At 60.7% G+C, this 460,265-nt stretch carries 425 protein-coding genes, 5 tRNA genes, 7 pseudogenes and 1 riboswitch (1 of these 438 running past the window's edge); of the genes and pseudogenes, 192 read left to right on the top strand and 245 right to left on the bottom strand.

Translation table 11 applies throughout. The features are described from left to right. Positions 1–219 precede the first annotated feature (219 nt). Positions 220–669, top strand: a complete 450-nt coding sequence (locus J2857_RS14385) for a DoxX family protein (RefSeq protein WP_210010812.1) — start codon at positions 220–222, stop codon at positions 667–669. 66 nt (positions 670–735) lie between these two features. On the opposite strand, the gene J2857_RS14380 is transcribed toward J2857_RS14385, so the two are convergent. The 4 genes from J2857_RS14380 to hisS all read right to left on the bottom strand — a co-directional run bounded on the left by J2857_RS14380 (position 736) and on the right by hisS (position 4,704). Beyond that, positions 736–1,140, bottom strand: coding sequence for a GFA family protein (locus J2857_RS14380; protein WP_210010811.1), 405 nt, complete (start codon positions 1,138–1,140; stop codon positions 736–738). 22 nt (positions 1,141–1,162) lie between these two features. After that, positions 1,163–1,861 (bottom strand): ATP phosphoribosyltransferase, encoded by a 699-nt coding sequence (hisG, locus tag J2857_RS14375; RefSeq protein ID WP_210010810.1) that lies wholly within the window; start codon positions 1,859–1,861, stop codon positions 1,163–1,165. Continuing rightward, entirely contained in the window at positions 1,858–2,979 is a 1,122-nt protein-coding gene (locus J2857_RS14370; RefSeq protein WP_210010809.1) for an ATP phosphoribosyltransferase regulatory subunit, read from the bottom strand. Before J2857_RS14370 ends, hisG begins: the two co-directional genes overlap by 4 nt. A 204-nt stretch (positions 2,980–3,183) precedes the next feature. Next, positions 3,184–4,704, bottom strand: coding sequence for a histidine--tRNA ligase (gene hisS / locus J2857_RS14365; protein ID WP_210010808.1), 1,521 nt, complete (start codon positions 4,702–4,704; stop codon positions 3,184–3,186). A gap of 124 nt (positions 4,705–4,828) precedes the next feature. Between hisS and J2857_RS14360 the strand changes: the two genes are divergently transcribed. The 4 genes from J2857_RS14360 (at position 4,829) to J2857_RS14345 (ending at position 7,221) form a co-directional block, all read left to right on the top strand. Then, the gene (locus J2857_RS14360) at positions 4,829–5,581 is read left to right on the top strand and encodes a hypothetical protein (RefSeq protein WP_210011676.1); all 753 of its coding nucleotides are present in this window, start codon (positions 4,829–4,831) and stop codon (positions 5,579–5,581) included. 46 nt (positions 5,582–5,627) lie between these two features. Beyond that, complete coding sequence (locus tag J2857_RS14355; RefSeq protein ID WP_210010807.1) at positions 5,628–6,002, top strand: hypothetical protein; 375 nt, start codon at positions 5,628–5,630, stop codon at positions 6,000–6,002. A gap of 56 nt (positions 6,003–6,058) precedes the next feature. Further along, positions 6,059–6,430 carry a CopM family metallochaperone gene (copM, locus tag J2857_RS14350; protein WP_210010806.1) on the top strand — a complete coding sequence of 124 codons (372 nt, stop codon included), beginning with the start codon at positions 6,059–6,061 and terminating at the stop codon, positions 6,428–6,430. 86 nt (positions 6,431–6,516) lie between these two features. Further along, positions 6,517–7,221 (top strand): HAD family hydrolase, encoded by a 705-nt coding sequence (locus tag J2857_RS14345; RefSeq protein ID WP_210010805.1) that lies wholly within the window; start codon positions 6,517–6,519, stop codon positions 7,219–7,221. Here J2857_RS14345 and J2857_RS14340 read toward each other — a convergent pair. Further along, a complete protein-coding gene (locus J2857_RS14340; protein ID WP_210010804.1) occupies positions 7,208–7,837 on the bottom strand; it encodes a DNA-3-methyladenine glycosylase I in 630 nt (209 codons plus the stop codon). The two genes, J2857_RS14345 and J2857_RS14340, sit on opposite strands and share 14 nt — an antisense overlap. A 240-nt stretch (positions 7,838–8,077) precedes the next feature. Here J2857_RS14340 and J2857_RS14335 point away from each other — a divergent pair, with 240 nt between their 5' ends. The 3 genes from J2857_RS14335 (at position 8,078) to J2857_RS14325 (ending at position 10,623) form a co-directional block, all read left to right on the top strand. After that, positions 8,078–8,866 carry a L,D-transpeptidase gene (locus J2857_RS14335; protein WP_210011675.1) on the top strand — a complete coding sequence of 263 codons (789 nt, stop codon included), beginning with the start codon at positions 8,078–8,080 and terminating at the stop codon, positions 8,864–8,866. A gap of 163 nt (positions 8,867–9,029) precedes the next feature. Beyond that, positions 9,030–9,722, top strand: coding sequence for a L,D-transpeptidase (locus tag J2857_RS14330; protein ID WP_210010803.1), 693 nt, complete (start codon positions 9,030–9,032; stop codon positions 9,720–9,722). A gap of 265 nt (positions 9,723–9,987) precedes the next feature. Continuing rightward, complete coding sequence (locus tag J2857_RS14325; protein WP_245363341.1) at positions 9,988–10,623, top strand: outer membrane protein; 636 nt, start codon at positions 9,988–9,990, stop codon at positions 10,621–10,623. Positions 10,624–10,682: 59 nt separating this feature from the next. On the opposite strand, the gene glcF is transcribed toward J2857_RS14325, so the two are convergent. The 3 genes from glcF to J2857_RS14310 are packed head-to-tail and all read right to left on the bottom strand — an operon-like array spanning position 10,683 to position 14,649. Next, positions 10,683–11,987 (bottom strand): glycolate oxidase subunit GlcF, encoded by a 1,305-nt coding sequence (glcF, locus tag J2857_RS14320; RefSeq protein ID WP_210010801.1) that lies wholly within the window; start codon positions 11,985–11,987, stop codon positions 10,683–10,685. After that, entirely contained in the window at positions 11,987–13,213 is a 1,227-nt protein-coding gene (locus tag J2857_RS14315) for an FAD-binding protein (protein ID WP_210010800.1), read from the bottom strand. The genes glcF and J2857_RS14315 overlap by 1 nt, the downstream gene beginning before the upstream one ends. After that, the gene (locus J2857_RS14310) at positions 13,210–14,649 is read right to left on the bottom strand and encodes an FAD-linked oxidase C-terminal domain-containing protein (RefSeq protein WP_210010799.1); all 1,440 of its coding nucleotides are present in this window, start codon (positions 14,647–14,649) and stop codon (positions 13,210–13,212) included. Before J2857_RS14310 ends, J2857_RS14315 begins: the two co-directional genes overlap by 4 nt. A 98-nt stretch (positions 14,650–14,747) precedes the next feature. Here J2857_RS14310 and J2857_RS14305 point away from each other — a divergent pair, with 98 nt between their 5' ends. The 6 genes from J2857_RS14305 (at position 14,748) to J2857_RS14280 (ending at position 21,186) form a co-directional block, all read left to right on the top strand. Further along, positions 14,748–15,521: a FadR/GntR family transcriptional regulator gene (locus J2857_RS14305; RefSeq protein WP_210010798.1), complete on the top strand. Its 774-nt coding sequence runs from the start codon at positions 14,748–14,750 to the stop codon at positions 15,519–15,521. Between the two features lie 214 nt (positions 15,522–15,735). Then, positions 15,736–16,242, top strand: coding sequence for an NUDIX hydrolase (locus J2857_RS14300; protein WP_210010797.1), 507 nt, complete (start codon positions 15,736–15,738; stop codon positions 16,240–16,242). 143 nt (positions 16,243–16,385) lie between these two features. Next, a complete protein-coding gene (locus tag J2857_RS14295) occupies positions 16,386–17,891 on the top strand; it encodes an inorganic phosphate transporter (RefSeq protein WP_210010796.1) in 1,506 nt (501 codons plus the stop codon). Between the two features lie 64 nt (positions 17,892–17,955). Further along, complete coding sequence (locus J2857_RS14290; RefSeq protein WP_210010795.1) at positions 17,956–18,693, top strand: 16S rRNA (uracil(1498)-N(3))-methyltransferase; 738 nt, start codon at positions 17,956–17,958, stop codon at positions 18,691–18,693. A gap of 127 nt (positions 18,694–18,820) precedes the next feature. Continuing rightward, entirely contained in the window at positions 18,821–20,194 is a 1,374-nt protein-coding gene (locus tag J2857_RS14285) for a glutamate--cysteine ligase (RefSeq protein WP_210010794.1), read from the top strand. An 89-nt stretch (positions 20,195–20,283) separates the two neighbouring features. Then, complete coding sequence (locus tag J2857_RS14280) at positions 20,284–21,186, top strand: DUF937 domain-containing protein (RefSeq protein ID WP_210010793.1); 903 nt, start codon at positions 20,284–20,286, stop codon at positions 21,184–21,186. Positions 21,187–21,267: 81 nt separating this feature from the next. Here J2857_RS14280 and J2857_RS14275 read toward each other — a convergent pair whose 3' ends face one another. Continuing rightward, positions 21,268–21,567, bottom strand: a complete 300-nt coding sequence (locus J2857_RS14275; RefSeq protein WP_051904147.1) for a DUF1127 domain-containing protein — start codon at positions 21,565–21,567, stop codon at positions 21,268–21,270. A gap of 200 nt (positions 21,568–21,767) precedes the next feature. Between J2857_RS14275 and J2857_RS14270 the strand changes: the two genes are divergently transcribed. Further along, positions 21,768–22,718: a LysR substrate-binding domain-containing protein gene (locus J2857_RS14270; RefSeq protein WP_210010792.1), complete on the top strand. Its 951-nt coding sequence runs from the start codon at positions 21,768–21,770 to the stop codon at positions 22,716–22,718. A gap of 154 nt (positions 22,719–22,872) precedes the next feature. Here J2857_RS14270 and guaB read toward each other — a convergent pair whose 3' ends face one another. Both guaB and J2857_RS14260 read right to left on the bottom strand, forming a co-directional pair. Continuing rightward, entirely contained in the window at positions 22,873–24,375 is a 1,503-nt protein-coding gene (guaB, locus tag J2857_RS14265; RefSeq protein ID WP_210010791.1) for an IMP dehydrogenase, read from the bottom strand. 180 nt (positions 24,376–24,555) lie between these two features. Next, entirely contained in the window at positions 24,556–25,545 is a 990-nt protein-coding gene (locus J2857_RS14260; protein ID WP_210010790.1) for an MBL fold metallo-hydrolase, read from the bottom strand. Positions 25,546–25,740: 195 nt separating this feature from the next. On the opposite strand from J2857_RS14260, the gene J2857_RS14255 reads away from it, so the two are divergent. After that, positions 25,741–27,144, top strand: coding sequence for an MDR family MFS transporter (locus J2857_RS14255; protein ID WP_210010789.1), 1,404 nt, complete (start codon positions 25,741–25,743; stop codon positions 27,142–27,144). Here the strand turns inward: J2857_RS14255 and J2857_RS14250 are convergent, their stop codons facing one another. Together J2857_RS14250 and J2857_RS14245 are read right to left on the bottom strand one after the other, a co-directional pair. Next, the gene (locus tag J2857_RS14250) at positions 27,145–27,954 is read right to left on the bottom strand and encodes an RlmE family RNA methyltransferase (protein ID WP_210010788.1); all 810 of its coding nucleotides are present in this window, start codon (positions 27,952–27,954) and stop codon (positions 27,145–27,147) included. It lies immediately after the preceding gene. Continuing rightward, complete coding sequence (locus tag J2857_RS14245; protein ID WP_245363339.1) at positions 27,951–29,537, bottom strand: Ppx/GppA phosphatase family protein; 1,587 nt, start codon at positions 29,535–29,537, stop codon at positions 27,951–27,953. The genes J2857_RS14250 and J2857_RS14245 overlap by 4 nt, the downstream gene beginning before the upstream one ends. A 279-nt stretch (positions 29,538–29,816) precedes the next feature. Here J2857_RS14245 and J2857_RS14240 point away from each other — a divergent pair. From J2857_RS14240 to J2857_RS14225, 4 genes are all read left to right on the top strand, one after another. After that, positions 29,817–29,890, top strand: a tRNA-Gln gene (locus J2857_RS14240). A gap of 134 nt (positions 29,891–30,024) precedes the next feature. Continuing rightward, complete coding sequence (locus tag J2857_RS14235) at positions 30,025–31,269, top strand: DUF6538 domain-containing protein (RefSeq protein ID WP_245363338.1); 1,245 nt, start codon at positions 30,025–30,027, stop codon at positions 31,267–31,269. Continuing rightward, positions 31,241–31,642, top strand: coding sequence for a hypothetical protein (locus J2857_RS14230; protein ID WP_210010786.1), 402 nt, complete (start codon positions 31,241–31,243; stop codon positions 31,640–31,642). The genes J2857_RS14235 and J2857_RS14230 overlap by 29 nt, the downstream gene beginning before the upstream one ends. Continuing rightward, positions 31,594–32,847, top strand: a complete 1,254-nt coding sequence (locus J2857_RS14225) for a GIY-YIG nuclease family protein (RefSeq protein WP_210010785.1) — start codon at positions 31,594–31,596, stop codon at positions 32,845–32,847. The genes J2857_RS14230 and J2857_RS14225 overlap by 49 nt, the downstream gene beginning before the upstream one ends. A 235-nt stretch (positions 32,848–33,082) precedes the next feature. Here the strand turns inward: J2857_RS14225 and J2857_RS14220 are convergent, their stop codons facing one another. The 7 genes and pseudogenes from J2857_RS14220 to J2857_RS14195 all read right to left on the bottom strand — a co-directional run bounded on the left by J2857_RS14220 (position 33,083) and on the right by J2857_RS14195 (position 43,236). Then, entirely contained in the window at positions 33,083–36,292 is a 3,210-nt protein-coding gene (locus J2857_RS14220) for a DEAD/DEAH box helicase (protein WP_210010784.1), read from the bottom strand. After that, on the bottom strand, positions 36,289–37,614 hold the full coding sequence (locus J2857_RS14215) for an EH signature domain-containing protein (RefSeq protein WP_210010783.1): 1,326 nt from the start codon (positions 37,612–37,614) through the stop codon (positions 36,289–36,291). The genes J2857_RS14220 and J2857_RS14215 overlap by 4 nt, the downstream gene beginning before the upstream one ends. Then, positions 37,611–38,540 (bottom strand): OmpA family protein, encoded by a 930-nt coding sequence (locus J2857_RS14210; protein ID WP_210010782.1) that lies wholly within the window; start codon positions 38,538–38,540, stop codon positions 37,611–37,613. Before J2857_RS14210 ends, J2857_RS14215 begins: the two co-directional genes overlap by 4 nt. Next, positions 38,537–39,988: a methyl-accepting chemotaxis protein gene (locus tag J2857_RS14205; protein ID WP_210010781.1), complete on the bottom strand. Its 1,452-nt coding sequence runs from the start codon at positions 39,986–39,988 to the stop codon at positions 38,537–38,539. The genes J2857_RS14210 and J2857_RS14205 overlap by 4 nt, the downstream gene beginning before the upstream one ends. A gap of 280 nt (positions 39,989–40,268) precedes the next feature. Further along, positions 40,269–40,491: pseudogene (locus J2857_RS30960) on the bottom strand (IS3 family transposase); the annotation flags it as partial. Between the two features lie 358 nt (positions 40,492–40,849). Beyond that, on the bottom strand, positions 40,850–41,539 hold the full coding sequence (locus J2857_RS14200; protein ID WP_245363336.1) for an HNH endonuclease: 690 nt from the start codon (positions 41,537–41,539) through the stop codon (positions 40,850–40,852). Positions 41,540–41,691: 152 nt separating this feature from the next. After that, a complete protein-coding gene (locus tag J2857_RS14195; RefSeq protein WP_210010779.1) occupies positions 41,692–43,236 on the bottom strand; it encodes an AAA family ATPase in 1,545 nt (514 codons plus the stop codon). Positions 43,237–43,461: 225 nt separating this feature from the next. On the opposite strand from J2857_RS14195, the gene J2857_RS14190 reads away from it, so the two are divergent. The 4 genes from J2857_RS14190 (at position 43,462) to J2857_RS14175 (ending at position 48,923) form a co-directional block, all read left to right on the top strand. Further along, the gene (locus tag J2857_RS14190) at positions 43,462–44,781 is read left to right on the top strand and encodes a DUF4365 domain-containing protein (protein ID WP_210010778.1); all 1,320 of its coding nucleotides are present in this window, start codon (positions 43,462–43,464) and stop codon (positions 44,779–44,781) included. Further along, a complete protein-coding gene (locus J2857_RS14185; RefSeq protein ID WP_210010777.1) occupies positions 44,765–46,225 on the top strand; it encodes an argonaute/piwi family protein in 1,461 nt (486 codons plus the stop codon). Before J2857_RS14190 ends, J2857_RS14185 begins: the two co-directional genes overlap by 17 nt. 1,244 nt (positions 46,226–47,469) lie before the next feature. Continuing rightward, the gene (locus tag J2857_RS14180; protein ID WP_210010776.1) at positions 47,470–47,754 is read left to right on the top strand and encodes a hypothetical protein; all 285 of its coding nucleotides are present in this window, start codon (positions 47,470–47,472) and stop codon (positions 47,752–47,754) included. Continuing rightward, entirely contained in the window at positions 47,754–48,923 is a 1,170-nt protein-coding gene (locus J2857_RS14175; RefSeq protein WP_210010775.1) for a cupin domain-containing protein, read from the top strand. Before J2857_RS14180 ends, J2857_RS14175 begins: the two co-directional genes overlap by 1 nt. A gap of 95 nt (positions 48,924–49,018) precedes the next feature. On the opposite strand, the pseudogene J2857_RS14170 reads toward J2857_RS14175, so the two are convergent. Continuing rightward, positions 49,019–49,176, bottom strand: a pseudogene (locus tag J2857_RS14170) (IS3 family transposase); the annotation flags it as partial. An 895-nt stretch (positions 49,177–50,071) separates the two neighbouring features. Here J2857_RS14170 and J2857_RS14165 point away from each other — a divergent pair. After that, the gene (locus J2857_RS14165) at positions 50,072–52,693 is read left to right on the top strand and encodes a DUF4135 domain-containing protein (protein WP_348635688.1); all 2,622 of its coding nucleotides are present in this window, start codon (positions 50,072–50,074) and stop codon (positions 52,691–52,693) included. Continuing rightward, positions 52,690–53,400 (top strand): cupin-like domain-containing protein, encoded by a 711-nt coding sequence (locus J2857_RS14160; RefSeq protein WP_210010773.1) that lies wholly within the window; start codon positions 52,690–52,692, stop codon positions 53,398–53,400. The genes J2857_RS14165 and J2857_RS14160 overlap by 4 nt, the downstream gene beginning before the upstream one ends. 11 nt (positions 53,401–53,411) lie before the next feature. On the opposite strand, the gene J2857_RS14155 is transcribed toward J2857_RS14160, so the two are convergent. The 8 genes from J2857_RS14155 to J2857_RS14120 form a co-directional block, all read right to left on the bottom strand. Further along, a complete protein-coding gene (locus J2857_RS14155) occupies positions 53,412–53,756 on the bottom strand; it encodes an NHLP leader peptide family RiPP precursor (RefSeq protein WP_210010772.1) in 345 nt (114 codons plus the stop codon). Positions 53,757–53,775: 19 nt separating this feature from the next. Continuing rightward, positions 53,776–54,369 (bottom strand): phytanoyl-CoA dioxygenase family protein, encoded by a 594-nt coding sequence (locus J2857_RS31490; protein ID WP_432420166.1) that lies wholly within the window; start codon positions 54,367–54,369, stop codon positions 53,776–53,778. 233 nt (positions 54,370–54,602) lie between these two features. After that, positions 54,603–55,094, bottom strand: coding sequence for a hypothetical protein (locus tag J2857_RS14145; protein ID WP_210010770.1), 492 nt, complete (start codon positions 55,092–55,094; stop codon positions 54,603–54,605). A 1,163-nt stretch (positions 55,095–56,257) separates the two neighbouring features. After that, a complete protein-coding gene (locus J2857_RS14140) occupies positions 56,258–57,544 on the bottom strand; it encodes a hypothetical protein (RefSeq protein ID WP_210010769.1) in 1,287 nt (428 codons plus the stop codon). Positions 57,545–57,557: 13 nt separating this feature from the next. Further along, on the bottom strand, positions 57,558–58,196 hold the full coding sequence (locus tag J2857_RS14135; RefSeq protein WP_210010768.1) for an HAD family hydrolase: 639 nt from the start codon (positions 58,194–58,196) through the stop codon (positions 57,558–57,560). Continuing rightward, positions 58,193–58,846 carry an MBL fold metallo-hydrolase gene (locus J2857_RS14130; protein WP_210010767.1) on the bottom strand — a complete coding sequence of 218 codons (654 nt, stop codon included), beginning with the start codon at positions 58,844–58,846 and terminating at the stop codon, positions 58,193–58,195. The genes J2857_RS14135 and J2857_RS14130 overlap by 4 nt, the downstream gene beginning before the upstream one ends. A gap of 1 nt (position 58,847) precedes the next feature. Then, positions 58,848–59,489: an orotate phosphoribosyltransferase gene (locus J2857_RS14125; protein ID WP_210010766.1), complete on the bottom strand. Its 642-nt coding sequence runs from the start codon at positions 59,487–59,489 to the stop codon at positions 58,848–58,850. Then, the gene (locus tag J2857_RS14120; protein ID WP_210010765.1) at positions 59,486–60,385 is read right to left on the bottom strand and encodes a hypothetical protein; all 900 of its coding nucleotides are present in this window, start codon (positions 60,383–60,385) and stop codon (positions 59,486–59,488) included. Before J2857_RS14120 ends, J2857_RS14125 begins: the two co-directional genes overlap by 4 nt. A 323-nt stretch (positions 60,386–60,708) precedes the next feature. Here J2857_RS14120 and J2857_RS14115 point away from each other — a divergent pair, with 323 nt between their 5' ends. From J2857_RS14115 to J2857_RS14105, 3 genes are all read left to right on the top strand, one after another. After that, on the top strand, positions 60,709–64,947 hold the full coding sequence (locus tag J2857_RS14115; protein ID WP_210010764.1) for a hypothetical protein: 4,239 nt from the start codon (positions 60,709–60,711) through the stop codon (positions 64,945–64,947). A 1,131-nt stretch (positions 64,948–66,078) separates the two neighbouring features. Further along, positions 66,079–66,972, top strand: a complete 894-nt coding sequence (locus J2857_RS14110) for a hypothetical protein (protein WP_210010763.1) — start codon at positions 66,079–66,081, stop codon at positions 66,970–66,972. A gap of 7 nt (positions 66,973–66,979) precedes the next feature. Next, positions 66,980–68,314, top strand: a complete 1,335-nt coding sequence (locus J2857_RS14105; protein WP_210010762.1) for a phosphoribosyltransferase-like protein — start codon at positions 66,980–66,982, stop codon at positions 68,312–68,314. Between the two features lie 827 nt (positions 68,315–69,141). Here the strand turns inward: J2857_RS14105 and J2857_RS14100 are convergent. Together J2857_RS14100 and J2857_RS14095 are read right to left on the bottom strand one after the other, a co-directional pair. Further along, positions 69,142–74,244: a RecQ family ATP-dependent DNA helicase gene (locus J2857_RS14100; RefSeq protein WP_210011674.1), complete on the bottom strand. Its 5,103-nt coding sequence runs from the start codon at positions 74,242–74,244 to the stop codon at positions 69,142–69,144. Positions 74,245–75,105: 861 nt separating this feature from the next. Continuing rightward, on the bottom strand, positions 75,106–75,987 hold the full coding sequence (locus J2857_RS14095) for an AraC family transcriptional regulator (RefSeq protein WP_210010761.1): 882 nt from the start codon (positions 75,985–75,987) through the stop codon (positions 75,106–75,108). A 136-nt stretch (positions 75,988–76,123) separates the two neighbouring features. Here J2857_RS14095 and J2857_RS14090 point away from each other — a divergent pair, with 136 nt between their 5' ends. The 5 genes from J2857_RS14090 (at position 76,124) to J2857_RS14070 (ending at position 79,179) form a co-directional block, all read left to right on the top strand. After that, positions 76,124–76,867: an SDR family NAD(P)-dependent oxidoreductase gene (locus J2857_RS14090; RefSeq protein ID WP_210010760.1), complete on the top strand. Its 744-nt coding sequence runs from the start codon at positions 76,124–76,126 to the stop codon at positions 76,865–76,867. Between the two features lie 15 nt (positions 76,868–76,882). Then, positions 76,883–77,278: a VOC family protein gene (locus J2857_RS14085; protein ID WP_210010759.1), complete on the top strand. Its 396-nt coding sequence runs from the start codon at positions 76,883–76,885 to the stop codon at positions 77,276–77,278. A 1-nt stretch (position 77,279) separates the two neighbouring features. After that, entirely contained in the window at positions 77,280–78,263 is a 984-nt protein-coding gene (locus J2857_RS14080) for a saccharopine dehydrogenase family protein (protein ID WP_210010758.1), read from the top strand. Between the two features lie 13 nt (positions 78,264–78,276). Next, positions 78,277–78,603 (top strand): nuclear transport factor 2 family protein, encoded by a 327-nt coding sequence (locus J2857_RS14075; protein WP_210010757.1) that lies wholly within the window; start codon positions 78,277–78,279, stop codon positions 78,601–78,603. A gap of 105 nt (positions 78,604–78,708) precedes the next feature. Next, entirely contained in the window at positions 78,709–79,179 is a 471-nt protein-coding gene (locus J2857_RS14070; protein ID WP_210010756.1) for a nuclear transport factor 2 family protein, read from the top strand. A 703-nt stretch (positions 79,180–79,882) separates the two neighbouring features. Here J2857_RS14070 and J2857_RS14065 read toward each other — a convergent pair. The 6 genes from J2857_RS14065 to J2857_RS14040 all read right to left on the bottom strand — a co-directional run bounded on the left by J2857_RS14065 (position 79,883) and on the right by J2857_RS14040 (position 85,717). Continuing rightward, positions 79,883–80,257 (bottom strand): DUF4286 family protein, encoded by a 375-nt coding sequence (locus tag J2857_RS14065; RefSeq protein WP_210010755.1) that lies wholly within the window; start codon positions 80,255–80,257, stop codon positions 79,883–79,885. Further along, positions 80,244–81,320 carry a pyridoxal phosphate-dependent aminotransferase gene (locus J2857_RS14060; RefSeq protein WP_210010754.1) on the bottom strand — a complete coding sequence of 359 codons (1,077 nt, stop codon included), beginning with the start codon at positions 81,318–81,320 and terminating at the stop codon, positions 80,244–80,246. Before J2857_RS14060 ends, J2857_RS14065 begins: the two co-directional genes overlap by 14 nt. Next, positions 81,320–82,210: a 2-phosphosulfolactate phosphatase gene (locus J2857_RS14055; protein ID WP_210010753.1), complete on the bottom strand. Its 891-nt coding sequence runs from the start codon at positions 82,208–82,210 to the stop codon at positions 81,320–81,322. Before J2857_RS14055 ends, J2857_RS14060 begins: the two co-directional genes overlap by 1 nt. A gap of 26 nt (positions 82,211–82,236) precedes the next feature. Further along, entirely contained in the window at positions 82,237–82,665 is a 429-nt protein-coding gene (locus tag J2857_RS14050) for a GlcG/HbpS family heme-binding protein (protein ID WP_210010752.1), read from the bottom strand. 195 nt (positions 82,666–82,860) lie between these two features. Further along, a complete protein-coding gene (locus tag J2857_RS14045; protein ID WP_210010751.1) occupies positions 82,861–84,762 on the bottom strand; it encodes a hypothetical protein in 1,902 nt (633 codons plus the stop codon). Beyond that, on the bottom strand, positions 84,755–85,717 hold the full coding sequence (locus tag J2857_RS14040; protein ID WP_210010750.1) for a hypothetical protein: 963 nt from the start codon (positions 85,715–85,717) through the stop codon (positions 84,755–84,757). The genes J2857_RS14045 and J2857_RS14040 overlap by 8 nt, the downstream gene beginning before the upstream one ends. Before the next feature lie 663 nt (positions 85,718–86,380). On the opposite strand from J2857_RS14040, the gene J2857_RS14035 reads away from it, so the two are divergent. After that, a complete protein-coding gene (locus J2857_RS14035; protein WP_210010749.1) occupies positions 86,381–89,086 on the top strand; it encodes a cation-translocating P-type ATPase in 2,706 nt (901 codons plus the stop codon). Between the two features lie 91 nt (positions 89,087–89,177). Next, positions 89,178–89,822 carry a CBS domain-containing protein gene (locus J2857_RS14030; protein ID WP_210010748.1) on the top strand — a complete coding sequence of 215 codons (645 nt, stop codon included), beginning with the start codon at positions 89,178–89,180 and terminating at the stop codon, positions 89,820–89,822. 178 nt (positions 89,823–90,000) lie between these two features. Here the strand turns inward: J2857_RS14030 and J2857_RS14025 are convergent, their stop codons facing one another. Further along, positions 90,001–90,831, bottom strand: a complete 831-nt coding sequence (locus J2857_RS14025) for a universal stress protein (protein WP_210010747.1) — start codon at positions 90,829–90,831, stop codon at positions 90,001–90,003. Positions 90,832–91,006: 175 nt separating this feature from the next. Between J2857_RS14025 and J2857_RS14020 the strand changes: the two genes are divergently transcribed. From J2857_RS14020 to J2857_RS14000, 5 genes are all read left to right on the top strand, one after another. Continuing rightward, positions 91,007–91,468, top strand: coding sequence for an NUDIX domain-containing protein (locus tag J2857_RS14020; RefSeq protein WP_210010746.1), 462 nt, complete (start codon positions 91,007–91,009; stop codon positions 91,466–91,468). A 140-nt stretch (positions 91,469–91,608) separates the two neighbouring features. Beyond that, positions 91,609–92,679 (top strand): HlyD family secretion protein, encoded by a 1,071-nt coding sequence (locus tag J2857_RS14015; protein WP_245363332.1) that lies wholly within the window; start codon positions 91,609–91,611, stop codon positions 92,677–92,679. Then, positions 92,676–95,441, top strand: a complete 2,766-nt coding sequence (gene rbbA / locus J2857_RS14010; RefSeq protein WP_245363330.1) for a ribosome-associated ATPase/putative transporter RbbA — start codon at positions 92,676–92,678, stop codon at positions 95,439–95,441. Before J2857_RS14015 ends, rbbA begins: the two co-directional genes overlap by 4 nt. 3 nt (positions 95,442–95,444) lie before the next feature. Next, a complete protein-coding gene (locus J2857_RS14005; protein ID WP_210010744.1) occupies positions 95,445–96,551 on the top strand; it encodes an ABC transporter permease in 1,107 nt (368 codons plus the stop codon). A 101-nt stretch (positions 96,552–96,652) separates the two neighbouring features. Then, positions 96,653–96,826 (top strand): hypothetical protein, encoded by a 174-nt coding sequence (locus J2857_RS14000; protein WP_210010743.1) that lies wholly within the window; start codon positions 96,653–96,655, stop codon positions 96,824–96,826. A 122-nt stretch (positions 96,827–96,948) separates the two neighbouring features. Here J2857_RS14000 and J2857_RS13995 read toward each other — a convergent pair whose 3' ends face one another. Next, positions 96,949–97,119: a hypothetical protein gene (locus J2857_RS13995; protein WP_210010742.1), complete on the bottom strand. Its 171-nt coding sequence runs from the start codon at positions 97,117–97,119 to the stop codon at positions 96,949–96,951. Positions 97,120–97,228: 109 nt separating this feature from the next. Next, positions 97,229–97,438, bottom strand: coding sequence for a cold-shock protein (locus J2857_RS13990; protein ID WP_210010741.1), 210 nt, complete (start codon positions 97,436–97,438; stop codon positions 97,229–97,231). A gap of 294 nt (positions 97,439–97,732) precedes the next feature. Between J2857_RS13990 and J2857_RS13985 the strand changes: the two genes are divergently transcribed. After that, positions 97,733–97,987 (top strand): hypothetical protein, encoded by a 255-nt coding sequence (locus J2857_RS13985; protein ID WP_210010740.1) that lies wholly within the window; start codon positions 97,733–97,735, stop codon positions 97,985–97,987. A 112-nt stretch (positions 97,988–98,099) separates the two neighbouring features. After that, complete coding sequence (locus J2857_RS13980) at positions 98,100–98,240, top strand: hypothetical protein (protein ID WP_210010739.1); 141 nt, start codon at positions 98,100–98,102, stop codon at positions 98,238–98,240. Positions 98,241–98,370: 130 nt separating this feature from the next. On the opposite strand, the gene J2857_RS13975 is transcribed toward J2857_RS13980, so the two are convergent. Beyond that, a complete protein-coding gene (locus J2857_RS13975) occupies positions 98,371–98,598 on the bottom strand; it encodes a hypothetical protein (RefSeq protein ID WP_210010738.1) in 228 nt (75 codons plus the stop codon). A gap of 327 nt (positions 98,599–98,925) precedes the next feature. On the opposite strand from J2857_RS13975, the gene J2857_RS13970 reads away from it, so the two are divergent. From J2857_RS13970 to J2857_RS13925, 10 genes are all read left to right on the top strand, one after another. Further along, positions 98,926–99,108: a hypothetical protein gene (locus tag J2857_RS13970; RefSeq protein WP_210010737.1), complete on the top strand. Its 183-nt coding sequence runs from the start codon at positions 98,926–98,928 to the stop codon at positions 99,106–99,108. 74 nt (positions 99,109–99,182) lie between these two features. Then, the gene (locus J2857_RS13965) at positions 99,183–99,428 is read left to right on the top strand and encodes a hypothetical protein (RefSeq protein ID WP_037085404.1); all 246 of its coding nucleotides are present in this window, start codon (positions 99,183–99,185) and stop codon (positions 99,426–99,428) included. A gap of 172 nt (positions 99,429–99,600) precedes the next feature. Then, positions 99,601–100,497: a transglutaminase family protein gene (locus tag J2857_RS13960; protein ID WP_210010736.1), complete on the top strand. Its 897-nt coding sequence runs from the start codon at positions 99,601–99,603 to the stop codon at positions 100,495–100,497. 75 nt (positions 100,498–100,572) lie between these two features. Next, a complete protein-coding gene (locus J2857_RS13955; protein WP_210010735.1) occupies positions 100,573–101,388 on the top strand; it encodes a transglutaminase-like domain-containing protein in 816 nt (271 codons plus the stop codon). Positions 101,389–101,675: 287 nt separating this feature from the next. Beyond that, positions 101,676–101,885, top strand: a complete 210-nt coding sequence (locus J2857_RS13950; RefSeq protein WP_037085395.1) for a cold-shock protein — start codon at positions 101,676–101,678, stop codon at positions 101,883–101,885. Between the two features lie 195 nt (positions 101,886–102,080). Then, complete coding sequence (locus tag J2857_RS13945) at positions 102,081–102,461, top strand: DUF6481 family protein (RefSeq protein ID WP_105402130.1); 381 nt, start codon at positions 102,081–102,083, stop codon at positions 102,459–102,461. 86 nt (positions 102,462–102,547) lie between these two features. Next, positions 102,548–103,588, top strand: a complete 1,041-nt coding sequence (locus J2857_RS13940) for a fatty acid desaturase (RefSeq protein ID WP_210010734.1) — start codon at positions 102,548–102,550, stop codon at positions 103,586–103,588. A 139-nt stretch (positions 103,589–103,727) separates the two neighbouring features. Continuing rightward, complete coding sequence (locus tag J2857_RS13935) at positions 103,728–104,018, top strand: hypothetical protein (protein ID WP_046603538.1); 291 nt, start codon at positions 103,728–103,730, stop codon at positions 104,016–104,018. Between the two features lie 196 nt (positions 104,019–104,214). Continuing rightward, the gene (locus J2857_RS13930) at positions 104,215–104,358 is read left to right on the top strand and encodes a hypothetical protein (protein WP_210010733.1); all 144 of its coding nucleotides are present in this window, start codon (positions 104,215–104,217) and stop codon (positions 104,356–104,358) included. 77 nt (positions 104,359–104,435) lie between these two features. Continuing rightward, a complete protein-coding gene (locus J2857_RS13925; RefSeq protein WP_210010732.1) occupies positions 104,436–104,699 on the top strand; it encodes a DUF1488 domain-containing protein in 264 nt (87 codons plus the stop codon). A 126-nt stretch (positions 104,700–104,825) separates the two neighbouring features. Here J2857_RS13925 and J2857_RS13920 read toward each other — a convergent pair whose 3' ends face one another. Further along, complete coding sequence (locus J2857_RS13920; RefSeq protein WP_210010731.1) at positions 104,826–105,269, bottom strand: hypothetical protein; 444 nt, start codon at positions 105,267–105,269, stop codon at positions 104,826–104,828. Between the two features lie 214 nt (positions 105,270–105,483). On the opposite strand from J2857_RS13920, the gene adhP reads away from it, so the two are divergent. Beyond that, positions 105,484–106,512, top strand: a complete 1,029-nt coding sequence (adhP, locus tag J2857_RS13915; RefSeq protein WP_210010730.1) for an alcohol dehydrogenase AdhP — start codon at positions 105,484–105,486, stop codon at positions 106,510–106,512. 52 nt (positions 106,513–106,564) lie between these two features. Here adhP and J2857_RS13910 read toward each other — a convergent pair whose 3' ends face one another. Together J2857_RS13910 and J2857_RS13905 are read right to left on the bottom strand one after the other, a co-directional pair. Then, positions 106,565–108,079 carry an AAA family ATPase gene (locus tag J2857_RS13910; RefSeq protein ID WP_210010729.1) on the bottom strand — a complete coding sequence of 505 codons (1,515 nt, stop codon included), beginning with the start codon at positions 108,077–108,079 and terminating at the stop codon, positions 106,565–106,567. 101 nt (positions 108,080–108,180) lie between these two features. Next, entirely contained in the window at positions 108,181–109,695 is a 1,515-nt protein-coding gene (locus tag J2857_RS13905; RefSeq protein WP_210010728.1) for a pyruvate kinase, read from the bottom strand. 136 nt (positions 109,696–109,831) lie between these two features. Between J2857_RS13905 and J2857_RS13900 the strand changes: the two are divergent. The 5 genes and pseudogenes from J2857_RS13900 to msrA form a co-directional block, all read left to right on the top strand. Next, a pseudogene (locus tag J2857_RS13900) lies at positions 109,832–110,788 on the top strand (bifunctional enoyl-CoA hydratase/phosphate acetyltransferase); the annotation flags it as partial. After that, on the top strand, positions 110,785–111,969 hold the full coding sequence (locus J2857_RS13895) for an acetate/propionate family kinase (RefSeq protein ID WP_210010726.1): 1,185 nt from the start codon (positions 110,785–110,787) through the stop codon (positions 111,967–111,969). The pseudogene J2857_RS13900 and the gene J2857_RS13895, both read left to right, overlap by 4 nt. A gap of 64 nt (positions 111,970–112,033) precedes the next feature. Then, entirely contained in the window at positions 112,034–114,427 is a 2,394-nt protein-coding gene (locus J2857_RS13890) for a phosphoketolase family protein (protein ID WP_210010725.1), read from the top strand. Positions 114,428–114,589: 162 nt separating this feature from the next. Further along, on the top strand, positions 114,590–115,084 hold the full coding sequence (msrB, locus tag J2857_RS13885; protein ID WP_210010724.1) for a peptide-methionine (R)-S-oxide reductase MsrB: 495 nt from the start codon (positions 114,590–114,592) through the stop codon (positions 115,082–115,084). Between the two features lie 43 nt (positions 115,085–115,127). After that, positions 115,128–115,856, top strand: a complete 729-nt coding sequence (gene msrA / locus J2857_RS13880; RefSeq protein ID WP_210010723.1) for a peptide-methionine (S)-S-oxide reductase MsrA — start codon at positions 115,128–115,130, stop codon at positions 115,854–115,856. A 57-nt stretch (positions 115,857–115,913) separates the two neighbouring features. On the opposite strand, the gene J2857_RS13875 is transcribed toward msrA, so the two are convergent. The 12 genes from J2857_RS13875 to J2857_RS13820 form a co-directional block, all read right to left on the bottom strand. Next, the gene (locus J2857_RS13875; protein WP_210010722.1) at positions 115,914–117,374 is read right to left on the bottom strand and encodes an MDR family MFS transporter; all 1,461 of its coding nucleotides are present in this window, start codon (positions 117,372–117,374) and stop codon (positions 115,914–115,916) included. 165 nt (positions 117,375–117,539) lie between these two features. Next, a complete protein-coding gene (locus J2857_RS31265; protein WP_210010721.1) occupies positions 117,540–119,447 on the bottom strand; it encodes a diguanylate cyclase in 1,908 nt (635 codons plus the stop codon). A 112-nt stretch (positions 119,448–119,559) separates the two neighbouring features. Continuing rightward, positions 119,560–120,009, bottom strand: a complete 450-nt coding sequence (locus J2857_RS13865; protein WP_210010720.1) for a PTS sugar transporter subunit IIA — start codon at positions 120,007–120,009, stop codon at positions 119,560–119,562. A 28-nt stretch (positions 120,010–120,037) separates the two neighbouring features. Continuing rightward, positions 120,038–120,730, bottom strand: a complete 693-nt coding sequence (locus J2857_RS13860) for a response regulator transcription factor (RefSeq protein WP_210010719.1) — start codon at positions 120,728–120,730, stop codon at positions 120,038–120,040. Further along, positions 120,727–123,432 carry a sensor histidine kinase gene (locus J2857_RS13855; protein ID WP_210010718.1) on the bottom strand — a complete coding sequence of 902 codons (2,706 nt, stop codon included), beginning with the start codon at positions 123,430–123,432 and terminating at the stop codon, positions 120,727–120,729. The genes J2857_RS13860 and J2857_RS13855 overlap by 4 nt, the downstream gene beginning before the upstream one ends. Before the next feature lie 64 nt (positions 123,433–123,496). Beyond that, a complete protein-coding gene (kdpC, locus tag J2857_RS13850; RefSeq protein WP_210010717.1) occupies positions 123,497–124,063 on the bottom strand; it encodes a potassium-transporting ATPase subunit KdpC in 567 nt (188 codons plus the stop codon). A gap of 12 nt (positions 124,064–124,075) precedes the next feature. Beyond that, positions 124,076–126,163 (bottom strand): potassium-transporting ATPase subunit KdpB, encoded by a 2,088-nt coding sequence (kdpB, locus tag J2857_RS13845; RefSeq protein ID WP_210010716.1) that lies wholly within the window; start codon positions 126,161–126,163, stop codon positions 124,076–124,078. Positions 126,164–126,219: 56 nt separating this feature from the next. Further along, positions 126,220–126,372, bottom strand: coding sequence for a hypothetical protein (locus J2857_RS13840; protein ID WP_155414613.1), 153 nt, complete (start codon positions 126,370–126,372; stop codon positions 126,220–126,222). 20 nt (positions 126,373–126,392) lie between these two features. Next, entirely contained in the window at positions 126,393–128,096 is a 1,704-nt protein-coding gene (kdpA, locus tag J2857_RS13835) for a potassium-transporting ATPase subunit KdpA (RefSeq protein ID WP_210010715.1), read from the bottom strand. A 64-nt stretch (positions 128,097–128,160) separates the two neighbouring features. Then, entirely contained in the window at positions 128,161–128,250 is a 90-nt protein-coding gene (locus J2857_RS13830) for a K(+)-transporting ATPase subunit F (protein WP_007760774.1), read from the bottom strand. A gap of 483 nt (positions 128,251–128,733) precedes the next feature. Then, positions 128,734–129,024: a hypothetical protein gene (locus J2857_RS13825; RefSeq protein WP_210010714.1), complete on the bottom strand. Its 291-nt coding sequence runs from the start codon at positions 129,022–129,024 to the stop codon at positions 128,734–128,736. An 11-nt stretch (positions 129,025–129,035) separates the two neighbouring features. Next, complete coding sequence (locus J2857_RS13820; RefSeq protein ID WP_210010713.1) at positions 129,036–129,215, bottom strand: hypothetical protein; 180 nt, start codon at positions 129,213–129,215, stop codon at positions 129,036–129,038. A 234-nt stretch (positions 129,216–129,449) separates the two neighbouring features. Here J2857_RS13820 and J2857_RS13815 point away from each other — a divergent pair, with 234 nt between their 5' ends. Next, complete coding sequence (locus J2857_RS13815) at positions 129,450–130,697, top strand: NAD(P)/FAD-dependent oxidoreductase (protein ID WP_210010712.1); 1,248 nt, start codon at positions 129,450–129,452, stop codon at positions 130,695–130,697. A gap of 162 nt (positions 130,698–130,859) precedes the next feature. Beyond that, positions 130,860–132,158 (top strand): NAD(P)/FAD-dependent oxidoreductase, encoded by a 1,299-nt coding sequence (locus J2857_RS13810; RefSeq protein WP_210010711.1) that lies wholly within the window; start codon positions 130,860–130,862, stop codon positions 132,156–132,158. A gap of 8 nt (positions 132,159–132,166) precedes the next feature. Here the strand turns inward: J2857_RS13810 and J2857_RS13805 are convergent, their stop codons facing one another. The 8 genes from J2857_RS13805 to J2857_RS13775 all read right to left on the bottom strand — a co-directional run bounded on the left by J2857_RS13805 (position 132,167) and on the right by J2857_RS13775 (position 139,830). Beyond that, positions 132,167–132,823, bottom strand: coding sequence for a TetR/AcrR family transcriptional regulator (locus J2857_RS13805; protein WP_210010710.1), 657 nt, complete (start codon positions 132,821–132,823; stop codon positions 132,167–132,169). Positions 132,824–133,032: 209 nt separating this feature from the next. Continuing rightward, entirely contained in the window at positions 133,033–133,560 is a 528-nt protein-coding gene (locus J2857_RS13800; protein ID WP_210010709.1) for a gluconokinase, read from the bottom strand. Between the two features lie 99 nt (positions 133,561–133,659). Then, complete coding sequence (locus J2857_RS13795) at positions 133,660–134,691, bottom strand: AbrB family transcriptional regulator (RefSeq protein WP_210010708.1); 1,032 nt, start codon at positions 134,689–134,691, stop codon at positions 133,660–133,662. A gap of 168 nt (positions 134,692–134,859) precedes the next feature. Further along, positions 134,860–135,345 (bottom strand): iron-responsive transcriptional regulator RirA, encoded by a 486-nt coding sequence (gene rirA / locus J2857_RS13790; protein WP_210010707.1) that lies wholly within the window; start codon positions 135,343–135,345, stop codon positions 134,860–134,862. 462 nt (positions 135,346–135,807) lie between these two features. Then, the gene (locus J2857_RS31260; RefSeq protein WP_281068618.1) at positions 135,808–135,933 is read right to left on the bottom strand and encodes a hypothetical protein; all 126 of its coding nucleotides are present in this window, start codon (positions 135,931–135,933) and stop codon (positions 135,808–135,810) included. A gap of 79 nt (positions 135,934–136,012) precedes the next feature. Further along, a complete protein-coding gene (locus J2857_RS13785; RefSeq protein WP_245363328.1) occupies positions 136,013–137,074 on the bottom strand; it encodes a M48 family metallopeptidase in 1,062 nt (353 codons plus the stop codon). Then, on the bottom strand, positions 137,064–138,158 hold the full coding sequence (locus tag J2857_RS13780) for a YjgN family protein (protein ID WP_432420153.1): 1,095 nt from the start codon (positions 138,156–138,158) through the stop codon (positions 137,064–137,066). Before J2857_RS13780 ends, J2857_RS13785 begins: the two co-directional genes overlap by 11 nt. A 175-nt stretch (positions 138,159–138,333) precedes the next feature. Then, entirely contained in the window at positions 138,334–139,830 is a 1,497-nt protein-coding gene (locus tag J2857_RS13775; RefSeq protein ID WP_210010706.1) for a CoA-acylating methylmalonate-semialdehyde dehydrogenase, read from the bottom strand. Between the two features lie 122 nt (positions 139,831–139,952). Here J2857_RS13775 and J2857_RS13770 point away from each other — a divergent pair, with 122 nt between their 5' ends. Next, complete coding sequence (locus tag J2857_RS13770) at positions 139,953–140,834, top strand: LysR family transcriptional regulator (RefSeq protein ID WP_210010705.1); 882 nt, start codon at positions 139,953–139,955, stop codon at positions 140,832–140,834. Between the two features lie 79 nt (positions 140,835–140,913). On the opposite strand, the gene J2857_RS13765 is transcribed toward J2857_RS13770, so the two are convergent. The 4 genes and pseudogenes from J2857_RS13765 to J2857_RS30945 form a co-directional block, all read right to left on the bottom strand. Continuing rightward, a complete protein-coding gene (locus J2857_RS13765) occupies positions 140,914–141,159 on the bottom strand; it encodes a helix-turn-helix domain-containing protein (protein ID WP_210010704.1) in 246 nt (81 codons plus the stop codon). A 311-nt stretch (positions 141,160–141,470) separates the two neighbouring features. Continuing rightward, positions 141,471–142,469 carry a TRAP transporter substrate-binding protein gene (locus J2857_RS13760; RefSeq protein ID WP_210010703.1) on the bottom strand — a complete coding sequence of 333 codons (999 nt, stop codon included), beginning with the start codon at positions 142,467–142,469 and terminating at the stop codon, positions 141,471–141,473. A 27-nt stretch (positions 142,470–142,496) separates the two neighbouring features. Further along, entirely contained in the window at positions 142,497–144,329 is a 1,833-nt protein-coding gene (locus tag J2857_RS13755; RefSeq protein WP_210010702.1) for a TRAP transporter large permease subunit, read from the bottom strand. A gap of 23 nt (positions 144,330–144,352) precedes the next feature. Further along, positions 144,353–144,599 (bottom strand): annotated as a pseudogene (locus J2857_RS30945) (alkanesulfonate monooxygenase); the annotation flags it as partial. 133 nt (positions 144,600–144,732) lie between these two features. Here J2857_RS30945 and J2857_RS13750 point away from each other — a divergent pair. Next, entirely contained in the window at positions 144,733–146,985 is a 2,253-nt protein-coding gene (locus tag J2857_RS13750; protein WP_348635678.1) for a putative bifunctional diguanylate cyclase/phosphodiesterase, read from the top strand. A 6-nt stretch (positions 146,986–146,991) separates the two neighbouring features. Beyond that, positions 146,992–148,902 carry a sensor histidine kinase gene (locus J2857_RS13745; protein WP_210010700.1) on the top strand — a complete coding sequence of 637 codons (1,911 nt, stop codon included), beginning with the start codon at positions 146,992–146,994 and terminating at the stop codon, positions 148,900–148,902. 101 nt (positions 148,903–149,003) lie between these two features. On the opposite strand, the gene J2857_RS13740 is transcribed toward J2857_RS13745, so the two are convergent. The 3 genes from J2857_RS13740 to J2857_RS13730 form a co-directional block, all read right to left on the bottom strand. Then, entirely contained in the window at positions 149,004–149,780 is a 777-nt protein-coding gene (locus J2857_RS13740) for a molybdopterin-binding protein (RefSeq protein WP_210010699.1), read from the bottom strand. After that, complete coding sequence (locus J2857_RS13735; RefSeq protein WP_210010698.1) at positions 149,777–150,619, bottom strand: cytochrome b/b6 domain-containing protein; 843 nt, start codon at positions 150,617–150,619, stop codon at positions 149,777–149,779. The genes J2857_RS13740 and J2857_RS13735 overlap by 4 nt, the downstream gene beginning before the upstream one ends. Positions 150,620–150,714: 95 nt before the next feature. Continuing rightward, entirely contained in the window at positions 150,715–150,978 is a 264-nt protein-coding gene (locus tag J2857_RS13730) for a pentapeptide MXKDX repeat protein (protein WP_210010697.1), read from the bottom strand. A 186-nt stretch (positions 150,979–151,164) separates the two neighbouring features. Here J2857_RS13730 and J2857_RS13725 point away from each other — a divergent pair, with 186 nt between their 5' ends. Then, positions 151,165–151,713 carry a sigma-70 family RNA polymerase sigma factor gene (locus J2857_RS13725; protein ID WP_210010696.1) on the top strand — a complete coding sequence of 183 codons (549 nt, stop codon included), beginning with the start codon at positions 151,165–151,167 and terminating at the stop codon, positions 151,711–151,713. Continuing rightward, entirely contained in the window at positions 151,710–152,354 is a 645-nt protein-coding gene (locus J2857_RS13720; RefSeq protein ID WP_210010695.1) for an NrsF family protein, read from the top strand. The genes J2857_RS13725 and J2857_RS13720 overlap by 4 nt, the downstream gene beginning before the upstream one ends. 169 nt (positions 152,355–152,523) lie before the next feature. Here J2857_RS13720 and J2857_RS13715 read toward each other — a convergent pair. Together J2857_RS13715 and J2857_RS13710 are read right to left on the bottom strand one after the other, a co-directional pair. Next, positions 152,524–152,600, bottom strand: a tRNA-His gene (locus tag J2857_RS13715). A gap of 125 nt (positions 152,601–152,725) precedes the next feature. Continuing rightward, entirely contained in the window at positions 152,726–153,172 is a 447-nt protein-coding gene (locus J2857_RS13710; protein WP_210010694.1) for a phasin, read from the bottom strand. Between the two features lie 237 nt (positions 153,173–153,409). Between J2857_RS13710 and J2857_RS13705 the strand changes: the two genes are divergently transcribed. After that, complete coding sequence (locus tag J2857_RS13705) at positions 153,410–157,291, top strand: PAS domain-containing sensor histidine kinase (RefSeq protein WP_210010693.1); 3,882 nt, start codon at positions 153,410–153,412, stop codon at positions 157,289–157,291. A gap of 353 nt (positions 157,292–157,644) precedes the next feature. On the opposite strand, the gene J2857_RS13700 is transcribed toward J2857_RS13705, so the two are convergent. Then, positions 157,645–159,597 carry an acetoacetate--CoA ligase gene (locus tag J2857_RS13700; protein ID WP_210010692.1) on the bottom strand — a complete coding sequence of 651 codons (1,953 nt, stop codon included), beginning with the start codon at positions 159,595–159,597 and terminating at the stop codon, positions 157,645–157,647. Positions 159,598–159,748: 151 nt separating this feature from the next. Between J2857_RS13700 and J2857_RS13695 the strand changes: the two genes are divergently transcribed. Next, the gene (locus J2857_RS13695) at positions 159,749–161,653 is read left to right on the top strand and encodes an AsmA family protein (RefSeq protein WP_210010691.1); all 1,905 of its coding nucleotides are present in this window, start codon (positions 159,749–159,751) and stop codon (positions 161,651–161,653) included. Positions 161,654–161,693: 40 nt separating this feature from the next. Next, positions 161,694–161,930, top strand: coding sequence for a DUF6460 domain-containing protein (locus tag J2857_RS13690; RefSeq protein ID WP_210010690.1), 237 nt, complete (start codon positions 161,694–161,696; stop codon positions 161,928–161,930). A 3-nt stretch (positions 161,931–161,933) separates the two neighbouring features. Here J2857_RS13690 and J2857_RS13685 read toward each other — a convergent pair whose 3' ends face one another. The 5 genes from J2857_RS13685 to J2857_RS13665 form a co-directional block, all read right to left on the bottom strand. After that, entirely contained in the window at positions 161,934–162,752 is an 819-nt protein-coding gene (locus tag J2857_RS13685; protein ID WP_210010689.1) for an ABC transporter permease, read from the bottom strand. 1 nt (position 162,753) lies between these two features. Beyond that, complete coding sequence (locus J2857_RS13680; RefSeq protein ID WP_210010688.1) at positions 162,754–163,671, bottom strand: ABC transporter permease subunit; 918 nt, start codon at positions 163,669–163,671, stop codon at positions 162,754–162,756. 15 nt (positions 163,672–163,686) lie between these two features. Further along, positions 163,687–164,844: an ABC transporter ATP-binding protein gene (locus J2857_RS13675; protein ID WP_210010687.1), complete on the bottom strand. Its 1,158-nt coding sequence runs from the start codon at positions 164,842–164,844 to the stop codon at positions 163,687–163,689. A gap of 74 nt (positions 164,845–164,918) precedes the next feature. Then, the gene (locus tag J2857_RS13670; RefSeq protein ID WP_210010686.1) at positions 164,919–166,016 is read right to left on the bottom strand and encodes a polyamine ABC transporter substrate-binding protein; all 1,098 of its coding nucleotides are present in this window, start codon (positions 166,014–166,016) and stop codon (positions 164,919–164,921) included. Positions 166,017–166,138: 122 nt separating this feature from the next. Next, positions 166,139–167,557, bottom strand: coding sequence for a helix-turn-helix domain-containing protein (locus J2857_RS13665; protein WP_210010685.1), 1,419 nt, complete (start codon positions 167,555–167,557; stop codon positions 166,139–166,141). A gap of 204 nt (positions 167,558–167,761) precedes the next feature. Between J2857_RS13665 and aceA the strand changes: the two genes are divergently transcribed. Both aceA and J2857_RS13655 read left to right on the top strand, forming a co-directional pair. Further along, positions 167,762–169,051, top strand: a complete 1,290-nt coding sequence (aceA, locus tag J2857_RS13660; RefSeq protein WP_210010684.1) for an isocitrate lyase — start codon at positions 167,762–167,764, stop codon at positions 169,049–169,051. Between the two features lie 79 nt (positions 169,052–169,130). Next, positions 169,131–169,370, top strand: coding sequence for an SMc00767 family acetate metabolism repressor (locus J2857_RS13655; RefSeq protein WP_038583760.1), 240 nt, complete (start codon positions 169,131–169,133; stop codon positions 169,368–169,370). A 13-nt stretch (positions 169,371–169,383) separates the two neighbouring features. Here the strand turns inward: J2857_RS13655 and J2857_RS13650 are convergent, their stop codons facing one another. The 4 genes from J2857_RS13650 to J2857_RS13635 form a co-directional block, all read right to left on the bottom strand. Then, positions 169,384–170,247: a LysR family transcriptional regulator gene (locus tag J2857_RS13650; protein ID WP_210010683.1), complete on the bottom strand. Its 864-nt coding sequence runs from the start codon at positions 170,245–170,247 to the stop codon at positions 169,384–169,386. Positions 170,248–170,671: 424 nt separating this feature from the next. Beyond that, positions 170,672–172,507 (bottom strand): methyl-accepting chemotaxis protein, encoded by a 1,836-nt coding sequence (locus J2857_RS13645; protein WP_210010682.1) that lies wholly within the window; start codon positions 172,505–172,507, stop codon positions 170,672–170,674. 220 nt (positions 172,508–172,727) lie between these two features. After that, positions 172,728–172,865, bottom strand: a complete 138-nt coding sequence (locus J2857_RS13640) for a hypothetical protein (protein WP_210010681.1) — start codon at positions 172,863–172,865, stop codon at positions 172,728–172,730. A gap of 141 nt (positions 172,866–173,006) precedes the next feature. Continuing rightward, positions 173,007–174,188: an NAD(P)/FAD-dependent oxidoreductase gene (locus J2857_RS13635; protein ID WP_210010680.1), complete on the bottom strand. Its 1,182-nt coding sequence runs from the start codon at positions 174,186–174,188 to the stop codon at positions 173,007–173,009. Between the two features lie 126 nt (positions 174,189–174,314). On the opposite strand from J2857_RS13635, the gene J2857_RS13630 reads away from it, so the two are divergent. The 6 genes from J2857_RS13630 to J2857_RS13605 all read left to right on the top strand — a co-directional run bounded on the left by J2857_RS13630 (position 174,315) and on the right by J2857_RS13605 (position 182,705). Further along, the gene (locus tag J2857_RS13630) at positions 174,315–175,754 is read left to right on the top strand and encodes a glutamine synthetase family protein (protein WP_210010679.1); all 1,440 of its coding nucleotides are present in this window, start codon (positions 174,315–174,317) and stop codon (positions 175,752–175,754) included. A gap of 10 nt (positions 175,755–175,764) precedes the next feature. Then, a complete protein-coding gene (locus tag J2857_RS13625; RefSeq protein WP_210010678.1) occupies positions 175,765–177,066 on the top strand; it encodes an NAD(P)/FAD-dependent oxidoreductase in 1,302 nt (433 codons plus the stop codon). Positions 177,067–177,168: 102 nt separating this feature from the next. Continuing rightward, complete coding sequence (zwf, locus tag J2857_RS13620) at positions 177,169–178,641, top strand: glucose-6-phosphate dehydrogenase (RefSeq protein ID WP_210010677.1); 1,473 nt, start codon at positions 177,169–177,171, stop codon at positions 178,639–178,641. Between the two features lie 5 nt (positions 178,642–178,646). Further along, positions 178,647–179,345 carry a 6-phosphogluconolactonase gene (gene pgl / locus J2857_RS13615; protein WP_210010676.1) on the top strand — a complete coding sequence of 233 codons (699 nt, stop codon included), beginning with the start codon at positions 178,647–178,649 and terminating at the stop codon, positions 179,343–179,345. Between the two features lie 97 nt (positions 179,346–179,442). After that, entirely contained in the window at positions 179,443–181,260 is a 1,818-nt protein-coding gene (gene edd / locus J2857_RS13610; RefSeq protein ID WP_210010675.1) for a phosphogluconate dehydratase, read from the top strand. 83 nt (positions 181,261–181,343) lie between these two features. Then, positions 181,344–182,705 (top strand): metallophosphoesterase, encoded by a 1,362-nt coding sequence (locus J2857_RS13605; RefSeq protein WP_210010674.1) that lies wholly within the window; start codon positions 181,344–181,346, stop codon positions 182,703–182,705. Between the two features lie 78 nt (positions 182,706–182,783). On the opposite strand, the gene J2857_RS13600 is transcribed toward J2857_RS13605, so the two are convergent. The 33 genes from J2857_RS13600 to J2857_RS31250 all read right to left on the bottom strand — a co-directional run bounded on the left by J2857_RS13600 (position 182,784) and on the right by J2857_RS31250 (position 218,263). After that, entirely contained in the window at positions 182,784–183,140 is a 357-nt protein-coding gene (locus J2857_RS13600; protein ID WP_037085252.1) for a hypothetical protein, read from the bottom strand. Between the two features lie 179 nt (positions 183,141–183,319). Next, positions 183,320–184,408, bottom strand: a complete 1,089-nt coding sequence (locus tag J2857_RS13595; RefSeq protein ID WP_210010673.1) for an ABC transporter ATP-binding protein — start codon at positions 184,406–184,408, stop codon at positions 183,320–183,322. A gap of 22 nt (positions 184,409–184,430) precedes the next feature. After that, on the bottom strand, positions 184,431–186,086 hold the full coding sequence (locus J2857_RS13590) for an alpha-glucosidase family protein (RefSeq protein ID WP_210010672.1): 1,656 nt from the start codon (positions 186,084–186,086) through the stop codon (positions 184,431–184,433). 40 nt (positions 186,087–186,126) lie between these two features. Next, a complete protein-coding gene (locus J2857_RS13585) occupies positions 186,127–187,284 on the bottom strand; it encodes a carbohydrate ABC transporter permease (RefSeq protein ID WP_210010671.1) in 1,158 nt (385 codons plus the stop codon). Between the two features lies 1 nt (position 187,285). Then, a complete protein-coding gene (locus J2857_RS13580) occupies positions 187,286–188,299 on the bottom strand; it encodes a carbohydrate ABC transporter permease (protein WP_210010670.1) in 1,014 nt (337 codons plus the stop codon). A 90-nt stretch (positions 188,300–188,389) separates the two neighbouring features. Further along, positions 188,390–189,751 (bottom strand): ABC transporter substrate-binding protein, encoded by a 1,362-nt coding sequence (locus J2857_RS13575; protein ID WP_210010669.1) that lies wholly within the window; start codon positions 189,749–189,751, stop codon positions 188,390–188,392. Positions 189,752–189,888: 137 nt separating this feature from the next. Next, positions 189,889–190,788 carry a bifunctional methylenetetrahydrofolate dehydrogenase/methenyltetrahydrofolate cyclohydrolase FolD gene (gene folD, locus J2857_RS13570; RefSeq protein ID WP_210010668.1) on the bottom strand — a complete coding sequence of 300 codons (900 nt, stop codon included), beginning with the start codon at positions 190,786–190,788 and terminating at the stop codon, positions 189,889–189,891. Between the two features lie 120 nt (positions 190,789–190,908). After that, positions 190,909–192,642, bottom strand: a complete 1,734-nt coding sequence (locus J2857_RS13565; RefSeq protein ID WP_210010667.1) for a hypothetical protein — start codon at positions 192,640–192,642, stop codon at positions 190,909–190,911. Positions 192,643–192,749: 107 nt separating this feature from the next. Next, positions 192,750–193,394, bottom strand: coding sequence for a hypothetical protein (locus J2857_RS13560; RefSeq protein WP_210010666.1), 645 nt, complete (start codon positions 193,392–193,394; stop codon positions 192,750–192,752). Positions 193,395–193,571: 177 nt separating this feature from the next. After that, the gene (locus tag J2857_RS13555) at positions 193,572–194,120 is read right to left on the bottom strand and encodes a hypothetical protein (protein WP_046640919.1); all 549 of its coding nucleotides are present in this window, start codon (positions 194,118–194,120) and stop codon (positions 193,572–193,574) included. After that, entirely contained in the window at positions 194,120–194,485 is a 366-nt protein-coding gene (locus tag J2857_RS13550; RefSeq protein WP_210010665.1) for a hypothetical protein, read from the bottom strand. The genes J2857_RS13555 and J2857_RS13550 overlap by 1 nt, the downstream gene beginning before the upstream one ends. 25 nt (positions 194,486–194,510) lie before the next feature. Continuing rightward, entirely contained in the window at positions 194,511–195,062 is a 552-nt protein-coding gene (locus tag J2857_RS13545) for a rod-binding protein (RefSeq protein ID WP_210010664.1), read from the bottom strand. A 158-nt stretch (positions 195,063–195,220) separates the two neighbouring features. Next, on the bottom strand, positions 195,221–195,622 hold the full coding sequence (locus tag J2857_RS13540) for a hypothetical protein (RefSeq protein WP_210010663.1): 402 nt from the start codon (positions 195,620–195,622) through the stop codon (positions 195,221–195,223). A gap of 9 nt (positions 195,623–195,631) precedes the next feature. Beyond that, positions 195,632–196,384: a flagellar biosynthetic protein FliR gene (fliR, locus tag J2857_RS13535; protein WP_210010662.1), complete on the bottom strand. Its 753-nt coding sequence runs from the start codon at positions 196,382–196,384 to the stop codon at positions 195,632–195,634. Between the two features lie 28 nt (positions 196,385–196,412). Further along, on the bottom strand, positions 196,413–198,500 hold the full coding sequence (gene flhA / locus J2857_RS13530) for a flagellar biosynthesis protein FlhA (RefSeq protein ID WP_210010661.1): 2,088 nt from the start codon (positions 198,498–198,500) through the stop codon (positions 196,413–196,415). Positions 198,501–198,622: 122 nt separating this feature from the next. Continuing rightward, complete coding sequence (gene fliQ, locus J2857_RS13525) at positions 198,623–198,889, bottom strand: flagellar biosynthesis protein FliQ (protein ID WP_037085216.1); 267 nt, start codon at positions 198,887–198,889, stop codon at positions 198,623–198,625. A gap of 52 nt (positions 198,890–198,941) precedes the next feature. Beyond that, complete coding sequence (flgD, locus tag J2857_RS13520; RefSeq protein ID WP_210010660.1) at positions 198,942–199,382, bottom strand: flagellar hook assembly protein FlgD; 441 nt, start codon at positions 199,380–199,382, stop codon at positions 198,942–198,944. Beyond that, positions 199,373–199,822 (bottom strand): flagellar biosynthesis repressor FlbT, encoded by a 450-nt coding sequence (flbT, locus tag J2857_RS13515; protein ID WP_210010659.1) that lies wholly within the window; start codon positions 199,820–199,822, stop codon positions 199,373–199,375. Before flbT ends, flgD begins: the two co-directional genes overlap by 10 nt. After that, entirely contained in the window at positions 199,819–200,166 is a 348-nt protein-coding gene (gene flaF, locus J2857_RS13510; protein ID WP_037085209.1) for a flagellar biosynthesis regulator FlaF, read from the bottom strand. Before flaF ends, flbT begins: the two co-directional genes overlap by 4 nt. Positions 200,167–200,201: 35 nt before the next feature. Further along, entirely contained in the window at positions 200,202–201,305 is a 1,104-nt protein-coding gene (locus J2857_RS13505) for a flagellar hook-associated family protein (RefSeq protein WP_210010658.1), read from the bottom strand. A gap of 2 nt (positions 201,306–201,307) precedes the next feature. After that, positions 201,308–202,777, bottom strand: a complete 1,470-nt coding sequence (gene flgK, locus J2857_RS13500) for a flagellar hook-associated protein FlgK (RefSeq protein WP_210010657.1) — start codon at positions 202,775–202,777, stop codon at positions 201,308–201,310. Between the two features lie 45 nt (positions 202,778–202,822). Beyond that, on the bottom strand, positions 202,823–204,145 hold the full coding sequence (locus J2857_RS13495; protein WP_210010656.1) for a flagellar hook protein FlgE: 1,323 nt from the start codon (positions 204,143–204,145) through the stop codon (positions 202,823–202,825). A 106-nt stretch (positions 204,146–204,251) separates the two neighbouring features. Continuing rightward, positions 204,252–204,923 (bottom strand): transcriptional activator Rem, encoded by a 672-nt coding sequence (gene rem, locus J2857_RS13490; RefSeq protein ID WP_210010655.1) that lies wholly within the window; start codon positions 204,921–204,923, stop codon positions 204,252–204,254. 280 nt (positions 204,924–205,203) lie between these two features. Further along, entirely contained in the window at positions 205,204–205,701 is a 498-nt protein-coding gene (locus J2857_RS13485) for a transglycosylase SLT domain-containing protein (protein WP_210010654.1), read from the bottom strand. A 148-nt stretch (positions 205,702–205,849) separates the two neighbouring features. Continuing rightward, a complete protein-coding gene (locus tag J2857_RS13480) occupies positions 205,850–207,307 on the bottom strand; it encodes a flagellar hook-length control protein FliK (protein ID WP_210010653.1) in 1,458 nt (485 codons plus the stop codon). Continuing rightward, positions 207,304–208,575, bottom strand: coding sequence for a chemotaxis protein MotC (gene motC / locus J2857_RS13475; protein WP_210010652.1), 1,272 nt, complete (start codon positions 208,573–208,575; stop codon positions 207,304–207,306). The genes J2857_RS13480 and motC overlap by 4 nt, the downstream gene beginning before the upstream one ends. Before the next feature lie 2 nt (positions 208,576–208,577). Then, complete coding sequence (locus J2857_RS13470) at positions 208,578–209,900, bottom strand: MotB family protein (RefSeq protein WP_210010651.1); 1,323 nt, start codon at positions 209,898–209,900, stop codon at positions 208,578–208,580. Next, positions 209,897–210,538 (bottom strand): hypothetical protein, encoded by a 642-nt coding sequence (locus J2857_RS13465; RefSeq protein WP_210010650.1) that lies wholly within the window; start codon positions 210,536–210,538, stop codon positions 209,897–209,899. Before J2857_RS13465 ends, J2857_RS13470 begins: the two co-directional genes overlap by 4 nt. A 260-nt stretch (positions 210,539–210,798) precedes the next feature. Continuing rightward, positions 210,799–212,088 carry a flagellin gene (locus J2857_RS13460; protein WP_210010649.1) on the bottom strand — a complete coding sequence of 430 codons (1,290 nt, stop codon included), beginning with the start codon at positions 212,086–212,088 and terminating at the stop codon, positions 210,799–210,801. Positions 212,089–212,416: 328 nt separating this feature from the next. Continuing rightward, positions 212,417–213,685, bottom strand: a complete 1,269-nt coding sequence (locus J2857_RS13455; protein ID WP_210010648.1) for a flagellin — start codon at positions 213,683–213,685, stop codon at positions 212,417–212,419. 249 nt (positions 213,686–213,934) lie between these two features. Continuing rightward, on the bottom strand, positions 213,935–215,200 hold the full coding sequence (locus J2857_RS13450; protein WP_210010647.1) for a flagellin: 1,266 nt from the start codon (positions 215,198–215,200) through the stop codon (positions 213,935–213,937). A 275-nt stretch (positions 215,201–215,475) separates the two neighbouring features. Further along, the gene (locus tag J2857_RS31255) at positions 215,476–216,741 is read right to left on the bottom strand and encodes a flagellin (protein ID WP_210010646.1); all 1,266 of its coding nucleotides are present in this window, start codon (positions 216,739–216,741) and stop codon (positions 215,476–215,478) included. Positions 216,742–216,997: 256 nt separating this feature from the next. Next, positions 216,998–218,263 carry a flagellin gene (locus tag J2857_RS31250; RefSeq protein WP_210010645.1) on the bottom strand — a complete coding sequence of 422 codons (1,266 nt, stop codon included), beginning with the start codon at positions 218,261–218,263 and terminating at the stop codon, positions 216,998–217,000. A 328-nt stretch (positions 218,264–218,591) separates the two neighbouring features. On the opposite strand from J2857_RS31250, the gene J2857_RS13435 reads away from it, so the two are divergent. Beyond that, the gene (locus J2857_RS13435) at positions 218,592–220,532 is read left to right on the top strand and encodes a glycosyl transferase (protein WP_210010644.1); all 1,941 of its coding nucleotides are present in this window, start codon (positions 218,592–218,594) and stop codon (positions 220,530–220,532) included. Between the two features lie 58 nt (positions 220,533–220,590). Here J2857_RS13435 and fliP read toward each other — a convergent pair whose 3' ends face one another. Continuing rightward, positions 220,591–221,328, bottom strand: coding sequence for a flagellar type III secretion system pore protein FliP (gene fliP, locus J2857_RS13430; protein WP_046630710.1), 738 nt, complete (start codon positions 221,326–221,328; stop codon positions 220,591–220,593). 330 nt (positions 221,329–221,658) lie between these two features. Between fliP and J2857_RS13425 the strand changes: the two genes are divergently transcribed. The 8 genes from J2857_RS13425 to J2857_RS13390 all read left to right on the top strand — a co-directional run bounded on the left by J2857_RS13425 (position 221,659) and on the right by J2857_RS13390 (position 229,279). Continuing rightward, a complete protein-coding gene (locus J2857_RS13425; RefSeq protein ID WP_210010643.1) occupies positions 221,659–222,906 on the top strand; it encodes a glycosyltransferase family 2 protein in 1,248 nt (415 codons plus the stop codon). A 99-nt stretch (positions 222,907–223,005) separates the two neighbouring features. After that, complete coding sequence (gene rfbF, locus J2857_RS13420) at positions 223,006–223,779, top strand: glucose-1-phosphate cytidylyltransferase (protein WP_210010642.1); 774 nt, start codon at positions 223,006–223,008, stop codon at positions 223,777–223,779. Continuing rightward, the gene (gene rfbG / locus J2857_RS13415) at positions 223,761–224,843 is read left to right on the top strand and encodes a CDP-glucose 4,6-dehydratase (RefSeq protein ID WP_210010641.1); all 1,083 of its coding nucleotides are present in this window, start codon (positions 223,761–223,763) and stop codon (positions 224,841–224,843) included. Before rfbF ends, rfbG begins: the two co-directional genes overlap by 19 nt. Beyond that, a complete protein-coding gene (locus J2857_RS13410) occupies positions 224,840–225,400 on the top strand; it encodes a dTDP-4-dehydrorhamnose 3,5-epimerase family protein (RefSeq protein ID WP_210010640.1) in 561 nt (186 codons plus the stop codon). Before rfbG ends, J2857_RS13410 begins: the two co-directional genes overlap by 4 nt. Next, a complete protein-coding gene (locus J2857_RS13405; RefSeq protein ID WP_210010639.1) occupies positions 225,397–226,620 on the top strand; it encodes a class I SAM-dependent methyltransferase in 1,224 nt (407 codons plus the stop codon). The genes J2857_RS13410 and J2857_RS13405 overlap by 4 nt, the downstream gene beginning before the upstream one ends. Continuing rightward, the gene (locus J2857_RS13400; protein ID WP_210010638.1) at positions 226,617–227,450 is read left to right on the top strand and encodes an NAD-dependent epimerase/dehydratase family protein; all 834 of its coding nucleotides are present in this window, start codon (positions 226,617–226,619) and stop codon (positions 227,448–227,450) included. The genes J2857_RS13405 and J2857_RS13400 overlap by 4 nt, the downstream gene beginning before the upstream one ends. Before the next feature lie 4 nt (positions 227,451–227,454). Beyond that, a complete protein-coding gene (locus J2857_RS13395) occupies positions 227,455–228,516 on the top strand; it encodes a class I SAM-dependent methyltransferase (RefSeq protein WP_210010637.1) in 1,062 nt (353 codons plus the stop codon). Continuing rightward, positions 228,509–229,279, top strand: coding sequence for a cephalosporin hydroxylase family protein (locus J2857_RS13390; RefSeq protein WP_037087076.1), 771 nt, complete (start codon positions 228,509–228,511; stop codon positions 229,277–229,279). The genes J2857_RS13395 and J2857_RS13390 overlap by 8 nt, the downstream gene beginning before the upstream one ends. Positions 229,280–229,398: 119 nt before the next feature. On the opposite strand, the gene J2857_RS13385 is transcribed toward J2857_RS13390, so the two are convergent. From J2857_RS13385 to J2857_RS13325, 13 genes are read right to left on the bottom strand one after another with little or no spacing between them, the layout of a single operon-like run. Then, a complete protein-coding gene (locus J2857_RS13385) occupies positions 229,399–229,920 on the bottom strand; it encodes a flagellar basal body-associated FliL family protein (RefSeq protein ID WP_210010636.1) in 522 nt (173 codons plus the stop codon). 42 nt (positions 229,921–229,962) lie between these two features. Beyond that, on the bottom strand, positions 229,963–230,682 hold the full coding sequence (gene flgH / locus J2857_RS13380; RefSeq protein WP_037087079.1) for a flagellar basal body L-ring protein FlgH: 720 nt from the start codon (positions 230,680–230,682) through the stop codon (positions 229,963–229,965). After that, on the bottom strand, positions 230,679–231,239 hold the full coding sequence (locus J2857_RS13375; RefSeq protein WP_210010635.1) for a MotE family protein: 561 nt from the start codon (positions 231,237–231,239) through the stop codon (positions 230,679–230,681). Before J2857_RS13375 ends, flgH begins: the two co-directional genes overlap by 4 nt. After that, positions 231,236–232,366, bottom strand: a complete 1,131-nt coding sequence (locus J2857_RS13370) for a flagellar basal body P-ring protein FlgI (RefSeq protein ID WP_210010634.1) — start codon at positions 232,364–232,366, stop codon at positions 231,236–231,238. Before J2857_RS13370 ends, J2857_RS13375 begins: the two co-directional genes overlap by 4 nt. Further along, the gene (gene flgA / locus J2857_RS13365) at positions 232,363–232,845 is read right to left on the bottom strand and encodes a flagellar basal body P-ring formation chaperone FlgA (RefSeq protein ID WP_210010633.1); all 483 of its coding nucleotides are present in this window, start codon (positions 232,843–232,845) and stop codon (positions 232,363–232,365) included. Before flgA ends, J2857_RS13370 begins: the two co-directional genes overlap by 4 nt. A 20-nt stretch (positions 232,846–232,865) precedes the next feature. Further along, positions 232,866–233,654, bottom strand: coding sequence for a flagellar basal-body rod protein FlgG (flgG, locus tag J2857_RS13360; protein WP_037087082.1), 789 nt, complete (start codon positions 233,652–233,654; stop codon positions 232,866–232,868). A gap of 17 nt (positions 233,655–233,671) precedes the next feature. Continuing rightward, positions 233,672–234,010 carry a flagellar hook-basal body complex protein FliE gene (locus tag J2857_RS13355; RefSeq protein WP_210010632.1) on the bottom strand — a complete coding sequence of 113 codons (339 nt, stop codon included), beginning with the start codon at positions 234,008–234,010 and terminating at the stop codon, positions 233,672–233,674. Then, entirely contained in the window at positions 234,007–234,426 is a 420-nt protein-coding gene (flgC, locus tag J2857_RS13350; RefSeq protein WP_210010631.1) for a flagellar basal body rod protein FlgC, read from the bottom strand. Before flgC ends, J2857_RS13355 begins: the two co-directional genes overlap by 4 nt. A 4-nt stretch (positions 234,427–234,430) precedes the next feature. After that, on the bottom strand, positions 234,431–234,817 hold the full coding sequence (gene flgB, locus J2857_RS13345) for a flagellar basal body rod protein FlgB (protein ID WP_046630686.1): 387 nt from the start codon (positions 234,815–234,817) through the stop codon (positions 234,431–234,433). Between the two features lie 53 nt (positions 234,818–234,870). After that, positions 234,871–235,437, bottom strand: coding sequence for a hypothetical protein (locus J2857_RS13340; protein ID WP_037087088.1), 567 nt, complete (start codon positions 235,435–235,437; stop codon positions 234,871–234,873). A 7-nt stretch (positions 235,438–235,444) separates the two neighbouring features. Continuing rightward, complete coding sequence (gene fliI / locus J2857_RS13335; RefSeq protein WP_210010630.1) at positions 235,445–236,842, bottom strand: flagellar protein export ATPase FliI; 1,398 nt, start codon at positions 236,840–236,842, stop codon at positions 235,445–235,447. A 22-nt stretch (positions 236,843–236,864) separates the two neighbouring features. Next, positions 236,865–237,602, bottom strand: a complete 738-nt coding sequence (gene flgF, locus J2857_RS13330; protein WP_037087090.1) for a flagellar basal-body rod protein FlgF — start codon at positions 237,600–237,602, stop codon at positions 236,865–236,867. A 1-nt stretch (position 237,603) separates the two neighbouring features. Then, positions 237,604–238,383: a DUF1217 domain-containing protein gene (locus J2857_RS13325; RefSeq protein WP_210010629.1), complete on the bottom strand. Its 780-nt coding sequence runs from the start codon at positions 238,381–238,383 to the stop codon at positions 237,604–237,606. A 200-nt stretch (positions 238,384–238,583) separates the two neighbouring features. Between J2857_RS13325 and motA the strand changes: the two genes are divergently transcribed. The 6 genes from motA (at position 238,584) to J2857_RS13295 (ending at position 243,897) form a co-directional block, all read left to right on the top strand. Then, the gene (motA, locus tag J2857_RS13320) at positions 238,584–239,453 is read left to right on the top strand and encodes a flagellar motor stator protein MotA (protein WP_210010628.1); all 870 of its coding nucleotides are present in this window, start codon (positions 238,584–238,586) and stop codon (positions 239,451–239,453) included. Next, positions 239,453–240,406, top strand: coding sequence for a FliM/FliN family flagellar motor switch protein (locus J2857_RS13315; RefSeq protein ID WP_210011670.1), 954 nt, complete (start codon positions 239,453–239,455; stop codon positions 240,404–240,406). Before motA ends, J2857_RS13315 begins: the two co-directional genes overlap by 1 nt. 74 nt (positions 240,407–240,480) lie before the next feature. After that, positions 240,481–241,083, top strand: coding sequence for a flagellar motor switch protein FliN (fliN, locus tag J2857_RS13310; RefSeq protein ID WP_210010627.1), 603 nt, complete (start codon positions 240,481–240,483; stop codon positions 241,081–241,083). A gap of 28 nt (positions 241,084–241,111) precedes the next feature. Next, positions 241,112–242,164, top strand: a complete 1,053-nt coding sequence (gene fliG / locus J2857_RS13305; protein WP_037087096.1) for a flagellar motor switch protein FliG — start codon at positions 241,112–241,114, stop codon at positions 242,162–242,164. Between the two features lie 213 nt (positions 242,165–242,377). Beyond that, positions 242,378–243,457 carry a flagellar biosynthesis protein FlhB gene (flhB, locus tag J2857_RS13300; RefSeq protein WP_210010626.1) on the top strand — a complete coding sequence of 360 codons (1,080 nt, stop codon included), beginning with the start codon at positions 242,378–242,380 and terminating at the stop codon, positions 243,455–243,457. A gap of 5 nt (positions 243,458–243,462) precedes the next feature. Next, positions 243,463–243,897 (top strand): hypothetical protein, encoded by a 435-nt coding sequence (locus tag J2857_RS13295; RefSeq protein ID WP_210010625.1) that lies wholly within the window; start codon positions 243,463–243,465, stop codon positions 243,895–243,897. A 49-nt stretch (positions 243,898–243,946) separates the two neighbouring features. Here J2857_RS13295 and visR read toward each other — a convergent pair whose 3' ends face one another. The 14 genes from visR to J2857_RS13225 all read right to left on the bottom strand — a co-directional run bounded on the left by visR (position 243,947) and on the right by J2857_RS13225 (position 257,093). After that, positions 243,947–244,693, bottom strand: coding sequence for a transcriptional regulator VisR (visR, locus tag J2857_RS13290; RefSeq protein ID WP_210010624.1), 747 nt, complete (start codon positions 244,691–244,693; stop codon positions 243,947–243,949). Between the two features lie 13 nt (positions 244,694–244,706). Next, positions 244,707–245,420 carry a transcriptional regulator VisN gene (gene visN / locus J2857_RS13285; RefSeq protein ID WP_245282687.1) on the bottom strand — a complete coding sequence of 238 codons (714 nt, stop codon included), beginning with the start codon at positions 245,418–245,420 and terminating at the stop codon, positions 244,707–244,709. Positions 245,421–245,833: 413 nt separating this feature from the next. Continuing rightward, on the bottom strand, positions 245,834–247,504 hold the full coding sequence (gene fliF, locus J2857_RS13280; protein ID WP_210010623.1) for a flagellar basal-body MS-ring/collar protein FliF: 1,671 nt from the start codon (positions 247,502–247,504) through the stop codon (positions 245,834–245,836). A 158-nt stretch (positions 247,505–247,662) separates the two neighbouring features. After that, a complete protein-coding gene (gene cheT / locus J2857_RS13275) occupies positions 247,663–248,052 on the bottom strand; it encodes a chemotaxis protein CheT (RefSeq protein ID WP_210010622.1) in 390 nt (129 codons plus the stop codon). A gap of 29 nt (positions 248,053–248,081) precedes the next feature. Then, entirely contained in the window at positions 248,082–248,639 is a 558-nt protein-coding gene (gene cheD / locus J2857_RS13270; protein ID WP_210010621.1) for a chemoreceptor glutamine deamidase CheD, read from the bottom strand. Continuing rightward, a complete protein-coding gene (locus J2857_RS13265) occupies positions 248,636–249,025 on the bottom strand; it encodes a response regulator (protein WP_046630657.1) in 390 nt (129 codons plus the stop codon). Before J2857_RS13265 ends, cheD begins: the two co-directional genes overlap by 4 nt. Next, the gene (gene cheB / locus J2857_RS13260) at positions 249,026–250,066 is read right to left on the bottom strand and encodes a protein-glutamate O-methylesterase CheB (protein WP_210010620.1); all 1,041 of its coding nucleotides are present in this window, start codon (positions 250,064–250,066) and stop codon (positions 249,026–249,028) included. After that, entirely contained in the window at positions 250,063–250,971 is a 909-nt protein-coding gene (cheR, locus tag J2857_RS13255) for a protein-glutamate O-methyltransferase CheR (protein WP_210010619.1), read from the bottom strand. Before cheR ends, cheB begins: the two co-directional genes overlap by 4 nt. After that, positions 250,968–251,435 carry a chemotaxis protein CheW gene (locus J2857_RS13250; protein WP_210010618.1) on the bottom strand — a complete coding sequence of 156 codons (468 nt, stop codon included), beginning with the start codon at positions 251,433–251,435 and terminating at the stop codon, positions 250,968–250,970. The genes cheR and J2857_RS13250 overlap by 4 nt, the downstream gene beginning before the upstream one ends. A gap of 6 nt (positions 251,436–251,441) precedes the next feature. Beyond that, positions 251,442–253,721, bottom strand: coding sequence for a chemotaxis protein CheA (locus J2857_RS13245; protein ID WP_210010617.1), 2,280 nt, complete (start codon positions 253,719–253,721; stop codon positions 251,442–251,444). 16 nt (positions 253,722–253,737) lie between these two features. After that, entirely contained in the window at positions 253,738–254,103 is a 366-nt protein-coding gene (gene cheY1, locus J2857_RS13240) for a chemotaxis response regulator CheY1 (RefSeq protein WP_037087114.1), read from the bottom strand. Between the two features lie 2 nt (positions 254,104–254,105). Next, positions 254,106–254,399, bottom strand: a complete 294-nt coding sequence (locus tag J2857_RS13235; protein WP_210010616.1) for an STAS domain-containing protein — start codon at positions 254,397–254,399, stop codon at positions 254,106–254,108. Next, positions 254,399–255,997 carry a globin-coupled sensor protein gene (locus J2857_RS13230; protein ID WP_210010615.1) on the bottom strand — a complete coding sequence of 533 codons (1,599 nt, stop codon included), beginning with the start codon at positions 255,995–255,997 and terminating at the stop codon, positions 254,399–254,401. Before J2857_RS13230 ends, J2857_RS13235 begins: the two co-directional genes overlap by 1 nt. A 529-nt stretch (positions 255,998–256,526) precedes the next feature. After that, a complete protein-coding gene (locus tag J2857_RS13225; RefSeq protein ID WP_210010614.1) occupies positions 256,527–257,093 on the bottom strand; it encodes a DNA-3-methyladenine glycosylase in 567 nt (188 codons plus the stop codon). Positions 257,094–257,406: 313 nt separating this feature from the next. Here J2857_RS13225 and J2857_RS13220 point away from each other — a divergent pair, with 313 nt between their 5' ends. The 6 genes from J2857_RS13220 (at position 257,407) to J2857_RS13195 (ending at position 265,884) form a co-directional block, all read left to right on the top strand. After that, a complete protein-coding gene (locus J2857_RS13220; protein WP_210010613.1) occupies positions 257,407–259,350 on the top strand; it encodes a PrkA family serine protein kinase in 1,944 nt (647 codons plus the stop codon). A 186-nt stretch (positions 259,351–259,536) separates the two neighbouring features. Further along, positions 259,537–260,814 carry a YeaH/YhbH family protein gene (locus J2857_RS13215; protein ID WP_210010612.1) on the top strand — a complete coding sequence of 426 codons (1,278 nt, stop codon included), beginning with the start codon at positions 259,537–259,539 and terminating at the stop codon, positions 260,812–260,814. Next, positions 260,811–262,379, top strand: coding sequence for a SpoVR family protein (locus tag J2857_RS13210; RefSeq protein WP_210010611.1), 1,569 nt, complete (start codon positions 260,811–260,813; stop codon positions 262,377–262,379). The genes J2857_RS13215 and J2857_RS13210 overlap by 4 nt, the downstream gene beginning before the upstream one ends. A gap of 170 nt (positions 262,380–262,549) precedes the next feature. Further along, a complete protein-coding gene (locus tag J2857_RS13205) occupies positions 262,550–262,987 on the top strand; it encodes a hypothetical protein (protein ID WP_210010610.1) in 438 nt (145 codons plus the stop codon). Between the two features lie 355 nt (positions 262,988–263,342). Further along, positions 263,343–264,032, top strand: a complete 690-nt coding sequence (locus J2857_RS13200; protein WP_245363323.1) for a hypothetical protein — start codon at positions 263,343–263,345, stop codon at positions 264,030–264,032. Positions 264,033–264,261: 229 nt separating this feature from the next. Next, positions 264,262–265,884: a sensor histidine kinase gene (locus J2857_RS13195; protein WP_210010609.1), complete on the top strand. Its 1,623-nt coding sequence runs from the start codon at positions 264,262–264,264 to the stop codon at positions 265,882–265,884. Positions 265,885–265,909: 25 nt separating this feature from the next. Here J2857_RS13195 and J2857_RS13190 read toward each other — a convergent pair whose 3' ends face one another. From J2857_RS13190 to J2857_RS13180, 3 genes are all read right to left on the bottom strand, one after another. Further along, positions 265,910–268,033 (bottom strand): EAL domain-containing protein, encoded by a 2,124-nt coding sequence (locus J2857_RS13190; protein WP_210011668.1) that lies wholly within the window; start codon positions 268,031–268,033, stop codon positions 265,910–265,912. A 264-nt stretch (positions 268,034–268,297) separates the two neighbouring features. Then, positions 268,298–268,873, bottom strand: coding sequence for a cysteine hydrolase family protein (locus tag J2857_RS13185; protein WP_210010608.1), 576 nt, complete (start codon positions 268,871–268,873; stop codon positions 268,298–268,300). A gap of 125 nt (positions 268,874–268,998) precedes the next feature. Further along, entirely contained in the window at positions 268,999–269,904 is a 906-nt protein-coding gene (locus J2857_RS13180; protein WP_210010607.1) for a LysR family transcriptional regulator, read from the bottom strand. A 95-nt stretch (positions 269,905–269,999) separates the two neighbouring features. Here J2857_RS13180 and J2857_RS13175 point away from each other — a divergent pair, with 95 nt between their 5' ends. The 9 genes from J2857_RS13175 to J2857_RS13135 all read left to right on the top strand — a co-directional run bounded on the left by J2857_RS13175 (position 270,000) and on the right by J2857_RS13135 (position 279,387). Continuing rightward, complete coding sequence (locus J2857_RS13175; RefSeq protein ID WP_210010606.1) at positions 270,000–270,878, top strand: aldo/keto reductase family oxidoreductase; 879 nt, start codon at positions 270,000–270,002, stop codon at positions 270,876–270,878. 103 nt (positions 270,879–270,981) lie between these two features. Beyond that, entirely contained in the window at positions 270,982–271,764 is a 783-nt protein-coding gene (locus tag J2857_RS13170; protein WP_210010605.1) for a DeoR/GlpR family DNA-binding transcription regulator, read from the top strand. 101 nt (positions 271,765–271,865) lie between these two features. Beyond that, entirely contained in the window at positions 271,866–273,380 is a 1,515-nt protein-coding gene (gene glpD / locus J2857_RS13165) for a glycerol-3-phosphate dehydrogenase (protein ID WP_210011667.1), read from the top strand. A gap of 40 nt (positions 273,381–273,420) precedes the next feature. Further along, a complete protein-coding gene (locus J2857_RS13160) occupies positions 273,421–274,491 on the top strand; it encodes an ABC transporter ATP-binding protein (protein ID WP_210010604.1) in 1,071 nt (356 codons plus the stop codon). Between the two features lie 11 nt (positions 274,492–274,502). Then, the gene (locus J2857_RS13155) at positions 274,503–275,573 is read left to right on the top strand and encodes an ABC transporter ATP-binding protein (RefSeq protein WP_210010603.1); all 1,071 of its coding nucleotides are present in this window, start codon (positions 274,503–274,505) and stop codon (positions 275,571–275,573) included. A 2-nt stretch (positions 275,574–275,575) separates the two neighbouring features. Continuing rightward, a complete protein-coding gene (locus J2857_RS13150; RefSeq protein WP_037087143.1) occupies positions 275,576–276,442 on the top strand; it encodes a carbohydrate ABC transporter permease in 867 nt (288 codons plus the stop codon). Positions 276,443–276,455: 13 nt separating this feature from the next. Beyond that, complete coding sequence (locus J2857_RS13145; RefSeq protein ID WP_210010602.1) at positions 276,456–277,283, top strand: carbohydrate ABC transporter permease; 828 nt, start codon at positions 276,456–276,458, stop codon at positions 277,281–277,283. A gap of 16 nt (positions 277,284–277,299) precedes the next feature. After that, positions 277,300–277,581, top strand: coding sequence for a DUF2160 domain-containing protein (locus J2857_RS13140; protein WP_046603202.1), 282 nt, complete (start codon positions 277,300–277,302; stop codon positions 277,579–277,581). A gap of 75 nt (positions 277,582–277,656) precedes the next feature. Next, positions 277,657–279,387: an ABC transporter substrate-binding protein gene (locus tag J2857_RS13135; protein ID WP_210010601.1), complete on the top strand. Its 1,731-nt coding sequence runs from the start codon at positions 277,657–277,659 to the stop codon at positions 279,385–279,387. Positions 279,388–279,541: 154 nt separating this feature from the next. Here the strand turns inward: J2857_RS13135 and J2857_RS13130 are convergent. Continuing rightward, positions 279,542–279,615: transfer RNA gene (locus J2857_RS13130), tRNA-Gly, on the bottom strand. Positions 279,616–279,668: 53 nt separating this feature from the next. Next, complete coding sequence (locus tag J2857_RS13125) at positions 279,669–280,763, bottom strand: 2'-deoxycytidine 5'-triphosphate deaminase (protein ID WP_210010600.1); 1,095 nt, start codon at positions 280,761–280,763, stop codon at positions 279,669–279,671. A gap of 72 nt (positions 280,764–280,835) precedes the next feature. Beyond that, a riboswitch (SAM riboswitch) is annotated at positions 280,836–280,914 on the top strand. 44 nt (positions 280,915–280,958) lie between these two features. On the opposite strand from J2857_RS13125, the gene J2857_RS13120 reads away from it, so the two are divergent. The 3 genes from J2857_RS13120 to J2857_RS13110 all read left to right on the top strand — a co-directional run bounded on the left by J2857_RS13120 (position 280,959) and on the right by J2857_RS13110 (position 284,385). Further along, positions 280,959–282,143, top strand: coding sequence for an O-succinylhomoserine sulfhydrylase (locus J2857_RS13120; protein ID WP_210010599.1), 1,185 nt, complete (start codon positions 280,959–280,961; stop codon positions 282,141–282,143). A 160-nt stretch (positions 282,144–282,303) separates the two neighbouring features. Then, a complete protein-coding gene (gene apaG / locus J2857_RS13115) occupies positions 282,304–282,696 on the top strand; it encodes a Co2+/Mg2+ efflux protein ApaG (RefSeq protein ID WP_046603197.1) in 393 nt (130 codons plus the stop codon). Positions 282,697–282,810: 114 nt separating this feature from the next. Continuing rightward, on the top strand, positions 282,811–284,385 hold the full coding sequence (locus tag J2857_RS13110) for a tannase/feruloyl esterase family alpha/beta hydrolase (RefSeq protein ID WP_210010598.1): 1,575 nt from the start codon (positions 282,811–282,813) through the stop codon (positions 284,383–284,385). A gap of 38 nt (positions 284,386–284,423) precedes the next feature. Here the strand turns inward: J2857_RS13110 and J2857_RS13105 are convergent, their stop codons facing one another. The 3 genes from J2857_RS13105 to J2857_RS13095 form a co-directional block, all read right to left on the bottom strand. Continuing rightward, positions 284,424–285,413: an Hsp33 family molecular chaperone gene (locus J2857_RS13105; protein ID WP_210010597.1), complete on the bottom strand. Its 990-nt coding sequence runs from the start codon at positions 285,411–285,413 to the stop codon at positions 284,424–284,426. A gap of 213 nt (positions 285,414–285,626) precedes the next feature. Then, on the bottom strand, positions 285,627–286,544 hold the full coding sequence (gene argF / locus J2857_RS13100; RefSeq protein ID WP_210010596.1) for an ornithine carbamoyltransferase: 918 nt from the start codon (positions 286,542–286,544) through the stop codon (positions 285,627–285,629). Positions 286,545–286,597: 53 nt separating this feature from the next. Beyond that, positions 286,598–287,794 (bottom strand): aspartate aminotransferase family protein, encoded by a 1,197-nt coding sequence (locus tag J2857_RS13095; RefSeq protein ID WP_210010595.1) that lies wholly within the window; start codon positions 287,792–287,794, stop codon positions 286,598–286,600. 407 nt (positions 287,795–288,201) lie between these two features. On the opposite strand from J2857_RS13095, the gene J2857_RS13090 reads away from it, so the two are divergent. Together J2857_RS13090 and J2857_RS13085 are read left to right on the top strand one after the other, a co-directional pair. After that, positions 288,202–288,738: a GcrA family cell cycle regulator gene (locus J2857_RS13090; protein ID WP_210010594.1), complete on the top strand. Its 537-nt coding sequence runs from the start codon at positions 288,202–288,204 to the stop codon at positions 288,736–288,738. A gap of 187 nt (positions 288,739–288,925) precedes the next feature. Next, positions 288,926–289,363, top strand: a complete 438-nt coding sequence (locus J2857_RS13085; protein WP_210010593.1) for a PACE efflux transporter — start codon at positions 288,926–288,928, stop codon at positions 289,361–289,363. 10 nt (positions 289,364–289,373) lie between these two features. Here J2857_RS13085 and phoB read toward each other — a convergent pair whose 3' ends face one another. The 7 genes from phoB to phoR all read right to left on the bottom strand — a co-directional run bounded on the left by phoB (position 289,374) and on the right by phoR (position 297,196). After that, positions 289,374–290,057 (bottom strand): phosphate regulon transcriptional regulator PhoB, encoded by a 684-nt coding sequence (gene phoB / locus J2857_RS13080; protein ID WP_038539434.1) that lies wholly within the window; start codon positions 290,055–290,057, stop codon positions 289,374–289,376. Between the two features lie 31 nt (positions 290,058–290,088). Continuing rightward, positions 290,089–290,802: a phosphate signaling complex protein PhoU gene (phoU, locus tag J2857_RS13075; protein ID WP_113125637.1), complete on the bottom strand. Its 714-nt coding sequence runs from the start codon at positions 290,800–290,802 to the stop codon at positions 290,089–290,091. Between the two features lie 45 nt (positions 290,803–290,847). Then, positions 290,848–291,663, bottom strand: a complete 816-nt coding sequence (gene pstB / locus J2857_RS13070; RefSeq protein ID WP_210010592.1) for a phosphate ABC transporter ATP-binding protein PstB — start codon at positions 291,661–291,663, stop codon at positions 290,848–290,850. A gap of 13 nt (positions 291,664–291,676) precedes the next feature. Further along, entirely contained in the window at positions 291,677–292,996 is a 1,320-nt protein-coding gene (gene pstA / locus J2857_RS13065) for a phosphate ABC transporter permease PstA (RefSeq protein WP_210010591.1), read from the bottom strand. After that, positions 292,993–294,477 (bottom strand): phosphate ABC transporter permease subunit PstC, encoded by a 1,485-nt coding sequence (gene pstC / locus J2857_RS13060; protein ID WP_210010590.1) that lies wholly within the window; start codon positions 294,475–294,477, stop codon positions 292,993–292,995. Before pstC ends, pstA begins: the two co-directional genes overlap by 4 nt. Before the next feature lie 188 nt (positions 294,478–294,665). Beyond that, positions 294,666–295,700, bottom strand: a complete 1,035-nt coding sequence (locus J2857_RS13055) for a substrate-binding domain-containing protein (protein WP_210010589.1) — start codon at positions 295,698–295,700, stop codon at positions 294,666–294,668. A gap of 194 nt (positions 295,701–295,894) precedes the next feature. Further along, positions 295,895–297,196: a phosphate regulon sensor histidine kinase PhoR gene (phoR, locus tag J2857_RS13050; protein WP_210010588.1), complete on the bottom strand. Its 1,302-nt coding sequence runs from the start codon at positions 297,194–297,196 to the stop codon at positions 295,895–295,897. A 160-nt stretch (positions 297,197–297,356) separates the two neighbouring features. On the opposite strand from phoR, the gene ppk2 reads away from it, so the two are divergent. Further along, positions 297,357–298,238, top strand: a complete 882-nt coding sequence (gene ppk2, locus J2857_RS13045) for a polyphosphate kinase 2 (protein ID WP_210010587.1) — start codon at positions 297,357–297,359, stop codon at positions 298,236–298,238. Between the two features lie 3 nt (positions 298,239–298,241). On the opposite strand, the gene J2857_RS13040 is transcribed toward ppk2, so the two are convergent. Further along, positions 298,242–299,483, bottom strand: coding sequence for a hypothetical protein (locus J2857_RS13040; protein ID WP_210010586.1), 1,242 nt, complete (start codon positions 299,481–299,483; stop codon positions 298,242–298,244). A gap of 248 nt (positions 299,484–299,731) precedes the next feature. Between J2857_RS13040 and J2857_RS13035 the strand changes: the two genes are divergently transcribed. Both J2857_RS13035 and J2857_RS13030 read left to right on the top strand, forming a co-directional pair. Continuing rightward, entirely contained in the window at positions 299,732–300,688 is a 957-nt protein-coding gene (locus tag J2857_RS13035) for an NAD(P)H-dependent flavin oxidoreductase (protein ID WP_210010585.1), read from the top strand. Between the two features lie 129 nt (positions 300,689–300,817). Next, positions 300,818–300,893 (top strand) — tRNA-Thr (locus J2857_RS13030). Positions 300,894–301,164: 271 nt separating this feature from the next. On the opposite strand, the gene J2857_RS13025 is transcribed toward J2857_RS13030, so the two are convergent. From J2857_RS13025 to J2857_RS12990, 8 genes are all read right to left on the bottom strand, one after another. Next, on the bottom strand, positions 301,165–302,100 hold the full coding sequence (locus J2857_RS13025) for a retron St85 family RNA-directed DNA polymerase (protein WP_210010584.1): 936 nt from the start codon (positions 302,098–302,100) through the stop codon (positions 301,165–301,167). Beyond that, positions 302,100–303,002 carry a retron St85 family effector protein gene (locus J2857_RS13020; protein ID WP_210010583.1) on the bottom strand — a complete coding sequence of 301 codons (903 nt, stop codon included), beginning with the start codon at positions 303,000–303,002 and terminating at the stop codon, positions 302,100–302,102. Before J2857_RS13020 ends, J2857_RS13025 begins: the two co-directional genes overlap by 1 nt. Before the next feature lie 527 nt (positions 303,003–303,529). Beyond that, positions 303,530–303,784 carry a DUF6074 family protein gene (locus tag J2857_RS13015; RefSeq protein WP_210010582.1) on the bottom strand — a complete coding sequence of 85 codons (255 nt, stop codon included), beginning with the start codon at positions 303,782–303,784 and terminating at the stop codon, positions 303,530–303,532. A 181-nt stretch (positions 303,785–303,965) separates the two neighbouring features. After that, positions 303,966–304,292 (bottom strand): YciI family protein, encoded by a 327-nt coding sequence (locus J2857_RS13010; protein ID WP_210010581.1) that lies wholly within the window; start codon positions 304,290–304,292, stop codon positions 303,966–303,968. A 4-nt stretch (positions 304,293–304,296) separates the two neighbouring features. Next, entirely contained in the window at positions 304,297–305,139 is an 843-nt protein-coding gene (locus J2857_RS13005) for a class III extradiol dioxygenase family protein (RefSeq protein WP_210010580.1), read from the bottom strand. After that, positions 305,132–305,485: an extradiol ring-cleavage dioxygenase gene (locus tag J2857_RS13000; protein ID WP_046603184.1), complete on the bottom strand. Its 354-nt coding sequence runs from the start codon at positions 305,483–305,485 to the stop codon at positions 305,132–305,134. Before J2857_RS13000 ends, J2857_RS13005 begins: the two co-directional genes overlap by 8 nt. After that, positions 305,482–306,189 (bottom strand): alpha/beta fold hydrolase, encoded by a 708-nt coding sequence (locus J2857_RS12995; protein ID WP_210010579.1) that lies wholly within the window; start codon positions 306,187–306,189, stop codon positions 305,482–305,484. The genes J2857_RS13000 and J2857_RS12995 overlap by 4 nt, the downstream gene beginning before the upstream one ends. Positions 306,190–306,421: 232 nt before the next feature. Then, positions 306,422–307,453 carry a uroporphyrinogen decarboxylase family protein gene (locus J2857_RS12990; RefSeq protein WP_210010578.1) on the bottom strand — a complete coding sequence of 344 codons (1,032 nt, stop codon included), beginning with the start codon at positions 307,451–307,453 and terminating at the stop codon, positions 306,422–306,424. 163 nt (positions 307,454–307,616) lie between these two features. On the opposite strand from J2857_RS12990, the gene J2857_RS12985 reads away from it, so the two are divergent. Beyond that, positions 307,617–308,321 carry a ribonuclease activity regulator RraA gene (locus J2857_RS12985; protein ID WP_038583504.1) on the top strand — a complete coding sequence of 235 codons (705 nt, stop codon included), beginning with the start codon at positions 307,617–307,619 and terminating at the stop codon, positions 308,319–308,321. Next, a complete protein-coding gene (locus tag J2857_RS12980; protein WP_210010577.1) occupies positions 308,321–309,247 on the top strand; it encodes a dihydrodipicolinate synthase family protein in 927 nt (308 codons plus the stop codon). The genes J2857_RS12985 and J2857_RS12980 overlap by 1 nt, the downstream gene beginning before the upstream one ends. Before the next feature lie 18 nt (positions 309,248–309,265). Here the strand turns inward: J2857_RS12980 and J2857_RS12975 are convergent, their stop codons facing one another. Then, a complete protein-coding gene (locus J2857_RS12975) occupies positions 309,266–310,381 on the bottom strand; it encodes an NAD(P)/FAD-dependent oxidoreductase (protein ID WP_210010576.1) in 1,116 nt (371 codons plus the stop codon). A gap of 125 nt (positions 310,382–310,506) precedes the next feature. Here J2857_RS12975 and J2857_RS12970 point away from each other — a divergent pair, with 125 nt between their 5' ends. Continuing rightward, a complete protein-coding gene (locus tag J2857_RS12970; protein WP_210010575.1) occupies positions 310,507–311,457 on the top strand; it encodes a D-2-hydroxyacid dehydrogenase in 951 nt (316 codons plus the stop codon). Positions 311,458–311,481: 24 nt separating this feature from the next. Further along, positions 311,482–312,321 (top strand): GNAT family N-acetyltransferase, encoded by an 840-nt coding sequence (locus J2857_RS12965; RefSeq protein WP_210010574.1) that lies wholly within the window; start codon positions 311,482–311,484, stop codon positions 312,319–312,321. On the opposite strand, the gene xth is transcribed toward J2857_RS12965, so the two are convergent. Further along, the gene (xth, locus tag J2857_RS12960; RefSeq protein WP_210010573.1) at positions 312,318–313,091 is read right to left on the bottom strand and encodes an exodeoxyribonuclease III; all 774 of its coding nucleotides are present in this window, start codon (positions 313,089–313,091) and stop codon (positions 312,318–312,320) included. The genes J2857_RS12965 and xth overlap by 4 nt on opposite strands. 159 nt (positions 313,092–313,250) lie before the next feature. On the opposite strand from xth, the gene J2857_RS12955 reads away from it, so the two are divergent. From J2857_RS12955 to nadE, 3 genes are read left to right on the top strand one after another with little or no spacing between them, the layout of a single operon-like run. Continuing rightward, positions 313,251–313,505 (top strand): acyl carrier protein, encoded by a 255-nt coding sequence (locus tag J2857_RS12955; RefSeq protein WP_210010572.1) that lies wholly within the window; start codon positions 313,251–313,253, stop codon positions 313,503–313,505. A 10-nt stretch (positions 313,506–313,515) separates the two neighbouring features. After that, positions 313,516–315,069: a class I adenylate-forming enzyme family protein gene (locus J2857_RS12950; RefSeq protein ID WP_210010571.1), complete on the top strand. Its 1,554-nt coding sequence runs from the start codon at positions 313,516–313,518 to the stop codon at positions 315,067–315,069. After that, positions 315,066–316,064 carry an NAD(+) synthase gene (gene nadE, locus J2857_RS12945; protein WP_210010570.1) on the top strand — a complete coding sequence of 333 codons (999 nt, stop codon included), beginning with the start codon at positions 315,066–315,068 and terminating at the stop codon, positions 316,062–316,064. Before J2857_RS12950 ends, nadE begins: the two co-directional genes overlap by 4 nt. 20 nt (positions 316,065–316,084) lie before the next feature. Here nadE and J2857_RS12940 read toward each other — a convergent pair whose 3' ends face one another. After that, a complete protein-coding gene (locus tag J2857_RS12940) occupies positions 316,085–317,197 on the bottom strand; it encodes a hypothetical protein (RefSeq protein ID WP_210010569.1) in 1,113 nt (370 codons plus the stop codon). A gap of 97 nt (positions 317,198–317,294) precedes the next feature. Further along, a complete protein-coding gene (locus J2857_RS12935; protein WP_210010568.1) occupies positions 317,295–317,687 on the bottom strand; it encodes a PRC-barrel domain-containing protein in 393 nt (130 codons plus the stop codon). A 277-nt stretch (positions 317,688–317,964) separates the two neighbouring features. On the opposite strand from J2857_RS12935, the gene J2857_RS12930 reads away from it, so the two are divergent. From J2857_RS12930 to J2857_RS12915, 4 genes are all read left to right on the top strand, one after another. Continuing rightward, a complete protein-coding gene (locus J2857_RS12930) occupies positions 317,965–319,662 on the top strand; it encodes a long-chain fatty acid--CoA ligase (protein ID WP_210010567.1) in 1,698 nt (565 codons plus the stop codon). 138 nt (positions 319,663–319,800) lie between these two features. Further along, positions 319,801–321,045: an alpha/beta hydrolase gene (locus tag J2857_RS12925; protein ID WP_210010566.1), complete on the top strand. Its 1,245-nt coding sequence runs from the start codon at positions 319,801–319,803 to the stop codon at positions 321,043–321,045. Between the two features lie 87 nt (positions 321,046–321,132). Beyond that, positions 321,133–322,758: a glucose-6-phosphate isomerase gene (gene pgi, locus J2857_RS12920; RefSeq protein WP_210010565.1), complete on the top strand. Its 1,626-nt coding sequence runs from the start codon at positions 321,133–321,135 to the stop codon at positions 322,756–322,758. A gap of 51 nt (positions 322,759–322,809) precedes the next feature. Beyond that, on the top strand, positions 322,810–323,655 hold the full coding sequence (locus J2857_RS12915) for a class I SAM-dependent methyltransferase (RefSeq protein WP_210010564.1): 846 nt from the start codon (positions 322,810–322,812) through the stop codon (positions 323,653–323,655). Between the two features lie 28 nt (positions 323,656–323,683). Here J2857_RS12915 and J2857_RS12910 read toward each other — a convergent pair whose 3' ends face one another. The 3 genes from J2857_RS12910 to J2857_RS12900 all read right to left on the bottom strand — a co-directional run bounded on the left by J2857_RS12910 (position 323,684) and on the right by J2857_RS12900 (position 326,647). Next, the gene (locus tag J2857_RS12910) at positions 323,684–324,610 is read right to left on the bottom strand and encodes a carbohydrate kinase family protein (protein WP_210010563.1); all 927 of its coding nucleotides are present in this window, start codon (positions 324,608–324,610) and stop codon (positions 323,684–323,686) included. Between the two features lie 77 nt (positions 324,611–324,687). Continuing rightward, positions 324,688–325,383 (bottom strand): orotate phosphoribosyltransferase, encoded by a 696-nt coding sequence (locus tag J2857_RS12905; RefSeq protein ID WP_210010562.1) that lies wholly within the window; start codon positions 325,381–325,383, stop codon positions 324,688–324,690. Positions 325,384–325,468: 85 nt separating this feature from the next. Further along, positions 325,469–326,647 (bottom strand): GGDEF domain-containing protein, encoded by a 1,179-nt coding sequence (locus tag J2857_RS12900; RefSeq protein WP_210010561.1) that lies wholly within the window; start codon positions 326,645–326,647, stop codon positions 325,469–325,471. A gap of 228 nt (positions 326,648–326,875) precedes the next feature. Here J2857_RS12900 and J2857_RS12895 point away from each other — a divergent pair, with 228 nt between their 5' ends. Continuing rightward, positions 326,876–327,259, top strand: a complete 384-nt coding sequence (locus J2857_RS12895) for a hypothetical protein (RefSeq protein ID WP_210010560.1) — start codon at positions 326,876–326,878, stop codon at positions 327,257–327,259. A 24-nt stretch (positions 327,260–327,283) separates the two neighbouring features. Here the strand turns inward: J2857_RS12895 and pyrC are convergent, their stop codons facing one another. After that, entirely contained in the window at positions 327,284–328,321 is a 1,038-nt protein-coding gene (pyrC, locus tag J2857_RS12890) for a dihydroorotase (protein WP_210010559.1), read from the bottom strand. Positions 328,322–328,554: 233 nt separating this feature from the next. Here pyrC and J2857_RS12885 point away from each other — a divergent pair, with 233 nt between their 5' ends. Then, entirely contained in the window at positions 328,555–329,481 is a 927-nt protein-coding gene (locus tag J2857_RS12885; RefSeq protein WP_210010558.1) for a tetratricopeptide repeat protein, read from the top strand. Position 329,482: 1 nt separating this feature from the next. Here J2857_RS12885 and J2857_RS12880 read toward each other — a convergent pair whose 3' ends face one another. The 5 genes and pseudogenes from J2857_RS12880 to J2857_RS12860 form a co-directional block, all read right to left on the bottom strand. Next, a complete protein-coding gene (locus tag J2857_RS12880; protein WP_210010557.1) occupies positions 329,483–330,520 on the bottom strand; it encodes a 4-hydroxyproline epimerase in 1,038 nt (345 codons plus the stop codon). Between the two features lie 14 nt (positions 330,521–330,534). Further along, positions 330,535–331,242 carry an SDR family oxidoreductase gene (locus J2857_RS12875; protein WP_210010556.1) on the bottom strand — a complete coding sequence of 236 codons (708 nt, stop codon included), beginning with the start codon at positions 331,240–331,242 and terminating at the stop codon, positions 330,535–330,537. Positions 331,243–331,325: 83 nt separating this feature from the next. Then, complete coding sequence (locus J2857_RS12870) at positions 331,326–332,858, bottom strand: glycosyltransferase family 39 protein (RefSeq protein WP_245363317.1); 1,533 nt, start codon at positions 332,856–332,858, stop codon at positions 331,326–331,328. A gap of 137 nt (positions 332,859–332,995) precedes the next feature. Further along, a pseudogene (locus J2857_RS12865) lies at positions 332,996–333,466 on the bottom strand (DUF1348 family protein). After that, positions 333,463–334,095: a pyridoxamine 5'-phosphate oxidase family protein gene (locus tag J2857_RS12860; RefSeq protein ID WP_210010555.1), complete on the bottom strand. Its 633-nt coding sequence runs from the start codon at positions 334,093–334,095 to the stop codon at positions 333,463–333,465. The pseudogene J2857_RS12865 and the gene J2857_RS12860 overlap by 4 nt, the downstream one beginning before the upstream one ends. A gap of 122 nt (positions 334,096–334,217) precedes the next feature. Between J2857_RS12860 and J2857_RS12855 the strand changes: the two genes are divergently transcribed. Further along, positions 334,218–335,126, top strand: coding sequence for a LysR family transcriptional regulator (locus J2857_RS12855; protein WP_210010554.1), 909 nt, complete (start codon positions 334,218–334,220; stop codon positions 335,124–335,126). Positions 335,127–335,249: 123 nt separating this feature from the next. Here the strand turns inward: J2857_RS12855 and J2857_RS12850 are convergent. The 3 genes from J2857_RS12850 to J2857_RS12840 form a co-directional block, all read right to left on the bottom strand. Then, positions 335,250–335,326, bottom strand: a tRNA-Arg gene (locus J2857_RS12850). 138 nt (positions 335,327–335,464) lie between these two features. After that, positions 335,465–336,895 (bottom strand): sensor histidine kinase, encoded by a 1,431-nt coding sequence (locus J2857_RS12845; RefSeq protein WP_245363467.1) that lies wholly within the window; start codon positions 336,893–336,895, stop codon positions 335,465–335,467. A gap of 239 nt (positions 336,896–337,134) precedes the next feature. After that, positions 337,135–339,162 carry a methyl-accepting chemotaxis protein gene (locus J2857_RS12840; RefSeq protein WP_210010552.1) on the bottom strand — a complete coding sequence of 676 codons (2,028 nt, stop codon included), beginning with the start codon at positions 339,160–339,162 and terminating at the stop codon, positions 337,135–337,137. Between the two features lie 490 nt (positions 339,163–339,652). Between J2857_RS12840 and rpmH the strand changes: the two genes are divergently transcribed. The 4 genes from rpmH to yihA all read left to right on the top strand — a co-directional run bounded on the left by rpmH (position 339,653) and on the right by yihA (position 342,813). Next, positions 339,653–339,787: a 50S ribosomal protein L34 gene (rpmH, locus tag J2857_RS12835; protein ID WP_080719113.1), complete on the top strand. Its 135-nt coding sequence runs from the start codon at positions 339,653–339,655 to the stop codon at positions 339,785–339,787. Positions 339,788–339,815: 28 nt separating this feature from the next. Continuing rightward, on the top strand, positions 339,816–340,208 hold the full coding sequence (rnpA, locus tag J2857_RS12830; protein ID WP_210010551.1) for a ribonuclease P protein component: 393 nt from the start codon (positions 339,816–339,818) through the stop codon (positions 340,206–340,208). After that, positions 340,208–342,013: a membrane protein insertase YidC gene (yidC, locus tag J2857_RS12825; protein WP_210011665.1), complete on the top strand. Its 1,806-nt coding sequence runs from the start codon at positions 340,208–340,210 to the stop codon at positions 342,011–342,013. Before rnpA ends, yidC begins: the two co-directional genes overlap by 1 nt. A gap of 152 nt (positions 342,014–342,165) precedes the next feature. After that, complete coding sequence (yihA, locus tag J2857_RS12820) at positions 342,166–342,813, top strand: ribosome biogenesis GTP-binding protein YihA/YsxC (protein ID WP_210011664.1); 648 nt, start codon at positions 342,166–342,168, stop codon at positions 342,811–342,813. 87 nt (positions 342,814–342,900) lie between these two features. On the opposite strand, the gene J2857_RS12815 is transcribed toward yihA, so the two are convergent. After that, on the bottom strand, positions 342,901–343,458 hold the full coding sequence (locus J2857_RS12815) for a fasciclin domain-containing protein (RefSeq protein ID WP_210010550.1): 558 nt from the start codon (positions 343,456–343,458) through the stop codon (positions 342,901–342,903). Positions 343,459–343,811: 353 nt separating this feature from the next. Between J2857_RS12815 and argB the strand changes: the two genes are divergently transcribed. Further along, positions 343,812–344,699, top strand: a complete 888-nt coding sequence (gene argB, locus J2857_RS12810) for an acetylglutamate kinase (protein ID WP_210010549.1) — start codon at positions 343,812–343,814, stop codon at positions 344,697–344,699. Between the two features lie 16 nt (positions 344,700–344,715). On the opposite strand, the gene J2857_RS12805 is transcribed toward argB, so the two are convergent. Then, positions 344,716–345,489: an isocitrate lyase/PEP mutase family protein gene (locus tag J2857_RS12805; protein WP_210010548.1), complete on the bottom strand. Its 774-nt coding sequence runs from the start codon at positions 345,487–345,489 to the stop codon at positions 344,716–344,718. A 71-nt stretch (positions 345,490–345,560) separates the two neighbouring features. Next, entirely contained in the window at positions 345,561–346,463 is a 903-nt protein-coding gene (locus J2857_RS12800) for a DMT family transporter (RefSeq protein WP_210010547.1), read from the bottom strand. 105 nt (positions 346,464–346,568) lie between these two features. Between J2857_RS12800 and J2857_RS12795 the strand changes: the two genes are divergently transcribed. The 3 genes from J2857_RS12795 (at position 346,569) to J2857_RS12785 (ending at position 348,518) form a co-directional block, all read left to right on the top strand. Next, the gene (locus J2857_RS12795) at positions 346,569–347,282 is read left to right on the top strand and encodes a pyrimidine 5'-nucleotidase (RefSeq protein WP_210011663.1); all 714 of its coding nucleotides are present in this window, start codon (positions 346,569–346,571) and stop codon (positions 347,280–347,282) included. Between the two features lie 109 nt (positions 347,283–347,391). After that, a complete protein-coding gene (locus tag J2857_RS12790; RefSeq protein ID WP_210010546.1) occupies positions 347,392–348,048 on the top strand; it encodes a calcium-binding protein in 657 nt (218 codons plus the stop codon). An 89-nt stretch (positions 348,049–348,137) separates the two neighbouring features. After that, positions 348,138–348,518: a hypothetical protein gene (locus J2857_RS12785; protein WP_210010545.1), complete on the top strand. Its 381-nt coding sequence runs from the start codon at positions 348,138–348,140 to the stop codon at positions 348,516–348,518. Here J2857_RS12785 and J2857_RS12780 read toward each other — a convergent pair. Continuing rightward, positions 348,493–349,353: an LOG family protein gene (locus J2857_RS12780; protein ID WP_210010544.1), complete on the bottom strand. Its 861-nt coding sequence runs from the start codon at positions 349,351–349,353 to the stop codon at positions 348,493–348,495. The genes J2857_RS12785 and J2857_RS12780 overlap by 26 nt on opposite strands. A gap of 136 nt (positions 349,354–349,489) precedes the next feature. On the opposite strand from J2857_RS12780, the gene dapD reads away from it, so the two are divergent. From dapD to J2857_RS12760, 4 genes are read left to right on the top strand one after another with little or no spacing between them, the layout of a single operon-like run. After that, a complete protein-coding gene (gene dapD / locus J2857_RS12775; protein WP_210010543.1) occupies positions 349,490–350,344 on the top strand; it encodes a 2,3,4,5-tetrahydropyridine-2,6-dicarboxylate N-succinyltransferase in 855 nt (284 codons plus the stop codon). Between the two features lie 9 nt (positions 350,345–350,353). Then, positions 350,354–351,550 (top strand): succinyl-diaminopimelate desuccinylase, encoded by a 1,197-nt coding sequence (gene dapE / locus J2857_RS12770; protein ID WP_210010542.1) that lies wholly within the window; start codon positions 350,354–350,356, stop codon positions 351,548–351,550. Then, on the top strand, positions 351,534–352,145 hold the full coding sequence (locus tag J2857_RS12765) for a hypothetical protein (protein ID WP_210010541.1): 612 nt from the start codon (positions 351,534–351,536) through the stop codon (positions 352,143–352,145). The genes dapE and J2857_RS12765 overlap by 17 nt, the downstream gene beginning before the upstream one ends. Positions 352,146–352,178: 33 nt before the next feature. Continuing rightward, positions 352,179–352,775, top strand: coding sequence for a hypothetical protein (locus tag J2857_RS12760; protein WP_210010540.1), 597 nt, complete (start codon positions 352,179–352,181; stop codon positions 352,773–352,775). Positions 352,776–352,800: 25 nt separating this feature from the next. Here J2857_RS12760 and truA read toward each other — a convergent pair whose 3' ends face one another. The 3 genes from truA to def are packed head-to-tail and all read right to left on the bottom strand — an operon-like array spanning position 352,801 to position 355,065. After that, a complete protein-coding gene (gene truA / locus J2857_RS12755; protein WP_210010539.1) occupies positions 352,801–353,556 on the bottom strand; it encodes a tRNA pseudouridine(38-40) synthase TruA in 756 nt (251 codons plus the stop codon). Then, positions 353,556–354,491: a methionyl-tRNA formyltransferase gene (fmt, locus tag J2857_RS12750; protein WP_210010538.1), complete on the bottom strand. Its 936-nt coding sequence runs from the start codon at positions 354,489–354,491 to the stop codon at positions 353,556–353,558. The genes truA and fmt overlap by 1 nt, the downstream gene beginning before the upstream one ends. Positions 354,492–354,549: 58 nt before the next feature. Beyond that, positions 354,550–355,065 (bottom strand): peptide deformylase, encoded by a 516-nt coding sequence (def, locus tag J2857_RS12745; protein ID WP_210010537.1) that lies wholly within the window; start codon positions 355,063–355,065, stop codon positions 354,550–354,552. A gap of 174 nt (positions 355,066–355,239) precedes the next feature. Between def and J2857_RS12740 the strand changes: the two genes are divergently transcribed. From J2857_RS12740 to J2857_RS12730, 3 genes are all read left to right on the top strand, one after another. Continuing rightward, positions 355,240–356,382 (top strand): DNA recombination protein RmuC, encoded by a 1,143-nt coding sequence (locus J2857_RS12740; RefSeq protein ID WP_432420165.1) that lies wholly within the window; start codon positions 355,240–355,242, stop codon positions 356,380–356,382. Between the two features lie 49 nt (positions 356,383–356,431). Beyond that, a complete protein-coding gene (locus J2857_RS12735) occupies positions 356,432–357,331 on the top strand; it encodes a ribokinase (RefSeq protein WP_210010535.1) in 900 nt (299 codons plus the stop codon). Positions 357,332–357,517: 186 nt separating this feature from the next. Continuing rightward, positions 357,518–359,869 carry a methyl-accepting chemotaxis protein gene (locus tag J2857_RS12730; protein ID WP_210010534.1) on the top strand — a complete coding sequence of 784 codons (2,352 nt, stop codon included), beginning with the start codon at positions 357,518–357,520 and terminating at the stop codon, positions 359,867–359,869. Between the two features lie 72 nt (positions 359,870–359,941). Here J2857_RS12730 and J2857_RS12725 read toward each other — a convergent pair whose 3' ends face one another. Further along, entirely contained in the window at positions 359,942–360,883 is a 942-nt protein-coding gene (locus J2857_RS12725; protein WP_210010533.1) for a nucleoside hydrolase, read from the bottom strand. Between the two features lie 197 nt (positions 360,884–361,080). On the opposite strand from J2857_RS12725, the gene J2857_RS12720 reads away from it, so the two are divergent. Beyond that, positions 361,081–361,509, top strand: a complete 429-nt coding sequence (locus J2857_RS12720) for an Hsp20 family protein (protein WP_210010532.1) — start codon at positions 361,081–361,083, stop codon at positions 361,507–361,509. Positions 361,510–361,553: 44 nt separating this feature from the next. Beyond that, a complete protein-coding gene (locus J2857_RS12715) occupies positions 361,554–361,811 on the top strand; it encodes a DUF1150 family protein (protein ID WP_037079396.1) in 258 nt (85 codons plus the stop codon). 4 nt (positions 361,812–361,815) lie between these two features. Here J2857_RS12715 and trmB read toward each other — a convergent pair whose 3' ends face one another. From trmB to J2857_RS12635, 16 genes are all read right to left on the bottom strand, one after another. Continuing rightward, a complete protein-coding gene (trmB, locus tag J2857_RS12710) occupies positions 361,816–362,517 on the bottom strand; it encodes a tRNA (guanine(46)-N(7))-methyltransferase TrmB (protein WP_210010531.1) in 702 nt (233 codons plus the stop codon). Positions 362,518–362,601: 84 nt separating this feature from the next. Further along, on the bottom strand, positions 362,602–363,861 hold the full coding sequence (gene metK, locus J2857_RS12705) for a methionine adenosyltransferase (RefSeq protein WP_210010530.1): 1,260 nt from the start codon (positions 363,859–363,861) through the stop codon (positions 362,602–362,604). 186 nt (positions 363,862–364,047) lie between these two features. Further along, on the bottom strand, positions 364,048–364,464 hold the full coding sequence (locus tag J2857_RS12700) for a helix-turn-helix domain-containing protein (RefSeq protein WP_037079404.1): 417 nt from the start codon (positions 364,462–364,464) through the stop codon (positions 364,048–364,050). A gap of 152 nt (positions 364,465–364,616) precedes the next feature. Beyond that, positions 364,617–366,218: an apolipoprotein N-acyltransferase gene (lnt, locus tag J2857_RS12695; RefSeq protein ID WP_210010529.1), complete on the bottom strand. Its 1,602-nt coding sequence runs from the start codon at positions 366,216–366,218 to the stop codon at positions 364,617–364,619. A gap of 96 nt (positions 366,219–366,314) precedes the next feature. Beyond that, positions 366,315–367,502, bottom strand: coding sequence for a hemolysin family protein (locus J2857_RS12690; RefSeq protein WP_210010528.1), 1,188 nt, complete (start codon positions 367,500–367,502; stop codon positions 366,315–366,317). A gap of 9 nt (positions 367,503–367,511) precedes the next feature. After that, positions 367,512–368,021, bottom strand: coding sequence for an rRNA maturation RNase YbeY (gene ybeY, locus J2857_RS12685; protein ID WP_210010527.1), 510 nt, complete (start codon positions 368,019–368,021; stop codon positions 367,512–367,514). 17 nt (positions 368,022–368,038) lie between these two features. Continuing rightward, positions 368,039–369,094, bottom strand: coding sequence for a PhoH family protein (locus J2857_RS12680; RefSeq protein ID WP_210010526.1), 1,056 nt, complete (start codon positions 369,092–369,094; stop codon positions 368,039–368,041). A 24-nt stretch (positions 369,095–369,118) separates the two neighbouring features. Further along, entirely contained in the window at positions 369,119–370,531 is a 1,413-nt protein-coding gene (gene miaB / locus J2857_RS12675) for a tRNA (N6-isopentenyl adenosine(37)-C2)-methylthiotransferase MiaB (RefSeq protein WP_210010525.1), read from the bottom strand. 45 nt (positions 370,532–370,576) lie between these two features. Further along, complete coding sequence (locus J2857_RS12670) at positions 370,577–371,377, bottom strand: lysophospholipid acyltransferase family protein (protein ID WP_432420164.1); 801 nt, start codon at positions 371,375–371,377, stop codon at positions 370,577–370,579. After that, on the bottom strand, positions 371,377–371,805 hold the full coding sequence (locus J2857_RS12665) for a Fur family transcriptional regulator (protein ID WP_210010523.1): 429 nt from the start codon (positions 371,803–371,805) through the stop codon (positions 371,377–371,379). The genes J2857_RS12670 and J2857_RS12665 overlap by 1 nt, the downstream gene beginning before the upstream one ends. Before the next feature lie 41 nt (positions 371,806–371,846). After that, on the bottom strand, positions 371,847–372,341 hold the full coding sequence (locus J2857_RS12660; RefSeq protein ID WP_210011662.1) for a GNAT family N-acetyltransferase: 495 nt from the start codon (positions 372,339–372,341) through the stop codon (positions 371,847–371,849). A gap of 17 nt (positions 372,342–372,358) precedes the next feature. Next, positions 372,359–373,024 (bottom strand): tRNA (adenosine(37)-N6)-threonylcarbamoyltransferase complex dimerization subunit type 1 TsaB, encoded by a 666-nt coding sequence (gene tsaB / locus J2857_RS12655; protein WP_210010522.1) that lies wholly within the window; start codon positions 373,022–373,024, stop codon positions 372,359–372,361. A gap of 18 nt (positions 373,025–373,042) precedes the next feature. Continuing rightward, a complete protein-coding gene (locus tag J2857_RS12650; protein WP_038583397.1) occupies positions 373,043–373,609 on the bottom strand; it encodes a NifU family protein in 567 nt (188 codons plus the stop codon). Between the two features lie 115 nt (positions 373,610–373,724). Continuing rightward, complete coding sequence (locus J2857_RS12645) at positions 373,725–374,204, bottom strand: universal stress protein (RefSeq protein WP_210010521.1); 480 nt, start codon at positions 374,202–374,204, stop codon at positions 373,725–373,727. Positions 374,205–374,339: 135 nt separating this feature from the next. Then, on the bottom strand, positions 374,340–375,404 hold the full coding sequence (trpS, locus tag J2857_RS12640; RefSeq protein ID WP_210010520.1) for a tryptophan--tRNA ligase: 1,065 nt from the start codon (positions 375,402–375,404) through the stop codon (positions 374,340–374,342). Positions 375,405–375,501: 97 nt separating this feature from the next. Continuing rightward, entirely contained in the window at positions 375,502–375,900 is a 399-nt protein-coding gene (locus tag J2857_RS12635; RefSeq protein ID WP_210010519.1) for a VOC family protein, read from the bottom strand. A 371-nt stretch (positions 375,901–376,271) separates the two neighbouring features. On the opposite strand from J2857_RS12635, the gene J2857_RS12630 reads away from it, so the two are divergent. Beyond that, positions 376,272–376,712, top strand: coding sequence for a DUF882 domain-containing protein (locus tag J2857_RS12630; protein ID WP_210010518.1), 441 nt, complete (start codon positions 376,272–376,274; stop codon positions 376,710–376,712). On the opposite strand, the gene murJ is transcribed toward J2857_RS12630, so the two are convergent. The 4 genes from murJ to mutS all read right to left on the bottom strand — a co-directional run bounded on the left by murJ (position 376,709) and on the right by mutS (position 385,077). Then, positions 376,709–378,277: a murein biosynthesis integral membrane protein MurJ gene (gene murJ, locus J2857_RS12625; protein ID WP_210010517.1), complete on the bottom strand. Its 1,569-nt coding sequence runs from the start codon at positions 378,275–378,277 to the stop codon at positions 376,709–376,711. The genes J2857_RS12630 and murJ overlap by 4 nt on opposite strands. A 10-nt stretch (positions 378,278–378,287) precedes the next feature. Beyond that, a complete protein-coding gene (locus J2857_RS12620; RefSeq protein ID WP_210010516.1) occupies positions 378,288–381,125 on the bottom strand; it encodes a [protein-PII] uridylyltransferase in 2,838 nt (945 codons plus the stop codon). Between the two features lie 112 nt (positions 381,126–381,237). Beyond that, complete coding sequence (locus J2857_RS12615; RefSeq protein WP_210010515.1) at positions 381,238–382,266, bottom strand: helix-turn-helix domain-containing protein; 1,029 nt, start codon at positions 382,264–382,266, stop codon at positions 381,238–381,240. Between the two features lie 162 nt (positions 382,267–382,428). After that, positions 382,429–385,077 carry a DNA mismatch repair protein MutS gene (gene mutS, locus J2857_RS12610; RefSeq protein WP_245363463.1) on the bottom strand — a complete coding sequence of 883 codons (2,649 nt, stop codon included), beginning with the start codon at positions 385,075–385,077 and terminating at the stop codon, positions 382,429–382,431. A gap of 197 nt (positions 385,078–385,274) precedes the next feature. On the opposite strand from mutS, the gene J2857_RS12605 reads away from it, so the two are divergent. Beyond that, complete coding sequence (locus J2857_RS12605) at positions 385,275–387,572, top strand: NADP-dependent malic enzyme (protein WP_210010513.1); 2,298 nt, start codon at positions 385,275–385,277, stop codon at positions 387,570–387,572. Positions 387,573–387,639: 67 nt separating this feature from the next. Then, positions 387,640–387,793 (top strand): annotated as a pseudogene (locus tag J2857_RS12600) (type II toxin-antitoxin system Phd/YefM family antitoxin); the annotation flags it as partial. A gap of 64 nt (positions 387,794–387,857) precedes the next feature. Here the strand turns inward: J2857_RS12600 and J2857_RS12595 are convergent. The 5 genes from J2857_RS12595 to J2857_RS12575 all read right to left on the bottom strand — a co-directional run bounded on the left by J2857_RS12595 (position 387,858) and on the right by J2857_RS12575 (position 393,120). Beyond that, positions 387,858–388,730: a GNAT family N-acetyltransferase gene (locus J2857_RS12595; protein WP_210010512.1), complete on the bottom strand. Its 873-nt coding sequence runs from the start codon at positions 388,728–388,730 to the stop codon at positions 387,858–387,860. A gap of 99 nt (positions 388,731–388,829) precedes the next feature. Then, a complete protein-coding gene (locus J2857_RS12590) occupies positions 388,830–390,518 on the bottom strand; it encodes a hybrid sensor histidine kinase/response regulator (protein WP_348635677.1) in 1,689 nt (562 codons plus the stop codon). 147 nt (positions 390,519–390,665) lie between these two features. Next, positions 390,666–391,157 carry a signal peptidase II gene (gene lspA / locus J2857_RS12585; protein ID WP_210010510.1) on the bottom strand — a complete coding sequence of 164 codons (492 nt, stop codon included), beginning with the start codon at positions 391,155–391,157 and terminating at the stop codon, positions 390,666–390,668. Next, positions 391,154–392,014, bottom strand: a complete 861-nt coding sequence (locus tag J2857_RS12580; RefSeq protein WP_210010509.1) for a TrmH family RNA methyltransferase — start codon at positions 392,012–392,014, stop codon at positions 391,154–391,156. The genes lspA and J2857_RS12580 overlap by 4 nt, the downstream gene beginning before the upstream one ends. Continuing rightward, complete coding sequence (locus tag J2857_RS12575; RefSeq protein WP_210010508.1) at positions 392,011–393,120, bottom strand: class I SAM-dependent methyltransferase; 1,110 nt, start codon at positions 393,118–393,120, stop codon at positions 392,011–392,013. The genes J2857_RS12580 and J2857_RS12575 overlap by 4 nt, the downstream gene beginning before the upstream one ends. Before the next feature lie 176 nt (positions 393,121–393,296). On the opposite strand from J2857_RS12575, the gene J2857_RS12570 reads away from it, so the two are divergent. Further along, positions 393,297–393,752, top strand: a complete 456-nt coding sequence (locus tag J2857_RS12570; protein WP_210010507.1) for an SRPBCC family protein — start codon at positions 393,297–393,299, stop codon at positions 393,750–393,752. Between the two features lie 16 nt (positions 393,753–393,768). Here the strand turns inward: J2857_RS12570 and J2857_RS12565 are convergent, their stop codons facing one another. The 3 genes from J2857_RS12565 to sppA form a co-directional block, all read right to left on the bottom strand. Next, positions 393,769–394,104, bottom strand: coding sequence for a lipopolysaccharide assembly protein LapA domain-containing protein (locus J2857_RS12565; protein ID WP_210010506.1), 336 nt, complete (start codon positions 394,102–394,104; stop codon positions 393,769–393,771). Positions 394,105–394,207: 103 nt separating this feature from the next. Then, the gene (locus J2857_RS12560) at positions 394,208–394,507 is read right to left on the bottom strand and encodes an integration host factor subunit beta (protein ID WP_007759833.1); all 300 of its coding nucleotides are present in this window, start codon (positions 394,505–394,507) and stop codon (positions 394,208–394,210) included. Between the two features lie 26 nt (positions 394,508–394,533). Beyond that, positions 394,534–395,490: a signal peptide peptidase SppA gene (gene sppA, locus J2857_RS12555; RefSeq protein ID WP_210010505.1), complete on the bottom strand. Its 957-nt coding sequence runs from the start codon at positions 395,488–395,490 to the stop codon at positions 394,534–394,536. A gap of 207 nt (positions 395,491–395,697) precedes the next feature. On the opposite strand from sppA, the gene lptC reads away from it, so the two are divergent. The 6 genes from lptC (at position 395,698) to ptsN (ending at position 400,865) form a co-directional block, all read left to right on the top strand. Beyond that, positions 395,698–396,366: an LPS export ABC transporter periplasmic protein LptC gene (gene lptC / locus J2857_RS12550; protein ID WP_210011661.1), complete on the top strand. Its 669-nt coding sequence runs from the start codon at positions 395,698–395,700 to the stop codon at positions 396,364–396,366. A gap of 12 nt (positions 396,367–396,378) precedes the next feature. Continuing rightward, positions 396,379–396,933, top strand: a complete 555-nt coding sequence (locus tag J2857_RS12545) for an LptA/OstA family protein (protein WP_046630413.1) — start codon at positions 396,379–396,381, stop codon at positions 396,931–396,933. Positions 396,934–396,969: 36 nt separating this feature from the next. Next, the gene (gene lptB / locus J2857_RS12540) at positions 396,970–397,752 is read left to right on the top strand and encodes an LPS export ABC transporter ATP-binding protein (RefSeq protein ID WP_210011660.1); all 783 of its coding nucleotides are present in this window, start codon (positions 396,970–396,972) and stop codon (positions 397,750–397,752) included. 190 nt (positions 397,753–397,942) lie between these two features. Continuing rightward, complete coding sequence (rpoN, locus tag J2857_RS12535; RefSeq protein WP_210010504.1) at positions 397,943–399,499, top strand: RNA polymerase factor sigma-54; 1,557 nt, start codon at positions 397,943–397,945, stop codon at positions 399,497–399,499. Positions 399,500–399,748: 249 nt separating this feature from the next. Further along, positions 399,749–400,324 carry a ribosome hibernation-promoting factor, HPF/YfiA family gene (gene hpf / locus J2857_RS12530; protein ID WP_210010503.1) on the top strand — a complete coding sequence of 192 codons (576 nt, stop codon included), beginning with the start codon at positions 399,749–399,751 and terminating at the stop codon, positions 400,322–400,324. Positions 400,325–400,400: 76 nt separating this feature from the next. Then, complete coding sequence (gene ptsN / locus J2857_RS12525) at positions 400,401–400,865, top strand: PTS IIA-like nitrogen regulatory protein PtsN (RefSeq protein ID WP_037079484.1); 465 nt, start codon at positions 400,401–400,403, stop codon at positions 400,863–400,865. 199 nt (positions 400,866–401,064) lie between these two features. On the opposite strand, the gene grpE is transcribed toward ptsN, so the two are convergent. Next, entirely contained in the window at positions 401,065–401,706 is a 642-nt protein-coding gene (gene grpE, locus J2857_RS12520; protein WP_210010502.1) for a nucleotide exchange factor GrpE, read from the bottom strand. A 103-nt stretch (positions 401,707–401,809) separates the two neighbouring features. After that, positions 401,810–402,889: a heat-inducible transcriptional repressor HrcA gene (hrcA, locus tag J2857_RS12515; protein WP_210010501.1), complete on the bottom strand. Its 1,080-nt coding sequence runs from the start codon at positions 402,887–402,889 to the stop codon at positions 401,810–401,812. Between the two features lie 177 nt (positions 402,890–403,066). Here hrcA and rph point away from each other — a divergent pair, with 177 nt between their 5' ends. From rph to hemW, 4 genes are read left to right on the top strand one after another with little or no spacing between them, the layout of a single operon-like run. After that, positions 403,067–403,783 carry a ribonuclease PH gene (gene rph / locus J2857_RS12510; RefSeq protein WP_210010500.1) on the top strand — a complete coding sequence of 239 codons (717 nt, stop codon included), beginning with the start codon at positions 403,067–403,069 and terminating at the stop codon, positions 403,781–403,783. Positions 403,784–403,806: 23 nt separating this feature from the next. Further along, a complete protein-coding gene (locus J2857_RS12505) occupies positions 403,807–404,223 on the top strand; it encodes a VOC family protein (RefSeq protein WP_210010499.1) in 417 nt (138 codons plus the stop codon). Continuing rightward, positions 404,223–404,867 carry an RdgB/HAM1 family non-canonical purine NTP pyrophosphatase gene (gene rdgB / locus J2857_RS12500; RefSeq protein WP_210010498.1) on the top strand — a complete coding sequence of 215 codons (645 nt, stop codon included), beginning with the start codon at positions 404,223–404,225 and terminating at the stop codon, positions 404,865–404,867. The genes J2857_RS12505 and rdgB overlap by 1 nt, the downstream gene beginning before the upstream one ends. A 6-nt stretch (positions 404,868–404,873) precedes the next feature. Then, the gene (hemW, locus tag J2857_RS12495) at positions 404,874–406,067 is read left to right on the top strand and encodes a radical SAM family heme chaperone HemW (RefSeq protein ID WP_210010497.1); all 1,194 of its coding nucleotides are present in this window, start codon (positions 404,874–404,876) and stop codon (positions 406,065–406,067) included. A 10-nt stretch (positions 406,068–406,077) separates the two neighbouring features. On the opposite strand, the gene J2857_RS12490 is transcribed toward hemW, so the two are convergent. The 6 genes from J2857_RS12490 to mutM all read right to left on the bottom strand — a co-directional run bounded on the left by J2857_RS12490 (position 406,078) and on the right by mutM (position 411,891). Next, positions 406,078–406,671 (bottom strand): class I SAM-dependent methyltransferase, encoded by a 594-nt coding sequence (locus J2857_RS12490; protein WP_210010496.1) that lies wholly within the window; start codon positions 406,669–406,671, stop codon positions 406,078–406,080. A gap of 9 nt (positions 406,672–406,680) precedes the next feature. Then, positions 406,681–407,265, bottom strand: a complete 585-nt coding sequence (locus J2857_RS12485; protein ID WP_348635676.1) for a LysE family translocator — start codon at positions 407,263–407,265, stop codon at positions 406,681–406,683. 38 nt (positions 407,266–407,303) lie between these two features. Then, positions 407,304–408,869 carry a chromosomal replication initiator protein DnaA gene (dnaA, locus tag J2857_RS12480; RefSeq protein ID WP_210010494.1) on the bottom strand — a complete coding sequence of 522 codons (1,566 nt, stop codon included), beginning with the start codon at positions 408,867–408,869 and terminating at the stop codon, positions 407,304–407,306. 856 nt (positions 408,870–409,725) lie between these two features. Then, a complete protein-coding gene (gene rpsT / locus J2857_RS12475) occupies positions 409,726–409,992 on the bottom strand; it encodes a 30S ribosomal protein S20 (RefSeq protein ID WP_210010493.1) in 267 nt (88 codons plus the stop codon). 191 nt (positions 409,993–410,183) lie between these two features. Next, the gene (locus tag J2857_RS12470) at positions 410,184–410,957 is read right to left on the bottom strand and encodes an enoyl-CoA hydratase (RefSeq protein ID WP_210010492.1); all 774 of its coding nucleotides are present in this window, start codon (positions 410,955–410,957) and stop codon (positions 410,184–410,186) included. A gap of 55 nt (positions 410,958–411,012) precedes the next feature. Then, complete coding sequence (mutM, locus tag J2857_RS12465) at positions 411,013–411,891, bottom strand: bifunctional DNA-formamidopyrimidine glycosylase/DNA-(apurinic or apyrimidinic site) lyase (RefSeq protein ID WP_210010491.1); 879 nt, start codon at positions 411,889–411,891, stop codon at positions 411,013–411,015. A 151-nt stretch (positions 411,892–412,042) separates the two neighbouring features. Between mutM and ubiE the strand changes: the two genes are divergently transcribed. From ubiE to J2857_RS12445, 4 genes are all read left to right on the top strand, one after another. Continuing rightward, the gene (gene ubiE / locus J2857_RS12460; RefSeq protein ID WP_210010490.1) at positions 412,043–412,819 is read left to right on the top strand and encodes a bifunctional demethylmenaquinone methyltransferase/2-methoxy-6-polyprenyl-1,4-benzoquinol methylase UbiE; all 777 of its coding nucleotides are present in this window, start codon (positions 412,043–412,045) and stop codon (positions 412,817–412,819) included. A gap of 4 nt (positions 412,820–412,823) precedes the next feature. Continuing rightward, positions 412,824–414,386 carry a 2-polyprenylphenol 6-hydroxylase gene (gene ubiB / locus J2857_RS12455; RefSeq protein WP_210010489.1) on the top strand — a complete coding sequence of 521 codons (1,563 nt, stop codon included), beginning with the start codon at positions 412,824–412,826 and terminating at the stop codon, positions 414,384–414,386. A gap of 157 nt (positions 414,387–414,543) precedes the next feature. Next, on the top strand, positions 414,544–415,881 hold the full coding sequence (locus tag J2857_RS12450; RefSeq protein WP_210010488.1) for a hypothetical protein: 1,338 nt from the start codon (positions 414,544–414,546) through the stop codon (positions 415,879–415,881). Continuing rightward, a complete protein-coding gene (locus J2857_RS12445) occupies positions 415,868–416,644 on the top strand; it encodes a hypothetical protein (protein WP_210010487.1) in 777 nt (258 codons plus the stop codon). The genes J2857_RS12450 and J2857_RS12445 overlap by 14 nt, the downstream gene beginning before the upstream one ends. 28 nt (positions 416,645–416,672) lie before the next feature. Here the strand turns inward: J2857_RS12445 and J2857_RS12440 are convergent, their stop codons facing one another. Further along, on the bottom strand, positions 416,673–417,233 hold the full coding sequence (locus tag J2857_RS12440) for a glyoxalase superfamily protein (protein WP_210010486.1): 561 nt from the start codon (positions 417,231–417,233) through the stop codon (positions 416,673–416,675). A gap of 222 nt (positions 417,234–417,455) precedes the next feature. Next, positions 417,456–417,815, bottom strand: coding sequence for a hypothetical protein (locus tag J2857_RS12435; RefSeq protein WP_210010485.1), 360 nt, complete (start codon positions 417,813–417,815; stop codon positions 417,456–417,458). Positions 417,816–417,943: 128 nt separating this feature from the next. Here J2857_RS12435 and coaBC point away from each other — a divergent pair, with 128 nt between their 5' ends. Then, complete coding sequence (gene coaBC, locus J2857_RS12430; protein WP_210010484.1) at positions 417,944–419,149, top strand: bifunctional phosphopantothenoylcysteine decarboxylase/phosphopantothenate--cysteine ligase CoaBC; 1,206 nt, start codon at positions 417,944–417,946, stop codon at positions 419,147–419,149. 3 nt (positions 419,150–419,152) lie between these two features. Here coaBC and J2857_RS12425 read toward each other — a convergent pair whose 3' ends face one another. After that, positions 419,153–419,947, bottom strand: coding sequence for a class II glutamine amidotransferase (locus tag J2857_RS12425; protein WP_210010483.1), 795 nt, complete (start codon positions 419,945–419,947; stop codon positions 419,153–419,155). Between the two features lie 194 nt (positions 419,948–420,141). Between J2857_RS12425 and otsB the strand changes: the two genes are divergently transcribed. Both otsB and otsA read left to right on the top strand, forming a co-directional pair. Continuing rightward, positions 420,142–420,957: a trehalose-phosphatase gene (gene otsB, locus J2857_RS12420; protein WP_210010482.1), complete on the top strand. Its 816-nt coding sequence runs from the start codon at positions 420,142–420,144 to the stop codon at positions 420,955–420,957. Positions 420,958–420,974: 17 nt separating this feature from the next. After that, positions 420,975–422,351 carry an alpha,alpha-trehalose-phosphate synthase (UDP-forming) gene (gene otsA / locus J2857_RS12415; RefSeq protein WP_210010481.1) on the top strand — a complete coding sequence of 459 codons (1,377 nt, stop codon included), beginning with the start codon at positions 420,975–420,977 and terminating at the stop codon, positions 422,349–422,351. Positions 422,352–422,447: 96 nt separating this feature from the next. On the opposite strand, the gene J2857_RS12410 is transcribed toward otsA, so the two are convergent. Next, positions 422,448–423,155 (bottom strand): glutathione S-transferase family protein, encoded by a 708-nt coding sequence (locus J2857_RS12410; protein WP_210010480.1) that lies wholly within the window; start codon positions 423,153–423,155, stop codon positions 422,448–422,450. A gap of 110 nt (positions 423,156–423,265) precedes the next feature. Between J2857_RS12410 and J2857_RS12405 the strand changes: the two genes are divergently transcribed. After that, entirely contained in the window at positions 423,266–424,159 is an 894-nt protein-coding gene (locus J2857_RS12405) for a LysR substrate-binding domain-containing protein (RefSeq protein ID WP_210010479.1), read from the top strand. A 62-nt stretch (positions 424,160–424,221) separates the two neighbouring features. Next, on the top strand, positions 424,222–425,166 hold the full coding sequence (locus tag J2857_RS12400) for a threonine/serine dehydratase (protein WP_210010478.1): 945 nt from the start codon (positions 424,222–424,224) through the stop codon (positions 425,164–425,166). A gap of 16 nt (positions 425,167–425,182) precedes the next feature. On the opposite strand, the gene J2857_RS12395 is transcribed toward J2857_RS12400, so the two are convergent. Then, positions 425,183–426,766 (bottom strand): peptide chain release factor 3, encoded by a 1,584-nt coding sequence (locus tag J2857_RS12395; protein ID WP_210010477.1) that lies wholly within the window; start codon positions 426,764–426,766, stop codon positions 425,183–425,185. 98 nt (positions 426,767–426,864) lie between these two features. On the opposite strand from J2857_RS12395, the gene dut reads away from it, so the two are divergent. Further along, positions 426,865–427,335, top strand: a complete 471-nt coding sequence (gene dut, locus J2857_RS12390) for a dUTP diphosphatase (RefSeq protein WP_210011659.1) — start codon at positions 426,865–426,867, stop codon at positions 427,333–427,335. Positions 427,336–427,464: 129 nt separating this feature from the next. Next, the gene (gene cysK, locus J2857_RS12385; protein ID WP_210010476.1) at positions 427,465–428,433 is read left to right on the top strand and encodes a cysteine synthase A; all 969 of its coding nucleotides are present in this window, start codon (positions 427,465–427,467) and stop codon (positions 428,431–428,433) included. Positions 428,434–428,700: 267 nt separating this feature from the next. Here cysK and J2857_RS12380 read toward each other — a convergent pair whose 3' ends face one another. From J2857_RS12380 to rsmI, 9 genes are all read right to left on the bottom strand, one after another. Then, positions 428,701–430,236, bottom strand: a complete 1,536-nt coding sequence (locus J2857_RS12380; protein ID WP_210010475.1) for a YifB family Mg chelatase-like AAA ATPase — start codon at positions 430,234–430,236, stop codon at positions 428,701–428,703. Positions 430,237–430,431: 195 nt separating this feature from the next. Beyond that, positions 430,432–431,382, bottom strand: coding sequence for a glutathione synthase (gene gshB, locus J2857_RS12375; protein WP_210010474.1), 951 nt, complete (start codon positions 431,380–431,382; stop codon positions 430,432–430,434). 75 nt (positions 431,383–431,457) lie between these two features. Then, on the bottom strand, positions 431,458–431,961 hold the full coding sequence (locus J2857_RS12370; protein ID WP_210010473.1) for a cupin domain-containing protein: 504 nt from the start codon (positions 431,959–431,961) through the stop codon (positions 431,458–431,460). Between the two features lie 108 nt (positions 431,962–432,069). Continuing rightward, positions 432,070–433,170, bottom strand: a complete 1,101-nt coding sequence (locus tag J2857_RS12365; protein ID WP_210010472.1) for a sn-glycerol-3-phosphate import ATP-binding protein UgpC — start codon at positions 433,168–433,170, stop codon at positions 432,070–432,072. 2 nt (positions 433,171–433,172) lie between these two features. Then, a complete protein-coding gene (ugpE, locus tag J2857_RS12360) occupies positions 433,173–434,021 on the bottom strand; it encodes a sn-glycerol-3-phosphate ABC transporter permease UgpE (protein WP_210010471.1) in 849 nt (282 codons plus the stop codon). Positions 434,022–434,030: 9 nt separating this feature from the next. Beyond that, entirely contained in the window at positions 434,031–434,915 is an 885-nt protein-coding gene (gene ugpA, locus J2857_RS12355) for a sn-glycerol-3-phosphate ABC transporter permease UgpA (protein ID WP_037079571.1), read from the bottom strand. A 66-nt stretch (positions 434,916–434,981) separates the two neighbouring features. Continuing rightward, positions 434,982–436,310 carry a sn-glycerol-3-phosphate ABC transporter substrate-binding protein UgpB gene (gene ugpB, locus J2857_RS12350; RefSeq protein ID WP_210010470.1) on the bottom strand — a complete coding sequence of 443 codons (1,329 nt, stop codon included), beginning with the start codon at positions 436,308–436,310 and terminating at the stop codon, positions 434,982–434,984. A gap of 123 nt (positions 436,311–436,433) precedes the next feature. Then, positions 436,434–436,817: a YraN family protein gene (locus J2857_RS12345; protein ID WP_210010469.1), complete on the bottom strand. Its 384-nt coding sequence runs from the start codon at positions 436,815–436,817 to the stop codon at positions 436,434–436,436. After that, on the bottom strand, positions 436,804–437,721 hold the full coding sequence (gene rsmI, locus J2857_RS12340; protein ID WP_210010468.1) for a 16S rRNA (cytidine(1402)-2'-O)-methyltransferase: 918 nt from the start codon (positions 437,719–437,721) through the stop codon (positions 436,804–436,806). Before rsmI ends, J2857_RS12345 begins: the two co-directional genes overlap by 14 nt. 270 nt (positions 437,722–437,991) lie before the next feature. On the opposite strand from rsmI, the gene dnaN reads away from it, so the two are divergent. The 7 genes from dnaN to J2857_RS12305 all read left to right on the top strand — a co-directional run bounded on the left by dnaN (position 437,992) and on the right by J2857_RS12305 (position 443,044). Beyond that, on the top strand, positions 437,992–439,110 hold the full coding sequence (dnaN, locus tag J2857_RS12335; RefSeq protein ID WP_210010467.1) for a DNA polymerase III subunit beta: 1,119 nt from the start codon (positions 437,992–437,994) through the stop codon (positions 439,108–439,110). A 121-nt stretch (positions 439,111–439,231) separates the two neighbouring features. Then, positions 439,232–439,825, top strand: coding sequence for a phospholipid N-methyltransferase PmtA (pmtA, locus tag J2857_RS12330; RefSeq protein ID WP_210010466.1), 594 nt, complete (start codon positions 439,232–439,234; stop codon positions 439,823–439,825). A gap of 2 nt (positions 439,826–439,827) precedes the next feature. Further along, positions 439,828–440,421 carry a histidine phosphatase family protein gene (locus tag J2857_RS12325; RefSeq protein WP_210010465.1) on the top strand — a complete coding sequence of 198 codons (594 nt, stop codon included), beginning with the start codon at positions 439,828–439,830 and terminating at the stop codon, positions 440,419–440,421. After that, on the top strand, positions 440,418–441,110 hold the full coding sequence (gene pyrF, locus J2857_RS12320; RefSeq protein WP_210010464.1) for an orotidine-5'-phosphate decarboxylase: 693 nt from the start codon (positions 440,418–440,420) through the stop codon (positions 441,108–441,110). Before J2857_RS12325 ends, pyrF begins: the two co-directional genes overlap by 4 nt. Before the next feature lie 151 nt (positions 441,111–441,261). Further along, a complete protein-coding gene (locus J2857_RS12315) occupies positions 441,262–441,549 on the top strand; it encodes a DUF1330 domain-containing protein (RefSeq protein WP_037079589.1) in 288 nt (95 codons plus the stop codon). A 102-nt stretch (positions 441,550–441,651) separates the two neighbouring features. Further along, positions 441,652–442,632: a complex I NDUFA9 subunit family protein gene (locus J2857_RS12310; RefSeq protein ID WP_210010463.1), complete on the top strand. Its 981-nt coding sequence runs from the start codon at positions 441,652–441,654 to the stop codon at positions 442,630–442,632. Positions 442,633–442,891: 259 nt separating this feature from the next. Then, positions 442,892–443,044 (top strand): hypothetical protein, encoded by a 153-nt coding sequence (locus tag J2857_RS12305; protein WP_210010462.1) that lies wholly within the window; start codon positions 442,892–442,894, stop codon positions 443,042–443,044. A 151-nt stretch (positions 443,045–443,195) separates the two neighbouring features. Here J2857_RS12305 and J2857_RS12300 read toward each other — a convergent pair. Beyond that, positions 443,196–443,996: pseudogene (locus J2857_RS12300) on the bottom strand (undecaprenyl-diphosphate phosphatase); the annotation flags it as partial. Between the two features lie 156 nt (positions 443,997–444,152). On the opposite strand from J2857_RS12300, the gene J2857_RS12295 reads away from it, so the two are divergent. The 13 genes from J2857_RS12295 (at position 444,153) to guaA (ending at position 457,544) form a co-directional block, all read left to right on the top strand. Continuing rightward, positions 444,153–444,845, top strand: a complete 693-nt coding sequence (locus J2857_RS12295; protein ID WP_113125496.1) for a glutathione S-transferase family protein — start codon at positions 444,153–444,155, stop codon at positions 444,843–444,845. Beyond that, on the top strand, positions 444,826–446,001 hold the full coding sequence (gene queG / locus J2857_RS12290; RefSeq protein ID WP_210010460.1) for a tRNA epoxyqueuosine(34) reductase QueG: 1,176 nt from the start codon (positions 444,826–444,828) through the stop codon (positions 445,999–446,001). Before J2857_RS12295 ends, queG begins: the two co-directional genes overlap by 20 nt. After that, a complete protein-coding gene (locus J2857_RS12285) occupies positions 446,001–446,873 on the top strand; it encodes an SDR family oxidoreductase (protein WP_210010459.1) in 873 nt (290 codons plus the stop codon). The genes queG and J2857_RS12285 overlap by 1 nt, the downstream gene beginning before the upstream one ends. 382 nt (positions 446,874–447,255) lie before the next feature. After that, entirely contained in the window at positions 447,256–447,666 is a 411-nt protein-coding gene (locus J2857_RS12280) for a septal ring lytic transglycosylase RlpA family protein (protein WP_210010458.1), read from the top strand. A gap of 96 nt (positions 447,667–447,762) precedes the next feature. Continuing rightward, positions 447,763–449,052, top strand: a complete 1,290-nt coding sequence (locus J2857_RS12275; protein WP_210010457.1) for an RsmB/NOP family class I SAM-dependent RNA methyltransferase — start codon at positions 447,763–447,765, stop codon at positions 449,050–449,052. A 133-nt stretch (positions 449,053–449,185) separates the two neighbouring features. Continuing rightward, a complete protein-coding gene (locus tag J2857_RS12270; RefSeq protein ID WP_210010456.1) occupies positions 449,186–450,463 on the top strand; it encodes an imelysin family protein in 1,278 nt (425 codons plus the stop codon). A 52-nt stretch (positions 450,464–450,515) separates the two neighbouring features. Next, entirely contained in the window at positions 450,516–452,054 is a 1,539-nt protein-coding gene (locus tag J2857_RS12265; protein ID WP_210010455.1) for a di-heme oxidoredictase family protein, read from the top strand. After that, entirely contained in the window at positions 452,054–453,157 is a 1,104-nt protein-coding gene (locus tag J2857_RS12260; protein WP_210010454.1) for an imelysin family protein, read from the top strand. Before J2857_RS12265 ends, J2857_RS12260 begins: the two co-directional genes overlap by 1 nt. A gap of 3 nt (positions 453,158–453,160) precedes the next feature. Next, a complete protein-coding gene (locus tag J2857_RS12255) occupies positions 453,161–454,243 on the top strand; it encodes a DUF1513 domain-containing protein (RefSeq protein WP_210010453.1) in 1,083 nt (360 codons plus the stop codon). Between the two features lie 38 nt (positions 454,244–454,281). Beyond that, the gene (locus J2857_RS12250) at positions 454,282–454,734 is read left to right on the top strand and encodes a TspO/MBR family protein (protein WP_210010452.1); all 453 of its coding nucleotides are present in this window, start codon (positions 454,282–454,284) and stop codon (positions 454,732–454,734) included. A 71-nt stretch (positions 454,735–454,805) separates the two neighbouring features. Further along, complete coding sequence (locus J2857_RS12245) at positions 454,806–455,255, top strand: PaaI family thioesterase (RefSeq protein WP_210010451.1); 450 nt, start codon at positions 454,806–454,808, stop codon at positions 455,253–455,255. Beyond that, the gene (locus J2857_RS12240; protein ID WP_210010450.1) at positions 455,252–455,905 is read left to right on the top strand and encodes a 5'-methylthioadenosine/S-adenosylhomocysteine nucleosidase; all 654 of its coding nucleotides are present in this window, start codon (positions 455,252–455,254) and stop codon (positions 455,903–455,905) included. Before J2857_RS12245 ends, J2857_RS12240 begins: the two co-directional genes overlap by 4 nt. A 61-nt stretch (positions 455,906–455,966) precedes the next feature. Further along, entirely contained in the window at positions 455,967–457,544 is a 1,578-nt protein-coding gene (gene guaA / locus J2857_RS12235) for a glutamine-hydrolyzing GMP synthase (RefSeq protein WP_210010449.1), read from the top strand. A gap of 127 nt (positions 457,545–457,671) precedes the next feature. On the opposite strand, the gene J2857_RS12230 is transcribed toward guaA, so the two are convergent. Then, complete coding sequence (locus J2857_RS12230) at positions 457,672–458,271, bottom strand: NADPH-dependent F420 reductase (RefSeq protein WP_210010448.1); 600 nt, start codon at positions 458,269–458,271, stop codon at positions 457,672–457,674. A 205-nt stretch (positions 458,272–458,476) separates the two neighbouring features. Continuing rightward, positions 458,477–459,211, bottom strand: coding sequence for an SDR family NAD(P)-dependent oxidoreductase (locus tag J2857_RS12225; protein ID WP_210010447.1), 735 nt, complete (start codon positions 459,209–459,211; stop codon positions 458,477–458,479). Positions 459,212–459,477: 266 nt separating this feature from the next. Between J2857_RS12225 and J2857_RS12220 the strand changes: the two genes are divergently transcribed. Further along, positions 459,478–460,265 carry the 5' portion of a LysR family transcriptional regulator gene (locus J2857_RS12220; RefSeq protein ID WP_210010446.1) on the top strand. The gene runs 109 nt beyond the window's last position, so only the first 788 of its 897 coding nucleotides appear in the window; its start codon is at positions 459,478–459,480; its stop codon lies off the right edge, out of view.

The following is a 460,265-nucleotide window of genomic DNA, read 5'->3' as shown; positions in this document are numbered from 1 at the left end:
CCGATGCAATCGACGTTTCAGGTCAGTCTCCCCGTGGAGTTCTCTGCCGTCTGGAGCAGAAAGCGGCGCAGCATTCGGCCGCACGGAGGATCGTCTCCTTTTATCGAACAAACCGTCAATCATCGTTCATCTTCCGGATACGGATAAAATCGGGCACATAGCTCCCAGAGAATTTAACCCGCGTGTCCCAACCAGAGACACCGATCCGGAGATCTAAAAATGTCCACCACCACGACCAATTCCCTGCTTCTCGTCGGCCGTATCCTTCTGTCCGGCATGTTCGTCATGTCCGGCTTCCAGAAGCTCGTCGATCCCGCCAGTACCGCCGGCATGATCACCGGTGCCGGCCTTCCCGCCGCCACGCTGCTGGCCTATGCCGCAGGCCTCTTCGAACTGATCACCGGCCTTGCCGTGCTGACCGGCTTCCAGACGCGCATCGCAGCGCTGCTGCTGGCCGCCTTCTCGGCTTTTACCGCGTTCGTCTTTCATTCGGGCGCCATCAACGTTCCGGGCTTCCCGGAGGCCGCCAACGGTCTGTTGACGCTCTTTAACAGCCTGATGATGATGAAGAACCTGACGATTGCCGGTGGCTTCCTGGCTCTCGCCGCAGTCGGCGCCGGTGCATTTTCTGTCGATGCCCGCCGCGGTTCTGTCGCAATCGCAGCCTAAGCTTTCGAAATTCCCTGCCCAAGACTGCCCGCCGGATGAAAAGTCCGGCGGGTATTTTTTATGATCTCAGTCGGTCTGGACTGCCGGCAGTTCGCTCATTTCGGGCAGCCAGGAAACGGCCGAACGACACCATATCTGGCGCTGCGGCTTCAACTCCGCCCGCTGGTCGATACTGCCCCAGCGGATACCCCAGATTCTCGCCGCCTCACCCTCGCCATTGACGAAAAGCGGCGAGCCGCATTCGGGGCAGAAATACTGCTGGCGGACGCGGCCGCTCTCGGCCACCTTGCGGTAGAGCTTTGGCTCGTGCCCGGTGAGCTTCAGATCGCTTTCCGGGACGACGGCGGTGACGCGAAACGGCGAACCGCTGAGCGTCTGGCAATCGGTGCAATGGCAGATACTGATCCGCTTCGGGTCGAGTTCGGCCTCATAGGTCACATAGCCGCAATGGCATCGACCGGTCACATGCATCGTGCTTCCTCCTCTTCAAAACTCAGAGCGCGGCGCGGACTGCCTCCACGATCCTGGCGACCCGCGGATCCTGCTCGTGAGCCGGCTTGCGGGCCCTGACCAGGCAGGCCTCGGATTTCAGGATGACGCCATCCGAGAGGATCTTCAGGTGGTTGGCCCTGAGCGTCGATCCCGTCGAGGTGATGTCGACGATGATATCCGCCTGGCCGGCAGCCGGCGCGCCTTCCGTGGCGCCGAGGCTTTCGACGATGCGGTAGAGCTGGATGCCGTGCTGGCTCGAAAAGAACTGCTGGGTGAGCCGCCAGTACTTTGTGGCGATGGCGAGCCTGCGGCCATGACGGGCGCGAAAATCCGCCGCCACGTCGCCAAGATCGGCCATGGTCTCGACGTCGAGCCAGATCTCCGGCACGGCGACCACGACATCCGCATGGCCAAAACCGAGGCGGGCACAGAATTCGACGCGTCCGTCAGCGCCGGCCATGCCTTCGCGCACCAGGTCTTCGCCGGTGACGCCGAAATCGACGGTGCCGCTCGCAAGCTCGCGGGCAATCTCGGAGGCGGAGAGATAGGCGATCTCGACGCCGTCTATCCCCTCGATGCGGCCGCGATAGGAGCGGTCGTTGCCGACGGCGGAAATGGCGAGCCCGGCGCGCTCAAACACACCGGCGGTATCTTCCTTGATGCGGCCCTTGGAGGGTAGGGCAATGGTGATCGTGCTCATCTCGATGCCCTCGCAGCTTCAATCCGGTCTAGCCAGAGCGAGAAACCGACGGCCGGGATATGCTCTTTTGCACCGAGCAGGGTCAGCAGCCGGTCGAAACGGCCGCCGCCGGCAAGCACGGCAGACGAGCCCGCCTCGGTCACCTCGAAAACGAGGCCGGTATAATAGTCGAGCGGACGGCCGAAGGCGGCGCGGTAGGTCATGGCCGAGAGATCGGCGCCGGCATTGGCGAGCGCCGCCAGCCGGGCATCGAAGCGGGAAACCGCAGCGCCGAGCTTCAGGCCGGCGGCATCGGCAAAGCCGGCCAAGGCAGCGGGCGCTTCGGCGAGCGGCAATTGCAGCGTCAGGAATTCGCGCAGCAGGAGCAAAGCAGTTCCGTCGAGCCGGGTTTCGGCCAGTTCCAGTTTTTCCTTCAGCCTTCTCGCGATCTCGACCGGCGAACGGCTGGCATTGGTGGAGTAGCCAGTTTCCTGCATGGTGCGGTCGATGTGGGCCACAAGGTCAGCCTCGCTGTCCGAGGCGATCAGTCCGGCGATCTGCGGATCGAGGCCAGCGACCGGCTGCGGCCTGGCGAGCCGTTCCAGCAGGGCTTCCAGATGGGCCATATCGCCGAACGCATGGATCAGCCGACGCTGCCAGCCGAACGGCAGGCCGAGCGCCTTGACCACCGCCTCGAACACTGCCTGGTCGCCGAGCGTGAGCGCGAGCTTGCGGCCGGGCAGCAGCGCTTTCAGGATGCCGGTCGCATCACCGATGGCGCGGGCGTCGGAACTGGCGATATCCTTGTCGCCGAGATCCTCGATGCCGGCCTGGTAGAATTCATGGGAACCCTCGCGCCGCTGGCGGAAGACTTCGCCGAGATAGGAATAGCGTTTCGGGGTGCCGGTGGCCGTTTCGATGTGACGCAGGCAGACCGGAATGGTGAATTCCGGGCGCAGACAGAGATTGGCGCCCGTCTCGCTTTCAGTCAGGAAGATGCGACGGCGCAGGTCTTCGCCGGCCATGTCGAGGAAGGGTTCGGCCGGCTGGATGACGGGCGTATTGACGCGTTCGGTGCGGCGGGCGGCAAATTCGGCGAGGAGGTCGGTGGAGAAGTCCGGCATGTCGATCAGGGGCATGGGATCGCTCCCACTATGCCACGAAGCCCCCCTCTGCCTTGCCGGGCATTTCCCCCACGGGTGGGGAGATCAGAAGCGGCATGACCGCCGTTTCCAAAGCGACGCTGCGAAAAGTGGGACATCAAAGAGGAAACGAGGCGCAAGCCGCCAGCCGATCGCCCCCCTTGAGGGGGAGATGCCCGGCAGAGCAGAAGGGGGTAAACCTCACGCATTGCCTGCCCTTCTCCGATCCTCCGCCTGGGCCGACAGGATTTCCTTCACCTTGGCGACCAGATCCGCCTCGGGAACGGTATCCTGCGCCACACGCGCCTCGCGCCAGCTCGCATTGTCCTCGATCTCGCCGGACAGGCGCTTGCCTTCGATCAGGTCCTTCAGCTGCACGACGCCCTGCGCCCGCTCGTCGCCGCCCTGGATGATGGCGATCGGGCAGCCGCGGCGGTCGGCATATTTCAGCTGATTGCCGAACTTCTTCCAGTTGCCCTGATACATTTCGGCACGGATGCCTTCGTTGCGCAGCGTCTGGGTGAAACGCTGGTAGCGGCCCATGCTCTCGACATCGCCATCCATGACGGTGATCAGAACCGGGGCGATCACCTCGTCCTGGCCGAGCTTGCCAAGGTTTTTGAGCGCCGTCATCAGGCGCGAGACGCCGATCGAGAAACCGGTCGCCGGAACCGGCTGGCCCATGAAGCGCGACACGAGACCATCATAACGCCCGCCGCCGCCGACCGAACCGAAGACGACCTTTTCGCCCTTTTCGTTGGTGACGTCGAAGAGCAGTTCGGCTTCGAAGACCGGGCCGGTGTAATATTCGAGGCCACGGACGACGGAGGGGTCGATCTTGATGCGATCCGGGCCGTAACCGGCGCTGACGGCAAGCGCGCCGATCGTGTTCAGTTCGTCGACGCCTTCGCCGCCCTGCGCCGTGCCGGCGACAAGTTCGCCAAGCTCGGCGGCACTTTCGGCGTAGTTCTTGATGCCGACGAAGAAGAGCACCTTCTCGATTTGCTCTTCGCCGAGGCCCGCGCCCTTGGTGAAGTCGCCGGATTCATCCTTGCGGCCGGCACCAAGCAACAACCTGACGCCTTCGGGGCCAAACTTGTCGAGCTTGTCGATGGCCCGTAACACGTTCAGCCGCTGTCCACCCTTGTCGTCGCCCCCAAGCCCGATCGCCTCCATGACGCCGTCCAGAACCTTGCGGTTGTTGACGCGGATCACGTAGTCGCCTCTGCTGATACCGAGCGCTTCCATCGTATCGGCCATCATCATGCACATTTCGGCATCCGCCTGGACGCCCGGCGCACCGACGGTATCGGCGTCGAACTGCATGAACTGGCGGAAGCGACCAGGACCCGGCTTCTCGTTACGGAAGACGTAGCCGGCGCGATAGGTGCGGAACGGCAGCTGGATCTCGTTGAAATTTTCCGCGACATGGCGGGCGAGCGGCGCCGTCAGGTCGTAGCGCAGGCTCATCCACTGGTCGTCGTCGTCCTGCAGCGAAAAGACGCCCTCGTTCGGGCGGTCGCTGTCGGGCAGGAATTTTCCGAGCGCGTCGGTATATTCGAACAGCGGCGTCTCGACCGGGTCGAAACCGTAGCGCTCGTAGACCTCGCGGATCTTCGCGGTCATCTCGTTGGTGGCATGGATATCGGCGGCGGAACGATCGACGAAGCCGCGCGGCAGGCGGGCTTTCAGTTTCTGAGGTTTCTTCTGCTTGTCGCTCATGATCGGAATTCCATTGCCAAGGCCCCGGAGAGGCCGGATTTGTGTGCGGTTTCTTAGAGGATAGAGGCCGGAGCGGCAAGGGCGGCGGCTGGTGAAGAATCGCTTCGGCTGCTATCCCTGCCCCATGCTCACCGAAGCTCTCCAATATGCCGCGACCTCCGCTGTCACGCCATCAGAATTCCATCCCTTCGTCCGCTCGTCCGTCAGCCTGTGGTCGCGGGCCGGGCGGTGCGCGACGGACTGGGGGAGCCACGAGGAGAACTGCAAGGCGTTCATTCGCGAGACGGTCGCCAGAATGAAGCAGCGGCGCACCGTGGTCGTGCTCGGCTCGGGTCTGCTGCGGGACGTGCCGATCGATGATCTGGCGGCAAAATTCGATACGGTGGTGCTGGTCGACCTCGTGCATCTGGCGAGCGTGCGGATGCGGCTGAAGGCAAAGCGGTTCCGCAACGTCCGGCTGATTTCGCGGGATCTTTCCGGTTTCGACGATGCGGCCGCGGCCAAGGTTGTCGAGCCGCTCTCATTCCTGCGGCAGGTGCCGTATCTCGATCTCGTGGTTTCGGCCAATATCCTGTCGCAGATCGGGGTGGCATCGAAGCGCCGGCTGGAAGCCGAAAATAATCCCGCACGAGGCGAGATCTTGCAGCGGCTGATCCTGGCGCATCTCGACGGTCTCGCCGCACTGCCCTGCAAGACGGCCCTGATCACCGACACGGCCTATCGCGTCACCGATCGTGGCGGGCAGGTGCTCGAAGAGGCCGACCTGCTCTGCGGCGTGCCCGCGCCGCCGGCGAAACGGGCGTGGACCTGGCCGGTCGCGCCCTATGGCGAACTCAGCAAGGAATATCAGGCGGTGCACGATGTCATCGCCTTGTGATGTTCAAGCGGTTGATTTCCGCAGAGACGATCGTAGATTCAAAGCCATGTCACGCCTTGCCGCCATCATGATGTTTTTCGCCTGGCTGCTTTACGGGGCCATGCCGGCCGTTGGCATGCCTTCTATGCCGGTGCCGGCCGAACATACCGCGCAGGTCATGCAGGACCGCGCCCAGCACCGCGACCATGGCACGACCACCGAGATGGCCAAGGCATCGCATGCTCATGGGTCACCGCAGCAGCCCTGCCCGCATGGCGGCAAGACCTGCGTTACGCCCTTCTGTGCCGCCTGCCTGACGCTGCTGCCGGCACTGGCGATCGGCGATGGTGGCCGGTCTGCCTATGCCTATCCTTCGCCAGCCATCGAGCAGGTGCCGGTCTCTCCGCCAACCGCGCCGCTGACACCCCCTCCCCACGCCTGACGGAATTCCAAGCGACGTCATCATTAAACTCTGTCGGACACGGAAAAGGAAACCCTATGTCTGCAAAAATCATTTTCATGGCCGCCACCTTCTCCGCTCTCCTCACCGGCCCGCTCGCCGCCCAGGAGATGAAGGGAATGGATCATTCCAAGATGAACATGCCGACGGGCGGCAACCCATCCACCAAGGCATTCGAAGATGCGAATGCCAGGATGCACAAGGACATGGCGATCCAATATTCCGGCGATACGGATGCGGATTTCGTGCGCAGCATGATCCCGCATCACCAGGGCGCGATCGACATGGCCAAGATCGAGCTTGCGCATGGCAAGGATCCGGAAATCCGCCAGCTCGCAGAGGCCGTCATCAAGGCGCAGGAGGCGGAAATTGCCGAGATGCGGGCCTGGCTGAAGGCGCACGGCAAGTAACAAGTCTTGATGATTGTGAGGCCGGGCAGGCTTTCGTCTTGCCCGGCGCCCGCTTCTTCGCCATATCAGCGAATGGAGGCAGATTCATGCGCCCGATTACCGCTATCGGCTTCGATGCCGACGATACGCTCTGGCAGAACGAACAATATTACCGGCTGACGGAGGAGCACTTCGCCACGCTGCTCGGCGAGTTCGCCGAAGGCGCGCATATCTCCGAGCGGCTGCTGGACGCGGAAAAACGCAATCTTTCCCATTACGGTTTCGGCATCAAGGGGTTTACCCTGTCGATGATCGAGACGGCGATCGAGATCACCGGCGGCAAGGTGCCGACCAGGATAATCGGCGAAATCCTCGACATCGGCCGTGACCTGCTGCGCCATCCGGTCGAAACCCTGCCGCATGTGGAAGAGACGCTGGAGGCCTTGAACGGCGAATACCTGCTGGTGTTGATCACCAAGGGGGACCTGTTCGACCAGGAACGCAAGCTCGCACAATCCGGCCTCGGCGATTTCTTCGATGCGGTCGAAATCGTCAGCGACAAGAACGCCACCACCTATCGCCGCATCTTCTCGAAAGTGGCGGACGGGCCGGAACGGGCGATGATGGTCGGCAATTCGCTGAAATCGGACATCGTGCCGGCGATCGCTGCCGGAAGCTACGGTGTGTTCGTGCCGCATGCGCTGACCTGGGTCCTGGAACATGTGGACGCGCCGACCGCAGCCCCGCGCTTCCGCCAGATCGACCATCTCGGCGAACTGGTTTCGGTGATCTCGAAGATCACGGGCGCTTGAATTTCAGCCTCAGTTCGTCGACCTCTCGCTGGCAGAAGCAGCCGTCGAGATGGTCATTGACCATACCCATGGCCTGCATGAAGGCATAGACGGTAGTCGGTCCGACGAAGGTCCAGCCGCGCTTCTTCAGGGCTTTCGACAGTTGTACCGATACCGGCGTGGTGGGATTGGCCCTCAGCGTCGCAAGATCCATCACCGCCGGGCGCAGATGTGGGGCCGGTTCGAAGCTCCAGAAGAATTTGGCGAGCGAGCCGAACTCGCGCTTGAGTTCGATGGCGCGGGCGGCATTGTTGATGGTCGAGACGATCTTGCCGCGATGGCGGATGATGCCCGCATCGGCGAGGCAGCGGGCGATATCCGCCTCGCCGAACCGCGCAACCTCGACGAAATCGAAACCGGCAAAGGCGGCGCGGAAATTTTCGCGCTTGCGGAGGATGGTCAGCCAGGACAGGCCGGACTGGAAACCTTCGAGGCAGATCTTTTCGAACAGCCGGACATCGTCGGTCACCGGCCGGCCCCATTCCTCGTCATGATAGTGCCGGTAGTCTTCGAGGCCGCCATGCCAGGCGCAGCGCCCCTTGCCGTCCTCGCCAACGATGATTCCCGCCTTTTCCATTCCCAATTCCTTTAGCCCCGAGCGTTGGTTAACGGCTTTTCCGCCGGCTTTAACATCGGTCAACCATGTTTCAAAACCGGGCGGTAACCCTGCCAAAAGGTTTATAGGCCGGCCGGCTTTCAATGTTCCACCCGTTTACCATTCGCTTTCACCTCGCGGTCACCATGTTCGTCAACACGGACGCCAAATTATCAAGTGTTTGAAGGGCGTCCGGTCGGTGATTTGTAACGTGTGGATCCGATCATGAAGAAAACCCTTTTCCTGGCCCTCGGCCTTGCGACTGCCTTGTCGAATATTGCCCTTTCCGGTACCGCCCTTGCCCAGGACCGCTATCGCGAGCGCCCGCCCGTCGTCGTCAGCCCCGATCTTGCCGCCCCCTGGGTGATGCAGCTTGCGGGGCCGAACGGCCGCCCGGTCGTCTATCCGCGCCAGGCCGCCCAGCCGCGCCCGGTTTACCAGCAGCGTGAAGCCTATCAGCAGCGCGAGCAGCAGCCGATGGTTCGCCGCGGCATCTTCGACCGCTCTCCCGTGCAGCAGGTGGCGATGCGGCCGCAGCCGATCCGCGGCCAGATCGAACCGCAGTTCCTGCCCCAGACGGTCGCCTACGACACCAAGGAAAAGGCCGGCACGATCGTCATCGATACCAACAACCGCTTCCTTTATCTGATCACCGGCAACGGCCAGGCCCGCCGCTACGGCGTCGGCGTCGGCAAGCCGGGCTTCGAATGGGCAGGTGAGCACCGGGTGAGCCGCAAGTCCGAGTGGCCGGACTGGACCCCGCCTTCCGAAATGATCCAGCGCGAAGCCGCCAAGGGGCATTACCTGCCGGCCCGCATGGACGGCGGACCGGAAAACCCGCTCGGCGCCCGCGCCATGTATCTCGGCTCGACGCTCTACCGCATCCACGGCACCAACGCGCCGTGGTCGATCGGCAGCGCCGTCTCCTCCGGCTGCATCCGCATGCGCAACGAAGATGTCACCGATCTCTACGAACGGGTGAATATCGGAACCAAGGTCATCGTCATGTAACGCCAGCCGGTCCGCCAAGGTGAGGCGGCGAAGACACAGTCCCGCCGCCTTTTTACCATCACATCTTCTTTATTGGACCTACCCCTGCTTGTTTTGCCGCCCGAGTCGGTTAGCCTCCGCCGTTCAACAAATCGGAGAGGACCTTAGGATGAGGATTGGGGGAATGAGGACAGGCAAGACCCTCGCGATGGCCATGGGGATGGCTGGCGCGATCTTCTTCACCGCCGGACATGCCAGCGCATTCGGCCCGGCAGCGCCGTTTATCGAACGCCCGACGAGCGACGTGACGCTGGTCGCGATGCCGCGGGAAGTGCCGGAAGAATTCAAGCGCCGCATGGTGCGCTTCTCATCGACCGAGAAACCCGGCACGATCATCGTCGATACCAACAACAAGTTCCTCTACTATATCGAAGGCCCCAACCGGGCGACCCGCTACGGCATCGGCGTCGGGCGCGAAGGGTTCGGCTGGTCAGGCGTCGTCAATGTCGGCCGCAAGGCGGAGTGGCCCTCCTGGACGCCGCCGGCCGAGATGCGCGTCCGCGAACGTCGGGCCGGCCGCATTCTGCCGGCCGTGCAGGAAGGCGGCATCGACAATCCGCTCGGCGCCCGTGCCATGTATCTCTACAAGGGCGGCCGCGACACGATCTTCCGTATCCACGGCACCAATCAGCCCTGGACGATCGGCCTCAACATGTCGTCCGGCTGCATCCGCATGATGAACAAGGATGTCGAGCATCTTTATTCGCGCGCCGACATCGGCACGAAGGTGATCGTCATCGGCCCCGGCAACCGGCAGGGGGACGTCGATTTCAAGGATCGCGGCATCGATATTTTCGGCACAATTTTCGGCGGCTGAGACACCCGGCCAAAGGTCAAAAAGGGCAGCAAAAACTGCCCTTTTCAGGGGTTTAGACTTCGTTAACCATAAATCGCCTAGCTTCGTCGGCGACTGATGCAGAAAAAGCACAGACCGCCGATGCATCCGCCGCTAAACATTGAGTCATCAAAAGCCAACGTTCCTCCCTGCAGGCTGATTCATGCGCAAAATTCTTTCTTTCGCCTTCGCTTCCACGCTTCTCACCGCTGGTCTTGCTTATATTGCTCCGGCTCAGGCGGCCGACATGACACCAGCAACCCCGGCCTATGTGGCCCCGGTTCACACCGGCGGATTTGAAATCTCCGGCTACGGCGGTTACCAGTTCACTCCGCACTCCGACGTCGACGTCTCGGACGGACCTGATTTCGCAGCCGGCTGGGATACCAAGCCCTTCGCGATGCCGCCCTACTGGGGTATCCGCGGCACCTATTGGTTCGACGGCGGCGCCCTCACGAACTGGGGTGTCTCGCTCGATTACACCCACGCCAAGGTCTATGCAGACGACGAAACCATGGTCAAGGCCGGCGGCTGGAGCGTCTTCGAATTCACCGACGGCCTGAACCTGCTGACGCTCAACGCGCTCTACAAGTTCCCGATCGAAGGCAGCAAGTGGACGCCTTATGTCGGCGCCGGTGTCGGTATCAACGTGCCGCATGTCGAAGTGACCCGTGCTTCCGGTCGCACGTTCGAATATCAGTTCGGTGGCGCGACCCTGCAGGCCCAGGCCGGCATTCGCTACCAGTTCACCGAAAAATGGTCGGGCTTTGCCGAATACAAGGGCAACTACTCGTTCGTGGATGTCGACATCGACAGCGGCGCTTCACTCAAGACCAACATCCTGACGCACGCCATCAACCTCGGCGTCTCCTACAAGTTCTGAGGCTTAAAACCCTTGACGAAAAAGCCGGCGATTTCGCCGGCTTTTTTGTTGGACCGAATTTATCTGGCCGGGATATTTTCCGGCTTCGGGCCGCCATAGGCCCAATCCAGAAGCTCCACCGTGTGGAGGATGGGGATGGCCGTGCCGGAGGCGATCTGGGTGATGCAGCCGATATTGCCGGTAGCGATCACATCTGCCTTGGTGGCCTCGATATTCCGCACCTTGCGGGCCTTCAGCTGCGCCGAGATTTCCGGCTGCAGGATGTTGTAGGTGCCGGCCGAACCGCAGCAGAGATGCCCCTCGCCCGGATCGCGCACCGTGAAGCCCGCCGCCTTCAGCAGGTTCTTCGGCGCCATGGTGATCTTCTGGCCGTGCTGCATCGAACAGGCGGAGTGATAGGCGACGTTGAGTCGCTTCGGTTCAAGCCTCGGCAAATCAAGTGTGGACAGATATTCGGTGATATCCTTGGCCAGGTTCGATATCCGCGCCGCCTTTTCAGCGTAGGCTGGATCGAGGCGGAGCATGTGGCCGTAGTCCTTGATCGTCGTGCCGCAGCCCGACGCGGTGATGATGATCGCATCGAGGCCGCCATTGTCGATCTCGCGCGTCCAGATATCAACATTGCGACGGGCGAAATCGAGCGCCTGCTCCTCCCGGCCCATGTGATGCACGAGCGCGCCGCAACAGCCCTCGCCCTCCGGCACCACGACTTCGATACCGAACCGGGCCAGCAGCCGGAGCGTCGCGTCGTTGATGCCCGGATCTAGCACCGGCTGGGCGCAGCCCGACAGGATCGCGACACGGCCACGCTTCTCGATCTCCGGAGCATGCGTGCCGGGCGCCGCCGAGCCTGAAATCCCGGCGACAGATTTCGGCGCAAGATCCAGCATAGCCCACAGCGGCTTCAGCACTTGCACACGCTTCAGAAGCGGCGCGAAGGGACGGCCGAGCTTTGCGAGAGCGAGTGCGGCGCGGAAACGAGCGGGATAAGGCAGGACAGCGGCAAGCAGGTTGCGGATCAGGCGGTCGACCAGCGGGCGGCGGTAGGTGTTCTCGATATGGATGCGAGCATGGTCGACCAGATGCATGTAGTCGACGCCGGAGGGACAGGTGGTGACGCAGGCAAGGCAGGACAGGCAGCGGTCGATATGGGTGACCACTTCCTCGTCCGCCGGGCGGCCGTTTTCCAGCATGTCCTTGATCAGATAGATGCGGCCGCGCGGGCTGTCGAGCTCGTTGCCGAGGGTGACGTAGGTCGGACAGGTGGCGGTGCAGAAGCCGCAATGCACGCAACGGCGGAGAATCTGTTCGGATTCGGCGACATGCGGATCAGCGAGTTGGGCGAGGGTGAAGTTGGTTTGCACTAAAGGATCCCTCCCGCTGTCGGGGATGCGTAGCCCATCTTGCCCGGGCAAAAAATGCCGGCCGGGTCGAGCTTCTGTTTTACGCGCGCCGAGAGTGCCGCCACCGCATCCGGCAACGGCTCGAAAGCCGAGGTTTGGGCGCGCACCGCATCCGATGCCCGCAGAAGCGTCGCGTGGCCGCCACCGAGAGCACGGATATAGCGGCGCAGCAAATCGGCTTCCGGATCGGCTTCCATGCGCATCCAGACCAACCCGCCCTGCCAATCATAAAAGGCATCGACGCCGGTTTGGAGCCGGAGGGCGGCGACGAGCTGGTGGCCTGCAGATGGGGCAACGGAGACCCGCCAGACCGGTTTCAACGTCCCATCGGAATAGGGATAGACATCGCGGATCTGGCGCCAGAGCGTTTGGCTCTCCTCCGATCCGAGGCGCGAAACCGGGCCGAATGCCTCCATCACTGCAGCGAGTTTTTCGGCACGCACGGAAACCGAGGCGACAAGGCCTTCGAGGCGCAGGACGGTCGCCTCCCCGCTCGGCAATGCACCGCCGAGGAAACGGAACCGGACGGTCTGCGGCAGGTGAGCTGCGCCCGAAACTTCGACCGGCAGCGCCATCGCCGCCGCCATCGCCTTTGCGGCGGCCGTGTCATCGAGGCCGGAGATGACGATGGTCTCCACCGTCTGCGGCACCGGCAACACCCGGAAGGTCACCTCAGTCAGGAACCCGAGCGTGCCTTGCGAACCGGCGAGCAGCTTGACGAGATCGAGGCCGGTGACGTTCTTCATCACCCGTCCGCCGGCGCGGATTGCCTCGCCCCGGCCGTTGATGAACCGGATGCCGAGAAGGCTATCGCGCGCAGCGCCGGAAACGAAACGGCGCGGGCCGGAGACATTGGCGGCGAACACGCCGCCAATCGTCGGTTCGCCGAGCGTACCCATGACGCCGCGGTGATCCATCGGCTCGAAGGCCATCATTTGCCGGTTGGCGGCAAGCGCCGCCTCGATCTCGGCGACCGGCGTGCCGGCTCTCACCGTCATCACCATTTCCGCCGGCTCGTAGTCGACAATGCCGGAAAGGCCGGTCGAACTCACCATTTCGGCCGGCTCGACGGAATTGCCGAAACCGGCGCGAGTGTTGCCGCCGCACAGCGCGAGCTTCTTTCCATCACCCGCGGCATTGCGGATGATGTAGGCGGCGTCCGTTTCGGAATTCGGTATCAGCGTCATGCGGCAGGCCGTCCATCCAGCGGAAAGACCTTGGACGGGTTGAGTATCCAACCTTCATCGAAAGCGTAGCGCACCGCCATCTGCTGGTTGAGATCGGCCTCCGAATACTGGTGGCGCATCAGGTCGCGTTTCTCGATGCCGACGCCGTGCTCGCCGGTGAGGCAACCGCCGGCATCGACGCAGAGTTTCAGGATCTCGTTGCCCGCCTCTTCGGCCCTGGCCGCATCCTCGGGGTCGTTGGCGTTGAACAGGATCAGCGGGTGCATGTTGCCGTCGCCGGCATGAAAGACGTTCGCGACCCGAAGCCCGAAACGATCGACGATCTCGGAGGTCTTGTTGAGCACATAGGAGAGCTTGCCGAGCGGCACCGTGCCATCCATGCAGATATAGTCGGCGATGCGACCCGTGGCGCCGAAGGCGGACTTGCGACCTTTCCAGATCAATGCCGCCTCGGTTGCCGACTGGCTTTCACGCACGGTCTTGACGCCATGGCGTCCGGCGATCTCGACGATCGCTTTCAGCATCGCCTCCATCTCGGCCTCGGAACCCTCGACTTCAACGATCAGCAACGCTTCCACGTCGAGCGGGTAACCCGCATGGGCAAATGCTTCGCAGATCTCGATCGCCGGCTTGTCCATGAATTCGATGGCGACCGGAATGATGCCGGAGCCGATGATATCGGCAACGCAGGCGCCCGCATGTTCGGATGTATCGAAGCCGAACAGGACCGGGCGGGCGCCTTCCGGCTTGGCGATCAGCCGAACCACGGCCTCGGTGACGATGCCGAGCTGGCCTTCGGAACCGCAGACGAGGCCGAGCAGGTCGTAACCCGCCGCATCCAGATGTTTGCCGCCGAGCTCGATCACCGTGCCGTCGACCAGCACCATCTTTACGCCGAGCAGGTTGTTGGTGGTGACGCCGTATTTCAGACAGTGGGCGCCACCGGAATTCATGCCGATATTGCCGCCGATGGTGCAGGCGAGCTGCGAGCTTGGATCCGGCGCATAGAAAAATCCGTCGACGCCGACCGCTTCGGAAATGTTGAGATTGGTGACCCCGGCCTGCACGGTGGCGGTACGGTTGGCGTAATCGACTTCCAGGATGCGCGACATCTTGGACAAGCCGAGCACGACCGCATCCTCCTGCGGGATGGCGCCGCCGGAAAGCGAAGTGCCGGCCCCGCGCGGCACGACCGGAATGCCATAACGATGACAGTATTTCATCACCGCGGCCACCTGCGCCGTGGTCTTCGGCAAGGCGACCGCAAGTGGCAGGCGGCGGTAGGAGACGAACGCATCGGTCTCGAACGGCACCAGCTCGCGCGCCTCATGCACCAGGCATTCAGGCGGCAGCAGCTCGGTCAGGTCGGCAATGATCGCCGCCCGGCGCGACAGCACCGCATCGCGGGGCTTCAGAAAACTGATCGTATCGGCCACCGGCTCCTCCTAAAGACATTCAACTGGTATACTTTTTTTACCAGTGATACAAGGAGCCGAACGCCCGGCTGGCATCACCCGATTTGGAGACGGCAAAGTTGACGCATGAGCTTTTCGCGCCGGTGCCGCATGGACGAACTGCGGACGAGGTCATCCTGCAGATCGAGAGCCTGATCTTGAACGGCGTGCTGCGCGACGGCGGTCGCCTGCCGGGCGAACGTGAGCTGGCGCAGCGGTTCGACGTTTCCCGACCGATCCTGAGAGAGGCGCTGAAAGAGCTGGAGGCACGCGGGCTACTCATCAGCCAGCATGGCGGCGGCACCTATGTGGCCGATATCGTCGGCCAAATCTTCTCGCCGCCGCTGGTCGCGCTGATCCGCCGGCATCAGCGGGCGGTTCACGATTATCTCGAATACCGACGCCAACTCGAAGGCATGACGGCGGAGCTTGCCGCCAGACGGGCGACCGCGACCGACCGGCAACTCATCGAACGCATCCTGGAGACGATGCGCGACGCTCATCGGGACGGGCGTTTCGAGGACGAGCTGACATCCGACGTCGAATTTCACAATGCCGTCGGCGATGCGGCGCATAATATCGTCCTGATGCACACGCTCAGAGCCTGCTACCGGTTGCTCAGCGACGGAATCTTTTATAACCGCCGCGTCATCTTCAATGTCGGCGGCGCCCATGATGCCGTGATGACCCAACACGAGGCGATCGGGCGGGCGATCCTGGATGGCGACCCCTCCAGGGCCAGACAGGCTGCGGAAGACCATATCGACTTCATTTCCAAGGTCACCGACGAGGCCGAACGTACCGGCGAATGGAGCCGGATCGCAGAACTCAGGATGATGCAGACCAAGATTTGAGGCCGCCCCCTACGGATAGCCGGACGTCATGCACAATTACAATTGAACACCTGTGCAAATTTCTATTGACGTGAAACTTGGTGGCCTCACAATGGTCATTGCTTCCGGGGTCGTTATCCACCGTGATTCTTCCCAAAAAAGTCGCTAGGGGTCGTTAATCCTCGCGCAAGCATTATATTAGTAAATTACCATTTGCTGGAGGACTAAACAGAAATTGGGCTTGATGGATCGGGTTACGAGCAATCTTCGGTTGATGTTGCAGCGGCCGCCGCGGCAGCAATACGCTGCGCTTTGCTACCGGATAAAAAAGAAGCCGGGACAACTCGAGGTTCTCGTCGCGACCAGCCGCGATACCGGCCGCTGGGTCGTGCCGAAGGGCTGGCCGATGACCGACAAGAAAGCTCACCAGGTCGCCGAACGCGAAGCGTTCGAAGAGGTCGGCGTCAAGGGCAGGGTGGAAAAGGAACCACTCGGTTTCTATCACTATCGCAAGACCCTCGATAACGGCCTGAAGATTCCCGTGCGGGTGCAGGTCCACGCGCTCGAAGTGGACGAATGCCTGAAAAGCTACCCGGAAAAGGGCTCTCGGACACTAGAATGGGTTTCCTGTGAAGAGGCCGCGATGCGCGTCAACGAACCGGAACTGAAGATTCTCTTCCTGCAGTTCGCCGAACGAATGCAGCCGCGCGTTCCGCAGCTTGCAATCAAGGCTGCAAGTTAGAGCGCTTCGAAGCACCTTCACAATTCCGCAATATTGCCTTCGCCTGCGCACGCTATTAAGCGCTAGGCCTTGATTTCTTCCGGGAGGCGGAGACGGCAGGCAGCTCCGTTCTCGCGCCTCACTTTTCACCCAAGGATGGAGATATGGGCCAGAGAAGGCCGCGCCTGGCGAAGCCGACGCTCGACAAGGATCTGGAGAAATTCTCCTCCGTGGAGGAAGCCGCCCGGCAGATGTCGCGCGGGCTTGCCGCTCCGGGAACGGCATTGCTGTTCATCATCCTCGTCGCCATCTTTGCGGCCGCCTATGTCACGGGCAAACCCGGCGCCGTCGTCGTCATCGCCGCCTCCGGCCTTGCCGCCTACATGGCAATGAACATCGGCGCCAATGACGTCACCAACAATATCGGCGCTGCTGTCGGCGCCCGCGCCATGACGATGACCTTCGGTCTCGGGCTGGCTGCGATCTTCGAAGTGGCGGGTGCCGTGCTCGCCGGTCGGGGCGTCGCCAATACGATCGCCAACGGCATCATGGAGGGCGGGATGATCACCAGCCCCGACGTGCTGATATGGGCGATGATGGCGGCACTCCTTTCGGCCGCGGTGCTGATCAATGTCGCGACCTGGCTCGGCGCACCGATTTCCACCACCCATTCGATCGTCGGCGGGGTCATGGGCGCCGGGATCGCTGCCGCCGGACTTTCCGCAGTCAATTGGGCAACGATCGCGGGCATCACGTCAAGCTGGGTCTTTTCGCCGATCCTCGGCGCCGTCATCGCTGCCGCCTTCCTGTTCTTCGTCAAGGAAGCCATCATCTACCGCGAGGACAAGATCGCCGCGGCCAAGAAATGGGTGCCGGTGCTGATCGGCCTGATGACCGGCGCCTTTGCAGGCTATCTGGCGCTGCTCGGGCTGGGGGAACTGGTGGACGTGTCGGCGCCGGTTGCAACGCTGATCGCCCTCCTGACGGGGCTCGCCGCCTGGCGCCTGCTGATCCCGGTGATCGCCCGGCAGGCCGAAGGGCTCGAAAATCGCAATCAGTCGCTTCGCACGCTCTTCCGTATTCCGCTCATCCTTTCTGCGGCGCTGCTCTCGTTCGCGCATGGTGCCAATGACGTTTCCAACGCCATCGGTCCGCTTGCGGCGATCGTTTCCGCGGCGCAAAGGGGCATCTCGGCAGGCGTGCGTATTCCGCTCTGGGAACTCGTCATTGGCGGCCTCGGCATTTCGCTCGGCCTGCTGCTCTATGGCCCGAAGCTGGTCCGGCTGGTCGGCGCAGAGATCACCAAGCTCAATCCGATGCGCGCCTATTGCGTCTCTCTGTCGACGGCACTGACGGTGATCGTCGCCTCCTGGATCGGCCTGCCGGTCTCCTCGACCCATATTGCCGTCGGTGCGGTGTTCGGCGTCGGCTTCTTCCGCGAATGGTATACCCGCCATTCCCGACGCCGCTTCGAATACATGCGGGTGCGGGCCGGCAAGGACCTCGATACCACCGAGCCCTTCGAGCGCAATGACGACGAGCTGAAACGGCGTTACCTGGTGCGGCGCTCGCATTTCTTGAGCATCATCGCGGCGTGGATGATCACCCTTCCGGCGGCCGCAACCCTTGCGGCGCTGATCGCCACGGCTATGTTCGCGCTGTTCGTCTAAAGCGTCGGGATCTTTCAGATTCGCCCGTGACGCTTTAGGATATGCTCTGGGTTTCGAGGTTTCCATGCGCGCCAATTTCCGGATGCAGAGGCTGTTCATCGAGGCGCCGCTCGGCGCCGGTGCACGCCATGAGGTGTCGTCGGAGCAGTTCAACTATCTCGCCAACGTGCTGAGGATGGAGGAAGGTTCGGCGATCCTGCTCTTCAATGGCCGCGACGGTGAATGGAAGGCGAAAATTACCTATCCGACCCGCAAGAAGATCGTGCTGGAAGCGATCGAGGAAACCCGGCCTCAGCCGCCGGCCTCCGACCTGCATTACCTCTTCGCGCCGCTGAAGGTCGGCCGTCTCGACTACCTGGTGCAGAAGGCTGTCGAGATGGGCGCAGGGTTCATCCAGCCGGTCATGACCCAGCATGTGCAGGGCAAGATCACCAGCATGGACCGGCTTCAGGCGAATGTGGTGGAGGCTGCCGAGCAGTGCGGCATTTTGTCGGTGCCGGAGGTCGCGCCGCCGAAGAAGCTCGGCGACCTGCTCGACACCTGGCCCCACGATCGGCGCATCATCTTCTGTGACGAAGGCGACGAGGGCCAGAACCCGCTGCCGATCCTCTCGGCGATCAAGGAGAGCAAGCTGGCGCTGCTGGTCGGCCCGGAAGGCGGATTTTCGGAAGAGGAACGGGAAAGGCTGCGTTCGCTTTCCTTCGTCACCGCGATCCCGCTCGGACCCCGGATCCTCAGGGCGGATACGGCCGCGGTCGCAGCGCTTGCGGTCATCCAGGCAGCGGTCGGCGACTGGCGGTGACCCGCTTGACATGAGGGTCTTGAAATTCTGAATCTATCTTGAAAGAAATTCACTTGCAGCGCACATCAATCCGGTCCAATCAGCCGGTTATCCGTCCAGATCAGGCATTCCGAGCAAGGTAATTTTCATGGCCCGCGATACGACCGACCAGACACCGCTGACCTCGGTGTCCGAGCTTTCCGCCTACCTGGCGAAGGGGCCGCGGCCGAGGCAAGATTTCCGCATCGGCACCGAGCATGAAAAATTCGCCTTTTTCCGGGGGGACAACAGCCCGGTTCCCTATTTCGGCGATGCCAGCATCTCCGCGCTGCTGAAAGGCATGGAAGCCAAACTCGGCTGGGAGCCGATCATGGACGGCGAGAACATCATCGGGCTTGCCGAACATTCCGGCATGGGCGCGATCTCGATCGAACCCGGCGGCCAGTTCGAGCTTTCCGGTGCACCGGTCGAGACCATTCACCAGACCTGTCGGGAATCGAACCAGCACCTCGCTGTTCTGCGCGAGATCGCCGAACCGATGGGCATCCGTTTTCTCGGCGTCGGCGGCAGCCCGAAATGGAGCCTGGCGGAGACCCCGCGCATGCCGAAATCCCGTTACGACATCATGACGCGCTACATGCCGAAGGTCGGCTCCAAGGGCCTCGACATGATGTACCGTACCTGCACGATCCAGGTGAATCTCGACTTCTCCTCGGAGGAGGACATGGCCGCCAAGATGCGGGTGTCGATGAAGCTGCAGTCGATCGCAACCGCGCTGTTTGCCTCTTCCCCCTTCACCGAAGGCAAGCCGAACGGGCTCCTCTCCTGGCGCGGCGACATCTGGCGCGACACGGACAACCAGCGCTCCGGCGTGCTGCCCTTCGTGTTCAGACCCGATTTCGGGTTTACCGACTACGTGGAATGGGCACTGGACGTGCCGATGTATTTCGTCGTTCGCGACGGCAAGTATCACGACTGCACGCATGTCACCTTCCGCCAGTTCATGAACGGCGCGCTGAAAGGCGAGGTCAAGGACTGGGAACCGACGATGGGCGACTGGACCAACCACCTTTCCACCCTCTTCCCCGACGTTCGCCTGAAGCGCTTCCTCGAAATGCGCGGGGCCGATGGCGGCCCGTGGCGGCGGATCTGCGCGCTGCCGGCCTTCTGGGTCGGCCTGCTCTATGACGACACGGCGCTTGCCGACGCCGAAACGCTGACGGCCGACTGGACGGTCGAAGATGTCATCGCCATGCGCGATGCCGTGCCGGCGAAGGGCCTGAAGGCCGAGATCAAGGGCCAGTCGGTGCTCGACGTCGCCCGCGAGGCGGTGGCGATCTCCAAGGCGGGTTTGAGGGCGCGGGCACGGCTGAACGGCGAAAGCCAGGACGAAAGCATCTTCCTGCAACCGCTCGACGAGGTGCTCGCCAAGAAGACGACCATGGCGGACGACATGCTGTCTCTCTACCACGGCCGCTGGAACGGTTCGGTCGAGCCGGTGTTCGAGGAATACCAATACTGAGGGGCGATTGAGATCGGTTCTAAAAACCGGTTTCCGTTCAGCACTTTCCGGATATAGTGGTGCATCACCCGAACCGGAAAGGATTCTCCATGCTGCCACTGTTCGACATGATGCTCAGAGCTCAGGACGGCGCAGGCATGGAGGCGATCGCCAAGCAGTTCAACCTGGCTCAGGAACAGGCTACCCAGGCCATGGCAGCGCTGATGCCCGCCTTTTCCTCCGGGTTCAAGCGCACCAGCGCCAATCCTTACGACCTCACCTCGCTGATGAATAGCATGGTGTCGGGCGCCTATGCCAAATATTTCGAGGACCTGACCAAGGCTTTTACACCGCAAGGCACGACGGACGGCAATGCCGTGCTCGAAAAGCTGTTCGGCTCGAAGGAAGTCTCCCGCGCGATCGCGGCGCAGGCCGAACAACTCACAGGGATCGGCCAGGAAGTCTTCAAGAAGATGATGCCGGCCATGGCCGACACATTGATGGGCGGGCTGTTCAAACAGATGACCGGGCAGATGACCGGCGCCAACGAGGCGTTTACCGCCTCCCCGATGGGCCAGATGCAACAGCAATGGCTCGAAAGCATGGGCCTGCAGCCGAAGGCGAAACCGCAGACGGCCGCCAACCCTTTCGACAACCCCTTTGCCCAGGCAATGCGTTCCATGTGGGGCCTCGACAAGCCGGAACAGCCTCAACCTTCGAGCGCCAACCCGTTCGCCGACAATCCCTTCACCAAGGCCTTCCAGGACATGATGGGGGGCGCCTTCCCGAACCAGAGCCCCTCGGCCGCTGCACCCGCACCGGAAAAACCTAAGGAAGCACCCGCGGCCGAACCCAATCCCTATCGCGACGTGCTGAACAACATGTTCGACAGCGGGCTTGAAGTGCAGAAGAGCTACCAGAAGAACATGGAAGCGATCTTCGACACCTATCTGCGCAATGGCACAGGCGCCAATGCCGAAGCGGTGCCTGCCGCTCCAAAGCCGTCCAAATAAAAAAAGCCCGGCACGGATCGACCGGCCGGGCAAGCAGCAGGGCTATTGGCTATCACCCTGCGGGGAAAAGGTCAGGCAAGATCAGCGATTGGCCGGTCTTGCAAAGCGGTGCCGCGCACGCTCGCGGGCGGCACGCGACAGAAGCAGAGACGGATCATCCAGCGCGCCCGAATGATTGAGCGCCATCACCACATCATGCCGTGTGATGCCGATATCGTTGAGCTGGCGGTCGTCGAGATCATGGAGGCGATTGCTCGCCAGACGATTGCGAAAGGCACGCCATACGGATTTCGTTCGCAGCACCACGAGGCCAAAGCGGCCATACGCACCGCGCCCTTCGTGAACGAGATCGAGTTCAGTTCCGCAGTCGGTCGTGCTCATGGGTCTATCCTTTTGCAGGCACGAGAAAGGCCATCCCTTCCGCGGAGGTCCGACGGAAGGGCTGCCAAGGTTGGGTGCTCAGGGAATAAGCACCCTTCGATTTTGATTTGCGATCCCCTTATCGCGTAAAATCTATTGATCAGTCCAACGAATGTTTCTAATGGTTAGCATCAAACCCTCTGATGGATGGATGACCTATCATGTCCGCGCCGCTCGATATCGATCAGTTGCATACCTTCATTTCTATCGTGGACACCGGCAGCTTCACCAAGGCTGCCGACCGGGTGTTCAAGACCCAGTCCGCCGTGTCGATGCAGATGCGCCGTCTCGAGGAACGGATCGGCAAGCAGCTGTTCGCCAAGGATGGCCGCGGCAACCGGCTGACTGCCGAGGGCGAGAAGCTGCTGAATTACGCGCGGCGCATCATCCGCCTGAACAACGAGGCGATTGCCGCCTTCGACGACAACCGTCTCGAGGGCACGCTGCGCATCGGCACGCCGGACGACTATGCCGACCGCTACATGCCGGAGATCATCGGCCGCTTTGCCAAGACCCATCCGAATGTCGAGCTCTATATCGTCTGCGAGCCGTCGGTCAGCCTTGCGGAAAAGATGGCGCGCGGGGAGCTGGATATCGCGCTCGTCACGCACAATCCGCGACAGAGGATTTCCGACGTGGTGCGCACCGAGCCGCTCTGCTGGGTCGGCTCGGCCAACCATCCGCTGAAGGACGACGCGCCTGTGCCGCTCGCGGTCGGCCGCCGCGATTGCCTGTGGCGGCAGCTCGCCTGTTCGGCGCTCGATGCGGACGGACGCGAATACCAGGTCCTGTTCACGAGCTGGTCCTCGACCGTCGTCGCCGCGGCCGTGCTTGCCGGCATGGCCGTCTCGGTGCTGCCGGAATCGGCGCTGCGCACCGGCATGAAGGTGCTGTCCTCCGCCGATGGTTTTCCGCCGCTGCCTCCGGTTCAGATCGGCCTGATGAAGCGGCCGGGGCTTTCACCGTCACTGATGAACGCCATCACCGACCACATCACCGCCTGCCTCGACAACATCTCGCCGGCGGTGATGCCCGACGATCTCGATGGAGAGGCCAAAGCATTCCAGCGCATGCCGCGGGCCAGGGCCGGCTCGGTGATGCCAGGGTGGTAAAGGACTAGCCGCCAAGCCCTTGGCGGCTATCAGGAATGCTTGTGAGCGTTGACGTAAGCACGAAGAACGTTCTACATCTTCGTAAGGTGCCCCATCCTGCCCAACTTCTTTTGAAATTGGAAGGAGGAGGCAATACCCTCTCCCGCCACGACTATTAGAGGCCGCCACCGGGATAGTTCGGGCTCTCGCGGGTGATCGTCACGTCATGCGCATGGCTTTCGCGCAGGCCGGCGCCGGAGATGCGCACGAAGGTGGCGCGCTCCTGGAATTCCTTGAGATTGGCGCCGCCGACATACCCCATGGCCGCCTTCAGACCGCCGCCGAGCTGGTGCAGCACGCCGGAGACCGGACCCTTGTAGGGGACCTGGCCCTCGATGCCTTCGGGAACCAGCTTCAGCGTGTCGCGCACTTCCGCCTGGAAGTAGCGGTCGGCCGAGCCGCGCGCCATGGCGCCTACCGAGCCCATGCCACGATAGGCTTTGAACGAGCGGCCCTGGTAGAGATAGACTTCGCCGGGGCTTTCGTCGGTGCCGGCCAGCAGCGAACCGATCATCACGGCGGATGCGCCGGCGGCAATCGCCTTGGCGAGGTCGCCCGAGAACTTGATGCCGCCGTCGGCGATGACGGGAATGTCCTGCGCGCGCGCCGCTTCGACGGCCGACATGATCGCTGCAAGCTGCGGCACGCCGACGCCGGCGACGATGCGGGTGGTGCAGATCGAGCCCGGGCCGATACCGACCTTGACCGCATCCGCGCCGGCATCGATCAGCGCCTTGGTGCCGTCGGAGGTCGCGACATTGCCGGCCATGACACGCACGTGGTTGGAGATGCGCTTGACGCGGGTGACGGCGTCGAGCACGCGCTGCGAATGGCCGTGGGCGGTATCGACGACCAGGAGATCGACGCCTGCCTCGATGAGACGTTCGGCGCGCTCGAAACCATCGTCGCCGACGCTGATCGCGGCAGCGGCCCGAAGGCGCCCTTGCGCATCCTTGGAGGCATTGGGGTTGAGCTGAGACTTCTCGATGTCCTTGACGGTGATCAGGCCGACGCAGCGGCCTTCGCCATCCACCACCAGCAGCTTCTCGATGCGGTGCTTGTGCAGTAGGCGCTTGGCTTCCGTCTGATCGACACTGCTTTCCTTGACCGTGATCAGGTTCTCGCGGGTCATCAGCTCGTAGATCTTCTGAGCCGGATCCGAGGCAAAACGGACGTCGCGGTTGGTGAGAATACCGACCAGCCGGCCCGGCACATGGCCGCCACCGTTCTCGACCACCGGAATGCCGGAGATGCTATAGGATTTCATTAGCGACAGCGCCTCGGCCAGCGTCGCATCCGGGCCGATCGTCACCGGGTTGACGACCATGCCGCTTTCGAACTTCTTGACCTGGCGAACCTGTTCGGCCTGTTCGACCGGGGTCAGGTTACGGTGGATGACACCGATGCCGCCTGCCTGCGCCATGGCGATGGCAAGCCGGCTTTCCGTCACTGTGTCCATGGCCGAGGAGATGATCGGCAGGTTGAGTTCGATATCCTGGGCGATGGTCGTGGCGATATTCGTCTGGCCCGGCATGACTTCGGAATGGCCGGGCTGCAGGAGCACGTCGTCGAAGGTAAGCGCATCTGCGCCGGTTGCGGTTTCAATGATGCGTGCCATTGCCAAATTCCTTCGATCTAGAAAATGCGGGATGCGCTCAGGAACGACTCTATACGTCCCGACGCTCCGGCAACAATTGCTTGGAAGTTGGCGAGGGCTGGTAACACGTTCATGACAAGAAGGGAATAGCAAAAACCCGAGAGAGGCTTCTCCCGGGTTTCGATCGGTTTTCAACAACAATCAGATGTCGAACTGATAGCTCTTCGGCACGAAACGGTAGCCGGTGCCTTGCTTTTCGACGAAACCGACCGCCGGGAAGGGCATGTGATAGCCGAGGAAGGCGACCTTGTCCGTGGCGATCATGTCGAGGACCTTCTTGCGGGTGGCCGCTCCCTGCGCCTTGTCCATGTCGAAACGCACCTCCCATTCGGGCCGCTGAAGCGACAGGACGTAGTGGTTGACCGTATCGGCGGCGAGGATCAGGCGCTTGCCTTGCGATTCGATATTGAAATTCAGCATGCCGGGCGTATGGCCCGGCGCCAACATGGCGGTGATGCCGGAAACCACTTCGCCGCCATCCTTCAGGAAGGTCATCTTTTCGGCAAGCGGCTTCACATTGGCGAGCACGCTCTTCTGGTTGCCTTCCGCCGGCGTGCCGGCGCGGGCGGCATCGGTCCAGAAGTCGTATTCCACCTGGCCCGTGATATAACGCGCTTTCGGGAAGGCCGGCTTGCCGTCTTCCATGAGGCCTCCGATATGGTCGCCATGCATGTGGGTGATGACGACGATCGAGATATCCTCCGGCATGTAGCCAGCGGCTGCCAATCCTTCGATCAGGCGTCCGACGCCCTGGGCGCGGCCCGGTTTGCCGAGACCGGTATCAAACAGGATCACGTTGCTGCCGGTATCGATCAGCGTCGGTGAAAAACTGTTGACGAACTGGTCCGTCGGCAGAAAGTTCTGGGTCAGAAGCGCTGCGAGCGTTTCGGGCGGCTGGTTGAGGCCGAAGGTTTCGCCGGGAGCACCGGAAGGGCGGGCACCGTCCTTCACCGCCAGAACCTGGAAACCGCCGAGCTTGAACTTGTGGATATCCGGCGGGGTCACATGATCAATTGCCAATTTCTGCGTCTCCTGGGCAAAAGCCCCGGCATTGATGATCGCCGGAGCGGCGAGAATGCCCAAACCGGCTGTGCCGATAAGGGTGCGCCGTCCGATACCTGAATTCGTCATGATGTCGCTGCCTCCTGGAATTGTGCCGGACCGTCAAAATCGGGTCCTATCCGGTGGAACATAACCGTGCTCCCTGCCGAGGAAATCCGATCTCACGCAGACGTGACCCAAAATCGGAAATGGTGAGATTCCGCAATTGGCAGACGGGCCCAAGAGGTCTATGGACGGGCCGATTCCCGCCATTGCAGGCACCCCATGAACCGCATCGTTCCGCTCATTCTCGCCGTCGCCCTTTTCATGGAGCAGATGGATTCAACCGTCATTGCGACCGCGCTTCCGGCGATCGCCGCCGACCTCAATGTAGGGCCGATCACGCTCAAACTGGCACTGACCTCCTACATGGTGGCGCTCGCCATGTTCATCCCGATCAGCGGCTGGATGGCGGACCGCTTCGGCGCCAAGAAGATCTTTCGCGTCGCGATCCTCGTTTTTGTCGTCGGTTCGATCTGCTGCGCGTTCTCCTCCGACCTCCTCCAGTTCGTGCTGTCGCGCTTCCTGCAGGGCATGGGCGGAGCGATGATGACGCCGGTCGCGCGCCTGGTTCTGTTGCGCACCACCAAGCGCAGCGAACTCGTCTCGGCGATGGCGCTGCTGACCATCCCGGCGCTGGTCGGGCCCCTCACCGGGCCACCGATCGGCGGTTTCATCACCACCTATTTCACCTGGCACTGGATCTTCCTGATCAACGTGCCGGTCGGCCTGCTCGGCATCTATCTCTCGACCATCTTCCTGCCGGAAATCGAGGCCACCAACCCGCCTTCGATCGACTGGTGGGGGTTCTTCCTGACCTCGGTCACCGCGGCCGGCACGGTCTTCGGGCTTTCCGTCGTCGGCCTTCCGGCGCTGCCGCCGGCCATCGGCATCACGGCGACGGCACTCGGACTCGCGGCCGGCGTCGCCTATGTCGTCCATGCGCGCAGTCACCCCGCGCCGATCCTCAACCTGGGGCTCTTCAAGGACGACGCGTTCCGGGCCGCCAGCAGCAGCGGCACGCTGTTCCGCATCTCGACAGGCGCCATTCCATTCCTGATGCCGCTGATGCTGCAGCTCGGTTTCGGCCTCAACCCTTTCCAGTCCGGCCTTATCACGTTCGCGGGCGCGCTCGGCGCACTGATCGTGAAGTTCGCGGCGCGCCGCGTCTTTGCCATGACCGGCTTCAAGATGACGCTGATCGTCTCGGGCGTGCTCGGTGCGGCGACAACGGCGGCAAACGGCTTTTTCACGCCGGGAACCTCCCACGCCCTGATCATCGCCTTCCTGCTGATGTCGGGCTTCTGCCGTTCCTTCTTCTTCACCGGCTCGAATGCGCTCAGCTATTCCGAGATCAGCGACGAGCAGGCGAGCCAGGCGACCTCGATCGCCTCCGTCCTGCAGCAGATCAGCATGGCCCTCGGCGTCGCCTTCGCGGCCTTCATTCTCGAAGCCTCGGCGGCGGTCACCGGCACCCATCTACAGCTCTTTGACTTCCACCTGGCCTTCTTCCTGGTGGCTGCCCTTTCGCTTTTGGCCGTCGTGCCGCTGCTGAAGCTGGACCCGATGACGGGTGCTGCCGTTTCCGGCCACCGGGCCGGCAGGATCCAGCCGGAAGCCGGCGAGTAATCAGGCCCGATTATCCAGCTCGGAATCTTCAGCTTCGGCATATTCCACGTCCGCATCCTCCACCTCGGATTCCTCCATCTCGGACTCCAGGGCAACCTCGCCTGCCCTGCGGCCTTTGAAATGCTTGGCGAGCAGGAACATCTCGACCGATTCCTGGCGCGAGGCGCCCGGCTTCACGTGGATGACCTGTTTGAAATTCTGCTTCAGCATGTTGAGCAGGTCGCGCTCGGTGCCGCCCTGGAAGGTCTTGGCCAGGAAATGGCCGCCCTCGCCCAGCACTTCGACGGCGAAATACGCCGCCACCTCGCACAGATGCATGGTGCGCAGGTGATCGGTCTTCTGATGGCCGGTGGTCGGAGCCGCCATGTCCGAGATGACCACGTCCGGCGTGCCGCCGATCGCCTCCATCAACAGGCGCGGTGCTTCCGGATCGAGGAAGTCGAGCTGCAGGATCTTGACGCCGGCGAGCGGTGCCATTTCCAGGAAATCGATTGCCGCGACACGGATATCATCGTCGGTGGAACCGGTGACATTGGCGGCGATCTGCGACCAGCTTCCCGGAGCCGCGCCCAGATCGATGATCCGGCGGGCGCCTTTCAGGATCTGATGTTTCTCGTCGATCTCCAGAAGCTTGAAGGCCGCGCGGGCGCGATATCCTTCGAGCTTGGCACGCTGGACATAGGGGTCGTTGATATGACGCTCGAGCCAGCGCCGCGACGACGCCTTGAGCTTGCCCTTCTTGACCTTCTGGCCGAGCTTGCGGCCGGTGCGATTGCCGCTGCCCGGGGATCTGGAGGGTGGTTTCGTCATCGCCTTGCTCCCGCCTCATCCTGCCCGCCGGCACCTTGACCGCCCGCCTGGCGGCGCGGCCGCACCCGGCGCCACACGCCGTCGTCGGCCATCATGTCCGTCAACAGGCCCTCGCGCAGGCCCCGATCGGCGACCCGCATGCGCTGGCTCGGCCAACGGCGGCGGATCGCTTCCAGAATGGCGCAGCCGGCGAGCACCAGATCAGCCCGGTCCGGACCGATGCAGGGGTTGGCGGCACGGCCGGCAAAATCCCAGGACAGAAGTTTTGCCTGCATGGCGGAGACTTCCGCATCCGACAGCCAGAGCCCATCGACCTTGCGGCGATCGTAGCGCGGCAGGTCGAGATGCACGCCGGCAAGCGTAGTCACCGTTCCCGACGTCCCGATCAGATGGAAATCCTCGGCACCCTGGCGGCGGAAGGCCGCAAGCGGCGGGCAATCGAAACCGGCCAGCATGCCTTCGACTTCCGTCACCATGGCGCTGAAGACGTCCGGCGTCACGTCGCGCCCGCCATGCCGTTCCGACAACGTCACAACGCCGACCGGAAGCGAGGTCCAATGGGTGATGTGATTGGCAAGCCGGCTCGAGCGGCTGTCATCGATGCGGATGACGGCGATTTCCGACGAACCGCCGCCGATATCGAAGAGAACGACGGATCGTGCCTCGCGGCCGACCAGCGACGAGCATCCCGACACGGCAAGCCGCGCTTCGGTCTCGCGGTCGATGATTTCCAGTTCCAGCCCGGTCTCGGCGATCACCCGTGCCAGGAATTCCTCGCCGTTCTCGGCAGCCCGGCAAGCTTCGGTTGCGATCAGCCGCATGCGGCGGATCGGTCGGTTGGCGAGCTTTGTGGCGCAGATGCGCAGGGCTTCGACGGCGCGGTCCATGGCATCCTGCGACAGCCGGCAGCTGGTGCCGAGCCCTTCGCCGAGACGGACGATCCGCGAAAACGCATCGACGACCCGGAACTGGCCCGGCCTTGTCGGCTGCGCGATCAGCAGGCGGCAGTTGTTGGTGCCGAGGTCGAGCGCGGCATAGAGGTCGTTGACGTAGGAGAATTTTTCGCCGCGCTGCTCCGCAGCCTGGCTTTCGGCTCCGGCTCTGCCGCGAATATCCTTGGAAGAAACCTGGCCCGAACCGGCTGGCGATGGCGCCTTCGCCACGCCGGGCGTCGCCTTGGCAGGCATCAGCGGCCGGCCCTGAAGGCCGCGGCCGCCTCTGTTCTTCTTGCGACGATTGCGCGAGGACGACGACGATTTGGCTGAATGCGGCTGCTGCCCACCCTCGGGGCGCCCCGGAACCTGCTGTGCTGCGGGTGCGGCGTTCGAGCCCTGTACCGGCTGCTGGGCGCCGGCGGATTTCGCACGCCGCCGCTTGCGCTTGCGCGCCGACGAGTTGGGTTCCTGGCTATGGGGACGTCCGGCAGAGGCGGCCGAATCGGCCGCTTCCGAATTGGTTACAGGCGCCGCGTCACGACGTTTGCCGTTCCGCTTCGCCTTCCGACGCCTCGAGGATTTACCCTCTCCGCGCGGTACCGCCGACGCCCCGCCTTCCGGCGGCTTTGCGCCGCTATCGGGGTCCATCACTGTTAAATCCATCTCGCCGCGCAAAGCCTCTTGAAGGTATGCCGCTGGCGTCTGATTGTTTCGTTGGTGCGAAGATAACAGGCGGTGGCGATTTCGCCAACGGCTTTTTGCCGAACCACGTCATCACCCTGTCATCAGCCGGGTTTTGCCCTTTTCCGGGCCGATGACGCGAAAGCCTCCGCGGCGTCAATTTTTTTCGAAATCGGTATTTGCAATCCGCCAGCTTTTGTTTATAAGCGCCGCACACCGGCCGGACCATTTCCCGGCGGCCCCTGCTGGGGAATAGTTCAACGGTAGAACGACGGACTCTGACTCCGTTAATCTTGGTTCGAATCCAGGTTCCCCAGCCAATTCTCCCTAAAAGCCCTTAATTCCTTTATTTTCCAGTCGTGCTGGATATCGTTTTGGCATCATTGGCGACCTGATGCCCAGAACTGTAGCCCACAGGTGATGCCCACGCGAATTATGCGCGGCGGCGTCGCCGGTGGCAGGCAAGGGCAACAACCTCATGGCGGTCCGCCACGACGTCCAAAACCTGACCCGCCGCGGCAATATCTTCTATTGGCGTGCGCGCGTTCCAACAGCCTTCGAGCAATGCCGACCGGGCAGCCGGCTTTCATTGAGCCTTCACTGTTCTGATCATAAGAAAGCGCAGGCGATCGACCGCAAGCTGAACATGCTGGTCGCCGAATTGAAGTTGAAGCAGAAGGAACCCATGTCCAAGGCGCAGCTCCAAAAGCTTTGCGAACACGAACGAGACATGATGCTCATGCATCTGGAAGATGTCTCGATGGTGGCGCGGCGCTATGGCCGTCCCGCCGACATTTCAGAGCTGGAAATGGATCTGGAAAATGGATGGGCCTATCGACTGCTCGGTATGTTTGGCATCACCCATCACCTGACGTTGAAGGACAATTGCCGCGGCTTAGCCTACCTCAGGCAAAACGGGGTTCCCGCCTCCCACGCCTTTGCGATCAACTCGAACTACCTCGAACTTCTCCAAGAGGCGAACTCACGCGGCTTCAAGGAGGGCATTCGAAGATTGATGCACTTCTTCGAAATCAGTTCCCACCCGCTCAACGAGGAAAAGGCAATGAAGGCCTATTTCAGCGGCAGAGCAGAAGCGCTATTCGACGTCGCGGAACGGCATCCCCTCGCCGATCGTGACCTGAGCGAACTCACGGGCGGTCCGGCTTCGACACCACAGCCTGCGTTTATCGAGGTCATCGCACCCTTGAAAACGATGCCGCCATTATTGGAGATCGCAGTTCCCGCCGATGATGTTGTCGAGGCCTCTGCGCCCGAAGTGCCGCCGGTTAGGATGCTCGATCTCACTCCCTCGCCACGGGTCGCTGTCAGTGAGCCAGTTGAGGCAAAGACGCGGCGCGTCATTGCCGTCGCGGATTTCGAATCTGCGTGCGAAGGGCTCGTCAAGAACATGAAGGACGCTTGGGATGAGACGACTGCACGTGACGCTCGCGCGCTCGTTCGCATGTTCAAGGGCGTGCTCGAAGAACACGGAGTTGAACACACGGGGCAGATTACCCAATACCATCTCGGCGAGCTTCGCCAGCACTTCAACGATATTCCCGTTAACTGGGGAAAAAGCGCCAGAATGAGGGCGATGTCGGCGCCCGAGCTTCGCGCTGAGGGCGAGAGGCTGCGCGAGCTTGCCAACGCGGAGGGCAAGAAGGCCCCGAGTGGGCGACGCCGCCGGGCAGGCGGATGATGAAGATGCAGACGACGATATGCGGGCGGCACCGAACACGCTGCTGGCCATGGTGCGCCGCTTCATCAATGTCCGCGAGCTGGATATTGACCTCATCGACAGCGTCAACGCCTTTCAGGAATGCTTCGAGGTGGCCTCGCGCAGCTTCGATGCGCCGCTTCTGTCTCAGGTACAGTCGGCCATGGTGGCCATGCGTGTGCAGATGACGGAAGAGGAAGCACGGACGCTATGGCTCCGGATCAAGCGGTTCCGGGCGCAGGAGGGGCGCGAGCCGAACGTGCATGCCGAAGATGCGCTCGAAAAGCGCATGGCAGAAGCGCTGGCATGGCTCAAGAATCGCAAGGCTCAGATGATGCGGGAGACGGCAAGCTGATGCCCCGCCCGACACTGGAGGAGATCTTTGCAGAGCCAGACGAATTCGGCCTGCTTGCTGTGAAGCTGAAACCGAGGGCGTCATCTTCAGGCAGCAATGGCCTATCAATTCTGAATGATGTGACGCGCTTTTTCGAGCAGCACGGACATCTGCCCGATGCCAACGCATCCAACCACGAAGAGATGCGGCTTGGCACGATCTGGGAAAACCTCGCTAAATCTCCGAGCGACGAGCTTCGTCAAGCGGACAAGCTTGGACTTCTGGCAAGGAAAGAGGAAGTCGTCGAGGTTTCCTGGCGCGATGAGGTTGAAGACGATGACATCCCGGACTCGCTCGATGACATCTTTAACGATGATGGTCTGGATGTTCAGCCGGAGCTGGTTCAGCTCAAACATGTGACGCCGGCCGCGGAACGTCAGGTGCCCGACCACCGGGCGGATTTCATACCCTGCAAGGATTTCGATCAGTTCGCAGGCCTGTTCGAGACCATGCAACAGGCTCTCGATAGCGGCGCACGGGAAGCCACGCTCATTGAGAAATGGGCCATTATCGAGCCTGTCGAAGGCGACTTTTTCATTCGCAGCGGCCTCTTGGCCTATATTGCGGAAAAGAGTGAGAGCACCCAGCGCGGCGGCGCCCGCGATCATCGTCTCCGTGTGATCTTCTCCAACGGCACCGAGAGCGACCCCCTGATGTCGTCGTTCCGTAAGTCCTTGAACGATGACAAGACGGCGCGCGTGATCCAGCGCCTGGGTCTTGGTCCTCTTGATCCGGATTGGGAAACTGACAAGGTCTCCCTGTCCGGCACGATATACGTGGCACGCAGCCTCTCGGAAGAGCCAGCCATCAAACCGCAGCGTGACATTCTCTACAAGATCGGCGTGACATCACAGGATGTCCGGCGTCGCGTAGCCGATGCGCGGAACGATCCGACCTTCCTTCTGGCGCCTGTCGAGATTGTTGCGACCTACGAACTGCAGAACCTGTCGCGTTCCAAGGTCGAGAACTTGCTCCATCGGTTCTTTGACGCGGCAAGGCCCGGAGAACTGTTTATCATTGACCGGTTCGGCAAAAGAATTCGACCGCGCGAATGGTTCTATGTGCTGCCGGAACACGTCGCTCACGCTGCCCAGCTCATCAAGGACGGGCAGCTACATCTGTACCGATATGACCGCGACACGCAGAAGATCGTCAGGAGATCGTAGGCTTGGGGCGCGGAAATTACTTCCTGTGCCGGCGCGTTCGCCGCTGTTTGCGAGAGCTTCAAGGAAAGTCAACTGCGGCGCTGGAAGCAGAGGGTATGTCTGGCTGCTCAACTCGCCCTAACCCTTTAACAGTGGCGCTCAGAAGCACATAATCCCATCGCGTAGCACAAGAGCGGACGGAGAGATGACAATTCAAGAGAAGGGAGGCTCCAGCATACCTCTTCCATGCCAGACTTTATTCCGGCAAGACGTACTCTGGCCAAAGGGTCGCTGTTTTCAATTTTGACTGCGGCACGATAACGCCAGCCGGAGTTCGTGATTGCTCGCTGAGCGTAATGACGGCTGCGTCTCCATTTTCGCCCGACATCGGCATTGGCACAGCGGCATCTGAGGAAACGATGATGGACGCGCCGCCTCTGGCCGGCCTCACACGAATGGAGTTTTCGGCCAGTTTTTCAAAATGGAGATCACTGCGGCCTTCAAGGATTTCATCAACGTTCATGGACTTTAAATCGGATGTCGTCTCCGCCGCCAAAACTGCGTCGTAGAGTATCTTTGTTTCGCCTTCCGTCACATCTCCCGGCCAGAGAATTCGCTCCGCAAGAGAACGCTTTCTTTTCATCAGGCTCTGCAACAGGCAGTCAAACGAACCTCGGCCAAGTCCCGGATGAACGGCAAGCGGGATATGGATCGTGACGGGCTTCGTCTGGCCGATACGGTGAGTGCGGTCGTTACATTGTTCTTCCACAGCAGGATTCCACCATCTGCTGAGATGGATCACATGGTTTGCGGCCGTCAGCGTCAAGCCTGTTCCCGCGGCGCGCGGACCAAGGATCAGGACGTCGAAGCCGCGATCATCGACAAGGTGCCTCTGAAACCGATCAGTAATGTCTTTTCGGGCATCGACGGGCGTGTCGCCATTGATGATCATGACCCGCTCGAGGTCGAATTCGATCCGCACGACCTCAGCGAACCAGGTCTGAACATCGCGATTTTCGAGGAAAACCAGTGCGCGCTCATTCTTCGATTTAATATGTCTGAGGATATCGATGGCGGCACTAACCCTGGCCGACGACAGGCTGAATTCCTCCGTCGTCTCACCTTCAAGCAAACCTGGATGCAACGACACCCGGCGCATGTGCTGAAGCAGCGCCAATATACCGCCTCCCTTAGCGCGCACCTCGTCGTATCGAAGCATTTGCGCCCTCGGCATTTCGCGCGGATGCAGGATACGAACTTTTGTCGGGAGATGCGGTGCGGCATCCGTTTTCAGCCGGCGCAACGCCAGCGGGGGGTAGTCGTTCTGGCTTCTGAACAGTGCGGAATGGAGGGCGCCCATGCTCGCTTCCGTCGGTTTATCGAACACCCTGCGGAATTGCGCGAGTGCGCCTAGCGCGCCTGGAAATAACTGATCGACCAGAGCCCAGAGATCCTTCGTGGCATTCTCGATCGGCGTTCCCGTCAATCCGATCCGGAAATCGGCGCGGACCGCTTTCGAAGCCTTAGCTCTCATCGTCACTGGGTTTTTCAGGAATTGAATCTCGTCGAATACGACAAGAGAGCAATCCAGATCCATCAGGCTGATCGCGTAGTTGGCAAGCGTCTGGTATGTTGTGATGACGACCGGACATCCACCTTCGGCATTGGCAATTGCGTCGATATCTAGCCGAGCTTCGCCTTCACGCAGGTCCTGCCCGCCGCCCGGCTTTTTGTAGGCGCCGAGATATTCCCCATACAGGCGGACAGGCTTGCCCAAACAGCCCGGTCCGAGATGCCGCTCGATCTCCGCTTCCCAGTTCAGCAGCAAGGATGTCGGGGCCACGATCAGGAAGGGCTTTTTCGGAATGCTGCCGTTAGCCATTTTCTCCCTGAGCCAAGTGATGAAGGAAAGCGTCTGCAGCGTTTTGCCGAGCCCCTGTTCATCGGCATTGAGAATGCCTGGAATACCCGCCTGCCAGGCACGCACCTGCCAATTCAGCGATGCCAACTGGTGGTTTTGCAGTGCGGACCTGACCAAAACCGGCGTTGTATTATCGAAGTCGCCCGTCCTGCCCCGGACAGCAGCCTTGAAATCGACTTCCCAAAAATTGTCATGAGTAATCGGCAGATAGGCATCGAGCGCGGTCCCGGCCTCCTCAGATTGCTGGCGCCTGAGAATATCGGCCAGACGCCTGCTCAGCGCCTCGATGACTTCGACGGTCACAGGAATTTCGCCCACGTCATGGTCGATCGACGAAAGACCACTCCGAAGAGCGTTGCGTAACCGCTCGATCACATCCGCCAGTTCTTCGTCCGGAATAACAGCCAGTCTTTCACCGAGCTCGGTATCGATCCCCTCCTGCAGCCACCGGGTGCCTGATCCCTGAATGGTGTCGATTGTGGTTACCTTCCATTTTCCGACCCCGACGACGCGCGAAACCCACTCTTCCGTTTCGATCCAGGCGCGGGCGACCTCTTCCTCGATCCTTTCAGTGCGCGCCTGCGGGCTCATCAAGGCCGTCAGCCGCCCTTCCCGCCTGAGATCCATCTCGATCGCTTCGGCGACAATCCGGCCCGCATCTGCAATAAAGGCGCGGCGGCCTTCTTCGTCCTTGTCGGCATATGCTGCGATCGTGTCGATCACGGGCACGGCGGAACGATCGACGATCAGAAATTTTCCGTTCGCCACACGAAAGGCAGGCTGCGCGCCGCGCCGCAAGGCTGCCGTCTTGAATTCATCCAGCTCGCGGCCGTGGAGCAAGGCGGATGTGGTCGCAACCGCTCCATCCGCTGACGTTTGATGATCGGCAAACGGAAGCGGAAAAAATTTTGAGTCATCCTCCGGGTCGAAGCCGATACCGACGGCCCCACAGGTAACAACGGACACATCGCGCAGAAAACCTTCGAGCGATGCTTGGTCTTCCCCGCCGTCGCCGTCGAAAAGCCGCCGGAACCGGCCTAGCGCCAGCCAGTGGTCGGTCAGCGTACCGCTCTTGCCGAGCTCTTCCGCTTCCGCGATCGCCAAATAGATTGGCTCAGGGATCCGCATGACATTCGAAGGCGGCCCCAGCAAGGCGCCCGTCAACGGCAGACCAACGCGCCTTCCCGCACGCTCCCACCACCATTCGATCCGAAAATCGAGACTTCCCACGGTTCCGACAAGCCGGGCCCGAAAGGTGACGTCATGGAGCAGCGGCGGCAGGCCCAAAGTCGCGGCCGTCCGGACGTCAAGTCGCGCGACAAGCGGGTGGCGAATGACGACCATATTAGGCTCGACTAAGTGCAGAGCATTGTCCGGGTCGAGCTGCCTCAGGCGTGACAATGCCAGCGCCGTCTCCATTTCCTCCCGCGGGAGCTTCGAAAGATCTGGCCTAACCTGCTTTCTGAAATTCGAGAGCCAGCCTCTTTTCTCCGATTGGATCGTGAGAAACGCTGCATCCGAATCGAATCGAAAATCGAATTTCATCGAAGAACCCGCTCCTCGACCCAACTCTGCCAGGCGTCGTAGGAATCGTGAATGCGAGTCATTCTGTCGCCTTGAGGCAACATGATATCCTCTGCATCATATTCATCTTGATAAAGAGCAGGAGCGCGCCGATCCCCATTGAGGAAGAGGTGAACACGATAATCGTGCGAACCTTCGACGACCGTGTAGCGGCCCACCTTCATGATCAGCAGGCAGGTTTCCTTCTTGCGGCCTGTCGCGGTTTGCAGTGCCGCGGCCGGACCGGCTTTTCCGCTGTCCTCGCTGAATATGTTGAGAGCAATCGCCATTGCAGGCCGGGACAGCGCGACCCACGCCTCCGTGACCAGTCCTTTATCATACAGGCCCTTCCAGAAATGGTGTCGCGTAGGCCACATGTGGTTCCCGGTGGCTTTCGTGATTATGTCGAGCAAAGCATCTATGCTCTGCCCCGCAAGCCATCTGAGCAGCGTCGTGCGGCGATCCACGGCGACAAGAGGCCAGAACGCTTTTGCTTCGGCTTTACTTTCGTAACGCGGATCGCCGAAGGCCTCGATAATCCGGTCAGTCAGAATCGTGCGAAATTCGGAAGTGGGGATATCGGAACGCCAGGGCTCCAGAAGTTTCTCCACGGCCCTCGCTGCAAGGTCACCGGAAAGAGGCTTGTGCCCCCGCGGCCTTATCCAGCCAAAAATCCGTTCGACATGCTGGTCCGTCATGACAGGAGGCAGCAGCTTCAGCCAGGCCAGGTAAGCTTCCGTGGAAAGCTGCCCGGTATGGGGAGCGGCAAGGCCTGCATCGAGCAGCCACTGGAACGGATCGGCCTGAATGAGCATCTTTTCGGCGAGCCGTATCGGCGCATCGTCGGTGTCCAGCAGTTCCGGAACGGCGACAAACAACCGCTTCCAGCGGAAGGACAGATGGGGCGCCCGTGCCTGCAGGATGGACGCCAGCCAGCGGGTTCTCTCATCGTGTCTGGTCCAGCCGGAGAAATAGGCTTCAGCTACCGCGTCGAGAAGAATGGAGCTGGTTGTCGCCTCGAGCTCCCTCTTCAGAAAATAGGTGACGGCATCCGGGATCCTATCCCCATCCAGAAAAGCTCGGGCGGCAAGCGAGATGTTGCCGACGGTCACGCCTTCCCAGTCCCAGTTCCGCAGGGCAATGTCGAGCCGCTGTATGGCCTCGCCGACGGAGACAGAGGTGGCAGTCACAATATCCGGAAAAGCCCTCTTCACGTTTGTCACGGCCTGCGTCAGTTCTACGGTAGCCGCAAGCTCCTGGCGCCGCACGGTACGGGATGCTCGGATTGTTTCGATGAGGCTCATCGGGGCACCTCGGTCAGGGCGTTCTTGATCGCCGAAATATCGGCCTCCTTTGCGGGCACGGCCATGATGAACCGGAGATCGATCCTGCGATTGGCATCCTTGCCGATATCGGTCGCGTTGGATTGAATGGGGCGCCCCTTGCCGAAGCCTGCCACCGAAAGGACGGGCTGTGCACTTCTATTGTTGAAGTTGAGGAGATCAGGCCGCTGCGAGGTCATGAGTGAATAGACAGACGAGGCGCGGTTTGCGCTCAGCCTCATGTTCAGAATGTCGGTGCCACGGTCATCGGTATGGCCTTCCACTTGCAGGGAGTCGATCACTGCATATCCCGGATTACAATCCGGGCTGAATCTCTTGCGCGGGCCTAGTGAGAAACATCCAAGGTTTCGATCTAGTATTTCAGCGATCTTGCTGACCCGCAGCGATCCGGTCGCTGTTGGCACATCAGCATTCGTTTCGAACAGACCGTCGCCCGAAAATTGCAGCGATTCGAAGGTCGCGCTGATACTGACATTGACACCTTTGATCTCGTCGATCTGTTTCTTCAGGCTCGTCAAAAGAGTTCTGCGGGTTTCCGAAACCTTGTTGTTGTACACTTCCATCTGGTTTGGAGCATCAGGCATCGCGAGCCGCCGCCGCAAATCCTCGATCTCCTCCTTCATGGCCTGCACCTCGTCGGATACCTGAAGGTCGGACGCTCCTATAATCGTCTGCACCTTGCGCAGCTCTTTTTCTATCTCGTTTTTTTGTTTGAGAATTTCGTCATACTGAGAACGCGGCACGGTCTCAGGATCAGTGAACTGAGTCGCAAAAAACGCAAGCAGGATCATGATGACGAAGAGGAAGCTAATCGTCATGTCGGCCATCGAGATGAAGACGGACTCTTCCTCTTCTTCCTGAGGGCGCGTCCCGCCCGCGCCCCTCATTCCGCGGGCCTCTCGCTTTCGGGCCTGAAAGCTTTCGCGTTTTCGATAACGGCCTGAAGAGTACCCAAAGCGTCAGCATACTGCTGATGAACCGCATTCGCATGATTTTCGACTTCCGAAACAGACCTGCTTATTTCAGTTGAAAACATCTTGAACGCTTTTTCGAGCTGCCCGTCATAGGATGCAGCACGGGCTTCGAAATTCTTGATCTGCTCGCGAATGGATTCCGCGGCGGCGACTACCACACCACGCTCTGAATCCAGAGCTTTTCGTGCCGATTGAACCATCTCGACGCTCGCATCAGCAATTTGTTTAGTCGTCGTAGCTGTTCCAGTGATGGCTTCGACCATCGGCTCCGTCGCCTCAGCGAGGCCGCTTCCGGCACGAGAAAGATTATCAGTCACGAGTTCCAGCCTACGTGCGGCGCCGTCAAGGCCGACCGCCGTCCGTTCGGCGGCGACCGTAAACTGCTCCGCGGTTTCGCTGATTTTTGTAGCAAGGCCATTGAGCGCGTCGGATGCGCTTTCCAGCCGATCGCTCGCCTTATCCATCGCCGCCGCGAGCCCCGTGGAAAGCGAGCGGGAGATGTCGTCAACCATCGTCCCCACATGGGTGTTGCTGGCGGCCAGTGCATTCTCAAGCGGCTTAGAGATCGCAGCGATGAGATCATGGTTAAGTTTCTGCATGTGATCGCGCTGCTCGACGATCGCCTCAAGCTGGCGCTCTGCCAAATCTTCGAGACTGACGAAATTCATGCGGATTTCGATCTCATGCGTGAGCTTTCGCATGGTGCTTTCCAGCCGCTGGCCGCCCACACGTAAGAAGGCAGTAAAAACGATCGAGCACAAAAGCCCCGTCAGCGACATGATGAATTTTGCGGAGGCAACTGAGAGCAACTGCGTAAGTGCTTCGCGCACCTGAGCCTGATCACCGCCCTTGAGGCTCTCACCGGTCTGCTGGAGCGCGGCAATCAGACCGAGGAACGTCGCGGCAAGCCCGATTGACACGAGAAAGCCCGGCACGAACCTCCAGCCGGATACACTGAAGCCCATATCCTCAAGATTGAAGAAAACTGACGGCCTAACCGAATTCCGAACACCGAGAACGGTTCCCGGTCGCGGCTCAATTGTTGTCTCGCGAAACTCCTTCCAGGTGTCCGTCAGATGACGCGCGGCTCTCCCCCTTTGCTTTGCTAGCCGGTTCTGAATATCTTCGAAACTCTCCTGCAAGCCGCTGGCGCCATCTGTCTTTTGGACGAGATTGATGGCCGACCTGAGAACCTTCGCGCGGCTCCGCACAGTCGAGACAAACCCCAGAACCAGCAGAAGAAGAAGCAATACAAGAAAGAGGCTGAACAACCCTGGCGCGGGTGGCTCCTTTAGGAGGGATGCCAGTTCAAGGACCAGATCGCGCGTTGCAATACCAGATTGAAGCAACGTCTCGAACATTTGTCCCCCAAATTCCTGCCAAACTAGAACGAAACCCTAAGCGTATCATACCGATAACAATTCCATGAATGATTGCAACGTGATCAAACCCGCGGAATAGAATTTTACTTCTGTCTGGTCCATGCCCGCAAGCTCCACGGCCGGCACGCCTTTCCCGGATAGATCATGTCGCCTGAGCCGCCCGGTGTGCTATCGCTGGATCCTCGCACCGATGAGGTGCAAATGTGGAAATTATTTCCGCCACTGTTGTCCTGTTGGCTGATAACCTGCCACTGACGTCTCATCCGGCTGTGATCAGAGCTTCGGCGTTTTTTTGATCAGCCATGGCGTGGTGGGAGCACCCGGCGGAAACACGAAGCTTCCCGATTGCGTAGCGTTGGAACCGGTTGCGGCAATAAGCCCGGCAAAGTCAGCCAAGGCTTGGTATCCGAGGGTTGGTGCGGCCGGAAGCTGTTGGAGTCGTCGGTCCATTCTGCAATGACGATGCGAGCAGGTCGAGTTCCTCAGCCTTGCCTTAACCAACGGCAGCTTTGGGCCGTGCAACGAACCCGCTGCTCGGGAGGGCGTCTGGGGCCGAAAAGCGGAATCTCCATAGCATCAGCCTGTGGTCCGCGGGTTCGTTCCTCGCGGACTTTCGTACGCCTGCCGGCGTCCGAAACTCTTCACGTATGCAACTGTCCGATGTCGGAGTACCGAATGGCGATAGCGGACATCCGGGAATCTGGCTATGTGGTCCGAGTTCGGCCAAAGCGGACGATAGGCGAGTGATCTGGCGATTCCTGATAGCGGTGAGTAGTGCATTGCCTAGTTTTACAGGGACATCTATCGAGTAGTAAAAATCTCTCGATTGAAAGGTGCGGATCAGGTCAGCAAGAAACCGCCGCTGCAGTACCAATAGGAGTCAGCAAGGGCTTGGTAAGTCGCCGTTTGCCAAGAGTTCAAATTCACGCGCCGGGCGCTTTCGGCACGATCCAACAGGGTCAATCGGACATCTTCAGGCGTTCCCTTGGTGGCCACCATTTCGAGGGAATATCGGATGTTGCTAATCTCAACGCCGGAATGACTCGAATACAAAGTCCCCAAGTCGAATGAAGTAAAGTGCCTATAAGCTCTTGCTGCCTTGGCTTCCGTCCAATGCGAAGGGGCCATCACGAAGAAGCGGATCGCAGCGGGGGTAGTCTCCATCACCTCCGCCACAAGCCATTGCGTATCGTCGAAATCGTCAAAGTACGGGTGGAAGCCCTGTTCAACCTCGCTCTGGGGCTGGAAGTCGAGTTTCTTTTTGTTGCACTCGGCACAGGCGGGCACAAGATTCAGCGGCACTATCGTTAGGCTTGGGTGAATAGACTGCGCTAGGTAGTGATCAAGGGTCGACACGGTTCGCTGGCCGCATAGGGGGCACATATCATTTTTAGGGGCCGACTTGATTAGATCGTACAGGAAGCGCGTCGCCTTGCTTCTGACGAATGTTCCCGCATAGACCCGCATCATTTCGGATGTGGTCAGCATTGATGCGACATCGTCGGAGCCCGGTATCGCGAAGAGGCTCATTGTGTCACCTCGAGCCGAATAGTCGCCTTCTGCAGCAGCAATAGCGCTAGAGGAAGATAAGAGACGGTCTTTGAGGATAGCGTCGCGGATACTCGAGACGCAGGCGTCCAGAGCGGACATCGCGCCGAACGGCGGCTTAGGTAGCGCTCTCATTATTGGCGATCTCTTTCGAGAACTAGCGCTCTGATGATCGCTTTCGCCTCGGTGCCCAACTGTTCTCCGAAGTAGTGGAGGGCATCATCGTAACTCATCTGACGATGAAATACCGCGTCTACCAAAAGCTTGTGAAACCCGGTCCGGGTTACCTCTAGGCTGAAGACTTCGCGCGTCAGTACCCCGACGTTTTCGCCAAATGTCTCCATAGTGGGACGCTCAGCGACCGAGATGCGACCGGTCCGTCGAAGCTTCCATGTGCAGGAGCGCGGTACTTCCTGGAGCGCGACGGGAGAATGGGTAGCGACAATAGCGACACCGTTGCGTGATACAAGTAGACGGGAAAGGCTGCGGATGAACGCCGAAAGAAGCGGAGGATGTAGATGACCTTCCGGCTCATCAATCATGACGAGCGTACGCTCGTCCACCAACTCAACCAGTCGCGTGATAGTGAGGAGAACAATCGCGTGACCAGAACTCAACAAGCTGAATCGGTGTTCCGTTTCCTCCGTCCATTCCTCTCCAGAGCCGCCGAGCAGAACGCCGATCTCGGCTTCGGCGAATAGGTCATCCGCTTCTAGGCTCGATAAAGCCTCGCGCCAACGAGCGGCTCGCAAGCCGGTCTGACAACGTTCCAGGCTCTTTCGAAAGTCGACAGCGAGGTCCTTACCGAGTTTGAGCGCCTTTGCTTCGCCGTCATTAACGGGATCACGAAGGCCAACCTGATGAATAGCTATGCGGTCATTCTGGTGGGGGATAACGGCAAGGTCGTCAAACGCACTGAACGAGACGAGCACGAGACTAGAAAATTGGGCTTCGCCGGGACGCCCCTCCTTAAACTCGACCTTACCTACTGTGTCGGCCGCTTCGCCGTCTCTGTGCAGCAATGCCTTGACCAGGCCTTTCATTGCCCTGGTTTTTCCGACTCCGTTTCTACCTATGAGCACGTGAACATTGGTGGGAGGCTCCGACTCGGGAATGACGTCGAAGGTCATTTCTGGGGGCTGAATGAAATCACCGTTGGGCGTCCAAGATGGCGGCAGCACATATTGAAAACTGAACTTCGTGAGTTCTGCGTCCCCAGTCGTAAGACGATGGAGGCGGCCCGTCACCGAAGTGTCGTTCACGGAACGCAGCAGGGAGGTGACCATCGAGGGTTCGTTCCGAAACCTTGCGAACCGGCCGAGATCGTAGGACACGTCTCGCAAACCTTCAAGCATTCTTTGCCGCTGGGCCGCGCTCAGATTGTTGAGGCTTTCGTAGTAGTCCTCGCCTTGTCCGAGAGAGAAATAGGTGTCGGGAAGCTCATCGAACTCAGGCGGGAATTCGGGAGCGCGAAAGCCTGGGAGCAGGTTTCGGGAGGGTTGCAGGCCCGCCCGGCCGATCTTCACAGACCCTATCTGATGTCTGACACCCAGCTCGTCTATCACCAGGACTGTGAACATCGTTCTAAACGAGAACCAATCGTCCCAACCGTCCACGATGAGGTAAGCGCAATCAGTTGCGTTGTCGGGAATTAGACCTTGAAGAATTCTGAAAAACATCTCGGATGAAGTATTCTCGGCGTGTGCGTGCCGTTAAGTTATTAACAACCACTAAAGGGTGCAACTGTTCGTTTCTGCCATTACGCCAGCGCGATGGGATGTATCTTAAAGCCCGTATCAGCAGCCCTGTAAAACTTGTGGAGGAAAAGCGCATTGTTGTCGGTATGATTGCGTTGGCATTCGATATCCGTTGGCAGGTTGGAACCTGCATCGTACTCATTGGCAATGGCGAAGACTATTACGCAGAATCAGATCAACGGTGAGATCGGGGAGACAGCCACAAGGTTGTGCTTCCTCAAAATGGGCTTCCAGTTCGATGGCCGCTCCCGCTTGGAAGCAGGCATCGACGGGATCGCTGAAGTAATGCTCGAAGGCAGGCCGACTGCTGGAATGATCGCTGTCCAGGTAAAGACGACCGAGTCTGGAACATACTCAGGCGAGGACGACCAAGGCTTTAGTTATCTTCTGCGGGCCGAAGACCTCGAGTACTGGCGTCCCAGCAATCTGCCGGTCATCATCGTCCTGCATCGAATTTCTGACGGCAGCCTCTACTGGAAGGAAGTACCGACAGGTGATGCCTTCCAGGACAGGCGTTTGAAATTTAGCAAGGCGGAGGACAGGCTTGGACCCTCCGCAGTGGATCGACTCGCGTCGTTGACGGTTCCGAAGACCGGTTTCGGCTATTACATACCCCCGCTCGGCGGCGGCGAAGAGGCTTTGGTCAATATCCTTCCGGTCAAGCTGCCCCGAGAGATGTACGTTGCCACTACCAAGTATGACCGAAAGCAGGCGAGCGCCATTATCCTGGGCGACGACGAACCGGCTCGCTTTGACTGGGCTACCAAGGGAGGTGGGTTCTGGTCGTTCCACGATCCACGGACGAGCGTTTGCCGGAAGTTCGTAGACCTTGATCAGGTCGAAGCCATTGAGGTCGAGCATCTGGCTTTTCACGAAGACGAAAACGAACGGAACAACTTCGCGTTCCTATTGCGTCAGACCCTTAGCCATCAGGTGCGCGGCAACCTTTCTTGGAGCAAGGAGAAGAGGCTCCACTATTTTACAGCAAGAGCTAAGAACACCGGTCGCGTATTCAAGTATCGGGCCTCGAAGAAGAACACCGAGGCTGAGGTTGTCAACGTCGTCATGGATAAAGACAAACCGGAGCGGGTATCGTTTGTTCGTCACCACGCGTTCATTCCTCGGTTCGAGAGCCTTTTCGACGAGTGGTATCTTGTGATCGAGCCAACGTATTTCTTTACCTATGACGGCATGAACCCCCATACCGCGCCCGATGCCTTGCTGTCTGGAAAGAAGCGCATGGACAACAGCAGCGCCATCCGCGGCCAGGTCATCATGTGGCACCGCTTCCTGCAGAGTATCGAACCCAAAGCTACCGACCTCTTTGCCGCTCCTTCCGTCGAACCGTGGTTGACCTTCGGAGAGCCCCCAATGGTTCAGCTCCCGACACGTGTCCCCGAAGACGCATGGCGTACGAAAGCCAAATCGGCCGAAGAGGAGGGGGCGCAAGGTGTCTTCGAAATTTAGAACCACGATATTTCAAGAGCCGCACCTCGAGTTTGGCGATAGCCACCACAACACCGATCCGAGGCGCGGTCTCGTTGTTGGCGGACCGCTGCAGACTCCTGTCGGAGACAGCATCAAGATCGCCGTGGTCGGCAGCGCCAAGACCGTGGAAGACGCCAAGCGCTTTATGGGCACTGTCGCCGGCGGCGTTGCTGGAAACGGTGAGAAGCATCCGAATATGCACCCTGATTTCCCCGGCTTGGGCAATCAAAATCCTTATAGATGCAAGTTCGAAGTGGATGAGCGGGCGACCGCTGCCATTCCTCAGTCGAAAATCGACAAGATCAAGAAGGAGCCATATACCGACAGGGCCATCGAAATGGCCGTCGACGAAATATTCAAGGAACTCCAAGCAATCGACGAGAGTGGAAATCGCCCAGACGTTGCTGTCATAGCACTCCCTGTTTCCATGATCGAAAGGGTATGGAACGCCCGGCCCGACTCAAGCGATGACAGTGAAACAGATGCCGTCGATCGGGCAGACATTCTGAATTTTCGCGGGCTCCTCAAAGCAAAGTCGATGCATCTGAGCTTTCCGACCCAGATCGTCTGGGAGGATGTCTTTGACGGGAAGGCCTCAATTCCGAAAAAGATCAAGGAAGACAGCGAACGTAACACTCAAGATGATGCAGATGTCATCTGGAACCTGTTGACATCGCTGTACTATAAGGGAACTGGGCGCATACCTTGGCGGCGGATGCCTCATGTAGGTGAGTTCACCGCCTGCTACATCGGCGTGAGCTTCTATCGGGAGGCTGGCGGGAAGGAACTGTTCACGAGCGCGGCGCAGATGTTCGACGAGCGTGGCCGCGGCTTTATCCTGAAAGGTAAGCGCGCAGAAACCGAGAGTAGAGGGCGGCATCCCTACATGACCAGGGATGATGCCCGTGAGTTGATCCTAGAAGTGCTTGCCGCCTATAAGGCCCACCACCGGAACTACCCCGCCCGTGTCGCCGTCTATAAGACGTCGCGCTTCCGTGAGGAGGAGGCGGAAGGGATCACCGAGGCGCTTGCCGAATTAGCGATCGAGATGAAGGACCTGGTCTGGATTCAGGAGCGGACAGCCATGAAGGTGCTCCGCGACGGCAACTATCCTGTAATGCGCGGCACATTCGTCGAGCTCGACGGAAAGGGCCTACTGTATACGAACGGTAGCATTCCGTACTACGGTACCTACCCTGGCACCTACGATCCCCGACCGCTACTCATCTGCCCCCATGAATCCAGTGACAACACGGTCGAACAGATTGCTAAGGAGGTCCTCTCCTTGACCAAAATCAACTGGAACTCGACCCAGATGAACCAAAAGCTGCCGGTGCCGATCAGGGCAGCCAGGAAGGTCGGCGAGGTATTGAAATACGCGGGCGACGACAAGGTTAGCTCGGACTACACGCGCTATATGTAGCTGAGATTAGTCCGGCAAAGCGGCTGATCTTAATTTCGCTTCTTTCCACACCCACGCGAGCTCTAGTTGAGGGCCATCGGCAGATGAAACCTTACGGGCATCGTACCATCGCTTTCGTAGTTCGTTTGAAGGCGTAGCTGGATTGCCCGCCTAATTTAGCACGCCGGAACACACAATATCCGCTTCTGAACAGGTTTGGGTAGGAATTCTATGGCCGAAATGACGGCGAAAAGCTTCCTCGCGCCTTATGACGGCTACACTGTCGAATGTGAGGTGCGACAGCGGAAATAATTGCCGCTTACCCCGCCGGTTGACTGATGCCGAAGCCAGGGCACAAGGGTGGCATCCACGGTCGCTCGCGATGGGAAAACAGAAGGAATTTCAAGGATCCTCCACTAAGCTATTGAAATCATGTGAGAATCCAGCCCTCAGGGAACTCAATTTTGACCCTCTTTTCGATCCAAACTGGCCATTATCTCCTGCACGGAAAAGTGGCGTCTTCTCAATAAGTTGGGCGATCTATACCGCAGTTCCTTCGGCCATTCGTCGAGTTCGAAGACGCCTAGAAAGTTGGCTGGGGACCTTGGATTCTCACATGATTTCAATGGCTTAGAAGCTTTGAAATTCCCTCTGTTTTCCTGCCGCGAGCAACCGTGGATGCCACCTTTGTGCCGTGGCTTTGGGCGTCAGTCAACAGGACGGACGAGCGGCAATAATTCCCGTTCTCAGGTCCGAAATCGCCATAGGGCGATCACCACCTCTATGACCGCCTTGCGCCCTCATTCCCGCCTTGCAAACAAGCATTCCAGTCTCTTTGAAGCGGGTGTTTAGACCGGCGCGTTTCTGCAGTCTCGCGCCGCTTGACGAGGAGGCGTTCACACGTGCGTTGAAGAACCAGCGCTCGCCCCTGTCGAGAAAGGCAGCTAGAGCGGGTTCCGCGCTCGCATCGCGTCGTCATCAAGCTGCAGGCCATGCCGGAATGGGCCGCGAGGGTGGCAGTCGCCAGATCGGGCCTGTGCGACGATTACGGGCGACACAGCGGCTGCATCTGCCTGCGCAACTATGGACGCTTATTTGCCTCCGAGCGGATTCCCGACAGCAACCGTGCAGATCTGGCGATCAGCTCCGGAAGCGACTGAGGTGCGTGTGATTCTTACGGTGTGTGGCCCGGCCGTACTGCGTATAGTTGCAATACTTCTAATTTCATGAGAGGCTCCGAGTATTCGCCCAGTGGAGGAAGTGCGATGGGAGACAGAAGCAAACTTACCGAAGAAATGATTATATCTAAACCGATTGCTCGACGTGATGTGCTCGTGCAGTCGTCGGCTGCCTTGCTAGCTGCGAGTGCATTGGGTCTGCCGGCAATTGCCGAAGCTTCCCACACGAACGACGCCGATGTGAGGGACGCTCACCAGCGGATCACGATAACAACGACAACAACCAAGGTTATTACTACGACTGATACTGTGGAAGAGACGGAAAAAACGAATAAAGACAAAGACGTTCCGAAGGCCGAGCCGTCCAACTAATGCGTCAGACGGATGGGGTTTTAGAGAGTATACTGACGCCGTTAACGTCAGACGAGTTCCTTCACCACTACTGGGAGAGGAAGTTCCTTCACATCGAGCGCGAGAGTCCAGAATACTTTAAAGGCATCTTCTCGATAGAGATGTTTGAGGACGCACTGAATCGAAATCCGCCCAGTATATCATGGATTTCAAATAAACAGGGTAGCCGCACTCAGCTGACTCCTAACAGGGGTTACAATTACTCGGATGTAGATCGAGCCATCGAGAGCTTTTCAGATGGCTCAACGGTCATTTTGGATGCACTTCATAAACACGTCCCGTCGCTTCAGAATCTGTGCTCCAGGTTAGAGGGCGCTTTGATCGCTCGTGTCCAGGCTAACTGCTATTTGACACCAGCGAACAGCCAAGGGTTCAAAGCCCACTATGATACCCACGACGTGCTCATACTCCAGGTAGAGGGTAGCAAGATGTGGCGTGTCGGAGAGGAGGCGTTTGCAAAGCCCCTACTCGCGCACACCGACAAACCAAACAGCCGTGCCACGCTAGACAAGGCTCACGAATTTGAACTCCGGCAAGGTGACTTGCTTTATATACCACGTGGCGTGGTTCACGAGGCATACTGCACCGACAAGACGTCGCTGCATGTTACACTCGGCGTCGTAACCCATACATGGTTTGATCTTCTGGCGACCGTTTTGGGCAAGGTCGCAGATGAACAGCCTATGTTACGCGAATCCCTGCCGATCGACTTCCACCACCGCACTTCAACCGACCTAGAGTCGGAATTCAGAAAACGCATGCAGGCGGTTGTGGGCTCAACAGAGTTGTCCGAGGCCATCGGCGACTTCGTTGCTGGTTGCCTAGATGCTACCAAAGCTAAACCTCGGGGAAAGTTGACGTCGATTGTTCGCCTTGGGCAAGATTTTGCGAGTAGGAGGGTAACCGGCGTGACTCCCTTGGGAGACATAACGCTCGACTCTAAGTCTCTGTCAGTTCGGACCGCTGTTTCCGAGATTGTGTTACCGCTTTTTACTCGCACCGCAGTCGAACATTGTTTGGCCGCAATCGAAACCCCGATCTATGAAATTGAAACCGGCGGACTAGATGAAGACGAGATGGAAATATTGATCAAAAAGCTGGCTGAAGAACAGGCCATAATCGTGCGTTAGCGCTGTTGACAACGTTCACCGATGTGCCCGGTGCGCTCCTGGAGGCGCTGCGCGCGGCCCGAATTGGGTGCTACATCTGATCAGCCACTGAACTTTCATCCGGCAGGGATTAGAGCCTCGGCTTTTTTGATCCGCCAAATGGCGCGGTGGGAGCAACCGGTGGAAATGCGTAGCTTTCACACTGTGCAGCGTTGGAACCGGTTGCGGCGATGATCCCGGCATAAGCTGCCGAAGTCTGGTATCCGATCGAGGCTGAAAGCCGCCATTCCGCTAGCGGCCCCAAAGCCATCGTTAGTCGCAGGCTGTTTGACGCACTCGGGGGGGTCCCCAGCCGTCATTCTGGGGGTTCTAAACAACTTTGGGATCTGGAGAAAGTCACATGCCGCTTGATCGGAAATCCCGCCAAGTAGCTGAAAAGACGCCGCGTTTTCTGGTGGGGAATGACAACTACTGAAGTAGGGAATAGGTCCAAAAAATAGCTCGCCTGGGGACCTTGGATTCTCACATGATTTCAATGACTTAGTTGAAGGGTCTTGAAATTCCCTCTGTTTTCCTGCCGCGAACGACCGTGGATGCCACCTTTGTGCCCTGGCTTTGGGCATCAGTCAACACGGGGCCAGAGCGGCAATAATTTCCGCTCTCGCGAAGAAGGTTACAGTGCCCGGGACGGCCGCTTCGCGCCAAAAGCGGTCATACACTCAAAGCGAACCATTGGCGGATCGCGGCCGAAAGTGAACAGTCTGTATCTCGGATCAGTGGCCGAGAAACAGACTTTGGGTTGAGCTCCAGAAGACGGTAGAACACTTGAGGAGAGGGTCGCCGGCCGATCTCAATCGACGCCGTAGATCACTTATCGAGCAGCTTGCGAAACATCTCGTGATCCAGCGATATCTATACATGATAAATATCTCCACTGCGATTTGATTGGACAAAAGTACAGCTCTCATAAGAGAGATATTATCATTTGCACCAATATTTAACACAATGTTATGCGCCGCATATATGATTGTACTGTTTCATAGGAGGAGATTTGTTTAAATACTTATGATTGACGCTATTCCTGGGTGGGTTATGATTCTATCATAACGATGACAAGAGTGACGTAATTGGCTTTTGGAGCAGTAGGTTTTCTTCCAGATTCTTTGATCATGTTGATCTCCAGTGACGCTCACGCGGCCGTGGAGGAAGTTAGTAGTTACGCAAGAACCATGCGGTGGGATCTTTCGGAGTCCGTAATCAGTTCCTTGAACGCTCACTTCAGAGCAATCTACACCGAGCTGTATAGGCCAGTTGTCGCAGATTTCTTGTCGACAGAAGTCAGTCGATCGTGGCTCAAGAAGCTGGGACGAGCTACGCGTCAGCCGCGCGTAGTACATGCCGAATCCATTCCAAAATTTCTCTCGGACATTATTGAGACAACTGCGCGACATGAGATTGCGTGCGTTAAAGAGTTTTTGGACAGACTAAGCGCGGACCATGCTCTACTGACAACCAGATTTTGCATGAGTGCTAGCCGGCGAATTACAGGCTTAAGGCCGGGCCTGTCAGATAGGCACAACCTAGGTCGATCGGTAATCTGCTTCACGGTCGCAGATGGTCACCCAATATTTTACAAACCTAGATCTTTATTCGGAGAAATTTTTGCCGAAGCGGTACGCGAGGAAGTTTGCAAATGGTTGGCAGACAATGACGCTATTCCATCCCAACGTTTAATCGATAGTAACACACACGGATGGTCCGTTGGAGTCGCGCAAAACAACGATAAAGTGGACTTTCTACAAGCTGGCAGAGTGCTGGCGCTTCATCATATACTGCAGACATGCGACCTTCACCATCAAAACGTGATTTTTTCCGACGGTGAGGTGCACGTCGTAGATCTCGAATGCGTAGTACATCCGACAGTGCTTCGCGAGACAAATATTTCGAAAGAACTCCTTCAGTGTTCTATTGTGAGAACGCCACTATCGAGTCAGTTGCTTCCGGTCTGGTATGAGGATGAGAAAGGCCTCTTAGTGGATCCAAGCCCATTGGGGCCGATTTTGAAGTCTATTCGAGATTTTCCGAACGGAATCTCTGCACTTGACGATGCCTTTGAAAATATTATGTTAGGTTACTCCGAAGTATATCGTGCCGCCACTCTCAACGCATCCTCCCTGAAGATATTCGTCAACAAACTGATGGACGAAAATCCTAGGGCAAAGGTGAGGCTCGTAGTCAGGCCGACTTCGGATTATCGTGCAATCCTACGAAGAGCATACAAGTTGCGCAACCTGCGTGATGATGCTGAATGGAATGATTCCATTCGCAGGCAGCTCTCGACTGAACACCCTGCACTGCAGACTGCAGAACGGTCAGCCCTCTCTCGCTTAGACTATCCAATTTTTAGCGTGGGTTTGAACGCTCAACATGCGGAGGCGCTCGACGGCGGAGTCGCGGCCTTAAGCACCTCGCCTCGCGAACAATTACTACGCTCGATCGATGGGCTTTCAATGTCAAACTTGGAAGCGCAGAAGGATTATATCAGGGCGTCGCGCTGGGCAATTGCTGCTGGCAGCCACTTGCACTCGAGTAAGTCCCGAAGCCTGGAGGATACACTACATCTGATTGCGGAGATTATCGAGCTTGCGGCTATCCGATACACCAAACAGCCAAAGTTCTGGTTGCATACTGGCAGGTTTAAGGTTGACGGAACGGGATCGATCCCACATGGCTTCAATTTTTACAACGGCTCATTAGGGGTGCACTTCTTCAGGCTTTTGCATGCGAAATTCATCTCTTCCGGATCCAAACATTCCGATGCGACAGAGACATTCAAATATTTCTGCTCATTGCTAAATAACGAGACGCTGATCGCAGAAGTGCAAGATATGTCCGGAGCAGGAATCTCAGGTCTTGGAGGCATGATATATGCGCTTTCAAAGGCAGCTCCAATAATAGACGACGCTGATTATAGTGCTAAGTTGTACTCGTTGCCCCTTGAGAGAATCAGGGTAAACCACGAATGCCATGACATAGTCGGAGGCAATTCCGGTATATTAATGGGTCTGCTGGCACATCATGCCACAACTTCAAACCCTAGTTGTTTGAGGGTCGCCAGGCAGGTGGCAGATCATATAATCGGGTCCTGTACAGTGCTCCCAACAGGAACTACCGGATGGATGGATCAATTCGGCCGGATTCTCACGGGCTTTGCACATGGTATCTCCGGTATCGCCTTCTCTGTAGCAAACTTTGCCGAGCGCTCAGGAATTGGTGAATACGCAAATGTACTTGACCCAATCGTGCGTTCAGAGAATTTACTTTACTCCAATTCTCGCAGAAATTGGCCGGATCTCAGGACGACTAACCCGAACTTCTCGCCATTTGGCTGGTGTCACGGAGCTCCCGGAATAGTCATGGCGCGCCTGCTCTGGCCAGAGTCGCAGCGGACGAAAGAGACTTATATAGAGTATGACTTAGCGAAAAGTCTTCTGATCGATAGAGAACGTAGTTCGCACTCGGATAGATTATGCTGCGGAAGATCTGGGCTGGTCCAAATACTTCTGCGCACATACTTTGCAACAGGTGACGAAGATTTTCGTTCGTTTGCTGGCGAATTGATTAACGAAATGGTGAACGAAGCTTACCGTACTGGCTGGTTCGAACTCGCCCGCACCGCCGACCACACGATAATGGACCCAGGGCTGTACCGGGGTATCTCCGGCGTCGGTCTCGCAATCATTTCTTATATTACAATGACTCAAGACAGCCTAATAATGGACGTGAGATGAAGCTACAGCTACAACTCAGCAATCATAGCCTAGTCGAGGCCCCGATCCCCGGAGAAAATGAGGCGCCTGCGCCTTCCATCGAACATTTCCCCCTGTTCTATTCGTCGGTCTCATGCGTCTGCACGTTGGAGCCTGGCGATTATGTTACGATACCAGATGGATGGTGGCATTGGGTATTTAGTTCCGACAGCTCACTTTCTGTTAATCTCCGCTCTCAAGCCAAAGCCGCAGATAAAGCATCGGCCATCTCGAGCATTTCGAAATTGTCGGAAGCTGAAACTTATGAATTGCGCGAACTTGCATTTAGAGTGTCAGAAAGAACTCCAATCGCTTTAGCGGCCGCCTCTGCGGTTGGTCTTTTTAAGCCTGTTACCGGCTTGCAATCAAATATACACAATCGGTGGAGAATACCCGCAAAAGATGTTTATGAATTAACAGGCTACCATGCCGAGAATCCCGATTATTCTTTGTTTGCATTGCAGCCGCTCGCCCCCTTAATGGGACGACAAATCATAGAAAGACTTCAGATCCGAGAGGCTTTTCTCGAAGGAAACATTTGGCGGACGTACGGTTTGTCCGACACGGGGCTCCATGTTGATAGTGACGACTCAACTGTCCTTCAGCTGATGGGAAAAAAGCGGATATTTATGTTTCCGCCGCGTATGGAACAGTATCTCTATCGAGCTAAACAAGATTTATTCTTTTGATTGGCACAATCTCAACAAGTGCCAATCCACTGCACATTGGTAATATGACATAAGGCACCTCGTGCTGCGGACTCTTGTTTTTGCTCCTCTGTCAATTCATCCTGATCCAGTGATGAAGGATCGTTTGGTATCACTAGATATATACTACCCGGCTTCTCGACGAGAACATTGAGTTCCACGTCAGGTGGTACCTCGATCCCAAATTCCTCTAGGAAGACTCCGCGCGGGTCAGACACAAGCCTATCCCTAAACATTGGGTCATTCCAAGCGCGCGCAATGATGGAGGCCTCATACTCCCTTCTCCCGGTAAGCTCTTCAGTAATATCCTCAACGTAGCGGTCTTGGTGCTCTAACATTTAATTCTCTCCTCAAGGTTCAACGTAGGACGGGTTGCGTTCTAATTTTCCAATATCGGTCTTCGCTTGTGCCGCTACATAATATCGCGCTATCTCCACCGGGCTTCCTGACATTGCGAACACTAGGAGGAATAAATCTAATGACGAGTCCGCAGCGACTTCTGCTCGATAAATTTGGTCCAGAGGCATGCAGCAGAAGATCCGAATGTAAACTCATTTCCCCTGGAGCAAGGCTCAGTTGCACACTGTCTCCGTAACACTCAGGCTTCCAAGCCGTCTGGTAAACCGATGAGGTTTTGCCAGCCTCGCCACTGATGTAAGGGAGTTGGCCATAGAGGTGGCTTCCGGGGATAACGGACATTGCACCGTTCTCGTTGTCCGTTGCATCGATAGCGATCCAGGCAGTTACCGCACGGGATGGTGTCAGTGGCCAGTAGGAAGCGTCTTGATGCCATGCCACAGGCGTGGCCTCATATGGCAGCTTGGTAAAGAAATGCGTTTGCCAAGCCAATATATTCTGCCCCACAATGTCCCGTACAGGCGCAAGATTAATTCTTGTTGAGACGAGGTTATGCAGAAATCCCGAGCGAGACTCCCAGTTATGATTTAGCATAAATCCTTTTGCGCGACGGGCGAGCCTTTTTTGCATCCAGGAGTAGAAATCCCTCACCTCGCCGACGGCGTCGGTGTCCAGACAAAACAGATTACTCAAGTACCCAAGCGTATTGTATTCCTTAATTTGGTGCTCTCCGAGATAGCTCGGTTCTCTCGAGACAGGGTCGAAAGATAAGGTTCTTGGGGTGTCGAGAAAGGCATCACTTCTCAGTTGTGGCTCGGACACGATAGTCACCTCGATGTAAGCATCACATCAATGGTTTTCGGCGATGTAGTCTTAACACTGATAAAATTAAAACCTTTGAAAAAGTCGGATTTTACTTCGTCTGTATTTAGGAATCCTTCTCCAGTCAGAGGCTTGAAGCCGCTTCTAAGTTTATCACCTGTGGTTGCAAATTTGATGGAATCGAAAGAAATTTTTTGTTCAGGATTTGAATCAACTAGGATTATGTCGCCCTTTATTATCCCATTTGCCGAGTATGGGTGCTCAGACCACTTGACGGCCTCGGTGGCGCGGAGTTGAAAAGAAAGTTTATTTGACTTTCCGTTAACCTTGGAAGTCACAGTAGAAATCCCGAATATATCTCGAGACATACTCCGTACTCCACTACCAATAACTGATATTTTTGATACATCGAAACTCAAAAGGAGATCTTTTGATTGCGCTGACCCACAAAGTGATATCAGCCAAGCAATGGTCAGGAATGCGATGCGCGTAGACATCAGATGCTCCATATTTTCTTGACAGATATTTTTTGCATGTTGAGATTTAGTTGTCCAGCCAAATAGCTATGTCGGATAAGGCGAAATTCGCAACGCTGAACAAGCGTAGTGTCGTTGTTTTCGTTTGATTTATACCGGTCATACGCAGATCGTACGTTGTCGGCCGACCGTGCTTGGATTGAATTGTTACCAGTAGAGGTATTTCTCTGCGGAAAATCATGGTGTGTTGAAACTCAAGTATTTTCAATTGCGGTCTGTAGCGCGACGTCCGCAAGTTCAAATGCTATGCTGATCCTTCCGCGACGTATCCGATGGTGGATCGGCATGCTGATGAGAGCCAATCGCTAAGAGGACAATTTTCCATCGAAAGAGTAATCTATCTAACATCATGCGGGAGGGCTCAAACGCCTTACATTAATTTGGGTTGTCTCGAGTGGTCCGCCAAGCAGTAGAGCGCGGTCTTGTTTCGTGCTTCGCATGGTCCGCGTTCGACCAAAAACAATATTGGGATGAATGATTGCTTTGAATGCACGAGCTCCCTCATCGTAGTCGGTCGCCAATGGCCGCTTTGGGCCGAAAGCGCACGACAGCAACATATGCTTCCATGTCAGCGTTACCTTTTTCTCCAACGCGATATCCGACAGTAAGATTTCGGTCCCCAATGCGGTTGTCGCTTGCGGGTCCCCAGCCAAATTTCTTGGGTCGCTTGAGGTTGACTGATGGCTTGAAGGATCGCAGCCGAGACCGCTCAACTTGTTGAGAAGACGTCGATTTTTCGAATTGGAAAGGGTCGCCGATTTAGAGAAAAAAGCGGCCTAAAATGGCCTGCCTGGGAGACCTGGATTCTAACATGATTTCAAAGGCTTAGTAAAAAGTCTTGAAATTCCCTCTGTTTTCCCATCGCGAGCGACCGTGGATGCCACCTTTGTGCCCTGGCTTTGGGTATCAGTCAACCGGGCGGGCTGGCGGAAATAAATTCCGGCTTCGGCCTTTGGCGGACATAGGGCGCGCAATTGCCGAAAATAGCCTCGCGCGCATTTGGCGCTGAACAATAGGTGGGGCGCGGCCTAAGGACCTCGCCTCACCGTATTAGTGTGATGTTGATTAGTGTGATGTTGCGCAGCCTATGCCGCCCATGTCGACCTTTCTCGCTTCCAGACAACTTACCTGCTGACTTCGCTGAAGCAGTTCCTTGACGCGTGCCGCCATGCCGCTTCGCACCACGCCGCGCAGGCATCGAGAACGCGCTCAAACATCTGGTCGTCGACCCCAGCCGCCCGCATCAGCGCCGTGGGCGCGTCAGCCTCTGCGAGCGGTGCGCGGAAGCGGCTGGTCGAAGGCATGCGGCCGGTCGTATTGGAGCACGCCGTCGCTCGCGTGTACTGTCCTGGAACGAAGGGCTCAGGGCAGATACGCAGACCGCAGATCGTCATCTCGACCTCGCCAGGGCGGATCAGGCAACTGACGCGCATATCCCACAAATGGTGGTCGGTGCCGACCGGGTACCCTGTGGATTGAGCGAACTCGAAGACGCGGATCGGCCACATGCTCTTCCCCGCCTCCGGCCCGTATTTTGCTTTGACTTTCTCGATCTGCAGATCAAGCGTCGCACGAATATCGGCTTCGTGGGTGCCGGGGCCGAAGAAATCGATCCCGGCGCCGCCAGACGTCGCATTCGGCTTGATGACTGCCGCCCGTTCCTCGCGAAGTATTGATTGGACGGCCGCCACCAGTTCGTCGGAGTTCATGCTGATCAGATGCCGGACTGGCGAGAAACCTGTCCCCTGGGCGAGTATCTGCTGCATGCCCTTGTCATGGATCAACGGAGCAAGGCGGCCGTCGTGGAAGATATTGCAATCGACCGCATAGTCTGCGCCGTCGCGCTCGATGATCCCCCTGCGTACGAGCTCGGCCGCCAGATTGACATTGCCAACACTGACCACCGGATAGTCGCGATAGTGGAGCCGCCCCGCCACGCTGGTGACATGGGAGGCAATACGTTCGACGGTGTCGACCGCCACGACGAATGGGTCCGTCGGATCAAGATCGGCGCTTCCCAACTGGCATTGCCGGTGTTGCAAGACCAGTTCATGCACCAGCATGGCGCGCGCCATGATCTCCCCGACAATGAGGGTATCGGCTGCGAAGCAAATCAGCACGGCGCCGCGGTCCGCGCCCTGGATCCGGCCGAGCGCGGCCTGCACCTGGTGCTCGGCGCGCCGACGGTCGCCTTGGGGATCGCCGAGGCTGGTGAGCCCGGCATTGGAGCCGTTGACCTCAATGATGCGTGGCCGGCCATCGATGTCCACCATGGCATCGATGCCGCAGAACGCATAGCCATCCGTGTCGATCTTCCGGCTGAAGCAAGCCGAAATGGCCGGTCGGCTGACTGTCGACATCGGAATGATCTGGCGACCGCCCGACTGGAGGGCGAGTTCAGTCAGGCGCATGCTGGCGAGTGGGTCATGAAAAGTCATGGTCGTTCTCCTTGATGTGGGTTAACTGCTGGGGATGGAAGCGGGCGAGCGCGATTTCGAGTTCGCCGGGTGTCGTTGCGATCAGGTCGGCGCCGGCTGCGATCAGGTCTTCGGCCTTGTCATAGCCGCCGGTGACGGCGATGGTCGGAATGTTCAACCGCTGGCATATCCGCAGGTCCGACAACGAGTCCGTGACATAGACCCGCATCCGGCTGGCCATGGCGGCCATGAGCTCGGCCTTACGACCGGTCTCGAAGCCAGTGATCGAATCGAAGAGCCGGGCATGCCGACCCAGCGCGGTCCTCACACCATCGGCGTAGGCGGCGGTGATGACGATGCGGGGAAGCGGCTGGCGGCCAATCACCGCCAGCGTAGCTTCAAACAGCGGAAGGCTTGCCGAGGCATGCAGCATTGCCAGCCTGTGCGTGCCGCGCAACGCGTCCGCGCGATGATGCCCGACAAGCTTGTCGAGTGCCTCCGCTCCGAACAGGCGATCGAAGTCGCCCTGTTCGGACAGTTCTTCAGGCGCCCCTAGCAAGGCGAGAATCTTGCTGGCCGCGCCGAAGGCGGAGCGACGGGAATCCGTCAGGACCCCGTCGGCGTCGAAACCAAGGAAGGCGCTCATTCCGATACCTCCACCGATGCTCCGACCGCCAGTGCGATGACCTCGAGATGGTTGGGCGCGAGCGCGACAAAACGCTTGACCGCGTCCGGATCCGACGGCCCGGTATCGTGTACCGGGATCACCCTGCCGCGGTGGCCGATCAGTTCGAGATATTCCAGCGCCTCGGCGGCGTTGAAAACGAAGCCGGCGCCGGACACCGGCAGGACCACGGTATCGAAGCGCTCCATCGACAGCACCCCGGGACGAGCGATGTCGCCGGCGAAGTAGAGGCTATGCCCGTCCGGGCTACGGATGATGAAGCCGAGGTTCTGGATCGGCGCCGAAAGATTCGGGCCATGATCGGCCTCCAGCGCGGTGATCGTATATCCGGCGATGGTGGCGGCCCGCCCCGGCTGCAGCTCCGTGGCGACCTGGCCTTCGCCGACGAGGGGCAGCACGTCACCGGGGGCTAGGGTCGGCGCCCCCAGTACACGCAGGTGTTCGGGGCAGAAATGGTCCGCATGCCTGTGACTGACGAGCGAGGCGTGCGGTTTTGGCATGCCTGCGACAGTCTCGGCCGGCGTCAACTTGCCGATATCGATCGCCAGCATCTTGTCCCGGCTCTGGATCGTGATGCCCGATTGCTCGTAACGCGTTATGGTTGTGTTCATGTTAAGTCTCCTTGGTTTTCAGTTGCTGGTTTTTCGTTCTGCCCGCGGGCTGGGTGGCTGCGGCCTCCGCGATGGGGCCGTGGAGATGTTCAGGGCTGAGCACGCCCTGAAGCAGGCCTTCGCGCTCGAGATCTTCCTCGCTGCAAAGGGTGGAGACCCGGAACCCGGCCGGACCTGTTTCGAGGCCGATGACGGCCATCGCCCCTTCCACCGTGCCGCCTTCGGCCTTGACCAGCAGCGCGGCCGAGATCAGAGAACTGTGTGTGCGGGTCAGGTTGTCGATCAGGACGACCCGGCGACCGGCGACCGAACCTTCGATCTGGCGCTGGAGGCCGGACTTGCGGGGGCCGTCGAGATGGACGGTGACGGCGGGCAGGCCGAGCTGCCATGCTAGAATACTGCCCCAGGCGATGCCTGCCTTCGCGACGCAGCCAACGGTGTCAGCGGATGTGAAGTCCCGGCGGAATTGTTTTGCGAGCCTCTCCACGATCAGTTCGCGCTGATCCGGATCGGCCATCGCCCCACGAATGTCGGCGACATAGGCCATGCCCGGCGCGCCATTGCGTCCGGGGAACCGGTCGCCCGGGACGCCCGGCACCTTGATTATGCCCCTTTCCACGAGGGCCTTGGCAAAGTCGCTCATTGCAGTACCTCCGACATCGGCGGTGCGACAAATGCGTCGACATCAGGCATGCCGATCCGCAGCCTTCCGTCCTTGCCTCGGCTAACGTCCGGGAGCCTGCAAATCTCGCGCCCCGACGCTGTCTGGTAGGTGATCCCCCGCCCGTCGATGCAGGCGGCGAGGTGGGGCAATGCTTCGGCGGCGACCGCCAGGGACGCGAGTCCGGTCATCGGCGCGGCGCCGTGCCGGCCCGTTGCGTTGAAGAAGGAAACGTGGTTCGGTGCCGCATCGTCGCCGAACACGGCGAGCTTCGTGTTCGCGTGGCCGGCGGAGAGCTGTCTCCGGCAGGTCTCGGCATCGATGCCGTCGGGCAGGCCGTCGAACACCAGCACATAGCGATTGAGACCCGACATATGCGCGCAGCGCCGGCGATTCCACTCGAACTCGGTCACGATAATGTCCGGGATCCGCCAGACCTGCGAGACCGAGTCGCCGGAGCGGTGAAACTCGGCGGTGATCCCGACATTCTCCGGCCCGACCAGTTCAAGCTGCCCGGAGGCTGAACCATGGGCGTGGATAGCCGCCGCCGTCGCATTTCCACAAAGAGCGCGGACAAGCCCTCCATCTGGGCCGGCCTGATATACACTCAGCCTCCTGCCCCTGAGTATTGCGACCTTGCCATGCGCGGTGGCATCGGGCCGCTGCTGCGCCATCCTGCCCAACAGTTTGGCTTGGCCCGTCGGAATTTCATCACTGGCGCGTACGGAGCGATGGATTAGCAACAAGCCGGTTGTGCGAAGCAGGCCATTGACCCGGGTTTCGAAGAAATGAAGGGTGGACGTAGGGCTGTTGCCAGCCCATATGGACAGTGGCTCGTCCCGCTGCCTATCCGGTGTGAAGTCTTTCTCGGTATTCATTTTCTGAACCTCCAGTTGTCTCGCTGCGGCATGTGCCGGGCGAGGAGGTCAGACTGCGCTCAACGAAGCGGGGGTATCAATTTGCGGTGATCTTGGCGCCGCTCCGCCAAGGTTCCCGCCAAGAATTCCGCCAAGGCCAGGGCTATTGCAAGACTGCGCGAAGCACCCATAGACTAACCAAAAACGTGTAGCGGGATTTGAGGCAACGAAGATGGATATGACGTTCTACAGGAACAGCAGTCTTACGCCCGGCAAGTCATGGGCGGCCCCGGATTGGCGTGAGTTATCGCTTTCGCTCACGTCGACTGCCCGGAGCGGCGCGCATGGATGACCACCCTCAAGCAGCGATCGAACACGAAGCCGAGGTGTTGCCCAGGCCGAATCCGGCCTTGGTGGAAAGGGTGGAGTACTTTTTCACAGAATCGCTCAATCTATCTCTGGTGACCGAACGCTTGGGCGTCGGTAGCGCGAGCAGGTCCAGCTTAAGCGCAGGTGTCCAGGTGTTGCGGGGAGATCTTGGCATCGACAATGGCGACTATTCGCGATGGCGATCTGGTACACAGCGCAAAGGAGATGCCCGCGTACATTTCAGGGTAACGAAGAAATTAATATGTCTGTTTGCTGAAGATATTCAGCCGCGCCAATCAGACGGCCACGGGAAGAGGCGTGAGCTTGCGTTTCAGGCCGACCTCATTAATCACTGGAATAGGGCGGACCCAAAATTAATTGCTGAAATCCTTGATCTCCTCAATACCCATGGCCAATATCTGCGCGAACAGGAGGAGCGGCAGGCGAAAGGCAAGCTTCGCGGACTCCCGCCTGCCGATCGAGCCGACCCTGGTGGTTTTAGGCCGCCGGAAAAGCAGTACGTCCAGCGGCTGACGCCGGAAACCATACCATCGGGACTGCGCACCATCTTCAAGCCTGAAGCCTTCGGCCGGCAAAAATACGTGGATGTCCTGGTTAATCTCTTCATGGATCCCGCAAACCGCAACGCTCTCCTGACACTTGATGGTCCGCCGTCTTCGGGCAAAAGCTCCGTCATCCGGGCCGGTGTCGATGAACTGGCGAAAAGATACAGAGGGCGCAATGATCAGCCGAGCCTCCTCTTTGTGGATCTGGCCTCGGCTGAATCGCCGCAACGTGCGCTTTATCTTGCTCTCGCTCTCGGCCGGAACAGCCCTGCAGCAACAACATCGAGGTCCGATGCGGTATCTTTCAGCGGCGGTAGCGGGTTGGAAGACTATGTGGATCGCGAGGCCTCTCAATTCGGCGATGCGATCGCCTTTCTGAAATCTGCGATACCGCCTGTCGATCTCCACTCCGGGCGACTGGTGGTGTTTCACGACTATCCGAATATCGAGGCAAACGAGACAACGGCGCGCCAGATCCAAGTGCTGATTGAGCAGACCTCGATCAGGGCGAGCCTTGTCGTGATCGAATCGCCAGCCGGGCAAATTTCCCCACGCGCCATGGCCCGTCGGTCTATCGTATTGCAGGCGCTGGCGAGAAATGAAGCCGTTGAATTTCTGAAAGGTCCCTGCAATGTGCCGGACGACCTCGCCGAACTGGCCATAGCTGCACTCGACGGACCACATGGATACCAGGAGTTATTTCATCCGGGTCCGTTGTATTTTGGGTCTGGGGAATTCCACCGCGACATCCTAAACGCCCAGGGCGAAGCTCCAGATCCCCAACAACTAGCTCTGTCGATTTTGGAGGCGGCGACCGACGTCGCCGAGCGCGTCGTGCTTTCTATTCTTGGCCATGATGAAGAAGCCAGTGAGTCTGCTATGCAAAGCCTGATGGCAATGGCGGTGGTCAAGATGCTGCCGATTTCGGACGAGGATTTGAGTAGATCCGGGCTTTCCCCGATACCGCGCGAAACTTTGTGCCTGAAGCGCTGGTTCTCTAAAGGAAAAGAGCCGATTTTGGTTGGTTTCGCGTTGCATGCAATGCGTGCGAAGGCTGCGCAACAAATGACCAGACCACGGCGCAGTGAAACGAAATCGCAGGACGTGCTCCTGGACGCCGTCAAGCGTATCCTTGCAGTCGTCCGTTCGGACGGGCGTGCGGATATCGACAGGGCTATCGAAGACGCTGTGGCATGGTTGGTCCGCACGGTACCGCCGGATAACCCGCTCTTGACCCATTTAAGCGCAATTCTTTATCAACTGGCAGTATACGACGATGTGCCGCCTTTGTCGGAGGAAAGAGAATTTCTGGCGGCTGCCGAGTTCCGAAAACGAGCGGTCGAGCATCTCGACCCCGATGACGCAATCAGCGGTTTGATTATTGCTGCGCGCGCCAAGGCAGATACCGTCGCGGTCAGGAAGAGGGTTTTCCTTGAGGCCCTGGACAGCCTCATGAAAGTTGTGCTTACCGGCGTAACGTTCAATTCGCGCCAGCTCATCGGCATCGATGGTGCGCTCGACCTCGCTACGTCGCAATATGATGTGCAGCAACAGGTGTTGACTGCGCGCCAGGACATATTGTCGGCCCTCGACAATGCCGGGCATGGTTCTGGACGTGTCGGGCAAGAGGATCGAATGGCACAGTTGCTCAAAGATGCCATGATTAGCTTCAAGCTCAACACCGCCGATCTCCTTATTTCGTTCGGCGATGTCGATGCGGCAGAAGCCATCGATGCGGAGCTAGGTCCCCTCCTTGACCTGTCGGCGAAGCAGGAGACGAACAGTTTCACCCATTGGAAAATGGCGCGGGTGGCCATTCTGCGGTCGCGTCTGGTTCGTGAACCTGCCGGGCAATGCCTCGAACTGGAAAAGGCGTGCTTGCATGCTCAAGATTGTCTGCGGGCAGCGCCGCAAGACATGCGTGCCTGGCGGTTCCTCTTGCGGACGACGAGACGTTACGTGAAGCTTGAAGCGAGCACCAAGCCCCGCCAACAGATTGTCGATTCAAGTATCGCTTTATTGTTGGAATTGTATGGCCAGCCCGAGAACTGGGCCGGCGAATTGCGCGGGCGGGTGGCGTCGCTCTTACGGTCCACGATGCGACTGGAGCGTAGCGCCGAAGCGCGTACTGGAATTGCGCGCAGGGCCATGAAAATCTTGGTGCCGATGGAAAGGGCAGCCAACGGCGATTTGGGTGCCCTGGAGCTCATCGAGAAAGCACGATTGCACGCCATACTTGGCGAAACCAGAGCTGCTCTCGCTATCTGCAGGGATCTGACGGAGAATAACCCTTCGGTCGACGCCTGGATGGTGCGGCTGTTGGTGGAAGACGGTGAGAACGGCGAAGTCGACGAGGTCTCTGCGACGGCAATGTTCGACATCGTCGAAAGCGCGCCGATCAGTATCTCTCTGCTCTCGACCATGCGGAATGCCGAAAAATGGGTGAAGGACCTGCCCGATGAAGAGAAGCAGTCACCCCGAGTGGCGCGATTGTGGTTATGGATAAAAACACGACGCTGGAAGGAGGAGGGCAGTATCGAGCGTGTTGTCCGCTCCGAAGTCGAACGAGAGGGTAAACAGTTCGACCGTATGCGCTTAAAAGACAAATTGGATATGCTGGAAAAAGAATACAACAACCGGGAAGGCGCGTTGAGAAAGGTCGAGCGTTATTGCAAAAGGTCCGTGGACCTGATCTATATTAGGGCGCGCAATTGTGGACAATTAGTTAGGTCACAAGCAGTCCATTCCGGTAAGGAGCCAGACATCGACCGGGTTGTTGATGTTTACAACCAAGGCCTGAAGAAAATTCCGGACTCGGAAGAGTTGGTATTTCACAAAGCAGAGTATCACCGTTACACTTGGAGGGTAGCGGAAGCAATTTCTGGTTTCCGCGAGGTGCTTGGTAAAGCAGAGCGTGCCGATTTGCGGCAGTCTGCGGCGATTTCATTAGCGAAGACACTACATGTTACTGCGATCGAGCTGGAAGGACTTGCCGACAGCGAGCGCCTTGACAGGTTGACTGAAGCAGACGCACTCGTGAAGTCACTTTCCGACACGCCGGAGAAAGTGCCTGAGATACTTTTGCTGAAGGAGCATTTGACTTTCGAACTTGGCGGGAGTGTTGATTGGATCGGTTTGGACGCTGTTTGTGACAAAGTGGCCGAAGAAGTTGACGCCTATCTGCCATCTATGCTTCGAAATCTTGAGACACTTAAGATGTCGGACGATAGAACGCCCAGGGGTGTTTCAGATGCACTTGCTGACAATTTCACTAGTCGCGAGGTATTGGGATCAGTAGCACAGTTATACTTTCGAAGAGGCGTTAAGGGCGATGGGAACGACGCCCATACATATTTCAAGCGCGCAGCGTCTTTGCATTGCGCTGTCGCTATGCTTGAGCGATCGTGGTTTGGCAGTGAACTCGCTGTTACGAGGTTCAACATCGCCCGTACAATATCTTTGTCTGCTGACCTTTTACATGATCCTAATCCGATAGAGCATCTCTGGATTGGGGGGGCAAAGAACCAGTTGCGCTTTGCTGGGGCGAGGCTTCATATGGCCGCCATGAATTCCGCTGGGGAGTTTAGGCGCATGGCAAGGAGGTGGCAGGGAATTGTTTCCCGCCAGGTTTTAGCGATGGAAGCCTAGCGTTTGATTTGTAAAACGGAACTTGCAGTGATCAAGTTTACACCCGGTAATCATTGCACCGTTTCAGGCAAAGGCAATAACAATCAGTTGTCCTCTGTCGCTCTGTTCAATTCGATTCCGAAAATGAAGGTGCTGTAGGCCGCGTCGCAGATTGTGCTCTGATGGTGGGTTTACTGTCAAAATCAATTGAGAACCGAGCTGTCCTCCGTTTATTATGTGACCACTGTTCAAGCGGAGCAGGGATGTCCACTTATCGATCGGAATGGAAGCTTCCGTTGCAGGAGACTGGGTCCCCAGCTAAATTGCGGAACAATCTTAGATTGGGATACTTTGCAATAATAGAGCGGATTGACCCGTCGAAAAAAGGTGGAAACAATTGCAAATTAAGAGTAATCTAGAAGGCGTCCATAGTACAAAAATTGAGCTTGCCTGGGTAACCTGGATTCTCACATTATTTCAACAGCTTAGCTGAAATATCCTTGAAATTCCCTCTGTTTCTCATCGCGAGCGACCATGGACGCCACCTTTGTGACCTGGCTTTGGGCATCGGTCAACTGGGCGGGCGAGCGGCAATAATCTCCCGCTTTCGTACCTTCCGTTTGACGGTGAAGCCGTCATTAGGCGCGCGGCAGCTTCGCGGCAATAGGAGACATTAGTAAGTTCGCACTGAATGGCTGACACGAGGCCGCTTGCACTCGGTCGATTTTGGCCAGATCTTACGGTAAACTGCTGTTCGGCAACGGCCTTCATCACCAATGCATCTTGAGCCAAGGTAAACAGGAATGCTCAGCGAGTTCGAATGTTCTACAGCACCGAAAGAGGGATCAATCGAGACGGAGCGTCATGCCGAAGGCAAGTATCGGCGATCGACCGCTTGCAACCAATCACGTGATCGCGTATTTAAAAGATGTTGGCAGAAGAATGTTGATCGCCGAAATGGCTTGATCGAATTCTTTATGGACATGATTTATGCCAAAGGTCGGATCGGGATGTCCACGGAATCCGTACGCAGCATGGATTGAGACCCATGCTGGCTAGCTCCTAGTCGATAACTTTCGACTAGTCACTGGTTTGGTTTGCGTCGTCCCAACTGCTTGGGGCGGCGCATTCCTCTGTTTGGAGCTAGATAACTTGACCAACAATGAAATTGACACCGCAGTGGGCGCCGTCCGAGCAGCCATCTCGCAATCGCAGAAGCCGACGCTCACGGGCGGACAGATCGCCTCAATTATACGATCGGCTGCCCCGAACCTGGACGTCAGAGCAGCCGTGGGAATTCCGAAAGGGTCCGGGGCGCTCACCGCATTCATCGAGCAATACTTGTCTGAGCAGCTAGAGCGCATCGGCAAGCAGGGCATGGACACACTTCATCATGTGAAAGGCCGCGAGATACAAACGCCCTCAACACTCGCGTCGCCGGATATATGGCGGACTTTTGTTAGCCCGAACTCCAAGCAGCACTTAGTGCTTAGCATCTCCACAGGACTGCTGCTGTCTAGAGAGACTGCGGCGTCCTCTGATGACGAGCTTGATATACCTAAAGCAACAACGGTGGAGCACGACACCATACGGGCCGAGTTCTCCAAGTCTTTGCCGAGCCAAGCGCTCGCGCGGCTGGAAGAACATCTATTGTCGGATGCCAAATTCGAAGCGTGGATAATGGCCTTACGCACCCATGCGCCAGAAGAAGTAAGAAGATGGGGGCATTTTCGTCGGCAGCGCCTATCGGAACTCCTTCAAGCTAGGGTGAACGAAGCTCAGATCACCACCGCCCTGCGCGGGAAGGTGTTGGCGCAGATACATGCTTCGGAGGCCGCAGCATACGAGACGCGTAAGGGCGGCGGAAAAGGAGCGGCGGAACATGAACCGGCGGCAATCGCAATCGTGAACGACCCGACCAATGAGGTCCTCGGACGTGCCAGATGGTTCGCTCATGCCGCAATTGATCGTCTGTCCTACGACGAACTGAGAGCGCTCAAGATTCCACTTGGCGCATTGCTGGACGTAGTACACCGCGGGACCTGAACCATCTATGGCGTCCACCGGTGTTCTCTTCATCGTCGTCACGGCGAGCCAATTATCGAAGGTCGAGACCTCAATTCGGGAACTGCTCATTCCGAGCGCGCGCCAACGCGTGAAAATACTTAGCGACGCCGCCGCGAAGAAGTACACGACCGATATTGGGATCTCCGTCGCGCGGGAGATGACCGCTATCATGGCGGCCTATTCTCCCAGTCCTAAAAACAGGCTACTGATCGAGCGAGACGTTGATGCCAGTATCGTTGAGCTTACAAACTGGTGGGAAGCGGAAGACTTTGGCGATCCAGATATTCGAAAGTTGCCACCAAAGGCATTGGCCCGCGAGATAAAGCAGCATTTCGAGGCAACATGCGTCGACTGGCGAACTCATGCCCGGACGGAGGTCAGAAAGTTCGACGGGCCGCCAGTCAATCTCGAGGCGTGGCTGCAACAGTTTTCAGCGCTCGGATACCCGAGGGTCGGGCAAAAGATCGCTGCCCAGTTACGGGTCGTGCGCACCGCGGATCTGCCCCATTACGCGTTCGCTCAAAAGCCAGCAGACACATTAGGCATCGAACGGGCAAACTGCTATGTGCAAGATGACGACGAGGGCGGCAGTTGGAGTGAAATCAAGTCATTGCTTGTGCACGGGTTTGAGAAATCCACAGTAATGGCCATTCGCTGGAACAAAGAGACCGCGACCATGGATTTCCCGGATGTCGCTGTGGACGAGTTTGTAATATACGAGGACGGACTATGGAGCGGAAGCGAGGCGGTGCGCCGACTAAAAGCTATAGTGGCGAACCCACCAGCCGCGACCGTCGTCTTCCGCTTTGGCATCGTAAGCGATTTCGGACTGCGGGTCGTACGCCAAGCCATACGATCGCTGGGTCTTAGCGGAAAGGTTCGCGTCGACGCCACCACTTCCGAAACCATTGGGTTCTTGGAAACTGATTTGGCCGAGAATCTGAAAATCGGTGCCAGCATCACACCTGATGACTACTTTCGCGCGCTGCACGATCATGTGAGGCCCTTGGCGTTCGGAATAGCGGACGATTGGACAAACGAGGAGATGTCGTTCTGCGAGAGGATCGGTAATCAACTCGCCATAAATTGGCTGACGGGCAAGGCTCCCCCAGAGGCCCTCGTTGAGAAAGCTTCTCTGTTCGCACTAGGCGCCGGTCGGTTTGCGTCGACAGTCATCTTCTCAAGGAGCGTCCCGAAGGTATGTTTGCCTTTGCTATGGCTTGACGGCAACGTCGCACATGACAAAGGCTCGGTCCAATGGCGCCCGCTCTTTATTGACGCAAGACGGGTGTCGGATGCGTCGCTCCTCTACCTGCCCTAAACTTCACGATAGGCTACAACCGGATCAAACATTAGGTAGTGTCGGTTACAACAAACACTCAGACCCGAGAGGTTGTGCGACCGAGCGCTTGTTTCTCGCCGAGAGCAAACACAGGCGTCCTAACTGTGTAGAGCACCAATATTTCAAAGCAGAAGTGGCGCCGATCTAGCTAACGAAGTGCGTTACGGCCTATTGCTGGACTCGAAGAAAGCCCAGTTATTGGTTTCCACGCAACCGGCTCGGTTCCGCGTGGAAACAAACAGACGGACGCCGCGGTGATTGCCCCTCAAGTCAGGGCGGCGATATCGATGTTGGCATGGACGGGCGTTGTGATCGCCGCCGACTTCTTGCTTACACATGATTTGCGGTCCGCTTTGGGCCGAATGCAGCCTTCCGCCTCGCGCTAAGAGGAGACATTAGCTACGGTGACAGAACGTATTGTAGCGGGTTGCTTGCGGGTCCCCAGGCAAGCGATTTTGGGACCTATTTCCCTGTTTAGTAGCTGCCATTCCCCACTGAAAAAAATGACGCCTTTACAGCTACTTGGTGCAATTTCGAGTCAGAAACTATGTGACGTTCTCCAGATCCCGAGAACGTCCAGAGATCAGTAAAAGACGGCTGGGGACCGTATTCGGCTGCCTCAAAAAGGGCCGCTTGGAGTCGACATCAGGCTGACTCTCCCAATGTTACAGAGCGGAAAGCAGACGTTTAGTCTGTAACCGCAAAGGTTTCAAAAGGGCTCAAAGCTGATCTTTTGTCATTGTCCACGCTGTGCGATGACACCACATCGCACAGTCAAAATACTGACGTTCGTGACGAGCAAGCTATCAGCCGAACACAAGCTCTGGCACAACTACTTCCCAAACATCTCGGTGAAGGTGCACCCGGAACTCTTCCTGACTGTCGGCCTTGCGCCAGCGCACGATGGCGCCGACCTCGCCGCGGAGGAAGTTGAGTCCTTCCGGAGGTGACCAGCTTTTGGCCATGCGTCCGAGAGTTTGTCCCCGAGCATCCTGCATTATCCAAGTGAGGCCATCGCGCACGATCTGAAGTGGGGCTCCTGCCTTTGCCGCCGAGATTGCGACAAGCGAGGGATGACCCGGCCCGAGACGCCCGGCCCACGACAGGTCCACGGTCTTGAGGTTCGGCACTTGGTATAGCACAGCCGGAGAATCGGCGGCATCAGAGATGTCTGGCGCGGCGCGGCGCAGCGCATACTCTTCGCCGTCCGGGACGAACAAATGCTGTCCTTCGGCAATGATGGCAAGGCTACGTCGCGCTCTGGTCATGGCGACATAAAAGAGGCGGCGCGGCGCATCAGGATCCTCGCCCTTAGAGGGCCGGTCCCAACCGCCATTCAAAATGACGACATCGTCGAACTCCAAGCCTTTCGATCGATGCGCCGTCAGCAGCAGCAGTGCGCGCTGATCGCTGCGCGCATCATGGGCCCACTCAGCGAACCACTCGACGAGGTCAGGCACGGGCATGGTTTTGTTCGCAAGCTCTTTCGCCAGCGCGGCGACGCCTTCGGCGATCAGGTCCGTCCAGCGGTTGGACGGTATCGCGTTCAGCATACCCACCAGATCACGGACGCCCAACAAACGTGTAGTATCGCGGCGCAGGACGTCGATGAACTGCTGCATTTCGCGCAGCCGCCAGATGCTGGGCAGGCTCTCATTTGCCATCTCCACCGGAATGCCCAGCGTTTCGGCATAAGCGCGCACCGGAGCCAACCGCCGCCAGTCACGAGCTATGACCGCCGCACGCGACCAACTCCACTCCGGATCAAGGCGCGATAGGCGGACGAGTTCATCAACTGCGGTCATCGCCTGCGCCACATCGCCAGATGGGCAGTCCAGCACTTGCACCCGCCCACGGGCCACAGGATCGAGCGCCGCCATCTCTCCGCCTGGCGGCACCGTGCTGCGTTTGCGATCGATGGCAATGTCGTGGCCGGCTTTCATGCGGGCCGCGGCTGGCGCAACGACTGCGTTAGCGGCTGCAATGATATGCTCAGTCGAGCGGTAGTTCTCGACCAGGAACATCGGTCGTGCATTATAGTCGGCCTCGAACTGGCGGATGAAGCGGATGGATGCCCCAGCGAAGGCGTAGATGTTCTGATCGTCGTCGCCCACTGCAAACAAGCTGAGCCGAAGCTCCTTATCGTCCAGTGAGCGGCCTGCAACGGCGGAAATCAATGCATATTCCTCAGGGCCAATATCCTGATACTCGTCTACCAGAATCCAGCGATAGCCCTGAATCAGCGTATCACGTTGTGCCTCTGCCTCTGGTTTGCTCAGTCCTTCGCCGTTCAACTGGCGCACGGCTTCCATAACGATCCCGTCGAAGTCGTGGGAGGTCTCGCTCGACGTTCCGGCAAAGCTCGCGCCCACCAGTCGCATTGCGAGGGCGTGGCAAGTGGATATGGTCACTGCAGCCGCGTCATCGCCGATCAGATGTCGTAGCCGGATGCGTATCTCGGCGGCGGCATGCCGGTTGTAGGTCAGCACCAGGATGCCGCGGGGGTCTTCGCGGCGGACACGGATCAGGTAAGCGATGCGGTGCACCAGAACACGCGTCTTGCCCGAACCCGGTCCCGCCAGCACAAGGACGTTTGTCTGTTCGCGGTCGTCAGCGACGATCTCTTGCTGAACTGGATTCTTCAGCGCCTCAACGATCGCTTTCCAGGAGCTGCCGGTGGTTTGACGCCGGATCTCACCGCCTTTGCCGGGCATCCAGCGACGCAGAAAGGCATCGCGTTCCAGCACGAAGTAATCCTCGGACAGCCGATGCGCCTGATCCATCGCAGCAAGGCCCCTTTCGGCATAGGTCGCCATCACATGGGTCTGGATTGTCTGCTCAACGTAGTGTTCCTCTAGGGGTGTAAAGTCCTTCACGGTGAACTGGCCGCCCGAGGTGTTCAAATGGACCGTCATTGCCTGCCGGAAAATCGTTAGCCCTTTGCCCAGCGTTACCACCTCCTGCTCGTGCAGCCACAGAAGTGCGCGCTCCATCAGTTTTGTCATGTCCTGAATGCCGCTGCCGCGTAGCAGCGCGTCTCCTGTCAGGGTGGCGAGCAGATCACCCATCGTGGTTTCGACCTGGATATCCTTGCCGCGGCTGCCCTTAGGCAACCTTCCCAGAAGGTGTGCTAGCAACAGTTCGCCACCCTGCCGCCGCAGGTTTGCTGTCTGTTCCAATGCCTGCCAGGACCGTTGCAGCGTGACCATCAACGTGTTGCGCGAAGCCTTGCCCAGCCGCAAATTGCCCTTACCACCATCCTGATCGCGCCCGTCGCGGCCCATGCTGCGCAGCAGCTTTTCCACGATGTCGGGCCGCACAGCGCTGTGCCCCTGATTTCGGAGCGCCTGACAGGTTTCGGCCAGATGCAGGGGAATGCCTTCGGCACCTTCGGCATCGGGGGCTGCCTCACGCATCAGGGCAATCAGCGCCGTTTCAAGCCACGCGACCTGCGCCAGACGCTGCTGGGAATGACCGTCGACTGCAACATGGACAAAGATCGTGACGACGACGTCGTTGCGGGCGATCCCGAGCGCCTCGAGATCGGCCAACGCCTTGTTCAGCATGCCCCCTGTTAATCCGCTGATCCCAGCCAGCTCGTCAGTGGAAATGCCCTGATTGGGCGGCGCGTTCATCAAGTGGCGCGTAATATCCAGAAGCTGCTTGCGACGGGTGCCGGTGATCGCGGCCTTGGCCAGGATGGCCTCGACTTCCTCCAGGTTGCGGATCCTGAGGGATGAGGGAAAGACCTGAACCTTGTTCTCCTCTCGGCTCAGCAGCGTGGCTTCCTCCAGCCAGGACACCGCGGTCTTCACCCTGGTATCGTCGGTGTTGATGTCGCGCTCAAACTCCTGATCGCGTTCAGCTCGGACAACTTCGCCTGAGGTGGCCACCACGGTGCCGGTCTTCTTCGTCCGCTCGTCAAGTCGCCGCAGGGCCTTCAGGATCGCGCCGATTTCGTGCCGGGCCAGACGCGAGCGAGCCGAAAGCGAGAACTGGCGCTCGACGTCCTCTTCGGCAAAGAGCAGCACGCAATTGGCATGAGCGCGGTCGCGGCCGGCCCGCCCGGCTTCCTGCAAGTAGTTTTCCAGTGATCCGGGAATGTCGCCATGGACCACCAGTCGGATGTCGGGTTTGTCGATCCCCATGCCGAAGGCGTTGGTCGCAACGATAATTCGCAGTTCGCCGATGCGAAATCGTTCCTGAATGTCACGCTTCTCCTCGGACGTCAGCCCGGCGTGGAACCGTTCCGCAGACAGACCCTGCTGCTTGAGGAACTCGGCAACGCGCTGCGTCTCGCTACGCGTGGCGCAATAGACCACTGCACCCGAAGCGCCCTCCTGTGGTAGCTTGGTCTCGATCACATCGAGGATGTCGGCCAGCTTGGTGCCCCGCTGCGTCGGCCGGACCTCGAAACTGAGATTGGTGCGCACTGCGCCACCGTCCAGCAGCAAAAGTTCGCATCCAAGCCGTGACTGGAAATGCTCTCGGATGTCACGCACCACTTCGGGTTTGGCGGTGGCGGTCAAGCAGAGCACTTGCGCGGGCGCTTCATCCCCCGAGGATTCCTTGATGAAGCGGCTGACATAGCGGTAGTCCGGCCGGAAATCGTGGCCCCATTTCGACACGCAATGCGCCTCGTCCAGCACCCACAGCCCGATCGCGCGCTGCGCGAGAACCGATCGGACCGAGTTGCTGCGCAGTTGCTCGGGCGAGATCAGCAGCATTGCCGCCTCTCCCATGCGCACCCGGTCCAGCGCATCCTGCCGCTCAGGCATTGAAAGCATTCCGTTGATGGTTACGGCAGAGGAGATTCCTGCCCGCGCCATGCCCTGCACCTGATCGGCCATCAACGCGACTAGCGGCGAGATCACCACCGTCAGCGCTCCGGTCTTGTCGAACTTCGACAGGGCGGGGATCTGATAGCAGACCGATTTGCCGGTGCCGGTCGGCAGAATACCGAGGACGCTCGCCCCGCGCATCGTCTCATCGACGATCCGCTCCTGCAGGGGGCGGCCCATATCATCCACCGGCTCAGCGCGGAAGGCATCGAACCCGAACCAGCGCGACAACGCGCGGACCGGGTCGTTCTTCTCGCTACACCAGGTGCAATCTGGGCTTTTGCAATTGGCGTCGCGTAGGTGCCCCACGATCAGTGCAGCCTCGCGGAACTGCGCCCGTACCCAAGGTGGCATGACGGAGTCCCCGCCCGCGACCAAGATCCAGGACAAAGCATAGGCCATCGGCCAACCAAGCTGCGGGTTCGAGAGGCGGTTCAGCGTCTGCTCGACCCGCCTCTCGCAGGCGCGCCCCGCCAGAAGCCGTGAGATCGCTTCTGTTGCCACAAGAGGGTCGGGCGCAGGAGCACCGCGAACCTCCCGAAACACCGCGTCGAACCCGTCTGGGTTCTCCATTCTCGTAGCAAGGAAATGAAAGGCTGCGACGGCATCGGGTTGGTCGGCGTTCTGCTGGGTCAGAGCCGCGAGTTGATTGCGCAGTACCTGAAACACCAGTCGCGCATCCAGTTCAGGGTCATTGATATGGCCCGCTTGCAGGCGCCCGTCATGGTAGTGCTTGACCAGGTGGTGGTAGGGATTACGCGGAAATGCGAGCGGATTGAGCCATAGAGTGTCTATCGGTGATCTAAGAATATTCGCCAGCCTGGGCCGCACCGCGAAAAGATGAGGCAAGTCATGCCGAAGTATGTTGTGGCCGAGCAGATGCACGCCGCCAGTTGCTTCTGCTTCCAGGCGATCTAGGGCTGCCAGGAGATCGCGCTTTTTTGCCAGTATTGCGGGCCGAGCATCATCGCGCACCGCCGCAAAAGCGAAGATGCTCGCGGTTGCAGGATCAACTTCTAGGTCGATCGAAACGCAACGCTGTAGGAAGAGTTCTAAAGGTTCAGTCATACGCAACAATTTATTCAAGTGATGAAACGATTTTCGATCATGGTCGTGCGTTTGGCGAAAGGTCAACGTTCAACTTGTGCTACACAAGAACTTTGCCGGATGGCCACCTATCTAGCTCAGTTTTATAACGCGATCCTATACCGTGGCCACTGTCTCGACCGCCCCTGATACACATCACAGAGGGCATGTGCGCCGGAGTTCTTGGCGCGGTGGTAACCAGTCGCATAGCAATATCCGCCCAATGCAGCATCTCTCCCCCCATAGTACACAGTACTTCGATGCCAAGAAATAACGCGACGGGCTGAGGACTCTGAAGGCGGGCTTGCAACCGGAGGGTTGAGTGGACATCCTCTTTCGATCCGGCAGGCACCATGTGCTCAAGATCTGCGTTGAGGGCGCGAAGCTGCCGGGCGCTATGGCCGCCTGACCGCAAACTTGAGGTCCGCACGCGGAAATTATTACCGCTCCACCGTCCTGTTGACTGATGCCCAAAGCCAGGGCACAAAGGTGATATCCACGGTCGCTCGCGATGGGAAAAGAGAGGGGATTTCAAGGATTTTCCGCTAAGCCATTGAAATCATGTGATAATCCAAAGTCCCCAGGCAAGTCATTTTTGATCGATTTCTCGATCTAAATTTGCGACCAGCTCCCCCTCGGAAAAGTGGCGTCTTCTCAATAACTTGGGCGATTTCGGCCGCAGTTCCTTGGGCCATCCGTCGCGTTCGAAGGCGCTAGGAAAATTGGCTGGCACCCGCAAGCAACCCACTACAATACGTCCTGTCACCGTAGCCAATGTCTCCTCTTAGCGCGAGGCGGAAGGCCGCATTCGGCCCGAAGCGGCCGTTGGAGGAAAGCACCCCGTCACACGGCGTCGCCCCGAAGCCGGACGACATCCTTCGAGGGCGGTAGTCCGAACTGCCTTGCGTATTCCCTGCTGAACTGGTTCGGGCTTTCATAGCCAACGCCGAAGGCGACCGACGTTGCCGTTCCTTCTCCGGCCATCAAAAGCCGGCGCGCATGCAGCAGGCGGACTTGCTTCTGGTATTGGATCGGGCTGAGCGCCGTGATTGCCTTGAAGTGTCGATGGAACGCCGAGACGCTCAGAGCTGCCATTTCCGCGAGAGCCTCGACCCTCAGCGGCTTGGCAAAGTTTTCCCGAATCCATTGGATCGCAACGCCGATCCGCGACAGTGCCGCATCGGGCGCTGCAATGTCCCGCAGCATCCAACCGAGCGGGCCTTGCAGCACCCTGAAGAGGATCTCACGCTCGTAGGCAGGTGCAAGCACGGCGATTTCGTCCGGACGGTCCATCAGCCGGAGCATCCGCACCCAGGCGTCGAGGAACTCGTCATTGACCGGCGCGACGGAGAAACCGGAGCCGAACAGCTTGCTGCACACCTGCACGGGCAGATCGCTGATGAGGGCGGCGACCGTTGGCGGGTGGAGTGTCAGGCTGACCGCGAGATAGGGTTCTCCCGCCACCGAAGGGTGAACCGATCCCACCGCCGGAAGATCGACCGACATGACGAAATACGTCGCCGGGTCGTAGGCGAATGTCCGCTCGCCGACCGTCATCTTCTTCGACCCGGTCAGGATCAGGTTGATCATCGGCTCGTAGACGGCCGAAAGCCGATGCTCCGGGATCTCGCCCTGGACCATCGCAACACGGGGAATTCCCGTTTCCGTGCGGCGTTTTTCCGCCGAAGAGGCGAGGTCACGCAGATCCTGGAGTTGTTTTTCCATGGAGGAGACCGTGGCATGTCAGGATCGCCTTCGCAACAGGGAAGCAGAAATAGGCAAGCTTCGGAGAGGAATAGGTGAGCGGGCGAGACGGCGCAGGCCTAGCTTCAGGGTACAGCAAACAGCCAAGGAAATAGCCATGAAGATCGTCATCGTCACCGGAGGAAGCCGGGGTCTCGGAGCCAGCACAGCCATCGAATGCGCCGGCAAAGGAATGGGCGTCGTTGTGACCTACAACAGCAACCCTGCGAAGGCTGACGATGTTGTGAAGACGATCATGGAGATCAGCGGTCAGGCCGTCGCCTTGAAGCTCGACGTCGGCAACATCGGCGCGTTCCCGGCCTTCCGGGATTCGGTTGCATCGAAACTGCGTTCCGTCTTCGGCCGGGGCAACTTCGACTATCTCGTCAACAATGCCGGATACGGCCTCTTCAATCCGATCGCGACTGTGACGGAAGAACAGTTCGATGGGCTCTTCAACGTCCATCTCAAGGGGCCGTTCTTCCTGACCCAGATCCTGCTGCCGCTGATGGCCGACGGCGGCCAGATCATCAACATCACCAGTGCAACGACGCGCGTGGCGACTTCAGGCATCGCCCCCTATGCCTCCTTCAAGGGTGGTCTGGAAGTCCTGACCCGCTACATGGCCAAGGAGTTCGGCGAGCGGGGCATCCGGGCGAATTCGATCGCGCCCGGCGCAATCCGCACGGAACTCGGCGGCGGCCTGAACGACGAGTTCAAGGCGATACTCGCAGGCCAGACGGCGCTCGGCCGCGTTGGCGAGCCTGAAGAGATCGGTGAAGTCGTCGCCAGCCTTCTGTCTTTCGAGAACCGCTGGGTCAACGCCCAGAACATCGAGGTCGCGGGCGGCTACATCATCTGAACGAAGGAGAGCAATATGCTCGACCATGTCTTCATTTCCGTCAGCGACATCGATCGCTCGATCGCCTTCTACGAGGCGGCGCTGGCCCCACTCGGCATCGTTCACGCCCACGACTACGAAGGGAAGGACGGCCCTCCCGGTCATCCGGATCTGAAAGGGTTCGGGGCGAACGGCCGGGTATTCTTCTGGCTCCGCGAAGGCGTGGTCGAAGGCCGTGCGGCCCATGTCGGCTTCGTCGCCGATGGCACCTCCCAGGTCGACGCAGCCTTCGCCGCCGCCATGACGGCAGGCGCCTCGGCAATCCATCCGCCGGGAGCACAGCTCCACTACGACCCCCGCTACTACGCCGCCCAGGTCCGTGATCCGGACGGCTACAGCCTCGAATTCGTCTACAAGGAATGGCAGCACTGACATGACCAAACTGATGATCTACGGCGCGACCGGCTATACCGGCCGCATGGCGGCGCGGCATGCGAAGGCGGCAGGTACGCCGCTTGTTCTCGCCGGCCGAAACGAAGCGACCCTTTCGACGCTTTCTGCGGAACTCGGCGTCGAATACCGCGTCTTTGGTCTCGACGATGCTGCAACGATCGATGCCGGTCTGGCCGGCATCTCCGTCCTCCTAAACTGCGCGGGGCCGTTTATGCGCACTGCCGATGCCCTGATGAAGGCGTCTATCCGCAACAGTATCCACTATCTCGACACGGCTGCCGAACTCGACAGCTATCGTCTGGCCGAGACCTTGGACGACAGAGCGAAGGCGGCAGGTGTCATGCTGATGCCGGGCGGCGGTGGCAGCGTCGCCATGCTCGGTAGCCTCGCAGGACATGCGGTGTCGCGTGTGAGCAACCCTCGCAAGATCAGGATCGCGCTGCATGTGGCGGGCGGACTTTCACGCGGGTCGGCGATCAGCGCCAACGAGAACGTCACCGTCGAGACCCTGGCGCGGGTGGACGGCGAGCTTGTTGCCATTGCCGCCGACGGAATTCGGAAATTCGATTTCGGCAAGGGTGCCGTCGACTGCTTCCCGGTCACACTGCCCGACCTCATCACCATCTGGCGGGCGACGGGCGTTCCCGACGTCGAAACCTTCGTGCATGTTACCGGCGACGGCTTCCCACAGGGTGATCTCTCGACGCTCCCGGACGGGCCGAGCGAAGACGAGCGACTAGCGAACCGCTACCGGGCGTCCATCGAAGTGACCGGCGCGGATGGGAAGGTCACCCGTTCCGTCCTCGATACGGTCAACGGCTACACTTTCACGGCGATGGCGGCAGCCGAGGCTGGTCGGCGCGTCCTGGGCGGCGAAGTCCGTCCCGGTTTCCAGACGCCCGCGACCCTGTTCGGCACCGGCTTCGCGCAGACCATCGCCGACACCTCGATCAACGATGTCTGAGAAACCCGGAACCATGCAAAAACTCGTCGAATCCTTCATCGCGACCGCCAATGCCTTCGACGTCGAAGGAGCATTGTCCCTGTTCGCAACCGACGCCGTCATCGACGATGTTTCGGTCGGCAACGCCTTCGTTGGTCGCACTGGTGTCCGCCAATACCTCGAGCGGTTCTTCGTCGGCTACAGCACCAACAGCAAGCCGCTATCCATGGAAGAACTGGACACCTTCCATTCGTACGTCCGGCTCGATTTCACCGGCGATTTCGGACACGAGATCGGCATCCTGAAGATCGCGATCAATCCCACCGGCCTGATCGAGCGCATCGACGCCGATCTCGAATAACCGGCTTAACAGCAGTTCTTAGGACCACAACCATTGGCGCGCAGCGCGCCGATGCCGGGGAAGGTGTGCGTTCCGCAGGCCTCCGGCACGACAAGGAGCACGTTCATGACCATATCGCCATCGTTCGCACAGGACGCAGCAGACAGGCTCGCCGTTGTCGAGGCTCTCTATCGCTTCGCCGCCGGTATCGATCTTCGCGACAACAATCTCCTCGCCTCGTCGCTGGCGGAAAATGCCGTCTCCGACTTCCGACCGGCTGCCGCCAAGGCCGGCTTCGACTATCCGGTCATCGAGGGCCGGGATGTCATAGTCTCCGCGCTGACGACATCGCTCGCCACCCTTGACACCACGCATTCCGTCAGCAATCCGCGGGTAACGATCAATGGCGACACGGCGCGCATGGATGTTCTCGTCGAGGCGCAGCACATTCCCCGCAGCGATCCCTCGCGTCACTACCTGATGAAGAACCGTTACGACGTCGAGCTGAAGAGGAGCGGCGACATCTGGGTCATCACCCGCAACACGGTCGACAATATCTGGCGCTCCGGTGACATCGGAGTTCTTTCCGGGATCTAGCCTCTATTATGTGTGCTCAAGGAGGGCGGTGGCGAGACATTGTCACCGCTTTAGTAGCTTATGGCGGCGAGGTAGCGCGATGTCTACTTTGGCGCAATGCGGCCATCCCCGGCGATGTCACCTTCTTCGTGAAAGCGGAAATTATTGCCGCTCTGGCGCCCCGTTGACTGATGCCCAAAGCCAGGGCACAAAGGTGGCGTCCGTGGTCGCTCGCGATGGGAAAACAAAGGGAATTCCAAGACTTTCCAACTAAGTCATTGAAATCATGTGGGAATCCAGGTCTCCCAGGAGAATAATTTTTGACCGATTTTTCGATCCAAATTGGCGACTATCTCCCGCACCGAAAAGTGGCGTCTTCTCAATAAGTTGGGCGATCTTGGGCGCAGTTCCTTTGGCCTTCCGTCGTGTTCGAACGCGGCTGGAAAACTGGCTGGGGACCCTGCGGGCAATGACCGCAACGGGCCGCGAGCCGAGTAGCGGCCTTGGGGCACATGATTGGCTTAAGCGGACGTTTAATTGGGGCAGCCCACTGCAATGAAATGCCATTTGTGTCGTGAGGTAGCTTCCGAAGAATGCTGGGATCCAAGTCATAGTTGACCTTCGTCGGCAGACCACAGGCATACTATGATCTCCCAAGAAAATGAAACGGTCGCGGAGTTATACCGCGACCGCATGACATAAATTGTACACTTCCGGATTCCATTTACGACTTCGTCTTCCAGGAAACTGTTGAGTGGATCGTGTGGCGTCTGTTGCTGGTAAACGGCCTTACCAGCGATGACCACCTCCCTGCTTCGACAGCTTTGGCCCACTGTGATCCCAAGATGATTTCCGGGTCTGCTAGCTCATAAAGGGCCGTAAATCCGGGCTCCGCTGGAAAGGAAAGGGTCTGCACCTCCCCGCCCAAAGCAATCCGCAACTCTTCATTCCGGCGAAACCTGCGCACCGAACGAACACCCGGCACTTCGAGCAATGCAGGAATATGTTCGGTCTCGTAGACTTCGTGGAACAACGATTCGTGAGACGGATCGACATCCATTTGCACAGAAAGAAACCAAGGATGTTCAAGCTGCTTCATTGACATCTCCCATTGCAAAAGTCAGCCGAGACATGGCTTCGGCCAGTTGTTCTGACGGTTCATTGAGTGCAATTCGAATGAACCTGCCTGACTCATCACCGAAGATCTCGCCATTCGAAATATGCACACCGAATGCCGCGCTCCGCTGCACGACCAAGCTTGCCGGAGCACTCATTTCCGGCAGTTTTGCCCAGACAAACATGGAGCTTAGGTTTTGGCGCTCCGTGTCTACCTTAAAGCCGATCGCTCGAAGCGCCTCGACGACGACGACGCGCCTCGATGCGATTTCTTTCCGGAGTTCTGAGACGCCTGGCATATGGGACCAAGCGTATTCTGCCACACGCTGTGCCGCATAGGGCACCCCGTTTAGCACGGCATACCGATCCGCGACGGAAGCAATCCAATTCGGATTGCCCGCAACCGAACCAACCCGATATCCGCAAGCACCAAACGTCTTCGATATGCTGATCGCTTCGATCGCTGTCGGCTCCAAACCGATCAAGCTGATCGGGCGGTCGGTCTCGTAGAGTTCGTTATAGACGGCGTCGGACAAGATCCTGATATCGAACTCTCTGCAGACATCGCGTATGACAAGAAGTTCGTCGTAGTCGAAGGTGCGTCCTGTCGGATTGTGTGGATTGTTGAGCAACAGAACACCGCCCGTCAACATCGCGAATAGATCCCCGATATCCTTCTTTTGAAGACGCCCGCTGGGCAAAGGAATTGGGACAGGTAGCATTCCGCTTCCCACGACAGTTGCGGGAAACGCATTGAAATATGGCTTGAAAAAGCCGCAAGGTCGACCCTGACGCGCCGCTGCCCGAAGGCCGAAGTAAATAGCCGGGAGTGCGCCATGAGTAATGAGCACACCCTTCGGCCCAAGCTCGACACCATGAGCCGAGGCAAAATAGTCTGCCACCTTCGAGCGGGTAGAGGCGAGCCCCAAGGGGCTCGGGTATTGACTGGCTCCAGGCTCGTTGATAGCGGTGTGCAAAGCGTGCACGAGATCCTGGTGTAGCGATCCATCAAGATCGCCAATGGCCAATTTGTGCTCCCGTTCCATCACGCCATCTCCATCTGGTTCACGGGTACGAAAACGCCAAGACCTTCATGGGCGGTGTAGCGTAACACAGTAGAGTGCATCCGATCCCAGATGTCGGGATCGACCCCGATGCCAGTGATGATGGCATCCACATCGCTTTCGCGGCCAACTTCACGAAGAAGGCGAGCGACCTGTGCCCCCTTCAAAGTGGCGAGAAGTTCGCGATCATCCGGGAACGCTTCAGCAGACGCCAAGGCGATTCTGGCTTCGTCATCCAAATCCTGGCGCGAAATTCCCGTTCGAGCGATCCACTCCTTAAAGAAGCGCCCTGCGCAAACGTTGTCCTCAATCGTTGCTGAGCCATAGAAGCCGCCTGCGACCACCACAAGCGAACCACAGCCATCTTTGATCGCAGCTTCAACGACTGATCCAATATTTTGGAAGCAGCCAATGTAAACCTCGGCATTCTCAATGGTGGTCGCGAGTTCGACGGCATGGGCACCGTTGGTGGATTCAAAGCGAACCCAGCGGCTCCCGAACATGTCCGAGCGCACCTCGGTCGGCGAGTTTCCCATTACACCGCCATTGATGGGCCTTCCGTGCAATTCGCCAGCGCGAACCCATTCGCCGTCGGGGGCGAAAGGTGCCGGCAAGCCGACACCCTCCTTTGATTTGATCTTGATCAGGATACCGCGAGGCCCGGTGGCGCCAATAGCGACCCAACTCGTCGTTGCGCGAAGCGCGTCCACAACAACAATTGCGACTTTGTCCTGGCACGGCAAGTGCGGAGCCTTTGCCTCGAAGGCATTGGGCGAGGCCGAAAAGAAGGCTCGGAAGTCGCCCAGCGCAACTGCCTGTGCCGGGGCTTTCAACACCGATTTGTCTTTTTCATGAAGAGTAATCTTTTCCATGTTAGCTTTCCTTCTCGTCGGTGCTGTTAGGACACGGCAACACAAAATGCGGCAAGCGCGGCCTGAGCGATCTCGGCATCCTGCTCGACAGTTCCGCCCGCGATGCCAAGCCCGCCGATGACAACGCCATCGATCGTGATCGGAAAGCCTCCGGGAACGTTGGTCAGCAGGCCGCTACTTGCCAGCGGCAGTTCGATGGCGAGTTCGGGAGACATCCAGCCGGTTGGACGGCGCGTGGATGCGGCGGTCTGTGCCTTCTTGCGTGAAGTCTCACGAGAGTGCGGGTTAGCTCCATCCATGCTTGCAAAAGCAATCGGCTCAAGGCTCGGGCCGACGACCGAGACCGTTATCGCGATCTCCAGCTTATTCGCCTCAGCGAAACTGCATTGAATGATGTCAAGGGATGCCGCTGCGGTGACGACAGAGCGCTTATAGGCTTCGATTTTGAAGTTCATGTCTGCTTCTCCTGGTTAAACTCGAACGGCCGGTTGCCGCTCGTGACCTTGGAGTCGCATGTTCAATTGCCCGGACGCTAAGTGTCCTAATGCCCGGAAAGTGGCGCAATTGCCCGGAATGGCTTGTTAACTCCGGGTGCATGAAATTTTGATCAGCAATTAGGTGCTGTAAATTTGGGGCCGAAGCACCGCACCTCAGGTTCTCGATGTAATGCGTCTATAGCGCTCCGCCTGATCACCCAGCGTTTCAGGCTGGATTCGTGAGATGTCTAAACCAAAAGCCTCAACATTCGATAGAGCCCAGATGACATCTCGGTCAGAGAGCGCGCTTCCGAGAATGGAAGTCAACGAAAACTCGTCGGCAGTGATCCGTCGCTTGGTCATCTCGTCGAAGACTTTTTTCAACTGAGTCCGATTGCGTGACTTCAAGAGGAGTGAATTAAACATGTTGATGGTGACAATCACTCTGGGCGGCCGACGCGTTCGATAATTTTCCCAAGCAAGTTCCCAAGGCTCAAGCTTTCGAAGAAAAATAGTGAAGCTTATGTGGCTTTGTGTGAGACAGTATTTTGCGTAAAGGTTCCAAATCTCTTCCGCTTTGTCTGCGCTTTCGCTGTTCGAAAGCATGCGATCAAAGGATGTGATACTTTGCTTTCCGTTTTCCTCGTCTATGGCTTTTAGAAAAGCCTGAGCCTCTTCAACCGATCGGCAACAGCCTATGAATGTTTTGTAGTGTCTCCCATCAGGCTTGACCCCGGCCTCTTTCATCATCGCGAGAAGTTCGCGAACGCCTTCCATCGATTTGGTGCTTTCAGCAAGCTTGCTGAAGACGGTCGGGTCAGGCTGAACCTCAGCCTCTTTCATCATCGCGAGAAGTTCGCGAACGCCGTCCATCGATTTGGTGCTTTCAGCAAGCTTGCTGAAGACGGTCGGGTCAGGCTTGACCCCGGCCTCTTTCATCATCGCGAGAAGTTCGCGAACGCCGTCCATGGATCTGGTGCTTTCAGCAAGCCTGCTGAAGATGGTCGGGTCAGGCTGAACCCCAGCCCCTTTCATCATCGCGAGAAGTTCGCGAACGCCGTCCATCGATTTGCTGCTGTCGGCAAGCTTGCTGAAGACGGTCGGGTCAGGCTGAACCCCAGCCTCTTTCATCATCGCGAGAAGTTCGCGAACGCCGTCCATCGATTTGCTGCTTTGGGCAAGCCTGCTGAAGACGATTGGGGCAGGCTTATTGCCCACTTCTTCAAGAATTTCGAGGAAAACTCGCGCATCTTCGATATTCTTGCAAACATTAATAGCCGACAGCGATATCGCATACTGGCTTAATTCCCACCCATCGAACTTTGCGACCTTAATAAACTGTCGAAATTCGTCCATTCCCTTTATTAAGCTTGCGGCTTTGGTTATTATAGAACCGTGCAGTCTATCCAGTTTGTGCAAGCTTGCAATGTATTTTATTATTTCATATCCATCATTTATTTTTGAGATTTTAATGAGTAAGTCTGCTGTTGTTTCATCCTCGATCGGACTTTTATTTTCCTCACCGCAGAACTCCAAGAAAATATTTGAAACTTGGCCAGAAAAATTCTCTAATAAATGGTTCAATGCCCATCTTCTACCTCTTGGGGCTGTAAGCCGCCTCGAAAAAGCTGTAAGTATTGCCCAGTCTCCCTTTGTTGGGCCGCCTTGCGTGAGAATTTTTTTCAATACATATCGAAAATCGTGTGCGGCTTCGCCGCTGTCCAACGGCTTGTCTTGCAGTATAGTTATATGCGGTTCGTCTTCTGCCCCGTAAACTTCATAGATATGAACTTTGTCTATAGTTCTTGGGTTGGTTTTCGAAACCAAATCAAACTGGCTACGATCGAATATCGCTGAAGTCAAAATCGCGCCATCAAATGAAACGCCGTCCACATTGGAACGACGAAAATCGATGCCTTCCCAGTTTCCGTGTTCAAAAAAGGAGCTAGGATTGTAACCAGCTTCTAAGACGGTTTTGACGGGGTCTCTACAATCTGACGCTAAGATTGCTTCGATAGCTTTGGCTTCCGTCTCGGTGAGGATGATGTCATCTTCAGAAAATATCCAATCAATCATCCGACCCCTCAACCATTATGTTGCCGCCAGCAAATTCGTAGCGCCCTTTCATATCAAGCCGCTTTTTCAGTACTTGCGCAATCAGCTTTTCCCTTGCGGAAATCGTCTTTTCTTCGTCTAAGTTGCAGTCTTTCGCATCCAGTAGGTGTATCATTGTATAGAAATTCTTATTTTCTACACTCATCACGATTTTGACATTGTCTTTAGGCTTGGACGCAAACTCCATCAGAGAGGCATTAACCAATTGGCCCAGGTTTATCTGGTGGCTCGGTGGCTTGAGCATTTCCCATTCCCATCCCCATTCCGATTTCCAATCGCGATCTGGATAAACCAATCGAACCGTTGTGCCTATGACCTTTCCGTCTTGGGTCTCCGGTTCTGCTGGCGACAGGAAGATGAGCTTGAAATTTGGCTTGCGTTCACCTTCTTCTGAGGGGAGCGTCACAATAATTGAAATGTTAATAAATCCCAGCGTCGCATCGATTTTTTTTGGACTCGAAGTGGCAAGTATTACATCTTTTCTAATCGTATTCAGGCGAACAGCACCAATGCGAACTTTATGAGACATTTCGCTGTCGGGTCCCAGCGGCTCTACAGTCGGCGTCCGGACTTCAATTAGGTCGAATACAGATTCATCAACATAAAAATAGTTCGTGAATTCCTTATCTTTCGAGATGTCTACGTTGAAGCTTTCGTAGAATGCGGCCAAAACTCTTTTTGGACGTGTGACTGGATTCTTCCGAGTGCCGTTTCTCGTTGTAAGACGCCAATCGTCAATCGTACTTGCACCTGCTAGCCAGTAACCTGACTCACCAAACCTTCCAAGCTTACGAACAAGTTTCTCTTGTATTAGGTCAGCACGTGCCCCCGAACCCAAACGGCCGTCCCGTAGGCTATCATAAAAAGAAAATAAAACTTCGAGGTCTAATTCAATTGGCTCGGAGGGATCAGACATGAGCAATCCTGGGAAACTGTATCCCATAGAGCTTCAGTTTGCTGCTCCTAAGATGTCAAGTTGAAAAACAGCAATGAGCAACAGAGCAAGCATAAGGTAGAAGGATACCCTGCACCGGGAATATTCTTCAGCGTCGATCGGTGCGGTCGGCAAATTCCGGATGGAATAGGCATGTGCCCAACCATCCATTTGAAAGTCAGCTTTCATGAAGTTCAGCCGAAGGTTCGAACGTCCGAAATGGCGGCGCGAAGCGGCCATCCCCGCGATGACCGCGGGAGCGTAAACTTCGGCCTAAAGGCGGAAATTATTGCCGCTTCAACCCCGTGTTGACTGATGCCCAAAGCCAGGGCACAAAGGTGGCATCCACGGTCGCTCGCGATGGGAAAACAGAGGGAATTTCAAGGCTCTTCAACTAAGTCTTTGAAATCATGTGAGAATCCAGGTTCCCCAGCCAATCTATCTAGATTTCCCGAACCTACTGAGCATTTGACGTCGATATCAATTGGCGATGTCACAACTCGATCTGCGATCACCGCGCAGCGACCAGCACGCGCTCCCACGTTGACGGATATCAATTGCCGGCAAACCCTGGCGGTTATCCTCCTCGATTGGGCGCCTCTCCGTTTTCCCAATGAGGGTGGCGCAGTTTGATCTGGAGCGCCGATGCCTCTAAATTCAGTCTTCGCCCATTCCCAGCCCGAGCTGAACGATACGTCCCCTGAGGGGTTGAGCAGTGCCGAGGTGGCAGGGCGTCTGGCGCGATTCGGCCTGAACCGCCTTCCCGAGCCCAAAACCTCCTCCCTGCTCCTGATCTTCCTCGCGCAATTCCGCAGCCCGCTCATCTATATCCTGCTGATCGCGGCTGTGGTCTCGCTTCTCGTCAGCGAGGCCGAGGATGCGGTGTTCATCGGCATCGTTTTGGTGTTGAACGGCGTGATCGGCGGCATCCAGGAATATTCCGCCGGCCGCGCTGCGGCAGCCTTGCGCAGTCTTGAACAGCCGGTCGCGATCGTCATCCGCGATGGGACGGCGCAGGAGATCGAGGCGTGCCTGCTGGTTCCGGGCGACCTCGTCCGGATCGAGGCCGGCGGCCGCATCCCGGCCGATATCGAGCTTTTCGAGACCAATGACCTGCTCTGCGACGAGTCGCTTCTGACGGGCGAATCCGCGCCGGCGCGCAAGACCGTCACCGCCATAGGGGCGCCGAACGAAAAAAGGAAATCCGGCCTTGCGTTTGCAGGCAGCCTTGTCACGCGCGGTCGCGGCACCGGTCTGGTCGTTGCGACCGGCCTTTCGACCGAAATCGGCAGGATCGCCGCCGAGATCGGCAGGGTCTCGACCAGCCAGCCGCCGCTGATGATCCGGTTGAAGCATTTTTCGAACATGATCGCCTGGAGCGTCGGGCTCGCCTCCGTCCTCCTCATCGCCGTTGGCCTGTTTCGCGGGCTTGCCTGGAGCGACCTGTTCCTGATGTCGGTCGGGCTTGCGGTCAGCGCCATTCCGGAAGGCCTGCCGATCGCCATCTCGATCGCCTTGGCGATCAGCATGCGCCGCATGGCCAGGCGCAATGTCATCGTTCGCCGCATGCCGGCCGTCGAGTCCCTCGGCTCCTGCACGATGATCGCCACAGACAAGACGGGGACGCTGACTCTCAACGAGCTGACAGTCACCGATATCCGCCTGCCCGACAGCAGCGAACTCGTGCTCGATGCCGGCATGGATCTCGATACCTGCGAGATCCGCGGGTCGAACCTCAGCCCGGCGGAGGCGCGTGATCGTGCCGAGAGACTGCTGAAGGCGGCCGTTCTGCCCAATGAGGGCGCACTTACCCGCCATGCGGACGGCTGGAAAGGCGTCGGCGATACGGTCGACATCGCTCTCCTGGCTGCGGCCCGCAAGGGCGGCCTCGAGCAGCAGGCGATGAAGGACAGCTACCCGCTGATCGCGCGCATCCCCTATGAGCCGGACCTCAAATATGCCGCCTCGTTCCACCGCCGGGGCGAGCGGGTACGCATCTTCGTCAAGGGATCGGCGGAAACCCTGATCGACATGGCGGACCGGATGGATGGCGGCAACGGCATTGTGCCGATCGATCGCGAGATGCTTCTCCGGCAAAAGCAGGAGATGGCCGAGCGCGGGCTCAGGGTGCTCGCGTTTGCGGAAGGGGAAATCCGAGGCGGTTCGGACGAGACCTTCGGTCTTCATCACCTGGTCGAGCTGATGTTTCTCGGCCTTGCCGGCATGCAGGATCCGATCCGTCCGGAAGTTCCGCAGGCGATCCGGGATTGCTGCGCCGCCGGTATAACGGTGGTGATGATGACCGGCGACGATCCGAAGACGGCCGCCGCCATCGCCGCGGAGGCCGGGTTGCGGTTCACGCCCGATCAGATCACTACCGGCGCCGAGGTCGGAAAGGCGGAGGTGGCCGGGCAGAACACACTCGACGTGCTGACCGGGCGGGCGCGGATCTATGCCCGGGTCGCCCCGGCGCAGAAGCTCGCGATCGTGCTGTCGCTCGCCCGTAACGGCCATTTCGTGGCCGTTACGGGCGACGGAATCAACGACGCTCCCGCCTTGAAACACGCCCATGTGGGCGTGGCGATGGGCCGCAAGGGAACTGAGGTCGCCAAGGAAAGCGCCGATATCGTCGTCACCGACGACAATTTCGCGTCGATCGTCAGCGGCATCCGCGAAGGCCGCACCGCCTATTCGAATATCCGCAAGGTGATCCTGATGCTTACCGCAACGGGGGCTGCCGAAATGCTGCTCTTCCTGCTGGCAATCCCGCTCGGGCTGCCCATGCCGCTGCTTCCGGTGCAACTGCTCTGGCTCAATCTCGTCACCAACGGCATCCAGGATGTCGCACTTGCCGGCGAGAAGCCGGAGGGGGACGAACTGGCGCGGCCGCCGCGCCGTCCGAAGGAACCGATCTTCGACCGGTTGATGATACGACGGATCGTCCAGTCGATGCTGGTTATCGGCGGCGGCGGTTTCGCGATCTTCTCCTATCTTCTGTACCAGAGCTACGAGATTTCGCAGGCGCGCAACATGCTGCTGTTGCTTTTCGTGCTCTTCGAAAACATCCAGACCTTCACCAGCCGCTCGGAGCGCCGATCGATCTTCTCGTTGAACTTCTTCGGCAACCCGCTGCTGATCCTCACCGTCATCGCCGCCCAGGCCATCCATATTTCGGCGATGTATCTTCCCTGGTTTCGCGAAACCCTCGATCTCGCTCCGATCTCGTTTGCCGAATGGGCTTTGATGCTGCTTGCCGCTTCCTCAATCCTGGCCGTCACCGAACTGGACAAATGGCACCTCCGCAGACGAGCCCGGCCTGATCGCCCTTCGCACCCTTCGGGATTGCGCTAGGTCAAGGTCCGTGTGGGTGCGATGGGAGAAGCTTGAAGTCAGAGACGGATGATCACAACCAGAGGAGCACAAGATGCTTGCCAGAGATTTGATGACCACCCGGCTGGTTCACATCAGCCCCGGAACCAGCCTCCGGCACGCGATCCGGATGATGATCGACAACGACATCAGCGGCCTGCCGGTGATCGACGATCATTGGACATTATGCGGGATGCTCACCGAAGGTGATATTCTGAAGCGCCACGAATTCAACCTCTCGCCGAAGGCTGCTCCGGACAATAGCGACCCGGCATTCTTCGAAAACTACGTCAAGACGCACGGGTTGAAGGCGGAGGACTGCATGAGCCGCAAGGTCGTCAGTGTGGCGCCTGATGCCAGTGTTGCCGAAATCGTCGCGCTGATGCGCCTCCATGCCATTAAGCGCATTCCCGTCCTCGACAACGGCAGGCTCGTCGGGATCGTCAGCCGCCGCGATGTCCTCGGGATCGCCATCGCCACCCCCGACGTGATCGCCCGTGGCGACGATGCGCTGCGGCTCGCCGTCGCGACGCGGCTCCTGGCGGAACTGGGACTGGGCAGGGACAAGGTCGAAGTCAGAGTGTGCGACTCGGTCGTGGAGGTCATCGGCAAGTTTGCCTCCGATGCGGAGCAAGAGGCGATACGTATCCTGGCCGCAAGCATAGCCGACGTCGGCGGCGTCGTTATCCGGACGCCGGTGGCGCAACCGGCTCGATAAGCACCAGGTAATGCGATCTGACCCGCCCTTCGGGTTCAGCCCCGCGGGGCGGATTTTTGCGGCCGGGCCAGCGGGGTCAAGTATCGCCCCCCTTCCCTGTTGCTGCTGTCTATAGACGCAAAACCTACCTCCCGCCGACTGGGGGAGATAGGCAAGATTTGCCGGATGTTTCCGTGTTCTACCGGGCGATCAGGACCGGGAACCTGCTTTCCCGCAATATCGAGGCCGTCACGCCGCCGAAGATCCGCTCTCGCAGCCGCGAATGTCCGTAGGCGCCCATGACGATGAGGTCGGCGTCGATTTCCAGCGCATGCCTTTGGAGCACCTCTTCCACCGGCCGGCCGCCGCTTGCCAGTTGTTCGACGACGACCTCTACGCCGTGGCGGGCGAGATAGGCGGCAATGTCGGCGCCGGGTTCGCCGCCGCTGACCCAATAGGAGCTGTCGGGATCCACGAGCACGACATGCACCTCTTCGGCCCAGATCATCATATCAAGAGCCTCGCGGGCGGCCTGAGCGGCCTCGGCACGGGAATTCCAGGCGAGCAGCATCCGCCGCGGCTTCAAGGTCGTCTTGCGGTCCTTCGGCGTCAGCAGGAGGGGACGCCTCGCTTCGAACACGCCGCCATCGACGATCCTCCTGGTGAGTACGGGGTCACTGCGCACGCCGTCTCCGATCACCACCACGTCGGCATAAAGCGCACGGCGGTGAATTTCCTCGCTGACAAAAACGCCTTCCGCATAGATGACGTCGACATCGAACGACAGGCCATTCGTCTCGCAGGCGCGGGCTGCCTGTTTCTCAATGCCGTCGAGCAATCTCAGATCCTCGTCCCGCTGGTCGAGCCATACCGTGCCGGCCGGATAATCTCCCATGTTTGCCGGAACGGCGAGGCCGATGACCGCCACGGAAAGATGCGCTTCGAGCTCGGTGGCGATCTCCATGGCACGGGCAAGATCAGCGGTAGGTTCCGTATTGCCGATCATTGCAAGCACTGTCTTGAACGACATTGTCTGTCTCCTCTGCATAAGGCCTTGATCGGCCCTGTGGAGGAAAGCCTAGAACCGGCACCGGCCCGAGCCATGATCTTCGTCAATCGGACCGGATAATTCGAAACGGGTGCGCGCCGTCCGCCGATTGGCTAGGATCGAAAGCGGCGGCTGTCGCCATGAGGAAGGCTTTGTCATGCCGAAACGCAGCGCAGGTCTATTGATATTCCGGCGAACCGCCGGATATCGGCAAGTGTTTCTGGTTCATCCCGGCGGGCCGTTCTGGGCACGCAGAGACGAGGGGGCGTGGTCCATTCCCAAGGGCCTTGTCGACGACGGCGAGGACGAGCTGGCAGCCGCGAAGCGGGAGGTTTTCGAGGAGGTCGGAGCGCGAGTAGACGGCGCCTTCGAATGGCTCGGCGAATATCGCCAGCCCGGCGGCAAGCGTGTGCTCGCCTGGTCGGTAGAGGCCGATATCAATACGGCAACCGTTGTCAGCAACACGTTCCAGATCGAGTGGCCGCCGAAATCGGGACTGATGAAGGAGTTCCCGGAAGTCGACCGGGCCGGATGGTTCGGCCTCGACGAGGCGGAACGCAAGATATTGAAGGGTCAGCAGCCGATTCTCGTCGATTTCGCGGCCCGCTTGCCGCCGTAGCGAGGAGCGCGCAAATCAGGCTTTTGCCTCGCCTATGTGCCGAGCCGCTGGTAAAAACCTTACTCGCTTGACTTAGATCACCACAAAGCCCGTGATGGGCGGATACGAAACTGCCGACATCCGCGTTTATGGAGCCTCCTTTGAACCGTATCGCAAAAGCCGCCATCATTGTCGCAGTCGTAGGTGCCGCCGGTTATTTCGGCTGGCGGTATCAGCAGGACCTTCGGGCGGCGCAAGCCATGCAGGGAACGGCCAGCGGCAACGGCCGCATCGAAGCCGTCGAGATCGACATCGCGGCGAGGACCGCGGGACGACTTTCCGACATTCTGGTGAAGGAAGGCGACTTCGTCAAAGCCGGCGCGGTCGTCGCCCGCATGGATATCGAACAGCTCGCAGCGCAGAAGCGGGAAGCGGAAGCCCAGCTTGCCAGGGCAAGGATTGCCATCGAAACCGCGAAGAGCCTGGTCGTCCAGCGCCAGGCGGAAAAGGAAGCTGCGGCCGCAACCGTTTCCCAGAACGAGGTCCAGCTGCAATCGGCTCGCAAGCGGCTTGCGCGCAGCGAGCAGATGAGCCGCAGCGGGTCGGTTTCCGACCAATTGCTGGACGACGACCGGGCCCGGGTCGAGGGAGGCGTGGCAACCGTCTCCGCGGCCAAAGCCAACCTTGCGGCGACCGATGCGGCAATCGGTGCGGCGCAGTCTCAGGTCATCGATGCCGAAGCCTCGGTCGAGGCGATGCAGGCGACCGTCGCGCGGATCGACGCCGATCTGCACGATTCCGAGCTCAAGGCTCCGCGTGACGGACGGGTGCAATATCTCGTGGCACAGCCCGGTGAAGTGGTTGCCGCCGGCGGTCGCGTGCTCAACATCCTTGATGTCGGCGACGTCTACATGACCTTCTTCCTGGCCACGGAAGAGGCCGGGCGTACCCCGATCGGCGGCGAGGCCCGCATCGTCCTCGATGCCGCCCCTCAGTATGTCATTCCGGCCCGCATATCCTTCGTGTCCGATGTGGCGCAGTTCACGCCGAAGACCGTGGAAACCGAAGAGGAGCGCCAGAAGCTGATGTTCCGCCTGCGGGCGCGGGTCTCTCCGGAACTGCTTCAGAAATACATCGCGCAGGTCAAGACCGGGTTGCCGGGCCGGACCTATGTGAAGCTCGATCCCGCCGCCGAGTGGCCTGCGGTCCTGTCGCAGCCGCTCACCCCATGAGCCCGGAACAGCAGGCGATGGGTATCCCGCCGGAACCGGGCTATGTGGCGCGGCTGAAGGATGTCAGCCATTCCTACGGCAGCACGCGCGCCATCGACGGCATAACCCTCGACCTGCCTGCGGGCCGGATGATCGGCCTGATCGGCCCGGACGGGGTGGGCAAATCCTCGCTGCTTTCGCTCATCGCCGGCGCCCGGCAGATCCAGACAGGAGAGATCGAGGTGCTCGGCGGCGACATGCGCAGCGCCGGTCACCGGGACCGCACTTATCCAGCCATCGCCTATATGCCGCAGGGACTCGGCAAAAACCTCTATCCGACGCTGTCGGTGTTCGAGAATGCCGATTTCTTTGCCCGCCTGTTCGGCCAGGGCCGCGAGGAACGGGAATACCGCATCGCCAACCTTCTGAAGCGCACCGGCCTGTCAGGCTTCGAGGACCGGCCGGCGGGCAAGCTTTCGGGCGGCATGAAACAAAAGCTCGGCCTCTGCTGCGCCCTCATCCACGATCCGGACCTTCTGATCCTCGACGAGCCGACCACCGGCGTCGATCCGTTGTCGCGCCGGCAGTTCTGGAGCCTTGTCGAGGATATCCGGACGGAGCGGCCGCAGATGAGCGTGATCGTCGCGACCGCCTACATGGAGGAAGCGGCACGTTTCGACTGGCTGGCGGCCATGGATGCCGGCAAGGTGCTGGCGACCGGCACGCCGCGCCAGATTCTGACCCGTACCCGCACACATACTCTCGACGAGGCTTTCATCCAGCTTATGCCCGAAGAGAAGCGCACCGCCTACCACGCGGTCGCGATCCAGCCTGCGGACTTCACCGAGGCTGACGTCGCCATCGAGGCGGAAGGCCTGACGATGCGGTTCGGGGATTTCACGGCGGTGGACGATGTCGGCTTCCGCATCCGCCGCGGCGAGATCTTCGGTTTTCTCGGTTCGAACGGCTGCGGCAAATCGACGACGATGAGGATGCTGACCGGCCTGCTGCCGGCAAGCGAGGGGACGGCGAAGCTTTTCGGCAAGCCGGTCGATCCGAAGGACATGGGTGTGCGACGCCGCGTCGGCTACATGAGCCAGGCCTTCTCGCTCTATGGCGAACTGACGGTCCGGCAGAACCTCGATCTGCATGCGCGGCTGTTCCAGCTGCCGGCTGACACGATCCGGGCGCGGATCGAGGAAATGGGGCGGCGTTTCGAGCTTGCCGAGGTCATGGACGCGCTCCCTGACGCCCTGCCGCTCGGCGTCCGCCAGCGGCTTTCGCTGGCGGTGGCGCTGATCCATTCGCCGGAGGTGCTGATCCTCGACGAGCCAACCTCCGGCGTCGATCCCATCGCCCGCGACCAGCTCTGGGCAGCGTTGATCGAACTCTCCCGGAAAGACCGCGTCACGATATTCATCTCCACCCATTTCATGAACGAGGCGGAACGCTGCGACCGCATATCGCTGATGCATGCCGGCAAGGTGCTGGTGAGCGATACGCCCGATGCGATCCGCAAGAACCGCTATGCGGCAACGCTGGAGGAGGCGTTCATCGCCTATCTCGAAGATGCGATCGGCGAGACCGCTGCTCCCTCGGCGCCTGCGCCATCAATCCCGGAAAGCGAGCGCAACTTCGCCGATCCACGCCCGCACCGCTCCTTCGACCTGCGCCGCATCTGGAGCTACAGCCTTCGCGAAACACTGGAGATCCGCCGCGACCCCATCCGTGCCACCCTGGCGCTGATCGGCAGCGTTATCCTGATGTTCGTGATCGGCTACGGCATCAACATGGACGTCAAGGACCTGACTTTTGCGGTTCTCGACCGGGACGATACGGTCGCCAGCCGCGACTACCTCGCCAGTATCGCCGGTTCCCGCTATTTCATCGAACAGCCACCGCTTGCAGACTATGCCGATCTCGACCGCCGCATGCGCGCCGGCTCGCTGAAGCTGGCGATCGAAATCCCGACCGGTTTTGCCGAACATGTCGCGCGCGGCCACGACGTGGAAATCGGCGCGTGGATCGACGGCGCGATGCCGCAACGGGCGGAAACGACGCGCGGCTACGTGCAGGGCATGCATGCCCACTGGCTGGCCCAGAAGGCCCGCGAGATCTACGGCGATGCCGCAAGCGGTCAGTTCTCGATCGAGACCCGCTTCCGCTACAATCCCGGCATCGAAAGCCTCGTTGCCATGGTGCCGGCGGTCATTCCGCTGCTGCTCCTCCTGATCCCCGCCATGCTGGCCGCGCTCTCGGTGGTGCGGGAGAAGGAACTCGGCTCGATCGTCAATTTCTACGTGACGCCGGTGACGAGGCTCGAATTCCTGCTCGGCAAGCAGCTTCCCTACCTGGTGCTCGGCATGATGAACGCCGTGCTCCTGTGGCTGTTTGCGATCCTGGCTTTCCAGGTGCCATTCACCGGCAGCCTGCTCGCCTTCGCCACGGCGGCACTTCTCTATGTCGGATTCGCGACTGCCTTCGGCCTACTCGTCTCGACTTTCATGTCGAGCCAGATCGCCGCGATCTTCGGGACGACGCTGATGACGATCATACCGGCCGTGCAGTTCGCCGGCATGATCGACCCGGTCTCGTCGCTGCAGGGCGTAGGGGCCGTCATTGGCCAGATCTATCCAACGACCTATTTCAACATCATCTCCCGCGGAACCTTCTCGAAGGGCCTCGGCTTCGATAGCCTCCTTGAAGCTTTCCTGCCGCTCGTCGTTGCCGCGCCGTTGCTGATCGCGGCAAGTACCTTCTTTCTCAAGAAACAGGCAAGGTGACGGATGCGGCTCGCCAACATCTTCCATCTCGGCATTAAGGAACTGCGCGGGCTCATGCGCGACCCGATATTGCTCGGACTGATCGTCTATTCCTTCACGATAGCTGTCTATACGGAAGCAAAAGCCGTTCCCGAGACATTGAACAATGCGCCGATCGCAATCGTCGACGAGGACAGTTCACCGCTCTCGCGCCGGATCGCGGACTCTTTCCTGAAGCCCTATTTCAAGCAGCCGGCGATGATCACCGCGGGTGAGATGGACGCTCGCATGGATTCCGGCACCGACACGTTCGCGCTCGATATGCCGCCGAACTTCCAGAGCGACCTGATCGCCGGCAAAACCCCGGTGGTTCAGCTCAACGTCGATGCGACCCGCATGACACAGGCATTTTCCGGATCCGGTTACGTACAGAACATCGTGTCGACTGAGGTCTCGGGGTTCTCCGCTCAGGACAACCAGGCACCGACGGTGAACTTGGCACTGCGCGCCCGGTTCAATCCCGAACTCAACCAGATGTGGTTCGCATCGGTGATGAACGTCATCAACAACGTCACCATGCTGGCGATCATCCTGACCGGCACTGCACTCATCCGCGAACGCGAGCACGGCACGGTGGAACATCTTCTGGTGATGCCTGTGACGCCGTTCGAGATCATGGCCGCAAAAGTGTGGTCGATGGGGCTGGTGGTGTTCGTCGCCACTCTGCTTTCGCTGATCTTCGTGGTGCAGGGATTGCTGGAAGTTCCGATCGAAGGCTCGATCGTGCTGTTCATGGCGGGTGCGGCGCTCCATCTTCTGGCGGCAACCGCCATGGGGATCGCGCTTGCCACACTTGCGGGCTCGATGCCGCAGTTCGGCCTGCTGCTGATGCTGGTGCTTTTGCCGCTACAGATCCTCTCGGGTGCGACCACGCCCCGCGAAAGCATGCCGGAGGTGATCCAGACGATCATGCTCGCCGCGCCGAACACGCATTTTATCCTGCTCGCCCAGGCGATCCTCTATCGTGGCGCCGGTTTTTCGGTCGTGTGGCCGCAATTCGCCTGGCTTTGCGTCATCGCGACGGTGTTATTTGCACTCTCGCTGCGCGGCTTCCGCAGGTCACTACGATAAAGGCGGCCTCCCTCCGGATCAAAGGAGTAGGCAATCATGTCTTCTGCCGTCGAAGAAACGAGAGTAGGATTGTCGGGCTCGTCCGACCAGGGAGATCGACAATGGGAACGAGAAAAGAAGCGTCTTCACCCAGAACGCCCGCCAAAGATGCTGCCAAGGAGCAGGACGATTACCTGGAAGAGTCGCTCGAAGAGACTTTTCCGGCAAGCGATCCCATCGCCCCGGGCCATCCCCAGAAACCGGAGAAAGGGCCGGTCGCTCCCAAGCGCAAGTAACCCAATTCCGCGCCGACGGCGCGATCGTTGTCATGGAGTTGAAAGAGGCGGCTCGCGTGGAAGCGACGGAACCGATCCGGAAGAACAGGCCGAAGTGCCCCTCGGCCCGCATCATTTGATAGTTAGGACTTGCCGCCAGTCTTGCGGCTCTTGTCAGCCTTGCCTTTTGCGGAGGAGGTCTTGGCGTCGTAACCCTGGCCGTGGTTGGTGCCGCCCAGATGGCCGCCGCCGCTGGTGTTGACCACCTGGCGCTGGGCTCTCTTTATCTGCTGTTCTGCATCCGTCTTTTTCATGGAAATTCTTTCATTATTGAATAACAAAAGGCCGGAAGGAACTGGGCCTTCCGACCGCTTTGGGTCCGTGCCAGTACATCCGTGGTCAGAGACCGAAGTGGTTTTGGCTTCAAGCGATCTGCAGATTTTCGGCCGCATTCTTGCCGGTGCGGTTGTCTCGCACGACATCGAAGCTCACCTTCTGGCCTTCAGCCAGATAGGTCATTCCCGAACGTTCGAGGGCCGAGATATGGACGAACACGTCCGTCGATCCGTCGGCGGGCTGGATAAAGCCGAAGCCTTTGGACGTATTGAAAAATTTAACGATTCCGCTGCTCATGAAGATGGTCCTTCCAATCGAACACAGGTCGTCGCCCGGCAAAATGCCGGTGACAAAAGAGATCGATTTTGAAAGGAAAGATCAGCTCGAACGCAAAAGGCGTGAAAACGAAGCTCGACAACCAATTTCGACGGTAATCCCTACCGGTCAACTATGTCTTGAGCAAGGCATTTCTCACAACCCTGCACATTGCGTTTGGCGAAAGTCCGGCGCATGATGCCTACTTCAGCAGCTGTATAAAGGGCGCTGCTGCTTCACGATTTCACGCCCTGGCCCCAATGAAAGGAGGACGTTATGTCTTCCGACTTCTCTCAGTCCACCTCCCGCAATCTGGTCCGCGTCAGCGGCCCCGGATACCGGGAAAATATCGAACTCCATCAATTCGGCGAGCGTCTGCAGCCAAGCGGCATGCTCGTCGCGGGCCGGGTCGGCGCAACGGGGGCTGCCATCATGCTTGCCCGTTTTGGCGATCATCCCGAGAAGAGCTTTGGGGCCCCGATATCGGCTTCGTTGAGCAAACACAGAGATACCGCGCTACCGCAGCTTTGATGCATCGGCTGGCAAAGGCAGGGTTTCGCAAATCCGTCATTTCACGCTTTGCATGCCTGTCGGCCGAACATGACTTCACTCTCCACGATCCATCGCCGCCCAGGAGGACAAAATGGCCAAAGGCCAGGTACGAAGTAACCGCGAAACTCGCAAACCGAAAAAAGACAAGGCCGCCGCAGTGACGGCCGCGCCCGCAGGCGCACAGGTCAAGCTCGCCGGCAGCGGCCTTACCTTGGGCAAGAAGCCGAAATAGTGCTTCGACAAGGAGGCGTCGTGCCACGACGCCTCCAACGCAGTCCTGGATCCTTACGGTAGATCGCATCGCCTGGACTTTCGCGGCGACGCATGCCGGAGTGTCTTTTCCAAGGAAGGCCGGAACCGATCTAGTTGGAGCCCGGGCGCCTTTTCGAAACGCGGGCGGCACGGATGCCGTCAAGCCAAATGTCCGAACCCGTCAGCGGTGGCCCCTGGATCAGCATATCCCGGAAGATGGCATGCAGGGCCGGGCCGTCAGGGCAGGTTTCCGGGGCTTGCTCAGCCTCCGGCCCGCTGTTGATCAGCATCTTCTGGAAATAGCGCTGGAAATTCGGATGCGAGGATCGTGAAGACATCGCGCCCCTCCTTCTTGTCGGGGCTAGGGCTCGCGTCGGGTCCCTCAGGCGGCTGCGCCCTTACCAGTTGCAGCCGACGAGCCACGATGGGCCTCATTTCCGCGCATGGCAAGCACGTTCATCCGTTTTGAAACAAGTCTTGAAAGTGACGCGTTATATCGCCATATATGATTCACGTTTTAAGCCTTTTCGGCTACATGATCCTCCCGGCCCGCCGGTTGCTTGGTGACACCCTTGATTTTGTGAACGTTGAACTCCGCCCTGTCGGCAGGAGAATTTGCGTCGGCCGTTGTCGCGTCCCGCAGTCTACCCTTTAAGGTTACATCAATGATCGATACTGTCCGCAATGCAGCCCAGAATCTGTTTCGCAAACCCGATGCCGAAGAAGGCTCGAATGCTGCCAAGCTGCAGGAATTCCGCCAGAGGCAAGCGCTGAGAAGCCGCGAGATCAAGCTCGCCCAGAAGCAGGAACGCCTCCAGAGGCGCGCGTCGCAATTGCACCCGGCCTGACATGGGACCGCTCCGACGAGGCTGCTCGTCCGGACCATCCCCACGCACATCTCCCCGACCACAAGGACACCATTATGGCCGCCTTCAACTACAATGCCGGCGCGGGACTCTACCCGTGCAAGAACTGGAAGAGAACGAGCAGGCTTGGCTACAAGAGGTTCGAAACCGTGGCCGAGGCTCTGCGCTTCGCAATCGAGGTGATGCCTGCATCCCTGTTGCGCGGGTCCATTCTCGAGGTTGAAGAAGCCCGTTTTGACAGCACCCAGATACAGAGGCTCTACGACGCCGGCGACTATCCGCTGCAGCGCCGGGACCAGTGAGACAGCGCCAATCCGGCGGTCCGACGCCGTGTTCGGGGGTATCGTATTTTACCCGCCGCGGCCGGTTTTTCCTGTCGTCTTGGCATGGCGCCTGCTATAGCATTGATCCGGGGTGCGATAAGGCGCCCCGCGCCAGCGCATGCCGCCCCCTTAATGCTTTTGCGGTGATTGGATGACGATATTTTCCGTCCGGCACGTCACCTCCTATCGGTATACCAGGCCGGTGGAGTTCGGCGAACACAGGCTGATGTTCAGGCCGCGGGATAGTTTTGACCAGACTTTGCTGAGTTCTCAGCTGAACGTTTTTCCCAAACCGGACTATGTCCGGTGGATTCACGATGTCTTCGGCAATTGCGTCGCGCTGGTCGGGATATCCAAAGCCTCATCCGAACTGAGGTTCGAAACAATCATCCGCCTCGACCACACGCCTCAGGCGGCGATCGATTTCCAGATCGATGATGAAGCTCTCACCTATCCTTTCGCGTACGATCCTGAAGAAGCCTTTGATCTGGAGCGGACGATCCAGCGCCACTATCCCGATCCCGAGGACCGGGTCGGCAAATGGGCGCGGCAATTCATCAAGGTCGGCCACCCCACAGAAACCGGCCACCTGCTGATGACCATGTGTTTTGCACTCCACGAGGGTTTCGCCTACGCCCGGCGCTCGGAACACGGGACGCAACCGCCGCTCGAAACCCTGCAGCTGCGCCGCGGCACCTGCCGCGATTTCGCATTGCTGATGATGGAGGCGGCGCGGTCGCTCGGATTGGCGGCACGTTTCGTCACCGGCTACATCTACGTGCCCGACCGCGACGGATCGATAACGCTCGGCGGCGGATCGACCCACGCGTGGTGCCAGGTCTATCTTCCCGGCGCCGGCTGGGTGGAATTCGATCCCACCAACGGTATCGTCGGCAATCGCGACCTGATCCGTGTGGGTGTCGCGCGCGATCCGCGGCAGGCGGTCCCGCTATCGGGAAGTTACGATGGCGACGAGACCGATTTCGACAGCATGTCCGTGCAGGTCAACGTGACGACCGATGACCACAGCGTGAAACTCCACGGATAACTGGAACACCCGGATTATTCGAACGTTGCTGCTGAAATGCCATTTCGGCCAGAGTTTTTCCATAGGGATACGATCATGAAGATACGCGCAGGGTTTCGTATAGGGTATGAATGCCAGCACGATACGGCCATGCTGCTGGTCCTCAATATCCATCCCTCGCGTCGCGTGGACCTCTTGAGTGACCAGGTACTGAGTTTCGACCGGCCGATCGAGGCCCGGAGCTATCTCGACAGCTTCGGAAACGCCTGCAGCCGGATCGTCGCGCCGCCGGGGCTGACGACGATCTCGACGGAATTCGAGATCTACGACGACGGCATGCCCGACCCCGTGCCGGAAAACGCCTTCCAGCACGACATCAAGGATCTGCCGGACGATGTGCTGGTCTTCCTGCTCGGTAGCCGCTACTGCGACACCGACCGCCTGGCGGATTTCGCCTGGAAGACATTTTCCGCAACGCCTCTCGGCTGGCCGCGGGTACAGGCGATCCTCGACTTTACCCACAACCACATCACCTTCAACTACCAGAACGCGGATCCGCTGCGGACGGCTTTTGGAGGATTTACAGACCGTACGGGCGTGTGCCGCGACTTCGCGCATCTCGCCATCACGCTTTGCCGCTGCATGAACATCCCCGCGCGTTACTGCACCGGCTATCTCGGCGATATCGGCGTCCCGGTCGATGTCAATCCGATGGATTTCAGCGCCTGGTTCCAGGTCTATCTCGGCGGTCGCTGGAATACGGTCGATGCCCGCCATAACAAACCACGCATCGGGCGCATCCTGATGGCCACCGGGCGGGATGCGACGGACGTGGCGCTTTCGACTACCTTCGGCCCCGCGGTCCTGTCGTATTTCGAAGTGACGACCGAAGAAATACCGGCCGTCGGCTAGATTTTCAAATTACCGGGCCTGCCGACCTGCGAGACCTCGAAGCGGGGTACCGCTGATATTCTTTCGCCGCATAAGAAATCTACCCAAGGTTGTGCATTTCGCGATTTTCAAAACAAAAAGTTGACACCTCGATCCCCATACGGTAGGTAGAGCCTATCGATACTTTGTTTGCCGATATTTGTTTTTGCTGCGCATCGCGCTTCTTGACGAACTTTCCCTCTCAAAAGTCGAAACACCCGCCGCGCGTCGCCCGGCGGTTTATCAATGTTGCTATGAAAGGGTTCGTTATGGCCACTGGCACAGTTAAATGGTTCAATGCCACCAAGGGCTTCGGCTTCATTCAGCCTGACGACGGCAGCGCCGACGTCTTCGTTCACATCTCTGCCGTCGAACGCGCTGGCATGAGCTCGATCGTTGAAGGCCAGAAGCTTGGCTTTGAACTCGAGCGTGACCGCAAGTCGGGCAAGATGTCCGCAGGCCAGCTTCAGGCTGCCTAAAACTTTAGCCTCCCATGACCACGGATGTACTGGCATGGCGGCAAGAGGTATGTGAAGGCCAGGCGTATGTCTGGCCTTTTTCCGTTGAGGCATCTGGCTGACGCGAATATCCGCATGGCCTCCCGTTAGGCGCGATATTGGTCTCGACCACAAGATTTCAAATCCGACAAGTTCAAACCTGACAAGGACGATACATTGAGACACCCGAACGACAACAGCTTTGCCGAGCGCCGCAAAACCGCAGCGGATGCTAAGCGCGAGCTTTTGGCAAAGTTTGCAACCGCCCCTAAGCCGACAGATCCTGCCGTGCAGGAACGCCGCGCCGAGCGCGAGGCCATTGCAGCCGCAAGGGAAGCCCGCCGCGCCGAGCGCGAGGCCCAGAAGGCTGCCGAGAACGAGCGCCAGCTCCAGGAAGCGGCCGCATTGGCCGCCGCTGCGGAAGCCGATGAAAAGGCCGAGGCCGAGGCCCGGCAAGCGGAAACCAACGACCGGGTTGCCCGGGTCATCGCCGATGAAGCTGCCCGCAAGGCGGAGCGCGATCGTCGTTACGCTGCACGCAAGGCCCGTCAGGGCTGATATTTGAGGCATGTGCCTGAGGACGTGCAGGCACATCCCGCTTCGGGCGCGCCGCATGCCGAGGCCAAAAAGGTGGATCGATTTCCATGAACGCCACAGCCCATGCGATTGCGCCCGTTGCCGAAGACGATACTGGCGCCTGGCTCAAGATTCTTTCGAAATACCGGCAGCCGCGTTTCGGACGCAGCACCTTCGAGTTGCTCGTCACGGTGCTGCCGTTTGCAGCCTTCTCGGCCGCAGCTTATGTTTCCGTTTTCCTGGGCTACCCGATCGGCCTGATCCTCGTCCTTCCGGCCGCGGCCTTTCTGCTGCGGCTGTTCATGATCCAGCACGACTGCGGCCACGGTTCGTTCTTCGCGCGCCGGCGCCTCGACAACTGGACCGGGCGAGTGCTCGGAGTGCTGACCCTGACGCCCTATGATTACTGGCGCCGGGCGCATGCCGCCCATCACGCCTCGGCCGGTAACCTCGACGAGCGCGGCATCGGGGACATCACCACGCTGACGATCGACGAATATCAGGCCCTGCCCTGGTCGCGCCGGCTTGCCTACCGGCTTTATCGCCACCCGCTGGTGATGTTCGGAATCGGACCCGCTTGGCTTTTCCTCTTCAAGCAGCGCTTGCCGTTCGGAATGATGAAGTCGGGCTCCCTGCCCTGGATTTCGACGATGGCCACCAATCTCGCGGTCGCTATTCTGGCGGCCCTGATGATATGGGCAATCGGGCTCGTGCCCTTCCTGCTGGTCCATCTGCCGATCGTGCTGATCGCGGGGGCCGCCGGCGTGTGGCTCTTCTACGTCCAGCATCAGTTCGAGGAAACCCATTGGTCTAAGACCGAGGAATGGCAGTTTCCGGAGGCCGCCCTTCACGGCGCGTCCCACTACGATCTACCGCTGGCGTTGCGTTGGCTGACCGGCAATATCGGCATCCACCATGTCCATCACCTGTCGAGCCGTATCCCTTATTACCGGCTGCCCGAAGTGCTGCGCGATCACCCCGAGCTTGCCGGCATCGGTCGCATAACGCTTTGGCAGAGCATCCAATGCGTCAAGCTCGTACTCTGGGACGAAAAGAGCCGAAAGCTCCTGTCGTTTCGCGATGCCGCCAAGGCGGCAAAGACTTCTTAACCGATGCAATCCGCGGGGCTGAAACCACCGCCTGCGCAGCGAATGCACTAAGACTATCTCCGTACCGATCAAGGACCGAACATTGAATACGACCGAGAACACCAAAACGACCGCCACCCCGACGCCCGCGGCGCATGCACTGACCGTCGAGCTGACGCCGACCCAGATCAGGGGCCTGAAGCTTGCCAAGGATGGTGACCTGTTCCCGCAGGAAGCCAAGAAGTGGACACATCTGAATGCAGTCGTGACCTATGCGCGGAACGACCGGTTCAAGGAACGGCCGCAGAAGATCAAGTTCCTGACGACCACGACCTTGAATGAACTGCGGGAATACGGCCTTCTGCGTATCCTCAACGAGGACGTCCCAGCAGAGGAATCCGCGCATGGGATCACCATGGCCGGCAAAATGTGGCTTCTGAAGAACAAATAGCCGACAGCGCCACGCCGCCCAAATAGGCAGGCAGCCGGATCACATGAAATGCGGCGGCGGATCTCTCAGCTCTTGACGAGCGGAGAGACTTCCCCTTGTATTCGTTCGCGTTCGCCCCATATTACGTACAGGTAGCAGATTCAGAACGGGCACTGCGATCAAGGGCGCGAGCCCTGGCCCTAACGAGGAGGACAACATGTCTTCCATCAGGCGAATCCAACCTTCTTCCCAGACAGGCCCGCAATTACATCGGGCAGGCTACGGTAGCCTGTTCCGCATTGTCGTGCCGGGGCTATCCATGGCATTCATTCTCTACATCCTGCTTCGCGATCTGTTCTGACCCCGCAATACGCATCATCAGAAACCCCGGAATGCCGTTTCCAAGAGAAATGCCTTCCATCTCGAGCTGAAACCATCATGACCCTGATATTTCCGAACAGAAGCCGCAGTTTCGACGAAGCGCGCAAGGTCGTTCGTTTCCTGGGTTATGACGGCATGTTCGAGGTCAGGTTTTTCGTGGAAGCCAAAGCGCTCGCCGATAGCACTGCGACGGGCATGTCCGAGGCCGATTACCTCAGGGCTTTCGATGCAGCCCGATCCAGTATTCAGGATGCAGCAATGAAGGCGTATCGTCCTAGTCGGGGCACCACCTATACCCTGACGGCAGCCGACCTCGGCTGATCCGGGTTTGGGCCGGATGCGCCTGCTGTGAGGCGGACTATCGCGTCCGGATGTCGAAGTGAACGCGCGACAGCGCCCCCAAATCATTTTCGAGCGGACCTCCGGCATCCTTCATCGCAAATCCCGTCAGTGAACGGTGCCGCGGTCGGTGCTCAGATCATAGATCAATCCATCGTCCCAGGGACCTGCGTCCCGGAGTGTATCAAGGCTATAGCAATCCTTCGACGCCGAAGACCAGAAATGGACCTTTTCGCACCCATCCAGTTTTGCGCGCAGCTTGGCGTATTCGAAAAGACGTTTCGCAACACCCCGGTCATCGACGAGGCCAATGGATGCAAAAACCGGTATTTCGAGCTGGCGCCCGTAAACCGGATGCTCGCGGGCAAAGACGTGACAAAGGCCGCGGACATATCCCTGCGCGTCCGTAACGGCCAACCAATCGCGACGCAACGAGGCCGAAGCCGTCAGCCGTTTCCACGTCTGCAGATCCAGGCCCGACATGACCAGCTGGACAACCGCGAAAGCGCGATAGACATCCGCCGCGTCCAGGACACCCACGTCATAGTCCATCTCCATATCCTCCTTCCATCAGAGGCCCGTGAGGCCACTCAGGGCCGGCTACCTAAGCTCTCAGGTTCTAGCGTCGTCAGCGCCGCCGACATTGACGCGCGTCAACGGGCGCGGGGCCAGCGCATCTGCCTCCGCTTGCGCTGGGTCAATGAAGCGCCCCCGGAGCCGGGATATCTCTTCGCGCACTTAAGCTTTCCACAACAAGGAGACGAAGATGACCCGAACGATGAAAGCCGCCGTCGTGCGCCAATTCGGCAAGCCGCTCGCGATCGAATGCGTCCAGGTGCCCGTTCCAGGACCCGGCGAAATCCTTGTCAAGGTCATGGCCTGCGGCGTGTGCCACACCGACCTTCATGCGGCCGACGGCGACTGGCCCGTCAAGCCGAGCCCACCGTTCACTCCCGGGCATGAAGCGACCGGCATCGTTGCCGAGCTTGGTCCCGGCGTGACGGGATTGAAGGAAGGCGATGCGGTGGGCGTCGCGTGGCTGCACGATGCATGCCTTAGCTGCGAATATTGCGAAACCGGCTGGGAGACGCTTTGCGAGCACCAGCACAATACCGGCTACAGCTGCAATGGCGGCTTTGCCGAATATGTCATCGCTTCGGCGGCCTTCGCCGCAAAGCTGCCGCAGAACGTCGATTTCGCGGCGATCTCGCCGATCCTCTGCGCCGGCGTCACCACCTACAAGGGGCTCAAGGAGACCGAGGCGAAGCCCGGCGAATGGGTGGCGATCTCCGGGATCGGCGGGCTTGGTCATGTGGCGGTCCAATATGCCAAGGCGATGGGCCTGCATGTCGTGGCACTGGACGTCAGCCCGGAGAAGCTGGCGCTCGCCCGTAATCTCGGCGCCGATCTCGCCGTGGACGCCCGCTCGTTGACTGCGGTGGAAGAGACGCTGAAAGCAACCGGCGGAGGCGCGCATGGGGTGCTGGTCACCGCCGTCTCGCCTCCGGCTTTCTCGCAGGCGATCCGGATGGCCCGGCGCAAGGGAACCGTCAGCCTGGTCGGCCTGCCGCCCGGCGAATTCCCGACGCCGATTTTCGACGTGGTGTTGAAACGCATCACCGTGCGCGGTTCGATCGTCGGGACAAGGCGTGATCTCGACGAAGCAATCGCCTTCGCCACGGAAGGCAAGGTCAAGGCGGAAATCCACAAGGCCCCGCTCGAAGACATCAACGATATCTTTACGCGCCTGAAGGACGGCAAGATCGACGGGCGCATGGTGCTGGATTTCTCGTAAGCCATCTGACTTCTACACAGCGCCGGGCGGCCTTCGCCCGGCGCTTTTGGCGTCAGTTCGAGAGGATGGCGGCAGTTATCGTGTCCGGCGTGCCCGATGCATCGACATGCCGCCATGATATATCCGCGGGCTTGCGGGCCAGTTGGCCCGACAGCACGTCCGTGGTCGCGTCCGAAGGGCCTCCCGCCCGCTCCCGGACCCGCTGCCGGAGCAGTTCCGGGTCAGCCTCGAGCCAGATGCCCTGAAAGCCTGCTCCAGACCTCGCGGCAGCATTCTCCATCAGGAGCCGGTTGGCCGGATCGTCGAAAACCGCGTCGGCAACGACGGATCCACCCTCGGCGAGGATCAGCTCCGCGTGCCGCGCCATCTCGCGATAGACCTTTTTCGATATGTCGGGTTGATAGGCGGAAACCGGAAGCCTCGTCTCAGCCGAAACACCATGCAGCGCTTTGCGGATTCGGTCGCTTTCGACGATCCTGGCACCCGGAGGCGCGCCGACCTTGGCGGCCAGGTGATCCGCGACCGTCGTCTTGCCGGAACCGCTGAGGCCTCCGATCGCTATGAGGCGCGGCGGCGTATCCCCCAGGAGCGCATGGGCGAGATTGAAATAGGACCTCGCCTCGCCCGCCAGCCTGGCTGCATCCTGCCCCGGCTCTTCAGCCTGCGTCGCCGTCACATGCGCGCGGACCGCCGCCCTGATCGCCATCAGGAACGGCAGGAGGCAGAACCCGTCCTCGTCATCGGTTTCATCCAAATAACGGTTCATCACCAGATTGGCGAGGTCGGGAAAACCGCGGTGCCAGAGATCCATCAGCAGGAACGCGAGGTCGTAGAGGACATCGACGGTGGCGATCCCGAGATTGAATTCGATGCAGTCGAACAGGCATGGCTTGCCGCCCAGCAGGCAGATATTGCGCAGATGAAGATCGCCGTGGCAGCGGCGGACCTTGCCCGCCAGCGCCCGCCGATCGAGAAGCTCGCCATGCCGTATCAGCTGGGACCGAAAGCTCCCGCTAATCCTGGCCAACTCCTCCGGATCGAAGACATGGCTGGTGGCAAATCCGGCATCGTTGATGTCGAGGACGGCCTCGATATTGGCCGCCCCGCCTCCCTTTGAGACGACCGGTGCCCGGCGGTGGTAGTATGCGATCATCCGGGCGGTCTGCGTCATCAACTCCGGCGTCAGCCGGCCCGCAACCGCAATGCGGTCGAAGAGCTGGTTCTGCTCGAACCGGCTCATCTCGACGACGGCATCGACAAGCGGTCCTTCGCCGTCGAATTCCAAAGTGCCGGCGTCCGAGTGGGTAATACGCCGTACGCCGATATAGAGGTCGGGGGCGGTCTCGCTGTTCAGCGCAACCTCCTTGCGGCAGGCATCCTCGCGGATCGTGGGCGTCGAGAAATCGACATAGGGCAGCTTCAGCGCCTTCTTCAGCTTGTAGACCCGGTCGCCGACGAGGAAAATCATGGAGATATGCGTCTCCATCCGCTCGACGGGGCCTGCAAGTCCGTAGGATGCCGGGTCTGCCAGAAAGGCAATGATGCCGCCTTGGTCGTCACTCGTCATAACCGGTCTCCTGCTCTGCCGCCTCTGTCGACAGGAGGCCATTCAACGGCCTCCTGGACCTTGATATCAGTCAACGGGCGAGCATGACACCGGTTGCGTTCTTACGCGGCGCCCGGCCAGGACTTCAGCGCCCGGAGCGTCGGCGTCTTCTTGAAGATATGGCCGTCCATCCGCGCGAGCAGGCTGTCGAGGAGCGTCACGGCCTCGCCGACGGCCGGCCCCTTGTTCAGCATGACGCATTCCGCCCGCGCCGCCATGGCCGCATCGGTCATCTCGCCGCGCGACGGCAGGCCGTCCTTGACCAGGTCTTCGAGAACCTGCGTCGCCCAGACTGTCGGCACGGCCGCCGCTTCGCAGATCCACAGCAGCTCCTCCTGCATTTCCGCGACGCGTTCGAAACCGATCTCGGCGGCCAGATCGCCGCGGGCGATCATCACGCCGAACGGCCGGTTGCGGCAGCGCGCCCGGGCGATCAGGGCCGGCAGGTTTGCGACGGCCTGCGGCTGTTCGATCTTGGCGATCAGGCCGAGCGGGTGCTGGCGCGGCGGAAAGGTGGCAAGCGCCTCTTCGAGAAGGTCGATGTCGTCCGGCCGGCTGACGAAGGAATAACCGAGCATGTCGGCATTGACGATGATCGTCGCGAGATCGGAATGGTCCTTGGCCGTCAGCGGCGAAAGGCCGAGCGCGGTATCGGGAAGGTTCAGGCCCTTTTCCGGTTTCAGCTTGGCGCCGCCGGTCTTCGTGTGGGTGACGCGAACGATTGCCTCGCCTTCGGAGACGCTCTCGATCACGCCTTCCAGCTTGCCGTCATCGTAACGAATGCGATCGCCGACGGCGACGCGAGTAACGATTTCGGGCAGTGAAACCGCTGAGCAGAAGGGCACCCCGTCAGTCAGATAGGGTTCGCCCGAGGCGACGAGGCGCAGGCGATCGCCGGCCTGCAATTTCGCCTTCTTGTCGCCGGCGGTCTTCTCGGTGCGGATCTTCGGGCCGGCGATGTCCATCAGCACCGTCAGCCGCCGGCCCAGCGTTTCGCCGGCCGCCCGCACGTGTCTCGCCATCGCCGCCCAGGCCTTGTCGTCGTCATGGGCGCAGTTGATGCGGGCGATATCCATGCCGCGTCTTGCGAGATCGAGAATGAAGTCCGGCTGGTCCGCCGCCTCGCCCGGCAAGGTCACCATGATGCGGCCGCGGCGATGCTCTGGCGGCGATCCGAAAAGATCGTTGGTCGATCTCGTGAGCAGACCCTCGCCCCTGAAGAATTGCTCTTCCGACGGCGGCTCGAAGGGCGGAACACTTCCCTGGACGCCCGCAAGCGAAGCGAGGACCGCGTCGATGGTCGGCAGGACGCGGCTTTCGAGCCGCCCGAGCGAGGACAGCCCACGCCACATCAGCCGGCGCTGCAGCGGCCTCAGGTCGTAGCGCCTCAACGAAAGATAGTGGCAGAGATTGGCAAGCGCTGCCCGATGCTCTTCTGCCAGCAGGGCGCCGCCGGTCAAGGCGCGAAGGCTTGGCTCCGCCTGCGTGGCGATATCCCGCCTCAGGGCCAGCAGTTCTCCGAAAAGATCGGTCAATTCGTTTTCGTTCGGTGTCGGCCGTTCAGCTGCCTGCGACATTGCGCGTCTCCATGTGCCGTTTCCTTCAGCCTGTATCGCAAAGACGAATCCTTGATGACGGCTTGCGGGGCATTGCGCTGTATCAAGGCGGTGCCGCCCGCGGCGGTTCAAAAGCGGAGCCACCCGGCACGACGAGGAAAGGCATTTCGTGGAGATGACGCTCAGACACCACGGCCGATACGAGGCCATTATCCACCAGGCGATCTCGCTGCCTCCGATGCGAACGGCGGTGGTTCATCCGTGTTCGACGGAAACCCTGCGCTCCGCGGTGGAGCTCAAGGGACAGGGCCTTCTCGATCCGGTCCTGGTCGGACCGGAACACAAGATCAGGGCAATAGCGGATGCCGCCGAACTGTCGCTTGCCGGGATCGACATCGAACCTGTCGAGCACAGCCATGCGGCGGCCGACCGCGGGGTCGAACTCGCCTCCACGGGCAAGGTGGCCGCCCTGATGAAAGGCAGCCTGCACAGCGACGAGCTGCTTTCGGCGATCGTCGCGCCGGCATCGAAATTGAAGACCGGGCGGCGCATGAGCCATGTCTATGTCATGGACATTCCGGCCTACGACAAACTGCTGGTCGTCACCGATGCGGCGATCAACATCCAGCCGGATCTCGATCAGAAGCGCGACATCTGCCAGAACGCCGTCGATCTCATGCATCTTCTTGGCGTCGCAAAGCCGCTGGTGGCGGTGCTTGCCGCCGTCGAGACGGTCAACAGCCGGATGCCCTCCACACTGGACGCCGCCGCCCTCACCGTCATGGCCGCGCGCGGGCAGATCGAAGGAGCGATCGTCGATGGCCCGCTCGCCTTCGACAATGCGATCAGCATCGAGGCCGCGCAGGCGAAATGCATCGCCTCTCCGGTCGCCGGCCAGGCGGATATCCTGCTGGTTCCCGATCTCGAAGCCGGCAACATGCTCGCCAAGCAGCTCATTTATTTCGCCGGTGCAGACGCCGCAGGACTGGTCCTCGGCGCCCGGGTTCCTATCATACTGACAAGCCGCGCAGACCCGGCCAAGGTTCGAACGGCATCCGCCGCTCTTGCGAGGCTGGCTGCGGCGAAACGACTTGAAGCAAGGATGCCTCTATGACGGACAACCTTCTCCTGACGTTCAATACCGGCTCTTCGACCGTGAAGATCGGCATATTCAAAGTGGAAGGCGACAGGCCGGAACGGATCGGCAAGGCAGTCGTCGACTTCGGAACCTATCCGCTGACGCTGCATCTGAAAGAAGGCCCGCAGCAGTTCGAACTGCCGCTCAAGGGCGAGGCCGGCGACGATCTCGCCGAGCTGATGGACGAGGTGTTCCGGGAACTGGGCACACATTTCGACCTCGATGCCTTCAACTCTGCCGGCCACCGGATCGTCCATGGCGGCGACGTCTTCGACGGCCCGGTGGAATTGACGGCCGAGACGCTCGCCAAGGTCCGGTCCTTGACGGAACTGGCGCCGCTGCATCAACCACAGGCTCTACGAATGATCAGGGCCGTCAAGCACCTGCGCCCGGCGCTTTTCCAGACCGGCTCCTTCGACACCACCTTCCATGCCACACAGTCCGATCTCGCGCGGCGTCTCGCCATTCCCCGCGCCTACCATGACCAGGGCATCAAACGGTACGGTTTCCACGGGCTTTCCTACCGGTACGTGGCCGGCGCACTTGCCGGGAAGGCGCCTGATATCGCCGATGGTAAGGTCGTCATCGCCCATCTCGGCAGCGGCGCCAGCCTCTGCGCGATCGAGAACGGAAGGAGCCGCGATTCCAGCATGGGTTTTTCCACGCTCGACGGTATTCCCATGGCGACCCGGCCCGGTTGGCTCGATCCCGGCGTGCTTCTGCATCTGCTCGGCCCTCTCGGCAAATCGGTCGAGGAGGTGGAGGATATGCTCTACCACCAGTCCGGCCTGCTCGGCGTTTCGGGGCTGAGCGGCGATATCCGCGAACTCTTCGAGGACGGCGGTAAGGCGGCACGGGAGGCGATCGACCTCTTCGCGCTCAGGATCGCCGGAGAGGTCGGCCGGCTTGCGGCGACGCTCGGAGGTCTGGACGCCCTCGTCTTTACAGCCGGCATAGGCGAGAACCAGCCGGAGGTGAGGACGCGCGTCGCCGACCGCCTGCTCTGGCTCGGCATCGAACTGGACGCGGCCGCTAATGACAGCAACGCCCTGAAGATCAGCACGCCCGCAAGCCGCGTCGCGGTTTATGTCATTCCGACCGACGAGGAGCGGATGATCGCGGAGGAATGCCTCGCCGTACTCAATGCGCAGCCTTGATCCATGTCATGAGCCCGGGTGGAAGCCCGCGGTAGATGTGGCCGACCCATCGAAGGAGAATGAGATGCAGCTCAAGACCATCGTGCCGGAAAACCATGAGACGACGACGGAGGAACTGGCGCTGATCGACCGCTATTGGCGGGCGGCGAACTATCTGTCCGTCGGGCAGATCTATCTTCTCGACAATCCGCTCTTAAAGGAGCCGCTGAAGCCGGAACACATCAAGCCGCGGCTGCTAGGTCACTGGGGCACGACGCCCGGCCTCAATTTCATCTACGCGCATCTCAACAGGATCATCCGTAACCGCGATCTCAGCATGATCTATGTTTGCGGTCCCGGCCATGGCGGGCCGGGCATGGTCGCCAGCACCTATCTCGAAGGCACCTATAACGAGATCTATCCGGAGATCGGCGAGGATACGGCCGGCATGCGGAAACTGTTCCGGCAGTTCTCCTTCCCGGGCGGCATCCCGAGCCACGCGGCGCCGGAAACGCCCGGCTCCATCCACGAAGGCGGCGAGCTCGGTTACGCGCTGGTGCATGCCTATGGTGCGGCCTTCGACAATCCGGATCTGGTCGTCGCCTGCGTCGTCGGCGACGGAGAAGCCGAGACAGGGCCGCTTGCCGCGAGCTGGCATTCAAACAAGTTCCTGAACCCTGCCCGCGACGGCGCCGTGCTGCCGATCCTGCATCTCAACGGCTATAAGATCGCCAACCCGACGCTGCTTGGCCGCATGGCTGACGAGGACATCGAGCATCTTTTCCGCGGTTACGGGTACGAACCGTTCTTCGTCGAGGGTCACCACCCGGAGAAGATGCACCGGCAGATGGCCGCCGTCCTGGACGAGGTCTTCGACCGTATCCGCACGATCCAGGCGCAAGCGCGCGGGGGAAAGACCTCAGATACCTGCCCGCGCTGGCCGATGATCGTGCTGCGCAGCCCGAAAGGCTGGACCGGACCGAAGGAAGTCGACGGCAGACGAGTAGAGGGTTTCTGGCGGGCCCATCAGGTGCCGGTCTCCGGCTGCCGCGAGAACGACGATCACCGGAAGATCCTCGAGGACTGGATGCGGAGCTACGATCCGGAAGACCTGTTCGACGGCAATGGCCGGCTGAAGGAGGAGTTGCGGGCGCTCTCACCCAGCGGTGAGCGCCGCATGGGTGCCAACCCGCATGCCAATGGCGGCTTGCTGCGCAAGGAACTCATCGTGCCCGACATCCGTGAGTATGCGGTGCCGGTCAGGGCGCGGGGTGCCGACATGGTCCAGACGACGGAGATACTCGGCAAATATCTGCGCGACGTGCTGAAGCTCAACGACATCAATTCCAACTTCCGCATCTTCGGTCCCGACGAAACGGAATCGAACCGGCTCGGCAATGTCTTCGAGGTCACCGACCGTGTCTGGATGGAGAAGATCGAGCCTTATGACGTGCATCTGTCGCGCGAAGGGCGGGTGATGGAAGTGCTCTCCGAACATCTCTGCCAGGGCTGGCTGGAAGGTTATCTGCTCACCGGCCGGCATGGTTTCTTCTCGTGCTACGAGGCCTTCATCCACATCGTCGATTCGATGTTCAACCAGCACGCCAAGTGGCTGAAAGTGTCGCGCGAGTTGCCGTGGCGCAGGCCGGTCTCCTCGCTCAACTACCTGCTGACCTCGCATGTATGGCGGCAGGACCATAACGGCTTTTCCCACCAGGATCCCGGCTTCGTCGATCTCGTCGCCAACAAGAAGGCGGATATCGTGCGCATCTACTTGCCGCCGGATGCCAATACGCTGCTGTGGATCGGCGACCACTGCCTGAAGACCTGGGACCGCGTCAACGTCATCGTCGCCGGCAAGCAGCCCGAGCCGCAATGGCTGACGATGGACGAGGCGATCCGGCACTGCGAGGCCGGCATCGGCATCTGGGACTGGGCGAGCAACGAGAGCGGCCCGGTCGAGCCCGACGTGGTGATGGCCTGCGCCGGCGACGTGCCGACCCTGGAGACGCTCGCTGCGGTTTCGCTGTTGCGCGAGGCAATCTCCGACTTGAGGATCCGCGTCGTCAACGTCGTCGATCTGCTCGCCCTGCAGTCTCAGGACCAGCACCCGCACGGCCTGTCCGACGAGGAATTCGACCGGCTGTTCACCACCGACCGACCGGTGATCTTCGCCTATCACGGTTATCCCTACCTCATCCACCGGCTGACCTACAAACGCTCCAACCACCGGAACATCCATGTGCGCGGCTTCATCGAGGAGGGCACGACGACGACACCCTTCGACATGACGGTGCTGAACGAACTCGACCGCTTCCACCTCGCCATCGAGGCGATCGAGCGCGTACCGGGCCTGAAGGAGAAGGCGGCTGACGTGATCGACATGCTGAAGGGAAAACTTGGCGAACACACCCGTTATGTCCGCGAACATGGCGAGGACATGCCGGAAATCCAGAACTGGAAATGGCCGGCGCGCTGATGCCGCAATCATGAAGGCCCTGCCTTCGGGTTCAGGGCCTTCACGGCGTTCAGACTTGGAGCCAGGATCACGTTTCGGTGTTTCGCGGCGATGTGTGTAACCCATCGCCCGTCTCTTCCGTAATCATGCAGGAAAGCAGATTATGGACCGGGAGGCCCCATCATGATGAACAGACGCATATTCCTGGCAGGCAGCACCCTGGCGCTCGCCGCAATCCCTCTCGCAACAAGTATCCGATCGACGCTTGCGGCCGCCGGAAAAACTTTCCCCGTGACCCATACCGCAGACGAGTGGCGCAAGCTGCTGACGCCGGAACAGTACAATATCCTGCGCGAGGAAGGCACCGAATATCCCGGCAGCAGCCCGCTTCTCAACGAGCACCGCAAAGGCACGTTCGCCTGCGTCGGCTGCGATCAGGCGCTTTTCTCCTCGGAGACGAAATTCGAAAGCGGCACCGGCTGGCCGAGCTTCTGGGCGCCGCTCGACAATGCCGTCGACACGGTGCGCGACACGACGCTCGGCATGGTCCGCGTCGCCGTCAACTGCGCCCGTTGCGGCGGCCATCTCGGCCATGTCTTCAACGACGGACCGAAGCCAACCGGCCTGCGCTACTGCATGAACGGCGCCGTCATGAAATTTCGTCCGGTATCGGCCTGATCCGCCGCCCTATCCTTCATTCACTTCGGTTGAGGAGACCGCCATGAAAAACAGAGCGAAGACACCCTACACTCTCACCGCCTTTGCCGGCGCAGCGCTGGTTCTGGCCGGCCTGACGGTCGGCGCCACCACCAGCGCCACGGCCGAGGAGGGAATTGCCATCCCCGCCCCCGCCGTCGACCAGGCCACGAGCACGGCTGCGACCGAAACCGCCATCTTCGCCGGCGGCTGTTTCTGGGGCGTCCAGGGCGTGTTCCAGCATGTCGAAGGCGTCAAGAACGCCGTTTCCGGTTATGCCGGCGGCGCCAAGGAGACCGCCGTTTACGAGACGGTCGGTTACGGCAAGACCGGCCACGCGGAATCGGTTCGTGTGACCTTCGATCCGAAGAAGATCACCTACGGGCATCTGCTGCAGATCTATTTCTCCGTCGCCCACGATCCGACCCAGCTCAACCGCCAGGGGCCGGATACGGGCACGCAGTACCGCTCGACCGTCTTCCCGACAAGCGAGGAACAGGCCCGCGTCGCCAGGGCCTATATCGACCAGCTCGGCAAGGCCAAGGTCTTCCATGGGCCGATTGCCACGACCATCGAGCCGGGCAAGGCCTTTTATCCGGCGGAAGCCTACCATCAGGACTTCCTGACGCAGAATCCGACCTATCCTTATATCGTCTATAACGACCTGCCGAAGATCGAGAACCTGAAGAAGCTGTTCCCGAGCGATTATCGCGACAAACCGGTCCTGGTCGCACAGGCCGGCATCGGCAACTGAGACCCAAGGGTACCATTCCGCTATCGCCCGTCTGGCGATAGCGGCGTCTCGAAAGCCTCAGCTTTCCTGCGCGGCCTCGGTGCGCTTCGTCACCCCGGGCACGCATAGGCAGGCGACGATGATCAGGGCGGTGATCAGGAACATGGCGATGAAGGTCATGTGCAGTGCATGCTGGAGCGCAGACCGGATGGGCGAACCGGCCGCAAGTCCGCCGCCGACGCCCTGCAGCAGATCGCGCAACTGCTCGGACGTGATCGGTCCCGCGACGGAATTGGCAAGCCCGTAGGTCAAGACGGCGCCGAGGAGTGCGGCACCGAGCGTGCTACCGAGATTGCGGGAAAAGACGTTGGAAGCCGTCGCGCTGCCGCGCTCGGACCAGCCGACATTGTCCTGGATGATCACCAGGCCGGAAATATTGAGCAGGCCCATGCCGAAGCCCATCAGAAGCGAGCCGGTGCCCGCCTGGACGGGCGAGCTTTCCGGCGTCAGCAGCACCAGGAGAAACGCGCCCACCGGAACGAAGACGCTGCCGGCGATCATCAGCGGCCGCAGTCCGAAGCGCGGGAACATCCGAGAGGCGAACGTCCCGCCGCTCGGCCAGCCGACCAGCAGCATTGTCAGCGTGAATCCGGCCACCAGCGGAGATCGATTGAGCACCGTCTGCACGTACATGGGCAGGAAGGTCGTCAGCCCCATGATCGCCATGCTGGACAGAAAGACCGCCGTATTGGCGAAGGCGATCGGCCGCTTCAGCCAGAGTTCCAGGGAAACCATCGGGGCCGACGCGCGCCGTTCCTGCCAGATGAACAGCACGAAGCTGACGAGGAAGATCGCCAGCGAAACGAACATGTAGGCGGTGGCGCCGTCGGTTTCAGTGAGCGCGATCATCAGCGCGGAGATGGCCACCGCAAAGAGGCCTGCACCGAGAAAATCGATGGATGCCGTGCGGCTCTGCTTTTCCTCGTGCAGATAGACGATGAAGCCGACCGCCGACATGATACCGATCGGCACGTTGATCCAGAATACCCAGGCCCACGGCAGGCTGTGCACGATGATGCTGCCGAGCAGCGGCCCGACGACGGCCGAAAGCGCCCACACGCTGGCCAGATAACCCTGAACCTTGCCACGCTCCGCCCCGGGATACAGATCGCCCACGACCGTCATGATGACCGGCTGGATCGCGCCGGCACCGATGCCCTGCAACAGCCGGAAGGCGATCATCGACGGCATCGACCAGGCGAAACCTGCGAGAACGGAAGCGATCAGGAAGATTGCCGTGCCGAAGAGGATGATCGGCTTGCGGCCGTAGATATCGGAGAGCTTGCCGAACACCACGGTCATTGCCGTCTGCGCCAGCAGGAAGGAGGAGAACACCCAGCTATAGAGGTTCAGCTGTCCGAGTTGGGCGGCGATCTGCGGCATCGCCGTCGAAACGATGGTCGCCTCGATTGCGATCATCGCCATGCTTGCCATGACGGCCGCAATGACGAGCGCCCGGTTGGAGCTTGGATTTGTCATGGATTCACCTGGGAACGCCACGCGGCGAACATGATAGGAATGGATGTTCGGCGGTCAAACGGCCGTCGGCGGGGGATGTTTCTTAGTATTCCCCTCCGGGCCGGCGTCAAGCGCGAAATCTGGCATTTATCAAGGATGTAACGATCCCGTGACCGCGGTATACGGTCAGACGGACTTGATTTCCGACCGGACGGTTGACCTCATCGCCTCGTCCCCGCCAGCCGCGACCTGATTGCGACCGTTGTTCTTCGCCCGGTAAAGCGCATGGTCTGCGCGCTCGAACAGTTCCGCAGTCGTCAGCTTGGCGCCCGCTGTGGGATAGAAGGTTGCGGTACCGATGCTGATCGTCACATGCCCCCAGGGAAGGTTCTTCTCATGGGGCAATTGAAGTCCGGCGATACGCTGGCGGATGTTTTCCGCCGCCTTCAATGCACCTGCACCATTCGTATCCGGCAAGAGGACCGCGAATTCCTCGCCGCCATGGCGGGCGGCAAGATCCTTCGACCGTCGGATCGAGCCACGCACGACGTTCGCAATCGCACGCAGACAGTCGTCGCCGGCGGCGTGGCCATAGGTGTCGTTGAAGAACTTGAAGCGGTCCGCGTCGATCATCAGAACGGAGAGCGGCGTGCGCTGTTGTGCGGCCTGCATCACCATGTCCTCGAAATGAATGTTGAAGGAGCGGCGATTGGCCAGTTGGGTAAGCTCATCGGTATTGGCAAGCGCGTCCAGTTCTTCCTGGAGGTTCTTCTGGCGCGTAACGTCGCGTGTGACGGCAACGATGCGGATATCGGTGCCGCCAGTGCCGCCGGGCAGCCTGTTCAGCGTGGTTTCGAGCCAGATCTGCTTGCCGTCGGCCCGCTTGCGACGGACGATCATGTTTTCCCTGGGCGACCCTTCCCGCAGCCGGGTCATGACCTGGTTGACGGCGTCGTGATCGTCCTCATGCAGGTTCTCGAGAATGTGGGTGCCGAGCATCGCCTCGGCGTCGACGCCGAATATCTCCCTGACGGATGGCGACAGATATTCCCTGATTCCATGGCCGTTGAAGCGCTGGATCAGGTCGGCTGAACCTTCCGCAAGCAAGCGGAATTCCGCTTCGCGCGCCACCAGCAACGCTTCGCTCGCCCGCCGCAACATAATCTGCCGCCGCCAGCGCCAAACCAGGAAACCCGTGATCGCCACCAGAATAAGGCAGGAAATCCAGCGTATCCGCGCACCCCTCATCCAGGTCGCCAGCGCTTCGGACTGGGATACGGCAGCAAGCCCCACCACGCCGCTGTGCTCGCTCTGATAAAAGCCGCCTATACGTTGCAGGCCATCAATCGGAGAGATGTAGTGATAGGAGCCGGAATGCCGTTGGCGGAGATGGTCCGTGAAGAGATCGTAGGACGAGATGCTCGATCCCAGCAGTGTCTGGGAGAATGGCGCACGCGCCAGCACGACGCCGTCGCGGCGAACCAACAGGAAGGAGCCCTCGTCGCCCAGGCTGAAGCTCTGAAAGAAACTGGTCAGTTCGGTGAGGATGAAGGCCGCCAGCGCAACTCCGCCGAAACTTCCGTCCGGATTGCTGATCCTTTGGGTGACCGGCAATATCCACTGGCCGGACAGCTTGCTCTTCAACGGCCTGCCCAATACGGGCTCCCGCATGTCGGAGGATTGATGGAATACAAAATATTCCCTATCCGAGAAATCCATGCCGCTGGCGTCGATAGAAGATGATGTTGCGACCATTCTGCCATCGGCATCGAGGACGGAGAGGGCGTCGAGCCAAGGGGTGGTATCGACCTGACGCTTCATCACCTGGGTGATCTTTGCCGGCATGTCGACCACGTCGCGCTCCTGCTCGATCCGGGTGATCAGTGCCGCCAGCGGAAACTTCGCCATGTCGACCGTGTCGTCGGCATGTTGCACCAGTGCCTTGGCCGTCTGAACCAGGCCCGCCTCGATGCCGGCGACCTGGGATCTCCAGCTGGAATACTCTCCCCAGACGATCAGTCCCACAAAGCCGAAAACGGCAAATGCGACGGCAAGGAACGTCCTGGCCGGCAGGTATTTGATTGCACCAGTCATCTCTCTCTCCCAAACCGACGCAACAGGGCGGCTCAGGAGTCGCGATCCGCCAGTCAGGGACGTTATGGAAAAGTTGTTTACGTTCGCCTAAACCAACATACCCGCATTTTAATCATGCATTTACGGGGCAGAGCCGCGAATAGACATCCTGCGGTGTCGTCGCACGACGTATGGCTGCAGCAGTCTCCTCCTCGCGCACGCACCGGGCGATGCAGGCGAGGACGTTCAGGTGGTCCGGACGGGCTTCCGGAGCGAGGAGCAGGAATACGAGATCGACCGGTTCGTCGTCCACCGCCTCGAAATCGATCGGATCTGCAAGCCGGGCGAACAGGCAGAAATGCCGGCCGATGCCGCTGACCCCCGCATGCGGAATCGCAATTCCGGCGCCGATGCCGGTCGACCCCAGATTTTCCCGGTTGGTCAGCACCCGGGCGATATCGCCCGCATCCAGCGCCAGCCGCTCGGCGGCGAGCCTGGAAAGCTGCTTGATCAAGATCGCCTTGGACGGCGGTGCCAGATCGAGCACGATGTTCTCCGGCGGGAGGTAGTCACGCAGTTTCATGGGGCATGTCCATTGATCGGGTCTTGGCCTATTGGCCTTCCTGCAGCCGGTAACCGACGCCGGTCTCGGTCAGGATATATTGCGGCTGGTCCGGCACCTTTTCGATCTTCTGGCGAAGTTGCCGCACGTAGACGCGCAGGTACTGCACGTCGGTCAGACCGTCCCAGACGTGTTCGAGAAGGAAACGATGGGTGAGGACCTTGCCCGCATGCTGCACCAGGATACGCAGGATATCGTACTCCTTGGGCGACAGCTTGACCTCCTTGTCCGCCACCTTGACGATGCGCTTGACGAGGTCGACCGAAAGCTCGCCGGTCTGGAAGATCGGCTTTTCGCCCTGGGTCTGGAGCCGGTGGCGCAGCGCCACGCGGATGCGGGCGACGAGTTCGTTCATGCCGAAGGGTTTCGTCACATAGTCGTCGGCGCCGAGTTCGAGCGCCTTGACGATGCCCGCCTCGTCGGTGCGGCTCGACAGGATGACAATCGGCAGATCCAGCCCCTCGCCGCGCCATCTGGCGAGCAGATCGTGGCCGGCCATATCCGGCAGGCCGAGATCGAGGATGATCAGGTCCGGCTTGTCGGTCTTGACGAGATCGATCGCGACCTTGGCGTTCATCGCCTCGCTGACGGCATAGTCCTGGGTGGACAGCCCCACGCGCAAGAGCTTGCGGATCGGTGGCTCGTCATCGACGATCAGGACGCGCACGGCAGTATTGGTCATTCCTGTTCTCCCAGAATGGGCATTTCGGCTGGCACCGGCATGCGGATCGTAAAGATCGCACCGGCTCGGTCGGAGCGGTTGGCGGCCCTGATCGTGCCGCCCATGGCCTCGATGAAGCCGCGGCATATGGAAAGGCCAAGCCCGGTGCCGGCCCGCACATGGTCACCTTTCCGAACGCGGTAGAAACTGTCGAAGATGCGCTCCAGATCGTCGCGCGGGATGCCCGGTCCTTCATCCATCACCGAGATAAGAACCGAATCGCCATCCCGCCAGCCGCGGATGTCGATGACGGTCTCGACGGGCGCATATTTGGCGGCATTGTCGATGAGGTTGAACAGGACCTGTTCGAACAGGACCGGATCGACCTTGAGCATCGGCATGTCCGCCGGAATGTTGACGCTGAGTCTGTGCCCGGAGACGATCTTCGCGGCCCGGCTCAGGGCGGTGCCGACGATATCGCCGGCGAAATGGAAGGCATAGTTCGGTTCCATGGCGCCGGAGCCGATGCGGGTCATGTCGAGCAGGTTGGAAATGAAGCGGTTGAGCCGTTCGGATTCGTCGACCACGCTGGTCAACAGCTCGGCGCGCGCCTCTTCCGGAATGTCGGCGCCAAAGTCCTTGAGCGTGCCGGCGGAGCCCATGATCGCGGCGAGCGGCGTCTTCAGGTCGTGGGAGATGGATGTGAGCAGCGCGGTGCGGAGGCGGTCGGTTTCAGCCGCGAGCTTGGCCTTGTCGACGTCCGAGACGAGCTGGATACGCTCGATCGCCAGTGCTGCCTGATCGGCCAGCGCGTCAAACAGCCGCTGTTGTTCGGGGGTCAGCAGCGGTCCCTGCTTGTCGTTGTCGAGACCGATGACGCCGACCGCCTCGCGGCCGGTGCGCATCGGCAGGTAGAGGCGTTTCGCGCCTGGCAGCGTATCGGCGGCGCGGCCGGCAGGCCGGTTGTGCTCCCAGGCCCATTTGGCGGCAGCGATATCGGCATCCACCAGCGTGTCGTCCGGCGGATAGCCCGCCTTGACCGCGATCGAGCCGTTTTCCGGCAGCAGGATGACCACCCGGACCTTCAGCATCGAGGCAATCTGGAAGGCGGTCGCCCAGAGCACGTCGTCCAGCGTGCCGGTGCCGGCGAGCTTTTTCGAGAAGAGGTAGAGGTCTTCGGTGGTGCGCGCCCTTTGACGGGCGGCGGCGGCCTGACGCTGAACGGCGGCCGTCAGGTTGGAGGCGACGATCGCTACACCGAGATAAAAGAACAGCGCCACCAGGCTTTCCGGATCCTGGACCGTAAACGTGTAGCGCGGCTCAAGGAAGAAGAAGTTGAAGGAGAGCGCACCAGTCACCGAGGCGAACAGGCCCGGCCCCAGCCCGCCGCGCACCGCTGCCGCCAGCACCGCCATCAGGAACACGAGGGCGAGGTTGCGGACGTCGAGCGTCTGGTCGAGCGCTGCGCCGGCGACGATGGCAAGAGCCACGAAAATCGTGCTTTTGACATAGGGCTTGACGCGGAACGCCTTGGGCAATTGCGCAGCCTTCACGCCGCGCTGCGGTTCGCCCTCCTTCACGTCGCCCGAGATGACGTGAACGCTGATATCGCCCGCATAGCGGATCAAATCATAGGTGACCGACCCCTGCAAGATCTGCCGCCAGCGCGGCTTGCCGGGGCGCCCGACAACGATATGGGTGAAGTTGTTGGCGCTCGCATAGGCGATGATCTCTCGCGACGGCTGCAGCGCCGGCAGCGTCACGGTCTCGGCACCGAGCTGATCGGCGAGCCGCATATTGGCTGCCAGCCGGTCCTTGTCCTGTTCGGGCAGATTGACCGATTGCGGCGTTTCGAGATGCAGTGCTGCCCAAGGCGCGCGCAGGCGATCGGCCTGCCGGCGGGCGTAGCGCACCAGGCTCGCGCCGTTCCTTCCGTGGTCGAGGCAGACGAGCACCCGATCGCCAGCCGCCCATGGGCCGGAAATCGCATGCGCCTGCATGTGGTTGAGGAGCTGCTCGTCGACCCGCTGGGCGGTACGGCGGAGTGCCAGTTCGCGCAGCGCGGTGAGGTTGCCGGGCGAAAAGTAGTTCTCGATCGCCCGCCGCGCCGTGGTCGGCACATAGACTTTGCCGTCGTTCAGCCGCTTGATGAGATCGTCCGGGGTGAGGTCGATGATCTCAACGTCGTCGGCCCGGTCGATGATGCTGTCCGGCACCGTCTCGCGCACCCGGACGCGGGTGATCTGTGCCACCACATCGTTGAGGCTCTCGACATGCTGGATGTTGAGCGTCGAATAGACGTCGATACCGTGGGAGAGGATTTCCTGCACATCCATATAACGCTTCGGATGGCGACTGCCGGCGGCGTTGGTATGAGCGAGCTCATCGACCAGGACCAGTGCCGGGCGGCGCGCGAGAATAGCGTCGAGGTCCATTTCGTCGAGCTGCTGGCCGCGATAGTCGATCGCCTTGCGGGGCACGATCTCGAAACCCTCGACCAGCGCCTCGGTTTCCTTGCGGCCATGGGTCTCGACGACGCCGATCACCACGTCGAGGCCGTCGACTTTCCGGGCGCGGCCGGACATCAGCATCTCGTAAGTCTTGCCGACACCGGGGGCGGCGCCCAGGAAGATCTTCAGCCGCCCGCGCGATTCCCGCTCGGCATGCTCCAGAAGCGCATCCGGCGAAGGCCTGTTTTCACTCTCGCGACTGTCGTCGGGCATTGGCTATCTGTCTCCCATGCGGGAAGCGGCGGCCGTCGATGCTGACAGCCGCCGCCATTTCAATTTAAGAACGAGCGCCGTCAAGCGCCATGTTGAGCGCCAGCACATTGACCACAGGTTCGCCGAGGAAACCGAGTTCGGGACCTTCGACATGGGCCTCGACGAGCGCGCGGACCGCGGCCTCGTCCATTTTCCGAGCCTTGGCGACGCGCGGCACCTGGAAGAGGGCAGCTTCCGGCGAGACATGCGGGTCGAGGCCGCTGCCGGATGCGGTGACGAGGTCGATCGGCACGTCCGCGCTCGGGTTGGTGGCCTTGGCGGCCTCGTAGTCCGCCTTGACCCGGTCTATCAGCTTGGCGCTGGTCGGGCCGAGGTTGGAGCCGGAGGACGAGGCGGCATTGTAACCGTCGCCGGCGGCAGACGGGCGGCCGTGGAAATACTGGTCGCCGGTAAAGGCCTGGCCGATCAGGGCCGAGCCGACAACGGTTCCCTCCTTCTCGATCAGACTGCCGTTCGCCTGGGTGGGGAAGACGGCTTGCGCGATGCCGGTCATGGCGAAGGGGTAGATCAGGCCGGTAATGGCCGTGGTGGCGACGATCAAAACGATCGCAGGACGAAGTTGCTTGAACATTGTCATTTCTCCTTAAGCGAGACCGATCGCGGTGATGATCATGTCGATCGCCTTGATGCCGATGAAGGGGACGATGATACCGCCGAGACCATAGACGAGCAGGTTGCGCGAGAGCAGCGCACCGGCACCGATGGCGCGGTATTTGACGCCCTTCAGCGACAGCGGGATCAGCACGACGATGATCAGCGCGTTGAAGATGATCGCCGACAGGATGGCGCTTTGCGGCGTGGCCAGCCCCATGATGTTGAGCACGCCGAGCTGCGGATAGAAGGTCAGGAACATCGCCGGAATGATGGCGAAATATTTGGCTATGTCGTTGGCGATCGAGAAGGTGGTCAGCGCGCCGCGGGTCATGAGGAGCTGCTTGCCGATCTCGACGATCTCGATGAGCTTGGTCGGGTCCGAGTCGAGATCGACCATGTTGCCGGCCTCACGGGCAGCGACCGTGCCGGTGTTCATGGCGACGCCGACATCGGCCTGGGCAAGCGCCGGGGCATCGTTGGTGCCGTCGCCGCACATGGCGACGAGCTTGCCTTTGGCCTGTTCCTCGCGGATCAGCGTCAGCTTGTTCTCCGGGGTCGCCTGGGCAAGGAAGTCGTCGACGCCGGCTTCGGCGGCAATCGCCGCCGCGGTCATCGGGTTGTCGCCGGTGATCATCACGGTGCGGATGCCCATGCGGCGCAGTTCCGAGAAACGTTCGCGGATGCCGCCCTTGACGATGTCCTTCAGCTGGACGACGCCGAGCAGCTTGCCGTCACGGGCAACGGCGAGTGGCGTGCCGCCGGCCTTGGCGATTTCGTCGGCGATCGCCTGCAACTCGCGCACGATCTCGGATTGCGGGCTGACGGCGATTGCCGCATTGCCGGAGACCGGCATCGTGCCCGAGCCGACATAGGCGAGGACTGCATCGACCGCGCCCTTGCGGATCTGGGAGCCTTCAAGGTCGACGCCGCTCATGCGGGTCTGGGCGGTGAAGGGGACGAAGGTCGCCTTGAGGCTCGCCATGTCGCGGCCGCGGATGGCGTATTTCTCCTTGGCGAGCACGACGATGGAACGGCCTTCCGGCGTTTCGTCGGCAAGCGAGGCGAGCTGGGCCGCATCGGCGAGATCCTGTTCGGAGACGCCGCGGACCGGGCGGAACGAGGTGGCTTGGCGGTTGCCGAGCGTGATCGTGCCGGTTTTGTCGAGGAGGAGCGTATCGACGTCGCCGGCAGCTTCCACCGCGCGGCCGGACATGGCGAGCACGTTGAAGCGGACGAGACGGTCCATGCCGGCGATGCCTATCGCCGAGAGCAGCGCACCGATCGTGGTCGGGATCAGCGTCACGAACAGGGCGACGAGGATGATGATCGGGATCGAGCCGCCGGCATAGATCGCAAAGCTCGGGATCGTTGCGGTGGCGAGCACGAAGATCAGCGTCATGCCGGCGAGCAGGATGTTGAGCGCGATTTCGTTCGGCGTCTTCTGGCGCTCGGCGCCTTCGACGAGCGAGATCATCCGGTCGAGGAAGGTCGAGCCGGCAGCCGCGGTGATGCGGACGCGGATCCAGTCGGACAGCACCTGCGTGCCGCCGGTCACGGCCGAGCGGTCGCCGCCGGATTCACGGATGACCGGGGCGGATTCACCGGTGATCGCAGCTTCGTTGACCGAGGCTACCCCCTCGATGACTTCGCCATCGGAGGGAATGATGTCGCCGGGTTCGACGAGCACGACGTCGCCGACCTTGAGGCTGGTGCCGGCGACCATCTTGTACTGGGTGCGGTCGCTGCCCGAGAGCAGCTTGGCCTGGGTTTCGGTGCGGGCCTTGCGCAGTGAATCCGCCTGCGCCTTGCCGCGGCCTTCGGCGACCGCTTCGGCGAAGTTGGCAAACAGCACGGTGAACCAGAGCCAGACGTTGATCTGGAAGGAGAAGCCGAGATTGCCGTTGCCGGCCGCGAGATCGCGGAGGAGAAGCACGGTTGTGAGGACCGACACCGTGGCCACGACGAACATGACCGGGTTCTTGGAGAGGGTCCGCGGGTTGAGCTTCTTGAAAGCGGCTCCCACGGCCGGAATGAGGATGCGACTATCCATGATACTCGCGGATTTTGCCTGGCTCATAAGAGACTCCAGCTTTGAAATGAGTTGCCTTGTCAAACGAGGCGACGAAGGGTCGATCAGCCGCGCAAGACTTCGATCACGAGGACAACGGCAAGAATGACCGCCGTCATGATAAAAATTGCATAGGAGCCGTAGGGGCTCTGCTCACCCTTGCCTCGTTTCTGCGAGGCAAGGGTGGACTGTCTGCGGAGGGCTTTGCGGATGCTCATGGCACTGCTCCCTCACTACCTCAGAAGGTCTGGCCGGCGATCATGACCAGGTGTTCGACGACCGGGCCGAGCGCCAGAGCGGGCATGAAGGTGAGGCCGCCGACAATCAGGATCGTGCCGACCAGCAGGCCGACGAAGAGCGGGCCGTCGGTCGGGAAGGTGCCGGCAGAGGCCGGAACAGTCTTCTTGGCGACCAGCGAGCCTGCAATTGCAAGGGCGGGGATGATGACCAGGAAGCGGCCCATCAGCATGCCGATACCGAGCGTCACGTTGTACCAGGGCGTATTGCCCGTCAGGCCGCCGAAAGCCGAGCCGTTATTGGCCGCAGCCGACGTATAGGCATAGAGGATTTCGGAGAAGCCGTGCGGGCCGGCGGTGCCGATCGAGGCGACGGCGGATGGCAGGACCGTGGCAATCGCCGTGAAGACCAGCATGGCGAGCGGCAGGCAGAGGATGGCAAGCACGGCCATTTTCATCTCCTTCGCCTCGATCTTCTTGCCGAGATATTCCGGCGTACGACCGACCATAAGCCCGGCCACGAAGACTGCGACGATGATGAAGAGGATAATGCCGTAGAAGCCAGCGCCGACGCCGCCGACGATGACTTCGCCGAGCTGCATGTTGATGAGCGGGATCAGGCCGCCGAGCGCGGTGAACGAGCCATGCATGGCGTTGACCGCGCCGCAGGAGGCCGCCGTGGTGATGACCGCAAACAGCGAGGACATGGCGGTGCCGAAGCGGACTTCCTTGCCTTCCATGTTACCGCCGGCAAGGCCGAGCTGGTGCATGAGAGGATTGCCGGCCGCTTCCGCCCAGTAGGTGATGCCGACGCCGACGATGAACAGGATGCCCATCGAAGCGAGGATCGCCCAGCCCTGGCGCTGGTTGCCGACCATGCGGCCGAAGACGTTGGTCAAACCCGCGCCGATCGCGAAGATAGACAGCATCTGGATCATGTTGGAGATGTTGTCGGGGTTTTCGAACGGATGGGCGGAGTTGGCATTGAAGAAACCGCCGCCATTGGTGCCGAGCATCTTGATGGCCAGCTGCGAGGCGACCGGGCCGAGCGCGATGGTCTGCTTGGCGCCTTCCAGCGTCGTTGCCTCGACATAAGGTCCGAGCGTCTGCGGCACGCCGAGCCAGACGTAGACCAGCGTCAGGACGACGCAGATCGGCAGCAGGATATAGAGCGTGGCGCGGGTCATATCGACCCAGAAATTGCCGATCGCCTTGCCCGATACGCGCGAAAAGGCGCGGATCAGGCCGACGGCAATCGCCATGCCGGTCGCGGCAGACAGGAAGTTCTGCACGTTGAGGCCCATCATCTGGGTGAGATAGGACATGGTGCTTTCGCCACCGTAGTTCTGCCAGTTGGTGTTCGAAACAAAGCTGACGGCGGTGTTGAAGGAAAGCTCGGGCGGGACGGCGCCCATGCCGGCCGGATTATACGGCAGGCCCGCCTGCAGGCGCATCAAAGCGTAAAGCACGAGCACGCCAAGCAAGTTGAACATCAGCAGCGAAAAGGCATAGGCGGTCCAATGCTGGTCTTCGCGCTCGCTGGTGCCGGCCATGGCATAAAGTCCGCGTTCGATCGGAACGAGGACGGGTGACAGAAGAGTGCGCTCGCCTGAAAAGACACGCGTCATGTAACCGCCGAGCGGTTTGACGAGCGCGATGATGATCCCGCAATAAAGCAGGATCTGAAGCCATCCGTTGAGGGTCATTTGGGGTTAACTTTCAATACCCGGCAGCTGACGAAAGCGCCGGTTCTCTTCAAAAGCGTTCTTTTCAGAAGCGTTCGGGACGAATGAGAGCGTATGTGAGGTAGACGGTGAGGAACACGGTCACGGCACCGCTCAGGACATAATCGAGGATCATCGGCGCTTCTCCCTTCAAAGCCTGTCGCAGGCGCGGGTATAGGCAAAGCAGAGACCGAAGAAGACGACTGCGGTGCCGAGTAGAATGACGTCCATCATTGATCTGGACTCCTGTTGTTAAGGCGAGGCCGGACAAGACAAAGGGTGCCATCCCTGAAAGACGGCACCTTGATGCTTTCTGGCTTGGAGATGATCTTTCGCGATCTCCCGGACGCTAATATGCGGCGCGACCGCATAGGGGTTCGAGACGGAGCGCAGAGGAAAGAAATAAAAATCCTATAGGAATTTCGTTCTTTCCGGCGGCGGCTATCCTCAGGACGCGGCCGCAAGAGTTATGGCGTAGGCGGTCACGAGCACTACCAGCATGACTGCATGCCGAGAATGATGCTCGATGCACGCAGATGGTCCGGCTTCCCGAAAGTACGGGAGCGCGGATAGACATGTCCGCGCATCTGATAAACGGCCCCGGACATCGGCATTCTCCTCATGCCCGCCCGACGATCTTCATGCGGGTGCTGATCGCCTTGGGGGCCTTGACCGGGGTTTCGAAAATCGGCCCGAGGCTCAAGGTCACTTCTTCCGGCACGCAGCAGACGGCACCGGGCACATGATCGCTTTCGAACATGGCGAAATGCACCGCCGACGCCCGGTCGGTGAATAGTCCGCCGATGCGACCCTCGCGGTCTGAGACGATCCAGCGGCCGCTGGAATCGCGGCCGACCATGAAACGCGCGCCGCGCGCGGGAGGTTCGCTTTTTAACATTGCCTTGTTCATCGTGTTTCTCCTCAGGCCACCATCATGGCAACAAAACCTGCGGCGCAGAGGCCGAGACCGATGACCCCCAGAAGCCTCAGGAAGACCCCGAGATTCGCATCGACCGGGCGATCTGGCTGCGACAGTCGATGCTGCTGGGCCTTGGCTTCAGCAAGATGCAGGACGTAAACGCTCCCCAAACGACCAAACATTTCAGTCACTCCTTGTTGGGATTGGCCCGCGGCGTTGTCGCGCGGAGCCGGCATCGAAACCGATGCACGATCCAGAAGGTAGCGACGGCCCCATAGGCTTTCGATTGGAGGCGCCATGTGAAGAAATAGGGATTCCATATAAGCAGCCGCGATTTTTCATTTGCGCCGCAGCATTCCGGGCGGCATGTTTGAAATCCTCGAACTATAAAAGACTTGGGAAATGGAATTCAGATCATGACAGCAGATGCGATCGTGCTGGGAGCCGGCATTGTCGGCGTTTCGACGGCATTGCAGCTCGCCCGGCGCGGCAAATCGGTGGTGCTCGTCGACCGCAAGGAACCCGGGATGGAGACATCCTACGGCAATGCCGGCCTGATCCAGCGCGAAGGCGTCGTCCCCTATGGCTTTCCCCAGCAGTTCGGCCTGATCCTGCGCTATGCGCTCAACAACCGCATCGACGCGCATTATCACTGGAAAGCCATTCCCTCGGTCACCTCGTTCCTGGCGAAATACTGGTGGCATTCGAACCTGACCCGCCACCAGCTGATCGCGCGCGCCTACGCGCCGTTGATCGAGCACTCGATCGCGACCCATAACGAGCTGATCGAGGAAGCCGGAGCCCAGGATCTGATCGCCAAGAACGGCTGGACGGAGGTGTTCCGCACCCGCGGCAAGCATGACGGCGAGATCGGCGAGGCCGAACGGCTCCGCAAGGAATACGGCGTCGCGTTCAAGGAGCTCTCGCCTGCCGATATCGCCGAGCAGGAGCCCAATCTTTCCACCGATTTCGTCGGCGGCCTGCGCTGGGAAGACCCATGGTCGGTCAAGGACCCGCTGGCCCTGACGCGCGCCTATGTGGCGCTGTTCGAAAAGCTCGGCGGCCGTGTGCTCAAGGGCGATGCCAAAAGCCTGTCGCAGACCAAGACCGGCTGGCGTATCGTCGCCGGCGACGGCACCGTGGAAGCCAAGGACGCCGTCGTGGCGCTCGGGCCCTGGTCCGACACTGTGACAAAACCGCTCGGCTACAATTTCCTGGTCGGCGTCAAGCGCGGCTACCACATGCATTATGCGGCCAAGGGCAATGCCAAGCTCAACGGTTGGACCATGGATGCCGAACGGGGCTATTTCCTGGCGCCTATGAACCAGGGGATCCGCCTGACGACCGGCGCGGAATTCGCGCGCCGCGATGCGCCCAAGACGCCGGTCCAGCTGGAGCGCGCCGAAGCAGTCGCCCGCAGCATCTTCCCGCTCGCGGAGCGGCTCGACCAAGAGCCCTGGATGGGTGCCCGTCCCTGCACACCGGACATGATGCCGGTCATCGGCAAGGCGCCGCGGCATGACGGCCTGTGGTTCGCCTTCGGGCATGCGCATCACGGCCTGACGCTCGGACCGGTGACTGGACAGGTGATCGCCGAAGCGATTTCCGGCGAGAAGACGCTGATCGACATCTCCGCCTACAGACCGGAGCGTTTCAACGCCTAGCTCCCCTCGGGCAAAGGGGTCGCCCGGCGTTCATGGGACGATATCAGCCACGCCGGATCTTCTCGGAGAACAAACCGGGCATGGTGCCGGCAATGATTTTTAGAAGGATTTTCCGGCTTGCCGCAGATCTCCAACGCAACCCCTTTATCCTGACGGTGTGACATGGCTTTCAAGGCGAGCGGCAACCCGCGTCATGCGGATTCCTGGTATGCGGCTTCTGCCAAGGACAAGCGTGCCCGCCCAGCCCTCATTGGCGGCGCCGAAGCGGATGTCTGCGTTATCGGCGCCGGCTTCACGGGCATTTCCGCGGCGCTCGAACTTGCCGAGCGCGGATATTCCGTCGTGGTGCTGGAAGCGGAGCGCATCGGCTTCGGCGCATCGGGCCGCAATGGCGGCCAGATCGTCAACGGCTACAGCCGCGACCTCGAAACCATCGCCGGCCGTTATGGCCGCGACAAGGCGGTGAGGCTCGGCGCGATGTCGCTCGAAGGCGGCGAGATCATCCGTGGCCGGGTGGAGAAATACGGGATCGACTGCGACCTTGTGCATGGTGGCTTCTTCGCGGCCTTCACCACCAAGCAGATCCGCGAGATGGAGCATCACAAGGCCGATTGGGAGCGATACGGTCATGGCGGGCTGGAGATGGTCTCCAAGGCAGATGTCGGCAAATACGTGAAGACCGATCGGTATGCCGGTGGCATGATCGACAAGCTCGGCGGCCACATCCACCCACTCGATCTCGTGCTCGGAGAAGCCGCGGCGTTCGAAAGCCTTGGCGGACGGATCTTCGAAGCCTCGCGCGTAACCGGCCTCGACATGGGCGAAACACAGGTGGTGCGGACCGAAAAGGGTGCGGTCAATGCCTCGTATGTGCTCGTCTGCGGCAATGCCTATCTCTCCCCTCAGTTTCCGGAGATCAGCGGCCGGATGATGCCGGTTTCCAGCCAGGTGATGGCGACGGAACCGCTCGACGCCGCGCTGATCGAAAGCCTGCTGCCGGCCAACTACTGCGTCGAGGACGCCAATTACATCCTCGACTATTACAGGCGCACTGCCGACAACCGGCTGCTATACGGCGGCGGCATCGGTTACGGCGGGCACGACCCGAGCGACCTCACGGGCGTCATCCGCCCCAACATGCTGAAGACGTTTCCACAGTTGAAGGACGTGACGATCGACTATGCCTGGAGCGGCAATTTCGCGCTGACCCTGACGCGTATCCCTCATGTGGGGAAACTGTCGGACAAGGTCTATTTCTCGCACGGCGACAGCGGCCATGGCGTGACCACCACGCATCTGCTTGGCAAGATCCTCGGCGAGGCGGTCGCAGGCCATGCGGAACGGTTCGACATCTGGTCGTCGCTCCCCAACCTGCCCTTCCCGGGCGGCCGGACCTTTCGGGTACCGCTCACGGTGCTCGGCGCCTGGTGGTATGGAGTGCGCGACCGGCTGGGCGTGTGACCCAATGATCAGAGCGACGCCGGGAAGCTGCCAGTGAGGTAATAGGTCGCCTGCGTCCGAATAATGGACTTGAACTGCGCAACAGTTCCGGCTGCTTCGCTTTCCGGAATCATGAGAGCCAGCCGCAGGGTGGCGCCTGCCATGTGAAACATCACCAGGAGCGTCTGCGCATAACTTTCTCGCAGAGGCTGTTCAACGAAAGGTTCCGTGGCCTTGTAAAATACGTCGGCCTGGAAGCGGGTCTCTGCGATATCGAGGTCCGCAAGCGCCTTGTCCGCCTGGATGGCGTTCAGGAGATCCTGAGTCGCCGGCCTTTCCCGCATGTTGTAGTAGTACATATCGAAAAGTGCCGCCGGTGCGTGCAAGGCGTCTTCGGCCGTGGCGATCTTTTCGATCTGCTCCACCACCAAGGAACGAACCTCTTCGACGTAACGCTCGTAGAGCGTGGCGATGATGGCGGACTTGTTCGGGAAATACTGGTAGACCGATGCGATAGGGCCGCCGGAAAGCGCGGCGATCTCCTTCATGGTCACTGCGTCTATGCCCTTCTGGCCGATCAGTTCCATGGATACTTTCAGGATCTCATCGATACGCTCGCGGCTTCGTTCCTGTTTCGGCACCCGGCGAAGGGAACCCCGCCCCGGTCCTTGCGTCGAATCTGGCATCCGCAAACCGTCTCCTCAAACACCTGTCAACTGTTGCCTGTGCCGGCGAAATCTCCGGTAAGTCAGGCGGAATTGCTTGAATGCAAAAACTGTTGTTTATACGGCGCCCGAAGAGCATCGGATCACGAAGTCTGGTAATTTTTAGAATACTTTCCACGCCGATGCACAAGACAGAACATCGGAGAAAATGAGAGCTTAAATCTTATTATCTATGCTCCCGTCAGCGCGGAAATACCATCGAAAGCTTTATCGGCAATGGCATCGACACTTGCATCGATGTCGACGGTTACCACGCCGACCTCATGCTCAGGGCTTTCCAGGGTGGCAAGCTGGCTCTGAAGCAGTGACGTAGGCATGAAATGGCCGGTACGCGCGCCCATCCGTTGCTCAAGCACCTTGGGGTCGCCGGTGAGGAAGATGAAATAGAGCGTGCCGCCGCTCTCCCGCCGCAACCGGTCCCGGTAGACTTGTTTCAGGGCCGAGCACGAGACGACCACGCTTTCGCCCCGCTCTCTCGCCTTGGCCAATTCGCCGCCGACGAGATCGAGCCAAGGCCAGCGGTCGTCATCGGTCAGCGGAATGCCCTTGGCCATCTTGGCGACATTCGCCTCCGGATGCAGACGGTCACCCTCCACGAACGCGCAGCCGAGACGCGCGGCAAGATGTTCGCCGACCGATGTTTTCCCCGATCCGCTGACGCCCATGACGACGATTGCTACCGGTGCTTTTGCGTTCATGATCGGCCTCTATGCCCTTTCTGAAGTTTCTAGACCCGCGACGGATACCCGTCTTTGCTGATGCCCTACAAGCCTGACGGCGGCAATCTCTCCATAATCTCACTTCTGTCGAGCATCTTTGCCGAGCACGATCGGCATCAGCACCGACAGGAACATCAGCCGCAGCACGTGATGGGCGCCGACATAGGTGGGGTCGGCATGCAGCATCACCGCCATAGCCGACATGGTTTCGAGCCCGCCGGGCGCAAAGGCGATCAGTGCCGCATCGAGCGGCACGCCGGTCAGATAGGAAACGCCGCCGGCGATCGCCGCCGCAAGCACGATGACGACCACCGTCACCACGCCGCCGGCGATGAAGGCGGTGCGCAATTCGCTGATCGACACGCCGCAGAAGCGTGTGCCGATGACCGAACCGAGGATGATATAGGTCGGAACCAGCAGCCAGTTCGGAACACCGCCGCTGATGAAGCCGGTCACATGCGTGGCGATCGACACCACGACGCCGCCAAGCAGCAACGCCGCCGGAAAATTCCAGCGCATGAACAGCAGGCCGAACAGCGCCGACACCGCAAGCATGACCAGGAGAACAGGCGCGCTCATCGCCAGCGGCGCCAGAACGGGATCGGTGCCGACAAGATCGAAGACCTCGACGATCAACGGGACGGTAATTGTCAGTGCCAGCACGCGCACGCTCTGGCCGACGCTGACGGCGCGCAGGTCGCAGCGGGTTTCGGCGGCGAGGCTGAGCACATAGCTCAGGTGGCCGGGAGACGAGGCAAGCAGCGCAGTGACCCGGTCATAATGAAAGAACCGCTGCAGTACCCACGAGCTTACATAGAGCAGGATCACGACCGCCACGAGCACCATGACGAAACTCAGCGGCCAGGTGCGCGCCGCGACGATCACCTCCGGCGTGACAGTCGCCCCCATCGATACGCCGACGATGATGAAACAGACGCTGCGGACCTGCGCTGGCACCGCCAGGTTCAGTCCGGCAAGCCCCGCAATGGTGATCGCGATCGCCGGGCCGATCAGATAAGGGGCTGGAAAAGCAATGAAAATTGCGATCAGCGCACCAGCAGTGCCGATCAGCGCAGTCAGCGCGAATGTGCGTAATTCCGAAAAGGGCATGGCTTGGGTCCTGAAGGCGCCACAGGAAGGAAAACTGACAAAAGCCAGCAAAACGCCTAGTCCCCTTCTATTGCAAATGCGCGCGAGGTCAACCTCTTGCGGCATACGGGGCATAGCAAAAGGCGCCAGCCTCAGCGGTGGCGCCTTCAAGAAGCATGGACGGCAGGATCAAGCGGCCGGCGCGATGGCCTTCGGCGTGACAACCTTCGGCAGGTGCAGCATATCGATGCCCAGCAGGAAATTGATCTGCGGACGCGCCTTGACGAGGTCATCGATCGTGTATTCGGCGAGCACGTCGAAGAACGCATTGAGCGCCTTTCGAAGCGCGGCGTTCAGGCCGCAGCTGTCGACAAGCGGGCATTCCGCGACTCCCTCTTCGAAGCACTCCGCCATGGCAAAGCTGTCTTCAGTCACCTTGATGACATCGAAAAGGGTGATGCGGTCAGCAGCGCGGCCCAGCCTTACGCCACCGTTGCGACCGCGGACGGTCTCCACCAGACCGGCCTTGTTGAGCGGCTGGAGGATCTTGAAGAGGAAGAGTTCGGAAACGCCGTATGCTCTTGCGATCTCGGGGATGCGGCTAAGGTGGCCGTCGTTGGCGGCACAATACATCAGCATCCGTACTGCGTAATTCGTCTGTTTGGTCAAGCGCATGCTGGTCTCCCGAGACTGGTACCCACCCTATATAAAGGCTCCGCTAGTTTTGAACAATTCCAAAATAAGAAAATTGTCATCAAGTTTTCGGCGCTACACCAGCTTGCCGCCATCGCCGCGGAATTCAAGCGGTGAATTGCCCGTCCACACAAACCGAGAACCGGAAGACCGAGATTCAGGCTGCAGCACCGGCATGACAGGCACGAGGGCGGGCTCTTCCGCGCAGACCGTTACTCTGCAGGCCCGCCGAACGGTTTGTGCAAAGATAACCGACGATATCGCGAGGCTCCGGAATCAGCCGGCGATCGCACTGGAGCAAACCCGCGCGGGACGGCTGTTCTCGCTGACGGAAACGGGATCTGCGGCGATCGCACGGGAACCGCCGATCACCGGTCGATTTCCCGAAGCCTCAGATCGCGATTCCGAATCCGCGGCGGTTTGCAGGAAAAGTTCCGGCTCGCATCAACTGGTCATCGAGATCGCCACCCAGGCCGGGACAGCGACCATCACCATTGCAGCCAGCAGGCTAAGGCCGATTTTCGCCAGATACGCGCGGCGGGCGCGCTTCGCATCCCACTCGTACACCATGGACATACATCCCCACTCCTACTCCGCGAGCTAAATTAGGATAACCTGCGGATACGTCAATGGGGGCTATCGATCACGGCTACCTTGCCTGAAGCCTACCTTCCAATTCGGCGGCGTAGTTGCGGATGTCCTGCTGGCGCTGCGGGGTGCCGGGATGGCTCGAGAGAATGCTCGCATCTCCGTGGTCTCCAAGCTTGTCTTCGAGGACCACGAAGAAGCGGGCAAGTGCGGCTGGATCGTAACCGGCCGCCCGCATCAGTTCGACGGACCGGCGGTCTGCCTCCGCTTCTGCCGCCCGGGAATAGGACAGCGCTACCAGTGCGCCGCCCTGGGTGAGGATGTCTTCGACGCCCGAGCCGACATCGCCCGCAATCAGCATGACCAGCGCCGCAACGCCTGCGGCGCGGTAGAGTTGCCGCAGGCTGTGCTCGCCCTCGACGTGGGCGATTTCGTGGCCGAGCACGCCGAGGATCATCTCCCGGTCGCCATTGGCGAGCTTTACCAGATCATCGGTGAGGATCAGGCTGCCGTCCGGCAGCGCGAAGGCGTTGGGGCCGATCACGCCATCCCGGAAGTAAAGGTCATAGGCGCCCTGCCCGCCTTTCGAATGCGTGGCGAGTTTCGAGAAGCCCTCAGAGATCGCCTGCCGCTCGCCTTCCGGCAATTCGGACGGTTTCAGGATCGTCCGATCGAGGGATGCAAGCGTGCCGGAGCCGATCAGTTCCGGCACGAAGGGCGGCGTCACCAGGACCGCGACTTCAACCAGAACGGGGACGGCGAAGCGGTAGATCGTGGTGGCAAGGAGGATGACGGCGAGCGTCATCAGGATCAGCCGCGGATGGAACTGCTCCAGCCGATGGATCAAGCCGCTGCGGGCGCCGCGCTTGCCACGCAGATAAGTGTCGATCCCGTCGTTGTCGCGCGTCTCGAACACGGATCCGTCCGGAAAGCTCACGCGCCGCGGGATCGAGCCGACCCGCGGGCTGATCTCGGTCCGCTCCGGCACGGCCGACGCGAGGACCCGCTCCTCTTCCGCTGCCACGAGGAGGATACCGTCCTCGCGCAGAACGGCCGGGATCGCGCGGCTGGAATTGGCCGGATGCCATTCGCCCGTCGCTATCCCCATGTCTTCAGAAGCCAAAGTCGAAGCCTTCCATATCCATATATTCGGCGCTGATCGCCGCACCACTCGCCTCGATGGAGGAGAGAATTTCACCCGGATCGCCATTGATGCGGATGCCGGTGTGTTCGTTTACATACCGCGCCATCCGGACCGCCGCCCAGGGGCGCATCAGTCCGAGCGTCAGCACGGTGACGATCACATTGCTGATTGCGATCCAGGCATAACGCAGCCGGGAGATGTCGCTGACCAACTGATGGTGACCGTCAAGCTCCGCCGCCGACCAGGCGACATTGCGCACACCCGCCCGATAGAAGAGACCGGCAATACCGTAGAGGATGAAATAGATGAAGAGACCGGCATAGAGCCCGGCAATGCTCAGCACAGTCATCTGCGCGCTCGTCAACTCGGCGCTCTCGCGCATGACGGCCGCAGCACCGATGATCACGATGAAGGCAATAAAACCGAAGACGATACTGCCCAGGAATACGATCAATGCCGGCAGGATCCAGACGCCATAAAGCCGGCCAAGCTGCGGATCGCTGGCAAACGGCCGGTCGCCATAACGCAGGTTGTTGAAGACGTATCGCCAGGTCCAGCGGCTCGCGAGCGGTGCCAGGATGCCGAAGGAAATGAAGGCGACGAAGCTGCCGAGCAGGATGGCAACGAAGGCGCCGCCTGCCGTGCCGACGAAATCGAAACGCACGTTGCGATAGCTCGTCACCCGGGCGTTGAAGCGCAGGCTGCGCTTGATCAGCCACGGCAGTGCGACCAGGATCACGATCGGGGTAATGATACCGATCGGCGGAAAGATCGCCGTGCCGATGTTGAGCACGATCAGGAACGCGGTGACGATCAGCCGGCCGATGAAGATCTGCTTGCCGGTCGCGTGATACTCGAAGGCGCGATCGAGAATGACCGTGTTACCGTAGAAATATCGCATGCGCCGCACCTTCGCCCAGGCTGAATAGATGCCGAGGGTGACGATCGTCAGCAGAACGTTGACGATCCAGATGCCGAAATATTCGCTGGCGCTACCGGTGAAGGAGGCCCGTTCAAAAGACTGTGCTTCCGCCGCCCGAGGCGCCGTCTCTGCCATTGCCATGATGTCATATCCCCTTGCCGCCGCCGAGACGGCTGCCTGCCCGATTCCCCACATGATTGTAAGGCCTGGATATGTCATTTCAATTGTTCGCGCGACACGTAATCAGGTTTTCGGTCGCCGAAAATAAAACGGGCCTCCGAAGAGGCCCGCCTGATGCTTCACCTTGATCGCCGTTTTACTTCATCGTCGGCATGACGAATTCAGCACCGTCCTTGATGCCCGAAGGCCAGCGGGCGGTGATCGTCTTGGTCCTGGTCCAGAACTTGATCGAATCCGTGCCGTGCTGATTGAGATCACCGAAGCTCGAAGCCTTCCAGCCCCCGAACGAGTGGTAGGCGAGCGGAACCGGGATCGGCACGTTGATGCCGATCATGCCGATATTGATGCGGCTGGCGAAATCGCGGGCGGCATCGCCATCGCGGGTGAAGATCGCAACGCCGTTGCCGTATTCGTGCTTCATCGGCAGATCGAGCGCTTCCTCATAGTTATGGGCGCGAACGACCGAGAGGACGGGGCCGAAGATTTCCTGCTTGTAGATGTCCATCTCCGGCGTGACGTGGTCGAACAGGGTGCCGCCGACGAAATAGCCGTTCTCGTAACCCTGCAGCTTGAAGCCGCGTCCATCGACCAGGAGCTTGGCGCCTTCCTCGACGCCACGGTCGATCAGGCCGTTGATGCGGGCATGCGCTTCCTTGGTGACGACCGGGCCCATGTCGGCCTTCTCGTCCGTATAAGGACCGATACGCAGGGACTCGATCTTCGGGATCAGCTTTTCTACGAGGCGGTTGGCGGTTTCCTCACCGACGGGCACCGCGACCGAAACCGCCATGCAGCGTTCGCCGGCCGAGCCGTAACCGGCACCCATCAGCGCGTTGACGGCCTGGTCGAGATCGGCATCCGGCATGATGATCATGTGGTTCTTGGCGCCGCCGAAGCACTGGGCCCGCTTGCCGTTCATCGCCGCCGTGCCATAGACGTAACGGGCAATCGGGGTGGAGCCGACGAAGGAGATGGCGCCGATATCCGGATCGGTGAGGATCGCATCGACGGCTGCCTTGTCGCCGTTGACGACGTTGAGGATGCCAGCGGGCAGGCCTGCCTCGATCATCAGTTCGGCAAGGCGGATCGGCAGGGACGGATCGCGCTCGGACGGCTTCAGGATGAAGGCGTTGCCGCAGGCGATCGCCGGGGCGAACATCCACATCGGGATCATGCCCGGGAAGTTGAACGGAGTGATGCCAGCGCCGATGCCGACCGGCTGGCGCATGGAATACATGTCGATCTGCGGACCGGCGCCTTCGGTGAACTCGCCCTTCGACAGGTGCGGGATGCCGATCACGAATTCGCAGACTTCCAGGCCGCGAATGACGTCGCCCTTGGAATCCTCGACAGTCTTGCCATGTTCCTTCGACAGCATTTCGGCGAGCTCGTCCATGTTCTGGTTGAGCAGGTCGACGAACTTCATAAACACGCGGGCGCGGCGCTGCGGATTGGTGGCGGCCCATTTCGGCTGGGCCTGCTTGGCGTTTTCGACGGCGGCGCGGATTTCCGAAACGCTGGCGAGCGAAACCTTCGCCTGGACTTCGCCGGTTGCCGGATTGAAGACGTCAGCCGTGCGGCCGCTGGTGCCGGCGACATGCTTGCCGCCGATGAAATGCCCGATCTCACGCATGGGTATGCTCCTCCTGCCTATTGTGGCGCTCTTTTTCAGTGGCGGAGGATACTCTCAGATTTGCACAAGGCAACGCCGTAGTTTACGCATCCGTTGTGCAAATTTCGACATTGGAGCCTCTGATGAACTGGGACGATGTGCGTATGTTTCTTGCGGTCGCCCGCACCGGCCAGATCCTCGCGGCATCGCGGCGGCTCGGCGTCAACCATGCGACGCTCGGGCGAAGGGTGAGCGCGCTGGAAGAGGATTTACGCACCCGCCTCATCATCCGCCGCACCAACGGCTGCGAGCTGACCGCGGAGGGCGAGGTGTTCTTTCGGGCGGCCGAGCGGATGGAAACGGAGATGCTGGCGGCGCAGGCAAGCACCGGACGGATCGACGCGGCGATTGCCGGCACGGTCAGGATCGGTGCGCCTGACGGTTTCGGCGTCTCCTTCCTTGCCTCGCGGCTCGGGCGGCTGACGCGCCGGCATCCGGAACTCAAGCTGCAGCTCGTGCCGGTGCCGCGATCCTTCTCGCTCTCCCAGCGCGAGGCGGATATCGCCATCACCATCGAACGCCCGGAACAGGGCCGGCTCGTCTCTTCGAAACTGACCGATTATACGCTGGGTCTCTATGCCTCGAAGACCTATCTCGATCAGGCCGGAACGCCGCGGACGGTCGAGGCCCTGAAAAGCCACCCGCGCATCGGTTATGTCGAAGACCTGATCTTCTCGCCTTCCTTGAATTTCACCGGCGAGGTGATGCGGGATTGGGATGCGAGCTTCGAGATTTCAAGCGCCATCGGCCAGACCGAGGCGGTACGTTCCGGCGCCGGCATCGGCATCCTGCACGACTACGTGGCGCGGCAATATCCGGAACTGGTGCGCGTTCTGCCCCAGACCGTCATTCGGCGATCCTACTGGACCACCTATCATGAAACGACGCGCGACCTGATGCGGCTGAGGACGGTGGTGGAGTTCCTGAAGGAACTGGTCGACGGGGAAAGCCACATCTTTGTGTGACGGATAGGACGGTCTTCAAGAGGAAAAAGAAGACGACCCAAACAGGGTCCGGCCGCCGGAGCGGCCGGAAAACCTTGTATCAGGAAGGCAGGAAGGTTGTAACCGGAACCTTGAGTGCCGCAGCGATGCGCTTCAGCTTGGCCGGGTCGGCATCGGTGCCGTTTTCAATGCGAACGATCTCGTCGTTGACGAGGCCGGTCGTGATGGCAAGCTCTTCGATGCTGTAGCCGACAGAACGGCGCGTTTCGGCGACGGCTGAGGCAATATGCTGCGGAGAAAGCTTCGCTCCATCGGCGGATGCGAAATTATTGATCGAAATTGTCATTGTATGCTCCTTCTAGAATGGCCTGCCGAAAACCGGTCAGGTGAAGGGGGACGAACGCCCGAGACGCAGGTGTCTAAAAAATTAGGCACCGGCTGCCGCAAACATAGGCATGCTAACGACCGAGACAAGGGCGAATACTGCAGTGCACAAAAATGTGTTCGCTTTCGGGTCGAAAGAAGGCGACGTCAAATTACTTAACTTACTCAAAAGAGCTAAAAGCAGGTGTTTTCCACCAAAATTGAGCTAAAAAAACAACAGCGGCACGCTTTTGCGGTGCCGCTTTAACTTTCTTTAACGTTCCAGAAACGATATCAGGCCGACTGGATTGCCTTGATCCTGTCGGTGCCACCGACGATTGTGGCGAAATCCTGCCACACTCCTTGCGCGCCTTTCTGCCATTCCCCGAAGACTTCCGGCTTCAAGAGCTTACCGCCATTATTCAGCGATACGGCGACGGATGCCGCCTCGTCGTCGACGATGAGCTGGTTGAAATAGGCAGCCCCCTCCTTCGAGGCCTCCTGGAAGACCGTCTTCTGCTCGGGGCTCAGTTGGTTCCAGAAGCTCGCGGAATAATAGACGACGCCGGACGCCCAGATATGGCCTGTCTCGGTCATGTAGGGCACGACTTCATAAAGCTTGAAGCCGGCATAGGCGGATTTGGTGAGGTCCATGGCGTCGGCAACGCCGGTCGCCAGGGCATTGTAGGTCTCGGTGATCGGAATGCCGACCGGGGCGGTGCCGAAGGCGCTCCACAGCTTGGTATGCAGCGGGCTCTGGATGACGCGGATCTTCTTGCCCTTCAGCTGCTCCGGGCGAGTGACCGGCTCCTTGGTCAGCAGGTGACGGGCGCCGTAATTGATGAAATCGCCGATGACGAAATTCTGGGCAGCGAGCTTCTGCTTGAGATCGGCGCCGACCTCGCCATCGACCGTCTTGCGGACGTGTGCGGCGTCACGGAACAGGAAGGGTAGATCGAGAACCTGCAATTCCGGCACCCAGCCGGACAGTGACGAGACTGTCGAAAGGCTTGCCTGCACGGAACCGAGGCGTGCACCTTCTGCGACTTCCTTCTCGCCGCCGAGTGCGCCGTTCTTGACGACGTTGAACTTGAACTGGCCCGGCAGCCTGGCTTCCACCAGCTCGCCGATCTTCACCCAGATCTTCGATTCCGGCTTGTCGTCGCCAAGCAGCGAGGCGGTGGTGATCGTCGTGGTGCGGGCGGCGGCGTTGCGTACGAAAACCGGCGCGGCGAGCGCTATGCCGGTTGCCGCGGCAGTCTTCAGAAGGGTTCGGCGGTTGATGTTGTCCATGTCTCAGGTCCCAAAATTGTGGAAGAATCAGAAGATGATCGCCCAGGCGCAAAGGATCACCAGGGAAACAAGAAGTGCGAGTAGATAAGGCACGACCGCTTTGAACAGCGCGGTCGCGGGAATGCGGGTGACGCCGCTGACCACGAAGATCAGCATGCCGAGCGGCGGCGTCAGGCCGTGGATCATCAGGTTGACGACGATGATGACGCCGAAATGGATCGGGTCGATGCCGGCGGCGACGGCGGCCGGAAGCAGGATCGGGCCGAACAGCAGGATCGCCGCCCCTATGTCGAGGACCAGTCCGACGACCAGAAGGATGACGTTGGAGAGAACGATGACCGAAAGCGCACTACCTCCGAGCATGGTCACGAACTCCGAGACGAGGCCGGAGACGTTATCGACCGCAAGCAGGAAGGCGAACGGTCCGGCCGTTCCGATCAGCAAACCGATCGCAGCAGACTCCGTCGCCGCCTGTTGGAACGAGGCGAGCAGTGAGCCCGCCCCGACCTTGCCCCAGATAGCGAGGATAACGGTGTAGAGCGCCGCCAAGGCCGCCGCCTCGGTCGTGGTGACGATGCCAATGCGGATGCCGACCACGACGATGATGCCGAGACCGAAGGCGGGGATGGCGGAGATGGCGGCCTGCCATCGCTCACGCCCCGAGGCGCGCGGCAGGGCCACCTGCCCGCGAACCGACAGGTGAATGGCAACGGCCAGGCAGATCGCCATCAGGCCGCCGGCGAAGAAACCGCCGACCAGCAGCGAACCGACCGACAGATTGGTGGCCGTCGCCAGGATCAGGAAGGCGATCGACGGCGGGATGACGTTGTCGAGCACCGAGGTGGCGGCAATGATCGCGCCGGCCTGTGCCGGAGGATAACCATGCTTCACCAGTTCCGGCTGGAAGGTCGAGGCACCGAAGGCGGCATTCGCAACCGACGAACCCGAGGCCCCGGAAAACAGCACGCTGGTCAGCAACGTCGTCTGCGCCAGTCCCGCCCGGCGATGGCCGACCGTTGAGGCTGCGAACCGGACGAGCTGGTTGGCGACGCCGGAAGAGGTCAGCAGCCCGCCGGCCAGCAGGAAGAACGGAATGGCGAGCAGCAGAAATTTCGACATGCCGGCCACCGTCGAGGCGACGATCGCCGGTTCCGGCAGGCTGCTGCCGAAGGCAATCGCCACATAGGCGGCCGCCAGGAAAGCATGCGCCAGCGGGGCGGCCAGGACGAGACCGAGCGCGGCCGCCAGCGCCAGGAACAGGCTCGGCGGCAGCTCGCTGTCGATAAAGATCTCGGGAACCCCGAAATAGAGCGCGGCTCCGAGGACGAGCGCCATCAGCACCGGCAGCGCCCTGCCCTCGGCAAGCCTTTGCAGAAGGAGCACAACGAGGATCAGCATGCCGCCGACGCCCAGGAAACCGAAGCGGATCCATTCCGGAACTCCCAATGTCGGCGAAATGCCGCCGAGCATGGACATGATTTCGGAACCGCCGAAGAGCAGGATCATGGCGGCCAGCACGGTAAACACGTCGGCCAGAACCTGGGTCGCCGGCAGCAGCCGGGCGGGAAGCAGACGTATGAAGACGTCGAGCCGCATGGCCAGCGCACTGTTGAGGCTGAGCGGTGCGCCGATCGAAATCAGCGCCACATGCAGCCAGATGCCGAAATCTTCGGCGCCGATAAGACCCGTGTTGAAGAAATAGCGCAGGCAGACACTGACGAGCACGACCGTCAGCAGGGCAGCGAGGATGAGCGCCGCGATGACGCCGAGTGCGGTCTCGATCCCCTTCAGCACCCGCGCCGCAAGGCTATCGCCCCCGACTGCCGTCTGCTCGAGAAAATCGGATGGGCTGGCTTCCACAGGCTCTTACCTTTGCCGAAGAATCAGGCGGTCTTGACCGTTGAAAGATCACGATCGAAGAGCGTCGACCAGGTGAAATGACGCGCTGCCGACACCTCGCGTGAGCCATCGAGACGCGGCACTACCTTTTCGCCGAAGCGATAGGCTTCCTCAAGCCGCGGCAGCCCCGAAAGGGTAAAAGTTTTCGACGCCCGGCCTTTCGCCCGACCGCAGGTCACGGGAGACTTGAGAGGTTCCGCCTTTTACGGCGACCATTCCCACCCCGCAATAGGCCGCAATCCGCAGTGACGACCAAAATCTCGCCTTCGCTGCATCTTTTTGCGAGACATGCTTGGTTTTGAATGGATAATGGTTTCGCGGAAATGCAGGGGAAACCCATGCGCGACAATCGGGGGATGTGTCCGTGGTCGATATCGAACAAGACAAGAAATCTCAGGATCTCTTCGAGTTTCAGCCGGAGCCCGCCGCCCAGACAGGGGCTTCGCCCAACCAAATCCACGCGGGGATGACCGATTTCACCATCTTGAGCGTCGATGACGACGAGATGTTTCAGAACTCTCTCAGACTCTCGCTTTCGGGCTTTACCTATCGCGGCATCGCCCCGCGGATACTGATCGCCGCTTCTGCCAACGAGGCGGCCAAGCTTCTGCTCGAAACGCCTTCAGTCGCCGTCCTGCTGCTCGATGTCGTGATGGAGACGGACGATGCAGGGCTCAGGCTGGTTCGCACGATCCGCGAAGTTCTCGGCAACTCGCAGCTGCGTATCGTGCTCCTCACGGGGCAACCGGGCATCGCGCCGATGCAGTCGTCGCTCGAGACCTATGATATCGCCGATTATTGGCTGAAGACCGACCTGACCAATGAGCGGCTTCATAGCATTCTCACCGCAAACCTGAGGACCTTCGAGCAGATCGACGTGCTGAACCGCGCGCGCCGGGGTCTCCAGAGCATTGTCGAGGCGAGCAACAGCTTGGCGAGATCCTCGGGATTTGAGGATTTCTCCCGCCGCATGATCCACGAATTGGCGGGGCTTCTGGGCGTCAGCGAAGACGGCATCGTCTGCGTTCGCGGGCGTGACCGCGAACAACCGCCGAAGATCATCGGGTCGGCGGGGCGGTTCGCCGCGGCTCTCAACCAGACCCTCGATACCATCAACGACGAATCCATCCGCGACCTGATCCAGCGCTCGCTGGACGGGCAGGCGAATATCGAGACGGCGATTGCGCAGGTTCTGTTTTTCCCAGGTCAGGCGGTCGCACCTGCGGCGGCTGCCTATATCGCGACCAACAGGCGGATCGACGACACGGAGCGGGAATTGCTGCGGGTTTTCGCGACCAATATCGGTACAGGCCTGATCAATGTGGCGCTGACCAGCCAGCTCGACCGCATCGCCTACGAGGACGGCCTGCTCGAGATCGCGAATGGCAACGCGCTAAAGCGCGGCATTCAAGCGGCGCTTGAGGTTCCCCCGCCCCGCAGACGGAAGGTCCTGTTCATCGAACTGAACCAGTATGCGAGAAGCTGCATCTCGCTCGGCGTCGAACAGGGCGATCACCTGCTGCGCGCTTTCGTGAAGCGTCTGGCAGCGGCCTTTCCACCGCCCTGCATGATCGCGCGTCTGCACGAAGACGTATTTGCCGTGCTCGGACCTGAATATCTCGTGCGGATCGAATACGTAAACCGTCTCGAAGCAGGCGCCCACTCGCCCGAAGCCCTGTTCTTCGGCGCAGAGGCGGCCTCCCTCGATCTCAATCATTTCACCTCGGCTCAAACCGTCATCGCGACAGGGCTTCTGCTCCTGAAGAGGGCCGGACTGAAGGGGACAAGCGGGCAACTCGTCGAATACGATCCCAATGTCGAAGAGGAAACACGCCGCCGATTCGCTCTTTCGCAACAGCTTTACAAGGCGGTGCTCAACCGGGAAATCAGCGTCGTGTTCCAGCCGCAGATCGACCTGACCGACAATCGGATTGTCGGCGCCGAAATCCTGGCACGCTGGACGCGTCCGGACGGCTCGCTCGTCTTTCCGGCGGATTTCATTCCGCTCGCAGAGGCGAACGGGCTGATCGTGCCCCTGGGTCAGCAGATCCTCGAACAGGCCTGCAGCGCTCTCCGCTCCATGGACGAGGCGGGGTTCCCCGCTGTCACCCTCGCCGTCAATGTCTCGCCGGTGCAGCTCGGCCGACAGGAATTTATCGACGAACTGATCGCGACTACGCGCCGCTACGGCCTGACGCCGGACCGGCTGGAGCTCGAGATCACCGAGACGGTCGCCATGGAAGCGCACCAGAACGCAAACGATGTGCTCTCCATTCTCAAGAGAGAAGGTTATGCGATCGCGATCGATGATTTCGGCACCGGCTATTCTTCTTTGACCAAGCTACGGTCATTCGAGGCCGCCACGCTCAAGATCCATGGGTCCTTCATTGCCGGTCTTGGAGGCACCAGCCAGAACGAGATGATCGTCGAGATGATCATTCGGCTTGGCGAGCGCATGAACATGCGTGTCCTCGCCGAAAGTGTCGAGACCGAGCAGCAGGCGGAATGGCTGCGGTCGAGAGGATGCACTCTGGCGCAGGGTTATCTCTACGCCCCACCGGAATCCTTCGAGCAATTTCTTGCAAGGCTGCGAAAATCGCAGGCCAAGACTGCGTAGAAGCCGATGACCCGCACGCCTGCAACCCTTATCTTTCCGTCTCTCCGGGCCGCCTTGCGCCATCGTAATCGGCTTGCCATCTTCGTCGTACCCTGGGTCATCGGACTTGGCCTCGGCGTTCCATCGCTCTGGTATCAGATCGGCGTGAATGCCCGGGAACCTCAGATCCGCAACAGGGAGGAGACCCTGTCGCAAGCCTATGACATTCTCGGCCGGACCTTGGACCGGCTCGGTCGCGACGCCCTGTTCCTTGCCGACCTGCAATCGCGCTTCAGCGAGACGGCAAATCCGCTCGCTCCCTTGAGCGTCGAGATATTCCAGAGTTTCGCCGCCAGCTCGCCGGACTACGATCAGGTACGGTGGCTGGATACGGACGGCAACGAACGACTGCGTATAAACCATCGCGGCGGCGGAGAACCCGTCGTCGTTGCCGAGGAGCAGTTGCAGAACAAGGCGGACCGGCCTTACTTTCGCGACACGGCCACGCTGCCGCTGCATGGCCTCTATTTCTCCGCTCTTGATCTCAATATCGAAAACGGCGTGGTCGAGAGGCCGCATCTGCCGACATTGCGTGTTGCGAGCCCTGTTTTCCGCAATGGAATCAAGCAGGGCATCATCGTCATCAACTATCGCAGCACCCGATTGCTCGAGCGCCTGAAGCGGCTCGACACGAGCGTCGATCTCTATCTGATGAACCAGGCGGGATACTGGATCCAGGGACCCGACGCGGATGCGAACTGGGCGTGGCAGATCGGGGAACCAACGCCCGACGCGGATCGAACGGGGAGGCAGCGAGGGGTCAGTCAGGGAGGCAGAGGGTTTTTCCACAGCGGCGACGGAGATTGGAGCTACCGTCGTTTCGACCCTGGCGCGGGCTTGCTGGCAACCGGCGAGGTGGTGGAAATGCGTGCCCCGGATGCCAGCCTCTATCTGCTTGCCCGCGATGCGGCGGGTGCCACCAATAGCCAGGAAACAAGGGGGAAACTCATTCTCGGCATGGTGGCGGCCACCCTCGCCGTGGTGGCGCTTGCGGTAACTGGCCGCCTGGCCAACGGCATGGAGGCCGAGTCGGAATGGGCACGGCAGATGGAGGACACCAACCGAACGCTGCGCGAGACCAACGAAAAACTGAGCGTAACGCAACGGGAACTCGCGCGGGCCGAACGGCTGTCGTCGTTGGGCCTGATGGTTGCCGGCGTCGCCCACGAGATGAACACGCCGCTTGGAAGTGCCGCACTTGTACTCAGCAAGGCCGCCAAGGATCTCAGGCTGTTCAAGGAGCGGATCGCAGCGGGGCTGCGCCGCTCCGATCTCGACCGTTATATCGAAGACAGCGATGCCAGTCTCGACCTGGTGCGCGACGCCATCCACCGGTGCACTGCGCTGGTTCAACGTTTCAAACAGGTTGCAGTCGACCGCGCGACGCTGGAGCGACGAGATATCGATCTCGCCGCATTCATTCCCGATGCCGATCCGCGCCTGCGCAAATGGGACGCCAGCGCCGGCATCAGCCTGACGCTGAACGTGCCTGACGATCTGGCGATCACGACCTATCCGGGACCGTTTGCCCAGGTCTTGTCGAACCTCCTCAACAATTCGCTACTGCATGCCTTCGACGCCGGCAAACCCGGCATGATCACCATCAAGGTCCGGAGACTGGCAGATCAGGTCCTCATCGAATTCAGCGACGACGGTCGCGGGATAAACGAAACGGACATTCAGAAGATATTCGAACCCTTCTTTTCCACGGCCCGACATAGCGGCGGGACCGGGCTCGGGCTGCATATCGTCCACCAGATCGTCACCGAAGTTCTCGGCGGATCGATCTCCGTCGAAAGCCCGCCCCCAGGCGAGGCCCGCGGCACCCGATTCATCATCAGGCTTCCGAGAATTGCTCCGGCACAGGCGGGAACCTAGAGCATTTCCGGTGAAAACCGGAAATGCTCTATCTATTTGTTTTCACGCAGTCCGGACGCAAAACCGCTGACGCACTTTTGCTGGACGTGCTCAAAGTCTCTTCATATCCCGGCATACCATTCGTAGCCGCGATCCTCCCAGAAACCACCGCTGCCGCCATAGAGACGGCCGAGATCGGCCACCGCCTCGATGCGCGTCAGATATTTCGCCTGCTTGTAACCGAGCTGCCGCTCGACACGCAGCCGCAGTGGTGCGCCATGGGCGACTTCGAGGTCGCGGCCGTTCATCGTGTGGGCGAGGATTGTCTGCGGATGGAAGGCATCCACCAGATCGACGCTCTCGTAATACCAGCCGGTGCCGTCCAACGTCTTTTCGTATTCGTCGGCGCAATGAAAGACAATGTAGCGGGCCTCCGGCTTCAAGCCGGCAGTCTTGAGCAGAGCGCCGAGCGGCACGCCGGTCCATTTGCCGATCGCGCTCCAGCCCTCGACGCAGTCGTGCCGGGTGATCTGGGTGCGGGCCGGCAGGGCCTTCAGTTCGGCGAGCGACAGCTGCATCGGCCTTTCGACAAGGCCGCCGACCGCCAGCTTCCATGTCGAGAACTGCCGGTTCATCCAGTCGAGATATTGCGGATTGTCCGGCATGCTGGTGCCGTTAGCGCGAAAGACCGGAGAGAGATCCGCCTCCGTGAACTCGCGCGCCAGCGCGTCGTCGCCGAGCAGGAAGCGCTGGGTCTTCATCGAAAAACCCTCGGCTATCTTGAGCACGGACTTCGTCCGGTCGCTTTCGACGAGCGCGTCGCAACCGCTCAAACCGAGCGCCGAAGCGGTCATGGTCGCGCCGATCAGGAAACGGCGCCGGGTGATGATGCGGCTCATTGCTTGTCCTCCTGTTCGATGGCGTACCAGCCGGTGATCATCGAACGCAGATTGTTGAAGACGCCCGACAGGATCACCATCGCGACATGGACCACCACGAAGGCGACGAGCGAAAACGCCGTGAGGAAATGGATCGTACGGGCCGACTGGCGGCCTCCGAAGACGTCGAGCAGCCAGGGTGCCACGGCATTGAACCCGGGCGACATGGTGAGTCCTGTCAGGATCATCAGCGGCAGCAGCAGGAAGATCACCGCGACATAGGTGAGTTTCTGCAGCGTGTTGTAATGCCGCGCCTCCGGCCCTTTCGGGAACCGCAGCCGGGCGTGGTTGACGATCTCATGGCCGATATGGGCGGGCGTCAGCTCATTCCCCGCGGGCAGCAGATCGCGGCGGAAATGCCGGCTCAACAGTCCATAGGCGAGATAGATGAAGCCGTTGATGACGAACAGCCACGCAAAGAAGAAATGCCAGCGTCGGCCGCTTGCGAGGTCCTGATAGCTCGGGATCGTCAACCAGTCGGGGAATCCTCGTGCTGTCGCCTCGCCATCGACGCCGGATACGCCGAGAAATCCGGTCGTGTTGAAGGTGAGCGAGCCGATATGAGTCACGCCCTTCGCCTTGTCGCCATCCTCGACCGCCTCCATGGAAATGAAGGAGGGATCGTTGTCGGCGCCATACTGGCCCCAATAAAGCGCCGGATGGGCATTGAATATCTGCAGGCCGCTGAACAGCAGCACGGTCATGCAGAGCACGTTCACCCAGTGCGACAGGCGCACCAGCAGGCTGTGGCGATAGATGACCGTTCGGCCGGTCGCAGCGCCGGCATCGATCGTGGCCATGATGTTTCCTCCGAGTACAGGACGTGGACTTCGGCAAAGAGACGCGGCCGCCGCGCAAAAAGTTTCAGCGGCCGCCGCCAAATCATTTCATCGCGTCACTTCATTGCGTCGCAGGCCTTCATCATGTCGGACTTCTTCATCGAGTCCTTTTCCATGCCGGCCTTGTGCATGCAGTCGGCCTTGGTGCTGCCCGTCGCCATCGAGTCCTTCTTCATCGAGTCCGGCTTCATGGCGTCGGTCTTCATCGAGTCCTTCTTCATCGTGTCGGTGCCCGTGCCGCTCTGGGCGCTTGCCGCACCGGCAAACGAAAGACCGATGACGAGGGTGCAGGCTGCGACGCTGGAAAGAAGCTTGGTCATGAGATGTCCTCCTGGGATCAATCGATGTGTCCGCCGGCTGCCTGCCGAGGGCTCACAACCACCCATTCGAGCCGTGCAGAAACTCGTTACAGCTTCACGGTTATGTGATAGGCCGGCAGCGTTCGGAATATTTTCCATTCCGCCTGTAACCGTTTACGTGCTTTTCCGAATGAACATTGAAACAGCATGACGAGCGCCCATTCGGAAGAAGCCTTGAAGGCCCTGATGCTTCTGTCTCTTGATGGGGACGAGGCTGCCTACAGGCGTTTGCTCAACACGGTGCGCGTCCTGCTTGTCGGATATTACAGCCGCCGCATGGCTGCTGCAACGAAAGCGGACATGGAAGATCTCGTCCAGGAGACATTGCTGGCGCTGCATTCCCGCCGGGAAACCTATGATCGCCAACGGCCGTTCACCGCGTGGTTCTTCTCAATCGCCCGCTACAAGCTGATCGACCACCATCGCGGCCGCGGCAGCCGGATGATGGCGGAAACGGAGCTCGGCGAGGATTTCGAGAGCGAATACAGCGAAGCCGCCGTCACCGCGCGGATGGATGTCGAGCGGCTTCTGGAAGGCCTGCCGGCGAAACAGCGGGAATTGATCCGCCAGGTGAAGCTCGAAGGCCAGTCGGTGGCGGACACGGCAAGCCGGACCGGCCAATCGGAATCGGCGGTCAAAGTGGGCATTCATAGGGGTCTAAAAGCACTGGCGGAGAAATTGCGAGGCGGAAAGTGAGACAAACGGACGATATCATCGACAGCCTGGTGGGGGACCTGAAGCCGGTGCCGCGCCATGCGCTGGCGCGCCGGTTCGCGGCCGGCGTCCTGCCGGCGCTCGCCGTGTCGCTGGTGCTGATGCTGGCGATCCTCGGCCTGCGCATCGACATGGCGGAAGCTCTGATGTTGCCGGTGTTCTGGATCAAGTCTGCCTACAATGCGCTGCTGGCGATCGCCGCTTTCCTCGCCGCCTATCACCTGGCGCGACCCGACGGTTCCAGGGGGCGATTCTTCCAGTTCGCGGCAGCGATCGTCGTGACCATGGCCGTGGTTGCGGTCATTCAGCTGACGATGTCGCCGGCAGAGGCCTACCGCACCTTGATCATCGGATCGTCGGCTCTGCATTGCCCGCTGTTGATATTCCTCTTCGCGCTTCCGGTGTTTGCCGGGAACGTCTGGGTGCTCCGCCATGGCGCGCCGACCGATCTGAGGCTCACCGGCTTCATCGCCGGCATCGCAGCCGGCGCCGCCGGTGCCTGGGTCTATTCCTGGTTCTGCACCGAGAACGGCATGCCCTTCGTGCTCATCTGGTATTCGTTCGGCATCCTGATGACGGGCATTCTCGGCTCGCTTATGGGGCCGCGCCTGTTACGCTGGTGAGCCGGCGGAAAGATGGTTTTAGCTCGATGATTTTATCGAGCCATCGACCAGGTCAGGACAATTCAAGAGGCGGCAATTCAGCGGCAGATTTAGTCGGCTCCACCATGCCCGAGTGCCTACGCACCCGGAGTGCCATCCGTCCCGACAAAATTCTTGATCTGGAAGAAAATGGTACGGTTGGGGGGTCTCGAACCTCCGACCTCAGGTGCCACAAACCTGCGCTCTAACCAACTGAGCTACAACCGCACAAGCGCCCTTGGGCGCTGTTGGGGGGTCACATACGGCGATCGGACTTTTTTTGCAAGTCCTTTCCCGCAAATAGAAGAGGCCGGAGCATGCTCCGGCCTTCTCCTTCAAATCAAGCTTGGAAATTAGGCAGCCTTGAAGGTCGTCATGACCTTTTCAGCGGCTTCCTTGCCCGGCTTCGTCACGTCTTCGACGATCTTGCGGGCGGTGTCCTGCATGGACTTGGCCTGCTCAACCGTGATTTCAGCCTGCTTGCGGATGAAGCCGGTCTGCAGCTCGATCAGTTCGGCAAAGGACTTCACGCCGAGCAGCGATTCCATATGGGTCAGCGAGATCTCGGCATTGGTGCGCAGCGCGTCGATCGCCTTGAGGCCGAGTTCGACAGAGCCAGCCTGGGCCGACTGCATTGTGGATTCCACCGTTTTGGTGGCTTCCTCGGCAGCGGTTTTCATCTTAGCATAGGCTTCGCGAGACTGGGTGGCACCCTTTTCGGCGAAGTCACGGAAGCCTTCGGTCAGTTTGGACGGATCGAAAGCGGAGAAGGAAAAGATATCGTCGGTCTTGCGTGCCATCGTTTCAGGTCCTCGTTGGCGATTTCTTCGGCAGAACCGAAGATGTGATGCCTCTTATATAGACCATCTCGTTGTGCATTGCAATATCATTGTGCGCTGCACAATAAAATCTATCCCGGAATTAACCCTATCGGAGGTTTGGGCAGCGCCGCTCTCGACCCGAAGGCAGGTGGCGGTTATTAACAATCCGTTAAACTACGTAGAAATCCGGTCACAAACGCCCTGTAGGTTTTGCCTATGTCCGCAGTTCAATACCCGTTCATCGACATTTCCGTGCACGAGCGCGTCCGCGACCGTTTTGCTGCAGGCGAAGCGATCGTGCTGTTCTCTCCGGACATGCAAAGCCCGCTTTGGGCGAACGGGCGCGGCGCCGATCTTTTCGGTTTCGACTCCATCTACGATTTCCTCGACCAGGGTCCCAACCGCGTCGACATCGCCTTCCGCCAGATCGAGGCGGCTGCGCGCCAGCTCGGCGAAGTCGGCGACATCCGCAACCTGACGATCCGCGTCGCCTCCGGTTTCCAGCGCATTCCCGTGCAGGCCATCTGCGAGCTTGTCCAGGTTCAGGGCGAAACGGCCGTGCTGTTCAGCGCGCCGGTGGAACGGGGCAGGCTCACGCCTTCGGCCTCTGCGGCCCGGATGATCGAAGGCTTCGACGATCCCGATACACATATGGCGGTGATCGACGAAAACGGTGAGGTGCTCGCCGCTTCGTCCGAGTTCGCGGGGCTCGGCGTTTCCACGCAGACCGCCAAGATGATGGCGACCATGGCGGGCGCCGATCCGAGCCGCCTCATCAAGCGCCCCATCCCGACCTCCAAGGGCTACCTGCCGGCTGCAATCGGCAAGCTCTCCAACGAACCTGCCCTGCATCTCCTGTTCACGGTCGAGACGGAACAGGGCCGCGCCGCCGTCGCCAACGGCTACGAACCGCGCGATGAGGCACCGATGACCGCCGAAGTCGACCAGGCAAACGCCGAGGTCGGCGAGGAAGCCACGGAATTCGCTGCGAGCGAAGACACCGAGGACTTCACGGTGGAGGCCGTCCCGGTCGATAGTTTTGCCGAGGTGATCGCCGCGGTGTCCGAAATCGAGGATACGGAAGAGCCGGAAGAAGAAATTTCGCTTGAAGCCGGCGAGGATGTCACGCTTGAAAACGCTATGCCGGCTGTGGATGTCGAGGCTCTTTCCTCTGCTGACGCGATCGAGACGGCCGAGGACCTGGTTTCCGAAACCGCGATCGAGGAACCATCTGCTGCCGAGCCGGAGACAATCGAGGAGGCGCCTGCGGTCGAGCCTGCAGCGGCCGAAATCGACGCGCCGGAACCGGGCGGTTTCGTCTTCCGCCGCGATGGCCGCGCAACCCGTTTCGTCTGGAAGATCGATGCGGAAGGCCGGTTCAGGGAAGTTTCAAGCGAATTTGCCGACGCTGTCGGCCCACATGCCGCCGATATCAACGGCATGGCCTTTACCGATCTCGCGGCCCTCTTCCATCTCGATCCCGAGGGCAAGATCACCGAGCTGCTCAACAAGCGCGATACTTGGTCCGGCAAGACGATCTGGTGGCCGATCGAGGGCACGTCGCTGGTGGTGCCGGTCGATCTCGCCGCGCTGCCGACCTATACCCGTACCCGCGAGTTCGACGGTTTTCGTGGCTTCGGCATCGTGCGCATCGGCGATGCAGCCGAGGATCCGAATGCCGTCGGCCTGACCCTGACCCGGGCGGTACCGGAGGATGTGGCCGAACCGGAAGCTGAGACTGTTTTCGAACCCTACGAGATGCCCGTCGATGCACCTGATCTGGTGGCAGAAGGCGGCCTGTCCGTTTGGCAGAGCGAAGCCACCGATACGTCCACCGAAATCATCGAAACCGAAGAACCCGCGGAAGAGATTGGTTCAGCCGAGGACGCGATCGCCGAAAGTTCCACGTACGGCGAACCGGCTTCCGTGACCGAAGAGTCGGCGACGTTCGAAGAGACCGAAGTCGCGGAAGATGCCGAGCAGCCGGCTGCCGCCGAAGACATATCTGCCGATGCGACGCCATCCGAAGACCTGCAGCCGGCGCCAGAGGACGCGCCGCAGCCGTCCAAGTCGGGGCGGCAGATCCCTTCACTGCTCGACTGGCCGGCCGGCGAACGCCCCGCACTGCGGATCGTCGACAATGCCGGCCGCCGCCATTCCGACAAGGTCATCCAGCTCGAGGAGCGCCGCTCCAACCGCCGCGACGGACTGACCCCCGTCGAACAGGCGGCTTTCCGCGAAATCGCCCGCCAGCTCGACAATTTCGTCGGTCGCCGCAGCGAGGAAAAGACGCCGGAGACTCCGGCCGAGGTAGAGGTACCTGCCGTCGAACCGAACGAGCCGAGCGCGATAGAGCCGACCCGGATCGAACATGAGACGGTGCACGAGGAGCCTGTCGTTCCCGTTTCGGAAGAGATTTCCGAGGAAGAGGCAGTCGCATTCGCCGAAGAGGCTAACCAGGCTTTTGCCGACGGACCGATCGAGGCCACCGAAGACACGGAAGCCGCTGTGGAGGCTTCGGCCGACCCGCATCCGGAACTTTCCGACCGCGAACTGCTGAGCCAGATGATACCGGTTCGCGAGCGTATCGGCCTTTCCGCGGAGATCGTCGACCAGATGCCGGTTGCGCTTCTCGTTCACAGCGGCGACCTCTTGATCTATGGCAATCCCGAATTCCTGCGGCTGACCGGCTATGCCTCGATCGACGAACTGGCGGAAGTCGGAGGTCTCGATGCGCTGCTGCAGCGCCAGGATCTCGAAGGCAAGACAACGGAAGCCGGCGGCATGGTCGTGGTGCGTGCCGACGATGTGCTGGTGCCGGTGACGGCGCGCCTGCAGTCCGTCCGCTGGGACAATTCGACTGTTCTCATGTTGGCGCTGATGCCGGTCGTGACCGAGTCTCAGAGCTCCACCGGGGATGGTGAAGCGGCGGAGGTCATTCCGCTGCGCGCGCCCCGCGCCGCCGACCAGCTCGCCAAGCTGCAGGTCGAGGTAACCGAACTGCGTGCCATCCTGGAAACGGCCACCGACGGCGTGGTGATCATCGGCGCGGATGGCGACATCCGCTCGCTGAACCGGGCGGCGAATGCGCTCTTCAACTACGACAATGAAGAGATCAACGGCAAACCTTTCGTCACGCTGTTCGCCCACGAGAGCCAGCGGGCGATCCTCGATTATCTCGCCGGGCTTGCCGGCCATGGCGTGGCGAGCGTCCTCAACGACGGCCGCGAAGTCATCGGCCGCGAAGCTTCCGGCGGCTTTCTGCCGCTGTTCATGACGATCGGCAAATTGACGTCCTCGAACGGCTATTGCGCCGTCATCCGCGACATCACCCAGTGGAAGCGCACCGAGGACGAGCTGCGCACCGCCAAGCGTGCGGCCGAAACGGCGAACGCCCACAAGAGCGAGTTCCTCGCCCATGTGAGCCACGAAATCCGCACGCCGCTCAACGCGATCATCGGTTTTGCCGACATGATGGCGAGCGAACGTTTCGGCCAGATCGGTCACGCGCGCTATGTGGAATATGCCAATGACATCAGCCGCTCCGGCCGGCATGTGCTCGATATCGTCAACGACCTCCTCGACATTTCCAAGATCGAGGCCGGCGAAATGGAGCTCGATTTCGTCGCTGTCGGCCTGAACGAGGCGGTGTCGGAAGCCGTCTCGCTGGTGCAGCCGCAGGCAAACGGCCAGCGCGTCATCATCCGCACGGCCCTCTCGCATGCCGTACCGCAGGTGGTTGCCGATCCCCGCTCGATCAAGCAGATCGTGCTGAACATCCTGTCGAACGCCATCCGCTTCACGCCCTCCGGAGGCCAGATCGTCGTGTCCACCGCTTACGAGACCAACGGAAATGTGGTCCTTCGTGTCCGCGATACCGGCATCGGCATGACCCGCTCGGAGCTGGAACTGGCCATGAAGCCGTTCCGCCAGGTTGCGAGCGCCTCCCGCAAGCGCGGCGACGGCACGGGCCTCGGCCTGCCGCTGACCAAGGCGATGGTCGACGCAAACCGCGCCGCCTTCGCGATCACGTCCGCACCGAACGAAGGCACGCTGGTGGAAATCACCTTCCCTTCACCGCGGGTGCTTGCGAACTGATCCGGGAAATTGAGGCCGGTTCCGGCATCCTCACCGCTTGGCCGGTGATCGCCTTAAATTTCCCGGCCATCCTCGAGTTGCGATAGTTCAAAAAATAACTCTAAGTTGCATTTACCGTTAAAAGAAAGGCAGCCGAAGCTGCCTTTGAAGTTTAATGCTGTCCAACGAGGGTCGGTGGAGACGTCATGTCTATGAAAGCTCGCGGCTAGGCGTATTTCATACACGAGACGAAACCATGTTGCTCCACTTTTGATCAAAGCGACTTAATAGCCCGTTAACGGCGTCCCATTTCCGGAATTTATGCTGGAGATGTGCCGTGGCGATGCATCTCGCCTCCTCGGAACGCCAGCCGTTCAGCTTTTCAACTCGACAAGACCGTCGAACAGGTCGAGCGCTTCCGGATTGGCGAGCGCCTCCTTGTTCTTGACGACACGGCCGTGCACGACGTCGCGAACCGCCAGCTCGACGATCTTGCCCGACTTGGTGCGCGGGATATCGGCGACCTGGATGACCTTGGCCGGCACGTGGCGCGGCGAAGCGCCGGTGCGGATGCGGGCCTTGATCGCCTTGACCAGATCTTCGCTCAGCGTCAGTCCGCCGGCGAGGCGCACGAAGAGGATGACGCGGACGTCGTCATCCCAATCCTGGCCGATGCAGATGGCTTCCGCGACCTCTTCCATCTGCTCCACCTGATTGTAGATCTCGGCCGTGCCGATCCGCACGCCGCCCGGATTGAGCGTGGCATCCGAACGCCCATGGATGACGATGCCGTCATGCTCGGTCCATTCCGCGAAGTCACCGTGGCACCAGACATTGTCGAAACGCTCGAAATAGGCGGCGCGGTATTTCTGCCCTTCGGGATCGTTCCAGAACATGACCGGCATGGACGGGAAGGCCTTCGAGCAGACGAGCTCGCCCTTTTCGCCGCGTACCGGCTTGCCGTCGTCGTTCCAGACATCGACGGCCAAGCCCAGGCCAGGCCCCTGGATCTCGCCGCGCCAGACCGCCTTGAGTGGGTTGCCGAGCACGAAACAGGAGACGATGTCCGTACCGCCGGAGATCGAAGCAAGATGCACGTCGCTCTTGATGCCTTCGTAGACGAAGGAGAAGCCCTCCGGCGACAGCGGCGAACCGGTCGATGTCATCAGCCGCAACGCCGAGAGATGGTGGCTCTCCTTCGGCACGATGCCGCCCTTGCGGACCGCATCGATATATTTCGCCGAGGTGCCGAATACCGCGAACTGCTCGGCCTCAGCATAGTCGAACAGGACATTGCCGTCCGGAGCGAAGGGCGACCCGTCGAACAGGCAGAGCGTGGCGCCGACCGCGAGGCCGGAGACCAGCCAATTCCACATCATCCAGCCGCACGTGGTGAAATAGAACAGCTTTTCGCCGGGCTGAAGGCTGCAATGGAAGCGATGTTCCTTGAGGTGCTGCAACAGCGTGCCGCCGGCCGAATGGACGATGCATTTCGGCACGCCAGTCGTGCCGGAGGAGAAGAGGATATAAAGCGGATGGGAGAACGGCAGCGGTGCGAACTCGATCGCCCTCGCCTCGTAAGGTGCCGTGAAATCGGCAAGCGTACGGCCATCGGCAAGCGACGCGGCAAGCCCCGGGGCATCGCCCGCATAGGGCACCACCAGGACCGGCGTCTTCAGCATCTCCGACACCGTCTTCACCTTGGCGGAGACATTCTGGAGCTTGCCGTTGTACCAATAACCGTCGCAGGTGATGAACAGTTTCGGGGCGATCTGGCCGAAACGATCGAGCACACCCTGTTCGCCGAAATCGGGGGAGCAGGAGGACCAGATGGCGCCGATCGAGGCGGCGGCCAGCATGCAGGCGATTGTCTCCGGCATGTTCGGCATCATCGCGGCGACGCGGTCGCCCTTCTGGATGCCGAGCACCCGGAAGGCCTGCTGCAGGCGGGAGACCTCGGCGCGGAGCTTGTCCCAGGACCAGCGGTAGCTCACCTTGTCCTCGCCGCGGAAGATCAGCGCGTCCCCGGCGCCCGTTTCGGCGAGCAGGTTTTCGGCAAAATTCAGTGTCGCATCGGGGAAAAAGCGGGCAGCGAGCATATCTTCGCCGTTGACCAGCGCGCGTTCGCCGCGCTCGCCCTTGACGCCGCAGAAATCCCAGACCGCCGACCAGAAGTCGGCGCGCTCGACGATCGACCAGGCGTAGAACGCGTCGTAGTCGGGAAAGCTTTTGCCAAAGCGCTCCGCGCACCAGCCCATGAAATGATAAAGCGGGGTTTTCTGCTGCGCTTCCTTCGAAGGACTCCACAGCGGCTGTTCGTTGCCCATTCCCATTCCTCCACCCCCGGGAGAACCCTGCCCGGCATCGGAAACCAGGGTCCTGTCCTCTCTCCATCCGCGCCCGGCCCTCGGGGCCGGACGTGTCGGCCTGTATAGCATGTTGCACCGCGTGATAAAGAGGACAGCCGGGGGACGTTGCGTGGATTTGCACGGGGCATGCATTTCCTATATGCGCGTGGTGATCATGCTCGCCAATCCGATCGGAAATCTGCGGAAGAACCTGAGCCGCCCGCTGGGCCGGCGGTCGCGCCGCGTTCTGATCGGTGCCATCGTCGCCCTCTGCCTGTTTGCGCTTTTCCAGGTTGTCGCACCGTTCCTCATTTCATCGGCCGTCGTGCGCGAAAGCATGGAGCGGGCGGTCGCCGAATGGACCGGCCATGACGTGGAGATCGAGGGAACACCGGATATCCGTTTCTGGCCCGAGCCTCGGGTCACGCTCAGGGACATCACCATCCGCAAGCAGGCGGAAGACGGCGAGCGCGTGCTCGGCCGGGTCTCGCGGCTTTCGGCCTCCTTCGATCTCATGCCGGCCCTGGTCGGACAGCCCGAGTTCAAGGATTTTCGGCTCACAGACCCAGAAATCTACGTCCTCAGGGAGGCCGACGGCAGGCTCGACTGGGCGAATGACGGGCTGCTCAGCCGCGCGGTGCGCGACGCGCGGCCGGACGGCAGCGGCCAGGCGCTGACGACGGATGACGATGCGCGCATGGGCGATGTCCGTATCACCAACGGAACACTCGAAATCTCGGACGTCGCCAGCGGCCGCGTCACACGATTCCGGTCGATCAACGGCACGCTCGACTGGCCGTGGCTTTCTCGCGGCCTGGAGCTGAAGGCGGATGCCGCGCTGAACGGCCGGGCGCTGACGCTGGACCTTAGTTCGACGCAGCCCCTGCTGCTGCTCTCGGGCAAAAGCGGCGATATCTCGGGCACGGTGGCGTCCACCCTCTTTCATGGCCAGTTTCGAGGCGTCGCCGACCTTGCGGCGCAAGCGTTCCTTTCCGGCGATGCCGAACTGACGGTCCCTGACCTCGCGGCGGCCATGAGCTGGGCCGGCCTGAATTTTTCCGGCGTGGAACGCGTGAAGAGCTTCTCGCTGGCTACCCACCTCGTTACCAGCGACAACGTACTGCGCTTCGACAACCTCTCCCTCAGCCTGAACGACGCCAAGGCGACCGGCATACTCGATCTGCTGCTGCCCGCGGACAAGCCCCCGAGACTTACCGGCACGCTCGCCTTCGACCGGATGGATTTTTCCGCGGCGCTTGCCGCCATTGCGCCCCGCACCATGGGAGACGCCGGCCACAGCGATGGCCAACTCGCCGAACTGGAACTCGACCTGAGGCTTTCCGCCCAGCAGGCGACGCTCGGACCTTTCCAGCTTTCGGAAGCCGCCGTGAGCGTGATGAACACCGGCGAGCAATCCCGTATCGACATTGCCGACAGCGATTTCGAGACGGGCCGGCTGACTGGCCGGCTCGCTACTGTGAAAGGCGGCGTGGCCGGGGCTGTCGCGCTGCGCCTTGCTGTCCAGGACGCCGATTTCGGGAATATCGTCAGGAAACTCGGCCTCGCCGGGCCGCTTCCGGCGGCACGCGGATCGTTGGACCTGGCGCTCGACGTCGACCGGCCGCTGGAGCCGGAAGCCTGGCGCAACGCCAAGGGTACCTTGCGCTTCCGCGCGGGTCGCGGCTCGCTTTCAGGCGTCAATATTGCCGGCATCCGGCAGCTGGCGGCGCAAATGCCCTATTTTCCCCTGAGCGACGCCGGCACCGGCAGCCTGGAATTCGACCATATCGACATGTCCGCCGATCTTGCGGGCGGGTCGGCCGATATCCGCGAGGGAAAGATAACCGGCGCCGCAGAGACGCTGACGCTTTCGGGCGTAATTCCCTATATCAACAACAGCCTCGCGCTCTCGGCGATCGTCGAACCGATCCCGCAGGGTACCAATGCCGCGCCGCTGATGGTCTTCATCGGCGGCTCCTGGCCCGACCCCGTCATCTGGCCCGTTTCGCAAACTTCGGCGAAACCCCTACAATGAGCCGAATCAACCGGATGGGGGTAATCTGGTGGCGCGGTTCGTGATCGATCTATGCAAGGCGCTGCTCGCCTGTCTCATCATGGGCGCCGTCTTAAGCTTCTTCGGCATCACGATGCCGTCGCTGCTGGCGTTCCTGCATCTGACGCCGGATGATATCCGGCTCGGGATCGAGAACGCCTATGTCTGGTCGGTGCCGCGCATCGTGCTTGGCGCCGTCATCGTGCTGCCGGCCTGGCTGCTCATCTACATCTTCTCGCCACCGCGTGGAGGCGAGTGAGCCTCAGGTCGTACCACGGGCTGCGACGTGCTCGTCGCGGATACGCCGCATCTCGGCCTGCTTGGTGGTGATCGAGGTGATGATGACGCCGATGGTGACAAGCCCGATCAGGATGGTGCAGATCGCGTTGATTTCCGGCGTGACGCCCAGGCGAACCTGGCTGTAGATCTTGATCGGCAACGTGGTAGCGCCGGGACCTGTGGTGAAGCTCGCAATCACCAGGTCGTCCAGCGACAGCGTGAAGGCCAGCATCCAGCCGGCAATGACCGCTGGCAAGATCAGCGGCAGGGTGATCTTGAAGAAGGTCTTGACCGGCGGGCAACCGAGATCGAGGGCCGCCTCCTCCAGGCTCTGGTCGAAGGTCAGCAGCCGCGACTGCACGACGATCGCCACATAGCACATCGTGAAGGTCGTATGCGCGATGATGACCGTCCAGAAACCGCGATCGATGCCGACCGCGACGAACAACAGCAGCATCGACAGGCCGGTGATAACTTCCGGCATGACGAGCGGCGCATAGATCATCCCGGAAAACAGCATCCGGCCGGGAAAGCGCGCGAAGCGCACGAGTGAGAGAGCCGCGAGCGTGCCGAGCACCGTACCGATCGTGGCGCTGATGACGCCGACGCGTGCCGTTACCCACGCGGCATCCATGAGGCCCTGGTTCGACCACATGGTCTTGTACCATTGCAGCGAGAACCCGCCCCAGACCGTGACGAGCTTGGAAGCGTTGAAGGAATAGACCACCAGGATGATGATCGGGATGTAAAGGAAGGCGAAACCGAGGGTCAGGACGGTGGCGTCAAAGCGGGATGATCTCATCTCAAGCCACCTTCTTCTGCTGGTTCTGGAAGATCATGATCGGCACCACCAGCATGATCAGCAGGATGACCGCCACGGCAGATGCCAAGGGCCAGTCGCGGTTGCCGAAAAATTCCGTCCACAGCGTCTTGCCGATCATCAGCGTATCGGCACCGCCGAGCAGGTCGGGGATGACGAATTCGCCGGTGATCGGGATGAAGCAGATCATCGAACCGGCGATCACACCGGGCAGAGACAGTGGGAAGGTGATCTTCCAGAACGCCTTCCAGGGCGGGCAGCCGAGATCGCTCGCGGCCTCGAGCAGCGTATTGTCCATCTTTTCCAATGCCGAATAGAGCGGCAGGACCATGAAGGGCAGGTAGGAGTAGACGATGCCGATGAAGACGGCATAGTCGGTGCGGAAGACCTGCAGCTGATCGTCGGCGCCGAAGAGGCCGACCGACTGGAAGAGCAGCGTCAGCAGGCCGTCGGGCTTCAGGATGCCTATCCAGGCGTAGACGCGGATCAGGAAGGACGTCCAGAACGGCAGGATGACCAGCATGACCAGCGTCGGCCGCAGCGTCGTCGGCGCGCGGGCCATGGCGAGCGCCATCGGATAACCGATCAGCAGCAGAAGGAAGGTCGAGATCACTGCGATGCGCAGCGAAGACAGATAGGCTTCGATGTAGAGAGGGTCGTCGGTCAGGAAGAGGTAGTTGTCGAAGTCGAGTTCCGAGACGAAATCGCCGATTGCGCCGAACCCGTCAAAAAGCGGCGTGTAGGGCGGCATGGCGATCGCCGTCTCCGACAGCGAGATCTTGAAGATGATCAGGAAGGGCGCCGCAAAGAACAGCAGCAGCCAGACGTACGGCACCGCGACCACCAGCCAGCGGGCGGGATTGGGTTTGTTGGCGGGGTGGGTTTCGGAAACGCTTGCCATCTCCTCGTCCCCCGCTCAGCGCGTCAACACGAGGCCGGCATCGAGCGGCCAGGTGAGCCACACCATGTCGCCGAAGGTGATCGGCCGGTCGACGAGGCGGGAAACGTTGGCCTGCGCCGCGCGCACCACCCGGCCATCCGCGAGCTTCACCAGGAAAACCGAAAAGTCGCCGAGATAACCGATATCCCAGACTTCGCCGTAGACCGCATTGACCGAGGTACCCGCCGGCTGGTCGGGCGAGATGCGGACCTTTTCCGGCCGCACCGCGAAGGCGACCTTGTCGCCCGCGACCGCCGGGCATTCCTGTTCGACCGATACCGCGATGTCGCCGCAATCGATCCTGACCCTGCCCGGTGCGCCGAGTGCGCTGTCGGTCGAAGCGACGGTGCCTTCGAGGATATTGATGTCGCCGATGAAATCCGCGACGTAGCGGCTGTTCGGCGCTTCGTAAATCTCGGCCGGCGTCGCCACCTGCATGATCAGGCCCTTGTCCATGACCGCGATACGGTCGGACACAGTCATCGCCTCTTCCTGGTCGTGGGTGACGATCAGGAAGGTGAGGCCGAGCTTGGTCTGGAGGTCCATCAGCTCGAACTGCGTCTCTTCGCGCAGCTTCTTGTCGAGCGCACCGAGCGGCTCGTCGAGCAGCAGAACCTTGGGGCGCTTGGCGAGAGAACGGGCGAGCGCCACGCGCTGGCGCTGGCCGCCGGACAGCTGGTTCGGCTTGCGTTTGGCGAACTGCTCCAGCTTGACGAGTTTCAACATTTCCTCGACCCGGGTCGCGATCTCGCCCTTCGGCAGACTGTCCTGCTCCAGCCCGAAGGCGATATTCTTTTCGACCGTCATATGCGGGAAGAGCGCGTAAGACTGGAACATCATGTTGGTCGGCCGGCGATAGGGCGGCACGCCGGAAATATCCTTGCCCTGCAGCAGGATGCGGCCCTCGGTCGGCTCCTCGAAGCCGGCCAGCATGCGCATCAGCGTCGTCTTGCCGCAACCGGACGGCCCGAGCAGCGAGAAGAACTCCCGCTCGTAGATATCGAGCGTCAGGTTATCGACGGCGGTGAAGGTGCCGAACCGTTTGGTTATGTTTTCGAAACGAATGAACGGAACCGCCGAAGGATCGGTCCAGGGAGAAAATTTGCGCTTAACCGGTCCAAGAGATTTCGCCATGCCCTTACCCCATTTCGCCCGATGGCTGCCCCAAAAGTATTCGGGGCAGACGTTTCCGCCTGCCCCGCCCTTGATCAGCTACCGGTCTTGATCTGCGTCCAGACCCGGTTCAGGACCCGCTGCTCGCGCGGTCCGTATGGCGAAATGGTGAAGAGTTTCTTGACCACGTCTTCCGGCGGATAGACGGAGGGATTTTCCAGGACTTCCTTGTCGATGAACTTCTGCGAAGCCAGGTTGCCGTTGGCGTATTGAACGAAGTTGGAAGCCTTGGCGATGACTTCCGGCTTCATCAGGTAGTTGATGAAGGCATGCGCCTCGTCGACATGCTTCGCGTCCGCGGGGATCGCGAGGTTGTCGAACCACATATACGTGCCTTCCTTGGGAATGATGAATTCGATGTTGACGCCGTTCTTGGCTTCCTCGGCGCGGGTCTTGGCCTGCAGGACGTCACCCGACCAGCCGATCGTGATGCAGCTGTCGCCATTGGCGAGTTCATCGATATAGGCGGACGAATTGAAGGTCTTCACCGACTTGCGGATCTTGCTATAGACGGCGCCGCCGGCTTCGAGATCCTTGGTGTCCTTGCTGTCAGGGTTCTTGCCGAGATAGTTCAGCGCGATTGCGAAGGTCTCGTCGGATGCATCGAGGATGTTGATGCCGCAGGACTTCAGCTTGGCGGCGTTTTCCGGCTTGAAGAGAACATTCCAGCTATCGATCGGAACATTGCCGAGGGCCGCCTTCACCTTGTCGACGTTATAACCGATGCCGGTCGTGCCCCACATGTAGTTGACGGCATATTGATTGCCGGGATCGTATTTCGCCAGACGCTCGGAAACCACCGGCCACACGTTGGAGAGGTTCGGCAGTTTCGACTTGTCGAGCTTCTGGAAAACCTTGGCCTGGATCTGGCGGGCGAGGAACGGGCCGGTCGGCACGACGACGTCATAACCGGAACCGCCGGCGAGAAGCTTGGTCTCCAGCATCTCGTTGCTGTCGAACACGTCATAGATGACCTTGATGCCGGTCTCCTTGATGAAATCGGTCAGGATCGACTCATCGATATAGTCCGACCAGTTGTAGACGCGGACTTCGCGCTCCTGGGCCAGGGCAGCCGTCGCGGCGAAGGCCGTGGCGGCAACTGCCGCGGCAAGACTGAGCAAATGACTTTTCATGATCTCTCCTGTTCCAGTTTTTTCTGCGCGATCGTAAAATCGCGCCTAATTCCCTTATATTTTCCGTGAGAGTAAAAAGTAATTTTACACCCCACAAGGGGGAATGTGCGCCGCCGCGAAACTCACTGGAAATCGAAGGCGCTGAGGCCCGTCACCATTTCATCCAGACCGAGAGGTCTAGTCACCGGCGGCTCGGCACGGGAGAGGCAACCCTGCCTCTCGCAGAGCCGACAGGCGGTGCCGGCAAGCACCGTGGCCGCCCTCCCCGGCAGTGCCTCGCCATAGACGGTGTCGCCTACGCTCGACAGATCGCAGCCGAGAAGGACTGCAGTGCGCCGTATCCGCTCGCCAAAACCCGCCTGGGGGCCTTCGAGCGTCCTCGACAACGTCAGGAACATCCCGCCATCCGGCATCTCTACCCTATCGACGAGAACCTGACCCGGCTGGAGGAAAGCGGAATGCAGCCCAAGCTTCGGACAGAGCCCGCCGAAACGTGCCTGCGGGAACCCCTGAGCGCCGGCGCGGCGGATCGCGTTGCCGGCGTGGTCGAGTTCCATCAGAAAAAACGGGATGCCCGGCGCACCGGGCCGCGCGAGGGACGTCAGGCGGTTGGCGGCCTGCTCGAACGACACATCGAAGCGCGAGCGCAACACGTCGATATCGTACCTAGCGCGCTGGGCTGCCGCGAGAAAAGCCCCATGGGGCATCATCAGCGCATGGGCGGCATAACGGGCGAGCTCGAAGCGGCCGATGCGCCGCGCCTCATTGGTGGAAAGGTTGAGGTCTTCGAGTTCGGCGGCGATCTCCTGGCCCAGCGCCAGCAACGCCACTTCCATGGCAAGCTCGCGGGTCCGGTCGAACGGCGAAAGCCTCTCCGAGAGAAACAGCCGCATGGAATGGCGGTCGTAACGCCGGCGCAGATTCGGCATGGCATGCACAGGCAGCGTGCGCACCACGATGCCGTGCTCGTTCTTCGCCCAGGCCTTCAAGGCGCCGGGCAGTTCGTCACCGGTTCCGAGCCTGGCCGCGAAGATTTCCGCCGCATCCTCGATGCGCGCGAAGAAGTTGGGGCGGCGCTCCAGCGTCTCACGCACCTCGTCGATCGGGAGGCGCGTGCCGGCAATCGAGGTCTCGTGCCCTTCGCGGGCAAGGAGGTCGGCGAGATCGGAAAGCCGGGCGGCCTGCTCGCGATAGGCGCGATAGAGCTTCATCAGCCCGAGCGCCGCATTGGGAGCCGCCTCCGCCACCTCGATGATTTCCTGGTCCCCGGGGATTTCACCCGCCAGTAGCGGATCGGCGAACACTTCGCGTAGCCGCCCCGCAAGACCACCGCCCTCGCCTTGCAACGCATCGAGATCGACCTTGTAGACGGAGGCGAGCTTCAAGAGGAGCTGGACGGTGAGCGGCCGCTGGTTGCGTTCGATGAGATTGAGGTAGGAAGGCGAAATGCCGAGCGCCTCGGCCATGGCCGTCTGGGTAAGCCCAAGCCCCAACCGTACCCGCCGGACCCGGGGGCCGGCAAAAATCTTTCGCTCTGCCATTTGTCACCCTTTTTACAAATCGGGAAGTCCGTTGGCTTTACTATTTTGACATTTTCACAGAAGCCCTTGTGAAAGACAAGACATCCTAACCCCTTTCCAGGCGTCAATCCGGCATCCTTTCTGGCAGTGCAGCATTTAGTTCTGTAAATATAGTCACATCGAAAACGCATCGAGCGGCTGACGAATTTACATAGGAGGAATGCAATGACAGATTTTTACACACTGGTTCCAGGTGCGCAGAAAGGCCGTTTCGAGGGGATCGAACGTCCCTATTCCGCAGACGACGTCAAGCGGTTGCGAGGCTCGGCGGAGATCCGTTATTCGCTCGCCGAAATGGGCGCCAACCGGCTGTGGTCGCTGCTACGTAGCGAAGACTTCGTCAACGCGCTTGGCGCAATGACCGGTAACCAGGCCATGCAGCAAGTCCGGGCCGGGCTGAAGGCGATCTACCTGTCCGGCTGGCAGGTTGCTGCTGACGCCAATACTGCATCCGCCATGTATCCGGATCAGTCGCTCTATCCGGCCAATGCGGCGCCGGAACTGGCCCGGCGCATCAACCGGACGCTGCAGCGCGCCGACCAGATCGAGACTGCGGAAGGCAAGGGCCTTTCGGTCGAAACCTGGTTCACGCCGATCGTTGCAGATGCGGAAGCCGGGTTCGGCGGGCCGCTCAACGCATTCGAGATCATGAAGGCGTTCATCGAGGCGGGTGCCGCCGGCGTCCACTACGAGGACCAGCTCGCATCTGAAAAGAAGTGCGGCCATCTCGGTGGCAAGGTCCTGATCCCGACCGCCGCACACATCCGCAACCTGACAGCCGCGCGGCTTGCCGCCGACGTCATGGGCACGCCGACGCTGGTGATCGCCCGCACCGATGCGGAAGCAGCAAAGCTGCTTACCTCGGATATCGACGAGCGCGACCGACCCTTCGTCGATTACGATGCCGGGCGCACGGTCGAGGGCTTCTATCAGGTGAAGAACGGGCTCGAACCCTGCATCGCCCGCGCCGTCGCCTACGCGCCCTACTGCGATCTCATCTGGTGCGAAACCTCGAAGCCGGATCTCGAACAGGCGCGGCGGTTCGCGGAAGGGGTCCACAAGGCGCATCCGGGCAAGATGCTCGCCTATAACTGCTCGCCGTCGTTCAACTGGAAAAAGAACCTCGACGACGCGACGATCGCCAAGTTCCAGCGGGAGTTGGGGGCGATGGGCTACAAGTTCCAATTCATCACGCTCGCCGGCTTCCATCAGCTGAACTTCGGCATGTTCGAACTTGCCCGCGGCTACAAGGACCGGCAGATGGCCGCCTATTCGGAGCTGCAGGAGGCGGAATTCGCGGCCGAAATCAACGGCTACACCGCCACCAAGCACCAGCGCGAGGTCGGCACCGGCTATTTCGACGCCGTCTCCGTGGCGATCACAGGCGGGCTTTCATCGACCACCGCGATGAAGGAGTCCACCGAGCATGACCAGTTCCGGCCCGCTGCGGAATAGTCAAAGGCCCGCCCCAGCCCCTCCCCGCAAGGGGGTGGGTGGGGAGAGGCTTCACCCAATTGCAAAGAGGAGAACCGACATGAATATCCAGACCCACGTCAAGGAACGCGCCGAAGAGCAATCGACCGCGATGACCCCAGACCAGCAGGCGGCGATCCGTACGCTTGCCAACGACCTGCATCGCCTCAACCATGCGATCATGAAGGCGGTCGAGGCCGGGGTTTCGGTGGAGCTCGTCCGCTCCGCCCGGCATCACGGCGGCGACGGCCACTGGGGCGACCTGATGATCCCGGTCATCGTCACCAATCGGGTGCAGTGACCGGAAGACACGTCTAGGGCTGGCGGCCCGCAAAGAGCGGGCCGTGAACCCGGACAAACTTCACCATCCGATCGACCACCGCGCGGATGTCCCGGCGGTGGCGATCGTCATTGTTCATGACGATCCACTGGCTGTGCCGGAGGCTCTCGATCTCTCCGCCGACCCGCTCCAGCCGCATGTCCTGGTCGCCGACGAAACAGGGCAGGACTGCGGTTCCGGCCCCGCCCAGCGCCAAATCGCGCAGGGAGCGCGGGCGGTTGACGGTGACCGCCACCTGCGCTGCCCGTTCCTGATGCGGCCAACGCAGATAGGCGGAAATCGCGTCCTCCTCCGAGACAGCAAGCCAGCGGTCGGCAACCGAGGGGTGGGCGCTGCGGGCACGATAGGCCGCATAGGCAACCTCGCCGAGCCTGGTCGCAGCTAGGTTCGGCTCCTCCGGCTCGAATGCGCGGATGCCGATGTCGCTTTCCCGGTGCGCCAGGCTCGCGCGCCGTTCGGCGACATAGAAATCGAGGCGGAAGTCATCGCGCTCCGTGCGGATAAGCGAGAGATTGCGAGTGAACATCCAGGCAAGCCAGGTGCCACAGGCAACCCGCACCAGCGTCGAGCCGGCACCCTCCCGCTTCCAGCTCTCGATGCGGCGGGCAGCGCCTTCCATCTCCATAATCTGGGCAAACAACGCAGATCCGTCGGCGGTCAGCTGATAACCGGTACGGCTGCGCAAAAACAACGGACGGCCGACGGCTTCTTCCAGATCGAGCATCCGCCGCCCGATCGTTGCGGGGCTCAATCCAGTCGCGCCGGCAGCACCAGACAGGCCGCCGAGCCGGGCAACCTGCAGGAAAAGCTCGTAGGCATCCCAATTGACGTTTTTCATGTGTGAAAAATATAGCGAGAATCTGGCGGTACAAGAAGCAGTTTTCCAGGTTTAATAAAGGAGACGATTTCCACGAACGGAGGAATTCCGATGTATGAGAACATCGTCGCAGCCGCCTTTTCGTACCTCTTCCGAACAAATCCCGTTCGTCGCGATATCGCAGCGGAGAACGATTTCTACGAACGTTACGCTCACCCCTACCCGCGCTGGTTCGTCAGCCTGCAGCGGGTGACGGATAGACATAAAACGGAAAAGGGCGGCATCGCTGCCGCCCATGAGATTGGTTCCAGTCCATCCGGTGGCGCAGGCGAAGACCAAAACTCCGACGGCTCCTGCTTTAGGCAATATTACCGGGCGGTGCCGGAGCAGTGTGGCACCCGGTTTCCCGAGGTGCCGCTCACCATCACTTTGACATCGGCAGATATCACGCCGCGCGAGAATAACCCGAGCGGCTATTCGCATCGATGCGGAACTGCTCTACCAGTTCAAGCAGGGCATCCGCCTCGCTTGCGAGGCGTCGGCTTGCTTCCGTCGTCTCGCCGACCATCGCGCCATTCTGCTGGGTCATCTGGTCCATGCGGTTGACGGAGTTGTTGATGTCCTGCAACGCCGCCGATTGATCCTGGCTGGCTGTCGCGATCATTTCCACATGCTGGCTGACGCCGGTGATCTGCTGGCTGATCGATGCCAGCACTTCGCCCGCCTGCTGCACCAACCCGGCACCGGAGCTGACCTCCCGGCTCGACTGGGTAATCAGATCCTTGATCTCCTTGGCGGCGCCGGCGGAACGCTGCGCCAGTTCGCGAACTTCCTGCGCTACGACCGCAAAGCCCTTGCCGGCCTCGCCGGCACGAGCTGCCTCGATGCCGGCGTTGAGCGCCAGAAGGTTGGTCTGGAAGGCGATATCGTCGATGACCTCGATGATCAGCTCGATCTTGCCGGACGCTTCTTCGATACGTCCCATGGCGGCAACCGCGTTGCTCACCACCGTGCCGGAGCTGTCGGCACTCTTCTTGGTGATCGCGACCGCCCGGTCGGCCTCACGGGCGCGCTCGGCCGAGGAACGGACCGTCGCAGTGATCTCGTCGACCGCGGCGGCAGTCTCCTCGAGAGACGCCGCCTGGGTTTCGGTGCGGCGCGAAAGTTCGGTCGAGGAATGGCTTAGGTCGGCGCTGCTTTTCTGGATGGAGAGCGTGCTCTCGCGGATGTGAGAAAGCGTGTCGCGCAGCCGGATGATGGAGCCGTTGAAGTCGGTGCGGAGCTGCTCCAACCGGCCCGAGTACTGTGTCTCGATCGTGCTCGACAGGTCGCCCTGAGCCAGGCGGGCCAGAGCCGCACCCAGTTCGCTGACGGCAGTGTCGATCTGGCGGTCGACACGCTGCTTTTCGGCGTCGTTGCGACGGCGCTCGGCCTCCGTTTCGGCGCGATCCTCGGCGCTGCGGCTCTCCAGCCGTTGTTTCTCGCGCGCCGCTTCCCGGAAGACTTCCAAGGCGCGAGCGATATTGCCGAACTCGTTGCGGCTTTCGGCATAGGGTATTTCGGTAGCGTCATTGCCTTGGGCAAGCGCATGCACGACGCCGGTCAGCACGCGGAGCGGCCGGAGCAAAGCTCGAAGCGCTAACAGGCTTGCTATGCCGACGACGAGAAGAGCGCCAAGCGACGTGCCAATGAGGATATAGCCCAAGGTGGCGATATGGGTGAAATAGACTTCCATCGGAATACCGATGAAAAGCAGGCCGGTGACGCCGTTCGAGGCATCGGTGATCGGGAAATACCCGGTCATGAAATCCTTGCCGAACAAGACAGCCGGCCCGAAATACGCTTCCCCGCGCGCCAGGAACGGCTGCGCCGGGTGCTCCGCGGCAAGCTTGGTGCCGACCGCCCGCTCGCCCTTTTCCGTCTTCACATTGGTCGAGATCCGGACATAGTCACTGCCCTTCTTTTCGAACAGGGTCGCGACGCCGCCGATGGCCGTTGCCGTGCGATCGACCATGTCATGATCTTTCACCGCGCTCTCGGCCTGGCTGACACGGATGACCGTGCCGTCACGGATCTCGCTCTTGGCGCCATCCAATTCCAGATCGTAAAGCAGGCTCATGGTGCGTATTGCCTTGCGGGCATCGTTCTTGGCCGTATCCATGATATCCCCGCGCAGGTAGGTATAAGTGAGGCCACCTACCGCTATCACCGCTACGAAGATCATGAACAGGCAGAGGAGGACAATCCGCGAAACCACGGACGACGGCAGGATTTTGATCATTAAGGCCAGCTTCCCCGCAAAACTATGAACTGGCCGAGTATCACCGGCGGAAGTGAAAATTTACTAAATTTGAATATAGCGCATTAAAGACGCCGCTGAGGCGCGGAGCTGACGCAAACCTGAGCTCCGGAATGCACGAAACAAATAGGCCGGCGCTCCGCGAGCCTGGCTTGAGACCGCCGCCGTTCAGGCGCACGGTGAGATCGAAGAGTGGGTTCTCTTAGAAGAAAAGCGTCGGAAGCGCGAGGAGCGCGGCCGTTGCACCGATGGCGATCGCGAGAAAACGGAGGCGAATGAGCTTCTGGTTATCCTGAACCTTAGCGACTGCGATTGCACGGGCACGGCTGGGTTTCTGCATGGAAACGGCACTCCAAGGCAAGTTGCTCCGGCGCTCCAGCCGCCACCGGCAGGAAGCGCATGCCCGCCTTAAACCACAGGATTTGGCTGGCATTAAGGCAGGATGGCGCGCTCACATTAACAAGTGCTGAATCAACCTATACTACAATGCCTCCCCACAAACATGGCCCGAAGCCCAGGCCCATTGGAAATTGTAACCGCCGAGCCAACCGGTCACATCAACGCATTCGCCGATGAAATAAAGGCCGGGCACTGCCTTTGCCTGCATGGTCTTCGAATCCAGCTCGGAGGTGTCGATACCGCCGAGTGTCACCTCGGCCGTCCGGTAACCTTCCGAGCCGGCGGGTCGGATGGCCCAGTTCTGGATGGAGGCAGCCAGGCCCTCGATCGCCTTGTCGGAAAGATCGGCGAGATGCCCTGTCAGACCGCGGTTTTCGACGAAGAACTGAGCCAGCCGTTTCGGTAACACCTCCGCAAGCACTGTCTGCGCAGCCTGGCGACCGTTGGCCTTGCGGGCGGCCTTGACGACCGCCGCGATATCGAGATCGGGCTCGATCACCAGCGTCACGTCGTCGCCTTCCCGCCAGTAGGACGAGATCTGCAGGACCGACGGGCCGCTCAAGCCGCGATGAGTGAAGAGCAGGCCCTCGCGAAAGACCGTCCTGCCGTGGCGGACTTCGGCCGGCACCGCGATGCCGGAGAGCGGCGAGAGCTTTTCGAGCAGGTTCGGATCCAGCGTCAGCGGCACGAGCGCCGGCCGAGTCTCGACGATCTTCAGGCCGAATTGCCGGGCGATATCGTAGGCAAAACCGGTGGCGCCCATCTTGGGGATCGATTTGCCGCCGGTCGCGACCACCAGGGATCCAGTCTCCACTGGTCCATCTGAGGTACCGATGCGGAAACCCTCGGGCGTCTTTTCGATCGAGGCTATCTGCTTCTGCAGTTCGAGCGTAACGTTCGCCGCCTTAATCTCCGACAGCAGCATGCGGATGATGTCCTTGGCGCTGTCGTCGCAGAAGAGCTGGCCAAGCGTCTTTTCGTGCCAAGCGATGCCGTGGCGTTCGACCATGTCGAGAAAATCGCGCGGGGTATAACGCGCCAACGCCGACTTGGCGAAATGCGGGTTGCCTGAGAGGTAGTTCCTGGCGCCCGCATGGATATTGGTGAAATTGCAACGACCACCGCCGGAAATGCGGATCTTCTCGCCCGGCGCCTTGGCATGGTCGAGCACGAGCACCGAACGGCCGCGCCCGCCGGCCCGGATGGCGCACATCATGCCCGCCCCGCCGGCGCCCAGAACCACCACGTCGAATTTCCGCGTCACCACATGCTCCTTGTTTCAATATCTGCTGTTTTCGATCGGCAACTCAAAGTCAATGGCGTCGCCCTCTCGCCATTCGCCAATCCGTGGTTATGATGGAACATCCGATCAACCCCACCCCGATGTGTCATGCCGCGCAAAAAAACCGCCCCCGCCCTCGCAACCGGCACCGTGGCGAAAGCCGCCACCGCCCAGCCGACGCTCACTTCGCTCAGAGGGGTGGCGGACTGGCGGGAGGCCGCCGCCTGGCTTCGGGCACGGGGGATCGAGGACATCGAGTGCATCACGCCAGATCTCGCCGGCGTGCCGCGCGGCAAGATGATGCCGTCTTCGAAGTTCACCTCGAACACCTCGCTGGCGCTGCCGTCCGCCCTTTATCGCCACACCATTTCCGGTGAATACCCCGAAGAGACGGGCACATTCCGCTATGAGCCGCGCGACAGCGACCTGAAGCTGGTGCCGGATCTTTCGACCCTGGCGGTGGTGCCCTGGGAGACCGACCCGACCGCGCAGGTGATCTGCGACATCGTCGATACCGAGGGCAAGGCGGTCCCCTATACGCCGCGCAACGTGCTGAAAAACATCCTCAAGCTCTATGACGAGCGGGACTGGAAGCCGGTCGTGGCGCCGGAAATCGAATTCTACCTCGTCGCCAAGAATGATGATCCGGACTATCCGCTGCACCCGCCGAAAGGCCGGTCCGGCCGCTCCATCCTCGGCGGCCAGGGCTATTCGATCGCCGGCATCAACGAATTCGACGAGCTGATCGACGACATCTACCATTTCTCGGAAAAGCAGGGCCTCGAGATCGATACGCTGATCCACGAGGAAGGCCCGGCGCAGCTCGAGATCAACCTGCGCCATGGCGACCCGATCGAACTCGCCGACCAGGTTTTCATGTTCAAGCGCACGATTCGCGAAGCAGCCCTGAAGCATGGCATCTACGCCACGTTCATGGCCAAGCCGATGCAGGGCCAGGCGGGTTCGGCGATGCACATCCACCAGTCGGTGGTCGACATCAAGACCGGCAAGAACGTCTTCTCGAACCCGGACGGCTCCGCATCGAGGGAATTCTTCCACTTCATCGGCGGCATGCAAACCTATGTGCCGAAGACGCTGGCGATGATGGCACCATATGTAAATTCCTACCGCCGGCTGACGCCCGACATGTCGGCGCCGGTCAACAATGCCTGGGGTTACGACAACCGCACCACCGCCTTTCGCGTGCCGGTCTCGGACGCGAACGCCCGCCGCGTCGAAAACCGCCTGCCGAGCTCGGACGCCAACCCCTATCTCGCGCTCGCGGCCTCGCTCGGCTGCGGCCTGCTCGGCATCATGAACGCGATAGAGCCGGGGCCGCCGACCGAAGATACCGCCAACGAGGGATCGATCGAACTGCCGCGCGGCCTGCTCGAAGCCGTATCGCTCCTCGAATCCGATCCGGCGCTCGCTGGCGTCTTCAGCGCGGAATTCATCGGCCTCTATGCCGGCGTCAAGCGCGGCGAGTTCGAGACCTTCATGCAGGTGATCAGCCCCTGGGAGCGGGAATTCCTGCTTCTCAACGTGTGAGGGCAGCGTCTTGGATGCATGGCAGAGCCCGATCGCGCCGGGGATTTCCTGGTATCAGGCAACTCTCAGTGAGCGGCCGGCCTATCCGGCGCTCGACGGGTCGAAATCCGTGGATGTGGCAATCATTGGGGGCGGCTACACCGGCTTGCAGGCGGCTTACAACCTTGCCAAGGCCGGTATCTCCGTCGCACTGATCGAGGCCAGCCGGTTCGGCGACGGCGCGTCCGGCCGCAATGGCGGACAGATGGGCACCGGACAGCGCTGGTGGCCGGAGGATCTCGAAAAGGAGATCGGCTACGAGCGCTCGAAGGCATTGTTCGACATGGCCGAGGACGCCAAGCGGCATCTCCTCGACTTTGCCGAAGCCCACGGCATCGACATGGATTACATGCCGGGGCAGATGAACGTCTCCCACAAACGCGGCCACGAGAAGGAATACCGGGCGACCGCCGAAATCGCGGCGGAGCGCTACGGTTATCCGCATCTCTCGTTCATGGACGGCCAGGAGACGGCCGAGCGGCTCGGCACGAAAGACTATTATTGCGGCGTCCGCGATACCGGCACCGGCCATATCCATCCGTTGAAGCTGCTGGTCGGGCTTGCCCGCGTGGCGGCCTCAGCCGGTGCTCAGATTTTCGAGATGACGCCGGCCACGGCGATCGAGAAGACGAGAAACGGACCCGGCGGTAAGATCCTGGTCCGGACGCCGAGGGGCACGCTGACGGCCGACCAGGTACTGATCGCCACCAATGCCTATATCGGCAATCTCGAACCGGTCACCGCTGCGCATATCATGCCGATCGGCTCCTTCATCGCTGCGACCGCACCGATCGACGATTTTCCCGGCGTCCTCCCCGGTGGCGAGGCCGTCGCTGATTCGCGGTTCGTTGTGCGTTATTTCCGCAAGAGCCGGGACAACCGGCTGCTGTTCGGCGGCCGCGAGGTCTATACCTCAAGCAACCCGGCAGACACGGCGAACGCCATCCGCAGGCAGATCGTCGATACCTATCCGGCGCTGAAAGACGTTGAAATCACCCATGCCTGGGGCGGAAATGTCGGCATTACCATGCCGCGCCAGCCTTTCGTTCGCGAAGTCATGCCCGGGGTCACGTCGATCGGCGGTTATTCCGGCCACGGCGTGATGCTGTCAAACTATTGTGGCAAACTTTATGCTGATATGGTCGGCGGCAAGGCGACGGATCTCGACCACCTCGCCGCGCTTAAAATTCCCGCCTTCCCGGGCGGGCCTCGCATGCGGACCCCACTGCTTTTCCTTGCTCTCACGTGGTTTGCGCTGCGCGACAGGCTCTGACAAAGCAGGGTCCGTAACACACTTGAAAAGCCAATTCGGGCTAGCCTTTTTAAATCGATTAGAATAAGTATGCACCCAACCATGCAGGACGAAAGAACAGCGATGAGCAGCCAGATCATCCCAGTTGAACCCTTTGATTGTATCGTGTTCGGCGGTACCGGCGACCTTGCGGAACGCAAGCTCCTCCCGGCCCTCTACCACCGGCAGATCGAGGGCCAGTTCACCGAGCCAACCCGCATCATCGGCGCCTCGCGCAGCGCGCTTTCGCATGAGGATTACCGTAAGTTCGCACAAGATGCCCTGAAGGAGCATCTGAAAAAGGGCGAATACGACGAAGCGGAAGTCCAGAAATTCCTCCAGCGGATCTATTACATCTCGGTCGATGCCAAGGCCGACGGGGGTTGGGCGGAACTCAAGAAGCTGCTCGACGACGGCAAGGAGCGCATCCGCGTCTTCTATCTCGCCGTCGCCCCGGGCATTTTCGGCCCAATCTCTGAAAAGATCCGCGACCACAAGCTGATCACCAAATCGACCCGCATCGTCGTCGAAAAGCCGATCGGCCGAGACCTCGCGTCGGCGCTGCAGCTGAACGACATGATCGGCAAGGCTTTCCACGAAGACCAGATCTTCCGCATCGACCACTATCTCGGCAAGGAGACGGTGCAGAACCTGATGGCGCTGCGTTTCGCCAACGCGCTCTACGAGCCGCTGTGGAATGCCGACCATATCGACCATGTGCAGATCACGGTCGCCGAAGCGGTCGGGCTTGAAGGCCGCGCCGGTTATTACGACACGGCCGGCGCACTGCGCGACATGGTTCAGAACCACATCCTGCAGCTCCTCTGCCTTGTCGCCATGGAAGTGCCCTCCTCGATGAATTCGGAATCGGTGCGCGACGAAAAGCTCAAGGTGCTGCGCGCCCTGAAGCCTATCACCGAGGCCAATTGTGAACAGATGACGGTGCGCGGCCAGTACCGCGCCGGCGCTTCCGCCGGCGGTCCGGTCAAGGGCTATCTCGACGAGCTCGAAGGCGGCGTTTCCAACACCGAGACCTTCGTCGCCATCAAGGCCGAGATCGGCAACTGGCGCTGGGCCGGCGTTCCCTTCTACATCCGCACGGGCAAGCGGCTCGCAGCCCGCATGTCCGAGATCGTCATCACCTTCAAGCCGATCCCGCACAATATCTTCGACTCAGCCGCCGGCCGTATTTCCGCCAACCAGTTGATCATCCGCCTGCAGCCGGATGAAGGCGTCAAGCAGTCGCTGATGATTAAGGACCCAGGCCCGGGCGGCATGCGGCTTCGCAATGTCTCGCTCGACATGAGTTTTGCGGAAGCCTTCTCGGTGCGCAATCCGGATGCCTACGAGCGCCTGTTGACCGACACGATCCGCTCCAACCAGACGCTGTTCATGCGTCGCGACGAAGTGGAAGCCGCATGGCGCTGGGTCGATCCGATCCTGAAAGGCTGGGAAGCTGCCGGCCAGCAGGTGCAGGGTTATACCGCCGGCACCTGGGGTCCAAGCCAGGCGATCGCTCTCATCGAGCGCGACGGCCGGACATGGCATGAAGGTTAAGGGCCATGTCCGCGAACATGCATGAATTTGCCGATGCCGCCGCCCTCGCCGCCAGCCTGGCGGACGAGGTTGCGGCACACCTTGAAACCGCGATCCGCGACCGGGGCACCGCCTCGATCGCGGTCTCGGGCGGCTCTACCCCGAAGAAGTTCTTCGAGGCACTGGCGACCCGCGATATCGACTGGGGCAAGGTAACGGTGACGCTGGTCGACGAACGGTTCGTGCCGGCAGACAGCCCGCGTTCCAACCATCTTCTGGTGTCGACGCATCTTCTGAAGGACAAGGCGGCTGCCGCCAGGTTCATACCTCTCTACTATGAAGCGCCGTCGATCGATGAAGCAGCCGTCATCGCGACCGAAAAGACAGCTGGCATCGGCAATCCGTTCGACGTGGCGATCCTCGGCATGGGGGGAGACGGCCATACGGCTTCTTTCTTCCCTCATGGGAACAATCTTGCCCGGGCACTCGATCTTTCCGGGCCGCGCGGCGTTCTGACCATGCAGGCGGAAGGTGCCGGCGAAGAGCGGCTGACTTTCTCTTTTGCCAGCCTTGCGGATGCCCGTTTCCTGGCGCTGCATATTGAAGGCCAGGGCAAGAAGGACGTGCTCGAAGCGGCAAAGGCCGGCTCCGACGAAACGGACATGCCGATCCGCGCCGTGCTTAACCGAGCCTCGTCGCCGCTGCAGATTTTCTGGGCGCCTTAAAGCGCCGACCTTTCAACGCGAGCAATCCCGGTGGCTTAGGGCCTTTCCGAAGGTCCTGTCCCTCCCGAGCCGGGGTTGCGCACAAGAGGACAAGACCATGGCCGCTCATTCCAGCATCGAGGCAATCACCGCCCGTATCGTCGAACGCTCGAAACCCCATCGTGAAGCCTATCTCGACCGCTTGCGGCGGGCGGCCACGCGGGGTCCGCACAGATCGACGCTCTCCTGCGGCAATCTCGCCCACGGATTTGCGGTCTGTTCCCCCACCGAGAAGGACGCGCTCGCAGGAGATGTCGTGCCGAACCTCGGCATCATCACCGCTTATAACGACATGCTCTCGGCCCACCAGCCGTATGAGACCTTCCCGCCGATCATCCGGGAAGCTGCCCGGGAAGCCGGCGGCATCGCCCAGGTCGCTGGCGGCGTGCCGGCCATGTGCGACGGCGTCACCCAGGGCCAGCCGGGCATGGAACTGTCGCTGTTCTCGCGCGACGCGATAGCGATGGCGGCCGGCATCGGCCTGTCGCACAACATGTTCGACGCTGCCGTCTTCCTCGGCATCTGCGACAAGATCGTGCCCGGCCTCGTCATCGCGGCGCTCTCCTTCGGCCATCTGCCCTCCGTCTTCATCCCGGCCGGCCCGATGACCACCGGACTTCCAAACGACGAGAAGTCGCGCATCCGCCAACTCTATGCGGAGGGCAAGGTCGGCCGTACCGAACTGCTGGAAGCCGAGTCGAAGTCCTACCACGGCCCCGGCACCTGCACCTTCTACGGTACCGCCAATTCCAACCAGATGCTGATGGAGATCATGGGCTTCCATATGCCCGGGGCTTCCTTCGTCAATCCGGGCACGCCGCTGCGCGAAGCGCTGACCCGCGAAGCCACAAAGCGGGCGCTGGCGATCACCGCGCTCGGCAATGAATTCACGCCGGCCGGCGAGATGATCGACGAGCGCTCGGTGGTCAACGGTGTTGTCGGCCTGCATGCGACCGGGGGCTCGACCAACCACACGCTTCACCTCGTCGCCATGGCGCGCGCTGCCGGCATCCAGCTCACCTGGCAGGATATTTCGGAGCTTTCCGACGTCGTGCCGCTGCTTGCCCGCGTCTATCCGAACGGGCTGGCCGACGTGAACCATTTTCACGCAGCCGGCGGCATGGGCTTCCTGATCAAGCAGCTTTTGAAGACCGGCATGGTGCATGACGACGTGCGCACCGTCTTCGGCCACGGGCTGGAGGCCTATACGGTCGAGGCGAAGCTCGATGGCAATGGCCAGGTGACGCGCGAGGCGATCCCGGACCAGAGCGGCGACCTCAAGGTGCTGGCGCCGATCGAAACGCCGTTCCAGTCGAACGGCGGCCTCAAGATGCTCAAGGGCAATCTCGGCAAGGCGGTCATAAAAATCTCCGCAGTCAAGCCGGAGCGGCATATCGTCGAAGCGCCCGCGATCGTCTTCCACGACCAGCAGGGGCTGCAGGAGGCGTTCAAGCGCGGCGAATTGAATAAGGATTTCATCGCGGTCGTGCGCTTCCAGGGACCGAAGGCGAACGGCATGCCGGAACTGCACCGCCTCACCCCGCCGCTCGGCGTGCTGCAGGACCGCGGCTTCAAGGTGGCGCTGGTGACGGACGGGCGCATGTCGGGTGCCTCCGGCAAGGTGCCGGCGGCGATCCACATCACCCCGGAAGCCTCGGACGGCGGGCCGATCGCCAAGATCAGGGACGGCGACATGATCCGTCTCGATGCTGTCGCCGGCACGCTGGAAGTGCTGGTGGATGCTGCGGAATTTGCGGCCCGCACGGGAGTCGTCGTCGATCTTTCCGAGAACGAGTTCGGCATGGGCCGCGAACTCTTCGCCCCCTTCCGCCGCCATGTCGGTACCGCGGACATGGGCGCCAGCGTGTTTGCTTGAGGGATTGAGCGCCTCCGTCACACGGTTGTATTCCGTGGTTTCTATCAAGCTCGCAAGCCAACACGTGCCTGGGAGACCGATCCATGCTTCCAAATATTACTCGCCGAAGCCTGCTGACGCTGCTTGCGTCGACCACCGCCCTGCCCTTCGTTCCGGTGACCGCCATGGCCGCCGGCGAAGGCTTCCAGGCGATCATTCTTTCCGACCTGCATTCAGCCTATGAGCGGATGGGCCAGCTGCTTGCGGTGGTCGAAAAGCAGGTGGCTGGCGCCAACGTCCCGCAGGTGATCCTCATCAACGGCGACATATTCGAACTCGGCAATGTCGTTGCTTCCCGTTCTGGTGGTGAGATCGACTGGGCCTTCCTCGGCGCGCTGGCGAAGCTCGCCCCGACCGTCGTCAATATCGGCAACCACGAGCCCGATCTCGACAACGATCTGGCGCATTTCGTCGAGCGCGCCCGTGGCCTCGGCGTCACTGTGCTCAGCAACATCGTCGACAAGCGTACCGGCAAGCCATACGCGGCAGCCGGCAGACAGATCGAGATCGGCGGCCTCAAGGTGAAGCTCGCCGCCTTCGCCACCGATGCGATCGGCACCTATCCGAAGCCGACCCGCGAGATGATGGACATCCCGAAGCCGGTGGAATGGGCGAAGGCCAACCTGCCGATGCTGCTTTCCGGCGAGGGCGTCAATATCGTGCTCAGCCATGCGGGCGTCGTTCCGGATCGCGACATCCTGCCGGTCCTGCCGAACGGCACGCTGATGATCGGCGGCCACGACCACCTGACGCTGACACATAACCAAGGCGAGACCCGCTATATCCATACGGGCTCCTGGTCGTCGGCGATCATGGTCGCCACCTTCAAGACCGCCGGCAAGGCGCCGGAGCTTGCGCGGATCGAGATCGACCGCGCCGCCCCGTCCTCTGCCGTGCTGAAGGACCTCATCCCGGCTGTGCTGGCCAAACATCTGAAAGACGAAGAACGCGCCGTCATCGCCAAGACCGTCAAAGCCATGACGCTCGGCGAGACTGCACGTTTCGCGGTTCAGGCAATGGTCGCGAAGACCGGTGCCGATATCGGCTTCATCGGTCATACCTCGTTCGGCACCGGCCTGCCGGCCGGCGATGTCAGCCGGTTCGACTACAATGCCGGACTGCGCTTCGAGGGCAAGCTGATGGTCTCGGAAGTGGATGCCACCGCGCTTGCGGCGATCCTCGCCCGCTGCAACCAGGACGGCGATATCCCGCTCGCCGCCCGCACCGGCGATTTCCTCTATGCCGCGCCGAAAGCGCCTGAGGGCAGAGAGCGCTACAAGATCGTCTGCAACGACTGGTCGGCAATCAACCAGAAGAGCTATTTCGGCCGTGAGGACATCGCGTTTACCGAAGTGCCGGACGTCAAGCTGAAGCCGCTCGTGGCCGAGATGCTGGCAAAGGGCTGAGACGCACAAAGAAAACGCCCGGAACCGGAGCCAGTTTCGGGCGATTTTCGAAAGGCATAAGCCGAAGAGATCGGCCTCCTACCAGGAGCGGATATCCAGCGTCCGGTCGCGATGGTTCGGATGGGTCGAGAATACGAAGATGCGGTCCAGTTCCTTCTGCTTGAGCAGCGACAGGAATCGGACTTCGATCGTGTTGTTGGCGTTGGTGCGCATCAACAGGCAGCCAACCTTGGAAATGCGCGCATCGGGAATATCGAGATAAAACTGCTTCGGCAGATTATACTGGGTCAGAATGCCGAGAACGGCGCCGCTCATCGAGATCCGGATGACATCACAGCGGCGCTGCGCCATGTTCATCACACCATTTTCCGTATATTCGATACGCGCCGCATTCATCGTGTCTTCCATTTTGAACCGGGCTTCCCGGTCGTACATGAAAGACTCTTCCTTGTTCAAAAAGTGATTTTTGTTACTTGGAGTCGCGCTCACGACATCCCTCCATTGCTTTACAAGAGGAAGCCTAGCCAGCGAAATTTAACAGAGCGTTTTGAAGTCCCGAATCAGGACAACTGCAAATGCAGATCGCAAAATCATGGTAAACAGGTCGTTACCCCTCATATGGCATAGGTCCTACCTTCTGCATTGAAAAGATGCAGTTTCTTAAGGTCTGCTGAAAAGCGCATGGTATCGCCCTTTTTCACCTGCAGAATACCGGGGATCTTGGCAATGATCGGCTCCTGATCGGCCAATCCTTCAATGTAAAGCAGCGTCACTTCGCCGAGGGCTTCGACAATCGAAACCTGCCCTTCGAAGAGATAATCCTCCCCCGTCGCGATCGACAGGTCTTCCGGCCGCACGCCGAAACTGGCGGCCTTGCCTTTTTCGGAAGCCACGGTCGGCACCGGCACCCGCACCGACTTGCCGCCCTTCAGCGCAATCGTGGTCGTCTCGCCGGTCTCCGTAATCGTGGCGGGGATGACGTTCATCGCCGGCGAGCCGATGAAGCGGGCCACGAAGAGGTTCTGTGGGCGCTCGTAGAGTTCGAGCGGCGCGCCGACCTGTTCGATACGACCCGCCGAAAGCACGACGATACGGTCGGCGAGCGTCATCGCCTCCACCTGGTCGTGCGTCACGTAGACCATCGTCGTGTCCGGCATCGAATCCTTCAGCTTGGCGATCTCGATGCGGGTGGCGACGCGCAGCGCCGCGTCGAGGTTGGAAAGCGGTTCATCGAATAAAAAGACCTTCGGATCGCGGCAGATGGCGCGGCCGATGGCGACGCGCTGGCGCTGGCCACCGGACAGGGCCTTTGGCAGGCGGTCGAGATAGGGAGCGAGCTGGAGGATATCGGCCGCCGCACGCACCCGGCGGTCGATTTCGTCACGGCTTTCCTTGGCAATCCGCATGCCGAAGGCCATGTTGTCATAGACCGTCATATGCGGATAAAGCGCGTAGGACTGGAAGACCATGGCGATGCCGCGCCGCGAGGGCGGCACCTCGTTGACCATCTGGCCGTCGATATACATCTCGCCGCCGGTGATGCTCTCGAGGCCGGAGATCATCCGCAGCAGCGTGGACTTTCCGCAGCCGGACGGCCCGACAAACACCACGAATTCGCCTTGGCTGATCTCCAGGTCGATGCCGTGCAGCACCTTCACCTGGCCGTAGGCCTTGCGGATATCCTTCAGAACGACACCAGCCATGTTTTCCTCCCCTTTGTTCTCGTTACGCGTGATGGGCGAAGAACGCCCCCCAGGCCGGTAGTTCGACACGCCTGCCTTCAAGCCCGCTTTCGAAGCCGTGGCCAGACAGCACTTCCCAATCGCCGGCCGGCAGCTCGGTTGCCGTTTCCACCGGGCTCATGTTGAACAGGCACAGCACCGTCTCGTTGCCGTATCGACGCTTGTATCCGAGCACCGTGACATCCTCGGACAGGAACTCAATGTCCCCCTTGGCAAAGGCCGGGTGCTGCTTGCGGAAGGCGAGGAAACGTCGGTACTGCTCCAGAACCGAGGCGGGATCGCCGTACTGAGCGCCGACGGCCCGAAGCTGGTGCTCGACCGGGATCGGCAGCCAGGTTTTCTCCGCCGTGGAGAAGCCAGCCTGCAATGCCTGGCTGTCCCAGACCATCGGGGTGCGGCAACCGTCGCGGCCCTTGAATTCGGGCCAGAACTGGATGCCGTAGGGATCCTGCAGGTCGGCATAGGCGATATCCGCCTCGGTCAATCCGAGTTCCTCGCCCTGATAGATGCACACCGAGCCGCGCTGGGTCATCAGGATGGCGGATGCCATCTTGGCGTAACCGTCGCGGTCGAGAACGTCGTGGCCCCAGCGGCTGACATGGCGGACCACGTCATGGTTCGAGAAGGCCCAGCAGGCCCAGCCGTCCGGTGCGGCAATAGAGAACGCTTTCTGCACCTCGGAGACGCGCGCCGGCGTCAGCGGATCGGGCGCCAGGAATTCGAACGCGTAGCACATCTGCATCTTGTCGTGGCCGGACGTGTATTCGCCGACAATTTCGAGGCCACGCTGGCTGTCGCCCACTTCGCCGACGGCAGCGATCGCCGGGAACTCGTCGAGCACGGCGCGGAAGCGCCTGAGGAATTCCAGGTTCTCCGGCCGGTTCTTGTCGTAGAGATGCTCCTGGAAGTTATAGGGGTTCACGGCCGGCGCGGTGGAGGCGTTGCGGCGCGAGGGATCGAGCGCCGGGTTGTCGCGCAGGTCCTTGTCGTGGAAATAGAAGTTGATCGTGTCGAGGCGGAAACCATCGACGCCGCGCTTCAGCCAGAAGCGGGTCATGTCGAGCAGCGCATCCTGGACTTCCGCATTGTGCAGATTGAGATCCGGTTGCGACGTCAGGAAGTTGTGCATGTAGTATTGCATGCGGGTCGGGTCCCAATGCCAAGCCGACCCGCCGAAGATCGACAGCCAGTTGTTTGGCGGCGTGCCGTCCGGCTTGGCATCTGCCCAGACATACCAGTCGGCCTTCGGGTTGAAGCGGCTGGACCGGCTCTCGATGAACCAGTGATGCTGGTCGGAACTGTGCGACATGACGAGATCGATCATCACCTTGATGCCGAGGCGATGGGCCTCGGCAATCAGCCCGTCGAAATCCGACAGAGAGCCGAACATCGGATCGACATCCGTGTAGTTCGAGACGTCGTAGCCGAAATCCCGCATGGGAGACGGGAAAAAGGGCGAGATCCAGATGGCGTCCGCGCCGAGGGCTGCGACATGCGGCAGACGGGCGGTAATCCCCTTCAGATCGCCGATGCCGTCGCCGTTCGAGTCCTGATAGGAGCGCGGGTAAATCTGATAAATGACCGCCCCACGCCACCAGTCCTTGTCCGGTGCTGCGGGAGCTTCTGCGGGAATGCTCATTCAATATCCTATTGTCTTCGATGTTGATCAGCCGCGCTTGTCAGCCGCCCTTGACGGAGCCGGCGAGCAGGCCGCGAACCAAATACCGTTGCAAGGCAAAAAAGACGATAATCGGCACGACGATTGTTATGAAGGCCGAAGCTGTCAGGATTTCCCACTTCCCGCCCATGGAGCCCAGAAGCGCATTCAGGGCGCCTGTGAGGACCAGTTGATCCTTGCCCGTGCCGAGGAAGACCATGGCGACCAGAAGATCGTTCCATGTCCAGAGGAACTGGAAGATCGAGAAGGATGCGAGCGCCGGAAATGACAGCGGCAAGATGATCTTGACGAAGATCTCGAAATCGCTGGCGCCGTCGACGCGGGCGGATTCGATGATTTCCCGCGGCAGCCCGGAAATGTAGTTGCGCAGAAGATAGATCGCGAGCGGCATGCCGAAGGCGGAGTGCGCAAGCCAGATGCCCGCGTAACTGCGAGACGGCACGCCGAAGAAATTGCCGATCTCATTGTACATCTTCAGAAGCGGAATAAGCGACATCTGCAGGGGCACGACGATCAGCCCGACCACCAGGGCGATGATCAGGGCGCGGCCGGGAAACTCCATCCAGGACAGGGCGTAGGCAGCAAAGGCTGCGATCAGAATCGGGATGATGGTTGCGGGAACCGCGACCGTCAGCGAGTTGACGAAGGACTGGCCGATGCCTTGGGAAGTCAGCACCGTGCGGTAGTTGTCGGTGGTGAAGGATGGCGGCGTCGCGACGGAGAGATAAACGCGCTTGCCACGCCCTTCGAACGGCGCGTTCTTGGAATAGGTATAACTGCCGTCCTCGTTGATGGTCAGCGTCTCGCCATCGCCGAGATCGGCAGCCTTTCCCACCGCAAACTCCGTTGGAGCGGCAACGCGGGTACCGAAAGCACGCACGGTGCCGCCCTTCCCTCCTTCGAAGACCGAACCGGAAATGACGTAGGTCGCGCCATTCTGCTTGGCGGTCGCGGGATCCCCGAGGCGGGCGGCGCTCGTCTCGGCGGCGCCCGTGAAGGCCGTCCACCAGCCCGACGCGGTGATCTGCCCTGCTTCGCGAAAGGAGGTGACGAGGATGCCGAGCGTCGGGATGAGCCAGACGATGCAGATGACGAGGACGGAGAAGTGTACCACGAGGCGCGGAAGGCCTATACGGCGGAGGCTTGCGGCTGCGCTCATCTCAATGACCTCCCATTTCCTTGTTTGCCTGGCGGATGTTCCAGATCATGATCGGAGTGACGGCCGCCATGATGACCAGCGCGATGACCGCACTTCGGCCGCTGTCGCCCCCGCCGCGGAACATCCAGTCGAACATCAGGTTTGCGAGCACCATGGTGTTCCACTGGCCGTTGGTCATGGTCAGCACGATATCGAAGACCTTCAGCACGAGAATGGTGATCGTCGTCCAGACGACGGCGATCGTGCCCCAGATCTGCGGCACCATGATCTTCCAGAAGATCTGCCAGCCACTGGCGCCGTCGATCACCGCCGCCTCGATCGTCTCCTCCGGGATGCCACGCAGCGCCGCTGACAGGATGACCATGGCAAAGCCAGTCTGGATCCAGATGAGGATCGCCATCAGGAAGAAGTTGTTCCAGAAGGGCAGCGAGATCCATACCTGCGGAGAGCCGCCAATGGCCTGCACGATGGCGTTGAGGAGGCCGATCTGCGTTTCGCTGCCGCCGCGATATTCGTAGATGAATTTCCAGATGACCGAGGCGCCGACGAAGGAAATCGCCATCGGCATGAAGATCAGGCTTTTGGCGAGGTTGCCCCACCAGATGCGGTCGGTCAGCACCGCGATGACGAGGCCGAAGAACGTACACGCAGCCGGAACCACCGCGAGCCAGAGGATGTTGTTGAAGATGGACTGGCGGAACTGCGCGTCCTGGATGGCCCAGCGATAGTTCGCAAGGCCGACGAAATTGCCGCCCGACCGGTCGTAGAAGGAGAGGATGAAGGTCGCGACCACCGGGTAAACCAGATAGACGATCAACAGGATGAGCGCCGGGCCGAGAAACAACCAGGGACGCACCGCGGCGCGGCGGTTGAGATTGACGGAGGCGGCGCGGACATTGTCCACCGGCACGGGGAAGACGGCTTGAAGGATCTTATCGGAGAGCCAGTAATATAAAGCACAGACGAAAACGCCGGCGATCACGACGCCGACGGCTGAAACGATCTGCGATATCATCCCTCTCCCCTTTTCACCGTTTTATGCGTAGCTTTTGATTGTACCGCGCCGGTATCCGGCGCGGTCGTCTTCAAGAATCTAATGGGAGGCCTATTTCAAACCGTCCCATGCCTTCTGGATGTCGGTCCCCACCGTCTTTGCATCCTTGCCGCCGACATAATCGACCATGCCGGTCCAGAACGCTCCGGCGCCGATCTTGCCCGGCATCAGGTCGGAAGCATCGAAGCGGAAGGTCGTGGCGGTGGTCAGAAGTTCGCCCTGCTTCTTCATCACGTCATTGGCATAGGCATTCGAATTGGCGCCCTTGAACGGCGTCAGGAACGATGACTGCGCCATCCAGACCTCGTGGGCGATCGGCGTCTTCAGGAATTCGATGAACGCCTTGGCGGCCGGCGAATCCTTGGTGATGGCGAACATCGTGCCAGCGCCGAGGACCGGCGTTCCGAGTTCCGGCTTCGAAGCATAGGTGGGCAGGTAGAAGAAGTCGGCGTCGGTGCCGAGTTTCGTACCCGGCGGGAAGAAGGACGGAACGAAGGATGCCTGGTGGTGCAGGTAGCATTTCGGCGGAATGCCGAAGAGGCCCTTCGGGCTGTCGCGGAAGTCGGTAGAGGAAACGGCCGCGACCCCGCCGCTCACATATTTCGGGTTCTTGGCGAACTTGCCGAATTCGTCGATCGCGCCGATGACGGCCGGATCGTTGAACTTGACTTCGTTGCTCACCCACTTGTCATAGACTTCCGGCTTCTGGGTGCGCAGCATCATGTCCTCGACCCAGTCGGTCGCCGGCCAGCCCGTCGCGCCGCCGGAGCCGAGGCCGATGCACCACGGAACGCCGCCATCCTTGACGATCTGATCGCTGAGCTTGATCAGGTCCTCCATGGTTTTCGGAACCTCGTAGCCCGCTTCCTCGAAGTTCTCGGGCACATACCAGACCATGGATTTGAAATCGGCCTTGAAGGGGAAGCCGAAATAGGCCTCCTTGCCGTCCTTGCCCTTGTAGGTGCCGTATTTGATCCAGTCCTCGCCCGAACCGTAATTGGTCTTGACCCAGTCGGAGTTTTCCTGGCCGAGCGAGGTCAGGAACCCCTTGGCGGCAAGATCGGCCAGAAGGCCGGGCTGCGGAATGACGGCGATGTTCGGCGGAGAACCGGCCTGCGTATCGATGACGATCTGCTGCTCGTAATTTTCCGAGGAGGAATACTTGCCGTTGATGCCGGTCGCGGCATTGAAGTAGGCCAGAACGCTGTTGAAGAGCACCTCGTCCTCGCCGCGCCATGGGCCGAAAAGCGTCAGGTTCTGCCCTTTGAGATTGGCGTGGGAAGCCTTGAAATCCTCATAACTCTTCCAGTTAAATTTCGAATCCTGGCCGGGCGCGAATTTCAGCTCCTGGGCGACTGCGCCACCGGCAACGAGCGCTGCGAGCGCCGTACCGATCCAAAATGATGCCTTCATGAAATAACCCTCCCGTTGTCCCGACTTTTGCTACCTTGCCGGGAGTTCACAACACGGGAGAGATTTAACGCTCTTGCGGAGGAGTCAACCCCTCCGCAAGCGACTTGGAACAAATGAAAAAATCCGTTCGCGCAGGATCAGAATCCGGGTGCGGTTTTGCCGGCTGTGCGATAGGCGGCGATCACGGTGTTGGCCATCAGCATGGCGATCGTCATCGGGCCGACACCGCCCGGAACGGGGGTGATGGCACCGGCGACTTCGGCGGCTTCCGCATAGGCCACATCGCCGACCAGCCGGGTCTTGCCCTCGCCCTTGTCCGGAGCAGCCACACGGTTGATACCGACGTCGATCACGGTCGCGCCGGGCTTTACCCAATCGGCCTTGACCATCTGCGGACGGCCGACGGCGGCAACCAGGATATCGGCGTTGCGGCATACGGACCCAAGGTCCTTCGTCTTGGAATGCGCCATGGTGACGGTCGCGTTGGCGGCCAGGAGCAGCAGTCCCATCGGCTTGCCGAACAGGTTGGAGCGGCCGATAACGACAGCATTGAGGCCGGAAAGGTCGCGGCCATGTATACGGTTGACCAGCAGCATGGCACCGGCCGGGGTGCAGGAAATCAACCCGGTCGCCAGGTCGCCGGTGGCGATCTTGCCGGCATTGACGACGTGCAGACCGTCAACGTCCTTCTCCGGCGAAACCGACAGGATGACCGGCTCGGCGTTTAGGTGTTTGGGCAGCGGAAGCTGCACGAGGATGCCGTGGATGGACGGATCGGCGTTGAGCTCGGCCACCAGCTTTTCAAGCGTTTCCTGGCTGGTGTCCGCTGGCAGGCTATGCTGGATCGATTTGAAACCGCACTGCTTGGCCATCTTGCCCTTGGAATTGACATAGGCGTGGCTGGCCGGATCGTCGCCGACGATAACGACCGCAAGGCCCGGTTTCACGCCGGTTTCGCTCTCGAGCGAAGCCGATGCCTCGGTCACCGCGGCGATTACAGATGCTGCCGCCTCCTTACCATCGATCACTACAGCCATGCGCACCTCCCGCTTGAAACCGCCACCAATGTATACATTGAGCATGTCCTGAATTTGCCCACCAACGCCCTATGCTGGTCGCAGACAGCAAATGCAAGCGGATTCGATGCCGCAGGCTTCTTATCCTCGGGAGGCGTTCCGGCGGTCAGAATAGACCTGAACCCGTTCGCGCAACTCCGCCATGTTACGGCGAAGCTCGCGAAGTTCCTCCGCCTTTCGGACCGCTTCCGGCGACGGGGCCGGACGACGAGGTGCATCATAGGACGGCGCATCGGCAAGACGGCCGGCCATGACGGCGGCGACCAAGGAAGGAAGCTCCGCCTGCGGGGCGGGACGGCGATTACTCATCAGCATTTCGCGGATGTGATCGGCAAGCGGACTGTCATTGGCTGGCACCGGATGGCGCGGACGCCAGGACGGTTGCGGCTCATAGGCAAACCGATCGTAAGCCGGATCATACTCCTCGGGGAGGAAATCCTGCTCGTCCAGATGCTCAGCCAGCAGGTCCCGGTCGACAATCAGAGCGGGCTCATCGGCCGAATCCACGTCATCGGCGGAGATCGCCGACTGCGGCATGCGGCGCCTCAGAAAAACCAGCGCGACGCCCAGGGAGAACCCGATCAAGGCACCAACGCCGGAAAGCTCGGCGGATGAGGGCCCCATCACGGCCGCGGATGCAGCCACGGCCGGAACGACGACCGAGACTTTGGCCCTCGATGCCTTGGCTTCGGAGCCGTGCAGTGCTTCGAGGTAATTCCGCCGCGCTTCGTCCACGGCGGATTCGAGAGCCGCAAGCCTTGTTCCGGAGTCGACTATTTCCTTGTCGTCGGGTTTCTTTGCCTGCCGCGCCTTGAGCTCAGCCAGATGTTTGGCTGCCGCGGCTTCTTGCTGACGAAGTGAGCTTCCGAGCTGCTTCAGCGCGTCCTGAATGTCGTTTTTCACATCCGCCAGCGCTGCCTGAGCGGCAGCAAGCCGTGGATGACGCGGGCCGAGATCGCTCGAAAGCTGGTCAACGGCAAGCTTTGCCTCGACATGTCTCTGCCGCTGATAATCGAGGCCGGTATATTCGAGACTGTCCGGCAGGGGCTTGCTCAGCACGTCCGAGAGCTTCATGGCAGACGCCTGCGCCGCTTTCTGCTTCATCTCGCCGAGCTGAGCCGTCGCCTCGTTTATCTCTGCCGCGAGCTGCTGTCCGTCGCCCTCGGTCCGGCGCAGTTCGGCGAGCTTCTGCGCGTCGGTATCGGCGATGAAACCGGAAAGAGCGGCTTGGGCATGTGCGAGTGTCTGGCGCAGCTTCTCCACAACCGGTGCGGCAGATTTCGTACCGGAGAAGGCGATTTCATCGTGAAAGGTGTCGCCGAGCATATTGGCGATGCGGGCTGCCTCTTCCGGCTCTCCCGCCGTGACGGAGATCGCAAGCTGGCCGGCGCGGCGGTCGTAACTCGTGACAATCGCCTGGGAAAGTCGCTCGCGCAGCCGGTTCTCGGCCTCCGACACGGTCATCGCTTCACCGGAGACGATATCGGACACGATCCTGACGACCGTCGGACGGTCTACCGAAAACTCGCTGTCGCGGCCGAGATTCAGGGCGCGGATGACATTGTCGAGGCTGGTCCTGGAGCGCAGCGCAGCAGCAGCCGTGTCGATCGTGACTTCGCTCGCTGCCTCGACCTTCAGTCGGGTCTCGGCGCTGAACTGATGCGGAACCGTCTCCACGAACAGCAGCGGCAAAAGAGCACCGACCACCGTGAGGGCGCCAACCTTGACGGCTGCGGATCGCAGTCCGGCGAACACGGAACCGGTGCCGGCGAGCATCGCTGCCGGGCCAGGGTTTCGGTCGTCTTCGATTTTCACCGACTGATACATGGGATGACCGCGCTAATCTGAGGCCGCCGGCATCCCGCGGGCAGCCCTCTGATTAAGACAGTCTAAAATTTCATGGCAAAGAAAGGGTTAACTTGTCAGGCGAAAGACGGCAGCCGGGATGGGATTGTCGCCTGGGGCACCGCGGGCGCCGATTTGCCTTCGATGAAGGTGGACAACCCTGCCCCGGCCATGACCACCAATCCGGTGCGGACCGAAGCGAGCCGGCGCTCGATCCGCCGCTCCTGGCCAAGACCCGCTGCATCGACGAGGATAAGGTCGAAACGCTGCGGTATATCCTGTTCGAGGGCTACAACCGCCACGTCATGCCAGGGCGCATGGCGGGCGAAATGCTCGCGGAGGGCTTCGACCCGTGCGGTATTCTCGCCGGCTATGCCGATGCGATGACCCTTTTCCAGGAAGCTCAACAGGGCCGGGACGAACATTGCTGCCGAAAAACGCACCGGCGTCGGTTTTCCATACCGCGCCTTGGCGAGGACGCTGAAGGCGCGGCCGCCACCCGGCAGAAGCACCCTGCGGCCCAGCTGGTTGCGATAGGCAGGATCGATCATCTGGCGGAAAGCCGTCCGCTCGTCCAGGAAGCCGAGTGTGGTACGGTTGCCGCGTAGCGCGATCAGGCTTTCCACGAGGCCGAGCGTTGCGTTCCATCCGAGATCGCAGACACGCAGGCCGAACAGGGTCCGGGGTGATGCGGATGCCAGCAAGTCTCCGGATGCGTTCATCGATGCGCTCCCATGGGGCAAGACCAATTCGTCCCCAAGGTCTAACAGCGCGCTCTGAAATCGCCTTTAAATCGATTGGTAAAATGCGAACAAAGCCCGTATTTCCGTGGTTCCCGCAACAAAAAGGCCGACCACCAAGGCCGGCCTATATTGGTCGTGTTATCGCGGTGGCGGTCGTCAGTGGCCGGCCGTGGGCGAAGCTTTCGGATCTTCGATCTTCACGCCCTCGACAATCTTCTTGCCCGGGTTCGGGTTCTTGTTGCCACGCGATGCGTTGTTGCGAATGTCTTCCTTGGAGAGGTAGTCGAGCTGTTCGACCAGGACCTCCGCCACCAGCCCGTCGCCGAGCTTCTTGTTGAAGTTGTCCTTGATGCTGGTGCGGAATTTTTCCAGGTTGAAGGCGCCGGGCTTGCTGAGATCGACCATCTGGTTGCCGATCAGCAGCGTGAAAAGCTGGTCCGTCGTCAGTTCGGTGATCGGAAGCTTGGTATTCTTGATCTTTTCCTTGTCCATCATGAACGAGACGCGGCTCAGGAAATAACCGGTGATGGCACCGTCCGCGATCATTGGAATGGTGATCGATTCCCCGCGCACCAGTTCGAGAAGTTCCTTCCGCCTGGCCTCTTCGTCGACCGGCGCAGGTGCTGCGGACATCTGCACGGAGAAATACACCGCCCCAAGCGTTACGATGCAGACCCACAGACCAGTGAGAAGGAGCTTGACCATCAGGCCTCGCCGTAGGTGAATTGTTCTTGGGTGTAGGTACCGTCGTCGTCCGCATCGCGGGCGGCGTTCTTCAAGAGATCGGCGACGGCGCGAACGGCGTGAAGATGCGCTTCGACCCGGCGTGCATTGAGCGCCAGCTTGCTCTTCAAACCATGCATCTGATCAATATGGCCCGTGGCAAGCTGCTTCGGATCGGTGCCGCGAAACAGCATGGTCAATTCGTAGAGGCAGCGGCTTTTGTGCGCGTTCGACACTTTCAGGTCGAATTCCGGATCGCGGCCGATCCGCTGATTTTCGTTGTCGATTATCATCTCCAACCGGCCAAGCACGGTCTTGATGCGATAATCAGTCGAAATGACTTCCATGTTTTCTGCCCCAGTCTGATGCATGTCAGGCCTCACTCTTCTTTTCAACGCCGAGAACCTGCCGCTCGAAATCGGTGATCATGCTGATTGCGCGGCTGCGATCAGTTTCATTGGTGGTCGGATTGACCGTGGCCTGGCGTTCCGCACGGGCGAGCGCCTGCGAATACATCTGTTCGGCAATGCCGACACCGCCCTTTTTCGACATTTCGTCGGCGATCTTCTCGGCCATCATGCCTTTCCAGAATTCACCGGCGGAGCCCTTGCCGTAAACTTCCTCGGTCTCCTTGGGGAGCATGGAATTCACGAATGTCGAAAGAACCGATGCTTCGAACTTGCGGTATTCCTCCGGCATTTCGGCGACCTTCTTCGGTGCCTCCGGATTGCCGAGACCCGCCGCAGTGCCGGGCGTGTCGATGAATTTCATGGCTGCCCCAAAACTCTTGCCATTCTCGGCAAGGCTGGTCGCGGCAAAGGCCGCCTTGTTTGCCTTCAGCTTGGCCTGCGCTTCTTGCACGGCAGTCGGGTCCGCAGCGCGGACGACGTCCATGACCAGATCGCTCGGGAGTGAAATCGCCACGTCAACTCCTTTCATGACTGCCGCGAGCCGCATCCCCAGAGGTGCAAGAGCGCAGCAACAAATTGAAATGGCACATGATCCCGCCCGACCTCGTTCGAAGCGGCAATCAGTGCAATGACGAGACTATGAAGGTCGAAGCTTGCTGGAGGCTGGCCAGTCTATTTCACCTGCTCGAGGGCGAGCGTGATATCGATGAGCTCGTAGATCGCCTCGTCGGCCACTTCGCGGTCTTCGTGATCACGGGCGTCCTTCATGTTCTCTTCCAGGCGGTCGGCCTTGGTCCGCTCCTTGAGCACCTTCATTTCCTGGATCTGCTGAACGCCGGCAAGCTGGCGTTCCTTGGTGGTCAGGCGGCCGAAGCGTTCCGAATAATGCTGGGAGAACTGCCGGTGGACCGGGTTCATCGAACCGATCGCATCGATGACTTCTTCCATCGACTGATTGACCTCGGCACGATATCGGGTCGTCGCAGCAAGCTCGTGTTCAGCCATCGTCTCGAGATGCCGCTGGACCGCCACGAGGCGCTTGAGCTTGTCCGACCGCTTGACTGGACCCGCCATTGCGATCTCCTAGAAAGACCTGAAGATCGGCGCGAAACCATCCACATACTGGCGGATAAAGGCGGCGATCGACAGATAGAGAAGGAAAAGCCCTCCCATCAGCAGGAAGGGTGTCGAGATGAAGAAGATCGGGATCTGCGGCGCCATCTTGTTGATGAGGCCGATCGCCACGTTGAACATCAGGCCGAAGATCAGGAACGGACTGGCCAGCCGCAACATGATGACGGTCGATGCGCGCAACGTATCCGTCAGCGTGATCAGGATCTTCTGCGAATCGATCACCGCGCCGACCGGCGTCGCCGTGTAGGAATCAACCAGCGCGCGGAACACGATGTGATGGAAGTCCATCATGAACAGCAGCAGCAGGCCGCTCAGCGTCAGCAGAATGGTCAGCTGGTTTTCCTGCGAGTCTTCGAAAACGTCATGGCCGCCCGGCGCCGTGAAACCGATCGACATGGTCAGGATGGTGCCGGCGAATTGCATGCCAAGCGTATAGAGCCGGGCTATCAATCCATAGACCGCGCCGATCAAGGCTTCGGTGAAGATCAGGCCAAGATAGGTGGCAGTCGGCTCGGAGGCTTTTGGATAAATCTGATCCCAAAGAACCGGCAGCACGGCCATTGACAGGGCGACCGCCACGAACAGTCGCACCTGAACCGGCACGCGGCCGCTTCCCAGCCCCGGAAGAACCATCACGCACGTACCCATGCGGCAAAACGCAAGGAAAAGTGCGAGAATGGTCCCCTGCGGGTCTGTAATCATGCGAGAATCGTCCTTTGCGGACAGCCTATCACGAAATGGCGCCCAGTATCTTGATTTCGAGGCCCTTGGCGAGTTCCACATGGGAAAGAACCGGCAGGGTCGCGAACAGCCGCTCGATGATCATGCGGACGTAGGAACGCGTTTCCGGCGAGGTGACGAGCACGAAGGGCAGCCCGCGATCCATGAATTCGCGGATGACCTTCGTCGCCTGTTCGCTGAACTCTTCAAGCGTGCGCGGGTCGATGTCGAATTCGACCACTTCGCCCTTGCCGTCGCGCTTGAGCGCCTGATGGAACAGCATGTCCCACTTGTTGCCGAGACGGAGCACGCGCAGCACGCCGTTGTCGGCAAGGTCGCCGCAGAGCTGCTGCGACATGCGAACGCGCACATGCTCGACGATCTGCTCCGTCTTGCGCACATGCGGGGCAAGCTCGGCCACCGCTTCCAGGATGAGATGCAGGTTGCGGATCGAAACGCGCTCGGCGAGCAGGAGCTTCAGCACCGCCTGCAGGCCGGAATAGGACATGTGCGACGAGCAGATCTCGTCTGCGAGCTTCTTGTATTCGGGATCGAGGCGCTCGATCAGGATCTTCACGTCCTTGTAGGACAGAAGCTGCGGCAGGTTGTTGCGGATGACTTCCGACAAGTGGGTCAGCACGACCGAGACGTTATCGATCGGGTGGAAGCCTTCACGCTTCAAGTCTTCGGCGAAGGTTTCGAGGATCGAGACCGCGGGCATGCCGAAAGCGGGTTCGCGAATCTCGTCGCCCGGGATGCTCGGCTTGCGGCCGGAGCCGGTCACGACCAGAACGTCGCCGACCCGCAGAGCATTCGACGCGATGGTCGTGCCATGGATACGGATCTGATAGGATTTTTCCTGGATCGAGATGTCGTCGGTAACCTTGATCTCCGGCACCACGAAACCGTACTGGGTCGCGAACTTCTTGCGCATCTTGCCGACCCGGAAGGCGAGTTCCTGGTGGGCGCCAAGCAGGCGGGTGGAGACCTGCTTGCCGAGCGCGAGTTCGATTTCGGACGTCTTGAGAACCGACTTGACCGAGTCCTTCTCCATTTCCTTGGTCTGGACGACCTTCTGCTCCTCGTCTTCGCGACGAGCCTTGTTCTCCGCCTCGATGCGGCGCGGAACAAGCCAGGCGCCGAAGCCCATCAGGCCGCCGAGTGCCATGAAGGGCAGGAAGGGCAGTCCGGGGATGATCGCCAGAAGCGCCATCAGGCCGGCCGACATCGAAAGGGCGCGCGGATAGCCGCTCAGCTGGTCGACGACGGCCTTGTCGGTGGAGCCCGCCGTACCGCCGCGGGTGACCAGAAGGCCGGCTGCGAGCGAAACGATGAGGGCCGGGATCTGCGTGACGATACCGTCACCGACCGACAGCTTGACGAAGACATCGGCGGCTTCGCCGATCTGCATGTCGTGGCGGAAATAGCCGATGATGATGCCGCCGAAGATGTTGATGGCAGTGATGATGAGGCCGGCGATCGCATCGCCGCGAACGAATTTCGACGCACCGTCCATGGCACCGAAGAAGGAGCTTTCCTCCTCTAGCTCGGAGCGGCGGCGCTGGGCTTCCTTCTCGTCGATGATGCCGGCGGAAAGATCCGCGTCGATCGACATCTGCTTGCCGGGTATGGCATCGAGAGTGAATCGGGCGCCGACTTCCGCGATACGGGTGGCGCCCTTGGTGATGACGATGAAATTCACGGTGACGAGGATCATGAAGACGATCACACCGATTACGAAGTCGCCGGACATGACCAGGCCCGCAAAGCCCTGGATCACGTTACCGGCAGCGCCATGGCCCTCGTTGCCATGCGACAGGATCACTCGCGTCGTCGCGATGTTGAGCGACAGTCGCACCATGGTGGCAATGAGCAGGATGGTCGGGAAGGACGAGAAGTCCAGCGGCCTCTGGATCCACAGCGCCACCATCAGGATCAGCACCGAAAACGCGATCGAGAAGGCAAGGCCAAGGTCGATCAGGAACGGCGGGATCGGCAGGAAGAGGATGCAGAGAATGGCGACGATGCCGCCCGCAAATCCGAGGTCGCGACCGTTCGGAGCTACTTTCGGAATGGATAGTGAAGGTGGTTGCGCCATGACTTTCCCGTCTCTTCATGAGATGGCGGCAGGAAATACTCCTACCAGTTCATGTCCTGCCTAAAGGGCGAAGCTTGCGCGAAGGTGGGTAGATGAAAAAGGACAGGCGGGCCGCAACCGGGTCAGAACCCCGATTGCACCCGCGAGAATACCAGATTGGCAAAAAGATTGATCTGGCCACCGATAAACGGCGCAGTAATGCCGATCGTGATCATGATGGCGACGATTTTCGGCACGAAAGTCAGCGTCATCTCCTGGATCTGCGTCAGAGCCTGGAGAAATGCGATCAGGACGCCCACGACCATCGCCACAAGAACCGCGGGGCCGGAGGCGATCAGGATCGTCCAGATCGCCGCCTGCATGATATCAAGGGCATCGGCTTCATTCATTGCGCCGGCTCCGTCTGCTTTAATGTTTCGGCGTCATGCCGCGTCGTCGGTCTCAGGTCGTCGGAGGCGGCGTTGGCGCCTGATTCGAAAGAATGATTCCGGGCTGTATGAGAACCTTATCACCCTTATCGGTGATCGCCACCAGACCGTCGGAGTAGATTTCCACCTGTTTGATCATACCGCTGGTCTTGTCGTCGGCGCTGGTAATGTACTTGCCGATCATATCGGCGGCCTGCGAGAACGAGTTCGCCTGGATAAGCGACTGCAGGTTCGAGTTCATCTTCACGGACTGCTCGACCTGCGAGAAGGTGGCGAGCTGGGCAATCTGCTCGCTCGCGTCCATCGGATCGGTCGGATCCTGATACTTCATCTGGGCGATGAGGAGCTGCAGGAAGTTGTTGTAGTTCAGGCCTGCGGCAGACGCGTCGGACGACGCTGACTTGCCATTACCCAATGCATAAGGGTTGTTGGTGTTAATCGAGTCTACCGCCACGGTGCGATCTCCTTGCGAATCCGCTCGACAGTTGCCGGCGCGATTTCCCGATTGTTGAGGATGCGGTCCTCGATGGAGTAGAGTGCGCGGATTGCCTTCAGAGCGTCGAAGGCGCGGCCCGATGCAACCATGCCGTCGATACGCTTGAGCTCCGCCAGCATCTCATCATCGGTAAAGCAGGTCAGCAGCATTGCCACCGACTTGCGGAACAATGTCGTCGACTGTTCCTTGCCCTCGGGGTTGATGAGCATCATCTGGGCGATAAAGTAGAGCTGCCGAAGCGGCGTCGTCGCATCTTCCGGCTGAAGAACATGGTTCTCCAGGAGGAACGTGACGTCATTGAGAAATTCCAGCGCGACCTTGCGATCAACGCGCAGAACCGCGCCGTTGATGAATATCCGCTCGCCGGATTTCAAAGAGATGCGAAGCGTACTTTTCATTTAAGTCCATCCCTGATGATGGTGGTCACATCGATAATGCCCTGGAAATTCGTCGATTCGCGGTTCCTGATCTTCTCGCATTCCTTCAGTATCCAGATTGCAATCGAGATCAGATCCGCACGAAGTTCATTGGCCAACTCGTTATCCGGATGTTTCAGATCCTCGACAAAGCGGATCCAGACACGCCGGGTATAGAACAAAGCCTCAACCGTGGTGCGCGTATAGTTCTTCTCATCGCGAGCCGCGATCAGAAGATCGATAGAACGATCCAGGGCCTGCCGCTCGCGATCCTTGGCGTTGGCAACGCCGTCCTCCATGATCTCGGCATATGAAAATTGGTACATTCATGTATCCTTCGTCACGAGCCTTCCTTTATTCATCAAAGGAAGTTGGCCAGGCTCAGCTGCTGTATCTTTGCCGTTACTGTATATGCAGTTTCAAGAAGCGTCTTCATCGTGTTGAGACGGGTCGCCGCTTCTTCCGGATCGACGTTCTCCATGCTTCCGAGGCTGGTCGTCAGAATGTCCTTCTGCGCCCGCAACCTTTCCTCAGCCTTGGAGACACGTTCGGTATAGATACCGATCGACGTCCGCTGCTGGTTGATGCTGCCCTCGCTGTTCATCGCCTTGTTGATGACGCTGGTGGTACGCGTGGCCACGGCTGCACGGGCATCCTTGTCCATCCCGGTCTGCAGGTATTCCATCGAGATGATCGATGCGAAAGCGAAGTTGCGCATGCCCTGGCTGTTGGCATTGGTCGAGCTTTCGACCACTTCCGTCGGGCTAATGCGGCTCTTCATGTTTTCGTCGCTCGCATCAGAGAAGAAGGTCTTCCAGAAATCCTGACCGGCAACCGCCGCCGGATGCGGCGGGCTTGTCAGCGGTGCCGAGCCGTTGAACTTGGCTTCCAGGTTATCCAGGAAGCCGTTCATCTGGGCCGCCGTCATCTGCTCCTTGCTCGGGATCGCATTCACCGAAAGGTAATGAGTGAGTTCTGTGGCGACTGCAGCCTTGGCCGGCGACCCCGGAGCGAAGTAATCGTCCAGCGGCTTCACGTCGGAATTGATGCCGGAGAAGATATATTCGCCCTGAACCGCAGTGTTGGCGAAGTTGGTGAACGCGTCCAGCGCGTCGGACATGGCCAGGCGCGCCGTCGACAGGCTCGTCTCGTCGGCCGAGCTTCCAAGCGTCAGGATCGCGCTCTGAATCTTCAAACCCTGCTCGTTCATGCTCTTGAGCGCAAGTTCGGCGGTTTCGAGACGCTGCGTCGCGAGTGCGGCCGTGGTCAGAAGCGAGTCGGTGCGGGTGATGTCGCGGGAAAGATCGATAGCGCGCGAGGTGTTGGCGCCAAGCGCCACGCCAAGATCGGCGTGCTTCTGGCTCACAGCCTCCTGGTTCGCCTTCACCATCTCGCGCTGAACGTTCGAGATGGAGTTTCGCATCGTGGTCTGGATCGACAATGTGGAAATGAAAGAGGTCTTCATGATCAGCTCGCAATATCCAAAAGGGCCTTCATCATATCATCGACCGTCGACATGAGCTTGGCGCCGGCCTTGTAGGATTGCTCGATATCGAGAAGCAGCGAGAGTTCCTCGTCGAGGCTGACGCCCGTGTTGCTGGAAAACGCTTCAAGACTGCGCGACAGCATGGCCGTCTTCGTCTCGTCTGCGGCGGTCGCCGTGCTGCGAAGCTGCTCAAGCCAGCCCATGGAGTCCGCGGCAAAAGAGAGGACGTCCGGCGCATCGGCGATTTCCGTGTCCGTATCGAAGGCCATCGGGCTGGTCAGGTTTTGGTTGTACTTGTCGAGGAGGTCCCCGTAGCTGCTGCCGCCCGTGTTGACGACGTAGGCCGCACCGTTGATGCCACCGTCGCGCACCTTGTCGGGCGTGCCTGCCGGAGGGACGACCACCGGATTGACGAAGATCTTGGAGGCGAGGCCCGCAACGATCGTCCCGGCGGGGGGAATGGCCGTCTGCTGGACGCCAGCACCATCCTTGTATGTAAAGAGGCCGGTCATCGGGACCAGTGCGCCGGTCGGCCCGGTTTCCGCAAACGAGGTGATCAGACCCCGGGCGATTTCGTCGAGCTGGCTCTGGAACGTGGGCGCGATCTTGTCGCGGATCTGCATATGCGCCTGGAGCGAGCCCTTGGCGGTCGTATTGCCCGAATCCCCGGCCTTGAGCGCCACGCCGTCGATATAGACGCCGTTGCCGGTCGTCGATGCGTCGAAGGCTGCGGTCTGCTGGAATGTTACCTTGCGCGGTACCGCCTCGAACAGCGTCGTGCCGTCCGTGGTGTAGAGCACCATGTCGTTGCCGCCGCGGGTATAGGACGTGACCCCGACGATTTCGGAGATCTTCTTGACGAGGCCGTCGCGCTCATCAAGAGAGTCGTTCGGATCCGCGCCGCTGGAGACCGCGTTCTTGACCTGGTTGTTGACAGTCTCGAATTTCGCAAGCAGCGCATTCAGATCGGTGACGTTCTGCTTGATCTGATCGTCCGCATCCTTGCGGATCTGCTGAAGCTTGTCGGAGGCGATGTTCAGGCCAGCCGCAACGTCCCGGGCGCTCGAAATGAAGGCGATACCGATGCCGGTATCGTTCGCCTTTCCGGCGAACGCATCGAGATTGTTGCGGAAGGCGGCAATCAGCTTGGCGGGGGAGAGCTCGTTGTCGTTCCCCCCCATCAGATTCTTGATCTCGGTGAGGCCGTCCAGCACCGTCCGCTGGCCACTTGCGATCGACGAGCTTGCGATCGTCTGCCGCAGAAGCGGCTCGCTGTGGGATCGTGTAATGTCACCGATTACGGCCCCGTTGCCGCCGGTCACGACCATTGCGGATCGGCGGGTGTAATCGGGGTTCTGTGCATTAGCGATGTTCTTCGCCGATACAGCCGACTGCGTGCCGGAGTTGGTGAAGATCGACTGTGCCGTAGACAATGCTGATGCGAGCGACATTTTTTACTAACCTCTTGAGACTTATTCTCTCGATCGTCGGTCCGATTATCTCTTCAGATTGATCAGGACGTCCATCAGGTCGGAACCGGTCTGGAAGACCTTGGAGTTCGCGGTGTAGACACGCTGCGATTCGATCATTTCCGTCAGTTCGCTGGCGATATCGACGTTGGAGCTTTCAAGCGCGCCTGAGTAGATTTGACCGAAGGCGCCGGCCTGCGGGAAGCCGATGGTAACAACGCCCGAGTCGTTGGTCGGCAGGTAGACGTTACCGTTCTGCGGAAGCAGCTTGTCGATGCTCGGAACCGTTGCGAGGGCTACCTGGTAAATCGGACGACGGCCGCCATCCTGATAGACCGCCGTGACTAGGCCGTCGCCACCGATTTCGACGTCGGTGATCGGGCTCGGCGCGTTGCCGTCGATGATGCCCTTGCCCGGGGTAAAGGCGGTCGCGAACTGCGTCATGTCCGAGAGGTCGATGGTAATGGTCTGTGCAGGTGTCGCGCCATCGGTAGGGTCGGTGACGATAATTTGCTTGTCCGAACCCGTTACCGGAGGGCCTGCATTGTAGTTGCCGGCTACCAGCTTATTGGTGTTGGGATCAAACCTCAGCTTTGCTGTCGACGTGATGGCGCTGGCCGCAGTACCAAGGGACCCGATGTAGGGGAAGCCGCCATTCGTGGCCTGATCCTGACGATAGACCGTGACTTCCCATTCGTTGGCAGCAGTCTTGGTATAGTAGAAATCGTAGAGAACTTTCGCGCCGGCATGATCGTAAGCCGTCAGCGAGCTCTTGTTGGTGATGACGCTGCCGGCAACGTTATCGCTCGGCTTGCTGCCAGCGGGAACGATAGCCGCTCCCTTGTCCAGGTTGGCCGGGAAGCTGCCTGCGGTCGACGGCGAGGAAACCATGCCGAAGTCGTTGATGTTGATTTCCTCAAGACCGTTGAAGCCGTTGACGACGGCGGCCGGCGGGTTCGTGCCGTAGGGATAACCCATCAGGTTGAAACCGGCGGTGTTCTTGAGGAAACCCGTCGCGTCCTTCACGAAGGCACCGGCACGGGTCAGGTAAGGAGTACCGTTCGGATCGCTGACGATGAAGAAGCCTTCGCCCTGGATGGCAAGATCGGTCGACGACGTGGTGTACTGAATGCCGCCCTGGTCTGCGATGCTGTAGCGGACGTTAGTTTCGACACCACCGGATGAATACGAACCCTGGGTCGAGGGCAGAACCAGCGTGGAGAACGCTGTGGAAGAACGCTTGTAACCGACGGTGCTGGAGTTGGCGATGTTGTCGCCAACGGTGCCGAGACGGTTTGCCTGAGCGTTCATGCCCGAGACTGCCGTTTTCATCGTGCCGAAAATACTCATAGGAAATCTCCTTTTTGTCTGATGGAGAGAGTAAGTGGCGGGCCTTGCGTGAAGCTGTCTGCTTACGTTTCCCGCCGAAAATATGCGGCAAGGCCCTGTTAAAAAATCAGTTCCAGTCGATGCAATAACCAAGGAAACGCTTGGAATCGACCGGATCGAAGCCGAGCTTCTTGCGCAGCTTCTTGCGCAGCTTGCTGATGTGGCTTTCGACGACGTTCTCTTCGACTTCCTCGTCGAAGATGCCGTAGATCGCGTTGAAGATCTGGGTCTTGGAAACGCGACGACCGCGATTGGAGACCAGGTACTCGAGGATGCGGCGCTCGCGGCGCGGCAACGCAAAGACCTCGCCGTCGATTTCCGGGTCGCGACCGTCAGAGAACACCCGGATCGAACCGATGTCGGTGAAATTCGAGATCGCCTTCAGCCGGCGACGGATCGCAGCGGCACGCGCCAGGATCTCGCGGGGATGGATGGGCTTGCGCACCACGTCGTCCACGCCGCTGTCGAAGAAGGCGAGGGTCGCCTCCAGGGATGGCTGATCGCTGACTGCGATCACCGGTGCCATGGATCGGTCCCGGATGGCCCGCGGCAGTTCGAGCGTACGCTCGCCCTGGCCGATCAGGAAGGCTTCGACCGCGGCAATATCCGAGTCAGCCGCCGTACTCACCCATTCGCCAAATTCTTTTGGATCGAACCCCTGGGAAGGAATTCCTTCACGTCCAAAAAGAGATGTGTAACCGTCTTTCACGAGCTCACGCTCATCAACCACTACGATCATTCGTCCGCCTCCGAATCACTTGTGGTGTTTCAATATGTCTATGGGTACGAATCGGCGGAATCCGAGACAAGCTGTGTGAAGTTAACCAAACAAATTAATAGTTGATTAATAACTGCACCGCGATTTGCACTAGATGTAGTGGGTGCACCAAATTCGGACACAAATTTCCGGTGGAAAAATTAACGCATCGTAAAAGAAGACTTGCATGGCCATTTTTGCCATAAATGCAAATCGCTGCAATTTTGCGATTCTTTATTTTAGCGATTCAACTGGAGATTGCCTAGCCGGTGCAGAACCGGGAAGCGTTGGAAGTCCACTCTCCGTAGCCTGTGGCGACGAGATTGCTGATCACCCGGCAGACATATTGCTTCTGAGCGGGGTTGTTATTCGGTCCGGCGTGGTATCGTGCCACCGCCATCGTCCAGGTTTCGTGTTTGTCGTGCAGGTTCCGGAGGAACTTTGCCGCGTATTCCACATTGCGTTTCGGATCGAACATCTCTTCCGGCGAGGAGAAATTTTCGCCGTGGAAATAATGATTGATCTGCATGCAGCCTATGTCGATGAGCTTCCTGCCCTGCCGCTTGGCGTCAAAAAAGGTTGTCATCGCCGCCTGTTGCGAAGGAGGAAAATAAGCCTTGCCCTCGACGTTCATTGCGTAGGCGCTGAGGCTGCCCTTGCGGCCAGTCTCGGTAAGACCGACCGAATAGAGAATGCCTTCCGGTACGCCATATTTCGCTGCAGCAGCCTGTATTTCCCGCTCGCAGACGCCGGAATTCAAAGACGCACTGGTGCTCGGCGCATTGTAAGCGAGTGCTCTGGCAGGCGTGCGCCGTGTTGCTGGAGCCCGGTCTGGAGGGGCGGCGGGCGCAGCGGCGCCCTGCTGCCCTCCCCAACCTCCGGAACTGAAGAGCGATCCGGCGCCGACCTCAGAGGTAGAGCTGACCAGGACGAGAGCTACCAGGAGCGGTGCCAGCAACATTGTCCGATGCCGCGTCATTTGCGTTCCTCGTTCCGTGATCTGCGGCCTGTCGCTCCCCATTCTGCTGCTGGCCACGGCCCGCGGCCTGGCCCTGACGCCCGCCTTCAGCCATGGCCTGCTGGCCTGCCTGGCCGGACTGCCCCTGCTGACTGCTGGTGCCGTCAGAATCGGCCGTCGGCGCGATACTGATGGTTACCTGGTCGACTGCGAAGCCCTGGGCACGCAGCGCATCCAGAATGCCGCCGCTGTCTTCGCTGAGCTGACGATAAGCCGCGCGGGTTTCGACGGTCAGATGAACATTGAGTTCTTCGCCGTGAAGCCGCAGCGTGGCTGTCACAGCGCCGAGATCGTGTGGGTTCAACTGCAGCTTCAGCGTATTCACCACTGTGCCGGTGCTGCTCTGCGCCGCTGCGTTCGAAAGCGCCGAACTCGGGCTCATGGCGCCCGCCCAATCGGCATCTCCCGACAGCATCGCCGCGAGATTGGCGCCGTTCGAATTCGGCGCGAGCCCGAGGAAGCGGCGCGCATCGAGCACGGTGACGTTTTCGGCGGCACCGCCCGACGACGATCGGAATTCCGCCGTGCTGCGCTCGCCCCGACCGCTGACAGCCATGTCGACATGCTGGTCGTTACGCGCATTGCTGAAACGGAAGACACGCGTGCCGGGAGCACTCTTATCCGTATCCACCGGCGTCGAAAGCGCATCCGCGTCGCCGGAGCCTGCGTGCTTGACATCCTTCGGGGCAAGGGCATCGACCTCATGCCCATCGTCATCCTGACCCTTGGCTCGCTTGTTCTGCTGTCCAGGCGCATTCTTCGACACCATCGCGTTGATAGCGCCGGTCGCTTCGCCGTTCGTCAAAAGCGACAGCATGTCGGTGATCTTGGCGTCGTCTGCGGCAAGCATGGAGACATCAAGCCCGTCGCCGCCCTCCGTCTCGACCTCCGCGTCCTTTTCGGGTCTGGCAGCGCGCTTGCCCTGAACATCGTCCGATTTCCGCGCGACGGCTTTCGCGGCCTCCAGGGCTTCGCGAAGCTTCCTCTCAGCCGGGGTCATCTGCTTTTCTTTGGGCTCGTTCGTCAACGCCTGCTTCAAGGCGCCGGCGGTCTCTTCCGTCTCCTCGATCGGGCGGCGGAGGGATTGCGGCTTGATGTCGATGATCGGCTTCGGCTTGCCCTGTTTCACGTCGCCAGCCATGCGCTCTTCCGCAGAAGTCGCGCGGGCGTCCGCATCCGGTAGGTCGTCGGCATTGTTCGGGGGCGCATCTCGGTCAAAACCGGAAAGAGCGTCGGAGAAGCCGCCAGCGGAACCGTCAGCGCCTTTGCGACCGGCAACGCCCTGCTTCGTGGACGAAGCCGCGTCGGCTGCGCCAGTCTTACCACCACCAAGAATGTCAGTAATCATTTGGAAGCGTTCTCCTCCTTCAGCATTTCGTCGATAGCACTCAATTTCGAACGACCGCTATCGACGAATGTCTGGAAGGCCGGATCGAATTTGGCAGCGGTGCCGGCCATCGGACTTTCCGTGGCGGAGGCAGGCCCAGCGATCTCATTCCTGGGCAACGCGACTGGAGATTTCGCGTCTTCTGTATTAGTCACTTTGATAGATTTATCTTGTGCGAGGCTGTCGACCGTAGGCCGGCTAACAACCTGCTCCGCCACCACTTTTGCGGCCTGCCTCAAAGCACGGTCACGCGGTGAAAGCGTTTCCTCGGGAACGTCGGCTATCGCCTGAATGGCCTGCCCGATGTCCTTCGTCGGGATATTGGCAAACCCGCCATAAAGCTTCGCGAGCGCCTCGGGCGTCGGACTTTTGGCGAGCGCTTCGGCCTTTGCGGAGGCGAGACGCGCGAGATCGTTCCGACCGGCGATCGCGGCCGAACGAGCGATGCGCAGGAAAATCTCGCGGCGCCGGTCGGCGTCCATGAATTCCAGCGCTCCGTCGATATCGTCCTCCGTGATCTCACCGAAATGGCCGACGACCAGCTGCACGAAGAAATCGGCGAACTGGCTGGCGTAGGGCGAATGGATGAAGCGCCGCGCGTATTTCCGCGAATAGGAGAGTGCCGGCGCTACCATGTTGGCATCGACGGTGATCGCCACCGAGCGGCGCAATGCGGCCTCCTCGATGATCGTGCCGGGCGCCGTCAACCGCGCCCAGTCATAAAAAACCAAGGCGCCCTTCGGATCCTGGGCGACCATCACGTTTCCGCTAACGAGCGAAAGGTAGGGACCGATTTTCTCGTCCCGATATTCCTTGGCCATTTCGCTGAGGCTTTTTTCGATCAAGGTTCCGCGGCCGCCGAGGTATTTTCTCAGCCCGTCGGCAACGCGGTTGTCGAAATTGCCCGCGACGTCGCGCGAGGCCAGGTATTCGAGCGTAGCGGGATTGCCGCCGCTCATGGCATAGATCAGTGCTGCATCGACATTGCGCGGATCCTCGAAGATAGACGGGGGCGCCGTCCGCAGGCGCTGGTCGATCGTCCCCAGCATGAAGCGCTGCATTTCCGCGGCCGAATGATCGCCGAGCACGACGGAATCCTGGACGAATTGCAAGGACCGAAGCATCGCATAGGGCGCAAGGTCCGTACGATCCTGAGCCGATGCCGCAGGCGCGAATGCGACCCCGAGAACCAGGCCAGCCGCAACCAAGGACTTTATGCCCACAGCCATCACTATCCCTCGTCCGCCTCGAGCAGGATTTCGATACGCCGGTTTGCGGCTGCGAGCGGATCGGCCGGCACCTGGAGGCGTCTGTCGGCGAAGCCGGAAACCTGCTTGATGCGATCTTCCGCCAGGCCGCCATGAACCAGCATGTAATAGGCGCTGTGAGCACGAGACATGGAAAGGCGCCAGTTGTCGTTCTCGGTACCCTTGAACTGACGGCCGTCCGTATGCCCGCGCAGGACGATGCTGCCCTTTCGATCCTTGAGGATCTGGCCGATCTTCTCCATCGCCAGCACCATTTCGCGGCGCGGCACGGCCGAACCGATGTTGAACATCGGATCATCCGTCTGGTCGGAGATCGACACCAGCAGGCCGCCTTCCGCAGGCGTCACGACAAGACCTTCCGCCAGCTTGCCGGCGACGCCGGAAATCTGCTGCTGGATTTCCTTCTTCAATTCGTCGGCGGCCTTCAGCTCTGCCTGCTGTTCCGCTTTCGCGCCATCTTCCGGCTTCTGTCCGTTGAGGTTTGCGGGCTTCGCCGCGTGCGCGCCCGTCGCCGTCTGCGGTTTGTCCATCTGTGTCGGATCGGGACGCGGGATGGGAATGGCAACAGCCATCTGGGTCTGCTGCAACTGCGTGTTGGCTTCAGTGGACTGCGGTGCCTGCTGGTATTGCGGCGCCTGCCCCATCTGGGCGAGCGGATCGTCACTCGCCGTGGTCTTCACAGCCTGCTCGGGGCCTTCGGCATGCGACATCTGCATCTGCTTGGTCCAGAAGTCCGGATCGAAGGGATCGCGGTAGGCCTGACCGCCGTCGGCACCGGTCGCGGGGCCCGAATCGCTGGCACCACCCTCGCCCTTGGCGCTGACATTGGCCTGCTGGCCCACTTGTTGAGCGATCTCGGCCAGAACGGAATAGGGGTTTTCGAAGAAATCCGCCTCGGAATAATTGGGTTCGTCGCCGGACGTCGAAGTCATGTCTTCCCCGGTCGCCGCCGCGGAACCCTGAACATTGCCCTCCGCCTTGACCTTCGACTTCTCGCCGTTCTCCTGGCCCTCGGCCGCATCGACCGGCTTTTCCAGTCCCTTCGAGGCCGGGGTCTCGTCGGAAAGCTTGATCGGATTGAAATAGCTCGCCATCGAGGCCTTGGTCTCTTCGTTGGCGGCGTTGACCAGCCACATGACGAGGAAGAACGCCATCATCGCGGTCATGAAGTCGGCATAGGCGATCTTCCAGGCGCCGCCATGGGCGCCGTCGTCGTGTCCGCCGCCATGTCGCTTGACGATGACGACCTCGTTCTTGCCGTGGTGATGGTTTTCGCCTTCGCTCATCCCAATACCTTCTTCAGACTCGCCAGCCATGCGGACATCCGGGTCACAAGGGCGCTCTCGCCGATGTCGACCGCAATATCGAGGTCAGGCGCTTCGATATGGCGCAGGAGTAGGGTGGGCTCTCCAAGCGCTGTTTTCAGTTTTTCGAACAGATGCAGCGGGCCGCGGACGGTCAAGGTCCCGACGTCGCCTTCGAGTATTGCGCTGCGGATGATATCCGCCATGTCGGATATCGCCTTGGCGACGAGCGCTTCGTCGAGAAGAGGCGACAGGATCCTTGCCGTCTGATCGCTGACCGCCTGGGCCGTCAATCCGGCAATGCCCTGAAGTCCGGTCGCGATCATCGCAGCCGCCTCGGTTTCATATTTTTCGCGCAGCGCCGCCATCTCCTCGGCATGCGCGGTCAGAAGCGCCTGCCGCTCCTCATCAAAACGCTGTTGAAGCTCCCCGGACGCAGCCTCATGGCCTTTCGCATAGGCTTCGGCGCGTTCGGCTTCGATATCGACAGGCTCCTCAACGACAGCGGGAAATGCCGGATCGTCTTCGAAGCCATCGCCGAAACCATCGGCCAGCAAGGGCAACGGCGGGACCTGCGGCTCGCTGAAATCCTTCAGGTAGCGGGCGAGCGAAGCACTCATCGAGCGTCCCCCTGCCCTGCCGTCGCCTTTCGTTCGAGGCTCGTCATGAGCCTCCCGAAAGCGCAAATCGTCACCACTGCAATCATCGTATCATCCCGACAAGGTTGCCATTCGTTTGTCCCCGGCGACACAAGACACTTCGCCGGACCTTAGCGGAACGGTAGGAAGTTAAACTTGCGCGAGGATGAAGATACCGCATTGCATCGAACCTCGCAGACAGGCTCGACCGAGCATCAGGCGGCGACCAGCGCCGCGCAATCTTAGCCCTGCCGGAACAACTGCAGGATGTTTTCGGCGTTGGTGTTGGCGATCTGGAGTGACTGGATGCCGAGTTGCTGCTGGGTCTGCAGCGCTTTCAACCGCGTCGACTCTTCGTTCATGTCCGCATCGACCAGTCGGCCGACACCCTTGTCGATCACGTCGGTCAGCGAGGCGACGAAGCTTTCCTGCAGATCGATGCGCTTCTGGATCGAGCCAAGGCTCGAAGCGGCACTGGTCATCGCCAGAAGCTGCTTGTCAAGAAAACGCTCCATCATATCAAGCACCGCGTCGGTGTTCGGCGCCGAACCCGGGACCATCGTATTCATCTTCACGACGAGGTCATTCAGCTTGTTGATATCCACCGTGGTGACGGAAATGCCAAGTTTTCGGTTGTTGAGATTGTTCGCTGCGGTCACAACGAAATAGTATTTCGTCGTGCCATCGTCGTGCGCGGGGGTCGTTACCGCCGGTGCCGTAGCCGGATCGGTCGTCGTCACCTGAGCCCACTTGCCTTCCGCAACCTTCAGATAAAAATTGCCCCCGACAGCATATATGCTCGCGTCAGTTGTATTTGTATCCGCGCCCAGTGCCATAAGCTGACTTTCGGCGAGAACCGAGACGGCGTAGGACGCGTTCGTTGAACCCATCGTGCCGTTGGAGGTGGTCATGTCCACGGCGACTTCGCTTTCGGCGACGAACTTCACGGACGAGTCCAAGATGCCGAGATTGCCGCCGTTGAGGTCGAAAAGGACCGTCTTGGAATCAAGCGTATAGTCGACGGTCTTGACCGCGACCTCACCGGAGGCAGTGCGGGTGAACGACGCAACCACCTGTTTGACGACCGGCTTCTCCTGGGCGTTGGTACCGCCGTCGCTAATATAGTCCTGAAGCCAGTTCTCGCCGGAGAAGGTCGCCGAGTCCGAGATGCTCTTCAGCTGTTCCTGGAGCTGGGCGATTTCTTCCTGGATCTTGCCGCGATTGGAGCCGACGCCGTAAGCCGCAACGATCTTGGATTTGATTTCGACGACGGTGTCGATCGCACTTTCCATCGCCGTGTAGGCGGTGTCCACCTTGGCGGCGCCGAGGCCAAGCGCGTCCTGGATGGTCGAGAGCGCATGATTGTCGGAACGCATCGTGGTTGCGATCGACCAGTAGGCGGCATTGTCCGCGGCCGTCTGGACACGCATGCCCGAGGAAACCCGCGCCTGAGTAATTTCCATGTTGCGGTCGATCGAGCGCAACGTCTGCAGGGCAGCCATAGCGGCGGGATTGGTCAGGATGCTGGTCATCGGCCGTGCCTCGGTCAAATGGTCTGGAAATCCGGAGTACTTCACCGGAAACGACGAGAGGCATCATGCGTACCGCCACTCAGCATCACAGATGCGGGCGGTCTGTCGTTCTTAACAAATCGTTAAATCGACAGTTATCAAACCCGGTTGAGGATTGGCAAGAAGTTAATGAAGTCTTAACGGCTTATCCGACAACCGTGCAGGTTTCGCGCAAGCCACGCTCCAAACGCGAAAAACCGCGCCTCTTTCGAGACGCGGTCTTCTTTCCAGAATATTTGCTATCACGCCAGCAGAGCAGGACGAAACCGCTCCTAGCCTAGAGCGCCGCTTACTGACGGAAGAGCGACAGAATATTCTCGGAACTGGTATTGGCGATCGAGAGCGACTGGATCGCAAGTTGCTGCTGGGTCTGCAGGGCCTTGAGCCTGGTCGACTCTTCGCTCATGTCGGCATCCACCAGTCGGCCGATGCCGCTGTCGATGGAGTCGGTCAGCTTGGAGACGAAAGCTTCCTGCATGTCGATGCGCTTGTTGATCGACCCGAGTTTTGCCGTTGCGCTGATGAGCTTTTCGAGCTGACCATCGACGAACGAGTTGAGGGCGGCCATGAGATCGGCGTCGTTGGCCTTGGTCCCCATCCCGAGATAGCTGACACCGTTCGAATTGCGATAGTCATCGAGCTTGGTGATGTCCAGTTCGGAGATGGAGATGTTGGCGGCGTACTTGATGCCTGCGGTTGCCGTTGCACCGGCCGAGAAATCGTATCCCTTGGTGGTGTAGACAGCGTCGATGTAGGCGCCGCCGACCTTGATGAGATAGGTGCCGCTGGTGCCGGACGTATAGATGCCGTTGGTGTCGCCCTTCATGTAGACGCCGCCGCCGACATCCTTCCAGAGCGCGTCCGTTGCGTAAAACGCGGCAGTGTTGATCTTGCCGAAGTAATCCTTGTGGTTTGTCGTGCCATCGTCAAAGTTGATCGCCCGGAAGCCATTGTAGGAATTGCCGTCGAGCAGACCGCCGTGACCGCCGCTCAAGTCGAACAGGACGTTCGTTTCATTAAGAACGACATCCACCGATTTGACAGCGACGTTGCCATCGGGATCACGGATGAACGAGCTTACAACCTGCTTGACGACCGGGCTGGCCGCGTAGATCACGCCCGTGGTGGGGTTGGAGGCGCCGCCGACTTCGGCCTGCAGCCAGTTTTCACCGGAGAACGAAGCAGAAGACGTGATGCTCTTCAACTGATCCTGCAGCTGCGAGATTTCTGCCTGGATCTTCGCCTTGTCGACGCCGGCTTCCGAGGCGGTAACGAGCTTGTTCTTGATTTCCTTGACGACGTCGACAACGCTTTCCATTGCGGAATAGGCGGTATCAACCTTGGCGGCGCCGAGACCGAGGGCGTCTTGAACCGCGGAGAGAGCGCCGTTGTCGGAACGCATGGTGGTCGCGATCGACCAGTAGGCGGCATTGTCGGAAGCGGTGCCGACGCGCAGGCCGGAGGAAACCCGGTCCTGGGTGGTCTGCATCTGGCTATCGATGTTACGCAGAGTCTGGAGAGCAGCCATAGCTGCGATATTGGTAAGAATGCTGGTCATTTTGGTTTGCCCCTTGATTGGCTAGATGGAAGGGACATTTCCGGGATTACACCGGTGAACGTTGGCTTGGCCTGATGCCTGTTAACCTTTTCTTCGTCTTGGTTAACCCATCGTTTCGATGAGCTCAGTTAAGGTGGAAATGGTTAACAAAGGTTAAATGGAATTTAGGAAAGTTAACAAAAACTATCGGGACATAAAAAAAGCCGCGCCCCAAAAGGGCGCGGCTTCTTTGTGCGGTGACGCGTCTGATTAACGGAACAGCGACAGGATGTTCTGCGAGTCGGAGTTGGCAATCGAGAGCGACTGGATCGCCAGCTGCTGCTGGGTCTGCAGTGCCTTGAGCCTGGTCGACTCTTCGTTCATGTCCGCATCCACCAGTCGGCCGACACCCTTGTCGATCGAGTCGGTGAGCTTGGAGACGAAGTCGGACTGCATCTCGAGCCGCTTCGCAACGGCGCCGAGCTTGGCCGCCCCGCTGTTCATCGCTTCCAGCTGACCGTCGACGAACGAGGTCAATGCCGCCATGATATCTTCATCGCTGGCTCTGGTGCCGAGGCCGAGGTAGCTGACACCGCTGGAGTCGCGGTAGTCTTCGAGACGGGTGATGTCGAGGTCGGAAACCGAGATGTCCGAAGAGTACTTGATGCCGCCCGTCGCCGTCGCGCCGGCCGAGAAGTCGTAGCCCTTGGTCGTGTAGATTGCGTCGATGTAAGCGCCGCCAACCTTGATCATGTAGGTGCCGTTGGAGCCCGAAGAGTAGACGCCGTTGGTATCGCCGCGCATGAAGACGCCGCCGCCGATGTCCTTCCAGACGGAGTTGGTCGCATAATACGCCGACGTGTTGATCTTGCCGAAGTATTCCTTCTGGTTGGTCGTGCCGTCGTCGTACTTGATGGCGCGGAAACCGTTGAGAGCGTTGGCGTCGAGAAGACCGCCGCGGCCGCCGCTCAAGTCGAACAGGACGTTGGTTTCGTCGAGGACGACGTTGATGGACTTGACCGTGACATTGCCGTCGGCATCACGGATGAACGAACCGACGAGCTGCTTGGTAAGTTCGCTGGAGGCGTAGATTATGCCGGTGGTCGCGCTCTGCGAGCCGCCGATTTCGGCCTGGAGCCAGTTTTCGCCGGAGAACGAAGCGGAGGAAGCGATGCTCTTCAGCTGGCTCTGCAGCTGGGTGATTTCTTCCTGGACCTTGGACTTGTCGACGCCCGGTTCGGAAGCGGCAACCAGCTTGTTCTTGATTTCGGTGACGACGTCGATGGCCGATTCCATGGCGGAATAGGCAGTGTCGACCTTGGCGGCGCCGAGGCCGAGTGCGTCCTGAACTGCGGAAAGAGCGCCGTTGTCGGAACGCATGGTGGTCGCGATCGACCAATAGGCGGCGTTGTCGGAAGCAGTACCGACGCGCAGACCCGACGAAACTCGGCTCTGCGTGGATTCCATATCGGTCGCGATGCCGCGCAGCGTCTGCAGAGCAGACATAGCTGCAATGTTGGTAAGAATACTTGTCATTTTAGGTGCCCCTTGAGTGGCTGATTACGAAAAGGGACATTCCGGATTTCACCGGGAACAGCGGACAGCATCATGCTTGTTAACCATTTAATTTTCTTGGTTAACTCACTGTTTCGATGCTGTTAGGTAACCGCAATATGGTTAATGAATATTGAAGCCGATCGGGAAATTGAGAAAAGCGATTAGGAAATTGAAAAAGCCGCGCCCGAATTCGGACGCGGCCCTTTTTTAAGTCCATGGCGTGGTCAGCCTCCGCGCCATTTTCCCTGTATCGATTAACGGAACAGCGACAGGATGTTCTGCGAGTCGGAGTTGGCAATCGAGAGCGACTGGATCGCCAGCTGCTGCTGGGTCTGCAGTGCCTTGAGCCTGGTCGACTCTTCGTTCATGTCCGCATCCACCAGTCGGCCGACACCCTTGTCGAAGGAGTCCGTCAGCTTGGAGACGAAGTCGGTCTGCATATCGAGACGCTTCGAGACCGCGCCGAGCTTGGCAGCCGCGCTGTTCATCGCTTCGAGCTGGCCATCGACGAACGAGGTCAGTGCAGCCATGAGGTCTTCATCGCTGGCTCTGGTGCCGAGGCCGAGGTAGCTGACACCGCTGGAGTCGCGGTAATCTTCGAGCTTGGTGATGTCGAGGTCGGAAACGGAGATGTCCGTGCCGTACTTGATGCCGGCCGTCGCAGTCGCACCAGCCGAGAAGTCGTAGCCCTTGGTGGTGTAGACTGCGTCGATGTAAGCGCCGCCGACCTTGATCATGTAGGTGCCGTTGGAGCCCGAAGAGTAGACGCCGTTGGTGTCGCCCTTCATGAACACGCCGCCGCCGATATCCTTCCAGAGAGCATTGGTGGCGTAGTAGGCGGACGTGTTGATCTTGCCGAAGTATTCCTTGTGGTTGGTCGTGCCGTCGTCGAAGTTGATGGCACGGAAACCGTTGAGGGCGTTGCTGTCGAGAAGACCGCCGTGGCCGCCGCTCAAGTCGAACAGGACGTTCTGTTCGTCGAGGAGGACGTTGATGGTCTTGACCGCGACGTTGCCGTCGGCATCACGGATGAACGAACCGACGAGCTGCTTGGTGATTTCGCTGGAGGCGTAGATGATGCCGGTGGTCGCGCTCTGCGAGCCGCCGATTTCGGCCTGGAGCCAGTTTTCGCCGGAGAACGAAGCGGAGGAAGCGATGCTCTTCAGCTGGCTCTGCAGCTGGGTGATTTCTTCCTGGACCTTGGACTTGTCGACGCCCGGTTCGGAAGCGGCAACCAGCTTGTTCTTGATTTCGGTGACGACGTCGATGGCCGATTCCATGGCGGAATAGGCAGTGTCGACCTTGGCGGCGCCGAGGCCGAGTGCGTCCTGAACCGTCGAGAGCGAGCCCTTGTCGGAACGCATGGTGGTCGCGATCGACCAATAGGCGGCGTTGTCGGAAGCAGAACCGACACGCAGACCGGAAGAAACGCGGCTCTGCGTCGATTCCATGTCGTTGCTGATGCCGCGCAGCGTCTGCAGAGCAGACATAGCTGCAACGTTGGTGAGAATGCTAGTCATATTGATTGCCCCTTGAATGGCTAATTGTAGGAAGGGACATTCCGGATTACACCGGGAAACGCGGTCAGCATCATGCTTGTTAACCATTTAATTTTCTTGGTTAACTCACCGTTTCGATGGCCCAAGAATGCAGCAATATGATTAAGGAACATTGAAGCGAACCAGAGAGAATAAAAAAGCCGCGTCCGAATTCGGACGCGGCTCTTTTTGAAGGTCAATAACGCGGTCAGCCTCCGCGCCATTTTCCCTGGTTCGATTAACGGAAGAGCGACAGGATGTTCTGCGAGTCGGAGTTGGCGATCGAGAGCGACTGGATCGCCAGCTGCTGCTGGGTCTGCAGTGCCTTGAGCTTGGTCGACTCTTCGTTCATGTCCGCATCCACCAGTCGGCCGACACCCTTGTCGATCGAGTCGGTGAGCTTGGAGACGAAGTCCGACTGCATGTCGATGCGCTTCGATACGGCGCCGAGCTTGGCCGCAGCACTGCCCATCGCTTCCAGCTGACCGTCGACGAACGAGGTCAGTGCCTGCATGAGATCCTCATCGCTGGCTTTGGTACCCAGACCAAGGTAGCTGACACCGCTGGAGTCGCGGTAATCTTCGAGCTTGGTGATGTCGAGGTCGGAAACGGAGATATCCGCTCCGTACTTGATGCCGGCCGTCGCAGTCGCACCAGCCGAGAAGTCGTAGCCCTTGGTGGTGTAGACTGCGTCGATGTAAGCGCCGCCGACCTTGATCATGTAGGTGCCGTTGGAGCCCGAAGAGTAGACGCCGTTGGTGTCGCCCTTCATGAACACGCCGCCGCCGATGTCCTTCCACTGGGCAGTGGTCGAATAGATCGCCGACGTGTTGATCTTGCCGAAGTATTCCTTGTGGTTGGTCGTGCCGTCGTCGAAGTTGATGGCGCGGAAACCGTTGAGGGCGTTCTGGTCGAGAAGGCCGCCGCGGCCACCGCTCAAGTCGAACAGGACGTTGGTCTCGTCGAGGACGACGTTGACGGACTTGACCGAGACATTGCCGTCGCTGTCGCGAACGAACGAACCGATGAGCTGCTTGGTGATTGCGGTGCCGGCATCAATGACGCCCGTGGTCGCGTTCTGAGTGCCGCCGATTTCAGCCTGGAGCCAGTTTTCGCCGGAGAACGAAGCGGAGGAAGCGATGCTCTTCAGCTGGCTCTGCAGCTGGGTGATTTCTTCCTGGACCTTGGACTTGTCGACGCCCGGTTCGGAAGCGGCAACCAGCTTGTTCTTGATTTCGGTGACGACGTCGATGGCCGATTCCATGGCGGAATAGGCAGTGTCGACCTTGGCGGCGCCGAGGCCGAGTGCGTCCTGAACCGTCGAGAGCGAACCCTTGTCGGAACGCATGGTGGTCGCGATCGACCAATAGGCGGCGTTGTCGGAAGCAGAACCGACACGCAGACCGGAAGAAACGCGGCTCTGCGTCGATTCCATGTCGTTGCTGATGCCGCGCAGCGTCTGAAGCGCGGCCATCGCCGACACGTTGGTGAGAATGCTAGCCATAGTTGATTGTCCCTTTGAACTAAATACTTGGAGGGGGACATACCGGACTGATTATATTACCGGCACTTCGGTCCGGCATCATGCCAACTCGGTACCTTCGCTCCGAAGGAACACCAAACCCGTCGTGTGAGGCAAATCTCGCAGCAATTCCTTGCTAAGTTCTTTAAACAGAACGAGAACCCGGAAACCGTTCGACCAGCATAATTAACGAAAGGTATACGAGGAGCCCGGTTAAGGGAGGTCGGCTTCATGCAAGCTTGGCTTGCCACGATGCGCGGTGAAGCCGATTTGCCGGGACGCCGGCACAACTTTACTGGAGCGGGAAGCCTTGAAACCCCTGAAGATACAACGGCAATACGTCGCAGCACAAAATCACTTCGACAAAAAAGAATATCACGATGTATTGGGCATCCTGAACAAGCTGCTGGATGTTCACAAGGATCCGAGGCACTACGCACTCCTGGGCGCCACCCTGTTGAAGCTCAAGATGAAGACCGAGGCCGCTCAGGCTTTCCAAATTGCCGGCGAGATGGAATCTCCGCATAAGCTCAAGTACACGCGCGAAGCCATGCGCCTTCATTTCTCCAATAACGACGACATCAACGTCCTGCGCCTCGGTGCGCGCAACCTCAAAGAGGCGATTGCCGATCCGGACATGGCTGTCCTGATGTCCGGCGCTCTGATGCGCCAGGAACTGGAAGGCGCCGAAGCTTTCCGCAATACGCTGGCAAGAAGCGACGAGCCGACACACCGCCAGCTCGCTGCCCGCTCGATCCGGCTCCAGGATCGCAGCGACGAAGAGAACAAGTGCATCCTGGAGATCTTCGAGAAAGATCCCGAGGATCGGATCGTGCGCAATTTCTATCTCTCAGCTATGAGAGACGCCCTCGATTACGATATCATCCGCAAATACGAGCCTATCCAATTCGAGGAAATCGCCAGGGGCGAATTCGAAGCGGTTGCCGACGAGGTATCGCTCTTCAATCTGCGCTGGTGCGACGATGAAAAGACGAACGCCATTGCAGGCGCCAGAATGGGTGAACGGAAGCCCAAGAATGCCGCCTCGAAAAGGCATAACATGCCGCATCGCTGGGGTCATAAATTGCGCATCGGCTATCTCTCTGCCGACCTTTGGACGGAACACGCCGTCATGAAGGCGCTTCGCGGCATATTGGAATCGCACGACAAGAGCCGTTTCGACATCACGCTCTTCTGCAACGCTCCTGCCGAACGGCTGCGCAACGACAACAACGCCATCCGCGAGGAATGGGGCAGGGTTGTCCGGATCCGGGGCATGACGGATGACGAGGCGGCCGAAGCCATCAAGGCCGAGAATATCGACATCCTCGTCGACCTGCAGGGGCACACTGCGGAAAACCGGGTATTCGTGATGAACCGGCAGACCGCGCCCGTGCACGTGACCTGGCTCGGCTATCCGGGCACCGTGGTCAACGTCGACATCGACTATCTCATCGCCGACAGCACGGTGGTTCCGGAAAGCTCCTTCCCGCATTATTACGAGAAGATCTGCTGGATGCCCGAGACGTTCTTCCCGAACGAAGCGGTTCACCGCCCGATGCCGCAGCCGATCGATCGGGCGCTCTGCGACATGCCGCAGGACGCCTTCATCTTCTCGTGCTTCCACAGCCACTGGAAATTCACGCCCGCAACCATCGACCTTTGGGTACGCGTCCTCAAGGAAACCCCGGAGAGCTATCTGTTCCTGATCTGCCGCGAACGGTTCGGTGCTCGAAAGAACCTGATCAAGGCCTTTGCGGAAGCGGGAATCCCCGAGAGCCGTCTGATGTTCGGCGATCGCGTCAACAACTACGCGGCCTATATCAACCGTATCGGCCTGACCGATCTCGGTCTCGATACCTATCCTTACAACGGCCATACCACGACCTCGGAAAAGCTCTGGGCCGGGCTTCCAATGCTGACGCACAAGGGCAAGAACTTTGCGTCGCGCGTCAGCGAAAGCCTGCTGAATGCCCTGGGCCTTCCGGAAATGGTTGCCGAGGACAAGGATGACTTCGTTCGCCGCGCCGTCCACTACTACAACAACCGCGAGGAGCTCAAAGAGGTCCGGAAACGGCTCGAGGCAAACCGCTTCACGCACCCGCTGTTCGACGCCGAACGCTATTGCCGGCATCTTGAGACCGCCTACACGATGATGGCGGACCGGGCCAAGGCCAAGATCAAGCCCGACCACTTCAGCGTCCCGGCCCTTCCGCCGCGGGAAGGCCCCTTCAGCTCCCGCAGTAACTGATGCGAATGGAAACGGCGGGGATCCCCCGCCGTTTCCATTTCAGCAGCTCTGCTGCCAGCTAATTGAAGGAACGAACCAGGCTCCCGACCAGCAGGTTCCAGCCGTCGATCAGGACAAAGAAAAGGATCTTGAAGGGCAGCGAGATCGATGTCGGCGGTAGCATCATCATACCCATAGCCATGGTGATTGCCGCGACGATCATGTCGATGACCAGGAACGGCAGGATGATCAGGAAACCGATCTCGAAACCGCGCCGTATTTCCGAGAGCATGAAGGCTGGGATCAGGACGCGGTAATCGACGGCTTGCGGCGTACCAACGGACTGGTTTCGCTCACGGGCGATTTCGACAAAGAGTTCCAGATCCTTGTCGCGCGTATTGGCGGACATGAACACCCTGAACGGCTCCGCGATCCGTTGAACCGCCTCCGCCTCGGTGACCCGGTTTTGAAGAAGCGGTTGGACACCCTCGTTCCATGCCCTGTCGAAGGTGGGCGACATGACGTAAAACGTCATGAACAGCGCCATGGAAACCAAGATCATGTTCGACGGCGCGGTCGACAGGCCCATGCCTGAGCGCAGGATCGAGAAGGCGATCACGATCCGTGGAAAACTCGTGACCATGATCAGGATGCCGGGGGCGACGGAGAGAACCGTCAACAGCCCGAAAGTCCGGATGATCCACGCGGCTGCGGAACCATCGACCGGCAGATTGAGAAGATCCGCAGGCGATTGCTGGGCGAGCGCGAGCCCGGGTGCCGCCATCAGAGCGACGAACAGGTAGATCAGCCGAATCATGCGATCACGAAGGTCCTTTGCGTCATCTTCGATAGTCACCCTGACCAATGCAGGTCAACACCTGTGGGCCGGGTGCGGGGAGTCGTACACAGAAAGGACGCCGCTCTAGTCGAACCAATGCCTGGGTTGCCGACGCGATCTTCATTCAGCCTGGCGCAAGTCTGGTCGAATAGCCTCAATCCAGGAATAGCTAATGGACGTACAGAGCCTGGAAAAGCCCCATGCCGGCTCTCACGTCGATCGGAAGCGCCTCGGAACATCCGCCGCTGAGCGTCCCTTGCTTGCGGCGAACCCGGTGCGTTTTCGAACAAATCAGGTCGAGGAAATTCGGTGACTTCCATCAAACTCAGCATATGCATCCCCACCTACAACCGTGAGAAACACCTTCACGATTGCCTGGAACGGTGCCATCGCGATTTCCGCTTCGATTTCCCCTATGAAATCGTCATTTCCGACAACGCCTCGACGGACAATACCGGCGCGGTCGCCAAGGAATTCATCGAGCGGGGAATGCCGATCCGGTATGTCAGGGGTGCGGAGAATGTGGGGATGATCCCCAACATGAGCAGCTCCCTGCGGCTGGGACGCGGCGAATACCTCCTCTACCTCGCCGACGACGATCGCCTGATCCCGCAGGAAGTCGCCAATATCGTTGCTTACCTCGATGAGAATCCGAACATTACGGTCTGCCATGCGCCGTGGGCGATGTATGACGGCATCAACGAAGTCGAGGGCGGACTGTTCTACACGGTCAACGAAGACAAGGTTTTTCCGCAGAAAAGCTTCGCCGAAGTTTTCAACTATATGTTCCGGGGCCACATCTTCCCTGAAATCGGTATCTACCGCGCCAGCGCTTTCCGGTCCTCATGGGTTCCCAGGGATATCTGCTTCTACCCCTTCCCCATGCTTGCCCACTTCCTGGACCAGGGTGACATCGCTTTCCGCAAGACGCCCTTCTATCGTCAGGTCATCGCATCCGGCGTCGAACGCGATCGTGTTCAGGGGGGCGCTCAGATCGCGGCGACCGGATGGGACCAGTACCGCGGCGGCCTGGAATACTTCCTCTATTTCGCATCCAAACGCGGCAAGGTCGGCACCTCGCCCGACGAACGCGCGACCCAGGAGCATCTCTGCAGAAACTTCACGCTGCAGCGGATGGCCGTCTCGATGCGACTGCTCGTCGGCATGCGCGAATATGTGAAGGCGTACGAGGTCTATACCAGAATGGTCTTCGGAGGCTTCGACGAGCATCCGGAGGTCATGTCCTTCAAGGAAGGCGGATTGCTTGCAACGGCGCTGCAGACCCTTTCCTGGCAGCTGGGGGTAACTGCAGGTATCGAGAACCTCGTCATCTCCGGATATCCGGACATCGTAACCCTCAAGGAACGGCTCCAAAGGGTAAGGTTGCCTTCGCGACTGGAGATCATCGACGAGCCGGCGGAACCTACGCCCGCGCAACTCGAGAATACGGCGATCCTGGTACACTTGCCGGAAGAGCGCATCCGTTTCGTGGAAATGGGTTATTTGCCGAACCTCGTGTTTGCCCAGGACGACCTGATCAAGACCATTTTGCTCTAGCGCATGAAGGCGTTTAGCCGATCGCCAGAGAAGCCTATTCGCATGGTTTGCTGGCGGTCGTCGTTCAATGGATAAGCCGTCAGTTACGGAGAGACGGAATTGAAAGCTGTAATTCTCGCCGGTGGGTTGGGAACCCGCATCTCCGAGGAGACGCATCTCAAGCCCAAGCCGATGATCGAAATCGGCGGACGGCCGATCCTGTGGCACATCATGAAACTCTACTCCGCCCACGGCGTGAACGAGTTCATCATCTGCTGCGGATACAAGGGCTACGTCATCAAGGAGTATTTCGCGAACTACTTCCTGCACATGTCGGACGTCACCTTCGACATGGCCTATAACGAAAAGCAGGTCCATCGCCGCAGCGCCGAGCCCTGGAAAGTCACGCTGATCGATACTGGCGAAGCGACGATGACAGGCGGCCGCCTGAAGCGCGTCTCCGAATATCTGCGCAACGAGGAAAGCTTCTGCTTCACCTATGGCGACGGCCTGAGCGACGTGAATATCACCGAACTCGTCCGCTTCCATCGTTCGCATGGCAGGAATGCGACGGTCACCGCCGTCCACCCGCCGGGCCGTTACGGCGCGCTCGAACGCTCCGGCAACCAGGTCACCGGCTTCGTCGAAAAGCCGCGCGGCGATGGCGGCATGATCAATGGCGGTTTCTTCGTGCTTTCGCCGAAATGCATCGACCTCATCGAGGGCGACAACATTCCGTGGGAGTCTGCGCCGATGGCGAACCTCGCCACGATGGGCGAACTGATGGCCTACGAGCATGAAGGTTTCTGGCAGCCGATGGACACGCTGCGCGAGAAGAACCTTCTCGAAGACCTTTGGGCCTCCGGAAAAGCACCATGGAAAATCTGGCCGTGAGCGGCGGGGCTCGCCCGGACCGCGGTTTCTGGGCGGGTAAACGCGTTGTTCTGACGGGGCATACGGGTTTCAAGGGCGCCTGGCTTTCGATCTGGCTCGGACGTCTCGGCGCCGAGGTCACCGGCATTGCTTTGCCGCCCGAGACGCAGCCCAGTCTTTTTGCACTCGCACGGCCTGATCTCAAGGAAAGTCATTTCCAGGATATCCGCGACGCCGCCAAGCTTGCCGAACTGGTACGTTCCGCATCGCCAGAGATCGTGATACATCTCGGCGCCCAGGCCCTGGTGCGCCCGAGCTATCAGGATCCGCTCGGCACGTTCGCGACCAACGTGCTCGGAACGGCCAACCTGCTCGAAGCGGTCCGTTCGGTCCCAAAGGCGCGCGTCGTCGTCGCTATCACCACGGACAAGGTCTACCGCAACCTCGAACATGCCTTCCCCTACCGGGAGACGGATCATCTCGGCGGGCACGACCCCTACAGCGCCAGCAAGGCGGCATCCGAGATCGTCATTGCGAGCTATCGAGATTCGTTTCTGCGCGAAAAAGGCGTGGCGGCCGCCAGCGCCCGGGCCGGCAACGTGATCGGCGGCGGCGATTGGTCGGCTGACCGTCTGCTGCCGGATGCGGTGCGCGCCTGGCAGTCCGGCAATACGCTCAGCGTCCGGCGGCCGGAGGCGAAGCGCCCTTGGCAGCATGTGCTCGAGCCGCTTTCGGCCTATCTCGTGCTTGCCGAACGGCTATGGGTCGATCCGGCGATCGGCGATGCCTTCAATTTCGGCCCGATCAGCCATGAAGCCGCGCCGGTGCGCCAGGTCATCGAGATTGCCCGCGCCTCCTACGGCCGCGGCGAAGTCGAATATGGCGACGGCACTGAAGGCCCGCACGAGGCCGGCTGGCTTGCCTTGGAAACTGCCAAGGCGCGGCATATGCTGGGCGTCGAACCGCGCTGGTCGCTGGCGGAAGCCGTCGACCGGACCATGAAATGGTATCGTGCGCAGCATGACGGCGCCGGCGCCCGCGCGCTTTGCGAAGCCGAAATCGCCGAATACGAGGCACGCCCTTGAGCCGCTTCACCGTGACCGACCTGCCGCTTGCCGGCCTGAAACTCGTCGAACGCCAGATCCTCGGCGATTCGCGCGGTTTCCTGTCGCGCATGTTCTGCGCCGACGAACTGGCGCCGGCGGGTTGGGCAAAACCGATCGCCCAGATCAACCTCACGATGACGGCGCGTATGGGCACGGTGCGCGGCATGCATTTCCAGCACCCGCCGCATGCGGAGATGAAGCTCGTCAACTGCCTGCGCGGCGCAGTCTGGGATGTCGCCGTCGATCTCAGGCATGATTCGCCGACCTTCCTGAAGTGGCATGCCCAGGAGCTTTCCGCGGAGAACCGGCGCTCGCTGCTAATCCCGGAAGGGTTCGCGCATGGCTTCCAGGCGCTGACCGACGACTGCGAACTCCTCTATTTCCATTCAATGCCCTATGCATCCGGCTCCGAAGGTGCGCTGAACGCGCAGGATCCGGTTCTCAACATAAGCTGGCCGCTGGAGATCACCGAAATGTCGGATCGGGATCGCGGCCATCCATACCTGACATCACAATTCACGGGACTGACGCCATGAACTGCCGCCACTGCGGTACCGCCCTCCGCTGCGATTTCCTGGACCTCGGCTTCGCGCCGCCGTCCAATGCGTATCTGACCGCCGAGGACCTGTCCAAGCCGGAAGTCTATTTTCCCTTGAGGCTGCAGGTCTGCGAGGAATGCTGGCTGGTTCAGACCGAGGATTATGCCTCGGCCGAATCACTCTTCAGTGCCGAATATGCGTATTTCTCCAGCGCATCGACGAGCTGGCTCGCCCATGCAGCCCGTTATGTCGAAATGATCAGCTCCCGGCTCGGTCTCGGCCGGGAGAGCATGGTCATCGAGGTCGCATCGAACGACGGTTATCTCCTGAAGAATTTCGTCAAGGCTGGCATACCCTGCCTCGGCGTCGAGCCGACGGCGAGCACCGCCGAAGCCGCCGAGGCGCTCGGCATCCCGGTCCGCAGGGAGTTCTTTGGGGAGGCGCTTGGCAAGCAATTGGCCGGCGAAGGCAAGGGTGCCGACCTTATCCTCGGCAACAATGTCTATGCTCATGTGCCCGATATCAACGATTTCACGCGCGGCCTGAAGGCGGCGCTAAAGGCCGGCGGTACAGTCACGCTCGAATTTCCGCATGTGATGCGGCTCATCGAACACAACCAGTTCGATACGGTCTATCACGAGCACTTCTCCTATCTTTCCCTCTTCACGGTCGGAAAGATCTTCGAAGCGGCGGGCCTGCGCATCTTCGACGTCGAGGAATTGCAGACCCATGGCGGCAGCCTGCGCGTCTATGGCTGCCATGCAGGTGATTCGCGCCAGACAACCGAAGCCGTTACCGCGCTGCTCGGCGAAGAACAGCGCCGCGGCCTTCAGGCGCCGGCGATCTATGCCGACTTCCAGGCCAAGGCCGAAAAGGTCAAGAACGATGCCCTGGCCTTCCTGCTGGACGCCAAGCGCGAGGGCAAGACGGTCGCAGCCTATGGCGCCGCTGCCAAGGGCAACACGCTTCTGAATTTTGCCGGCGTCAAGCCGGACCTGCTGCCCTATGTCTGCGATGCCGCCACGGCCAAGCAGAACAAGTTCATGCCCGGTAGCCACATTCCGATCCTGCATCCGGACGAGATCGTCGCGCGCCGGCCGGACTATGTGATGATCCTGCCCTGGAACATCGCGACCGAAGTCCGTCAGCAGCTTGCTTCGCTTGCCGATCAGGGCACCAGGTTCGTAACGGCCGTGCCGGAATTGAAGATCATATGACGCCACTCGTCCTGCTCACCGGGGGAACAGGTTTTGTCGGCCGGCAGGTGCTGCGGGCGCTGACGGAATCCGGTGCGCGCGTGCGGGTGATCCTACGTGAAGGATCGGCGGAAAGCCGGCTTGGCGATCTCTCCGCTGTCGAGAGCATCGTGCGGACGCCGGACCTGTTCCGCGAGCCGGTCGAATGGTGGGCGAAGGCCCTCGACGGCGTCGATACGGTCGCGCATGTCGCTTGGTATGCGGAGGCCGGCAAATATCTGCAGTCGGCGGAAAATATCGTTTGCCTCGAAGGTACGTTGCGCATGGCGCAGGGCGCTGCTCTTGCGGGCGTCAAGCGTTTCGTCGGCGTGGGAACGTGTTTCGAATACGACGTCTCGGCCGGCATGCTCGCCACCGATACGCCGCTGCGTCCGATCAGTCCCTATGCCGGCGCGAAGGCCGCTGCATTCCTGGCCCTGTCGCAATGGCTGCCGCTGCACCGGATCAGCTTTGCCTGGTGCAGGCTCTTCTATCTTTTCGGCGAGGGCGAGGACGAGCGACGGCTGTTTCCCTATCTTCGGACGCAGCTTGCCGCAGGCAAACCGGTGGATTTGACCAGCGGCAACCAGATCCGCGACTTCCTGGACGTTCGGGAAGCAGGAAGGCAGATCGCCGACATCGGACTTGGCGACAAAACGGGAGCAGCCAACATCTGTTCCGGAATTCCGGTCACCGTGCGGCAGATAGCCGAGCGGTTGGCCGACGAGTATGGTCGACGCGATCTCCTGCGATTCGGCGCCCGTCCCGACAATCTGGTGGATCCTCCCTGCGTTGTAGGATTAACGAGGTGATGACATGACGACGAAAGATACCCTGCTGCTTTACGAACAGCCGCAGTTGCCGACCTTCCAGAACCGCGTTTATCCCACGGCGGCGGAAGCTAGAAGCTGCGCCAAGGGCGACATACGCCTGGTACAGGACATGAAGACGGGCCTCATCTACAATGATGCGTTCGACCCGAAGCTCATGGACTACGACGGCAATTACAACAACGAACAGGGTGTCAGCCGGCACTTCCACCAGCATCTGGAAATGGTGGCCGGCATCGTCGAGCGGACGATGGGCCGTGAGAACCTGGTCGAGGTCGGCTGCGGCAAGGGCCTCTTCCTTGAGATGCTGCTCGAAAAGGGTTTCGGCCTCACCGGCTTCGATCCCACCTACGAGGGTACCAATCCGCGCGTGAAGCGGCATTATTTCGAGGCCGGCGTCGATGTGCAGGGCGATGGGCTGATCCTTCGCCACGTGCTGGAGCACATTCAGGACCCGTACGATTTCCTCGTCGAACTCTGCAAGGCGAACGGCGGCAAGGGCCGCATCTATATCGAAGTGCCCTGCTTCGACTGGATCATGGAACACCGCGCCTGGTTCGACGTGTTCTACGAGCACGTCAATTATTTCCGCCTGTCTGACTTTCATCGGATCTTCGGCAATGTCATCGAAAGCGGTCGAATTTTCGGCGGGCAGTACCTCTATGTGGTGGCCGAACTGGACTCGCTGCGGCCACCGGTGCGCGAAGAAGCCGATCGCGTCGCGTTTCCCGCCGACTTCACCCGCACGCTGGGCGACCGAATCGCCGACGGCGACAGCTCTGCGATCTGGGGCGGCGCGTCGAAGGGAGTGACCTTCTCGCTGCTGAAGTCCCGCCAGGGGCAGCCGGTCGACATGGTGATCGACATCAATCCTGCCAAGCAAGGCAAATTCCTGCCGGCAACCGGCCTGATGGTGCAATCGCCGGAACACGCACTGGCGAAACTTCCCCACGGCTCGACCATCTACGTCATGAACTCCAATTATCTCGAGGAAATTCGAATGCTGTCTCACAACGCTTACACCTATGTGGGGATCGACAATGAGTGATTTCACCAAGGAAGTTGAAGCCCGCGTCGCGGCCGTCCCTGGAAACAAGGAGCTGAACGACAGCGCCGCGCAGTTCATGCGCACGTCGATCGCCTCGCAATATTCCTACAACTACTTCTGGCTCGGCCGGCCGATCATCCAGTATCCGCAGGACATGGTCGCCATGCAGGAGCTGATCTGGACGGTAAAACCCGACCTGATCATCGAGACCGGCATCGCCCATGGCGGCTCGCTCATCCTCAGCGCCTCGATGTTGGCCCTGCTGGAACTGTCAGAAGCCGCTGAAAAGGGCGAGGTCGTCGATCCGGCCAAGCCGAAGCGCAAGGTTCTCGGCATCGACATCGACATCCGGCCCCACAACAAGGCAGCGATTGAGGCCCACCCGATGGCATCCCGGATCGAAATGATCCAGGGCTCCAGCATCGCGCCCGAGATCATGGACCAGGTCCGCAAGGTCGCTGCCGGCTATTCGCGCATCCTGATCAGCCTCGACAGCAACCATACGCACGAACACGTTCTCGAGGAACTCAAGCTTTATGCCCCGCTTACCAGCGTCGGCAGCTATTGCGTCGTCTTCGACACCGTTGTCGAGGATCTGCCGAAGGAATTGGCCGGTGATCGTCCGTGGGGACCGGGCGACAATCCGAAAACGGCCGTCTTCGAATATCTGAAGACCCATCCGGAATTCGAGATCGACAAGTCGATCGAGAACAAGCTGCTGATCACCGTCGCCCCGGACGGCTTCCTGAAGCGCCTGCGCTGAACGAACGGACCCTCTTCCCGGAGAACCGGAAGAGGGTCCCCACCGGACAGAGACCCGAGCAAACAAAAAAGCGGCCGTTTGGGCCGCTTTTTTTCGTGCGTTGTCTTTGAAATCCGTCCCTATTCGATCACGAAGGATCGGAACATCACCTTGGCGACCTTGCCCTGCGAGCGAAGATCGACGCGTTCCTTGATATCGTCCTTGAGATACTGGAAGCCGCGCGGGCCCTCGATCTGCTGGAGCGAAACGGTGCGCATGTAAGCGAGGATATCCTGGTGGATATTTTCCGCGAGTGTCAGTTCCGGCGGCCCCTTGAAGGCAAGTGCCACTTCGAGCCGGATCCAGTTTTCGGACGGATAGGCGAGATTGGTGGTGATCGGCTCGAGGAGAACGACGCCGTTGGCCTCGGTGGAAATATGGGGAAGCCCCTCTTCCTTCTTGCCGGCCTCGCCATGTTCGCCGCCGGCTGCCGCCGTCTCGTGCTTCTGCGCCGCGTCCGGATCCTTCGGAGCGATCATGCCACCGACGACCCAGCCGCCGCCGGCGCCGATCACGGTCAGGATCGCGACGCCCGCGATGACCATGATGGTGCCACTCTTCTTGTTCTTAGCGGCGTCGGCCGCCTGTGCTTCATCCGCCATGGTCTTCAAACCTTCACATCAAGAGACCTTCGCCCAGGTCCGTCAGAAGGGCGAGAACATATCGACGACCTGCTGACCGACCGGCGGCTGCTGGACTTCCGTCAGGCGACCGCGGCCGCCGTAGGAGATGCGGGCTTCGGCGATCTTGTCATAGGAGATCATATTGGTGGAATCGACATCCTGCGGCCGGACGATACCGGCGACGTTCAGAATGCGGATTTCGTGGTTGACGCGCACTTCCTGCGAGCCGCTGATCAGGAGATTGCCGTTTTCGAGAATACCGGTCACGACGGCAGCCACGAGCAGCTTCAGGCTTTCGGCACGCTTGGTCGTTCCCTTGCCCTGCGAATCCGTGCTCGAATCCGTACCGAGATCGCCGGTAGTGCCCGCTTTCGGAGTCCAGCCGAATAGGTTGCTGAGGTTGGCACCCCAGGTCAGGCTGGTGGAGTTCGTGCGGTTGCGTTCCGTCTCGTTGTCGAACGACGCCTTGTCGTTGATCTTGATATCGACCGTCAGGATGTCGCCGACGTTCAAAGCCCGCGAATCCTTGAAAAGCGCAGCCTGATTGTCGCTCCAGAGCGAATAGCCGCTGGCCATCTGCCGCGGCTGCTTCGGATAGGACGACATCTGCGGCGCCTGCGCATATTGCAGGCCGCTGCCGATCGGGCTCATCGCCGGCGCATTGCCGATCTCTTTGATCGTCTGGCTAGAACAACCAGCCAGGAACAGAACGGCCATGATGGCGGGAATGCGTTTCGTCATGAGGGCACTTTCGGAACATTGGGAGCGCGTGCTTTCGACGTGTTGGGGTCGGAAGCGCTTGAGATGATCGTCGAGATCATGCCGGCCTTCTGCGGGTCCATTTCCGCGAGGAAAAGGGCCGACTGGCGGGCCGGAAGCTGCATGATGATCGCGGCTGCGACCTCCATGTTCATTTCTCCGAGCTGCGGTGCTGCCGCATCCGGTTTCATCGTTTTGAAGATGTCGACAAGGCCCGCCTGGGCCCGCGCCAGGAAGTCGTTGCGGCGCTTCAACCAGTCCTGGTATTCGGCGGTACGATCCTGAAGGGCCTTGATGCGGGTATCGACATCCGCCTGCAGCTTTTCAAGCTCCTGCTTCTGCAGGAGATAACGCTGATCGCGCGCGGCATCGGCGATATTGGTGCAGAATTTCTGGATCTCGTCGCTGGTCGACGCTTCGGTGACCGGCGGCGGCTGCTGTGCTCCGACCTGTGAAACCAGCGTCAGGACAGCAGCAGCGGCGAGGACGCGGCGTGCCAGCGTCTTGGATACGGAAATGGTGAATAGCGTCTCGGTCATTGCAGGACGAGCTCCGCTTGAAGGGCGCCGGCGGACTTGATGCCTTGCAGGATGGCGATGATGCCGTCCGGCTTGACGCCGATGCTGTTGAGACCAGCGACCAAGGTCCTGAGATCCGGACCGTTGAGGAGCGCGACCTGGCCGCCGTCCTTCATCGCCATGATATCCGTCTGCGGCTGAACCGCCGTCTCGCCGCGCGAGAAAGGTTCGGGCTGGATCACCTGCGGGGTCTCCGTGACCTGCACCGTCAGCGTGCCGTAGCTCACGGCAACGCGCGAGATCTTCACATCCGCGCCGATGACGATCGTGCCGGTCCGCTCATTGACGACGACCTTTGCCGGCGTATCGGTCTCGACCACGAGGTTCTCGATCTCGGCCATCAGCCGCGTCAGATCGGCGGACTTCGGCTTTTGAACGATCACTTCCTGGCTGTCGCGGGGTTCTGCGATGGGACCGCCGTACCGGCGGGCGGCGAAGCTGTTGACGATGTCGGAGACACGTACCGCGGTCGAGAAGTCCGGATTGCGGAGCTGCAGGACGAGGTTCACCGAGTCCTTGAACTTGGACGGCAATTCCCGCTCGACGATCGCGCCGTTCGGAACGCGGGCCGCCGTCGTCACGCCTTCGGTCAATGTGGCCGCCTGGCCCTGGGCCGAGAAGCCGGACACGACCAGCGCCCCCTGGGCCACGGCGTAGATCTGGCCGTCGGCACCGGAAAGCGAGGTCATGACCAGCGTGCCGCCGCGCAGAGAGGTCGCGTCGCCGAGCGAGCTGACCGTGACGTCGATGCGGCTGCCGGGGCTGGCGAAGGGAGGCAGGTTGGCCGTGACCATGACGGCCGCGACGTTCTTGGCGTTGGACTGGCTGCCCTGGGTCGAAATGCCGAGGTTCTGCAGCATCGCCTTCATCGACTGGTCGGTGAAGGGAGACGAGCGCAGGCTGTCGCCCGAGCCCTGAAGACCGACGACAAGGCCATAGCCGATCAGCTGGTTGTCGCGGCCGGCCTGCAGGGACGCGATGTCCTTGATGCGGGCGGTGACGACATAGGGACCGTCGGCGGACGCCGGCGTGCCACCGAGGAGGGAGCCGATCACGGCAAGCGTCGTAAGGAAGAGACGGGTTCTCATTTCGCCATCACCTGGATCGTCCCATCAGCCATGACGGTACCGCTGACCGTGACACCCGAATCGATGTTGCGCACACGAATGACATCCCCGACAGCCGCGTTCTCAAGCGGCGCGCCGGAGGCCGAGATCGTCATGGCGCCGATGGTGAAAGTCAGGCGAACCGACTTGCCGCGAGTGACCGCGAAGGCTTCGCGAAGCGCCGAAACTGGGACGGTGCGGCCGGGCAGCAGCGTGCGCTTTGCCACCATGCCCACGACTTCCTCGGTCCTGCGGGCATAGTCGCCGCCGATATTCGGATTGGTGACCTGCACCTCCTCGACCCTGCCCTCGGTGATCTCTTCGCCGGGATAAATGGTCTGGACCGGCACAACGGCCGTCCCCATGCCGGCGAGGACCGGCGAGCCCGTTACGGCGAGAAGAGCTGCCAGGAGCCGCAAGGCCAGCCTGGCGCCAATCGCATTTTTCCGGCGAAACTTCATGTCTGCCCGTCTCCTGTTTATTATTTCAGGTTCTTGCTGACGATCGTAGCCATCTCATCGGCGGTGGTGATGACCTTGGAATTCATTTCGTAGGCGCGCTGCGCGGAGATCAGGTCGGTGATCTCCCGGACGGCGTCGACGTTCGAACTCTCCAGATAGCCCTGCTTCAGATAACCGAAGCCTGGATCCTCGGGAGCTGCCACGATCGGTTCGCCGGATGCGGCGGTCTGCGCAAACAGGTTGTCGCCGAGCGGCTGCAAGCCGGCCTCGTTGACGAAGTTGGCGGTGGTGAGCTGGCCGATCTCGGTGAAATCCGGGGAATTGCCGATGCGGACCATGACCTGGCCTGTGCGGGTGATCTTGGTTTCGCTAACATCTGCCGGGAAAGTGATGTTCGGCACGACCGCATAACCGTCGATCGTGACCAGCTGGCCGTCGGCGTTCTTGTTGAAGGCGCCGGCGCGGCTGTAGAGCGTCTGGCCATCCGGGGTCTGGATCTGATACCAGCCGCGGCCGACGATCGCCACGTCGAGATCGTTCTCGGTGTGGGTCAGCTCACCCTGGGTGTGGATGTTGCGGACAGCCGAGGTCTGCACGCCGAGACCGATGTTGGCGCCTTCCGGCACGATCGCCTGGTTGGCGCGGTTCGGCACGCCCTGGGCACGCTCGCTTTGATAGAGAAGATCGGAAAACTCGGCGCGGGCGCGCTTGTAACCGGTCGTGTTGATGTTCGCGATATTGTTCGCGATGACTTCGAGATTGGTCTGCTGGGCATCCATGCCCGTTGCTGCGACGGAAAGCGCTCTCATGTCTTCGTCCTCAAACTCTAGATCTGCATTTTCGTGACTTCGAGATAGGCGGAGACGATCTTGTCGCGCAGCGCCATGGCGGTCTGGAGCGACTGCTGCGCTTCAAGAACCGCATCTACGACTTCACGGGTATTGGCCTTGCCCTGGATGGCCTTGAACGACATCGATTCCGCGCCCTTCAGGCTGTTCATCGTGTCCGTCGCCATGTTGGCCATGACGCTGCCGAAATCCATGCCGGTATTCTGGCCGGGCGTCGTCGCGATGCCGCCGGCGAGCATGGAGCTGCTTGCGGAACCGACCTCGTCGAGGCCGTTGGTCAGCGAGAGAGAGCTAAGGTTTTGAATCTTGTCGATCATTGTCCGGCCTTCAGAAGGTCAATCGTCGCTGCGATCAGTTCGCGCGTCTGCTTGATGGTCTGGATGTTTGCGTCATAGGAACGATTGGCTTCGCGCATGTCGGCCATCTCGATCAGCATGTTGACGTTGGGCAGCTTGACCATGCCCTTGGCATCGGCGGCCGGGTGGTCCGGATCATATTCCTCGATGAACTTGGAGCTGTCGTTGCCGAGTTTCTTGACCTCGACCACGTCCACGCCGCTTGCCTTGTCCAACTCGGAGCCGAAGGTGATCGTCTTGCGGCGGTAGGGGTCGGCACCGGGCGTGTCGCCGGTGGAGCGGGCGTTGGCGATGTTTTCGGAAACGATGCGCAGACGTGTCGATTGCGCCTCCATTCCCGATCCAGCGATCTTCAGGGAGGCTGAAAGCGGATCCATTTGCTTACCTCTTAACTAACGTCAGCATCATGCTGTGAAACGATTTCACTAGTCCTGTGCTCAATTCGTATTGGCGTTTGATTTCACCCGTCTTCGTCAGCTCATCGGCCAGCGAGACGGTATTCCCGGATTCCTGGACACCGATTTCCTCGTTCAGCTCCGATGCCTTGATGTCGATCTCATCGCTGAGGTCGTTGCTGGCGAAATGGGCCGGATTGGTGCGGGCCATCGGAACGTGCGTGCGGTCCAGCACCGAATCGAAAGGCGTGATGTCCTTCGCCTTGAACTTCGGCGTGTTGGCATTGGCGATGTTGCCCGCAACAACTTCCTGACGCACCGAAAGCCAATCGGCCTGACGGGATGCCATTTCGAACAACTGAATCGGTTGCATAGGCTTGTCTCCATCTTCTGTCCGGAAACTATGCCAGTAACCTTGCGTCGGACTTACGGGCGAGCACTCCCGCCCGTGTCCTGATAAACTTCTCCGCTGGAAGTAATGATCACCCACTTGCCGCCGCGTTGTTCGAGCGTGGCAAGCTTGCTGTTGTCCGGCAAAACCGAGCCGACTCGGACCATATACATGCCGGAGCCGTCCTCGATGAGCGCGCGGCCGTTGGCGACGTGAAGCAGCCGGAAATTGCCCCGGCCCGGAAAGGGCTGCTCTTCCTGCAGATTGGCGTCCTTGCGCGTTTCGCCGAGGGACGACGTGGTGGCCGTGGTCAGCGCATCCATCGGCTCGACAGGCTTCGGCCAATCGTCCTTGGAACTGTCCGTCATGGCGAGAGGCGATACGGTGACGACCGAGCGGGCGGCGCCCGGGGGCAGATCGCGCGTGCGGCCGAGCGCTTCCGTCCGGATGCCGAACTTGTCGGCGTTCAGGAAGACGTACCAGGGAAAGAAGGCGGAGGCTGCGGCCAGGGTGATGCCCGTCGCGACCAGGATCTTGTCGCCCAACCGCGAGCGAGCCTCTTCCGATTGAGCCGCCGCTTCCTGGTTGTTCTTTTCGCTCATCGAATAATCACCTTCTGGCTATGGCCGACTGCGGATTGCCCTGCCCTGCCGCCGCCCGCAGCGCATTGGCCAGATCCGCGTAAGCGTCGAGCGCCGGCTTTTCCCCCGGCGTCTGCTTCAAGACTTCGTAGATGACCGGCACCTGCTTGATCGCCATGTCGAGATCCGGATCGCTGCCGGCGCGATAACCACCGATCAGGCGCAGGTCGCGGGTCTCCTCATAGCGGTGCACCAGCGATTTCAGGCGCGATACCAGCTTTTCCTGATCCTCGGTCCAGGCCTTGCGGGCAAGACGCGAGATCGAGGAGAGCGGGTTGATCGGCGGATAACGGCCTTCTTCGGCAAGCGAACGCTCGAGAACGATGTGACCGTCGAGAATGCCGCGGGTCGAGTCGGCGATCGGGTCGTTGTGGTTGTCGCCATCGACGAGGATCGAGATGATCGCGGTGATCGTACCCGTTCCTTCGACGCCCGGGCCGGCGCGCTCAAGCAGGCGCGGCAACTCGGTGAAGACGGACGCCGGATAACCGCGGGCGATCGGCGGTTCGCCAGCAGCAACGGCGACCTCGCGAATCGCATGGGCAAAACGGGTGACGCTGTCGGCGATGAACAGGACATTGTCGCCCTGGTCGCGGAAATGTTCGGCGATGGTGATCGCCACCAGCGGGGCCATCTTGCGCAGCATCGGGCTTTCGTCGCTGGTCGCAACGACGGCGATCGATTTCGACATGTGCTCGCCGAGCGTATCCTCGATGAATTCGCGCACTTCGCGGCCGCGTTCGCCGACCAGCGCGATCACCACCTTGTCGAAGGAGTCGGCTCTGGCGAGCATCGAGAGAAGCGTCGACTTGCCGACGCCCGAGCCAGCGAAAATACCGAGACGCTGGCCGAGGCAGAGCGGCGAGAAGATGTCGATCGCCCGGACCCCGGTCCTGAAACCCTTTTCGACGCGGCTGCGTGTCATCGAAGGCGGAGCGGTATTGGCGATCGAACGCGGATGAAGGCCGCGCCCGACCGGACCCTTGCCGTCGATCGGCTCTCCGAGCGAATTGATCGTACGTCCACACCAGCTATTGTCCGGCGCGACACGGAAGGCGCCCTTGCGGATCACCGTATCGCCGATGCCGATCGGCTCGCCGGGTTCGATGGGGCAGACGTAGATGATATCCGGCTCGACGCGGACCACTTCGCCGAGATGGATGCCGGTCGCGCTGCGATGGGCGACGAATTCACCAAGCCGCACGTGTTTCGACAAGCCCGCGACGGTATAATGTCCTGCAGCGATGGTCCTGACATGACCACCGTGGGCGACCGAGAAGGCCGGATCGGCATAGCGCGCCGAAAGACCCGCAAGCTGGGCCAGCTTGCCGCCGTTGACTGCATCGAGGATAGCCGCTTCCATCATGGTGGGCCCTCTTTCCTATCGTTTACGCGTTGGAGCCGCCAAGTGTCTTGATCGCATCGTCCAGCGAGGTCTCGCTGTCTCGCATCAGCGACGAGATGCTTTCGAAAGCGCGATTGACCTGGATCAGCTGGGTCATTTCGCGGATGCCGTTGACGTTGGCCCCTTCGAGGTAACCCTGAACGACGGAGTTCTCGATGCCCTCGAGCACCGGCTGCGGGGTATCGACGGTGATGACGCCGGAGTTGTCGTGGCGGACGAAGCCCTTTGTGACGTCAGCCGTGAACAGACCGAGGCTGGCGACCGGCTGTTCGTTCTGCCGGATGATACCGTCGGAGCCGACAGTCGGAGGGCCGCCGTCGCGGTTGAGCTGGATCGGAGCACCACCGGCATCGAGAACCGCATAACCGCGGATCGAGCGGAGCTGGCCGAGCTCGTCCATCGTGAAGCGGCCGTCGCGGGTCAGCACCTGGCCGGCCGGCGTATCGATCGCGAACCAGGCATTGCCCTTGATGGCGAAGTCCAGCGGGTTGCCCGTGCGCTGCATTTCACCGGTACGGGTCGACAGGTAGTCGTTGCCCTGGGTGACGAAGGCGACCTTTGCACCGATATCGTTCTGGGTCTTGCTCAGGACCTCGTCGAACTTGACCTCCGTGGAACGGAAGCCGACGGTGTTCATGTTGGCCATATTGTCGGCGATCGTGTTCAAGCGACGCTCGAGCGCGATCTGGGAAGAGATGCCGACGTAAAGTCCGGACTGCATATCATTTGCCTCCGAGTTTCAGGTTATTGATCGAGATCAGAAGATCCGTGGAAATTCCGCTCGACGATGGGGAATTGAAGACGGCGAGCGGATCGTAGCTGTCGGTGGGATTGCTGATCTCCCACATGGCCGTGAACCGCTCGAGAAACTTGTTGACCTTGTCCGGGTCCTGGAAATCCGCGATCTTGACCGTGTCTTCGATGTACTTGGCCTGACGGTCGAGGTCGGCGCCGATCATATCGGCCGACATGCCAAGCGCCGTCCGCATGACTTCCGAAAGCGCGTCGTCGGCGAGAACTTCCATGCCGGATTTGATCGTCGGGGCGGTGCGCTCGAAATAAAGCGCCAGCCGGACGCCCATGTTGTCGGCACCCGCATCCTCTTCCAGCGTCTGGCGCTGGAACTTGTCGACGACGCCCTTCTGGGCCTTGTCGAAGGAGGTGGCGGTGGTGCCGAAGGCGGCAAAATTCAGGGATTCGGCGAGCTGCGCATAACGGCTGTCGGAGAGCTGGTTGGCGAAATCCGCCTTGCTATCGGTGCCTTCCGTCAGGACCTTGCGGATGAATGCCTTGGCATAAGCCATGTCCTCGAGACCGTGAGCCTTCAGCGCGTAATTATAGACGCGTGTATCGGCCATGAAGTCGTCGACGGTTTTGATGCTGCCGATCTTGGAGAGATAATATTCACTCTCGCGCGCAACTTCCGGCTTTTCGGCGACGCGCTCCAGCGACTTCGACATGTCACGGCTGATCATTGCGTAGCTGGTATAGGTCGTGATCACGATAGCTCTACCTAAGTCCGCGGAAGCGGCGGACGTCGCTGCGGAGCGGGCAATCCGGTCCGATCGTCGGCAGAACTAGGCCCGAAGACTTGTGCGAAGCTGTTCCGGACCTGCTTTCATTGGCGTCTCAACAGCCAGCCTCACGCAAGCCAGACGCCTTATCCCCAAGACAAACGAAAACGATCGGGCACAGGTACGCGATGAATATTATTATCGGCTTTGTCATCACCGTTGGCTGTATTCTCGGCGGCTTCATGGCCATGGGCGGCCATATCAACGTTCTCATCCAGCCCTTCGAACTGATGATCATCGGCGGCGCCGGTCTCGGCGGCTTTATCATGGCCAACCCGATGAAAGTCGTGAAGGACAGCGGCAAGGCGCTCGGAGAAGCCTTCAAGAACGCGGTGCCGAAAGAGCGCAACTATCTCGACGTTCTCGGCGTACTTTATTCGCTGATGCGCGACCTCAGAACCAAGTCACGCAACGAAATCGAAGCGCATATCGACAACCCGGAGGAATCGCCGATCTTCCAGACCGCTCCGACGGTCCTGAAGAACAAGGAACTGACGGCCTTCATCTGCGACTACGTGCGCCTCATCATCATCGGCAATGCCCGCTCCCACGAAATCGAGGCGCTGATGGACGAAGAAATCAGCACCATGTTCGCCGACAAGATGAAGCCCTATCACGCGATCACCGCGATGGGAGATTCCTTCCCGGCCATCGGCATCGTCGCCGCCGTCCTCGGGGTTATCAAGGCGATGGGCAAGATCAACGAATCGCCGGAAGTTCTCGGCGGCCTCATCGGTGCGGCTCTTGTCGGCACCATGCTCGGCATCTTCCTCTCCTATTCGGTCTGCAACCCGCTGACCTCGCAGATCAAGATCGTCCGCACCAAGCAGCATCGCCTGTATATCATCGTCAAGCAGACCCTGCTTGCCTACATGAACGGCTCCGTGCCGCAGGTCGCGCTCGAATACGGACGCAAGACGATTTCCAACAAAGAACGGCCCTCAATCGACTCAGTCGAGCAGGAAATGATGAATCCTGGTGGAGAAAAGGCGGCATGATGACGTCGAACCAAGCAAACCAATCACCGGCGCCGGGCATGGACCTGGCGCTCCTGGCAAAACTGACCGGAGGTCTCGGCGACAAGAAGACCGTCGAGAAGATCAGCAGCGAATTCGCGCAACTCTATGCGGAATTCCTGCCGGATGTTTTTCACAGTGAAACAGGCATCCGGATCGGCGTCTCCTATGTGAGCTGTACGTCCGGCCTCATGACGGATCTCATCGCCGATCTCGGCGATGGGTTTGCCCTTTCAGACGGATCCCTGCGCAACTGGTCGCCGAACTTCGTGCTCGCTTGCGGCAATGGTTTCGTGATTGCGCTCATGGAACTGATGCTGGGCTCCGCGCTCGAGACGATCGCACAGCCGATCGAACGGCCCCTTTCGGATATCGAACTCGACCTCGCCGTCGTGGTCTTCGAGCGGATCGCCAATGTGTTGCGCTCGGGCGTCAACGCCCAGGGGAGCTTCGAAGCAAGCCTCGAACGGCCCCATAACGCTGAAGACCGCCCGAAGCCGGACGATCTGGTGCGCCCGGAATTCGGCGTCTCCATCCGCATGGCTTTCGAACTCGGTTCGGTCGCCTCCGAATTTGCGCTCGTCATCCCCCAACGCGCCTTCCTGAAGACCAAAGTCACCGCGCCGAAGTCGAAGGCTCAGGCCTCCAAGGCCAAGCAAGACTGGACGGACCGCATGAACGATCAGGTCCGCCGCTCGCATGTGACCCTCGAGGCGCGCATCCGGCTGCAGAAGCTGACGCTCGGCACGATCTCGCGGCTCGCGGCCGGCGACGTGATCGCTTTCCAGGACAAGCGCGATGTCCAGGTTCAGGTCAGCGCGAACGGCCGCGACATGTATTCGTGCGAATTCGGGCGGTCCGGCGAGCGGTATACAGTCCGCGTAAAGGATAACATCAGCACGGACGACGAGATTCTCCAACACCTGATAGGCTAGATCCGCGGCCAGCCTGTTGCCGGCTTTTTTCGCCAAGGCAGGCTGACGCAAGTTTCAACAGGAATAATCACCGCATGGCTACGAAGAAGACACCTCTCACCGATGACGACTCGCTGATGCCGCTCGGCAATGATGCCGATCTGGATCAGGCCATCGACGATTTGCGCGGCGTCTTGAAGACGGATGCCGACGGCGGCGCACCCGATTTCGATGCCGATTTCGGCTCGTCCGCAACCTCCGACTTTTCGGCCGACGCCCCGTCCTTTGGCGGCGGCTTCGAAGCACAGGCCGATACATTCGGCAGCGGCGGTGGCTTCGGTGGCGGTGCCTCGGGCCTTGGCGGAGCAAAAAGCTTCGGCGGCAACGATTTCGGCAGCTCGACATCCAGCAGCGCCGCCTACCAGGAACCGGGCAGCGCGCTCAACGCCAATCTCGACCTGATCATGGACATCCCGATCGACGTCGAGATCGTGCTCGGTACGAGCCGCATGCAGGTGTCGGGCCTGATGACCCTCGAGGAGGGTGCGACGATCGCACTCGACAAGAAGATCGGCGAGCCGGTTGAAATCGTGGTCAACGGACGCCGCATCGGCAAGGGTGAAATCACGGTACTGGAAAACGACGACACGCGTTTCGGCGTGCGACTGACGGAAGTACTGAGCACGAGAAGAACCTGATCCCTGTTTGGGACAGAGAAGGAAGACCATGATGGACTTTGAGGATTTCGGTGGCAGCGCCCTCTCTACGAAACCGTTGTCCAAGGCCGAAAAGGCCGCGGCAGTGCTTTTGGCCATGGGCAAGGGCGTCGCTGGCAAGCTTCTCAAGTATTTCACCCAGGCCGAGCTGCAGAATATCATCGCCTGTGCCCAGAGCCTGCGCGCCATCCCCCCGGACGAACTCCTCGAACTCGTCAACGAGTTTGAGGATCTGTTCACCGAGGGCACCGGCCTCATGGACAATGCCGCGGCGATCGAGGGCATTCTCGAAGCGGGCCTGACGCCAGAGGAAGTAGACGGGCTGCTCGGCCGCCGGGCCGCGTTCGACGACTATCAGGCCAATATCTGGGACCGCCTGCAGGATGCCGATCCGGCATTCGTGGGCAAATTCCTGTCGCGCGAACATCCTCAGACAGTCGCCTACATTCTTTCGCAGATGCCGTCGATCTTTGGCGCCAAGGTCCTTCTCCAGCTTCCCGACAGCCGCCGCGCCGACATCATGAACCGCGCCGTCAACATGAAGGAAGTCAGCCCCAAGGCAGCGCAGATCATCGAGAACCGGGTGATGGAACTGATCGCGGCAATCGAAGCCGAACGCAACTCGAACGGCTCGAACAAGGTCGCCGAGCTGATGAACGAGCTCGAAAAGAGCCAGGTCGATACCCTGCTCAACTCGCTCGAGACGATCAGCAAAGACTCCGTCAACAAGGTCCGCCCGAAGATCTTCCTCTTCGAAGACCTGCTCTATATGCCGCAGCGCAGCCGTGTCATGCTGCTCAACGACGTCGCAGGGGACATTCTCACGATGGCGCTGCGCGGTGCGACCAACGAGATCAAGGAATGTGTTCTCGCGGCGATCAGCCCGCGCCAGCGCCGCATGATCGAAAGCGATCTGGCGGTTCAGAACATGAACCTCAATCCGCGCGAAGTGGCGATTGCCCGCCGCGCTATCGCACAGGAAGCGATCCGGCTCGCCAATTCGGGCCAGATCATGCTCAAGGAAGAAAAGAAGGAAGGCGACAAGCCGGCCGAAGCCGCCTGACCTGCCGATCGAAGCGCCACGAAGGAAACGGAGCGGGGAATTCCCCGCTCCGTTTTCGTTTCGGCCAGCCCTTCGCCGATATTTTCCGGCCACCCACAGTCTTTTTCTCGACTCGATTAGCGGCTAGCAAGCGATGCGGTAACATCGCGGGCGGCGGCGGCCGATTCGTTCGAGCCACGTCCTCGCAACCGGAAGACCGATTGGTTCAAAGCCGTGTCCGACGACGATAAAGACAGTAAAACAGAAAACCCGACCGCCAAACGAATGTCGGAAGCGGCAGACAAGGGTAACGTCCCGGTCTCCCGAGAGGTGCCGCTTTTCGCCTCCATGCTGGCATTCTATGTCTTTCTCGTCTTCTTCCTGCCCTCGAACATCGCAAAAATGGCCGAGACGCTGAAGGACCTTTTCGAGCAGCCGGATCAGTGGCGGCTCGAAAATTCGACGGATGTCGTCTCGCTGAGCGTCCATCTCGGCTGGGCGATCGCGGCGTTCCTCGTTCCGGTGATGCTGCTCTTCATCATTTTCGGGCTTGGCTCGTCGTTCGCGCAGAACATGCCGTCACTGGTCCTCGAGCGCGTGCGTCCGCAGATTTCCCGCGTTTCGCCCACCAAGGGTTTCGGGCGGATTTACAGCGTTCCGGGTTTCGTCGAGTTCGGAAAGTCGATCTTCAAGATCCTGATTGTGGCAGTGATCATGTATTTCGCATTGCGCGGCGATTATCTCTCCTCGCTGGACGCGATGTTCTCTGATCCGCAGGTCATCCTCGTAAAACTGGATGCAGTCATCCGCCGAATGGTGGTCGTTGTCGTCCTGGCGGCGGGGGTACTTGCCGTGGTCGACGTGCTGTGGACGCGCTATCACTGGTACAACGAGCTCAAGATGACCAAGCAGGAGGTCAAGGACGAATACAAGCAGGCGCAAGGCGACCCGATCGTCAAGCAGCGCCAGAAATCGGTCGCGCGCGACCGTGCCCGCCGGCGGATGATCAACAACGTGCCGCGCGCCACCCTCGTGATCGCCAACCCGACTCACTTTGCGGTAGCACTGCGTTACGTGCGCGAGGAGAACGACGCCCCGGTCGTGGTCGCCAAGGGCCAGGACCTGATTGCCCTCAAGATTCGCGAAATCGCCGAGCAAAACGATATCCCCATTTTCGAAGATCCGCCCCTGGCGCGCTCCATGTTTGCGCAAGTCTCGGCGGATAGTGTCATTCCGCCAGTCTTCTACAAGGCTGTGGCAGAACTCGTGCACCGGGTCTACGCTTCCCGGTCGCTCAAAAAACGGACACGCTGAGCGTCATGATGAAATGCACCTACTCCACCGAACGGGAAGAAATCGTTGCACAAGCAATCAGCCCGGTGGCTTCGGAACTTCGCCTGCTCGATGCTGGTGATCTCATCTCACTTCTACGTCTAGAGTGCCACAGCAGCCTTGCCGATCTCGTGTCTTCAGCAGCCGAACTCTATTTTCATCCGGGGACTGTCAGTTTCGGCGCCGGCGGCGACTACAAGCTCGAATGGAACGGCAAGCCGGAAGTCGTCCTCGACCTCGAAATCAAGCCGCGCGGCGTTTCGGTCTATGCGCGCCTGACGCTGGCCGACCAGCTGGCAGCCCTCGAGATCGACCACATTGCATTCCAGGCCCCCTTCGAGGATCCCCACGACAACACAGCCTTCCTGGCAAAAAGCCTCCAGGAAGCCAAGTTCGTGAAGACCAGCAACTCGCAGATTTGAGCCCGTCAGTCCGCCAGGCGAAAAAGACGGTCTTCTTTCTCTGAGCGGATCAGTGGATGTAACCGAGCCTGATCGCCTTGGCGATCGCCTGGATGCGGTTGACCGAATCGAGCTTGATGGTGGCTGAGCCAAGATAGGCGTTGACGGTGTGGACCGAGAGGCCAAGCTTCTCGGCAATCTCTTCGCTGATGCGGCCGTCGCCGGCCAGCTGAAGGCAGGCAATTTCGCGTTCGCTCAGCGATTCCGCCGGCACGCTGCGGCGTTCGTCAAGCGCCAGCAGGTCCATGACCACCTGGCAGCTCCTGACATGCTGGTCGACGATCACATCGCTCACCAATTCCATCGATGTCCCGAAGAAAGCGACGTAACCGTTGCCGAGGGCGCCGAGACGCACGGGGAAAGCGATCCCCGAAAAGGGAACAACACCGGCAGGCAGGCGATGCGTCAAGGGCGAAAACTCGCCCGCATCGGCAAAACTGGTATTCTCCGATCCGTTCCAGATCAGTGGCAGAAGTGACGTCTCGATATGGTCCAGCAGCGCCTCGCCGTAAACACTGATGAGCTGGTTGCTGCTCTCGAGCGCGCCGGCTCCCCAGTTTTCGAGCTCGCAGACAAGCTTGCGCTTGTTCGGCAGGCCGGCGCCGGCAATCCGGAAGACCGCAAAATTCCGCGCCTTAAGGTTCTTCTGCATGGCGACGAGTTTCGGAAAGATGTCCGACCGGCTCGATGCGCGCTGGAGGCGCAGATACTGGATGCTTCCAGGTCCGTCTGCCGTGCCGCTGCGCGAATAACCCATTGAAATTATTTTCCTAAACTAAGTTGTTGCGAACCGCATAGGCAATCGCCTCGGAGCGCGTCTTGGTTGCCGTCTTGCGCATCACGCTGGTGATGTAGTTGTTGATCGTATTGCGGGAGATCCCGAGGATCACGGCGATCTCGTCACTGGTCTTGCCCTCCGCAATCCAGAAGAGACATTCCAGCTCGCGTTCCGTCAGTTCGAAATCACGCTCCGTCCTGGCGTCGGCATTCTCTCCAAAACTAGCGCCGTAGGCGGCGAACAAGCCCACCTCCCTCAATCGTTCCTGCGACAGGATGATGCCATCCAGGAAAAGCAGCATCAGCGAAAACCGCGTCCTGCCGACGCAAAACGTCAGCGCGCAGTACTGCCGGCTGATGTCATCCGGCGGCACGATGTCGTCAGGCAACAAGGCGAAGCTGGGGGTCAGCAGCGAGAGGCATTTTTCCAGTTCGGTGGAACGCGCGTAACCGCTTGCGAGCTCCGAGCCCAAGCGCCGTACGAGATCAAAGGGCCAGTTGGAGGTTACGATGAAATCGAGGCCCTGTTCCTGGATGAGGTCGTAGCGGGCCAGCAGAAAATGAGAAGCGCCGACGTAATCTGCGAGCAGGCGCATGACCGCCTGAATGTTGTTGGAGCCCGCCAAAACCGAAAGACGGCGAACCAATTGCTCACGCGAGAGTCCTCGGGAGCCGGCAGACTCCGCATAGGAGCGCCCCTCCGTCATCTTTTCTACCCCCGACAACTCCATTCGGTACCTGCTCCCCGCCACGTGGCGCACTCATCATGAATGCCCGCATCGCGGCATGTTGCGATTCCCATACAACCCCTCCAGCGCCGAAACGATCCCGGATTAAGCAAATACATCAAGAATACTGGCGGGAGCCGCTTTCCCTCGTCGTAGACACCGGGAGTTTCAGCAGTTCCACCTCTTTGGGACCTCTGGAAGTGATTGAACGAATCAAGGCCATTGTAGGAGACGCTTTACGAATTACCATCGCCTCGACACCGGATTTCCCCAGTTGCGCCATATTCATGCTGATTCGCCTATAGATAAATTAGCCAAGTGTGCGGCGGGGCTGAAAAGAAATGGGCCGGACAAGGTCCGGCCCATCGCGATCATATTTTCGTGATATCCTGTCAGGCTGCCTTTTCGAGTGCCCACTTGCGGAGAATCTTGGCGGCGCGCTCTTCGGAAATTTCGACCATCCGGGCCAGGCGTTTTTCGGGTCCTTCCTTGACACGGCGGTTGAAGCCCTCGTCGTCGCCGCCGCCCAGCATGTCGTTCGAGCTGTCGAAACCAAAGTCGGAGCCGAAACCGTCCATGAGGGCGGGGCTGCCGGTCGTCGGCGAGAAGTCCGGAAGTTCGAGACCTGCACCGTCCGCCGCTTCGCCGGCGACGCCGGTACCGCTGACGGTGCGGATGAGCGGGCGAAGACCGAGCCAGACCACCAGGAAAGCAACCAGGACGAAGGCGAGCGAGTTGATGATGCCTGCGACGTTCCGGCTCAGCATGTCCATCACGCCCGGGCCGCTGGAGGCTTCGCTGAGCAGCTGGTTTTCAAGGAAGTCCATGGCTGTCAACGTGACTATGTCGCCGCGGTTGGCATTAATGCCGGCTGCGGATGCCACGATCTTCTGCATCTCGGCGAGATAGGCATCGACCTTGGCCTGGTCGGCCGGCTCGCCGACCATTTTCGCGATACGACCCTTGTTGACGACGACCGCGACCGAAACCTTCTCGATCTGGTAGCTGTTGCGCGTCGTGGCAACGGTCTTCTGGTTGATTTCGTAGTTGGTCTGCTCTTCCTTCTTGTCGGACTGATCAGACGATTTCGGACCATTCGCCCCACCCGGAGGCGGAGCGGCCTGCGGCACGTTCTGCTCGACGGTGGTGGCGTTGTCGTCCTGGGTCTGCTGCGATTTCGACGCTTCCTTGGTGGTGCGGACCGAACGTTCGACGCGGGAGTTCGGATCGAACACCGTCTCGTTGATCTGCTGGCTGTCCGTGTTCAGGGCCGCCGTGACGCTGGAGCGGAAGTTGTCCATGCCGAGGAAAGGCGCCAGCGCCTTGTCGATATTGTTTTCGATTTCCTGCTGAACGTTCTGGACGATGCTCAGCGACTTGTTCATTTCGCTGCCGCCGTATTCGTCGCCGGATGCGAGCAACTGACCGGCGGAATCCAGAATGGTCACGTCGTCGACGTCGAGGCCGGGGACTGCGGAAGCGACAAGGTGGCGAATGGACGAGGCGGCCTTGCGCCCCGTCGTCGAACTGGCCCGGATCATCACCGATGCCGTAGGTTTCTGCTCACCCCTGCGGAAGTTGCCGACATCCGGCATGACGATATGAACGCGGGCGGCGTTGACGCCGTTGATCTGCTGGATCGACCGGCCGATCTCACCTTCCAGGGCGCGAACGCGAGTGACTTCCTGCATGAAGGAGGTCAGCCCGAGCGAACCGACATTGTCGAAGAGTTCGTAACCGGCGTTGGTGCTGTTCGGCAGGCCCCGCTCGGCCAGCAGAAGCCGCGCCTTGCTCGTCGAGCCGGCAGGAACCTGAAGGCTCGAACCGTCCGTACCGATCTGGAAGGACATGTTGGCTTCGGCCAGCGCGATGCTGACCTGGTTGAGGTCAGCCGTATCAAGGCCGACATAGAGCGTCTCGTAAGCCGGCTTGTTAACGAAGAGGGCCGCAGCAATGACGATCGCAATTGAAACGACGCCGACAGCGCCTAAAGCAATAAGTCGCGTCTGGCCTAAACCGGCCAGATTTTTAAGGACTTGTGAAAATTGAGCCAACAGATTCATTCTGTTCCCACATCGCCAACCAGGTATTCGAGCCTATGCTCAATCGCACCCTAGGAAGCGAAGCTTGTGCGAGCGTTTCGCGGGCGTACGGTTTTTGGCGATTGTCGATGAGATCGTGAGACTGGCGGCTGCCGGGCCGTCATGGCCGAAGCATGCAATCAGAAGAAATCGAAATCGCCGGCTGCCTTGCTCAAAGGCTGGGAATGGCCGTGGCGCATGCCATTGGCGAGTGCCTTCTGCATGTCGGCAAGCTTGACGAGATTGAGGGCGGTCGAGACATCGACCATCCATTCGTTGGGGATGCCGCCGGTGATCGTGTCGACGAATTCTGCAAGGCCCCGCGTCTTCTGGACGGCAAGGTCGATGCCCTGCAGGACTTTCAAACTATCCGGCGACTGCAGGATCGTTTCGCCGCCGAGCTCCAGAAGCTGCGGCTCGACCCGTTCGATCAGGTATGCGACGTCATGAAGCTCCGAGACCAGACGCATCAAGACTTCTGGAAGAGATTCCTCAAAGGGAGCGATTGGCGTCTTGACGATGTCGTTCATGGCTTCTTTCGCCCCGAGAAATGACTTCTTTAAAAGAACTCGATTGAGCTCTCGACCGACTTCGGCGGCGTGCGCACCGGACGCTCCTCCATAGCCACCGTCCGTTGAGTTTCGGCGCCGGTCAGCGGATACTGACGAGCCCGGCCGCTCACGGGCCAGAACTCCAGCTTGCGCCCGTGTTCGCCGCCCGTTGAGGAACCGACCACCGGAATGCCTTCGTCCTTTAGAAATTGCATCGCAAATGCGGCATTCTGTTCGCCGACATTCGAAAAGCTGGCAATCGTCTTGGCGCCGCCGAAAATCTTCGCTTCCAACCGGTCTCGCCGGGCACCCTGCTTCAAAAGTCCGTTGATCAGCAGTTCCATCAGATGCACGCCATAACGCGTTGCATCGCCGCCCGAGGTCATGGAGCCGCCGGAGCCCGGAAGCAGGAAGTGGTTCATGCCGCCGATACCGGCGACAGGATCGCGAAGACAAGCAGCCACGCATGAGCCCAGAATCGTCGAGAGGACAGCATTCGGGTCGTTCAGGACCTTAAACTCCCCCTGGATGATATGGACACGCCTGACTGCAGCGGCGTCATTCATTTCAATGCTCCAAACACCGCTTCAATAGCGGCCTTCATCTTTTCGATCGTAAACGGCTTGGCGAGAACGTTGTTGGCGCCGAGTTGAGCCGCCTTCTGAACCAGGGCGCGATCACCCTGAGCCGTCAGGATGATGAACGCGGCCTTCTTGGTGTTCGGATTGGCGCGAACGGCCTGAAGGAAACCGATCCCGTCCATTTTCGGCATGTTGAAATCCGAAATGACGAGATGGTGCGGCTGTTCGGCCATGATCTTCATGCCCTGCTCGCCATCGCCGGCAGACGTGATCTGTTTGAAGCCGAGCTGTGTCAGGGCGTCGCTGAGCAGCAGGCGGCTGGTGACCTGATCGTCAACGATCAGAACTTTGATTTTTTCAGCGATAGACATTTATTCGGTACCTTCTTTTCGGGCGGCAGTTAGTTTCAACACTTCTTCTCCAATGGCGCCTAGCGGCAGTTGCTGCTCGACGGCTCCCATTTCATGGGCAACCCTCGGCATGCCGTAGACCACACACGTCTTTTCGTTCTGCCCGATCGTGCGTGCGCCCGCGCTACGCATTCTGAGCAAACCTGCAGCTCCGTCGCGGCCCATGCCCGTCAGGATGACCCCGACCGCATTGCGACCTGCCAAGTCCGCGACCGAGTCGAAAAGGACGTCCACTGAGGGCCTGTGGCCGTTTACCGGCTCCCTTTCGATCAGCCGGCAACATGGCGCCGACGGATTGACCACCTGCAGGTGCCGTTCGCCACCGGGCGCCAGATAGATCCTGCCGATCTCCAGCCGCGCGCCGTCGCTAGCTTCCTGCACCACAGGAGCGCAGATACGATTAAGCCGTTCAGCAAAACTTTTGGTAAACGTGGAAGGCATATGTTGAGTAATTACAGTCGGTGGGCAGTTTTGTGGGAACTTTTGCAGCACCGCGATGAGAGCTTCGACACCCCCGGTTGACGACCCTATGGCCACAACCTTTCTACCTACCCGGTACTCGGCCGCGGGAGAGGCGGCGATGACCGGAGCCGGCCCATTCCGGCGGGGTCCCGACCGGGCTGCGGCCTTCACCTTTTCAGCAAGATCAATGAACGGGCGAATATCGCCAGGGGCCGGCTTTCCGACGCAATCGAAGGCGCCGATCTCGAGAGCGGCCAGCGTCGCATTGGCGCCTTGATGGGTCATGGCCGAGACCATGATTACCGGCATCGGACGCAGACGCATGATCTTTTCGAGGAATTCCAGCCCGTTCATATTGGGCATCTCGATATCGAGAGTAACGACATCGGGATTGAGCTGTTTGATCGCGACGCGCGCTTCCAGCGCATCGCCGGCCTGGCCGACGACATTCACTTCCGGATCGGAATTGAGGACGGCCGTGATCAGGCCGCGCATGGTGGGTGAATCGTCAACGACGAGAACCCGTGCCGGAGCGCTCATGCTTTCCTCCCTGCGTTCTTACCGGCATAACGATAGGTGGTGATGCCGATGTTATCGAACAGGTTTTTCGCGTCGCCAGAGACGCGCTCGGAATGGCCGATGTAAAGATGTCCGCCTTCAGGCAGGAGCGATGCAAAGCGCGACCAGATCTTCATCTGCGTCGGTTCGTCGAAATAGATGACGACGTTGCGGCAGAAGATGACGTCGAAATTGCCCTTGAAGGGCCACTGCGCCATCAGGTTCAGCTCGTTGAAGGTGATCAGCTTCTTGACGCGGTCATCGATCTGGAACCTGCGGCGACCGCCGGCATCAACCTCGCGGAACCACTGCTTGCGCATGGCCGGCGTCATGGTCTCGAGGGCGTTCTCGTCGTAGACGCCGGCGCGGGCTGCAGCCAGGATCTTCGGATCGATATCGGTCGCCAGGATTCGGAAGTCGAGATCGGCCGCATTGGGAAGCAGCGACAGTACGGTCAGCGCAATGGAATACGGTTCCTGTCCGTCCGAACAGGCAGCCGACCAGATGCGAACACGACCGCCGCTCTTGGCGCGGTTGATCAACCCCGGCAAAACCTCGTCGCGCAGGTGTTCGAAGTGATGGTTCTCGCGGAAGAAACGAGTGAAGTTGGTCGTCAGATGCGACAGCATCTCGCGGCGGGCGGCGGTACCCTCGGGCGAGGCCACCAGAACGCAATAGTCCTTGAACCCGCGCAGCCCCAAAGCCCGGATATGCTTCGAAAGACGGGAATAGACGAGAGAGGCCTTGGAATCGTTGAGATAGATTCCGGCATCCGAGTAGATCATCGCCGAAATGTCGGTGAGGTCACGACGCGTCAGCGGATATTCTCCGCTTGCAAGGACCTCATCCGGTGACTGCCGGCTTTCGATGGCGCCCAAAGGCTTCATGCAACTTCGCTTTCCTTGTCCGGGAAGAGGGCGTCCAACTCGATCATGCAGATCATCCGCTTATCGATGGCGAGAATCCCCCGGGCGTATAGTCTCTCCAGATCGGAGGAGACTTCCGGTACTGGCTGGATATTCTCGTCGGTAATCGTAAGGATATCGGAAACGGCTTCGACGAGGAGACCAACAACTTTGGTCTTCATCTGCGCCACGATGATCACATGGCGGGCTGTCGGCTCGGCATCCTTCATGCCAAGCCTGGCCGAAAGGTCGATGATCGGCAGAACCGCGCCGCGAAGATTGATGACACCCATGACGTAGGCGGGCGCATGCGGCAGCGGTGTCGCCTGGGTCCATCCGCGAATTTCGCGGACGGACATGATGTTCACGCAAAATTCCTGATCGCTGATGCGAAAAGCGATCAGCTCCTTGCTTCCCTGGACCAGATTCTTCACGGCATACGACATATGAACTCAACCCGTAGCGGCTAACGACATTTCAGGTTTCATGGACTGACCCCGCGACGCTGCGACGACCGCATCGACATCGAGGATGAGCGCGACGCGGCCATCACCGAGAATGGTGGCTGCGGCGATGCCCGGGACGTGTGTGTAGTTCGCCTCGAGCGACTTGATGACGACCTGGCGCTGGCCCTGGATGGCATCGACCATCAGAGCGCGCTGTCCGCCGCCTTCCGATTCGACCAGCAGCGCGACACCTTCGACCGGATTGGCCTGGGTGGCGCGATAGTTGAGGACCCGACCCACGTCGACCAGCGGGCAGAACGAGTTGCGGATCGAAATCAGCCGCTGATTGGCGCCGAAAGAATGGATGGCAGAGGCCTCAGGCTGCAGCGTCTCGACGATCGCGGTGAGCGGCACGACCAGCGTCTGGCCGGCGACCGTGACCACCATGCCGTCGAGGACGGCGAGCGTCAGCGGCAGGCTCATGGTGAAGGTCGAGCCGTAACCCGGCCGCGACGAGATCGAGATACGGCCGCCGAGCGCCTGGATCGACCGCTTGACCACGTCCATGCCGACGCCGCGGCCGGAAATGTCGGAGATCTTGTCGGCAGTCGAGAAGCCGGCCATGAAGATCAGGTTGTCGATCTCGTCGTCTGACAGGTTGGCGTCGGCTGCGATGATGTCGTTGTCGATCGCCTTCTGGCGGACGCGCTCGCGGTTGATGCCGGCGCCGTCGTCGGCAAGCTCGATCAGGATGCGTCCCGACCGATGTTTCGCGGTCAGCTTGATCGTGCCTTCCGGGTCCTTGCCGGCGGCCTCGCGCTTTTCGGGCGATTCGATGCCGTGGTCGACGGCATTGCGGATCATGTGGGTCAGCGGTTCGGCGATCTTGTCGATGACCGTCTTGTCGACTTCAGTGTTTTCGCCTTCGGTGACCAGGCGGATCGACTTGCCGACCATGTCGGCCACTTCGCGAACGATACGCGACATGCGCTGGAAGACCGGCTTCACCGGCTGCGCGCGGATCGCCATGACCGAGTCCTGGATCTCGCGGGTGAGCTGCTGCAGCTCTTCGAGGCCCATGTTGACGGCCGACGTACCGGTCGCGTCGTTCTCGACGACGCTCTGGGAGAGCATTGCCTGGTTGATGACGAGTTCGCCGACGAGGTTGATGAGGCGGTCGACGCGGTCGAGATCGACGCGGATCGTCTGGCCTGCGCCGGCAGCGGCGGCGGCGGCATTGTTCTGGGCGGCGGCAGTGGCGGCGGCCGACTCCTTCTTCTCGGCGACACGGGCGGCCCTGGAGACGTTGCTCGCGGTCTCGGCGGCGGACAAGGCCGCGGCGACGGTTTCTTCCGAAACGCCGCGTTCGCTGGCCGTTTCTTCTTCCCCGGCCGAGACGTCATCGAGGATCGAAAGATCGAACGGAACCGGGACCATCGGCAGTTCCTCGTTGGAAACAGCCTCTTCGGCGAGCTTCACTTCGAGGTCGCAATCCCATTCCGCAAATTCGAAGACGGCGCGGATATCGTCCTCGCTCTTGGTGGTCTTGATCGAGATCTTCCAGCTGAAATAGGACGCTTCGGGGTCCATTTTGTCCAGCGCAGGCAGAGCATCCGTGTCGCAATTGATGCTCATCTCTCCCAGGCGGGACAGATCGCGCAGCAGGAGCGCTGCCTCGTTGCCCTTGGAATAGAGTTCGCGGCGCGGCTTGAAGCTTACTTCGTAGAGCGAACCTTCGATTGCCGGCTCCTCGTCCTCGCCGAAACCATCGAACGAGAAGGGGATCGGCTGGAAACCGCTGTCGTCGCTTGGCTTGGGAAGCTCTGCTTTCGCCGCAGGAGCCGGTGCCGGAGCGGCCTTCGCGGCCGGCTTCGGTGCGTCGTGGCCCGAGGAAGACGGCAACTCGCCATGCGCAAGCGCCTCGAGTTCCTTGACGAGGCTGCGGCTTCTCGATTCGTCGACGCCGCCGCCGTCACGCGATGCGCTGACGAGGTCGGCGAGCACGTCGGCCGATTTCAACATGACCTTCAGGACGTCCGGCGTCGGCTCCAGCTTATTGGAGCGCACGCAATCGAGCGTCGTCTCGAAGACATGGGCAAAGGAAACCAGGTCGTCCAGACCGAAGGCACCAGCGCCCCCCTTGATGGAATGAACGGCACGGAAAACGGCGTTCACCGTTTCGGGGTCGCGATCCCCGTCGTTCAGCTTGAGAAGACCCGACTCCAGTTCAGCGAGCTGCTCTTCGCATTCCTGAAAGAAGATCTCTTTGATTTCGTTCATATCCATCGGGGGAATTCCTGGCTCAGGCGGTTACACGCTCGATCGCATCAATCAGTTTGGCAGGATCGAAAGGCTTGACGATCCAGCCCGTCGCGCCGGCCTGCCGGGCCCGGTTCTTCTTTTCCGCATCGCTTTCCGTCGTCAGGACGAGGATCGGGACGGCGCGAAATTTTTCGTTGCGGCGAACGCCTTCGATGAAACCGAAGCCATCGAGACGCGGCATGTTGATATCCGTGACGATGACGTCCGGATTGCAGCCCTCGAGGACTTCGAGGCCTTCAACGCCGTCTTCCGCCTGAATTGTTTCAAAACCTGCGTTATTCAGGGTCACCAGAAGCATGTTCCGGATCGTCCGTGAGTCATCCACGGTCAGTACTTTCTTCTTCATTGCTAGATCTCCTTAGCAACCAAATTTTCGTGATTGATGCCGATGAGTTGCATCGTCTTCTGAAATGCATCCGAAGCCTTCTCGACGAGGAGGGACTTCTTGTCTTCTTCCCAAGCCTTGACGCCGGCCAGCAGAACCTGAGCGCACTGGACACCGACCCGCTCGACACCAGACGCATCGATCTTGAGATCGCTGCCGCGCATGGAGACCAGCTTGCCATGCAGGTTCGAGGCCTCGTTGAGGTCCAGCACCGCGGCCAGCTTCAAACTTCCAGGTCCAGCCTTCTTTGCTGCCATCAGCTTATTCCTTGTCGTTTCTGAAAGAGATATTCGCCGTCATCCGCACGCTCGGACGCGATCGGGACGAGAGTCGGCTGGGGTCTGGGCGCTACCGGGCGGCGTGCATCCGCATAACGGCTCTGTCGTTCGATCCGGAACTCGCGGACCGTTCGGCCTAGTTCCAGGATCACGGTATGGAGTTCGTCGGCGCCCTCGCCCGCGCGGGACGCAAGGCCTGCATTCGAAGCGACGTTTTCGCTGACCGAACCGATCTCGACGGTCAATCGGTCGAGGCCGACGGCTTGCTCTCCGGTGTCGCGGGCAATGCCGGCAATCGCGTCGTTGATATCGGAAACCTGGCGGACGATGCCACCAATCGCCTCCTGGGTCCGGTGAACCATCTCGACACCCGCATCCACCTGGGACTTGGTGCCGTTGACGAGCGTCTTGATCTCGCGGGCCGCATCGGCAGAGCGCTGGGCAAGCGCGCGCACTTCCTGGGCGACGACCGCAAACCCGCGGCCCGTCTCGCCGGCGCGAGCCGCCTCGATGCCGGCGTTCAGCGCCAGCAGATTCGTTTGAAACGCGATGTCGTCGATGACGCCGATGATCTCGCCGATCTTTTCGGCCGAGGATTCGATATCCGCCATGGCGTTGATCGCCCGGCCGACGACCTCGCCGCTTGCCTCGACCGAACGGCGCGTCTCGGCGGCTGCTTTTTCGGCAGCGGCCGTCTCGGCGGCACTTCCCTTGACCCTGGCGGTGACGTCGAGCAGCACGCGTGCCGCCTCCCTGAGGCGGGCAGACTGCTCTTCGGAAGCGGAGGCGAACGAGCGGGCGCCTTCGGCAAGCGATTGGGTGAGCGCACCGGCCTTCTGGCCGTGTCCATCAGCTGTCTCGACCGAGGAGCGCATGCCGGCGACCGCCTGGTTGAGAAGATCGGCGAGCTCGCGATAGGCATCCGGCACATCGGCCGGCAGAGAGGCCGTCAAATCGCGGTCGGCAAGGGCTGCGATGACGTCCGTGAAGGTTTCGATCGCCTGCGCATGATCGGCTTCGCGCTGCTCGGCAAGTGCGCGCTGGTGCTTCTGGCGCTGTTCGTTGAAGCGAAGCGAGACGGCAATCTCGACATCGACCATCACCAGGCGGGTAATCGCGCCAACGAGGTCGAGCAGTTCCTGCTCACGCTTACGGCCGCCCGGCAGCAGCGATTTCGGAGCGAGATCAACGATTGCGCCGGCGATCAGATGTTCGAGCATCACGGCGTGACCGGCGACGTGCCAGCGCGGATCGAGGCCCATGCGGCTCTCGGCGTCGGAGAGAACCTTCACCCGCTCGGCATAGAGCGCGTCGAAGCGGGCATCGGTCAACACGCCCCAATGGGACGCCTGCAGGTCGTGCAGCCGTTCGATCTGCTGCTCGCTCTCGAAATTGCGGGCGGCTTCCGGAAAGGATTGAAAGCGGTGGAAAAGATCGCGCAGGCCAGTCTTCAGGTGTCGGTCGAGCTGCGGGCGGCAGCGGCGCAGCAGATCGCGCAGTTCGCCGTCGAGGCCGGCAAATGCCAGTCTCTCGCCCAGGCTACCTGCCTGGCCACGCCGCGCCTGATCCGATGGCATTTCCTGCACCAAAGCCGTCCCCAAATTAATCAAGCCAATCCCCGGAAAGGATCGGCGGCATGCGAGCTGCTGTCGCCAGCGCCTGGATGAACGGGGATGCTCGCCAAACCGGATCAATATCCGTCGGGCATGGGCAACGCGGTCACCACGGGCTTTGCTGGATTTTCATGAGCGGATACCGGATTGGACCGGTACGGCTTTGCGGCTTCATGCCTGGTGGGGGACCGCAGTCATCCCATTTCGCCGTGGTCTCTAATATGTATGGTTAATTCCTTGCCTGAAGGTTAATGGAAGGTGCAAGGATGCCTGTTTTGCTTCAACCGGGCGCATATTACCCGCTATGGGCGCATTGCCTCGGCACTACGCGGAGTTCTGCTTTTCCCCGTCAATCGGCAGCGCCGATCTCGGTCAGTCCGCGCCGCGCAGGCTGGCCTTGTCGCTCTTATCAGCGAGACCGGAAGATGCGCCGGGCATCGGGACACCGCCGAGATTGAGATGCGCATCGTCAACGTCACAGATAAGCTTTAGCTCAAGGTGCAAGGCCGCCCTTGCCGGTGAATTTCCTGCTGATATGCAACGAGCCTGAAAGACCGAAGCGCCAGGGTAGATCGACGGCCTGGGAGATGCCGATCCGCCGCCCGGTGACGATCAACGGCGGCGTATTCGGCGAAGTGAACTCGAACGGCGGCGCAAGCAGCGGCAGGCCGTTGTGTGCGATGGTGATGCCGAGCGCCTGGCAGAGGCGGCCCGGACCGGAACACAGGAGCAGCGGATCGGCAAGGCCGCGCCTCTTCTCCATCACCTCAAGGCCTCTGACCGGCTGCAACGCCCTGATCAGCACCGCGCTGCCGGGCCGGCAGACGAAATTCAGGCACCAGTGAATGCCGTAGGAACGATAGACATAGGCATGCCCGGGCTGGCCGAACATCACCGCATTCCTCTGCGTGGGTCCGCGAAAACTGTGGGAGGCCGGCTCGTCCGGCTCATAGGCTTCGGTCTCGACGATCACGCCGCCTGCACCGCAGACATCGAGCTCGACGCCGATCAGGTCACGCGCCACCTCCACGGAGGCTCTATCGAAAAACTGCTGGTCCATGAGAAATGCCCGCGTCGCTGCCTGCTGGCAGCATCCATAGACGGCGAAGTACGGCTTGTCTTCACCGCCAACGACGCGATATCCTGAAAGACCCGAGGCGTTGCGCAGACGCTGTCGTGTGGGCGCGACAAGCCCTCACTTGCTGTTTGCCAAGTCTTCACTGATTTTGTGGACGCACATTTTTGTGCATTGCCATGAAAACGCTCCGGGTGTCGTATTAGGTTTAGAAACATCTTGATTCTCAATAGATTGCCGCATCGTTTTCTATCTTTGCGGCAGTCGAGCAGTAGTGCAACCCTGACTGGAGATGCCTATGCCGAGTGAATCCTTGTTCGATGCCTTCACCAGGAACTACGAGGCCCGGCGCGAGACCGATATGTCGATCGCCGACTATCTGGCGCTTTGTAAAAAAGATCCAATGGCCTATGCCAACGCGGCCGAGCGGCTGCTGGCGGCGATCGGCGAGCCGCAGATGGTTGACACGGCCAAGGATGCCAGGCTCGGCCGGATCTTCATGAACCGCACCATCCGGGCCTATCCGGCTTTTGCCGGTTTCTTCGGCATGGAAGAGACGATCGAGCGGATCGTTTCCTTCTTCCGGCACGCGGCGCAGGGTCTCGAGGAGCGAAAGCAGATCCTCTACCTGCTCGGACCGGTCGGCGGCGGCAAGTCTTCGCTTGCCGAACGGCTTAAGCTGCTGATGGAGGCCAATCCGATCTACGTGCTCAAGGCCGGCGACGAAATCAGCCCGGTTTTCGAAAGCCCGCTCAATCTCTTCGACCCGGTCGCCATGGGGCCGATGCTGCTCGCACAGTACGGCGTCCCGACCCGGCGCCTCAGCGGGCTGATGAGCCCCTGGTGTCTCAAGCGGCTCGATGAATTCGGAGGCGACATAACCCGCTTCCGGGTGGTGAGGCTTCAGCCCTCGCGACTGCGCCAGATCGGGATCGCCAAGACCGAGCCGGGCGACGAGAACAATCAGGACGTCTCGTCGCTGGTCGGCAAGGTCGATATCCGCAAGCTCGAAAACTATTCCCAGAACGACTCGGATGCTTACAGCTATTCCGGCGGGCTCAACCGGGCCAACCAGGGCGTGCTCGAATTCGTCGAAATGTTCAAGGCGCCGATCAAGATGCTGCATCCGCTTTTGACGGCGACGCAGGAGGGCAATTACATGGGCACCGAGAATATCGGCGCCATTCCCTTCTCCGGCGTCATCCTTGCCCATTCGAACGAGGCGGAATGGCAGAGTTTCAAGGCGAACAAGAACAACGAGGCCTTCATCGACCGCATCTGCGTCATCAAGGTTCCTTATTGCCTGCGGGTGACCGAAGAACAGCATATCTATGAGAAGCTGATCGAAGGTTCGGAGCTTGCGGATGCCTCCTGCGCGCCGGCGACGCTTGAGATGCTGGCCCGGTTTTCCGTGCTCTCGCGGCTGCGCAAGCATGAGAACTCGACCTTCTTCTCCAAGATGCGCGCCTATGACGGCGAGAGCCTCAAGGAAACTGATCCGCGCGCCCGCAGCGTCCAGGAATATCGGGACGCGGCTGGCGTCGACGAAGGCATGGACGGAATATCGACACGTTTTGCCTTCAAGGTACTCGCCTCGACCTTCAACCACGACACGACGGATATCGGCGCCGATCCGGTCCACCTTATGTACGTGCTGGAACAGGCCATCCGCCGCGAGCAGTTTCAGGAGGAAACCGAAAAGCGTTACATCGAGTTCATCAAGGCAGACCTTGCCCCGCGGTATGCGGAGTTCATCGGCAACGAGATTCAGAAGGCCTATCTGGAATCCTATTCGGATTACGGTCAGAACCTCTTCGATCGTTACGTCGACTATGCCGACGCCTGGATCGAGGACGTCGATTTCAAGGATCCGGACACCGGGCAGCTTCTCGATCGCGAACTCCTGAACCAGGAACTGACCAAGATCGAAAAGCCGGCGGGTATCGCCAATCCGAAGGACTTCCGCAACGAGATCGTCAAATTCTGCCTCCGCTCGCGAGCCAATAACGGCGGCAAGAACCCATCCTGGGCGAGCTACGAGAAGATTCGGGAGGTGATCGAGAAAAGGATGTTCTCCCAGGTAGAGGATCTTCTGCCGGTCATCTCCTTCGGATCGAAGAAGGATGGCGAAACAGAAAAGAAACACAGCGAGTTCGTGTCGCGCATGACGGCGCGCGGCTACACCGAGAGACAGGTTCGCCGTCTGGTGGAGTGGTACATGCGGGTTAAGCAGGCAGGTTAGCGTCTGTACTCAATTAGGATTTGGAACGCACCATGCAAGAAAACCGTTCAGTTCCTTAAACACACAAAGGTGGATTTGATGTCCATCATTGTGTGTGACGACAGGACGTAGGATTGTGGCATACTGGGTCGTGCGGCGTCCGAAACCTAGTTGAGTACAGACCCTAATGCTCATGCAGGAGCCAACATGCACATCATCGACCGGCGGCTGAACCCGCGCGGTAAAAGTTTGGAAAATCGGCAGCGGTTTCTGCGGCGCGCAAAGGACGCCGTGCAGCAAGCAGTCAGGCGATCCCTGCAAAGCCGCAGCATCCGTGATGTACTGGATGGCGGCGAAGTCAGCCTTCCGATCGGCGGCATGGGCGAGCCGAGTTTTCGCCGGGCCGAAGGCGGGATCACGGACCATGTCCTGCCCGGCAACCGGGCCTTTGTCGAAGGCGATATCATTCCCCGCCCCCCGGGCCAGGGTGCCGGCAGGCCCAAGGAGGCCGGCCAGGGGGACGGCGAAGACGGCTTCCGCTTCGTTCTGACGCGCGAGGAGTTCCTCTCGGTCTTTCTGGATGACCTCGAACTGCCTGAACTCGCCAAGCGGCGGCTCAGCGAAACCGAAGAGATGAGCCCGGTTCGAGCCGGCTACTCCATTTCGGGTTCCCCTTCCAATCTTTCCATCGATCGGACGACGCGGCTCGCCATGATGCGGCGCATCGCTCTCAAGCGTCCCAAGCCTGCCGAAATCGAGGTGTTGCAACGCCAGATCGAGGAAAGCGAGGACGAGGAGACCCGGCTTGCGCTGACGGCGGAACTCAAGTCGCTGACGGACAGGATCCGGCGCATTCCATACGTCGATCCGCTCGACGTGCGCTATCGCCGTTTCGACAACGAACCGAAGCCGGTTGCGAAGGCGGTAATGTTCTGCCTGATGGACGTCTCCGGCTCGATGTCGGAACACATGAAGGACTTGGCCAAGCGCTTCTACCTGCTGCTCTATCTGTTTCTGTCGCAGCGTTACGAGAAGGTGGAGATCGTCTTCATCCGGCACACGGAAAAGGCAGAGGAGGTCGACGAGGATACCTTCTTCTACGGCCAGGCGACCGGCGGCACGCTGGTATCGAGCGCGCTTGCGGCCATGCGCAACATCATCGCCGCACGCTTCGACCCCACGGAATGGAACATCTATGCGGCGCAGGCCTCCGACGGCGACAATTCCTACCGGGACGAGGGTCCGGCCGGCCATCTGCTGAAACACGAGATCCTGCCGCTCTGCCAGTATTTCGCCTATATCGAAGTCGATGAGGAGGGCGGAGATTCCTCGATCTCCAACTCGCCTCTCTGGCGCCTCTATGAAGGCATCCGGTCCGGCTCGGCCACCCTTGCGATGCGCAAGGTTTGTCGCAAGAACGAGATTTTCCCGGTCTTCCACGATCTCTTTCAGAAGCGTTCGACACAGACGAAGGCGGTGCCATGACCCAGGCGGCTATGCAGAAGGATCGACTGCTCTTCGAGGGCGCCGACTGGGATTTTTCGACCCTTCAGCGCATCCACGACGCGTGCGAGGAGATCGCGATCGGCGAGCTGGGGCTCGATGTCTACCCGAACCAGATCGAGGTGATCACCGCCGAACAGATGCTGGATGCCTATTCATCGACGGGCATGCCGCTGTTTTACCGGCACTGGTCCTTCGGCAAACATTTCGCCCATCATGAGGCCTTCTACCGCCGCGGCATGCGGGATCTCGCCTATGAGATCGTCATCAACTCATCGCCCTGCATCTCCTACCTGATGGAGGAGAACACGGCGACGATGCAGACTCTGGTCATCGCCCATGCGGCCTTCGGCCATAACCATTTCTTCAAGAACAACTACCTGTTCAAGCTGTGGACGGATGCCGAGGGCATTCTCGACTATCTCGATTTCGCTAAGGGCTATATTGCCCGCTGCGAGGAGCGTTACGGCGAAACGGCGGTAGAGCGCACCCTCGATGCCGCCCATGCGCTGATGTCGCACGGCGTGCATCGTTATGCCGGCAAGACTCGGCTCGACCTGCGCCAGGAAGAAAAACGGCTGCAGGAACGGCGCGCCCACGAAGAACAGATGTTTAACGATCTCTGGCGCACGGTGCCGGCGGGCCGCAAGCGCGATGCCGCCGATGTCGATTTCGAAAGACGGCGTGCGGCGCTCGGCCTGCCGCAGGACAACCTGCTCTATTTCCTCGAAAAGTCATCGCCTCGGCTGCAGCCGTGGCAAAGGGAAATCCTGCGCATCGTCCGCCACGTGGCGCAATATTTCCACCCTCAGCGCCAGACCAAGGTGATGAACGAGGGCACCGCGACCTACGTCCATTACCAGATCATGAACCGACTGCACGACCGTGGGCAGATCAGTGACGGCAACTATTTCGAATTCCTGAAATCCCACACCAATGTCGTGTTCCAGCCGACCTATGACGACCGGCGCTTCTCCGGCTTCAACCCTTACGCCATCGGCTTTGCCATGATGCAGGATATCGAGCGGATCGTGACGGATCCAACCGATGAGGATCGCGAATGGTTCCCGGATATCGCAGGTCGCGGAGACCCCATGCAGGTTCTGCGCGGCATCTGGGCCGACTATCGCGATGAGAGCTTCATCAGCCAGTTCCTGAGCCCGCACCTGATCCGCAAATGGCGCCTTTTCCAGCTCTACGACGATCCGCAGATAAGCGAAGGGATATTGGTTTCGGCGATTCACGACGAGCGGGGCTACAAACGCGTCCGCCGCCAGCTGGCGCGCGAATACGATATCGGCTGGACCGACCCGAGGATCGACATCGTCGATGTCGATCTCGCCGGCGACCGTCGCCTGCTGCTGCAGCACCGGGCGCCGAACGACTGGGTTCTTGAGGACAGCGAGACCAAGCAGGTCCTCCAGCATCTAGCTGATCTCTGGGGCTACGACGTCATGTTGCAGGAAATCGACGGCGCCGAGAAGGTGGTGAAGGAACATTCCGCTCATCCCCGCGAGATCCTTCATAAGGGTGATCTTTTCTCCTGACGGGGCGCAGGCGCAAGTCTCCACCGATCGGGCGGCCCTGGGCTCATCAATTTTGATTAAGGAAAGGCCGGACCTCATGCCGGCGCCCAATCGTGATTGGACATCAAAAGCGGTCTGGATCAAATTGCAGGTGGGCGACGGGCATCTATTTGTTCAAATAGGAGGCCGTAATGGAGCAACGTGCAGTCGATCAGCTCAGGACTATCGCTAGGATAAACCGCAACTATCCCGACTTCCGGATGTCAAGCAGCGAACGGCTCGAACGGTGGGCCGAGATTCTGGAGCTCAACCCCGACCGATCCCTTTCGACATTTCGGGAAACCGAATATCAGCCGGATGAAATAAGGGCTGCCATGCGCGGCGACGGGACGGCGATTGCCGTCGCCTTCGGCGATCCGGTTCTACGCGCGGCGGGGATGCGAGACGACACCTATGGGGAGGCCAGACGGTTTTTTGAATTGTCCGACCGCCAACTCCATAAACTGGTCTGCTTCTGCCACTTCGGAGCCCATGTGAGCGCAAGTACAGTCGCCCAACAGGTGCGTTCCATAGCCACCCGCAGGTCCAGTGGCACCCTTGCCTATCTGGCTTCTTTCTTCAGAAGATAGCCCGTATCGGTTTGTGGAGCACAATCGGCGTTTCCCTGCCGGAGCAGTTGCCCGATGTCTCGGCGTTGCCGCTTGCCATTGCGGGAGGCGGCCGTGAACTGAGCCGCGTTAAGGTCGAAGCGAGGCCAAGGTTCCTCCTTCGGCGGAGTGCGCGTGCCGTCGATTTCGGATGGCTCCGATCAAGCGTCTTTATGCACGGTTATGGGACAGCATGTCTCAACGCCGGTGGTGACCTTGCGGGCCCTATGGTATCTCGACAAAAGGATCTCTATACGGAGTTCCGGATTTTCCGGAGATATGCCGCGTGGCGAATTTTAGTATGGATTTGTGTATAGTTGCCGGCAGAAGACCAGGCTTGCTCGAGCAGACTTTGGAAAGTTTCTCAAAGCGCTGCTTTGCTCATTTTTCCTTCTCGAACGTTCTCGTCAACATAGACCCGATCTTCGGCACTGAAGAGGATGAAGCCGAGTGCCTGCGCGTGGTCGGCAGCTACTTGCCATCAGCCTCCTTCTTCAGACCGAGCGAGCCGGGTTTTGGCGCCGCGGTCAAGCGTCTCTGGGCCAACACGCGTTCCGACTATGTGTTCCACCTCGAAGATGACTGGATCGCGCTGACCGACCTCGGCGAGGAGATTTTCGGCCCGTTTTCAGATCCGAGCGTGATGCAGGTTTCCTTTCATACGGCTGATCAGAACTGGAATATCGCAAAGGACGGCCATCTTCACGAGAGAAACGAGTATGCGCGGTTCCTCGGCATAAAAATCCCGCTTTTCAAGACTTTTCCGAAGTTCACCACGTCCCCTTCCATTCTTCGCGGATCGTTTGCCCGGCAGGCTTCAAGCCTGATGGACCCCTCTCGGGATCCGGAAAAACAATTCTATTCCGGCGTCAACGCAGAGCTTGAACGGTTGGCGGCGCCGCACAAGAATTACATTTTCTCTCCGCAGCAGAGACCGGTCATCCGTGACACCGGACGAGAATGGAGAGACAATCGCAAAATTAAAAAAGTCATCGAAAATACGACGTCCTATTGGGTCGAGGAATAGCCGGCCGGCATGCTCGCAACGGTAACCCGGGATTCGTTGAAATGCGGCCGCATGCCGTAAAGCGGGCCACGGAGTTTCCGTCAGGCCCATTGGAATACCGGGCCTCGCTGGCCTGCCGATAAAGTGTACTTGCTACCGAAGCAACACCTCCGGTTTCAGCATTCGGTAACGCTCTGAATGTACATTAGGTGTCGATCAAATTTGCGCGAGTACACCTGGACGCCTGCGAATGAACCTCTGCTCCGCCATCGGGCCTGATCTGCAAACATCTCACCGCGAACTCCTGGAAGACCTGTTCGAGGGCGCACCAGGACCGACGATCATCAAGGATGCCGAGTCGCGCTTCCTGTTCCTCAACAGCAAGGCATGCGAGATGTTCAGCGTGAACCTCGATGACGCGCTTGGCCACACAGACCACGACTTCTTACCTGCGGACGAAGCCGACCGAATCCAGAAGGTGGATGCCGGAGTGCTGGCGACCGGCGAGGAGCGGCGGTTCGAGGAGGAGGTCACCGGGCCGGATGGTTCGACCCGGACGCTTTTCACGCACAAGCGGCGGTCTTTCCTGCCAGTGCCCGGCGGAAAGAAACCGGTCGTCGTTGTCGTCATTTCGGACATCACCAAACTTCGGCATGCCGAGCAAGTCCTGCGGGCGAGTGAGGAGCACTATCGCTCCCTCGTAGAACTGCATCCCCAAACGCCGTGGTTGGCCGACGCACAGGGGAACGTCATCGAAGTCGGCCCAGGGTGGCAGAACGCGTCCGGACGGGAGGTCGGCGAAGCGCTGGGACGCGGGTGGGAGAAGACCCTGCACCCGGCGGACCTGCCGGAAGTGATTGCCAAATGGGAGTCCTCGGTGAAGACCGGCGCGTCGTTCGACATGATCTACAGGATCGGGTCCGCGAAGGGGCGGTATCGGTGGTATCGGAACCGGGCGGCAGCCCGGCTCGACGGTAACGGTGGGGTGGTCCGCTGGTATGGTTTGCTGGAGGATGTCCACGACCGCCAGCTTGCCCTCAAAGCCCTCCAGTCCAGCGAGCGCAGACTGCGCCAGCATCGGGACGAGCTCGAAAAGATCGTTCTGGCGAGGACCGCGGAAGTGCAGGAAAAGAACGTCGAGCTGGATCGCCTTCTCCAGCATGAACGGGGCATCAATGCGCTACAGCGCCGCTTCGTAGGAATGATTTCACACGAGTTCAGGACGCCTCTGGCCGTGATCGACGGAGCGGCTCAGCGGCTTACGCGCACGAAGGCGGCTGCGACTCCGCAGTTCCTGGAGGGCAAGGCTCTGCAGATCAAGGGCGCGGTCGCCCGCATGGTCGAGCTGATGGAAAGTATCCTCGCCGCCGGGCGGCTGGAGACAGGGACCATTGCGATCAACAAGGAGGCCAGTTCGCTCGGCGCGGTTCTTCGCCAATGCATCGCAAACCGGGCGGAGATCAGCAAGAGCCACACGATCAGCCATGATCTCGAAGCGCTTCCAGCTCTGCAGATGATCGACGAGGCCGCAATAGAGCGGGTCTTTTCCAATCTGTTGTCAAACGCGGTGAAGTACTCGCCCGCCGGCTCCAAAATCCGCGTCAGTGGATGGAAGGACGGTCGGCGGGTTCTGGTCAGCGTCAGCGATTCCGGCATCGGCATGGATGCTGACGACCTGCCGAAGCTGTTCGAGCCCTACTTCCGCGCCCGTAGCGCCACCGGTATTGCGGGAACGGGGATCGGCCTCAATATCGTCAAGGAAATTGTGGAGTTGCATGGCGGGTCGATCTCGGTCCAGAGCCTCCTGGGAAAGGGTACGACCTTCACGGTCGAGCTGCCGTTTGACGAAATCAAACAGCAGCATTCGGCTTAGGCCGGCGCTGTCACAGGAAGAACCCTCACGCGGCAATCGATGAAGTCAGCCAGGATGCAAGCTCGTCTCGCCCCATTGGCTTGCCCACCAGGTAGCCTTGCAGCTGATCGCAGCCGGCAATTCGAAGCAGGTCCGCTTGATCGGCGGATTCGATGCCTTCGGCGGTGACCGGGATTCCGAGGGCCTGAGCCAACGAGATCGTGGCCGTCAGGACGTTCCGGCCGGTGCTGCCGTCATTTATGGCTTGAACCAGGGAGCGATCGATCTTCATCCGGTCGAAGCCGAACTCACGAAGCGTGCCGATACTGGCATAACCGGCGCCAAAATCATCAAGAGCAAAACGGATGCCTGCCGATTTCAGGGCGGTGATGGAGCGTCGTGCCTGCTCAGGGTTCGACATCAGCACCGCTTCGGTGATCTCGAGTGTCAGTCGCGAAGGATCAAACCCTTCCTCTTTCAGAACAGCGAGCACATCCCCGGCGAAGTTGGGGTTACAAAGCTGGATCGGAGAAACATTGACCGACAAGGAGAGCGGAGACCATGCCCGGGACGCCACGATAGACTTCCGGAGCATCTGGAGGCCCAGGATATCGATCAATCCACACCTTTCCGCCAGAGGTATGAATGCATCCGGACCGATCGCTGCTTCGGCGCGTCTCCACCTTGCCAGCGCCTCCACGCCCGTGATCTCGCCCGAAGCCGCCGAAGCCAGTGGCTGGAAGACAGGCTGGATCTCGTCATTCTGGAGAGCGCGCCGAAGATCGCCTTCCAAACCCGCGATCTTCTCGCGCTGGCGGTCAAGATCCGGATGATAGGTAACGGCGCATCCCCTGCCCATTTCCTTCGCTTCATAAAGGGCCATATCCGCCCGGCGAAGAAGTTCGTGCGCATTCCCTGCGTCGTCACGGGAGGCAACGCCAATGCTTGCGCCAATTTCGATCGTGCGGCCTTCGATGAGAAACGGCCTTTTGAGACGTTCGAGAACTTGATTGTCAAATTCGGCGAGGTTCGCGGAGCCGCGCTGAACCAGAGCGAATTCATCACCGCCCAGCCGGGCGACACCGAATACGCCTCCATGGATGTCGCGCAGAGCTTCCGCCACCAGCCTGATCAGCTGATCTCCAATCGCATGCCCCCAGGCATCGTTGACTGCCTTGAAGCCGTCGAGATCGATCAGATGCAAAACCAGTACCTGGCTTTTGTCGGCCTGCATCAACCGGTCCAGTCCCTCGATCAGGCCGAGCCTGTTCAAGAGACCGCTGAGGCTGTCGTGCGTGGCTTCATGTTGGGCGCGATCCGCCAAGCTCTTCAAGCGACGCATTTCCGACCAGCCTGCAAACAGGACACCAACAAGATAAACGCCAAGGATAGCGACTGCCGCGGCAATAAAGGGGCGCGCCTCCTCAAAAATCGTGTTTCCTGGAGCGGCACTTGGCCAAGCCAAACGTGCGATTTCAATTCCATCCACATCCATGAGCGGCGAATTCAGAAGGTTGCCTGCCGGACGGTCGGTTATGTGGAGCTCCGGGAGCTGATGTTCTTTGGCTATTTGGGCCACGACTTCAGAAGTCAGAGTCTTGAAGAGGCTGAGGACATAGTAGGTTGGATCCTCTACCTGTGCACCAAACGGCTGGACCGCTTCCGACGCCACCGCAATGATATCGTCGCCGTTTCTGAAAAAGTTGACGATCGGGTCGATGCCAGGCCGAGCGACGGCTTCCGTTTGCCCAGGAAATTTTGTGCCTAGATATTCGGTCGGGTCTATTATATCGGCCTTGAGATAGGCGGTGCCCTTGCCGCCTGCCGGCGCCGTCAGCACTATCCCGTCATAGAGAGCGTAGTCCGCGCTGGTCTTGCCCCAATTCTCATAGACCCACCCCTCGCGATCCCCTTGGGTTATCGCCTTGTAGGCGTCATCCCAAACGGCATTGTCCCGCACGGTTGCGGCAAGTTTTTCCTTGAACGAGGAGACAGCCGCCTCTGCTGCCAGAATGGCTCTGTTGTCGTCGAGCGCGTTGGCGGAACTGCGCATGCGGTCGACCACATGAGCACCTATCCCCCCCAGGATCATTGCAACAAGAAGGAGCAGCGAAGTAGCGATGAAAACGGAGTAGCCTTCACGGCTCTCCTTCGGTCGGCGTGCGAGCATGACAGATCCCAGCGTTATTGTTTTGCCCAAGGCTGCAGAAGACGTCATGTCCGCATTGCGCTGCTCGCATCCACTAGCATGTGCGCATATTAAAAATCACTAAAGCACGTAGTCAACGACGCGTTAATATGCCGGCAGGGACCTCGAAACCCGGAGCGGCAAAATGGAGCGGGGCCGTGCAGAGTGCGTTATTTCGCAGCGTTAAACCGGGCTTTTGGCTCGGAAATCGGGCAGGCCGATACTTCCGCCGAGCGGACGGGCTTTCTAGAGCTCTCGCAGGAATTCTTCGGTGGTTGCGAGATGGAGCTGAACCGAGAAGCGGTCTCCCAGAAGTTCGAGCGACGCGTCATGCGTATCATCGGCTCCGCTGCAGACGGCATCCCTCAGCACGATCACACGGTATCCAAGATCGATGGCGCCAAGCGCTGCGGACAGGACGCAGACGTCGGTCTCACCACCGGTAAGGACCACGGTTCCGATGCCCTCCTTCAAGAGCATTCCATGCAGCCTTCCGCTCACCCAGGGAGAATACGTCATCTTGTCGAATATGCGGGCAGGAGGGACAAGGGCTTCCAATGAAGGGATCAGATCGACAAGGCCTGGATCGAGATACTCGCGCGTCATCATCCGCCACTTTTCATAATAAACCCGCCACATCCCCTTCATCGCTTCGGGCCGAGACGGCGTGACGAACCTCGTAAAGATCGTCTTCTCAGGATGGCGGCCGGAGAGCTCCTCGATCGATGGCGATACTTCACGCATCCAGGGGACGTGCCAAGGAGTGTCTTCCGCGAAGATCCGCTGCATGTCGATGCAAAGATGAATCCAATTGCCAGCCATTTCATGCTCCACGCTCCCCCTGAACGCCTCATTGGGGACGTGGTTCCGGCCGAGACCGACAGGAGGCAAATGCATCCGACATGCGGCCACGCCCGTCGACCGAACACAACGGCGGCGTCACGCTCTCACGACTGGTTGGACGCCTTGACGAAATCGATGAAAGCCCGCAGCGACGCCGGTACGAGCCGTCGGCCGGGATAATAGAGAAATGGGCCGGAAAATTGCAGCCACCACGGCTCGAGCACAGGTTCGAGAGAGCCATTGTCAAGATGGGGCCGCAACCAGTCCTCGAACAGCAACATGATGCCGGTGCCGGCAATCGCCGCCTCGACGGCAAGATCGGTTGCTGCGCCTATCTGTACGATCAGCGGCCCCGTCGGATCGATCCGCACCACCTCGCCGTCCCGTTCGAATTCCCAGAGCATCATCGCGCCGCTTGTGAAACGCCCGCGAATGCAGGCGTGGCCGAGCAGGTCGCGCGGATGATCGGGGCGGCCATGGCGATCGAGGTATGCGGGGGATGCCGCGGCCGCAAAGCGCTGCAGGCGCGGACCGATGGGAACCGCGATCATGTCCTGCTCCAGCCGCTCATCATAGCGGATGCCGGCGTCGCATCCGGCAGCCAGCACGTCGACGAAGCTGTCATCGGCGACGATTTCGAGCCGTATGTCGGGATAGGCTGCGAGGAACCGCGGGATGATCGCCGGGAGCACCAGCCGCGCGGCGCTGACCGGTACATTGAGACGAAGAACGCCCGCAGGTTTGTCGCGAAACCTGTTGACCACGTCGAGGGCCGCGTCGACCTCGGTGAGCGCAGGGGTCAACCGAGCCAGCAGGCCGGCGCCCGCCTCCGTCGGCACCACGCTGCGCGTGGTGCGATTGAGGAGCCTGACCCCGAGTTGCGCCTCAACACGCCGCACCGCCTCGCTCAATCCCGATGCGCTGCTGCCAGAGGCCCGCGCGCCCTCGCGAAACCCACCTGCGCGCGCCACTGCCACAAAAGCATTCAGATCACCTAGGTCGATTTTCATCGTTCGAAATTCCGTACGGCCTGTGCCGATTGTACCGGATTTTCGTGCGAGCTCTCAAGGTCTATGTCTATGTCGTCTTGAAAAGGAGAGATCCCATGTCGAATATAGACCGGGCAGGCACATTTACCCTCGGCGACCGCAACGTGAAACGGCTCGGCTATGGGGCCATGCAGCTTGCGGGCAAGGGTGTCTTTGGCCCACCGAAAGATCGCGATGCAGCGGTGGCGGTATTGCGCGAGGCGGTCGCGGCTGGGGTCGATCATATAGACACCAGCGATTTTTATGGTCCGCATGTGACCAACCAGATCATCCGCGACGCGCTTCATCCGTACCCTGACGATCTGGTGATCGTGACCAAGATCGGCGCCATGCGCGGGACCGACGGTTCATGGAACCCGGCGTTCTCCGCCGAGCAGCTGACACAGGCTGTGCACGACAACCTGCGCAATCTCGGTCTCGACGCCATGGACGTCGTCAATCTGCGTATCATGTTCGATGTCCACGGCCCGGTCGAAGGCTCGATCGAAGAGCCCCTGACGGTTCTGGCGGAGCTGCAGCGCAAGGGCCTCGTCCGCCACATCGGGCTCAGCAACGTCACGCCGGCACAGGTAACCGAGGGTCAGGGCATCGCCAAGATCGTCTGCGTGCAGAACCAGTACAATCTCGCTCACCGGCAAGACGATGCCATGATCGACGATCTCGCTCGTGATGGCATCGCCTATGTGCCGTTTTTCCCGCTCGGCGGCTTCAGCCCGCTGCAATCGTCGATCCTGTCGGACGTTGCCCAGCGCCTGGATGCGACGCCGATGCAGGTCGCACTCGCCTGGCTGCTGCGTCGCGCACCGAACATTCTTCTCATTCCGGGAACGTCATCCGTGGGCCACCTGCGTGAAAACCTCGCCGCGGCGGAACTGCAGTTGTCGGACACCATGATGGCCGAGCTGGAGAGTGTCGCCGGCATCCGCTCCGCCTGAACATTCCGGGATGCTCCCACCGTGCGTCGAAAAATCAACGCACGGCATTTGCCTTTACGCGCGCTTTCGCTAAAAGTGAAAGAAAAGCGAACGGAGAGGTGAAGTGTTCATCACGGACCGCCAGGCGAAGATTGTCGAACTTGCGAAGTCGGCGGGACGAGTGCTCGTCGACGACCTGGCGGCAAAGTTCTCGGTAACTTCGCAAACGATCCGCAAAGATCTGAATGATCTGTGCGACAAGCAAATCCTCACGCGGATCCATGGCGGCGCCACTCTTCCCCGCAGCAACGAGAATGTCCGATATGACGCACGCCGGCAGATCGCCGCCGCGGAAAAACAGGCGATCGGCGTCGCCGCTGCCAACCTCATCCCGGACAACGCCTCACTCCTCATCAACATCGGCACCACCACCGAAGCTGTCAGCGAGGCGCTGGTCAATCACCGCGAACTCATGGTGATTACCAATAATATAAACGTTGCCAACAGGTTGCGTCTTCTCGACGAGATCGAGGTCGTCATCGCCGGCGGCGTCGTTCGTCAGTCGGACGGAGGAATTGTCGGTGAAGCCGCAGTCGATTTCATCCGCCAATTCAAGGTCGACTACGCGATCATCGGCGTTTCGGCGATCGACCCGGATGGAGCTCTTCTCGATTATGATTTTCGCGAAGTGAAAGTTGCCCAGGCGATCATCGCCAATGCCAGGCACGTGATCCTGGTTGCCGACTCGACAAAATTCGAGCGCACCGCTCCCGTGCGTATCGGCCAGATCTCGCAGGTTCAAACCTTTATCACCGATCACTGCGCCTCTCCTTCGATCCGGGAAATCTGCCTGCAGAACGGCGTTGCGCTGGTGGAAACCTCGAAGATGAATGCTGAAGTTCATTAGCCCTTCAGTTTCGTTTGACATTCGGAATATTTTCGATTTAATCCATTTTAAGTTCATAATGCCTAGAGGCTTGCTGCCGTTTCGGATCAGCGAGGGAAATGATGGGTCAAAAAATCCACGATATCTTCGTGATCGGCGGCGGCATCAACGGCTGCGGCATTGCACGCGATGCAGCCGGACGGGGCTATTCGGTCGCGCTGGCGGAGATGGATGATTTTGCCTCCGGCACCTCCTCGGGCGCCACCAAACTCATCCACGGCGGCCTGCGCTATCTCGAACATTACGAATTCAGGCTCGTGCGGGAATCTCTGATGGAGCGCGAGACGCTCTGGGCGATGGCGCCGCACATCATCTGGCCGCTGCGTTTCGTCCTGCCCTACCACAAGGGCGGGGTTCGCCCGGCATGGCTGATCCGCCTCGGCCTGTTTCTCTACGATCATCTCGGTGGCCGAAAGCTGTTGCCGCCGACCGCGGTGCTCGACATGCGCACCGACCCGGCCGGGAAGCCTCTGAAGCCGCTTTTTACCAAGGCATTCGAATATTCCGACGGCTGGGTGGACGACGCCCGCATGGTCGTGCTGAACGCCCGGGATGCCGCCGATCGCGGCGCTTTGATTCTGCCGCGCACCCGGGTTGTTTCCGCCCGTCAGGAGAATGGTCTGTGGACGATTGGTACGCTCGATGCCCGCACCGGCGGGACCGAGACTTATCAGGCCCGCATGCTGGTGAATGCCGCTGGCCCCTGGGTGGATCAGGTGATCCGCGAGGCGCTCGGCAACAATGACGCCCGCCATGTGCGCCTTGTCCAGGGCAGCCATATCGTCGTGAAAAAGAAGTTCGAGGGATCCCGGGCCTATTTCTTTCAGAACCGGGACAATCGCATTATTTTCGCGATCCCTTACGAGAACGATTTCACCCTTATCGGCACGACCGACCGGGATTATTCCGGCAACCCAAGGGATGTGAAAATCTCCGACGAGGAGACGACGTATCTCTGCGATGCGGCGAGTGAGTATTTTCGGGAGCCGGTGCGACCGGCCGACATCGTCTGGACCTATTCGGCCGTTCGGCCGCTTTTTGACGACGGCGCTTCAAAGGCGCAGGAAGCAACCCGCGATTATGTGCTGAAGGTCGATGTCACTCATGGCGCGCCTCTGCTCAACGTCTTCGGCGGCAAGCTGACCACCTATCGCCGACTTTCTGAACATGCGCTGGAGAAAATCGGCGAAGCGATCGGGGCAAAGGGACATTCCTGGACGGCGAAAAGCCATCTGCCCGGCGGCGATTTTGCCGCGCAGGGTTACGAGGATGAAGTGGCAAAGCTCAAGGCCCGCTATCCGTTTCTTGAAGAAAGGCAGGCGCGGCGCCTGGTGCGCCGGTACGGAACCCGCGCGGCGGCGATCCTCGGCAACGCGACCAGAATGCAGGATCTCGGTCACCACTTCGGGGGAGATCTCTACGAGGCTGAAGTGAAATATCTTGTCGACCGTGAATGGGCCATGAGCGCGGAGGATGTGCTCTGGCGGAGAACCAAGGACGGTCTGCGGTTGAGTGAACCGGAAAAACAATATCTGGAGGAGTACATGGCCGCTATACCGGCAAAAATGGCCGGATAAGCGGCATGTGTTCCCAGTGTGAGGAGGCACGGGAACCCGAATGCTGGAAATGCGCAACGTCGCCAAGATGGTGGGGGGTGAATACCATATTCATCCGACCAATCTTGCACTGGATCGCGGCACGCTGAATGTTCTGTTAGGCCCGACGCTCTCGGGCAAGACGTCGCTCATGCGATTGATGGCCGGGCTCGACCGTCCCACCAGCGGCTCGGTCTATTTCGATGGCGCCGACGTCACCGGCGTTGCGGTGCAAAAACGCAATGTCGCGATGGTCTACCAGCAGTTCATCAATTATCCGGCTCTGACCGTCTATGAAAACATCGCCTCGCCGATGCGGATCGCCGGCAAGGATGCGGCGACCATCGACCGGGAAGTCCGTCGCGCTGCGGAATTGCTGAGGTTGACCCCCTATCTCGATCGGACACCTCTCAACCTTTCCGGCGGGCAGCAGCAGCGTACGGCGCTCGCCCGCGCACTCGTCAAGAATGCGAGCCTGGTGCTGATGGACGAGCCGCTGGCCAATCTCGACTACAAGCTTCGCGAGGAACTGCGCGAGGAACTGCCGAAGATCTTCGCGCAATCCGGCGCCATCTTCGTTTATGCGACGACCGAACCATCCGAAGCCTTGCTGCTCGGCGGCAATACGGCAACGCTCTCGGAAGGACGGATCACGCAATTCGGGCCGACGATCGAGGTCTACCGTCGCCCGGCGGACCTGGTGACGGCCAAGACATTTGCCGACCCGCCGCTCAACTTCATCAATGTGGTCAAGTCCGGCGGCTCGTTCCGATATCAGGAAGCAGACAGTCTCGCGGTGCCACCGCATCTGTCCGGCGTGCCGGACGGTCCGGTGACCATTGCCTTTCACCCCCATCACCTGGGGCTCACGGCACAGACAGGCAATGCAGCGAAGCTCAAGGCCCAGACGCAGATTTCGGAGATTACGGGCTCGGAAAGCTTCGTGCATATGCACTACGACGGCGTACGCTGGGTCATGCTGGCACCCGGCATCCACGAAATCGATCCGGATACGGAAATCGAACTGTTCCTGGATACCCGTCATCTGATGGCTTTCGGAACAGACGGCCGCGCCATCGCGGCGGCGGCTTGAAGGAGGCGGACATGGCACGCATCACGCTCGATCACATCCGCCACGCCTACGGCCCCAACCCGAAATCCGACGCGGCCTATGCGCTGCGCGAGGTGGACCACGAATGGGCCGATGGCGGCGCCTATGCCCTGCTCGGGCCTTCCGGCTGCGGCAAGACGACCTTGCTGAACATCATTTCCGGCCTGCTGCAACCGTCCCACGGACGCATTCTCTTCGATGGAAACGACGTCACCAATCTTTCCACGCAGGAACGCAACATAGCCCAGGTTTTCCAGTTCCCGGTCATCTATGACACGATGACGGTCTACGACAACCTGGCATTCCCCCTGCGCAACAGAGGCATCGCGGAACCGGACGTCGATCGTCGCGTCCGCGAGATGCTGGAAATCATCGACCTCTCCGACTGGTCGAACCGCAAGGCCCAGCGGCTGACTGCCGACCAGAAGCAGAAGATCTCGCTCGGGAGAGGTCTCGTCCGCAACGATGTCAACGCGATCCTTTTCGATGAGCCGCTGACGGTCATCGATCCGCATATGAAGTGGGTGCTCCGCTCCCAGCTCAAGCGCTTTCACAAGCAGTTCGGCTTTACCATGGTCTATGTCACCCATGACCAGACGGAGGCGCTCACCTTCGCCGACAAGGTGGTCGTCATGTACGACGGGCAGATCGTTCAGATCGGAACGCCGGCGGAGCTCTTCGAGAGACCGAGCCATACGTTCGTCGGCTATTTCATCGGCTCACCCGGCATGAACGTGATGCCCGCCGAGGTTCATGGCAGCACGATCACGCTCGGGAGCGAGGCGATCGCCCTCGACCATGCACCAAAGATTGCCGCGGGAGACAAGGTCGAGCTCGGCATCCGACCGGAATTCATCCGCATCGGCCGCGAAGGCATGCCGGTGACGGTGACGCGTGTCGAGGATATCGGCCGGCGGAAGATCGTTCGCGCCAACCTCGCGGGACAGCCGATCGCGATCGTCGCTTCTGAGGATATCGAATTCCCGACAGAGCCCCGCGTCACGTTCGATCCCGGCGCGCTGAATATCTATGCCAATTCGTGGCGCGTCGGCAGGGAGGCCTGAACATGGAAAAGACGTGGAACAACAAAGCCTGGTTTCTGGTGCTTCCCGTGCTCCTGCTCGTCGCCTTCTCGGCGGCCATTCCGCTGATGACCGTGGTGAACTATTCGGTCCAGGATACGTTCGGCAACAACGCTTTCTTCTGGGCCGGCACCGACTGGTTCGACGATATCCTGCATTCTGCCCGCTTCTGGGAAGCTCTCCAGCGCAATCTGCTTTTCTCCTTCATCATCCTTGCGCTCGAGATTCCGCTCGGCATCTTCATCGCGCTGAACATGCCGAAGAAGGGCATCGGCGTGCCGGTCTGCCTGGTGCTGATGGCCCTTCCGCTTCTTATCCCGTGGAATGTCGTCGGCACGATCTGGCAGGTTTTCGGACGGGTCGATATCGGCCTGCTTGGCCATACGCTGGCGGCGCTCGGCATCGACTACAATTATGTGCGCGATCCTCTGGACGCCTGGATCACCGTCGTCGTCATGGATGTGTGGCACTGGACGAGCCTCGTCGTGCTGTTGTGCTACGCCGGTCTCGTCTCCATTCCGGACGCCTATTACCAGGCGGCCAAGATCGATGGGGCATCAAGGTGGTCGGTGTTCCGCTACATCCAGCTGCCGAAGATGAAGCGGGTGCTGCTGATCGCCGTCCTCTTGCGCTTCATGGACAGCTTCATGATCTATACGGAGCCGTTCGTGGTCACGGGCGGGGGGCCGGGGAACTCCACGACCTTCCTTTCGATCGACCTCGTCAAGACGGCGGTCGGCCAGTTCGACCTCGGTCCTGCCGCCGCCATGTCGATCGTCTACTTCCTGATCATCCTGCTGCTGTCATGGATCTTCTACACCGTGATGACCAGCAGCGATGCGGACAATTGAGGGGGAGAAGACAATGGCGCGCGCAATCAAATACAAGCCTGCAGGCAATTTCTCCTGGGTGGTCTCGACGGTCTACATCATCTTCTTGCTGCTGCCGATCTACTGGCTCGTCAACATGAGCTTCAAGGAGAATTCCGAGATCACCGGAGCGTTCTCGCTCTGGCCGCAGAACCCGACGTTCAGGAACTACATGGTGATCTTCACGGACCCTTCCTGGTACAACGGCTATATCAATTCCATTATCTATGTGGTGCTGAACACCTTGATTTCGGTTCTGGCGGCATTGCCGGCTGCCTATGCCTTTTCGCGCTATCGGTTCCTTGGCGACAAGCATCTGTTCTTCTGGCTGCTCACCAACCGGATGGCGCCGCCCGCCGTCTTCGCCCTGCCCTTCTTCCAGCTCTACTCCGCCTTCGGTCTGATCGACACGCATATCGCGGTCGCCCTCGCCCATTGCCTGTTCAACGTGCCGCTTGCCGTCTGGATCCTGGAAGGCTTCATGTCGGGCGTACCGAAGGAAATCGACGAGACCGCCTATATCGACGGCTACTCGTTCCCGCGGTTCTTCGTGAAGATCTTCATGCCACTGATCGCCTCGGGCATCGGAGTCGCCGCCTTCTTCTGCTTCATGTTTTCCTGGGTGGAACTGCTGCTCGCCCGTACGCTGACGACCACGGCCGCCAAGCCCATTTCCGCCATCATGACGCGCACCGTTTCGGCCTCAGGCATGGACTGGGGCGTGCTGGCAGCCGCCGGCGTGCTGACCATCGTTCCCGGCGCACTCGTCATCTATTTCGTTCGAAACTACATCGCCAAGGGCTTTGCCCTCGGCCGGGTCTGACAAGGAGGAACCACGCATGAGCTTTTCATGGATGGCCTGGACACTGCCGACGGCCCTGTTCTTTCTGACGATCCTCGCCCTGCTCATCGGCATGAGCATCTGGGAATATTTCGCGCCGGGCGGTTCGCCCAGGGTCGGCATCCTGCGCTTCGAGACGACGCGGGGAGATCGGCTCTTCATCTCGCTGCTCGGCGCGGCATTCATTCATCTCGCATGGCTGGGGCTTATCGGCCCCAACCTGTGGTGGGCTCTTGCCCTGGCAGTGGTCTACGCAATCGGCGTCTTCCGCTTCGTCTGAAAGGCAAGCTGAAAAGGTGGCGGGAGAACCGCCACTCGGTACGAAATGGCAATCGCAAAACTCTGGGAGGATAAAATGCGACGGCATCTTATGACAACGACGGCAGCAGTGCTGCTGGCTCTGACCGGTTCCGCCTATGCCGGCATGGATGAGGCAAAGCAATTCCTGGACAAGGAAGTCGGCGAACTCTCGACGCTTTCCCGTGCCGAGCAGGAAAAGGAGATGCAATGGTTCATCGATGCGGCAAAACCGCTTGCCGGCCTCGATATCAAGGTCGTCTCCGAAACGATCACCACGCATGAATACGAATCGAAGGTCCTGGCGCCGGCTTTCACCGCAATCACCGGCATCAAGGTCACCCATGACCTGATCGGCGAAGGCGATGTCGTCGAAAAACTGCAGACCCAGATGCAATCGGGCGAAAATATCTATGACGGCTATGTCAACGATTCCGACCTGATCGGCACCCATTGGCGTTACCAGCAAGCCCGCTCGCTCACCGACTGGATGGCCGGCGAAGGCAAGGATGTCACCAATCCCGGCCTCGATCTTCAGGACTTCATCGGCCTGAAGTTCACGACGGCACCGGACAAGAAGCTCTATCAGCTACCGGACCAGCAGTTCGCCAACCTCTACTGGTTCCGTTACGACTGGTTCAACGACGCCAAGAACAAGGCCGACTTCAAGGCCAAGTATGGCTACGAGCTCGGCGTGCCGGTCAACTGGTCGGCCTATGAGGATATTGCCGAGTTCTTCACCGGCCGCGACGTGGGCGGTAAGAAGGTCTATGGTCACATGGACTACGGCAAGAAGGACCCGTCGCTCGGCTGGCGCTTCACCGATGCGTGGCTGTCCATGGCCGGCAACGGCGACAAGGGCCTGCCGAACGGCCTGCCGGTCGACGAATGGGGTATCAAGGTCGACGAGAAATCTCGTCCGGTCGGCTCCTGCGTAGCACGCGGCGGCGATACCAACGGCCCGGCAGCCGTCTACTCCATCCAGAAATATCTCGACTGGATGAAGGCCTACGCGCCGGCCGCCGCCCAGGGCATGACCTTCTCGGAATCCGGACCGGTGCCGGCTCAGGGCGAGATTGCCCAGCAGATGTTCATGTACACGGCTTTCACCGCCGACATGGTGAAGCCCGGCCTGCCTGTCATGAACCAGGACGGGACGCCGAAATGGCGTTTCGCCCCGTCTCCGCACGGCGTCTACTGGAAGGACGGCATGAAGCTCGGGTATCAGGACGTCGGCTCCTGGACGCTGATGAAGTCCACGCCCACCAACCGCGCCAAGGCGGCCTGGCTCTATGCCCAGTTCGTCACCTCGAAGACGGTGGACGTCAAGAAGAGCCATGTCGGCCTCACCTTGATCCGCGAAAGCACCATACGGCACAAGAGCTTCACGGATCGCGCGCCGAAACTCGGCGGCCTGATCGAGTTCTATCGTTCACCGGCCCGCGTCCAGTGGTCGCCGACCGGCACCAACGTGCCTGACTATCCGAAGCTCGCGCAGCTCTGGTGGCAGGCGATCGGCGATGCATCCTCGGGTGCCAAGACGGCTCAGGCCGCCATGGACTCGCTTTGCTCAGAGCAGGAAAAGGTCCTGCAGCGCCTGGAGCGTGCCAAGGTCCAGGGCGACATGGGACCGGCGCTCGCCGAGGAACACGATCTTGCATACTGGAACAAGGACGCGGTCGCCAAGGGCAACCTCGCTCCCCAGCTCAAGATCGCCAACGAGAAGGAAAAGCCCATCACGGTCAATTACGACGAGCTCGTAAAGAGCTGGGCTGACGCCAAGAAGTAAACCGGTACGCCGGGCGCTCAACGCGCCCGGCGGCCACCGAGTGCAAAATCAGCGTTCACCAGCGCTCCCCAGGCCAAGACAGTGCACACCTCAGCTTATTTGTCCCCAAATGAATGGGATTGAGGAATGTCGCCTATGGCGTAGGAAGGGAAGCTGGAGCGGGTGAAGGGAATCGAACCCTCGTATTCAGCTTGGGAAGCTGCTGCTCTACCATTGAGCTACACCCGCGTCGGTCAGCAGACTTCCAACAGACGGCCGCGCCTGTCAAGCCGGAGGTGGCGTCAGGCGCGAAAATGCTTCGACAGCTTCAGGCCCTGCGCCTGGTAGTTGGAGCCGAGGCCGGAACCGTAGATGCCTTCCGGCTTTTCCATCATGTGCTCGTAGACCAGGCGACCGACGATCTGGCCGTCTTCGAGGATGAACGGTACTTCGTGGCTGCGCACTTCGAGCACGGCCCGGCTGCCACGCCCGCCAGCCGCTTCATGGCCGAAGCCCGGATCGAAGAAGCCGGCATAATGGACGCGGAATTCGCCGACCAGCGGATCGAAGGGCGTCATCTCGGCCGCATAGAGCGGCGGCACGTGCACTGCCTCGCGCGATACGAGGATGTAGAACTCGTCCGGATCAAGGATCAGTTCGTTGCGGCCGCGGCTGTAAAGCGGTTCCCAGAAATCGAAGATGTCGTGCTGGGCCTTTTTGTCCACGTCGACGACGGCCGTGTGGTGTTTGCCGCGATAGCCGATCAGACCGACGCTGTCGCCGGAAAGATCGATCGACAGGGCGATGCCGCCGCCCGAGACATTCGGCCTGGTGGACGCCACGAGGGTTTCGTCGTTGTGAAGCTGCAGGAGATCCGGCTCGCTGAGCAGCGCATTGCCGATCCGGAAACGGATTTGCGACAGGCGTGAACCGCGGCGCACCACGATCGGGAAAGTACGCGGCGAGATTTCAAGATAGAGAGGCCCGGAGTACCCGACGGGGATCTTGTCGAATTCCTGGGCATAATCGGTGATGACGCGGGTAAAAATGTCGAGCCGGCCGGTGGAGCTTTTCGGATTGGCTGAGGCAGACATGTTGGCCGGCAGATCGAGCCGTTCCATCAGGGGCACGATATAGACGCAGCCGGTTTCCAGCACGGCACCCTCGGAGAGGTCGATGACGTGCAGCTTCAGGCGGTCGAGCTTGTCGGCCACCAGGCTCGTCGGGCCAGGCATAAAGCTCGCGCGGACACGGAAAGCCTTGGCGCCCAGACGCAGGTCGAGGCTTGCCGGCTGCACCTGATCGCGATCGAGCTCCCGCTCGGAGATCAGCCGTCCACTGTCGAAAAGCGCCGCGATCGCGCGGTCCGCCAGAATTCCTGTTTCGCGAGCCATCATGTCTCTCTCAAGTTTCGAGGCGACAAAACCAAATACGAGCCATTGACGCAAGCGGGGCGCGGCGCTATGCCACTCTTATCCCGTGGTGATTTGGCCGGTCGGCTTGCAGCCACGTTAAATAAGTGGCTAAAAAGACCGGGTGCGAAACCGGTCTGCTTATGCGACCGGTTTTTTTGTTCTGAATGGGGAACACGCATGACTAACAAATGGCGCCCGGCAACCCAGCTCGTACACGGCGGCACGTTGCGTTCGCAATATGGCGAAACCTCGGAAGCGATCTTCCTGACGCAAGGGTTCGTCTATGACACGTCGGAAGCGGCCGAAGCCCGCTTCAAGGGCGAGACCGACGGTTTCATCTACGCCCGCTACGGCAGCCCCACCAACGACATGTTCGAAAAGCGCATGTGCATGCTGGAAGGCGCCGAAGATGCACGCGCCACCGCCTCGGGCATGGCCGCCGTCACCGCCGCGATCCTTTGCCAGCTGAAGGCCGGCGACCATATCGTCGCGGCCCGCGCATTGTTCGGTTCCTGCCGCTGGGTGGTCGAGACGCTCGCTCCGAAATACGGCATCGAATGCACGCTGGTCGACGGCCGCTTCCTGGAGAATTGGGAGAAGGCGATCACGCCGAAGACCAAGGTGTTTTTCCTGGAAAGCCCGACCAACCCGACGCTCGAGGTGGTGGATATCGCCGGCGTAGCCAAGCTCGCCAACCAGATCGGCGCCAAGGTCGTCGTCGATAACGTGTTTGCGACCCCGCTCTTCCAAAAGCCGCTTGAGCTCGGCGCCCATATCGTCGTCTATTCGGCCACCAAGCATATCGACGGCCAGGGCCGTTGCCTTGGTGGTGTCGTGCTGTCCGACAAGGCATGGATCGACGAGAACCTGCACGACTATTTCCGCCATACAGGCCCGGCGATGTCGCCGTTCAATGCCTGGACGCTGCTGAAGGGCATCGAAACCCTGCCGCTGCGCGTCAAGCAGCAGACGGAAAGTGCTTCGAGGATCGCCGACTTCCTCGCCGACCAGAAACAGGTCGCAAAGGTCATATATCCGGGCCGCAAGGACCATCCGCAGGCGGATATCATCGCCAGGCAGATGAAAGCCGGCTCGACCCTCGTCTGCTTCGAGCTGAAGGGCGGCAAGGACGCGGCCTTCAAGCTGCAGAACGCGCTAGAGATCGTGCGGATTTCCAACAATCTCGGCGACGCCAAGAGCCTGATCACCCATCCGGCGACGACGACGCACAAGAACCTGACGGACGAGGCCCGTGCCGAACTTGGCATTTCGGCGGGCACGGTGCGCCTGTCAGCCGGTATCGAGGATACCGACGACCTGATCGAGGATTTTGCTCAGGCGCTTTCCAAGGCGGGCATGTAAGTCTCGGTTTTCCGGGATGGTGGAGGAGGCAAGAAATTCACCATCCCGATTATCCTTAACTTCAACAAATCCTCGCACTCGGTTGTTCAAACCGCGAGAATTCTTGACGTTGCGCTCCCCCTGTACAATATCGAAGCAGTTAGATTTGTTGAGGTGTCGCATGTATCGCGCCCGGACAAGAGATATCGATGTCGCCGTCGAACCCTACTATCTGGAGGAGCAATCCAATCCGGAAGAGAGCCGCTATGTCTGGGGATATCGCATCGTCATCGAGAACCATTCGACGCTCACCGTGCAGCTCGTGCATCGCTACTGGCACATTACCGACCAGAACGGCATTGTCGACGAGGTGGATGGGCCGGGGGTCGTCGGCGAGCAGCCGCGGCTGAAGCCGGGCGACAGCTATGAATATTCCTCGGGCTGTCCGCTCGACACACCATCGGGGCTGATGTTCGGCCACTACGACATGCAGACCGATGAAGGCGAGACCTTCGAGGTGACGATCCCGGCCTTTTCGCTGGATTCACCCGGCCTGATGCGCGTCCTCAACTAGACCGCGCCGACGACGACAACCTTCAGGTTATGGGTTGCGTCGGTTTTCTATTTGTTGCCCCCTCCCTCCTGCGGCATCCTGTCGTTGTCAAACGGTCTTTGGGAGGAGAACTTGATGACAAGACCCATTCTGCTGGTGTCCTGTGCCTTGCTGGCGCTTGCGGCCTTCACACCTGCCCTTGCACAAAACAAAAGCAGTTTCATCGACCAGAAGGAGAGGCCGGATTTCGCATCCGCCACCGTCTCGCCGCAGATCGCCTGCGGCATGCTGAACAGCCAGTCATTTGCGGACGTCACGACGCTGAAGGCCAAGCATGTGGCAGGCGTGGGGAACGTGCCGGGCCATTGCCAGGTAACCGGCTATATCCGCCCGCAGGTTCGCTTCGAAATCACCCTACCGGACAACTGGAACCGGCGACTCTACATGTTCGGCAATGGTGGCTATGCCGGCGAGGACCTCGCCGCGGCCTCCAGGATAGCGACCCGCAATGCGGCGCTTTCGAAAGGTTTCCTCACCGTCCAGCAGAATACCGGCCATGACGCGATGACCTACAAGCTCGGAGACTTCGCGGAAGATCTCGGCCTGCTGATCGACTACGGCTCACGCGCAGTGCACGTGACGGTCGACACGGCCAAGGCGATTGCCGCTCGCTATTACGACCGGCATCCCTCCTTCTCCTACTGGGATGGCTGCTCGACCGGCGGACGCCAAGGCCTGATGGCGGCACAGCGTTATCCGGGCGATTTCGACGGCATTCTCGCCGGCGCGCCAGTCCTCGATCTCACCAATACCCAGATTTGGGGCGTCTGGAATGCGCGAGCCCTGCTCAAGGCGCCGATCAGCCGGGCGCAGCTTCCGGTGCTCGCCAAGGCGGTGATGGACAAATGTGATGCGATCGACGGTGCCAAGGATGGGCTGATTGCCGATCCGCGGCAATGCAGTTTCGATCCGGCAAAGGACCTGAAGATCTGCGAGGCGGGCGGTTCCGACTGCTTCACGCCGCCGCAGGCGGAAACACTGAAGACGCTGGCAGGGGGCGTGAAGATCAAGGGGGAGACGATTTTCCCCGGCGTACAGTTCGGCACCGAGGGTGTCGATCCGACCGGTGTGAGCGGCTGGGACATGTGGATGGTATCCGAGCAGGGACCGAGCCGGCAGCTGGCCTATGGCGAGACCTTCGTCAAGAACATGGCGATGCTCCCCGCCTCGGGAAAGGCAATCGACTGGAAGACATTCGACTTCGATGCCGAATATCCGAAGATCGGCGCGATCCGTGAGATCGTCGACGCCACCAACCCCGATCTCAGCGAATTCCAAAAGCGTGGCGGGCGGATGATCACCTATTTCGGCTGGTCCGACCCGGCGCTCAACCCGATGATGGGCGTCAACTACTACGAGGCCGTCCGCAAGCAGATGGGCGCCGAGCGGACGGCAGAATTTTACCGCCTGTTCATGGTGCCCGGCATGTTCCACTGCACTGCGGGCTACGGCACGGATGTATTCGACGCCTTCACGCCGCTGATGGACTGGGTGGAGAACGGCAAGGCACCCGAGGTGATCCGGGCGAGCCAGATCAAGGAAGGCAAGCCGGTGATGACGCGGCCGCTTTGCCCTTATCCTCAATCGGCCAGATATTCCGGCAGCGGCGATCTGAAGGATGGCGCGAACTTCGAATGCAAGATGCCTTGAAGTGAAAACGGCGGGAGGAAGCTCCCGTCGTTCGATAATCAGGCTGCAGCGAATTCGTCCGCCTTGTAGCGATAGGTGGTAGAGCAGAATTCGCAGGTGACGGCGATCTCGCCGTCTTCCTCGCTCGCCTCGATCTCCTCGGCGGAGAAGCCTGAGAGAACGCCCTTGATCTTGTCGCGCGAGCAGCTGCAGCGGTCGAACACCGTGTGCGGCGCATAGACCCGCACGCCCCGCTCATGGAACAAGCGAAACAGCAGCCGTTCGATCGCGACCCGCGGGTCCGTCAGCTCGTCGGTGTCGATCGTTTCCACCAGCGTGCGGGCTTCGGCCCAGGAATCGTCCTCGGCGAATTCGAAATCGCGCTCATCGCCATCGCCGCCATGCAGGTCCGGCTGCCTCATGCGCTCGGGCGCCTGCGGCAGGAACTGCGCGACAAGCCCGCCCGCCCGCCAGTTGTGGCGCGGCTTGCCATCGGCATCGCGGTCGAAGAGCTCGGCGACGCCCAGGCGGACCTTGGTCGGGATCTGCTCGGACTGACGGAAATAGACGCCGGCGATCTCCTCGAGGGATGAGCCGTCCATCGGCACGATCCCTTGATACGGCTGCATGCCACGGCCCTGGTCGATGGTGAAGGCAAGCACTCCGCGCCCGAGGAGATCGGGCGGCGAGGTTTTGCCTTCCTTCACGGCCGCGGCCAGCGCTTCCTCGTCATATCGGGCATAGGCACGAAGACTGTCGGGCGTCGAGAAGTCCGCGACCAGCAGATCGACCGGGCCGTCGCCCTTGGTCTGCACCGTGAACTTGCCATCGAATTTCAGCGAGGTGCCAAGCAGGGCCGTCAGCACGATTGCCTCGGCAAGCAGCTGCGCGACCGGGCCGGGATATTCGTGACGGCTGAGGATGGAGTTGAGCAGCGGCCCGAGCTGGACCGCACGGCCACGCACGTCGAGGCCGTCCACCTGGAAGGGTACGACCCGATCGTCTCCGGCAAAGTCGAGTTCGTTGAGTTCCACAGTCGCTTCCACCATGATTTCACTCCTTCGCGCCGACCCAAACCTTTACACAAGCGCCAGCCCGAGCGGAACCGCTGGCCGGAGGAAAAGACGTCGACGATGTATGTTGAAACGCCAGTCCAGAAGACGGCGTATTGTTGAAAGCCGACAAATGGGGGATTGCGGGGCGGAAATCAAGGTTGATTGCCGCCGCAGGCTCTCCGCGTCCTTCCATCCGGGACGTTGAACTCAGACGGCGCCGAAGCACCAGGCGAGGATGGACTTCTGTGCGTGCAGGCGGTTTTCAGCCTCGTCGAAGACGACCGACTGCGGACCGTCGATCACCTCGTCGGTGACTTCCTCGCCGCGATGGGCCGGCAGGCAGTGCATGAACAGCGCATCCTTGTCGGCACGCTTCATCAGGTCGGCATTGACCTGGAACGGCTGAAAGACGTTGTGGCCGCGTGCCTTGTGCTCCTGGTTCATCGACACCCAGGTGTCGGTGACGATGCAGTCGGCGCCGGCAACCGCCTTTTCGGCATCATGGCAAAGCATGATGTTGCCGCCGTTATTACGCGCCCAGTTGAGAAACTTGTCGGCGGGCTCCGAGCCCATCGGCACCGCCATGTTCATGCGGTAGCCGAAACGGGCGGCACCTTCCACGAAGGAATGCAGCACGTTGTTGCCGTCGCCGGTCCAGGCGACCGTCTTGCCGGCGATCGGCCCACGATGCTCCTCGAAGGTCATGATATCGGCCATGATCTGACAGGGATGCGTGTCGTCGGTCAGGGCGTTGATGACCGGCACCGTCGCATGTTCGGCCAGTTCCAGCATCCGCGCATGATCCGTCGTGCGGATCATGATGGCATCGACATAACGCGACAGAACCTTGGCCGTATCGCCGATCGTCTCGGCGCGGCCGAGCTGCATTTCGGTACCCGACAGGAAGAGCGTCTCGCCGCCGAGCTGGCGCATGCCGACATCGAAGGATACGCGGGTGCGGGTGGAGGGCTTTTCGAAAATCATCGCCAGCATCTTGCCGGCGAGCGGCTTTTCCGCCGTACCGGCCTTGGTCGCCTGCTTGCGGACCTTCGCGTCGTCGAGGATGGCCCTGAGATCAGCCGCAGAAACAGCGGAAAGATCGAGAAAATGCTTGGGAGATGCCATTTGATGTTCCCTGTGAAGCGGGAAACCTACAACGGCGTCCCGCTTTTGCCCGCTCAGGCCGATTTCTTCATCTGGGAGGCGGAAAGCTTTTCCGCTGCCCTCTCGATGCGGGCAAGCCCTTCGCGGGCTTCCTCCGCTGTGACTGTGAGCGGTGGCAGGAGACGCACCACGTTGTCGCCGGCCGGAATGGCCAGCATGTGCTCGCCGCGTATGGCAGCGACCAGATCACCCGCGGGCACCTTCGCCTTCACGCCGAGCAGCAGGCCTTCACCACGAATGTCCTCGATGACATTGGGGAAGCGGTCCTTGAGGCTCGCAAGCCCCTGGCGCAAGACCAAGGCGACATTACGGACGTTTTCCAGGAAGCCATCGCTCAGGATCACGTCGAGCACGGCATTGCCGATCGCCGTGGCGAGCGGATTGCCGCCGTAGGTCGTGCCATGGGTGCCAGCGGTCATGCCGGAGGCGGCTTCCGCCGTGGCAAGGCAGGCTCCGAGCGGGAAGCCGCCTCCGATGCCCTTGGCAAGCGCCATGATGTCGGGCGCCACACCCGCCCATTCATAGGCGAACAGCTTGCCGGAGCGGCCGACGCCGGTCTGGACTTCGTCGAAGATCAACAACAGACCGTTGTCGTCGCAAATCTGGCGCAGCGCCTGGAGGAATTCCTTCGGAACCGGCCGGACGCCTCCCTCCCCCTGGATCGGCTCGATCAGAATAGCCGCGGTTGCATCGGTGATTGCGGCCTTGAGAGCGTCCACGTCGCAGAACGGCACCTGATCGAAGCCTTCGACCTTCGGGCCGAAGCCTTCGAGATACTTTGCCTGGCCGCCGGCGGCGATGGTCGCCAGCGTACGGCCGTGGAAGGCGCCTTCGAAGGTAATGATATGAAAGCGCTCCGGATGCCCCTTCACGAACTGATAGCGGCGCGCCGTCTTGATGGCGCATTCCAGGGCCTCGGCGCCGGAATTGGTGAAGAACACCTTGTCCGCGAAAGAATTGTCGGCGAGACGACGCGACAGCGTCTCCTGGCCAGGCTGTTCGAAAAGGTTGGACGTATGCCAGACCTTGTCGGCCTGCGCCTTCAGCGCGCCGACGAGGTGCGGGTGGCCGTGGCCAAGCGAATTGACGGCGACGCCGGAGCCGAAATCGAGATATCGCTCCCCGCTTTCCGTCACAAGCCATACGCCCTCGCCGCGCTCGAAACGCAGCGGAGCCCGGGCAAACGTGTCGAAAAGCGCGGCTTCAGCCATGGCGACATCACTCCTCTAGGCAGTCACAAAAGGCCCATGCAACGGGCCGAAAAAACCAAAAATGCCGCCCACTGGGCGGCGGGGGCACTATCGGGGTTTAGGCCATCAATGTCAACAAAGCTCGGCGTTTTGGGCGGACCGGGCCGGAAAGCGGCAGGCGCCGACCAATGTGACAAAAATGACTCTCCCGGACAGCAAGTTGGGGAAAACCACGAAATCGATTCCCGCAGATTCTCCCGACTCTTGCCACGGAGTCAGCCTCACACTAGGTTAAAGATCAATTACTAGACTGCATGCGGCGGAACTAGTCACCTCAAGCATAGATATAGTGGGTGCTGCGAAATGAATTTCGCAGCAAAGGTGGAAGGATTCTGCATGCCAGCAACGTTCAAAGGCGGAGAACGGGCATGAACTGGACAGACGAGCGTGTCGAGAAGCTCAAAAGATTATGGTCGGAGGGCCTCAGCGCCAGCCAGATCGCAGCGCAACTTGGAGGCGTAAGCCGAAATGCCGTGATCGGCAAGGTGCATCGTCTCAGCCTGCCGGGCCGGGCGAAAGCCGGCGGAACGGTAGCGACGGGCCGTTCATCTGCGGCCAAGCGCACGACATCGGCGCCGCGGGCTCCAAACTATGCATCGCGCGTCACGACCCGGACCGTTACCCGCGCCGTCGGCGCGACGATGGTCAAGGAAGAGGTCGAAATCGAACCCTATCAGGAGATGGAATATCGTCCCGCCTCCAACGTGGTGGTGCCGATCTCCCGTCGCCTTGCATTGACCGAACTGACCGAGCGCACCTGCAAGTGGCCGGTCGGCGATCCGCTCAAGGAAGACTTCCACTTCTGCGGCTGTGAATCCCCGGACGCCTCGCCCTATTGCAGCTATCACGCAAAGCTCGCCTACCAGCCGGTCAACGAGCGGCGCAAGGTTGCTGTTCGGGTCTGAGCGACGAGGCGACACGAGGGCAAGATCGAAAGCGGGCTTTGGCCCGCTTTTTTGTTGCTGCATGGCAGATATACCGGCCAGGCCTTGCTGCTAAGCGGCATTGCGCCTATTTCAGAAACAGCGAGGACGACCTCCCCCATTCGGGCAAAAACTCCGGGACGACCCGGAAAGCACCCAGGAGGTCATCATGCGCTCGACACGCGACCGTATCCGCCATGCCATCAGCTTCGAACTGATCGGGCTCGCTCTCGTCACACCGCTCGGCTCGTTCGTCTTCGGCATGCCGGCCGCCGATATCGGCGTTGTCGGCATCGGCAGTGCGACGATCGCCACCGGCTGGAACTATCTCTACAATCTCGGCTTCGACCACCTGATGCAGCGCTTCACAGGCACCACGCAGAAAAACACGGCCATACGCGTGGCGCATGCGGTACTGTTCGAACTTGGCCTGCTGATCGCGCTTCTGCCGCTGATCGCCTGGTATCTCGGCATCAGCCTCGTCCACGCGCTGACGATGGACGTGTCGTTCGCGGTTTTCTACGTGGTCTATGCCTTCGTGTTCAACTGGGCCTATGACCGCATCTTTCCGCTGCCGGAATGGCAGGGGCAGCCCCAGGCGGCCTGAAAGCCGCCTCTCAGGATTCCATCGAATAACCCGCGCCGCGGACGGTGCGGATGACATCCTGCATATTGGAGAAGTTGAGGGCTTTTCTCAGGCGCCCGACATGCACGTCTACGGTACGCTCATCGACATAGATGTCGTGGCCCCAGACGCCATCTAGAAGCTGCGAACGCGAGAAGACGCGGCCGGGCGAGGCCATCAGGAATTCCAGAAGCCGGAATTCGGTCGGGCCGAGGCGCACTTCGCGGCTCTTGCGGTGAACGCGATGGGTTTCCCGGTCGAGTTCGATATCGCCGCAGCGGAGCACGCTGGAGAGCACTTCGGGACGGGCGCGGCGCAGCATCGCCTTGACGCGGGCCATCAGTTCCGGGGTCGAGAAGGGTTTTACCACATAGTCGTCGGCGCCGGTGGCGAGGCCGCGAACACGTTCGCTCTCCTCGCCGCGGGCCGTCAGCATGATGATCGGCAGGCGCTCGGTCTCCGGGCGCATGCGCAGCCGGCGGCAGAGTTCGATGCCGGAAACGCCGGGCAGCATCCAGTCCAGGATCAGAAGGTCCGGTACGCGCTCCTGAAGCCGAATTTCGGCTTCATCGCCCCGCAAAACGGTATCGACCTCATAACCCTCGGCTTCCAGATTGTAGCGAAGAAGCACGCTCAGCGCTTCTTCGTCTTCTACGACAGCGATTTTTGGCAGCATTCTTCAGCCTGCTCCGTCAGCATTCCATCATTTATTCGGTAATCGCGCCGAGCGTGTTCGACGAGTCGTCCTTCGGGCGATCGCCCTCCGGCTGGGCGCCGGTCGTCATGTAGTAGATGGTCTCAGCGATGTTGGTGGCGTGGTCGCCGATACGCTCGATGTTCTTGGCGCAGAACAGCAGGTGCGTGCAGGTGGTGATGTTGCGCGGATCCTCCATCATGTAGGTGAGGAGTTCGCGGAACAGCGAGGTATACATCGCGTCGATTTCCTCGTCGCGGATGCGGATCGCCTCGGCCTTTTCCGCCGAACGCGTCGCGTAGACGTCGAGGACGTCCTTGAGCTGCACGAGGGCGAGATCAGAGAGATGTTCCAGACCACGGGCAAGCTTGCGCGGAACGCCGGTGCCCTGAACAGCGATGACGCGCTTGGCGGTGTTCTTGCCAAGGTCGCCGACGCGCTCCAGATCGGACGCGATGCGTAGCGAACCGACGATCTCGCGAAGATCGGCTGCCACGGGCTGGCGGCGGGCGATCGTGACGATCGCCTTGTCGCCGATCTCGCGCTCGGCGTGATCGAGGATCACGTCGTCGGAGATGACCTTCTGGGCCAGGGCGGCGTCGGAATTGACCAGCGCACGCACGGCATCCGAGCACATCTGCTCGGCGAGGCCGCCCATTTCGGAGATGCGGCGGCTCAGGTATTTCAGTTCGTCGTCATAAGCCGACAGGATATGGGTCGATGCCATCTTCTAGTCCTCAAAATTGATTTTCAGGCGGCACAGTCGGCTGGGTCAGCCGAAACGGCCCATGATGTAATCCTGGGTGCGCTGGTCGTCGGGATTGGTGAACATCTTGTCGGTATCGTTCTCCTCGACGAGCTGGCCGAGGTGGAACATGGCGGTGCGCTGCGATACGCGGGCAGCCTGCTGCATCGAGTGCGTCACGATGACGATCGTGTAGTTGGCACGCAGTTCATGGATGAGTTCTTCAACCTTGGCGGTCGCGATCGGGTCGAGAGCCGAGCACGGTTCGTCCATGAGGATGACTTCCGGCGACACGGCGATCGCACGGGCGATGCACAGTCGCTGCTGCTGACCGCCGGAGAGGCCGGTGCCGGATTCATGCAGGCGATCCTTGACTTCGCCCCAGAGGCCGGCGCGTTGCAGGCTCGCCTCGACGATCTGGTCCATGTCGGCCTTGTTCTTGGAGAGGCCGTGGATGCGCGGGCCGTAGGAGATGTTCTCGTAGATGGTCTTCGGGAACGGGTTCGGTTTCTGGAAAACCATGCCGACGCGAGCGCGAAGCTCCACCACATCGATGTTCTGGTCGTAGATATCGTCCGCGTCGAGGGTGATCTTGCCGGTGACGCGGCAATTCTCGATCGTGTCGTTCATCCGGTTGAGGCAACGCAGGAAGGTGGACTTTCCGCAACCGGAAGGGCCGATGAGAGCTGTCACCGTGTTTTCGCGGACGTTGAGGTTCACGTCGAAAAGCGCACGCTTTTCGCCGTAATAGACAGAAACGTCCTTACCGATCATCTTGTGAGAAGCATCACTCATCTTCTGGTCCAGCGCCTTTTCAACTGCCGATTCTGACATCATATTCATTGTCATACTCCTTCTACCAGCGCCGCTCGAAGCGACGCCGCAAGAGAATTGCGCCAACATTCATTAGGATGAGGAACAGGAGCAGGATGATGATTGCTCCCGAGGTACGCTCGACGAACGCGCGCTCCGCTTCGTTCGCCCACATGTAGATCTGCACCGGCAGCGCCGTCGACGGGTCGAGCGGCGTGGTCGGGTAGTTGGCGACGAAGGCCACCATGCCGATCAAGAGCAGCGGTGCGGTTTCGCCGAGTGCGTGGGCCAGGCCGATGATCGTGCCGGTCAGAATGCCCGGCATGGCAAGCGGCAGGACATGGTGGAAGATCGTCTGCATCTTCGATGCGCCGAGCCCAAGGGCGGCCGCGCGGATCGACGGCGGCACGGCCTTCAGTGCCGCCCGGGTCGCGATGATGATCGTCGGCAGCGTCATGAGGGTAAGCACCAGGCCGCCGACGAAGGAGGCCGAGCGCGGCAAGCCCATGAAGTTGACGAAGACCGCCAAGCCGAGCAGACCGTAGACGATCGAGGGAACGGCCGCGAGGTTGTTGATATTCACCTCGATCAAGTCGGTGAACTTGTTCTTCGGTGCGAATTCCTCGAGATAGATCGAGGCTGCGACGCCGATCGGCAGCGACAGGACGAGCACGATCAGCATCATGTAGAACGAACCGATGAGCGCGACGCCGACGCCGGCCGCTTCCGGACGGCTCGATGCGCCGTTGACGAAAATGCCGCTGTTGAAGTGCTTGGCAAGCGCGCCGCTATCGGAGAGCTGCTTCATCCAGCCGAGCTGCTGGTCGTTGATCTTGCGGTTCTCCTGGCCGACGTCGAGGTCGATCTGGCCCTTGTAGGCCGAGTCGATATCGCCTGAGGCAAGCAGTCTTACCGTCTGCGTCGTGCCGATGATCGCCGGATTGGCGACCACCAGGTCGCGCAGCTGGACGCGGACGCCATCCGACAGCATCTGGCCGATCGCGCGGGATGCAACACGATCGTCGACGCTGACGTTGAGCAGCTTGGCGAGAGCGTTGCGGGCGACGACCGGGTAGTTCGCAGTCATCAGCTTCTGCGGATTGGTGGCACGTTCGTTCTGCGGATCGATGATCTGCTGCGAAAATTCGACCGGCATGGTGATCATGGTCTGCTGGAAGGCGGTGTATCCCTTGGAGACCACCGACCACAGCAGAAGCATCAGGAAGATGATGCCGAAGGAAAGCGCGGCGATGCCATAGGCACGGAAGCGACGCTCGGCGGCGTAACGGCGCTTGATGCCGATATCGCGACGGACGGACTTGGCCCTGGGGATGCCGGCGGCGGGAGAAACCACATCGGTCATTCGTACTGCTCCCGGTATTTGCGCACGATATAAAGCGCGTAGATGTTGAGGCAAAGCGTGATAGCGAACAGCGTGATGCCCAGCGCGAACGCAACCAGGGTCTGCGGCGAGGTGAACTCGAGGTCACCCGTCAGCTGGTTGACGATCTTGACCGTCACGGTCGTCATCGGCTCGAACGGATTGATCTGCAGACGGGCGGCGACGCCGGCCGCAAGCACGACGATCATGGTTTCACCGACGGCGCGCGACGCCGTCATCAGAAGCGCGCCGACGATGCCCGGCAGAGCAGCCGGCAGGACGACCTTCTTGATGGTTTCCGAACGGGTGGCGCCGAGGCCGAGCGAACCGTCACGCAGGGCACGCGGCACTGCAGTGATGATATCGTCCGACAGCGAGGAGACGTAGGGGATCAGCATGATGCCCATGACGAAACCGGCCGTCAGAACGCTCTGTGCCTGGATGAAGTTGGCATAGTCGCCGGTGACGAGGCCGTTCAGCTGCGAAGAAATGTCGCGAAGGAACGGACCGACGGTCGTCAATGCGAAGAAGCCGTAGACGATGGTCGGAATGCCGGCGAGCACTTCGAGCAGCGGCTTGGCAACCGCGCGGACTTTCGGCGAGGCGTATTCCGACATGTAGATTGCCGAAAAGAGGCCGATCGGAACCGCGAAGAGCATTGCGACGAAACCGATATAGAGCGTGCCGAGCAGCAGCGGAATGAGGCCGAACTGACCTTCGGAGCCACCCGAACCGGCAGCCGCAAAACGCGGATCCCATACCGTGCCGAAGAAGAATTCCCAGGCCGGAATGGCGGTGAAGAAGTGGGCAGCTTCCGTCAGCATCGACGCGACGATTCCAACCGTGGTCAGAATGGCGATCGAGGAGGCCACGACGAGACTTCCGAGAATGACTTTTTCCACCCGATTGCGAGCGCGGAAGCGCGGCGCGATCTGGCGATAGGCGACGAAGGCGCCGCCAATGGAAGCCCCCAGGACGACGATCGTCATGAGGATACGGCTGACGAAGGTCATCCTGTTCAGATCGGCAGCGGCCTTGACCATGAAAGGCTGCGGATCGCCTGCAAGCGGAACGCCCTTGGCACCAAGCGCAGTACGCAGCTCCACCGGATTGTTCTCGACGCGGGCAATCTCGTCGCCGGTCAATGCATTCATTCCTCGGGCGATCGAGGTAATCATGCCGTAGCTCAGGCCTTGCTCGGCCTGCGATTGGGTTTTCACCTCTTCGGGAAACGCACCGCGTACCGAGGAGCTGATATACATGGGGCTGGCGACCAGCCAGACAAAGAGAATGACGGCGGCCGGCAAGATCGCCCAGACAGCGACAAAAGAACCGTAATATCCCGGCCGCGAATGAAGTTTGGAGGAAATCCCTCCGGCCAGCGCCATCGCATGCCGGGCACCGGTGACGTAACCGGCTATGCCGATTATCGCCAAAATCAATAATATTAGTGATGTGTTCATCTTAATCCCCCGGCGTACCGCCTTCGGCGGCAACCCATCACCGCCCAGCTCCGTTCATCGGAACCGATCGCATTCGCCGCCGCGCCTTGCGGCAACATCATCACCGCAAAGCCGACGATCCACGCCGATGCAAGAGCCTTCGGCGGGAAGAGAAAACGGCGCCGCCAAAAGCGGCGCCGGTCTTTCGATTACATCGTCTTGCCAGCGGTGAAATCCTTGCGGGCCTGCTCGCGCTGTGCGTCCGGGGCGGCAACCAGGCCATACTCGACGAGCGGCGAGTCCGGGCCGATCATGTCGTCGGAGAGGAAGAATTCGACGTATTCCTTGAGGCCCGGGACGACGCCCAGGTGAGCCTTCTTGACGTAGAAGAACAGCGGACGGGAAACCGGATAGGTGCCGTCAGCGATCGTTGCCGCGGACGGCTTGATGCCGCGCATGGTGGCGACCTTCAGCTTGTCGGCGTTGTTTTCGTAGAAAGCGAGGCCGAACACGCCGACGCCGGTCTTGTTGGCAGCGATACGAGCGAGCGTCTCGGTGTAGTCGCCGTCGATGTCCACAGCGACGCCGTCCTTGCGAACAGCAACGCAAGCCTTGCCCTGGGCAGCCTTGTCAGCGATTTCCTTGGCGATGACGTCGGTGGCACCGGCGTCCTTGCAGCCTGCGGCAAGCACGTTCAGTTCGAAAACTTCGCGGGTGCCGTGCTTTTCGCCCGGGATGTAGGCGGCGATCGGACCCTTCGGAAGCGTCGGGTTGATCTCCGACCAGTTCTTGTAGGGGTTGGCGACGAGCTTGCCGTCAACCACGACCTGAGCGGCGAGAGCCTTGTAGATGTCCTTCGGCTCGAGCTTCATCTCGCCGTTGCTGCTGGCAGTCGCGAAAACGATGCCGTCGTAACCGATGCGGATTTCCTGGACGTCGGTGACGCCGGCCGCCTTGCAGGCTTCGGCTTCAGACTTGTTGATCGCGCGGGACGCATTTGCAATGTCGATCGTGGCTTCGCCGACGCCCTTGCAGAATTCCTTGAGGCCAGCGCCGGTGCCGCCCGACTCAACGATCGGGGTCTTGAACTTCGGGAAGGCTTCGCCGAAAGCTTCGGCAACGATCTTCGCGTAGGGAAGAACGGTGGAGGAACCGGCAACCTGGACCTGGTCGCGTGCGGCGGCGGCGCCGGCAAACGCAACAGAGGCCACCAAGGCAGCTGCAGAGAGTTTAAGGATGTTCATGAGGAATCTCCCGTCATGGGCTTGTGTGAATGCGGACGGCGCTGGCTCTCGCTCTCGCCAACGCTCGGCCCGCTTGTCTTAGCCGCTGTAGCCTCTCTCTTTTATGTCAGTTCAGTGAAACATTTATGACATATCAACCTATTGGTATTTCAATATAAAATTAATGCACAGCTTTGCAGCGAGAAGGTTTTATGTCAGAACCTGACGGTGAACTGACTTCCCTTGCCAACTTCCGACTTCACGATCAGACGTGCTCTGTGGCGGGTTAGGATGTGCTTGACAATTGCCAGGCCGAGGCCAGTCCCTTTCTTGGAGCGGCTGTCGGCCACACTGACCCGGTAGAAGCGCTCGGTCAGCCTCGGAACGTGCTCGGCCGGAATGCCCGGTCCCTGGTCGACGACGGTCACTTCCACCGGATCGGAGGCGCCGTTGCGCAGATAGACGTCCACGAACTTGCCTTCCTGGCCGTATTTGCAGGCGTTCTCGATCAGGTTTTCGAAAACCTGGACGAGTTCGTCGCGATCGCCGAGAACCTCCACCTTGCCTTCCGGCAGGTGCGTGCGGATTTCAACCCCGAGGTCGTCGGCGAGCGGAACCAGCGCGTCCCGCACATGACCGATCAGCGGCTTCAGGTCGATCGTCTGGTCCGGTGCGATATGGGATTTGAGCTCCAGGCGCGACAGCGACATGAGGTCGTCGACAAGACGGCTCATGCGCGTCGCCTGGTCGAACATGATGGCGAGGAACCGCTCATGCGCGGCGGGATCGGAGCGCGCCGGCCCTTGCAGGGTCTCGATAAAGCCTCGCAGCGAGGCAAGCGGTGTGCGCAGCTCATGGCTGGCATTGGCGACGAAATCCGAGCGCATCCGATCGATGCGGCGCAATTCCGAAATGTCCCGGAAGGAGAGCAGATAGAGCTTCTGCGCCACGCCTTCGGAGCTTTGCTGCATCGGCTTGCCGAGATCGATGGGCGCAATACGCAGGGTATAGACGCGCTCGGAAGGCAGCCGCTCGGAATGCTCGATCTGGTTGGGCTCGTCGGTGGCAATGGTCTCCCGCACCATGTCGAGAATGCCCGGGGACCGAAGCCGCGCCGAAAGATGCGAACCGGGAGAAAGAATTCCAAAGGCCCTTTCGGCAGCCTTGTTCTGATAGAGGACCGTGACGTCCTCGCCGAGCACGAAAGCCGGGATATCCAAGGCACCCAGCGTTGCCGCCACCTGAGGCAGTGGCTGAAAGCCCGGCTGCTCTTTCTCGACGACCTCGAGCACCGGCGGAGGAAGAGCGGCAGGCTTGCGGCCAACGACGACCAGCACCAGGAGCAGCCAGCCCACGAGGACGCCCACCCAGTCCATACCGATCAGAAAGGCGATCATCGCCAGAAGGGTCAGAAGCAGCAACAGAGGTCGCTCCTGGCGAGCCCTCGCAACGAGCCTGCCCAGGCCCCGACGCCATTTCTCCAGTACCGACTCCACAGATAGACCCGCAGCTTTCATAGGTTGAACACGCGCTCATATATCCCTTGCATGACAGATATACATCGCTTCCAGTGGGATATTGGGAAAAATGGCGCTATCCGAACTGTAGCGGAATTTCGAACTTGCGTTACATATCGGCTAGCGCCCGTAAGGCGGATCGATAGAAGGAAGCATTATCATGGCGGATGAAACCGGAAGCCGGGCAGTCAACATCGACATCAACGGCAAGCTCAAGCGGTTCGATATCGACGACCCGGTACTGCCGGCCTGGATTGAGGAACATGCCCTCGGCTCCGGTGGATATCCCTATGACGACAAGCTGAACAAGGACAAATACGCAAAGCAGCTCGAAAAGCTGCAGGTCGAACTCGTCAAGGTGCAGTTCTGGCTGAAGGCGACCGGCAAGCGGATGATGGCGCTGTTCGAGGGCCGTGATGCGGCCGGCAAGGGCGGCACGATCTTTTCGATCAATGCCTATCTCAATCCCCGTTCGGCCCGTGTGGTGGCGCTCAACAAACCGACGGAGACCGAGGCTGGCCAGTGGTATTTCCAGCGCTACATCTCGCATTTCCCGACCTCGGGGGAGATCGTGCTCTTCGACCGCTCCTGGTACAACCGAGCCGGGGTCGAGCCGGTGATGGGCTTCTGCACGCCGGAACAATACAAGGATTTCATGAAGGCGGTTCCGCGCTTCGAAGACACGATTTCCGACGAAGGCATCATCTTCTTCAAGTTCTGGCTGGATATCGGCCGCGAGATGCAGCTCAAGCGTTTCCATGACCGGCGGCACGATCCGCTCAAGATCTGGAAACTGTCGCCGATGGATATCGCCGCGTTCAACAAGTGGGACGACTACACCGAGAAACGCGACGCGATGCTTGAAAGGACCCACAACAAGGAGACACCATGGGCCGTCGTGCGGGCCAACGACAAGCGCCGCGCCCGCCTCAACCTCATTCGCCATATCCTGCTGTCGCTCGACTACGAGGGCAAGGACACGGACGCTATCGGCGAGATCGACGACAAGATCTTCGGTTTCGGCCCGAAGTTCCTTCTATAGAGATCATTGGCCGGGCAGGATGCGTACCGAATAGAGCAGCACCGCCCGGTTCGCGCCGTCGATACCGCTGTTGAAGACCAGGCGGCCGGGCCGGTTGGGGGCAAGCGACCGCTCGAAGGTCACCCGGAAGAGCGCCTCCAGCTTCTCCTGCGTTGCCGTGAAGCGATGACGGCTGCAGTTGCCGAGGCTCCCGAAATCGCAGCGGACCGACAGCTGCACGGAACTGTCCTGCCCCGACTGCAGGGTCAGCGCCACCGTCGAACTCTTGCCGGCCATTTCGCGCAGCACTTCCGGTGGCACTTCGACCGAGACATCGCCGCCCTCGCCTGACGTCGCCGATGCGATGCGTACAGCCTGCCCTTCCGAGGCGGCCACCGCCTCGACTTTCGCCTGGCCGCCGGCCTTCATTTCCGCCGCCTTGGCGGGTACGAAGATTTCCACCCATTCATCGGAAAAACCGCGGCGCGGATCGAAGGCGACGGGGCCTCCCGCTCCCTGGCCCGCCACGGAGCGATCGGCCGATTTCATTGCTTCCTCGATGATCGATTGCACCATGCCGGATTGGTAAAACCACCAGCAGGCACCGCCGACCATGCCAAGGGTGATGATCCAGGTCAGGAGATGCGACAGGAAACCACGACGCTTTCGGGGTTTCGCAGCCCGTTCCGGGGGGACATCCAGTCCGCTATCGGTGGACGGGCGGGCGCCCTTGTTCGTTTTGTTCGTCTTGCCCGGCTTTGCCGCTTTCGTCTGAGGTGCCGGTTCGAATTGCTCGGCTTCGATCCGCTCACCGCGCGCGGGGCTGACACCGCCGAGATCCCCCGAGGACATAGCCGCAGCAGCTAGAGCGGGGGAGCGCGTCTCGCCTGAAACGGTATCGATGGGCGGCGCTACAGGCGGTGGTGCCACAGACCTTTGCGGCGCTTCCGGCCGTGGGCGAGCCTCCATGGCCGGAGACTCTACCGCCATGGATTCCGTGGCATATGGCAGCTCCGGATCGAGCTCGACAACGGATTCAGCCGCCGGTTCGGCCAGGCGCTGCACCTCCGCCATCTCGATCTCGTGGATCTTCCGCTCCAGCAGTTCATGCTGCTGCATGATGATCAGCCGGTCGCTGACGCCCTGCTTGCGAAGGCCGGCATCCAGCGCCTGGCGCGCCGACTGATAAATACGTGCCCTGATCTCCCGGTCCGCCCGGTTCGAGCGATCCAGTGCGTTCCTGATGGCCGTTTCCAAACCGCTCACTGCCGGTCCTTCTTCTTACTCATTCCCACTGCGTGGAAGTTTACGTTTCGGTAACCTCTCCGCTGCGGAACTGCAAGCGCCGCCTTCGACTGCACCATGGCCAAAAATAAGGACAGGATATGTCCGCAGCCTCTGCCGGGCGCCGTGAAGTTCTGCTGCGAAAATCTTTCCACCGGCTTTTCGCGCCGTTCCCGATCTGGTAGACGGACTTACGTTTGCGTAAAGGTCAATCGGGAGGTTTTTGATCCATGCTTCCAGCAGTCCTCAAGGACAGGCTCCGCCTGCCCGTGGTCGCGTCGCCGCTGTTCATCATTTCCCATCCGGAACTGACGCTGGCGCAATGCAAGGCCGGCATCGTCGGCGCCTTCCCCGCCCTCAATGCGCGGCCCGAAAGCCAGCTCGACGAATGGCTGGCCATGATCACCGAGGATCTGGCCACCTATGATGCTGCCAACCCGGACAGGCCCGCCGCGCCCTTTGCCGTCAACCAGATCGTCCACACCTCCAACAAACGGCTGGAGCACGACCTGATGATGTGCGTGAAATACAAGGTGCCGATCGTCATCTCCTCGCTCGGGGCGGTGCCGGAGGTGAATGCCGCCGTGCATTCCTATGGCGGCATCGTGCTGCACGACATCATCAACAACCGCCACGCCAATTCGGCGATCCGCAAGGGCGCCGATGGGCTGATCGCGGTCGCCGCCGGCGCCGGCGGGCACGCCGGCACGCTTTCACCCTTCGCGCTGGTGCAGGAGATCCGGGAATGGTTCGACGGGCCGCTGCTGCTTGCCGGCGCGATCGCCACCGGCGGCGGTATTCTGGCGGCCCAGGCCATGGGCGCCGACATGGCCTATATCGGCTCGCCCTTCATCGCCACGAAGGAGGCACGCGCCGTCGAGGGCTACAAGCAGATGATCGTCGATTCGAATGCTGCCGACATTGTCTACTCCAACTATTTCACCGGCATCCACGGCAACTACCTGAAGGGTTCGATCATTGCCACCGGCATGGACCCGGACGCGCTTCCGGCCGCCGATCCGTCCAAGATGGATTTCGACCAGGCGGTCAGCGGGCCGAAGGCCTGGAAGGAGATCTGGGGGGCAGGCCAAGGCGTCGGCGCGGTCAAGGCGGTGGTTCCGGTCGCGGAACTCATCGACCGGCTGGAAAACGAATACCGGGCGGCGCGCGCGCGCCTCGCGGTTTGAACCAACGGCTGGATAAGAACCGTCTTTTCAGGAAAATCGTCGAGAAGCCAAAAACCCGGCTTGAAATCGCAGGTCATTGCCTGTATCAGCCGCATCACTCGCAGCCCGGCTCGACCGTTCGCTGCCCGTGCCGCTTTAGCTCAGGTGGTAGAGCACATCATTCGTAATGATGGGGTCGCAGGTTCGAGTCCTGCAAGCGGCACCACTTTCCTCGAGTATTCGAAGAAGTTCAATGACTTGCAGGGATTTTCCTAGGTCAAAAATTCTATCCTGCCAATTACTCGCCTTTCCCAGCTTTCTTTTTGTTACGGCCTTGTCCAGCCTATTTCGGCCTTTTGAGCCTATTTCAGCCTTGTGCAGCCATCTAGCGCCCCGCCGTTTGCATATTAATGCATACGGATTCCATACATATATCTTGAAGTAATCGGCGCCAAGGATAGAGTTTCTGACAGAGGCTTCGACGCTGCCGACGTTAGTTAAAGCAGATCAGCGAACCGTTGATCCCCAATAACGGTTAACATCGCACCGGCTCCATATTTTCTCTTCAGGCTTTCCCAAAACTCCGGCTCGACATCCTGTACGAATGCCAAATAGCCGCGTAGCGTGGGAACTTCGAATATATCGAGTTCGCCCTGAAGGAATTTATGAATCTGCGCTTTCACCATTCTTTTGCGCTCGCGACCGATTGAGACCTTACCATCTGTGGTGAGTACGAGACCGGTAACCCTCCGCGAATAACGCCGAGAAAGGAAAGCAGTTTTATCAGGATTCACTCGTAAGTTGGCATAAGGATAGGTGACAGACACCTGTTGTACTATTGCAAGCGCATCGGTCAGGTTATCAGGCCTATTGCTGGAAAAGAAAAGATCGTCCGCATAACGGGTGTAAATCAGGTTCCTGCTCTCTGCGAATTCGGTAATTTGCCCGTCAAAGAAATGCATCATGGCATTAGTGAGTATCGGTGACGACGGCGCACCAATGGTCAATTGACCATGCCGGGACACGATCCTGCTGACAAACGAAATATCTCTGTCAGTTAGTCCGATCGATCGATCCCTTTCGACCGCCGCCAGGAAGACCTCGACATGCGCGCTGGAGAAGCTGGGGAAAAAGTTTGCAAAATCGATTCGCAACGTGAATTTGCTGCCAGCATGTAGTTCCGCGTTCTTCCTGATACTCGCGCCACGTACGTAGGCTTGCGCCGTAGTATGAACCGGTAGCCTCGCGAGCAAGAATTTGCTGACCCATCTCTGGATACCCTTGAGGCCTCGACTTGGATGATGGATGGTCCGGACGCCTCCGGTCCTCTTAGGAATCTCATAAGTTTTGTATCGCTTCGAGGCGGTTTCAGCGAGCCACTCCAAGTTCTCTATGGTGACCCCCGATTGCTTATTGAGCGTCTCTATCAGCATCAGAGACCTCCAATCAGTTTCAGAAAGTCGCCGCTGACCTCCTGATATACCGCAGCTAAATCGAGGCGCAGTTCATTGTACTCGGTGCGCCTCCCTTCAACGACTTTCAATAAATTTCCCTTGGTGGCGCTTGGACGCAAGTGACCATAGTCACCATACGTTTCCAAGTATTTGGAACCGACCAATATTGATGTAATCTGGTGGAACTGATGAATTGATATATGGCTTCCTGAAAGGCCTCTTAAGATAAACTCGATATCGTCAAGCGTAGCAATCGACATGAAACTCACGATTTCATGTATTAGAGAGAAACGCTCGAAATCATCCAGCTCAGATAGCTTCGTCCAAGCCAGCTGCTTCCTTGTCGAGGACAACGGAAATTTCTTTACCCGACGGAGCACAAGCTCGAAATCTGGGCTTGCGTAGCTCATTTGAAGGACCGGTCGGAAGATCGATGCCTCACCAATCTTCTTTGCTGGGCCTTGAGAGATAAAGCTATCGTCGCCCTGATAGTTGGCATCCAACACCAGGATCGTCTTCTTCGCGAGGCTAGGGATCGCCGAGAAATATCCTGTTTCGGCGAATGATCCGGCAGCCTCCGGAAAGATAACAATCGCCTTACTGAGATTGCCTATCGACGATTCAAAATCAGCGATGTCAAATGGCTCTGATAGGTTGCTAGTCAAAAGGTTTTCCATCGCGAATTCAGGATGGAAAATGTCAAATTCCGGCGAACTCGCCTCCACGTACTTCCTGAAAAGTGGGCGCATATGGTGTGCTTCGTTTCCGCCACAAACGAAGACTATGTTGCTTTCCCGCGGGACGCTGTACGCGCTCTTGAAGAAAGAAAGCACCCGTTTGCGAAGTCCTTTTTGAGCTTCGTCAATTAACGGGTGCTTCAATTTCAGTGACCCCTTACTTTAAGCGGCCGGCTTCGGGAATCCGAGGTGGTGCCGAGCGCATGCCGGTGCCGCCTCGGATTCCCGAAGTCGGCGCCCAATGTCGCACAATAAAATTCAGCCTGGCTAAACACCCGGCATAGAGTGAGCTGTAGCTACACACACCCAACTAAGAGGCTGATGCAACATATCAGAGATTCGCTGGCTGCCAACTCGCTCAAGCCAGTAAATCACACGTTTTAGATGAGGATTAATCAACGAAGCCACTACCCAAGCGGCTGAAAGACGAGCATTGGACAGATAGGACAGTTATGATATCTGACAAATGCGAAGAACTGATGCGATTTTCGAACTTCATATAGGTCCATACGAGCCGAAAAAGATTCATATGAATCAGCATGTTAGAAATTATGCCCCAACGTTCGTAATGATGGGGTCGCAGGTTCGAGTCCTGCAAGCGGCACCACTTGTTTTCTGTTCTTCCACAGCGCCTGCGTCGCCGATATCGATCAGCGCGAAGGCCGTGCGGGTTAGCCTGCCACAAGGCTCGTTTCGTCTTCGAGGCAATCGCTTTGGAGCTGCATCTGGACGGCGTGCATGAACAGGCCGGCCTGGCGAGAGATCTCCTCGTCTGCCACGCCCTGGGCTCTGAGAGCTGCCGCAAAACCAGCCATTTCCGATCGCCAGAAGCGGTTCGCCTGTTCGCCGTGAAGCCGCAGAAGCGCCTCGGCGCAGCGTTTTACGTCCGCGGTGCGCCGATCGGCGGGGAATTGCAGCAGTGTCATGCCATCTCCGTACTGTCGGGCGAATCGCCCAAGAATTGCAACACATTGGCTGCCAGTCCTTCACAAAGACTGAACGGCTGAAGCTATCTTTTCCCGGCGTTGAGCGAACAACAAAAGGCGGCACCATCCTGACATGGACGGCGCCGCCTTTTTTCAATCTGCCGTTTCGCTGGAAACAGCGCTAGTCGTTCTTTCGCGGAGTCATCGGGTCGCTGATGCGGGCCGCCTGGAACGTATCAGGCAACTGCGTCAGTTCGATCGCCGAGACGATCCCAGCGCGATTGAAGGGATCGCCTTCCGCAAAGGCCTGCGCCTTTTCGCGGGTCGCTGCCTCTAAAATCCCGAAATTGCCGAGCGGCGAACCGGCTTCATCGATGAGCGCCGAGCCGATCAGAACAACGGCAAGCCCCTCCCCGCCGGATTGTACCCAGGCCCCATGCGACGGGCGGTGAGTATCGCGGGCGGCGTCCCGGCCTTTGTGGTGCAGGCAGCGCATCAGGAAAAACATCGAATCAGGCCGCATTTTCCAAGACGACCATGCCGGCGCCGGTCATCGATGCCGGGGCGTGGTAGTGCTTGTGGACAAGGTTGACATCGTTGTTCATCGCAGCACGCATGACGAGCCACATGATCAGTTCGGCGCCTTCGGAGCCGAACTGTTCCACATAGTCCTCGCGGCTCATGGTGCGATAGGGTTCCGGGTTGCTGGCGATGCCGTCGAGCCAGGCGCGGTCGGCCGCCTGATTGATGAAACCGGCGCGGGCGCCCTGCAGCTGATGCGACAGGCCGCCGGTGCCGAGAATGACGACGCGTTCGTCGCCCGGCCAGCTTTCGATCGCTTCGCGCAGGACCTTGCCCATTTCCCAGCAACGCTGAGGCGTCGGGATCGGATACTGGATGGTGTTGACCCAGATCGGCAGAACCTTCACCGGCCAGGCTTCCGGCCGACCGAAAAACAATTCCATCGGCACCTGCAGGCCGTGATCCACTTCGATTTCGCGGCAGACCATCGGGTCGAAATGGCGCTCGACCAGCTTGTCGACGAAATGCCAGGAGAAATCCACGGCTCCTTCGAACGCCGGGATGGCGCGCGGACCCCAGCCTTCGTCGACCGGATTGTAGGTTTCGGCGACGCCGACGGCGAAGGTCGGTACGCGGTCGAGGAAGAAGGTATTGCCGTGATCGTTGAAGACGACGACGGCAATATCGGGCTTGGCGTCCCGCATCCACTGCTTGCCGACTTCGTAACCGTCGAAGAACGGCTTCCAGTCCGGCGTGTCGCGCAGCCCCTTGTCGAGCGCAGCGCCGATCGAGGGAACGTGGCTCGTTCCAAGCCCACCGATGATCCTAGCCATTGCGCTTTTTCCCCAGTCTCAGATGCAGGAAGTCTTCGTGTTCCATGCTGGCCTGGGCCGCACCGATCCTGGTGATCGGGGTCGGATCGACCGCGGAAATCTTCAGGATGAAGAAGAGATTGCCGCCGAGGCGCACCATCTCGTGCCAGTCTCGGCCCATGACCGCAGACTTCTCGTGGGCGCTCAGGCCGAAACTGTCGAGATAGGCCTCTTCATCGGCTTTGAAGGCTGCGCGGTTGGCGGGCTGGCCAAGCGCCATCGCCATCTTGTTGATCCGGTAGCCGCGGATCGAGCCCGCCCGATCGAAGAGCGGGGTATCCGGTATCGTAGCTGCTGCTTCACTCATTGGGATTCTCCAAATCTGCGCGCCAGCCATTCGGTGATGGCGGCGGTGGTTTCCACGGGCCGTTCGACGGGAGCGAAATGCCCGGCATTTTCAATGATGACGAGTTCTGCATCCGGCGCTGCGTCGGCGATTTCCTGATGCTGGGCGATCGGGCTCCAGCCATCCTGGCGAGCGGCGACAAGCAGGATCGGGCAGGTAAGATCGGCGATATAGGCGCTGGCGTCCGGGCGGCCGATGAGAGCGCGAATGTGGCGCTCATGAACCCCCGAACCTGCCCTGAGAACCATGGCGTGGAGGCGCCCGATCAGGTCCTGGTCACCCACCCGGGCAGGGTCGAGCATCGGCGGCAGCCATTGCTGCGCCAGTTCCTCGATACTGTGGTTGCCGAGATCGATCATCTGCTGACGCTTGATCTCCTCGCCTTCGCGCTTGGGATGATGACCGGTATTCGCCAGCACGAGACCGCGAACCCGATCCGGCGCGATATGCGCCATTTCCATGGCGACGCGGCCGCCCATCGAGTGGCCTACAGCGACGATGTCGCCAGCCGTCTCGTCGAGGAGCGTTCGAGCCATGCCGGTGATCGATGTGCCGTCGGAGAGATCGGCGTGATGAACCGGCATGACGCCGGACGCCGCTTCGGCCAAGGGCGCCCAGACGATCACGTCCGATACAAGCCCGGGTATGAGAACAAGGGTCGTCATGATCTTCCTATGGAGGAGTTCATCGGCCCATCCCGCCTGAAAATCCTCTGCATCATGTATACATCAGTTTCAATTAGGATACAATAGTCGCATATTTAAGCATATAATAGCGACATTTTGTCAATTTGGGATTCAAATTTATGAATAACGTATACGGGAATGCCGAAAATCACAAAACAAAAGGGCGATTGCCGCGGCAATCGCCCTTTTGTCCAGGAACTCGAATGGGAAATCAGACGGCTTCGCCAAACTCCCGGCGCATGATCCTGGCGCCCTCGACCATGGCCTTCATTTTGCCGAAGGCCACCTCGCGGGGCAGGTATTTCATGCCGCAATCCGGTGCGACGATGATGTTCTTGGCCTCGACGTAAGGCAGCGCCCGGCGGATCCGGTTGGCGACGGTTTCCGGGGTCTCGATATTCATGTCCGACAGGTCGATGACGCCGAGCATCAGCGTCTTGCCGGAAAGACCTGTCAGCGTCGAGCAATCGAGGTTCGATTGCGCGGTTTCGAGTGACACCTGATGGCAGGAGCAGCCGGAAAGCTGGTTGAGGAACGAATAACCGGTCGGCCGTTCGTGGATGATCGCGGCATAACCGAAGCAGATATGCACGGCAGTCGTGCCCTTAACGCCGTCGAGCGCGCGGTTGAGTGCCGCTAGTCCGTATTGCTCGGCCTTCTGTGGCCGGGCCTGCATGTAGGGCTCGTCGATCTGCACCACGTCGGCACCGGCGGCGAAGAGATCGCGGATTTCGGCATTCACCGCGTCGGCGTAATCGTAGGCGGCTTCTTCTTCCGACTTGTAGAAGTCGTTCTGGGCCTGCTGCGACATGGTGAAGGGGCCGGGAACGGTGATCTTGATCTTGCGGTCCGTATGGCTGCGCAGGAATTTCACGTCCTCGGCCTCCACCGCGTGCTTGCGGCGGATCTTGCCGGTAATACGCGGTACGGGGTTCGGGTGGCCCGAACGATCGAGCGCCGATCCCGGATTGTCGAGATCGACCCCTTCGAGCGCGGTCGCAAAGCGGTTCGAATAGCTCTCGCGGCGGATTTCACCATCGGTGATGATGTCGAGGCCCGCCTCCTCCTGAGCCTTGATCGCCATGATCGTCGCGTCATTCTGCGCTTCGGCGAGGTATTCCTGGGGGATGCGCCAGAGCTCCCTGGCACGGACGCGTGGCGGGAAACGGCCCGCGAGCTTGGCCCGGTCGATCAGCCATTCCGGCTGCGGATAACTGCCGACGAGTGTCGTTGGAAAAAGCACTGTCTCATCCTCCCATGTGTCAGTGTTGAAAGACGTTATACCTCGACGGACGGCCGTCATGTCAATAACGACAGGGGCGTTAGTTCCTTGACGAACGAGAAGTCGCGACCGAATATCGCCCGCCGTCTGCGAAGGCGGCATTCAATATTCCCAAGGAGAATACATGCCGCTGGACCCCAAGATCATCGAGACGCTGAAGGGCGTCTCCACAGCCACGCTGACCACGGTGCTTTTGAAGAAGGGCCTGCGCAATGTCTGGATGCGCGGCACGAAGCCGCTGAAGCCGGGCCAGGGCCGCGTCGTCGGGCCGGCCTTCACGCTGCGTTTCGTGCCCGCCCGCGAGGATCTCGCAACCCCGGAAAGCTGGGCTTCGCCGATTTCCACCCGCGCAGCGATCGAAGCGATGCCAGAAGGGTGCGTTGCGGTGGCTGATGCGCTCGGCGTCACCGATGCCGGCATTTTCGGCGACATTCTCTGCTCGCGAATGGCGAAGCGCGGCGTGGCGGGGCTTGTGACCGATGGTGTGATGCGGGATGCCGAAGGCGTGCTCGGCAGCGGCATGAAGGTCTGGTGCGACGGCATCGCCGCTCCACCTTCCGTCGCCGGCCTCACCTTCGTCGGCTGGCAGGAGCCGATCTCCTGCGGCGGCGTCGCCGTTTTCCCGGATGATATCGTCGTTGTGGACGATGACGGGGCGGTGCTGATCCCGGCCAAACTGCTCGATGCGGTCGTCGCCGAAGCGCCGGAACAGGAACGCATGGAAGGCTGGATCATGACCGAAGTGGACCGCGGCGTGCCGCTGCCGGGTCTCTATCCGATGAATGCAGAAACGAAAGCCCGCTATCAGGCCTGGAAGGACGCGCAATAATGACTTTCGGGATCGAGTCCAAGGGCGTCTACGCCATCGCCACAACGCCGTTCTTCGAGGACGGATCGATCGATTTCAATTCGATCGATCGGCTGACGGATTTTTATGAGCAGAGCGGCTGCACCGGCATCACCATTCTCGGCATCATGGGCGAAGCGCCGAAAATGGAGCCGGACGAAAGCCGGGCGATCATCAAACGCGTCGTCTCGCGGGCCAAGGTGCCGATCATCGTCGGGGTCTCGGCGCCCGGTTTTGCCGGCATGCGTTCGCTGGCACGCGATGCGATGGACATGGGTGCTTCCGGCGTGATGATCGCGCCGACGCCGGCACTGCGCACCGACGACCAGATCGTCAACTATTTCGCCGGCGCCGTCGAAGCGGTCGGCGAGGATGTGCCTTGGGTGCTGCAGGATTATCCGCTGACGCTGACAGTCGTCATGTCACCGGGCGTGATTGCCAAGATCATCACCAACCACCCGTCATGCCTGATGCTGAAGCACGAGGACTGGCCGGGATTGGAGAAGGTCTCGAAGCTGCGCGCCATGCAGAAGGCGGGGGAACTCCGTCCCTTCTCGATCCTCTGCGGCAATGGCGGCCTGTTCCTCGATTTCGAGCCGGAACGCGGCGCCGACGGCGCAATGACCGGCTACGGTTTCCCGGACATGCTGACGGAGTTGGTCAATCTCTTCGCCGCCGGCAAGCGCGACGAGGCGCATGACCTGTTCGACGCGCATCTGCCGCTGATGCGCTACGAGCAGCAAGCAGGCATTGGCCTGGCAATCCGCAAACACGTGCTGAAACGGCGCGGCGTCATCACGTCGGATGCGCAGCGCAAGCCGGCCCAGATGCTGAGCCCCACCGCCAAGGCCGAGGTGGACTACCTGCTCACTCGTCTCGCCAGGCACGACAAGCGCGCGGCGTTTTAAGGCAATGGCCGCCTGCCCTCATCGCGAGGTCAGGCGCGCCACCCTTTCGGCGATCGCCATGGACGCGGTGAGGCCAGGGCTTTCGATCCCGTAGAGTGCGGCGTAAGCCGGGTGGCCGGTGGTTTCGGGCCCCTGAACGATAAAATCACCGGCCCCTCCGCCGTTCGGACCGACTATTTTCGGCCGCATGCCCGAATAGGCCGGCTGCAGGGCGCCGTCCGGCAGATTTGGCCAATAGCGGCGGATCGCTCCATAGAACTTGTCGGCGCGGCTTGGGTCGACGTCGTAGTCGATCGTCTCCACCCATTCGACATCCGGGCCGAAACGGGCCTGGCCTGCGAGATCGAGCGTCAGGTGGACGCCAAGCCCACCGGGTTCCGGTACCGGATAGATCAACCGCTCTGCCGGCGCGCGGCCAGTCAGGGAAAAATAGCAGCCTCTCGCGTAATGGCGCTCGGGAATTGCGTTGCGATCGAGGCCGGCGATACTCTCGGAAACCGCCCAGGCATTCAGGCCGGCTGAATTCACCACCAATTTCGCCTCGATCTCCACAGGATCGCGGCCGCCGACCGAAAGCCGCACTGCGTCGGCCAGAAACTCGCCGCCAAGGACTGGCGAGTTCAGTACAATGCTGCCGCCATGCGCTTCGATGTCGGCGATATAGGCTTCCATCAGCCGATGGCTGTCGATGATGCCTGTTGACGGCGAGACGAGCGCGGCAAAGCCGATGATGTCAGGCTCCAGGCGGACAAGTTCGGAGCCATCGACCAGCCCGCAGTCATCGACGCCGTTGGCTTGCGCCTGCTTCAGCAGTTTTTCGAGATAGGCGACTTCCGCCTCGTTCGAGGCGACGACCAGCTTGCCGCATCTCGTGTGCGGGATGTGGCGGTCGCGGCAATAGTCGTAAAGCTTCCGGCTACCCGCGACGCAGAGTTCCGCCTTGAGGCTGCCGGTCGGATAATAGAGGCCGGCATGGATGACCTCACTGTTGCGGGAAGACGTGATGCTGCCGGTCAGCGGCTCCGCTTCGAGAACCACGACGTCGCGGCCAGCCATCGCCAGCTCGCGGGCAACCGCAAGCCCTACCACGCCGCCACCGATGACGACGCAGTCGAGCGCCAGCACCTCACTCATGACATTCTCCGCACTTTGGCCTTCCGGATGACAGGCGGGATGATATACGAGAAATCCATTGCGGCCAGCGCTTCGGCCGCCGTGGATTCGATTGGGAGGATTTGAATCATGCAGGAATTTTCGCGATGAAGATTGTGTTTCTAGACCGCGACACGATCGGCCCCTCGGTGACGATCACCCGGCCCGCTTTTGCGCATGAATGGGTGGAATATGGCAAGACAGCACCGGAGGATGTGGCTGCCCGCATCGCCGACGCGGACATCGTCATCACCAACAAGGCGCCGGTGCGCGAGCAATCGATCGCCGATGCGCCGAAATTAAAGATGATCGCGGTCGCCGCAACCGGCTATGACGTGATCGACCTTGCCTTTGCCAAGGAGCGCGGCGTCACCGTCTCCAACGTGCGCGGTTATGCGGTCAACACCGTGCCGGAGCACACGTTCGGCCTGATCTTCGCGCTCCGCCGCTCGATCGTCGGCTTCCGCCAGGACGTGATCGCCGGCGAATGGCAGCGCGCCAACCAGTTCTGCTTCTTCAACCACCCGATCAAGGATCTGGCCGGTTCGACGCTCGGCATTTTCGGGCGCGGCACGCTCGGCAAGTCGGTGGCGAAAATCGCCGAAGCGTTCGGCATGAAGGTTATCTTCGCGGCTCGGAAAGATGCGGACAAGGTCGAGCCCGGCTATACCGCCTTCGACGAGGTGCTGGAAACGTCGGACATCATTACCTTCCACATGCCGCTGACGCCGGCGACCCGCAACCTGATCAGCCTCGCCGAATTCCGCAAAATGAAGCGGCATCCGCTGATCATCAACACCGCCCGCGGCGGGCTGGTGAACGAGGCGGATCTGGTGACAGCGCTCGACGAAGGCCTGATCGGCGGCGCCGGTTTCGACGTGCTGACCAAGGAACCGCCGGCACCGGACAATCCGCTGCTGACTATCCTGGAACGGCCGAACTTCATCCTCACCCCGCATGTGGCCTGGGCGAGCGACGAGGCGATGCAGATGCTCTGGGCGCAGGTGATCAGCCATGTCGAGAATTTCGAAAAGGGTTCGCCGTCCAACGTACTGTGAGGCGAAAAAGTCGGGAGAGAGGTCATGACATCCGCCATTTCCCGTCGACGCCTGTCGGAATGCAGCCTGGAAGATGCGGCTGAGGGCTTCACCGCCGGTTTTTCCGGCTATGTGGTGCCGATGAGCGTGACGGTCCCGTCGCTGCGGTTGCGCATCGAACGCGATCATGTCGATCCCAACGAGAGCTTCGTCTATTTTGACGGCGAAAAACCGGCTGGCATTCTGCTGATCGGCCGGCGGGGTGATCTTTCCCGGGTCGGCGCGATCGGCATGGGGCCGACGATCCGGGGCCGCGGATTCGGGCGCAGCGTGATGCTGGATGCCATCGAGGCGGCGAAGGCGCGCGGCGACCGGAAACTCATCCTCGAAGTGATCAACACCAATGAGCGGGCGCGTGATCTCTATCTGTCGCTCGGCTTTGTCATCACGCGAAAACTGGTCGGCTTCGGGCGCAGCCGCAAGCTTGCCGCGCCGGATGCGGCGCCGGGCGAGGAATGCGAGCTCGGGAGGGCTGCCGGAATGCTCGCAAGGTTCGCCGATACTGATCTCACATGGCAAACGGAGCCCCGGAGTTTCGAGACGGCCGGACCACCGCTCAAGGGGTTCACGTTTGACGGCAAGGCCGTTGCACTGCTGGATGATACGGGCAGGCATGTCCGGCTTTACGGCCTCGCCGTCGACCCCGCCCATCGCCGCCAGGGGTTTGGCCGATCGCTGATCGATGCGCTCGCCGCCCGTTATCCAGGCCGCAGGCTTTTCATCATCGAGAACGTGCCGGAAGGCCTGCTCGACCGCTTCATGCGGCGGATCGGCTGGCGGAAAAGCACGCTGACCCAGTCGGAGATGGTGATCGATCTGGCCTAGTCGCCGAGTTCGATCCAGGCCGGTGCATGGTCGCTGGCATGCTCGCGGCCGCGAACATGGCGGTCGACGCCGGCCGCCTGCAACCGGTCCGCTATCGATGGGCTAAGCAACAGATGGTCGAGCCGCAATCCCGCATCGCGGCCCCAGGCATTCCGGAAATAATCCCAGAACGTGTAGATACGCTCTCCCGGGTGCAGCTTGCGGATCGCGTCGGTCCAGCCTTGTTCCTGCAGCCGGGAAAAAGCCTCTGGTACCTCCGGCCTGAATAGCGCGTCGTCCCGCCAGCGTTCCGGCATGTAGACATCGAGATCGGTCGGCATGACGTTGTAGTCGCCGGTAAGAACGACGGGCGCGCCGGTATCCAGTAACGTCTGAGCATGCACCAGGAAGCGCTCGTACCAGGCAAGCTTGTAGGCGAACTTCGGGCCGGGGGCGGGATTGCCGTTCGGGGCATAGAGGCACGCGATCAGTACACCCTGCACTGCGGCTTCGATATAGCGGCTGTGAAGGTCCTCCGGATCGCCCGGTAGACCACGGCGTGTTTCGATCGGATCGGCGTCGCGGGCAAGGATGGCGACGCCGTTCCAGCTTTTCTGGCCGTGCCAGACTGCACCATATCCCGCTCTTTCGATCGAGCCGGCTGGAAACTTCTCCTGCGGGGCCTTCAACTCCTGCAGGCAGACGACGTCCGGCCTTGCCTCCTCAAGCCATTCGAGGAGCAGGCCGAGGCGACCGTTGACGCCGTTCACATTGAAGGTCGCGATCTTCATGGATGCGTCAACGTCGAAGCCGGAAATTGGATGCACTTAAGCTTGTGAACAAAAGCGCTTTCGAAATTAGCAAAACATTCAGGGATAGGTCGGAAGATGCCTTTTCAACCGACCGCGCCTCATCCGCGCGGCAAAAACTGTTTGTGGAGAGGGCCGTCGATGGCGGAAGCAATCGAAAATAGCGTGCGCGAGTTCATTGCGGAAAATTTTCTTTTCCGGGCCGACGCGCAGGTTTCCAACAACCAGTCGCTGCTCGAAAGCGGCGTGATCGATTCCACCGGCGTGCTCGAACTGATCGCCTTCCTGGAGCAGACCTACGGCATCACCGTCGCGGACGATGAAATCGTTCCGGAAAACCTCGACAGTATCGACAACATGACGAGCTACCTGTCGACCAAGCTGGCAGCGGCCTGAGGCTGCGCCGGTGCGCATAGAGGCCAGGCTCCGCGATAGTGCCAGACGTTTCGGGAAAAAGACCGCGCTCATCGCGGGCGACGTCCGGCTGAGCTATGCGGAACTCGATGCGCTGTCCGATCGCCTAGCCGCAAGCCTTGCCAGCAGCGGCATCAAGCCGGGCGACCGGGTGCTGATGGTGCTCGACAACGCACATGAGGCGGTGGTCAGCTTCTTCGGCCTCTGGAAGGCAGGCGCCGTGCCCTGTCCGCTTTATCCTTCGATCAAGGCGGAAAAACTCTCTGTCATTCTAAACAGCACGGACGCTTCCGCGGTGATCGCCAATGCCCGTCAGCGGGCAACCGTGGATACCGCTGTCGCCATGGCAAAGATGCAGCCGCTGACGATCGTCGCTCAGGCTGATGCCCGCGAAGATCTCGGTTATTGGCTGCGGTTCGAAAATCTGGTCAGCGGTGAAGTTCCTGTTCCGCCCGGGGAATTCGGGGACATCGAAGCGCTGGCGCTGCTGCTCCATACCTCGGGCTCCACCGGCCAGCCGAAGGGCGTGATGCTGACCCACGCCAATGTCATCGCCGCCTGCGAAGCGATCGTCGCCTATCTCGGCAACACGGCCGACGACGTCGTGCTCAGCGTCCTGCCGCTGTCCTTCGGCTACGGCATCACCCAGATGGTGACGATGGCGATGGTGGGCGGCACGCTGGTACTCGAAAAGAGTTTCGCGTTCCCACGCAAGATCCTTGAACGGCTGGCCGAAGTGAAGGCGACCGGTTTCCCGCTGGTGCCGCCGATGGCCGCCCTGATTACCGGCATCAAGGACCTTGAGCCGGGTTTCCTGCCGCATCTGCGCACCATCACCAGCGCCGCCGCGGCCATGCCGCCGGCTCTTGCCGAACGGCTGCAGCAGCTTTTCCCGGATATCCGGCTTTTTCTGATGTACGGCCAGACGGAATGCCTGCGGGCAACCTATCTGCCGCCTGAAGAAGTTTCCCGCCGGCCGCTTTCGGTCGGCCGTGCCATTCCCGGCACCAGTGCTTTCGTGATCGACGAAGATGGACGTCCCGCTCCTGCGGGAACGATCGGTGAACTTGTGGTCGAAGGACCGCATGTGATGTCCGGTTACTGGGGCAACGGCCTCAACTCGGTACGTGCGCTTTCGCCGGTTGCGAGCGGCAGGCGGCTGCATACCGGCGACCTCTTCCGGGCGGATGCAGACGGTTTTCTCTATTTCGTCAGCCGGCGCGACGACATCATCAAGACGCGCGGCGAAAAAGTCAGTCCGCAAGAAGTCGAGAGCGCGCTCTACGCGCTGCCGGGCGTCAAGGAGGCGGCGGTCGGCGGCATCGACGATCCGATCTTCGGCCAGGCCGTCCGTGCCTATGTGGTGATGCAGGACGGTGTGACGCTTACCGAGCGGGACATCATCCGCCACTGCGCACAGTCGCTTGAAGATTACATGGTGCCGAAAAGCGTCGAGTTCCGAGACGCGCTGCCGCGTACGACGACCGGCAAGATCCGGCTCGGCGCTGACGAAGCAAACACTGTCACACGGGGGAATGTCGCATGATCCAGAGCCTGGAGCAGGCCCACAGCGCGGAGAAATTCTCGGCCGAAACGCTGAAGCTCGATGCGGAGGCAGAGATCGAACGTATCTGTGGCTGGCTTCGCGAGACGGTGCTGAAGGACCTGCGCAAACGTGGCGCGGTGCTCGGTCTTTCCGGCGGCATCGATTCCAGCGTGACCGCGGCCCTCTGCGCCCGTGCGCTCGGGCCGGGCAAGGTGACGGGCATCTTCATGCCCGAACATGATTCCGATCCGGATAGCCTCAAGCTCGGCCGGGCGCTGGCGGAAGCAGTCGGCATCGAGACCGTGCTCGAAGACATCGGCCCGGCGCTAGCCGCGGCCGGATGTTATACCCGCCGCGACGGTTTCATCCGCCAGATCGTGCCGGAATTTAGCGAAGGCTGGGGCTGCAAGGTGGTGCTGGAAAATGCGCTGACCGGCCGCGGCTACAATATTTCCTGGCTGGTGGTCGCCAATCCGGCCGGCGAACAAAGCCGGCACCGCATGCCGCTCGAGGTTTATCTCGGCATGATCGCGGCCGCCAACATGAAACAGCGCACCCGCAAGCAGATTGAATATTACCACGCCGACCGGCTGAACTTTGCCGTCGCCGGCACGCCGAACCGGCTCGAATACGACCAGGGCTTCTTCGTGAAGAGCGGTGACGGTGCCGCGGACTTTAAGCCGATCGCGCATCTCTACAAGAGCCAGGTCTACCAGCTTGCCGAAGCGCTCGGTGTGCCGGCAGAAATCCGCCGACGCCCGCCGACCACCGATACCTGGTCGCTGCCGCAGGGCCAGGACGAGTATTATTTTTCCCTGCCCTATGACCGGATGGATCTTTGCCTCTACGGTCTCGACAACGGGATTGCGCGGGAAGAGGTCGGCGAGGCTGCCGGGTTGACACCGGACGAGGTGGACACCGTCTGGCGCAACATCGCCTCGAAGCGCAAGGTGGCGGAATATCTGCATGCCGAACCGGTGACTATGCTCGGTTAAGTGGGCTCGGCCGAGAAAGCTCAGTCGAACCGGTCGCCGATCAATCGAGTCCAGCTTTCGCCGGCCAACCCGCTGATCAGCGCCTGGCCGGACCTGATCGGCGCCAGCAGGCTCTGCTCGCGCGCCTGCGCAACAAAGAACGAGCGGCCGTAGAAAATCGTCTTGCGGCTGATCAGCGTCGGGATCAGCCAGGGATGCGCGCCGCCGCGTATGCCGGAGCATCCCATTTCGTAAGCGTGGGCAAACAGGTCGTCCACCATTTCCGCAGCCGCGTTCGGCGCCGACAGTGCCTGCAGGAGCCAGCCGATCTCGCCGGGACCGGCGAAATAAACGTAAGCCGCAACCGGTCGTCCGTCGGGTCCAAAACCCACGCGCCATTCCGGATAGCCGAAATTCCGCTTGTTTTCCGCCTGCTCCAGGAACCACCCCAACGAACGATCATCCCAGCGGGGGCGAAGCGAATAGTTGGAGGCAAGCGTCGGAAGCGCCGTGGCGAACACCTCGCGAGTGACGTCGCGGAACGTGATCTTCGAGGCGCCTCGCTCGGCCGGCCGAAGAGGCGTCACACGGATCAAAGCCGCGCTCCGGTCGGCGATCCGCCCGAAGGGGCGCAAGAGGGTGGCTGGACGCAAACGCCTGGCCAGGACCTCGACCGCTGCGGAAGCGGGACGCAGGATGCGCAGCCAATTCATGCTGTAACCGGGATCGAGCGGATGCCCGGCCTTCTGCCACATGCCGAGCGCCGTGGAATTGGCGGTCTCTGTCAGCGATATATCCTGCGGGCCGGCAAGGAAGGAGCGCAGCAGCCGCGCGCCGGCGAGCGGATTTTCCTTGGGATTCCGGACCATCATCGAGCCGGCAAAGGCGGCGCGGAGCGGCCGGCCATCGAGTTCCAGCCGCGACGGAAAGACGCCGATGAAACCGGAGACCCTTCCACCGGCGTCCGCAAAGACTTTCGAACGGATGTCGGGCTCGGCCCAGGGGTGATCGAAGAAGGCTTCTTCCAGATAGGCGATCAACGAGGGCGACAGCCCATTCGACTTGCGGAACGTCTCCTGGAAAAGCTGCGCTACAGCCTCGATATCACCGCGCTCGAAATCGCGGACCGTGCCCGCTTCCGTCTTTCCCGTCATCGCCATCCCCTTGTCGCGAGGACCTTGCATCAGGAGAATTAAATAAACGAAAAGAGGCCCCGCATGCGGAGCCTCCGGAATTCCATTGGCGGGACGCTTACATCCAGTACGGCGGAACACCGTAATAGTCGTAGATCGTCCGGCCCTTGTCGTTGAACCATGTATCGTCATCCAGATCGCGGTAGCGCGGGGCGCCGGTGATCTGGTCCTTGGTCAGGTCGATGCGGTAGCCGTCGAGCTCTTCGTCGTAACGGAGCTTTTCCCAAGGCAGCGGGTAATAATCGTCGCCGATACCGAGAAAGCCGCCGAAACTCAGGACTGCATAACCGACGCGACCGCCGCGCTTTTCGAGAAGCACGCGGGCGATGGAGCCGATATGCTTGCCGTCGGCGCCATAAACCTTTGTCCCTTCGACCTTGTCGCTGGCGATCAGCGATGGAGTGTCCTTGACATAGGGATCCTGTCCGGCTCGTGGTTCTTGATGCAACATTGCGCACCTCCTTTTTTGTGATTCCTCATGCATTTTGCAACGCAGGGAAAACGCCAGATCCTTTCGGATGTTCCGCTGTCGATCCCATTATACTCGGATATCGGCGCTAGGCTTTCGTTGACGTTTACGTCAAAGTTAGATAGCTGTTTAAATCTGTGCCGATGGCTTGATGCTAGCGCGGCATGGCATAATCTGTTGTTCGCAGGAAGGTGGAGGAGCTGACCTGCACGCGCCGGGAAAGCGCGAGACAACAACAAAAACGATAGAGGAGGTCGGCATGAACGAAGTTACCGCACGTACCGGTGCCAATCCACCCAAGATCTGGCTTGCCTCCTATCCGCCGACCGTGCCGGCCGAGATCCCTCCGCTGCAGCATCATTCACTCGGAGACCTCTTCGAGGACAGTTGCGCGCGGTATGCGGACCGCCTCGCCTTTTCGAGCATGGGCAAGTCGCTGACCTATCGGGCCCTCGAAGCGGAAAGCCGCAAGATCGGCGCCTGGCTGCAGGCCCAAGGCCTCGTCAAGGGCGACCGCGTGGCGGTGATGCTGCCCAATATTCTCCAGAATCCGGTGATCGTGTACGGCATCCTTCGGGTCGGCATGGTGGTTGTCAACGTCAACCCGCTCTACACCCCGCGCGAACTGGCTTACCAGCTCAAGGATTCCGGGGCCAAGACGATCTTCGTTCTCGAGAACTTTGCCCATACCGTGCAACAGGCCTTGCCACAGACAGAGATCAAGCATGTGGTCGTCGCCACGATGGGCGACATGCTGGGCTTGAAGGGCCATATCGTCAATCTGGTCGTTCGCAAGGTGAAGAAGCTCGTGCCAGAGTGGTCGCTGCCATCGAGCCGAAGCTTCAAGCAGGTGATCGCTGAAGGCGCCCGGCAGACGATGAATACGGTCGAGGTCTCGCCCCGCGACATTGCCTTCCTCCAATATACCGGTGGCACGACCGGTATCTCGAAGGGCGCCATCCTTACCCATGCCAACCTGCTTGCCAACAAGGAGCAGATGGGTCTGTGGCTGGAAACCGCCTTCCTCAACAAACCGCGCCCCGAACAGATCCAGTTCCTCTGCGCCCTGCCGCTCTACCATATCTTCGCACTGACGGTGAATTCGCTGATGGGCGTCGCGACCGGCAGCCATAACATCCTGATAGCCAATCCCCGCGATATCCCAGCCTTCGTCAAGGAATTGCAGAAATACAAGGTCCACATCTTCCCGGGCCTCAACACGCTGTTCAACGCGCTGATGAACAATGCGGATTTCCAGAAGCTGGATTTCTCGTCGCTGCTGCTCGTGTTCGGCGGCGGCATGTCGGTGCAGCGGCCGGTCGCCGAACGCTGGCTGAAGATGACCCATTGCCAGATCACCGAGGGTTACGGCCTGTCGGAAACCTCGCCGGTCGCCACCGCCAACCGGCTCGACGCCACCGAATTCAGCGGCATGATCGGACTTCCCATCTCGTCCACTGAGATCTCGATCCGTAACGACGACGATTCCGAAGTGGAGCTCGGCGATGTCGGCGAGATCTGCATCCGCGGCCCGCAGGTGATGGCCGGTTACTGGAACCGCCCGGACGAAACCGCCAAGGTCATGACGACGGACGGTTATTTCCGGACCGGCGACATGGGTTATATGGACCGCCAGGGCTACACCAAGATCGTCGACCGAAAGAAGGACATGATCCTCGTCTCCGGCTTCAACGTCTATCCGAACGAGGTCGAGGAGGTCGTCGCGACCCATCCCGGCGTGCTGGAATGTGTGGCGATCGGCGTGCCGGACGAACATTCCGGCGAGGCGGTGAAGCTTTTCGTGGTCAAGAAGGATCCCAACCTGACGGAGGCCGACGTCAAGGCCCATTGCGTGGCCAGCCTGACCGGCTATAAGCGCCCGCGCTTTATCGAATTCCGCACCGAACTGCCGAAATCAAATGTCGGGAAGATTCTGCGGCGGGAGTTGCGCGGCTAACCCACCGTTGCATCGCGGCGACACCCGATGGCCAAGCGTGTGTCGTCGCGGCTGAAACTCGGCGTTAGTGGTGGACGATCCGGCAATCCATGACTAGCCCTTTCTTGAGGGGCTGGGCAAAGCAATGTTGGAGTTCGCTTGGAGAACCGCGCCGGATTTTCGTTTCGCATAACCGCCGTTCTCACGGTGGCGGGCGTCCTTGCAAGCTGCGCAGGACGTCCCGAAGGCGTGCTCATCCCCACCAAGATCCAGATGGCCGGAACCTCGAAGGTCGACGTGCTGGTGGCGACTACGCGACGCCCGACCGAGACGCCCGGCGTGCTTTTTTCCGGCGAGCGGGGCAAGGAGCCGGTGATCACCGAAATTGCCGTCTCCATTCCGCCGGACAAGGCCCGCGAGGTCGGGCAGGTGCAGTGGCCATCGAAACTGCCAGCCAATCCGGCAAAGGAATTTACGACGATTTCCGTGACGCCGCTCGCCGCCCCAGCGGCGCAGTCGTGGCTCAAGGGCCACCTGGGCAAGAGCCGTCGAGTTTTTGTCTTCGTTCACGGCTTCAACAACCGCTACGAGGATGCGGTCTATCGCTTTGCGCAGATCGTCCATGACTCAAACGCGGATGTGGCGCCGGTACTGTTCACCTGGCCGTCGCGCGGCAGCATCTTTGCCTATAACTACGACAAGGAAAGCACCAACTATTCCCGCGATGCGCTGGAGGAGATGCTGCGCCGGCTGGCGAAAGAGCCGAACGTCGGGGAAATCACCGTCATGGCCCATTCGATGGGATCATGGCTGACCGTCGAGGCGCTCCGCCAGATGGCAATTCGCGACGGGCGCGTGGCGCCGAAGATCCAGAACGTCATCCTCGCCTCCCCCGATCTCGATGTCGACGTGTTCGGCCAGCAACTTGCAGAGATCGGCGAGAAGCGGCCGCATTTCACGCTATTCGTTTCCCGCGACGACCGGGCGCTCAGCCTGTCGCGACGGATTTCCGGCAATATCGACCGGCTTGGCCAGGTGGATCCCACCGTCGAACCCTATCGCAGTGAATTCGAGAAAGCGGGCATCGTGGTCCTCGACCTCACCGCGCTCAAAACCGGTGACCGGCTGAACCACGGCAAGTTCGCGGAAAGCCCGGAAGTGGTGAAGCTGATCGGCAACCGGCTGATCGAAGGCCAGACGGTGACCGATTCGGACGTCGGGCTCGGCGAGACGCTCGGCGCCGTGGCCCTCGGGACAGCTCAGACCGTGGGCAGCGCCGCGAGCGTGGCCGTCAGCACGCCAATCGCCATCTTCGATCCGACTACCCGCCGGAACTACAAGGATCAGGTCGACCGCTTCGGCAACTCGATCGGCAACGCCGTCGGGACCGCGGTTGGACAATAAACGCATCGTCATTACGGCCGTGCTTGATTTGACATGGAAACCGAATAGGTTCCCGATCATCCCATTCCGAGTGCCGAGGAGCCCCCCATGCAGGCCATCGTCCAAGACCTGAAAGCCACCGTCGCGAAAACCAATGCCACGGATATCCGCGCCGCCTTCGCAGCCGATTCCGGCAGGTTTGCCAAGTTCAGCGCCGTTTTCGATGATCTCCTGATGGACTATTCCAAGACGGCCGTGAACGACGAGATCATGGGGCTGCTCGAAAAGCTGGCAGATGCCGGTGGTGTCACGACCAAGCGCGAGGAAATGTTCTCAGGCGTCCCGATCAACTTCACGGAAGGCCGCGCCGTCCTCCATACGGCACTTCGCAACCGCTCCAATACGCCTGTCCTGGTCGATGGCAAGGACGTGATGCCGGATGTCAACGGCGTGCTCACCGCCATGGGCAAGTTCGCCGATGGCATCCGCTCGGGGGCGCTGAAGGGCGCGACCGGCAAGAAGATCACCGATATCGTCAATATCGGCATCGGCGGCTCCGATCTCGGCCCAGTGATGGTCACCCTGGCGCTGGCGCCCTTCCATGACGGTCCCCGGGCGCATTTCGTCTCCAACGTCGATGGCGCCCATATCGCCGATACGCTGAAGCTGCTCGATGCGGAAACGACGCTGTTCATCGTTGCTTCCAAGACGTTCACCACCATCGAGACGATGACCAATGCGGCTTCGGCGCGTGCCTTCATCGCCGGCAAGCTCGGGGAAGCAGCCGTCGGGCATCACTTCTGCGCCGTCTCCACCGCGCTCGACAAGGTCGCCGCCTTCGGCATCGAGAGCGACCGCATCTTCGGGTTCTGGGACTGGGTCGGCGGACGTTATTCGATCTGGTCCGCGATCGGCCTGCCGCTGATGATCGCCGTCGGGCGTGAGAATTTCGGTAGGTTCCTGGACGGCGCGCATGCAATGGACACCCATTTCCGCACCGCGCCGGTGCGCCAGAACCTGCCGATGCTGCTCGGCCTGATCGGCTTCTATCACCGCAACGTTCTCGGTTATCCGTCCCGCGCCATCCTGCCCTATGACCAGCGGCTGCTGCGCTTCCCGGCCTATCTGCAGCAGCTCGACATGGAATCGAACGGCAAGGGCGTGACGATCGACGGCACCCCGGTCGAGGGCAATTCCGGCCCGGTGGTCTGGGGCGAACCCGGCACCAACGGCCAGCACGCTTTCTACCAGCTCATTCACCAGGGCACGACGGTCATTCCGGCCGAATTCATGATCGCCGCCAACAGTTTCGAGCCGCATCTGCGCCACCAGCATGAGCTGCTGATCGCCAATTGCCTGGCGCAGTCGGAAGCGCTGATGAAGGGCCGCACGGTTGCCCAGGCCAAGGCACAGCTGACCTCGAAGGGCATGGACGACAAACAGGCCGATTTCATCGCGCCGCATCGCGTCTTCACCGGCAACCGCCCGTCGATCACCTTCGTCTACGACAAGCTGACGCCGTTCGCCCTCGGCAGGCTGATCGCGCTCTACGAACACAGGGTGTTCGTCGAAGGCGTGCTCTTCCGCATCAACTCGTTCGACCAGTGGGGCGTCGAGCTCGGCAAGGAACTGGCGACCGGCCTGCTGCCCGTCGTGGAGGGCAAGGAAAGCGCTGCCAGCCACGACGCCTCGACGCAGGGGCTGGTGAAAGCATTGCTCGCCGCCCGGAAATGACACTTCGGCGTCCCTGGCGCCAGAATATTTCCTTTGTAAATGGAGGAATTGATGGAAAGCAAAGAAGCCAGCCGCACGGCCCGCACAGTCGCGGGCCATCGCGCCGCCCACCAGATTGCCGATAACGCCTTCGTTTTCAAAGATCCCTATGCCCGGGCGATCCTCGACGACAAGGCGCTTGCCGAGGCCGATGCGCGGGCGCTCAACTCGTCCGAACGGATGTTCCGGCTGTTCATTGCCGCACGCAGCCGTTTCGCGGACGATTGCCTGGCAGCCGAGGTCGAACGCGGCGTGAGACAGGTCGTCGTTCTTGGCGCCGGGCTCGATACGCTCGGGCTGCGCAATCCTTATCGCGATCTGGGCGTGACGGTCTTCGAAGTCGATCATCCGGCAACCCAGGCCTGGAAGCGGGAGAGGCTGTCCGCTGCCGGCCTTGCTGCCGACATGACCTTTGTCCCCGTCGACTTCGAGCGTGAGGATCTCTCCGAACGGCTGGCGACGCAGGGTTTTCGCCACGACGAACCCGCCCTTTATATCTGGCTCGGCGTCGTCCCTTATCTCGAACGGGAGACCGTCTTCTCGCTGCTGCGCTTCGTCGCAAGCGGCACCGGGACGGGTATTGTCTTCGATTATTCCGAGCCGCTCGATAACTATCCGCCGGAACGACGTGCACGCGCCGAGGCCATAAGGGCGAAGGCCGCCGCGACCGGCGAACCCTGGATCACTTTGCTCGATCCGGCCGAGCTTCCGGCGGAGCTGACGGCAATGGGCTTCCAACATATCGAGGATCTTGGCCCTGCTGGCACGGCGGCACGGTATTTCGGCGCCGCTCCGCACTCCGGCAAGGGAGAGGCCGGCCCCCACATCCTGTTTGCGCGCCAGACGCCGCCCGCCTGAACCGGCGGGCGCTCGTTAAATCAGGGACTCAGAGACCGATTTCATGGGCGAAGGGCGGATTGGCGCCGGCCCGCGATACGGTGACGGCGGCCGCCTTTGCGCCCAGCGCCAAAGCATTGGCGACCTTATCCTCGGCGAGATTGGCGACCTTTTCCTTGGTCAGCAGGTCCTGCATCTTCAGCGAGGCGAGAATGCCTGCATCGAACGTATCGCCGGCGCCGACCGTGTCGACCACGGTGACGCGCTCGCTCGGTACCGAAACCTTGAAGCTCTTGGTATAACCGGTCGCGCCATCCGCACCGCGGGTCAGCACAACCAGCTTGGCGCCCTGATCCAGCCAATGCGCCGCGAGCGTATCGTGGTCACCCTGCATGCCGAACCAGTCAAGGTCCTCATCGGAAAACTTGATGATGTCCGACATGGATGCCATACGGCGGACACGGTCCACATGCTTCGGCTTGTCCTTGATGAAGCCCGGGCGGATATTCGGATCGAAGGAGATGACCCGCTTCCGGTATTCGCGGGCCATCAGTGCCTCGTAGGTGCCGCCGCAGGGTTCGGGGATCAGGCTGATCGCGCCAAAATGCATCGCCTCGCAGTCATCGCCGAGCACCGGCAGGTCGGCCTCTGTGATCATCCGGCCGGCCGTGCCTTCGTCGTAGAAAGCATAGGTCGCCTGGCCGTTGACGAGTTTGACGAAAGCGATCGTCGTCGGTCGCGAGGAAACCGCGGCGAGACTGTAATCCACCCCGCTTCTTGCCAACGTGTCCCGCAGGACATCTCCCATCAGGTCGTCGGAAATGCCGGTGAAAAACGCAACCGGCTGGCCAAGCCGGCCGAGCGCAATCGCCGTGTTGAAGATCGCGCCGCCGGCGTAAGGCGCAAAGCCCTTTTCGCCGAGCGTGGTGTCACGCGGAAGCATGTCGATCAGGGCTTCGCCGCAGCACAAAATCATCAAATCCTCCCGCGCGCTTTCTCAGTCACTTTTTCAATCGATTAAGCGAGCTTTTGCCAAAAGGCCAGAGCAAAAAATCAGAGCGCTATCTCGCTGACGCCGCCATTGCGTCCCGACCAGGCCAACGGTGCATCGAGAAAGGCCTCGACTTCCGAGAGCGTGTTTTCATCGAAAAGCTTGCCGTCCCTGGCTGCCGCCAGAACGTTACGCCAGGTGGCAATGTGATGAAGCTTCACCTGGCCGTTCGAGAAGCGCTCGTAGGCTTCCGGGAAGATATCATAGAAGAAGAGCGCGATGCCGTGATCGACAGTGGCGCCGGCTGCGCGGATCGCATCGATGAATTTGAACATGCTGCCGCCGGCGGTCGTCAGGTCCTCGATGACCAGCACGCGCGCACCCTCCGGCAGATGGCCCTCGATCTGTGCATTGCGCCCGTGGCCCTTCGGCGCCTTACGGACATAGATCATCGGCAGGCCCAAACGTTCGGCAAGGAAAGCCGCAAAGGGAATGCCCGCCGTCTCACCGCCGGCAACGCAGTCGAATTTCTCGAAACCGGCGTCGCGCATGACGGCCGCGGCCGCGAAATCCATGATCGCCGAGCGGATGCGCGGATAGGAAATCAGCTTGCGGCAGTCGATATAGACCGGGCTCATCAGCCCCGAGGCGAATTTGTAGGGCTTGTCGGCGCTGAAATGGACCGCTCCGATCTCCCAAAGCATCTTTGCCATCAGTTCGGCCATTACGCCGCGGTCCGGAAATGTGGTTTGAATCATGCGCCCGCTCCTTTTGTCAAAACCACGCGCCGCAATAGCAGCATGCGGCAGAGTACGCCAGACGATGCAAAAAATAAGGAGGGAATCAGGCGGTGGTGCGCGTTTCGTTCAGGTCCACCGGACGCAGATAGCCTGCGACATGCACGCGATCGCGGCCGGCCCGCTTTGCTTCGTAGAGCGCGTTGTCGGCCAGGCTGAGTACGGTTTCGAAAGGCTGGCCAGTCGGGGAACCCACAGCGACACCGGCGCTGACCGTGCACTTCAGCACCGCCTCGCCGATGATGATCTCGCGGGCGGCGAAGCAACGGGAAATGTCGTTGGCGATCCGCTCGGCCCGTCCGGGAAGGACGTTGACGAGGATCATCACGAACTCCTCGCCTCCAAGCCGCGCCACGGTGTTCCGAATTTTAGTGCCGCTCCTGAGATCGTCGGCAAACAGCCTCAGCACTTCGTCGCCGGCGGCATGGCCATGCTGGTCGTTGATGGATTTGAACCGATCGATATCGAAAACGACGACGGCGGTCGACGAACCGAGAATGCGATGGCCATGCTGCTCGAAGAGAGCACGGCGATTGAGAAGCCCCGTCAGCGCATCGGTCATCGCCTCGTAGCGATGGTGGGCTGCCATGCGCCACTGATGCAGTGCCAGCGACAGCGCACCGATGCCGGTCATTCCGGCGATGCAGACAGCGATATTGAGGTTTTCGGCCCAGTTGTCGGGCGCGTGGCCCAGCACCCATTGTTGCCCGTCGATCAGGACCAAAGCACACAAGGCAAACGAGACGGAGGTGGCGGCATAAAGCACCGCCATTCCGATCAGCGGTCCTGGCGCCTCCCCGCGTGCGCGCCAATATTGCCTGGCGGTTCCGAGAAGCAGCGCGGCCGTCGCAAGGTTCATGACGATGAACCCGAGACCGTCGAAGCCGGCAATCATCAGCGGCAAGCCGAAAGTCACGGAAGCGGCGGTAATGGCACCGGCCATGATCCAGGGCCGCGTGCCGCTGCGAAACTGTACGGATGCCGCATAGATCGTGCTGAACCCTGCCATCAGGAAGGTATAGGCAATCGAGGCACCCACAACATCGGCTTCAACGGTATAGGAACTGTAGGCGAAAATGCCCGAAACAGTCAGGCAGAGCGCGATGACAAGGGTGAGTAGGAAAGAATCGGTGCGACGCGAATACCATGTCCCGAACAGCGTCACCATCAGGCACGCCGCCGAGACGCCCAGCGCGAGCAGAAGAGAATGGTAGTCGAGCATCATGCCTAGCTTTCTCTTCGGGTACATCCCCGCGGGAAAATCCTGGGCGCCAAGCTAAGCCCGGATTCTATCCAAAAGGTTACCGGATCGATCTAAGTCTTATCCGTCCCATCCTGAGCAACTTCATCGGCAATCTCGTTTATAGATCGCCACGAATTACACGGAATGGATGTACATCCAGGTCCCGCATCGCTATGCATTCTCCATCGCACAAAGGGGGATCGTTTCCATATGTCCGTAAATTTTCTTAGGGTATTTCTTGCCGTCGTCGCTATGGTCGCAGTTTCCATAGCCGCTCCAGTCCAGGCGGCATCCTATAAGGAACTGGTCAGCCAAGGGTACAAGACGGGCAAGCTGACACGCGGCCCGAGCGGCGCGCAAGGCTGGATCCTGTCGAAAGACAAAGCTCGGGAATTCTGCCTGATGACTGCAACGTCCGCCTATGTCGGAAAAACCGGTATGGTTGCTTTCACGTCAGCGGGGCGCCAAGTCAAGATCGACCGAAAGGTCTTCGAAAGCCACGCCGGCAGCGCGGGCCCCCTGCCGCAGCTCGAAGACCTGAATGCCGGCCGGCCAGGCGCGGACGATGTCGGTGTATGCCGCCCCGTGAAATAGTTGTCTGAAGGTCCCGGAGGGACGTCACATGACGTCCCAATGAAGCGGGAACATTGGATCGAAGACTGTGATCGGGCCGGCGCCGCTCTCGCGCTTGGCCGGAAACCTTATCGGCTCGTCACGCTTTTCAAGCGTGATCGTCTCTTCGTTCGGCTTCAGTCCATACCAGGCCGGGCCGTTCAGCGAGGTGAACGCCTCCAGCTTGTCGAGCGCGTTGTCGTCCTCGAACACATGCGCAAGGCAGCTCATGGTGTTGATGGACGTATAGATGCCGGCACAACCGCAGCCGCATTCCTTGAGCGGATCGACATGGGGTGCGGAATCCGTGCCGAGGAAGAAACGCGAGTCGCCGGATGTCGCCGCCGCCCTGAGCGCCAGGCGGTGGTTCTCGCGCTTGGCGACCGGCAGGCAGTAATAATGGGGGCGGATGCCGCCGACCAGGATCGCGTTACGATTGATGATCAGGTGGTGGGTAGTGATCGAGCCGGCGAGATTGCCCTGCGACGACTTGATGTAGTCGATACCGTCGGCGGTCGTCACGTGCTCCATCGTGACCTTGAGTTCCGGGAGGCGTTTGCGCAACGGATCGAGCACGGTCTCGATGAAGACTGCCTCGCGGTCGAAGATATCGACCTCCGGAGTGGTCACCTCGCCATGCACGCAGAGCGGCAGGCCGATCTTCGCCATGCGTTCCAGAACCGGCATCGCCTTGTTGAAATCGCGCACGCCGCCATGGGAATTGGTTGTGGCACCGGCGGGGTATAGCTTCACCGCCGAGATCAGGCCGCTCCTCCTGCCCTCTTCCACATCATCCGGATCGGTATGTTCCGTCAGGTAGAGCGTCATCAGCGGCTCGAACCGGTCGCCCGCCGGAAGGGCGGCGAGAATGCGCTCGCGATAGGCCCTGGCATCCGAGGTCGTCACCACCGGCGGCACCAGATTGGGCATGATGATTGCGCGTGCGAAATGCCGGCTCGTATCGCCGATCACCGCTCGCAGGACGTCGCCGTCGCGCAGGTGCAGGTGCCAGTCGTCAGGGCGGCGGAGCGTGAGCGTCTTCATGGGAGAACTTCCGGACGTGGTCGATCCATCCGCCATAACATCAATGGTTCGGGCAAAACAATCCGATGATGCGAGGAACCTGCAATCCATCAGGCCGAATGTAGGTTACTTCTCACGCAGATGTGTGGGATCCAAGGGATTTTCGCGCACGAAACATGAAAGGCACACGGAACCGGTGCCTGCTTCCGGCGTTCGTTAAGCAATCTGAAGAATGAGTTAAATCGGAGCGCAAAATGAAATCCCGCCTCTCGAAAGTCAACAGGGGTTTTGCAATTGCCACAGGTACTGCCGCCGCGCTCTGCGCCCTGACGGTTTCCCTTGGCGCAGAGGAACGCGCCAACCTGCAGCTCACCTCCGCCATGCAGACGGAATGTGACCGCCTCGCCGGCAGCCCCTACGATCAGCAACGCAACGGAGAGTTTGCCCCTGTCGGCATTTCGGATATCGACGGCACCGCGGTAGACGCATGCCGCATGGCCTATGACGCGACCGGCAATCCGCGTTTCGCCTATCAGCTCGGCCGGGCTCTGAACAAGACCCAGCAGGCCGACCAGGCGATGAACGCTTACGATGTTGCAGTCCAGGCGGGGTATGCTGCCGCTAAGGTGAACTTCGGCATGCTGATGGGTCGGCTCGGCGACGAACGATCGGAGTTCCAGCTCTATACCGAGGCTGCCAATGGCGGCAACGTGCTCGCCGCCTACAATCTCGGCGTCGCCTATCGCGATGGCCTCGGCACCGAGCCGGATGTCCAGCGGGCATTGACCTGGTTCGAAAAGGCTGCGGCTGAAGGCGACGATACCGCCGCCTTCAATATCGGCGCGATCTATGATGAAGGCCAACTCGTGGAGCAGGATGACCAGACGGCGATCGCCTGGTACGACCTTGCGGCCCAGCGCGGCCATGCCGATGCGATGATCAATCTAGGGTTGATGTACGAAGCGGGCGAAGGCATCGAAGCGAACGCTCTCAAGGCTGCCGAAATGTACGGCAAAGCTGCCGAGAAAGGCGATGTCTTCGGGGCCTACAAGTTCCTTCAGATGCAGGAACTGGGTATTGTCCCGGGGCCGAGCGATCCGGCGACGACCGAAGGCGTCAATTCGCTGGTACTTAAGCCGGGCGACATGGAACAGTCGGCCGGCAATGGCAAGGAAATCTAAGTCAGATTTCCCCGGCCGATGGCCCCCATACGTCGGTCATTGCAAATCCGTCGGACAGCGGGTCGAACGGATCAAGGGCTATCTGATGCAGACCGAAGGTAAAACCACGGCCGGTGATCGTCGGGATGATCGCCGGCTTTCCCGCGACCTCCGTCTCGGACGCCAGTCCTACCTCGAACTGGGAACCGATGATCGAGCGCGACTTGAAGACATCCCCCACCCTCACCTTGCCGCGCGCATGGAGCGCCGCCAGATTGGCGGAATTGCCGGTGCCGCAGGGCGAACGGTCCGCCCTCCCCGGCCACATCGTGGTGCAGGTCCGCACCGTACCGTCGGCTTCCGTATCCCGGAACATCACGTAAGCGACGCCGGAGATCGCGGGGATTTCCGGGTGTACGACCTCAATCTGCCTGTTGATGAGATCCTTCAGCACCATGCCTGCCTGAACGAGTGCTGCCGCATTACCCTTCTCGATGGTCAGGCCGATCTGGCCGACATCCACCAGTCCGTAAAAGATCCCGCCGTAACAAAGGTCGAGCGCGATCTCGCCCCATGACGGGGTCTGAACCTTGACGTCGAGCTGATGTACGAAGGATGGCACCATGGTGAGCTTCACCTTTTCACAGCGGCCGTCGCGGCAGGTGGCCGTCGCACGCACGAGGCCGGCCGCGGTTTCAAGCGTCACGACGGTTTCAGGCTCCGTCATCTCGACGATCCCGGATTCCAGAAGCGCTGTGGTGACGCAGATCGAGTTCGAGCCGGAACTCGCATGCGCCTGGTCCGGCTGCAGGATGATGAAGGCGGCGTCCGCATCGGGATGTTTCGGCGGCAGCAGCAGGTTGACCGAGCCTATCGGCGCACCGCGCGGCTCAAGGCAGAGGAAGCGGCGAAGCTCGTTGCCCTTCGGATCGGTGTTCAGCCAATGAAGCTGGGCGGCAACCGTTTCGCCCGGGATCTTCGGCACGCCGCCGATCGCGACCTTGCCGATCTCACCCTCGCAATGAACGTCCAGCAGCTGGATCGTGCGCTTCCATCTCATCTCGAATACTCCGATCAGACGTGACGGGTGGCGCCGCCATCGACGCGGATGTTCTGGCCGGTGATGTAGCCCGCGCCGTCCGACAGGAGGAAAGAGGCGGTCTTTGCGATTTCCTCTACCTGGCCAACACGCTTCATCGGCACCTTTTCCGCGGTCCCCGGCTTGTGATCGAGACTGTCGATGAACCCCGGGAGGATGCAGTTCATGCGGATGTTGTCGGCTGCATAACGATCCGAATAGAGTTTTGTGAAGGCACCGGCAGCTGCCCGGTAGGTGCACGAGACCGGGAATACCAATGATGGCTCGTAAGCCGCAAACGTTGTAATGTTGACGAAGGCGCCCTTGCCCTGTTTCAGCATGACGGGCGTCACCAGGCGCGCCATGCGCACCAGCGACAGGATCATCATGTCCGAACCGAGCGTCCAGTCCTCGTCGCTGATGTCGAGCAGGTCGCCCTTCGGCGGATGGCCGGTATGATTGACCACCGCATCGATGCGGCCGTAGGTCTTGATGGTGAGGTCGAAGATCGCCTGGATGTCCTCGGCCTTTTCCGCGACGCCGCGGGAGGCGACGCCGCCGAGTTCTACCGCCAGTTTCTCGCAGCTTTCCGAGGGTGACATCAGCGCGAGCTTGTAACCCTGGGCGTGCAGTTCGCGGGCAATCGCCTCACCCATGCCACGTCCGCCGCCTGTAATCAGCGCGACCTTTTCCGTCTCAGCCATCGGAATCTCCTTGGGGTCTTTATCCGCCTGCGAATAGGCTTTCCCGAACAGATATATCAGCCTCGCGGGTTTGCCTACCGTCTTCAACGAAGCCAGAGATAACCGAGGTTGAGCTGCATTTTGCCGTCGCCATAATAATAGGGCCGCAAGAGGGATTTTGCAGGCGACGCGGTCAATCCGAGCCTATCAACGGAGGAAAGATCGATCGGCGGCGAGCCCGATGGGCGCCCGCTATCGGCCCAGATTGCCAGAACCGGCCCCTTCATGGCGTTTGCAGCCGGGAAACCGGCGATCGGCTGCTCGGAATTGATGACCGGCACATCGGGAAACTGCAATCGCATATTGCCAGCCAGGTTCATGCCGGCTGCAACGATCACCGCCGGCCGACCGTCGGCTTTCAGAAATTCTGCGACGGAGGTGAAGGGGTAGTTGATCCGGGTGTAGCTGCCGGTAAGCCCGCCCGTCAGCGTCTTGCCCGCCAGCGGGACCAGCGTCACGAGCATGATGACGACGAAGACGGGAACGAAGCGCCTGAGATGGGACGTGGTATCGATGCCCGCTCGTTCCAGCTTCAGAAGCAGATAGAGGGGCAAAGGCAAAAGATAGGGATCGAGCCAACGCTCCGTAATCTTGGTCGTGCCGGTGAAAAGGATCACGAATACGACACCGACAAGGCCCCCCGCCATCATCAGCCCCAGAAAGCGCGTCCAGCGGTCGCCTGCGTTTAGCGAGCGCGTGAACTCCCTTTTGAAGGCTACCGCGAAGATGGCGACCGTCAGCGCGCCGAACGCGATGCAGGCGAGCATCAGCGAGCCAAGAGCGCGTGCAATACGGACCAGGCCATGCGGGGCGTTCGCTTCAACCATCTTGCCGATCGTGCCTGATGTCGCAAGGTCGAGGTTGCCGCGAAGCCAGAGGGCATGCGGGAAGACGATTACCAGGCCGATGATCACAGTCAGCAGGATGCGTGGATCAAAAAGACGGGCACGCCATTCCCTGTCGCAGAACACCGCAATAACGGCGGAGGCAGGCAGCAGCCCGAAATTGTATTTCGAGATCATCCCGATGCCGATTGCGGCCCCAACGATCAGGTAGCCCTGCCAATCCGCCCGTACAAGGGTTCGGAAGAGCCCGTAGAGGAACAGCGACGTCGCCATCAGCACCGCGACCGTGTGCGTCAGATCCTGCTGCGGCATGTAGGAGATCTGCGGCAGGGTGAGCAGGCTCAGCATCGCCATCGCGGCAAAGCCGGGTCGAGCATCGACCTCGCGTGCCGTCATGCCAAAGAATAGGTAGCACAACAGCAGCAGCAGGAATTTCGGCAAGGTCAGCGAAAAGAGCGAGATCCCGATCACGCTGACGAAGGCATTCTGTACCCAGTTGTAAAAAGGCGGCTGCGGCCCGTAGCCGGCAAGCCAATGTTGCGAAAACAGCGCCTGCTCGGCCTCGTCCAGCGTCAGCCCGTTGGGCAGCATCAGGCGGACGGCGATGCTCAGCAGGAAATAAGCGCCTAGAAAAAACGCCGCGGGCCAAAGGCCGCCAGCCAGAAACTCTGCCAGCCGACCGGGCTTGTTCAACTCTTTGGAACGCACCGCGTCCACGCTCTCACGATTCATTTTGGTCTTATGAGAAAGTTATCATACGAAGCGGATGGCACAGCCTGCGACGCGGATCAATAGAAACCGCGCGCTCGCCGTTTGATAACTTGCGCCAAATTGAACGCGTGCGGATTTCCTCCCAGTGCCTTTGCAGGTCAAAAGCCGAGAGAGCTGAGGCTTGGATGATCGTCAGGCCTGCGTCCGAGCGGCCAGTGGAAACGCCGCTCCCCCTCGCGGATGGGAGCGGCGTTGATGGAAGCGAGCCTTCGGCGCATCAGGCCGTGTTCGTCAAACTCCCAGTTCTCGTTGCCGTAGGAGCGGAACCAGTTGCCGCTATCGTCGTGCCACTCATAGGCGAAGCGGACCGCTATGCGGTTCTCGCGGAAACTCCACAGCTCCTTGACGAGACGGTAATCCAGCTCGCGCTGCCATTTGCGGGTGAGGAAGCCGATGATCGCTTCACGCCCCTCGACGAATTCGGCACGGTTGCGCCAGCGGCTATCAACCGTATAGGCGAGCGCCACGCGCGCCGGGTCCCGGCTGTTCCAGCCATCCTCCGCGAGGCGGACTTTCTCGACCGCCGTTTCCTACGTAAAGGGCGGCAGGGGTGGACGCTGATCACTCATTGGGTATCTCCATGGGTGGCAAGGCGGGCGCGCAGTTCGGCATTTTCGGATTCGAGCTCGGCCAGTCGGACGCGAAGGGGACGGACCGCCTCCCCGACTTGTTCCTCGGTGAAGCGGGGATTGATGTGCTGCGGACAGTTCCAGTCGAAGCTCTCGAGCCGCAGCCTGAAAATGCGTTCGAGCTTCGCCCGATAGTCCGGATCGATGACAAGCGTGGCCAGGGCAGGATCCGCGTCGAGCGCCACCTCCTCCACACGCACATAGATCTTCAGCCGGGCACGCCGGGCGTAATCCATCAGGAAGAGGCATGCCCTGTCGTTCGCCGCAACATTGCCGGTGCTGATATACTGGCGATTGCCGCGATAGTCCGCGAAAGCCAATGTCCGGTCGTCAATCACCTTTAGGAAGCCGCGCGGGCCGCCCCGGTGCTGGACATAGGGCCATCCCGTCTCCGAGACCGTCGCCATGTAGAAGCTGTCCCGGTCGGCGATGAAGGCCGCTTCATTTTCTGTCAGGCGATCAAAGTCACGATCACCAGCAAAATTCTGCCAGATGTGATCGGCGCCCATGGCCTTCTGTGCGGCCCGGACGCTGGGTGTGATGGCGATGTCTAGAAAGCCATAGGACATGAAAGGAGCTCCTTCCCGGCAGAGCCGCTATCGGCGCCGTTGAAGAGGATGCATAACCTTTTCCATAATCAAGCATAATATAGTATTGCTGGAACTCATCCTTTCAAGAAATGGAAAAGCGGATGGATCGGTTCGAAGCCATGTCGATGCTGTTGGAGGTGGTGGACAAGGGTAGTCTGTCCGCCGCGGGTCGGGTGCTCCGGGTGCCCGTACCGACGCTTAGCCGGAAAATCTCGGAACTCGAGGCATCGCTCGGCACGCGTCTGTTGATCCGCACGACCCGCAAACTTACCCTGACCGATGTCGGCGCCACCTATGTAGCGGCGGCGCGACGTATACTCGAACAGGTCGAGGATGCGGAACGGGAGGCCGCCGGTGAGTTCACAACGCCGAAGGGCGAATTGGTCATCACAGCGCCGATCATGTTCGGCCGGCTCCATGTCCTGCCCATCGTCATCGATTTCCTGGCCCTGTTTCCCAAAATCAACATCCGCTTGCAGTTGGCCGACCGCAACGTTCATCTCGTCGACGATCATGTCGATATGGCCGTCCGGATCGGCCAATTGCCGGACAGCACGATGGTTGCGACGCGGGTCGGATCGATGCGGATGGTGACCTGCGCCAGCCCGGCCCTGCTCACGGCTCATGGTGTCCCGCAGATACCGGAGGATCTTCGAAGAATGCCGTGGGTGACGTTCGAAGGGCCGGTTCCATCGTCAATTCGGCAAATGCTGCCGGCAGGATCGAGTGCGACCGCGGCTGCATCGCGCCTTTCCGTCTCGACCGCCGAGGCCGCTGCGGAGGCCGCGATACGCAGTGTCGGGGTAACGCGGCTGCTCCATTACCAGGTGGCGGAGGCGATCAAAACCGGAGCGCTTCGGATCGTCCTGGAATCTTTCGAGCCGGAGCCGGCCCCTATCCATCTCATCCACGCCGCGCGCGGCCAGATGCCACTCAAGATGCGCAGCTTCCTGGATTTTGCCGCTCCGAGGCTGCGGCAGGCGCTCGGCAGAATCGGCTCGGCCGCTTGAGACGTTCCGCGACCGCAATCGAAAGCAGCTATATACGGTCGCCGGTTCAACGATTTTGAGGAAGATCGTTTCAGGACACCCTAGACGGTGAAGGGACGGCAATGCCGTCGTCTAGGGAAAAGATGGCGCACCCGAAGAGATTCGAACTCCTGACCCCCAGATTCGTAGTCTGGTGCTCTATCCAGCTGAGCTACGGGTGCGTCTGCAAGCAGTGCGTCACCGCTTGCGTGGCGATCCTCTAAAACGTCCGCATTCCGATTGCAAGCGATTTTACCGGAGGCAACGTCATTTTGCTGTCACTTCTCGCTCAAACCGTTGAGAAGCAACATTTATTTGCGTCAGGCCCGAACCCGGTAGTCCTCCAGTGAGACCGGACGGTCGGGAATTTCTATCCTAAACTGCGTGCCCGGGCCTGGTTTTTCCACAAGTGCGATGGTGCCGCCATGGGCCAGGACAAGCTCGCGGGCGATGACCAGGCCGAGGCCGGTGCCACCCGACCGCGCTGAGCCGCGGAAAGCGGAGAACAGGTTCTCCCGGGCCTTTCGCGGCATGCCGGGGCCAGTGTCGTCAATGGTGATGCTGACGACGCTGCCGACCCGGTGCGCAGAGACTGTGACCCGGCGAACCATGGACGCATCCTGCGGATCGAAATTCAGCAGCGCCTGGACGGCATTTCGGCAGAGATTGTGGATAACACGGAAAATCTGCTCGCTGTCGCAATCGACTTCGAGATCGGCGGCGATCTGATCCAGGAACTCGATGCCTATTTCCGGATCGATCGCCAGCATGTCGCGCACGTCCTGGGCCAGCGCTGCAAAGCGGATGCGGCGGCGGCGGGGCGCTGCCTCGGAGGCTTGTCCGTAAGCCAGCACCTCGTTCGTGTAACCTACCGCCCGGTCGATCGTGCGCAACAGTTTCGGCGCGAAACTCCTCACCATCGGATCATCGACATCCGTCAGGCGGTCCGACATCAGCTGTGCCGATGCAAGGATGTTGCGCATGTCGTGGTTGATCTTCGAAACGGCGAGGCCAAGATCGACCAGGTTCTTCTGCTGCTTCAGCGTTCGCTGCAATTGCGCCTGCATGGCTGTGAGGTGCCGGCCGGCAACTGCAAGTTCGCCCCGGGAACGATCGGCGCTAAAGACACGGGCGGGGTCGTCCGGCTGCTCCGAGAAATGCTGCATGCTGTGGGTGAGCCGCCGGATCGGCATGATCATCATGCGGTTGATGGCGAGGAAAATCAGTACGGCGGTAATCAGCGAGATCAGCAGCGACAGGAGAAACATCGTCTTCGAGTATTTCAGCATGTCCTTGCGCAGCGCGTCATCGGTCATGACCAGTTCGATGACCATGTCGCTGTCGCCGATCGGACCATAAACGCGCATGACGCGACCGCCGCCAAAGACGAGCGTGTCGAGCGCGTCGCGCATCGAGGACGCTATCGGGACATTGGCAAGATCGAATACTTCATCGATCTGCGGCTGCGTGTCCGTAGCGGCCAGCAGCCGCGAGGTGCCGTCCTTACGCAACGCGATTACCTTGGTGCCCGTCGCAAGCAGCGTATCGTCCTGCACCGCGCGGGGAAGCTCGGCGGGCTGCAGGCCGTCGATGACGATGCCGGCGGCGGCGGCCGTATCCAGTCGGTCGCGCAGCCAGTTCATCCGCATGGTGGCGACGGAAGGGACGAAGATCAGCACTTCGGCCATCATCACGAAAATGACGGTGAGCCAAAGAAGCCTGCCGGAAAGGCCGCGGAAAAGGCGCGGCATGGTTTCCGGACCTACGCCTTCCGGCGAGGATCCCGATCGGCCCGAGGTATGAACCTCGTCGTCCATGCGGATCTCCATTTCCGAATACCCGGCCCGCCGGATTGATACGAGCCTACGGATGATCGCTTATTTTAGAGGTTCGGCGTTTTTTTACCAGTCCCCTTTGCCGCAGTGCAAAAGAGAAAGCGGAGAGGGTTGCCCCTCTCCGCTTCTTTATTCGACTGATACGCGAAGCTGGATCAGAATTCTTCCCATTCTCCGGCAACCGCAGCCGTCGCGACGGCCGCTCCGCCGAAGGCCCGCGAGAGCGCACCCGTCATCGCCTTGACCGGAGAGACGCGCGGCCGATGGACGGCAGCTGCCGCGACCGGCCGCGAAGTTTTAACCGGCTCGGCGACGCGCTCGCCCTCCTGGCCGATGTCGAAATTGGAGACGAGTGCAAACAGGCTGTCGGCCTCTGCGGACAATGTCTGCGTCGCCGCGGACGTCTCTTCGACCATGGCGGCATTCTGCTGCGTCACCTGGTCCATCTGGTTGACGGCGATATTGACCTCGGCGAGCCCCGTCGCCTGCTCGCGGGAAGCGACGGCGATCGAATGGATATGATCGTTGATGCGCAACACGCGAGTTTCGATTTCCGACAGCGCCTCGCCGGTCTTCTGGACCAGCATCACGCCTCCGGCGACCTCCTCACCGGACTTGCTGATCAACGCCTTGATGCCCTTTGCCGCACTTGCCGAGCGCTGGGCGAGTTCGCGGACCTCCTGAGCGACGACGGCAAAACCCTTGCCGGCTTCGCCTGCTCGGGCGGCCTCGACGCCAGCATTGAGCGCCAGGAGATTGGTCTGGAAGGCGATTTCGTCGATGACATTGGTGATCTGGGCGATCTCGCGGGAGGCTTGTTCTATCCGGCCCATCGCATCGACGGCGCTCCGCACCACCTCGCCCGACTGGACCGCGCTCTGCTTGGCCTCGCCGACCATGACGGTTGCCTCATGCGCGCGCTCGGTCGACGTCTTGACGACGGTGGTGATCTCGGCGAGCGCGGCCGACGTTTCCTCCAGAGCCGCGGCCTGCTGTTCGGTGCGGCGGGACAGATCATTGGTCGCGCGGCTCAGCTCGGCGGCGCTGCCGTTGATGGAGCCCGTAGCGGTGCGGACATTCCGCATCGTGCCGCGCAGCGTATCCATGGTACCGTTGACATTGTGCTGCAGCTCGGCGAATGCGCCCTTGAAATTGCCCCGCATGCTGTCGGTGAGGTCACCCTCGGCAAGGCTTTTGACGACGCGCCGGGTTTCCGACACTCCGGCATCGACGCTGCCGACGAGCATGTCGACGTCGCGAGCGAAGCGATCGAGGCTTTCCTCACCCCATTGCTTGTCGATGCGGCGGGTAAAATCCCCTTCCGCTGCGGCTGCGACGACGGCAGCCATACGCGCCTGCAGGTCGTCGTTCTTGCCACGCATGGTCGCTTCGGAAGCATTCATGCGCGCGACTTCGATGCCGTTCCTGCGGAAGATCTCGATCGCGGCGGCCATGTCGCCAATCTCGTCGGCGCGATCGGCCCCGTGGACGACCGTATCAAATTTGCCGTCGGCGATATGTTTCATCGCTCTGGTCAGAGCCGTGATCGGATGGCTGAGCTGGCGACGCCCCAGATAGAGGCCGAAACCGGCTCCTGCGGCAACGCCTGCAAGGGTGACTGAGGAGACAAGAATAAAAAGAGTCCGCGTGAAGCTGTTGAGCTCGTCATTGACCGCAGCGAGGACGGCCTTGTCGGTGCCGACGATGGCATCGATCTCGACCTGATAGGCCTTGCGGTTGCTGCGGTTGGCGTCGTTGTTGCCCTGCTCGTTGGCGGCAGCCGGGCTCACCTCCCGGCCCAGGCGTGCGGTCTCGGTCCGGAAGCCGTTGAACTCCTTGGAACGGGCAAGCAGCTTATCGAATACGGTACGCTCGTCGGCCGGGACGATCTTGTCCCAATCCTTGAGAAGCTTGCCCATCTCATCAAGATACACGAGAATGCCGTCGGCGAATTTTGCAGCCTCCTTGGTATCCTTCGACATGTAGACGCCGCGGGATTCCATCACGACGGCGGTGACGAGCCGGTTCAGGTGTTCGCCCTTGTGCGCCCGGTCTGCAGCCAATTCATATTGAACCATCATCTGGCGATATTCGGCCATGGCAAACAGAGCCATGCCGCCGATAAAACAGGCCACAAGGCTCATGAGGCCGACGAGGAGGTTGATTTTCCCTCGAATTTTCATTTCTTTCCCTTCCAGACGGGACTTAACGTGCGAGGAAGGCAGGCCCGTAACCCAGTCTCTCTTCCATTCAGTGCTAAAATTAGCCTTTAGAAATTAAAGAAACGCTTAGAGAAAAAGAGGGGTTACAGCCGAGGCGGGCATTGTCACTCAAGCCGCGCGCGGCAGTTGAGATATTTGACGTTTGACAGGGGAGATGCCTCGCACCTGCTATTTCTCACCCCTCAATTCATGGGGATATTACTGCGAGCCACGCCTGCAAATGTCACCAGAATGCGGCATCGATCAAGATCGGCCGGCTCTCGACCTTCAGGCCCAAAAATCCCGGTAGCGATTGACTTTTGCGGCGGAGTCCTCTTATAAGCCGCCCACGTTCAGCTCCGGCGGGCTTGCACGCATGCAGCCGCTTGCGCAGATCGTTTTTCCGAAGCGCTCTTGCCGTCGTGATGACGGCAAACTCCAAGAAGGGCCGCACACCGCGGTATTAAAATAAATGAAGCGTACCTATCAACCGTCCAAGCTTGTTCGCAAGCGCCGCCACGGATTCCGTACCCGCATGGCCACCAAAGGTGGTCGCCTGGTTCTCTCCGCACGTCGCGCCCGTGGCCGCAAGCGTCTCTCGGCCTAAGGCCTGAGATGCCCGAGACAACCGGGCGATGACGACTGAGACAAAGAACAAAAAGACTGTCGGGCGGCTTCAAAGCCGGCCGCAGTTTCTTGCCGTCCGCGAGGGCGAGGCCCGCCGGGGCCGGAACTTCCTTCTGGAAGTCCTTGATCGGAACCAGCCGGACGAAGCGCCGCGCGTCGGTTTCACCGTTACCAAGAAGCATGGCAACGCGGTCGAACGCAACCGCATGCGCCGCCGCCTCCGCGAGGCGGTGAGGCAATCTGCCGGATTTGCAATGAAGAACGGACACGACTATGTGATTGTCGCGCGGCGGGAGGTGCTCAACGCCCCCTTTGCGGATATGACGGCCCAGCTTATCGAGCGTATCGAAAGCAAGCCGAGACCAAAGCGGTCCGAGGAGACCCGTTCCAGGAAAGCATGATGGAAAAGAACCGCAATTACTTCATCGCGATCGCGCTCTCGGTGCTGATCGTTCTTGCCTGGCAATTCCTCTATATGAACCCGAGGATGGAAGCCCAGCGCCGCGCCGAAGAGGCCAGCCGCGCGCTGCAGGGCGAAACGGCCCAGCCTGTTTCGCCGGAAAGCCCCGGCGCCCAGAGCGGTTCCGGCGGATTGGGGAACCTGCCCGGCGCCAACCCCGCAGCCGCTGCGCTCTCCCGCGACCAGGCGCTCGCACGGTCGCGGCGCGTGCAGATCGAGACGCCGGCCCTGATCGGCTCCATCAACCTGACCGGCGCCCGTTTCGACGACCTCAAGCTGCGCGAATATCACGAGACGGTCGACGACAAGAGCCCGATCATCACGCTGTTCTCGCCGTCCGATACGACTGACGGCTATTTCGCGGAAATCGGCTATATCCCGAATGAATCGATCGGCACCGCTCCCGGCACCGGCACACAGTGGACGGTCGCAAGCGGCGACAAGCTGACCCAGCAGACGCCGGTGACGCTGACCTTTACCAACGAGAAGGGCGTAACCTTCGCGCGCACGATTTCGATCGACGACCACTATATGCTGACCGTCACCGACAAGGTCGACAACAAGACGGCCGCCCCGGTGACGCTGACGCCCTATGGCCGCGTGCTGCGCAACAACAAGCCGGCGACGCCGTCCGTGTGGGTCATCCACGAAGGCTTCATCGGCGTGATGGGCGAGAGCGGCAGCCTCAACGAACACACCTACGCCAATATCGAAAAAGAGCAGTTCACCAACGAGAAGGCTACGACCGGCTGGCTGGGCATCACCGACAAGTACTGGGCTGCCACCATCGTGCCGCCGCAGACGCTGCCCTATATCGCACGTTTCTCGCATTTCGCCGGTGCTCAGGCGAGCTATCAGGCGGACTACAAGGGCGACGACCTGACGGTCCAGCCGGGTCAATCCACCGAACTCAAGAACCTCGTCTTCGCCGGTGCCAAGGAAGTGCCCTTGATCTCGCGCTACGAGACTGAATTTGGTGTACCGCAGTTCAACCGCCTGATCGACTGGGGATGGTTCTACTTCATTACCAAGCCGATGTTCCAGCTGATGGACTTCTTCTTCCGTCACGTGGGCAATTTCGGCGTGGCGATCCTGCTCACCACCATCGTCGTCAAGGCGCTGTTCTTCCCGCTCGCCAGCAAGCAATACGCATCCATGGCCAACATGAAGCGCATGCAGCCGAAGATGGAAGAGCTGAAGGCCAAGTTCGGCGACGACCGGATGGGCCTGCAGCAGGCGATGATGGCGCTCTACAAGGAAGAAAAGATCAACCCGATCGCCGGCTGCTGGCCGGTGCTGTTGCAGATCCCGGTCTTCTTCGCGCTCTACAAGGTCATCTACGTCACCATCGAAATGCGGCACGCGCCGTTCTTCGGCTGGGTCCAGGACCTGTCTGCTCCCGATCCGACCTCGCTCTTCAACCTCTTCGGCCTGCTGCCCTATGACGTGCCGCACGCGCTGATGATCGGCGTCTGGCCGCTGGTGATGGGCGTCACGATGTTCCTGCAGATGCGCATGAACCCGACGCCGCCGGATCCGACCCAGGCAATGATCTTCACCTGGATGCCGCTGGTGTTCACCTTCATGCTGGCGTCCTTTCCGGCCGGTCTCGTCATCTACTGGGCCTGGAACAACACCCTGTCGGTAACGCAGCAGGCGATCATCATGAAGCGTCATGGTGCCAAGGTGGAGCTTTTCGCCAATCTGAAGGGCCTCTTCCGACGAAAAGAGGCGCCGACAAAATAGCGTCCGCCAAAACATCGACGAGGAACCCCGGCTGGTCCGGGGTTTTTCTTTTGGAATAAGGCTTGAGAGCCGGAAAGCTTGACATTGCTGGCCAAAACCTTGAAGCCGTGCCCTTCGACAGAACAGGACGACCAGAACCGATGCCCGCAGACATGAGCACGGACGACAAGCCGCTTTTCGGCCACCCCTGGATTTTTATCCGCGGCGTGCCCTCGATGAAGTTCCTGCCACCGGAAGGCCCGCTCGAAGTCGCCTTTGCCGGCCGTTCGAACGTCGGCAAATCGTCGCTGATCAACGCGCTCGTCGGCCAGAAGGCCTTGGCGCGAACTTCCAATACGCCTGGTCGTACTCAGGAACTCAACTATTTCGTGCCGGACGGCTATTCGGGCGCAGGCACCGACCTGCCGCCGATGGCGCTGGTCGACATGCCGGGCTACGGTTACGCCAAGGCGCCGAAGGAAACCGTCGATGCCTGGACCAAGCTCGTCTTCGACTACCTGCGCGGCCGGGCGACGCTGAAACGCGTCTATGTGCTGATCGACAGCCGCCACGGCATCAAGAAGAATGACGAGGAAGTACTGGACCTGCTCGACAAGGCCGCCGTCTCCTACCAGATCGTGCTGACCAAGACCGACAAGATCAAGGAGCCGGCCGTGGTGAAGCTGCTGGCCGAGACGCACGAAAAGATCCGCAAGCATCCTGCCGCCTTCCCGTTCGTGCTGTCCACCTCGTCCGAAAAAGGCAAGGGGATCGAGGAACTGCGCCAGGCGATCGCCGAAACCGTCGGCCGGCCGGTCTGACGCTGCCCCGTTAGAAACGGCAAATCCGGCCGCCCCGAGAGAGGCGGCCGAATCCTGATATAAAGCCCAAAGGAATGCGACCGGCTTTTACATTTTCGGCAGCAGAACCTTGTCGACAACGTGGATGACGCCGTTCGACTGCTTAACGTCGGCGATCGTTACGGTGGCCACGCCGCCCGTCTCGTCAGTAAGCGTGATCTTGCCCATGCTTTCCTTGGCTTTCAGGATGCAGCCGCCGACGGTCTTCACGTCATGGGTGCCCTTGTCGTCCTTGATCATCTTTTCGATGGCGGTTGACATGGCGCCGGCCGCGACCACGTGGCAGGTCAGTACCTTGGTGAGCTGGGCCTTGTTTTCCGGCTTCAGCAGCGTTTCGACCGTGCCCTTGGGCAAGGCGGCGAAGGCTTCGTTGGTCGGCGCAAAAACCGTGAACGGACCCTTGCCCTGGAGCGTCTCCACCAAGCCGGCAGCCTTGACGGCGGCGACGAGCGTCGTGTGGTCCTTGGAATTCACGGCATTTTCGATGATGTTCTTCTCTTCATACATCGCGGCGCCGCCGACCTTCGGATTGGCAGCGAAGGCGGTCACAGCGGTGGCGGACAGAACGGTCGCGACGGCGAGCGTGCGGAGTGCGGTCTTCAACATGATGGCTTCCTCTCAAAAAATCGACTTGCCCCGGCGCGGATGCGCGCCTTCAAGGCCCGGTGCCCCGACATCGGCGGAGACATCGCAAGAGACGGGACACGCCGGAAAAGAGTTTCAGCGTCGATGAGAACGCCGTCGAAAAACTTTCAAGCCACTGTTTTCATTTACGGATATTTGTCGTTCCAGATGTAGCCCAGCAGGGTCGCGCATCTCGGGACGAGTTTACGGCCGGAACCCGGCCCTCCATTCGACCCGGGGCCTCATTGTCGATTGCGCGACAATCTCGCGGACTGATTATTTCCTATGTCAAAAACATGCGCTAAAAGGCCCCACTTATCATTCAGGGGTATCCGATGACGGCTTCCGAAAGCGAACTTCAGGCCAAGCTTCTGGCACAGGCGCTGCCCTATATGCAGCGTTACGAAAACAAGACGATCGTCGTGAAATACGGCGGCCACGCCATGGGCGACACCGAACTCGGCAAGGCATTCGCGGCGGATATCGCGCTTCTCAAGCAGTCCGGCGTCAACCCGATCGTCGTGCATGGCGGCGGTCCGCAGATCGGCGCGATGCTGACGAAGATGGGCATCGAATCCAAGTTCGAAGCCGGCCTGCGCGTCACCGACCAGAAGACGGTCGAGATCGTCGAAATGGTTCTCGCCGGCTCGATCAACAAGGAGATCGTCGCGCTGATCAACCAGACCGGCGAATGGGCGATCGGCCTTTGCGGCAAGGACGGCAACATGGTTTTCGCCGAAAAGGCGAAGAAGATCATCGTCGATCCGGACAGCAATATCGAGCGGGTCCTCGATCTCGGCTTCGTCGGCGAAGTGGTGGAAGTCGATCGCACATTGCTCGACCTGCTCGCCAAGTCGGAAATGATCCCGGTCATCGCCCCGGTCGCTCCGGGCCGCGACGGTGCGACCTATAACATCAATGCCGATACGTTCGCGGGCGCGATCGCCGGGGCACTCAGCGCCACCCGCCTGCTCTTCCTCACCGACGTTCCGGGTGTTCTGGACAAGGACAAGCAGCTGATCAAGGAGCTGACCGTCGCCCAGGCCCAGGCCCTCATCAAGGACGGCACGATCTCCGGCGGCATGATCCCGAAGGTCGAGACCTGCATCGAGGCGATCAAGGCCGGCGTGCAGGGTGTCGTCATCCTGAACGGCAAGACGGCCCACTCGGTGCTGCTCGAGATCTTCACCGAACACGGCGCCGGCACGCTGATCGTTCCCTGATCGCAGACTTCGGGGCTCAGCCGGCGGCGGTGAAAACCGCCGCGGCGTCTTCCTTCAGCTTCGCCATCATCGCCCGATAAGGCCCCGGTCCGTAACTGACACGGGCAACCCCGAGTTCGCCGAGGCGTTTCGGCGACGGTACGCCGTTGAACATCATGATGTTGACCGGAAGCGGCGAGGCTTTGCACAGCGTCTCGATCAATCCTTCATCGGCCAGGCCCGGCGCGAAGAAGCCGTTGCCGCCGGCCCCAGCATAAGCATTGGCGCGGTGGATCGCTTCATCGAGAAGTGCTGCATGTTTGCCCTGATCGCCTTCCTGCAGGAAGAGGTCGGTACGGGCGTTGATGAAGAGCGGTATGTCACGAGCGTCCGCCGCCGCTCGGATGGCACGAATGCGCCCGGCCTGCTGCTCCACCGAATAGATGCCGCTACCGCCGACCACCTGATCCTCAAAATTGATACCGATCGCGCCGGTATCCATGACCTTGCCAACATTCGCCGTGAGCTGGCCGGAATCCTTGGCATAGCCACCTTCAAAATCGACGGTGAGCGGCAGATCGACGGCGGTCGCGATCGACTTTGCCGTGGCAACCAGTGCTTCGAGCGGCAGGTTCTCGCCGTCGGCATACCCTTGTGCGGCCGCGACCGACCAGCTTCCGGTGCCGAGCGCCTTGGCGCCCGCGTCGGCAACCGCCTTGGCGGTCCCGGCGTCCCAGATGTTGTAAATGATGACCGGATTGCCCTTCCGGTGAAGTACAGCGAACGCGGCCGCCTTGTCGTTTTGAGACATCCATGATCCTCCCATTGATCGACCCATCCTAACCGGATTCGCAACAGATGCCGCCGCGAATCGGGTGTCAATCAGGAAAAGATCAACCCGAGGATGCCGCAGACGATCAAGAGGCAGCCGAAAACTTCCATGCGGTTCACCCGCTCATGGAAGAGGAAGTAGGAGGCCATGAAGGTGAAGACGAGCTCGACCTGGCCGAGCGCGCGGACATAGGCCACCTGCTGCAGGGTCATCGCCGTGAACCAGCCGGCCGAGCCGACGACGCCAGCCAGGCCCACCAGCGAGGATGAACGCCAGCTGAGAATGACCTGGACGATCTCGTTTCTGTCCTTCCAGAACATCCAGACGAGCATGAAGGCCGTCTGGAAAATCGTGACACAGGCGAGTGTTACCGCTGCCTCCATGACCGGTCCTGGACCACCAAGCGACAGCGATGCGGTGCGGTAGGAGACCGCCGAGATGCCGAAGACGGCACCCGAGGCGATGCCGATCAGAGCGGTGCGGCTGGTCAGCGCGACCAGCATGTTGCGCCAGGAAAGCGGCATGCGCGCCATCGAGATCGTCATCACGCCGACGACGCCGACGATGATCGCCGCGACCGAACCAGGCGTCAGCTTTTCGCCGAGCAGGATGAAGCCGAATATGGCGGCCTGGACCGGCTCGGTCTTCGAATAGGCCGTCCCCACTGCAAAGTTCCGGAGTGAAAAGAGATGCACCAGCATCATGGTCGCAAAGATCTGCGCCAGGCCGCCGATCACCGCCCACAGGGCGAAGGTCCAGTTCAATGCCGGGAACGGATAGCCGACGAAATGATGCAGGCACAGGACATAGAGGATCGCGATCGGAAAGCCGTAGCCGAAGCGCACGAAGCTCGCTCCGCGCGTACCAAGCGAACCCTGCAGGTGCTTCTGCAGGGCAGACCGCAAATTCTGCAGAAAGGCGGCGGCGATGGTGATGGGGATCCAGAGTTCCATATGCTGGCGGTATCACGCGTTCCGGCGGATCGCCAAGGCCGGCTCGGACCGAAAGCGTTCGTCTTTTTCGTTTTCTTTGCCGCCGAGCCGGTGCATAAAGTGGCCATGGAAAAAAAGCCGCAGACCTTGCCCGACCCCACTGATTTCGCCCATGTCCGCGACTGGGTATTCGATCTCGACAACACGCTTTATCCGCATCACATCAATCTGTTCGAGCAGATCAGCAAGAACATGACGGCCTATGTGCAGGAACTGCTGCAACTGGAGCCGGCGGAAGCGAAGGCGCTGCAGAAGCAATATTACCATGAGCACGGCACGACGCTGCAGGGCCTGATGCTGAACCACGACATCGATCCGGACAGGTTTCTCGAACAGGCGCATGCGATCGACTATTCAGCGCTGTTGCCGCATCCGGAACTCGGCGAGGCGATCAAGGCGCTTCCTGGCCGCAAGTTCATCTTCACGAACGGCAGCGTTCCGCATGCGGAGGCAGCCGCACGGGCGCTCGGCATTCTCGAACATTTCGACGACATATTCGACATCGTTGCGGCCGACTATGTGCCAAAGCCGGCAGGCGCGACCTACGACAAGTTCGCCAGCCTGCACCGGGTCGATACGAAAAAGGCCGCGATGTTCGAGGACCTGCCGCGCAATCTGCAGGTGCCGAAGGCGCTCGGCATGCGCACGATCCTCCTTGTGCCCCGCAACCTCGATGCGGTGCTGATGGAGCGTTGGGAGAAATTTACCGATGAGGACGATCACATCGACTATGTGACCGACGACCTGACGGGTTTCCTCACCGGCCTCAACATCGCCTAAGGTTTTATCCGCATTACTAAACGTTCATCCACATTACGGATGTTTAAGTGGTTTTGACCGCTGCCGGCTCTATCTTCAGGCTATCGAAACAACCTGAAGGACCACCCCCATGACCGCGAAGAAGATCGCTCTGGCGACCCTCGGAGCAGTGCTGATCGCCGGCGCAGCCATTCCTGCCTTTGCAGCCCCAGGGCGTGATGGTCCCGGCCGCCATGATGGCCCCGGCCGCGCGATGATGCAGGACGTGATGTTTGTGCGCCTCCTGAAGAATGCCGATGCCGACAAGGACGGCAAGATCTCCAAGGACGAGATGGCCGCATTTCAAGACAAGCTCTTCACCGCGGTCGACGCGAACAAGGATGGCTCACTGACCCGCGGCGAGATGTTCGACTATCGTCAGGCGAAGATAGAAGAGTTCCGCAAGAACAACCAGCCGGAAGTCGCCAATACTGCGGACCAGAAGGACGACCAATCCGACCATGACATGGCGGACCGGCGCGGCGACCATCGCCGGGATCGCGATCATTCCGCATGGAACCATGAGGGCCAGGGTCGCCACGGCGGACGCCGCGAAGATGCTCGCTGGGAACGTCCGCATGGCCATCATATGATGGGTCGGGGCATGTTCGGCATGGTTGATGAAGACAGGGACGGCAAGATCACCAAGGCGGAAGCCTCCGCCGCATCCGACAAGCTGTTCGCCCGCATGGACACCAACAAGGATGGAACCATTTCCATCGACGACCTGCCGGACCGCCCCCTCTAGTTCTCCGCCCCCTTGGAACTAGCTCCGACAGTCGTCCAAAGGACCCGCCCCTTCCCCCAAGGGGCGGGTTCTTTTATTTAGGAAGGCCTGTGCTCGACTGCGGTTATCCGTTCGGCAACCTCTTCCACCTTATCCTCGATACGGAAAAGGGACTATTCGATCGTCGACTGCATGTAGGACAAAGCGCCGCCAAGTTCGATTTTGATCGAAAACTCCAGACCGTCCCGAATCTCCGCTTGGCGCCGCTCAAGACGCTTCGAGGATTCGTAGGTCTGGAGCGTCCGCGTCCTGATTTCAGCAACTTCCTTGCGAAACGCGCGAATATCGTCATTCGTCCGCTGCCCAAAACTTGGCCAGAAAATTCAGATCTCCGACTTCATTGGTCATCGGTACAATCCTCTACCGACAACCTAATCGCGAACTTCTCTGCTTTCAATCAAGCCTTCAATGCTCGTAGAAATCCGAGATGATCTTCCACGCCTCCTTGGCGGTCTCGACGAAATTGATGAGGCTGAGATCATCCGGCGCGATCGTGCCGAATTCCGCGAGCGCGCCAAAATTGATGATCCCGCGCCAGAAGGATTCGCTGAACAGAATGAGCGGTATGCGTTCCATGCGCTTGGTCTGGATGAGGGTGAGCGCCTCGAACATTTCGTCCAGCGTGCCGAACCCACCGGGGAAAACGACGACTGCCTTCGCCCGCATCATGAAATGCATCTTGCGGATGGCGAAATAGTGGAAGTTGAAGCTGAGCTCCGGCGTCACGAAACGGTTGGGAGCCTGCTCATGCGGCAGCATGATGTTGAGCCCGATGCTCGGGGCGCCGGCTTCAGCCGCACCGCGATTGCCGGCCTCCATGACGCCGGGGCCGCCGCCGGTCACCACCACGTATTCCTGATGATTGTAGCCTGCAGAATGCTTGCCGCAGAGGGCCGCGAACTTGCGCGCCTCATCGTAATAAACCGAAGCTGCTTCGAGGTTCTGGCGCTGGATGTCGTTGCGGGCGGCCCAGGCGCTCTGGCCGGGCGCCGGGATGCGCGCACCGCCGAACAGCACGACGGTCGATCTTATGCCCCGCTCGGCCAATGCCATTTCCGTCTTCATCAGCTCGAGCTGAAGCCGGACGGGACGAAGCTCTTCACGGCTCAGGAATTCGTCATCCGCATAGGCGAGGCGATAGGAATGCGATTCCGTCTGTGGCGTCTTTGGCAGGACGGCGGCGGCATTCTTGTCCGCCTTGTTGTCCTTCAGCGGATCCCAGACTCCGTCCTTGCCTCGCGGGCCATCCTTCTTCGCCTTTGCCATTCGCATGATCCTTCCGGCGTCAAATGCATTGACGCCAATTCACATTGACGCTTGAGTGGCGGTCGCTTAGATCAAATGACACCAAATGGCCACCTCTCCCACCATCACGATACCGAGTGACGTTTAAGGATTTCCCATGAGCAGCCCCGACTTCTCTTCCCTCGAAAAGACTATCGAGACCGCCTTCGACAACCGCGACAGCGTCACGGTTTCGACCAAGGGGGAAATCCGCGATGCGGTCGAGGAAGCGCTCAACCTGCTGGACGACGGCAAGGCGCGGGTCGCGAGCCGTGGTGAAGACGGGAGCTGGACGGTGCATCAATGGCTGAAGAAGGCCGTGCTCCTGTCCTTCCGTCTCAACGACATGGAAGTCGTGAAGAATGGCCCCGGCGCCTCAACCTGGTGGGACAAGGTGCCTTCCAAGTTCGAGAACTGGGGTGAAAACCAGTTCCGCGCCGCCGGCTTCCGCGCCGTGCCGAACGCAGTGGTGCGCCGCTCGGCCCATATCGGCAAGAACGTCATCCTGATGCCGTCCTTCGTCAACCTCGGCGCCTATGTCGATGAAGGCACGATGGTCGACACCTGGGCGACGGTCGGCTCCTGCGCCCAGATCGGCAAGCATGTGCATCTCTCAGGCGGCGTCGGCATCGGCGGTGTGCTGGAGCCGATGCAGGCCGGCCCGACCATCATCGAGGACAATTGCTTCATCGGCGCCCGCTCGGAGGTCGTCGAAGGCTGCATCGTTCGCGAGGGCTCCGTGCTCGGCATGGGCGTGTTCATCGGCAAGTCGACCAAGATCGTCGATCGCGCCACCGGCGAGATCAGCTATGGCGAAGTGCCGCCCTACTCGGTCGTCGTCGCCGGCACGATGCCGGGCAAACCGTTCCCGAACGGAGACATGGGGCCGGGGCTCTATTGCGCCGTGATCGTCAAGCGCGTCGATGCCCAGACCCGCTCCAAGACAGCCATCAACGAACTGCTGCGCGACTGATCCGATCAAATGTCTGCTGCCGATCCCATCGCCAATCTCCAGACGTTGATCCGCTGCCCTTCGGTGACACCCGCCGAGGGCGGCGCGCTGGCAGCGTTGGAGGCCATGCTGCTTCCGCTCGGTTTCAAGGTCGAGCGGATGGTGGCGACGGAACCCGGCATGCCGGACATCGAGAACCTCTATGCCCGGCTCGGCACCGACGCGCCGCATCTGATGTTTGCCGGGCATACGGACGTGGTGCCGCCGGGGGAAGAGACATCATGGAGCCGGCCGCCCTTTGCCGCCGAGATCGTCGGCGATGAGCTGTTCGGCCGCGGCGCGGTGGACATGAAAGGCGGCATCGCCTGTTTCGTCGCGGCCGTCGCCCGCCATATGGAGCAACATGGCGCGCCAAAAGGCTCGATCTCTTTCCTGATCACCGGCGATGAGGAAGGCCCGGCGGTCAACGGCACCGAGAAGCTGCTGAAATGGGCGGCCGCACGGGGCGAGGCCTGGGATGCCTGCCTGGTCGGCGAGCCGACCAACCCAGACGTACTCGGCGACATGATCAAGATCGGCCGGCGCGGTTCGGTCTCCGGCAAGGTTACCGTCTTCGGCGTCCAGGGCCATGCGGCCTATCCGCATCTGGCCGACAATCCGGTGCGCGGCCTGCTGCCGCTTGCATCCGCGCTGATGGACCCGCCTTTCGACAGCGGCACCCCGGAATTCCCGGCCTCCAATCTGGAGGTCACTTCGGTCGATGTTGGCAATCCGGCGACCAACGTCATTCCGGCAAAAGCCACCTTCGCTTTCAACATCCGTTTCAACGACACCTGGACCGCCGATACCGTCAAGGCCGAGATCATCAGGCGGCTCGACACGGCAGCGGTCGGCAGCCCGCTTCGCCCAGGCCGCGATCCGGCGCGCTACGACATCACCTGGGCCGAGCGACCGAGCCACGTGTTCCTCACCCGCAACAACGCCCTGATTGCTTCGCTTTCCGGCGCCGTCGAAACCGTGACCGGCAAGGTGCCGACACTTTCCACGACTGGCGGAACGTCGGATGCCCGGTTCATCAAGGATTATTGCCCTGTTGTCGAATTCGGCCTGGTCGGCCAGACCATGCACATGATTGACGAGCGCGTGGCCCTTGCCGATCTGGAGACGCTTACCCAGATCTATGGGACCTTCATCTCCCGCTGGTTCGATAATGCCCTCCTACCATGAAGTCAGGCTCTACCTCGGCGGCCTCTGGCTGCTGATCCGCGGCGATGCGCGCGGTTTGCGGCCGTTCGACATTTCGGACGAGGGCGTGTTGCGTTCGTTCTGGGCAGTTGCCTGGTGCGCGCCGGCATTAATTATCGGCTGGATCTTTCGGCGAATGGAATACCTTCGCCATTTCCCCCAACGAGAGGACTATTCCTTCATCTTTTTCCTGAAGATGCTGGTCCTCGAAGCGGCCCATTGGATCGTGCCGACTGCCGCGCTCGTCGCCCTCGGCTTCATTCTGCGCTTCATGCCGCTCGTGCGGATTCTGATCGTGGTGCGCAACTGGTTTACCGTCCCGCTCGCCTATGCGACCTATGTCATCCTGGCGCCTCTCACCTTCCTTTTCGATCAACATGCCGCCCTTGCCGGCTACGGCTCGATCGCGCTGGCGGCACCCCTTCTGAGCGGCGCGCTTTTTCTCATGTGGCGCATTCTGAGAACGGTCATGGGCGGCCCGGTGATGATACGAGTTGCGACCATTGGGCTCGTGGTTCTGGCTGAAATTATCGTTGCGCGCAAACTGGAGAATATCATGGGGGTTTCGCTAACCTGATGCGTGATTTCGCCGTTTTGCGGGGAGGCCGCCTTGCCCTCCTATCCTGAAGTCAGACTCTATCTGAGCGGTCTCTGGCTGCTGATCCGCGGCGATGCGCAGGGTTTCCGCCTGCTCGACATTTCCGATCGCGGCATGATGCGCTCGTTCTGGGCATTCCTCTGGTGCCTGCCGGGAGCTTTCATATCCTGGCTGTGGTGGCGCGACTATCTGCTCGACAGCATGCCGCCCGGCGCCCGGATCGGCGGGATGTTCTTCGTTCGCATGGCGATGCTGGAAATCTTCAACTGGCTGGTGCCGTTGATCCTTGCCGGCGTACTCTGCTCTCTTCTCGGCATTGCCCGAAAGTTTCCGGCGGTCGTCGTCACCGTCAACTGGCTCTCGGTTCCGTTTTCCTATCTGTACGGCCTGCTGAGCCTGCGCTTCCTGTTGCCATCCAGCCTCGATACCGCCCTGGCGCTTGTCCATTTCGTACTGCTGATCGTCATGATCGTCGCGGTATCGCGGGTGATACGGATGATCTGCGGCCCGCAGCCACTGATGATCACCACGCTGGTGCTCGTGCTGATCGTGCCGAGCATGCTGCTGACCGAAGCGCTGCAGCGTTTCCTCGGCATTTATCCGCTCTGACGTGGCCGGAGAGCCTGTCGGGGCTCTATGGGTCGCCGGGATAATCCACCTTCATGAAGTAGAGCCCGTCCGGCGGCGCAACCGGTCCGCAGGCGGAGCGATCCCTGGCATCGAGGGCCGCCCGCACATCCGCCGGCGTCATCTTGCCGTCGCCGGCCAGTTTCAGGGTTCCGGCGAACGAGCGTATCTGATTGTGGAGGAAACTCTGGGCACTGGCGCGGATTTCGATCAGATCACCCGTACGGGTCACATCCAGCCGATCGAGCGTACGCACCGGGCTCGTAGCCTGGCAATTTGCCGAGCGGAAGGTCGTGAAATCATGATGGCCGACCAGCGTCTGCGCCGCCGCATGCATGGCTTCGTGGTCGAGCTCGCGGGTGACCCACCAGGCCCGCCTGGCTTCGAGCGCCAGCGGCGACGGCCGATTGAGGATGCGGTAGAGATAATGGCGCCGCAGTGCCGAAAAGCGGGCATCGAAATCGTCGTCGACCGCCCGGACATCGATGATCGACACCCTCTCGCCCGCCGTCATCAGATAGGCGTTGACCGCGTTGCGCAGCTTGTCCGGCTGCCAGCTGCGGGAGAGATCCAAATGGGTAACCTGGCCCACGGCGTGCACGCCGGAGTCGGTACGCCCTGCGCCGCGGATCAGCACCATCTCGCCGGTCAGCGACAGGACCGCATTCTGCAGCGCCGATTGCACGGAATGACCGTTTTTCTGCTGCTGCCAGCCGACATAGGGCGTGCCGTCATATTCGACGGTCATGCGGAATCGCGGCATCAGGAAAGCCTCGTGCCGGGCCCGAGCGGCGTACCGCGCAGGAACTCTGCCCCCGCCAGAGCTTTCGCGCCGGCCTTCTGCAACTTGAGAAGCCGTATGGCTCCCTCACCGCAGGCAACAGTCAGCGCGTCATCCAGAACCGTTCCGGGCTCACCCCTCCCCACGCCGACTTCCGACAGAAGAACCTTCACACGCTCCGGCTTGCTGTTGATCTCCGCCTCGAACCATGCGCCGGGGAAAGGCGCCAGACCACGGATATGGTTATGCAGATCGCGCGCGGGCTTCGAAAAATCGATGCGGGTCTCGCCCTTGTCGATCTTGGCGGCATAGAGGACGCCTTCCGGCGGTTGCGGCGTCAGCGGCAGGTCTCCGGCTTCGAGCTTCCCCATCGCCTCGACCATGGCACGGGCGCCGACCAGCATCAGCTTGTCGTGCAGTTCGCCCGCCGTCGTGTTCTCGCCGATCTCCACTTCCCGCGTCAGCGCAACGGGACCGGTATCGAGGCCCTTCTCCATCTGCATGACCATCATGCCGGTCTTCTTGTCACCCGCCATGATCGCCCGCTGGATCGGCGCTGCACCGCGCCACCGCGGCAGAAGCGAAGCGTGGCCGTTGTAACAACCGAGCTTCGTACCCGTCAGGATCGCTTCCGGAAGCAGCAGGCCATAGGCGACGACGACGGCAACATCCGCATCGAACGCGCGAAATTTCTCGCGCTCTTCGGGATCCTTGAAATTCACCGGCGTGGAGACGGGGATGCCGAGCAGTTCCGCGGCCTGATGCACCGGAGACTTGACGAGATCGAGCCCACGCCTGCCGCCCGGACGCGGCGGCTGGGTATAGACCGCGACGATCTCGTGGCCCGCATGCCTGAGGCTCTGGAGCGTCGGCACGGAAAATTCCGGGGTTCCCATGAAAATAATGCGAAGAGACATGGACGTTCCGCGTCTCAAGAGACCGCGCCTTCTTAACTCGGATCGCCCGAGCGACGGTTCAGACCGCCTTGGACTTGGCAGCCTTGGTGAATTTCTTGATCACCATCTCGCGCTTCAGGCGGGAGATATGGTCGATGAAAAGCACGCCATTCAGGTGATCAATCTCATGCTGCAGGCAGGTGGCCAGCAGCCCATCGGCCTCCACCACATATTCCTTGCCGTCGCGGCCGAGATGCTTGACGCTGACGGTCGCCGGGCGTTCCACCTCGGCATAATATTCCGGAATGGAAAGACAGCCCTCTTCATAGACCGCAATTTCGTCGGAGGATCTGACGATCTCCGGGTTGATGAAGACCTGGGGCTGTTTTTCCTCGCCCTCACGGGCAATGTCCACGACGAGGAGGCGACGCGGCACGCCGATCTGGATCGCAGCAAGGCCGATGCCCGGAGCATCATACATGGTCTCAAGCATGTCGTCCGCGAGCTTCAGAAGCTCGGCGTCAACGCGCTCGATGGGCTTGGAAACCTGGCGCAGGACCGGGTCAGGCAGAATAATCAGAGGCTTGATCGTCATGGCTTCCCATAACCCATCTTTTTTTCCGAAGAAATAGAAATTACGTCTCCAGGAAGCACAATGTTCACGTTTTGATCTTTTCAAGCTGCAAATTTCTGTTAGCTTCCGGTCATGAATAATCTCCTCGCAAGCCTTTACCGTTTTTTCGACGATCCGCGCGCTGCCGTCGTGGCGATGATGTGTGGAGCGGCATTGCTGCTGTTATGGCTCTTTCTGGCGCGCCGGGCATCGCTTCAGCGGCAAGAAGATGCGGCTTTGCGGGCGATGGAGGGCGAAGCCCGGCTTGCCGAGCTTCTACGGGCACAGAGCGAGATGCAGGGCAGGCTTTCGGCGATGACGGAGACGCTTTCGACGCGGCAGTCGGAACTTAACCAGTCGGTCAGCCAGCGGCTCGACGGCATGACGCACCGGATCGGCGCAACGATTACCGAACAGACCAAATCGACGCACGAGAACCTGCAGCGGCTGCAGGAACGGCTGGCGGTGATCGACGCTGCGCAGAACAATATCCAAACGCTTGCGAAGGACGTCGTCGGCCTGCAGGCGATCCTGTCGAACAAGCAGACACGCGGCGCCTTCGGCCAGGGCCGAATGGAAGCGATCATTGCCGACGGATTGCCGATGGGGGCCTACGGCTTCCAGACTACGCTTTCGAACGGCACCCGGCCCGACTGCACGATCAGGATGCCGAACGGCGCTCCGCCTTTGGTGATCGATGCCAAATTTCCGCTCGAAGCCTGGAATGCCTTTCGCGAGGCCGCGGCACCCGAAGCCAGACGGGCCGCCGCCCAGGCCTTCAAGCGCGACCTCGAGGTTCACATCCGCGATGTCTCGGAAAAGTACCTGATCCCGAGCGAAACGCAGGAGATGGCCTTCCTCTTCGTGCCGTCGGAATCGATCTTCGCGGAGATCCACGAGCATTTCGAGAGCGCTATACAGAAGGCGCAACGTTCCCGCATCGTCATTGTCTCCCCCTCTCTGCTGATGCTGTCCATTCAGGTCATTCAGGCCGTCCTGAAGGACCAGCGGATGCGCGAGCAGGCGCATCTCATTCAGGGCGAGGTGGCGCTGTTGATCGAGGATCTCTCACGTCTCGACGAGCGCACCCGCAAGCTCCAGGCGCATTTCTTCGCGGCGCAGAAGGATGTCGAACAGATCCTCACCTCCACCGACAAGCTCAACCGCCGCGGCGCCAAGATCGAGGCTCTCGAGCTGGAGGCTCCGATAGAGGCCGAAGCAGCCCGCGACCTGCCGCAGGCAAAAGTGGTCGAAAGCCGTACCGGCCTTCTCAAACTGCGGGTGGTTGACGAGGAGTGACCCTCTCGGGCAGTGTCGCGCGACTTCAAATCAAGCAAGCAGGCCCGCCATGATCACCGTCCTCGGCTCCATCAACATGGATCTCATCGCCACGACCGAGCGTCTGCCCCAGCCGGGCGAGACGGTTACGGGATCGAGCTTTGCGACGGCCGCCGGCGGCAAGGGCGCCAATCAGGCGCTCGCGGCGCGCCGTGCCGGAAGCACGGTGCATATGGCTGGAGCCGTTGGCGAGGATGGGTTTGCCGCGCCGGCGCTGGCACTTCTCGATGACGCCAAGGTCGATCTCTCGGCAGTCGCGCGCGTCGGCGAACCAACGGGGACCGCCCTGATCCTGGTCGGCGGCACGGGCGAAAACATGATCGCGGTTGTGGCTGGCGCCAATGGTACGGTGAGCACGGCGCAGGCCAAGGCGGCAGTCGAAGCCATGAACAGCGGTGACGTCCTGATGCTACAGCTCGAGATCCCCGCCGGGACGGTGGAAACGGCGCTCAATGCGGCGCGCGCCAAAAGCGTTCTGACCGTGATCAACACAGCGCCCCTGACCGGCGATGCGGCCCGGCTTGCGAGGCTTGCAGATATCGTGGTCGCCAATGAAACGGAATTCGAACTGCTGGCCGGAAGCCCGATCCCGGACGCTGCGGCACGCTGGGAGATGTTGAAAAAACTGCATGCGGAAACCGGCCAGACGTTCGTCGTCACACTCGGCGGCGACGGCGTGGTCGCGATCCGCGATGGAGAGATTGTGACGGCGGAGGGATTGAAGATCGAACCGGTCGACACCGTGGGAGCCGGCGACACGTTTTGCGGTTATCTGGCCGCCAGCCTCGAACAGGGGCTCGATTTTGCGAAGGCGCTTCGCCGGGCAGCGGTGGCCGGTTCGCTCGCCTGCCTCACCCGTGGCGCCCAGCCGTCGATCCCGCCGGCCGAAGCCGTCGATGCCCGGGTCTGAGCTCCGATCAAACACAGGCGGCATTTTCGCGGCGGCGCGAGGGCATGCGTCACAATTTTAGTTAAAGTTAAGATATCCCTTTTAGGGTCGCGATCGATATCTCCGCGGGGGCGGGCTTCGATCATGATCCGCCTCGCGACAGCTCCATGAAGGAGCCTCACCTCCGTCCGCAATGCGAGGCAATCGATGTTTTCGCTTAAGATCAAGTCACTCTCCACGAAACTCATACTGGTAACGAGCCTGGTCATCGCCGTCGTTCTGGTTCTCTCCAACTTCTTCCTGATTTCCCAAACCCGTAACCGCGTGTCGACGCTGACCATGGCGCAGGCGCAGGCCGAGGCGCGTTCGATCGCCAACGAAGTTGCCGTCGACATGGGCCAGCTTGCCGGCGCGGCACGCTCGATGGCTGGCGTGATCGGCCGTGGTCATGCCGCGGGTTATCTCGACCGCAAGGGCGTCACCGACGCTCTCAAGGCCAATCTGGAGCAGAATGTCTTTGCCTATGGCAGCTGGTTCGCCGAAGTTCCCGGCGTATTCGACGGGAAGAATGCGGAGCTCGTCGGCAACAAGGAGATGGGCGCCAACAAGAAGGGGGAGCTTGCCCCTTACTGGACCAAGAGCCGCACCGGCGATATCGCCTATAGCGTCTTCGACATCGATACCCAGGCGGAATGGTATTCGCTCGCGGCAACCTCGAAGAAAGGCTCGCTTACCCAGCCCTATATCGAAAGCACGACGGGCGACGCCGTCGCCATGAGCTCTGTCGCCTACCCCGTCATATCCGGCTCCAAGCTTCTCGGAGTAGCCGGCCTCGACGTTTCGATGGCCACTTTGACAAAGAAGCTCCGGGCGATGCGGCCGTTCGGCTCCGGCCGGGTTCTCCTAGTGTCGCAAGGCGGCAAATGGATCGTGCCCGTCAATCCCGACAAGCTGATGAAGCCGGTCGAAGGCGAGAAGGCAAGCGAGCTGCTGGCCGCGCTGAAGTCGAACCAGCCGGTCCAGCTCGACAACCTGACCGCCGATGCGGCCGAACCCTTTGAACGCGTCGTCTATCCGTTCACGGTTCCGGACCTCAACGCAAGCTGGGCGATCGTCCTGGACGTGCCGCAGAGCGTGATCGCCGCGCCCGTTCAGGACCAGACACTGATGATGGTGCTCGGTGGGATCGTCATCATGGCGGCCTGCATCGCGACCCTTTATTTCGGCAGCACCGTTTTCGTGCGGCGGCCTCTCGGGGCGCTGCTCGGCAGCGTCGATACCTTGAGAAAGGGCCGGTTCGAGCAGCCGGTCGAGGGCCAGGACCGCACCGACGAAATCGGCTTGCTTGCCGGAGCGCTTGAAGGTTTCCGCCACACACTGGCAGACGGCCGCCGGCTCGAAACGGAAGCGGAAGCTCAGCGCCATGCGGCGGAAAGCGAACGACACCGCTCGGAAGGCGAGCGGGAGGCGAACGCCCAGCAGCAGCAGCGCGTCGTCAGCTCGCTTGCCAATGGCTTGGCCGAACTCTCCAACGGCAATCTCGGCTACCGCATCCAGGACGAGTTCCCGGGAGAATATGCCAAGCTGAAGGTCGACTTCAACAAGGCGCTGGAAAGTCTCGAAGAGACGATCGCGACGGTGAGCTCCACCGTCTACAATATCGGCAATGGCAGCCGTGAAATCACAACCAGCGCGCAGGACCTGTCGCGCCGGACGGAGCAGCAGGCAGCCAGCCTCGAGGAAACCGCAGCTGCACTCAACGAGCTCACTGCGCAGGTGAATTCGAGCGCAGAGAACGCCAGTTCCGCCGCTGCCACGGTCAACCTCGCCTGCGACGATGCGGAAAAGTCCGGGGAAGTCGTACAGAAGGCCGTCGCCTCGATGCAGGGCATTGCCCAGTCCTCGCAGGAAATCTCGCGCATCATCGGGGTCATCGACGAGATCGCCTTCCAGACCAACCTGCTGGCGCTGAATGCCGGCGTCGAGGCAGCCCGCGCCGGCGAAGCCGGCAAGGGTTTTGCTGTCGTCGCCCAGGAGGTCCGCGAACTCGCCCAGCGTTCCGCCACCGCCGCCAAGGAGATCAAGGCGCTCATCAACGCATCGACCAGCCAGGTCAGCGATGGCGTGGACTTGGTCGGCAAGGCCGGCGACACGCTGCAGAAGATTGCCGTGCAGGTGATGCAGATCAACGGGTTGATCCGCCAGATCTCGGCGTCGGCAAGCGAACAGGCCGTCGGCCTCAAGGAGGTCAACTCGGCCGTCAACCAGATGGACCAGGTGACCCAGCAGAATGCCGCGATGGTGGAAGAGACCACCGCCGCAAGCACGGTGCTGAGCACGGAAGCGGAAACGCTGAAGTCGCTGGTTTCCCGGTTCCGGGTTTCGACGCATTCGGCAGGCCACACCCAAAGCGCTCCGCAGGCACTGCGCCAGGTCGCCCAGACCATGCGGACGCCATCTGCGAGCCGGCCCGCACCGGAGCCGCGCGCCAAACCCGCGCCGAGGGTTGCGATTTCTCATGGTTCAGCCGCCGTATCCGACGACTGGCAGGAATTCTGATCGCACCTGCAGGCCAAAATACAAAAGCCGCCGCGCAACCGGCGGCTTTTTTCTTTGCCGGCTTGCTCCGCCTCAGAACCGGGCGACCCTCTCCGTCAGCAATTCAAAAAAGCCGTCGGCATCAACGTTGCGCATCACCCTGGCATTCGGCTTGCGGCCGGAGACGTGCCACCAGTCGACCACCGTCATGCCGACCGTCAATTCCGATTGCGTCTCGATCTCGACATTGCAGTCGCGGCCCGAGAAGAGTTCGGGCTTGAGGAGATAGGCGATGACGGTCGGATCGTGCAGCGGTCCGCCATCGGAGCCGTATTTTTCGATGTCGAAGCGCTCGAAGAAGGCGAGCCACGCGACCAGAACCTTTGCGGGACGCGTGGCAAGCGCGGCGATCTTCTCGACGCGGGCTTTGGTCGTCAGCAATTGGTGCGTGACGTCAAGCGGCATCATGACGATCGGAATGCCTGAGGCGAATACCGTCTTTGCCGCTTCCGGATCGACATAAATGTTGAATTCGGCAGCCGGCGTGATGTTGCCGCCCTCGAAAAAGCCGCCACCCATCATCACCAATTCCTTCACACGGGCCGCGATGTCCGGCGCTTTCTCAAGAGCGAGCGCGATATTGGTAAGTGGCCCGAGCGTGCAGAGCGTTACCGTTCCGGCGGGTTCGGTGCGCAACGTCTCGATGATGAAGTCGACAGCATGCGTATCTTTCACCGGCATGGTCGGTTCGGGCAGTTCGATGCCGTCGAGGCCTGTCCTGCCGTGTACATGCTCGGCGGTTACCTGTGGGCGCATGGTTGGCTTCGGCGCACCCTCGTAAACCTGCGCGTCCGGCCTGCCGCAGAGTTCGCAGATGATCCGGAGGTTGCGGCTGGTGTAGGAAAGCGGCACGTTTCCGGCGACCGCGCAGAGGCCAAGTACCTCGATCTCGCCGGGGCTCGCAAAGGCAAGCATGATTGCCGCGGCATCGTCCTGACCCGGGTCGGTATCGATGATGATCTTCCTGCGTTGCATGAATGCTCCCGTTTTTCCGCGGCTAGTGGTTCACAACCTTGCGTTCTGTCAAGTATTACGTGGCCTGCATAGAGCAATCGTGACCATCTGCCCCAGCGCCCATACTTGCGGTCACCCCCACAACCTCCCATATAACGGCTGAGTTGGCGGGCCGCGCGACGGGTGCCGACATGGTCGCTTGTTGCAAGGACTGGACGATGAGCCGAATGACGCCGTTTGCGAGCCCCCTGCTTTTGGGCTTCGACGCCATGGAAAAGACCCTCGAACGCCTTGCGAAGTCGAACGACGGTTATCCTCCCTATAATATCGAACGTATCCGGGCAGACGTTTCCGGGGTCCCCGAGCGGCTGCGAATCACGCTGGCTGTCGCCGGGTTTTCCGAAGCCGAGCTCGAGGTGACGACGGAAGAAAACCACCTCGTGATCCGCGGACGGCAGACTGAGCAAGGTGAGCGCGACTATCTTTACCGCGGCATTGCTGCGCGGCAGTTCCAACGTATGTTCGTGCTGGCCGACGGAATGCAGGTCTCCGGCGCCTCGCTCAAGAACGGTTTACTGTCGGTTGACCTTATCCGCCCCGAGCCCGCACGCATGGTGCGAAAAATTAACATTTCCGTCTCAGAGTAGGTCAATGGCGCTAATGCCGTTGCCCCTCAATGCTGGAGGCTGGAATGCTCCTGAAAGAAGCGAATACGCGTTTGACGCAGTCCGAACTTGCTCATCTGGGCGCTGGAGAGGTCGGATATATTCGCAAGATGCGGTCAGACGAAGTGTCCCGCTGTTTCCCTGAAGCTCCCGATATCGACCCAAGTCTCGATCTTTGGGCCCTGTTCGGCGCAGATGGTACGCCGATCCTCCTGACCGACAATCGCTCCAGCACCTTCTTCAAGGCTGCTGAAGACGACCTGAAGACCGTCAGCCTGCACTGACCTTTCAGGTTTTCCTGAACGTCAGATAGGCCGAGGAGCGGCCTTCCCGGCGAGCCTTGTTTTCGTATCGTGTACCGGGCCAGCCGGCGAACGGCGTCAGCCAATCCGACGATTGCTCCGCCTGCCATTGGAAACCGCCGTGGTCGCGGCAATGGATCAGCGTCCAGTTGACATAGGTGTCGATGTCGGATGCGAACAGGAACAGGCCGCCCGGCTTCAGCACGCGGTGGAAGCGGCCGAGATTGACGTCAGACACAAATCGCCTTTTCCAATGTTTCCGCTTCGGCCACGGGTCCGGATAGAGCAGGTCGATGCGATCGAGCGACGCACCCGGCAGCCAGTCCAGCACCTGCGTCGCGTCGTCGTCATAGACCCGGATATTCTTGAGCCCCAGTTCGTTCACGCGCGACAGCAGCTTCGCCATGGAATTGACGAAGGGCTCGACGCCGATGAAGCCGGTCCTGGCGCTTTCCTGTGCCCGGTGGACCAGGTGTTCGCCGCCGCCGAAACCGATTTCCAGCCGCAGTTCCTCGACCGGTATCGGAAATATCTCTGAAAGCACCGCCGGCACTGGCGCCTGAAGATCGAGCTTCAGCGCCGGCAGCAATGTCGCAATCCCCTCCGCCTGGCGTTCGCGGAGCTGCTTTCCCTTGCGGCGCCCGAAGAAGGCTTCGGTGCTGCGGCTCGGATGCTGCGGTTCGGTCATCGGCTGGTCTCTCATGATAAAAGCGGGCGTCTCCGTCAGGAGGCACCCGCTTTACAGTCTTATGGATCTATCCGTAAAGGCCGATCAGGCGGCCTTGAGGGTCTCTTCCTTCAGTGCATCCTTGAGCGGCTTCGCCAGGTCGGTCTTCTCCCAGGAGAAGGAACCGTCGCGGCCGGCCTTGCGGCCGAAGTGGCCGTAAGCGGAAGTCTTGGCATAGATCGGCTTGTTGAGGTCGAGATGGCGGCGGATGCCGGTCGGCGACAGGTCCATGACCTTGCGGATGGCGGCTTCCACCTGGTCTTCCGTCACGCCCTTGCCCGTGCTGTGCAGATCCACATAGATCGACAGCGGCTGGGCGATGCCGATGGCATAGGAGATCTGGATGGTGCAGCGGTCGGCAATGCCGGCAGCGACGACGTTCTTCGCCAGATAGCGGGCAGCGTAAGCGGCCGAACGGTCGACCTTGGTCGTGTCCTTGCCGGAAAATGCACCGCCGCCGTGCGGAGCCGCGCCACCGTAGGTATCGACGATGATCTTGCGGCCGGTCAGGCCCGCGTCACCATCCGGGCCGCCGATGACAAACTTGCCGGTCGGGTTGATGTACCACTTGCAATCCTTGGCGATCGGCAGGTCACCGAGCGCTTCGCGGATATAGGGTTCGACGACCTGACGGACCTTCTTGGAGTCCCAGCTCTCGTCGAGGTGCTGGGTCGACAGCACTATCGAATCGACCGCGGCCGGCTTGCCGTTTTCGTAACGCACGGTCACCTGGCTCTTGGCGTCCGGGCCAAGCTTGCCGGCGTCACCCTCGCCCTTCTTGCGGGCGGTTGCGAGCAACTGCAGGATCTTGTGAGAATAATAGATCGGCGCCGGCATGAGGTCCGGCGTTTCCTTGCAGGCGTAACCGAACATGATGCCCTGGTCGCCGGCACCTTCGTCGCCCTGCTTGTCGGCAGCACTATCGACGCCCTGCGCGATGTCTGCGGACTGCGAGTGCAGCAGCACGTCGATCTTGGCCGTCTTCCAGTGGAAGCCGTCCTGCTCGTAACCGATATCACGGATCGCCTTGCGGGCGGCCGACTTGAACTTCGAGGGATTGATGACGTCCTTGCCGTCCTTGTCCTTCTTCATCAGGCTCGGCGGCAGACGGACCTCGCCGGCAATGACGACACGGTTCGTGGTCGCCAGCGTTTCGCAGGCAATGCGCACGGTCCAGGGATCGACGCCGGTCTTGGCCGCCTCGCGGTACACAAGATCTACAATTTCATCGGAGATACGATCACAAACCTTGTCCGGATGGCCCTCGGCAACGGACTCGCTGGTGAACAGATAACTTGCGCGCATTACGGGATTCCCCTCAAAGAAACGAACGCAACTGTGTTAGTGATTTCCATCGACAAACACAAGCGTACAACGACATAAATATATCTTTATGTGTGCAAGCCGGGCATTCCCGCAACACCCGCCGCCTCGTCATAGGCAACAAAAAAGCGGCCCGGGGGCCGCTTCTGTGCTGATATAAACAAGTCTTTATTCGACCTCGGCATCCGCTGCCAGTGCCTTGACGAGATCTACCACACGCCGGCGAACTTTCGGGTCCGAGATCTTCACGAAAGCCCGGTTCAGCTGCAGGCCCTCGGAGGAGGAGAGGAAATCGACCACGTAGTTGGAGCTCGAGGCTTCCGCCATGCCGCCCTGACCGCCCTGATCGCCCGGCGCATCCTCAAAGAAGAAGGAGACCGGCACATTGAGAATGCTGGAGATGTTCTGCAGACGGCTTGCGCCAACGCGGTTCGTGCCTTTTTCGTATTTCTGGATCTGCTGGAACGTAATGCCAAGGCTTTCGCCGAGCTTTTCCTGGCTCATTCCGAGCATGGTCCGGCGAAGGCGAATTCGGCTCCCGACGTGAATATCGATCGGGTTCGGCTTCTTTTTGTTTTCAATCATAACAATGTCCTGACGACGTTTGTTGTTCAATCCTCACAACCCGGTCTGCGTGTGGAGATACACTTCGCGCGGCTGGTCACAACAGGCTCGACGTTTGAAGCATATGGCGAGACGAAAGGCTGAGACCACTATGCAATTTTAGGGGTTTTTGGTCAATTCGTCCTGAAATTAAAACCAGCGCGCGAGACGACTGCAATCAACAACATCAGCGCAAGAACCAACCAGAAGTGCCTTTCCCGAGCATTCACATCCCAATGCGAGATTGAAACACTTCCCACGGTTGCATCCATCACGCCTTTTTGATTATAGGCCATACCCCGTATCAGCCTTCCGAAGGGGTCTACAACTGCTGAAATGCCGGTATTTGCCCCGCGAATCAGCGGCAGGCCGTTTTCGACCGCACGGATTCGTGCCTGCTGGAAGTGCTGGTACGGTCCCGGCGTCGCGCCGAACCAGCCGTCATTGGTGACATTCAGGAGCGCGCTCACCCGCTCCACGTCCGGCCCGATCTCGTCCGGGAAGATCGCCTCGTAACAGATCAGCGGATAGAAGGTCCTGCCCCCCGGCAAGGTCAGCATGGCCCGCACGGGCGCCGCACTGAACCCACCCGGCATGGCGATGGCATCGGGAATGCCAAGGTTGCGCAGGAGATCCTCGTAGGGGACATATTCCCCGAACGGGACGAGATGCAGCTTGTCGGACGCCGAAACGATCTGACCTTCGCTGTCGATCACATAGATGGAATTATAGAAGCGGGGGGCGAAGCCGGCGCCCGCATCTTCGGATCGGACCGCGCCGGTGATCAGAACCTGGCCGTCCTGCAGCACCTCGGCGATGCGGGTCAGCGCGTCCGGGTTCTGGGTCAGAATGAAGGGCACCGAAGTTTCCGGCCAGACGATGATGTCCGGCCGCTTCCCGCCGTTCTCGGGCGGCAAGGCGGATAACGCCAGATGTTCCTCGAAGATCGCGGCCCGTTCGGCATCGTCCAGTTTTCGCGCCTGATCGATCACGGGCTGAACGATGCGGACGACCGATTGATTGTCGGCAGCCGGCGCCGGCGCGGCGCCGGCGATGTGCAGACGGTAGCCGCCATAGCCCAGATGGGCGGCGAACAGTAGTCCTGCGAGCGTCAGCCCGGCCCCCATGCCCTTCCGGGTGCCGATCAGGGCCGGTGCCGAAAATACGAAGACGGCGAGAACCGTCACGCCGAAAATGCCGAGCACGGCTGCAGACTGCATCATCAGCGGTATGGGCATCGCGCCATATCCGACCGCATTCCAGGGGAAGCCGGTGGCGGCGAAGCCGCGCAGCCATTCGGCAAGACCGAAGCCGAAGGCAAGCGAGGCCATCCGCCCGAACCCATCCGACCAGAAGATGCGGGCAACCGCCGCCGCAAGGCCGTAGAAGAGGGCGAGATAGGCAGGCAGGCCGAGAACCGCGAGCGGCAGGGCCCAGGCAAACTCATCGGCTTCCACCAGAAGCGCGTTGCCGAGCCACCAGAGGCCGGCGACGAAATAGCCGAAACCGAAGACCCAGCCGATCCAGAAGGCCGAACGAAACCGGGCGAACCATCCGCCATCCGGATTGCCGGTGGAACCGTCCACCAACCAGACGAGCAGCGTGAAGGAGATGAAAAGCGCCGCGAAGAAGCCGAAGGGCGGCAGGGCGAGCGCCCCGACCGCTCCTGCGAGAAAAGCAACGACGACGCGCGGGAAGCCCCAGAGAAGCATGATCCTGCCCGCCAGCCGCTCCATCTATGTTCCCTTCCACCCCCGAATCAGCGGCTGCAGTCTTTCAAAAAATGACGGGCTTGTCGTGAGGTCAAAGAGGCGCGGACACCTCAGGGATCTTCAGGCCTGGTGATTGCGCCGGTCAGCGTCCTGGGCGGGTGGTGGCGCCGGCAGCAGGGCAGTCGTCGGCGTCTGATCGGTGAGCAGCATTTCGCCCTCTCCTTTCTGGCGGCGGCGCGCGAGCGTGCGCTTGCGCAGGATCCGGACGCGCTTGATGCGCCGGGGATCGGCCTCCAGGATCTGGAATTCGAAGCCGGGCACCGCCTGCACCACTTCGCCGCGCACCGGGATACGGCCGAGGGCGGAGAATATCAGGCCGCCCAGCGTATCGACATCGTCGATACGGTCGCGAATGTCGAAGTCCGAACCGATTGCCGCGGCGATCTCCTCGAGTTCGATACGCGCATCGGCAACGAAGATATCCTCGCTGGTGCGCGAGAACATGACCTCTTCGTTATCGTGCTCGTCCTCGACATCGCCGATCACCATTTCGACGATATCCTCATGGGTGACGAGACCGTCGGTGCCACCGTACTCGTCGATGACGAGCGCGAGTTGGGTACGGGCGGCCTGCATGCTCTGCATGAGGTCGGAGGCGAGCATCGAGGGCGGCACGAACAAGATCTTGCGGATCAGCCCGGCTTCGGCAACCGTCTGCTCAAGGTCGACGCGGCCGAGGTCGAAGGCAGGCCGCGGCGTGCGCGCCGTCTTTTCCGCCTTTTCCGGCTTGTCAGTGGCGAGCGGCATCGGCTGGGCGGGTGCGGCGCGCGCGCTGGTGCGGCGTTTGTTACGAGCCTGCTTGGCGAGATAGGAGAGGAGGTCGCGGATATGGACCATGCCGCGCGGATCATCCAGCGTGTCGTTATAGACCGGCATGCGCGAGCGGCCGGTTTCCTCGAAATGGATCATCAGTTCGCCGATGGTCATGGTCATATCGACCGCCTCGATATCGGCACGCGGCACCATGATGTCTTCGACGCGGATCTCACGGAACCGGAGAATGTTGTGCAGCATCGCCCGTTCCTCGGGCGAAAAGGCATTGCTGATATTGGTGTCGGTCATTAGCGCGTCGGCGAGGTCCTCGCGGAGCTTTTCGCCCTGCGACGGCCTGAGCAGCCTCACGGCGCGCGACCAGAAAGAGCTTTGGTGTTTTTGGGCTTCCGCTCGAGACGGACTACTGCCCTCTTCCGAGGAACTCGAGTCGGCGTCCTTGCCCTCACGGGTCGGGTTTGTCGAAAAGTCGTTCATAGGTCCAGACTATACTATCGGGTCTTGCCCCGCATAGGGGTCAGATAGGCCAAGGGTGGCCAAAATGCGAGTCTCCAACGCTTCCATTCTTTCCGCTTCGTCCGTTTGCATATGGTCGTAGCCGAATAGATGCAGGAAACCGTGGACAAGCAGATGGGTCAGATGATCCTCGAAACTTTTATCGAGATCAACCGCTTCCCGCTCAACCGTCTCGCGGGCGATGACGATATCGCCGAGCATCGGGCCGGGCATCTTGCCCGGTTCGAGCGGAAAAGCCGGAAAAGACAGCACATTGGTCGGCTTGTCCTTGCCGCGCCATTCGGCGTTGATTTCCTTGATCGCCGCGTCGTCGGTAAAGACCAGCGACAATTCCGGGGCGATTTTCGGGAATGGCTGTTTTTCCTGGTCCACCAGGAATTCGGCCGCTGCGCCAAGCGTTTTTTCGCTCAAGATCAAAAGGGCCGGCTCTTCGGGCCAGCCCTCATCTTCAATGCTGATCTGTATGTCGAGTTGGGGCATAAATCTGGAGCCGACCGTTACCGGTCGACTTCCTCGCTCTCCTCGTGGACGGCATATTGCGCATCATAGGCCCTGACGATGCGGCCGACCAGCGGATGGCGGACCACGTCGGTATCCTTGAAGCGGATCACCGAAATGCCCTCGACGCCCTTCAGGATCTGCAGTGCTTCCACGAGGCCGGATTTCACGCCGCGCGGAAGGTCGACCTGGCTCGGGTCACCGGTGATGATCATCCGGGCATTTTCGCCGAGACGCGTCAGGAACATCTTCATCTGCATCGACGTGGTGTTCTGTGCCTCGTCGAGGATGACGGCAGCGTTTGCGAGCGTACGACCGCGCATGAAGGCGAGTGGCGCAATTTCGATGACGCCGGCGGTGATCGCCCGCTCCACCTTGTCGCCCGGCATCATGTCATAAAGCGCATCATAGAGCGGCCGCAGATAGGGATCGACCTTGTCCTTCATGTCGCCGGGCAGAAAGCCCAGGCGCTCGCCGGCTTCGACGGCCGGACGCGAGAGGATGATACGGTCGACGGCACCGCGTTCCAGAAGCTGGGCGGCGTGCGCAACGGCAAGGTAGGTCTTGCCGGTACCGGCCGGGCCGACACCGAAAACGAGCTCCGACCGTTCCAGCGCCCGCATATAGGCGTCCTGGGTCGGGGTGCGCGCGACGACCGTCTTCTTCTTGGTAGAAATCTGGCTCATGGAGAGCTTGGCTTTTTTCTCCAGCGTCGGCAACTGCAGCTGGTCGTCCGCCGCCTGCGCCATGCGGATCGCGCCGTCGACATCCGAGGTTTCGACCGAGCCACCCTTCTGGACACGCTCATAAAGGAAATCCAGCGCCCGGCGCGCCTGGTTTGTCGCGGTCAGATCGCCGGAGATGGCCACCGAGTTGCCGCGTGCCCTGGCATCGATATGGAGCCGCTCTTCGAGAAGTTTGAGATTCTGATCGAACTGACCGAAAAGCTCGCTGGCGAACCTATTGTTCTCGAACGTCAGGACAAAGTGATTGGCGTCGGTAGCGGCGGTGCGGGGTTGGCGCGCGGATGAAGAAACCAATTCACGTCCGTTCAAGTAGGCAAGCTCCTCAATGTTAACTCAGGCGCCTATTAAACTCTCTGCCGGTTCGGCAAACAAGCTGTTCGGGCCGGTTCCGCTGATTCGTACCTGGATAATGTCACCGATTTGCGATGTTTTTGCATCAACATTCACAGATTGAAGCCAGGGAGAACGTCCGATGACCTGTCCTGGCATGCGACCGGGCTTTTCCAGCAACAGATCGATGACCTTTCCGACGCAGGATTTGGCGAACTCGGCCTGCTGTTTCAAGAGCAGGGCCTGCAATCTTTCCAGCCGCTCCCCCTTCACCTCTTCCGGCACCTGATCGCCGAGGTCGGCGCCGGGCGTGCCGGGACGGGTCGAATATTTGAAGGAATAGGCCTGGGCGTAGTTCACGTCCTCGACGAGCCGCAGCGTATCTTCGAAGTCCTTGTCCGTCTCGCCAGGGAACCCGACGATGAAATCTCCGGCGATGGCGATATCCGGCCGGGCATCGCGGATGCGCTCGATCAGGCGCAGATATTCGGCGCCCGTATGGCGGCGGTTCATGGCTTTCAGAATGCGGTCCGAACCAGCCTGAACCGGCAGATGCAGATAGGGCATCAGGGTGCGCAGGTTGCGATGCGCCTCGATCAGGCGGTCGTCCATGTCGCGCGGGTGGCTGGTCGTGTAGCGCAAACGCGCGAGGCCCGGGATTTCCGCCAGGCGATAAAGCAGATCGCCGAGGCTCCATTCGCCGCCTTTCGGGCCTTCCGCACGCCAGGCGTTGACGTTCTGGCCGAGCAGCGTGATTTCGCGAACGCCGCCATCGACCAGCCGCCATGCTTCGTCGACGATCTGCTGGACGGAGCGGGAAACTTCCGAACCGCGGGTATACGGAACCACGCAGAAGGTGCAGAACTTATCGCAGCCTTCCTGAACGGTGAGGAAAGCGGTGACGCCGCGGGCACGGATCTTCGCCTTTTCGGTAGCCGGCAGGTGCTCGAACTTGTCCTCGACAGCGTATTCGGTATCGACGACAGGCTTGCCGGCGCGGGCCCGCTTCAGCGCTTCCGGCAGGCGGTGATAGGTCTGCGGACCGATCACCACATCGACGGCCGGCGCACGGCGGATGATTTCCTCGCCTTCGGCCTGGGCGACGCAACCGGCAACGCCTATCATCAGCTCCCGGCCTTCGGCAGCGCGCGCCTTCTTCATGTCGCGAAGACGTCCCAGCGCCGAATACACCTTGTCCGCCGCTTTCTCGCGGATGTGACAGGTGTTGAGGAGGATGAGGTCAGCCTCGCCCATCTCCTCGGTCGGCACATAACCTTCGCCGGCCAGCGCATCGCTCATGCGGCCTGAATCATAGACATTCATCTGGCAGCCATAGGTCTTGATGAAGACCTTGCGGGAATTCGAGCGCTGGACCGGCTCGTCGGCGGCCGCGGAAAGGGAGACGTGTTCGTTCATGGCTGCTCCATACCGCAAGAAGACCCGGAAATGAAGCGTTTCTTCCTAGAGGTCTTCGTAGTCGCGGCCGCGCAGATGGCGGATCAGCATGCGGCGAAGCCGGCTCGTCACGGCCATGCTCAGATGCTTGCGGTTGTCGCCGGCGCGAAAATCGATCGTCTCGCCGAAGGCGACCTCCACGTCTAACGCCCCTTCCTTCAGGACGCCGAGCAGATGCGGCACGAGTTCGATATCGCCCGGCCACGCCGCAATCGGCCGATGATAGCGGCCCATGGCCATGCCGTGGACGCGTGTATAGGCGATCGCCACCGGCTGGACATGCACGACACCTTCCGGCGTTTGCCGGACCGCGGCGGCAGCGGCGCCGAAAAGCGACGACTTCACCTCCAGAAGCCGGTTGCCGTCGGAGGTGGTGCCTTCGGGAAAGAGCACGACGATTTCGCCGGCCGCCATGCGCTCGGCGATCTCGTTCACCTGGTCGCCGGTACGGCGTTTCTGTTCGCGGACGACGAAAATGCTCTTCTGCAGCTTGGCGAGCGTGCCGAAGACAGGCCATTCCGACACTTCCATCTTCGCAATGAAGACGATGTCGGCGATTGCGCCGAGCACGAGAATATCCTTCCACGACGCATGATTGCAGGCGAGCATCAGCGGTCGGCGGCGATCCGGCGTTCCGTGAACATGAATGCGGATGCCAAGCAGAAAACAGGCGGTCCTATGCCAGTAGCGCGGGATATAGCGGCGAATCTTGAGGTCGAAGGCGAGGCCCAGGAGCTGAAACGGCAGCAGAGCCAGCGTAACTGCGAAAAGAGCAACGAAAACGAAGCCGATCCGCGCCCAAGTAATCACTTATCGTCCTTGTCCAGCGGGATGCCGTAAAGCTCCAGCCGGTGGCCGACGAGGCGGAAACCGTGCTCTCGGGCGATGCGTTCCTGCAGCGCCTCGATTTCCGCCGAGCGGAACTCGATGACATTGCCGGTATTGAGATCGATCATATGGTCGTGGTGTTCATCAGGCACGGTCTCGTAACGCGAGCGGCCGTCGCGGAAATCGTGACGCTCGATGATTCCCTCGTCCTCGAACAATTTTACCGTTCGATAGACCGTCGAAATCGAGATGCGCGAATCGACCTTCGAGGACCGGCGATAAAGTTCCTCGACATCCGGATGGTCAACGGACTCCTGCAGGATACGCGCGATCACGCGGCGTTGATCCGTCATTCGCATGCCTTTCTCGGCACACAGCTCCTCCAGGGTCTTGGAAAGGTCTGTCATGTCGTTTTGGCCTTCGAAACATTCCCGTAGAAGTTAACGGACTAGCGAAGAACGCGGCTCATGACAAGCGCCGTGGACCGCGTCCCGTCCGGCCCTGCATAATAGGCTGGCCGTTCGCCCACTTTCTGGAATCCTAGCTTGCGGTAAAGCTCGACAGCGGGGCGATTGGCTGCCTCCACTTCCAGGAACATGCTCTCTCCGCCTCGCGACGCGGCCTCGCGCAAAGCCGCCTGCATCAAGCGCCAGCCAAGCCCGACCCGGCCGAATTTCTCATTGACGGCGACCGTCAGGATCTCTGCCTCGCCGGCCGCCTCACGCGACAGAACAAAACCGCCGAGCGGCTTTGAGAAAAACGCATTGGTCTGGCGGGCGATGAAACCGAAGACATTCTGCTGCAGGAGCAGGTTCTGGAACTCGCCGTCACTCCACTGACGCGGAAATCGCTGGCCATGCAGTTCGGAGATATCCCGGCAATCACCGGCCTCCATCGGTACGACTTCGAAATACGGCTTCCAGGTCAGGTAATCGTCGAGCATCGGCGCAGTCAGTACATTCACGAACGGGCAAGGGCAAAACCGGTCTGCGGTTTCGCATCTGGTCCACGAAGATACAATGGTTTGGGACGTTGCGCATCCCCAGGTTTTTCGGCGGCGATGCGTGCGACAACAGCGATATCGAAGCGGTCCCGCCCGTCATACTCGACCGCTCCCTTACCAAGGGAGTGCTCGACCCAGGAGCCGGTCATCACCGCCGGGAGGGACTTGGCCAGTTCCGAAGCGTCCTCCGGCGAAAGTGCTGCAGGTTGGCTCAACGCCTCGCCAGCAGCGGAAAACGCCTGTGTGTAGACTTCGTTGCGCTTGGCATCCATGGCGACCACGACCGGATGGCCTGGATGTTCGCCAAGGAATTTGATCGCAAGAGCCTCAAGCGTGGTCACGCCGACCGATTCGACATCAAGGGCCAGCGCCAAACCACGGGCAGCCGCAACGCCGACGCGAATGCCTGTGAACGAGCCGGGGCCGATCACGACCGCCACACGCTCGACTGACTTGAGAGGAAGGTTGGCGGCGGCGAGCGCTTCGTCGATGACCGACATCAGCCTTTCGGCATGGCCCTTGCCGATCGTCTCGGTGACTTCAGACAGCACTTTGCCCGCGGCGCTGTCATAGAGCGCTGCGGAGCAATCCACCCCGGCGGTATCGATGGCGAGAACAATCATTCAACGGTGCCGGCGGGCTTAGAGAGCTTCGACGGCCTGCACTTCCGGAACGAAATGCTTGAGCAGGTTCTGCACGCCGTGCTTCAGCGTCGCCGTGGAGGACGGGCAGCCGGAGCATGCGCCCTTCATGTTAAGGTAGACCGTGCCGTCGCGGAAGCCCTTGAAGGTGATGTCGCCGCCGTCCTGGGCGACGGCCGGGCGGACGCGGGTTTCCAGCAGTTCCTTGATCGTCGCGACGATCGTTTCGTCGTCCTCGTCGAAGAACTCGCCTTCGACGTCGGATGCTTCAGCCAGCGTGGACGTACCGCCCATGACCGGCGCACCGGACATGAAATGCTCCATGATCGAGCCGAGGATCGCCGGCTTCAGGTGCTGCCATTCGGCGCTTTCCTTGGTCACGGTGATGAAGTCGTAGCCGAAATAGACGCCGGTGACGCCGGAGATGCCAAACAGACGCTCGGCCAGCGGAGATGCTTCCGCCTCGCCGGCATTGCGGAAATCAGCGGTGCCTTTATCCATGACGACTTTGCCAGGCAGGAACTTCAGGGTCGCCGGATTGGGGGTGGCTTCCGTCTGAATGAACATCTCGTCTCTCCTGGGGCACGGCGCCCCTCGCAAATTTAGAACTCTTCAAAAGAAGATAAGCCGTATCAGCTTTTCGTTCAAGTGCTCCTTTGCCTGCGCAAGATCAAGTCCGCAATCAGGCCAGCGCGTCAATTTCCTCGGCCGTCAGCGTGTCGGGCAGCACGGTAACGGGAATCGGGAAGGCGGCAACGGCGGACACCAGGGGTCCCGGCCCTTCCTTGGTGGAGCCGGCCGCCAGGACGAGGACCGCGATGTCGCGGTCCTCGTCGACCAGCTGGATGATCTGTTCGCTGGCGTTGCCTTCGCGGATGACGATTTCCGGATCGATGCCGATCGTCTCGCGCACCTTCTGGGCGGCCTTGGCCATCACCGCATCCGCCTCTTCGCGGGCCTCGGCACGCATGATCTGCTCGACGCCCAGCCATTGCTGGAAATCGCCCTCGGGGATAACAAAAAGCAGGACGAGACCGCCGTTGGAGTTCTTGGCGCGGCGCCCGGCGTAATGGACCGCCTTTTCACACTCCGGCGTGCCGTCGATGACCGCCATGAACTTGCGCCGGTGCCCTTCAAGCCGCGATAGCCGTTTCGATACCATGCCGCCCCTCCTTCGCATGTAGACGACTGAAGCAGTCGTGATGCGGAACTTATACCAACCGAAAAAAATGAAAACCCGCCACGAATGTCGTGACGGGTATGCAATCTTTGCGTGACTTGAGTTGCGACGACAGTGTCAGCGCAGGAAGCCGACGATATCGAAGACATCCCCCATGACCTTCTCGGCGCGGGCGCGGGCGCGCTCGCCGCCATCCTTGAGGATAGCGTCGATATGGGTCGTGTCGTCCATCAGGCGGCGCATTTCCGACGTGATCGGCGCGAGCACCTGAACGGCAAGGTCGGCCAGCGCGGGCTTGAAGACCGAGAACTGCTGGCCGCCATACTCGGCGAGAACATCCGCCTTCGTCTTGTCGGCAAGGGCTGCATAGATGCCGACCAGATTGTCGGCTTCCGGGCGACCCTTCAGGCCTTCGAGTTCGCTCGGCAGGCCCTCCGGATCGGTCTTGGCCTTACGAATCTTCTTGGCGATCTCTTCCGGCTCGTCCATCAGGTTGATGCGCGACAGGTCCGACGGGTCGGATTTCGACATCTTCTTGGTGCCGTCGCGCAGTGACATGACGCGCGGCGCCGGTCCCTCGATCAGCGGCTCGACCAGCGGAAAGAAACCATGGATCGGCTCCTCGCCGACGACCATGTCGACGCCGGTGCCGACGGCGCGGATCTTCTCCTGGAAGTCGATGTTGAACTTCTGGGCGATATCGCGAGCAAGCTCCAGATGCTGCTTCTGGTCGTCGCCGACCGGCACGTGGGTAGCGCGGTAGACGAGAATGTCGGCAGCCATCAGGCTCGGATAGGCGAGCAGGCCGAGCGAGGCGTTCTCGCGGTCCTTGCCGGCCTTGTCCTTGAACTGGGTCATGCGGTTCATCCAGCCGATGCGGGCGACGCAATTGAAGATCCAGGCGAGTTCCGCATGCTGCGGCACGGCCGACTGGTTGAAGACGATATGCTTCTTCGGATCGATGCCCGAAGCGATGAAGGCGGCCGCGATCGAGCGGATCTGTCCCCGCAGGTCGTCATGGACGAGCTGGGCGGTGATCGCGTGCAGATCAACGACGCAGTAGATGCAGTCGTTGTTTTCCTGCAGCGCCACGAACTTGCGGATTGCGCCGAGGTAATTGCCGAGATGGAGATTGCCGGTCGGCTGGACGCCGGAAAAGACAAGCGGCTTGAAGGTGTTCATATCGTCCTCAATTAGGCTGGTGGAGGGCCCCAGACCCGAAGGGTCATGTTGCTAACGCGCGGGCTTATGCACGGCGAAGCGCAGGGGATCAAGAGCATCAGCGTGCCGCGTGTTCAATCAAATCCCAGGTGTTGCCGTAGGGATCGGCAAATACCGCCACCGACCCGTAAATCTCATGCCGCGGCTCCTTGAGGAAACGGACGCCCTTGGCAGTCATGGCGGCATGGTCGCGGGCGAAATTATCAGTCTTCAGGAAGAAGCCAACCCGGCCGCCGGTCTGGTTGCCTATCGCAGCCTTCTGCGTGTCGGTGGCGGCCTCAGCCAGCAACAGGGCCGCGCCCTCGCCGCCCTTCGGTTTCACCACGACCCAACGCTTGCCCTGCGGCTGCACGCTGTCCTCCAGGCAATCGAAGCGGAGCACGCCGCAATAAAAATCCTTGGCCCGGTCGTAGTCATCGACGATCAGGGCCACGAGAAACAACGATTGGACGGGCATGCGAAAGCTCCGAATTCGAGTGATTAAGCCGCCCGCATATTGTCGGCCGGGGCGGTTTTGACGGAGCGAGGAGCTCCATTCAGGAGGCCTCGCGAAACACTACAGCGACAAAAGAGCGGTCCACATATCATTCGAGGTAGGGCCACGAAACGCCTACCTCATTAGGGGTACAACTCCTAAGTCAATACGCCTAAAGGCAAAATTTTTCTCCTGGCACCTCCGAATAGATTAATGAATGTTAGTCTTTTAGGCAGCCACAATCCCATTTCCGAGCAAAAGTCTCCTTATTCGTGCCCCTTTTGGAAAGGAAATACCCAAGCGCACCACGGTTAACCGGTCATGAACGACACGGTCTCATCTCGGGGGATATCATGCGCATCTTATTTCGCGTCGCGCTTACCTGCCTATTGGCGCTAGGCCTCAACGTTACTGCCGAAGCTGGCGAAAGCCAAAAGCGAAGAAGCACTTCCTTCAAGCACGATTATTCAGCCTTCTTCACCGTGCAGCGGATCAGCGTTCGAACGAGCTGCTTTCCGGAAAAGCTGGGAGCGATCCTTGCGCATATCGCGCAGAAGACCGGCCGCAAGCCGATGGTCACGTCCGGCCACCGGCCGCATTCGGGCCGGTCGCAGCACAGCCACTGTTATGCGGCGGATATCCGGGTGCCCGGTGTATCGGAACGAGCCATCCTCGCGGCCGCAGCCAGCGCACCAGGCATCGGCGGCATCGGCCGCTATTGCAACGGCATCGTGCATGTGGATGTCGGACCGCAACGCCGGTGGGCCTATTGCGGGCGGCGCAAGCGGGGTTAGGCCTTCGGCTTCCGCTTGATGTTCCGGCGTATCATGCCGATGTCGGCACCGCCGATCAGGAACGCGCAGACGAAATAGACAACCATCGCCAGGACGAGCAGGCAGGCGAGCGCTGCGATCTGATGGATCAGCAGAGCATCCGGGATCAGCCATGGGCTGGCATAACGGAGCGCATAGATCAGCGTTGCGGACATGATCGCGGTCGAGACGAGCAGCAGGGCCGTCCGCCTTGCGAGTGCCCATTCCCAGGTGAGATGGCCGCGCCAGACGAGCGTCGTGAACAGCAGGATGGTATTGGTCCAGCCCGCCGCAGCCTCGGCCGTCGCGATGCCGCGCTCGGCGATCAGGGGGAAAAGCGAGATCGCCAGGCCTGAATTGATGACGACCGATAGCATGGTGAACCGCATCGGCGTCCTGGTGTCCTCGCGGGCATAAAAACCGGGCTGCAACGCCTTGATCAGCACGAAGCCCGGCAGGCCGATGCCGTAGATGGCAAGGATCGAGGCGACGACCGAGGTGTTCTCGACGGAGAAGGCACCACGCTCGTAGAGCACGCGGATGATCGCGTCCGACAGGATCCAAAGCCCGGCAGCGGCCGGAAGCGTCAGGAACAGTACGAATTCGATCGAACGGTTCTGGGTATTGGCGGCTTCCTTGAGATGCCCGCCCTTCAACGCACGGGCAAGTTCCGGCAGGAGCACGACGCCGACGGCGACGCCGACGACGCCGAGCGGAAGCTGGTAGATGCGGTCGGCATACTGAAGGGCGGCGATCGCGCCTTCCTTGCCCGAGGCGATCGCCTGGCCGATGATCTGGTTGATCTGGGTGATGCCGCCGGTAACGGCCGCCGGCACGGCCAGCACCAGCAGGCGCTTGACGTTTGGAGTCATTTTGGGGCGCCGGAAGCCGATACTGATGCCGGCATGGCGAACCCCGGCATAAACCACGGCAAGCTGCAGGATACCGGCCGCCAGCACGCTCCAGGAGAGATACCAGGCAATCGTCAGCGGATCCGCATGGGTCCAGAGGCCGTAGAACAGCGCGCCGATCATCACCACGTTCAGGAAGACCGGGGCAATGGCGGCCGCAAAGAAGTGATGAAGCGAATTGAGCATGCCGCTCATCATCGCCGTCAGCGACATGCACATCAGATAGGGGAACATCACCGCCGCAAGACGGATGGTGATGGAGGTCTTTTCGGGATCGTCGGCGAAGCCCGGCGCGATGATCCACTCCACCAGCCACGGCATCATCAGTTCCATGACGATGGTGATGATCATCAGGGCCGAGAAGAGAACGCCGAAAACCTCTTCCGAAAACCGCTTGGCGCCCTCGACGCCGTTCGCCTCGATCTCCTTCGAAAACAGCGGCACGAAGGCCGCGTTGAAGGCGCCCTCGGCGAACAGCCGGCGGAAGAGGTTCGGGAAGCGGAAGGCCGCATAAAAGACGTCGGCCATCGGGCCGGTACCAAGCGCCGCCGCCATGAAGGTCTCGCGCGCAAAACCGAAAATCCGGCTGCCGAGGGTCGCGCCACCGACTGTCGCGAATTTCCGGACTAGGCTCATCGCAGGGGGCTCACACGCTTGCCTTGGACTTGCGCGGCTGCGGCGTCTGGTCCGGATTGGGGGCCGGCGCGATCATGCCCATCGGCATGCCACTTCTCAGTTCATCCTCCTGCTCGGACATGACCGCCTTCAGCCGCGCCGCGATATTGCCCTGGCGGTTCTCGTTCACGACCTTCTGGCCGACGAGATCGGTAACGTAGAACGTATCGATGACCTTTTCGCCGAAGGTGGTGATGCGTGCCGAATGGATGTCAAGCGAGAGATCGGCGAGCACGGCGGTGATATCCGCAAGCAGGCCGGTGCGGTCGAGGCATTCCACCTCGATGACCGTGAACTTGTTCGACAGGCCGTTCGAGAGGATGACCGATGGTGGAATGGTGAAGGTCTTGTTGCGCTTGCGCGACTTGGCGCGCGTCGCGATGACTTCCGGCAGGCGCTTCTTGCCCGACAACACGTCCTCGATCATCCGGCTGATCGTGCCGGCGCGGCGCAATTCGTCCTCGTCCACCGGGAATTCCCGGTTGATCAGAATGGTGTCGAGCGCCCGGCCGTCGGAGGTCGTGAAGATCTGTGCATCGGCAATGTTGGCGCCAGCCGCAGCGCAGGCGCCGGCGATGATCGACAAGAGGCGCGGATGGTCCGGCGCCAGGACAGTGATCTCGGTGATGGCGTGGAAACTGTCAGTCCTCACCATGGTGGCGAGCGCCTGGCCTGCCTTGTCCGTATCGCGGATGAACTTCGTATGGCGGACCTGGTCGTCCAGCGAGACCGACAGGAGGTAGGGCTGGTAGTGCAGTTTGGAATAGGTGCGGCGGTCCTTGGCGCTCCAGTCGGCCAATGCCTTGACGAGTTCCTCCTCGGCGACCTTGGCGCGCTCCTTGCGCGATACCTCGGAGAAACCGCCCGAGAGCAGCAGCTCGGTCTCGTAATAGAGCGTGCGCAGGAGCTGGCCCTTCCAGCCGTTCCACACACCCGGGCCGACGGCGCGGATATCGCAGATCGTCAGGATCAGGAGCAGCTTCAGCCGATCCATCGACTGTACCTTTTCGGCGAAGTCGGTGATCGTCTTGCGGTCGTGCAGGTCGCGGGTCTGGGCCGTCATCGACATCAGGAGATGCACTTCGATCAGCCAGACGACGAGTTCGGTCTGCTTGGCATTGAGGCCGAGACGCGGGCACAGCTTGCGCGCGATGCGGGCGCCGGCGATCGAGTGATCCTCCTGGCGGCCTTTGGCGACGTCGTGCAGGAGCACCGCGACATAAAGCGCCTCGCGCTCTTCGACACTCGGCATCACCTTGTTGGCGAGCGGGTGGATATCGGCAGCCTTGCCCTTGTCGACTTCCGACAGCGCCTCGACCGAGCGGATCAGGTGCTCGTCGACGGTATAGTGATGATACATGTTGAACTGCATCATCGCGACGACCTTGCCGAATTCCGGAATGAAGCGGCCGAGCACACCCGCCTCGTTCATCCGGCGCAGCATCAGCGCCGGGTCACGCCGCGAGGTCAGCATGGAGAGGAACAGCCGGTTCGCCTCCTCGTTCTCGCGCACATCGTTGTCGATCAGCGAAAGAGACCGGGTCATGCGTTTCAGGGCATCGGGATGAAGCTCCAGCCCGTTGATATCGGCCACATGGAAAAAGCGGATGATATTGACCGGATCTCGCTTGAAGACGTTCGGGTCGGCAAGCGTGATGCGGCCGCGATCCTCAACGAATTCCACGGTGCCGGGGATCTTGTGGAGACGCTTGGTGAAGCGCGAGATGACGCGGTTGGTAAGGCCGGGTGCCGCCTTCGCCTGCTGCTCCTCAAGGGCGGCGCAGAGAATGCGGGTCAGGTCGCCGACATTCTTCGAGATGAGGAAATAGTGCTTCATGAAGCGTTCGACGGCGGAGAGGCCGGGACGCGAATGGTAGCCGAGGCTTTCGGCGATCTCGCGCTGGATGTCGAAGGAGAGGCGCTCCTCAGCCTTGCCGGTCAGGAAATGCATCTGGCAACGCACCGCCCACAGGAAGTCGTCTGCCTTTTCGAACGAGCGGGCCTCTTCGCGGGAGAGAACCCCGAGCTTCACGAGTTCGGTCGTCTCGCGGACACGGTAGTAATATTTGGCGATCCAGAAGAGGGTATGGAGGTCGCGCAGGCCGCCCTTGCCTTCCTTGACGTTCGGCTCGACCAAATAACGCGTATCGCCGGCCTTCTCGTGGCGATTGTCGCGTTCGGCAAGCTTGGCGGCGATGAATTCCGGGCCGGTATCTGCAACGATTTCGTTGTCGAAACGGCTCTCGAGGTCGGCCACCAGCGCCTCGCGGCCGCAAATGTAGCGGCTTTCGAGAATGGCGGTGCGGATCGTCATGTCCGTCTTGGATAAACGGATGCATTCTTCAACGGTGCGGGTGGCATGGCCGACCTTGAAGCCCATGTCCCACAGCACATAGAGCAGGAACTCGACGGCCTTGCGCATGGTCTCGGTATTTCGGGGAGGCAGCAGGAACAGGAGGTCGATGTCCGAACCCGGGGCAAGTGTATCGCGGCCATAACCGCCGACGGCTGCCACGGCGATATCCGTGCCCTCGGTATAGAGACCCTCGGCAATCGTCTCATAGAGAACGCGGATCAACTGGTCCTGGAGCCAGGAGATGCGGCGGGCGCAATTCAGCCCGCTGCCGTCCTTGGAGAGAAGCTGGCGCGCCTTTTCGCGGCCCTCGACGCTTGCCCGGCGCAGCAGCGGCAGAAGTGCCGCCCGCAATTCGAGCTGAGGGCGATCCTTGTCCTTGACGATCGCCCTGCAATCGGCCCGAAGACGGGCCACGTCGAGAAGTTCAGAAAAATCGATGTCGTGTCTGGCCATGTTATCCTGCCGGTGCCCGGCCTGCGGAGGGAGGCTATAATCGTTTTGAGGCACCTTGACCAACGATTATCATCATCGGACGTTTCAAAGTTGTTGCTTCCCGTGTCGAAGTTCAAGCCGGTGTTTTTCTGGCATCGGCATCTTGCGCAGCCCTTGCCTCGGCTCTCCACTGCTTGGGGTTCGTCCCGGTCACCCGGCGGAATTCACGATTGAAGTTCGATTTCGTTGAAAAACCGACGTCCAGCATGACCTGGATCACCGTCCACTCGGTTTCCCGCAGAAGGCGGCAGGCTTCCGCGATGCGGCGGTCGTTGACGAATTGCGAAACATTCAGCCCAGTCACGCGGTTGACGGCGGCCGAGACCTCGCGGGCCGGAAGCCTCGCCTTGCGGGCAAGCTTGGCAAGGCTCAGGTTTTCGCTCCTGTAAAGCTCCCCCTCCTCCAGGGCCGCCTTGATGTGGGATAGCGCGACCCTGTCTTCTTCGGTCGGCTTGATTGCGAACGAAGCGGGAAGCGGTTTGGCTGGAGAGAAATCGGGTGAAAAATAGTAGGCGATCACGGCAGCGATCGCCGCCAGGTTCATGATCGCCACCGCCAACGGCACATCACCGGGGCCATGGATATCGGTGTAGACCGCCAGTGCGGCGTCGCTGACGGCGAAGAACAGCATCAGCCCCGCAGTCAACCGGGCAGCACGCAGCGCCGGTTTCATGCGCGGAAGCGACGCTTCCGCCATCACGTCCGCGCCACCCGAGAGCGTCAGACGCCAGAGCGCGATGCCGTAGCCGAAGAAGATCGCCAGCAACAAGGGATCGACAAGAGCACGCAGGAAACCGACAGCGATGGCGGCGGCCAGGGGCGGCAGGATATGCAGCCAGGGCCTTTCGACGCGTTCGTCCATCAACGCGCGGAAGGCCAGGAAGGCAAGCGGCGGCATAATCGCAGCGGTGATCGGCTGAACCGGCGCGAGCGCTTTGATGCCGTAGCCAAAATGCAGGCCGACGATCACGCCTTGCAGGGCATAGAGAACAAGGAAAGCGAAGAAGTAACGACGCGAGCCCGGCGTTTCGACGCCCTTCAGACTGCGGTAGAGCGTCAGCGCGAAGACAAGGCCGGCAAGAAAGGGCAAGGGAACGGACAACACGTGGAGCCTTGGTGAAAGCGGCCTAAATCATGATCTCGAAGGCCCTTACCATATCCGAGGTCGAAAGGCATGCGGATCGGGGGTTCGACGGCGGCGATCCGGCATCTATCCTTCTCCGGGTAGCCCAGGATCGCTCACTCTGAAATCCTTGTCGGAAGGTTATGCTTTAAGCTGCTTCTTCAGCGCATAGAGCGCGTCCAGGGCTTCGCGCGGTGTCATGTCGTCCGGGTTGATGGCCCTCAGCGCGTCCTCGACCTTGGACGACCCGGCGCGCTTGGCCTCCTCACGGCGAACGGCGACCTGGAAGAGCGGCAGATCGTCGATCAGCTGGCTCGCCGGGTTCTTGCGGTCGGAATCTTCGAGCTTGGTCAGCACGTCGCGGGCGCGGGCGACCACCGAGTCGGGCAGGCCCGCAAGCCGGGCGACCTGGATGCCGTAGGAGCGGTCGGCAGCACCCGGGCCGACTTCATGCAGGAAGATCACCTCGCCGTCCCATTCCTTCACCCGCATCGTGGCGTTGGAAAGCCGGTTCAGCTTTTCCGAGAGCACGGTCAGCTCATGGAAATGGGTGGCGAACAGGCCGCGGCACCTGTTCGCCTCGTGCAGGTGCTCGACCGCCGCCCAGGCGATCGACAAGCCGTCGAAGGTCGCGGTGCCACGACCGATCTCGTCGAGAATGACGAGCGAACGATCGCTCGCCTGGTTGAGAATGGCGGCCGTCTCGACCATCTCGACCATGAAGGTAGAGCGGCCGCGCGCCAGGTCGTCCGAGGCGCCGACGCGGGAGAAAAGTCGGTCGACGATGCCGATATGGGCGGACACCGCCGGCACGAAGGACCCCATCTGCGCGAGGATGGCGATCAGCGCGTTCTGGCGCAGGAAGGTCGATTTACCGCCCATGTTAGGGCCTGTGAGCAGCCAGAGCGCGCCGAACTCGCCGCCATTGTGCGGCGAGAGATCGCAATCGTTGGCGATGAACGGGCCGACGGATTGCCTGCGCAGCGCCTGCTCGACGACCGGATGGCGGCCACCCTCGATCGCGAACATCCGCGAAGCATCTACCACCGGGCGGCGATAGCTCCATTCGTCGGCGAGCATGGCAAGACCCGCCGCGACATCGATCACCGCCAGTGCCCGAGCGCCGGCCTTGATCGCCTCGGCCTCGGAGGTCACGGCTGCGACCATCCTGTCGAAGGCTTCGAGCTCGATGGTCAGTGCCCTGTCGGCGGCATTGGCAATGCGGCTTTCCAGATCTGCGAGTTCCGTCGTGGTGAAACGCATGGCGCTCGCCATGGTCTGACGATGGATGAATCGCGCCTTGCCTTCCGGCGTGTCGGTCATCGTGCCGGAATTGCCGGCCGTCACCTCGATGAAATAACCGAGCACGTTGTTGTGCTTGATCTTCAGCGACTTGACGCCGGTCTCCTCGGCATATTGGAGCTGGAGCGCGGCAATGACCCGGCGCGACTGGTCACGCAGCGCCCGGACCTCGTCGAGGTCCGAATGGGCACCTTCGGCCAGGAACCCGCCGTCTCGCTTGAGGAGCGGCAGTTCCTGCGCCAGCATGTTGCCGAGCATGGATTCCAGATGAAGCGGCAAAGCCTTCAGGTCGTCGAGGGCCTGCCCCAGTTCCTCGGGCAGCATGGCCCTGTCGAGAAAGGCCGCGACACCGCGGGCCGCCTCCAGTCCCTGCAGGATGCTGCCGAGATCACGCGGGCCGCCGCGGTCGAGCGCCAGACGCGAGAGGGCGCGCGGCATATCCGGCACGTGCCTCAGCCCGGAGCGCAGTTCACTGCAAAGCGACGGTTCTTCGAGCAGGAAGGAAATGGAATCGAGGCGCCGATTGATGCGGTCGGGATCCGTCAGCGGCGACATCAATCGTTCAGCCAGCAGGCGGGCCCCGCCGCCGGTCACCGTGCGGTCGATCGCCTTCAGGAGCGTACCTTCACGCTCGCCCGACAAAGTCTTGGTCAGTTCCAGATTGCCGCGGGTCGCCGGATCGATGAAGAGGGTCGAGGCGCCGCTTTCGCGCTCCGGGCGTCCAAGCGGCGGACGTTCGGCGATCTGGGTCTTTTCCACATAGGCAACAGCGGCCGCGGCGGCGGCCAACTCGGCGCGCGAAAAATTGCCGAACCCGTCGAGGGTGCCGACGCCGAAATACCGGGTGATGCGGCCCTCGGCACTGGCGCTATCGAAGAGCACGGACGGCTGCGGCACCGCGACCTTGCCGAGTACGTCGAAGACGGGCTTCAGCTCGGCGTCGTGAAACATCGTATCCGGCAGGATCAGCTCACGCGGTTCGATACGCAGGATATCGGCGAGCAGTCGGGACTGATCGGTCTCGGCGAGCCGGAAGACGCCGGTCGAAATATCGATCCAGGCAAGCGCCAGAAGCGGTTCGGCGGCACCCTTGATGCGGGCAAGCGCCATCAGGTAATTCGACTCGGAGGATGAGAGGAGTTTTTCCTCGGTAATCGTGCCCGGCGTCACCAGCCGGACGACGTCACGCTTCACGACCGATTTCGAGCCGCGCTTCCGGGCCTCCGCCGGGTCTTCCACCTGTTCGCAGACGGCAACGCGGAAACCGAGCGAGATCAGCTTCTGCAGATAGTCGTCGGCGGCATGCACCGGTACGCCGCACATCGGGATTTCGCGACCGAGATGCTGGCCGCGCTTGGTGAGCGTGATGCCGAGTGCACGTGACGCATCGACCGCATCCTCGAAGAAGAGCTCATAGAAATCGCCCATGCGGTAAAAGAGCAGCGACCCCGGATTGTTCGCCTTGATCTCGATATATTGCTCCATCATCGGCGTTGCCGAGGCACGGCTTTCCTCCGAGGCAAGCTCGGCGGCGTTCAGGGCGTCGATGGAGAATCTTTCAAACTGTGTCACGGAACCGATTTTTTGTTGCGCGCTGGAATTTGCGACACTATCGATGAAGACACCTGAAAGACAACATCTGCCGCGGCCTAGAGGACGGCTGCCCACAAAAAGCTGGAGGAAACATGCCTGCCAAGGACAAGGCCACGGAGAAGGCTGCACGTGCGCGGGCTTCCGTGACCGAACAGGAAGCGCTCGATTTCCATTCGGAAGGCCGCCCCGGTAAACTCGAAATCAATCCCACCAAGCCGATGGCGACCCAGCGCGATCTGTCGCTCGCCTATTCGCCAGGCGTCGCGGTGCCGGTGAAGGCGATCGCCGCCGATCCTGCGACTGCCTATGATTACACGGCGCGCGGCAACATGGTGGCCGTCATCTCGAACGGCACGGCGATCCTCGGCCTCGGCAATCTCGGGGCGCTTGCCTCGAAGCCGGTGATGGAAGGCAAGGCCGTGCTGTTCAAGCGCTTCGCCGACGTGGATTCCATCGACCTCGAAGTCGATACGGAGAATGTCGACGAATTCATCAATTGCGTGCGTTTCCTCGGCCCCTCTTTCGGCGGCATCAATCTCGAGGACATCAAGGCGCCGGAATGTTTCATCATCGAGAGCCGCCTGCGCGAGCTGATGGATATCCCGGTCTTCCATGACGACCAGCATGGTACTGCGATCATCGCCGCCGCCGGCCTGATCAACGCACTGGAATTGACCGGCCGGGACCTCAAGACCACCAAGCTCGTCTGCAACGGCGCCGGCGCCGCGGCGATCGCCTGCGTCGAACTCATCAAGGCGATGGGCTTCAATTCGGAAAATGTCATTCTCTGCGACACCAAGGGCGTCATCTACCAGGGCCGCACCGAGGGCATGAACCAGTGGAAGTCCGCCCATGCGGTGAAAACCACCAAGCGGACTCTGGAAGAAGCCATGAAGGGCGCGGATGTCGTGTTCGGCCTGTCCCAGAAAGGCGCCTTTACCGAAGACATGATCCGTTCGATGGCCGACAGGCCGATCATCTTCGCAATGGCCAATCCCGATCCGGAAATCACGCCGGAAGAAGTCGCCCGCATCCGCGACGACGCGATCATGGCGACCGGCCGTTCGGACTATCCGAACCAGGTCAACAACGTGCTGGGTTTCCCCTATATCTTCCGTGGCGCGCTTGACGTCCGCGCCAGCCAGATCAACGACGCGATGAAGATCGCTGCCGTCAACGCGCTCGCCAATCTCGCCCGCGAAGACGTACCGGACGATGTTGCCGCCGCCTACCAGGGCAACCGTCCCCGGTTCGGTGCGCAATACATCATCCCCGTCCCCTTCGACCCGCGCCTCATCTCGGCAATTCCGGTCGCAGTCGCCGAAGCTGCCATGGAAAGCGGCGTCGCCCGCAAGAACATCACCGATCTCGCTGCGTACGGCCGCGAGCTTTCCGCCCGCCGTGATCCGATCGCCGCGACGACGCAAGGCATCTACGAGCGCGTCCGCCGGTTCCCCAAGCGGGTGGTCTTCGCCGAGGCCGAAGAAGAACAGGTCATGCGCGCGGCGATTTCCTTCACCAGCCAGAAGCTCGGCACCGCCATCCTTCTCGGCCGCGACGATGTCATCCGCGCGACAGCGGAAAAGGCAGGCATCGATCTCGACCGACCCGGCGTGGAGATCGTCAACGCCCGTCTTTCCAACCGGCTCGATGCCTATATCGATCATCTCTATGCCCGACTGCAGCGCCAGGGCTTCCTCTACCGCGACGTCCAGCGCCTGATCCACAACGACCGCAACCATTTTGCCGCGACCATGGTGGCGATCGGCGATGCGGACGCGATGGTGACCGGCACGACCCGCAACTATGCAACGGCCCTGCAGGACGTCAGCCGCTGCATCGATCCCAAGCCGGGGCACAAGGTGATCGGCGTGTCGCTGGTGATCTCGCGCGGCCGGACGATCTTCGTCGCCGACACCGCCGTCCACGACATGCCGAACGCGGAGGATCTTGCAGATATCGCCGTCGAAGCCGCCCGTGTCGCCAAGCGCATGGGTTACGAGCCGCGCGTCGCCATGCTCGCCTATTCCACCTTCGGCCAGCCGATCGGCGAGCGTTCGGAGCGGGTCCGCGAGGCGGTCAAGATCCTCGACCAGCGTCGCGTGGATTTCGAATATGACGGGGAAATGGCTGCGGACGTAGCGCTCAACCCGCACCGGATGGAGCAGTATCCGTTCTGCCGGCTCTCGGGGACAGCCAACGTGCTCGTCATGCCGGCGATCCACTCCGCCTCGATCTCGACCCGCATGCTACAGGAGCTCGGCGCTTCGACGGTGATCGGCCCGTTGCTTGTCGGCCTCGACAAGTCGGTGCAGATCACCTCGATGGGCGCCAAGGACAGCGATATCGTCAACATGGCGGCGATCGCGGCTTACAACGCGGGGACATAAACTTCCTTGAAAGCGAACTCCAAGTGGACTGGGTTCAGTGAACTAAGTCCACTTGGAGCTTTGCTCCGTGAAAACCGTCAACATCCATGAAGCCAAGACCCACTTGTCGCGTCTCGTCGAAGAGGCGGCAAACGGCGAAGCTTTTGTCATCGCCAAGGCGGGGCAGGCCGATGGTGAAGGTCGTGCCTTTGGAAGAAGTGCCTGCGGAAGAGCCGAAGAAGGCATGCTGCTGCTCACCTCGGACGAAGCCGTCGCACAATACGACGGCCCGATTCGCCTCGTCCGTTAGCTCGCAAACCGGCCCGCGTCGGCGCCGAAGTGGGTAATGTAGCGATCCGAGATCGAGGCGATCGGCAGGACGATCAGCACGTCGGTGGTGTTGAAGGCGTGGTCGATAACCGCACCATCACCCACCATGGCACCGAGGCGCAGATAGCCCTTGATCAGCGGCGGCAGCAAGGAGAGCGCCTTGCGAGCGTTGAGGCCTTCCATCGGCATCAGATCCATCGAGCGGTAGAGTTCCGGTAGTGCCGAAACCGCCCACTCGTCCTTGGTCAGGACCGAATGGTGCAGGAAGGAGAGCGCCATGGCGTGCTCTTCCGGTGAAACTCCCGGAAATGACGCGCAGCCGAACATGGCGTTCATGCCGTGCTTCAGCGAATAGGCCCAATTGCCCTGCCAGAGCAACTCGACGGTGCGCTTGGTGCGATAGTCAGGCAGCACGCAGGAGCGGCCAAGTTCCATGAACTGCTTGTCGGGATGACGCGCAAGCAGCGGCTCGATGTCGAATTCCGACGCCGAATAGAAGCCATTGTTGGCAAGCGCCACTTCCTGGCGCAGCAGCCGGTAGGTGCCGACGATCTGGTCTTCGATATCGCCTTCGATTGCATTGTCGACGACCAGAAGGTGGTCGCAGATCGCGTCGAAGGCATCGACATCGCGACGGCTGCGCATGGCATCCGGATTGAGGGTTGCGTTCATCTCTTCGACGAAGACGCGATAACGGACCGCCTGCGCGGCATCGATCTCGCGCTCGCTGCGAGCAAGCCGCGTTTCGAGTGTGCCAATGCGGCCGAAGACATCGCCGCTTACCGGAGCAGAGGCCGGCGCCTGGGTTGTTTCAGTTATCACTTCACGGTTCAGGAGTTCAATTGCCAAGGTGATTCTCCCCGTCCCGGTTTGATCACCGCCTTTAATCACTTCTCTGCGACAAGAACGTGACATTCCCTGTCACAATAGGTTCCACGGCTGATCGCGTCAACGCGCCTGTTGGCGGTCGGTAGAGAGTACCCCCAAAATTCGGACCTCCTCCAGAAGCGTCAGCGGATCGACCGGCTTTGCGAAGATGCGGCTGGCCCCATTCAGAAGCACCTCGCGATGCGTCGCCTCGCGGCTCTCGCCTGTCAGCACGATCACCGGGACCAGAGACCGAACGCCCTCCTGCTCCTCGGCACGCAGCGCCGCCAGGAGATTGAAGACATCTCCTCCAGGCATGTACATATCGGAAATGATGAGATCGAACGATATGTCCCGGTTGAGTACCGTCTCGATCAGCGTGGGGAAATCGTCGACCAGACGGACCCGATGACCGGCCTTTGTAAGAACCGAGCGAATGATCAGCGCGTTGACGGGATCGTCCTCACCGAGCAGCACATCAAGCCCTTCGCCATGCTTTTCGATGACGGGCGGCAGCGGCATGGCCTGATTGTCATTCAGCGCGTCGCGTGTGCCGAAGCCGCGCAGGCGGCCGCTCAAGACATCGATCAGGGATTTTTCCCGGAGCGGCCGGATAAGCCAGGCGTCGAAGAAATCCTGCGGCTGGGAGGCGCGTTCCTCGGGGTTGACGAGCAGGATGCGGTGGAGCGGCGCATGCGCCTTTTCATTGGCATAATCGGATGCCAGCCGGTGATCGACGATCAGGTCGGTATAGGGCAACGGGCCCGTTTCGGCACGGTCGATCAGCATCTGCGCGTCGGCCGTGTTGGCGACGTGCCGGCAGCGGCCGCCAAGCGTTTCGATCGTCGCGACCGTCGCCTTGGCGGCAGGTCCTTCCGGCGCCAGAAGCAGAACCCGGGACATGGCCAGCAACTGGTTGCGTTCGCCGGTGCCCGATTGCGCCGTTTCCGCAAAATGCAGAGGGAAGCGGATGGTGAACGTGCTGCCGGCCCCCCTTTGGCTGGCGACGGCAAGCGATCCGCCGAACTCGGTCAAGATGCGGGAGGCGATGCCGAGACCGAGACCAGTGCCGCCGCTGCGCGCCTCGGCGGACCCTGCCTGCTCGAATTCACCGAAAACCCGCGTCAGCTCCTCCGGCGCCATGCCGGGACCGGTATCGATGACGGCAATGGCGACGTTGCCCTCTTCGACCGCAGCCCGCACCAGCACGCCGCCATAGGCGGTGAATTTCACCGCATTGCCGATGACGTTGAAAAGCACTTGGCGGATGCGCCCCGGATCGAAATCGAGAAGATCGGGGAGATCGGCAGTCATTGTCGCGGCGATCTCGATCCGCTTCTCATGGGCGCGCGGCGCCAGCATCTCAACGACGTTTTCGATGAGGTGACGGAGATTTTCCGCCCGGTTGTTGAGCCGGAAGCGGCCGGCCTCCAGCGTCGAATAATCGAGCAGGTCTTCAACGAGCTGCGCCAGCGCATAACCGGACTGGCGAATGCCGCTCAGATAGTTTTGCTGTTCCGCCGTCAGCTTTGTCTGGCCGAGGAGGTGGGTCATGCCGAGAATGCCATTGAGCGGCGTGCGGATCTCATGGACGACGGTGGCAATCTGCCGGGACTTCGCAGCGCTGGCCGCCTCGGCATTCTTCAATGCATGCTGGAGGCGGGGAACCGTGCGCTGGCGGCGCCACTCGGATATCCGGGAAAAGAGCGAGGCAAAGACGCCGCGCGCCGCCCTCTTTTCTCCATCCTGCGGCAGTCCCAATGCAGGCACGATCTTTTCCGCCGCCGGGTCGGCCATATCGACCGCGGCGGGAGACGCGAACGCCTTCGAGATTCGTTCATGTATGTCGGCGATATCTCGCATCGGGAAAGACTAACCGGGTTTCTTTCCCAATCCTTAGAGCAATCAGGTAAAATTTTACTGATCGGCCTTTTTCGGCCCGAACAGCTCGTCGAGGATGACCAGGCCTGCCCCAATGGTGATGAAACTGTCCGCCAGATTGAAGACGGCGAAGGCCCAAGTCTCGGTGTGAAACAGGATGTAGTCGATCACGTGGCCATAAGCGAAGCCATCGATCAGGTTGCCGATCGCGCCGGCGATGATCAACGCGAAGCCGCTGTGGGCAAAAGGACGTTCCTTAGGCGTGCGGCGCCAGAGCCAGAGCACGAAGGCGACGATCAGCACCCGCATGCCGACGATGAATTCCCGCTCCATGCCGGACAGCAGCGAGAAGGCGACGCCGAGATTGTAGGTTCGGTAGAGCGCCAGCACCGGCAGAAGTGGCACCGCCTCCTGCATCGGAAGATATCTTTCGACGGCGATCTTCACCACCTGATCGAGAATGACCGCGACGACGATGACGATCAGAGCCACCAGAGGCCGTGAAAGGAGGGCTTTGCGTCCGGTCATTTCTTCTCATCCAGGGTCAGCAGATGGCGGCGGGCCTCGAAAAGCATCACGGCGGACGCGACGGCGAGGTTGAGCGAATCCGCCCTGCCCTGCTGGGGAATGCGAACGGTGCGATCGGCGGCCTTGGCAAGATTATCCGGCAGCCCGGACTGCTCGTTGCCCATCAGCAGCACGACCGGCTTTTTCGAATAATCCACAGTGCGATAGTCAACGGCGCCGGCGAGATGCGTCGCGACGACCTGGGTGCCGGATCGCTTCTGCCAGTTCAGGAATTCTTCCGCCGAACATTTGACGACCGGTACCGCGAAGACCGACCCCATGGTCGCACGCACGGTTTCCAGCGAAAACGGATCGGTGCATTCGCCGACCAGGATCACCCCGGAAGCGCCTGCCGCATCGGCGGTGCGGATGATGGTGCCAAGATTGCCGGGGTCGCGCACGCGGTCGAGCGCGACTAGCGTCTCGTCTCTGCCCGGCCTCAGTTCGTCGAGCTTTTTCCAGCGCTGCTCGAAAATGCCGACGACCATCTGCGGGTTGTCGCGACGGGTGACCGAGGAGAGCACCTTCTCGCTGACCTCCAGCACCAACCCGCCATGGGCGATGGTCTTTGCCGCGACCTGCTCGACAAGCGCCTTGCCCTTGGCCGCCTTGGCATAGACCAGCGTGCGGATTTCCCAGCCGAGCTCCAGCGCGTCGATGACGAGCTTCAGGCCTTCGGCCATGAAGGTGCCGCTCTCTTCGCGGTCCTTCTTGTTGGTGAGCGCCTTGATGTCCTTGATGATCGGATTGGAAAGCGAGGTGACTTCCTTCACCTGGCCGACCCGCCGTGGTCCGGACTTCTGAAAATCGTCGTTCATGCCGGCACCCAGCGACTGAAAAGGGAAGTGGAAAGCGCACGGCCCGGCGTCTTGCCGTCCAGCCCCGCCTCGCGGATGACGAGTTCACCCGATTCCACGGCGCCGCCGGCGCCGCGCATCGTCTCACGCATCAGCTCATGGATCGAATAGAAGCTGGCGCGGATCGAATAAGCGGTCAGCACCAGCCCGATCGCCTTCGGTGACAGCAGTTCGCGGCAGATATCGAGCATCAGCGGTAGATGATCGAAAAGCTGCCAGACTTCGCCATTCGGGCCACGGCCGAATTTCGGCGGATCGGTGAGGATGATGTCGTAGCGGTTGCCTCGGCGTTCCTCACGCAGGATGAACTTCATCGCATCCTCGCAGATCCAGCGGATCGGAGCCTTGTCCAGACGGGCAAGCGACTGGTTTTCGCGCGCCCAGCCAATCGCCTTCTTGGAGGCGTCCACATGGGTGACTTCCGCGCCGGCAGCCGCCGCGACCAGCGAAGCGACGCCCGTGTAGCCGAACAGGTTCAGCACCTTCACCGGCCGTTTCGCCTCTTCGATTCGGTTTTTCATCCATTCCCAGTGAACGATCTGCTCCGGGAAGACCCCGACATGGCGGAAGGAGGTAAAGCGGCCGAGGAAATCGACGCCGAGCAGCGATAGCGGCCAGGTTTCGCCCAGCGCTTCCTTGGAGAATCGCCAGCGACCCATGCCGTCCTCATCCGTGTCTCCGGTAAACAGCGCATCCGCCTTTTCCCAGACGTGGGCGGGAAGAGACGGCTGCCAGAGCGCTTGGGCTTCCGGCCGGACGATGCGATAAGGGCCGTATTGTTCGAGTTTCAGCCCGTTGCCGCTATCGATCAGATGAAAATCACCGGCACCGGAGGATTCGAGAATGATCGGCACGCGCTCTGGCGGTCGCTCGCCGCTGCGCGGCAAAAGCGGTCGGGTTTCGGCCGGCGCTGCTGCCGGCGCGGGTTTCGAAGCCCTTTCCTGTGGCCGCGGGGCCTGCTTGACTGCCGCTGGTTTTGCGGCGGCGTACCCGCGGGAGGACCGGTTGCCCGCCTCGCTCCGGGCTTTTTCACCCGGCCGCCTTTCCTTGTTCTTCAATACGTTCATCCGCTCGGATTTTTGAGAGTTGCGGCAGCAGATAACATTTGCTGGTCATTCTTCAAAGCCGGAGAGCCGATAGCGGGGCGTTTTATTGACGGCCCGGCCTGTCCGCCTTTTGTCCCCCTTGGCAAAGATCATCGCCCTTGCAATAAGTCTTGCAACGATGGACGGAGGATCATCATATGGACATGGGCGGCGAAGAACGTATTGCAGCACCTCGCGAAGTGGTTTGGGCGGCGTTGAATGATCCGGAAATCCTTCGTCAGTGCATCCCCGGTTGCCAGACGCTCGAACAGAAGTCTCCAACCGAGCTTGCCGCAACCGTCAAGCTGAAGGTCGGCCCGGTTTCGGCCAGCTTCTCCGGCGAGGTGACCCTCTCCGACATCAACCCACCGGAAAGCTATACGATATCGGGCGAAGGCAAGGGCGGCATCGCAGGTTTCGCCAAGGGTTCCGCGACCGTCACGCTGGTAGAAGACGGCAGCGATACGCTGCTACGCTACTCCACAAAGGCTCAGGTGGGCGGCAAGATCGCGCAGCTCGGCTCGCGGCTGATCGATTCCACATCGCAGAAGCTCGCGGGCCAGTTCTTCGCGGATTTCAACAAGGCCGTGGTCGCAAAGGCCGCGCAAGCCTGATTTACTTCACCTGAATTTACTTGGAAGGAAGTTGCGCGGAGACCGGCCGTCCAGCGACCGCGGCCTTGTGTTCGTTCTGCCACCGGACCGCTTCGCGTGCTTCGACGCGAGCCTGCTTGCGGTGCTTGCCCTGGCTCCACCAGGTCACGAACGAACCGATGAACATCCCTATCAGCAAGGCCAGGAACAGGAACAGGAAGAAGGGTGCGCTGACCGCCAGCATGCCGTCTTCCGGCCGGAAGGGATTGAGCGCCAGGGTCACCATCTGGCGGTTCGCCACGGCGAGCACGATCAACACGATGCCGAGCGGTACAAAGACCACGAGCGAGACGATCTTTTTGAACTTGTCCATGGGAATCTCCGGCAGCAGACTGTCCGCTGTTTTAGCAGCATCTGTTGCAGAATAGGCGCGCTTTGTGGGGTTTCAAGGGCGGCGGAAAGCTGCGTCGAAGGGATCAATCTTCTTCGTCATCGAGGCCCGGGTTCAGGCGTTCACGCAGTTCCTTGCCCGTCTTGAAGAAAGGAACCCATTTTTCCTCGACGAAAACGCTCTCGCCGGTGCGCGGATTGCGGCCGGACCGGGAGGGACGGTTCTTAACGGAAAACGCGCCGAAGCCGCGCAGTTCGACACGATTTCCGCCTGCCAGGGCATCTGTGATCTCGTCGAGCACGGCATTCACGATGTTCTCGACGTCGCGGTGGTAGAGATGCGGATTGCGAGCCGCGACAATCTGCACCAGTTCTGACTTGATCACGGTTGCCCCCTGAAAAGTTTAGATTTTCAACCGCGCCCAACCTGCCAAACGGAGACAAGACCGTCAAGAAACAACTTGTCTGCGCCGAAGGTGCGAAGGGCATCGGGAGTGATCGTCTGGCCGAAACCGGAGAGTTTGAACAACTCGCTGACGGCGCTCGCCAACCAGAAGGACGAGGACGAATTGCGCTCCTTCCAATCAACGACCGGCAGGTCCTTGGAAACGCCGCGCGATTCGAAGTAGGCGCGGATGTCCTCCTCGCCGCCAAGCTTGTCGACAAGCTTGGCGCTGAGCGCCTGGCGGCCGGTGAAGATCGTGCCGTCCGCGAGCTTCAGAACCTCATCGCGCGGCAGCTTGCGGCGATCGGCGACAAGATCGACGAACCAGGCGTAGCTGTCCATGACCATGTTGCGGATCATCGTCTTGGCTTCTTCGCTTGCCGGATGGAAGGGCGACGGCTCGGCCTTCAGCGGCGCAGACTTGATCTCCTGCAGAGAGACGCCGATCTTCTTCATCACCTCGTCGATCTGCGGATATTGGAAGATCACCCCGATCGAGCCGGTGATCGAGCTTTCGCCCGCGACGATCTGGTCGCCAGCCGTGGCGATCATGTAGCCGGCAGAGGCGGCCAGCGTGCGGATATCGGAAACCACCGGCTTCTTTTCGGAAACCTTTCGGATCGCCTTGAAGATGCGCTCGCCGCCATAGGTCGTCCCGCCCGGCGAAGAGATCGAGACGATCAGCGCCTTCGCCTGGCTGCTCTGGGCGATCTTTTCGAGACGCTCCAGCAGATCCTTGTCATCCGTGATCATACCGGAGATTTCGATGCGGGCGACATGTGGCACCGCCGATCCGACACCGTCGCCGGCAACGACACGGTAAAGCGCGAATCCGATACCGACGAGGAAAACAAGTGCGACGACCCGCCAGAAACTCAGCTTGCGGCGCAGGGAACGCCGGTCCGCAATTGCCATTTGATCCATAAAATCACCCTTCGAGCTGAACCGCCGTTGCTAAATAGGCTCTCTAGCGTGTTTTGCAGCAGACCACATCACGTTTTTATGTTGTCCATTATTGTTTGTTGATTGAATCAAAACCATATTGGCGGACAAAGCAAAGCTCACAACCACTCCATCCGGCACAACCGGGATGAGAACGGAGGTGGGCTAGTAAGGAACTATCCGGCACTCATGCTGCAGCATATTCGAAAAACAGCAGGCTTTACGTCGGCGCTGGAGCCGCGTGTGGATGCCTATCAGGCGGCGCTGGCGCATTCCGCGTTCGTGCGCAGGCTCAAGATACTGCTGCCGATCCTGGCCGGCGTGATTTCGGCCGCCTTCATCGGGGTCTCGATCATCCGCGCCTATCTCCCGGAGAACCTCTCGATTGAAAATGCCCGGATCGAAAACGGCAAGATCGTCATGGAACGGCCGGCGATCTCTGGCCGCAACAAGGACGGCATCAGCTACTCGATGACCGCCACCCGCGCGCTGCAGGATATCCAGAACTCGAACATGATCACGCTCGAGGACGTCAAGGCCGCCGTACCGGTCAACGACGACGTGATCGCGCGGGTGACCGCGACCGCCGCCGACTTCGACCGCGGCACCGACATGCTCGATCTCAACTCCCCGTTCGACGTCAATCTGAGCAACGGGATCACCGCCCGCTTCAAGTCCGCCCACCTCGATATCAACGCGGGTGTGATGGAATCGCCCGAGCACGTCGATATCTCCATGAAAGAAGGCTCTGTTGTTGCAGAGTCTTTAAAGATAACGGATAAGGGGCGTACCATCACCTTCAAGGGCCAGGTTCGCGTCCACCTCGATCCAGCCACCATCCGTAACCAAGGCAAGTAGAGCCCGGCCGTCATGATCAATCGCCGCCTTCTTACACGCAATACCGCAGTTCTGATCGCGGCAGGATTTATCTCCTGTCTGGCAGCGACCGCACATGCCCAGACGACCACCAGCCAGATGGAAGGCCTGAAGCTTTCCGGTGACCAGCCGATCCAGATCCAGAGCGATCAGCTCGAGATCAAGGAGCAGGAAAAGAAGGCCTATTTTACCGGCAACGTCCAGGTCGTGCAGGGTACGACCACGATGAAGGCCGGCAAGATGACGGTTCTCTATACGGGTGAAGGTGGTTCGGTGACCTCAGGCAGCGCCAATATCGACAAGATCTTCCTTGACGAGACGGTATTCCTGACCTCGGGGACGCAGCAGGCGACCGCCGAGAAGGGCGAGTTCGACATGAAATCCCAGACCTTCGTGCTTTCCGGCAAGCAGGTCGTGCTCTCCGAAGGCCCCAACGTCTTCAAGGGTTGCAAACTCACCGTGCTGATGGAAACCGGCCAGGCCAAGCTCGACGCCTGTGGCGGGCGCGTCGAAATCCTGCTCGACCCGAAATCGCGACCAAAGCAATAATAGACATTTGACGTGAAAATACCGTTCCTCACCAGTCTGTCGGCAGGGAAGCCGTCCGCGCCCGAACCCTTCGTCGTACGCGATAAAGCGCGCTACGAGGGCACGCTGGTCGCGCACGGGCTTTCGAAGACCTACGATACCCGCCGCGTCGTCAACGGCGTGTCGCTGGTCGTGCGCCGTGGCGAGGCCGTCGGGCTGCTCGGGCCGAACGGGGCGGGCAAGACGACCTGCTTCTACATGATCACCGGCCTGGTGCCTGTGGACGAAGGCATGATCGCGATCAACGGCAACGAAGTCACCCATATGCCGATGTATCGCCGCGCCCGTCTGGGGGTAGGCTATCTGCCGCAGGAAGCCTCGATCTTCCGCGGCCTGACCGTCGAGGAAAACATCCGCGCGGTGCTGGAAGTGCATGAACCCGACAGGGACAAACGGGAAAGCAAGCTCGACGAACTGCTGGAAGAGTTCCACATCAGCCAGTTGCGGAAATCGGCGGCCGTCGCACTTTCCGGCGGCGAACGCCGGCGCCTCGAAATCGCCCGGGCGCTTGCGACCGATCCGGCCTTCATGCTGCTCGACGAACCCTTTGCCGGCGTCGATCCCATTTCCGTCTCTGACATCCAGAACCTCGTACGCCACTTGACGGCGCGCGGGATCGGCGTTCTGATAACGGATCACAACGTCCGCGAGACGCTGGGCCTGATCGACCGGGCCTACATCATCCATGCGGGCGAAGTGCTGACGCATGGCCGGGCCGACGATATCGTCAACAACCCGGATGTTCGCCGTCTTTACCTCGGCGACAAGTTCAGCCTCTAGGCGTAAGTCCAGTCGCTGCAGCGCGACAAAGAAATTTACTTTCCCGCACTGCAGCGCTTGACCAAATCTTTCAAAAAAGCAATTCTTGTGCCAGATGCAAATTTGGCCTTGTGGAGGCTCGGCCAATCGAGCGTCCACCACTCCATGACCGGGTGGTTCAAGGGGATTGCAGGGGAGTTTCGCGTCCGCCATGGGTTTATCCGCTAATCTTTTCCTACGCCAAACCCAATCGCTGGTGATGACACCGCAGCTGATGCAATCCATCCAGCTGCTGCAGATGACGCATTTCGAACTCAACCAGTTCATCGCCCAGGAAGTCGAAAAGAACCCGCTGCTCGAAATTACGTCAAGCGAGAGCGAAAACGACGCGGAAACAGGCTTCGAAACAGCCGACGACTTTGCCCCGGCCGAGGGCCACGAGAGTTCGACAGCCGCCGAAGTCGATAGCGACTGGTATGAGGGCTCCTCTTCCATCAGCGCCGAGAGGCTGGGCGAAGGGCTCGATACGGGCTTCGAAAATGTCTTCCCGGACGACGGCCCGGTGCGGCGCGCCGATGCGCCTGAGCTGCTCAGCCAATGGAAGTCCATGCCGGGCGGCGACACCGGCGAAGACTACGATCTGGATGACTTCGTCGCCGGCCAGGTAACGCTGCGTGATCACCTGAACCAGCAGATCCCCTTCCTGATCGTCGATGCGGCCAGCCGCCTGATTGCTCAGCATCTCGTCGATCAGCTGGACGAGGCCGGTTACATGCTGGGCGACATCGAAGAGATCGCTGCTCGCCTCGGCAGAAGCGCCGGGGATGTGGAAGCCATCCTGCATTCGCTGCAGACGCTTGATCCGCCGGGCGTCTTCGCGCGGTCGCTTGGCGAATGCCTGGCAATCCAGCTTCGGGAAAAGGACCGGCTCGATCCGGCCATGGATGCACTGATCAGACATCTGGATCTCCTCGGCAAACGCGACTTCGCCTCGCTTCGAAAGATTTGCGGGGTCGACGACGAAGACCTGATCGACATGCTCGCGGAAATTCGCGGCCTCAACCCCAAGCCCGGCGCGGGTTTCGAGCGCGGCATGTCAGAGACGATTTCGCCGGATATCGTCGTGCGCGCAGCACCCGACGGCGGCTGGATGGTGGAACTCAATCCGGACACCCTGCCGCGCGTTCTGGTGAACCATAGCTATTTCCAGACAGTGTCGAAGAACTGCCCGAAAAACGGCGACGACCATAATTTCCTCTCCGATTGCATGCAGAACGCCAACTGGCTGACGCGCAGCCTCGATCAGCGGGCCAAGACGATCATGAAGGTGGCGACCGAAATCGTCCGCCAGCAGGATGCGTTCCTGATGCACGGCGTCGACCACCTGCGGCCGCTCAATCTCAAGACCGTTGCCGAAGCGATCAAGATGCATGAATCCACGGTCAGCCGCGTCACCTCCAACAAATACATGCTGACACCGCGCGGCCTGTTCGAACTCAAATATTTCTTCACGGTGTCGATCGGCTCGGCGGAAGAAGGCGGCGACAGCCATTCGGCCGAGGCCGTGCGCCACCGGATTCGCCTGCTCATCGCCCAGGAGACGCCGGATGCGGTGCTTTCGGACGACGATATCGTGATCAGCCTGAAACGCGGCGGGGTCGAACTTGCGCGCCGGACCGTCGCTAAGTACCGCGAGGCGATGAACATCCCCTCCTCCGTTCAGCGCCGCCGCGAAAAGCGTGCGATCGCCGGGGTCGCGGCATACTGAGATGCCGGCCAAAGCACGCGATTTTCCACAGGTCTACGTAGAAATCCCGAGATCGGCTACCGTTGACATTTAAAACATCGGGCGCTAGAAGCCCGCCGCAACTGCACGGGACATGGCACGAAACGTATCCCATTATCCAGACAGGCACCGATTGCAGCAATTTAGCGCGGTGGCGTGCGAACGGCTTGGATGAGGGGACGGCTTGGCGTAGACTGGAACACGCAAGTCACGACAAGAAGGAAGAACTCCATGAGTGTGCGTGTATCCGGTAAGCATATGGAAATTGGCGATTCGTTCCGTCAGAGGATCGAGGACCAAATCGGAGAAGCGGTTACAAAATACTTCGACGGAGGCTATTCAGGCCAAGTCATTGTGGAAAAGGCAGGTTCGCGCTTTTCTGCCGACTGCAAGGTGCATCTCGATACCGGGATCGTCCTGCATGCGGCTGGTGAGGCGAACGATCCGCAGATCAGTTTCGACGCCGCGGCACAGCGGATCGAAAAGCGTCTGCGCCGCTACAAGCGGCGGCTCAAGGATCATCATGCCGGCAACCATATGAATGGTTTTGCGGAAGTTGCCTACACTGTTATGGACAGCGTACCGGATGAAGGGGAGGAAGTGCCCGAGGATTTCGCGCCGACTATCGTCGCGGAAAGCTCGAAGCAGCTGAAGACGATGACGGTCGCAAGCGCCGTCATGGCACTTGATATGACCGACGAGCCTGTTCTGCTGTTCCGCAGCCCCGGCAAGGAACATCTGAACATTGTGTACCGCCGCAATGACGGCAATATTGGCTGGATCGATTCCACCAATATCAAGAACTGACACTTGGGGAGGGCGTCGGAGACGGCGCTCCCCTTCGCCTAGGGCACGAGCTCTTGCGGCACGAAGGATGACGAGAATGGCATTGGCAGATTTGCTGCAGCAAGATGCGATTATTCCTGCCCTGAAGGTAAATTCCAAAAAGCAGCTATTGCAGGAGCTGGCGGCCAAGGCTTCCAAGCTGACGGGCGTGAGCGAACGAGAAATCTTCGATATCATCCTGCAGCGCGAAAGGCTCGGTTCCACCGGCGTCGGCCACGGCATCGCCATCCCGCACGGCAAGCTCAACAGCATCTCGTCCATCAAGGGGATTTTCGCGCGCCTCGAAGCGCCGGTCGATTTCGAAGCGCTCGATGATGAGCCGGTCGATCTGGTGTTCCTGCTGCTCGCACCCGAAGGCGCCGGCGCCGACCACCTGAAGGCACTGTCGCGCATCGCCCGCGTATTGCGGGACCAGGAGCTTGTCGCCAAGCTGCGCAAGACCGATTCCGCTTCGGCGATCTATGCCTTCCTCAACGAGGAGCAGGCAAACCACGCCGCCTGACCGCCTATGCATTCCATGGGGACGAAAAGAACCGCCCGGCCGCTGATAAAGCGCTGGGCGGTTTTGTTCTTGAGCAGCCATTTTAGCGGGAAGACCGACGTCGAGTTAGCCGAGCGGACTTGCCGGCAGGACTGCGAAACGCCGACTGAGTGTCCGGCGCAAAGCGAAAAGCGGACTTGTCGCCCGCTTTTCAACGCTTTCAGGCGTTCTTCTCGGCGGCGGTTTCTGCGGAGGCTTCCGCCTTCGGACCGCCCTTTGCGACACCGACCATGGCCGGGCGCAACACACGTTCGCCGATCGTGAAGCCGGCCTGGACGACCTGAACGACCGTATTGTTCGGAACAGCAGAGTTCGGGATCTCGAACATGGCCTGATGGAAGTTCGGATCGAACTTCTGGCCTTCCGGATCGATCTTCTTCACGCCGTGGCGTTCCAGCGCCGACAGCATGGAACGCTCGGTCATCTCGACGCCCTCCAGGAGGGTGGTCAGCGAGGCATCTGCCGTGGCACGCATTTCGGTCGGCACGGCGTCCAGCGCGCGGCGCAGGTTGTCCGAAACGGCGAGCATGTCGCGCGCAAAGCCGGCAGCTGCATAGGACTTTGCGTCCTTGATTTCGCGTTCGGTGCGACGGCGCAGGTTGTCCATCTCGGCGGCAAGCCGCAGAAAGCGGTCGCGCAGCTCGTTATTCTCGGCCTTCAGCAATTCCAGCGGATCCGGTTCGGCGGCGGGCGCCTCGGCATTCTTCTGGTTGGCCGCGTCCTCAAGAGCAGATGCAACAGCTTCCGCCGCGTTCTCAGTGGCAGCTGCGTCAGGTCCGTGCTTGTTGGTTTCGTCGGTCATGACGGTCTCCGGTTATTCTTGGCTTGGATTTGTGCCCGATATCGAGGTTTAAAGTGAAAAAATCAAGGCTTGGTGGGAAAGTTGAGGCGGCTCCGTCGCGAAATCAGCGCGATAACCTGGCAAGCAGCTGCGCGGTGTAATCCACCATCGGCACGATGCGCGAATAGTTGAGCCGCGTCGGCCCGATGACACCGACGGCACCGACGATCCGGTCCTCGCCGTCACGATAGGGCGCCACGATGAGCGAGGAGCCCGAGAGAGAGAACAGCTTGTTTTCCGAGCCGATGAAGATTCGAACGCCCGGCCCCTTCTCGGCGAGATCGAGAATCTCGATCAGGCTGTCCTTCTTTTCGAGATCGTCGAAAAGCAACCGCAGACGATCGAGGTCGGCAACATCCGCCAGGCCTTCGAGCAGGTTGGCACGGCCGCGGACGATAAGCTGGTTCGGCTTGCCTTCCTCGCTGTCGCCCGACCAGACCGCCAGACCGCGCTCGACCAGTTCCTGCGAGAGCGAGTAAAGCTCGCCCTGCACCTGATCCTTGAGCGTCTTCAATTGGCCGCGCAGTTCCGGCAGCGTCTGACCGCTCAGATGGGCATTGAGAAAATTCGCCGCCTCGGTCAATTGCGACGATGTCACGCCGGCCGGGAGTTCGATGATGCGATTTTCCACCTGGTTATGATCGCCGACCAGCACCGCAAGCGCCTTGGTCGGCTCCAGGCGGATGAACTCGACGTGCTTGAGGACCGGATCGCTCTTGGCGGTGATGACGATGCCCGCACCCCGCGAGACGCCCGACAGCATGCGGCTCGCCTCCGCCATCAGGCTTTCCATCGGCTGATCGCGATCCGCCGGTCGGATCTGCCGGTCGATATTGGCGCGTTCCTCGGCGGAGAGGTCTCCCACCTGCATGAAAGCATCAACGAAAAAGCGAAGCCCGGACTGGGTGGGCAGACGGCCGGCGCTGATATGCGGGGAGTAGATGAGGCCGAGTTCCTCGAGATCGCTCATCACATTGCGCACCGACGCCGGCGACAGCGATATGGGCAGCAGGCGGGAAAGATTGCGGGAGCCGAGCGGCTCACCTGTTTCCAGATAGCTTTCCACGATGCGGCGGAAAATTTCGCGCGAACGGTCATCGAGCACAGAGCCGCTGTCCCTACCCGTCGATGCCGAAAATCCCATCTAAACCTTCACCGTTCCGTTGATCTCTCGACAAAATATAGTCATTCGCCTCGCCTTCTCCAAAGGGAAAATCAGCATGGCCGCAATCAATCGCCTTCAGAACGCCCCAGGGCTTTTTCTTTGCAAAAGCTTGGCCGGGGCCGTAGAAGGCGGAAACAGAAATCTAGGGAGTGAAGCATGCGGCCTTCAGGCAGACAGTTGAACCAGATGCGCAAGGTCTCATTCGAGCGCAATTTCTCCAAACATGCGGAAGGCTCCTGCCTTGTGAAGTTCGGCGACACGCATGTGCTTTGCACCGCGAGCCTGGAAGAAAAGACGCCGCCGTGGCTGCGCAACAGCGGCAAGGGATGGGTGACCGCCGAATACGGCATGCTGCCCCGCGCCACAGGCGACCGGATGAAGCGCGAAGCCGCTTCCGGCAAGCAGGGCGGCCGCACCCAGGAGATCCAGCGCCTGATCGGCCGGTCCCTGCGCGCCGTCATCGATCTGGAAGCGCTCGGCGAAAAGCAAATCACCATCGACTGCGACGTCATCCAGGCAGATGGCGGCACGCGCACGGCTTCGATCACCGGTGGCTGGATTGCGCTCTACGATTGTTTGAAGTGGATGGAAGCCCGCTCGATGACCAAGGTCGAGAAGGTACTGAAAGATCACGTCGCGGCGATCTCCTGCGGCATCTTTGCGGGTCAGCCGGTAATCGACCTCGACTATATCGAGGATTCGGCTGCGGAGACGGATGCGAATTTCGTGATGACCGGCACTGGCGGCATTGTCGAAGTGCAGGGTACGGCAGAGGGCAAGCCTTTCAGCCAGGAAGAATTCCTGAACCTCTTGGCACTGGCTCAGGACGGCACCCAGCAACTGGTGGCGATGCAGAAGCAGGCGATCGCCTGAAACTCGCTGAAAAGAGGTGCTGTTTGATCGAAGGCATTCTCGAAACCGCGCTTTACGCTGATGATCTCGATGCCGCCGAAGCCTTTTACGGCGGCATTCTCGGCCTTGAAAAAGTTCTGCGAGCCGGCAGCAGGCATGTGTTCTTCCGCTGTGGGCCGGGCATCCTGCTGATCTTCAACCCGGCCGAGACGATCAAGCCGCCTCCGGCCGATGCGCTGCCTGTACCGCCACATGGCGCGACGGGACCTGGGCATATCTGCTTTCGCATGACGGGCGAGGCGATTGACAGGATCAGGGAAAAGCTCAACAAGGCGGGTATTGCCATCGAAAGCGATTTCCGCTGGCCGAACGGTGCCCGCTTAATCTATTTCCGCGATCCGGCCGGCAACAGCCTGGAATGTGCAGAGCCAAGGCTCTGGAATATCGAACAGGAATTGTAATGCGCAAGCTCGATACCAAGACGATCGTCGTGGCCAGCCACAATGCCGGAAAAATCCGCGAGATTGCAGAACTGATCGGTCCCTTCGGCTTTTCCGCGAAATCCGCCGCCGAACTGAAATTCGAAGAGCCCGACGAAACGGGCACGACATTCGAAGAAAATGCAGCGATCAAGGCGATCGCTTCCGCCAAAGCCTCCGGACTGCCGGCCTTGTCGGATGATTCCGGCATCGTCATCGACGCGCTCGATGGCGCCCCCGGCGTCTATACCGCCAACTGGGCGGAACGCGCGGACGGCAGCCGGGACTTTCAGATGGCGATGGAGAAGATCGAAAAGGCGCTGGAGGAGCGTGGCGCGACGAGGCCGGAGCAGCGCAGCTGCCGCTTTGTGAGCGTGCTTTGTCTCGCTTGGCCGGATGGGCACACGGAAATGTTCCGCGGCGAGGTGGAAGGCACGGTGGCGTGGCCGCCGCGCGGCACCCAGGGTTTTGGTTATGACCCGGTCTTCCAACCGCAAGGCTATGACATTACATTCGGTGAAATGAGTAGTGATCAGAAACACGGCTGGAAACCCGGCGAGCCGGAAGCGCTTTCGCACCGCGCCCGTGCGTTCAAGCGTTTCGTCGAAACCTGCCTGGAGGCTTGAGGCGCTTTGAATTCTGCCGCCCCCCTCCTGTCCAATACCCTTCTGCCGGATACCGGCGAACCGGGCTTCGGCGTCTATGTGCATTGGCCGTTCTGCGCGGCCAAGTGCCCTTATTGCGACTTCAACAGCCACGTGCGCCACCAGCCGGTGGACCAGCCGCGCTTCACCGCTGCCTTCCTGAAGGAGATGGAGGTGATGCGACGCATGAGCGGGCCGAAAACCGTCACCAGCATCTTCCTCGGCGGCGGTACGCCGTCGCTGATGGACCCGGCGACAGTCTCGGCGATCCTCGACGGCATCGCCAAGCACTGGCACGTGCCCGATGGTATCGAGATCACCATGGAGGCCAACCCTTCGAGCGTCGAGGCGACCCGCTTCCGCGGCTATCGCGCCGCCGGCGTCAACCGCGTCTCGCTCGGCGTGCAGGCACTCAACGATCCGGACCTCAAATTCCTCGGTCGGCTGCATGACGTCGCCGATGCCCTGAAGGCGATCAGGCTGGCGCGGGATATCTTTCCGCGCATGTCCTTCGATCTCATCTACGCCCGCCCTAAACAGACGGTCGAGGCCTGGGAGGCGGAGCTGAAGGAAGCGATTTCCTACGCCGTCGACCATTTGTCCCTCTACCAGCTCACCATCGAGGAAGGCACGCCCTTCTATGGCCTGCACAAGGCCGGCAAGCTGATCGTGCCGGACGACGACCAGTCAGCAGCGCTCTACGAGGCGACGCAGGAGATTACCGAGCGCTTCGGCATGCCGGCCTACGAGGTCTCCAATCACGCGCGCCCCGGTGCTGAAAGCCGCCACAACCTGACCTATTGGCGTTACGGCGATTATGCGGGCATCGGCCCTGGCGCCCACGGCCGCCTGATGCGCGGCAGAAACAAGATCGCGACTTCCACCGAGCGGCGTCCGGAAACCTGGCTGGAACAGGTGGAACGCATCGGCCACGGCATGCTGGACGAGGAAATCCTCGGCTACGAGGAACAGGCCGACGAATTGCTGCTGATGGGCCTGCGCCTGCGGGAAGGCGTCGATCTCGCCCGCTGGCAGCAGCTTTCCGGCCGGGACCCGGACCCGATCCGCGAGGAGCGGCTGCTGGAACACGGCTTCATCGAGCGCCTCGGCAATTCGCGGCTGCGCTGCACGCCGTCCGGCATGCTGATACTCGACGCGGTGGTTGCCGATCTGGCTTGCTGAAATCCGACGTTCAGGCTTTTACCGCCAGAACGTGCAGCCAGTCGGTCGGCTTTCTGTCGTAGCCGCTGCCTTGCTCCTCATCGATATCGATGGAAGTCCAGGCAAACGCCTCGTAAGCGGCTCCTAGCCAGGCCTTGGACGGATAGTTGAAATAACGCCCGAGTTCGTCATGGCCCTCGGCTTCTCCGGCCTTGAAGCTCGCGTAGAAGATACCGCCCGGTCGTAAGGCCCTGTGGATGCGGCCGAGAATTCCGCCAAGCTCCGCCCGCGGCGCATGCAGCAGGCATGCATTGGCCCAAACGCCGTCGAAAGCCGAGGCGGCGTCGACATCCCCGAAACGCAGCACGCCGACCGGCCTGCCCAGATGTTTCGAGGCCTCCTCCGCCATTTCGGGCGTGCCATCGGTCGGCGAAACATCGAAACCGCGCGCGATCATCACCGCACTCTCCCGCCCGCTGCCGCAGCCGAGTTCGAGGATGGCGGCGCCCGGTGCAAGTTTTGACAGGAAACCATCGAGGCGGCGCATGCTCGGCGCAGAACTCGCCGCGTAGATCACCGCGTTTTGGCTGTAGAAACTGGCAATCGGATCCTTTTCGACAGCCATTCATGATCCTCAGCGCTGGGACATCAGCAGCTTGGTGCCAAAGCCGACGAAGACCATGCCGACGCCGAGATCGATCTTCTTCTTGGCCTTGATATAGGCGGCCGCCACCGTTCGGTGGGTGATCAGCGCCACCAGGAAGGTATAATAGACCGTCGAGACGGCGACCATGACGGCAATCGCCGCCAGGCCATACAGGAAGGGCGTGCCGGCCGGCATGGTCGCAGCGAAAAGACTGGCAACGAAGAGCGCCGATTTCGGATTGGCAAGATTGGTCGCCAGCCCCATCCGGTAGGCGGTCTTGAGCGGCACCTCGATACGCGCCGCCGCGATATCAGCCGACTGGCGCGACTTTCGTGCATCCAGGAATATCTTCAATCCAAGCCAGACGAGATACAGCCCGCCGACGATCTTGAGCGCCACATAGGCAAAGGGAGCCGCCTGGAACAGGACATTGATCCCCAGCCAGCCCGCAAAACCCCAGCAGAGCGTGCCGGTGATCGTCCCCATCGCCGCCATGATCGGCACGCGCCGCGGGGCGGTCAGCGCATAGCGCATGACCAGAAGCGTATTGGGCCCTGGCGTTATGCACGCCACGGCCCAGATCGTTGCTACAGAAAGCAGAAACATATATTTTAAGCGTTGTTCTCGTTGATCAGCCGTTTCAGCAGTTCTACCTCGTGGCTGAGCTTCGTGTCACCCGAAATCAATTCCTCGATCTTGCGGACCGCATGCAGGACGGTTGTATGGTCCCTGCCGCCGAAACGGCGGCCGATTTCCGGGAAGGAGCGCGGCGTCAGCGTCTTCGACAGATACATGGCGATCTGGCGCGGCTTGACGATGACCCGGGTGCGCCGGTTCGAGACCAGTTCCTGGCGCGATACATTATAATGACGGGCGACGATGCGCTGGATGTCCTCGATACGGACGCGTTTGGCTTCGCCTGCACCCACCAGATGGGCGAGCAACTCATCGACACGCTCGATCGAGAGCGAAGGCTCGAAGGAGCGGCGGAACAGAAGCTGATTGAAGGCGCCTTCCAGCTCGCGACCGCTGGCGGTCACATTGCGTGCGACGTGGCTGAGGATTTCTGCCGGGATATCGAGGGACGGATCGTCCTGTCGGGCAGTCGCCAGGCGGCCCTTGATCATCTCGAGACGCATTTCATAGTCCGGCGCCTCGACTTCGATCGCCACCCCACCCTGCAGACGCGAGCGAACACGAGGATCGAGCGATTCCAGCTCCCAAGGCGCACGGTCGGCGGCAACCACCACCTGCTTGGCGCTGTCGAGCAGCATGTTCAGGAGATGGCAGAACTCGTTCTGGATCATCTTGCCCTGTAGGAACTGCATGTCGTCGATGATCAGCAGATCGATATTGCGCAGCGAGTCCTTGAGCGTCAGTGCGTCGTTGTCGCGGATCGCGGTCGCAAAGCGCCACATGAAATATTCGGCCGTCAGATAGACGACCCGCGGCATGCGCTCGCTGCCGACGGCCGCATTGGCGATCGCCTGCAGTAGGTGCGTCTTGCCGAGGCCGACGCCCGAGTGAATAAAGAGCGGATTGAAACGGACCGCGCTCGCGCCGGCTTCAGCGATGGTCTTGGCCGCGGCAAGCGCTACCCGGTTCGATGGGCCTTCTACGAAAGTGTCGAAGGTAAAGCGGCTATCGAGCGGGGAACCGAACAGCGGTCCGGGAGCCTGGGTGGAACGCGCCGGCGCAGCAGACGGCGACGGGAAAGCGGCGATCTTGCCAATCTCGCGAGGACCCTGAGAACGCGGAAACGAGGCAACAACGACAGGTTCCGGCGCCAGACTGCGTTCTTCACCTGCCACAGGCGCCTTGGTACTGCGACTTGCGCTACGCACCAGGATTTCCACCTTCAGGATTTCAGCATCTTCCGCCTGGAATATGGACGTGATGAGATCGAGGTAACGATTGTTGATCCAGGACTTCAGAAAGGTGGTCGGTACCGTGAGCCGAACAACGCTCTTTGAGACGGAATGCAGTTTCAAACGCCCGAACCAGCTTGCATAAACATCCTGACCGACCTGTGCCTTCAGACGTGCACTAAACCGCTCAAAAAGAGCATTATGCTTCATTTCCGTCGTTTCCCCTGCCGCCTGGGAGCAACTTGAATCAAATGCCTGCCGTGCCTGGTCCCCATTACCTGCACGGGCTGATATAGTATTCATATGCATAATTCGCCGCCTTCCAAATCGCGTAGCCTGGCGGTTCTCGTTAACGCCGCCAGAGCAAACTTCGTTTCAAGGCATAGCAAACCATTCCCAATCATTGAGAACCGTCGCCGCCCGTCCCCTTTTGTTTCAAAACCTTCTCTCGTCCTCGCAGCCGATCGAAAGTTACGCTCAGCCCGCCTCGTGAACGGTCTGCGCTTGCAGGAGCCACCCCGCATATACGAACGCCCTCATCCTCATCATGAGCCGTCCGAACCTCTTCCACCTCCTTCATCCGGATATGGACCGGATCGCGTTGACAAAACCCGGCCGTTTCCGGAAATGTCAATTTCCGGACCGCAACCGATGGTTATCAGGAAAACGGGAGATTTATCCCGTTGCAAAGGGTAAAAGTCTGCCTGGCGTCCTACATATGACGGTGACCGGCAGCCCTCTGAAGTAATCCCCGCGCCCCTTGCTGGAGGCCATTTAGGCAGGATCAAATGCCAAGATCAATGATGAATTTTACGCAAAATTAAGAGGCGGGCGTTGACTCCGCGAGCGTGATTTGAATGTCACAGAGGCATTCATGGAGAATCGCTGTTGAATCAATGGGATTCAAAAATGAGATACATTCTGAACAATCGTTCACAGAAAAAATAAAAATCTTCTTGACTCCATCTGGGGGCTTTTACCCGTCGCCAAAGTCACCCATGGACTCATAGACCTCCTGTAAAATATTGATTTAACTGGCTATTTTCTGTCACGCCGATGACACGAAATTGTTAATGAGCCGGATAAATATAAGGAGCCCTGAGAGAATCACAAAAAGCCCAGTCAGAACGACCAGGCTTCATTATGATACAGTTTGTGAAATTTATTAGGCCGAAAGGGCCTTCACGCGTGCAGCAAGACGGGACACCTTGCGGGATGCCGTGTTGCTGTGAAGCACGCCCTTGGTAGCGGCGCGCTGGATCTCTGGCTGGGCAGCCTTCAGGGCTTCTGCAGCAACCGCCACATCGCCCGTAGCGATGGCCTCTTCGACCTTGCGGATGAAGCCGCGAACGCGCGAGCGGCGGGACTTGTTGACTGCGGTACGGCGAGCGATCTTGCGGGTCGCTTTTTTCGCCGAAGTTGTATTGGCCATTTCATGCCTCTCTACGAATTCGAACCAAACTCCGCCGTTGCCGCGTCGGTCCTTGCGACCATCAATCCAGCAATTCGGGAGCAATAGAGGAAGCCGTGATCAGGCTTTCCCAACTGTGGGCGGGCATATAACCGGAATACCCGCCCCAGTCAACGCGCATTTTGGTGGATGACCATCCGCTGTTGCAGGATTTAGCGGTTGGAGAACCGCGGCTTTCGCTTTTCCACGAAGGCCGCCATGCCTTCCTTCTGGTCGGCGGTCGCAAACAGCGAATGGAAAAGCCGCCGTTCGAAGCGCAGGCCTTCGGCAAGCGTCGTCTCGAAGGAGCGATTGACGGCCTCCTTGGCCATCAGCACTGCGGCGCGCGGGAAAGAGGCGATCTTCGCCGCCGCCTCGACCGCCTCGTCGATCAGCCGCTCCGGCGAAACGATACGCGACACAAGCCCTGCCCGCTCGGCTTCCGCGGCATCCATCATCCGGCCGGTCATCACCATGTCCATCGCCTTCGCCTTGCCGACCGCGCGGGTCAGCCGCTGCGAGCCGCCCATGCCGGGAATGACGCCGAGCGTAATCTCCGGCTGGCCGAACTTTGCCGTTTCCGAGGCGATGATGAAATCACACATCATGGCGAGTTCGCAGCCGCCGCCGAGCGCGAAACCGGAGACGGCAGCGATCATCGGCTTGCGGGTGGCAGCGATCGCCTCCCAGCCGGAGATGAAGTCGTTCACATAGGCCTCGACGAAATCGATGCCCTGCATTTCCTTGATATCGGCGCCAGCGGCAAAGGCTTTTTCGGAACCGGTCAGCACGATCGCACCGATCGCCTCGTCCTTGCCGAATGCGGAAAGCGCTTCGGTCAAATCGGCCATGACGGTCGAGTTGAGCGCGTTGAGCGCGGCCGGCCGATTGAGGGTGATGAGCGCGACGGCGCCCCGGGTTTCGGTCAGCAGGGTTTCGTAGCTCATCCGATCTCTCCTCTTCTGCTCTGGACTTCTGGCAGTTGGTTATTTGTGGCAGCAGTTATTTCTGGCAGACCGGGCAATAGAAGGTGGAACGGCCCGCCTGGGTGATGCGCGCGACGGTACCGCTGCAGCCCGGCGTGCGGCAAGCTTCGTCTTCCCGGTCGTAGACGGAGAAGGAGTGCTGGAAATAACCGAGCGAGCCATCCGTCTGGATATGGTCTCTCAGCGACGAGCCTCCGGCGGCTATCGCATCGGCAATGACGTCGCGGATCGACTGGTTGAGGAGGACCATCTCCTTCTTCGGCTTGCCCGTCTTGGTCACGATGCTGCCTGAAGCGCGAGTCGGCAGGAGGTGCGAACGCCACAGCGCCTCGCAGACATAGATATTGCCGAGGCCGGCTATCACCGTCTGATCGAGCAGCGCACCTTTAAGCGGCTGGCTCTTGCCCGCCAGCCTCCCCGCTAGGTAATCGGCATCGAGCGCATTGCCGGTCGGCTCCGGTCCGAGTTCGACGAAAGCCGGATAGAGATCGAGCTCGCTGCGCTTCCACAACTGCATGAAGCCGAAACGGCGCGGGTCATTATAGATGACACGCAGCAGGCCTTCCTTCTGTCTCAGATGAAAGACGACATGATCGTGCTTCTGATCCTTCGAGCGCGGATGGTGGAACTCGCCGAGCATTTCGTTCTCGATCCGAAACGATCCCGACATGCCGAGATGGCTGATCACGGTGAGATCGTCTTCCAGATCGATCAGCAGGTATTTGGCGCGCCGGCCAAGCGAGACGATGCGGCGCTCTTTGATCGCAGCCGCGAAATTCTCCGGCAGCGGAAAGCGCAGGTCCGGACGATTGAGTTCGAGCTTGGCGATCACCGCGCCTTCCATTGCCGGGGCGAGACCGCGCCGGACGGTTTCCACCTCTGGCAATTCGGGCATGATTGACTAACTTCCTGTTTCAACGACATCGCGCCTGGTCTATAGACCGGACCGGATGTCGCACCCACGTAATGAGACGTGCCACAGATAGCGTGCGATGAGCGATTTCGCTATGGTCGCCGACCAGAAGAGAGACGTTAGGAGTTCACCGATGACTGAAGCCCGTACCAGCGCCGACGGCGGGATGGAAACATCCTATGGCTTCCGCAAGGTCGCGGACGGCGAGAAGCAGGGCCTCGTCAACGACGTCTTCCACAAGGTCGCCAAACGCTACGACGTGATGAACGACGTGATGTCGGCCGGCATGCACCGCGTCTGGAAGAACGCCTTGATCGCCTCGCTCAACCCGCGAAAGGACGTCGGCTACAAGACCCTGGATGTGGCCGGCGGCACAGGCGATATCGCTTTCCGGATCGTCGAGGCTTCCGACCGCAAGGCGCATGTGACCGTGCTCGACATCAATGGCTCGATGCTGGCAGTCGGCGCCGAGCGGGCCGAAAGGAAACATCTTTCCGAAAACCTCGCCTTCGTCGAAGCCAATGCCGAGTCGCTGCCTTTCGAGGCCAATTCCTTCGATGCCTATACGATCGCTTTCGGCATCCGCAACGTGCCGCATATCGACGTGGCGCTGAAGGAGGCCTACCGCGTGCTGAAGCGCGGCGGACGGTTGCTGGTGCTGGAATTTTCCGAAGTCGAGATGCCGCTTCTGGAGCGCTTCTACGAGGAATGGTCGTTCAAGGCGATCCCGCGCTTCGGCAGGATGATCACCGGCGAAGCCGAGCCCTACCAATATCTGGTGGAATCGATCCGAAAATTCCCGAACCAGGAAAATTTCGCCGCGATGATCCGCAATGCGGGTTTTTCGCGCGTCACCTACACCAATTATACCGGCGGCATCGCGGCGCTGCATTCCGGCTGGAAGCTCTGAACGCATGAGCACGATCGGCGCTTATTTCCGGCTTGTCCGCGTCGGCTGGGTTCTTGTGCGTGAGGGCGTGGTATCGGCGCTGCCGACCCAGGACATGCCGCCTTCCGTCGGCCTCATCAAGGCGCTGGTCGAGCCCTTGGCGCGGTTTCGCTCCAAGACACAGGCACGCAGCGAGCGCCTGACCCGCGCCGTCGACCGGCTGGGGCCTTCCTATGTCAAGATCGGCCAGTTCCTTGCGACCCGTCCGGATGTGGTCGGCGTCGACTGGGCCGTCGATCTCGCCATGCTGCAGGACCGTATGGCCTTCTTCCCGACCGAGATCGCGAAAGCGGCGGTCGAGGCATCGCTCGGCCGAACGATCGGCGATCTCTATTCCTCCTTCGACGAGCCGATCGCGGCGGCCTCAATCGCCCAGGTCCATCCCGGCCTCGTCAATGACAGGAAAGTGGCCATCAAGGTGGTGCGCCCGGGCGTGCGCCAGCGCTTCGCCCATGACATCGAGAGCATGTATCTGCTGTCGCGCATGCAGGAGCGCTTCATGCGCTCCAGCCGCCGCTTAAGGCCCGTCGAGGTGACGCGGACGCTCGAACAGACCACCAAGGTGGAAATGGACCTGCGCCTGGAGGCTGCGGCGCTTTCCGAGATCGCCGAGAATACCAAGGAGGATCCCGGGTTCCGGGTGCCGTTGGTCGACTGGGAACGCACCGGCCGCGACGTGATCACCATGGAGTGGATCGATGGCGTCAAGATGTCGGATGTCGCGGGTCTTCGTGCCGCCGGGCATAATCTCGAAAAGCTCGCCGAGGTGCTGATCCAGTCCTTCCTGCGCCACACGCTGCGGGACGGCTTTTTCCATGCGGACATGCATCCCGGCAATCTGTTCGTGGATTCCGCCGGCACGATCGTCGCGGTCGACATGGGCATCGTCGGCCGGCTCGGCAAGAAGGAGCGCCGTTTCCTCGCCGAAATCCTCTACGGTTTCATCACCCGCGACTATCTGCGCGTGGCGGAAGTGCATTTCGAGGCCGGTTACGTACCTTCCCACCACGACGTGGCGAGCTTCGCCCAGGCGATCCGCGCGATCGGCGAACCGATCCACGGCCAGCCGGCCGAAACGATCTCCATGGCGCGCCTTCTGGCCCTGCTCTTCGAGGTCACCGACCTGTTCGAGATGCAGACCCGCACCGAACTGATCCTGCTGCAGAAAACCATGGTCGTGGTCGAAGGCGTGTCGCGCATGCTCGATCCGCGCTTCAACATGTGGAAGGCGTCGGAGCCGGTCGTTGGCCAGTGGATCCGCGACAATCTTGGGCCGAAACGGATCGTCTCGGATCTGCGCGACGGCGTCAAAGCCGCCGTCAAGCTCGCCGAGGCTCTTCCGGAAATCGCAGCCAAGACGGAAAAATTACACCAGGAACTTGTGCATATGAGCGAGCACGGCCTGCGCTTCGATCCGGAGACCGCGGACGCGATCGGCAGGTCGGAAGCACGCCACAATCGTTCAGGCCGTGTCGCGCTTTGGATCATCGCGCTGTCTCTGCTGTATCTCGCCTTTGCTCTGAGCTGAGCCCACACCCGGTGTCTGGCTTCCTGATGGTGAAATAACCCCGATCCACAAGGGTTTTCGCCATATCGCAACTCCAAAGCGGCCTTTATTCCGCCGAGTTCTCATTCTCTGTTAAGGAATACATTCCTTTTGGGACTTGCCCTTCCGGAGACAGTTCATGGCGCTAGGCGCAACTCAACGCTTGCATGACGGTGTCGCGGCCGTCGAGACGATGACCCGTTTCGCGCTCGCCGTGCTGGCGCTCGCCTCCGGTGTCTACACCTATCTCGGGGCGCGCAGCATCCTCGACGGGTCGCCGACGGCCGTATTCTTTGCGGCAGTCATCTACTCTGCCTCGGTCTCGGTCGGCATCTATGCCTTCTGGTCCTATATGGCCAGGTTCTATCCGCATGTGACGACCCGTGCCGGGCGGTCAGCCATGCTCGGCGTCATGGCGATCGGCGCAGCAATGATCCTTGCCATGTCGAGCTGGCTGAATGCGGCGGCCCTTGCCGGCTCCGCAGCCGTGGAGCAGCATCTTTCCGAAACGGTCGAGGACTATACCGCCGATCTCGATCGTGCCCACCAGAACGCGCTCGCGGCGCAAAGCCTGCTGCCGGATATCCAGCGCGCATCCGAACGTTTCTCCCAGCTGGCAGGCGTCGAGCGGCAGTCCGGCTCGCTGACCGGCACGACCGGATCGGGTAGCGTCGTGCAGCTTCTCAGCCAGATGTCGTCGCAGATGAAGTCGCTGCAGGCCAACATCAGCGCCTCCCGCGAGCAGGTGGAGGACCTCTTCACCCAGGGCCAGAAACGGCTCGAGACGATGCGTTCGCTGGTCTCGGCACCCGGCACGATCGAACCGCGTGCCGACCAGTTTTCCACCGAAGCCGTGGCGCTGACCGGCGTCATCACCTCGCTCGCCCAAACTTCGATCGCCCCGTCGATCCGCCGCGCGGCGGACGACCTGTCGCTTGGTTTTATCGCGCCGGTTCCGGATGGCGGTGCGGCCGATCTCATCAACCGCCAGAACCAGGTGATGGACACCGTCCGCACCTCGGTCACGGCGCAGTCCAAGGCGCTTGCCAAGGCCGCCGACGAGATCCTTACCCGTCCACCAGTGCAGGAGCGTCGTTTCGTGCCGCTCTCGTCCGCCGAGGCCGTGCTGCACTATGCGCAGGACTTCATTCCCGCCTGGGCCGGCGCTATTTCCATCGATCTTCTGCCCGGCGTGATGGTGTTCATTCTCGCCACCGTGCATGGCGCGATCCGCCGCCAGGAGGAAAACCTGCCCTTCGCCGAACGGATCACGGCGGCCGAACTTCTCAGGGCGCTCGAAGTTCAACGTGCCGTTACCGCGAGCGGAGTGAACGTCGAACAGACGATTGCCAAGACGGAAGCCGAGGACAAGACATCGGCGCCAAGGCCGGAATCAGCGTCTGAACTCGAGCCGAACAACATCACCGCGATCGATCTCAAGTCACGCAGCCGGGACCGTTCGCATGAGGATCGGTGAGGCGATCAGGAAGCTCGACGAGGGCATGCTGATGCGCGGCGCCTTCTATGTGCTTCTCTCGGCTGCGGCAGTTTTCCTCGTCGTCGATATTCGCGACATGACGATGATGAACGCCGCCTTGCCCGGCTTCGATCCTATGCATGAGGGCCAGCCCGTGCTGCCACCGGCACTCACCGAGGGCGTGCCCGCCGCGCCGCCGGTGCAGCCCGCCAGCTCGAAGGAAGTGCTGCGAAAGCCGATGACCTTCGAGCTCACCACAGGCGGTGTGCTGCTCGCCGAAGGCACGATCGATCCAGGCGCTGCCGCCCGCTTCTCCAAGGAGATCGAAACGCGCGGGGAATATGTAAAGACCGTGACGCTCAACTCCCCCGGCGGCTCGGTGGACGATGCACTCGCCATGTCGAAGATGATCCGCGACAGGAAGCTCGACACGAAAGTGGCGTCGAAAGCGCTCTGCGCCTCTTCCTGCCCGATCGTATTTGCCGGCGGCGTCGGGCGTTTGGCAGAGAAGGATGCGGTGATCGGCGTGCACCAGGTGTTCAACGGAGCCAAGGAACGGCCGTCGGCGGAACAGGCGATGTTCGCCGCACAGGCGACCACCGCGCGGGTCGCCCGGCATCTCGACCAGATGGGCATCGGCGCAGGCCTCTGGATCCATGCGCTCGAAACGCCGCCCGACCGGCTCTATTACCTGACGCCGAAGGAAATGACGGATTTCAAGCTGACGACCGAGCCGTTCGCGACGGCCAGGAAGAAGATCTAGCGTCCCGTTCGGCCTTGCGGGCCCCAGGTCAGGCTTGCGGCTTGATCTCCCGCTCGCAGAAGGTGATGCGGTTGCTGAACGGGTCGGTGACCGTCACTTCCAGACCCCAGTCCGCCTGTTCGAGCCTTGGCTTCATGTACTGGTAGTTCTTGCCGATCAGCTCCTGCTGAAAGGCGCGCACACCCGTCATCGGCACGAAGACCCGTGCGCCCGGAGAGGCATCGCCCGCATGTTCGGACAGGTGCATCAGCATGCCGCTTCTCGAAATCTGGCAATAGAGCGGGAAATCTTCGCCGAAGCTGTGTTCCCAGTCCACGGTGAAGCCTAGGAAATCACGGTAGAATTCCATCGCCTTGTCGACGGAGAACATCCGGAAGATCGGGATCGCCGGCTGGATCGAAACCGCATCCGGCCTCTTTTGCTGCGGTTCTGCTGCATCGATCTTTGCAGCAAGTATATTCCAGTTGTCATAACCGAACTGTGCCGCAACCAGCTCCAGGGTCTGGCTGTGCGTCAGCTCAATCTTACGTTCTGCAAAAGCCTCGCGCAGGCTTTTCGCCATCAGTTTTGCATCGCGGAAATCGCGCATCTCATCATCCTTTCAACAGACGAACAAAGACCGGTAGGTCTGTCAATCAGCGCCCGCATTACTGATCCGTTCGTCATCATTGGCCGGATTGGCACAGGATGAGAGGCAGTGGGATGCGTTCACCTGGACGTAAGAAACGCCGCGGGCGGCTGGCCGCATCCGGCCGCAAACAGGAGTATCGCAGTCCAGAAATTAGCACAAGATGCTCGGATCGCTTTCGCGTCAATGCGTAACCGGCTCCGGGAAAATCCGGCCCTCCTTCGCCTTGGCGCTGGCCTTGAAGAGCGGGCGGGTCGGGCTGGTGACGACGTCGGTGGCTGCCGCAGTCGCGCTCTCGATTGCCTCGCCAGCCACGCTTGCGGCAAGGGCGCGTCTGCGGCCGCTTGTCTTGCGGGGCTTACGGATGTCGGCACGCTCATCGGTCAGCACCGCGGCGGCTGCATTGGCGCCGGCGACGAGCGCCCTCGCCAGCATCTGCCGGCCGGTGCGGCTCGCCAGCATATTGCGCAGCAAGGACGACTTGCGCACGGATTTCGGCACCTTGAATCCGGCGACCTTCTTCGGAACGATCTTCTTTTTCATGACGGTTCTCCCTTTGCCGCCGAACTCCCGTCGGCTGCAACTGTTCCGCGGTACCAGCGATGCTGAAGACAATTGCAACTTGGCGGCCAAAGGCTTAGCTTCCGGCCATTCTGGTATCGGGTACGGGCATGGAACTCTCTGGCAAGCGCATCCTTCTGATCATCTCCGGCGGCATCGCAGCCTATAAGAGCCTCGATCTCATCCGTCGGCTCCGCGAGCGAGGCGCCTCCGTCCGGCCGGTGATGACGAAGGCGGCACAGGAATTCATCACGCCGCTCGCGGTCGGCGCGCTCTCTGCCAGCCATGTCTATATCGATCTGTTTTCTCGCGAGGACGAACAGGATGTCGGGCATATCAGGCTTGCCCGCGACAACGACCTCGTCATCGTAGCACCCGCCAGCGCCGACCTGATGGCCAAGATGGCGCATGGACTGGCGGACGATCTCGCGAGCGCCGTGCTGCTCGCCACCGACCGGCCGGTTCTGGTCGCGCCGGCCATGAACCCGAAAATGTGGGAGTCGCCCGCGACCAAGCGCAATGTCGAGACGCTGAAAGCCGATGGCATGCATTTCGTAGGCCCGATGGCGGGCGAGATGGCCGAAAGCAGCGAGGCCGGCACCGGCCGCATGGCCGAACCGCTCGAGATCGTCGCGGCGGCGGTCAAACTGCTGGACGGTGCACCGAAACCGCTCGCCGGCAAAAAGGTGATCGTCACATCCGGCCCGACCCACGAGCCGATCGACCCGGTGCGTTACATCGCCAACCGCTCCTCCGGCCGCCAGGGCCACGCGATCGCGGCGGCGCTCGCAAAGCTCGGCGCGGATGTGACGCTTGTCTCCGGACCGGTGACGATTGCCGATCCGGCGGGCGTAAAAACCGTGCATGTGGAACGGGCCGAGGAAATGCTGGAAGCCGTGATCTCCCGTCTTCCGGCCGATATCGCCGTCATGGTGGCGGCGGTCGCCGACTGGCGCGTCGCCTCGTCGGCCGGCCAGAAGATCAAGAAGCAATCGGGCGAGACCCCGCCTCCCCTGTTGCTGACCGAAAACCCGGACATCCTGAAGACCGTCGGGCATCACGAAAAGCGGCCGAAGCTGGTGGTCGGCTTTGCCGCAGAGACCCAGGATGTCGAAAAGAACGGCCGCGCGAAACTGGAACGCAAGGGTGCCGACCTGATCGTCGCCAACGACGTGTCGCCGGAAACCGGCATCATGGGCGGCGCCCGCAACCGGGTGAAGATCATCAGCGCCAACGGCGTCGATGACTGGCCCGATCTCGACAAGGACGAGGTGGCGGAGCGCCTTGCGGCACTGATCGCCTCGAAGCTGGGATAGATTTCAGGCTGCTTCGGACAGTGCCTTCGGCCGGAAAAACGTGACCTGCATGCCGCCGGCATCAACCACGACGGCGCTGCCATCCGGGATTTCCACCCAGGTATCAGCCTCATCATTCAGCGGTTCGGACACGAGGCAGTAACCCGTCTCGCCGCCCATCGGCGCCGCGTAGAGCGTTGGCGGCTTGTGGTCGCTGGCGTACCGCACCGCGTAGAGTTCCCGGCCGTTGGAATAGGCGGCGGTGAAGCGCACCAATGCCTCGCCCGATTTTTCCATCGACAGGTCTTCGACCATGGCGATCGCCTTTTCCATGGCTCGGAACGGATCGGTGTCGAGCCCGAATTGCAACGCGAGCAGGAAGAGAAGTTCGGAATCCGTCGTTCCGGTGCGGGCATCGAACAGCGCATCCGAGAGCATGCCTTCCATATGCCGGCGGATGCGCTCGAAGCCGGAGATCTGGCCGTTATGCATGAACGACCAGTGGCCCTGGACGAAAGGATGGCAGTTGTCGCGCCGCGTCGCGCCATGGGTTGCCGCCCGCACATGGGCAAGGAAAAGCGGCGAACGGATCTGCCGCGCCAGGCTCTTCAGATTGCAATCGGACCAGGCGGGAAGGATATCGCGGTAACGGCCGGGTTCCGGCCTGTCGCCATACCAGGCGATGCCGAAACCATCACCATTCGTTGCGGTCTTGGCGCGGGTGGCGCAATGAGACTGCTCTATCAGGGAGTGGGCCGGCGAGGAGACGAGTTCTTCGAGATAAAGGGGTTCGCCGCGATAGGCTGCCCAACGACACATGGGTCTTTTTGCTCCGACATTGCCGACAGTGCGCGGCCAGAAAATCCAGGAACTTCAGGGTCGCGACAAAGGCTTAATGAAACATGAATCCGATGGCTTCATGCCAGTTTTTCGCCAAAGCAGGTATCACTTTTTGCGACAGTGCGTGTTCTTTCGAGGTTGCCGCCGGAATTTGGCGGCCTAGATAGAAGCACATGTCGCGTAAAGAACAGTCGAGCCCAGCTACAGCAGAAGTGCTCCTTCCAGGGGATCCCATTCTCGCAAGGCTGATGCTCGAACCGGAGCGATGGGCGCTATTTCTCGATATCGACGGCACCCTGATCGACCTTGCCGAGACCCCGGACGGGATCGTCGTACCGCCGGAACTGCCTGAAAACCTGCATCGCCTTTCCATGAAGCTCGGTGGCGCGCTGGCGCTGGTCACAGGCCGGGCACTTCCCTATGCCGATCAGCTTTTCACACCGTACAAATTTCCGATCGCAGGCCTGCACGGCTCGGAGCGCCGCGATCCCTCCGGGGCGATCAGCCATGTCGAGATCGGTGCCGCGTTCGAGGATCTGAAGGCGGCTCTTATCCGTGAAGCCGGCCAATGGCCGGGCGTTCTGGTGGAGGACAAGGGGGCGGCCGTCGCCGCCCATTATCGCCAGGCGCCGGAGCAACGCGAGGCGGTCGAGGCGGCCATGCCGCGCTACCTCGATATGGCAGGTCCGGACTTCACGCTCCAGCACGGCAAGATGGTGATGGAAATCCGGCCTGCCCAGGCGAGCAAGGGTCACGCCTTGCAGGCCTTTCTCGATCAACCGCCCTTCCAGGGCCGCAGGCCGATCGCGATCGGCGACGACGTGACCGACGAAGCGATGTTCCGCACCGCCAACCAGCTTGGCGGCCATTCCATCCGTATCGCCGAGACACCGGCCGAGACGGAAGCCAAGTCCACCCTACCCTCGGTCGCGGCACTGCGCGCGGCAATCAAAGCGCTTGCGAGCGGCGTAAAGCCCAACGCTGCCTGAGTTGAAAGGACAATATCTTGAGCCGACTTGTCGTCGTTTCGAACCGTGTCTCCCTTCCGCAAAAAAGCGGCGATGCCCCGGCCGGCGGGCTGGCCGTCGCGCTGCAGGCCGCTCTGGAGGAGCACGGCGGCATCTGGATGGGATGGTCCGGTAAATCCAGCGGCGCGAAGGAGCCGGCGCCGCTCGACATGCAGCAGCATGGCAACATCACCTATGCGCTCACCGATCTCACCAAGACGGATGTCGAGGAATATTACCACGGGTTTGCCAACCGGGTGCTCTGGCCGATCTGTCATTACCGGATGGATCTGGCGGAATATGGACGCAAGGAGATGGCCGGTTACTTCCGCGTCAACCGCTTCTTCGCCCACAAGCTGGCGCCGCTCATCCAGGAAGACGACGTCATCTGGGTGCACGACTACCACCTGATCCCGCTTGCCGCGGAACTGCGCCAGATGGGCCTCAAGAACAAGATCGGCTTCTTCCTGCACATTCCCTGGCCGCCCGCGGATGTGCTGTTCACCATGCCCGTGCATGAGGAGATCATGAAGAACCTCTCCTACTACGACCTGGTAGGGTTTCAGACCGATCACGACCTCGCCAATTTCGTCGGAGGACTGGTACGAGAAGGCATCGGGGACGCACTCGAGGGCGGAAAGCTGACTTCTTACGGACGCACCTTCAAGGGCGGCTTTTATCCGATCAGCATCGAGACGGCGATGTTTGCCGAATACGCGAAGAAAGCGGCCAGCAATGTCATCGTGCGCAAGGCCAAGCAGAGTGTCGAAGGACGCGACCTGATCATCGGCGTCGACCGGTTGGATTATTCCAAGGGCATCACCCAGCGGATCGATGCCTTCGAGCACTTCGTCAAATCCAACCCCGCCCATCACAACCGCGTCACCTACCTGCAGATCACCCCGAAATCCCGATCCGAAGTGCCGGAATACGAGCAGATGCAGCGCATGGTGGCCGAACAGGCGGGCCGCGTGAACGGTGCCATCGGCACGGTCGACTGGGTGCCGATCCGCTATATCAACCGCTCGATCGGCAGGCCCGTTCTGGCAGGCCTTTATCGGCTCGCCAGAATCGGGCTCGTTACGCCGCTACGCGACGGCATGAACCTCGTCGCCAAGGAATATGTCGCGGCACAGGATCCGGAAAATCCGGGCGTTCTGGTGCTGTCGCGTTTTGCGGGTGCGGCGCGGGAGCTGCGTGGGGCGCTGCTGGTCAATCCCTATGACATCGAGGGCACGGCAAACGCGATCGCGCGCGGCATCAACATGCCGATCGAGGAGCGCAAGGAGCGCTGGGGCCGCATGATGGAGCATCTCCTCGAACACGACGTCACCCGCTGGTGCGACGACTTCCTTGAGGATCTCACCGCGGCGTAAGCTCCTCAAAGTCTGAAGATCAACCGCAATATCACGTCCGGCGGGTGCTTTGGTCATGGCGTTGCCAGGACGCCATGACTGCGGATGGTTATTGGATCAAGCCGCCTGCTTCAACGATCCGAGCGCCTCATCGAGACTCACATGGCCGAGGAACTGGCCGCTCGTCTGTGCCTCTTCCTGATGTTCGATGGCCCAGGCGAACTGCGCCGCGGGGTCCTGCTGCAGGCGCTCGTAAAGGGCGTTGAGCGCCGGAAACTGCCCCCGATCGACGACCTGGTGGAAATCGTTCCAGCGGGCAATGCCGGCGAAATAGGCATCCGCAAAACTCTTATCGTCGCCGAGCAGCCACTCGCGGCCGCCGAGAAGCTTTTCGAGCTGCGCATGCGCCTTTTCGACCTTGGCGACACCGTAAGCGCGAAGCGCTTGCTTGGCCACCGGGTCGAGTTCGTGCTCCACCGTGTGCCAGAGCGGACCGAAGGCACTGAAAAAGGCGGTATTGAGGAAAGCCAGCATCTGGTTCAGCCGGTCGAATTTTTCCGACTTCGGATCGAAACCCCAGCCCTTGTCCACCGTGCGCGCGGCGATGTGGTTGAGGATCGCCATGCTCTCGCTCATCACCCGACCGTCCGGCAGCATCAGCGACGGTGTTTCACCGATCGGATTGACCGGCTTGTAAGCCTCGCTGGAAACCACGGCCGGCATTTCGACCCGGCACAGCCGATAGGGCGCGCCAGTCCATTCGAGCGCGACGATCGAGCCGAAGGAACATCCTTCCGGAACGCCGTAAAACAGGATCGGTGTCATTTCATACTCCCTGGATTGAAACTCTGAGACACCACCAATATGATTTCGTGGACGCCGGAGCGGTAGGCAACAATTTTCCGCCTTTAAGTCTACATGCGTGGAAGCTGAGAATGACTTTGCCCAACCTCAACGATCTTTATTTCTTCGTGCAGGCGGTGGAGCACGGCGGCTTCTCCGCGGCAGGGCGCCGGCTCGGCGTGCCGAAATCCACCGTCAGCAAACGCGTGGCGGAGCTCGAGGACCGGCTCGGAGTGCGGCTGATCCAGCGGACATCCCGCAGTTTCTCGCTGACCGACCTCGGCCGGGATTTTTTCCGCCACGCGCAAGCCTCGGTCATCGAAGCCGAGATGGCGGAAACCATCGTGCGTACCCATCTCGGCGAGCCGAGCGGCATCGTGCGGATGACGGCTGCGGTGCCGACCGCGCAATTCGTGCTCGCCGATCATCTCGCCGAGCTTTCGGCACGATATCCGAAGCTGCATCTTTCGCTGCATGTCAGCGACCGGTTTGTCGATATCGTTCAGGAAGGTTTCGATATTGCGGTGCGCAGCCATCAGGCGCCGCTGCCGGATTCGACGCTGCTGCAGAAGAAGCTTGCGACCGACCCTTTTTTCGTCGTCGCCTCACCGGATTATGTTCACGCCCACGGCGAACCCTTACGTCCGGAGGATCTCGCCGGGCACAGGGCGGTCACTGCCGGCCCGACGGATATGGTCTGGAAGTTGGCCTCCGAGGATGGCGAAGCGGTCGTCGTGACACCCAGATCCGTGCTTTCCGCCGACGAGCCGATGGTGATCATGAAGGCAACGATGGCAGGCCTTGGTCTGACCTGCCTGCCGACTTCCGTCTGCCGCGGCGCGCTTGCCGACGGCAGGCTGATCCGCCTGTTACCGGATTGGACGGCCGGCAGCATCACCACGACGATCCTGATGCCGCATCGGCGCGGGCAGCTTCCCGCGGTGCGCGCCGTCGTCGACTTCCTCAGCGAACGGATCGGCGCCTAAAGGGACTTTCATTTCGACGATTTGACGGATACCCATTGCCGTTCCAATCCGACGAGGCCATCATGTCGATCGAAAACACCGTCACGCCCGAACGTATCGCGGAAACCGAAACGCTCATCCGGCCGCATATCCGCCGCACACCGGTGATGCGCGTCGACATGCGGGATTTCGGCGGAGCGCCGCTGCCGGTCGACCTGAAGCTTGAGCTGCTGCAGCATTCCGGCTCCTTCAAGGCGCGCGGCGCCTTCACCAACCTGTTGACACGCAAAGTCCCTGCCGCGGGTGTCGTTGCCGCGTCCGGCGGCAATCACGGGGCGGCGGTCGCCTATGCGGCGATGCGGCTCGGCGTGCCAGCGCATATTTTCGTACCGAGCGTGGCCTCGCAGGCAAAGATCGACCTCATTCGCTCCTATGGCGCGGAACTGGTGGTCGGCGGCGACCGCTACAACGATGCATTGGCAGCGAGCCAGGCCTATGTGGCGACGAGCGGCGCAATCGCCGCCCATGCCTATGACCAGGTGGAAACCCTGCTCGGGCAGGGCACGCTCGGCAAGGAGATCGAAGACGACCTGCCGGAGATGACGACGCTGCTCGTCGCGGTCGGCGGCGGTGGATTGATCGGCGGCATCGCCTCCTGGTTCCGCGGCCGGGTGAAGATCGTCGCGGTGGAATCGGACGGCGCGCCGACGCTTTACGAAGCCTTTAAGGCCGGTCACCCGGTCGATGCGCCGGCCGGCGGCATCGCGGCGGATTCGCTTGCGCCAAAGCAGGTCGGGGAACTCATGTTCCCCGTTGCCCAGAAATTCGTCCAGCCGCCGGTCCTGGTGACCGACGACGAAATCCTCTCCGCCCAGAAGGCACTCTGGGCCGGCGCCCGTATCGTCGCCGAACCGGGCGGCGCCGCGGCCTTTGCAGCTCTACTCTCTGGAAAATATGTCCCCGGCCCGGCCGAGCGCGTCTGCGTCCTCGTCTGTGGGTCGAACACGACGGCGGTCAAGTTCGCCTAAAGATGACCGAATGATATCAGGCCGCCTTGGCGACCTGATATTCCTTGATGGCAACCATCTTGATCGCCGGATAACGCTCCGACTCGTAGCGCAGCGAAAAGCTGTCCTGCGCGAGAAAAACCGGATCGCCATCGAGATCGCGGGCGATATCGCCGCGCTTCACAGTGAGGAACTTGTCGAGATCGGCCTGATGATCGGCAGAAATCCAGCGGCAGATCGAGAAGCGCGACATTTCGAAGGAAACCGGCAGGCCGTATTCGCCCTGCAGCCGTTCCTTCAAGACGTCGAGCTGCAGCGCACCGACGACGCCGACAATGGCCGGCGAGCCGTCTTCTGGCGAGAAGAGCTGCACGACGCCCTCTTCCGCCATTTGCTGCAGCGCTTCCTTGAGCTTCTTCGCCTTCATGGCATCCTCCAGCCGGACGCGGCGGAGGATTTCCGGCGAGAAGTTCGGCACGCCCTGGAACACCAGTTGCTCGCCTTCGGTCAGCGTATCGCCGATGCGCAGCGTGCCGTGGTTCGGGATGCCGACCACATCGCCCGCATAGGCGGTGTCGGCCAGCTGTCGCTGGGACGCAAAGAAGAATTGCGGCGCCGTCAGCCCGAGCTGCTTGCCGGTGCGCGACAGCCGCGCCTTCATGCCACGCTCCAGCTTGCCCGAGCAGATGCGGGCGAAAGCGATACGGTCGCGATGGTTCGGATCCATGTTGGCCTGGATCTTGAAGACGAAGGCCGTCATCTTGTCGTCGGTCGCGTGCACGGTGCGGATGTCCGCCACCTGGTCCCGCGGCGGCGGGGCAAAATCGCCCAGCGCATCGATGAGATCGCGCACGCCGAAATTCCGCAAAGCCGAACCGAAGAAGACCGGCGTCATGTGGCCTTCGAGGAAAGCCTTGCGGTCGAACGGCCGGCAGGCCTCGATCGCCAGCTCGGTCTCCTCGACGAAGGCGGCACGCTCGTTTTCCGGAAGGCGGCCGGCAACGCTCTGAGGCCCGTTGACCGGGGTTGCCTTGACGTCCGTATCCGAGCCGCGAACGGTATTGTCCGCCAGGTTATAGGACCCGCAAAAACTCTTCGAACGGCCGATCGGCCAGGTGACCGGAGCGGTGTCGAGCGCCAGCTTCTCCTCGACTTCATCGAGGATCTCGAACGGATCGCGGCTTTCACGGTCCATCTTGTTGACGAAGGTGATGATCGGGATATCACGCATGCGGCAGACTTCGAACAGTTTCAGCGTCCGCGGTTCGATGCCCTTGGCGGCGTCGATGACCATGACCGCCGCGTCCACCGCCGTCAGCGTGCGATAGGTATCGTCGGCGAAGTCTTCGTGGCCGGGCGTATCGAGAATGTTGAAGACGTTGCCGTCATATTCGAAGGTCATCACCGAGGTGACGACCGAGATGCCGCGCTCGCGCTCGATCTTCATCCAGTCGGACCGGGTCTGGATGCGGTCCTTCTTCGCTTTCACTTCGCCGGCGAGCTGGATCGCGCCGCCGAACAGCAGCAGTTTTTCGGTCAGCGTCGTCTTGCCCGCGTCCGGATGGGCAATAATTGCGAATGTGCGGCGGCGGGAAACCGCCTCGGCAATCGTTTCGGGCATGTTTTCTAGATCCTTTACGTTACCGCGTATCTAACGTCTCCGTGGATAACTTTCAATTCGTGTTTGACCGGAGCGGCACCGGGTCGGCAAATGACATGATGAACATCCACGCCCCCTCCTCGCCGAAGCTCAATCTTGTCCGCCTCGCGCACGGTGCCGGCCTCGACCTGCCGGCCTATGAAACCACGGGCGCCGCTGGCATGGACCTGCGCGCCGCCGTCGAAGACGGCATGCCGCTGACGATCGCGCCCGGCAAGCGGGCGCTGGTGCCGACCGGCTTTATCTTCGAAATCCCGGAAGGGTTCGAGGCGCAGATCCGGCCGCGCTCCGGCCTTGCCTTCAAGAACGGCATCACCTGCCTCAACACGCCCGGCACGATCGACAGCGATTATCGCGGCGAGGTGAAGGTGCTGCTGATCAATCTCGGCGACGAGGATTTCGTCATCACCCGTGGCATGCGCATCGCCCAGATAGTGATCGCGCCGGTGACCCAGGCTCGGGTGGCCGAGATTACGGAAACCTCCGCAACTGCCCGCGGCGCCGGTGGCTTCGGCTCGACCGGCCTCTGAACGCAAAGGCGTTTTCGTTCCCGACCACTTCCGGGAACAAAATTTCCATTTCTCTTTCCGTTCGGTTCCGCCTTGCTGGTATTCCTCGGGAACACGCCCTAACTTCTCTCCAAACTCAGGGAGAGCACTATGCCAGAGACCAGAAAGCCGGGACGCGGCCGAATCTATTCGTCGATCACCGAGACCATCGGCGACACGCCGATCGTGCGCCTCGACAAGCTGGCCAAGGAAAAGGGCGTGAAGGCCAACCTTCTGGCCAAGCTGGAATTCTTCAACCCGATCGCCTCGGTGAAGGACCGTATCGGCGTGGCGATGATCGAGAGCCTTGAGGCCCAGGGCAAGATCACGCCCGGCAGGACCACGCTGGTCGAGCCGACATCCGGCAATACCGGCATTGCGCTCGCCTTCGCTGCGGCCGCCAAGGGCTACAAGCTGATCCTCACCATGCCGGAAACCATGTCGATCGAGCGGCGAAAGATGCTGGCCCTGCTCGGCGCCGAACTGGTGCTGACGGAAGGCCCGAAGGGCATGAAGGGTGCGATCGCCAAGGCGGAAGAACTTGCCGCCTCGCTTCCGGATGCAATCATCCCGCAGCAGTTCGAAAATCCGGCCAACCCCGAAATCCATCGCAAGACAACGGCCGAGGAAATCTGGAACGATACCGACGGCAAGATCGACATCTTCGTCTCCGGCATCGGCACAGGCGGCACGATCACCGGTGCCGGCCAGGTGCTGAAGGAGCGCAACCCGGCGCTCAAGGTCATCGCCGTAGAGCCCGAGGAGTCGCCAGTGCTTTCCGGCGGCCAGCCCGGTCCGCACAAGATCCAGGGCATAGGAGCAGGTTTTGCGCCAAAGATCCTCGACACGCACATCTATGACGAGATCGTCACCGTCAACAGCAGCGAGGCCATGGAGATGGCCCGTCTGGTGGCCAGGCTCGAAGGCGTACCGGTCGGTATCTCTTCCGGAGCGGCGCTGACTGCCGCCATCGAAGTCGGCAGCCGCGCGGAAAATGCCGGCAAGACCATCGTCGTCATCATTCCCTCCTTCGCCGAGCGATACCTGTCGACGGCGTTGTTTGAAGGGTTGGGCGGCTAGCTGCACTTCTTCAGGTCGTCATCCTCGGGCTTGACCCGAGGATCCACGGCCAAGCCCACCAGGGTTGACTACGTTAGGGCGGCGTCGCCAGGGCGGATGGACCCTCGGGTCAAGCCCGAGGATGACGACGGAAGGGTATGCTATCCGCGTCTGCCAAAGCGGCGGTCCGCCTAAGTGGGGCTTGGTCATCGGTGACGACCTGCCCTGGCCGCAGAGCAAATTCATCGCCACCTCCTGGCCCTTGCAACCCATCCCTAACCTTCTGCCTCACGCCGCGGCCGTCGCCAGCCGTTCTCCGACCATGCGATAGGAGATCGCCTCGGCGAGATGAATGCGGCCGACCGTCTCCTTGCCGTCGAGATCAGCGAGCGTGCGGGCGACTTTCAATATGCGGTGGTATCCGCGTGCCGAGAACTTGAGTTTTTCCGCCGCATCCCTAAGCAGCTGAAGGCCGCCCGGATCGGGTTCGGCGATCTTCTCGATCAGCGCCGTCGAGCAGCGGGCATTGGTGAGGACGCGCGGATAACCGGCCTGTTCGAACCGCTCCCGCTGCCTGTCACGCGCAGCCGCCACGCGCTTGGCGACATCCGCGCTGCTTTCCGCCGGCATCGGGCGAATGAGATCGGCGGCTGAAACCGCCGGCACGTCGATGCGGATATCTATACGGTCCATCAGCGGCCCCGAAATACGCCCCTGGTAGTCCGACATGCATTTTGGCCCCCGCGCGCAGGAATGGCCGGGTTCGCCCGCCATTCCGCAACGGCATGGGTTCATGGCGGCGACGAGCTGGATACTGGCGGGATAGGAAACCCGATGATTGGCGCGGGCGATAATGCATTCGCCGGTCTCCAACGGCTGGCGGAGCGCGTCCAGCACCTGTGGCGAGAATTCCGGGAATTCGTCGAGGAACAGCACCCCATGATGGGCGAGCGACGCTTCCCCGGGCCTGGCGCGCAGGCCGCCGCCCACCAGCGCTGCCATGGTGGCCGAATGATGCGGCGTGCGGTAAGGCCTGCGGTCGGAAAGCTTGCCGCCGGAAAGCTGCCCGGCAATCGAATGGATCATCGACACTTCCAGCAGCTCGGCGGCCGAAAGCGGCGGCAGGATGGAGGGCAGCCGCGCAGCCAGCATGGATTTGCCGGAGCCCGGGGGGCCGACCATTAGAAGATTATGCCCACCGGCGGCGGCGACTTCCAGCGCCCGCTTGGCGCTTTCCTGGCCCTTGATGTCGATCAGATCCGGCAAATTCGCAGGCAAGGCGCGGATTGCCGGCTGCGGACGCGAGATGACCTGGGTGCCGCGGAAATGGTTTGCGAGCGCGATCAGGCTGCGCGGTGCGACGATATCGATCTCGGCCCCTGCCCAGGCGGCTTCCGCGCCGCTGTCGGCCGGGCAGATCAGGCCCTTTCCCAGCGCGTTGGCGGCGATTGCCGCCGGAAGTGCGCCGGCCACAGGCGCAAGCGTGCCGTCGAGGTTCAGTTCCCCGAGCACGACGTAACCGGTGAGTGCGTCTCCGGGAACGGCGCCCAGTGCCGCCATCAGGGCCAGCGCGATCGGCAGGTCGAAATGCGATCCTTCCTTCGGCAGGTCGGCCGGCGCCAGATTGACGGTGATCTTCTTCGGCGGCATGGCAAGGCCCGACGCGTGCAACGCTGCCTGCACCCGCTCGCGGCTCTCGGCCACCGCCTTGTCCGGCAGGCCGACGATATGCATGTTAATCTTGCCCGGGCCGACCATGACCTGCACGTCGACCGGAACGCCTTCTATGCCCTGGAATGCGACTGTGCTGACGCGCGAAACCATATCCACCCCGCCCCTAACTTCATGTCCAGGACGCCAGCGATACACGCTTTCCGTGCCAGGAATTGCAATCTGGCATAGAAACCGGAATGAAACAAGAACATTAAACGAACAATTTCACGCATCCGCTGCATATGGGTTGCGGGCGGTTGCATCGCGAGAACAAAGGCGATCCGTATCCGAAACGCCTTGCCCTTATCAGGCGCGTTTTGCCTCGATTGCATCCCAGAGGAGGCCTGCGACGTCGGCGCCGCCGAATTTCTTGACTTCGCGGATGCCCGTCGGGGATGTGACGTTGATCTCGGTCATATAGTCGCCGATCACATCGATGCCGACGAAGATGAAGCCGCGCTCGCGCAAGGCGGGTCCGATGCGGGAGCAGATTTCTTTCTCGCGCGGCGTAATCTCGGTCGCCTCGGCGCGGCCGCCGACATGCATGTTGGAGCGGCTGTCGTGTTCGGCGGGAACCCGGTTGATGGCGCCGACCGGCTCGCCGTCGACCAGCAGGATGCGCTTGTCACCCTTGCGCACGGCCGGCAGATAGGCCTGGGCGATATAGGGTTCGCCGCGATACATCTGGCCGAACATTTCGAGCAGCGACGTGAAATTGCGGTCGTCGCGGGCGGAATGGAAAACCCCGGCCCCGCCATTGCCGTAGAGCGGCTTCAGAATGATATCGCCCATCTCCTCCCGGAAGCGGGCGATCTCGCCCGAATCGCGGCTGATCAGCGTTGCCGGCATCAGATCGGCGAATTCGGTGACGAAGATCTTCTCCGGCGAGTTGCGCACCCAGGCCGGGTCGTTGACGACAAGCGTTTTCGGGTGGATGCGCTCCAGTAGATGGGTCGAAGTGATGTAACCCATGTCGAAGGGCGGATCCTGGCGCAGATGGACGACGTCCATGGTCGAAAGATCGATGCGCTCCTTATCTCCGAGCGTGAAATGATCGCCCTTGACGTCGCGAACCTGCAACGGCTCGACAGCGGCAAAGATCTTGCCGTCGCGCATGGTCAGGCGGTCGGGAGTGTAATGAAACAGCTCCAAGCCACGCGCCTGCGCTTCGAGCGCCATGGCGAAAGTGGAATCGCCGGCAATGCTGATGCCGGAGATGTGGTCCATCTGGAACGCGACCTTGCGGATTTTCGCCATGACTTCAGCCCCCTAGGATTGGCCCGCCTGATGTAGGATGGCGGGCCTCCAAAGGCAACTGCAATCGGGCCGATATCACGCGGAGATGCCGACCTGCGTCTTTGCCCGCAACATGTTGCGCAGGCGGAAAAGCATGGCGATCGGCTTTGGGAAAGGCCGGCGGATGAAAGCGACCTTCTTCAGATACTTGTCGATGCGCCAGGTGGCCCAGGTCCGGCCCTTGAAATAGGCGACATCGCCTGCCTGAAGAACGCGCTGGGTGCCGTCTTCGGCAGTCACATGCACTTCGCCTTCAAGGATCACCACTGTTTCGTCCCAGTGGAAGTACCAGCGGAACTCGCCCGCCGTACATTCCCACACACCGGTCGTCGCGCAATCGTCCTCGGCGGTGGAATGAGAACCGGCACGCGCTTGCGGATCGCCGGCGATGACCCAGGTGGGCTCGATCGGCATCGGCTTCATTTCGAGAGAATGCGGGCAGGCGCCGACAAACGGTTTCACCTTCGGCTTCTCAGGTGCGTAGGACCTGGACCGAAATGCAATTGCCGCTGCGGTCGCGGCGAGGACGTGCCAACTCATCTTTCCCCCGGAAGCTGTCAATTCCGGGAGATGCTAATGGCAAAGAGTAAGCCGGCTCTTCAGGCCGATGTTAGAATTTTAACGATCGGCCTGAATTTTGAGACTCTCTCAGATAACCGGTTCGACCGGCGCAAGCTTTGCCTCTGCCGGAACGTTGCCCGGCAGGCGCTTGCCCGTATCGATCGAGAAAAAGTGCAGGCGCTTGGTATCGACGGCAACGCGCATTTCCGGCGATAGCGCAATCTCCGGAGAAACGGCGGCGGTGATCTGCTGGTCGCCCACGGTGCCGTGGATCAGTCGCTGGGCACCAAGTTCCTCGGTATATTCGAGATGGAATGGCAGAGCCTCCTCGTCGTCGCGGGCGATGCGCAGATCCTCGGCGCGGACGCCGACGGTGACTGCGCCGGAGGTCGGCGCGAAACCGTTGAGGGCGACCATCGCCGGGCCGATCGCCAGCTTGTCGCCATGCAGCTCGCCCTTGACGAGGTTCATGGCCGGCGAGCCGATGAAGCTCGCGACGAAGGTGGAGGCCGGTGCGTGGTAGACTTCCAGCGGCGCACCGATCTGCTCGATCTGGCCGCCGTTCAGAACGACCAGACGGTCGGCCAGCGTCATGGCCTCGAGCTGGTCGTGAGTGACGTAGATAGACGTGGTACCGAGGCGGCGCTGCAGGCGCTTGATCTCGCCGCGCATGGAAACACGCAGTTTTGCGTCGAGGTTGGAGAGTGGTTCGTCGAACAGGAAGGCTGCCGGCTTGCGGACGATGGCGCGGCCCATGGCGACACGCTGGCGCTGGCCACCGGACAGCGCGCGCGGCTTGCGTTCCAGATACTGGGTGATCTCCAGCATGCGGGCGGCTTCGGCCACACGGGCGTCGATCTCGGCTTTCGGCGTGCCACGGTTCTTCAGACCGTAGGCGAGGTTGTTGTAGACGGTCATATGCGGATAGAGCGCATAATTCTGGAAGACCATGGCGATATCGCGATCGGCCGGCTCGACATTGTTGACGACCCGGCTGCCGATCTTCACTTCGCCTTCGGAAATGGTCTCCAGCCCGGCGACCATGCGCAGCAGCGTGGACTTGCCGCAGCCCGACGGGCCTACCAGCACGATGAACTCGCCATCGGCGATGTTCAGCTTGATATCGGTGACCGCGCGTACACCGCCGGAATAAACCTTGCCGACGTTTTCGACATCGATGGAAGCCATTGTTATTTCTCCGTTTCAACCAGGCCTTTGACGAATAGGCGCTGCATGAAGATGATGACGAGGACGGGCGGCAGGCCCGCCAGGATGACGCCGGCCATCACCAGGTTCCACTGATTGTCGCCATCCAGCACGCTGGCGAGGCGCTTGATGCCCATGACGACCGTGTAATAGTGCGGTTCGGTGGTAATCAGCATCGGCCAGAGGTACTGGTTCCAGCCGTAGATGAACATGATGATGAAGAGTGCCGCGATATTGGTGCGCGACAGCGGCAGAAGGATATCGCGGAAGAACTTCATCGGCCCGGCGCCATCGACGCGGGCCGCCTCCATCATTTCCTCCGGCACCGTCAGGAAGAACTGGCGGAACAGGAAGGTGGCGGTGGCGGAGGCGATGACCGGGATGACGAGGCCGGAATAGGAATTCAGCATGCCGAGGTCGGCGACCACCTTGTAGGTCGGCAGGATGCGCACTTCCACCGGCAGCATCAGCGTCATGAAGATCAGCCAGAAGGCCGGCACCCGCAGCGGGAAACGGAAGTAGACGATCGCGAAGGCGGAAATGATCGAGATGGCGATCTTGCCGAAGGCGATCATGATCGCCATGGCCAGGCTGTTTGCCAGCATCAACAGGAAGGGCGGCGCGCCGGCGGTCGATTCACCGGTGCCGAGCAAATAACCGTAATTTGCCGAAAAGTGGTCGCCGGGCAGCAGTGGAACGATGCCGCTCATGAAATCCGTCGGACCATGGGTCGAAGCGATGAAGGCGAGGTAGACGGGGAAGACCACCGTCAGCACGCCGAGAATGAGGACCAGGTGGGTCAGGAAATTCAGGAAGGGGCGGTTCTCGACCATCGGTAAACCTCAATACTGCACTTTGCGCTCGATCCAGCGGAACTGGACGACGGTGAGGACAACCACGATCAGCATCAGGATGACCGACTGCGCGGCGGAGGGCCCGAGGTTCAGGCCGATGAAGCCATCCGCATAGACCTTGTAGACCAGGATATTGGTGGACTGGGACGGCCCGCCCGAGGTGGTGGCGTCCACGATGCCGAACGTGTCGAACATCGCGTAGGTGATGTTGATGACCGCCAGGAAGAAGGTCGTCGGCGATAGCAGCGGGAAGACCACTGTCCAGAACCGCTTGAACGGACCGGCGCCATCGATGGCCGCGGCCTCGGTCAGGGATTGCGGCACGGACTGGAGACCCGCCACGAAAAACAGGAAATTGTAGGAAATCTGCTTCCATGCGGCGGCGATGATGATCAGCACCATGGCGTCGCCGGTATGAAGACGATGGTTCCATTCATATCCGAGGAAACTCAGGAGATAGGGAATGATGCCGACGCTGGGATTGAACATGAACCACCACAGCAGACCGGCAGCCGCCGGCGCCACAGCGTAGGGCCAGACCAGCAAGGTCGTGTAGAACCGGCCCGATCGCAGTACGCGATTGACGCACACGGCGAAAAGCAGGGACAGTCCCATCGACAGAACCGTCACGCCGACGGAAAAGACGAAGGTCGCTCCGAGCGCATTGAGATAGTCGGGATCGTCCAACAGACGCGTATAATTCGCGAACCAGACGAAGGTCGCCTTCAGGCCGAACGGGTCCTGGCGCAGAAACGACTGCCAGATTGCCTGAGCGGCTGGCCATACGAAGAAGATGAGCGTGATGATCAGCTGCGGCGCGAGCAGGAAATAAGGCAGGACGCGGCTGTGAAAAACGGTGCGCTTGGTTTGCATGGCGAGGCGTGCCCAAGGAAATGCCCTCCCCGGGGATCGGGAAGGGCTTGAGGGTTAAGGCGAGGCTCAGTTCGAATTCGAAGCTTCGAATTCGCGCAGGATGGCGTTGCCAGCCTTGGCAGCATCGTCGAGAGCCTGCTGGCCGGTCTTCTTGCCGGACAGGACGGTCTCGAACTGCTGGTCGATCAGGTCGCGGATCTGGGTCAGGTTGCCGAAGCGAAGGCCCTTGGAGTTTTCAGAAGGCGTGCCGCGGGTGATCTGCTTGATGGCGATGTCGGAACCCGGGTTCTTTTCATAATAGCCCTGCTTCTGACCAAGCTCGTACGCAGCGTTGGTGATCGGCAGGTAACCGGTGAACTGATGCCAATCGGCCTGAACTTCCGGCTTGGAGAGGTAGGTGAAGAACTTGGCAACGCCCTTGTAGACGTCGGGGTTCTTCTGACCGTTCAGGGTCCAGAGCGTGGCGCCGCCGATGATCGAGTTCTTCGGCTCCTTGGTGACGGTGTCGTCATAAGGCATCGGCGCGAAGCCGACCTTGAAGCCCTTGGCATTGTTGATGACGCCGGCGCGCGAAGCGGAGGAGCCCATGTAGACGGCGCACTGTTGCGCGTAGAACATCGGAGCCGTTTCAGCACCGCCGCCCGGGCCGCCGTATTTGAAGACCTTGGCGTCCTGCTGCTTCTTCAGGTTATCCCAGAATGCAGCCTGTTCCTTGCCGTTGAACTTGAACTCGGTCTTCAGGCCGCCAAAGCCGTTCTGAAGTGTGCCGTAGGGCAGGTTCTGGATGGCGGAGTAGTTTTCGAGACCAACCCAGGTCGCAGCGTAGGACAGGGTGAAACCGCAGGGAGCAGCGCCGGAATCGACGATCTTCTTGCCCATGGTGGCAAGCTCGGCCCAGGTCTTCGGGGCAACTTCCGGATCAAGGCCAGCCTTCTGGAAGACGTCCTTGTTGTAGTACATGATCGGGGTAGAGGAGTTGAACGGCATCGACAGGATGTTGCCCTGCGCGTCCGAATAATAACCTACGACCGGCGCGAGGAAGCCCTTCGGATCCCAAGGCTCCTTGTTGTCGGCCATCAGCTTGTAGACAGGATAGACGGCGCCCTTGGCGGCCATCATCGTGCCGGTGCCAACTTCGAAGACCTGAACGATCGCCGGCTGCTGGCCGGCGCGGAAGGCGGCGATGGCGGCGGTCAGGGTTTCCGGATAGGTGCCCTTGAAGACCGGAACGACCTTGTAGTCGCTCTGGCTTTCATTGAACTTCTGAGCAACCTCTTCGAGCTTCTTGCCGAGCTCGCCGCCCATGGCATGCCACCAGGTGACTTCGGTCGCAGCAAGCGACGAGGTCGCCGACAGAGCGACCGCGATCGCGGCCATCGAAAGCTTTTTGAACATTTGAACGTCCTCTCCACCTTTGTTGGGATGAGGATCGCAATAGGGCTACGCTGTGACAGGCCCTTAACAGTTTCATGTCAGAAATGTTACATTGCACACCTATGCAATAATTTCACATCAGCGTCAGAAAGCGTTCGCAAAATGCCGCGGCAGACGGCCTGGAAGCACCGCGATCACGTCGTAACGCTGGGATAATCTTGCAGCATCCTTCCGCTTTGAAAGCCAGATATCGCTTGCGGCTCGAATTCGGTTCTGAGTGGCGTAGCCGACGGCGTCGATCGCCTCCTGTTCACCGATCCGCGCCTTGACCTCGACAAAGGCCACCAGATCGCCTTTGCGGACGATCAGATCGATCTCCCCTAGCTTGGTGCGGTAGCGGATGGCCAGAACTCGATAGCCTTTGACCAGGAGATAAAGCGCGGCGAGATATTCCGAGACATGACCCCATCGCTGGGCCTTTTGCCGCTCGGCTTTGCGGCGTTTCAGACCTGGGTCACTCTCCGCCACCCGCCTCGCCTTTCAAGTTCAGAAGCCGCTGATAGAGATCCTTGCGCGGCAGTCCCGTCACGCGGGCGGCTTCGGCGGCTGCCTTGGCGGCCGGCATGGAGGCTGAAAGCCGGCGCAGCAGGACGTCCACCTCGACCTCGCCGGGAGGCTCCCCTGCCTCCGGCGGCGCCAGGAGCAGCACGATCTCGCCCTTCACGACGCGGTCGTCATTGTAGTAGGCGGCGAGTTCTTCCAGGGTGCCACGGCGGAACTCTTCGAAAGTCTTGGTCAGTTCGCGGCAGACTGTCGCGCGCCGGTTCGCCCCGAGCACTTCGGCGGCGGCGCCAAGCGTCGCTCCGATGCGATGCGGCGATTCAAAGAAGATCAGCGTCGCCGGCACCTTTGAAAGCTCGGCCAGCCGGTCGCGCCGGCCCTTGTCCTTGACCGGCAGGAAACCGGCGAACAGGAACGCATCCGACGGCATGCCAGAACCGACAAGGGCTGCGAGCGGCGCCGAGGCGCCAGGGATCGGCACGACCTTGTGGCCGGCTTCGATCGCCATCTGGCCAAGCCGGTAGCCGGGATCCGAGACCAAGGGAGTGCCGGCGTCGGAGACCAGCGCCACGGACTTCCCCTCTTCCAGTGCCGCGATGAGCTTCGGCCCCACGTCGTCGGAATTGTGCTCGTGATAGGCGTAGGGCCGGTTGACGATGCCGTAACGGTCGAGAAGCACGCGGGTGACGCGGGTATCCTCGCAGGCCAGCACATCGGCGCCGGAAAGCGTTTCGAGCGCCCGTAGCGTGATGTCCCCGAGATTGCCGATCGGGGTTGCGACCAGATAAAGCGCCGGCTCCAGCGGCCGCGCGGGCACGAAAGTATTGGCGACGCGATAGCCGCGCTGGCTGCTTTTCGGTTCATCGGTCAAGGGGCGTCACGCACAGATGGATGGTCATGAGCCTTTATGGGCAAGCTGGCCGGCTTCGGCAAGTAAAGCGCAAGCTGTTGAGAACGCATATTTTCTGTGTGCAGTGCATGAGACAGATGTGAAATGACTTGCTAACGCCTTGTTCACCCCTTGCTTTTGGAACGGGTTGTCTGCCATTTTGCCGGTCCACATCATCCGGCTGGCCCAAAGCCGGCAGAATATCAGGGGTCCGGCCCTGCCGGATCGCCACGGTCGAAAGCGATTGCGTCCATGCGTATTACTCTTGAGCGGTCCAACCTTCTGAAGTCGCTGAACCACGTGCATCGCGTGGTGGAGCGTCGGAACACGATCCCGATCCTTTCCAACGTGCTGATGCGGGCCTCCGGCGCCAGCCTCGACCTGAAGGCGACCGACCTCGATCTCGAAATCACCGAGGTCCTGCCGGCCATGGTCGAGACTGCCGGGGCCACGACGGTTCCGGCGCACCTGCTTTACGAAATCGTCCGCAAGCTGCCGGACGGTTCCGAGGTGCTGCTCGCCACCAACCCGGACGGCGGCTCGATGACGGTGCAATCCGGCCGTTCGAAGTTCTCGCTGCAGTGCCTGCCGGAATCGGACTTCCCGGATCTCACCGCCGGCAGCTTCACGCATACGTTCAAGCTGAAGGCGACCGATCTGAAAATGCTGATCGACCGCACCCAGTTCGCGATCTCCACCGAGGAGACCCGCTATTACCTGAACGGCATCTTCTTCCACACGATCGAAGCCGATGGGGACCTCAAGCTTCGCGCGGTCGCGACCGACGGCCATCGCCTGGCGCGCGCCGATGTGCAGGCGCCGTCGGGCTCGGAGGGAATGCCGGGCATCATCATTCCCCGCAAGACGGTCGGCGAGCTTCAGAAACTGGTCGACGATCCGGAAGCGACCGTTACGATCGAGGTTTCAGACGCCAAGATCCGCATCACGCTCGGCTCGGTGGTGATGACCTCCAAGCTGATCGACGGGACTTTCCCGGATTACCAGCGCGTCATCCCGACGGGCAACGACAAGGAAATGCGCGTCGATTGCCAGAGCTTTACAAGGGCCGTCGACCGCGTCTCGACCATTTCATCCGAGCGCGGCCGCGCGGTCAAACTGTCGCTGACCGACGGCCAGTTGATGCTGACCGTCAATAATCCGGATTCGGGCAGCGCCACGGAAGAGGTTGCGGTCGGTTACGACAATGATCCGATGGAAATCGGCTTCAACGCCAAGTACCTGCTCGACATCACCGCCCAGCTTTCCGGCGAGGATGCGATCTTCATGCTGGCCGATGCCGGTTCTCCGACATTGGTGCGCGACACGGCGGGTGACGACGCGCTCTATGTCTTGATGCCGATGCGCGTCTAGGTCATCGAGGCGGCTGGGAAACTCCAGCCGCCTTTTTCACGCAGTTTTCCCGATGCGACATTTTTCCTTGCTTTTGCGGCATAAGGGTTCACATAGGGCAAAAAAGGGAGAGGATAAAAAAATGGAATTGCGCCTGAAGGAGCGGCTCGGCCGCAAGTTCGACGACGAGATCCGGTTCTTCAAAGGCTGGATCGATGGACCGAAACGGGTCGGCGCGATCTGCCCAACCTCCTCGGTCACCGCCAAGCGCATGGCGAGCGTCATCGACACCCAATCGGGCCTGCCCGTCCTCGAACTCGGACCCGGCACCGGCATCATCACCAAGGCGATCCTGAAGCACGGCATCTCGCCGGAGAACCTGGTGTCGATCGAATATTCGACCGATTTCTTCCAGCATCTCGTCCGCACCTACCAGGGCGTGAACTTCATCAACGGCGATGCCTTCGATCTCAAGCGCACGCTTGGCGCCTGGAAAGACAGGACCTTCGACAGCATTATTTCGGCCATCCCGCTTCTGAGCTTCCCGATGGAGCGCCGTATCGCGCTGCTCGAAGACCTGCTCGACCGAATCCCGGCCGGCCGGCCGGTGATGCAGATCACCTACGGCCCCGTTTCGCCGATCATCGCCCAGCCCGACCGCTACCGGATCAAGCACTACGATTTCGTCGTCCGCAATATTCCGCCCGCGCAGCTCTGGACCTACAGCCGCGGCTGATCATGACGTTCGGTCTCTACATCACCCATCCGCAGGTCCGTATCGATCCGGACGTTCCGGTGCCTCGTTGGGGGCTTTCGGATGTCGGCGCCGCGCGCGCCCGCCAGGCCGCCCGGTCCGACTGGGCGAGGAAGCTCGGCCGGATCGTCTCCAGCGACGAGGTGAAGGCGATCGAGACTGCGGAAATCCTCGGCCTCGCCTCGGGCATTTCGATCGAGATCGCCGAGAACACCCACGAGAACGACCGCTCGGCGACAGGCTTTCTGCCGCCGCCACAGTTCGAGGACGCGGCGAACTGGTTCTTCGCCCATCCTGAGGAGAGCTTCAAAGGCTGGGAGCGCGCCGTGGACGCGCAGAGCCGTATCGTTTCGGCGGTCGCCGGAATTCTCGCCGGTCACGATCCGCACGTCCCGATCGCCTTCGTCGGCCATGGCGGTGTTGGAACGCTGTTGAAATGCCACCTTACCGGCTCACCGATCGCCCGCGACCGGGACCAGCCGGGTGGCGGCGGAAATCTCTTCTGCTTTACCCTTGCGGATCGAACTGTCTCATGCGACTGGACGCCCATCGAAAAATGGGAAGGGTTCCAGGCATGAACGCTCGTGATCGCCTCATCGTAGGCCTCGACATTCCGACCGTCGGCGAGGCCGAAAAGATGATCTCCACGCTCGGCGACACCGTTTCCTTCTACAAGATCGGCTACCAGCTCGTATTCGCCGGTGGCCTCGAACTTGCACGCGATCTCGCAAAGGATGGCAAAAAAGTCTTCCTCGACATGAAGCTGCTCGACATCGACAACACGGTCGCGAAGGGCGTCGAGAACATCGTCAAGATGGGCATGACCATGCTCACCCTGCACGCCTATCCGAAGGCGATGCGCGCCGCGGTCGAGGCAGCCAGGGGTTCAGACCTCTGCCTGCTCGCGGTCACCGTCCTGACCTCGATGGACGAGACGGACCTCGTCGATGCCGGTTACGAATACGATCCGCATACGCTGGTTCTGCGACGCTCCGAACAGGCGCTGGCGGCCGGCATGGGCGGCATCGTCTGCTCGGCCGAGGAATCGGCTGCGGTGCGCAAGATCGTCGGTCCCGACATGGCGATCGTCACGCCCGGCATCCGCCCCGCGGGCTCGGAAGCGGGCGACCAGAAGCGGGTCATGACGCCTTCGGACGCATTGCGTGCCGGATCGAGCCATCTCGTCGTCGGCCGCCCGATCGTCAAGGCGCCGGATCCGAAGGCTGCAGCGCAAGCCATCCTCGCCGAGATGCAGGGCGTGCTCTGATAGCGAGCCGTAGCCGGAGACGATTCCTCCCGATCGCGGTCTGGGATGAGTTCCTGTGGGCTGCAGGATAGGTAAGCGAAGCCCGTCATCTTGACTCACCCTGGAATTTGCCTGAAGTCACCGCAACCGAAAACACGTTGGAGGAAATGCCATGGCCAAGGGATATTGGGTTGCTCGCGTCGATGTCCGCGACCCTGAACGCTACAAGGACTATATCGCGGCCGCCACGCCCGCCTTCGAAAAATACGGCGCCAATTTCCTCGCCCGCGGCGGCGCAATGGCGGCGATGGAGGGCAAGTCCCGCGCCCGCAACGTCATCATCGAATTCCCGTCGATGCAGGCCGCCATCGACTGCTACAATTCGCCGGAATATGCGATCGCCATCAAAATCCGCCAGGAAGTGGCGGATGGCGAAATCGTCGTCCTCGACGGCCTTTAAGAACCGCTTGTCGCGGCCGGTGCGGCAGTGGAGACACTTCCACCCGTGCCGCGATTCGGCTAAACAGCACTCATCTCGTCCCACAGGCTCCCGGAGCACGCCATGACCATCAACAACCTTCCGCCGCTCGTCACCGTTTTCGGAGGATCGGGCTTCGTCGGCAGGCATGTGGTTCGTACGCTCGCCAAGCGCGGTTATCGCGTCCGGGTTGCCGTCCGCCGTCCGGATCTCGCCGGCTTCCTGCTGCCGGCCGGCTACGTCGGGCAGATCTCGCTGATCCAGGCGAACCTTCGCTACCGCCAGTCGGTTCTGCGGGCCGTAGACGGCGCTTCGCATGTGGTCAACTGCGTCGGCATCATGTTCGAAAGCGGCCGCAACACGTTCGACGCGGTTCAGGATTTCGGGGCTCGTGCGGTTGCCGATGCGGCACGTGCGGCCGGTGCCAGGCTCACCCATATTTCGGCGATCGGCGCCGATGCCAATTCGGAATCGTCCTATGCCCGCAGCAAGGGCCGTGCCGAGGCGACGATCCTTTCGACGCTGCCGGATGCCGTGATCCTGCGGCCGTCGATCATGTTCGGGCCGGAAGACAGCTTCTTCAACAAGTTCGCCTCCATGGCCCGCATGTTCCCTGCCCTGCCGCTGATCGGCGGCGGCAAGACGAAGTTCCAGCCGGTCTATGTGGAGGATGTCGCCGAAGCCGTCGCCCGCTCCGTCGACGGCACGATCGCTTCCGGCAAGATCTATGAGCTCGGCGGCGGCGAAGTCATGACCTTCCGCCAGTGTCTCGAGACGATGCTGCGCGTCACCAATCGCAGCAATGCGCTCGTCTCGCTGCCTTTCGGCATCGCGTCGCTGATCGGCAGCATCGCGTCCCTGATCCCCTTCGTCCAGCCGCCGATCACCGGTGACCAGGTGAAGCTGCTGAAGGTCGATAATGTCGTCTCCGACGCGGCCACCGCGGAAGGCCGCACGTTGCAGGGGATGGACATCCGCCCGACGCTCGTCTCTTCTATCCTGCCATCTTACCTTGTGCAGTACCGCCCGCAGGGCCAGTACACCGGCTCCGGCCGCGCGGCCTGATATCATTAACCATATCCAGCGATTTGTTTCGCTTCGATATTCGTGTCGTGCCCGCTGAAAAATCGGGCACCCCTTTGTTGTCGCTCATGTTTCGGGCAAGGATAGTGGCACAAAGGTCGCAGTGGCTGAAGCAGTCGCGTTAACGGCCGGTTCAGCAAAATCCTTTATTGAATTCCTCTAATCCAACCCATAAATCCACCTTCACAAAACAAGCGGCGCAACCGTGACGATAAAATCTTCCATCGAAAGGCATTCCTCCATGGGCAAACCCATCGCCCTCTTTTTTGCGTGCGCAGCATTGATCATCCTCGCGGGCTCCTTCATGGCCCCGACGACGGGCGCCGCCGGCAAGAGCGAATGCGCGCCTGCATACGGCGTCGATCCGTGCAGCACGGCATCCATCCATCATTGAGCAGCCGACAACGCAAAAAAGGCAGCTTTTCAGCTGCCTTTTTGCTTCGTGACGAATAAGGCGATCCTCACTTCACCAGTGCGGGACGCAGGGCAGTGTCGGCGGGCGCTCCAGTGCTTGAGACCACGGCATTCTGCTCACCGTGCTGCGGGACGGATCCCAGCGCGATCAGGCCGAGCAGCAAAAATCCGAGAATGATTCTGTAGATCGCGAAGACGGTGAAGCGGTTGCTGCGGATATAGGTCAGCAGCCATTTCACGGCGACGAAGGCGACGATCGTCGATACGACGAAGGCAACGCCGAGAGAAGTCCAGTCCTCGTCCGCGGCGCTGCCGTCCTTGAGCGTCTTCAACAGCTCATAGCCGCTGGCCGCATACATGGTCGGGATACCCACGAGGAAGGCGAACTCCGTGGCCGCAGCCCGGCTTCCCGTGCCGGCCAACATGGCGATGAAGATCGTGGCACCCGAACGCGAGGTGCCGGGGAAGACGCCCGCGACGACCTGCGCGATGCCGACCAGGATCGCCACGAGCCAGGTTATCTGGGTGGAAGCCGGCCTGCGTGCGGCCGCCCATTCCGCAAAGATCATCCAGATGCCGCCAATGATCAGCGCCCACGCAATCGGCGCCGCGTCTTCCGGAAGCGCGAATCCAAGCTTCTTCACGATCAGGCCGAGAACTGCCGTGATCAGGAAGGCGACGATCAGCTTGGCAGCATAGTCGCGATTCGCCGGCTCCCGCCAACCGAGCAACAGGTCGAGCAGACGGCGCCAGTAGATGATGGTCACCGCGATGATAGCGCCGGCCTGGATGACGATATTGAACGTATCAGACCGGCGGCCGAGCCATTGCTCTGCGATGATGAGATGGCCAGTGCTGGAGATCGGCAAAAACTCGGTAATACCCTCGATCACACCGAGGATGAGCGCACTGATGATGGACTGATCCGCCATTCTTAATCCTTTATTGAGCAGATAAGGGCAGTTTTAAGCAGTTTATAAGCCCTTGCTTGTCTTGGGCCTACCAAATCCATATAGCTGCCATATGTCAGGCGGGCGCGCGAGGCGCCCCTGCCCCTCCTATACGAAGTTCGTGAAGTTCAAGTATCCATGCCCACGCTCTATCATCATTCCATGTCTTCGGCCTCTCGGTTCGTCCGGCTGATTCTCGCCGAATACGGCTTTCAGGCGGATCTGGTCGAGGAGCAGCCATGGGAAAAGCGGCGGGAATTCCTGACGCTCAATCCTGCCGGCACGCTCCCGGTCTATGTCGATGACAGCATGAGAGTGCTTTGTGGCCCTTCCGTGCTCCTGGAATTCCTCGATGAAACCCATGGCGTGCTGAAGCGCGACCGCCGGCTTTTGGCCGAAGACCCGTGGCAGCGCGCCGAAATCCGGCGGCTGACGGAATGGTTCCTGCAGAAGATGGAACAGGATGTCACCCGGCCGCTGACCCGGGAGCGGGTCTTCAAGCTGCAGATGACGACTGCTCAAGGCGGCGGCGCGCCGGACTCGAAGGTGCTGCGCACATCCCGTGCCAATATCCGCCAGCATATGAAATATCTCTCCTGGCTCGCCGGCTCGCGGCCCTGGCTCGCCGGTGACCGGCTGAGCTATGCCGACCTTGCCGCCGCCGCTTCGATTTCGATCCTCGACTATCTTGGAGAAATCGACTGGTCGGAGACGCCGGTCGCCAAGGACTGGTATCAGCGGCTGAAATCCCGCCCCTCCTTCCGGCCGATGCTTGCCGAGCGCATCCGCGGCCTCACCCCGGTATCCCATTATGCGGACCTTGATTTCTGACGCGACTTCGCGGGAGGAAGGAAAGGCGCTCCGGCGGCGGGAGAAGCTGACTGCCTTCGTCCGCGAGGAAGCGGCGGCCCAGGGCTTTGATCTTTGCCGAATCACAGGCCCTGACAGCATTCCGCAGGCCCCGGAGCGGCTGGAGATTTTTCTGGCCGACGGGCACCACGGCAGCATGGACTGGATGGCGGAAACGAGGCTGCGCCGCGCCGATCCGAAGGTGCTATGGGATCAGGTACGTTCGATCGTCATGTTCGGACTGAACTACGGGCCGGAGGAAGACCCGCGCGGCATTCTCGACAAGCCGGACAAGGCGGCGATCTCGGTCTATGCGCGCAACCGCGATTATCATGACATCATCAAGGGCCGGTTGAAGGAGATCGCCACGCGCTTTGCGGCGCGCGCCGGCGAGGACGTGAAGGTCTTTGTCGATACCGCACCGGTGATGGAAAAGCCGCTCGCGGCGGCAGCCGGGCTCGGCTGGCAGGGCAAGCACACCAATCTCGTCAGCCGCACGCACGGCTCCTGGCTTTTCCTCGGCAGCCTGTTCACCACGGCGGACCTTATCGTCGACGAGGCTGAAACAGACCATTGCGGCTCCTGCCGGGCCTGTCTCGACGCCTGTCCGACGGCTGCGTTTCCGGCGCCCTATCGGCTCGATGCCCGCCGCTGCATCTCCTATTTGACGATCGAACACAAAGGCCCGATCGATCCGGAATTCCGGCCATTGATCGGCAACCGCATCTATGGCTGCGACGATTGTCTTGCGGCCTGTCCCTGGAACAAGTTTGCCGCCAGCGCGTCGGAAATGAAGCTGCAGGCGCGCGAGGATTTGAAGGAACCGTCGATCGCGTATTTGCTGACCTTGGACGATGCGGCTTTTCGGACCTTCTTCAGCGGCTCGCCGGTCAAACGCATCGGCCGTGACCGGTTCATCCGCAACGTGCTGATCGCTGCCGGCAATTCCGGTGACGCTGAGTTCATCGGCCAATGTCTCGAACTTGCGGGCGACCCCTCGCCCGTGGTGCGCGGCATGGCTATATGGGCTCTGAAACGGCTGATGGCGGAGGACGACTTTGCGCGGTTTGCCGAGGTACACGGCGCGGAAGACGATCCGGAAGTACGGGAAGAATGGCGATTGGCGGGAGCGGCCTGATGAATGTGATGATCTTCGGATGCGGCTATTCGGGCCAGGCGATCGCCGAGGCCTTCAAATCCGAAGGTCATCGGGTCTCCGGCACCGTCAGAACGGCCCACAAGGCGCTGGAGCTTGCGGCCCGTGACATCAAGGCCTTCGTGTTCGACGGCAGCCCGTTCAGCAACGAACTGCTGACAGAGCTTCGGGAGACGACGCACCTGGTGCAGTCGATCCCGCCCGGCACCGAGCGCGACCCGCTGCTCAAGCTCGTCTCGGGGCAGCTGCGCGCGCTTTGCCCGAACCTCGAATGGATCGGCTATCTGTCAACGGTCGGCGTCTACGGCGATCACGGCGGCGGGTGGGTCACCGAAGAGACGCCGGGCAGTCCGATCCAGGGCCGGTCGATCGAACGGGTCGATACGGAAGAGGCCTGGACCGCCGTGGGGCGGGCCGCGGGCCTGCCCGTGGCGAGCCTTCGCCTCTCCGGCATCTACGGGCCTGGCCGCAACGCGTTCGTCAACCTGGCGCGCGGCACGGCACGGCGCATTATAAAGAGAGACCAGGTCTTCAACCGGATTCGCGTCGAAGACATCGGCGGCGCGGCGCTCTTCCTCGCGAAAGGCAATCTCGGCGGTATATATAATGTCACGGACGACGAGCCCGGTCCGCCGCAGGATGTCATCCTCGAAGCGGCACGGCTGATGGGCGTCGAGCCGCCGCCGGAACAGGATTTCGAGACTGCCGACATGACGCCGATGGCGCGCTCCTTCTATGGCGCCAACAAGCGCGTTTCGAACGCCAAGATCCGTGCCGCGGGCTTCGAATTCCGTTTCCCGAACTACCGGATGTCGCTTGCCGAATTGTGGTCCTCAGACCGCTGGCGCGGATGAAAGTCTCATTTTGAAACGGGTGAAATTTCCATCCTGATCGGATGAGCTAGTTATTATTTCTTAATACTTACGGCTGAGCGTCACAAAATTTGCCCAAATGAGGCAATAATCCTCGCATCGCAACAAATTTTTTTCTGTGGTTTTCGTGATCGCAGACTCCCTACGAGTCACCCTGAAACGAAATTATGCTTTCCGACTGTTTTTAAAGCTTTTCTTCCGCAGAAGCTTAGCTGGCTTCTTAAAAAGATCGACGGCAATCTAATCACAAATGTTACAGTCTGTAACGTTCCGTGATCGAAAGTCTCACTTTTTTGCCACTTTTCGCCCCGCTTAGCCGTTTTGCACGCAACGTGCAGGGACAAAACGAACGGGGACGACCGACTTGACAACAATTCGACGCTCGACTTTCGCCGCGGCCTCCATTGCTGCTTTTGCAACTCTCGGCGCCGCGCAGGCCAATGCTGCGCCCGGATGCGGTCACGCATCCTGGTATGCCCTCGGATCCAAGACGGCATCCGGGGAACGAATGAACCCTTCTCTCATGACCGCGGCCCATCGGACGCTGCCGTTCGGCACCAAGGTGATGGTGACGAACAAGCGCAACGGCAGAAGCGTCGTCGTGCGCATCAACGACCGCGGGCCATTCATCCGCGGCCGGGTGATCGACGTCTCCAAGGCCGCCGCCAAGAACATCGGCATGATCAGCTCCGGCACCGCCCAGGTCTGTTACCAGATCGTCGATGCCAGCGATCAGAAGGTCGCGGGCAAGGGCCTGAAAGCGATCGACGGCTAAGGCTGTTCAAGGAGACAGCTAAGCCGGCCTCTTGCCCTAGCGCGCATTCGCGGTTACGACCCGTGCCATACGGGTGCAACCGACACGGAGTGTGACATGCGATTGGGCGGACGAATTGCCGGGGCCATAGAGGTGCTGGCCGACATCGAAACGCGCAAGCGCCCTGTCGCCGACGCCCTCAAGGACTGGGGCCTCGCCCATCGTTTCGCCGGTTCCGGCGATCGTGCCGCAATCGGCAACATCGTCTACGACGCGTTGCGCATGCGTCTGTCGCATGCCTGGCTCATGGACGACGAAAGTCCGGCGGCCCTCGCCTATGCGGTCCTGATCCGGCAATGGGGCCTGACGACCGAGGCACTCCAGGCCGAGTTCACCGACGACCGTTTCGCGCCGCCGGCCCTGACCGAGGCGAACCTCTCGTCGCTCGCCTCCCGCAATCTCGAAGATGCGCCCCTGCATGTGCAGGGCGACATACCCGACTGGATCCAGCCGTCCTTCGAAGCCAATTTCGGCGAGGACTGGCTCGTCGAGGCCAAGGCCTTGGCCGGCCGCCCGACCCTCGATCTGCGCGCCAACACGCTGAAGGCGTCTCGCGAGAAGGTCGTCAAGGCGTTGGAACGCTCGAACGCAAAGGCTTCGCGCATCGCCCGCAACGGCATCCGGATTGCCGCCGGCGAAGGAGCGTCCCGTCTGCCGAACGTCACCGCCGAGCTTTCGTTCCAGAAAGGCTGGTTCGAAGTTCAGGACGAAGGCTCGCAGATCGTCGCCGAGCTTGTGCAGCCGGGCGAACACGACCAGGTTCTCGATTACTGTGCCGGTGGCGGCGGCAAGACGCTCGCCATGGCGGCCGCGATGCACAACAAGGGCCAGATCCACGCCTATGACGCCGACCGCAAGCGGCTCGCACCGATCATCGAGCGGCTGCGGCGCGCCGGCACCCGCAATGTGCAGGTGCATGACGATGCGCGCCAGCTGAACGGCCTGAAGGGCAAGCTCGATGCGGTCCTGGTCGACGCCCCCTGCACCGGCACCGGCACCTGGCGCCGCCGCCCGGACACCAAGTGGCGGCTCACGCCTAAAAACCTCGACGAGCGCATTGCGCAGCAGCAGGAGGCGCTTTCGGAAGCCGCCGTCTTCGTGAAGCCGGGCGGCGCACTTCTTTATGTCACCTGCTCCATCCTGCCGGAGGAGAACGATGCCCAGGTTTCTCGTTTCTGCGCCGAAAACCCGGAATTTTCGATCGCGCCGGCTGCAGCGCGCTGGGATGAGATTTTCGGGAAGGATGCACCGCGGCCACGCTCGAAAGATGCACTGACGGTGACGTTGACGCCGGCAAGTACCGATACAGACGGATTCTTTTTCTGCCGTATGCAACGCAAAGCGTGAATGCCGCGGGGCGAGGTTAAAGCCGAGGTATACTTTCAAATTATTCTAAACTAGATAATTTGACACCAGTTTCCAATTGCGCGATGTACCCTTTGACGGCCGGGGAGAGATCCGGGCTGTGAAGGAGAGGGACATGATCCGCAAGACCGTTCTCGGCGCCGCCCTGGCGCTTTTCGCCGCCTCCGCGGCGTTCGTCGTGACAGAGGCTGAGGCCGCCGCCACATCCGCCGCCGTGCTCAAGCATTATGCCGACATGGCGCATGCGAAATACGAAGATTCACTGACGACCGCGCAGGCGCTCGACAAGGCCGTCAACGCGCTGATCGCCAAGCCCAGCGAAGAGACGCTGAAGGCTGCCAAGGACGCCTGGCTCGCCGCCCGCGTTCCCTACCAGCAGACCGAAGTCTATCGTTTCGGCAACCCGATCGTCGACGATTGGGAAGGCAAGGTGAATGCCTGGCCGCTCGATGAGGGCCTGATCGACTATGTCGATGCCTCCTATGGCACCGAGAGCGACGAGAACGCGCTCTATACCGCGAACGTGATTGCCAACCCGAAGATCAAGGTCAACGGCAAGACACTCAACCTTTCGAAGTTCGATGCCAAGACGCTGCGCAGTCTCAACGAGGCCGGCGAAATCGAGGCGAACGTCGCGACCGGCTACCACGTCATCGAATTCCTGCTCTGGGGCCAGGACCTGAACGGCACCGGACCGGGCGCCGGCAAGCGCTCCTATACCGACTATGACAAGGCCAATTGCACCAACGGCCATTGTGACCGCCGCGCCGAATACCTGAAGGCCGCGTCCGCCCTGCTGGTCTCCGACCTCAAGGACATGGTCACCGCCTGGGGGCCGAAAGGCAAGGCAACCAGGAATGTCGAGGCCAATTCCAAGAAGGGCCTGACCGCCATCCTGACCGGCATGGGTTCGCTCTCCTATGGTGAGCTTGCCGGCGAGCGCATGAAGCTCGGCCTTTTGCTGCACGATCCGGAAGAAGAGCACGATTGCTTCTCCGACAACACCTACAACTCGCATCTCAACGACGCGATCGGCATCAAGTCGGCCTATACGGGCGAATATATCCGCGTCGACGGCACCAAGATGACGGGACCCTCGCTCTCGGAACTGGTTGCCGCGACCGACAAGGCGCTCGACACCGAAATGCTCGGCAAGCTCGACGCGACGCTCGCCGCCATGAACGCCATGGCCGACCGCGCGAAGAAGGTCGAGGCCTACGACCAGATGATCGGCGAAGGCAATAAAGAGGGTAATGCGGTCGTCCAGAAGGCGATCGACGGCCTGATCGACCAGAGCAAGAGCGTCGAGCGCGTCATTGCGTCGCTGAAGCTTGGCAAAGTAGAGCTTGAAGGTTCCGACAGCCTCGATAATCCTGACGCCGTCTTCAAATAAGCAATGAAAAGGCGGGCCGCGGCTGACCTTCAGCCTGCGGCCCGATGCCCCTATGAGAACGCCCAAGTCTTTCGTCTTCCTGTTGCCGATCCTTTCGGGCGCTTTCCTGCTCACGCCGCTGATCGCGACCGGTGGCGACGCGCTTTTCCCGACCATCCGCACGGATCTCAATCCGAAGGATCAGAAACGCGTCGAGAGCGTCACGCGCCCGGCGACCGATTTCTCCAAACCCGAGCAATTCGAGACCATGTCCGGCGGCGGCGCGACCAGCCGCGCCGATGTCAATGGCGACGCCTTCTCGCATTTCTCCGCCAACCTCACCTTCGAGGAAGAAGGGACGTTCAAGCTCGGCAATGCGCTGTTCACGAAGCTGTGGGTCTCGGCGCCCTCCTCGACGCAGGCCTCCGACGGGCTCGGCCCGCTCTTCAACGCCCGCGCCTGTCAGAGCTGCCACCTGAAGGACGGCCGCGGCCATCCTCCGGAAGGCGGTGCCGACGCGACTTCCATGTTCTTCCGGCTCGCCCGTCCGGCGCGCACCGACGAGGAGCGCGAAGCGGTCGCCGATTACAGGAAGCTCAATTTCCCCGACGCGATCTATGGCGAGCAGCTGCAGGACCTCGCCGTGTCCGGCCTCGCCTCCGAAGGCCGGATGCAGATTTCCTACGAGGAAATCCCGGTCAAGCTCGGCGACGGCGAAGTGGTCAATCTGCGCAAGCCGACCTATTCGGTCGCCGACCTCGGTTACGGCGCGATGGAAGGCGACGTGACGTTGTCGCCACGGATCGCGCCGCCGATGATCGGCATGGGCCTGATCCAGGCGATCCACGATGCCGACATTCTCGGCTTGGCCGACCCGGATGACAAGGACGGCGACGGGATTTCCGGCAAGCCGGCCATGGTGCGCGACCACAAGACCGGCGAACTGAAGCTCGGCCGCTTCGGCTTCAAGGCGCAGAATGCCTCGGTCCGCGACCAGAGCTCGTCCGCCTTTGCCGGTGACCTCGGCATCTCCACTCCCGACAATCCGTTCGACCACGGCGACTGCACCAAGGCGGAGGCTGCATGCCTCGCCATGCCGACCGGCGTGCAACAGCGGCTCGGGCCGGTCGAGGCGCCCGACCCAGTTCTGCCGCTCGTCACCTTCTATTCCGAAAACCTCGCCGTGCCGGCCCGTCGCGACATCGGCGACAAGACGGTGCTGAAGGGCAAGGAACTCTTCTACCAGGCCGGCTGCACCGCCTGCCACACGCCAAAATTCGTAACGAGCCGGAATGCCGGCAATAAGGCGCATGCCTTCCAGCTCATCTGGCCCTATTCCGATTTCCTGCTGCACGACATGGGCGAAGGCCTTGCCGATGGCCAGGCGGTAGGTGTCGCGAGCGGCAGCGAATGGCGCACCCAACCGCTCTGGGGCATCGGGCTTACCGAAACCGTCAACGCCCATACGTTCTTCCTGCATGACGGCCGCGCGCGAAACCTGACCGAGGCCGTTCTCTGGCATGGCGGCGAGGCGCAGAAAGCCCGCGACGCCTTTGCCGCGCTCTCCAAACAGGACCGTGCCGCCCTGCTCAGATTTCTGGAGTCACTTTGATGCGCAAAATCCTCCTTGCCGGACTCGTCTCGCTGCTCCCCGTCGCGGCTCTCGCGCAGGAGGGCGATGCGGCTCCTTCCGTGGATCTGCCGATGGCCGATGTTACCAGGGTGATGGCGGCGGCGGTCGACGGGTTCATCCGGCCGGGTTACGACGCCTTCCACGAATCCGCGGGCAGGATGACGGCGGCGATGAAGGCCCTCTGCGAGGCGCCTTCCAGGACGAATTATGATGCCGCAAAAAACGCCTTCCGCGATGCGGCCGTGAGCTGGGCGCATATCGAGGTGGTGCGCGTCGGTCCGGTGATCGAGCATAACCGTTTTGAGCGCATCCTGTTTTACCCGGACCGCAAGAGCACGGGGCTGAAGCAGGTACAGTCCGTCCTGTCGAAGGCGGATGAAACCGCAACCGATCCCCTTTCGCTCGGCACCAAGAGCGTCGCCATGCAGGGTTTTGGCGCACTCGAATATGTCCTCGCGGGCAGCGGCTCGGACGAACTCCTCAGGGGGAAGCAGAGTTTCCGCTGCCGCTACGGCGCGGCTGTCGCCGGCAATATCGCCAATGTCGCCAAGGAACTTTCCGACATCTGGGATGACCCGAACGGCATCCAGAAAGCCTGGGAACAACCCGGACCGGACAATCCGAATTTCCGCACCGGCGGCGAGGCGATCACGGCGCTGCTCGGCATTCTCGTTCACGGCGCCGAAGCCGTGCGCGACCAGCGGATCGAGACCTTCTACAAGGGGGCCGATAAAGCGAAATTCCCGAAACAGGCTCTATTCTGGCGCTCGGAAAATACATGGGCCACGGTGAAGGGCAATCTCGAAGGCCTTGCGATCCTGCTTGAGAAATCCGGCATGGTCTCACTTCTTCAAGAAAAGGACCGGCCGATCGTTGCTGCTACCCAGGCGCAGCTGAAGTCGATGATCGAGCTTTCGGGGAAGATCACCCCCGATCTCGAAAAGGCGGTCGAGAATGCCGCCGAACGCAAGAAGCTCGATACGCTCCTGGCCGACGGAAAGGGCGTGATTTCCAAATTGAACGACGGCTACGGCGGCGCCATCGGCCTTAGTTCCGGCTTTTCCTTTGCGGATGGCGACTAGGCCATGTGGCACGGCGAAGCCATCGACCGGCGTGGTTTCCTGAAGGCGGCGGGGATCGCCTTCACTGCCGCTCTTGCACCGCGCTCCCTGATGGCTTTCGAACGAGCCGATGCGGTCTACGCTTCGGGTTTCAAGGCGCCGGACGGCTCCTTCGGTGTCGCCACCGTTTCGGAACGTGGCGAAATCATCGACCGAGTTGCGCTTCCAGCCCGCGCCCACGGTCTGGCCTATAGTGCCGCCACGGGCCGCACCGTCGCCTTCGCCCGCCGCCCGGGCACGTTTGCCATGGTGTTCGACCCGTCGCGGTTGGCCGAACCGGTGATCATCACCTCGCCGGAAGGCCGGCATTTCTACGGACATGGGCATTTCTCGCCGGATGGAACGCGGCTCTATGCCAGCGAAAACGATTTCGACGGCAATCGCGGCATGATCGGCGTCTATGACGCGCGAGACAAATTCCGCCGCATCGGCGAGTTCGACGCGCACGGCATCGGCACCCATGACATGACCGTTTCCGACGACGGCAAGCTTCTCGTCATCGCCAATGGCGGCATCGAGACACATCCGGATTTCGGCCGCACCAAGCTGAATATCGACCGCATGGAACCATCGCTGGTGCTGCTCGACGCGAAGACCGGCGCCCTCATCCAGCGGCACCGCCTGCCCTCCTCGTTGAAACAACTCTCCACCCGTCATCTCGACATCACTGACAACGGCCGCATCTGGTTCGCCTGCCAGTGGGAAGGGGCACGCAACGCGTTGCCGCCGCTTGCCGGCTGGTTTTCCAAGGGCGAAGACCTGTCCTTCGTCTCGCTGCCGCGGGAAACCACCGTCCGGCTTGGTAACTATGTCGGCGCCATTGCCGTCAACCGCCGCGACGGCGTCGTCGGCCTCACCTCCCCGGGCGGCGGGGCCGTGGTCACGCTCGACGCCGAGACGGGCGCGGTGGTGAAGGAAGAGACCGTCCGCGAGGCAGCCGGCGTCGCGCCCGCAACCCACGGCATTGCGGTCTCGTCCTATGACGGGCAGTTCAACGACACCCGTAGTGCGGTCGCCTGGGATCAGCATATCGTCCGGCTGGGTTGACCTTTTCCCGCTGCCGAAGCGCCCTAGTTGGGGGTCGCATGACCAAAACTGTCGTTATGATCCTCTTCATCGCCGCCTGCGTGGCACTTGGTGCACTGAGCGGCGCAGGCAACCAGCCCGGCGAATGGTATCAGTCGCTCAACAAGCCCTTCTTCAATCCGCCGAGCTGGATTTTTGCACCGGTCTGGACGTTCCTCTACATCCTGATCGGCGTCGCACTTTCCGCGACCTGGTATGACGAGAACAACGGCCGCCGCCTCGTTCTCTTTGCCATCCAGGCGGCCCTCAACCTTCTGTGGTCGCCGGTCTTCTTCGGCTTACAGAGCCCGGCTCTCGGCCTCGTCGTCATCATACCGCTGCTCGTCTCGATCCTGATGTTCATCGCTGCAAGCTGGAGGGAAAATCGTGCCGCCGCATGGCTTTTCCTGCCCTATGCACTCTGGGTCGCGTTCGCGACGCTCCTCAACCTGTCGATCGTCCTCCTGAATTGAGCACGTTCCATCCTACGGCTTGCCGAACACCGCGCGTCATGCCAATTTCGCAACTGCGAAAGGGGCGGGACATGAACGGGAGAGACACGGGCGATTTCCGCGAACGGGTGCGCCAGAGTTTTGGTCGACAGGGCGCGATGGGGATGCTTGGCGCCGAGTTGACACGCGTCGAACAGGCAATCATCGAGATCGAGTTGCCTTTCGACATCAAGCTCACCCAACAGCACGGTTTCCTACATGCCGGAGTGATTTCCGCGGCGCTTGATGCCGCCTGCGGTTATGCCGCCTATACGGTGATCGAGCCGGATGCCTCGATCCTCACCATCGAATTCAAGGTCAATCTGATGTCGCCCGGCCGCGGTGACCGCTTCCTGTTTCGCGGCGAAATCACCAAGCCGGGTTCGACCATCATCGTCGCCGATGGCCGCGCCTATGCGATCGGCGACGGCCCCGCCAAACTCATCGCTTCCATGACCGGCACCATGATGGTGATACGGGGCCGAGAGGATGTAACCGGATGACTTCTCAACTTCCCCTCGGCGAGCCAAGCCTTGCCGGCGGCAAATCCATTCTCTTCGTGATGGCGGTCGATGCCGAATACGGCCCGGCGCTTAAATCCCGCATCAAGCCGCTGATGACCGGCGTCGGCCCGGTCGAGGCGGCTGTCGTGCTTTCCCATGCGCTGACAAGGCTTGAAGCGACGGGCGATCTGCCCGATCTCGTCGTCTCGCTCGGCTCGGCCGGCTCGCGCAATCTGGAGCAGACGGAAATCTATCAGGCTTCGTCGGTCGCCTATCGCGACATGGACGCCTCGCCGCTCGGTTTCGAGAAGGGCCGCACACCCTTCCTCGACCATCCGGCGATCATGCCGCTCCCCTTGCGCATCCCCGGCGTGAGGGAAGCCTCGCTGTCAACCGGCGGCAATATCATCTCGGGTGCCGCCTACGATCTCGTCGGCGCCGACATGGTCGACATGGAGACGTTCGCGGTGCTGCGCTGCTGCCAGCTTTTCGGCCTGCCGCTGATCGGCCTGCGCGGCATTTCCGACGGCAAGGAGGAATTGAAGCATGTCGGCGACTGGACCGAATACCTGCATGTGATCGACAGGAAGCTCGCCGATGCCGTCGACAGCCTGTTCGAAGGCCTGGAGGATGGCGCCATCGTGCTCTGAAGGCGCGATTTTCGCCTCGTTCCCCGTTGCCAGAAAGGGGAAGTTTCTTTAAAGGCTCGCCATGACCCAGATAGCTCATCCCGACAGCATCCTCATCATCGATTTCGGCAGCCAGGTGACGCAGCTTATCGCGCGTCGCATCCGCGAAGCGGGCGTGTACTGCGAAATCCACCCGTTTCAGAATGCCGACGCGGCCTTCCGGAAGCTCCAGCCGAAAGGCGTGATCTTCTCCGGCGGACCGGCATCGGTAACGGCTGAAGGCAGCCCCCGCGCTCCGCAGATCGTTTTCGAACATGGCGTGCCGATCCTCGGCATCTGCTACGGCCAGCAGACGCTGGCGACGCAACTCGGCGGTGTCGTCGAAGGCGGCCATGCGGCGGAATTCGGCCGCGCCGATGTGGAGATCAAGAAGGCAAGCCCGCTATTCGACGGATTCTGGGAAATGGGCGGACGTTATCCGGTCTGGATGAGCCATGGCGACCGCGTCACCCAGCTTCCGGACGGTTTCGAGGTCATCGCGACCTCGGAAAATGCACCGTTTGCAATCGCGGCAGACGAAAACCGGCACTATTACTCGACCATGTTCCACCCGGAAGTGGTCCACACGCCGGATGGCGCGAAGCTTCTCTCCAATTTCGTGCACAAGATCGTCGGGCTGAAGTCCGACTGGACAATGTCTGCCTACCGCGCCGAGATGATCCGCAAGATCCGCGAACAGGTCGGCAAGGAACGGGTGATCTGCGGCCTTTCGGGCGGCGTCGATTCCTCCGTTGCGGCCGTGCTGATCCACGAAGCGGTCGGCGACCAGCTGACCTGTATCTATGTCGATCACGGCCTGATGCGCCAGGGAGAGACAGAGCAGGTCGTCGGCATGTTCCGCGACAACTACAACATCCCGCTCGTGCATGTGGACGCGTCCGACCTCTTCCTCACCCAGCTTGCCGGCGTTAGCGACCCGGAAGTGAAGCGCAAGACGATCGGCCGGCTGTTCATCGAAGTCTTCGAGGCGGAAGCCGCCAAGATCGCTTCCGACGGCAAGGGTGCGCCGGCCTTCCTCGCCCAGGGCACGCTCTATCCGGACGTGATCGAAAGCGTTTCCTTCTCCGGCGGCCCGTCGGTGACGATCAAGAGCCACCACAATGTCGGCGGCTTGCCTGAACGCATGAACATGAAGCTGGTCGAGCCGCTGCGCGAGCTCTTCAAGGACGAAGTCCGCGCGCTCGGCCGCGAACTCGGCCTGCCGGAGAGCTTCATCGGTCGCCATCCCTTCCCGGGTCCTGGCCTCGCCATCCGCTGCCCCGGCGGCGTCACTCGCGAAAAGCTCGACATCCTGCGCAAGGCCGATGCGATCTATCTCGACGAAATCCGCAAGGCCGGCCTCTATGACACGATCTGGCAGGCGTTTGCCGTGCTTCTGCCGGTGCAGACCGTCGGCGTCATGGGCGATTACCGCACCTACGATTTCGTCTGCGCACTGCGTGCCGTCACCTCGGTCGACGGCATGACCGCGGATTTCTACCCCTACGACATGAACTTCCTCGGCCGTACAGCGACCCGCATCATCAACGAAGTCCGCGGCATCAACCGCGTCGTTTACGATGTGACCAGCAAGCCGCCGGGCACGATCGAGTGGGAGTAACGGGGAGGCCGTCAGGCCCACCCCAGCCTTCGCGACTTTGTGGCCTTCAAATATTCGGTCGCGCGCTGCTCGAAGACGTTAGCGCGCGCGGCCAATTCTCGGGGTCGATCATACGGTCGTAGATCGATTACTGCTCCTTCTTGAACAAATCCTGGAAGATGAGCTGGCCCCAGGTGCGGCCGCGTGCGTGCACCAGCGCGCCACCCTCGTTGAGCTTTCCCAGCTTGACGGGTGCGAACCCGAGTTGTTTGGCCAAGGCCGCCACGGGAGCGATCGCGTCCTCGTCGTCGCTCGACAGAAAGACGACCCGGTGCCCGCCCTCGACGATCGGATCGGTAGCCAGGGTGGCTGCAATCAAGTGATTGAAGCCCTTCACGAACTTGGCGCCGGTGAACGACTTCGCGACGAAGGCGGAGGACGGGATGCCGTCCAACTCCTCAGGGACTGGAAACGCGTTCATCGCGTCGATGACCGTTTTGCCTTCCCAGTTCGGCAGGGCCTTCGCAACCTCGCGATGCTCCCCGAACGGGACCGCCAGGATGATCGTGTCGGCCTCGAGTGCATCCCGCAGCGACTTGGCGACGACCGTGGGTCCAATCATCCCAGCCTGCGGCGCCAACCCCTCGGGCGGGCGGCGGCTGGCGACGGTCACCTCGATGTTTTTACGGGCGAAGGCGTGGGCGAGGGCCTGGCCTATCTTGCCGAATCCTACAATCGCATAGCTCATAATGCTTCTCCTATCCGTGTTGATATTGACCCCCCGGCGTTCAACGGCGCTGGGTTATCCATTCCGCTGTATGGGAACCTTCGCGTAGACATCCTGCCGTGAATGACTTCCACGCGACCGGGCCGACCGTTCGGCGCGGAAGTCGTTCCACCATGGACATGCTGGTTCCCACCGGTTAGCCGCTTCCCGCGATCCGGCCCGGATTTCAGATGGCCGAGAAGCCTCCGTCGACAGACAACTCCAGCCCATTCACGAAGCTCGAATCGTCTGAAGCAAGAAACAGCGCGGCCGCCGCGATTTCCTCAGGACGCCCCATCTTTCCCCGCGGGATCAGCGATTCGAACATCTGCTTCGCCTCCTCGGTGAGAACCTGGTCCTGCATCGGTGTGGCGATCGGCCCCGGGTGCAGCACGTTCACCCGGATATTCCGGCCCTTCAGTTCGTTGAGCCACCCGCGTGCGAATGCGTGCAACGCCGCCTTGCTCGCCGCATACACGCTGTAACCAGGAAAGCCTTTCAACGAAGCAACGGATCCCGTCATGAAGATCGACCCGCCATCGTTGAACAGCGGCAACGCCTTTTGCACCGTGAACAGCGTGCCGCGCGTATTCAGGTCGAAGGTCGCATCGAAATGCTGCTCGGTAATCTCGCCCAGTGGGAGGGCTTCGCCCCAGCCGGCGCTCGCGTACAGTACGTCGATCTTGCCTTTTTCCCGCTTGACCGTATCGAACAGGCGGTCGAGGTCGTCGAGATTGGCCGCGTCGCCGCGCACGCCGGTCACGTTCCGGCCAATCAGCCTGACGGCCTCGTCCAGCGCCTCCTGTCTCCGGCCCGTGATGAAAACATAGGCGCCTTCTTCAACGAACCGCTTGGCGCTCGCCAGCGCCATGCCGCTCGATCCACCGGTGACGACTGCAACCTTACCTTCAAGCTTTCCCATGACTTCTCCTTTCGTGGTGTCGGGACCGTATCGGCCCAAGACCCTCGAAATGGCCCTGCCGGCATCAGTTGTTGAGTGCGCAAGCGCGCACATCGGTGGTGCAAAATCGATCCGGTTGGACGACTGGCACCAGCTGCGGCGATCGGTGTCCGCCGTTGGCGAATTGGGCCGCGCTGGTCATATAAGCTTTGATGACCGCCCGCACTGCTGTATGAGGCGCCAGATACGGGCTTTGGAAGACGCACCGCGCGGTGCCGGATTGCACCATGATCGACTGGGATGACATTCGCTACTTTCTTGCCGTGGCGCGCGGAGGTTCAGTGCGGGCTGCCGCCGAAGGCCTCGGGGTGTATCACTCGACGGTGCTGCGACGCATCGCACAGCTCGAGGAGCGCCTCGGGGCGCAGATGTTCGAAAAGCTGCCTTCGGGCTACCGCCTGACGGCCGCGGGCGAGGAGGTACTCGAACTCGCGAACCAGATGGAAGCGTCGTCGCACCAGCTGGAGACGCGCGTCTTCGGGCGCGACCAGAGCGTGCGCGGGCTTCTGCGGGTGACGTTGGCTCCGCCCCTCGCGACACATCTGCTCATGCCGGACTTCGCCGAATTCGCGCGTCTGCATCCGGACATCGAAATGGAGATCGTGTCGTCCGGTGAGCTGGCAAATCTGACCAACCGGGAGGCTGATGTCGCGATCCGCGTCGTCTACGACCGCAAAACCCTGCCGCTCAATCTTCACGGCCTCAAGGGACCGGAGCTGTTCAGCGGCGTCTACATGTCTCGCGATCGACTGGCCGCGTGGCATGCGGGTGCCCCGGATCCCATCCGGTGGATCGTCATTAGCATCCATGGCGTCCCCGATTGGGCCAGCGAGGGGGAGGTTCGCACCACGGGAGTTCCATTCAGGATCACGGACGGCGAGGCGCAGATCGTTGCAGTACGGGAGGGGCTCGGGATGACGACACTGCCATGCTTCGTCGGAGATGCCGACCCCCTACTGGTGAGGGTGCCGGGCACCGACCTCCACCTGCATGGAACGCTCTGGCTTCTGACGCA

The sequence above is a fragment of the Neorhizobium galegae genome (assembly GCF_017877055.1).
In the GTDB taxonomy this organism is placed as follows: Bacteria; Pseudomonadota; Alphaproteobacteria; order Rhizobiales; family Rhizobiaceae; genus Neorhizobium; species Neorhizobium galegae_D.
This window is presented reverse-complemented; position numbering and strand designations above follow the sequence as displayed.

Coding starts and splice junctions, on each gene's coding strand:
- J2857_RS12910 (WP_210010563.1), bottom strand. CDS start 324,610: ATGATTTTGTGCTGCGGCGAAGCCCTGATCGACATGCTTCCGCGTGAC.
- flhA (WP_210010661.1), bottom strand. CDS start 198,500: ATGGCGCAACCACCTTCACTATCCATTCCGAAAGTAGCTCCGAACGGT.
- J2857_RS12935 (WP_210010568.1), bottom strand. CDS start 317,687: ATGTTGCATCAAGAACCACGAGCCGGACAGGATCCCTATGTCAAGGAC.
- J2857_RS13185 (WP_210010608.1), bottom strand. CDS start 268,873: ATGGCTGGCAATTGGATTCATCTTTGCATCGACATGCAGCGGATCTTC.
- J2857_RS13680 (WP_210010688.1), bottom strand. CDS start 163,671: ATGGCAAGCGTTTCCGAAACCCACCCCGCCAACAAACCCAATCCCGCC.
- J2857_RS13925 (WP_210010732.1), top strand. CDS start 104,436: ATGACCCTGATATTTCCGAACAGAAGCCGCAGTTTCGACGAAGCGCGC.
- J2857_RS13160 (WP_210010604.1), top strand. CDS start 273,421: ATGCTGGAAATGCGCAACGTCGCCAAGATGGTGGGGGGTGAATACCAT.
- J2857_RS13265 (WP_046630657.1), bottom strand. CDS start 249,025: ATGTCTATCGCTGAAAAAATCAAAGTTCTGATCGTTGACGATCAGGTC.
- J2857_RS31265 (WP_210010721.1), bottom strand. CDS start 119,447: ATGACTGGTGCAATCAAATACCTGCCGGCCAGGACGTTCCTTGCCGTC.
- J2857_RS13865 (WP_210010720.1), bottom strand. CDS start 120,009: ATGAAACTGCGTGACTACCTCCCGCCGGAGAACATCGTGCTCGATCTG.
- J2857_RS13930 (WP_210010733.1), top strand. CDS start 104,215: ATGTCTTCCATCAGGCGAATCCAACCTTCTTCCCAGACAGGCCCGCAA.
- J2857_RS12260 (WP_210010454.1), top strand. CDS start 452,054: ATGCGCAAAATCCTCCTTGCCGGACTCGTCTCGCTGCTCCCCGTCGCG.
- pstC (WP_210010590.1), bottom strand. CDS start 294,477: ATGAACACATCACTAATATTATTGATTTTGGCGATAATCGGCATAGCC.
- J2857_RS14025 (WP_210010747.1), bottom strand. CDS start 90,831: ATGTCGTTCAAGACAGTGCTTGCAATGATCGGCAATACGGAACCTACC.
- J2857_RS14245 (WP_245363339.1), bottom strand. CDS start 29,537: ATGGACCCCGATAGCGGCGCAAAGCCGCCGGAAGGCGGGGCGTCGGCG.
- flgG (WP_037087082.1), bottom strand. CDS start 233,654: ATGAGAGCGCTTTCCGTCGCAGCAACGGGCATGGATGCCCAGCAGACC.
- J2857_RS14315 (WP_210010800.1), bottom strand. CDS start 13,213: ATGACGCTGATACCGAATTCCGAAACGGACGCCGCCTACATCATCCGC.
- J2857_RS13890 (WP_210010725.1), top strand. CDS start 112,034: ATGCAGCTCAAGACCATCGTGCCGGAAAACCATGAGACGACGACGGAG.
- J2857_RS13555 (WP_046640919.1), bottom strand. CDS start 194,120: ATGGTCAAGCTCCTTCTCACTGGTCTGTGGGTCTGCATCGTAACGCTT.
- J2857_RS12545 (WP_046630413.1), top strand. CDS start 396,379: ATGATCAATCGCCGCCTTCTTACACGCAATACCGCAGTTCTGATCGCG.
- J2857_RS12790 (WP_210010546.1), top strand. CDS start 347,392: ATGACCGCGAAGAAGATCGCTCTGGCGACCCTCGGAGCAGTGCTGATC.
- cheT (WP_210010622.1), bottom strand. CDS start 248,052: ATGAACGACATCGTCAAGACGCCAATCGCTCCCTTTGAGGAATCTCTT.
- J2857_RS14290 (WP_210010795.1), top strand. CDS start 17,956: ATGCGCGCCAATTTCCGGATGCAGAGGCTGTTCATCGAGGCGCCGCTC.
- J2857_RS12765 (WP_210010541.1), top strand. CDS start 351,534: ATGCCCTCCTACCATGAAGTCAGGCTCTACCTCGGCGGCCTCTGGCTG.
- J2857_RS13590 (WP_210010672.1), bottom strand. CDS start 186,086: ATGAGCATTCCCGCAGAAGCTCCCGCAGCACCGGACAAGGACTGGTGG.
- J2857_RS13740 (WP_210010699.1), bottom strand. CDS start 149,780: ATGAGCCGCATCATCACCCGGCGCCGTTTCCTGATCGGCGCGACCATG.
- hpf (WP_210010503.1), top strand. CDS start 399,749: ATGAGTGTGCGTGTATCCGGTAAGCATATGGAAATTGGCGATTCGTTC.
- J2857_RS13990 (WP_210010741.1), bottom strand. CDS start 97,438: ATGAGCAGCGGAATCGTTAAATTTTTCAATACGTCCAAAGGCTTCGGC.
- J2857_RS14120 (WP_210010765.1), bottom strand. CDS start 60,385: ATGAATACCGAGAAAGACTTCACACCGGATAGGCAGCGGGACGAGCCA.
- J2857_RS12780 (WP_210010544.1), bottom strand. CDS start 349,353: ATGGCAAAGGCGAAGAAGGATGGCCCGCGAGGCAAGGACGGAGTCTGG.
- cheR (WP_210010619.1), bottom strand. CDS start 250,971: ATGAAGCCTTTGGGCGCCATCGAAAGCCGGCAGTCACCGGATGAGGTC.
- J2857_RS14070 (WP_210010756.1), top strand. CDS start 78,709: ATGACCATATCGCCATCGTTCGCACAGGACGCAGCAGACAGGCTCGCC.
- J2857_RS14380 (WP_210010811.1), bottom strand. CDS start 1,140: ATGCATGTGACCGGTCGATGCCATTGCGGCTATGTGACCTATGAGGCC.
- J2857_RS13770 (WP_210010705.1), top strand. CDS start 139,953: ATGAACTGGGACGATGTGCGTATGTTTCTTGCGGTCGCCCGCACCGGC.
- J2857_RS13035 (WP_210010585.1), top strand. CDS start 299,732: ATGCTTCCAGCAGTCCTCAAGGACAGGCTCCGCCTGCCCGTGGTCGCG.
- coaBC (WP_210010484.1), top strand. CDS start 417,944: ATGGAACTCTCTGGCAAGCGCATCCTTCTGATCATCTCCGGCGGCATC.
- hisG (WP_210010810.1), bottom strand. CDS start 1,861: ATGAGCACGATCACCATTGCCCTACCCTCCAAGGGCCGCATCAAGGAA.
- J2857_RS14000 (WP_210010743.1), top strand. CDS start 96,653: ATGGGAACGAGAAAAGAAGCGTCTTCACCCAGAACGCCCGCCAAAGAT.
- J2857_RS13820 (WP_210010713.1), bottom strand. CDS start 129,215: ATGTTTGGTCGTTTGGGGAGCGTTTACGTCCTGCATCTTGCTGAAGCC.
- J2857_RS13745 (WP_210010700.1), top strand. CDS start 146,992: ATGACCCGCACGCCTGCAACCCTTATCTTTCCGTCTCTCCGGGCCGCC.
- J2857_RS13005 (WP_210010580.1), bottom strand. CDS start 305,139: ATGGCTAGGATCATCGGTGGGCTTGGAACGAGCCACGTTCCCTCGATC.
- J2857_RS14160 (WP_210010773.1), top strand. CDS start 52,690: ATGAAGCTACAGCTACAACTCAGCAATCATAGCCTAGTCGAGGCCCCG.
- J2857_RS14045 (WP_210010751.1), bottom strand. CDS start 84,762: ATGATTGATTGGATATTTTCTGAAGATGACATCATCCTCACCGAGACG.
- J2857_RS13465 (WP_210010650.1), bottom strand. CDS start 210,538: ATGAGTGCTTCGCTCGCCCGCTACCTGAAGGATTTCAGCGAGCCGCAG.
- J2857_RS13595 (WP_210010673.1), bottom strand. CDS start 184,408: ATGGCTGGTGTCGTTCTGAAGGATATCCGCAAGGCCTACGGCCAGGTG.
- J2857_RS12700 (WP_037079404.1), bottom strand. CDS start 364,464: ATGATTGAAAACAAAAAGAAGCCGAACCCGATCGATATTCACGTCGGG.
- truA (WP_210010539.1), bottom strand. CDS start 353,556: ATGCCGCGATTCCGCATGACCGTCGAATATGACGGCACGCCCTATGTC.
- J2857_RS14180 (WP_210010776.1), top strand. CDS start 47,470: ATGGGAGACAGAAGCAAACTTACCGAAGAAATGATTATATCTAAACCG.
- J2857_RS13600 (WP_037085252.1), bottom strand. CDS start 183,140: ATGTACGACCGGGAAGCCCGGTTCAAAATGGAAGACACGATGAATGCG.
- dapD (WP_210010543.1), top strand. CDS start 349,490: ATGAGCAGCCCCGACTTCTCTTCCCTCGAAAAGACTATCGAGACCGCC.
- J2857_RS14345 (WP_210010805.1), top strand. CDS start 6,517: ATGCGCCCGATTACCGCTATCGGCTTCGATGCCGACGATACGCTCTGG.
- J2857_RS13110 (WP_210010598.1), top strand. CDS start 282,811: ATGACAAGACCCATTCTGCTGGTGTCCTGTGCCTTGCTGGCGCTTGCG.
- J2857_RS12605 (WP_210010513.1), top strand. CDS start 385,275: ATGCCTGCCAAGGACAAGGCCACGGAGAAGGCTGCACGTGCGCGGGCT.
- cysK (WP_210010476.1), top strand. CDS start 427,465: ATGCCAGAGACCAGAAAGCCGGGACGCGGCCGAATCTATTCGTCGATC.
- fliP (WP_046630710.1), bottom strand. CDS start 221,328: ATGATTCGGCTGATCTACCTGTTCGTCGCTCTGATGGCGGCACCCGGG.
- J2857_RS12275 (WP_210010457.1), top strand. CDS start 447,763: ATGCGATTGGGCGGACGAATTGCCGGGGCCATAGAGGTGCTGGCCGAC.
- kdpC (WP_210010717.1), bottom strand. CDS start 124,063: ATGTTCAAGCAACTTCGTCCTGCGATCGTTTTGATCGTCGCCACCACG.
- argF (WP_210010596.1), bottom strand. CDS start 286,544: ATGGCATCTCCCAAGCATTTTCTCGATCTTTCCGCTGTTTCTGCGGCT.
- copM (WP_210010806.1), top strand. CDS start 6,059: ATGTCTGCAAAAATCATTTTCATGGCCGCCACCTTCTCCGCTCTCCTC.
- J2857_RS12400 (WP_210010478.1), top strand. CDS start 424,222: ATGTCGATCGAAAACACCGTCACGCCCGAACGTATCGCGGAAACCGAA.
- J2857_RS12725 (WP_210010533.1), bottom strand. CDS start 360,883: ATGCAACGCAGGAAGATCATCATCGATACCGACCCGGGTCAGGACGAT.
- J2857_RS13095 (WP_210010595.1), bottom strand. CDS start 287,794: ATGGCTGAAGCCGCGCTTTTCGACACGTTTGCCCGGGCTCCGCTGCGT.
- J2857_RS14200 (WP_245363336.1), bottom strand. CDS start 41,539: ATGAGCCTCTTCGCGATACCGGGCTCCGACGATGTCGCATCAATGCTG.
- phoU (WP_113125637.1), bottom strand. CDS start 290,802: ATGGCATCGACCCATATCCTGTCGGCTTATGACGACGAACTGAAATAC.
- msrA (WP_210010723.1), top strand. CDS start 115,128: ATGAAAAACAGAGCGAAGACACCCTACACTCTCACCGCCTTTGCCGGC.
- J2857_RS12565 (WP_210010506.1), bottom strand. CDS start 394,104: ATGGACAAGTTCAAAAAGATCGTCTCGCTCGTGGTCTTTGTACCGCTC.
- J2857_RS14165 (WP_348635688.1), top strand. CDS start 50,072: ATGTTGATCTCCAGTGACGCTCACGCGGCCGTGGAGGAAGTTAGTAGT.
- J2857_RS14210 (WP_210010782.1), bottom strand. CDS start 38,540: ATGAGGGGCGCGGGCGGGACGCGCCCTCAGGAAGAAGAGGAAGAGTCC.
- J2857_RS12975 (WP_210010576.1), bottom strand. CDS start 310,381: ATGAGTGAGGTGCTGGCGCTCGACTGCGTCGTCATCGGTGGCGGCGTG.
- murJ (WP_210010517.1), bottom strand. CDS start 378,277: ATGAGCCTAGTCCGGAAATTCGCGACAGTCGGTGGCGCGACCCTCGGC.
- dnaA (WP_210010494.1), bottom strand. CDS start 408,869: ATGCATATGAATACTATATCAGCCCGTGCAGGTAATGGGGACCAGGCA.
- metK (WP_210010530.1), bottom strand. CDS start 363,861: ATGCGCGCAAGTTATCTGTTCACCAGCGAGTCCGTTGCCGAGGGCCAT.
- rpsT (WP_210010493.1), bottom strand. CDS start 409,992: ATGGCCAATACAACTTCGGCGAAAAAAGCGACCCGCAAGATCGCTCGC.
- miaB (WP_210010525.1), bottom strand. CDS start 370,531: ATGAACGAACACGTCTCCCTTTCCGCGGCCGCCGACGAGCCGGTCCAG.
- aceA (WP_210010684.1), top strand. CDS start 167,762: ATGACAGATTTTTACACACTGGTTCCAGGTGCGCAGAAAGGCCGTTTC.
- J2857_RS14085 (WP_210010759.1), top strand. CDS start 76,883: ATGCTCGACCATGTCTTCATTTCCGTCAGCGACATCGATCGCTCGATC.
- J2857_RS12405 (WP_210010479.1), top strand. CDS start 423,266: ATGACTTTGCCCAACCTCAACGATCTTTATTTCTTCGTGCAGGCGGTG.
- J2857_RS13700 (WP_210010692.1), bottom strand. CDS start 159,597: ATGGGCAACGAACAGCCGCTGTGGAGTCCTTCGAAGGAAGCGCAGCAG.
- J2857_RS13940 (WP_210010734.1), top strand. CDS start 102,548: ATGAACGCCACAGCCCATGCGATTGCGCCCGTTGCCGAAGACGATACT.
- J2857_RS13210 (WP_210010611.1), top strand. CDS start 260,811: ATGACCCAGGCGGCTATGCAGAAGGATCGACTGCTCTTCGAGGGCGCC.
- J2857_RS12970 (WP_210010575.1), top strand. CDS start 310,507: ATGAAGATTGTGTTTCTAGACCGCGACACGATCGGCCCCTCGGTGACG.
- J2857_RS13235 (WP_210010616.1), bottom strand. CDS start 254,399: ATGGCAGCAAAGAAGGCTGGACCTGGAAGTTTGAAGCTGGCCGCGGTG.
- ptsN (WP_037079484.1), top strand. CDS start 400,401: ATGGCATTGGCAGATTTGCTGCAGCAAGATGCGATTATTCCTGCCCTG.
- rirA (WP_210010707.1), bottom strand. CDS start 135,345: ATGCGCTTGACCAAACAGACGAATTACGCAGTACGGATGCTGATGTAT.
- dapE (WP_210010542.1), top strand. CDS start 350,354: ATGTCTGCTGCCGATCCCATCGCCAATCTCCAGACGTTGATCCGCTGC.
- J2857_RS13920 (WP_210010731.1), bottom strand. CDS start 105,269: ATGGACTATGACGTGGGTGTCCTGGACGCGGCGGATGTCTATCGCGCT.
- J2857_RS12900 (WP_210010561.1), bottom strand. CDS start 326,647: ATGATGCTCGACTACCATTCTCTTCTGCTCGCGCTGGGCGTCTCGGCG.
- grpE (WP_210010502.1), bottom strand. CDS start 401,706: ATGACCGACGAAACCAACAAGCACGGACCTGACGCAGCTGCCACTGAG.
- J2857_RS13470 (WP_210010651.1), bottom strand. CDS start 209,900: ATGAGCGAAGGCGAAAACCATCACCACGGCAAGAACGAGGTCGTCATC.
- J2857_RS13000 (WP_046603184.1), bottom strand. CDS start 305,485: ATGAGTGAAGCAGCAGCTACGATACCGGATACCCCGCTCTTCGATCGG.
- xth (WP_210010573.1), bottom strand. CDS start 313,091: ATGAAGATCGCGACCTTCAATGTGAACGGCGTCAACGGTCGCCTCGGC.
- J2857_RS13145 (WP_210010602.1), top strand. CDS start 276,456: ATGGCGCGCGCAATCAAATACAAGCCTGCAGGCAATTTCTCCTGGGTG.
- sppA (WP_210010505.1), bottom strand. CDS start 395,490: ATGGATCAAATGGCAATTGCGGACCGGCGTTCCCTGCGCCGCAAGCTG.
- pstB (WP_210010592.1), bottom strand. CDS start 291,663: ATGAATATGATGTCAGAATCGGCAGTTGAAAAGGCGCTGGACCAGAAG.
- J2857_RS14275 (WP_051904147.1), bottom strand. CDS start 21,567: ATGAGCACGACCGACTGCGGAACTGAACTCGATCTCGTTCACGAAGGG.
- motA (WP_210010628.1), top strand. CDS start 238,584: ATGAATATTATTATCGGCTTTGTCATCACCGTTGGCTGTATTCTCGGC.
- fliR (WP_210010662.1), bottom strand. CDS start 196,384: ATGATTACAGACCCGCAGGGGACCATTCTCGCACTTTTCCTTGCGTTT.
- J2857_RS12715 (WP_037079396.1), top strand. CDS start 361,554: ATGCTCCTGAAAGAAGCGAATACGCGTTTGACGCAGTCCGAACTTGCT.
- J2857_RS13810 (WP_210010711.1), top strand. CDS start 130,860: ATGGCTTTCAAGGCGAGCGGCAACCCGCGTCATGCGGATTCCTGGTAT.
- J2857_RS13460 (WP_210010649.1), bottom strand. CDS start 212,088: ATGACCAGCATCCTGACCAATCCCGCCGCTATGGCTGCCCTGCAGACG.
- J2857_RS13655 (WP_038583760.1), top strand. CDS start 169,131: ATGAATATCCAGACCCACGTCAAGGAACGCGCCGAAGAGCAATCGACC.
- J2857_RS14255 (WP_210010789.1), top strand. CDS start 25,741: ATGAACCGCATCGTTCCGCTCATTCTCGCCGTCGCCCTTTTCATGGAG.
- lspA (WP_210010510.1), bottom strand. CDS start 391,157: ATGACCGGACGCAAAGCCCTCCTTTCACGGCCTCTGGTGGCTCTGATC.
- J2857_RS13195 (WP_210010609.1), top strand. CDS start 264,262: ATGAACCTCTGCTCCGCCATCGGGCCTGATCTGCAAACATCTCACCGC.
- J2857_RS13780 (WP_432420153.1), bottom strand. CDS start 138,158: ATGGCAATGGCAGAGACGGCGCCTCGGGCGGCGGAAGCACAGTCTTTT.
- J2857_RS14205 (WP_210010781.1), bottom strand. CDS start 39,988: ATGTTCGAGACGTTGCTTCAATCTGGTATTGCAACGCGCGATCTGGTC.
- edd (WP_210010675.1), top strand. CDS start 179,443: ATGGCCGCTCATTCCAGCATCGAGGCAATCACCGCCCGTATCGTCGAA.
- J2857_RS12635 (WP_210010519.1), bottom strand. CDS start 375,900: ATGCCCGTCCAATCGTTGTTTCTCGTGGCCCTGATCGTCGATGACTAC.
- J2857_RS12575 (WP_210010508.1), bottom strand. CDS start 393,120: ATGAACGTATTGAAGAACAAGGAAAGGCGGCCGGGTGAAAAAGCCCGG.
- J2857_RS13505 (WP_210010658.1), bottom strand. CDS start 201,305: ATGAAGACCTCTTTCATTTCCACATTGTCGATCCAGACCACGATGCGA.
- J2857_RS12730 (WP_210010534.1), top strand. CDS start 357,518: ATGTTTTCGCTTAAGATCAAGTCACTCTCCACGAAACTCATACTGGTA.
- trpS (WP_210010520.1), bottom strand. CDS start 375,404: ATGAACACCTTCAAGCCGCTTGTCTTTTCCGGCGTCCAGCCGACCGGC.
- flgF (WP_037087090.1), bottom strand. CDS start 237,602: ATGCAGTCCGGACTTTACGTCGGCATCTCTTCCCAGATCGCGCTCGAG.
- J2857_RS12905 (WP_210010562.1), bottom strand. CDS start 325,383: ATGATTCAAACCACATTTCCGGACCGCGGCGTAATGGCCGAACTGATG.
- def (WP_210010537.1), bottom strand. CDS start 355,065: ATGACGATCAAGCCTCTGATTATTCTGCCTGACCCGGTCCTGCGCCAG.
- J2857_RS12305 (WP_210010462.1), top strand. CDS start 442,892: ATGGGCAAACCCATCGCCCTCTTTTTTGCGTGCGCAGCATTGATCATC.
- rem (WP_210010655.1), bottom strand. CDS start 204,923: ATGATCGTAGTGGTTGATGAGCGTGAGCTCGTGAAAGACGGTTACACA.
- tsaB (WP_210010522.1), bottom strand. CDS start 373,024: ATGATTGTTCTCGCCATCGATACCGCCGGGGTGGATTGCTCCGCAGCG.
- J2857_RS12805 (WP_210010548.1), bottom strand. CDS start 345,489: ATGTCTCAAAACGACAAGGCGGCCGCGTTCGCTGTACTTCACCGGAAG.
- J2857_RS12855 (WP_210010554.1), top strand. CDS start 334,218: ATGGATCGGTTCGAAGCCATGTCGATGCTGTTGGAGGTGGTGGACAAG.
- J2857_RS14050 (WP_210010752.1), bottom strand. CDS start 82,665: ATGAACTTCAAAATCGAAGCCTATAAGCGCTCTGTCGTCACCGCAGCG.
- J2857_RS13725 (WP_210010696.1), top strand. CDS start 151,165: ATGACGAGCGCCCATTCGGAAGAAGCCTTGAAGGCCCTGATGCTTCTG.
- J2857_RS12295 (WP_113125496.1), top strand. CDS start 444,153: ATGCCCACGCTCTATCATCATTCCATGTCTTCGGCCTCTCGGTTCGTC.
- J2857_RS13400 (WP_210010638.1), top strand. CDS start 226,617: ATGACGCCACTCGTCCTGCTCACCGGGGGAACAGGTTTTGTCGGCCGG.
- hisS (WP_210010808.1), bottom strand. CDS start 4,704: ATGAGCGACAAGCAGAAGAAACCTCAGAAACTGAAAGCCCGCCTGCCG.
- fliQ (WP_037085216.1), bottom strand. CDS start 198,889: ATGAATGAAGCCGATGCCCTTGATATCATGCAGGCGGCGATCTGGACG.
- phoB (WP_038539434.1), bottom strand. CDS start 290,057: ATGCTGCCAAAAATCGCTGTCGTAGAAGACGAAGAAGCGCTGAGCGTG.
- ubiE (WP_210010490.1), top strand. CDS start 412,043: ATGACTGAAGCCCGTACCAGCGCCGACGGCGGGATGGAAACATCCTAT.
- J2857_RS12225 (WP_210010447.1), bottom strand. CDS start 459,211: ATGGGAAAGCTTGAAGGTAAGGTTGCAGTCGTCACCGGTGGATCGAGC.
- J2857_RS13225 (WP_210010614.1), bottom strand. CDS start 257,093: ATGGACCAGCAGTTTTTCGATAGAGCCTCCGTGGAGGTGGCGCGTGAC.
- yihA (WP_210011664.1), top strand. CDS start 342,166: ATGAGCACGGACGACAAGCCGCTTTTCGGCCACCCCTGGATTTTTATC.
- J2857_RS13760 (WP_210010703.1), bottom strand. CDS start 142,469: ATGGACAACATCAACCGCCGAACCCTTCTGAAGACTGCCGCGGCAACC.
- J2857_RS12315 (WP_037079589.1), top strand. CDS start 441,262: ATGGCCAAGGGATATTGGGTTGCTCGCGTCGATGTCCGCGACCCTGAA.
- msrB (WP_210010724.1), top strand. CDS start 114,590: ATGATGAACAGACGCATATTCCTGGCAGGCAGCACCCTGGCGCTCGCC.
- J2857_RS13025 (WP_210010584.1), bottom strand. CDS start 302,100: ATGCTGATAGAGACGCTCAATAAGCAATCGGGGGTCACCATAGAGAAC.
- J2857_RS12995 (WP_210010579.1), bottom strand. CDS start 306,189: ATGACGACCCTTGTTCTCATACCCGGGCTTGTATCGGACGTGATCGTC.
- fliI (WP_210010630.1), bottom strand. CDS start 236,842: ATGATGGAAGCGGCTATCCTCGATGCAGTCAACGGCGGCAAGCTGGCC.
- J2857_RS13995 (WP_210010742.1), bottom strand. CDS start 97,119: ATGAAAAAGACGGATGCAGAACAGCAGATAAAGAGAGCCCAGCGCCAG.
- J2857_RS13580 (WP_210010670.1), bottom strand. CDS start 188,299: ATGATATCGCAGATCGTTTCAGCCGTCGGCGTCGTGATCGCCGGCGTT.
- rpmH (WP_080719113.1), top strand. CDS start 339,653: ATGAAGCGTACCTATCAACCGTCCAAGCTTGTTCGCAAGCGCCGCCAC.
- cheB (WP_210010620.1), bottom strand. CDS start 250,066: ATGAGCGCTCCGGCACGGGTTCTCGTCGTTGACGATTCACCCACCATG.
- J2857_RS14215 (WP_210010783.1), bottom strand. CDS start 37,614: ATGAGCCTCATCGAAACAATCCGAGCATCCCGTACCGTGCGGCGCCAG.
- flbT (WP_210010659.1), bottom strand. CDS start 199,822: ATGAAAAGTACGCTTCGCATCTCTTTGAAATCCGGCGAGCGGATATTC.
- pyrC (WP_210010559.1), bottom strand. CDS start 328,321: ATGAAGACGCTCACGCTCCGCCGCCCTGACGACTGGCACCTGCACCTG.
- J2857_RS13970 (WP_210010737.1), top strand. CDS start 98,926: ATGATCGATACTGTCCGCAATGCAGCCCAGAATCTGTTTCGCAAACCC.
- J2857_RS31255 (WP_210010646.1), bottom strand. CDS start 216,741: ATGACTAGCATTCTCACCAACGTTGCAGCTATGTCTGCTCTGCAGACG.
- J2857_RS12690 (WP_210010528.1), bottom strand. CDS start 367,502: ATGAACGACTTTTCGACAAACCCGACCCGTGAGGGCAAGGACGCCGAC.
- J2857_RS13735 (WP_210010698.1), bottom strand. CDS start 150,619: ATGGCCACGATCGATGCCGGCGCTGCGACCGGCCGAACGGTCATCTAT.
- J2857_RS13895 (WP_210010726.1), top strand. CDS start 110,785: ATGACGGACAACCTTCTCCTGACGTTCAATACCGGCTCTTCGACCGTG.
- J2857_RS14145 (WP_210010770.1), bottom strand. CDS start 55,094: ATGTCTACGCGCATCGCATTCCTGACCATTGCTTGGCTGATATCACTT.
- J2857_RS12470 (WP_210010492.1), bottom strand. CDS start 410,957: ATGAGCTACGAAACCCTGCTGACCGAAACCCGGGGCGCCGTCGCGCTC.
- J2857_RS14325 (WP_245363341.1), top strand. CDS start 9,988: ATGACACCAGCAACCCCGGCCTATGTGGCCCCGGTTCACACCGGCGGA.
- J2857_RS14175 (WP_210010775.1), top strand. CDS start 47,754: ATGCGTCAGACGGATGGGGTTTTAGAGAGTATACTGACGCCGTTAACG.
- J2857_RS13180 (WP_210010607.1), bottom strand. CDS start 269,904: ATGAAAATCGACCTAGGTGATCTGAATGCTTTTGTGGCAGTGGCGCGC.
- cheY1 (WP_037087114.1), bottom strand. CDS start 254,103: ATGAAGAAGAAAGTACTGACCGTGGATGACTCACGGACGATCCGGAAC.
- J2857_RS31490 (WP_432420166.1), bottom strand. CDS start 54,369: ATGCTAAATCATAACTGGGAGTCTCGCTCGGGATTTCTGCATAACCTC.
- J2857_RS12845 (WP_245363467.1), bottom strand. CDS start 336,895: ATGCCGCGCCTTTTCCGCGGCCTTTCCGGCAGGCTTCTTTGGCTCACC.
- J2857_RS12645 (WP_210010521.1), bottom strand. CDS start 374,204: ATGGTATCGAAACGGCTATCGCGGCTTGAAGGGCACCGGCGCAAGTTC.
- J2857_RS13120 (WP_210010599.1), top strand. CDS start 280,959: ATGACTAACAAATGGCGCCCGGCAACCCAGCTCGTACACGGCGGCACG.
- J2857_RS12580 (WP_210010509.1), bottom strand. CDS start 392,014: ATGAACGACGATTTTCAGAAGTCCGGACCACGGCGGGTCGGCCAGGTG.
- rbbA (WP_245363330.1), top strand. CDS start 92,676: ATGAGCCCGGAACAGCAGGCGATGGGTATCCCGCCGGAACCGGGCTAT.
- J2857_RS13855 (WP_210010718.1), bottom strand. CDS start 123,432: ATGCCCGACGACAGTCGCGAGAGTGAAAACAGGCCTTCGCCGGATGCG.
- J2857_RS12985 (WP_038583504.1), top strand. CDS start 307,617: ATGCCGCTGGACCCCAAGATCATCGAGACGCTGAAGGGCGTCTCCACA.
- J2857_RS14155 (WP_210010772.1), bottom strand. CDS start 53,756: ATGTTAGAGCACCAAGACCGCTACGTTGAGGATATTACTGAAGAGCTT.
- J2857_RS13175 (WP_210010606.1), top strand. CDS start 270,000: ATGTCGAATATAGACCGGGCAGGCACATTTACCCTCGGCGACCGCAAC.
- J2857_RS12795 (WP_210011663.1), top strand. CDS start 346,569: ATGGAAAAAAAGCCGCAGACCTTGCCCGACCCCACTGATTTCGCCCAT.
- J2857_RS12815 (WP_210010550.1), bottom strand. CDS start 343,458: ATGTTGAAGACCGCACTCCGCACGCTCGCCGTCGCGACCGTTCTGTCC.
- J2857_RS12425 (WP_210010483.1), bottom strand. CDS start 419,947: ATGTGTCGTTGGGCAGCCTATCGCGGCGAACCCCTTTATCTCGAAGAA.
- J2857_RS12245 (WP_210010451.1), top strand. CDS start 454,806: ATGAACGGGAGAGACACGGGCGATTTCCGCGAACGGGTGCGCCAGAGT.
- J2857_RS14360 (WP_210011676.1), top strand. CDS start 4,829: ATGCTCACCGAAGCTCTCCAATATGCCGCGACCTCCGCTGTCACGCCA.
- J2857_RS13205 (WP_210010610.1), top strand. CDS start 262,550: ATGGAGCAACGTGCAGTCGATCAGCTCAGGACTATCGCTAGGATAAAC.
- J2857_RS13405 (WP_210010639.1), top strand. CDS start 225,397: ATGAACTGCCGCCACTGCGGTACCGCCCTCCGCTGCGATTTCCTGGAC.
- J2857_RS14095 (WP_210010761.1), bottom strand. CDS start 75,987: ATGGAAAAACAACTCCAGGATCTGCGTGACCTCGCCTCTTCGGCGGAA.
- pyrF (WP_210010464.1), top strand. CDS start 440,418: ATGAACGCTCGTGATCGCCTCATCGTAGGCCTCGACATTCCGACCGTC.
- J2857_RS13560 (WP_210010666.1), bottom strand. CDS start 193,394: ATGAACGCATCCGGAGACTTGCTGGCATCCGCATCACCCCGGACCCTG.
- J2857_RS12450 (WP_210010488.1), top strand. CDS start 414,544: ATGGCGCTAGGCGCAACTCAACGCTTGCATGACGGTGTCGCGGCCGTC.
- pstA (WP_210010591.1), bottom strand. CDS start 292,996: ATGACCGATGTGGTTTCTCCCGCCGCCGGCATCCCCAGGGCCAAGTCC.
- rdgB (WP_210010498.1), top strand. CDS start 404,223: ATGCGCAAGCTCGATACCAAGACGATCGTCGTGGCCAGCCACAATGCC.
- visN (WP_245282687.1), bottom strand. CDS start 245,420: ATGACGGAGGGGCGCTCCTATGCGGAGTCTGCCGGCTCCCGAGGACTC.
- J2857_RS12380 (WP_210010475.1), bottom strand. CDS start 430,236: ATGGTTTCGCGCGTCAGCACAGTCGCATTCCAGGGCATAGAAGGCGTT.
- fmt (WP_210010538.1), bottom strand. CDS start 354,491: ATGTCTCTTCGCATTATTTTCATGGGAACCCCGGAATTTTCCGTGCCG.
- ubiB (WP_210010489.1), top strand. CDS start 412,824: ATGAGCACGATCGGCGCTTATTTCCGGCTTGTCCGCGTCGGCTGGGTT.
- J2857_RS12740 (WP_432420165.1), top strand. CDS start 355,240: ATGATGTGTGGAGCGGCATTGCTGCTGTTATGGCTCTTTCTGGCGCGC.
- folD (WP_210010668.1), bottom strand. CDS start 190,788: ATGGCTGTAGTGATCGATGGTAAGGAGGCGGCAGCATCTGTAATCGCC.
- rfbG (WP_210010641.1), top strand. CDS start 223,761: ATGGAAAATCTGGCCGTGAGCGGCGGGGCTCGCCCGGACCGCGGTTTC.
- fliG (WP_037087096.1), top strand. CDS start 241,112: ATGATGGACTTTGAGGATTTCGGTGGCAGCGCCCTCTCTACGAAACCG.
- J2857_RS13640 (WP_210010681.1), bottom strand. CDS start 172,865: ATGCAGAAACCCAGCCGTGCCCGTGCAATCGCAGTCGCTAAGGTTCAG.
- J2857_RS13965 (WP_037085404.1), top strand. CDS start 99,183: ATGGCCGCCTTCAACTACAATGCCGGCGCGGGACTCTACCCGTGCAAG.
- J2857_RS13010 (WP_210010581.1), bottom strand. CDS start 304,292: ATGTTTTTCCTGATGCGCTGCCTGCACCACAAAGGCCGGGACGCCGCC.
- J2857_RS13875 (WP_210010722.1), bottom strand. CDS start 117,374: ATGACAAATCCAAGCTCCAACCGGGCGCTCGTCATTGCGGCCGTCATG.
- fliF (WP_210010623.1), bottom strand. CDS start 247,504: ATGAATCTGTTGGCTCAATTTTCACAAGTCCTTAAAAATCTGGCCGGT.
- pgi (WP_210010565.1), top strand. CDS start 321,133: ATGCAGGCCATCGTCCAAGACCTGAAAGCCACCGTCGCGAAAACCAAT.
- cheD (WP_210010621.1), bottom strand. CDS start 248,639: ATGAATGACGCCGCTGCAGTCAGGCGTGTCCATATCATCCAGGGGGAG.
- J2857_RS14060 (WP_210010754.1), bottom strand. CDS start 81,320: ATGGAACGGGAGCACAAATTGGCCATTGGCGATCTTGATGGATCGCTA.
- J2857_RS12620 (WP_210010516.1), bottom strand. CDS start 381,125: ATGGCCAGACACGACATCGATTTTTCTGAACTTCTCGACGTGGCCCGT.
- J2857_RS13055 (WP_210010589.1), bottom strand. CDS start 295,700: ATGAACATCCTTAAACTCTCTGCAGCTGCCTTGGTGGCCTCTGTTGCG.
- J2857_RS14355 (WP_210010807.1), top strand. CDS start 5,628: ATGTCACGCCTTGCCGCCATCATGATGTTTTTCGCCTGGCTGCTTTAC.
- ppk2 (WP_210010587.1), top strand. CDS start 297,357: ATGGCGGATGAAACCGGAAGCCGGGCAGTCAACATCGACATCAACGGC.
- J2857_RS13390 (WP_037087076.1), top strand. CDS start 228,509: ATGAGTGATTTCACCAAGGAAGTTGAAGCCCGCGTCGCGGCCGTCCCT.
- argB (WP_210010549.1), top strand. CDS start 343,812: ATGACGGCTTCCGAAAGCGAACTTCAGGCCAAGCTTCTGGCACAGGCG.
- J2857_RS14370 (WP_210010809.1), bottom strand. CDS start 2,979: ATGCCCCTGATCGACATGCCGGACTTCTCCACCGACCTCCTCGCCGAA.
- J2857_RS12570 (WP_210010507.1), top strand. CDS start 393,297: ATGGACATGGGCGGCGAAGAACGTATTGCAGCACCTCGCGAAGTGGTT.
- J2857_RS12435 (WP_210010485.1), bottom strand. CDS start 417,815: ATGAAAAAGAAGATCGTTCCGAAGAAGGTCGCCGGATTCAAGGTGCCG.
- flgB (WP_046630686.1), bottom strand. CDS start 234,817: ATGCAACCGATTCAGTTGTTCGAAATGGCATCCCGTCAGGCCGATTGG.
- adhP (WP_210010730.1), top strand. CDS start 105,484: ATGACCCGAACGATGAAAGCCGCCGTCGTGCGCCAATTCGGCAAGCCG.
- J2857_RS14295 (WP_210010796.1), top strand. CDS start 16,386: ATGGGCCAGAGAAGGCCGCGCCTGGCGAAGCCGACGCTCGACAAGGAT.
- J2857_RS14075 (WP_210010757.1), top strand. CDS start 78,277: ATGCAAAAACTCGTCGAATCCTTCATCGCGACCGCCAATGCCTTCGAC.
- J2857_RS14040 (WP_210010750.1), bottom strand. CDS start 85,717: ATGTCTGATCCCTCCGAGCCAATTGAATTAGACCTCGAAGTTTTATTT.
- kdpA (WP_210010715.1), bottom strand. CDS start 128,096: ATGACCCTCAACGGATGGCTTCAGATCCTGCTTTATTGCGGGATCATC.
- J2857_RS13630 (WP_210010679.1), top strand. CDS start 174,315: ATGCCGCGCAAAAAAACCGCCCCCGCCCTCGCAACCGGCACCGTGGCG.
- J2857_RS12955 (WP_210010572.1), top strand. CDS start 313,251: ATGGCGGAAGCAATCGAAAATAGCGTGCGCGAGTTCATTGCGGAAAAT.
- J2857_RS14190 (WP_210010778.1), top strand. CDS start 43,462: ATGGCGAAGACTATTACGCAGAATCAGATCAACGGTGAGATCGGGGAG.
- J2857_RS14130 (WP_210010767.1), bottom strand. CDS start 58,846: ATGAACACAACCATAACGCGTTACGAGCAATCGGGCATCACGATCCAG.
- J2857_RS13220 (WP_210010613.1), top strand. CDS start 257,407: ATGCCGAGTGAATCCTTGTTCGATGCCTTCACCAGGAACTACGAGGCC.
- J2857_RS14225 (WP_210010785.1), top strand. CDS start 31,594: ATGGCTCAAGAATCGCAAGGCTCAGATGATGCGGGAGACGGCAAGCTG.
- rnpA (WP_210010551.1), top strand. CDS start 339,816: ATGACGACTGAGACAAAGAACAAAAAGACTGTCGGGCGGCTTCAAAGC.
- ugpE (WP_210010471.1), bottom strand. CDS start 434,021: ATGGTCGAGAACCGCCCCTTCCTGAATTTCCTGACCCACCTGGTCCTC.
- J2857_RS13355 (WP_210010632.1), bottom strand. CDS start 234,010: ATGATCGACAAGATTCAAAACCTTAGCTCTCTCTCGCTGACCAACGGC.
- apaG (WP_046603197.1), top strand. CDS start 282,304: ATGTATCGCGCCCGGACAAGAGATATCGATGTCGCCGTCGAACCCTAC.
- J2857_RS13645 (WP_210010682.1), bottom strand. CDS start 172,507: ATGATCAAAATCCTGCCGTCGTCCGTGGTTTCGCGGATTGTCCTCCTC.
- trmB (WP_210010531.1), bottom strand. CDS start 362,517: ATGACCGAACCGCAGCATCCGAGCCGCAGCACCGAAGCCTTCTTCGGG.
- J2857_RS13125 (WP_210010600.1), bottom strand. CDS start 280,763: ATGATGGCTCGCGAAACAGGAATTCTGGCGGACCGCGCGATCGCGGCG.
- J2857_RS14385 (WP_210010812.1), top strand. CDS start 220: ATGTCCACCACCACGACCAATTCCCTGCTTCTCGTCGGCCGTATCCTT.
- J2857_RS14035 (WP_210010749.1), top strand. CDS start 86,381: ATGCCTCTAAATTCAGTCTTCGCCCATTCCCAGCCCGAGCTGAACGAT.
- pgl (WP_210010676.1), top strand. CDS start 178,647: ATGTCCGCGAACATGCATGAATTTGCCGATGCCGCCGCCCTCGCCGCC.
- J2857_RS14280 (WP_210010793.1), top strand. CDS start 20,284: ATGCTGCCACTGTTCGACATGATGCTCAGAGCTCAGGACGGCGCAGGC.
- ugpB (WP_210010470.1), bottom strand. CDS start 436,310: ATGTTCAAAAAGCTTTCGATGGCCGCGATCGCGGTCGCTCTGTCGGCG.
- rpoN (WP_210010504.1), top strand. CDS start 397,943: ATGGGTTTATCCGCTAATCTTTTCCTACGCCAAACCCAATCGCTGGTG.
- J2857_RS12410 (WP_210010480.1), bottom strand. CDS start 423,155: ATGACACCGATCCTGTTTTACGGCGTTCCGGAAGGATGTTCCTTCGGC.
- J2857_RS13685 (WP_210010689.1), bottom strand. CDS start 162,752: ATGAGATCATCCCGCTTTGACGCCACCGTCCTGACCCTCGGTTTCGCC.
- J2857_RS14100 (WP_210011674.1), bottom strand. CDS start 74,244: ATGACTGAACCTTTAGAACTCTTCCTACAGCGTTGCGTTTCGATCGAC.
- J2857_RS13340 (WP_037087088.1), bottom strand. CDS start 235,437: ATGAGCGAAAAGAACAACCAGGAAGCGGCGGCTCAATCGGAAGAGGCT.
- J2857_RS13765 (WP_210010704.1), bottom strand. CDS start 141,159: ATGACAATTTCGATCAATAATTTCGCATCCGCCGATGGAGCGAAGCTT.
- J2857_RS31260 (WP_281068618.1), bottom strand. CDS start 135,933: ATGGTGTACGAGTGGGATGCGAAGCGCGCCCGCCGCGCGTATCTGGCG.
- J2857_RS12860 (WP_210010555.1), bottom strand. CDS start 334,095: ATGTCCTATGGCTTTCTAGACATCGCCATCACACCCAGCGTCCGGGCC.
- J2857_RS13795 (WP_210010708.1), bottom strand. CDS start 134,691: ATGCCCTTTTCGGAATTACGCACATTCGCGCTGACTGCGCTGATCGGC.
- J2857_RS13015 (WP_210010582.1), bottom strand. CDS start 303,784: ATGACACTGCTGCAATTCCCCGCCGATCGGCGCACCGCGGACGTAAAA.
- J2857_RS13455 (WP_210010648.1), bottom strand. CDS start 213,685: ATGACCAGCATTCTTACCAATATCGCAGCTATGGCTGCTCTCCAGACT.
- J2857_RS14080 (WP_210010758.1), top strand. CDS start 77,280: ATGACCAAACTGATGATCTACGGCGCGACCGGCTATACCGGCCGCATG.
- J2857_RS12665 (WP_210010523.1), bottom strand. CDS start 371,805: ATGACAGACCTTTCCAAGACCCTGGAGGAGCTGTGTGCCGAGAAAGGC.
- J2857_RS13550 (WP_210010665.1), bottom strand. CDS start 194,485: ATGGAAGTCATTTCGACTGATTATCGCATCAAGACCGTGCTTGGCCGG.
- J2857_RS13585 (WP_210010671.1), bottom strand. CDS start 187,284: ATGAGCGCAGCCGCAAGCCTCCGCCGTATAGGCCTTCCGCGCCTCGTG.
- J2857_RS12875 (WP_210010556.1), bottom strand. CDS start 331,242: ATGGCTGAGACGGAAAAGGTCGCGCTGATTACAGGCGGCGGACGTGGC.
- J2857_RS12840 (WP_210010552.1), bottom strand. CDS start 339,162: ATGAAAATTCGAGGGAAAATCAACCTCCTCGTCGGCCTCATGAGCCTT.
- J2857_RS12370 (WP_210010473.1), bottom strand. CDS start 431,961: ATGAGTTGGCACGTCCTCGCCGCGACCGCAGCGGCAATTGCATTTCGG.
- J2857_RS13085 (WP_210010593.1), top strand. CDS start 288,926: ATGCGCTCGACACGCGACCGTATCCGCCATGCCATCAGCTTCGAACTG.
- flgH (WP_037087079.1), bottom strand. CDS start 230,682: ATGACGAAACGCATTCCCGCCATCATGGCCGTTCTGTTCCTGGCTGGT.
- queG (WP_210010460.1), top strand. CDS start 444,826: ATGCGGACCTTGATTTCTGACGCGACTTCGCGGGAGGAAGGAAAGGCG.
- J2857_RS13840 (WP_155414613.1), bottom strand. CDS start 126,372: ATGAGCATCCGCAAAGCCCTCCGCAGACAGTCCACCCTTGCCTCGCAG.
- glpD (WP_210011667.1), top strand. CDS start 271,866: ATGGGTCAAAAAATCCACGATATCTTCGTGATCGGCGGCGGCATCAAC.
- J2857_RS13575 (WP_210010669.1), bottom strand. CDS start 189,751: ATGAAGGCATCATTTTGGATCGGTACGGCGCTCGCAGCGCTCGTTGCC.
- ybeY (WP_210010527.1), bottom strand. CDS start 368,021: ATGCCCCAACTCGACATACAGATCAGCATTGAAGATGAGGGCTGGCCC.
- J2857_RS12735 (WP_210010535.1), top strand. CDS start 356,432: ATGATCACCGTCCTCGGCTCCATCAACATGGATCTCATCGCCACGACC.
- J2857_RS13705 (WP_210010693.1), top strand. CDS start 153,410: ATGTCCGCAGTTCAATACCCGTTCATCGACATTTCCGTGCACGAGCGC.
- mutS (WP_245363463.1), bottom strand. CDS start 385,077: ATGATGGAGCAATATATCGAGATCAAGGCGAACAATCCGGGGTCGCTG.
- J2857_RS12880 (WP_210010557.1), bottom strand. CDS start 330,520: ATGAGATGGAAGCGCACGATCCAGCTGCTGGACGTTCATTGCGAGGGT.
- kdpB (WP_210010716.1), bottom strand. CDS start 126,163: ATGAGCCAGGCAAAATCCGCGAGTATCATGGATAGTCGCATCCTCATT.
- J2857_RS12285 (WP_210010459.1), top strand. CDS start 446,001: ATGAATGTGATGATCTTCGGATGCGGCTATTCGGGCCAGGCGATCGCC.
- J2857_RS12940 (WP_210010569.1), bottom strand. CDS start 317,197: ATGACGGGAAAGACGGAAGCGGGCACGGTCCGCGATTTCGAGCGCGGT.
- dut (WP_210011659.1), top strand. CDS start 426,865: ATGAACATCCACGCCCCCTCCTCGCCGAAGCTCAATCTTGTCCGCCTC.
- J2857_RS13540 (WP_210010663.1), bottom strand. CDS start 195,622: ATGGCGGGTCCAGTCAAGCGGTCGGACAAGCTCAAGCGCCTCGTGGCG.
- J2857_RS12490 (WP_210010496.1), bottom strand. CDS start 406,671: ATGGCTGTCGAAAAGGATCCGATTGCCAGTTTCTACAGCCAAAACGCG.
- motC (WP_210010652.1), bottom strand. CDS start 208,575: ATGGCTGTGGGCATAAAGTCCTTGGTTGCGGCTGGCCTGGTTCTCGGG.
- J2857_RS13710 (WP_210010694.1), bottom strand. CDS start 153,172: ATGGCACGCAAGACCGACGATATCTTTTCCTTCTCCGCTTTCGATCCG.
- J2857_RS13980 (WP_210010739.1), top strand. CDS start 98,100: ATGGCCAAAGGCCAGGTACGAAGTAACCGCGAAACTCGCAAACCGAAA.
- rph (WP_210010500.1), top strand. CDS start 403,067: ATGCGGCCTTCAGGCAGACAGTTGAACCAGATGCGCAAGGTCTCATTC.
- J2857_RS12930 (WP_210010567.1), top strand. CDS start 317,965: ATGAACGAAGTTACCGCACGTACCGGTGCCAATCCACCCAAGATCTGG.
- J2857_RS14340 (WP_210010804.1), bottom strand. CDS start 7,837: ATGGAAAAGGCGGGAATCATCGTTGGCGAGGACGGCAAGGGGCGCTGC.
- J2857_RS13905 (WP_210010728.1), bottom strand. CDS start 109,695: ATGTCGCAGGCAGCTGAACGGCCGACACCGAACGAAAACGAATTGACC.
- J2857_RS13975 (WP_210010738.1), bottom strand. CDS start 98,598: ATGTCTTCACGATCCTCGCATCCGAATTTCCAGCGCTATTTCCAGAAG.
- J2857_RS13495 (WP_210010656.1), bottom strand. CDS start 204,145: ATGAGTATTTTCGGCACGATGAAAACGGCAGTCTCGGGCATGAACGCT.
- J2857_RS13370 (WP_210010634.1), bottom strand. CDS start 232,366: ATGAGAACCCGTCTCTTCCTTACGACGCTTGCCGTGATCGGCTCCCTC.
- J2857_RS31250 (WP_210010645.1), bottom strand. CDS start 218,263: ATGGCTAGCATTCTCACCAACGTGTCGGCGATGGCCGCGCTTCAGACG.
- J2857_RS13250 (WP_210010618.1), bottom strand. CDS start 251,435: ATGTCGTATGCCGTGAAGAATCTGGTCCAGGGAAGCAAGGAGCTGATC.
- J2857_RS12895 (WP_210010560.1), top strand. CDS start 326,876: ATGTCCGTAAATTTTCTTAGGGTATTTCTTGCCGTCGTCGCTATGGTC.
- J2857_RS14140 (WP_210010769.1), bottom strand. CDS start 57,544: ATGCGCCTGACTGAACTCGCCCTCCAGTCGGGCGGTCGCCAGATCATT.
- visR (WP_210010624.1), bottom strand. CDS start 244,693: ATGGGTTATTCGCGCAGCGGCACGGCAGACGGACCTGGAAGCATCCAG.
- J2857_RS14055 (WP_210010753.1), bottom strand. CDS start 82,210: ATGGAAAAGATTACTCTTCATGAAAAAGACAAATCGGTGTTGAAAGCC.
- J2857_RS13960 (WP_210010736.1), top strand. CDS start 99,601: ATGACGATATTTTCCGTCCGGCACGTCACCTCCTATCGGTATACCAGG.
- J2857_RS13815 (WP_210010712.1), top strand. CDS start 129,450: ATGACAGCAGATGCGATCGTGCTGGGAGCCGGCATTGTCGGCGTTTCG.
- J2857_RS14195 (WP_210010779.1), bottom strand. CDS start 43,236: ATGTTTTTCAGAATTCTTCAAGGTCTAATTCCCGACAACGCAACTGAT.
- J2857_RS12915 (WP_210010564.1), top strand. CDS start 322,810: ATGGAAAGCAAAGAAGCCAGCCGCACGGCCCGCACAGTCGCGGGCCAT.
- J2857_RS13800 (WP_210010709.1), bottom strand. CDS start 133,560: ATGAACGCAAAAGCACCGGTAGCAATCGTCGTCATGGGCGTCAGCGGA.
- J2857_RS13295 (WP_210010625.1), top strand. CDS start 243,463: ATGATGAAATGCACCTACTCCACCGAACGGGAAGAAATCGTTGCACAA.
- J2857_RS12365 (WP_210010472.1), bottom strand. CDS start 433,170: ATGGCTTCCATCGATGTCGAAAACGTCGGCAAGGTTTATTCCGGCGGT.
- J2857_RS13480 (WP_210010653.1), bottom strand. CDS start 207,307: ATGATTACTGACATTCTTGGTGGTGGTAAGACTGGCGCAGCCGACGCG.
- J2857_RS12720 (WP_210010532.1), top strand. CDS start 361,081: ATGAGCCGAATGACGCCGTTTGCGAGCCCCCTGCTTTTGGGCTTCGAC.
- J2857_RS13805 (WP_210010710.1), bottom strand. CDS start 132,823: ATGCCAGATTCGACGCAAGGACCGGGGCGGGGTTCCCTTCGCCGGGTG.
- J2857_RS14115 (WP_210010764.1), top strand. CDS start 60,709: ATGGATGACCACCCTCAAGCAGCGATCGAACACGAAGCCGAGGTGTTG.
- J2857_RS14030 (WP_210010748.1), top strand. CDS start 89,178: ATGACCACCCGGCTGGTTCACATCAGCCCCGGAACCAGCCTCCGGCAC.
- J2857_RS13910 (WP_210010729.1), bottom strand. CDS start 108,079: ATGACGAGTGACGACCAAGGCGGCATCATTGCCTTTCTGGCAGACCCG.
- J2857_RS12660 (WP_210011662.1), bottom strand. CDS start 372,341: ATGCTCGACGATTACCTGACCTGGAAGCCGTATTTCGAAGTCGTACCG.
- J2857_RS14065 (WP_210010755.1), bottom strand. CDS start 80,257: ATGAAGCAGCTTGAACATCCTTGGTTTCTTTCTGTGCAAATGGATGTC.
- gshB (WP_210010474.1), bottom strand. CDS start 431,382: ATGGCGAAAATCCGCAAGGTCGCGTTCCAGATGGACCACATCTCCGGC.
- J2857_RS13985 (WP_210010740.1), top strand. CDS start 97,733: ATGTCTTCCGACTTCTCTCAGTCCACCTCCCGCAATCTGGTCCGCGTC.
- J2857_RS13395 (WP_210010637.1), top strand. CDS start 227,455: ATGACGACGAAAGATACCCTGCTGCTTTACGAACAGCCGCAGTTGCCG.
- J2857_RS12310 (WP_210010463.1), top strand. CDS start 441,652: ATGACCATCAACAACCTTCCGCCGCTCGTCACCGTTTTCGGAGGATCG.
- yidC (WP_210011665.1), top strand. CDS start 340,208: ATGGAAAAGAACCGCAATTACTTCATCGCGATCGCGCTCTCGGTGCTG.
- ugpA (WP_037079571.1), bottom strand. CDS start 434,915: ATGCAAACCAAGCGCACCGTTTTTCACAGCCGCGTCCTGCCTTATTTC.
- J2857_RS12980 (WP_210010577.1), top strand. CDS start 308,321: ATGACTTTCGGGATCGAGTCCAAGGGCGTCTACGCCATCGCCACAACG.
- J2857_RS12800 (WP_210010547.1), bottom strand. CDS start 346,463: ATGGAACTCTGGATCCCCATCACCATCGCCGCCGCCTTTCTGCAGAAT.
- J2857_RS14270 (WP_210010792.1), top strand. CDS start 21,768: ATGTCCGCGCCGCTCGATATCGATCAGTTGCATACCTTCATTTCTATC.
- nadE (WP_210010570.1), top strand. CDS start 315,066: ATGATCCAGAGCCTGGAGCAGGCCCACAGCGCGGAGAAATTCTCGGCC.
- J2857_RS12265 (WP_210010455.1), top strand. CDS start 450,516: ATGAGAACGCCCAAGTCTTTCGTCTTCCTGTTGCCGATCCTTTCGGGC.
- dnaN (WP_210010467.1), top strand. CDS start 437,992: ATGCGTATTACTCTTGAGCGGTCCAACCTTCTGAAGTCGCTGAACCAC.
- phoR (WP_210010588.1), bottom strand. CDS start 297,196: ATGAAAGCTGCGGGTCTATCTGTGGAGTCGGTACTGGAGAAATGGCGT.
- J2857_RS14005 (WP_210010744.1), top strand. CDS start 95,445: ATGCGGCTCGCCAACATCTTCCATCTCGGCATTAAGGAACTGCGCGGG.
- J2857_RS13730 (WP_210010697.1), bottom strand. CDS start 150,978: ATGACCAAGCTTCTTTCCAGCGTCGCAGCCTGCACCCTCGTCATCGGT.
- J2857_RS12630 (WP_210010518.1), top strand. CDS start 376,272: ATGCGCATCTTATTTCGCGTCGCGCTTACCTGCCTATTGGCGCTAGGC.
- J2857_RS14330 (WP_210010803.1), top strand. CDS start 9,030: ATGAGGACAGGCAAGACCCTCGCGATGGCCATGGGGATGGCTGGCGCG.
- J2857_RS13955 (WP_210010735.1), top strand. CDS start 100,573: ATGAAGATACGCGCAGGGTTTCGTATAGGGTATGAATGCCAGCACGAT.
- J2857_RS13090 (WP_210010594.1), top strand. CDS start 288,202: ATGAACTGGACAGACGAGCGTGTCGAGAAGCTCAAAAGATTATGGTCG.
- J2857_RS14135 (WP_210010768.1), bottom strand. CDS start 58,196: ATGAGCGCCTTCCTTGGTTTCGACGCCGACGGGGTCCTGACGGATTCC.
- J2857_RS12870 (WP_245363317.1), bottom strand. CDS start 332,858: ATGAATCGTGAGAGCGTGGACGCGGTGCGTTCCAAAGAGTTGAACAAG.
- J2857_RS13230 (WP_210010615.1), bottom strand. CDS start 255,997: ATGCCATCGGATCAGGCGCGGCGTGGCCAGGCAGGTAGCCTGGGCGAG.
- J2857_RS13215 (WP_210010612.1), top strand. CDS start 259,537: ATGCACATCATCGACCGGCGGCTGAACCCGCGCGGTAAAAGTTTGGAA.
- J2857_RS12650 (WP_038583397.1), bottom strand. CDS start 373,609: ATGTTCATTCAGACGGAAGCCACCCCCAATCCGGCGACCCTGAAGTTC.
- guaA (WP_210010449.1), top strand. CDS start 455,967: ATGACCCAGATAGCTCATCCCGACAGCATCCTCATCATCGATTTCGGC.
- J2857_RS13605 (WP_210010674.1), top strand. CDS start 181,344: ATGCTTCCAAATATTACTCGCCGAAGCCTGCTGACGCTGCTTGCGTCG.
- J2857_RS13675 (WP_210010687.1), bottom strand. CDS start 164,844: ATGGCGAAATCTCTTGGACCGGTTAAGCGCAAATTTTCTCCCTGGACC.
- J2857_RS13155 (WP_210010603.1), top strand. CDS start 274,503: ATGGCACGCATCACGCTCGATCACATCCGCCACGCCTACGGCCCCAAC.
- J2857_RS12395 (WP_210010477.1), bottom strand. CDS start 426,766: ATGCCCGAAACGATTGCCGAGGCGGTTTCCCGCCGCCGCACATTCGCA.
- J2857_RS13385 (WP_210010636.1), bottom strand. CDS start 229,920: ATGGCGGATGAAGCACAGGCGGCCGACGCCGCTAAGAACAAGAAGAGT.
- J2857_RS13650 (WP_210010683.1), bottom strand. CDS start 170,247: ATGAAAAACGTCAATTGGGATGCCTACGAGCTTTTCCTGCAGGTTGCC.
- J2857_RS14220 (WP_210010784.1), bottom strand. CDS start 36,292: ATGAAATTCGATTTTCGATTCGATTCGGATGCAGCGTTTCTCACGATC.
- J2857_RS13665 (WP_210010685.1), bottom strand. CDS start 167,557: ATGGCAGAGCGAAAGATTTTTGCCGGCCCCCGGGTCCGGCGGGTACGG.
- J2857_RS13775 (WP_210010706.1), bottom strand. CDS start 139,830: ATGCGTGAGATCGGGCATTTCATCGGCGGCAAGCATGTCGCCGGCACC.
- J2857_RS14125 (WP_210010766.1), bottom strand. CDS start 59,489: ATGAGCGACTTTGCCAAGGCCCTCGTGGAAAGGGGCATAATCAAGGTG.
- mutM (WP_210010491.1), bottom strand. CDS start 411,891: ATGCCCGAATTGCCAGAGGTGGAAACCGTCCGGCGCGGTCTCGCCCCG.
- J2857_RS13950 (WP_037085395.1), top strand. CDS start 101,676: ATGGCCACTGGCACAGTTAAATGGTTCAATGCCACCAAGGGCTTCGGC.
- flaF (WP_037085209.1), bottom strand. CDS start 200,166: ATGTACCAATTTTCATATGCCGAGATCATGGAGGACGGCGTTGCCAAC.
- J2857_RS13315 (WP_210011670.1), top strand. CDS start 239,453: ATGACGTCGAACCAAGCAAACCAATCACCGGCGCCGGGCATGGACCTG.
- J2857_RS14260 (WP_210010790.1), bottom strand. CDS start 25,545: ATGACGAATTCAGGTATCGGACGGCGCACCCTTATCGGCACAGCCGGT.
- J2857_RS14250 (WP_210010788.1), bottom strand. CDS start 27,954: ATGACGAAACCACCCTCCAGATCCCCGGGCAGCGGCAATCGCACCGGC.
- J2857_RS13140 (WP_046603202.1), top strand. CDS start 277,300: ATGAGCTTTTCATGGATGGCCTGGACACTGCCGACGGCCCTGTTCTTT.
- J2857_RS13860 (WP_210010719.1), bottom strand. CDS start 120,730: ATGACCAATACTGCCGTGCGCGTCCTGATCGTCGATGACGAGCCACCG.
- J2857_RS12965 (WP_210010574.1), top strand. CDS start 311,482: ATGACATCCGCCATTTCCCGTCGACGCCTGTCGGAATGCAGCCTGGAA.
- J2857_RS13105 (WP_210010597.1), bottom strand. CDS start 285,413: ATGGTGGAAGCGACTGTGGAACTCAACGAACTCGACTTTGCCGGAGAC.
- flgA (WP_210010633.1), bottom strand. CDS start 232,845: ATGAAGTTTCGCCGGAAAAATGCGATTGGCGCCAGGCTGGCCTTGCGG.
- lnt (WP_210010529.1), bottom strand. CDS start 366,218: ATGGAGCGGCTGGCGGGCAGGATCATGCTTCTCTGGGGCTTCCCGCGC.
- J2857_RS13450 (WP_210010647.1), bottom strand. CDS start 215,200: ATGACAAGTATTCTTACCAACATTGCAGCTATGTCTGCTCTGCAGACG.
- J2857_RS13825 (WP_210010714.1), bottom strand. CDS start 129,024: ATGAACAAGGCAATGTTAAAAAGCGAACCTCCCGCGCGCGGCGCGCGT.
- J2857_RS14020 (WP_210010746.1), top strand. CDS start 91,007: ATGCCGAAACGCAGCGCAGGTCTATTGATATTCCGGCGAACCGCCGGA.
- J2857_RS13245 (WP_210010617.1), bottom strand. CDS start 253,721: ATGGATATGAACGAAATCAAAGAGATCTTCTTTCAGGAATGCGAAGAG.
- flgC (WP_210010631.1), bottom strand. CDS start 234,426: ATGGATCCGCTTTCAGCCTCCCTGAAGATCGCTGGATCGGGAATGGAG.
- J2857_RS13375 (WP_210010635.1), bottom strand. CDS start 231,239: ATGACCGAGACGCTATTCACCATTTCCGTATCCAAGACGCTGGCACGC.
- J2857_RS14285 (WP_210010794.1), top strand. CDS start 18,821: ATGGCCCGCGATACGACCGACCAGACACCGCTGACCTCGGTGTCCGAG.
- J2857_RS12885 (WP_210010558.1), top strand. CDS start 328,555: ATGAAATCCCGCCTCTCGAAAGTCAACAGGGGTTTTGCAATTGCCACA.
- J2857_RS12255 (WP_210010453.1), top strand. CDS start 453,161: ATGTGGCACGGCGAAGCCATCGACCGGCGTGGTTTCCTGAAGGCGGCG.
- J2857_RS12250 (WP_210010452.1), top strand. CDS start 454,282: ATGACCAAAACTGTCGTTATGATCCTCTTCATCGCCGCCTGCGTGGCA.
- fliN (WP_210010627.1), top strand. CDS start 240,481: ATGGCTACGAAGAAGACACCTCTCACCGATGACGACTCGCTGATGCCG.
- hrcA (WP_210010501.1), bottom strand. CDS start 402,889: ATGGGATTTTCGGCATCGACGGGTAGGGACAGCGGCTCTGTGCTCGAT.
- J2857_RS13190 (WP_210011668.1), bottom strand. CDS start 268,033: ATGCTCGCACGCCGACCGAAGGAGAGCCGTGAAGGCTACTCCGTTTTC.
- J2857_RS12230 (WP_210010448.1), bottom strand. CDS start 458,271: ATGAGCTATGCGATTGTAGGATTCGGCAAGATAGGCCAGGCCCTCGCC.
- J2857_RS13830 (WP_007760774.1), bottom strand. CDS start 128,250: ATGATCCTCGATTATGTCCTGAGCGGTGCCGTGACCGTGTTCCTCACC.
- J2857_RS14090 (WP_210010760.1), top strand. CDS start 76,124: ATGAAGATCGTCATCGTCACCGGAGGAAGCCGGGGTCTCGGAGCCAGC.
- J2857_RS12240 (WP_210010450.1), top strand. CDS start 455,252: ATGACTTCTCAACTTCCCCTCGGCGAGCCAAGCCTTGCCGGCGGCAAA.
- J2857_RS14105 (WP_210010762.1), top strand. CDS start 66,980: ATGGCGTCCACCGGTGTTCTCTTCATCGTCGTCACGGCGAGCCAATTA.
- flgK (WP_210010657.1), bottom strand. CDS start 202,777: ATGTCGCTCGCATCAGCATTGTCTACGGCACAGTCGATCTTCACCAAC.
- guaB (WP_210010791.1), bottom strand. CDS start 24,375: ATGGCACGCATCATTGAAACCGCAACCGGCGCAGATGCGCTTACCTTC.
- J2857_RS12440 (WP_210010486.1), bottom strand. CDS start 417,233: ATGCGCGATTTCCGCGATGCAAAACTGATGGCGAAAAGCCTGCGCGAG.
- J2857_RS13150 (WP_037087143.1), top strand. CDS start 275,576: ATGGAAAAGACGTGGAACAACAAAGCCTGGTTTCTGGTGCTTCCCGTG.
- J2857_RS13670 (WP_210010686.1), bottom strand. CDS start 166,016: ATGAAAAGTCATTTGCTCAGTCTTGCCGCGGCAGTTGCCGCCACGGCC.
- otsB (WP_210010482.1), top strand. CDS start 420,142: ATGTCGCGTAAAGAACAGTCGAGCCCAGCTACAGCAGAAGTGCTCCTT.
- zwf (WP_210010677.1), top strand. CDS start 177,169: ATGAGCAGCCAGATCATCCCAGTTGAACCCTTTGATTGTATCGTGTTC.
- pmtA (WP_210010466.1), top strand. CDS start 439,232: ATGGAATTGCGCCTGAAGGAGCGGCTCGGCCGCAAGTTCGACGACGAG.
- J2857_RS12445 (WP_210010487.1), top strand. CDS start 415,868: ATGAGGATCGGTGAGGCGATCAGGAAGCTCGACGAGGGCATGCTGATG.
- J2857_RS13135 (WP_210010601.1), top strand. CDS start 277,657: ATGCGACGGCATCTTATGACAACGACGGCAGCAGTGCTGCTGGCTCTG.
- J2857_RS12325 (WP_210010465.1), top strand. CDS start 439,828: ATGACGTTCGGTCTCTACATCACCCATCCGCAGGTCCGTATCGATCCG.
- lptC (WP_210011661.1), top strand. CDS start 395,698: ATGCTGCAGCATATTCGAAAAACAGCAGGCTTTACGTCGGCGCTGGAG.
- J2857_RS12270 (WP_210010456.1), top strand. CDS start 449,186: ATGATCCGCAAGACCGTTCTCGGCGCCGCCCTGGCGCTTTTCGCCGCC.